This window comes from Brachybacterium sp. AOP43-C2-M15 (assembly GCF_052446295.1).
Lineage (GTDB): Bacteria > Actinomycetota > Actinomycetes > Actinomycetales > Dermabacteraceae > Brachybacterium.
In genome coordinates this window covers 1-325,444 of the sequence record NZ_JBQSWB010000003.1, presented here as the reverse complement: position 1 = coordinate 325,444, position 325,444 = coordinate 1, and the positions used below count along the sequence as shown (strand labels likewise).

Sequence of the window (325,444 nt, the reverse complement as noted above, 5' to 3'; positions counted from 1 at the left end):
CCCGGAACCCCCCGCCCACCGAACCGGGGACAGGGCGCACCCGGGACAGGGCGCACCCGGGACAGGGACGGGGAACGATCAGCGGCGCGGCGTCGTCGTCTCCCCCGGGGCGAGCGCCCCGACCACGGGGTGCGGCACGTACGGGGCCTCGAGCGTCTCGAGCTCCTCGCCGGTCAGCTCGAGGTCCAGGGCGCCGAGCGCGGCATCGAGGTGGGAGCTCTTCGTCGCCCCGATGATCGGGGAGACCACGGGGTCCTGTGCGAGCAGCCAGGCCAGAGCCACGTGCACCCGTTGCACGCCGCGCTGCTCAGCGATCGTGGCGACCTTCTCGACGATCGCTCGGTCCGTCTGCTCGGTGGCGTCGTACTTGGTCCTCGCGGTGGCGTCGGTGCGGGCGCGCTCGGTGTCCGCGTCCCAGTCGCGGGTGAGCCTGCCCGCGGCGAGCGGACTGTACGGCGTCGAGGCGACGCCCAGCTCGCGCAGCAGCGGCATCATCTCCCGCTCCTCCTCGCGGTAGAGGAGGTTGTGGTGGTTCTGCATGGAGACGAACTTCGTCCAGCCGTTCGTCTCGGCGACGTGCTGGGCCTGCAGGAACTGCCAGGCGAACATCGCCGAGGCGCCGATGTGGCGCACCTTCCCGGAGCGCACCACGTCGTCCAGCGCCCGCATGGTCTCCTCGATCGGGACGGTGTGGTCCCAGCGGTGGATGATGTACAGGTCGATGTAGTCGGTGCCGAGCCGTTCGAGGCTCTTGTCGACCTCGGAGAGGATCGCCTTGCGGGAGAGACCGGCCCCGTTCGGCCCCTCGTGCATCCGTCCGTGCACCTTCGTGGCCAGCACGATCTCGTCCCGGTTCGCGTAGTCCGCGAGCGCCTTCCCCACGATCTCCTCGCTGCGACCGAGCGAGTAGACGTTCGCGGTGTCGAAGAAGTTGATGCCCTGGTCCAGGGCGTGCCGGATGACAGGTCTCGCGGCGTCCTCCTCGAGGACCCACGGGTGGATCCATCGCGCGGGGTCGCCGAACCCCATCGTGCCCAGGCACAGTCGGGAGACCTCCAGGCCGGTGCGTCCCAGCTTCACGTACTCCATCGGATGCTCCTTCTCGTGACGGCTGCCGGGCGCTGTCCGCCCGGGTCCCATCCTCCCCCGACGCCCCGCGATGAGGGAGGTTCTGCCAGGGAACCCTTTCCCGCGCGCGCCTCGCGACCGCCGTGGCATCCTGACCGCGACCTCTCCCGTGCACGTTCCCCGGAAGGACGACCCCGATGACCGCTCACCGCGACCTCGCGACCCCGCTGGGCCGTGCGCGGATGCTGTTCGCGATGCTGTCCGCACCGAAGCTGCGCCGCGCCCTCGGCGACCTCCTCACCGGTGCGGGACCGGCGGAGGACCCGTCGGTGCACGGCCCGCTCTCCCGCCTCGACTGGCTCGGCGAGGAGGGCGAGGTGGACGTCGAGGCGCTGCGGGACACCACCGACGCCCTCGCGCTGATGCGCTCCTCGGAGGCCATCCTCGAGGTCGGCCGACTGGACGGGATCCCGGTGCCGACGGAGGAGTCGCGCGAGGTCAGCGGCAGGATCGCCCGGATCGTGTTCGAGCGGGTGGGGGTGGAGCGCACCCTCGGCGAGGCGGAGCTGAACGCCGCGATCGCGATGTTCGCCGCGGACGTCGCCCTGGTGCGGCGCGATGCGGTGGATGCGGGCGTGCTGACACGTTCGGCCGACGGGTCCGCGTACCGGCTCGCGCCGCCTCCCTGACCTGCAGCCCTCCGGGCGCTCGCCCTGGGAGCGGCTCAGCCCCTGCTGTTGCGCCCCACCAACCGGATCACGCGGTTGATCAGCGGGACCCCGACGATCAGCAGGACCCACCACATGTCGAATCCGAACTGGCGGGCGAAGACGGCGAAGACCACCAGCACGACCACGGAGCTGAGGATCCCGCCGACCTGGGCGCCGGACCCCTTGCCGTGGCGGGATCCCTGCCTGCTCCCGGAGCCGGCGACCCCCTCGAAACCGGACCGCCAGGGGGACTCCTGTTCGCCGTTCAGGTCTTCCGACGAGCCGCCGGCGGACTCCCCGAAGCGGGGCGCCATCTCCTCGGCGGAGGGCTGCTCCCAGCTGCCGTCAGAACCGCCGTCCGAGGTGACGTCCGAGCCGAAGTCAGAGCTGAAGTCCGAGGTGACGCCCGAACTGACGTCCGAGCTGACGTCCGGGCTGACGTCCGAACCGGCCGAGGAACTGTCGTCGGGGACAGGGTCGGCGCGGCGATCGGAGATGTCCTCCGCGCCGTCACCCGAGCGTCCGCGCCCTGGGAGCGGTCCCGCGTCGTCGCGGCCGGGCAGGCCGTCTCCGCCGCGGTCCTTCCCTCCGAGCCAGGACGCGTCCCCACCCGGTCCGTGCTCGTCTCGTCCCCACCTGATCGCCATGCGGCCACTGTAGACACCTGTCGCGGGCGAGGCGAGCCCCGCCCGGGCAGGCAGCTGTCGCCGAGAGCGCGGCTGTGAGGCGCCCTCACCGCCACGAGACGTCGGCGATGCTCTCCGGCAGGTACGCGAGCGCGGCGAAGTCGGACGAGGGTCGATCCACCTCGAAGGTCTCCCGCACGGCATACGGGTCGGCGAACAGGGAGGTGTCGATCCTCCAGCCGAGGAATCTCCGGGGCCCGGGATGGGTGAACTCCTCGGCGGTCACGACGGAGGCACCGTCGATCGCATCGCCGCCGATCGAGACGCCGTCACGGGGCGCCCGGAGCGCGTGCTCGGTGGATCCGGGGCGCGCCGGGGGCAGCGGGACAGACGTGTACTCGCCCGTCCCGTCGCCGCCGATGGACGGGTCCACGGCCCGGCACGTGCCCTCCCCGCAGAGCACGCCGACGGGGTGGTACCGGGCGCCGAGCTCCTGGCGCAGCACGTGCCCCATCGCGGGCCCGCCGAAGCCGTCGGGATTCCTGGCCAGGTGCTCGTTGTGGGCCCAGACCACGGTGATGCCCCGGGCGGGCAGGTTCTCGAGCAGGGTGCGCGCCATGTGGAGGTCACGGCGGTGGAGCCGCGAGAGGTCGGGCGCGGCGAGGTAGGCATCGGCGTGGCGGCGGAGGTTCCTGGCGAGAGAGGCCGCGGGCTCCTCCGCCGCGGACTCGATCCGGCGGCAGGTCGTCCCGAGCGCGAGGACCTGCCCCTGGTCCAGGACGACCCGTTCCGCCACGACCCGGAGCTCCGGCGTCCGATGACCGAGCCCGTGCAGGGCGCGGGCCGTGCGGTAGGGCTTGGAGATGTCGATCCCGACGAAGCGGGTGCGGCGCTCGCGGGGCTGCTGCCCCGTCAGCACGCGCAGCTCCCGCATCCCCGCACGGATCGTCTCCGTGTCCCAGATCGAGCTGCCGAGGTCCCAGGCGGCGTCGAGGTCCCCGTCAGTGCCGAGGTCCCAGGCGGTGTCGAGATCATCGGCGAGGTGGAGATCTCCGCCAGTGGCGGCACCACGGGCGGTGCCGAGCTCGCGGTCGCCGCGCAGCACGGCGTCGACCCGCAGGCCGACGGTGAAGGACTCCTCGAACGCCAGGGCGCCCAGCAGGCCCCGCCGCGCCAGCTCATGGATGATGCCGAACTTCCAGGCGAAAGCATTCGCGCTGCCGTGGGTGGGCTCGCCGAGACCGAGCACCCCGTCCTCCCCGAGCACGGGCAGCAGCTGGTCGACGAGGGCGGCGCTCACCGGAGCATCGTCGCATCCGCGGCTCGCCCCCTGCCGGCATCTCATCGCCCCGGTCACACCCCGCACCGGCCATCGAACGATCCGCGATATGATGATTTCATCATGCCGCTATCCCAGAATCAGCGCCCCCTCTACGAGGTCAAGGCGAACCTGTTCAAGGGCCTCGCCCATCCGTTCCGGATCCGCCTCCTCGAGCTGCTCTCCGCCGCCGACGAGGTGAGCGTCTCGGAGCTGCAGGCGGACACCGAGCTCGAGGCCTCCCACCTCTCCCAGCACCTGTCCGTGCTGCGCCGTCACCACCTGGTGGTCTCCGAGCGTCGCGGCAGCCACGTCTACTACCGCCTGGCCGACCCCCGCATCCGCGAGCTGCTGGCCGTGGCGCGCGCCCTGCTGCTGAGCATGCTGAGCGAGGACACCGACCGCCTCTCCACGGCGCAGGGCCTCCCCGAGATCCAGGGCGTCGGCCGATGACCGCCGCCGGGACCACACCCCCGTCGGCCGCCCCCACCCGTGCCCGGCGACTGCGCGCCGCGATCACCCGCTCCCGCGACCTGTGGCCCGCCCGCGAGGACTACCGCCTGGTCCGACGGACCTGGCGGAAGGACCTCCTGGCCGGGGTGACCGTGGGCATCGTGGCCCTGCCGCTGGCGCTCGGCTTCGGCGTCAGCTCCGGCCTCACCGCGGAGCAGGGTCTCGTCACCGCGATCGTCGCCGGCCTTCTCGCCGCCGTCTTCGGCGGCTCGAACGTGCAGGTCTCCGGCCCCACCGGCGCCATGGTGGTGGTGCTGGTCCCGATCGTCGCGACCTACGGCGTGGGCGCGATCGCGGCAGTGACCCTGCTGGCCGGGCTGATCGTGACCGTGACCGGGCTGCTCCGACTGGGCAAGGTGGTCTCGATCATCCCCTGGCCGGTGATCGAGGGATTCACCCTCGGGATCGCCTGCATCATCTTCATGCAGCAGATCCCCCTGATCGCCTCCGCGGCCCCGACCGCCCCGGGCGAGCACAGCTCGAACGCACTGGTCGCGGCAGTGCAGTCGCTCGCCGCCGCGGATGCCGAGTACCTGACCTGGGCGCTCGGCGCCGTGGCGATCGTGGCGGCGTGCATGGTGATCGCCCCCCGGATCCATCCCTCGGTCCCCGGCTCGCTGATCGGCATCGCGGTGGTCGCGGTGCTGGCCGCGCTGCTCCCGGGCCCGCTCGCGACGATCGGCGCGATCCCCTCGACCCTGCCGGCCCCCTCGCTGCCGAGCATCGACCCGTCCCTGCTCACGGTGCTGCTGCCGGCCGCGCTCACCGTCGCGGCCCTCGCCGCGATCGAGTCGCTGCTCTCGGCGCGGGTCGCCGGGACCATGGCGGACACCGGCGCCTTCGACCCCGACCGCGAGCTGGTGGGGCAGGGCGTCGCCTCCATCGGCGCCTCCCTGTTCGGCGGCATGCCCGCCACCGGCGCCATCGCGCGCACCTCGGTCTCGATCCGGGCCGGGGCACGCACCCGCCTCGCCTCGATCGTCCACGCCCTGGTGCTGCTGGCGGTGGTGTACGTCGCCGCCGGACCGGTCGGATCGATCCCGCTGGCCGCGCTCGCCGGGGTGCTGTTCATGACGGCGATCCGCATGGTGCGCGCGGCGACCGTGCGCTCGATCATGACCTCGACCCGCAGCGATGCCTGGATCTTCGTGATCACGGCGCTGATCACCGTGTCCTTCGACCTGATCGTCGCGGTGCTGATCGGGGTGACCCTCGCGGCGGTGGTCGCGCTGCGCGCCGCCTCCCGCTCCACCGGGGTGAGCCTCGAGCCGATCGAGGCCGATCAGCCCAGCGACCTCGACGACTCGATCGTCGCGGTGCGCTTCCAGGGGCCGCTGTTCTTCGTCTCCTCCGAGAGGGTCTTCGAGACGGTGATGGGCGTGCGCTCGGTGACCGTGGTGATCCTGCGTCTCTCCCGGCTGGAGCGGGTCGACGCCAGCGGCGCCCAGGTGCTCGCGGAGATCGTCCGCGGCCTCGAGCGGCGCGGGATCACGGTGCTGATCAAGGGCGTGCAGGACAGCCACAGCGCCCTGTTCCGACGAGTGGGCGTGCTCGCGGCGCTGCGCCACCACAAGCACCTCTTCGTGGACTTCGACGGGGCGCTCGAGCACGCCCGCTCGCACGTCGAGCGCGCGCGAGCGGGCCAGGCGGTGCCGACCTCGCAGCTCGATCGCTGAGACCCGGATCGCGCGGGTCCCGACGGCGAGGGACCCGACCGCAGGTCGCGCGATCGCGCGAGCCCCGACCGCAGGACCGGCGACCGCACGGGCCCTGGGCGCCGGCGCCCCCAGGGGCCGTGCGCTCAGGCCGCGCGCACCCGCTCGCGGTGCCGCTGATGCAGCTCGTCCCGGGTGCTCCAGCCGCTGAACAGTCCCGCCCCGGGCTCGAGCTCGCGGCCCTCGGCGAGGGACCCGACCCGTACCGGCTCGTACCCGATCCGGTGCAGCACCGTGCCCACGGTCTCGGCCGCACGGGCGTCGTCCGCGGCCACCGCGATCGCGCGGCGCCGCGGGTCGCCGTGCTCACGGCCCTGGTCCTCGACGTCGTGGTACCCGATGTGATTGAGGGTCTTGACGATGCTGGCCCCGGGAAGGCGGGCCGCGAGCAGCTCACTGGTGGACAGCTCGGCGCTCGCGTCGCCGAGGGCGGCGCGGGCGGCGGTGACCGCCGCGGCGTCGACCTCGCCCCAGGGGTTGGTCGCGTCGATCACCACCACGTCCCGCAGCGCCTCGGGGTCGAGCTCGAGGGCCACGTGCAGGGGCAGCGTGATGACCACGACGTCGCAGGTGACCGCGAGCTCTTCGACGTCCACGGCCCGCGCACCGGGAAGCTTCGCGGCGAGCGAGGCCGCTCCGGCCCGGCCGGCGACGTGCACCTCGAGGCCGCGGCGCAGCGCGGTGCGGGCGAGCGCGCTGCCGCTCTTGCCGGGACCGAGCACGCCCAGCCGGGGCGCGCGCACGGCCCGGGGAGCGGCGGGCACCGGGCTCGCCGAGGCCGCCGGGGCCTCCGGGGCCAGGCCCGCCGTCGCTGCGGAGGTCCGCGCGGCGGTCTCCCCGTGCGCCAGGGCCGCCTCGAGCAGGTCCCGCGCGAGGGCGTCGTTGCGACGGTGGCAGGGGGCGTTGGTGCGCGGGCGGGCGAAGGCGCCGATGGGCAGCTCGGAGGTCCAGGGGCCGACGGCCCACAGCGCGCGCCGGACGGTGCCGTCCGGGGCGATCACCCGATGCCGGTGGTCGACCTCGAGGGTGCCCGGCGAGGCGGCGGCCTCCCGACCCACCGCCTCGGCCCCGCCCTCGACCAGATCGCGCAGCAGCGGGTTCGTGGAGTCCGCGAGGGACGCCTCGGGCAGGAAGGCGTCGATCAGGGAGTCGGCGGCCACGCGCACCCCGGCGGCTCCGCGGGCCACGTAGCGGCCCGTGCTCTCGTCGGCCGTGATCCGCAGGCGCGGCCCGAGGAAGCGCACCACGCCGGCGCGCTCGAGGGCGAGCAGCTGGTGCAGGCGGTGGGGCGGCGGGCCCGAGTCCACGAAGCTGAACAGCGAGTGCCACCAGCGCGGGTAGTCGCGAGCGGCGTCTCCCCGCAGACGGGTGGCCGGGAGCTGGTCCACCAGCACGCCGTGCAGGCGCAGCAGCAGCTGGAACAGGGCACGGGCGGAGGCGGTGTCCCCCTGGGTGCGCGAGCGCAGGTCGTGCTCGATGCTGCGCACCACGGCGTCGCGGGTGACCTGCGGATGGGCCTCCCCCTCGAGCCAGGACAGCGGCTCGTCGAGCCAGGCGAGGGGCTCCTCCCCCGGTGCGGCGGTCGGGGCGTCGGGCACCCAGCGGGCGATCTCGGCCGCGATCAGCGGCACCACGTCGGCGCGGAAGTCGAGCCGGCCCTCGGCATCCTCCCGGGCGGCCAGGTTCTCGGCGGACACGTGCGCGAGGTCCCCGGGTCCCGCGGGATCCCCCTCGTCGCGGACCTTCGAGTGGTAGGGCACGCCCCGTCGGGAGCCGACCCAGAGGTGCGGCTCCCGCCCGGAGGGGCGGTAGGCGAGGCGGCCGGGCTCCCCGGGGCGGGGATCGGGGGCGAACTCGCCGCCGCGGCCCTCGGTCAGCAGCGCCATGAGGTCGATGAAGGCCAGGCCCATCCCGCGCACGATCACGTCCTGGCCGGGTGCGAGGAGGTCGAGCTGCACGTCGGAGGCCTGCGCGGGCGGGAGGTACACGCCGCCGTGGCGGCGCGCGAAGGCGGCCAGCTGGTGGCGGGTGGCCGTCGGCCGGGCATCGGTGTGCCCGGCGGCCAGCAGCAGCAGGTCGGCGTGCAGCGGCGCCCGGTCCTCGAGCTCGACGCGCCAGGGGGAGTCCTCGGCGGCGGGGCCGGTCCCGCCTGCGGGCGCGACCGCGGTGGCGGTGGTGCGGTGCACGGCGACCGTGACGGTGTGCGGCAGCGCGGCGAGCACCTGGCCGAAGAACCACTCGAGGTAGAGCGCCTGCACGCGACGGGAGGCGAAGTCCGTCGCCGTCAGCGCCCGGATCTCCTCGAGGCGCTCGGTGCCCGCCGTGGGGGCCGCGATCGTGCCCTGGCGGATCCCCTCGGCCCATTCGGCGAGCGAGGGACCGGCCGTCACGGGGCCCGCGCACTCGACGGTCTCGTCCGTGAAGATCGACACATCGGCCGCGCGGGAGTTCATCAGCAGCAGAGGGCTCTCGTCGGCGCGCCAGATGCGACCGGCACCGGGCATGTGGGGATCCACGATATCGATGTGCACGGGCGTGCGCTCGAGCCGTTCGGCCTGGTCGGGCTGACCGGCGCTCGCGCCGAGCCGCTCCAGCACGCCGATCGCGCGCGGCCCGCCGCCGACGATCACGAGCCGGGTGCTCGCGGTGGTGATCCGGGAGTTCATCCGTCGGATTCCCTTCTGAGGTGCCTCTGTGTCGCAGCATGACGACTCATAGCCGTCACCTTGCATCTCCATTAGATTGGCTTATAGCGTCGGCTCCTGCAAGCCAGGACCGTCCCCCGGTTCATGCACCGTCACGGAAGGCACACCATGACCTCCTCCGTCGAGATCGCACCTCGAACGGCCCCGGCCACCCCGGCCGACGGGCCCGCGTCCGCGATCGGAGCGCAGGACATGTCGGCCCACGCATCGCAGCCCACGGGCGAGGACCTGTCCCATCTGCGGGTGGTGCCCGCGCGCCATCCCGGCCGCGCGGTGCTCGCCGTCGTCGTCGGCCTGGTGGTCGCCGCGATCCTCTACTCCTTCGTCACCAACCCGCGCTGGGAGTGGGGAGTGGTCGCGCAGTGGTTCTTCGCGGAGTCGATCATCCGCGGACTGCTGGAGACCCTGAAGCTGACGGTGGTCGCCGGCGCCCTGGGCTTCGGCCTGGGCCTCGTGCTCGCCCTCATGAGGCTCTCGCCGTCGGGCCTGATCTCGGGCGTGAGCTGGACCTTCTCCTGGATCTTCCGCTCCACGCCGCTGCTGGTGCAGCTGCTGCTGTGGTACAACCTCGGCTATCTCTACGAGCGCGTCAGCCTGGGGATCCCCTTCACCGACGCCGCCTTCTTCGAGGCCCGCACCAGCGACCTGATGACCCCGATGCTCGCCGCGGTGCTGGGCCTGGGGCTGCACCAGGCGGCGTACGCGGCGGAGATGATCCGCGGCGGCATCCTCTCGGTGGACCAGGGCCAGCTCGAGGCGGCCAGCGCGCTCGGCATCCCCGCCCGCGACCGCTCCCTGCGGATCGTGCTGCCGCAGGCCATGAGGGCGATCCTGCCCCCGGCCTTCAACGAGATCATCGGTCTGGTCAAGGGCACCTCGATCGTCTACGTGCTCGCCCACGCCGAGCTGTTCTTCACGATCCAGCTGATCTACGGCCGCACCCAGCAGGTGCTGCCGATGCTGCTGGTCGCGACGGTCTGGTACGTGGTGATCACCTCCGCGCTGTCGATCGGGCAGTACTACATCGAGCGCCACTACTCCAAGGGGGCGGTGCGCACCCTGCCGCCCACCCCGCTGCAGTCCCTGCGCGCGCGCCTGACCCGCCGACGCCCCACCCCGACGGGAGCTCCCGCATGACCCTGCTGACCCGCCGGCGCCGCCCCGAGCCCGCGCCCTCCACCGCCTCGACGGACGCGCCGTCGGCCGACGGTGCCGCGTCGGACCCCCCGGCGGTCGGCGGCCTGGTCGAGATCCGCGGCGTGCACAAGTCCTTCGGGGACCTCGAGGTGCTGCGCGGCATCGACCTGCGCATCCCGCCCGGCTCGGTGACCGCGATCCTGGGCCCCTCCGGCTCGGGGAAGTCCACCCTGCTGCGCACCATCAATCATCTCGAGCCCCTCACCCAGGGCCTGATCAGCGTGGACGGCGAGGTCATCGGCTACCGCCGCGAGGGCGACCTGCTGCACGAACTGCACGAGCACGAGGTGCTGCGCCAGCGCACGGCGATCGGCATGGTGTTCCAGAGCTTCAACCTCTTCGCCCACATGACGGCGCTCGCCAACGTCACCGAGGCGCCCCGTCGCGCCCTGGGCGTGCCGCGCCGCGAGGCGGAGGCCCATGCCCGCGAGCTGCTCGAGCTGGTGGGGCTCTCCGACAAGGCGGAGGTCTACCCGCGCCAGCTCTCCGGCGGTCAGCAGCAGCGGGTCGCGATCGCCCGCGCCCTCGCCCTGCGCCCCAAGGTGCTGCTGTTCGACGAGCCCACCAGCGCCCTGGACCCCGAGCTGGTCGAGGAGGTGCTCGAGGTGATCCGCTCCCTCGCCCGGGCCGGCACCACCCTCGTGATCGTCACCCACGAGATCTCCTTCGCGCGCGACGTCGCCGACACCGTGGTCTTCATGGACCGCGGCCGGATCGTCGAGCAGGGACCGCCCGCCGAGGTCATCGACCGTCCCCGGCACGATCGCACCCGCTCGTTCCTGCAGCGCGTGCGCAGCGGCGACCAGCCGCCGTCGGCCGCCCCCGCGCCCTCCTCCACCCCGTCCCCTCACCGCTTCGAGGACCCCTCATGACCGCTCCCCACCGTCTCCCGCGCCCGCAGTCCCGACGCCAGCAGTCCCGACGCCTGCTGTCCCGACGCCTGCTGTCCCGCCGCTCCGTGGCGGCCGGCGGCCTGCTGCTGCCCGCCGGTCTCCTCGCCGCCTGCTCCGACCCCGTCCCCGCCTCCTCCGCCGGGGCCGGCGGCGGCTCCGACGCGTCCGACGGCGGCGGCGAGGAGAGCGGCGGCATCGACACCTCCGGCTCCCAGGAGCTGATCCGCGCCTCGGCGGACGAGGAGGTCGCCGCGCTGCTGCCCGACGAGATCGCCGAGGCCGGCGTGCTGCGCGTGGGCATCAACGGCACCGGCACCGCCCCGCTCTCGTTCCTGGCCGATGACAACACCACCTACATCGGCTCCGAGATCGACATCGCCCGGATCGTGGCGGACAAGCTCGGCCTCGAGTTCGAGCTGAAGATCACCACCTGGGAGAACTGGCCGCTCAAGCTCGAGGCCGGGGAGTTCGACGTGGTCCACTCCAACATCGGCATCAACGCCGAGCGGCTGCAGAAGTTCGACTTCGCCTCCTACCGCGCCGCCTTCATGTCCTTCCTGGTCAAGAAGGGCGCGGACTACTGGCTGGAGGATGCCGACTCCCTCAGCGGCCGTCTCATCGCCGTCGGCGCCGCCACCAATCAGGAGCGCATCCTCATCGACTGGAACGCCGAGCTCGAGGACGCGGGCAAGGAGCCGGCGGAGCTGAAGAACTACTCGACCGACGCCGACACCCTGCTCGCCCTCGGGTCCGGCCGGGTGGACGGCTACATCTCCCCCTTCGCCTCGCTGAGCTTCATCGCCGCCCGCCGCGACGACTTCGAGCTGCAGGGCAAGATCAACGCCGGCTGGCCGGACGAGACCCTGGTCGCGGGCACCTTCCCCGCCGGCAGCGGCCTCGCCGAGCCCTACGCCGCGGCGCTGAACGCGCTGATCGAGGACGGCACCTACGCACAGGTGCTCGAGCGCTGGCAGCTGACCGAGGAAGCCCTCACCGAATCCCGCGCCCACACCCAGGAGAACCCGTGAGCACCACCACCCTTCCCACCGCCGCACTCGGCCACGAGGGGGCCGCGGAGGGCACCGACCCGTCGGCCCGCGTCCTGCCCGCCCTGGCCGTCGACCTGGTCACCGCCCCCTCGCTGCTGCCCGAGCTCGCCCGTCTCGCCCGCGACCTCGAGCGGGCCGGCGTCGGCGCCCTGACCCTCAGCGACGGCGGGCTGCACCCGATCCACGTCGCCTCCCACCTCGCCCCGCTGACGGAGGCGGTGGGGCTGCTGCCCCGCACCGACGCGATCTACGTGGAGCCGTTCCACCTGGCCACGCAGCTGATGAGCCTCGACCACATCACCCACGGCCGGGCCGGCTGGCTGCTGAGCGCCGAGACCGATCCGGCGGTGCCCGCGACCGTCGGCCGCACCGTCCTGGACCTCGACGCCACCGCCCGCGAGGCCGCCGACGTGCTCGAGGCCGTGCGCCGGGTGTGGGACTCCTGGGCCCCGGACGCGGTGGTGCGCGACACCGAGCGCGGCGTGTACGTCGACGCCTCCCGCCTGCAGTACGCGGACGTGGAGGCCGAGACCTTCTCGGTGCGCGGCCCGGCGATCACACCCCGCTCCCCGCAGGGCCTGCTGCCCGTGCTGGTGGCGGACACCGACCGCGCCGCCGTGGGCGAGCACACGACCGAGCGGGCCGACGGGCGGGTGCTGGACCTCGACGTCTCCGGCGGCGCACGGGCCGACGCCCTGAGCACGCTGATCCGGGAGGCCACCACGCACACGGCCGACGGCGCCTCGGTGCGGCTCGTGCGCCTGGTGGGCCTGGACCTCGAGGCCGACGCGCCGGGGACGGTCGCCGAGCTCGCCACCGCCCTGCGCGCCGAGGGGCTCATCGCTCCCGCGCCCCGGGACGGGCAGGACCTGCGCACACAGCTCGGCCTCGAGCCCGCCCCCTTCCACCGTGATCCCGCACGGCGCGGCGACCGCGCCCGCCAGACCCGCGAGGAGTCCGCATGACCACCGCCCAGTTCCCCGCCCTCGCCGACGCTCCCCTCTCCGCCGAGGCCGAGGCCCTCGCCACCGGTCCGGCCGAGCACCCCCTCCACCCGGACCACACCCCCACCGGACAGCTCGCCCTCGGCGTGTTCTTCCAGGGGGTGAACTCCTCGACGATCTGGCGCCTGCCCTCCAGCGGGGACCAGGTGGCGTGGGAGTCCTTCGAGTCCCTCGTGCGCACCGCCGAGCGCGGGAAGTTCGCCGCCTTCTTCCTCGGGGAGGGCCTGCGGCTGCGCGAGCACCGCGGCGTGCCCTTCGAGCTCGACGTGGCCGGTCGCCCCGACGCGCAGACGCTGCTCGCCGCGCTCGCCGCGATCACCGAGAACATCGGCCTGGTCGCCACGCAGAACACCACCTACAACGACCCGGTGGACCTCGCCCGACGCCTGCAGACCCTCGACCTGCTCTCCGGCGGCCGGGCCGGCTGGAACATCGTCACCACCGACAACGCCTGGACCGGGGAGAACTTCCGCCGCGGCGGCTACCTCGACCACGCCGACCGCTACACCCATGCCGAGGCGTTCGTGGAGGTCGCCGAGCAGTTCTGGCGCGGTGAGCAGATCAGCCACGACGGCGCCCACTACTCCGTGCGCGCCCAGGGGGACCTGCCGCGCTCGGCGCAGGGCCGGCCCACCCTGTTCCAGGCGGGCGCCTCCCCCGCCGGCCAGGACTTCGCCGCCCGCACCGCCGACGTCATCTTCTCCCCGCACGGCTCGCTCGAGGCGGCGGTCGAGTTCCGCCGCAGCATCGTCGAGCGCACCGTCGCCGCCGGCCGCGATCCGGGCAGCGTGAAGATCCTCCCGGGCGCGGAGATCGTGCTGGCGCCGACGGAGGAGGAGGCCGACGAGAAGATCCGCTGGGTGCGCGACCTGCAGATCGGCCCCGAGCAGGCGATCGCCCTGCTCGAGCAGTACTGGGGACGGGACCTCTCCGACTTCGACCCGGACGGCCCGCTGCCGGACGTGGCCCCGGAGGTGGCGGAGTCCGGGGTGACCCGCGGCAGCGGCTTCCAGTTCGCCAAGGCGGAGGAGCTCACCCGCTCCTGGCGCGAGGAGGCCGCGGAGAAGGGACAGTCCATCCTGGAGTTCGCGCGGGCGAAGTCCGGCTCCCGCCGCGGCGCCTTCACCGGCAGCTACGACGCGGTCGCGGACCGGCTGGTGGAGTTCGCGCGACTGGGGGCGATCGACGGGCTGAACATCACCCCGTGGCTGATCCCCTCGGGCCTGGACGACATCGTGGACCACCTCGTGCCGCGCCTGCAGGAGCGGGGCGTGTACCCGAGCGAGTACGCGGGCTCGACGCTGCGGGAGAACCTGGGCCTGCCGGAGGTGTGAGGGCGGGGGCCGCACGAGACCCGAGAATCCCTCTCCCCCTCGCCCCTCCCCTCTCCCCGCTCCCCGCTCCCTCTCCCCGCTCCCCGCTCCCCTCTGTCCCCCTCCGCGCTCTCCTCTGTCCCCCTCCGCGCTCTCCTCTGTCCCCCTCCGCTCTCCCTCTCAGGTCCCACATCAGGGAGCGCAACGGAGTGGGGGGAATCCACGGCCTGTTCCCCCCACTTCGTTGCGCTCGAGCACGAGCACCGGCGGAGAGGCGGGGTCGGACGCTTGCCGCCCGTGCACGGGAGGACCACCCTGGAGGCGTGAGCGATCATGCCGCACCGCCTGCCGCACTCGAGTTCGCGAGCGTGGCCCGCGGAGCTGTGCCCGGACTGCGGCGGGGGACGACCTACCGGGGCCGCGGGCTGGAGCCGGGGAGGCACCGCGGGCTGCCGAGCACCACCCTGACCGCCATCGTCAGCCTCGACGGCCCCGTCTCCACGGTGCGCGACGAGTCGGCGCCCTGGGCACCGCGCGATGCCCGTGCGGATCTCGTCCTGGCCGGGATGCACACGACCCCGGTGCTCCTCGAGCAGCCCTCGACCCAGGAGGGCATCCAGCTCCAGATCGAGCCGCTCGCGGCCCGCGCCCTGTTCGGGACGCGAGCGGCCGATCTCGTGAGGGCCTTCGACGCCACGGACGTGCTGGGCCGGGCCGGGCAGGACCTGCGGGAGCAGGTCGGAAGCACGACCGAGTGCCCCGGCGCATCGACCTCATCGCCCGGACGTTCCGCTCGTGGAGCGCCGACCACCGGCCCGCCGCAGGGAGCGTCCGTCCGGAGGTCGCCGAGGCGTGGCGGCTCGTGGTGACCAGTCGCGGTCGGATCACGATGGACGCCCTCGCGCACCGGGTGACGCTCTCCTCGCGGCAGCTGCGCACCGAGTTCGCGCGCGAGTTCGGGATCGGTCCGAAGAGCGCGGCCCGGCTGGCGCGCTTCGAGACGTCGCTCGAGAGGATCGCCGCGACCGTCCACGCGGGCCGCACCCCGCACCTCTCCACCGTCGCGGCGGACGCAGGATTCTCGGACCACGCCCACCTCACGCGCGACTTCCACCGGTTCACGGGCACCTCGCCCACCCGGTGGATCCACGAGGAGCGCCGAAATCTTCAAGCAGGCGGCCACGGCACCGTCCAGGATTGAGCCATGAACACCTCCAACGACATCCCCCAGCCCGGCACCCCGCAGCACTCCGACGTGTCCCGACCGCCGTGGGGGCCACGCCCAGTGAGCGCGGTCTTCCCCGCCTTCCAAGCCCATGACGCCCGCGACGAGATCCGCTTCCTGTGCGACGTGCTCGGCTTCGTCGAGACCCTCGTCGTGCCCGGGAAGGACGACACCATCGCGCACGCCCAGCTGGACTGGCCCGGGGGCGGAGGCGTCATGTTCGGCACCCACCGTCCGGACGCGGAGTACCAGCGCGAGCCCGGGACCCAGGGCGTGTACCTGGTGACCGACGACGCCGGCCTCGACGCGATCGCGCAGCGTGCGCAGGCGGAGGGCTCCGGCGCTCGGATCCACCGACCGCTGGGAGCTCCCGAGCAGGGCGGACGCGACCTCACCCTCGCGAACCCGGAGGGGAACCTCTGGACCATCGGCACCTACCCCGGAGAGCCCGCCGCCGCGACCTCCTGACCCGCTCGAGGCGCGGCGCGGGGCCTCGGGCGGGTCGGGCCGGGGCGGACCAGCACGGCGAACGGGGCGGGCCGGACCGCTACGGCGAACGGGGCGGACCAGCACGGCGAACGGGGCAGAAGTGGGGAATCGACGCCGAGTTCCCCCACTTCTGCCCCGCTCGCACGGGCCGGGATCCGCCGATCGCTGAGCGCAAAGCCATAAGCAGGGCTTGCTACCCGCGTCTATCATGGTGGGCATGGATCCTCGTCGCCTGCTCATCTTCCGCACCGTGGTGCGCAACGGCTCGATCGGCGCCGGCGCCCGCGAGCTGGGCTGGACCCAGCCCGCCGTCTCCCAGCACCTCGCCGCGCTGGAGAAGGAGGTGGGCACGCAGCTGCTGCTGCGCTCCTCCTCCGGCATCACCCCCACCGAGGCCGGGGGCCGGCTCGCCGCGCACGCCGAGGCGATCGCCGCGCAGCTGCACGCCGCGGAGGAGGAGCTCGCGGACATCACCGCGCTGCGCCGCGGCTCGGTGAAGTTCGGGACCTTCCCGTCGGCCGCCGCGATGCTGCTGCCGCCGGTGCTGAAGACCCTGTCGGAGACCGCCCCCGACCTCGACGTCACCTTCTCCGAGCTGGAGCCGCCGGACGCCGTGGTCGCCCTGCGCGAGGGCGAGCTGGACCTCGCGCTGGTGTTCCGCTACCCGTGCAGCGACATCGGCGACGAGGGCACCCTGGAGTGGACCCCGCTGATGGAGGATCGCGTGATGGCGGTGCTGCCGCGCGACCATCCCCGGGCCGAGGATCCCGATCTCACCCTCGGCGACCTCGCGAAGGACCCCTGGATCGCGGGCTGCGAGCGCTGCCGCGCGAACCTCATCTCGAGCGCGCGGCGGGCCGGCTTCTCTCCGACGGTGCGTCACTCGACCGACGACACGATCGTGGTCCAGCAGCTGATCATGCACGGCGGCGGCGTCGCCCTCATGCCGGAGACCGCGCTCGAGGCCGCACCGTCCGCGGATGTCGTGGTGCGCGCGGTGCCCGACCTCGACAACCGGATGATCGGCCTGCTCAACCGTCGCGGCGCCCTCGCGATCCCCGCGGTGCGCGCCCTGCGGGACGCCCTGGTCGCCGAGACCAACGACCGCCTGGCCACGGCCGTGATGATCTGAGCGGATCGGCGCACGCACGCCGCCGGGGCCGCTCTCCCCGGAGCACACGTCCAGCGAGCACGCCTACCCTGGAGCCATGACCCGTCACGAGGCCCCCGGTCCCGCCGCCGCGCCGCGCCGCCGCGCCCCGCGGAAGGCATGGCTGCGACCGGCGCTGCTGCTGGTGGGCGGGCTGCTCCTGACCGCGCTGCTGGTACTCGCCGACCAGTACCTCGCGGCGGTCGCGGTCGTTCTGTTCAGCCTGTTCATGGCGTACTGGACGAGCCCGCTCCGCGCCGGGCCGCACACCCCGCTCGCGAGCGCCCTCGAACGCCGCGGCGACGACATGGCCATCGTGCTGTGGGCACCTGGGAACCCCCTCTCGGCGCGCCTGCAGGCGGCGATCCGCGGCCCGCGGGAGGACCTGATCTGGGTGAACGTCTACCAGGATCCCGCCGCACAGCAGTTCCTCGCGGGCCACGGCGGGGACGAGGCGATCCCGCTGGTCATCGTCGGGGACGAGGTCTCCCCGGCCGCGAGCGTCGTGCAGCTGCTGGACATGCAGGCCGCGGGCGCCGAACGTGCGAAGGGCCGCGGCCAGGCCTGACCCGCCCTGCCGCGAGCGCCGCGCACGACCCTCCGGCGAGCGCCGGGCACGACCCTCCGGCGAGCGTCGCGTCCGGGCCCGCGGCGAGAGTCCGGTCCCGGCCCACGGCGAGAGTCCGGTCCAGGCCCGCGGCGAGAGTCCGGTCCAGGCCCGCGGCGAGAGTCCGGTTCAGGCCGTGGGCAGCTCCCCGATCGAGACCGCCCACTCCCGCGCGCTGCGGTCGACGATCACGCTCTCGCGCAGGAACGGGTCGCCGTCCAGGGCGGCCAGGGCCGCCTCCTCGGACTCCGCGCTGACGATCAGCAGCGCCCCGGGGGCACCGCTCAGCGGGCCCGCCAGCAGCAGCGTGCCCTCGGCGTGCAGCTCCCGCAGGTGCTCACGGTGCTCGGGGCGGACGGACTGCACCCGCTCCGCATCGTCGATGTAGGTGTACTGGACGGCGAAGAGGGCCACGGCTGCTCCTGGGATCGAGGGATGCGGGCCGACGTCGGGCATCGGCCGCGCAGGGCTGGGTCCATCGTGCCCCACCGGCGTGCTCGCCCGAGCGGCGTCCCACGGCGGCACCGATCTCCGCGGTCGGCCCCGCGGCTTCTCAGACCGTGAGGGCGGCCAGCTCCCCCGCGTCCACGGTGCGGGTCAGATCCGTCGCGATCACGCTCCCGTCGATCTCGACGTCGTAGGTGATCTCGACGGCGGCCTCCAGGGCACCCAGCGGCACCTGCACCCACGCGAACTGCAGGGAGTCCTCGAGGGCTCCTGTCTCGGTGTCGACGGCGTCCCCGTCGACCACGAGTCGGCTCGCGGTGATCGTCGTGACGACATCGGGAGTGCGTCTCCCGCGGACCACCGTGCCCTGCCGGGAGATCCCGAGGCCCCGGGCCTCGAGCCACGCGGACCCTGCCGGTGCCCAGCCGGCCATCGTCGAGAACGTCGAGTGGACCAGCTCCGCGGAGAACTCCGGCGCGGTCCACAGGTCGCCGTCGACCAGGTCCTCGATCGGCAGCTCCTCGCGGATGGTCTCGGGGTCGGTGGCGGCGTAGAGGGGCTCCTCGTCCAGGCGTTCGCCGTCGGAGACGGCGAAACGGGCGACGCGCCCCTCGTGGACCACCTCGATCACGGCATCCGAGCCGTCCCCGGGGACGACCACTCCCGCGCCCCCGGTGGGGACGGGGCCCCCGAGGTCGTGGGTCTCCCCGCCCGCGGCGACCTGGAAGGTGGTCCGCGTGCGCACCAGCTGCCCCGATCCGGTGCGCTCGGCGCTCCCCACGTCCAGCGTGATGACCACCGCGCCCTCGGGCGCCCGCAGGGGCGAGGCCTCCGGGCCCGCGGACTCGTGCACCCCGACTCCGGTCACCGTGTACGTCCCGTCCGGCATCGCGACCGTGAAGGAGGCGCCGTCGAGCCCCGGGCTGTCGAGGCCCCTGGTCGTGCCCACCTCTGCCGGAGGATTCGTCTCCGCGGACGGCGCGCAGCCCGACGCCGCCCCTGCATCGAGGAGGCCGAGCGCCATGGCCGCGAGGCTGCGGCGGGAGAGAATCTCAGAGGTCATGAGCTGAGGGTAGCGGTGGCCCGCGGGAGGACCAGGAGAGAGGTCCCCGTCACCGGCCCCGGATCGGCAGCCAGTCCAGGACGTCCTGGATGCCCTGGTCCCAGAACTCCCAGGCGTGGTCGCCGGGGCGGAGCCGCGAGGTGAGGTCCACGCTGCTGCGCTCGGCGGCGTCGATGAAGCGCTGGTTCTGCTCGAGCAGACCGTCCTCGGTGCCGCAGTCCAGGAACAGCGCGGGCAGCGTCTGCGGATCCGCCGCGCCGAGCAGCCCGACCAGGTCATCGGCGGTGCCGGTCACGTCACGCGAACCCCAGATCCGTGCCGGCATCGACTCGTCGCGCGCCGTGAGGTCCATCGTGGTCAGATCGATCGCCCCGGACAGGCTCGCCGCGGCCGCGAAGCGATCGGGATGGTTCAGGGCGAGCTTGAACGCACCGAACCCGCCCATCGACAGACCCGCCACGAAGGTGTCCTCCCGAGCGGTGGAGACGTGGAAGGTGCGGGCGACGAGCTCGGGCAGCTCCTCGGAGACGTAGGTCCAGTACTTCTCCCCCACCACCTCGTCGGTGTAGAACGAGCGGCGCACCTCCGGCATCACCACGGCGATGCCCTTCTCGGTCGCGTAGCGCTCGATCGAGGTGCGGCGCTCCCAGATGGTGCAGTCGTCGCTGAGGCCGTGGAGCAGGTAGAGCACCGGGACCCCGTCGGGGGCGCCTCCCGGCCCGCCCGTCGCGTCGGCACCCTCCATGCCGATCCCGGGGGCGGCCTGGGGCATCAGCACCACCATGGAGGTGCCCATGCCGAGGGACTCGGCGAAGAAATCGGTGCGCAGGCGGATCATCGGTGCTCCTGGGGTCGGTGCGGCGGGTGGGGCGGGCGGGGCGGGAAGGACGTCACGTGGACGGTCATCCCTCGATCGGGATGCCGGTCAGGCGGAAGGGCGTGGCGCCGAGCACGGCAGTCTGTTCGAGCACCACGGTGTCCACGCCGGGCAGGTCGCGGTACAGCGCGACGAAGCGCAGCGTGTCCCCCGGTCGGGCGTCGTCGGAGGCGCTGGTGTCGGAGGCGTTGCGCCATTCGACGTCGCCCTCGATGGCGGAGTCGCCGAGACGGTAGTCGAGCGGGTACGTCGCAGTGCTCCCCACGAGCAGGCGCGGTGCGAAGCCGGCATTGTGCGAGGAGTAGCCGGTGGAGTCGCCGCGGTAGCTGTAGACCCCGGTGCCGAGATCGACGGTGTCCCCGTAGCCGACCTCCCCGGTGCTGCCCTCCTCGAGCCGTTCGGCGAGCACCGTCACCTCGAGCAGGCCGTCGAGCCGCCGGGCGGCGGGGGCGGAGACGCGATAACGGACGTCGGACCTGGAGACGCGCACGAACCCCTCGGCGGCGTCGGCCTCCTGGCCGTCCCCCAGCAGTCCGGGATCGAAGGGCGGGACCTCGCCGCTGGTGTCGACCTCGGTCCGCTCGACCCTGCGCGAGGTCAGCGTGAGCTCGACGCGGCGGTTGAGCCGACGGGCCTCGTCGGAGGCGTCGTCGATCAGGGGCTCGGACTCACCGCGGCCCTCGGTGATCAGCTGGTGGACGGAGGTGTCGATCCGCTCCGCGAGGGCCTCGGCGACCGCGGTCGCGCGATTCTCCGAGAGGGTCTGGTTCTCGGCGTCGCCGCCGACGTCGTCGGTGTGGCCCACCACGGCGACGGTCCCGCCCTCGTAGTCGGAGATGGTGGCCGCCGCGGCGTCGAGGACCTCGTCGGCGCGGCCGTCGACCTCGTAGGAGCTGCTGTCGAAGAGCACGTCTCCCGCGAGCCGGATCTCGACCTTCTCCTCGGACTCGATCACCTCGACACCGCCGTCGAGCTGGCGCGTGTACCCCTCGAGCGGCAGCACGGGCAGGACCTCCGCCTGCTCGATCAGGGCGTCGAGGTCCGGGATCTCCTCGTCGCCGTCGGCCGCGATCTCGGGCGCGGCGCCGTCGACCACCGGGATGTCGGGCACGAACCAGCCGGGCAGGAGCAGCCCGATGCTCGTGACATCGTCCTCCGGGGCGGCGAAGAGCATCTGGAGACGCATCGCCTCGTCGGACTCCATTGCCTCGGACAGGGAGGCGGAGGAGCGACCCACCGGGTCCCCGTCGGACGTGGTCGCGAGCAGTCGCACCTGGCTCCCGCCGCCGTCGATCAGGCGCAGCGCCGCCCATCCCTCCGCGGTCACAGGGCCCGAGACGAGGGTCGCGTCGCCCTCGAAGCGGCGCCCGCGGAGCGATCCGTCCCCCTCCGGCTGCTGGGTGACCCGCAGATCCATGGTGAGCACGCAGCAGTCGCCGGCACGCACCACGGGGAGGACGTCCAGCTCGAGCTCCCCGAGCTCGGTCACCACCGCACAGGTCGCGACGACGGCCTCCGGATCCCCGGGCTCCGCGGTCCCCGCGGCGTCGGTCGCCTCCGCCTGCGCCTCGCCCTTGGCGGTCCCGAGATCCTCCGGGTCGTCCTCCTGCGTGCAGGAGGCCAGCAGCGGGACCACCGCCCCCGCCCCGAGCCCGAGCCCCCACGTCGTGATGGCCTGCCGTCTGGTCCACGTCCGCATCAGCGCGCTCCCCGCCCTCTCCCCCGCCGGCCGATGCGCCGGTTCGGGCACACAGTCTGCCAGCCGGCCCACGGCGGCACGGACGATGCCGGCTGTTCCCGGTCCCGCGCGTCCGACGGTCTGCCGGCCCGCCAGTCCGACGCCTGCCGGCCCGACGGCCTGCCGGTCCGACGCCCTGCCGGTCCGGCGGCGCTCCCCGTCCGGCGACGGGACCCAGCGGCCCGCCCTACGATGGCGCCATGAACACGACGGCGCCGTCCTCCCCCGCATGGATCCGCGATGCGATCTGCTGGCAGGTCTACCCGCTGGGCTTCTGCGGTGCGCCGCGGCACCGCGAGGACCTCGGCGGGGAGGGCTACGGCGGAGCCGCCGGGGAGAACGTGGTGCATCGGCTGCGGCGCCTGGACGGCTGGCTCGACCACCTCGTCGGCCTCGGCGCGAACGTGCTGCTGCTGAACCCGATCTTCGACTCCGTCTCCCACGGCTACGACACCCTCGAGCACCGTCGGCTGGACCCGCGCCTCGGGGACGAGGAGGACTTCGACGCCCTGGTCGCCGCCTGCCGCGAGCGCGGGATCCGGGTGGTGCTCGACGGGGTGTTCAACCACGTCTCCGAGCGGCATCCGGTGGCGCGGCGCGCGATCTCCGCCGGTCCCGGCACCGCGGACGGCGCGCTGATCCGCTGGGCGGGCTCGAGCCCGTACGGCTTCGAGGGGAACGACGACCTCGTCGAGGTCGACCTCGCCGACCCGGTCGTGCAGGACCGGGTCGTGGAGATCATGGGGCGCTGGCTCGAGCGCGGGGCCGACGGATGGCGGCTGGACGCGATGTACGCCGCGGGCGCCGAGGCCTGGGCCCCGATCCTCGAGCGCGTGCGCGACCAGCACCCCGGGGCATGGATCCTCGGCGAGGTCATCCACGGCGACTACCCGGGCTTCGCCGCCGCCTCGGGCGCGGACTCGATCACGCAGTACGAGCTGTGGAAGGCGATCTGGTCGGGGCTGAGCGATCACAACCTCTTCGAGCTCGCCCATGCGCTGGGCCGCCACCAGGGGTTCCTCGACGCCGACGGCGGCCGCCATCCGCAGACCTTCGTGGGCAACCACGACACCACCCGCATCGCCTCCCAGCTCGCCGACGGCCGCGACCTCGCCGCCGCGATCGCGCTGCTCGCCCTGCTCCCGGGCATCCCGACGGTCTACGCCGGGGACGAGTTCGGCGCCGCCGCGGTCAAGGAGGAGCGGGCCGGCGGGGACGACGCGATCCGCCCCTGGTTCCCCGGCACCCCCGACGAGGTGGTCGCCGCCGCCTCCTCACCGAGCAGCGCGCCCGACGGCCCCCACCCCCTCTCCCTGCTGAAGGCCGAGGCCGCGCCGCGGATCCTCGAGGTCCACCGGCGGCTGTTCTCCCTGCGGCGGCGCGAGATCTGGCTCGCCACCGCCTCGGTGCACGTGGACGAGGACACGCTCGAGAACACCTGGGCGCAGATCGTGCTCACCCCGCGCCCGCAGGGGGCCGACGGGGACGCGGGACGGGGCGCGGCCGACGGGGACGCCCCGGCCTCCGACACCCCGGCCTCCGCCGACCCGGCGCCGCTCACCCTGGTGCTGAACCTCGGCGACGAGGACCGGCCCGCCCCCGGCGAGGTGCTCGAGGCGGTCAGCGGCGCGGACATGCTCGACGGCGTCGGCCCCGCCGCGGGCGGGACCGTGCCCGCGCACGGCATCGCGGTGGTGCGCTGACCGCGGTCCCGCTCCGCCGGAGCGCGCTCCCCAGAATCGGCCCTGCGCACATCCACAGGCCACCTCGCGCAGATAACGCTCCCCGCAAGGACGCCCGCGACGTCATTTCCCCTGGGCAGACATGCGAGTCGACGCAGATAGTCGCCCCCTCGTCGACGATTGTCGGATGGCCGATGCCCACGGGACACACGTCCCCAGCTTCCCCTTCGACTCGCCGCTCGCGGCCACAGCGGTCGCCCTCGAACGGCTGCGCGGCGACCTCGAGGCGGTCCACACCGTGTCCCGTGGCGACACCCTGCGCACGCTGGTGGCCTCGTCGATCGCTCGAGCGGCCGACGCAGGGAGACTCGATGCCGACGAGGCGGCCGCCCTGACCGCAGTGGCGTCCGGGGCCCCGTTCGCGTCCGGCGATCTCACCGAGCTCGACGCGTTGGGGATGCTGCCCGGCATCCTCCGGGACGATCCGCCGTCCCAGCCGCCGCCGAGAGAGCCGTCGTAGGCTCGTGTCATGAGCATGTCGATCAAGCCCGCCGCGTCCGTGCACACCGCCCCCGTCGTCGCCCTCGGGCTGATCGGCGGCTGGCTGACCGCCCGCGAGACCGGGATCCGCCCGCTCGGCGGCGTGGTGCTCGCCGCGGCCGGGGTCTACGCGGGCCGCACCTGGCTGGCCCGTCGGGGGCCCGCCACCACCGCGGTGCTCGGCGCGACCTACGTGCTCGGCTTCGGCCTCTCGCACCCGCTCGCGAAGCGGATCGGCTCCTGGCCCGCGGTGCTCACGGTGACCGCCGCCTCCGCCGGCGCCGCCGCGCTGCTGTCCGACGCCGCCTACGGCGAATGGCTTCCGGCCGACGCCGACGCCTGAGGACCTCCTCCCCATCGGCAGGCTCGGCCTCCCGTCGGACGGTCGGCACGGACGCCGCCGCGCCGCGCCGCCTCGGAGAGCGCTTATCGGGTATCGATCGTCGGAATAGTTGACTAAGCTAAGCCATCGGTCCCGACCGTCGGGTCCTCCCGATCCCCCTGAGGTTCACTCTCCCCATGCTCGGCACCATGAGCCGTCTCTGGACCACCGTTCGCCCGATCCGCTTCCGTCTCTTCCTCGGCCTTCTCAGCGCCATGACCGCGTCGATCGTCGCGCTGATGATCCCGCAGGTCCTCGAGTTCATCGTCAACCAGCTCGGCTCCGACGCCACCGGCGCCACCATCTGGACCGGGGGCGCGATCGTGCTCGCCCTCGGCATCGTCGAGGCCTCCCTGATCTGGCTGCGCCGCACCTTCGCGGTCGCACCCTCCACCACCGTCGAGAAGCAGATCCGGGTCCGCTTCTACGCGCGGGTCCAGAACATGCCCGTCTCCTTCCACGACGGATGGGGGTCGGGGCAGCTGCTCTCGCGCATGATGACCGACATCAACCAGATCCGCCGCTGGATCGCGTTCGGCATGATCATGGCCGTCACCAACGTCGTCACGATCTCCGTGGGCATGGTGCTGCTGGTGCGCTCCTCCGCGGTCCTGGCGCTGATCTTCTTCCTGGCCGCGGTGCCGGTGACGATCATCGCCTACCGCTTCAACCGCAGCTTCTCGATCCTCTCCCGCCGCTCGCAGGACCAGAACGGCGACCTCGCCACCACCATCGAGCAGTCGGTGCAGGGCATCCGCGTGCTCAAGGCCTTCGGTCGCGGCCCGTCGGCCCTCGAGGGCTTCACCGAGCAGGCCGAGGAGCTGCGCCGCACCGAGGTGCGCAAGGCCACCTCCATCGCCCGCTTCGACATGTCCATGTTCATGCTGCCGGAGCTCGCCCTGGGCATCGCCCTGCTGGTGGGGCTGCACCTGACCGCCTCGGGATCGATCTCCACCGGCCAGCTCGCCTCCTACTTCGCGACCGCCACCCTGGTGGTGGGACCGGTGCGGATGCTCGGGATGCTGCTGGGGCAGGCGGTCAACGCGACCACCGCCCTGGACCGCCACTTCGAGGTGATGGATTCGGAGAACTCGATCGTCTCCCCGGACTCGCCCGCCCCCGTCGACCCCGCCGCCGCCTCCGGCGCGGTGACCCTGCGGGGCGTGCACTTCCGCTACGAGGACGCCCCGGACCACGTGCCCGACGTGATCGACGGCGTCGATCTCGACATCCGCCCGGGAGAGACCATGGCCCTGGTGGGCGTGACCGGCAGCGGGAAGTCCACCCTGCTGCAGCTGGTGCCGCGGCTGTACGACGTCACCGCCGGTTCGATCATGATCGACGGCGTCGACATCCGGGAGATGGATCTCGCGGACCTGCGCACCCTCACCGCGGTCGCCTTCGAGGACGCCACGCTGTTCTCCGACTCGGTGCGGGAGAACGTGCTGCTGGGGGCCGACCGCTCCCTCACCGAGGAGCAGGCCGAGGAGCTGCTGCACCTCGCGCTGCGCACGGCCGACGCCACCTACGCCTACGACCTGCCCGAGGGCGTCGACACCCGCATCGGCGAGGAGGGCATGAGCCTCTCCGGCGGGCAGCGCCAGCGCCTCGCCCTCGCCCGCTCCATCGCCGCGAAGCCCGCGGTGCTGCTGCTGGACGACCCGCTCTCGGCGCTGGACACCCGCACCGAGGAGATCGTCACCGGGCGTCTGCGGGAGGTGCTCGAGGGGACCACCACGCTGATCGTCGCCCACCGCAGCTCGACCGTCGCCCTCGCCGACCGCGTCGCGCTGCTGGACAACGGGCACGTGGTCGCCGTCGGCACCCACGCGGAGCTGATGCAGGACTCGGCGAGGTACCGGTGGGTGATCGCCCATCAGGCCGAGGAACGGCGCCGCGACCAGGACATCGAGACCCTCACCGGGGAGCTCGAGCTCCGTGCGATCCAGGAGGAGGGCCGATGAGCGCCACCACCGCCCAGCCCGCGCAGGGCGATCCCGAGCAGCAGTCCTACTCGGCGGAGGAGAACAAGGCCTCCCGCAAGCGCTCCTTCGCCCTGCTCGGGGAGCTGATCTCCCCGGTCAAGGGACAGTTCGTGCTGATGGCGATCATGGTCGTGATCGCCCAGCTGGCGGTCGTGGCTGGTCCCGCGATCATCGCCTGGGGCATCGACCACGGCCTGCCCTCGCTGATGGACGGGAACGCCGTCCCCGCCTACCAGGCGGCCGGTCTCGCCGTCGGCGCCGCGATCGTCGGCGGCGTGCTGACCTTCGGGTACGTGCGCCAGTCGGTCGTGGTGGGTCAGCGTATGCTGCTCGCACTGCGCCGCAAGGTCTTCCGCTTCACCCAGAAGCAGGACCTCGAGTTCCACGAGTCCTACACCTCGGGCCGGATCGTCTCGCGGCAGACCTCCGACATGGAGGCGCTGCGCGAGCTGCTGGACTCGGGCGTGAACGTGATGGTCGGCGCCTCGCTGTCGATGGTGTTCACGATCGTGCTGATCGTGACCATGGACCCGGTGACCGGCCTGGTCATGCTGCTGATGCTGATCCCCTGCGTGGCGCTGACGATCTGGTTCCAGAAGCGCTCGCGCATCGAGTACCGCGCGATCCGCACCCACTCGGCGCGCCTGATCGTCCACTTCGTCGAGGCGATGGCCGGCATCCGCGCCGTCAAGGCCTTCCGCAAGGAGGACCGCAACCAGGCCGAGTTCGACACCCTGGCCCAGGACTACCGCGACGCCTCGATGCGCTCGATCAACGTCTTCGGCATCTACCAGCCGGCGCTGCGCGTGCTCGCGAACATCACGATCGCCGCGGTGCTGGTGGTCGGCGGGTTCCGCGTGCTGAACGGTGACCTGCAGGTGGGGGTGCTGGTGGCGCTGGTGCTCTACTCGCGGCGCTTCTTCCAGCCGGTCGACGAGATCGCGAACTTCTACAACGCCTTCCAGTCCGCGGTGGCGGCGCTCGAGAAGATCGCGACCCTGCTCGCGGTGCAGCCGCACGTGCAGGAGCCCGCGGACCCGACACCTCTGCCCACCTCGAGCGGGCAGGTCGACTTCGAGGACGTCTCCTTCCGCTACACCGAGGACGGCCCGCTCGTCCTGCAGCCGATGGACCTGCACATCCCCTCGGGCCAGACCATCGCGCTCGTGGGGCAGACCGGCGCGGGGAAGTCCACGGTCGCCAAGCTCATCGCCCGCTTCTACGACGCCACCGAGGGGCGCGTGACCCTCGACGGGGTGGACCTGCGGGACATCTCCATGACGGACCTGACCCGCAACATCGTCATGGTCACCCAGGAGGCGTACCTGTTCTCCGGCACCGTCGCGGACAACATCGCGCTGGGGAAGCCGGGCGCGAGCCGCGAGGAGATCGAGGCCGCGGCCCGCGCGATCGGCGCCGACGAGTTCATCGAGAAGCTCCCCTACGGCTACGACACCGACGTGAACAAGCGCGGCGGGCGGGTCAGCGCCGGCCAGCGGCAGCTGATCTCCTTCGCCCGCGCGTTCCTGGCCGATCCGCGGGTGCTGATCCTCGACGAGGCCACCAGCTCCCTGGACATCCCCAGCGAGCGCATGGTGCAGGAGGGGCTCACGAAGCTGCTCGGCCATCGCACCTCGCTGATCATCGCCCACCGCCTCACCACCGTGATGATCGCGGACCGGGTGCTGGTGGTACACGGCGGCGAGGTCGTCGAGGACGGCTCCCCCACCGAGCTGGTCGCCTCCGGCGGGCGCTTCGCGGCGCTGTACCAGGCCTGGCAGGACTCGATGTGAGCACGTCGGGACCGGTGCCGGGCCGCGCTCAGCGCGCGGTGCTGCGGTACACGGTGAACCCCCAGCCGACGGTCGAGCGCTCCGGCACGGAGAGCCCTGCCGCCTCGAACAGTGCCAGGTGCTCCTCGTGGGTGCGGATCCCGCCCCCGTGCAGGGCGAAGCCGACGAGGTCCTCCTCGTAGTCGTGGTCGTGCGCGAGCTCGGGCTCGAGCACCTCGGCGAGCGCGAGGACGCTGCCCTGCGGGGCGAGCGCCTCGGCGGCTCCGCGGAGCGCTCGGACGGCCTCCTCGTCGCTCGAGCGGCCGAGGTTCTCGACGAGCACCACCACGTCGGCGTCGGCCTCGCCGAGCGCCTCGGCGGCCCCGCCGAGTGCTCCCTCGACGACGGTGATCCGGGGTGCGTCCCCGACGAGGTCACGGTGCACCCGCACCTCGCCCGGCGCGGCCAGGATCCGTGTCTCGAGCTCGGGATGCGCCGTGGTCAGGGCGTGGGCGATCGTGCTCGCCCCCTTCCCGGCGACCACCGCCCGGCGCAGGCCCTCGAGAGCCGGGGACCGGGCGAACGCTCCGGCGACGTAGGTCGCGACGTCGGCCTCCTGCTCGAGCCGCGTCCGCACCAGGGCGGGGTCCGCCTCCAGGCGCGAGAGCATCTCCGCGGCGAGCGGCGCGGGGCCCGCGCCGCGCACGGCGGGCAGCAGCGACAGCAGGACGGCGATCTCCTGGATCCCGCGGAGACCCTCGAGATCGAGCTGCTCCTGGACGCGGTCGTCCTCGAGCTCGCGCCCCGGTCCGGTCAGGCGGTGGCGTCCCTGGTCGTCGACCTCGGTGATCCCGATGGCCTCGAGGTAGCGCACGAGCTTGCCGATCCCGGTCCCGTCGGCGCCGGTCCTGGCGGCGAGCTCGGCAGGGGTGCGCGCATCGCCGTCGAAGGCGTCGGCCAGTCCCACGGTGGCGGCGACCCGCAGGGCGAGGCCCGGCATGATCTCGGAGAGCTCGTGGAAGGTCTCGGCGTGGTCCTCGGTGGCCTCGAGGTCCTGCTCGCCGGTGGCCTCGTCCACCACCACCTCCTGACGGCGCCAGTACCCCGTGACCTCGACCTGCTCCTTGGGCAGCCCCTTCTCCCCGCGCAGCCAGCGGCGGATCGGCACCAGGGTGAGGGTCTCGCCGGCGACCCAGGCGAAGGCCCTGCCCTCCCACCAGTCGGCGCCCGTGATCGCGTCGAACAGGGTGCTGGTGGTACCGGCCTCGTCGCCGTCACGGCTGAACCAGGTCAGCTCCACGCCTTCGGGGACGGGGAGGTCCTGCACGTGGTCCCGCTCGGCGACCTCGATGAACACCTGCCCGCGGGCCCCCTCGGGCCATTCCTCGAGCCAGCGACCGATCGCGGGCAGCGCGGTCTCGTCCCCGGCCACGAGCGTCCAGTCGACCCCGACAGGGTGGGGCGCGGAGGACTTCGGCCCTGCCCAGTGCACCCGCTCACCGGGCTGGACGCGGTAGGCCCAGCTGGTCGCGGGCCCCACGCCGTGGCGCACGAAGTCGAGGTCCACCTCGCCGTGCTCCCCGGCCTGCGGGTCCCAGCGCCGCACGGTGTAGGTGCGGAACAGCAGGTGGGGGTCCTCCCGGGGCCAGTTCAGCACGCCGTCGGCCTGGGTGGGGGCGACGGGCACGTCCGCCTCGGGGTGGCGCAGGATGAGCTTGCCCTCGTCGTCGAAGGTGTCGGAGCGGAAGGCGGCGACGGGGAATCCGTTCTCGGCGGTGTGCGCACGCAGCTGCTCACCGCCGAGGGTGACGCGCCGCATGCCGGGGGTGACGTCGCGGACGCGCAGCACCTCCAGCTCGCGGACGGTGATCGGGTAGACGTCGAGCGGGCGCAGGCTGCGGGCCATGGGGGTCCTCCTGGTGGGGAGCAGTGGGGTGGGCGGCTGTGAGGTCGGGTTGTGGAGTCGGGCTGCGGGGTCGGACTGCGAGGTCTGGCTGTGGAGTCGGGCTGCGGGGTGGGGTCGGTCAGGGAACGGCGTGCTGGATCGCGCCGGGAGCGCTGCTGCCGGGCTCCACCGGGCGCGGGGCGACGGAGCGCGGGTCGAGGGGGACCACGGCAGGGGTGCCGGTCACCGGGTCCGGCACCACGAGGGCCCTCAGCCCGAAGACCTCCTCGATCATCGACGCGGTCATCACCTCGTCCGGGACACCGGTGGCGGTGATCTCGCCGTCGCGCATCACGATCAGGTGATCGGCGTAGCGCGCCGCCTGTCCCAGGTCGTGCAGGACGGCGACGACGGTCTTGCCGTCCTCGTGGAAGGTGCGCAGCAGCTCCATGAGCTCGTACTGGTGGGCGATGTCGAGGAAGGTCGTCGGCTCGTCCAGGAGCATGATCGGCGTCTCCTGCGCCAGCAGCATCGCGACCCAGACGCGCTGGCGCTGGCCACCGGAGAGCTCGTCGACGAGCCGCCCGGACAGATCCGTGAGACGGGTCGCCTCGAGGGCGCGGGCCACGGCGGCCTCGTCCGACTCGCGCCATTGCTGGATCAGCGTCTGGTGCGGGGCACGGCCGCGGGCGACCAGGTCGGCCACGCGGATGCCGTCGGGGGCGAGCGAGGACTGCGGGAGCAGTCCCATCCGTCGGGCGACCTCCTTGGAGCGATAGGAGCTGATCGCCCGGCCGTCGAGCAGGACGGTGCCCGCAGTGGGAGTGAGCACCCGGGCGAGCGCCCTCAGCAGGGTCGACTTCCCACAGCCGTTGGGGCCGATGATCGCGGTGAACGAGTGCTCGGGGATGTCCACGCTGAGATGACGGGAGATGATCCGCCGGTCGTAGCCGATGGTGACGTCGTCGGTGCGCACACGCACCGCGGGATGCTCACCGGAGCGGGCGGCAGGGTCCGGGGCGGGCTGCTCGGCCATGGGGTCCTTCCTCGGGGGTCGTGGTGGGCTCGGGGTCGCCGCGGGGGCGACGGCGGAGTGCGGGACACGGTTCATCGCGCGGCACCGTGCTGGGCACGGGATTCCCGGACCAGCAGACGGATGAGGTAAACGCCTCCCAGGCACACGGTGATCAGGCCGACGGGGACGGGGCGGTACGCCTGCGCGATCAGCAGGGACAGCAGGTGCGCGGCGGTCAGCAGCGCAGCGCCCATCGCGGCGGAGGACAGCAGACTCACCCCCGGTGAGCGCGTGACGCGGCGGGCGAGCTGCGGGGCGACCAGCGCGATGAACCCGATGGGCCCTGCGGCGGCGGTGACCAGGGCGACCGTCGCCACCCCCGTCACCAGCAGCGCCAGACGTGCGCGGTGGGGTCGGGTGCCCTGGGTGATCGCGGCGTCGTCGCCGAGCTCGAGGGCGCGCAGCGAGGGGTGGAGCAGCCCGGCGGCCAGGACGATCACGGCGGCGATCGCGAGCGAGGGCAGCATCGAGGCCCAGGAGACGCGGGTGATCGACCCCGCGCCCCAGAATCCGACGGTCATCGCGTCGGCCAGATCCGCGCGGGTGATGAGGTAGGTGTTGATCGACCCCAGCAGGGCGGAGACCCCGATCCCCACGATGATCAGGCGGAAGCCCTGGATGCCCTGCCGGTGGGCGAGGAGGTACACGGCCAGTGCCGTGGCCAGGCCACCGAGGATCGCGGCGGCAGCGACCGTCCAGTAGCTGGTGGAGCCGACGAGCAGGATGGTCACGACCACCGCGGTGTAGGAGCCGGCGTCGAAGCCGATCACGTCCGGGGAGCCGAGCGGGTTGCGGGTCAGGGACTGGAAGATGGCCCCGCCGATGCCGAGCAGGGCCCCGAAGACCACCGCGGCGAGGGCCACCGGCGCCCGCCATTCGAGGACGATCACCCGGTGGAAGCGCTCCGCGCCGCCGGTCAGCGCCCCGGTCACGTCACCGAGGGTGAGCGGGTAGTCCCCGACGGTGATCGCGAGGACCGCGACCAGCACGGCACCGGTCAGCAGTGCGAGAGACACCAGAGCGAGGAGGTGCGGGATGCGCTGCGAGAGGAACGGGGTGCGCAGCGTCGTCGAGGCGTAGCCGACGTCGACCCGGCGCGCGCCGGCCCGGGGGCCGGGCGCGGACTCGGGCGGGGGCGGGGTCTGCGCGCTCACAGTCCGCTCGCCGTCCTGCGCCGCACGAGCGCGATCAGCACCGGGGCGCCGATGACGGCGGTCATGATCCCCACCTCGATCTCTCCCGGCCGCCCCAGCACCCTGCCCACCACGTCGGCGGCGAGCACGATCACCGGTGCCGTCAGGGCGGAGAAGACGATGATCCAGCGCTGGTCGGGCCCGACCACCCAGCGCACGACGTGGGGCACCATGAGCCCGATGAAGCCGATCCCTCCGGTCAGGGCAGTGCCTGCGCCGGCCAGGAGGGTCACCGCCATCACGCCCAGCACGCGCGTGAGAGCGACCCGGGTGCCGAGGGAGGCGGCGAGGTCGTCGCCCAGGGCGATCGCGTTCAGAGCGCCCGCGATCAGCAGGGACAGCATGAGACCGAGCACGAGGAAGGGGACCACCTGCATCGTGTCGGCGAGGCTGGTGCGCGCGATCGAGCCGACGCCCCAGTTCCGGATCGCGTCGAAGGTCTCGGGGTCGATGAGGGTGAGGAAGGTGGAGAGCCCGGTGAGCACGGCCCCCAGCGCGACCCCCGCGAGGACCAGCGTGACCGGGGAGACGCCGCCGCGGCCGGCGGAGCCGATGACGAAGACCAGCACGGTCGCGGCCGCCGCGCCCACGAAGGCGAGCCAGATGTAGCCGGTGATCCCGGCGATGCCGAACAGACCCGTGCCGAGAGTGACGGCGAATCCGGCCCCGGCGTTGACGCCCAGGATGCCGGGGTCGGCGAGCGGGTTGCGCGTGAGCGCCTGGATCACGGCTCCGGAGACCCCGAAAGCGGACCCCACGAGCACACCGACCACCGTCCGGGGAATCCGCAGGGTGTGCACGATGATCGAGGCCTCCGAGCCGTCGGGCCGCCACAGCCCGCGCCACACCTCGCCCAGAGGAAGGGGGTTGGCGCCGACCATCAGGCTCGCGAGCGCAGCGACGACGAGGGCGGCGAGGATCGCCACCAGTCCCACGATCCGGCGGCGACGCAGGAAGCGCATCGGCGGGGCGATGGTCGGCGGCGCGACGCGGGGGTGCTCGAGGGCGGTCATCGTGCGCCGCCGCCGGGCACGGCCCCGCGGGGAAGCACCGGCATCAGGCGTCGAGGAGCTCGTCGAGGACGCCCTCGAGCTGGTCGACGATGTACGGCAGACCGAGCGGGTCGGGCCAGCTCAGCCCCCACGGGAGGCACCAGCCGTACGTGCTCTCGACGTCGGTGTGCCCCACGGCGCCCTCGCTCACCGCCGTGAGCCGCTGGTAGAGCTCGCTGGACTCGAGCCACCGCGCGGCGACCTCCGGTTCGTCCGCACCGCCGTGCTGGTGGATGACCAGCAGGTCCGCATCGGCGAGGCTGAGGTTCTCGAGGCTCAGCGGCTCGGTCACCTCTCCGGCGTGCGGATGCGGTGCGAATCCGAGGGTGTCGAGGAGCTCCTCCGTGGTGGTCCCGGCGAGGTTCACCATCTCGATGCCGTACTCCTGGCCGCGGTTGATCAGGATCGCGAGAGTGCGCCCCTCGTACTCGGGATGACGGGCGGCGACCTCGGCGATGTGCTGCTCGGCGTCGGTGATCGCCGACTCGCCGGCCTCGATCCGGTCCACCGCCGCGGCGAGCCCGCGCACCAGCTCCCTCCAGTCCTTGTCGGTGCGGCCGTACTCCTCCTCGGAGTCCCGGGCGAGCACCGGGGCGATCTCGGCGAGCCGCTCGTAGTGATCCCCCACGGCGTCGAGGGTCTGGGCGACGATCAGATCCGGCTGCGCGGCGGCGACCATCTCGTAGGGGAAGGAGTCCCCCCAGATCTCGACCTTCTCCGCCTCGGCCATGGCCTCTTCGTGTCCGACGAGCCAGCCCAGGTCCTCGACGGTCCAGGGCGCGAGCACCGGGGCGAGGCCGAGCGCGACCGCGACCTCGAGATCGCCGAGCCCGCCGACGACGGCGATCCGCTCCGGCACCGCCTCGAGGACCGTCTCGCCGTAGGGGGTGGCGAGGGTGAGGGGATAGCTCGTGGTGCCCTCACCCTCGCCGCGGTCGTCGCTGCCGCTGTCGCTGCCGCTGCCGGCATCAAGGCTGCCATCGGCGTCGGCGTCGGACGGGCCGCTCGAGCACGCCGAGGCGGCGGCCAGCAGGGCGAGACCTCCGCCGGTGAGGAAGGCGGCGCGAGTGGGGCGCGGACGGTGGGACGGTGCGGTCACGAGGAGTCCTTTCAGGCCGGGCGGATCGAGCCGCGCGACGCAGAGAGACGAGCAGGACGAGGGGGGTCGGCACGGAGAGCGTCAGCGCGGGGAGGGTCGGCATGGGGGTCGGCACAGGGAGGGTCGGCATGGGGGTCGGCACAGGGAGGGTCGGCACCGTCGGGGCGCGCACCGGCGTCAGGGGGCCAGGGTGGTCCGGAGGATCGGGATGAGCTGCTCGGCCGCCCACTGCTTCCCGAGCGGTCCGCCCTGCGCGAGGGCCCAGGCGAGGTTCCCCTCCTTCTCGTCGCCGTCGACGACGTAGCCCGCCTCGCTCAGGTGCAGCTCCGCGACGTGCCCGTCCCGGACGACCTCGAGCTGCTGGAACAGCTCCTGGCCGGTGAGGAGCCGCTCGAGCTCCGCGTCGTCACCCGTGTTGTCGCCGATGACCAGGACGTCGGCGTCGATCAGCGAGAGCATCTCCGGGCTGACGGCGTCGTCGTCCACGAACTGCTCCGCGAGGGGGTTCGGGGCGAAGCCGAGGTCGAGGAACAGCTGCTCCGGGTCGGAGCCCGTGCTGGAGAAGTAGGCGAAGCCGTACTCCTCGGCGTACTGCACGACGTAGGTGGGAGAGAGACCGTCGAACTGGGGATTCTCCTCCCGGGCGGACTCGAACCAGCGATCGTGATCGGCGATCACACCGTCCGCGGCGGCCACGAGGTCGAGCGCCTCCCCGAGGGCGCTCAGCTCGGTGCGCCAGTCGGCCTCGAGCGCAGCATCCTCCGAGGTCGCCGCGAGGACCGGCGCGATCGCCGAGAGCTGTTCGAACTCGTCGGCGATGCTCTTGCCGAAGACGACGATCAGGTCGGGCTCCGTCGCGGCGACGGTCTCGTGCGGGGTGATGCCGGAGTGGTCGGCCGGGAAGATCTCCGGGATCTCGCCGGGAAGCGCCTCGAGTGTCCACACGGCGCGTTCGACCATCTCCGCGGCCACCACGGGCGTGATCCCGAGCGCGGCGAGCAGCTCGCAGTCACGCCCGGCGGGGCTGACGGCGGCGATGCGCCGGGGCCGCTCGACCAGCTCGGTCTCGCCCCAGGCGGTCGTGAGCGTGAGGGGGTACGTCGTGGTGCCCTCCGCCGCCGGGAGGCGGGCATCGCCGTCCTCGGCGCCGGCCCCGCCGCCGTCCGCGCCGCCGGCATCTCGCTCCTCCCCCGCGCAGCCCCCGAGGGCGAGCAGCCCGGCGAGGCCCCCCGCTGCGAGGAAGGCTGCGCGGCTGACGCGCGGCCCGACGGGGAAAGGGGCAGGGGCGATGGTCACGGCGCGGGCACCTCGGGTTCGACGGGAGTGGTTCGACGGGAACGGGTCGACAGGAGTGGGTCGACAGGCGGGACGCGGCGGACAGCAGCGCCCCGACTGGTTAGATTAGGCATGCCTAATCTCCCGAGGTGTGCAGATCCGGTCGCCTTGGATGCGAGAAGTGACCAGGCCCGTGCCGACCGCCTCGAGTGGACGGTCGACGGCCGCTCCGAGGGAGGAACAGGTCCCGTCCCGCACGCCCACGGATCCACGGCCGAGAGGAGGAGCCGATGACCCCGGTGTCCACCGCAGCTGTCCTGCCTCCCGCCGGGACGTCACCGCCGCGAGCGGCCCCCGGGACGGTCCGGGCTCCGGCCGTGTCCGTCGCGGACCGTCGGCACGAGCACGAGCACCTGCTGCTGTGGCAGGTGCACGGCGCCGCCGAGCTGGTGCTCGACGGGGAACGGACGACCCTGTCCGCGGGGTGGGCCTGCTGGATCCCGGCGGGCGTGGTGCACGCCCTCACCGTGCGGGAGAACTCGGTCGTGCTCCCGCTGCTGTTCGACGCCGCCGGAGGGCGGTTCCCGGCGGACACCTGGAAGCTGCTGCGGATCCCCGAGGAGCTGCGCCCGCTGCTGCTTCTCTCGGTCCAGTACCAGAACTCGATCATCTACAGCCCCCAGGGACACGGGGAGCTCGAGGAGCAGATCCTGGCCCTGGTCGCGGCCCGCTCGACGCTGCCGCTGCCTCGCAGCGAGCCGGCGCGAGGGGTCGCCCTGGCAGTGCGCCGGGATCCGGCAGATCCGCGCACCGTGCAGGAGCTCGCCGCCGCGGTGCACGTCTCCTATCGCACGCTGGAGCGGGCCTTCCTGCAGGAGACGGGCCTGACGCTGCACCAGTGGCGGATCACCAGCCGGATGCAGTCCGCGACCCGACTGCTCCGCGAGGGCATCGGGATCCGTGCGGTCGCCGCCCGCGTGGGGTACGCGAACGTCAGCGCCTTCGGCCGGGTGTTCAAGGAGCACGTCGGCGACACCCCGCGCAGGTACGCACAGCGTCAGCGCGGGGGCTGCTGAGTCCCCGCGCTCCGCGGCATGCCGGGCGGGAGCACCCGGCACCCGCTCAGGCGGGCGGAGAGGCGGTGGCGGTGGCGCCCAGCATCGCCCGCAGCTCCTCGGTCAGGCCGTCGACCTCGACGGGCACCTCCGGCCGGCGGAACGTCGCGGGCGTGAGCAGGAAGCGCTGCTCCTCCTCGACGGAGCCGCGCAGGGTCGAGACCTGGGTGCCGTTCTCGACGTAGCCGCAGGCCCGCGAGACGGCGAACGAGGCCGCATTGCCGAGCACGGCCGAGGACTCGGCGCGCCGCGCCCCGAGGTGGTCGAGGGCGAGCACGAGCATCGCCTGGCGCATGAGCGTGCCGTAGCCGTTGCCGTGGGCGTCGAGCGTCAGCCATGAGCCGGAGCTGACGGTGCGTCGCTCGGCGAAGCGGTGGGCCGAGACGTCCTGGCTGCCGATGAGGCGGCCGTGCGCCCAGATCCCGAAGGCGATCGTCCACTGCTCGGGCGAGAGCTCGCTGCGCAGATGCCACTGGAAGCGCAGCGCCTCCCGCACCCGCACGTCGGGCTCGGTCCGGTACCAGGGGAACACCTGCGGGGACTGCTCGTCCTCGAAGATCGGCCGACGGATCAGCGCGGCGTACTCGGGCAGGTCCGCGTCGGCGAGCGGGCGCAGGGTGAGGTCCCCGGCGCGCAGCACGAGGCCTGAGGGCGGGTGGATCGAGGCGAGGTCGGGCGGCTCCGTCATCGGGTCAGGATAGGAGCGCGACACGTGCCGAGCACGCGAATACCCCGCCCGGAGCCGAGACCGGAGGGACGAGTCGACTGCGCGGCCCTGCGGCCCGCGCCTCCGGGGAGCCTCGGGCCCGTACCCTGGATCCATGACGCCCGACGTGCTGCTGACCGGCTTCACCCCCTTCGCCGGAGCGACCGTGAACGAGTCCTGGGAGGCGGTGCGGCGGGCCGCACCGATCCTGCGCGAGAACGGCATCACCGTCGAGGCCCTCGAGCTGCCGGTCGAGTTCGGCCGCGCCGGGGAGCTGCTCGCCGCCGCGGTGCGGGAGCACCGTCCGCGCCTGGTGGTCGCGACCGGGCTCGCCGCGGGCCGGCGCGGGATCACCCCGGAGCGGGTCGCGATCAACGTGCGCGACGCCCGGATCCCCGACGGGGCGGGCGCGAGCCCGCTCGACGATCCGGTGGTCGAGGGCGGGCCGGTCGGGTACTTCACGACGCTGCCGATCAAGGCGATGGCCGCGCAGCTCCACGCGACGGGCGTGCCGGGATCGATCTCCCAGACCGCCGGCACCTATGTGTGCAACGACGTCTTCTACCTGCTCCAGCACCTGCTGGCGACCGACGCCTCCCTGCACGGGATCCGCGGCGGCTTCGTCCACGTCCCCTCGGCGGACGTCGTCGAGCCGGTGCCGTGCGCGCGCGCACTGGTGGCCATGGTCGAGGTCGCCCTGCGCACCGAGACCGACGCAGCGCTCACCGGCGGCGCCGAGCACTGACACGCTCCTCCACCCCGTTCCGGCGCGGCCGCGGGCCGTGCGGGGGCGTACAGCGCCCCGACCCTCACCCCGCCCCTCGTGTCAACCGGCTCTGCCGAACGGGGACAGTTCCGGCGCGCACGATGTGCACAACGGGCCCGTGGCGGCCTCCGACACCGGGAGAACGGCGTTCCTGCACATCGCGAAGCAAGTTGTCCACAACGTTTTCCACAGTCGTGGATGAATGACAGAGATGTAGTTCCGCAGGTACAGCCGTCGGCCCGGGCGTGTCGCCGCGGGGCGGCAAGCGCCGCGAGCTTCCGGAGAGCGTCTCCTCACCGTTCTCCGGCGCGCGTCAGGGCCACTGCATCACCGCAGGTCACGACGGCACCGCGGAGCCCATCCCCCATCGGGCATCGCCTACTGCGAAGTATCTTCGCTGGCTGCGGGCACGCGTGCTCGACCGTGACGTCCGCACGAACGGCTCCCGGCACGTCGCTGAACCCACTGCCCGTCCACAACGGATCCACGGTTTTCCACAGCGAGATCGCGCAATCCCCATCACGGGCCCGACTCGTCCACAATTGCGTCCACACCTGGGGAAAACCACACCGGTGTAACTCAGGCCCGACGAGACCCGACGAGAGGAGAGTCGTGTTCGGCGGGCGGCGACTCGGGTCCGGCGGGGCGGGCTCCGTCGTTCTCGCGCGAGGCGTGATCCTCGAGGAAGGCACGGCCGGCCGTGCGACGAGCCACGGGAGACGTCGCCGACGAGTCTCGCCGGGGGCCCGCCGGGAACCGTCAGCGAGCCCTCAGAAGGACCTCAGAGAGCCATCACCATCATCACCTTGACCGCGATCAGCACCACGCAGAGCACGGCGCCGGCCGCGATCACGCCGCCGTGCACGAGCGCCGAGCGGCGCGCGAGGGCCTGCCGGTCCACTCCGGGGGCGGCGCGCGGCCGCAGGGCGAACATCGCACCGGTGACCGCGGCGCCGAGGACCAGACCGCCCAGGTGCCCCTGCCAGGAGATGTGCGGGATCGTGAAGGTGATGACGAGGTTCAGGACGATCAGCAGGGCGATCTGCGCGGTCTGGCCGCCGAGGTGCCGGTTCACGATGAAGATCGCGGCGAACAGGCCGAACACGCCGCCGCTGGCACCGAGGGTGCCGGTGACCCAGGCGCTGCCCAGCGGATCGGCGAGCACGAAGACGGCGGTGTGCCCGCCGAGGACCGAGAGCAGGTAGACCGCCGCGTAGCGCACGTGCCCCAGCGTCTGCTCGAGGTACTGCCCCACCGCCCACAGGGCGTACATGTTCAGCACCAGGTGGAGGATCCCGCCGTGCAGGAAGCCCGCGGTGAAGAAGGTCCAGGGCATGGCCAGGATGCGGTACGGGACGAAGAGCCCCAGCTGCTCGACGATCTGCGGGGCCACCGTCTGCCCGAGGTACGCCAGCACGCACAGCCCGATCAGGGTGTACGTGACGTACGGGGTGCGCTTGCCCATGCCGCCGCCCATCGCGTTGCGCGGGCGGGTCGAGGCCTGCTGCCGGGAGATCTCCCGCTCGCAGTCCACGCACAGCACACCCACCGAGGTGGGGCGCTGGCAGTCCGGGCAGACGGGACGATCGCAGCGCTTGCAGCGCACGTAGCTCACCCGGTCGGGGTGGCGGGGACAGACCGGCTGAGCCTGCGGGTCCGGGGAGTCCTCGGCGCTGTAGCCGTAGCTGGGGCGTTCCATGGGGGTCATTCCATCACGCATGCCTGGAGAGGGGCCGGGCGACCTCTCACGGGTCGGTCCTTCAGGCGGCGGTGTACGGGAAGGCGGCGAAGAGCCGCTCGAAGCGGCGCTGCTGGGGATCGCTCACCGGGCGCAGCGGGGTCAGCACCAGCCGACGCCTCCCTGCCGCCCCCTTCCGGGTCCAGGTGGCCACCACCTCGCCGCGGCGCAGGGCGGCGCGCCTGAAGACCCCGTTGCTGCCGGGGACCAGGGCACGGTGGCGCTCCTCGTCCAGCAGGAAGAGACGGTCGCGGTAGCCCAGGACCAGCTCGTCGAAGCCGGGCAGCAGCAGCTCTCGCATCGTCTCCCTCTCACGCTCCGCGTACTCCTCGGCGAGGCCGGGCCGCCACCACAGCCGCTCGCCGCCGCTGCCGCGCGCCTCGGCCGCCCCCGCAGGCACGGCCCCCGCGTGCAGATGTCCGTCGCGATCCGCGAAGCCGCTCTCGAGACGGTCCTCGACCTGAGGGATCGCGGCACGGATCGTGCGCAGGGGGAGCTTCGACCACCAGGCGAGGTCCCGCTCCCCCGCGGGGCCGTGACTGGTGAAGTAGCGCAGGGCGAGCTCCGCGGCGGCGGCGACGCGGTCGCCCCCGAAGGCGCTCTCGAGGTCGATGCCGGAGGGCAGCCACTCCCGAGCGGCCACCACCGCGGTCTCCCCCTCCCGCCATGGTCCGTAGGCGGCGTCGCCGAGGGAGATCAGCTCTCCGAGCACGTGATAGCCGCGCCCCTGGTCGACGGGCACCCCGGCGGAAGCCCAGGCATCGAGCAGCTCCGCGCGCAGCACGCCCCGCCCGGTCCCGGGCACCGAGTGCGGGGCGGCGACGTCCTCGAGCACCTCGCGGGCCCGGTCCACGTGCGCCTCCGTCAGCCCCAGCTGTCCGCGCCGAGCGATCGCGGCCCGCAGAGGTCCGTCCGCGCACAGCTGGGTGAGCCAGCGCAGGGTGTCCGCGGCGACGACGAAGACCGTGCCCCGCATGGGGTAGCCGCGCACGATATCGCCGCGGTCGAAGGCCGCCAGCACGGCCTCGAGGGATGCCGCGTCCCCACCGGTGCGCAGGGCGAGCGAGGCGATCGCGCCCGGCAGGTCCTGTCCCTGGTGCGCGCCGAAGGCCCGGGCCGCCGCGGCGGGACCCGTGAAGCGCGGAGGGCCCGCGAGGCCGTGGGCGAGGATCCGGGCGCCGGCCAGGTGTCGCGAGGTCATGCCCGAGGGTAGCCGCCGCGGCCCACAGCACAGCGGCCCGCCCCCGGGATCCGGGGGCGGGCCGCTGTGCTCGTCGGGCCGTCCGCTCAGCGCGGCGCGGACCCGGGCGGGGTCACTTCTCGATGGTCACCGAGGTGATGACGACGTCCTCGAGGGGACGGTCGCGCATGTCGGTCTTGACGCCCTCGATCGCGTCGACGACCTTCTTGGAGTCGTCGTCGGCGACCTGGCCGAAGACGGTGTGCTTGCCCTGCAGATGCGGGGTGGGGCCGACGGTGATGAAGAACTGCGAGCCGTTGGTGCCGGAGGGGCGACCGGTCAGCGCGTTGCGGCGCTTGCCGGCGTTGGCCATCGCGAGCACATAGGGCTCGTTGAAGTTCTTCTCGGAGATCTCGTCGTCGAAGGTGTAGCCCGGGCCGCCGGTGCCGGTGCCCAGCGGGTCACCGCCCTGCAGCATGAAGCCCGAGATGATGCGGTGGAAGATGACGCCGTCGTAGAACGGACGGGTGACCTTCTCGCCGGACTCCGGGTCGGAGAACTCCTTGGTGCCCTCGGCGAGGCCCACGAAGTTCTCGACGGTCTTGGGGGCGTGATCCGGGAACAGCTCCAGGCGGATGTCCCCGTGGTTGGTGTGAAGGGTTGCGAACATGCGGTCATCCTCCCACACGGGCACACCGACCGACCGGACGGGTCCGCGCGCCTCCTCGCTTCTTCACATCGACTGGGAGCGTGCATACTCGCTCGCGTTAGAGTTGGGGCACACGGGTCCGTGACAGCCACGGGCTGTCCCGGCCCAGGGACCACCGTCGGCCCGATCCGGCGGATTCGACCGAAAGGGGAAACCCATGGCGCATACCAAGAAGCGGGAAGCCAAGAAGGCCAAGAAGCAGGCGAAGAACGTCTCGGACGCAGCCGGTTCGACCGCCCAGAGGGCCGAGAAGGCCGTCGAGGAGCTGCAGAAGCTCGCCGCCACGGTGGGTCCTGTGGTCTCCGAGAGCGCGAGCGTCGCCCGCAGCCGGGCCACCGAGCTGTACGACCAGTACGCCCCCGAGGCCCAGCAGAAGCTGCGCGAGCAGTCCGACCGGATCTCCTCGAACCTCGGCCCCCGCGCCGACAAGATCCGCCACGACGTGCAGGACGACTATCTCCCGCGCGCCCGCAAGACCGTGGAGACCTCTGGCACCGTCCTGAAGGCGGCCGTGGACGCCGCCCGCAAGGAGCTCGAGAAGGGGCAGGGCGACATCCGCTCCGCCGTCCTCGAGCCGACGCCGCAGAAGAAGAAGGGCCGCGCCGGCAAGGTGCTGCTCATCCTCGGTCTCACCGCCGCCGGTGCCGCCGCGGGCTACATCGCCTGGCAGAAGACCCGCCCGGTCGAGGACCCGTGGGCGCCGCCCGCGGACTTCGCCCGTGCGCACTACCCCGCCTCCGCGTCGGACGACTCCGACTCCTCGACCGTCTCGGACACCGTCGGCTCGGCCGACGCCGGTGACGTCGCCTCGGCCCTGAAGGGCGAGGACCGCACCTCCGACGTCGAGCCCAAGGAGGTCAAGGTCGACTCGGACGAGGAGACCTCGGCCGACGACGAGAAGCGCGGCAGCCACCGCAGCGACGCCTGAGCGTCCGCCTCGGCGCATCGCGGAGCACTCCGTGCACGACGGCGCGGCGATCCCGTCCCCGGACGGTGATCGCCGCGCCGTCGGCCTGTCCGGGCCCGTCGGCTCCTCCGCCGACGGGCCCACAGGGTCGACGGGACCGACAGGGCCGACGGGACCGACAGGACCGACGGGACCGACAGGACCGACAGATCCGGCCGTGCTGACCACTGCGCGCCTGCGCCTGTCGCCGGTGGTCGAGGATGATCTCGAGGAGCTGTTCGCCCTCCACGCGGATCCCCGCGCCTTCGCCGAGGACCTCACCGAGCCGCTCACGGACCGGGCGCAGATGCGCTGGGTGCTCGGACAGTGGATCGAGGGCTGGGCGCGGCACGGCCTCGGGTACCTGACCGTCCGCGCACGCACGCCGGCCGGCGGGACGCGCGACCCGGACGGGACGCGCGCCGCGCACGGCACCGGAGACGCCGACGGGGCTGAGGCGCCCGACTCCCTCCCGTCCGGTCTGCTCGGCGTCGTCGGCCTCACCCCGTTCGAGGCCGCCGGCCCTCACGTGCTCAGCGCCTACTGGCGCCTGTCCCCCGCCGCGACCGGGCGCGGCGTGGCGAGCGAGGCGATGCGCGCGGTGCTCGAGCACCCCTCCCTGGGCGGGCGCGGCGACGAGGTCGTCGCGGTGACCGCGGCCGGGAACCATCCCTCCCGCGCCCTGGCCGCCCGCCTCGGCTTCGTGCCCGCGCCGCCCGACCGCGCGGTGCCCGGGGAGCGCGACGGCGATGTGCTGCTGGCGCGGCCCGCCTCTCCCGAGCGCGCGGCACCGGACGCTGACGGGGCCGGACGCTGACGGGGCCCGGGGCTGACCGGTCCCTGGACGGACCGGTCCCTAGACTGACCGGCATGTCCGCCTCCTCCGCCGCTGCCGGTGCCACCGCCGCTGCCGCCGCCTCCCCCGGGGGTGCCGGCCGCTACGCGCCCTCGCCGAGCGGCGACCTGCATCTGGGGAACCTCCGCACCGCGGTCCTGGCCTGGGTGCTCGCACGACGCAGCGGCCGCGCCTTCCGCCTGCGCGTGGAGGACCTGGACCGGGTGCGCGAGGGCGCCGAGCAGCGCCAGCTCGAGGACCTCGCCGCGCTCGGCCTGGACTGGGACGGGGAGAACGTGCACCAGTCGGCGCGCGCCGCGGCGTACGAGGCGGCGATCGCGGAGCTGACCGCGCGGGACCTCCTCTTCGAGTGCTATTGCACCCGCCGCGAGATCCTCGAGGCGCCGAGCGCGCCGCACGCCCCGCCCGGCGCCTACCCGGGCACCTGCCGCGACCTCTCCCCCGCCGAGCGCGAGCAGGGGCGGGCGCGCATGCGGGAGCTGCGGCGCGAGCCCGCGCTGCGCCTGCGGGCCGACGTGGACTCCTGGCGGGTGCGGGACCTGTGGGCCGGGGAGGTGACCGGCCCGGTCGACGACCTCGTGCTGCGGCGCGGCGACGGCGTGGTCGCCTACAACCTCGCCGTCGTGGTCGACGACGCGGCCGCCGGCGTGGATCAGGTGTGCCGGGCCGATGACCTGCTCTCCTCCGCTCCCCGCCAGGCGCACCTGGCACAGCTGCTGGGCCTGCCGGAGCCCGAGTACGCGCACGTGCCGCTCGCGGTGAACGTCGAGGGCGCCCGGCTGGCCAAGCGCGACGGCGCCGTCACCCTGCGCGACCGCCTCGAGCGCGGGGAGAGCGCCGCCGCGGTGGTGGACCGGATCGGGGCCTCGCTCGGGCTCGTCGGCTGCCGGAGCGCCGGCGACGTGCTCGAGCGCTGGGATCCCGCCGCGCTGCCTCGTGAGCCGTGGGTGGTGGAGCTGCCGAGCTGAGTACCGCCTGCTGCACTCTCTGCAGCACTGCCGGCAGCACTCACGGCAGGCGATATCGCCTGCGACTCCGCGGGGGTCCGGGAGTCGCCGATGCGCGCGACGTCGCGCGCGCCCGCGCTACCACCGTCCCCTCGTGCGCGGAATGGGGAGTTCTGCCGATGCGGGCGTGAGCGGCGCCACGTACGTTCGAGGACGCCGACGCCTCCCCGTCGGCCGCCCCGTCCCCGGTCCGCGAAAGGTCCCCCGATGACCCAGCACGACGCCACCGTGTTCCGCACCCTCCTCTCCCGCCGGCAGGCGTTCCGCGCCGCCGGGATCGCCGGCGTCGCCGCCGTCTCCGGTCTCCTGGTCGCCGAGCGCGCCTCGGCGCTCTCGAACCTCGGCGTGCAGAAGGGTCTGTGGGGCCTGTACTACTACTCCGGCGCGCGCGACGGCGACATCGGCCCCGTCACGCAGACGGCGATCCGCGCCTTCCAGGGCGACCGCGGGCTGGTGGTCGACGGCGAGGCCGGTCCGATCACCCAGGCCGAGCTGGTCGCGGTGGTGACCTCGGTGCAGAAGTACACCGGCGCCCCGCAGGACGGCGACTACGGACCCACGACCGTCGCCGAGGTGAAGGACTTCCAGCAGCGCTGGGGCGGACTGGAGGTCGACGGGCGCGCCGGCGCGCAGACGATGTCCGCGATGGGCATCCCGCGCGTGACCGACGGTGATGACGGCGGTGACGGCGGTGACGGGATCACGGTGGACTCGTGGAACGCGCCGATCAGCCGCGAGCTGGTGATCGACCGGGCCATGTCCTGGGTGGACGACAAGCGCTCCTACTCCATGGAGGCCACCAGTCCCGGGCCGGAGTCCGACAAGGTGTGGCGCAAGGACTGCTCGGCCTTCGTGTCGATGGCCTGGGGGACGTTCCACGCGGACAACCCCACCGGGTTCACCACCGGATCCCTCCACCCCAGCTCGGGATACGGGGTGACCACCGCGATCTCCAAGGCCGACCTGAAGGCCGGGGACATCCTGCTGATCACCCCCGCCGAGAACGGCGCGGACTGGGGCCACGTGGGCATCTTCGAGAAGTGGGCCGACGACGCGAAGACGCAGTGGGTGATCCTCGAGCAGGCCTCCGAGACCGGCGGCACCGCCCGGCGCACCATCGGCTACCCCTACTCCCCGTCCGCCAACGGCGCGAAGTACAAGCCCTACCGGTACGCGCGCATCACCGACTGAACGGCGCCGCCGACCGCGGCGGATGCCCCGGTCGCGAGCCCGCCCGCCAGGGGTGTCGTCTGGCTCACCACACTCCTGCGGGACCATTGCCCGGTTTCGATACACGAATGTATCGTGAGCGGCGTGATGCGACTCCTCCGTGCTGTCCTGACCGCGCTGACGTCCGCGGGGCGCTCCTTCGCGTCCGCCGTCGGCTCCCTGCTCAGCACGCTCGGGCACGGCCTCGCCGTCGCCGGGCGGGGCGCGATCGCCCTGCTGCCCACCGAGTGGAAGAAGCCGATCGCGGCGCTGTTCGTGACCGGCCTCGCCCTGGTGCCGCTGATCTACTCCGGCAACATGACCTGGTCGTTCCTCGATCCCAGCAACAAGCTCGACCAGGTCACCGCGGCCGTGGTGAACGAGGACGAGGGAGCGACGGCCACCTCGCCCGACGGCGAGGAGTCCCAGCTCGACGTCGGCGCGGAGTTCACCGACACCCTGCTGGATATGGACGAGGAGAACGTCTACCGCTTCGTGGAGGTCTCTCCCGCCGAGGCGCAGCGCGGTCTCGCCGACGGCACCTACGGTGCGACCGTCGAGGTCCCCTCGGACTTCTCCGCCAACGTCGCGTCCCTCGGCGGGGACGCCGAGCAGGCCGCTCCCGCTCTGCTGACCGTGACCACCAACGACTCCTTCAACTACGTGGGCGGCAACTTCACCAAGTCCGTGGGGACGGCCCTGACCGATGCGCTGCGTGCGAGCGTGCTCGAGGAGTACCTGGACAGGATCTACGTCGGCTTCACGACCATCCACGACGGCATCTCCGAGGCCGCGGACGGTGCCGGGGACCTCACCGACGGCGCCTCCCAGCTGCACGACGGCACCGGCGAGCTGGTCGACGGCAGCAGCGAGCTGGCCGACGGCACGGGGCAGCTGGTGGACGGCAGCGCCGAGCTGGCCGACGGCGCCGGCACCCTGCACCAGGGCGGGCTCGACCTGGTGGTGGGCCTGGACCAGCTGACCTCCGGGGCGGTCACCCTGCGCGACGGCACCGCGACCCTCGACGCCGGCGCCCAGGAGCTCAGCTCGGGCCTGGTCACCCTCGACGAGAACGGGCAGCCGCTGCGCAGCGGAGCCCGGCAGCTCGCCTCCGGCACCGCCGAGCTGGCGACCGGCGCGGGCGATCTCGCCGACGGCGCCGGTCAGGTGGCCGACGGCACGCAGCAGCTCGACGACACCGTCAGCGAGGCCCAGCAGCGCGCCGACGAGCTCGGCGTGACGCCCGAGAGCGTGGAGAGCACCAGCGAGGACCTCGTCGCCGCGATCGATGCGCTCGAGGACCTCGCCGCCGACCTGCCCGATCGTCTCGCCGATCCTGTCACCGCCGCGGGCACCCTCTCGGAGAGCGCCGCCGGCCTCGACGAGACCGTGACCGACCTGGACCGGACCGCGCAGGATCTGGACCGGGCCACCTCCGACCGCACCGAGGACGCCCGCACCCTGGCCGACGGCGCCTCCACGATCGGCGAGGACGCCACCGCCCTCGACACCGCGGTGCAGGACACGACCGATGCCACCGGCACCGCCGCCGAGAGCGCCGCGGCCGCCGAGCAGGGCGCGCAGGGCTACACCGAGCAGGTCGACGACCTCGCCGCGCGCTGCGAGGAGTCGGGGGCCGACGCGTCCTTCTGCGAGGAGCTCGCGGCCACCTCGGAGGGATCCCAGCAGGTGCGGGACGACGCCGCGCAGGCCTCCACCGACGCCACCACGGCGGACGAGACCGCAGGGACCGCGTCCGAGCAGTCCACCGACATCGCCGACACCGCCACGGGAATGACCGGTTCCGCGGACTCCCTGGTCACCTACCTCGAGGACCTCTCCGGCACCACCTCCACCCTCGCCGAGGGCACCTCCTCCCTGTCCGAGACCACCGGCACCCTCGCCACGGGCACGACCACCCTCGAGCAGGACCTCACCACCCTCCGCGACGACGCGGTCACCGCCGCGCCCTCCTCCGAACAGGGCACGAGCGCCTCCGACCTCGCCGCGGACCTCGCCGACCAGGCCCGCACCGGCGCCGAGGCCCTCCCCGACGCCTACGGCCTGCTGCAGCAGGGCGCGGAGGACGCGCGCCTGCTGAACTCCGGCGCGCAGCAGGTCGCCACCGGCGCGGACCAGCTGGCCACGGCCAGCGGCACCGCGAGCGACGGCGCGCAGGACCTGGCCGGCGGCGTCACCCGCTACACCGACGGCGTGGGCACCGCCCGCGACGGCGCGCAGCAGCTGGCCGACGGCACCGGGCAGCTCACCGACGGCGCCGATCAGCTCGCCGACGGCACGTCGGAGGCAGGTGACGGCGCCCGCCGGCTGGCCGACGGCGCGGGCCGCCTCGAGGACGGCGCCACCGAGCTCACCGACGGCGCCACCCAGGTCGACGACGGCGCCACGGAGCTGGCCGAGGGCGCGGTCTCTCTCGACGACGGGGCGGGTGAGCTCGCCGACGGATCCGAGGAGCTGCGTGACGGCCTCGTCGATGCCCGGGGCGATGTGCCCTCGTACACCGACCAGGAGAGCGAGGAGCTCGCACAGACCGCCTCGGATCCGGTGCAGATGAGCTTCGAGCGCGCCAATGAGCTGACCCGTTTCGGCGAGGGTCTGGCGCCGCTGTTCCTCGCGATCAGCCTGTGGGTGGGCGGCATGGCGATCTTCCTGATGATGCCGCCGTTCTCCGCCCGGGCCGCCGCCCGCGGCGTGGGCCCGGTGCGGCTGCTGGCCGGGGGCCTGGTCCCCGCCCTGCTGCTGGGCCTGGTGCAGACGGTCATCGCCGTGAGCGCCCTGCACTGGCTGGTGGGCGTCTCGATGCAGGACCTTCCGCTGATGATGGGCCTGGCGGGATTGACGTCGATGGTGTTCGTGGCGCTGAACCACGGCTTCGGGGCGCTGTTCGGGCCGGTGGGGAAGTTCGTGGCACTGGTGCTGATCGCCCTGCAGATCTCCGGGGCCGGCGGCACCTACCCCGTCGCGACCCTGCCCGGATTCTTCCAGGCGATCCACCCGTACCTGCCGATGACCCACGCCGTGGACGCCTTCCGCGGCGCGATCGGCGGCGGCTGGATCGACCCGAGCGGGGACCTGCTGTGGCTGGTCGGCTGGCTCGTGCTCGGCCTGGCGCTGGGTCTGGTCGGAGCGCTCAAGGAGGGCCGCCGGGCCCTGTCGACGGGACCGCAGCGGGCCGAGGCGCACTCGACCTGATCCGGTGCCGACCCCTTCGAGCGCGCCCTCCGCTCGACAAGATCCGCGCCGGAGCGGGATGGGGCCGTGCCCCCGATCCTTCCAGCTCCATCGGATGCCAGTACTCATAGCGGTCCGCTCCCGCCATCCACAACCCGATCCCACGAACCGGATCCCCGTACGCCACGCTTTTGACATCCGAGACTGCGCTCAGTACGGTGCATTGGGCGACGAGGTCACCGACTGCTTATACAGATGGGCTGGCATGACAATGAAGTCTCTGAGACGGGCATGCATCTACACGATCATCGCCGCGTTCGCGCTTGGAGCAGCTCCGGCCATCGCTGACCCCGCACCCCCGGACTCGGTCGATCAACTCTTTTCCACGACTTCTATACGCACCGCAAAACAGGATCCCCGACTCGACGGAATGAGCGATGCGGAGAAGGACAAGATTATCGAGATCGCTACCGACCCGAGATTCGGCGTCCCAGAACTGGCCGACGACCTGTCCTCAGATTATCCAGAGTTGGAAGTTGATCGAATCTCCGGAGCTGGGGCACCCCCCGGAACAATCGACACGATGGCTACCGGGAATCGCGCCTACGTGACGCTCAATTGGAAGGTTGCTGGCGTAAAGTACGCCTCCGTGACAACAGAGGCGAACTTTGATAACTCCGGCGCCAAGGTTACGAGAGTCAACAATTGCTGGGGTAGCAGCTCGAACTTCCTGCCCGGAATCCGCACCGTGGAAGGCAACTCTTACCACAGCCTTTCTGGAGGCATCTTGACCTGCAAGACCGACTGGACTGCAAAGTTCATTGTCGGAAATGACAGACGCACTACTCAGGGGCTCCAGGTGACAGGCAATGGGACATTTCTCGATCAATGGCCGAAGGGCTAATTGGAAAGGTTGATCTGCCGAGATGGGCGAGGATTTTTTCGCACTTGGAGCACAAGAGGTCGCGCTGCTGGGAATTTCCATCCTCGCCGTCTGTTCGATTATCGTATACGTGGCGTTCCGAAATCGTAAATAGACTCCGCTCTTCACGTCGAAGTAGACTGCGCGCCACACTGCAAACCGAAGTGAACGTATCTTGGCGAGACTATCGGAGTTATTGCACGTCATCGATCTGCATTTGCCGATGACCCACCCCGTGGACGCCTTCCGCGGCGCGATCGGCGGCGGCTGGATCGACCCGTCCGGGGACCTGCTATGGCTGGTCGGCTGGCTCGTGCTCGGCCTGGCGCTGGGCCTGGTCGGAGCGCTCAAGGAGGGCCGCCGGGCAATGTCCTCGGGACCGCAGGGGCCCAGGCCCTCCCCGCCTGACCCCGACGGGTGCCGGCCCCGCACCGGACGACGGACCGGGCCGGCACTGCCCGCCGCCCGGCCCGTCCGCCCCTCAGACCAGGGCGGGCTGGACCACGGCGGGGTCGACATCCGCGAGGTCGGCCTCCGCGGAGACGGCTGCGGCGTCGGGCACGGCGACGCGCGGGGCGGGGACGGTGTTCGCGCGCCCCAGCGAGCGGATCTCCCACCCGGCCTCGCGCCACTGCTGCGGCTCGAGCACGTTGCGACCGTCGATCATGCGCGGCTCCGCGACCAAGGACGATGCCGAGGTCGGGTCGAGCTCGCGGTACTCGGACCACTCGGTGAGCAGCACCGTCAGCTCCGCCCCGCGCAGTGCGACGGCGGTGTCCTGCTCGAGCTCGACCAGGTCCCCGAGTCGGCCCCGCGCGTTCTCGAGCGCCGCGGGGTCGGTGACGGTGACCTGCGCGCCGGCGGCCAGGAGCCGGCCGGCCACGTCGAGGGCGGGAGAGTCGCGCACGTCGTCACTGTCGGGCTTGAACGCCGCGCCGAGCACCGTGATCCGGCGTCCGTCCAGGTCACCGAGCATCTCGGAGGCCAGGTCGACCACCCGGGCGCGGCGGCGGCCGTTGACGGCGTCGACCTCGCGGAGGAAGCCGAGCGACTCGGCCACCCCGTGCTCCTCGGCGCTGGCCATGAAGGCACGGATGTCCTTGGGGAGGCAGCCGCCGCCGAATCCCACGCCGGCGCGGAGGAACTTCGACCCGATCCGGTCGTCCATCCCGATCGCCCGCGCCACGTCGGTGACATCCGCACCGGTGGCCTCGCACATCTCGGAGACGGCGTTGATGAAGGAGATCTTGGTGGCGAGGAAGGCGTTGGCGGAGACCTTCACCAGCTCCGCGGCCTCGTAGCCCATGACCAGGCGCGGGGTCTCCCGCTCGAGGATCCGGGCGTAGACCTCGTCGAGCATCGCGACGGCCTGCTCGGCATCCGGTGCGACGGGGTCGTGCACCCCGTAGACGAGCCGGTCCGGGGACAGGGTGTCGCGCACGGCGAAGCCCTCGCGCAGGAACTCGGGGTTCCACATCAGCTGCATGCCCTCGATGGCCTCGAGACGGGCGGCGAGCCGTCGGGCGGTGCCCGCGGGGACCGTGGACTTGCCCACCACCAGGGTGCGGGCCCCGGCACGGGCCGGGAGCACCTCGGCGAGCGCGTCCACGGCGGCCTCGAGGTGGGAGAGGTCCGCCCCGAAGCCGTCCGCACGCTGAGGGGTGCCGAGGCCCAGGAAGTGCACGTCGGCCCGGGCGATCTCGGCGTAGTCGGTGGTGAAGCGCAGTCGTCCGGACTCCAAGCCGCGCTGCAGCACCTCCTCGAAGCCGGGCTCGTGGAAGGGGGCGCGCCCCTCCTGCAGCGCGGCGATGCGTGCCGCGTCGACGTCCAGGCCGATCACGTCGTGGCCCAGCTCGGTCATGGAGGCGGCATGGACCGCTCCGAGGTATCCGGTTCCGATCACGGAGAGCGTGAGGGTCATCGCGACATGCTCCTTTCGAGAGGGGTGGCGGCGCCGCCCCACGGGGTGGGATCGCCCGCGGGTGCGGGGAGGTCGGTCGAGGAGCCGGGCTCGGCGCTCGAGGAGGTGGGGCCGACGGACGAGGGGGTCGGGCCGACGCCCCTGCTGTCCGAGGCGCGAGGGGCCCGCTCGGGGCCGGGGACGGGATCGAGGGAGACGGCGAGCTCACGGGCCAGCGCCCGCCACCGGGGTCGGAAGGCGTAGACGCAGGTGAGCCGGGCGAGGGTCGCGGTCTCGTAGGCGGCCAGCGCCTCGGGATCGAGGTCGCTGCGGGCCGCGGCCCGGTCGACCTCCGCGTGGACCACGGCGACCTGCTCCGGGGACCAGAGACCCTGCAGGGCGCGCCAGGTCGCATGCGCCCGGAGGTTGCCCGCGTCGAGGGCGGGATCGCCGACGGCGGCGGTGTCGACGTCCAGCAGGGCCGGCGCCGTCCCCTCCTGCCACAGGATCTGCTTGTCGTGCAGGTCGCGGTGGATCAGCGCGGGGCGCCCCACCTGGCCGAGCCGGGTCAGCTCGCGCTGCGCCGCGGCGACGGCACGCCGACGTGCTCCGGCTCCGGCGGGGTCGGCGCTCGCGGCACGCTCGCACCAGTCCGTCAGCACCTGCGCCTCGGCCGACGGTCCGTGGACGGCGGCGCCCGCTGCGCCGCTGCCGGCCGCCGCACCGGGCGCGAGGGCGCTCCCGCCGCGCCGGAGCTCGGTCCGCGAGCTCGCCACGGCGGCGGACCAGGCCTCCAGCGTCTCCCGCCAGGCCCGGCCCCAGGTGCCGCCCTCGACGGGGAGGCCGGAGTGCAGGAGCTGTCCGGGCAGGGCGGCGAAGGTGACGGTGTCCTCGTCGGCGGCGAGCACCGCGGCCGTGCGGAAGGGGCCCTGGAAGGCCGCGGCGCGTTCGACGGCGGCCAGCAGGCGTGCGGCCCGGCCGGGGCGGACGATCTTCACGAACCGTGCCTGTCCCTCCGCGTCCTCGGTGCGGACCACGGCGCGCTTGCCGGGGCGATGCGAGACCAGCTCGGCCCCTGGGTGTGCGGTGAGCACCCGGGCCAGGCCGGGCAGGCGCGGATCGGTGCCGGGCGCGAAGACGGTGGTGCGTCCGGTCGACGGGTCCAGGCGGGCGCCGCGGAGCCGGTGCCCCGAGGCCGCGGCGAGGGCCGGCTCCTCGTCGGTGAGCTCGAGCGGCATACCCCGTCCGTCGTCGGCCCAGGCACGCCGCACGGTGAGCACTCGGCCCTCGTGCTCGATGCGGAGGGGGACCAGAGGTGCTCGTTCCGCCTCGGCGGTCGGCGTCGGAGCCGACGGGGCGGCGGCCGACGCAGGGGGCGACGTGGCGGCCGACGGCGCGGGGCTCAGCCGCGGCGGCCGGTCCAGCACGGCCTCGGCGAGCGCCAGTCGACGCTCGATGCGCGGCAGCCAGTCCTCGCGGTATCGGCGCAGCGGGTCCAGGGCCGCGGCGAGCAGGGCCCGTGCCGTCCAGGCGGCCAGCACCTCGGGGGCGGGCAGGGCGCGACGCCTCGCGTACCCCTCGAGGAACGCACTGGCCTGCTCCTCGACGTCGGCCAGCAGGCAGGTGGCGAGCCAGGAGCCGAGGTCCGCGCCGGCGGGGCCCAGGCCGGAGCGGTCCAGGTCGACCACCCGCAGGGGCAGGCGTCCCCGGCCGGGCAGGGCGGTCTCGTCGACGGAGACCAGCACCTGGTCCGGGGAGAGATCGCCGTGGATCAGCACCTGCTCCTCGCTCTCCGGGAGCATCCCGCGCAGGCGGCGGGAGAGGTCCTCGATGCGGTCCGCGCACTGCGGCAGCAGATCGGCGACGGCCTCGGTGGTGACCGGGACCTGCTCACCGATGCGGGCCGGGGGCAGGTCGCGTCCGGAGACGTCGGCGTCGTGCAGGCGGGCGATGATCTCGCCCAGCCGGGCGGCGGCGGGCATGGAGCGCGGATGGGCGGCGAGGCCCGCGAGGTCTCCGCTCCCCCAGCGAGCGCCCGCCAGCACGCGGGGTCGGTTCCTCCAGCGGTGCTGTTCGAGCGTGGGCAGGCCCAGCTCGCGCCAGTGGATGCCCACGGCCAGCATGTCGTCGAGCGGTCGGGCGGCCACCCGCAGCACCTCGCCGCTCGCGGGCAGCAGCAGCATCGCGTGGCGGCCGGGGTTGTAGCTGAGCACCCGCGGCGCGGAGCCGGCGGGCTGCCTGCGCAGCACGCGGTCGATCTCGCGACCCAGCCGCGGGTCGCTGTCAAGCCCGCCGCTGAGCAGGAACGGACCCGTCCCCAGGTCCTCGTGGGCCCGGACCCCGGGTTCCTCCGCCCCGCGCTGCCGCCGATCGTGCTCGCGCACGTCGATCCCGGTCTTCGCGGCGCGGCGCAGCAGGTTCTCGCGCTTGTCGGAGGAGGCGACCAGGAGGGCCCAGCCGACGTCGGCCAGGGCCTCGCCCGGGACGGGTGCACCGCCGCCGGCGTGCTCGGGGCCCCCGCCGGTCGCCGCGGTGGGCACCGCGCCACGCCCCGAGGTCGAGGTCGAGGTCGAGGTCGAGCCCGAAGCACGGTAGGAGACCAGCACCGAGGCGGCGGGCTTGATCCGCACCCGGTCCAGGGCGATCTCGCGACCCAGCAGGGTCGAGAGCCGCGCAGGATCCAGCAGCGACGCGGCACCGTCGAGGCGCGCGTGGGCGAGCAGGTGCTCGAGCGGGGACCGGTTCGGGGCCGACGGGCTGGTCGTGCTGGTCGGGCTGGTCGGGCTAGTCGGGGCGATCATCGTGCGACCTCCTGATCGGTCGTCGCGGGACGGGGTGCGGGCGCCGACGAGTTCTCGTCCACGGGGTTCTCGCCCGCGGCGCTCTCGTCCGCGGCGTTCTCGTCGGTCCCCACGTCCGTCTCCTCCTCGGAGCTGCGCTGCTCGACGATCCAGCGCGAGTAGCGCGAGTCGGGATCCGCGGCGAGCTCCTGCGGGGAGCCGTCCTCGAGGATCCGGCCGTCCTCGAGCCACAGCACCCGGTCCAGCCCGGCCACGGTGGTCGCGTCATGGGTGATCGACACCGTGGTGCGGGAGCGGGCGAGCTCGCGGAGCGATTCGTTGACCTGTGCCTTGGAGGCCGGGTCCAGGCCCGTGGTGGCCTCGTCGAGCACCACCACGGGGGCGCGGCGGATCATGGCCCGTGCGATCGCGATCCGCTGCCGCTGCCCACCGGAGAGGGTGTCGCCGCGATTGCCGAGCACGGTGTCGTAGCCCTCCGGCAGGCCGAGCACGAAGTCGTGGGCGCCGGCGCGGCGGGCGGACTCCTCGACCTCGGCGTCGGTCGCGTCCCGTCGGCCGAAGCGGATGTTCTCGCGCACCGTCTCGGTGAACAGCACCGATTCCTGCGGGAGGATCGCGACGTGGCGACGGAGGTCGGCGAGCGCGACCGAGCGGGTGTCGTACCCGCCCACGCGGATCCTGCCCTGCGCCGGCTCGGCCAGTCGCAGCAGGTAGGAGACCAGCGTCGACTTCCCGCCGCCCGAGGGGCCGAGGATCCCGAGGTGCTGACCGGCGGGGATGCGCAGGTCCAGCCCGTCGAACAGGGGACGGCCGTGCCCGTCGGGCGAGGTGATGCCCGCGAACTCGACGGTGCCGCGCAGGTCGCGCATCGGCACCGGGCGGGCGGGGTCGACGATCTCGACCTCCTCGTCCAGGAGGTCCGCGATGCGCTCCCCGGAGGCGGAGGCGCGGGCGATCCGACCGGTGTACTTGGCCATGTCGCGCAGCGGCTTCATGGCGATCTTCAGGTAGGTCAGGAACAGCACCATGTCCCCGGGGGACATGGCCCCGCGCAGCACCTGCAGGCAGCCGACGACCAGCACCGTGCCCTGGGCGATGCCCACCAGCACGTCGGTGGCGCGCTCGAGACCGGCGGCGAGCCGCTTGGCCAGGACCCCGGCCTTCATCGCCTTCTCGTTGCCGCCGGCGAACTCGTGGGCGACGGCCTTCTCGAGGTTGTAGGACTGGACCACGCGGATCGCGCCGAGCGCCTCGGCGGCGGCGCCCACCAGGGACCCCTCGCCCTTGCGGGTGGAGCGGGAGGCGCGCACGATCTTCGGCGAGGAGCGGCGCGAGAGCAGCAGGTAGGCGAGCCCGGTGGCGATGACGATGCCGGAGAGCAGCGGGTCGAGGACCACCATCACGATCAGCAGCACGGCGAGGGTCAGGACGTTCCCGATCAGCGGCAGGCCGGCGGTGACCGCGACGTCCTGCAGGCGGCCGACGTCCCCGACCAGGCGCTGGGAGGTGTCGCCGATCGAGGCGCGGGAGTGGTAGCGCAGCGACAGCGCCTGGACGTGGTCGAAGACACGGGTGCGCAGCTCGGTGGCGATGCGCGCCCCGACCTTCGCGAAGGACACGGTGGCCAGGTAGTTCGAGAGGGCGCGGCCGGCGATGATGACCGCCAGGCCGAGCGCGGCGGCGATGACGGTCTGCTGGATGTTCAGTCCGAAGGGGGACGCGTCCCCGGGCAGCTCGGCACCGAGGGCGGCGGTCACCGCGTCGACCGCGTACTTCAGCGGCCACGGCTCGAGCACCCGGAAGGCGACGTCGAGCAGCAGGCCGATCATGCCCACCAGGCACAGCAGCAGGTGGCGGGGCAGGTGCGGGCGGATGATGCGCAGGGTGCGGCGCAGGGCCGACGGGTCCAGGCGCTGCGTGCGGGGCAGCCGGGACCTGCCCAGGAGGCGGCGCGGCCAGGACCGCCTCTCGGGGCTCGGCGCGGGGTCCGGGCTCGGCGCGGGGTCCGGGCCGGTCGCGGCGGGACGGGTGATTCCGGTTCGGGACGTGCCGACAGCCATCACAGGAGCACCTCTCTGAGGGCAGGGGCCGCCACGGGATCGATCTCGAGCCGTTGCAGCAGCTCGCGGCAGCGGATCTGCCAGTCGTGCTCGCTCACGGCCGCCTCGCGGGCGTCCGCGGCGAGGCGAGCCCGACAGGCCGGGTCGGCCGCGAGGTCGTCGAGGGCGGCGGCGAGCGCGTCCACGTCCCCGGGCTCGACCAGCACGCCGAGCGCGCCGTGACCGAGCAGCTCGGGGATCGTGCCGATCGCGGAGGCCACCACGGGCAGGCCGGCGGCGAGGTACTCGTAGACCTTCAGCGGGGAGAAGTAGTGCTCACCGGCGGGGTACGGGGCGGCGGCGATGTCGATCCCGTGCAGCACCTCGGGCACCTGCTCGGGGGCGACGGCCCCGCGGAAGCGGACCCGGTCGGCGATGCCGAGACGGGCGGCGAGCTGCTCGAGCTCAGGCTGCTGGGGACCGGTGCCGCAGACGTCCAGGCGCAGGCGTTCGTCGGTGCGGGCGATCGCACGCAGCAGCAGGTCGGTGCCGTGCCAGGGCTTGAGGGTCCCGACGAAGCCGACCGTCACCGGCCCCTCGGGCACGGCATTCGTGGGCGGCGTCTTCTCCGGCAGCGTCTGCGGCCGCGTCGCGGGGACGGCCGGCCGCGGGGTGATGCGGCGGGTGTTGACCCCGTTGGGGGTGACGACCACGCGGGCGGGGTCGGCGCCCTCGGTGAGGGTCCACTCCGCGACGGCCCCGCTCACACAGGTCACGAGGCTCGCCCCGCGCAGCTGGCGGTGGGTCGCCGCGCGGGCGCCGGCCTCGTCGGCGAGGCTGCGGTGGTGCCGCTGCTCGTCGATGAGCGGGGCGTTGACCTCGAGGATCGAGGGGATCGCCCGCACCGCGCCGGCGGCGGCAGCGGCGGGGGTCGCGCGGCCGCCCGGGGCGGCGGGGGCGGTCAGGCGGGCGGCGACGTCGGAGAACAGGGAGTAGCGCTCGTAGACGAGGTCGAAATCGCCGGCGGCGATCTCCTCGGCGATCGCGGCCGACGCCGCGACGACGGCTCGTTCCCGCTCGGCGCCGGTGCCCTTCGGCAGGCGGTGGCGGTGCACCTCGAGATCGGCGAGGTCCGAGGGGACGTCATCGTTCGTCCGGGTGCAGAAGACGCTCACCTCGTGGCCGTCGGCGCGCAGCGCACGGATGACTTCCTGGACGTGGACGGAGGCACCCTTGGTGCCGAACACCCCGATGCCGGGGTCGAGCAGGGCGTAGGCGATCCTCATGACAGGCTCCCCTCCAGGATCGTGGGCGGCAGCGCCGGGAGCGGCTGGGTGCGGATGTTGCGGTGCGCGGAACGCTCGGCCAGCTCGCGCAGGCGTCGGGCCTGGACACGGGAGTCGTGGCGCTCGACGACCAGGTCGCGGGCGGCATCGGTGCGGGCGCCGCGGTCGGTGGCGGGGTCCAGCGCCTCACGGACGGCGCCGGTCAGCGCTGCGGTGTCCCCGGTGGGGACCAGCCAGCCGGTGCGGCCCTCGAGGATCACCTCGCCGACGGCGGTGACGGCGGCGGCGACGCACGGGATGCCGGTGGCCATCGCCTCGAGCAGCACGGTGGGCAGCCCGTCGGCGTTCCCGTCGGCGCCGATCACGAAGGGGGCCACGAACAGGTCCGCCTCGTCGAGCAGGAGCCGCACCTCCTCCTGGGTGCGCGGGCCGAGCAGCCGGACGTGCTCGGTGAGGCCGAGCTCGCGGATCCTGGCGTCGAGGTCCTCGCGCAGCGGGCCGTCGCCGACGATGTCGGCCTCGACCTCGCGACCCTCGGCGCGCAGGGCGCCGACCATGTCGATCAGCTGGTCGAAGCCCTTCTTCTCCACCAGGCGACCCACCCCGAGCAGCCGCGGCACCGGAGGGAGCCCGGCGCGGCGACGATAGGGGAAGCGCTCGAGCTCCAGCCCGTTGCGCACCAGCTCCAGCCGGGCGGTGCCCCGGGTGCCGAAGCGCTCGCGCAGGTGAGCGAGGTTGTACCCGCTGATGGTGACGGCGTGGTCGGCGTCGCGCAGCTTCCGGGCGAGGTCCTCGTCCTCCACGTCGCGATGGAAGATGTCCTTGGCGTGGGCGGTGAAGGAGTAGGGCAGGTCGGCGACCAGGCCCGCCAGCCGCGCCACGGTGGTCGCCATCGAGGCGAAGTGGGCGTGCAGATGGGTGACGCCGTGCTCCCGGGCCGCCATCGCGAGGGCCAGGGCCTGTTCGGCGTCGTCGACCCCGGCCGCGACCAGCTCGGGCAGCTGCGCGGAGAGTCCGACGGCGAGCTGCGGATCGGCCATCGCCGCACCCCACACCTCCCACAGCCGCCGTGGGCTGGAGGAGCGGCCCACCTGGATGACGGGGGCCTGCACGCGGGCCAGCTCGGGATGGAAGCGGGCGTCGGTCGGGGGGCGCAGGGAGAAGATCACGATCTCCTCGCCGGCGGCCTCGCGGGCCAGGATCTCCGAGACGATGAACGTCTCCGAGAAGCGGGGGTACATCTTCAGGACGTACCCGATGCGGTGGGTTCGGTCAGCTGACATGGCAGGACACCTCCGGGTGAGCGGGAGCCGACGAGCGCAGCAGCTCGGCGGCGAGCGAGGGGACGAGGCCGAGGCCGTCCAGGTCGAGGTGGCCGCGATCCACGCGGCCCCGGACCGAGCGGTGCCACCACGCGGTGATGTCCTCGGTGGTGACGAGGTCGGCGTCGCGGGTCTCGACCGCGCCGACGGCGGCGAGGGCGCGGGCGCGGCGGGGCTGCTCCTGACGGCGCCGGCTGCGCGGGATCACGAGGGCAGGGGTGTCGGTGGCCATCACCTCGGCCATCGTGTTGTAGCCGCCCATGCACACCACGGAGGCCGCGTCGGCGATCAGTTCGGGGACGTCGGGGGCGCTGCGCGCCACCGACACGGCCTCGCCGCTCGCCGCGGCCAGCGCGCGGATCTCGCCGGCCTCCTGCTCGGGCATCTGCGGGCCGGTGACCAGCAGGTGGCGGTGGCCCGCCGGGGGGCGGGAGCTCGCCGCGAGACGGGCCGTGGCCACGCCGTCGGAGCCGCCGCCGAGCACGGTGAGCACGTAGGGCGGGGGCGGCTTCGGGGAGGTGCGGCCGGGCGTCGCGGGGCGACCGGCGGGGCGGCCGTGGGAGAGGTAGCCGGTGGGGGTGGCCAGGCGTGCCAGCGCCGGCGGCAGCTCCCCGGTCAGGCGCGGGTCGTAGACGTGCCGGTCGCCGTACACCCAGATCGCGTCCAGGAGCGAGGCCACGTGCTCGCCGCCGCCCAGGGAGTCCCATTCGGCGGCGGCGACCCGCGGGGAGTCCAGCACCTCGCGCAGGCCGAGCACGGTGGCGGTGCCGCGGGCACGGAGGTTCGCGAGCACCGGCGCGAGCTCCCCGTCGATGCCGAAGGGATGGCGGTCGGCGATGAACAGGTCGGGGCGCAGCGCGGTGAGCGCGGCATCGATGGTGGCGCTGCGCAGGTCGCGCAGGGCGTCGGCCTCCAGACCGAGACGGCGGGCGCCGTAGCCGCCGCGGGTGCGGGTCATCCCCGGCAGCACCAGCCAGTCCCAGCCTTCGGGGAGCGTGTCGCGGCTCGCATCCGGATGGCCCGCGATGAGCAGTCCGCGCACGCCGCCTCCGGTGAGGGCGGGCAGCTGCGCGGCCAGCGCATGGGCGAGGGCGCGGTTGCGCCGCGCGTGGCCGAGTCCCACGGAGTCGTGGGAGTACAGCGCGATCGTGGTGTCCATCGGGCCCTCCTGGTCGTTCGGTGACGATCAGAACGATGGCAAGAGGCGATGAGCCGACGATGAGTCGCCGATGAGGGGACTCTCATGCGATGCCTCGTGGGCATGACCTGGAACGATGAGGGAGCCGGAGGCCTCAGCCGGGGCGCTGCTCCTCGGCCGGGCGTGCGGCGAGGGCGGCCAGCTGCGCGGCACGGTCCCGGATCGCGGCGCGGGAGGCGCTGTCGGCCGCGACGGCACGGACCACCTGCGCCATCGCGACCGCGGCGTCGTCCATCAGCCGGTACCCCTCCGCGGAGGCGGCATGGGCGGCGAACTCCCGGGTGTGCAGCGCGCCGTCCGCACCGGTGATGCCGACGAAGGGATGCAGGGAGGGCAGCCGCTGGGAGACGTTGCCCATGTCGGTCGAGGCGGCCATGACGCCGAGCGATCCCTCCAGCGGCCTGCCCAGCCTCCGCATCGCCGCGTTCCAGGCGGTCCCGAGCACCTCGTCCTGGAGCAGCGGCTCGTAGATCGGCTCGGTCGTCGTGATCTCCAGGGAGGCACCGGTCGCGACGGCGCCCGCCTCGAGGCACGAGAAGAGCCGGCCGCGCAGCTCCTCGAACTCGGGCATCGTCAGCGCCCGGCACTCGAGGTCGACCACGGCGGTCTCGGGGACGATGTTGGTGACCCCGGACTGCTGCGGGACCAGGGCGAGGCGCTGGCCGTCCTTCACCCGCTGGCGCAGCAGACCGGCGGCGACCTGGGCGATCACGGCGGCGTCGTTGGCGTTGATCCCGTCGGTCGGATTCGCGGCCGCATGGGCGCCGCGGCCGGTGTAGGTCGCGCGCCAGCGGCCGACGGACTGGCTGGTCGAGCCGAGCACGTCGTAGGTGCCCGTGTGCGGGGTGGGATGGCTCATCAGCGACAGGTGCACGCCGTCGAAAGCGCCGCGGTCCAGCAGCAGCTGCTTGCCGCCGCCGTGCTCCTCGGCCGGGGTGCCGATGACGTGCAGGGTCAGATCGAGCGCGTCGAGGTGCCCGCGCAGGGCGAGGGCCGCGCCGATCGAGGCGCCGGCGATGAGGTTGTGCCCGCAGCCGTGGCCGATGCCGGGCAGTGCGTCGTACTCGACGCACAGCGCGGCGACCAGGCTCCCGGTGCCGGCGCTCGCGCGGAAGGCGGTGGGCAGATCGGCGATGCCGCGCTCGACGGCGAAGCCCGCGGCCTCGAGCAGGTCGGCGCAGCGGTCGTGGGCGCGATGCTCCTCGAAGGCGGTCTCCGGCTCGGCGTGGATCGCGCGGGCGAGAGCGTGCACGTCCTCGCGGCGGGCCGCGTAGGCGGCGGCGAGTGCCGCGTCCTCAGAGGCGGGCGCGGCGGGGTGCGGGAGAGCGGCGTCGTCGGTCACGCCCCGATCCTGGCACGAGGTCGGGGCCGCTCACGCCCCGGCGCGCAGCAGCGGCGGCATCAGGTAGGCGCCCTTCCCGGCCCGGTACAGGCGGGCGGGTCGGCCGCCGGTGGGGGCGGCGTGCCGGTCGAGCTCGTGGAGGAAGCCGTCGGTGCGGGTGGCCTTGCGGTGGAAGTTGCCGGCGTCCAGGGTCGTGCCCCACACGCTCTCGTAGACCCCGCGCAGCTGCGAGACGGTGAACTCCTCGGGCAGGAAGGTGACCGCGAGGGTCGTGTACTCGAGCTTGCTGCGGGCTCGCTCGATCGCGCAGTCGAGCACCGTGGCGTGGTCGAAGGCCAGCGCGACCTCGGTGAGGTCGGCGAGCGCCCACCAGCGGGCGTCGGCCACGTCGTCGCCGCGGCGGGGATCGGGCAGGTTCGCACCGAGGGCCATGAAGGCCACCGACACGACGTGCCCGCGCGGGTCGCGATCGGGGGCGCCGAAGGTCCGCACCTGCTCGAGGTGCACGGCGCCGCTGCCCAGCGAGGCCTCGTCGGCCAGGACCCGGTAGGCCGCGGCCTCGAGCTCCTCGCCGTGCTCGATGAAGCCGCCGGGCAGCGCCCAGGCCCCGCGGTGGGGCTCGTCGTCGCGCTGGATCAGCAGGACGCTGAGCGCCCCCTCCCGGAGGGTGAGGACGACGAGGTCGACGGCGACGTGGATCTCGGATGCGGAGGATGGCATGTGTCCACGATATGCCCGGTTATGGTCACGCTGACACCAACCGCGAGGCGACTCACAGGTAGCCGTCGACCGTGCGGTCGGGGCTCAGCCCTTCAGCCAGCGGTCCCACTTGTCCGGCTGGTGCTCGGCCTCGACCAGCCGCACCGTGCCGGAGGTCGAGCGCATCACGATCGACTCGGTGATGATGCGGTGGTGCTGGTAGCGCACGCCGCGCAGCAGGTCGCCGTCCGTGATGCCGGTGGCGGCGAAGTAGCAGTTGTCGGAGGTGACCAGGTCGCTCGTGGTCAGCACCCGGTCGAGGTCGTGCCCCGCGTCGAGCGCCTTCTGCTTCTCGGCGTCGTCGGTCGGGGCCAGGCGCCCCTGGATCATGCCGCCGGTGGCCTTGACGGCGCACGCGGCGATGATGCCCTCCGGGGTGCCGCCGGTGCCCAGCAGCATGTCCACGCCCGCGCCGCGGGCCGCCGCGATCGCCCCGGCCACGTCACCGTCCATGATGAACTTGACCCGCGCTCCGGCCTCGCGGATCTCCTGGACCAGCGACTCGTGGCGGGCGCGCTCGAGGACGCACACGGTGACCTGGTGGACCGGCTTGTCCAGCGCCTTGGCGACCAGCTTGATGTTCTGCTCGACGGGCAGGCGCAGGTCCACGAACTCGGCCGCTTCGGGGCCCACCACCATCTTCTCCATGTAGAACACGGCCGAGGGGTCGTACATGCTCCCCTTCTCCGCGACCGCGAAGACCGCCAGGGCGTTGTTGTAGCCCATGGCGGTCAGCCGGGTGCCGTCGATCGGGTCCACGGCGACGTCGACGTCGGGGCCGGTGCCGTCGCCCACGGTCTCGCCGTTGAACAGCATCGGGGCCTCGTCCTTCTCCCCCTCGCCGATGACCACGGTGCCGTTCATGCGCACCGTGTCCATGAAGGAGCGCATCGCGTCGACCGCCGCGCCGTCGGCCCGGTTCTTGTCGCCGGCGCCCACCCAGCGGCCGCCCGCGATGGCGGCGGCCTCGGTGACGCGGACCAGTTCGAGCGCGAGGTTGCGGTCGGGGGCGGTGGGGGCAGGGGTGGTCATGGGGTCTCCCTCGTGTCGTGGACGGTATCGGGGGCCGGACCTGCCGAGTCGACAGGCCGATCATCGCCTGACGTGCGTCTCCGACTGTACCCGGGCCCCCGTCACCCCACCGCCCGTGCGCTCACACGCTCAGGACGTCCTCCGCCTTCCCGCTGCGGGCGCTCTCGTAGGCGGCGAGGATGATGCCGAGCACCGCGATGCCCTCCGCCTCGGTGTTCAGGGGCCGGCGCCCGGTCTCGAGGCACTCCACGAAGTCGGCGATCTCGGCCGCGAAGGTGTCGATCGGCTCGTGCTCGATGACCTGCTCCTCCTCGCCGCGCAGCTTGATGCGCAGCGTGGTGCCGTCGGAGCTCAGCGACCCCTTCTCCCCCACCACCGAGAAGCGGTCGGTGCCGGGGGCGGCGTCGTAGGCCCAGGAGGTGACCAGCTGGCCCACGCTGCCGTTGTCGAAGCGCACCAGCACCTGCGCGGAGTCCTCCCCCTCCATGAAGGTCAGGCGGTGGGTGGACATCATCGCGAAGGCGGAGACGGGCACCCCGCCGGAGAGGTGCATCAGCAGGTAGGTCGGGTGGTAACCGGTGTCGATGTACTCGCCGCCGCCCGAGGTGGCGGTGTGGGCGCGCCAGCCCATGGAGTCGGGGTCGAAGTCGTTGTAGAAGGAGTCGGTGGTGCGCACCTCGTACACGGTGCCCAGCGTCCCGGACTCGAGGGCCCGCTTCGCCGAGGCGACGGCCGGCATGAACAGCTGGTTGTGGGCGCACATCAGGGTCACGCCGGCCTTCGCGACGGCGTCGCGCACCTCCGCGGCCTCCTCGGCGCTCAGGCACAGCGGCTTCTCGCACAGGATGTGCTTGCCGGCCTCGGCGGCGGCCACGATCGCGACCTTGTGCAGGTGATGGGGCAGGCAGATGTCGACGGCGTCGACCTCGGGATCCTTGACCAGATCGAGGAAGTCGGAGTAGCCCGTGGCGCCGGTCTCGGCGGTGCGGGCGGCGACGGCCTCGGGGTTCGCGTCGGCGACGGCGACCACGCGCACGCGGTCCGGGATCGCGGCGTAGCCCTTGAGGTGGGCGTTGGCGATGCCGCCGGCGCCGATGAGGCCGATGCGGACGGGCAGGGTGACGGTCATGGGGGGAGCTCCTGGTGGATGAGCGGGCGGTGGGGTGGTCGGGGGTGCGGGACGATCGGGCGACCGGCCGACGCGATGGCCGACGGGGGTCCGACGGGATGGCCGACGGGATGGTGCGCCGGTCGGAAGGCGCGCCGGTCGGTTCGGGGCGCCGGCGGGGCGCTCAGCCGGTGGCCGTGCTGTGCGCGGCGTCGGCGTTGGCGGCGCTGACCAGGGCGGTCAGAGCGCGGGCGCGGTCGAGGTTCTCCTGGGTGCGGCCACCGGCGAGGATCGCCTCGACCCACTGGGCGAAGGGCGCCGGGCCGTCGGCGGGCACCGCGATCTCCTCCCAGCCGGCGGAGGTTCCCAGGTGCAGGGAGGATCCGTCCGCGCCGTCCAGGCCGTAGAGCACGGACCCCTCGGTGCCGTGCACCTCGATGCTGAAGGGGCTCGACGGGGTGACGAAGCCGGTCTCGATCACGCCGATCGCGCCGTCGGGCGTGGTGACGGTGACCGAGGCGTTGTCCTCGACGCCGCGGCCGGTCTGGTCGGTGTAGCTGGCGCGGACCGAGCTCGCCTCCGCGCCCAGGATCAGCTGGGTGAGGTAGACGGGGTGGGCGGCGAGGTCCGCGAAGGCGCCGCCGACGGCCTCGGCCGGGTCGTAGAAGCGGGCGGGCAGCCAGTCGCGGGTGGAGCCGTCATGGGCCAGCCGCACGCGTGAGTAGGTGAGCCGTCCCAGCCGCCCGGAGTCGAGGATCTCGCGCAGGGCCAGGGTGTAGCCGTGGGACAGGCGCGGCAGCGAGACGGTCAGGGTCACCCCCGCCTCCTCGGCGGCGGAGGTCAGCTCGTCGCACTCGGCCACCGTGGGCGCGAGCAGCTTCTCGGTGAAGATGTGCTTGCCCGCGGCGATCACGGCGCCGAGGATGTCACGATGCACCGTGGTCGCGGTGGTGACGGTGACGCCGTCGAGGTCGTCCCGGGCCAGCAGCGCGTCGAGGTCGGGGAGGAACTCGCTGCCCAGCGCCGCGGCGAGCTCGCGCCCGCGCTCGGCGTCGTCGTCCCAGACGCCGACGAGCTCGGTGTCGGGATGGTCGAGCACGGCGCGGCCGTACTCCTCGGCGTGGACGTGCCAGGCGCTGAGCACGGCGATCCGCAAGGGTGTCTGGGGCATGGGGGAGGCTCTCCTCGAAGGGCGCGGGTCCGGTTCGGGTCGGTGGGAGGCGTCGGACGGGTCGGGACGGACGAGTCGGGACGGACAGGTCGGAGCGACGACATCGGCGGAATCGGCCTGTGCCGACGCGTGGTGACGTACATTACTCATACCGATGGACTAATGGCAATGCGGTTCCCCGCGGGGATGCGCGGAGGAGGACGGGGTGGCGATGCGCGGGACGACGATGCTGGACCTGGGGGCCCGCAACGAGCTGATCGTCCTGGCCGCGATCCGGCATGCCCCCGACGGCACCTCGCAGTCCGAGGTGGTCCACCGCAGCGGCCTGTCCCGCCAGGCGGTCTCGCTGATCACGCGTCGGCTGCGGGAGCGGAGCCTGATCACCAGCGACGGCACGCTCGCGGGCAGCCGCGGGAAGCCGCGCACGGTGCTGCGGATCGTGCCCAGCGCCCTGCTCGCCGCGGGCATCCACCTGGATCCGTCGGGGATCTCGATCGTCGTGGTCGACCTGCTGGCCTCGGTGGTCACCCAGCGCTCGCTGGCGGCGCCCACGGACGACCCCACGGCGGACATCGCCCGGATCGCCGATGCGCTGACCGCCCTCCAGGAGGATCTGGGGGCGGCGGGATGGCGCACCCCCGACGGGCGGGAGGCGCGCGAGGCGATGCTCGGCATCGGGGTGGCCAGCCCCGGAGGGATCGACGTGCGCCGCGGCGTGGTGGTGAATCCGCCGTGGCTGCCGGGCTGGCGCGATGTGCCGCTGGTCGAGCAGCTCGAGCACGCGACCGGACTGCCGGTGGTGCTGGACAAGGACACCAACGCCGCGCTGACCGCGGAGACCTGGTCCGCGGCGCAGTCCCCGGACGAGACGGTGCTGTACATCTACGTGGGAGCCGGCGTCGGCTCGGCGGTGAGCACCGGCGGGCGCGTGCACCACGGCGCGGAGGCCCAGGCCGGCGAGATCGGCCACCTGCCCACGGGGCTCGAGGGCCCCGAGTGCGGCTGCGGCCGACGCGCCTGCCTGAGCAGGTTCACCGACGTCTCGATGATCCTGGGTGCGGCCGAGGAGCAGGGCATCCTGCCCGCCGACCCTCGCCGGAGCTCCGCGGAGCGGCTGCAGGACCTCGCCGCGGCCGCCGAGGCGGACCGGTCCGGCGCCGCGGCGCTGATCGAGGGCTACGGCATCGCGCTCGGCGAGGCGCTGCGCACCCTGATCGGGGTGCACGACCCGCACCGCCTGGTCCTCGGCGGTCCGCACTGGAGGGCGCTGGCCCCGTTCGCCCTGCCGAGGATCGAGGAGCGGGTGCGGCGGGACGCGCCCTCGCACCGGGTGCGGATCGATTCCTCCCATCTCGGCGACGGGGTGGCGGCGCTCGGCGCGGCGACCCTCTTCCTGCAGCGGGAGCTCTCCCCCGCCTCGCGCTGAGAGGAGCCACCGCCCGGAGCGGGGCGGTGGCTCGGACGGCGACGGCGGGGCGGTGGCTCAGACGGCGACGGCGGGGCGCTCGGCGGCGATCGCGCGGTCCCTGATCCCTGCGCGCAGGGCGACGAACAGGGCGATCAGGCCCGCCGTCAGGAGCATGTGGCCGAGCCCGGCGATGCCCGGGATCGCGGCGGTGGTCGTCGCGGGGTCCTGCCCGTCGAGGGTGAGGATGCCGCGCACGGCCTGCATCACCACGGTCACCAGCAGGCCGATGTTGTAGGCCCAGAAGAAGACCGTGAAGGAGCGGCGGCCCGAGAGGGAGAAGATCGCGTCGAGCGCGAGCACGATGAGGAACACCAGCATCCCCAGCGCCAGGAGGTGCGTGTGGAGGGTGCCGAGCTGCGAGTCGACCCCGAGGTTGTCGGTGGCCTTGGTGTACTCGCGGTAGAAGAGGCCCGAGAGGAGGCCGAGGATCATGTACGTGAAGGCGGTGCTGAGCAGTCGGTTCATGTCCTCGACTCTAGGAATCCCGGCACCCGGGCGTATCCACCGAATGATCGATCCTGGGATCGTCCCCTCGTCCGGCGGGCACCCGCCCGGCCCCCCTCGACCCGTGCGGACACCGCTGCCCGGGCATAGGCTTCTCCACGGCACCGCCGCTGGGGCGGCGCCGCTCCCCCGACTCCGCGAGGTCATGCCATGAAGCAGTTCACCATGCCGCACACCGAGATCACCGCCCCGAACGTGGTGCTCGGGCTGATGCGCATCGCCGAGAAGTCCGACGACGAGATCCGCACCCTGGTCCGCTCCGCGCGCGACGCGGGCATCGACTTCTTCGACCACGCCGACATCTACGGCGGCCAGGTGCATCGCTGCGAGGAGCGCTTCGCCGAGGCGCTGCAGCTGAGCCCCTCGGAGCGGGAGCAGGTCACGATCCAGTCCAAGGCGGGGATCGTCACCGACGGGCCGCACTTCGACTACTCCTACGAGCACCTGGTCGAGTCCGTCGAGGGCTCGCTGAGGGCGCTGCGCACCGACCACCTCGACATCCTGCTGCTGCACCGCCCGGACGCCCTGGTGGAGCCCGAGGAGGTGGCCCGCGCCTTCGACGAGCTGCATGCGGCCGGGAAGGTGACGCACTTCGGCGTCTCCAACCACACGCCACGGCAGATCGACCTGCTGCAGAAGCACGTGGACCAGCCGATCGTGGCGAACCAGCTGCAGCTGTCGATCACCCACTCCACCATCATCGCCCAGGGCGTGGCCGCGAACATGCAGGGCACCGACCAGGCGATCGTCCGCGACGGCGGCGGGATCCTCGACTACTGCCGCCTGCACGACATCACGGTGCAGGCCTGGTCCCCCTTCCAGGCCGGGTTCTTCGACGGAGTGTTCCTGGGCCACCCCGAGCACGCCGAGCTCAACGCCGTCATCGACCGCCTGGCCGCGAAGTACGAGGTCACACCCGAGGGGATCGCGACCGCGTGGATCACGCGCCATCCCGCGCAGATGCAGGTGGTGCTCGGTACCACCACCCCGCAGCGGGTCGTCGACTCCGCGGCGGGCTCCGAGGTGCCCCTCACCCGCGCCGAGTGGTACGAGCTGTTCCGCGCCGCCGGGTGGATCGTGCCCTGAGCACCCCACGCCGGTCCGGGGCACCGCACGGCAACGATTCCCTCGGGACGGCGACGGCGGCCACGATGACCAGGACTCTCGATCCCACATGCCGCACCGCAGCGGCGAGGAGGCACAGCACATGTCCCAGCGACGCATCGGACTGGTCGGCTACGGGGACGTGTCGATCGTCCACGTCGGGGCGATCGAGGCGATCGACGGTCTCGAGCTGGTCGGCATCGCCGACACCGATCCCGCGGCCCGGGAGCGGGCGGCGGCGGAGACCTCGCTGCCCGTGCACTCGTCGGTCGAAGAGCTGATCGAGGCGCTGAGGCCGGACGCCGTGCACGTGACCACACCGCACGACCAGCACGTCGACCCGTCCCTCGCCGCCCTGGAGCGCGGCGTGCACGTGCTGCAGGAGAAGCCGCTCGCCCACACCCTCGCCGAGGGCGAGCGCCTGGTCGAGGCGCTCGGCTCCCTGCGCGCCGCGCGGGCCGACGGCGGCGCGGGCGCGCCGAAGATCGGGATCTGCTTCCAGAACCGCTACAACCGCGGCAGCCAGGAGCTCGCGCGGCTGCTGGCGGGCGGCGAGCTGGGCGAGATGCGCGGGGCCTGGGCCTCGGTGGTGTGGACGCGGACGGCGCAGTACTACGAGGCCAAGCCGTGGCGCGGCCGCTGGGAGACCGCGGGCGGCGGCCTGCTCATCAACCAGGCGATCCACACCCTGGACCTCGTGCAGTGGCTGCTGGGGCCGGTCGAGCGCACCGAGGGCCTGGTCTCCCAGAGGAAGTTCGCGGGCGTCACCGAAGTCGAGGACACCGCGGATCTGGTGCTGCACCACGCCTCCGGGGTGACCACCACCTTCTACGCGACGCTCACCGCGCCCGCGGCCCGGCCGGTGGAGTTCGAGGTGGAGACCGAGAAAGCCTCTCTCGAGGTGCGCTCGGGCGGCGTCGGCGGCCTCACCGTGCGCTGGAAGGACGGTCGGGTGGACACCTTCTCGGACCGGGTCGCCGCGCCGGGCGGCCGCGCCTACTGGGGCGTCTCCCACGAGGAGCTGATCCGCGACTTCCACGCGTCCCTCGACGACCCCGAGCCGTTCTGGATCGGGCCCGGCGAGGCGATGGCCTCGCTGCGGATCCTCACGGACGCATACCGCGCCAGCGGCGTCGGGAGCTGACACCGGGGGGCCGGGGCCTGCCGGCGCGCCGGGCCGCCGCCGAGTACGCGCGCGCGACGTCGCCCGCCTTCCCGGGACAGGGAGGCGGGCGACGTCGCGCGCTGCCGGGACGTCAGATGACGGAGCGGCCCTCGGCGCGGGCCTCCTTGACGTCCTTGGCGAAGCCGCGGGCGATGGTGATCAGGATGGCGAGCACGAGCACGGGCCACATGAGCACGTAGGCGGTCAGGAGAGCGGTCATGGCGTTCCTTCCTCGGAGGGTCGAATCGGTGCCGGGGCGGGGGACGGCATCCCTCCCCGGCGGGCCGGATCAGCGGCCGGTGGGCACCGGGTCGGTGCTGGGCGGGGTCCCGTCGGCGTCGTCGAGCGGGCCGGGCGCGGCGGCGGCATCGGTCTCCTCGTCGAAGTCTCCGGTGACCCTGCGGATCACCGAGAAGTCGAAGTCCTGGCTCGAGCGGACGCTCATGAGGTAGCAGACCAGGAACGAGACCGAGTAGGCCACGAGCGAGCCGGAGAGGGTCTCGTAGTCGCGCAGGAACCCGAACCCGAAGGGCAGCACGGCGATCGTGGCGAGGGAGCCGATGATCACGGCGGGGCGCAGTCCGAAGAATCCGAAGCTCATGATGCCGAGCACCACGCCCACGCCCACGATCGCGAGCAGCTCCACGAACAGCGCCCACACCCCCGTCAGCGGGATCAGCGCGAAGCGCACGGGCAGGAAGACGACCAGCGCGGCGATCACGGAGACGGTGAACGCCGAGTTGGTGACCTTCTTCCAGTAGAAGGAGGCGATCACGGGGAACACCAGGCAGCCCCAGAGGGCGCCGACGAACACCAGCAGGTCCAGGATGTTGAACCGGGCGGTGGCGAAGAACAGCGCCGCGGCGGTGGCCACGATCATCGTGATCCGGCCGATCAGCAGCATGAGCTTGGGGTTCGCGTTCTTGCGGCCGACGGACTGGCCGTAGATGTCGGTCATGACGATCGAGCTGAGCGCCGACAGGTCCGAGTCCGCGGTCGAGGACAGCGAGCCGATGATCATGATGAAGGCGAGCGCGATCAGCGCCACCGGCAGGTAGGTGCCGACCATCTGCGGCATGAGGTTGTTGACGTCCCCGCCCATGGGCTCGATACCCAGGTACAGCGCCATCACCCCGAGCATGCCGATGCCGATCACGGTCGCGCCGTAGCCGATGGTGGCGGTGACGAAGGTGGGCTTGATGAGGTCCTCGCGCACGGCGAAGAGCCGCTGCGCGATGGTCTGGTTGCCGATCGCGTAGGCGAGCACGGCCGCGATGTACGGAGCGCCCTGGTTCATGAACGCGTCCGAGGAGAAGAAGCTCCCCTGCTGCGGAGTGACGTTGCCGCCGGCGACGCCGGTCTCGAACATCGCCGGGCCGCCGACGACGAAGAACACCGTCGGGATGATGATGACGGCCGCGCCGAGCATGGCCATGACCTGCGCGAAGTCGGTGAGCACGGAGGCGCGGAAGCCCGACCACAGGGTGTACAGCAGCACACCGCCCGCGATGATGACGATGCCCGCGCCGAAGCTCATCGGGGAGAGCATCGCGATGAGCGCGCCGCCGGCGATGAAGTTGGACGTCAGGGAGATGACCGAGCCGAGCACGTTGGAGCCGGCGAGCATCAGCTGCGAGGAGCGGCCGTGGCGGGCGTACATGACCTCGGCGAGGGTGTGCGCCTTGGGCGCGACCTTCCGGATCCTCTTGCCGAAGGGGTAGATGAACAGGATCATCAGCGCGCCCCAGAGCCCGTAGTGGATGGGGCCGGAGACGCCGTAGGTGTAGCCGGCGGTCACCGAGGCGTACATCGAGGACGCCCAGATCCAGGTGGCGGTCATGGAGGCGGCGGAGACGCCGAATCCGATGCGGTTCCCCGCGGTCATGTAGTCGTCGGCGTTCTCCTTCCTGCGGGAGATCGCGACCGACATCCACATCGTGCCGCCGTAGAACAGCAGCAGGAGGAGGATGACGCCGACGGTCCCGAGCTGGGAGATGTCCCCTGTGGGCGAGGGCGGCACTGAACGTCCTTTCTTCGCGGGCAATCCGGTCTCGTGCGCAGGTCGGCCGCAGGGCAGCGCGGGACGCACTGCACTCGGGGTGGTGCCCCACGATGGGCCGACCGGCGATCGACCCTCGGGGCGCGTGCCGTCCGACATCGCCCGGGCGATGCCTCGCATCTGCTCCGGGGACGTGCACCCAGGAGGGTGTGCACGGCGACGGCGTCGGCGGGGGCGGCGGCCTCTCGGCGCTCCGCCCCACGCATCGAACGCGCAGGGGGTCGCATCGATACTCGCACAGTCGACGGCCCGTTACTACCTCGTCGGTAACATCCCGATAACAAGTGCAGGTCACAGCTTCAGAAGAGATTGTCGGACAGTCCGATCGGAGGAGTGGCAGAACGGCCGTCCGGGCCGTCGCATAGACATGCACACTCCGCCGGGGCGCGCCCGCCGCCGGGGAGGACCTCCGGACGAACCGCAGGACGGACCCCCGGTCGAACCCCGGGGCGGGACTCCCCTATCGTCGGATCCATGACCCGCATCGGCATCGTGACCACCCGCCCCTCGTCCTTCACCGCCGCGGATCCGGAGCGGGACTCCACGCCTCTGGTGGCCGCGCTGCGGGAGCGCGGGGTGGACGCGGATGCGCTGGTGTGGCGCGATCCGGAGGTGGACTGGGCCGGGTACGACCTGCTGGTGATCCGCAGTCCCTGGGACTACGTCGAGCGGCCGGCCGAGTTCGACGCCTGGCTGTCGGAGGCCGGAGGGCTCACCCGCGTGCTCAACGAGCCCGAGCTGGTGCGGTGGAACATGGACAAGCGCTACCTCGAGCAGCTGGCGACGGAGGGGATCGCGGTCGTCCCCACCACCTACCACCGCGAGGAGGCCTCCCTCGTCGCCGCGCTGGAGCGGACAGCCGCGGACGGGCCGGCGGCCGGAGGCGCGCAGCCCGGCGCGATCGGGCGGGCCGCGGACGGGCCGGGCGCGACGGAGGAGTCGACCGCCTCGTCGCAGCACGTGGTGCTGAAGCCGGCCGTCGGCGCCGGCTCCCAGCGCACGGGCCTGTTCGCCCCCGACGACCCCGCCGCCCTCGAGCTCGGTCGCCGCATCCTCTCCGACGGCGGGACCGTGCTGCTGCAGCCCGAGGTGCCCGAGCTCTCCGACGGACGCGAGAGGGCGCTCTACGCGATCGACGGCCGCTTCACCCACGCGATCGCCAAGGGAGCCCTGCTGGCCCGCGGCGGCGGGCTGCGCGGCGGCGTGTACCGGGAGAACCCCGTGACGATCACGGCGACGGGGCGGGAGCGGGCCTTCGCCGAGCGCGTGTTCGCCGCGATCGCCCGGGTGACGGGCCTCGGGACCCCGCTGTACGGCCGGATCGACACCGTCGACTCCGCCGAGCACGGCCTGGTGCTGCTCGAGGCCGAGCTGTTCGAGCCGACCTTCAACCTGCACCTGGCCCCCGAGGTCACGGACGTGTTCGCGGACGCGATCCTGGCGCGGGCCTGACCGACCGCACCCCGGTCCGCGCGCCGCCCTCCGCACGGCCGCACTGCCGCGCCGTCGGGCCTCCATGCCTCCATGCCTCCATGCCGCCATGCCGCCATGCCGCCGGATGAAAAGAATTAACGTCCAGATCGCCGCCGAAGGGGTATCTTTTCACACGGAGGTCACTGCGCGGTCACCTCGGCCCCGCAGGCTGACACCCTCACCTCCGGACGTCGAAAGGCCCGCCATGTCTGCCGAGCACTGCCCTCCCCCCGTCCCGCCCACGGCCGCCCGCTCCACTCGCCGCACCTTCCTGGGCCTCGCCGGCGCGCTCGGCGCCGTCGGCCTCTCCGCCTGCGCGACCTCGGGCGCTCCCGGCGCCGACGCGGAGGACTCCGCCGCCCCCACCAGCCCCGAGAACCCCTTCGGCGTCTCCGGCGGCGCGCTGAACGCCTTCGTCTTCGACGGCGGCGGCGGGGTGCCGCACCTGGACTTCACCGAGGAGCAGTTCCTCGAGAAGCACCCGGAGGTCGAGACCGACATCGTCCGCGCCGAGGATCTCAGCACCCTGCAGCCGCGGTTCGTGGGCGGCACACCCCCGGACCTGTTCCAGAACTCCGGCGCCGGCTCCCTGGACATCACCTCGCTCACCGCCAACGACCAGCTCGCCTCCCTCGAGGACCTCCTGGCCGCCCCCAGCTGGGACGATCCGGAGATCACCGTCGAGGAGTCGCTGAACCCCGGTGTGCGCGAGGCCGGGATCGTGGACGGCCAGCTGGTGGGGCTGAACACCGCCCAGTACGCCTGGGGCATCTGGCGCGACGCCGCCCTGTTCGAGGAGAAGGGCTGGGAATGGCCCACCACCTGGGACGAGCTGATGAGCCTCTCCGCCGACATCAAGGCCGACGGCATCTACCCCTGGGCGTTCACCGGTATGCACGCCAACTACTTCGACGAGGGCGTGTTCGTGCCGCTGGCGGCCAAGATCGGCGGCCAGGACGTCTGGAGGGCCGTCGACGACCTCGAGGACGGCGCCTGGCAGCAGGACGCGATCCGTGAGGCCGCCGAGGCCGTCCTCCAGCTGCGCACCGACGACCTGATCCTCCCCGGCGTCGCCCAGATGACCCACGTGCAGTCGCAGACGGCCTGGCTGAACCACGAGGCCGCGCTCATCCCCGTCGGCGCCTGGCTCGAGAACGAGATGCGCTCGGCGATCCCCGAGGGCTTCCGGATGACCGCCGCCGCGCTGCCCTCCCCCGATCCGGAGCGCGCCGACCTGACCCCGAACAACCCCGGTGCCGGCTGGTTCGTCCCCGCGGCGGCCGCGCACCGCCCCGCCGCCTTCGAGTTCCTGCGCGCGCTGCTGTCCAAGGACTCCGCCCGCCACTACGCCGAGCAGACCAACAGCGTGACCATGGTCGCCGGCGCCCACGACGACCAGCAGCTCAGCGAGGCCTTCACGACGATCACCGACATGATCGAGCGCTCGAACCGGGTCGAGCCCTGGCAGGTCGTCAGGTTCCCCACCTGGTACCCGTCCCTGGCGGAGGAGACCCGCGCCGCGCTGATGGCGCTGATCCTCGGCGACCTCGACGTGGACGGCTTCCTCACCCGCTGCCAGACGAAGGCCGACCAGGTCGCCGACGACGACGCGATCGCGAAGCAGACCCGCTGATGCACCAGCGCGGACGGTGGTGGCTGATCATCGCCTTCATCACCCCGGGCCTGGTCCTGTACACGGTGTTCGTGCTCTCGAGCTTCGCGCAGGGGGTGCAGATCTCGTTCACGAACTGGACCGGGTACACGCCCACGCTGGAGTACATCGGGCTGGACAACTACGTGCGGCTGGTCCGGGACGGCAGCTGGTGGCGGGCGGTCACCCACAACGCCGTGCTGCTGGTGGTGATCCCCGTGGTCACGCTGGGGCTGGCGCTGCTGTTCGCCACCCTCATCACCCGCGGCGGCTCCGGCAGCCTCCGCGCCACCCGCGGGGCGGGGGCCTACCGCGTGCTGTTCTTCTTCCCGCAGGTGGTGCCGGTGGTGATCATCGGCATCATGTTCAGCTACCTCTACGCCTCCCGGGGCGGCCTGCTGGACGGGCTGCTGCGCATGGTGGGCACCGACGTGCTGTCGGTGGTGCCCAACGGACCGCTGGGCAATCCCCGCACCATCCTCCTGGCGATCGCGCTGGCGGCGGTGTGGTCCTCCGTCGGCTTCTACATGGTGCTGTTCCTCTCGGCGATGAGCGGGGTGCCCCAGGAGCTGTACGAGGCGGCGGCCCTGGACGGCGCGGGGCGCCTGCGCAGCTTCGCCCACGTCACGCTCCCGCTGATCTGGAGCCACGCGCAGACCGCGCTGATCTACCTGGGCATCGGCACCCTGGACTCGTACGCCCTGGTCGCGGTGATGTCGATGACCGGCACGGCGGCGGACTTCGGGGCCGACGTGATGTCCACGTACCTGTACCGCACCGCCTTCTCCTTCAACTCCCAGTTCGGCTACGCCTCGGCGATGGGCACCGTGATGATGCTCGCCTCCGTGGCCCTGGCCCTGCTCACCTACCGACTCACCAAGCGCGAGGAGCTCGAGTACTGATGTCCCTCTCCCCGCCCACCGACCTCGCGGGTGACACGCACCGCGACCCCGTCGGCTCCCCGGACCCCGCGCCCGATGTGCGGCCCCGCGCCCGTCGCGCCTCACCGCTGTCCTCGATCCCGCACCTGATGCTGCTGCCCTGGGCGCTCGTGGTGCTGGTGCCGCTGGCGTGGATCCTCGTCTCCTCGTTGAAGACCAACGAGGAGATCTACAACAATCCCTTCGGGCCGCCCGGCGAGCTGCGCCTGGGCGTCTACGTCGATGCCTGGCAGCAGGCGAACATCGGGGCGTTCTTCACCAACACCGTGATCGTGGTCAGCGGCGGAGTGGCGCTGACCATGCTGCTGTCGGTGATGACCGCCTACGTCATGGCGCGCTACCCGTTCCCCGGCAGCCGCGCACTGTACTGGCTGTACCTGGCGGGGATGACCTTCCCGGTGTTCCTCGCGATCGTGCCGCTGGTGCGGATCGTGCAGGCGCTGGGGCTGTTCGCCACGAACCTCGGCCTGGTGCTGGTCTACGCGGCGTTCTCGCTGCCGTTCTCGATCTTCTTCCTCACCGGCTTCTTCCGCAGCCTGCCCAAGGAGCTCTCGGAGGCGGCGTTCATCGACGGGGCCGGCCACTTCGGGGTGTTCTTCCGGATCATGCTGCCGCTGGCCCGTCCGGGCCTGGTCTCGATCGGGGTGTTCAACGTGCTGGGGCAGTGGAACCAGTTCCTGCTCCCCCAGGTGCTGAACCCCCAGCAGGACGAGGAGCGCTCGAACTTCGTGCTCAGCCAGGGCCTCGCCGCCCTCGCGCTCGGGGAGAACTACGAGACCTCGCCGACGTCGATGGCGCAGCTGTTCGCGGGGCTGATCATCTCCATGGTGCCGGTGCTGCTGCTGTACATCGTCTTCCAGCGGCAGGTGCAGCAGGGGCTGAGCGCCGGGGCCCTGAAATGAGCCGTCGGCTCCGCCGTGCCTGCTCTCCCGCTGGACCGGCGTCCCGCCCCGACGTGCCATGATGCCCAGCGACATGATGTCCGGCGAACGGGGCCCGGCCCCGACCGGGCACCCCCGACCAGGAAGGTCCCGCATGTCCTCGAACGATGCCGACGCGGCAGGGTCGCCGCGTCCGCCCGTGATGGCGCTGCTGCGCTCCTCGCTGCCCACCCTCCCGCCGCAGCTCCAGCAGCTGGCCCGGCTGGCCCTCGAGTCCCCGGCGGAGGTGGGGCGGATGACGATCACCGAGTACGCCGAGAGGGCGGGGGCCTCCGCGGCCTCTGTGACCCGGCTGTGCCGCGCGCTGGGGATCGAGAAGTTCACTCGGCTGCGCACCGAGCTGGTGCTCGCGGCCGAGCGCTCCGAGCAGCACGGCGAGCTGCGGGTCACCGGCGACATCACGGCCGAGACCCCGCTGCCGGATCTGGTCTCGAGCCTGGGGGTGCTCGCGTCGCGCTCCATGGAGGAGACCTCCCGCCTGCTGGACATGGAGGACTTCGGGACCGTCGTGCAGGCGCTCGGCGATGCCGGGCACGTCTTCGCGACGGGCGCCGGCTCCACCCATCTGATCGCGGTGTCCCTCGAGCACAAGCTGCGCAGCCTCGCGATCCCCGCCACCAGCTTCCACGACCCGCCGTCGGCCGTGATCGGCCTGGCCGCCTCCCGTCCCGGCGACGTGCTGATCGTCGTCTCCGAGACCGGCACCGAGAGCGAGACGGTCCCCCAACTCACCGAGGCGAAGCGCCGCGGCTGCCTCACCGTGCTGATCACCCGCCTGTCCGCCTCGCCCGCCGCCGAGGTGGCCGACCACGTGCTGCTCGCGGTGCAGGACAGCACCCCGATGCGCACGGGGACGCTCACCAGCCGGATCGCCGAGCTCTTCCTCGCCGACGCCCTGGTGAGCGGCGTGGTGGTGCGCCATCACGCACGGTCCCTCGAGGCGCTCGGCTCCGTGGAGGAGGCGCTCGAGCGCTACTGGTGAGCCCGCCTCGCCCCGGACACCACGACCCCGGCACCCGGCCCCCCGATCCCGACACCGCGACCCCCGACACCGCGACCCCGCTGCACCGCCCCGTCCCAGGAGTACCCATGACCACGCCCGCTGCGACCGCCTCGAACACCGCCGACCACGACGCGACGCCTCCCCTGCACGTCATGAGCTTCAACGCGCTGTTCCGCACCTCCTCGACGACCCCGGAGGACCCCGGCCACTGGGCTCGGCGCGCCCCCGCGATCGAGGCGCTGCTGGCCGCGGAGAGGCCCCACCTGCTGGGGATGCAGGAGATGCAGGAGGGGACCTTCGGTCCTGTCGAGGCGGGGCTCGGGCGCTCCTACCGCCGGATCGGGACGGCCACGCGGGGCGGCAGCGACGGGCTGATCAACCCGATCCTCTACGACGCCGAGCGGCTCGAGCTGCTGGGCTGGAACCAGTTCTGGCTCTCCGACCGTCCGCGGGAGATCGGCTCGGCGACCTGGGGCAATGCGGGTCCGCGGGTCGCGGTGTGGGCACGGTTCCGCGACCTCGCCACCGGCGGCGAGCTGGTGCACCTCAACACCCACCTCGATCACGTGATCACCCAGGCCAAGGTGAAGGGAGCCCAGCTGATCGCGGACCACCTGCTGCAGTTCCGCTACCTCCACCTGCCCACGATCACCACCGGCGACTTCAACTCGGTGGCCGCCGCCTCCCCCGCCTACACGGTGCTGGTCGAGGAGTTCGGCCTGCAGGACACCTGGCTCGCCGCCGAACGCCGGACCAGCCCGGGCTGGGGCACCTTCCCCCATTTCCAGGACGTCGAGGAATCCGAGTTCCGGATCGACTGGATCCTGGCGAGCCAGGACGTGCAGGTGCTGGACGCGTCGATCAACGCGATGCGGCCGGACGGGGTGTTCCCCAGCGACCACCTGCCCGTGCAGGCGCAGGTGCGGATGCCGGGGGCAGGGTCAGGGTCGGGGGGCTGACGGAGGACCCCCTTCGATCCCCGGTGAGCTGCCCGAGGACCATCGATGAGCCGATACGGCGTCGATCCGAGAGGTCGCACGTCGGCCGGTCAGCCCGGCCCCGGGCGCCCCAGCCCCGGACTCAGCCCCAGCCCTCGGTCCGTCCCTTCAGCGCCCGGTACGCCTCGAGCACCTCGGGCGTCGACTCCGCGCCGACGATCCGCGAGCCGCTGATCTCCCAGGCGGGCGGCTCGTCGGTGCCGGCGAGCGCCCAGGCCGCCTGACGGGCGGCCCCGAGGGCCACGTACTCCCCGTCGGGGGCGATCGTGACCTCGCGGCCGAACACCGCGGGGGCCAGCTCCTGGACCGCCCGGCTGCGGGCGCCGCCGCCGATCAGGGTGATCCGTTCGGGGGCGGTGCCGGTGCGCTCCTCGAGCGCGGCGATCCCGTCGGCCAGCGAGCACAGCAGCCCCTCGACGTAGGCGCGGGCCACGTCCTCACGGGTGGTGGCGGTGCTCATGCCGGTCAGGGTGGCGCGGGCGTCCGGCCGGTTGGGGGTGCGCTCTCCGTCGAAGTAGGGCAGCAGGCTCACGCCGCGGGCACCGGGCTGCGAGGCGAGCGCGAGGCGGGAGAGCTCCTCGTGGTCCACGCCCAGCAGGGCGCGGCCGGCCTCGAGGATGCGGGAGGCGTTGATGGTGGTGGTCATGGGCAGGAAGCGGCCGGTGGCGTCCGCGAACCCGGTGACCGTCCCGCTCGCGTCCCCGGGCCGGGAGCCGCTGACCATCGCGCACACCCCGGAGGTGCCGATCGAGACGGACACGTCGCCGGGGCCCTGCGAGAGGCCGAGGGCGGCGCCCATGTTGTCGCCCGTGCCGGCCGCGATCGCGGCGCCGCCGGCGGTGCGGGCCATGACCTCCTGCGGCCTGCCGGGGAGGCGGGGCAGCTCGAGGGCACGGCCGAGCGCGGCCTCCGCCAGCTCGGGCACGAACCGCTCCTCGCGGGTGGAGTAGTAGCCGGTGCCGGACGCGTCGCCGCGGTCGGTGAACGGCTCGGTGCCCTGTGCCGCGAGATGCAGGGAGACGTAGTCGTGGGGCAGCAGCACCCGTGCGGCGCGCTCCGCGGCCTCGGGCTCGTGGTCGCGCACCCAGCGCAGCTTGGAGGCGGTGAAGGAGGCGACCATCAGGCTGCCGATCTCCTCGACGCTCGCCTCCGCGCCGCCCATCTCCTCGATCAGCGCGGCGGCCTGCCCCGCGGAGCGGGTGTCGTTCCACAGCAGCGCGTCGCGCACCACCTCACCGGCGTCGTCGAGCAGGACCATGCCGTGCTGCTGACCGCCCACGGCGAGGGCGTCCGCGCGCTCGAGCAGCGAGCCCGCGGCCTCGTCGACCGCTTCGAGCCAGGCTCGGGGATCGACCTCGGTGCCGTCGGGGTGCGCGGCGCGGCGCTGTTCGAGCACCTCACCGGTCTCCGCGTCGACGAGGAGGGCCTTGGTGGCCTGGGTGGACGAGTCGATGCCGAGGACCAGGGGTGCCATCGAGAGACCTTTCCGTCAGTGGAGGTGCTGCAAGCGAGGATATGCGGGACGCAGGGAGAAGTCAGCGCCAGGGGACGAAGCGCCGGGGTGCCCGGGCGAGAGCGGGCACGGCACCGCCGTGCCGTGCCCGCTGACGCCGGATCCGCTCAGGCGCGGAAGCCGAGCAGGTGCTGCATGGCCAGCTGCTGCAGGCGCACGAAGCCGAAGTTGCGCTCGCCGGCCTTGTCCGCGTCGAACTCCTCGAAGGTGGTGCGATCCGCGAGCAGGTCGGAGAGGGACTCGCCCTCGGCGAGGGTGGGCTGGGCGAGCTCGTCGATACCGGAGTAGCTCAGCGCCTCCTGCACCTCGGCGTCGGCGCGGAACGCGAGGGCGCGCTCCTTGAGCATCAGGTACATCTCCATGTTGGCCGCGGCGGAGTCGTACTGACCCTGCTCGTGCTCGGTGCGGGAGGGCTTGAAGTCGAAGTGACGGGCGCCCTCGTAGGCGCCGGGCTTCGACGGGAAGCCGTTCTCGAGCAGGTCGACGGTGAAGAAGGCACTGATCAGGTCGCCGTGGCCGAACACGAGGTCCTGGTCGTACATCGGGCCGTGCTGACCGTTGAGATCGATGTGGAACAGCTTGTCGGACCACAGCGCCTGCGCGAGGCCGTGGGTGTAGTTCAGCGTCGCCATCTGCTCGTGGCCGGTCTCGGGGTTGATGCCCACGATGTCACCGTGCTCGAGCTGCTCGATGAAGGCCAGGGCGTGCCCGACGGTGGGCAGGAAGATGTTCCCGCGGGGCTCGTTGGGCTTGGGCTCGAGGCCGATGCGCAGGTCGTAGCCCTTCTCCTTGATGTAGCCGGCGACCGTGTCGAGGCCCTCGCGGTAGCGCTCGAGCGCGGCGAAGAGGTCCTTCGAGCCGTCGTACTCGGAGCCCTCGCGGCCGCCCCACATCACGAAGGTGGTCGCGCCGAGCTCGGCGGCGAGGTCCACGTTGGCCAGCACCTTGCGCAGGCCGAAGCGACGCACGTCGCGGTCGTTGGAGGTGAACGCGCCGTCCTTGAAGACGGGGTGGGCGAAGGTGTCGGTGGTGACCATCTCGATGACAAGGCCCGTCTCGTCGGTGACGGACTTCAGCTGGTCGATGATCTTCTGGCGCTCCTCGGGGGTCGCGTCGAAGGGCACCACGTCGTTGTCGTGGAAGGTGAAGCCCCAGGCGCCGAGCTCGGCGAGCTTGCGGATGTGGGCGCTCAGCTCGAGCGGCGGGCGGGTGGCGAGGCCGAACTGGTCGCGAGCCTCCCAGCCGGTGGTCCACAGGCCGAAGGAGAACTTGTCGTCACGGGTGGGGGTGGGGGCAGTCATGGGGAGAGCTCCTTCGTCGTCGATCGGCATCTGCCGCTGTTAGTAAGTTACCGTAACTAACGCCGACATGCCAAGCTGTGCGCAGCATCCGTCGGCACCCGGCCCGGGCCGACGTGGCCGGCACGACGAGAAGGGGGCACGGTGCAGTCCACGCATCTGCGCGAGCACAACCTGTCCACGATCCTCCGCGCCCTCACGGCGGCCTCCGCCACCTCCGCGCCGCTGTCCCGCGCCGGGCTCGCGAAGCTCACCCGTCTGACCAAGCCGACGGTCTCCAAGCTGGTCGAGGAGCTGGTGGACGCCTCCTTGGTGGAGGAGAGCGCGCCGGTCTCGACCGGCGCCGGCCGCCCCATGGTGCCGCTCACCCCCGCCCGCGGAACGCTGCTGGCGATCGGGCTCGAGATCGCCGCGGACCACATCGCCTGCCTCGGGGTCGACCTGGCCGGAGAGGTGCTCGCGCACCAGATCGAGTACCGGAAGGTCACCGCGGCCTCCGCCGAGGAGGCGATCGATCTCGCCGCCGAGCTGGTGGGGCGGGTGCGCGCCGAGGCGGGCGGCGCCCCCGTGGTCGAGGTGGTCGCCGCCGTCCCCGGACGGATCGCCCCGGACGACGGCCGCGTGCTCTCCGCCCCCAACCTCGACTGGACCGAGGTGCCGTTGGTCGGGCGGCTGCTCGCCCGCCCCGAGCTCGCGGGCCTGGCGGTGCGCGCGCAGAACGACAACCGCCTCTCGGTCCTCACCGAGATCGACCGCCGGCCGGGAGAATCCTTCATCTACCTGCGCGGCTCGACCGGCGTCGGCGGCGCGGTGGTGCTGGACGGCGAGCTGATGGGCGGCGCCCACGGCTGGGCGGGCGAGTTCGGGCACACCGTCATCGAGCCCGGCGGCGCCGTCTGCCGCTGCGGGCGCCGCGGCTGCCTCGAGGCCTACGTCTCCTACCACGCCCTGCGGGAACGGGCCCGGCTCGGCGACGACGTGCGCATCGAGGACCTGGTCGACGCGCTCGCTCTCACCGGGGACCGCACCGAGGTGATCGGCATGATCGGCCGCTCCCTCGGCCTCGCGATCGCGAACGCGCTGAACATCCTGGACCTGACCACCGTGGTGCTCTCGGGCTACCTCGCGCCGATCGCGGCCGAGCTCGAGCCCGTGATCCGCAGGACCGTCGAGGAGCACGCGCTCGCGGCGGAGGCCGGTCCCATCCGCATCGAACGTTCCGACGCCCTGGTCGAGCCGGCGCTGCGCGGGGCGGCCCGGGCGGCGCTGCAGCCCGTGCTCAGCGAGCCGGGGGCTTGGATCGCCCGCGGCAGCTGACCTGCCGACATCGGCCCCGACTACCGAAGCACCGCGACACCCTCTGGTCGGGGCAGCCTGCTTCGGCACTTCGCCGCACTTGCGCGGAATCGAAGCTCGGTTCACCGCTACGCCGTTTGGCCACCACCACTCCCCTCGAAAGCTTTCCATTCTTTTCGGAGTGCGCCGTGGCGGGCAAGTTCTCTCTCCGTGCCGCCTTGACCGGGACGTCGTGCACCAAATGAGCACCACTGCCCTCGATCGGATTCGTCCTTGACGTCCAATGGTGGACACACCTAACCTGGAGCCATCTCGTATATGGCAGAAACATTTCTTAAAACATTTCTTCCCGCCGACGCGAGAGGCGATCGCTCCGGGCACCGCAGCCCGTCGGGATCGAGACGGGCGGCCGCGGCCGCCGTCACCGCACTACCCCGGACGGGACCTCCCGTCCGCGTGTCGCCACGTCGATCCGACGCCGAATCACCCAGGAGCCACCGATGACCCTGCCGTCGCCGTCCTCGCCCACCAGCCGACGCACGTTCGTGGGCCTGAGCGCCGCCACGTTCGCCTCTCTCGGCCTCTCGTCCTGCGGCGGCTCCGATGCCGACGAAGTCGACGTCGCCACACAGGATGCGGGCTCGATGGACTCCTACGAGGCCGATCAGCAGTTCACTGCGACCGAGCCGATCAAGCTGTCGATCCTGTGGACAGACTGGCCCGACAGCCCCGTGACGGGCACGTGGGAGATCTTCGACCACATCAAGGAGCTCACCAACGTCGAGCTCGAGCTGGTCCACGTGCCGTTCAGTGACTCCGTCGAGAAGCGCAGCCTGCTCATCAGCGCCGGCGACGCACCCTCGCTGATCCCCCTGATCTACCGCGGGGACGAGACGCCCTTCGTCTCCTCCGGCGCGATCCTGCCGATGAGCGACTACATCGAGCACATGCCCAACTTCCGCAAGTACGTGGAGGAGTGGGATATCAGCGAGATGATCGACAACCTCCGCCAGGCAGACGGGAAGTACTACATGCTCCCCGGCCTGCAGGAGGTCTGGGTGCCCTCGTTCTCCCTGATCATCCGCAAGGACGTCTGGGAGGACGTGGGCATCGGGATCCCCGGCACCTGGGACGAGGTCCACGAGGGCCTGCAGGCGATCAAGGAGAAGCACCCCGGCGCGATCCCGCTCGCGGACGGCTTCGAGGGGCAGTCGTTGATCAACTACGGCGGGTACGCCTTCGGCACCCGCGCCGGCTGGGGCTTCGGGGACGGCATGATCGGCGGCCATGACGGAGGCCCGCTCGAGTACGCGGCGACCACCGAGGAGTACCGCGGGATGGTCGAGTACTACCGGGCCCTGGTCGCCGAGGGACTGCTGGACCCGGAGTCGCTCACGGACTCCAACGACGGCAGCGGCGCCGGGGGCATCGCCGAGAAGTTCGCGGCGGAGACCTGCTTCGCGGCGTCCGGCTCCTCGGGCACGGCCATCGAATTCGCCCAGGCCCTGGACTCGACACTGGGGCGCGGGAACTATGAGCTCCAGCTGATCCCGCCGCCGGCGGGCCCTGCGGGCAGCATCATGGGGCCGCGGAACTTCTGGCACGGCTTCATGCTCAACTCGCAGATCGCCTCCTCGGAGAACTTCCTGGCGATTCTGCAGTTCCTGGACTGGCTCTACTTCAACCCCGACGCGCGGGAGATGCTGCGCTGGGGCATCGAGGGAGAGACCTATACGAAGAACTCCGACGGCGCCATCGAGCTCACCGACGACCACTCCCTGACGAGCTTCGACCTGAACACGGACGCCGAGACGGACCTGCTCGAGGACCTCGGCTTCTCGACCTTCCTCGCGGAGGCCACTGAGTCCCGGTCGCTGAAGGAGTCGTACAACTCCAAATCCTTCGCCGAGTACGTCGACGGCGTGGTGGAGAACCTGGAGTCGATGCCCCCGTGGGCGCCGGCGCCCCTGGACGAGGGCGAGCTCGAGCAGGCCTCTCTGATGGCGACCCCGTTGAAGGATACGGTGGACACCAACACCTTGCGCTTCATCCTCGGCGAGCTCGACATGAACGAATGGGGCACCTTCCTCGACGAGCTCGAGTCATCGGGGCTCTCCGCCTACGTCGACCTGATCAACAGCGCCCGGGAGCGATTCGAGAGCGACTCGTGACTCCAGGTCGGGGAGCCGCCGCGGAGCACACCGCTCTCCGACGTCTCGGCCCGGCCTCGCGCTGGCTCGAGGCGCTGCCGCTGGGCAACGGACGGCTGGGGGCGATGGTCTGGGGCGATCCGCAGCAGGCGCGCTTCTCGTTGAACGACTCAACGCTGTGGTCCGGCATGCCCGGGCTGCACCAGCACCGCGGCGCGGACGAGGCGACGGCCGCCGCCGCCATCGCGCGGTCGCGCGCGCTGTTCACCCAGGGCGAGGCCGCGGCCGCCGAGCAGGAGCTGGCCGTCCTCGGGACGACCTGGTCCCAGGCCTTCCAGCCCATCGGCGAGCTCACCGCCCGACTGCCCCTGCAGGCGGCGGCCCGGAGCGACTCCCCGAGCGAGCGCACGCTCGACCTCGTCCGCGGCGAGCACAGCGTGGACACTTCCGAGGGCCGGCATCTGACGCTCGTGAGCGCCGCGGACGACGTGCTGGTCCACACCTTCCCCGTGGGCCCGGAGGACGGCGTCGAGGTCGACCTGGCGGGACCACTGGTCGAGGAGCATCGCCGCACGGCCGACGGGGCCCTGGACCTCCTCCTGCGCGCCCCCTCGGACGTCGCCCCCGCGCACGCCCCCGGCAACCCCGGGGTGCACTGGGGCGAGGCGGCGATGCGCGCCGCCGTCGTCGTGCGGTGGTCGCTCTCGCAGGGCCGCGGCCTGCTGGTCTGTGCGGTCACCACGACCTGGCGCGGCCTGGGCGTGAGGCCGGATCTCCCTGCGCACGAGGCCCTCGCCGACGCCGCGCGGAGAGCGGAGAGCGCACTGGCGCGGGGCGCCGGCGAACTGCTGCGCCGCCACCGGGCCCACCCGCTGCCGGGCACGACGTCCACGGCGCTCACCCTCACCGGGGGGAGTCGGCAGGACCTGCTGGGTCAATTGTTCGCGCTGGGCCGACACCTTCTCGCCAGCGCCTCCCGCCCGGGCCTGCCACCAGCCAACCTCCAGGGTCTATGGAACCAGAAGGTGCAGGCCCCGTGGTCCTCGAACTTCACCACCAACATCAATCTCGAGATGAACCACTGGGCCGCCGGGGTCGCCCAGGTGCCGGATGCGGCCCGGGCTCTCGAGGAGTTCGTGGGCCTGCTGCGCAGGAACGGTCAGGACACCGCTCGTCGGCTCTACGGCGCGGGCGGATGGGCGCTGCACCACAACACCGACGCGTGGGGATACACCGACCCGGTCGACGGCGACGCCCGATGGGCGGCGTGGCCGCTGGGCGGGCTCTGGCTGGAGCACGAGCTCGACGACCTCACCCGCTTCACCGGGGAGCGCGCCGTCGAGGTCGCGAGACGACGCCACGGCGCGAGGTGCGAGGCGGCCCGGTTCGCGCTCGACATGCTCATCGAGGACGCGCAGGGAGGCCTGGCGACCTTCCCCTCCACCTCCCCCGAGAACCGGTGGCTGGACCCCACCGGTCAGAGGGTCGCCCTCACGGAGGGTGCCGGGATGGATCGGTGGCTGGTGCGGGACACCCTGCGCCGGGTGATCGACAGCTCCCGCCTGCTCGGCGGCGAGGACGACCCGCTCGTCGAGGAGGCGGGGGAGGCGCTGGAGCGCCTGCCGGGGCCGCGCATCGGGCCCGACGGCCGGATCCTGGAATGGCATGCCGCCGTCCCTGAGGAGGAGACCGCCCACCGGCACGTCTCCCACCTGGCCTTCGTCTATCCCGGCACCGACCCTCTGGACGACGAGCTGGCCGCCGCCGTGGAGCGATCCCTCGAGGGTCGCGGGGACGAGGCCACCGGTTGGTCACTCGCGTGGAAGGCCTGCCTCTGGGCACGGCTGCGCCGGCCCGACCGGGTGCAGAGCCTGCTGGAGCTGTTCCTGCGCGACGCCGAGGATCCGGCGGCCCCCGGCACCGAGCGGGCCGGGCTGTACCCGAACCTCTTCGCCGCCCATCCCCCGTTCCAGATGGATGCGAACTTCGGGATCGTCGCGGCGATCGCCGAATGCCTGCTGCAGAGCCACCGGAACGAGATCGAGCTGCTCCCCGCTGTGCCGCCGCTGCTGCAGGAAGGGAGGGTGCTCGGTCTGCGGGCGCGCCCGGGAGTGGACGTCGACATCACCTGGCAGGACGCCGCTCCCGAGGCTCTCCTACTGCGAGCGGCGGGCCCGGAGGGAGTGGGCACGCACAGGGTGCGGTGGCGCGAGAAGACGATCGAGGTGGAGGTCCCTGCCGAGGGGCACGCAGTAGTCGATGTCGCGGCACTGACATCACTGAGCTGACGTCACCGCGACGTTCGGCCGGCTCCCCGCTCGGCGGCGGAATGGTCGGCTGTCGACTCGCGCTCGATGAGCTGAGTCTCCAGCTTGAAGGGGTGGGCGAACAGACCCGGGTCCGAGGACAGCGCCAGCAGGCGCTCGATCGCCACCTGCCCCATCGAGAACAGCGGCTGCCGCACTGCGGTGAGCTGCGGGTGGGTCCACTGGGCGATCATCGTGTCGTCGAAGCTGACCACGCTGAGCTGCTCGGGGACGTCGACGCCCAGCTGGCGGGCCGCGCGAAGGGCTCCCACCGCCAGGGTGTCGGCGACGGCGAAGATCGCCGTGGGCGGCTCGGGGAGCCGCAGCAGCTGCTCGGCCCCGCGCTGACCGTCCTCGTAGGAGAAGTTCCCGTGCTCGATGAGATCCCGCTCCCAGGGGATGCTCGCCTGTCCGAGCGCGGAGTGGTAGCCCTGGAGCCGCTGGCGGGCCGGGACGGAGTCCTCGGGCCCCGCCAGCACGCCGATCCGACGGTGTCCCAGGTCCACCAGGTGCTGGACCGCGCTGCTGCCGCCCTCCCAGTTGGTGGCGGAGATGGTGACGATGCCCTTCACGTCCGGGTCGATGGAGACCGGATCGATCGCGATCAGGGGCAGGGAGAGGTCCCTGCTCCACCGCGCATGGCGGGCGCCGATGGGGGTGGTCACCAGGATGACGCCCTCGACGCCGCGGGAGGCGACCTCGGCCATCCAGGCGCGCGAGAGGCCGGCCGAGGTCTGGTCGCCGCTGACCACGACCAGGTCGACGTCGGCGCGGTGGGCCGCCTGCTCGGCGCCCTCGAGGACCTGCAGCGAGTAGGGGCTGGTGAGGGTGTCGAAGTGGATCAGCGCCGAGCGCCGACGGTCGCTCTCGCGCCGCTTGGGCTGGTAGCCGAGGTCCTGGGCGGCTCGCGCGACCGTCTCCCGAGTGGACTCGCGCACGTCCGCGCGCCCGTTCATCACCTTGGACGCGGTGGCCAGGGACACCCCGGCACGTTCCGCCACGTCCTTCAGCGTGACGCGACCTCCCCGCGCTTCGCTCTCCGCCATGACCTCACCTCTCCCCGGATCCGGGACACACCGTCCTCGGTGCACCATGTCGAACCCTACCGCCGCAAGTGGACCTTGACCGGCACCTCCGGCCCCTCTAGCCTAAACCGCAACGCAAGTTTCAGCACTGTTTCACACCCCTTTTCGCTCCTCGGGCGCGCCTCGGCGCGGACCCGGCGATCACCGTGGAGGCCCTCGCATGGCCCTGTTCGACATGCCCCTGGACGCGTTGCGCGAGTACCGACCGCAGCCGACGGAGCCCGCCGACCTCGACGAGTTCTGGCACGAGACGCTCACCCGGGCCCGGGCCGCCTCGGACCCCGTCCTCTCCCTGGACCGCATCGACAACGGTCTCCGGCTGATCGACACCTGGGACGTCACCTTCGCCGGCCACGACGGCGATGCGGTGCGCGGCTGGTACAACCGGCCCGCGGGCGCGGAGGGCGACCTGCCGGTCGTCGTGGAGTACCTCGGCTACGGAGGCGGCCGCGGCGAGCCCCTCGAACGCCTGGCCTGGGCCGCCGCGGGGTACGGGCACCTGGTGATGGACTCCCGGGGACAGGGCTCGAGCTGGGGCGCCGGCGGGCACACGGTCGACCCCGTCGGCTCCGGGCCCGCCGCCCCGGGCGTGATGACCTGCGGCCTGGAGTCGCCGCGGACGGCCTACCTCACCCGCCTGCTGACCGACGCCGCCCGCGCGGTCGACACCGCCCGCGCACTGGCGGGCGCCGACGGCCGGGTGGCGGTGACCGGCAGCAGCCAGGGCGGCGGGCTCGCGATCGGTGCGGCGGGACTGGTGCCCGACGTCGACGCGCTGCTCAGCAACGTCCCCTTCCTGGCGCACATGCGCCGCGCCGTCGACATCACGGACACCGATCCCTATCAGGAGATCGTGCGCTACCTGTCCGTGCACCGCGACCGCGAGGAGCAGGCCTTCACCACGCTGTCCTATCTCGATGCGATGCACCTGGGCCGTCGCGCGACCGCGCCCGCCCTGTTCTCGGTGGCGCTGCGCGATGCCACCTGCCCTCCGTCGACGGTGTTCGCCGCCTACAACCACTACGGCGGCGCGACCGGCACCGACCCCGAGCGCGACATTGTCGTCTATCGGTACAACAACCACGAGGGCGGCGGCCCGACCCAGCAGCGCCGCCAGCTCGACTGGCTGGCGGAGCGTCTGTGACCCCGGCCTCCGAATCCCGGAACACCGTGCCCCGGACCACCGTCCCCTCGATGCCCGTGCCCTCGATGCCCGCGCCTCCGAGCGACCTCGCGTGGCTGGGGGAGCACGCCGCCGCACGCCTCCCCCGCGAGGTGCTCCTGCACGCCCACGGGCCGACGGCCGCGTCGCTCGAGGCGGAGGTCGCGCGACTGCGCGCCCTCGCCCCGGGATCTCCCGGATCGCTCACCCTGGTCGACCTTGCTCACGCGCGGGCGACAGCTCCCGCGCAGGAGCCTGCGCAGGCGACAGGTCACGTGCCGGCCGCCGACCTCGAGGGGGCTCCTCTCGCGGAGCTGGCCGACGCCGGCGAGGAATCCTTCGCCCTGGCGGCGACGGGGGATCGGATCCGGGTGGTCGCCGGCGGGAGCCGCGGCCTCCGCTACGGCTTCTACGCCGCGCTGCTCGGTCTGGTGCCCGCCGACGGAGAGGAGTGGACGCTCCGCTCCCCCGCGCTGAGCATCCGGATGCTCGACCACTGGGACAACATGACCGTCCACCCCGTGATGGGGCAGGTCGAGCGCGGCTACGCGGGCGGATCGCTGTTCTTCGAGGACGGGGAGCTGCGCGAGGACCTCACCCGCGTCGAGCACTATGCGCGCCTGCTCGCCGCGATCGGCATCAACCGGGTGTCGCTGAACAACGTCAACGTCCACGCGCACGAGGCGACGCTGCTGACCACGAGGAGAGACCAGGTCGCCAGGCTCGCGGAGGTCTTCCGCGCCCAGGGCATCACCGTGCTCCTCTCGGTCTCCTTCGCCTCCCCGGTGCTGCTCGGCGGGCTGGGGACCTCCGACCCCCTCGACCCGGAGGTGCAGGAGTGGTGGCGGCGCACGACCGCGGACCTCTACGCACAGGTCCCCGACTTCGGCGGCTTCGTCGTCAAAGCGGACTCGGAGGGCCAGCCCGGCCCCTTCGCGCACGGCCGCGACCATGCGGACGGGGCGAACGTGCTGGCCCGCGCGCTGGCCCCGCACGGCGGGGAGGTCTTCTGGCGCGCCTTCGTCTATGACCACCACCAGGACTGGCGCGACCGCACCACCGACCGCGCCCGGGCGGCCCACGACCACTTCGCCCCGCTGGACGGCCGCTTCGACGACAACGCCGTCCTGCAGGTCAAGCACGGCCCGATGGACTTCCAGACCCGCGAGCCGGTCTCCCCCGTGATCGCGGCGATGCCCCGCACCCGGCTGGCCGTCGAGCTGCAGGTCACCCAGGAGTACACGGGCCAGCAGAAGCACCTGTGCTACCTGGCGCCCTGGTGGAGCGAGACCCTGCGCTTCCCCCTCGGTCCCGACGGAGCGCCGACCGTCGCCGACACCGCGGCAGGGCTCGTCGCGGTCTCCAACGTCGGCGACGACGACTTCTGGACCGGCCACCCGCTCGCCCAGGCGAACCTCTTCGCCCTGGGCCGCCTGGCCTGGGAGCCCGGCGTCTCACCCGACCGTCTCCTCGAGGAGTGGATCGGCGCCACCTTCGGCCCCGATCCCCTGGTCGCCGAGGTGCTGCGGGACCTCCTCGCCCCGTCCTGGCTGCTCTACGAGAGCTACACCGCGCCGCTCGGCGTCGGCTTCATGGTCCGCCCCGGCCACCACTACGGACCGGACGTCGACGGCTACGAGTACACCCCGTGGGGCACCTACCACTTCGCCGACCGCGACGGCATCGGCGTGGACCGCACGGTCGCCACCGGCACCGGGTTCGCGGGCCAGTACCCCGAACCATGGGCCTCGCGCTACGAATCGGTGAGCACCTGCCCCGACGAGCTGCTGCTCTTCTTCCACCACGTGCCGTACACGCACCGCCTGCACAGCGGGAAGACGGTCATCCAACACATCTACGACTCTCGCGCCGAGGGCTGCGAGCGGGTCGCCGAGCTGCGCCCCCGCTGGCGGCAGATCGCCGACCGCGTCCCCGCGGCGCTGCACGACAGGGTCGACGCCCTGCTCGTCGAGCAGGAGCGCTCGGCCGAGGAGTGGCGCGACCAGCTGCGCTCCTACTTCTTCCGCGCCTCCGGCATCGCCGACGAGAACGGGCGCCCGATCCACTGATCGGACGCCCGTCACCTCGGCCGCGCTGTCGGCGCCGCGCCCGGCCGTGCGGTCGGCGGCGTCCTCAGCGCTCCTGCGCGGTGTCGTCGGCGCGGCCGCCGGCCTCGGCCAGGGCGTCCTGGACCGCGTAGTAGGCGGGCTTACGCGTGTAGTCCTCCCACATCACGGTCGCGGCACCCTCCCCCTCGAAGGTGACGGGCACCCACGAGTAGGTGTCCACGAAGCCCCACAGGGTCAGGGAATCGCAGCCGTCCACGGACAGGGCCGCCTCGGTCACGCGGCGGTAGTAGTCGGCCTGCTGGGTGAGCTGCTCCTCGGTGGGTGCGGCGCCGTCCGGCAGCTCCATGCGCACGTCGAGCTCGGTGATGGCCGTGTGCAGCCCCAGATCGGCGAACCGCTGCAGGTTCTCGGCGAGGTCCTCCGGGAAGCCGTACCGGATCGACAGGTGCCCCTGGGTGGAGAAGCCGTCGACCGGGACGCCGTCGGCCAGCATCTCCTGGACGAGCGCGTAGTACGCATCGCTCTTGGGGTTGATGCCGTCCACGTTGTAATCGTTGAAGAACAGCAGCGCCTGCGGATCGGCCTCACGGGCCCAGCGGAAGGCGTCGGCCACGATCTCGAGGCCCAGCTCCCGGATCCAGATGTTGTCCGCGGTGCGCAGCACTCCGTCGTCGTCGAAGATCTCGTTGGCGACGTCCCACTGCTGCATGCGCCCGGCGTAGCGCCCGACGACGGTCTCGATGTGGTCGCGCAGGATCTCGCGCAGCTGATCGGGGGTGAAGTCGCCCTCTTCGAGCCAGTCGGGGTTCTGGCTGTGCCACAGCAGGGTATGCCCTCGCACCACCTGCCGGTTCCGCTGCGCGAACTCCATGATCGCGTCCGCGTCGTCGAAGGCGTAGACGTCGCGCTCCGGGCGGAGGTGGTCCCACTTCATCTGGTTCTCCGCGGAGAGCGAGGTGAACTCTCGGGCGAGCAGACTGCGGTGGGTCCGGTCCTCGGTGAAGGGGTCGGGATAGGGCTCGTCGCTGTGGTGGCCGCCTCCCGCGACCGCGGAGCCGATCGCGATGGCGTCGCCGGCGGCGTGGGCGAGAGTGCCCCTGCGCTGGGAGTTCGGCGGCGTCTCGCGGCTGCGGCCCGCGGCCCGGCCGGGGCTCGTCGCGGCCGTCTGCCCGGCGGCCTGTGCAGTGGTGGCGCCGGTCGCGGCGGCCGCGCCGACGACGGCTCCGGCGGTGAGGATCTGGCGGCGTCTCATGGTGTCTCCTTCGACGTCTCGTTCATCGTCCTGCCCGCGCGGGCTCTCCGTGCGGGAGGTCTTCCTGCGGGCTCCGCAGCCGCGGAGCCCGCAGAAGTCATGCGGCTGCGAGCCGGTGTCGGCTCAGCCCTTGACGGAGCCGAGCATGATCCCGGAGACGAAGTACCGCTGCACGAACGGGTACACGCACAGGATCGGGATGAGGATCAGGATCATCGTCACCGACTGGATGTTGGCGTTGATGTCGCTGACGGTGGACCCCGAGGCGGCCGCACCCTCCGAGGCCGCTGTCGAGGCCCCGGCTATGAGGTTCCGCAGGAACAGCGTCACCGGGAACAGATCGGTCCGATCGAGATAGAGGAATGCCGCGAACCAGTCGTTCCAGTACTGCACCGAGTAGAACAGGACCATCGTGGCGATCACCGCCTTCGACAGCGGCAGCACGATGCGGAAGAAGATCCCGAACCAGGTCAGGCCGTCGATGTGTGCGGCCTCCTCGAGCTCCGTGGGGAGGTTCTCGAAGAACGCCTTCATCACCAGCAGGTTGAATACCGACAGCGCCGGCGGCAGGATCACCGCCCACATGGTGTTCTTCATGCCCAGCGAGGAGATGAGCACGTAGTTCGGCACGATGCCGCCGTTGAAGAACATCGTGAACACGGCGATGCCGATGAGCAGGCTGCGACCCCGCAGGTGCTTCTTCGACAGCACGAAGGCGTAGGTCGTGGTCAGCGTCATGGCGATCGTGGTGCCGATGACGGTGTAGACGACTGTGTTGCCGTAGCTGCGCCAGAAGCTGCCGTTGTTGGCCACGGCCCGGTACGTGTCGAGGTTGAAGTCGACCGGGAAGAGATTGACCCGCCCGGCGTTGATCGCACCGGCGGAGCTGAACGACTGGGCCAGCAGCATGACGAACGGGTAGAGCATCACCGCGCACATCAGCAGCAGCAGAGTGGTGTTGACGACCGTGAACACCTTGTAGGACGTCGAGTCCTTGATCCGTGAGGACCTCCGGGGCGCGTCGGGCTTCCTGCGCGGCGCGTCGGGGGCCATTGCTTCGATCACCACAGGCTCGTCCCCACCAATCGCTTCGAGATGTAGTTCGCGGTCATGACCATCGCGAATCCGATGATCGCCTGGAACAGGCCGATGGCTGCCGCATAGCTGAGGTTGTTCGACACCAGACCCACCCGGTACAGATAGGTGGAGATGACGTCACCGGTCGAGTAGGTCATGGGGTTGTACAGCAGCAGGACCTTCTCGAAGCCGACGTTGAGGAAGTTGCCGATGTTGAGGATCAGCAGCGTGACCATCGTCGGCCGGATCCCCGGGATCGTGACGTGCCATGTCTGCTGCCAGCGGTTCGCACCGTCGATCCTGGAGGCCTCGTAGAGCGCGTCGTCCACCGCGGTGAGCGCGGCGAGGTAGAGGATCGTTCCCCAGCCGACGGTCTGCCAGGCCTCGGAGGCCACGTAGATGAAGCGGAACCACTCGGGACGCTGGAGGAACGAGACGGGGTCCCCGCCGAACGCCTCGGAGATCTGATTGACCGTTCCCTGCAGCGAGAGCAGCTGGTAGACCATGCCCACCACGATCACGACCGAGAGGAAGTGCGGCAGGTAGCTGATCGACTGGACGATCTTCTTGAAGTGCTTGCGCCGCACCTCGTTGAGCATCAGCGCGAGGATGATCGGCAGCGGGAAGCAGACCACCAAGGTCATGCCGCCGATGATCACCGTGTTCGAGAAGACGTTCCAGAACGCGGGATCGCGGATGAACATGTCCACGTAGAGCGTGCCCACCCACTCGTCACCGAAGATGCTCCCGCCGGGCCGGAACCGCCGGAACGCGATGACGTTCCCGAGCATGGGCAGGTACCGGAAGATGGCCAGGAAGATCAACGGCGCCACGGCCAGGCTGTACAGCGGCCAGTCCCGCCGCAGCGCCCGCTTCCAGCCCCCCGGCCTCCGCTTCGGCGGCGAGGGCCGGAGCTCAGGCTCCTGCGGGGCGACCTCTCTCGTCTCTGCCAGCGTCATCGGTCCTCCTCCACCGCCGCCGCGACCGCTCCGTCCCTCACCCGTTCGCCTCGACGAACCGCTGGCGCGCACCGTTGATGAGCTCCATGTAGCGCGAGAGGCCCGCGGCCTCCAGCTCGCCCACGAAGGTGTCCCACTCCTCCATGTCCCGCTCACCCATGATGAATTGCAGCGTGGCGGTGTCCACGGCGTCCTTGATGGGGGTGGCCAGCAACGAGGCCTGCTCGAGCTCGGACTCGTCGAGCGGGGCCGGGGGGATGGGATCGCGCGGGGTGCGCGCGGAGAGCACGTCGTCGATGTACGCGACGAACTCGGGCGTGCTGTAGGACTCCTTGAGGGCGCGCGACTCCGTGGACTCCGCCGGGAAGGTGGAGAACCCCAGGTCGGTCTGGATATCGGTCTCGCCCCCGCGGTTGATCGCGTAGTCGTCCAGGGAGAACTCGTCCATCAGCTCGATGGTGCCGTCCTCAGCCTTGGTGTAGTTGACGTCCTTCTCCCCCCAGCGCAGCATCTCGCGAGCATCGGGGTTGAAGTAGAGCCAGTCCACGAACTGCAGGGTGGCCAGGAAGTTCTCGGACCTCGCGACCTCCGAGCTGAGCATGAACCCGTGCCAGAAGTTGCGCGGCTCGATGTTCTCCCCGGCGGGGCCGGCGGGCGGCGGGATGAGGGTCACCTCGAAGTTCCCCTCCCCGACGGTCTCCTCGAGCGCCTGGGCGAACTCGATCGCGGTGCCCGAGGAGCCGGAGGCCGCGAAGCACGTCTCGTTCGCGAACTTCTCGCTGACGTCGGCGGCACCGCTGCCGTCGTTCGAGGCGGTGAGGGACTCGCGGTCCAGCAGACCGTCCTCGACCAGCACGCGGAAGTATTCGACCAGCTGCTTGTACTGGTCGGTGGTCGCGGCATAGACCAGGTCCTCGCCGTCCCCGTCGATCGCGCCGTCGCCGAAGCCCCAGCCTGCCTTCGTGCCGAAGCCGTGGGCGGCGTAGTTGAGCATGGACTGCGCCTCGAAGCCGTCCGCGAGGGGGGTCGAGTCCGGGTACTCCTCCTTGATCTGCAGGAGAGCCTCGTGGAGCTCGTCCCAGGTGTTGGGGACGCCGCCGGCGACCTCCTCGAAGACGTCCTTGCGGACGACGAGGCTGAAGACGGGCACGGACACCTCCTGCAGGCCGGGCATCATGTAGTACTTGCCGTCGGCCTGCTTGATGTTGTCGATCATCTCGCCGAGGTCCCATTCCTCGACGTACTTCTGGAAGTTGGGCATCTGGTCCGCGAAGTCGCTGAGCGGCACGACGGCGCCCGAGGACACGAACGGAGCGTCCTCACCGGTGTAGACCAGCGGGATCAGCGTCGGGGCGTCGCCGGCGCTGATGAGCAGGCTGCGCTTCTCGGTCGCGTCGCTGAAGGGGATGTGCGTCAGCGTGATCTCGACGTTCGTGAGCTCCTTGATGTGATCGAAGATCCGCCACGAGTCCTCCACGGGGACCTCCGGCCAGTCCGTCCACAGCATGCTGACCTGCATCGGCTCAGTGGCCTTGAACTGCGTGTCAGCGGCGTAGTCCTCCATCGCGCCCACGTTCTGGGTCTCGACGTCGACCTCCTCGCCGGAGCTCGAGCCGCAGGAGGACAGCGCCACCGTCGCGAAGGCGGCGGCGGAGAGTCCGACGAAGCTGCGTCGGGTCGGGGAATGAGGGAAGGGGTGCGGCATCGTCATGGCCGTCTCCTCGTCGGGGTAGGTGCCGTACCTGTGCGGTGCGGCGCGGATGGAACGGGGTGAAACGGGATGTAACGGGATGGAGCGGGTGGTGCCCGAGGGAACCAGGTGGAACGGGGCTGCGCGATCGGCGGCGGTGCCGTGGCGCCGCTCCCCTCGGGGAGAGGTGCGGTCCGATCGGTCCGAGGCTCATCAGCGGTCATCCATCGACGTCGACGGGCTCGGAGCGAAAGCCGTTCGACCGCCTCCCCGCGCAGCCATGCGCGGATCTTGCCGAGACTTTCGTCAAGCTTTCGCTATGCAGGTCAACATATCCGGCAGTGTGATCCAGGTCAAGCAATCCGCGAGATCCGCCCCCTCCGAGGCTGGATCCGCCTGCATCTCTATGACCTGCTTCTTCTTTCGGCCTCCGTGGCAGGCTCGTGCCCGCAGAGCGCCGGCGAGATGGTCACGTTCTCGCAACAAGCCCCGTTCCACGTCGCGAAAGTTTCGCTCAGAGTAGGCTCTGAGGCGCATCCGACCCCGTCCGGCACCCTCCAGGAGGAGCGATGACGCCACCCCGCCGCACCCGTGGGCTCTTCCACGAGATCACCGAGGGCGTGTACTGGTTCCTGGTCATCGACGTGATGGTCGCGCTGGCCTCGGCACCCACGGTGCTCGTGTGGACGCTGCTCTCCCCGGGCCCCGTGAGCGCGGTGCTGTTCGTGGTGGCGGCGCTGCCGCTGCCCCCGGCGATCGCCGCGGGTCTGTACGCGTGCCGCGCGTGGCGCCGGGACCGCGAGCTGGTGCCGGCCCGGCACTTCCTGCGCGGGTACCGCCTGAACGGCCTCGACAGCCTCGTGGCGGGCGCGCCCGTGCTCGCCGTCCTGGCCCTGCTCGCCTTCAATCTCAGCACCGGCGGGCGCGCCGGGACCAGCGGTCTCGACATCCTCTACCTGGCGCTGGGGGCGGTCGGGCTCCTCGTCCTCGCCCGCGCGCTCTCGATCGTCTCGGGGTTCAGCTTCCGGACGATCGACGTCTTCCGGCTGACCGCCTTCACGCTGCTGGTGCGCCCGCTCTCGACGCTGGCACTGCTCTCGCTGGGCGTCCTGACCCTCGGTATCGTCCTGCTGATCGGGGAGTTCGTGCTCCCCGTGGTGGCCTCGTTGCTGCTTTTCGCGCTGTGGGCCTCGGAGCGCCCGATCGCGAACCTGCTCACCGAGAGGTTCGTCAGCTCGCCGGAGCCTGCTGCGGATGACGCAGCTGATGGTCCCCTCCCCCACGAGGGATCGTGATCTCGACCGGGCCGTCGCCGAGGTCGACGCGGTAGGTCCCCGCGAAGCCGCGGATCTCGAGCACCCCGTCGCCGTCGGCCTGCACCGTCCGGTCGTGGAACCACCACTCCTCGGCGATCAGCTCCCTGAGGGCCGCGTAGGCGGGCTTGGGGGTGCCGTCGGCGCGCACGAGCCCGGCGGGAGCGCCCAGCCAGGCCCCGGCGTCCCCCAGGCCCCAGTAGGTGAGGGACTCGACGGCGGGCTGGGCGAGCACGGTGCGATAGTGGCGCACGATCTCCTGCGCCTGCCGCTCCTCACCCTCGGGGGTCGAGGGCCAGGTGTCCACCACGTGGTCGTTGAGATCCACGACGTGGGCGGGCATCAGGTCGCCGGAGAGCAGGGTGGTCTCCGTCAGCTGGATCGGCAGCCCGAACCGGGAGAAGCGCTCGATCACCTCCGCGATCTGCTCCTCGCCGCGGTATCCCTTGTGCATGTGGGTCTGCAGGCCGATGGCGTCGATCTCCAGCCCGCCCTCCAGGCACTCCTCGATGACGTCCTCGAAGGCGGGGGTCAGATCGAAGTCGTTCAGGACCAGGCGCGCCGAGGGGTCCGCGGCACGGGCCGTGTCGAACGCGAGACGGATGACGTCCCGTCGGCCGCGGGCTCGCGCGAGCCGGGTCACGGCGTTCTCCTCGGCCTCGAACACGGGCAGGATGACGGTCTCGTTGATCGCGTCCCACTGCTCGACGAGTCCCCGGAAGTCGCCGACCTCCCGCGTGATGCGGGCGCTGACGGCCTCCTCGACCTCCTCGTCGGTGCGCTCGAGCAGCCACGTGGGGGCGAGGGTGTGCCACAGAAGGGGGTGGCCCTTGATCCGCACTCCGTGCCCGAGGAGCCCTTCGGCCAACCGCCGGAGCCGCTCGGTGTCCGGAGCTCCCGGCGACGGCTCGAACCAGCGCCAGTAGAAGGGCAGGGTGGCCATGTTGAACAGGTCGAGCCACAGCCGGGTGTGGGCGTCGGGCTCCTCGGGTCGCAGCTCGAAGGCGGAGCACCCGAAGCCGAATCCGTGGCCGGTCTGCTCGACCCGGGCCGTCGCGCCCGGCACGACCGCCCCGCTCCGGTCGAGGACCCGGAGCCGGAGGGTCTCGACCCTTTCGCGCAGGACGTCGGCGGCCGAGGTCCCCGCGGCAGCCATCAGAGGCTCCCGCCGGCGGTGCCCGCACCGCCGGCCGGCACCGCCTCCTGCGCGTGCAGGGCGAGAGGCGACACCTCCGCGGGCGTGTCCAGCACCGCGCGGCCGCGCTCGATCACCCGGACCTGCCCCTCGATCCGGAAGGATCCCTCGAGCGTCACGTCCTCGCTCGAGGCGCCGAGGCGCACCCGGAACTCGCCGGGCTCGACGATGCGCTGCAGGTCGGCGCCGGTGAAGGAGGTGCGATCGGCGTGCAGGTCGAAGGTGACCCGCGCGCTCTCGCCGGCGGCCAGTCCCACCTTGGTGAAGCCGACCAGCCGCTTCAGCGGGCGCACCACGGTGGCCACGGGGTCGCTGAGGTAGAGCTGGACGACCTCCTTGCCATCGCGGTCGGAGGCGTTGGTGACGGTCGCGGAGATCCGGATCGTGCCGTCGGCGGCGATGGTGTCCGCGGAGAGCTCGAGGTCGGAGTACTCGAAGCGCGAGTAGCCCAGGCCGTGGCCGAAGGGGAACAGGGGCTTGGGATCGAGGTTGGAGATGCCGTCGGTGACCCAGGCCAGCACCGGGGCGAGGTACGTGCCGGGCTGTCCTCCCACGCCGTTCGGGATGCCGATGGGCAGGCGACCCGAGGGGTTCACCCGGCCGGAGAGCACGCCGGCGAGGGCGGCGGCGCCCTCCTCCCCCGGCATGAAGGCCTGGACGATCGCACGCGCCCGGCCGACGTAGACGCCCAGCGAGTAGGGCCGTCCGGTCACCAGCACCAGCACGACGGGCGTCCCGGTGGCGAGCACCGCCTCGACGAGCTCGTGCTGGGCGCCGGGCAGCTGCAGGCTCTCGACGTCGCAGCCCTCCCCGGAGGTGCCGGCACCGAACAGCCCGGCGATGTCGCCGACGGCGAGGACGGCGACCTCCGCCGCGCTGGCCGCGGCGACCGCCTCGTCGATCCCGGCGGTGTCGGGGTCGACGAAGTCGGTGCCCCGCGCGGTGGCGATCCGTGCGGCGGGGAACTCGGCCGCGAGGGCGTCGGCCAGGGTGGGGACGTGCACGGAGGTGCCGTTGTCCTCGAGGCGGGAGAGGACGTGGTTGGTGAAGCTGTAGCAGCCCAGGAAGCTGCGCGGCTGGAGGGCGGCCGGGCCGATCAGCGCGATCGAGGCGGGCCCCGTCGCGTCGTCGCCGGCAGCGCTCGGCGCCGCCAGCGGGAGCAGGCCCGCAGGGTTGTCCAGCAGGACGATGGACTCCTCGGCCATCCGACGGGCGAGCGCACGGCTCTCCGCCTGGTCGAGATCGATCGCCTCGCCGGTGGTGGCGGGGTCGAACTCCGGATCCAGCAGCCCCAGCTCGACCTTCTGGCGCAGGATCCTCCGCACGGCGGTGTCGAGCACCTCCTGCTCGACCTCCCCGTCGCGCACGGCCGCGACCAGGTGCGGGAAGGCGGTGGATTCGGGCAGCTCGATGTCCAGGCCCGCACTCAGCGCCGTGACGGCGGCGGCGCGGTCGTCCTCCACCACGCGGTGCATGGACTCCAGGAAGCTCACCGCCCAGTAGTCGGCCACCACGGTGCCGTCGAATCCCCAGCTCTCGCGCAGCAGGTCGGTGAGCAGCCAGCGGCTCGCGGCGGGCGGCGTGCCGTCGAGGTCCGCATAGGAGTTCATCACCGCGCCCGCGCCGCCCTCGCGCACGGCCATCTCGAAGGGGACCAGGTCGATGTCGTGCAGCTCGCGCATGCCGATGGACACCGGCGCATGGTTCCGCCCCGCGCGGGAGGCCGCGTGACCGGCGAAGTGCTTGAGGGTGGCGATCACGCCGGTGGACTGCAGGCCGCGCACGTACTCGGTGGCCAGCACACCCGTGAGGTAGGGGTCCTCCCCCATGGTCTCCTCGATGCGTCCCCAGCGGTAGTCGCGCACGATGTCGAGCACCGGGGACAGGCCCATGTGGGTGCCGAGCGCGCGCATGTCGGTGCCGATGCGACGCGCCATCTCCCCGATCAGGGCGGGGTCGAAGCTCGCCCCCCAGGCGATCGCGGCGGGGTAGGTGGTCGCGCCGTGGGCCATGAGGCCGGTCAGGCACTCCTCGTGGACCAGTGCGGGGATGTCGTGGGACGAGCCGGCGACCACGGCCTGCTGCATCTCGCGCAGGTTCTCGACGCCCTCCTGGGCGGTCAGCGCGGCGCTGCCGTAGGGGCGGGTGAGATGCCCGAGCCCGTGCTGCACCGCGGCCTCGAAGGGGTCCCGTCCCGCCTCGAAGGTCGACTGCATCGGGGCGAAGCCCTCGGCGTCGCCGAGGGTGGGCCGCTTCCAGTAGCTGCCGAGCTGGGCGGCCTTCTCCTCGAGGCTCAGCTCGGCGAGCAGGGACTCCACGCGCTCCTGGGTGCTGCGACCCCGGTCGTTCCACAGGGGGAGGGACATGACGCTCCTTCGCACGGTCCGCGGCGCTCGCTCGGGACGGCCGACGACGCCGTCGGGACCGTCCTCCGCAGCACTCGCCTCCGAGGCAGTTTCAGTCGGGGTTTAGCAATCTTTTCGGTTGCTTTCGGTGGCGAGAGCGTACGACAGGTCAGAACCTGGGGTCAACAGGCTCCGTCCGATAGGGTGGGTGCCGTCGCACCCTCGCCGACGTCGGCGAGCGAAAGACCAGGAAGTCGAGCCGATCTCCTGGTCAGGGGTACCCTCCGCTCCCGTGCCGCGACCCGGCCCGAGCAGTCGACACCGTGCGACCTCGACTCACGTCCCGTCCGAAACTTTCACTCAGGAGCAGTGCTTCACGATGACCACGACGCACCGAACCGTCGACGCCCTGCGCGTCGGCATGGTCGGCTACGGCTTCATGGGAGCCGCCCATTCCCATGCCTGGCGCACCGCGCATCGCTTCTTCGACCTGCCGCTCCTGCCCGAGCTGCGCACCCTGGCCGGGCGCACCGAGAGCGCAGTGGCCGACGCGGCCGAGCGCTACGGCTTCGCCGCGCACACCACCCGCTGGCAGGACCTCGTCGAGGATCCCGAGATCGACGTGATCGACATCTGCACCCCCGGGGACACGCACGTCGAGATCGCCCTGGCCGCCCTCGCCGCCGGCAAGCACGTGCTGTGCGAGAAGCCGCTCGCGAACTCCGTCGAGGACTCCGAGCGCATGGCGGAGGCGGCCGCCGCGGCACGGACGGAGCACCCGCGACGGGTCCTGTCCATGTGCGGGTTCAGCTACCGCCGCACCCCGGCCCTCGCCTACGCGCGCCGGCTGGTCGCGGAGGGCTTCGTGGGCGAGATCCGCCAGATCCGCGCCCAGTACCTGCAGGACTGGCTCTCCGACGCCGATGCCCCGATGACCTGGCGCCTGGACAAGGACCTCGCCGGCTCCGGAGCGCTCGGGGACATCGGCGCCCACGTCATCGACCTCACCCAGTGGATCTCCGGGCAGGACGTCGAGGCGGTCTCGGGCACCCTCGCCACCGTCGTCCCCACCCGTCCGGCCGCCGGTACCGCCCAGGGCCTCGGAGGGAAGGGGGACACCTCCGGCGAGCGCCAGGACGTGACCGTCGACGACGTCGCCCTGTTCACCGCCCGCTTCGACTCCGGCGTGCTGGGCTCCTTCGAGGCCACCCGCATGGCGCAGGGCCGCAAGAACGCGATGCGTGTGGAGATCAACGGCTCCGCGGGATCGATCGCCTTCGACTTCGAGCGCATGAACGAGCTCGAGATCTACGACGCCACGGCCGACGCCGGCCGGCAGGGATTCACCCGAGTGCTGACCACCGAGCCCGAGCACCCCTACGCCGGGAACTGGTGGCCCACCGGGCACGGCCTGGGCTACGAGCACACCTTCACCCACCAGATCGCCGACCTGGTGACCGCGATCGGCGAGGACTCCGACCCGTCGCCGTCCTTCGAGGAGGCGCTGCACGTCCAGCGCGTCCTCGCCGCCGTCGAGGCGAGCGACGCCGACGCCGGCCGCTGGACCGCCGTCGGCCCCCAGACCCCCACCACCGAGGAGACCGCCCGATGACCACCACCCCCCGCACCGCCCTCGTCGTCCGCGGCGGCTGGGACGGCCACCAGCCCGTCGAGGCCACCGACCTGTTCATCCCCTTCCTCGAGGAGAACGGCTTCTCGGTGCGGATCGAGGACTCCCCCGCGATCTACGCCGACGCCGAGTACATGGCCGGCGTCGACCTCATCGTCCAGTGCAACACCATGAACACCATCGAGCGGCCCCAGTTCGAGGGGCTGCGCGCCGCCGTCGAGGCAGGCACGGGCCTGGCCGGCTGGCACGGCGGCATCGCCGACTCCTACCGCAACGAGTCCGACTACCTCACCCTGATCGGCGGCCAGTTCGGCTGCCATCCGGGCAAGCACCCGGACGAGCGCATCGGCGAGCAGTCCGACAACTACGTGCCCTACACGGTGACCATGCTGCCCGCGGCCGCGGAGCATCCGATCACCGCCGGCATCAGCGACTTCGACCTGGTCACCGAGCAGTACTGGGTGCTCAGCGACGACTACGTCGACGTGCTCGCGACCACCACCCAGAAGGTGCGCGAGTGGGACCCCTGGCATCGCGAGATCACCTCCCCGGCGATCTGGACCCGGCAGTGGGGGCAGGGACGGATCTTCGTGTCCACCCCCGGGCACCGGGTCGAGGTGCTCGAGGACCCCAACGTCCGCACCGTGATCGAGCGGGGCCTGCTGTGGGCCGCCCGCGGCAGCGAGCAGCCCTACGGTGAGCACGGCGGCGCGGGCGCGAGGACCGCGCAGGAGGCAACCCGATGAAGCTCGGCATGATCGGCTGCGGGGTCATCTCGCGCCAGTACCTCGCCAGCCTCCCGTCGCTGCCGGACGTGCAGCTGGTCGCGGTCGCGGACCTGGACCGCGCCCGGGCCGAGGCCGCCGCCGACGGGCTCGCGGGGGTGCGCGTGCTCACGGTCGACGAGCTCATCGCGGATCCCGAGGTGGACACCGTCCTGAACCTCACCATCCCCGCCGCGCATGCCGAGGTGGACCTGCGGGCCATCGCGGCCGGGAAGAACGTGTACTCGGAGAAGCCGTTCGCCGTGACCACCGAGGAGGGCGCGCAGGTCCTCGCCGCCGCCGCGGAGGCCGGGGTGCTGGTCGGCTCCGCACCGGACACGGTGCTCGGCACCGGCACCCAGACGGCACGGGCCGCGATCGACGACGGGGTGATCGGCTCCCCCATCGCGGCGATGGCCACGATGGTCTGCCCCGGCCACGAGCGCTGGCATCCGCAGCCGGACTTCTACTACGTCCCCGGCGGCGGCCCGCTGCTGGACATGGGGCCGTACTACATCCATGCGCTGGTCACCCTGCTGGGACCGGTCTCCGCGGTGATCGGGGCGGGCAGCCGGCTGCGCGGCGAGCGCACCATCGGCTCCGGGCCGCGCGAGGGCGAGACCATCCCGGTCTCCACGGACACCCACGTCACCGGCGTCCTGGTGCACGACTCCGGGGTGCTCTCGACGCTCGTGATGAGCTTCGACGCGGTCGCGACCTCGGCGCACCCGATCGAGATCCACGGCACCGGCGGCACCCTCGCGGTCCCGGACCCGAACCACTTCGACGGGGACGTCGAGGTGCACCGACTGGGCGGCGAGGGATGGGAGACGCTGCCCGTGACCGGCGGTCACCCCGGAGGCGGGCGCGGCATCGGCCTGCAGGACATGGCCGTGCGCGGTGCGGACCTGCGGGCCTCCGGCGAGCTCGGCCAGCACGTGCTCGAGGTGATGAACTCGGTGCTGGAGTCCGCGCACTCGGGCGTGCGGGTCGAGATCGCGAGCACCTGCGAACGTCCGGACGCCGTGGAGCCCGCCGTCCGCGCAGGCTGACGACCATCCGCCGCCTCACCTCCTCCCAGTCAGGAGCCCACCCCATGCTCTCCGTCGGCATCATCGGCACCGGGAACATCTCCCACGCGCATCTCGCCGCCTACCTCGCGTTCCCCGAGGAGGTGAGGATCGTGGCGCTCACGGACCTCGACCCCGCCAAGGCCGGGGCCGTGCGCACCGCCCACGGTCTCGCCGCCGCGTCGGTCCACGACGACGCGGCGGCGATGCTCGCCGCCGAGGACCTCGACCTGGTCTCGATCGCCACGCCCCCGGGCACGCACTGCGAGCTGACGGTCCTGGCGCTCGAGGCCGGGGTGGACGTCATCGTCGAGAAGCCGATGGCGCCCTCTCTCGAGGAGTGCGATCGCATGCTCGAGGCGCAGCGGCGCTCCGGGCGACTGCTCTCGGTGGTCGCGCAGAACCGGTTCCGCGACGACATGGCCCGGCTGAAGGCCGTGCTCGACAGCGGACGGATCGGTCGCGTGGCCCACGCCCGCATCGCCTCGGAGTGGTGGCGCGGCCGCGCCTACTACGACCTCTGGTGGCGCGGGACCTGGGACTCCGAGGGCGGCGGCCCCACCCTGAACCACGCGATCCACCACCTCGACCTCGCGCTGTGGCTGCTGGGCAGGCCGCTGGCGGTGGCGGCGATGATGACCAACGCCGCCCACGACAACGCCGAGGTCGAGGACCTGTCCGTCGCGATCCTGCAGTACGAGCGCGGTCTGGCGGAGCTCACCAGCTCCGTCGTCCACCACGGCGAGCAGCAGGAGATCGTGCTCCAGGGAGAGCGCGCGCGGATCTCCCAGCCCTGGGCGGCCGTCGCCGACACCGCTCGCCCCAACGGCTTCCCCGCCGACGGCGGGGACGCGGAGCTGGTGGCGGACCTCGAGGCTCTCGCTTCCGCCCAGGAGCCGCTCGCGCACACCGGCCATGCCGGGCAGGTGGGCGACGTGATCGCGGCGCTCCGCGACGGGCGCGCCCCGATGATCGACGGCGAGGCGGGAAAGCGCGCGATCGAGCTGGTCACGGCGATCTACGCGGCGGCGATCGAACGTCGCACCATCGATCTGCCGATCGCTCCCGACGATCCCTGGTACCGCTCGGGGACCCTCGTCGAGCGAGCTCCGCACTTCTTCGAGAAGACGGCCTCGGTCGCCTCCCAGGACGGCGACATCGACCTGGGCCCGTCGAGCAGGTGACGCAGTGCCTGCGGTGACGGGCCTGCAGTGACGGGCCGCAGTGCTCAGCCGAAGGACAGCGGCAGCATCGCGCCGCGCGGGCCGAGCTCCTCGAGCGCGGCCCTCTGCGCGGGTGAGGCCGCGCGACGCCCGGTGGCGATCCGCAGCGCGTCCGCGTCGGCCCAGCCCTCCGGCAGCCGGACCCGCAGCCGCCGCTCGACCATCGTGCGCGCGGCGGCGAGGCCCTCGGCAGGCGGCGCCTCCACGGCGCCCGACCGTTCCCGGGACAGAGGGGCGAGCAGGTCCAGGTGGTGCAGGGTCCACTCGAGCACGTGGGCGCCGAGGTAGTCGCGCACCGTGAGCACCTTCCCCTGGGTGGAGACCGGCAGGTCCGGGTGGGCGAGCCGCGCGGCCCTCTCGGCCGCCGCACCGAGGTCCTCGAGGTGATCGCGCAGCAGATCGGGCTCCTCGTACGCCGCGGCGAGCCGGACGGTGAGCCTCTCGAGCGGGTGCGTGCCGTCCGGAGGCGTCGCCGTCGGCGTCCAGAAGCTCAGCGCATCGGCGGTGGGGGCGGAGTCCGCGGGGGTGGCGAGGGTGATCAGCACGTCCTGCGCGTCGATCACGAGGTGTCCCACCAGGTCGCGCACCAGCCAGCCGCGGCATCCCGACGGCGCGGCGAAGGCGTCCTCGGGCAGGGCGTGGACCGCCCGGCGCAGCGCCGACCAGGTCAGGGTGAACAGATCCATCCCCGGACGGTAGCAATGCCGGCCGTCAGAGGTTCCAGATCACCGGGACCAGCACGATCTTCACCACGATGGTGAAGGCGAAGAGCGTCGCGTAGGCGGTCTCGATGCGCTCGTCGGCCCGCTTGGAGTTGGCGGCGTCGAGCACCGCGGGCTGACCGAGGAACCCGGCCACCGCACCCGCCGCCCGCGGGGCGGAGAGGTCCAGGATCCAGCGGGCCGCCACCAGCATCGCCGCGCAGCTGAGCGCCGCGACGACCGCGGAGAGAAGGGCCGCGCGCCAGGCCGTGGGCGAGCTGAGCACCGAGGCGACCTCCGGGCCGGCGGTGAGGCCCAGCCCGGCGAGGAAGAGCAGCAGGCCCAGCTGGCGCAGGGTGGTGTTGGCGCTTCCGGGCAGGGCCCACACCACGGGGCCGGTGCGACGCAGCGCGCCGAGCACCATGCCCACCAGGAGCGGACCGGCGGCCGGGCCGAGCGAGAAGCTGCCTCCCCCGGGCATCGGCAGGGTGACCAGTCCCAGGGCGAAGCCGAGCACGAGGCCGAGTCCGAGGGAGAGGACGTCGAGCTCGCTGGCCTTGCGGTCCGAGTCTCCGAGGAAGGTGTGCACGGCGTCCAGCTGGCGGCGGTCCACGACCACGGCGATCCGGTCACCCGGCTCGAGCACGAGGTCGTCCCGGGCGAGCAGCTCGAGATCGCCGCGGCGCACCCGGGTGACGACCGCGCCGAAGCGCACGGGCAGGTTCAGCTCGGCGATCGAGCAGGAGGCGAGGTCCGGGTTGGAGACCGTGAGGCGGGTGAACTCCACCAGGGAGCGGTCGTGGGCCACGTGCCGGTCGCTGCGCTCGCCCAGCACCTCGGTGACCGCCTCGACCGCGGCGGGCATGCCGACGGCGACCACCTCGTCCCCGGCCAGCAGGTCCTCCCCCGGCACGATCACGCGCACCCTGCCGTCGCGGCGCAGGTAGGAGAAGCGCACCTGCTGCTCGTGCCACTGGGGGACGTCGCGCAGGTTCACCGGATGCTGCACGAGCACCGTCGAGGACTGCAGGCTCCTCCCGGCCAGCGCCGGGGTGTCCTTGCGGCCGGGCCAGTTCCGGGTGACCACGGTCGAGACCAGCACGATCCCCACGATCACGCCGATCGGGTAGCCGAAGGCGTAGCCGACCGAGGGGGCGGAGGTCCCGGTGAGGCGGTCCGCGGCGTCGAGGGCGGGGGCGGCGGTGAGCGCGCCGGTGAACAGCCCCAGCGTGAGGTCCTGCGCGAGACCCAGCGCGTGCCCGAGGACGATGGTGGCGATCGCCGCGAGGACGGTGCTGAGGGTGGCGGCGGCCAGCAGCGGCAGCTGGCGGTTCAGCGAGCCGAAGAAGGCGGCGCCGGCGGAGATGCCGACGGTGTAGACGAACAACGCCAGTCCCAGCGACTGCACGATCTCCATCCCGGCACCCAGGTGCGGGGCGATCGCCGAGAGGGCCAGGCCCGTGAACAGCGCCCCGGCGGCACCGAAACGGACGCGCCCGAAGGGGATCGCGCCCAGCACCGCGCCGGTCGCGACGACCAGGAACAGCGTGAGCAGCGGGCTGCCCTCGAGGAGGTCGATCACGGAGATCCTTCCCGTGCCCGCGGGCGGCCACCGGGCGGGTGCGCGCTGGACGCGGGCACCGCAATGTGGCGTGTGCTCCCAGGCTACGGCCGACGGGCGCGCCCTGGGGCGGGGTTGTCCGAGGTCACGCCGTCGGATGCCGAGCGCCCGCGCGGGATGCGGGGGCACTGGGGCACTGGGGCACTGGGGCACTGGGGCACTGGGGCACTGGGGCACTGGGGCACTGGGGCACTGGGGCACTGGCAACATCCGGCACCTCGCCTCAGCGACCGACGTGATGCAGGACACTGGTTCTTCAGCCACCCTGCGGCGTCCTGTGCCTCGTGCCCCGTGCCCCGTCCCCCTCCTCGCGACGACGCGCCCCGTCGTCCGCGAACGACGGGCGGGAGTGCCGGACCCGGAGCAGGACCGTTGCCGGCGCGCCGCGCCCCCGATCGAAAGGACCCCCATGGCCGCCTCCGAAGGAGCCGACTACGCCCCCGCCGCGATGCCGAAGCCGGTCGTCGAGACCGGCGAGTTCGTCTTCGCCGCCATGCATCTCGACCACGGCCACATCGGTGGCATGACGCAGGGCCTGATCGGCGCGGGCGGCACCCTGAAGTGGGTCTACGACCCCCAGCCCGAGCGCGCCGCCGCCTTCCAGGAGAAGTTCCCGGAGGTTCGGATCGCGAGCAGCGAGGAGGAGATCCTCGCCGACGAGGAGGTGCTGCTGGTCGCCGCGGCCGGCGTGCCCGCCGACCGCGCCGCGCTCGGGATCCGGGTGATGGAGGCCGGCAAGGACTACTTCACCGACAAGACCCCGCTGACCACCCTGGACCAGCTGGCCGAGGCGAAGGCCGCGGTGGAGCGCACCGGCCGGAAGTACGCGGTGTACTACTCCGAGCGGATCCACGTCGAGGCCGCGGTGCTCGCCACACAGCTCATCGAGCAGGGCGCGATCGGGAAGGTCATCCAGGTCCAGGGGATGGGCCCGCACCGGATCGGCGACCCCTCGACCCGCCCGGACTGGTTCTTCGAGCGCGCCCGCTACGGGGGCATCCTCACCGACATCGGCTCGCACAACTTCGAGCAGATGCTCACCTTCACCGGCTCCGACGACGCGGAGATCCTCTCCTCCTCGATCGGCAACTTCGGCAACCCCGAGCACCCCGAGCTCGACGACTACGGCGACGCCCACATCGCGCTGTCCTCCGGCGCCACCGGCTTCGTCAGGGTGGACTGGTTCACCCCCGCGGGTCTGCGCACCTGGGGCGACGGCCGCACCTTCGTGGTGGGCACCGAGGGCTACCTCGAACTGCGCAAGTACATCGACGTCACCACGGACAACGGCCCCAACCAGGTGATCCTGGTGGACGGCGAGGGCGAGCACCGCCTCGAGGCCGACGGCAAGGTGGGCTACCCCTTCTTCGGCGACCTCATCCTCGACGTGCTGCACCGGACCGAGAACGCCATGACCCAGGAGCACGCGTTCAAGGCCGTGGAGCTGGCCCTCAGGGCTCAGGAGCAGGCCCGGGAGCTCACCGGGCGGGCGGGCTGAGCGCCGCTCCTCGCCAGCCCCGCCCCAGAGCCCCCGCCCGCAGACCTCCACCTGCAGACCTCCACCCGAAGAGCTCCACCCGAAAATCTCCGCACCTCCCGAAGGGCCCGACGAGCCGTGCTCTCGTCGGGCCCTTCGTCGGCTCCGACCTGCGCGTCGACGGATCGTGACCCCACTGAGTCCCGGCCGCCTTGACCCCGGCTAGTCAGAGGGATTAACTTACGTGCACCGACGGTAGTTTCCGAAAGATTTCGGCCAAGTGTCGGACCGTGACCATGGAGGCAGCAATGATGCAACCCACTCGCCGCACGACCCTCGCCGGCCTCGGCCTGTCGATCCCCACCCTCGCCGCGCTCAGCGCCTGCGGAGGCGGAGCGCAGCCCACCGGCGGCGCCGGCTCGTCCTCGAGCCTGTCCGTCTGGGCCCTCACCGGCGCGAAGCAGGACACCTACCAGGAGTCCTTCGACTCCTGGGACGAGGACAACCCCGACAACCCCTTCGCCGTCGAGTTCTTCGCGAACGACTCCTACAAGGAGAAGATCCGCACCTCGATCGGCTCCGGGAACGCCCCCACCCTGGTGTTCAACTGGGCCGGCGGCACCCTTGCCGACTACGTGGCCAGCGACGCCGTCGTGGACCTCACCGGCAAGGTCGACGACATCCTCGGGCGCAGCATCGAGTCGATCGGCGCGATCGGCGAGATCGACGGCGCCCAGTACGGGGTCCCGAACAACGACACCCAGCCGGTGATCCTCTACTACAACACCGCCCTGTTCGAGGAGCACTCGGTCACCCCGCCCACCACCTGGGACGAGCTGTTGACCGCGGTCGAGACGTTCTCCGAGGCCGGCATCACCCCGATCTCCCTGGCCGGGCAGAGCGTGTGGCCCGAGCTGATGTACATCCAGTACCTCACCGACCGCATCGGCGGAGAGGGTGTGTTCCAGAAGGTCGTGGACGGCGAGGCCGACGCCTGGTCCGATCCCGCCATCACCTCCGCCCTGGAGTCGATCGTCGAGCTGATCGACGCCGGGGCCTTCGGCTCCGGGTTCGGCTCCGTGAGCGCCGACGCGGGCGCGGACGCCGCCCTCGTCCACACCGGCCAGGCCGCGATGCTGCTGCAGGGCAGCTGGGTCTACGGCACCTTCAAGCAGGACGCCCCGGACTTCGTCGCAGAGGGCAACCTGGGCTTCCTGAACTTCCCCGCGGCCGACGGCGGCGAGGGCGATCCGGCCAACGTGGTCGGCAACCCCGCCAACTACTGGTCGATCTCGGCGGACGCCGACGAGGAGATCCAGGAGCTGGCCATCAAGTACCTCAACGAGTACAACCTCAACGAGGAGATGGTCGACAGCTTCCTGGAGATGGGCGCGATCCCGGCCGTCGAGGGGCTCGAGGACAAGTTCACCGGGCTGGACGACGAGGACTTCCTCTCCTTCGCCTACGACATGGTCCTCAGCGCGCCGCACTTCCAGCTGTCCTGGGACCAGGCGCTGGCCCCGGCACCGGCGCAGGAGCTGCTGACCAATCTCTCGCGCATCTTCCTGAAGGAGATCGAGCCCGACGAGTTCGTCACGAACATGAACGCGACGCTCGACTCATGACCCCAGCGCAGTCCCCTGCCTCCTCCCCCGCCGACTCGACGGCGGGCGGGGGCGCGCCCCGGCCCGATGACACCGTCGGCCGGGGCGGGCCCTCCGCCCGCGCGGACGGACCGGGCCGGTCCTCGTCCAAGCGCCTGCGGACCGCGCCGAGCAACTGGCTGCTCGCACCGGCGCTGAGCTTCTTCGGAGTGTTCGCCCTCCTGCCGCTGCTGGGCGTCGTGGTGCTGTCCTTCTTCGCCTGGGACGGGCTGGGCACCCCGCAGTTCGCCGGTCTGACGGCCTGGTTCCAGGTGTTCCAGAACCCGGTGACCATGAACGCCATGAAGCTGACGCTGCTGCTGACGGTGCTCAGCTACGTGGTGCAGTTCCCGCTGAGCCTGCTGCTGGGCGCCTTCATGGCCGGCCACCAGCGCTACCGCGAGGTCTTCTCGGTGCTGTACTTCCTGCCGCTGCTGTTCTCCGCGGCGGCCGTGGGCATCACCTTCAAGGCCCTGCTGGACCCGAACTTCGGGATGTCCCGCGCCTTCGGGACGGACCTCCTGCGGCAGGACTGGCTGGGCTCGCCGAACCTCGCGTTCTACACCGTGATCATGGTGATCTCGTGGTCGTTCGTGCCGTTCCACTCGCTGCTCTACCAGGCGGGAGTGCGCCAGATCCCCGTCTCGATGTACGAGGCGGCGACCCTGGACGGGGCGGGGCGGGTGCGGCAGTTCTTCAACGTCACCCTGCCGCAGCTGAAGTACACCATCGTCACCAGCTCGACCCTGATGCTGGTGGGGTCGCTGACCTACTTCGACCTGGTGTTCATCCTCACCGGGGGCGGGCCCGGCAACGCCACCCGGATCCTGCCGCTGGACATGTACCTGACCGGCTTCCGCTCCTACCAGATGGGCCCGGCCAGCGTGATCGCCGTGATCCTGGTGGTGGTGGGGCTGACGCTCGCACTGCTCCTGAACCGGCTCTCGGGGTCGGACCGCATGGAGAGCCAGATGGAGGGCGCCTGAGATGACCACGACCACCCACCGTTCCCCCAACGTCGTCGGCGGCCTGCTGGGCTTCGCCTGGCTGCTGGTGATCCTGGTGCCGATCTACTACATCGTCATCACCAGCATCCGGCCGCGCGAGGACTACTACTCCTCGAACCCGCTGTCGCTGCCCAGCGAGTTCACCCTCGAGCCGTTCCAGTACGTGCTCGAGAACGACTTCCTGCGCTACTTCGCGAACTCCGTCTTCGTCACCGTGCTGACCGTCTTCGCCGTGGTGACGGCCTCGTTGCTGGCCAGCTACGTGATCGTGCGCTCGCGCACCCGCCTGGCGCGGTTCAGCCAGAAGCTGTTCCTCATGGGCATCGCGATCCCGATCCAGGCCACGATCATCCCCGTCTACTACCTGATCGTGGAGATGGGGCTGTACGACACCCTGTGGGCGCTGATCCTGCCCTCGATCGCCTTCGCCATCCCGATCACCGTGCTGATCCTGACGAACTTCCTGCGGGACGTCCCCAAGGAGCTGTACGAGTCGATGACGGTCGACGGAGCGAGCGACTGGCAGATGTTCCGCTCGCTGGTGCTGCCGCTGGCCAAGCCCGCGGTCGTCACCGTCGGGATCTACGACGCCCTGCAGGTGTGGAACGGGTTCCTGTTCCCGCTGGTGCTCACCCAGAGCTCCGACAAGCGGGTCCTGCCGCTGTCGCTGTGGGCGTACCAGGGTGAGTTCACCGTGAACATCCCGGCCGTGCTGGCCGCCGTGATGCTCTCCGCACTGCCGATCCTGGTGCTGTACATCGCCGGCCGGCGACAGCTGATCAGCGGCCTGACCGCGGGCTTCAGCAAGTAGGACCGTGGCGCCCGGGCTCGGTGCGCTGTGCCGCCGTGCTCAGGCCGCGAGGTCGAGGGTGTGCTGGAGCAGCGCGTCCACGCAGTCCGCGAGGCAGAAGCCCTCGCCTCCGGTGGTCGCGGCGATCCGCGCGGGGTCCGTCGGGCGCGCTCCTGCGCCGGGCGGGCCCTCGTCGTCGTCCGTCCGGGCGCCGTCCGCGCCGGGTCCGACGGGGACCGACGGCTCCTCCTCTCGGGCCACCAGCAGGTGCTCGAACAGGGCCGGCCACCGGGCCTGGACGGGGCGCCCGGTGCCGTCGAGCACCTGGAAGCGCGGCTGGTGCGGCGAGCTGCGCGCAGGATCGCGGACGAGCCGGAGGCCGCCCTCGTGGACCATCACGTGATGGCGTCGGCACAGCAGCGCGAGGCCCTCGAGATCGGTCGTGCCGCCCTCGGACCAGGGCGTGGTGTGGTGGGCATCGAGGTGCTTCGCCTGGTGGCAGCCGGGAAAGGTGCAGGTGGTGTCGCGCAGGCGCAGCGCTCTGCGCTGGGCCCGGGAGGCCAGACGCCGTGACCTGCCCAGGTGCAGGATCTCGCCGCCGGCATCCGTGATCTTCAGGGCGACCTGGCCGGTGCAGGCGAGACGCTCCGCGGTGCGCGCCTCGAGCGGCCCCGCGTCGAGCACGCCGCAGCGCTGCGGCGTTCCCGCGGGAACGTCCGGGGCCGCTCGGCCCTCTGGTGCTGCGCCGTCCGACGTTCCCGCGGGAACGTGCTCTGACGGTGCGCCTGGCGTTCCCGCGGGAACGCCCCGACGGAGGGACTCCGCGCTGACCTCGACGACCACGAGGTGGCGGTCCTCGCCGGAGCGGTCGTCGGGCTCCGCGTCGAGGTAGGTGCGGGCGAGGTTGTGGAGCGCGTCGGCGCCGCGCTGTTCGAGGGTCGCGGCGCCGGTGATCTCGGCCGAGCGCTCGGCGATGGCGTCGCTCCCAGCGCCCGCACCGGCTCCGCTCTCGGCGGCGGAGAGGGAGGCAGGAGCGGCGGCGCGATGGGCCGCGGCGTCGGGAGCAGGCGGGGCGGTGCCGTCACGATCCCGTGCGAGCTCCAGCGCGGTGACCACCTCGGCTCCCGTCTCGGCGGGCAGCACGGCGCGGATCTCGATCATCCCGTCCTCGCGCACCTGCCACCGGGCCTGCCGGTTCGCCTCCTGACCCAGTCGTGAGCCGTCGACCGCGCGGAAGGCGGAGAGGGTGCGGGCGAGCTGCGAGGCCGTCATCGCGCGGGCCATGTCGACGAGGACCTCCTCCTCCACGCGGTCGGCGACGCGGGTCATCTCGCGCACCTTGGAGTACGAGAGGCGACCGGCCCGGAACTCCTCGACCGTGCGGGGCATCGCGGGGAGCGCACGAGCGACCCGCACATGCTCCCGCGCGGTGCCCGGCGACATCGAGCACGCCCAGGCCAGCCAGTGCGCCGTCGACTTCACGCCCACGAAGCACCCCGATCCCTCACGGGCGTCGAACTCGGCGACCATCAGCAGCAGCTCACAGGTCGCCTCGGCGATGTGCGCGGCCTGCTGCTGGATCCGTTCGCCGAGCCGCTCTGCACCAGCGCAGTCCAAGGGCTCCGTCGTGAAGGACGGTCCCGGCCCGGACGTCCCTGACCCTTCCGCTGAGGAGGAGCTCGAGGGCGGCGGCGCGATGGTCATGGCAGTCTCCATCCGATGGGGCATCCTGATCCACCACCAGCCCATCAGGAGCTCACCGGTCCTACCACCTCAACCGCAGGAATGTGGACGGCGAGGTCCTGTGGAGGAACCGTCCGTCCGCGACGCCGGCTCCCGAGGCCCGTTCCGAGCCTCGAGCACGGCACCTCGAGCACCGCGCCGTCGGCTCCCGGGGCCGCAGCGTCTCCTGGCGCTCAGCACCTCCCGACGACCCCGGCCGCAGCAGTAGTCCCAGTCCCAGCCCCAGTCCCAGCCCCAGGCTTCATCACAGCCCCAGCACGGCCGTCGCGATCGTGAAGTAGATGATCAGCCCGGTCGCGTCGCAGAAGGTGGAGATGAAGGGGTTGGAGAACACCGCAGGGTCCGCGCCGACCTTCTTCGCGACCAGCGGCATCAGCCCGCCGACGATCGCGGCCATGGTGCAGATGGACAGCAGCGTCAGCCCCATCACCGTGCCGATCGCGATCCCGTAGACGAGCCCGGCGACGACGAAGCCCAGCGAGCCGAGCACGGCGCCGAGCATCGCGCCGACGCGCAGCTCCCGCCACACCACCCGAGGCAGGTCGCGCACGCGCACCTCCCCCACGGCGAGCGCGCGGGTCACGGTGGTCGCGGCCTGATTGCCGGTGTTGCCGCCGGTGCCCGTCAGCAGCGGGATGAACAGGGCCAGGATCACCACCTGGTCGAGCCGGTCCTCGAAGACCTCGAGCACCTGCACGGTGAGGATCGCCGAGACCGCGAGCACCAGCAGCCAGACGATCCTGCTGCGCACGATCCGCAGGATGGGGGTGGCGAGATAGGAGCGCGGCAGCGGCTCGGAACCGCTGGTGCGAGCGGAGTCCTCGGTGTTCTCCTGCTCGAGGATGTCCACCGCGTCGTCGACGGTCACGATGCCCACCAGCCGCCCCTCGCCGTCCACGATCGGCATCGCCAGCAGCTTGGCGGCGAAGAAGCGCCGAGCGGCGTCCTCGCGGTCGTCGGTGGCCGCGGCGTGCACCGCGAGGTGGGCGAGATCGCCGACGCGCGCGTCCTCGTCGGCGACCAGCAGGCGCCGCAGCCCGATCACGCCGAGCAGGATCCGCGAGGCGTCGACGACGGGCAGGAGATAGATGGTCTCCGGCTCCTCCGCGTGGGCTCGCACGTGGGCGAGGGCCTCCCCCACGGTGTGCTCGGGATGCAGCGTGAGCACCTCCGGGGACATGTAGCGCCCGATCGCGTGGCGCGGATAGCCGAGGACCGCCGTGGTCATCGCCCGCTCGTCGGCGTCGAGGCCGTGCATGAGGCGCTCGGCGACCGAGGCGGGCAGCTCGTCGAACAGCGACGCGCGGTCGTCAGGGTCCAGATCGCCGATGATGTCGGCGACCTGCGGGGTGCGCAGGGCGGAGATCAGCTCGGCCTGGTGCTGCGGCGGGAGCGCCTCGAAGACGGCGAGGGCCTCGGCCTTGTCGAGCACCCGGAACAGCAGAGCGGCCTCGGTGGCCGGGCGGGTCTCGACCAGGTAGACGAGTTCGCCGACGGGGAGCAGCTGCGCCTCGAGGCCGAGCTGCTCGAGCTCGGCCTCGCTCTGCGGATCGGCGCGCAGCAGGGCCCGGACGGTCTCGAGGGTCGCGCTGGATGAGGTCACGCGGTCATTGTCCCCGATGGACCCGACGGACCCGCCCGAGGAGCGGCCCCCGCTCGGCGTCGCGGGCCGCGCCGCTTACCGTGGGACCGTGGGATCGCACGACGGCGCCGTCGGCGGACCGGGCCGGCATCCGGGGCAGCACCCGGTGGCCGCTCGCGGCACCGACGGAGGACGGCACCCCGCGCCGGTCGACCCCTTGCTAGACTGTTGCGAAGTGCAAAACATGCATTCCGCATAACAAAACGATGGGAATGGTCGGCCGTCGACCGACCTCGGGACCGCACCGACGACGGCGCCTGCCGACGTCGCCGTTCCCCCGCATCGCCCAGCCTGACCAGCCCGACCAGCCCGACCAGGAGGTTCACGTGCCGGCATCCGGCTCCGTCCCCGCGCTCGACCGTTCACGCCTGAGCGGGCTCCCGCTGCTGGGCGCCTCCGCCCCGCGCGATCCCGCGCGGGCCGGCATCATCCACCTGGGCCTCGGGGCCTTCCACCGTGCCCATGGCGCCGTGCACACCGCCCGCGCCCTCGCGGCCGAGGAGGGCGACTGGGGGATCATCGGCTTCGCGAACCGCTCCCGCTCGGTGGTCGATCCGATGGCGCGCCAGGACGGCCTGTACAGCCTGCTCGAGCTCTCCGACACCGGCATCCGGGCGGACGTGGTGGACGTGCACCGCGGGTTCGGCGTGATGGCCGAGGATCCCCTGGCCGTGGTGCGAGAGATCGCGACCCCGGCCCGCCGTCTGCTGACCCTCACCGTCTCCGAGGGCGGCTACTCCGTCTCGCCCCGCACCGGGAGCCTGGACGTCGACTCCCCCGCGATCCGCGCCGATCTCGAGGACCCCCGAGCGCCGCGCAGCGTGATCGGCCTGCTCGCCCGCGGCCTCACCGAGCGCGCGGCCGACGGGGAACCCTTCACGGTGCTGCCCTGCGACAACGTCGCCTCCGCGGGGCGCACCGCCCGGCGCATGCTCACCGAGTTCCTCGAGCTCTCCGGTGCGCAGGAGGACGTGCTCGCCTATGTGCGCGACAGCGTCTCCTTCCCCGACGCCATGGTGGACCGGATCGCGCCGGCCACCACGGCGGGGACGAGCGACCAGGTCGCCGAGCTGCTGGGCGTGCGCGACGACGCCCCGGTGCGCACCGAGCGCTTCTCGATGTGGGTGATCGAGGACGACTTCGCCGCGGGGCGCCCGGCCTGGGAGCGCGGCGGCGCGATCCTCACCCCTGATGCGGCAGAGGTCGAGAAGTACGAGCAGGTGAAGCTGCGCATCCTCAACGGGCCGCACTCGCTGATCGCCTATCTCGGGGCGCTCGACGGCCGGGTCATCGTGCCCCAGGCCTTCGACCAGGACTGGATCGCCGAGGCGGCCCTCGCGCTGATCCATGACGAGAACCTGCCCACCATCGACCTGCCGGTCGGCTTCGACACGGCCGGGTACATCGAGGACCTCACCCACCGCTGGCGCAATCACGACCTCGGCCATCGCACCCGGCAGGTGGGGTCCGACGGGTCGATGCGCCTGCCGCAGCGCCTCCCGGCTCCCGCCCTGTTCCATCTCGAGGCGGGGCGGATGCCCGCCCTGCTGGCCCTGACGATCGCGGCCTGGTTCGCCTGCGTGGTCCCCCCGCGGGGATTCGACCCCGGGGAGCAGGCGCTGGCCATGACCGATCCGGCGCAGGCGCACCTGCAGGAGATCGCCTCCCGGGCCGCCACCCCGTCCGAGCACGCACGCATCCTGCTCGAGAGCGGCTGCCTCACCGCGGAGCTCGGCGCCCACCGCGACTTCGTCGACCTCGTCGGCGCCCTGCTCACCACCATCGTCACTTCGGGACCGCGCGCCGCGGCCGCCGAGGCTCACACCGCGTCGCTGAAGGAGAACCCCTGATGAAGGCCCTGACCATCCACGCCGCCGAGGACATCCGCTGGGAGGACGTGCCCGAGGTCGAACCCGGCCCCGACCAGGTGCGCCTGCGCATCAGGTACGTCGGCATCTGCGGCTCCGACCTGCACTACTACTTCCACGGCGCGAACGGCGCCTTCGTGATCACCGAGCCGCTGATCCCGGGCCACGAGCTCTCCGCCGTCGTGGACCTCGACCCGAGCGGCGAGTTCGCGCCGGGCACGCCGGTCACCGTGCACCCCGCCCGGTACGGCACCAGCGCGCCGGACATCGAGGACCGCCCCCACCTGTGGCCGGGAGGGGACTACCTGGGCAGCGCGAGCGTCACCCCGCACCGCCAGGGTGCCGCCGCGGAGCACATCGTCATCGACCGCGCGAACCTGCGCCGCCTGCCCGAGTCGCTGCCGCTGCAGCGCGGCGCCCTCGCCGAGCCATTCGCGGTCGCGCTGCACGCCGTGACCATCGCCGGCGACGTCACCGGGAAGAGGGCCCTGGTGCTGGGGGCGGGCCCGATCGGGCTGCTCGCGGTCGCCGCGCTGCTGCACCGCGGCGCCGCCTCGGTGGACGTGACCGACGTGCGCCCCGAGCCGCTCGAGCGCGCCCGTGCCCTCGGCGCCGATCGCGCGATCCTGGTGACCGAGGACGCCCCCGAGAAGGACACCTACGACGTGGTGCTCGAGTGCTCGAGCGCCCCGGTCTCGCTGTCCTCCGCAGTGCAGGCCGTGCGCCCTGCCGGGATCATCGTGCAGGTCGCGATCCTCCCGGACAAGGAGATCCCGGTGAACCTCGCCGCCCTGGTGGCCAAGGAGGTCCAGCTGCGCGGCACCCAGCGCTTCGACACCGAGATCGACGAGGCCATCGAGCTGCTCACCGAGGATGCGCGCTTCGACGCCGTGGTCACCCAGTCGATCCCCGCCGCGGAGGCCGAGAGCGCCTTCGCGACCGCGAAGGACGCCTCCCGCTCCGCCAAGGTGCTGCTGGAGCTCTGAGCCTGCCCTCTCGCCCCGATCACGCCGCTCGTCCCCACCCCGAAGGAGACCCGCCATGACCACCGAGTCCCGCCCGCCGCTCCCCGAGCGCACCGCCGCCGCCCGGCTGATCGTCGTGATCCGCGGGGAGCGCGCCGACCAGTACGCGCCCGTGCTCGAGACCCTCGCGGGCGCCGGCATCCGCTCCGTGGAGCTGACGCTGTCCACGCCCGGCACCCTCGAGCAGCTGCCCGCCCTGCTGGAGCGCTTCGGCGACCGGATGGACATCGGGATCGGCACCGTCACCGACCCCGAGGACCTGCGCACCGCCGCCGGGAGCGGCGCGCACTACATCGTCACCCCGATCACCCGTGCGGACCTCCTCGAGGCGGCCGCGGAGACCGGGATCGCGATCGTGCCCGGAGGCCTGACCCCGAGCGAGCTGCACGCCGGGTGGGCCGCGGGGGCTGCGGCGGTGAAGGTGTTCCCGGCCTCCGTGGTGGGCCCCGGGTACATCAAGGACCTGCGCGGACCGTTCCCCGGGATCCGGGTGATCCCCTCGGGCGGCGTGGACCTCGAGGCGGCACGGGCCTGGCTGCGGGCGGGGGCGGAGGCGGTCTCCGTCGGCGGCCCGCTGCTGGGCGACGCCCTCGCCGGCGGCAGCCTCGAGGACCTCGCCGACCGCGCCGCGCAGTTCGTCGGCGTGACCACGCGCGAGGCGGGCGCATGACCGAGCGGCCCCGGGTGGTGACCGTCGGCGAGACGATGGCGCTGCTGCGCAGCGCGGCCGTCGGCTCCCTCGCCCACCTGCCCAGCGTGGACATCGCCGTCGGCGGGGCGGAGTCGAATCTCGCCATCGTGCTGCGGCGCCTCGGGGTGCCCACGGCCTGGATCAGCCGGGTGGGCGACGACCCGCTGGGCACACGGGTGGTGCGCGAGATCCGCGGCGAGGGCGTCGAGGTGCGCTGCACGGTCGATCCGTCGCGGCCGACGGGACTGATGGTGAAGTCCCGGCCCAGCGCCACCACCACCCGGGTGGACTACTACCGGGCCGGGTCCGCGGCCTCCGCCCTGAGCCCGCAGGACCTGCCCGAGGGGCTCCTCGAGCAGGCCGAGATCCTGCACGTCAGCGGGATCACGCCGCTGCTCTCGCCGAGCGCGCACGCCACCGTCGCCACCGCCGTGCAGCGCGCCGCCGCGGCGGGAGCGCTGGTGAGCCTCGACGTGAACTACCGCTCTCGGCTCGGGACGCGGGAGCAGCTCGGGGAGCTGCTCGGCGAGGTGCTCGAGCACGTGGACATCCTCTTCGGCGGGCCCGAGGAGCTGAGCATCCTCACCCCCGAGACTCCCGGGGCCCCCGTGACCTCCGGGACCCCCGCGGCCGACGAGGACCCTGGGCTCTCCGGGAGCGACACCCCCGCCCTGCTGCGTTCCCTCGCGCGCGAGGGCCGCCAGGTGGTGGTCAAGCGCGGGGCCGACGGCGGGGCCGCACTGGCGGACGGGGAGATCCACGAGGCGCCTGGGCATCGCATCGAGGTGGCCGACACCGTCGGCGCCGGGGACGCCTTCGTGGCCGGGTACCTCAGCGCCCAGCTGGACGGGCTCGACGTGCCCGGGCGACTGGCCCGGGCGAATGCCTGCGGGGCGCTGGCCTGCACGACTCCCGGGGACTGGGAGGGCGCGCCGTGGCCGGCGGACCTCGAGGCGCTGCTCGCCGGGGACGCCGCGGATCCTGTGAGCCGCTGAGCGGGCGGCGGGGCCGCTCCTGCTCACCTGGTTCGCAATGCTCACTTGTTTTAGTTCGCAATGCGAACTACTATGCGGAGCGTGACGACCACCCCTCCTCCCACTCCTTCCTCGGCGAGCACCCCCGCGGGCGACCCTGCTGACGTCCCCGCGACCCTCACCGCGGGCGACCCTGCGGACAGCCGGGCGGACAGCCCTGCGGCCGACACTGCCGCCGGCGACCTGCCCCAGCACCTCGCGCTCGTGTGCAGCCAGTTCTCCCGGCTCGCCGCGCGCCGCTCCGAAGTGGGCGTCGGGACGGTGTCCTGGCGGGTCGTCGCCACGATCGAGCGCTACGGTCCGCTGCGCCTGAGCGAGATCGCCGACCGGGAGCGCGTCTCGCGCCCCACGGCGACGGCCGTCATCAAGCGTCTCGAGGAGGAAGGGCTCGTGCGGCGCGAGGCCGACCCCGACGATTCCCGCTCCTCGCTGGTCTCCACCACCGCGCAGGGCTCCGCTCAGCTGGTCGCCTGGCGCGAGCAGCTCGCCGTCGGCGTCGGGGGTCTTCTCGAGCAGCTCCCCGCCGAGGACCACGCCGTGCTCGAGCGCGCCGCCGGGATCCTCTCCGCCCTGGTCGACGCGCACGACTCCTGAGCTGCCGCCCGCCCCTGTCCCGCACGACCCTGTCCTGCGCGGCCCCGTCCCGCACGGCCCTGGGCCCTCCGGCCCCGGCCACCCCGCCCTGCCCGCACCCGTCCCGACCCGTCCCCGACCCGTCCCGACCCGTCCCCGAAGGAGACCCCGCATGTCAGCACCCGTCCGCGACGCCACGGCGCCGAGTCCCGCAGCATCCTCCGCTCCCACCCTGCGCGAGGCGTTCCGGCAGCCGAAGGCGGTGTGGGCGATCGCCTTCGCCGCGACCGTGTCCTTCATGGGCATCGGCCTGGTGGACCCGATCCTCCCGGCCATCAGCGAACAGCTGCACGCCTCCCCCTCGCAGTCGATGCTGCTGTTCACCAGCTACCTCTTCGTCACCGCGATCGCCATGTTCTTCACCAGCTGGTTCGCCTCGCGGCTCGGCACCCGCACCACGCTGCTGATCGGCCTGGGCCTCGTGGTGCTGTTCTCCGCGCTGTGCGCGGGCTCCGGCAGCGTCGGCGAGATCATCGGCCTGCGCGCCGGCTGGGGCCTCGGCAACGCCCTGTTCATCTCGACGGCGCTGGCCGCGATCGTGGGCGCGACCGCCGGGCCCAGCGCCGGCGCGATCATGCTCTACGAGACCGCGCTCGGGATCGGCCTGGCCGTCGGCCCGCTGCTCGGCGGAGTGCTGGGCCACGTCTCCTGGCGCGCGCCCTTCGCCGGCACCGCGGTGCTGATGGGCATCGGCGTCATCGCGATCCTCGCCCTGCTGAAGAAGGAGGAGCGCCCCGCGCGGGTCTCCCCGCTCGCCGCGCTGAAGGCGCTCGCGCACCCCGCCCTGCGCACCCTCGCGCTGACGGCCGTCTTCTACAACTTCGGCTTCTTCGTGCTGCTGGCGTACTCGCCCTTCCCGCTCGAGGCGATCGCCGCCAGGCAGGGCACCGCCTTCGGGGCTCTCGGCATCGGGTACGTGTTCTTCGGCTGGGGCCTCGCGCTCGCGATCACCTCGGTGTTCGTCGCCCCCGTGCTCACGCGACGACTCGGACTGCTCCCCACCCTGCTGGGCACCCTCGGCGCGCTCACCCTGGTGATGCTCGCGCTCATGCTCTCCACCTCCTCGATGGTCGCCATGATCGCGCTGATCGTGACCGGCGGTCTGCTGCTGGGCATCATGAACACGGCGCTGACCGAGACGGTCATGGAGGCCACCGACCTGCCCCGCGGCGTGGCCAGTTCCGCCTACTCCGGCGTGCGCTTCCTGGGCGGCGCGGTGGCCCCGGCCGTGGCCGGTCCGCTCGCCGCGGCCACCACCGTGGGAGCGCCCTACCTGATGGCGGCCGCCGCGCTCGTGCTCAGCATGCTCATGCTGGTCATCGGCCGACGGACGCTCTCGCACGTCGGTCAGCACCACCTCACCGCCGTCGAGGAGGCCGAGGCGATCACCGCCGGCGACGAGGTCTGATCGCGCCGTCGGCCCGGCGGTCGGCCCGCTCTCAGCGCCCCGCGGCGTAGCCCTGCGCGCCGCGGGAGTTGGCCGCGGCGCGGAGGATCCCGGTGCCCGGGTCCCGCATCACGCAGGAGAGCCGGCCGAGGGACCAGTCCCCCGCCCGCACCACCTCGTGACCGCGGGCCGCGAGCGCGGAGAGAACCTCCTCGCCGAGCCGGTCCTCGACCACCGCAACGCCCGGGGACCAGGTGCGGGGCCAGAACGAGCCCGGCGCCGAGAGGGTGTGCAGGGCCGGGGCGTCGATCGCCTGCTGCAGCTCGAGCCCGCCCACGAGCACCCGCAGCAGGAACAGCAGCTGCCACTGATCCTGCTGGTCGCCGCCGGGCGATCCGCAGGCCAGCACCGGGGCGCCGTCACGCAGCACGAGCGTCGGGGTGAGCGTGGTGCGCGGGCGCTTCCCGGGGCGCAGTGCCGACGGCACCGCCGCGTCCAGCCACATCATCTGCAGCCGGGTGCCCAGACAGAACCCGAGGCCGGGGACGGTGGGCGAGGACTGCAGCCACCCGCCCGACGGGGTCGCGCTGATCATGTTGCCCCAGCGGTCCACGACGTCCAGGTGGCAGGTGTCCCCGCGCGCCTCGCCGTTCGCCCGCACCGTCGGCTCCCCGGAGCCGTGCGCGATCGCCCCGCCGGTCTCCCGGGCGTGGTCCTCCACGGTGAGCAGCGGCGGGGCCGGGGCGTCCCGGCCCCCGAGGGCGCCCGGGCGGAACTCCCGGGAGGCCTCCGCACCGATCAGGGCCCGACGGGCGGCGAGGTACTCGGGGGCGAGCAGGGCGCCGAGGTCCAGGTCGCGGTCGCCGAAGTGGGCGTCGCGGTCGGCGAGGACCAGCTTGAGGGTCTCCAGGATCGTGTGCGCCCCGAGCTCGGTGGAGGGGTCCAGGCGCTCGTCGTCGAGGTCGTCGAGGATCCCGAGGGCCTGCAGCAGGGCGGGTCCCTGCCCCCACGCCCCGGTCTTGGCGACGGTCCAGCCGCGGAAGGTCGTGGTCGCGGCCGGCTCGACGGTGGCGCGGGCGGCGGCGAGGTCCTCGAGGGTGATCACGCCGGCGTGATCGGCGCCGTCGGAGTGGCGGTGCGGGGTGCGCAGGAACTCGACGATCGCATGGGCGACCGGACCGGTGCGCCACCGCTCACGGGCCGCCTCGATCCGGGCCACCCGGCCGACCTCGGCATCCGAGGTCCCGTCGGCGCTCTCCGCTCCGACGCCCTCGCCCGCCGCGACGAGGTCCCGCAGCACCGCCGCGTACTCGGGGTTGCGCACCAGGTCGCCGGGCCGAGGCGGCCGACCCTGCGGCATCCAGCGCTCGGCGGAGCTGGGCCAGTGCTCGGTGAAAGTCCCGGAGACGGCCCCGATCTGCGCGCAGACCCGCTCGAGCACGGGGTGCCCGTTCTCCGCGCAGTCGATCGCGTGGGCGAGGACGTCGCCGAGCTCCCAGGTGCCGTGCTCGGCGAGGACCATCAGCCAGGCGTCGACCGCGTACGGCACGGCGGCGGCGAGCGCCCCGGTGCCCGGCACCGCGGTGAGGCCCTCGGAGAGATAGTGCTCGATGGTCGCTCCCGCGGGCGCAGGGCCCTGCCCCGCGATGACCACGGGCGTCGGGTCCTCGGCGGTGGCGAGGAGCGCCGTCATGTCGCCGCCGGGCCCGTTCAGGTGCGGCTCGACCACGTGCAGCACGAAGGCGCCGGCGGTCGCCGCGTCGAAGGCGTTCCCGCCCCGCTCGAGCACGCTCTGCATGGTGGCGGTCGCGATCCAGTGGGTCGAGGCGGTCATCCCGAAGGTGCCCTCGAGAGTGGGCCGAGTGGTCGGCCCTGGAGGGACACGGAAGGTGGGACCGGCCTGCGGGGCTGGATCCTCGAGCGGGGCTGGATCGTCGAGCGGGGCTGGGTCGTCGGGCTGGGCTGGGGTCACCGGGGTCTCCCGTCGGAGGGCGTCGGCCGGGCGGCCCCGGGCCCGAGGGCCCGGCCCGGCCGGCGAGGGGTCGGTTCTCTGCGGGGACCTCCGCCCTGGACGGCGCGCAGTCCTCGCAGGGAACAGTCTCGCAGGGGATGCCGGATCAGCAGCGCCACCTCACCAGTCGTGCACGGATCCGTCGCGCAGGCGGTTCACCGGCAGGTAGGCGGGCACGTACTCGTGCGCGGCGGCCGCCTCGCGGTCCAGGTCGACGCCCAGGCCCGGGGTCTCCCCCGGGTGGAGCAGACCGCCCTCGAAGCGGTAGCCGGTGCGGAACACGGACAGCGTGGTCTCCGAATGCGGCATGTACTCCTGGATCCCGAAGTTGTGGATCGCGAGGCCCAGGTGCAGGTTCGCGGCCATGCCCACCGGGGAGACGTCCGTGGGGCCGTGGAAGCCCGAGCGGATGCCGTAGATCCCGGCGAAGGTCATGATCTGGCGCAGCCCGGTGATGCCGCCGGCATGGGTGGCGGAGGAGCGCACGTAGTCGATGAGCCGCTCGGTGATCAGGGTCTGGTAGTCGTGGACGGAGTTGAACACCTCGCCGATGGCGAGCGGCGTGGTCGAGTGCTGGCGCACCAGGCGCAGGGCGGTCTGGTCCTCGCCGGGGGTGCAGTCCTCGAGCCAGAACGGGTCGTAGGGCTCGAGCGACGTCGCCAGGCGTGCGGCCTCGATGGGGCTCATGCGGTGGTGGCCGTCGTGCAGGAGCCGCAGCTCGCCGCCGAACTCCTCGCGCACGCCCTCGAACACCGACGGCAGGTGGCGCAGGTAGGCGCGGGTGTCCCAGGTCTCCTCCGTCGGCCGCATGGCGGAGCCGGCCGCCGTGCGCCCGGCCGGTTCGTACTCGTACTTCCCGCCGGGGGCGGAGTCGTGCACGCCGTAGATCTGGTCGAGCCCGGGGACCCCGGCCTGGATCCGCACCGCCCGGAAGCCCTGCTCGAGGTAGCCGTGGATGGCCTCGTTGAGCTTCTCGATCGTGGTGCCGGAGGCGTGGGCGTAGCTGAGCAGGCCGGTGCGGGAGGCCCCGCCGAGCAGCTTGTACAGCGGCACCCCGGCCTTCTTCGCGGCGATGTCCCACAGCGCCATGTCGATCGCGGCGACGGCGGCCATGGTCACCGGGCCGCGGCGCCAGTACGGGCCGCGGTAGAGGTACTGCCAGATCGACTCGATCTGCGACTCGTCGCGGCCGATGAGGGTGGGGGCCACGTGGTCGCGCAGGTAGGAGACGACGGCGAGCTCGCGGCCGTTGAGGGTGCCGTCGCCCAGGCCGACGATGCCGTCGCTCGTGGTCACCACGGCGGTGACGAAGTTGCGGCCGGGGCTGGTGACGTCGACGTCGATGCGGTCGATGGCCATGGGATGGTCCTCCAGGAGGGGTGGTGGGCGAGAGCGGCGGTGCCTGCGGGGCGGTGGCCGACGGAGCAGGCGAGAAGACGAGAGGGATCGGCAATCCGTGCTCCTGCGAGGGTGGCACGGACCGGGCCGTCACATGGCCGGGTTCGGATCGGTGAGATCGCGGCCGGCGACCTCCTTCATCCAGAGCGCGGCGAACAGGGCGCAGCCGCTGAAGAACATGATGATCACGGCGACCGGGATCCAGGAGCCGGTCGCGGCGACGATCGCGGCCGCGATGACGGGGGTCGCGCCGGTGGCGACGATGGCCGCGACCTCGCGGACCACGCCGGTGGCCTGGTAGCGGTTCCTCGCCCCGAAGATCTCGGGCAGGGCCAGGTTCTCCATCGAGGCCAGCGACATCACGCCGATGTTGTGCAGCACCACGTAGCCGAGGACCACCTGCCAGGTCACCCCGGAGACGATGAGCAGCAGGCAGGGGATCGCGACCAGCACCCCGATGGCGCTCATGACCGTGTACATCGTCTTGCGGCCGAAACGGTCGCCGAGCAGGCCGATGCCGGGCACGGTCACGAAGGCGACCAGCGAGGAGATGATGACGACCTCGGTGCTGAGCTTCTTGTCCAGCAGCAGGAACACGGTCATGAAGGAGATCAGGTAGGTCTGGATCATGCCGGAGTTGCCCGCCTGGCCGAACCGCAGCAGGAAGGCGACGGCCACGGACTTCACGGTGAGCGAGCGGGCGCGGCGGAACTGGGCCGCCTCGGCGGGGGCCTCCCCGGCCCGCACCTCGGCGGTCGCGACGGCCTCGCCGTCCACCACGTCGTCCCGAGCCTCGAAGACGGGGCTCTCCTTGAGGTTGAAGCGCACCCACACGGCGAAGACCATGACGAGGGCGCTGGCGACGAAGGGGATGCGCCATGCCCAGTCGAGCAGCTGCTGCTCGGTGACGGCGAAGAGCAGGATCGCCCAGATGCCGGAGGCGAACAGGGTCCCGCAGTTGGTGCCGAGCGCCACCAGCGAGGCGACCAGGCCGCGTCGGCGCGTCGGCGCGTACTCGGCGAGCATCACGCCGGCACCGGAGATCTCGGCACCCGCGCCGAAGCCCTGCAGCAGGCGCAGCAGCACGAGCAGAGCCGGAGCGAGCAGGCCGACGGTCTCGTAGGTGGGCAGCACGCCGATGAAGGTGGTCGCCAGACCCATCAGCACGATCGTGTAGAAGAGGACCTTCTTCCGGCCGATCCGATCGCCCATGCGCCCGAAGTACCAGGCGCCGACGGGCCGGGCGACGTAGCCCACGCCGTAGGTGGCCATCGCGCCGATGACCGCCATGCCGGGGTCGTCGGAGGCGAAGAACAGCTGACTGAACACGAGTGCGGCGGCCAGGGAGTAGAGCTGGAAGTCCATGAACTCCAGCGCCGTGCCGAGCCATCCGGAGACGGCGGCGCGCACCAGGTCCGCGACGGAGCGGGTGGGCTGGGTCGCGACGGGCGCGGGCTCCTGGGGTCGGTCCATCGACGCGACGTGGGTCGGCGAGGTGTTCATCGTGCTCCTTTGCGCGGCTGCGGACCGCCGGGTCCTCGATCGGCCGACGGGCGTCGCCCCGATCCCTTGACGTTCCATATCGTGGAACGCTAGTTTTGTCATGCGCGACGAGCATAGACCTCGATCGGGAACGGCGGCAACGTCCTCCGCGTCCCGGGAGCGGGATGCCGCACGCGCCGACCCTCGACCGCGCCGATCCCGGAGACAATGAGCCCATGACGGATCCCCTGACGACTCCGCGCCCGTCCGCCGACTCCCCCGTCGGCGCCTCCCCCGTGGGCAGCGTCGACAAGGCGCTGATCCTGCTCGAGCTCCTCGCCGAGGCGGGGCCCGACGGCACGACCCTGCGCGACATCGCCGCCGCGAGCGGGTTCAACAAGGCCTCGGTCCACCGCCTGCTGCGGGCGCTGATGCACCGGGGCTTCGCCGAGCAGGTCGAGGCGGATCAGACCTACCGCCTGGGCAGCGCGCTGCCGCTGCTGGCTGGACGGTTCGAGCAGGGCGAGAACCTCCCGGTGCTGATGGCGCCCGCGCTCGCGGCCATCTCGCAGGAGGTGCAGGAGCTGGTGCACCTGGGGAGGCTGGACGGGCCGCACGTGCTCTACCTCGACAAGGTCGAGCCCGAGCGGGCGCTGCGGGTGTGGTCGCGGGTGGGCAGCCGGGCCCCGGCGGCGCGCACCGCGATGGGGCGCGCGATGCTCACGGCCGACGGGGTGCGCGGACCGGCGCTCGCCGCCTACGCCCGGGCGACCCAGCGCCAGGAGGCGGATCCGGGCCGGGTGATCACCCCGGAGCACCTGGCGGAGGTGGTCGCCGAGGCGGAGTCACGCGGCTGGGCCGCGGAGATCGAGGAGAACGAGCCGGGCATCGCCTGCGTGGGCGTCGCGCTGGTGCGTCCGGGCGGGCGCTCGGTCTCGGTGAGCGTGACCGGTCCGATCGAGCGGATGGACGCCCGGCGCCGCACGGAGGTGGGCGAGCTGCTGCGCGCCGAGCTCGGCGCCCTCGCGCCCACCGGCTTCGAGGTGGCCCCGCGCGTCTGAGGTGCCCGCCGAGGGCGCTGCGGGGGCGGGAGTCAGCTCGCCGTGGTGGCGGCCGGGGCCCTGCGGCGGGCGCGCACCGTCTCGAGCACGCCCCCGGTGATGCTGCCGAGCGCGAGGGCGACCAGCACCGAGACCAGCAGGACGCCCAGCGAGACGTGCGGTGCGGCGACGCCGGCGGTCTCGTGGAGCACGCGGAAGAGGATCCCCAGGCCCATCAGCACCGCGGCGACGGCCCCGGCGACGGCGATCCCGATCTGCAGCGCCCGCGCCCGGCCGGCGGCCGCGACCAGGGCGCCCACGATCACCACCAGCGCCACCGCTTCGATGACCACGGCGGCGAGCACCACCAGCAGCGAGGTGCTGAGGCCGAACAGGGCGGGCAGGGCCTGACCGGGCTCGCCGAAGCCGATGAGGGCACAGGCGACGATGCCGATCGCGGCCGTGAGGCGGGTGCCGTCCTCGAGCGCCACCACGAGCACCGCGGAGACGATCGCGCCCACCAGCCCCAGCAGCAGGGCGAGCGAGGAGGGAGTGGCGACCGCCTCCCGCGGCAGGGCCACGGCACCGGCGCCGGCGAGGACGACCCCGAGCAGCAGCCCGATGCCCATCGCGAGACCGGCGCTGTTCCAGGTGCGCCGCGGACCGGCGATCGCCGCGGCGGCGAGGGGGAACGCGATCGGGATCGCCAGCATCACGGCGGTCAGCGCACAGGCGAGGAGCTCGGTGGGCTCGAGATCGAAGGACATGCTCCATGGTCTCCCGTCCGGCGCCGCGATGGCGAGCTGTTGCTCGAATCGAGACGCTGCACGAGGCGGCGCGCGTCAGGCGGGGACGGTCCGGCGCGGCTGCGCGCGGCGGTCGGCGAGGTGCCAGGCCCACAGCAGCGATCCGACCACCACGTAGCCGAGCGCGGCGAGGGCCACCACGGTGAGGCTCCCCGTGATCAGCGGGGCGATCACCCCGGAGAGCAGCGCGTTCATGACCAGGGTGAAGAAGGTGCCCAGCGAGGCCGCGGCGCCGCGGTGGTGGGGGAACAGGTCGAGGATCTCGAGCTGGATCGGGGCGAAGAACAGCGAGGCGGTGAAGGACATCAGCATCGGACCGACGAGCACCGGGATCAGCGTGGCGTCGAGGCTCCCGGAGGGATCGGGGAACACCATCACCAGCACCAGGTTCAGGGTGCTGGCGGCGAGCGTGCCCACGTAGCCGAGCGTGATCAGCCGGGTGCGGTCCAGCGCGTCGGCCGCGCGGCCGACGACGAAGGACCCGGCCATCATGCCCAGGATCAGCGGTCCGAACAGCACCCAGAAGTCCTGTTCGCCGAGCCCGAACAGCCGCACCACGATGATCGGGGCGGCCGCGACGAACACGAAATGGGCGGCGAAGCCGAAGGCGGTCGCGAGCGCGATCCGCACCATCGTCAGCGAGCGGCCCACGCTCCACAGCGCCCCGACCACCGAGCCGACCCGCAGCGGGATCCGCGCCTCCTTCGGCAGGGACTCGGGCATCAGGGCGGTCAGCACCATCACCACCACGCCGTAGAGGCCCACGCCCGCGAACACCCAGCGCCAGTCGCCGAGCAGCAGCAACCAGCCGCCGAGCATCGGAGCGACCACAGGGGCGAGCGCGAAGATCATCATGACCTGCGCCATCAATCGCTGCGCCTCGGCCCCGGCGAAGAGGTCGCGGATCACCACGCGCGAGACGATGGTGGCGGCCCCGGCACTCATCCCCTGCAGCACGCGCAGGGCGATGAGCATGCCCATCCCGCCGGCGAACGCGGCGCCGACCATGGCCAGGATGTAGATCGCCAATCCGCTGAGCATGACCGTCTTGCGGCCCAGCGCGTCGGAGAGCGGTCCGTGGAACACGCTCATCACCGCGAAGGAGGCGAGGTAGACGCTGATCAGCTGCTGCAGCACCACGTCCGAGGCGCCGAACTCGTCCCCGATCTGCGTGAACGCGGGGAAGACGGTGTTGATCGTGAACGGCCCCAGCATGCCCAGGGCGGCGAGCGTGAGGGTGATGCGGGCACCGGCGGTGCGGGGTCGGCGGGACGGGGGCAAGGCGGGTCTCCCCGCCGCGGCGCGTGTCACCATGGCAGTCTAGTAGCGCTTTCCTGATCCGGGTCGGACCGACCGAAGGGTGCTCATGGAACACGAGATCGACCTGTGACCTCCTCGCCCGCGGCCGACGACCGCCCCGGCGCCCTTCGTCCCGAGGACGGGGCGAGTCGCGGCGTCCCCTACCGCACGCTGATCTGGCTCGCCGTCGCGACGTTCACCACGGGGATCGACGGCTACGTGCTCGCCGGGCTGCTGCCGGACATCGCCGAGGACCTCGAGGTGACCGCAGCCGCCGCCGGGCAGCTGGTGGCCGTCTTCGCGCTCACCTCCGCCCTGGCCGGCCCGATCCTCGGCGCGACGACCAGCGGCTGGGAGCAGCGCCGCACGATCATGACGGCGCTGGCCGCCTTCGTGCTGGGGAACCTCGTCAACGCGCTCGCCCCGACGTACTCCGTCGCACTGGGCGGCCGGGTGATCGCGGCGCTCGGCGGCTGCCTGCTGGGCGCGGCCGTGACCGGGTACGTGGTGCACCTGGTGCCCCCGCACCACCGGGGCCGGGCGCTGTCCTTCGTGCTGGGCGGGTGGATGACGGCGACCGCGCTCGGCGTCCCCGTCGGCCTGATCCTGGGGCAGTCCAGCTGGCGCCTGCCGCTGCTGATGGTCTCCGCAGTGGGGCTCGCGGCACTGCTGGGGATCGGTCTGCGCCTGCCGCACCTGCGCTACCCCTCCTCCTCGCTCGCGGACAGGCTCCGCCCCCTCGCGCGGCCGCGCCTGGTGGGCGGTCTGCTGGTGTCCACCGGGGTGCTCTGCGCGAGCTACACCTGCTTCACCTATGCGGTGCTGATCCTGCGGCCCTCGCACCCGGCGAGCTGGATGATCATCGTGATCATGTGCGCCTACGGGGTGGCCAGCATGGCGGGCAACGCCGTGACCGGGCGGCTCGCAGACCGCTTCTCCCCGGTGCGGGTGCTCTCCGCGGTGCTCGCCCTGCTGCTGGCCGACGCCCTGTTCGGGGCGCTCGCGCTGGCCGCCGCGGCGCCGGCGGCGCTGGCCGTGCTGAGCGTGGTCTGGTTCCTGGTCGCGGGCGTCGGCAACGGCGGTCACGCGGTGCCGCAGCAGGCGCGGCTGGCGGCCATGGCTCCGGCGTCGGTGCCCGTGGTGATGGCGCTGAACGCGAGCGCGATCTCGCTGGGCAGCGCCCTCGGCGGCGGGCTCGGCGGTCTTGCGCTGACCGCCGGCCTGTCCCCGGCGCGGCTCCCGCTGGTGGCCGCCGCGGTGCTCGTGCCGACGATCCTGCTGCACCTGCTGGTCGCACGGTCGGCGCGGCGTGCGGGGGACGCGGGATAGACGGACGCGGGGTGGTCGGACGCGGGGTGGACGGCGCGCCGCCGGTGGAGCACCGACGGCAGGAGTCTGCGTGCCGACGGCGAGGATCAGCGCGCGGACGGCAGGGCGCGGCGCCGAGACAGGGTGTCGCGGCGGAGGAGCCGCGGCGGGTCCTGCACGACGCAGTGCACGTCCTGCGGAGCGCGGAGCAGGGCCGAGGCCACCTGCCCGAGCACGACGCCGAGCTGGTGCGGCGAGCGGTCGATGACGGCGAGCTCCGGGATATGGGTCCGGCACGCCGGGGAGTCGTCCCAGGCCACCACGGACAGCTCCTCCGGGACCATCAGCCCGAGCTCGAGGGCGCGCTCGCAGCCGCCGATCGCCATGGCATCGTTGTCGTACACGATGACCGAGGGAGGCACCGCCGCGCCGAGGAGCCTCTGCGTGCACTCCGCGCCGCTCAGCCGGCCGTAGTCGCCCACCGCCGTGAGCGAGGGACGCGCGGGCTCGCCCACGAACGCCTCGTACGCCTCGCGGCGCCATCTGCTGTGCAGCAGGTCCGGAGGCCCGCCGACGTGGCCGATCGCCTCGTGCCCCAGGCCGCGGAGGTCCTCCAGCAGTCTGCGCATGGTGCCGTCGTTGTCGACCGTCACGCGCGAGGAGAGGCGGCGCTCGCGCTCGTCGCAGATCACGACGTACGGCAGCCCGAGCTCGTCGGCGAGACGTGGTCGCGCATCGTCCTCGCGCAGGTCCTTGAGCACCGCCACCGCCCCGGGGAGCTGCTCCGCCCAGTGCCGCAGGGCGTCCAGCTCCTGCTCGACATCGCGCGCGACCCGGCTGAGGACCCCGTGGCCCCGAGGCACGGCGGTGTCCTCGAGGCCGTGCAGGACCTGGGTGTAGAACTGCTCGGAGTGTGCGGACCACACCGAGTCGGGGATGGCGATGCAGATCGTGCCCACAGCAGCTCCTCCCCCGCCCGGTCCGTGATCAGACCGCGTCCGGCAGCGCACGGGATCGTGCCCGGGCCACGAGGGCATTGGCGGTCATCAGGACATTCTGCTCCAGGAACGCCTCCGGGGGCGCCGCGGTCGCGGTCCGGACCCGCAGCGTGGCCGACTCCCCCGGCAGCAGGGTGAGCAGCTGCCGCTCGGCGACCGCCTCGGGATCGACCTTGTCGGCCAGCACGCACAGGTCGCGGACCGTGGTCGTCGCGGTGAGCGAGAGCTCCACCCCGCCCTCCGCGCGGCGGGCGGTGGCGATGAGCCCGCCGTCGGCGAGCGCGGAGTCGCGGTCCTCGGCGAAGAAGTGCACCGTGCGCGCCGCGCCCTCGCCCACCTCGACCACGAGCACCTCCCGGGCGGCGTCGGCGGGGACGGCGAGGCTCTCGGGGACCGGCACCGTGCCGGAGGAGCGTGCGGCGATGTCGACGGCGGTCTCCCACTGGGCGAGCACGGCCCCCTCGAGATCTTGGCGTCGCAGCCGGAGTGGGGCGGTCAGGCGCTCCTCCGCGTCGTTGCCGAGGCTGACCACCAGGTGATCGGCGCGGGGCTGGACCGTCACCAGCAGGGGAGCGTACAGCTCACGCAGCGCGTACCACAGCAGCTTGCGGCGACGGTCGCCGTCGACGGCCGCCCAGGAGGTCACGGGCCAGCAGTCGTTGAGCTGCCACACGATGGTCCCGCCGCAGCGCGGCCAGTGGGAGCGGTAGTGCCCGATCCCGCAGATCAGCGCCCTGGCCTGGTTCAGCTGGGTGGCGAAGTGGAAGTCGTCGAAGCCCTCGACCGACGGCAGGTGCGGACGCATGCCGCGCTCGAGCTTGTCCTGGCCGTCCGCGGCCTTCTGGTGGGAGAGCATGGCTGGGGAGTCCTCGCGCAGGGGACGCTCGGTGATCGCCCGCGCGATGGTGGCGTGGTTGGCGGGGCCCTGGTACCCGAACTCGGCGGAGAAGCGCGGCACCGTGTCCCGGTAGCGGAGGTAGTCGTTGTCCTCCTCCGAGGCCCAGGCCACCCAGTTGTGGACGGTGCCGTGGTCGGGGTTGCGCGGTTCGTCGGGGACCGGGCGCGAGTACGGGCTGCTGGGCGTGTAGCTGCGGGTGGGATCGAGCTCCGCGAGCAGCGCGGGGAACAGCTCGGTGTAGTAGGCCAGACCCCATCCGGTCCCCTCGGGGAGCGACTGCTTCCATCCCCAGTGGTGATACCCCTCGATGTTCTCGTTGCTGCCGTTCCAGTGCACGAGGGACGGGTGCCAGGCGAGGCGGACGATGTGCTCGCGCGCCTCGGCCTCGAACTCGCTGCGCAGCGGCTCGAGCTCTGAGTACGCGGCGCAGGCGGTGGCGAAGTCCTGCCACACGAGGATTCCCAGCTCGTCGCACAGGTCGTAGAGAAGCTCCGACTCGTAGAGCCCTCCGCCCCAGATGCGCAGCGTGTTCATCCCGGCCTCGACGGCATCGGCGACACCCGCCCGGTAGTCCTCGGCGGTGAGCCGGCTCGGGAAGCAGTCGTCAGGGATCCAGTTCGCTCCCTTGACCAGGACGGGGCGCTCGTTGACCGTGACGGTGAAGGAGGTGCCGATCGCGTCGCTCTCCTCGAGCACCCCGGCGGTCCGGAAGGCGATGCGGTGCTGTCGGCTCTCGAGGAGCGTCCCCGCGTCGTCACGCAGCTCGATGTGCACCGCGTACCGAGGCTGCTCGCCGTAGCCGCGCGGCCACCACAGCCGGGGCTCCTCCGCCGCGAGCTCGAGGGCGAGCACGTCCCGTCCGTCCGCAGCAGCGCACGACACGGCCCGGTCGACCTCCTGGCCGGTCGGGTCCAGGAGGCTCGCGCGGACCTCGAGCGGACCTGCGTCGCGGGAGCTGCTGCGCTCGATGCCGGCCCGGAGCGCCACGGTGCCTCTGCCGTCCTCGACGGTGACGCGGGGACTCACCTCGGCGAGGCGCGCGGTGTCCCATTCCTCGAGCGCGAGGGGACCCGCGATCCCGCTCGTGACCAGGACCGGGCCCCAGTCCCAGCCGAAGTTGCACGCCATCTTGCGCAGGGCGTTGTACGGCAGGTCGTTGCCGATCGCGGGCAGCTCGCCGAGCACCTCGGCGTTCTCCCGGGCCGTGCGCAGCGGGGAGGCGAAGAGGATCTCGAGCATGTTCTCCCCCGCCCGCAGCTGCTCGGTGACGTCGAAGCGCCAGGAGCGGTGCTGGTTCTGCACGCGGGCCACGCGCCGGCCGTTCAGCACGATGGTCGCGGCGGTGTCGAGGCTCGCCGCGACCAGGTCGACCCTCGTGCCGGGAGACCGGCCGCCCGCGGCGCCGCCCGCCGTGCCGTCGAAGACCGTGCGGTAGAGGACGTCGCACTCTCCGGTCCAGGCCAGGCCGTGCTCATTGCGGTCGAGGTAGGGGTCCTCGATGAGACCGGCGGCGAGCAGGTCGGTGAGGAAGGTGCCGGGCACGGTGGCCGGCACCTCGTGCACCGGGAACGGGGCCGGCCCGTCGGTGACGGTCATGGTCCAGCCGTCGTGGAGCTCCCTGCGGCGCAGGCCGGCAGGGTCGAGGCGATCGTTCACGGGGTCTCCTCCGCGTGGGCGAGGTGGTCGGGCATGGGGACGCCCCGGCGGCGGGCCTCGGCGAGGAAGCGCGGGCTGCTGCCCGGCTCGGGCGCTGCCACCAGCAGCTGCTTGGTGAACTCCGCCTGGGGGCGCAGGATGACCTCGTCGGCCGGCCCGCGCTCGACGACCTCTCCGCGGTACATCACGAGGATCTCGTCGGAGAAGTGCCGGGCCGTGGCCAGGTCGTGGGTGATGTAGAGCATCGCGAGGTTCTCCTCGCGCTGCAGGCGGGCGAGCAGGTTCAGCACTCCCAGGCGGATGGAGACGTCGAGCATCGAGACGGGCTCGTCGGCGATGAGCACGCTCGGCTCCGGGGCCAGGGCCCTGGCGATCGCGACGCGCTGGCGCTGTCCGCCGGAGAGCTCGTGAGGTCGGCGGTCGATGTAGTCCTCCGCCGGGGAGAGGTTCACGCGCTCCAGCAGTTCGATCACCGCCGCGCGCACGGTCCGGCCGGTGGCCTTCCCGTGCAGAAGCAGGGGCCGCTCGATGTGATGGCCGATGCTGTGGAACGGGTTGAGCGAGGCGAACGGGTCCTGGAAGACCATCTGGACCTCGTCGCGGTAGCGCCGGAGCGCTCTGCCGCGGGTGCCGATCGGTGTCCCGTCCAGGGTGATCGAGCCGGCACTGGGCCGTTCCAGCTGCGCGATGAGCTTCGCGATCGTCGACTTGCCCGAGCCGGACTGGCCCACGAGGGCGACGGTGCGCCCGGGGCTGAGCTCGAAGTCGACGCCCCGGACGGCACGGAGCCGGGAGAAGCGGACGCCGTCGCGCAGGATGTAGGTCTTGTCGAGTCCGGACACGGCGAGAGTGGTCATCGGCCCTCCTCCTGGTCGAAGCCGGCCCGTACGAAGTCCCCGGCCTCGCCCGTCAGGGACGGGAAGGATCCCAGCAGCCGCCGGGTGTAGGGGCTCTGCGGGGTGAAGTACAGATCCTCCGCGGTCCCGAGCTCGACGATCTCGCCGCTCCTCATCACGGCGACGCGATCGGAGATCTCCAGCAGCATCGGGAGATCGTGGGTGATGAACACGACCGCGAAGCCGAGCTCGCGGCGCAGGCGCAGGATCTCCTGGAGGATCTCCCGCTGCACCACCACGTCGAGCGCGGTGGTGGGTTCGTCCATGATCATGAGCTTCGGGTCCAGGGCGAGCGCCATCGCGATCATCACCCGCTGCCGCATCCCGCCGGACAGCTCGTGGGGGTACGCCGCGAGGCGGGAGCGCTCCACCCCGACGAGCTCGAGGAGCTCCTCGCCGCGCTGCCGTCGCTCCTTCACCGACATCTGGGGACGGTGCGTGGAGAACACGTCACCGAGCTGGGCGGCGATGTTCAGCACGGGGTTGAGCGAGTTCATCGCTCCCTGGAACACCATCGCGACCTGGGACCAGCGGAAGGACCGGAGGTCCTCGCCCTCGAGGCCGAGGACGTCGATGTCCTCCCCCGAGCTCGCGTCGTGGAAGGTGACGGTGCCGGAGACGATCCGGGCGGGCGGCCGGTGCAGCTGGTTCAGCCCGTAGGCCAGGGTGGTCTTCCCGCAGCCGGACTCGCCGGCCAGCCCGAGGATCTCCCCCCGACGCAGGGTGAACGAGGCACCCTTGACCGCGTGGACCGGGTTCTCGACCTCGTAGACGATGTCGAGGTCGCGGACGGTGAGGACCGGCTCCTCGAGCACCGGCGATCCGTGCTCGACCCGTTCGGTCTCGAGCGAGTCGTCCAGCACGGGGACGGGGACGCCGCCCGTCGCGGCGAGCGTCGCGGCCTCGACGCCCGGATCGGGATCATGCGCCGAACGGTCCGGAGGGACAGGCCCGGTGAGGGGGGTGCTCATGCGCCGGCCTCCATCTTCTGCTGCGCGGCATCTGCCTTGCGGACCCGGCGGGCGGCCTTCGGCGCGGTGCGCAGCCGCGGGTTGATGATGCTGTCGATCGAGAAGTTGATGAGGGACAGCCCGCAGCCCAGCACGGCGATCATCAGGCCCGGCGGGACGAACCACCACCAGGCGCCGAGCGTGAGCGCCTGGGCGTTCTGCGCGTAGTAGAGCATCGAGCCCCAGGTCTGGGTGCCCACCACCCCGAGGCCGATGAAGCTCAGCCCCGCCTCGCCGAGGATCGCGGTGATCAGTGCGAACACGAATCCGCTGGACATCACCGGCAGGAGGTTCGGCAGGATCTCCACGGCGATGATCCGGGGAGCGCGCTCCCCGGCGATCTTCGCCGCCTGCACGTAGTCGCGCTGCCGGATGGAGAGGGTCTGCGAGCGCAGCACGCGAGCGGCGGCCGCCCACGACGTGATGGCGAGGATGAAGGCGATCAGCAGCAGTCCGCGCCGCTCGACGTAGGAGCCGATGACGATCATCAGCGGGAGGCCGGGCAGGATCAGGACGACGTTGGTGAACAGCGAGAACAGCTCGTCGAGCCAGCCGCCCAGGTACCCGCCGAGGATCCCGAAGAACGCGGAGAGGAACAGGGCGAGCGAGGCGACGATGATGCCCACGAGCAGCGATCCGCGTGTGGCGTGCGCGAGCTGTGCGAGGACGTCCTGCCCCGTCTGGGTGGTGCCCAGCACGTTCGATGCCGTCGGTGGCTGCATCCCTCTGCTGTCGATCGCCAGCGGATCGGCGACGAAGAACGGCGCGATCAGTCCGAAGGCGGTGATCGCGAGGACCAGTCCGGCGCCGGTGATGAAGGTCGGGGTCAGCAGGCGGCGCAGTGCGTCGCCGCGGGGGCTCTGGGTGGTCATCTCTCCTCCTCAGCCTCGCGCCCTGGTGCGAGGGTCGATCACGCCGTAGAGCAGGTCCACGACGAGGTTCGCCGCGAGGACGGAGACCGTGATGACGAGGAACAGTCCCTGCATGAGCGAGTAGTCGTTGTTGTTCACGGCCTGGAGCATCGCGAAGCCGATGCCCGGATAGGAGAACACCGTCTCGACGACGATCGACCCGGAGACGACGAATCCCAGGGAGATCGCGAAGCCGGAGACGCTCGGCAGCATGGCGTTGCGCGCCGCGTACATGAGCATCACCCGACGCGGGGAGAGCCCCTTCGCTTCGGCCGTGAGGATGTAGTCCTCGCTGAGCGTCGACACCATCATGTTGCGCATGCCCAGCAGCCAGCCGCCCAGCGAGGACAGCACGATCGTGAGCGCGGGCAGCGTCCCGTAGTAGACGGCGTTGGACAGGAACGGGTAGTCGAAGGCGGGCCGCACGAGGGAGACGTCGTAGCCGCCCGAGACCGGGAACATGCCCAGGTTGACCGACAGGACGTAGACGAACAGCAGGGCGAGCCAGAAGTAGGGCACCGCCTGCAGGATCGTGGTCGCGGGGATCAGCGAGTCGAGCCAGGTGCCCCGCCGCCACCCCGCCATCGTGCCGAGCGTCATGCCCAGCAGGAAGGTGATCGTCGTGGACAGGCCCACCAGCACGAGGGTCCACGGCAGCGCCTCGCCGATGACGGTGGTCACCGGGGTCGGGAAGTACGTCACGGAGACCCCGAGGTCGCCGACGACCAGCCCGCGGAGGTACTCCACGTACTGCACGACGATGCTGCGGTCGTCGGAGGCCCCGAGCATGACCTCGATGGCCTCACGGGTCCCGGGGGAGACGGGTCCGCGCAGCGCCAGCTTGGCGAGCACTGCGTCGACGGGGCTCCCCGGGAGAGCACGGGGGATGAAGAAGTTCAGCGTGACCGCGGCCCAGAGCGCCACGAGGTAGAAGCCGAGCTTGCGGAGGATGTGCACTGCGGTGCCTTTCGACGTCGCCGGAGGTGGCCGAAGGAGGGGCGGCGCCCGCGCAGCGCGGGGCCTGCGCCGGGCGGCGCCCCTCCTCACTCCACGGGGGTGACGGTCTTGAGCACCTGCGCGTTGTCCGGGGCGGACCACGACATCGGGTAGACGTACAGGTCGTCCTCGCTGGGCCAGCCGGTGAAGCGCTCGCTGCTGTACTCGGTGAGGCTCGATCCGATGAGCACGGGGATCGCGGGCAGCGCCTCGGAGAGCTTGCGCTGGACCAGGTGGTAGTGCTCCTTCTTGACCTCGACGTCATCGGTCGCCGAGGCGGCGTCGAGGGCGTCGTCGACCTCGGGATCGGAGAAGCGGGTGACGTTCTGGTACGGGTTGCCGTTCTCCCCCACCGGCACCGTGTTCTCGGTGGAGAATTGGTTCCGGTAGGGGTAGTACGGGTCCGGAGCCGGGCCCTGACCGACGGAGTCGAGGGTGAGCTGGAAGGTGCCCTGGGCCTTGGCGTCGTTCCACTCGTTGACGGACACCTGCTGGGGGACCAGTTCGATGCCGACCTCCTTGTACTGCTGGGCGAGGGTGTCCAGCGCGGTGACGAAGTCCGACCACCCGGTGGGGCAGCTGGCGGTCATCGAGAGCCGCTCGCCGTCCTTCGCATAGACCCCGTCGGAGCCGAGCTCGTAGCCGGCGTCCTCGAGGACCTCCTTCGCCTCGTCGACCTGCGCGGTCCACGGCGCGACCTCGATCGAGGGGTCGATGAAGTCCGCGTCCCGGTCGGGCAGCGCGAAGGAGGGCGAGATATCGGTGCCGAGGCCGAAGAACGCGAGCGCGGAGAGCTGCTCCCGGTCCATCCCGAGGTACAGGGCGCGGCGCACGGCCGGATCGGTCTGCGGACCTTCGCAGCCGAGGTCCGGGTTGGAGGCAGCCATCAGCGCCGCCTGCGAGAGCCCGGTGTTGGTGTAGGAGAGGTTCGGGTCCGCCTCGACGTGCTTCTCGAGGTCGGGGATCGCCACCGACATGTAGTCGATGTCGCCGGCGCGCCACATGTCGGTCGCGGCCTGGTTGCCGGACAGTGCGAGACAGCGGACGCCGCCGATCGCCGGGACGCCCTCCTCCCAGTAGTCGGGGTTGGCCCGCATCAGGTAGGCCTCGGAGGTGTAGTCCCCGAAGCGGAAGGCACCGGTGCCCACGGGCTCCTCGTTGGCGTAGGTCGCGAGATCCTCGACGTCGGCGAAGAGGTGCTCCGGGATGATCCAGGTGCGGCTGAGGGCGTTGGGCCCCTCGGTGAAGGAGGGCTTGTCGTAGGTGATCACGACGGTGGTGTCGTCGGTGGCCTCGGCGCTGGGGGCGGTGCCGGCCCCGTTGAGCGCCGGGGTGTCCTTGATCTTCGTGAAGGTGAAGGCCACGTCGTGGGCGGTGAAAGGTTCTCCATCGTGCCAGGTCACCCCTTCCCGGACCGTCACGGTCAGCTCGGTGCCGTCCTCGTTCCACTCGTAGGACTCCCCCAGGAGCGCCACTGCCTCCTGGTCGAGCGCCTTGAGGGGGTCGAAGTAGAACAGCGGCTCGAAGACGACGCCCTGGACCATGGACATCACCGAAGGCGAGTGCGGGTTGAAGTTCCGGGTGAACTCCCCGGAGCCGCTGAAGGAGTTGACGATCGGCGCGCTCGAGCCGCCGCCCTCGCCGCCCTCCTCGAGGTTGGACTGCTGCCCGCACGCGGACAGCGCGAGGGTGCCGGTCCCGGCCACCGCCGCCAGTCTGTACAGGTCTCGACGACTGAGGTGCATCATTGCTCTCCTTGGTCACGCCGCATCGCGTGCTGGGTCGTTCTCACCAGAACTTCCTTCATTCGCTTAATGAAGTACGAGTAGTGTGCGGAGCAGATCACACTTCGTCAAGGGCCCGAGCGACGCCGGGAGGGCACAGGATGATCACGGCGCTCCCTCCCCCCGGCGATCTCGCGGACGATGGTCGGGAGGACGACGGTGGACGGGAGCAAAGCGGAGAGGAGACGGCGATGACGATGACCGGCGAGCGTCGCTCCTCATCGACCGATGCCGCGATCCTCGAGATGGTGCGTCGGCGCACGGTGACGACCCGCGTGGAGATCTCCCGCGAGCTCGGGGTCACTCCCGCGACGGTCACCTACGCCGTGAAGCGGCTGCTGGCGGCGGGCCTCGTGGTCGAGGCCGGTCACGCCCGCTCCAACGGCGGCAAGCGCGCCTCGCTGCTGCGGCTCAACGACCGGGCGCGCTGGGCGATCGGCTGCACCATCGGGTCGGACCGCGTCTCCGTGGTCGCGGTGGACATGACCGGGGCGCTGCGCTCCCGCGCCGTGGTCCCCCTCGGCGCGGGGGCGGAGGCCGGCGACGTCGCCCACGTGCTCGACCGCGCGCTGTCCATGATGGAGCAGGACCGGGAGCTGCCGACGACCACCGGGATCGGCTTCGCCCTCCCGCAGGGCGGGGCCGGGAGCACCGCGCGTCTCTACAGCGCGCTCTCCGAGTCGCTGCCCCACCCCACGGTCAGCGCCGCCTCACCGCTGTGCGCCGCGCTGGGCAGCTTCTGGAGCGGCGAGCAGCCGGAGGCGGGGCTGACGGCCACGGTGCACGTGGAGGAAGGGATCGGTCTCGCACTCCTGCGGGACGGGGCACCGTTGCTGCGCGCAGGAACGGTGGCGCGGAGCACCATGGATCACCTGTGCGTGGACCCGGCGGGTCCCCCGTGTCGCTGCGGAGGGAGAGGCTGCCTGCACCAGTACTCCTCCTCACGGGCCATCGCCCGTGCGGCCGAGCTGCGTGAGGGTCTCGCCGAGCGGCTCGGCCTGGCCCTGACGGAGGCGTCGACCGAGAGCGACGCCGTGCTGGTCGCCGTGGCGGCGGCACAGGGCGACGAGCTCGCCCAGGAGGCTCTCGAGCCGGCTCTGACCGCGCTCGCTCAGGCCTCCTGGGGCCTCGCCTCGGCGCTGGCCGTCGACACGGTCGTCTTCTCCGGTGCCGCCCTGCAGGCCGCGGCAGGGCTCGTGCGCGAGGCTCTCGCCGAGCACTTCGCCAGCCGATCCGCCGCCACCGGCCATGCCATCGATGTGCGGGTCTCGCAGGTGCAGCCGCATCCGGGCTCCGTCGGCGCTGCCGTGCTCGCCCTCCAGACCTTCATGGACCCGAGCCCGGCGATCCGATCCTGACGCCTCGGCGCCCCTCCCGAACCGTCCGCGCTCCGTCCGAACCATCCGCACCGCTTCAGCCCTGATGCGCCCACAGGTCGCGCAGCAGCGCGATCTCGGCGAGGTGGTGGATGAGCTCGCGGTGGATGTGGGCGACGAGGGTGGCGCGGGAGTGCTCGGCCCAGGGCCCTTCCGCCTCGCCGACAGCCACCTGCAGGTCCTCGGCGTCCCACGAGCGCACGCCCTGGATCCATCGCTCGTACTCGGCGTCGAACTGGGCGAGCGCCTCCTCGGCGGTGGCGGCGTAGTCCCAGCTCATGTAGTCCGCCGGCGGGCCGCCCAGGTGGGAGTGGGAGCGCGCGGCGAGCACGCCCACGATGAGGTGGCCGAAGCGCCAGGCGATGGTGGTCAGCGGGGCGGGCTCCGGCTCGGGGTGCTCGAAGTCGATGACCATCGCCCCTGAGCCTCCCTGGATCGACGTGGGCGGCTGCTCGCCGTCAGCCGTGCGGGGGTGGACGGTCCATGCCCTCCCGCTGCCGCCGGGGTCGAAGAAGTACTCCTCGTCGGTGAGCCCGTCGAGGCGGGGTCGCATGAACTCCCGCACGTGGTACTCGATCTGGTCGAGCAGGACGGTGGGCAGGTCGCCGTCCCGGCCGCGAGTGGTCGCAGCGGTGGGGTCGTCAGCGGTGTCGGCAGGGGTGGCGGCGGTGGTCTCGTCGGTCATGACTCTCCTTCGGTGGTGGAACATCGGGGGCGGGGCGGTCAGGTCACCAGTTCTGCGGAGGCCACGGCTCGCCGTCGGCGAGGGCGTTCAGGGCGTAGGCGAACTGGCCGTCGAGGGTCTCGCGCAGGAGGTCGGCGTGCCCGGCGTGGCGGGCCACCTCCTCGAGGCAGTGCAGCGCCACCCAGCGCACCGTCCAGCGCTCCTCGCCGCTGAACCACGGCGCCTCGGGCACGGGGACCGGGGCGTCGAGGTCGGCGGCGCGGATCGCAGCGCCGAGCTCCGCACCCGCGGCCTCGAGCTCCTCGATCAGCGTCCCGGCAGTGTCCGTGGGCCGGAGCTCCCCGGAGTCGTCCCCGGTCAGTGCCGCGGAGGCGTCGGCGCGAGACGCATCGCCCTCGGCCTCGTCTCCGCCCTCGCCCTCGCCCTCGGACTCAGCGCCGTCCTCCGCGTCGCCGGACCCCGCCGCCTGCCGGATCTCGGCCGCGAAGCCGACCGTCACGGCCAGGACGTGCCGAGCGAGGGTGCCGAGGGAGAACTCGGAGACGGTGGGGCGCGTCGCGAGCTGCTCACGGCTCAGCCCCTGCAGGGTGGTCGCGACCTGGTGCGTCTGCTGCTGGGCGAAGACGGCCAGGCCGTCGTGCTCGCCGGTGACGTCGGTGGTCAGGAAGGGCATGAGGGGCTCCTCGGAGAAGGGTCGGCGAACGGAGGGGTGGCGAACGGAGGGATGGTGAACGGCGGGGGCGGCGACATCGGGCTCGGCCCGTCGCCCTCGCTCACCATCCGGCGGGCGGCCACTCCTGCCCGTCAGCCAGGGCGTTGAGCTCATAGGTGCCCCGGCCGTCGATGCTCTCGCGCAGGATGTCCGCGTGCCCGGCGTGGCGGGCGAACTCCTCGACCTGGTGCAGGGCGTACCAGCGCGTCGTCCACCGGCTGCGTCCGTCCCACCAGGGAGCGCCGTCGAAAGGACCGTCACCGTCGGGATCGGCCTCGCGGATCGCGATAGCGAGCCGGTCGGCCGCGCCGTGCAGCTCCTCGACGAGGGACTCCGGGGTGTCCTCGGCGCGCAGGGCGTCGGGCGCGACCATGCCCTCGGCCTGGAGCTGCTCGGGGGCACGGTCGGGCGTCGGGCCCGCCTCCGGGGCGGCGGCGATGGCGGCGGTGCCGCCCTCCGCGATGAGGAGGACGTGCCGTGCGAGAGCGCCGAGGCTCATGGCCGACGCGGTCGGGGTCTGCCGCAGCTGCTCGTCGGTGAGGCCGTGCAGGGCGGTCGCGACCTGGCGGATCTGCTGGGCGGCGAAGGTCGCGAGCGTGTCGCGCTCCTCGGTGGTCTCCGGGGTCAGGAAGGGCATCTCGGGCTCCTCTGGGTCGTGCTCGTCGGGATGGTGCTCGTCGGGTGGTGGCATTCGGGGTGGTGGCCGTCGTGGTGGTGCCGGACGGGCCCGTCCTTCGAACGGAACCGACTCTCTCTCCGTGAGCGGACAGCTTCTGTCCGCAGAGTCGGGGAGACTGCTCCCATGAGTGATGTGACGACGCGGGCGCTGCGCCTGCTGGCCCTGCTGCAGTCCCGGTCGGTGTGGACCGGACCGGAGCTGGCCGACGAGATGAGCGTGACCACGCGGACGGTGCGGCGGGACGTGGACCGACTGCGACAGATGGGCTACCCGGTGCTGACCTCGGCCGGGCACGGCGGCGGCTACCAGCTCGGGGCGGGCCGAGCGCTGCCACCGCTGCTGCTGAGCTCGGCGGAGGCGGTCGCCGTCGCGGTCGGGCTGCGGCTCGCGGCCTCCTCGGGCGTGGACGGCCTGGACGAGGAGGCGCTGCGCGCCCTGGCCGCCCTCGACCGGATCCTGCCGGCCCCGGTGCGGGCGGAGGTCGGCGCCGTCACCGACGCGATGGGCGTCATCACCCGCCCCTCCCCCGGCACGCGCTCCGAGGTGCTGATGACCCTCGCGACCGCGGTGCGGGACGGCGTGCGGGTGCGGGTGGACTACGAGCGGGCCGACGGCGAGCGGTCCGAGCGCCGGCTGGAGCCCTACCGGGTGCTGTCGATGGAGGGGCGCTGGTACCTGTTCTCCTGGGACCTGGACCGCGAGGACTGGCGCACCTTCCGGCTGGACCGGATGCAGGCGGTCCACGCCTCGACCTTCGCGATCTCGCCGCGGGAGGTCCCCGACATCGAGGCCTCGGTGCGGGAGTCGATCACCGTCGGCGCCTATCCGACCACCACCACGGTGCGGATCCTCGCCCCGCTCGAGGAGGTCTCGCCGCAGGTCCCGGCACGGGCCGGGACCCTCATGGCCGACGGGCCGGAGGCATGCATCCTGCGGGCGGGCGCCTACGAGCTGCACTGGACCGCGATGCACCTGGCGTGGATCGGCGCGCCGATCGAGGTGATCGAGCCGCCGGAGCTGCTGGAGGCGATCGAGGACCTGCGCATCTGGGCGAGCACGGTGCGGCGTGCGGACGACGCCCCCGGACGGTAGCGGGCCGCGCCCCGTCGGCCCTCCCGATCAGAGGATCAGCGGGTCAGAGGACCAGCAGGCCGACCGCGGCGGCGACGGTGAGCGCCAGGATCAGGTTCTCGAACACCTTCTGCGGGATGCGCCGGGCGACCTTCGCCCCCAGATACGCGCCGATCAGCACGACGGGGACCAGCATCGCGTCCATCACCAGGGTGTCGCGGGTGATGAGTCCCAGTCCCGCGGAGAAGGGCAGCTTGAACAGGTTGATGATCGCGAAGTACCAGGCGGAGGTGCCCAGGAAGGTCAGCACCGGCATCCGCATCGCGTAGAAGTACATCGACATCACGGGACCGGCGGCGTTGGCGACCATCGTGGTGAAACCGCCCAGCAGGCCGTAGCCGATGCCCTGGGCGGCGGCCGCGGCCCCGGGCCGGTACCCGCCGGTGGCAGGCCGCGCCGAGGTCGCGGACCCGGTCGAGGTCGCTCCTTGCGCGGCGGCAGCTCGCTCCGTGCGCTGGGAGACGCGGCGGCGCCACACGGTGACGGTCACGAGGGCCAGAAGGATCGCGCCGATGGTGATCCGCACCGCGTCGCCGTCCACGTGCGCGAAGTAGAACGCGCCGATCACCACGCCGATCATGGCGCTGGGCAGCAGGCGCAGCAGGGTGCGCACGTCGGGCTCGCGCCGGTAGACCCACAGCGCGGTCATGTCGCCGACGATCAGCAGGATCAGCAGCGCGGCGGTGGACTCCTTCGCGGGCATGGCCAGGGCGAAGATGCCCACCGCGATGGTCCCGGCGCCGGGCAGGGCCGTCTTGGAGAAGCCGACGACGAGCGCGCCGAGGGTGACCAGGAGCCAGGAGGTCGCGCCGAGGGAGGGGATCAGCGCAGCGAGGTCGGACATGGTGAGCGAAGCTATCAGCGCCCGCCGGGGTCGGGCGCTGCGGTCCACGGGGCCGATGCCGTGCCCTCCGACCCTCCACCCGGCACGGCCGTCCACGTCCCGGCGCACCCCGGGCCCTCCCCGCCCCCAGCCTCTCCCCGCTAGAATCCTCTGCCCGCCGCGAGCGGGGCAAAGATGGGGTGATCCGCTCGCTAATCCCCCGACTTCGTGACGTCGGCGGCGCGGAGGGGGGTCGGGGAGGTGGGCGTGGGGGCCGGGGAGGTGGGCGCGGGGTGGCGGCTCGAGGGGGCGGGCCTCACCCGATCCAGTCGGTCTCGACCGCTCCCCCGCCCTCCGCGGCGGCACGGGCGGCGCCGAGCACCAGGGCCATCGCAGCGGCGCCGGGGTCGATCACTCCCTGGGCGGCCTCGCCCACGTAGCTCGCGCGGCCGCGGCGGGCGGTGGTGCCGGCGGTCTCCTGTGCGGCGGTGACGGCGGCCTGCTCGGCGGCGGTGAGAGCCGCGACCGGGTCCTGCCCCGCCGCGACCGCCTCGCGCAGCGCCGTGACGGCCGGGGCCAGGGCGTCGACCATCGTCTTGTCGCCGACCTCCGCCTCGCCGTACTTCTGGATGACGGCCTGACCGGCGGCGAGCGCCTCGGCGAAGCTCGCCGGTGTGGGCGCGGTGTCCTGCTGCCCCTCCGTGTCCTGGTACCCGGCCTTGGCGAGGTCGCGGAAGAACATGCCGAACAGCGGTCCGGAGGTTCCCCCCACGCCGAGCCAGGCGCGGGACATCGCGGTGACCCATTCACGGTAGCCGGCCGGTTCGTCGGTCTCCAGGGCCGCGGCGAGGTTCTTCATGGCGGTGCGGACGTTGGCGCCGAAGTCGCCGTCGCCCGCGCGTCGGTCGAGGTCGCCGAGGGCGTCGGCGCTTCCGCCGAGGGTCCGTGCGGTCGCGTCCACGAAGGTGCGGCCGAAGTCGTCGGGCAGGGGGCTGGTCTCTTCAGGGCTGGTCATCTCAGGTCTCCTCACCAGGTCAGGGCAGGGGTGCGGACGGGGGCGTCCCACAGCCGGCGCAGCTCGTCGTCCAGCGCCAACAGGGTGATCGAGACGCCGTGCATGTCGAGGCTGGTCACGTAGGGGCCCACCAGGCTGCGTCCGATCGTGATCCCGGCGTCCGCGAGGCGGTGGTGCAGGCGGCGGGCGACGAGGTTCAGCTCGAGCGGGTAGGTGGCGCCGAGGCCGTTGACGATCGCGAGCACCTCGTCCCCGTCGGAGAGGTCGAGCTCCTCGAGCAGCGGGTCCAGCAGCAGGTCGGTGAGTCCGTCGGCGTCGGTGAAGGGGACGCGGCGGGCGGCGCGCTCGCCGTGGATGCCGACGCCGAGCTCGACCTCGTCGTCCTCGAGGGTGAACTGGGGCTCCTCGTCGCCGGGATGGGTGCCGGCCGAGAGCGCGAGGCTCATGGTGCGGGCGGAGGCGGCGACCCGGCGGCCGACGGCGGCGACCGCGGCGAGGTCCGCGCCCTCCTCGGCCGCGGCCCCGCACACCTTCTCGACGATGACGGTGGCGGCGGTGCCGCGCCGGCCCGGTCCGCTCCCGTCGTCCCCGGTGTCGGTGGCGAGGTCGTCGTCGACCAGCACGATCTCGGTCTCGATCGCGTCGTCGCCGCTGATCTCCCCGGCGATGCGGAAGTTCAGCACGTCCCCGGTGTAGTTCTTGACGATCTGGACCACGCCGCGGCCCGCGTCGGCCGCCTTCGTGGCCTCGAGGACCTGCAGCGCGGTGGGACTGGCGAACACGGCCCCGGCGACCGCGACGTCGAGCATCCCGGGGCCGACGAAGCCCGCGTGCAGGGGTTCGTGGCCCGAGCCGCCGCCGGAGACCAGCCCGACCTTGTCCTGCGCCGGATCCCTGCGGGTCACGTAGCGGTGCTCCGCCTCCAGTGCCAGCTGCTGCGGGTGGCTGAGCACGAATCCCTCGAGGGCTTGGGGGACGAGGTCCTCGGGATCGTTGACGATGCTTCGACGCATGGCGCGCTCCTTCCTGGCGATGAGGCGTTCCGGGCGGCGGGGTGCTCCGATGGTGGGTGCTCCCGACGCTACGCCTCGACACTATCCTGAGGTGATGCGCGCCACTCCCGCCCACCGCGGCGGACTCCTGCTGACGCTGCTCGTCGGCCTGCTGGTGCTGGTCCTGGCGAGCGCGCCCGCCGCCCACGCGTGCAGCTGCGGCGAGACCGACTTCGAGGAAGCGGCCGAGAGCGCCGACCTCATCGCCGATCTCCGGATCGAGCACGCGATCTCGGAGGAGGCCGGAGACGTCACCTATCGCGCCGTGGTCGACACCGTGTGGAAGGGCGAGGAGTCCCGCACCCTCCGCTTCACCACCAGCGAGGAGGTCACGGCCTGCGGTCTGGGCCGGATCCCGGACGGCACCGAGCTGCTGGTCTGGGCCTTCGGCGGCGACGGCAGCTACTCGACCACCTGGTGCGCGCTGCCCGTCGACGGCGGGCCCGACGACCGCGAACGCCTCACCGAGCTGCTCGGAGAGCCCGCCGATCTCACCGACCAGCCCGTCCCGCTCGAGCCCGAGTCCCTGCAGCGCCCCTGGTCGGGGGTCGCCGTCGCCGTCGGAGCGGGCGCCGTCGCGCTCGCGATCGCGGTCCGGGCCACGGCGCTCGCGGCCGTGCTGGCGCTGCACGGTCGCCGACGGGACTGATCGCTCCTCGACCCGCGGGCCCGTGCTCGGAGGCCGGTCACGTACGGTGCCGACCATGCGACTTCTGCTGATCCGGCACGGCCAGACCCCCAGCAACGTCGAGGGGATCCTCGACGCCGGCTACCCCGGCCCCGGGCTGACCTCGCTCGGGCACCGGCAGGCGCGCGCGATCCCGGAGGCGCTGCGCGGCGAGGACATCGCCGGGCTGCACGTCTCCCGACTTCTGCGCACGCACGAGACCGCCGCGCCGCTGGCCGCCGCGCTGGGCACCAGCCCGCGCCTGACGGAGGGGCTCGAGGAGATCAGCGCCGGAGATCTCGAGATGCGGCGGGATGCCGCCGCCGTCGAGGCGTACCAGGCCAACCACGCCCGCTGGAGCACCGGCGAGCTCACCGGCGGGGTGCCGGGCGGCGAGAGCGGCGAGGAGTTCTGGGCGCGGTACACCGGCGCGCTGCGGCACATCGCGCGGCTCCACGAGGACGATGCGACCGTCGCGGCCATCAGCCATGGCGCCGCGATCCGCGTGTTCGCCTCCGTGGCCGGCGGGATCGCCGCCGCCTCCCTCGAGGAGCGGCCGCTGTACAACACCGGCATGGTCACCCTCACCGGCCACCCCGACGAGGGCTGGACGCTCGAGGACTGGATCAGCACCCCGATCGGCGGGGAGCATCTGCTGCGCGGGGCCGAGCACGACGTCACCGCGGACCAGAACGCCGACGCCGCGGTCTGAGCGACTGCCCCGACCTCGCAGGACGGGGTCGGGGCCCGATCCGTCAGTGCTCCCGGGAGGGACATCCGCCCTGTTCATGGCGGCGCTGCGGCCCGAGCCCCGCACCAGCGCCCCGGGCGGGCGCCGCGCCGGCGGGGTTGCGCCGGCGATCGGGCCCATGCCATGATCCCGCTCGACCGACATCCGAGTCGGACCACCGCGCAACGGCATCGACGCCGGCGCACCACCCCACCAGCGAAGGATCCGCCGCTCCGCACCCCACCGTCGATTCGTATCGACACCGTTGAGTCGCCTCAGCACTATCGATTCGTATCGACACGACCGCGATCGGCCCGCGAGAAAGAGACGATGATGTCCCCTCAGAAGCGCCCCACCTCCACCTTCCGACCCACCCGACGAGCGGTCAGCACGGGTGCCGTCGCCGTTCCCGGTCTGCTGGCCATGGCCGCCTGCGGCGGCTCCGGCGGCGAGGGCTCGTCCGCCGGGGACGACTCCACCCTGCGAGTGGTGGACTACTACAACACCCCGGCGGACGACGAAGTCATCCAGGAGACGCTCGAGGCCGTGGGCGCCGAGGTCGGCGTGACGATCGATCGCGAGAAGGTCCCCGGCGAGCAGCTCATCCAGAAGGTCCTCCAGATGAGCTCCTCGAAGACCCTCCCCGACCTCCTCATGCTCGACAACCCGGACCTCCAGGAGATCGCGAGCTCGGGGGCGCTCGCGCCGCTCGAGGACTTCGGCATCGACACCTCGGGATTCACGGAGGACATCCTCGAGGCGGGCACGTTCGAGGGGAAGGTCTACGGCCTGGCCCCGACGGTCAACACGATCGCGCTGTTCTACAACAGGGCGCTGCTGGCCGATGCCGGCGCTGAACCACCCGTCACTTGGGACGACCTCAAGGAGACGGCCGCTGAGCTCACGTCCGGCGATGTCTACGGCATCGCCTTCTCCGCGATCGCGACCTACGAGGGCACCTGGCAGTTCCTGCCGTTCATGTGGACCAACGGCGGTGACGAGACCGATCTCGGCTCCCCCGAGGTCGCGGGCGCGAGCCGGCTCTGGGCGGATCTGGTCACCGCGGGCTCCGCGTCCAAGTCGGTGATCAACTGGGGCCAGGGCGATGCGATGGACCAGTTCAAGGCGGGAAAGGCCGCGATGGTCGTGAACGGGCCCTGGAACATCGTGGGACTGCAGACCGACGCACCGGACCTGGACTGGGACGTCGTGATCATCCCCGTGCCGAACGAGGGCTCGGAGTCCGTGGCGCCGCTGGGCGGCGAGGTCTGGACGATCCCGCAGACGGGCGACGCCGAGAAGCAGAAGAAGGCGGCGGAGGTCCTGCAGAGGTTCGTCAGCGCCGAGAACCAGCTGACCATGGGCTCCGCGCGCAACACCATCCCGGCGGACATCGAGGCCGCCGAGACCTTCGCGCACGAGCACCCCGAGCTCGCGACCTTCGTCGAGCAGGTCTCCACCGCGCGATCGCGCACGGGCAAGCTCGGCCCCGACTGGCCCACCACCGCCAAGGCGATCTACACCGCGAACCAGCAGGTGCTCGTGGACGGCGCGGACCCGGCCGAGGCGTTCTCCGACGCGGCGGCGTCGCTCGGCTGAGCCCGACGACTCGGGAGGCACCCATGACCATCACTGCACAGGAAGCGCCGCCGACGGCCATCCGACGTCGGAGCCGCACCGGCGGCTCACGGCTCGTGCGCTACGGCTTCATCGCTCCCGCGGCGGTGTACATCCTGCTGTTCTTCGGATATCCGATCGTGAAGAACTTCGCGATGAGCTTCCAGGAGTACACCTCGGCGACGTTCTTCTCCGGCGAGGCACCCTTCATCGGGCTGGACAACTACGCCGCGGTCCTCGCGGATCCGATCTTCGCGCGAGCGCTCGCCAACACCGCGCTGTTCACGATCGGCTCGATCGTGGGCCAGTTCGTGATCGGCATGGCACTGGCGCTCTTCTTCCGCCGGAGCTTCCCGCTCTCCGGCGTCCTCCGCTCGGTCCTGCTGCTGCCGTGGCTCCTGCCGATGATCGTCTCCGCGGCGGTATGGCGCTGGATCCTCGAGCAGGACAGCGGGATACTCAACCGCTTCCTCGACGCGACCGGACTGATCTCGGCGCCGATCCCCTGGCTGACCAGCTCGGACACCGCGCTGATCGCGGTGATCATGGTGAACATCTGGCTGGGCATCCCCTTCAACGTGGTGCTGCTCTACAGCGGGCTGCAGGCCATCCCGTCCGAGCTGTACGAAGCGGCGGAGATCGACGGCGCGACGGGGTGGAAGTCCTTCCGCTACGTCACGCTCCCGCTGCTGCGCCCCGTGGTCGGCGTCGTCCTGCTGCTCGGCGTGATCTACACGATCAAGGTCCTGGATCTCATCATCGGCCTCACCGGAGGCGGGCCGGCGAACGCCACCCAGACGATCGCCACCCGCAGCTACGAGATGAGCTTCATCGAGTTCGACTTCGGGCAGGGGGCGGCGCTGGGGAACGTCCTGATCCTGATCGCGCTGGCCTTCGCCGTGGTCTACCTGCGCGCCACCGCCCGCTCGGCCACGAAGGGATGAGCACCGTGACGACCGTTCTCGAGACCCCGCAGCGTCGGCGCCCGGCGCTGTCGCCCAACTCCTCGCTCCGACGCGGCGCCCGCACCGCGCTCGGCGTCCTCTTCGTGGCGATCATGCTGTTCCCGGTCTACTGGATGGTGAACGCCTCGCTCGCACCGGGCGGGAACAGCCTGAACACCCAGATCCTGCCCCTGGACCCGGACTTCGGCGGATACGTGCGGGCCATCGCCGATCAGGGACAGAACCTGATCACCTCGCTCATCGTCGCCCTCGGCGCCGCGATCCTCTCCCTGGTCGTGGCGACCCCGTGCGCGTACGCGCTGGCCCAGTTCCCGGTGCGCGGGAGCGGGGTGCTGCTGTTCGTCGTGCTCATCTCGCAGATGATCCCCGGGATCGTCATCGCCAACGCCCTGTACACCGCCTACAACCAGCTGGGGCTGCTGAACACGATCCCGGGCCTCGTCCTGGCGGACGCGACGATGGGGGTCCCGTTCTCCATCCTCATCATCCGCGCCTTCATGGAGGCGTTCCCCAAGGAGATCGTCGAAGCGGCCCAGATCGACGGCTGCGGGCACGTGCGCGCGTTCTGGTCGATCGTGCTGCCGGTGAGCGTCAACTCGCTGATCACGGCCGGGATCTTCTCGTTCCTGTTCGCCTGGAGCGACTTCCTGATGGCCCTGACCCTCACGACGGGACAGACGATTCGTCCCGTCACCCTCGGTCTGTACAACTACATCGGGACCAACGACACGGACTGGAGCTCGGTGATGGCCACCGCCGTCATCGCCTCCGTCCCCGCGGTGATCCTCATCATCGCCGCGCAGAAGTACATCGCCGCCGGGGCCACCGGCGGTGCCGTGAAATGACCGGAAGGACCCTCTCCATCATGACCACCACCTCCACCGGCCCGCTCCGGGTCACCGTCTGGGGCGAGAACCGCCACGAGCAGCGCGACGAGCGCGTGCGCTCCCACTACCCCGACGGCATGCACTCGGCGATCCGCGACGGCATCGTCGAGACCCTCGGCGACGCCGTCACCGCGCGCTTCGCCCTGCTCGACGATCCCGAGCACGGCCTGAGCGAGGACGTCCTCGCCGAGACCGACGTCCTCACCTGGTGGGGGCACATGGCGCACGACGAGGTCTCCGACGAGGTCGTCGAGAGGGTCAAGCGCCATGTCCTCTCCGGGATGGGTCTGGTGGTGCTGCACTCGGGTCACTGGAGCAAGATCTTCACCAGCCTCATGGGCACGACCTGCACCCTGCGCTGGCGCAACGAGTCCGACCGAGAGCTGGTGTGGACCGTGGATCCCACCCATCCGATCGCGGAGGGCGTGCCGCACCCGATCGTGATCCCGGAGCAGGAGATGTACGGAGAGCACTTCGACATCCCCGCCCCGGACGAACTGGTCTTCGTCTCCTCGTTCAGCGGGGGCGAGGTGTTCCGTTCGGGCTGCACCTTCCGCCGCGGCAAGGGGAAGATCTTCTTCTTCAGCCCCGGGGACCAGGACTACCCCGTCTACCACCATCGGGACGTGCGGCGCGTGATCGCCAACGGCGTCTCGTGGGCACGTCCCGCCGTGACGGATCGTCGGGTCCCGTTCCTGGACCGCTATCCGACCGACTGGTTCCTCACCGGTGAGGGCGGCCAGGGCGTGGGCGACGCGGAGGCCGCGGGGAAGCACGCGTGAACGGTGCGCCCGCGAGCCCCCCGGTGCCTGTCGTGGTGGTCGGCGCAGGGGGCATGGGTCGTTCCTGGATGCACGTGGTGCTCGACTCGGACTGCGCTCGCCTGGTGGGCGTCGCCGACGTCCTCCCCGGTGCCGCCGAGCGAGCCCTCGCAGAAGCGGTCGAGGATCCGCGACGGCGCGGCGGCATCGTGGTCGGCACCGAGGGCACGGACGTCGCCCTGGCCTCGGGCGCGGAGGCGATCATCGACGTCACCATCCCCGAGGCGCACCACGCCGTCACCGCCGCCGCGCTCGGGGCGGGTCTCGCGGTGCTCGGGGAGAAGCCCTGCGCGGCGACCCTCGCCGAGGCGGTGTCCCTCGCCGGACACGCCGAGGCGAGCGGGCGACTGTTCATGGTCTCGCAGTCCCGGCGGTACAACCCGCACCTGCACGAGGCCCGCAGGCTCGCCGACGAGCTCGGCGGAGCGGGCATCGTCAGCACGCGCTTCTCCAAGGCGCCGCGCTTCGGCGGCTTCCGCGATGCGATGCGCCACCCCCTGATCGTCGACATGGCCATCCATGCCTTCGATGCGGCCCGCGTCCTCCTCGAGGGGACGCCGAGCACGGTGCGCGCGATCTCCCACAACCCCTCCTGGAGCTGGTACGCGGGGGACGCCGCGGCGACGGTGCACATCACGTACTCGACCGGTGCCGTGCACGTCTTCACCGGCTCCTGGTGCTCCCCGGGCCAGGAGACCAGCTGGAACGGCGACTGGTTCCTCAGCTGTGACGGAGGCACCGTCAGCTGGGACGGGGAGACGCCTCCTCGTGCCGTGAGCGCGGACGGCACCGCCGTCGACGGGGCCCCGCCGCAGGCCGACGCGCGCTGGGAGCTCGCGGGGTCGCTCGCGGACTTCTGCCATGCTCTGCGCGGAGGGCCCGTCCCGGACGGCGAGGTGCGTCGGAACGTGTGGACGCAGGCGATCGTCGAGGCCGCGGTGCGGTCGGCCGACGAGGACCGCACGGTCACGCTCGCCGAGGTTCTCGACGAGGCTCTCGCGCGAGCGCGCGAGCTGCCGGGGCCGGAATCCGTCCAGGAGGCCCTCTCTCGGTGGGAGGATGGCGCGGACGGCCTGCGCGCCGGGTGATCGACGACCAGTCCGAGGAGACGCTGTGGCGAAGATGAAGGCACCGACCAGCCAGGACGTGGCCCGACTGGCCGGTGTCTCCCAGAGCACCGTCAGCTACGTGCTCACCGGGACGCGCTCCATCTCCGAGGAGACCCGCCGTCGCGTCGAGGCGGCCGTCCAGGAGCTCGGATACCACCCGAACTCCGGCGCCCGCACCCTGCGCTCGCGCCGCAGCGGGGTGATCGGCCTGATGGTTCCGGCACGGCAGACGCGCGACAGCGGACCGATGCCCTTCATCGTCGCGATCTCGCAGGAAGCGCGCCGCTTCGACCTCGACGTGCTCGTCGTGACGGCCGACGAGGGCGCCGCGGGAGTCCGTCGCCTGGTCGGAACCGGCCTGTGCGATGCGTTGATCCTGATGGAGATCAGCCGCCAGGACGAGCGCCTGGATGCGGTGACCGACTCCGGCCTTCCGTGCGTCTCCCTCGGGAAGCCTGACATCGTGCCCGGGGCGTCCGTGGTGGACCTGGACTTCGAGATGCTGGGGAGGATGGTCGTCGAGGGAGCCCTGGCCGAACGCTGCACGCGCCTGCTCCTGTTCGGCCGCATCGACGAGAAGGAAGGGCGCAACGACGTCTCCCGCTTCCTGCGGGGACTGCGCGGCGCTGCTCCCGCTGAGCTGGAGGTGGTCATCGCACCGGGGTCACCCGCGGAGGTGGTGGCCCTCGACCTCACCCTCGACGAGGTGGGCGGGCGCACTGCGTACTTCGGGCTGTCCCAGGAGCTCGAGATGCTCTTCGCGCTGGCGATCGGCGACCGGCTGGAGCGGGAGGACCGGGTGTTCATCGCCCTCTCGGACCACGACCTCGGGGCGATGAGCGCGGCCGTCCGCCCCCTGCTTCGGCTCACTCCGCGCCAGAGAGATGTCAGCGCGGTCGCGCTGCGCGAGCTGGTGCGCCTGCTCCGCGAGCCCGGGGCCGGCCCGCGCACCACGCTCCTGCCCCCACGCTGGGCAGATGCTCCGGGCGATGAGGACCCCGATCGGTCCGGCGATCACGCCGTCGGCCACTCCAGCCGCGGCGTGTCCGGTCCCTCGTAGGGGGCGTCGCCGTACTCGGCCTGGAGCTGCGCGGTCAGCGCCTGCATCTCCGCGAGCACCTGCGCGTACGCCGGATCGTCCGCCACGTTGGTCATCTCGCGCGGATCGGCCACGAGGTCGTAGAGCTCGTCCTCGACCGGCATGATCCGGTCCGAGGAGCCGGGGCTGCCCAGCCCGTCGTTGTAGTAGCGGATGTACTTGTGCTCGGGGGTGCGCACGCCGTAGTGGGCGGGCGCGTGGTGCTCGGGGTCGTCGTGCTCCCAGTAGCGGTAGTACACCGCCTGCCGCCAGTCCTCGACGCTCTCCCCGCGCAGCTGGGGCAGGAAGCTGCGTCCCTGCTGGTCCGGGAGGTCCTCGACGCCGCGGCCGGCCACCTCGAGCAGGGTCGCGGCGATGTCCACGTTGGAGAGGGTGTCGGTGAGGCGGGTGCCGGCCGGGATCTGCGCGGGCCAGCGGGCCAGCATCGGCATGGTCAACGACTCGTCGAGCATCAGGCGCTTGTCGAACCAGCCGTGGTCGCCGAGGAAGAACCCCTGGTCGGAGGTGTAGACGACGAGGGTGTTCTCGTCGAGCTCGTTCACCTCGAGCCAGCTGAGGATCTCGCCCACGGAGTCGTCGACCGCCTGCACGCAGCGCAGGTAGTCGCGCATGTAGCGCTGGTACTTCCACGACGATCTGGCGCGCCGCGCGTCCTCGCTCTCGCCCTCGAGCTCGGGCGGCAGCTCGTCCTTGTAGTCCGTGGGCCGCAGGTCGTCGAGCTGCATGGCCACCTCCCGCACCACCTCGGCACGGGTGGCGTGGTCGTCGTCCATCGTCTCGGGCTCGGGGATGGTGCCGGGCTCGTAGAGGTCGCCGTAGCGCGGGTGCGGGATCCATGGGCGGTGCGGGGCCTTGTGGTGCACGAGCAGGCAGAAGGGCCTCTCCGGGTCGCGCTCCTCGAGGAAGCCGATGCTCTGCTGGGTGACGATGTCGGTCGCGTAGCCGGTGATCTGCTCCTGCCCGTCCGGGCCGATCATGACGGGGTCGACGTAGTCGCCCTGGTCGGGGAAGATCCGCCAGTCGTCGACGCCGCGGGGGCGGGAGCGTGCGGAGCGGCCCAGGTGCCACTTGCCGTACAGCGCCGTCTGGTAGCCGTGCTCCTGGAGCACCTCGGGGAAGGTGCGCACCCGGTGGTCGAACTCGGAGTAGATCGACGGGGCGCGGTTGATGTGGCTGTAGGTGCCGGTCAGGATCGAGGCCCGCGAGGGCGTGCAGATCGAGTTGGTGCAGTACAGGGCGTCCATCCGTGCGCCCTCGTGGGCGAGCCGGTCCATGTGCGGGGTGGTGTTGACCCGGCTGCCGTAGGCGGAGATCGAGTGGGCCGCGTGGTCGTCGGACATGATGAACACGATGTTGGGGCGGGACATGAGGTGCTCCTGGTCGGGGGCGATCAGCGATGTCGGAGGGTGCGCAGCGGCGTCGGGCCGGCGGCGTCACCAGCGCGGGTGGATGCTCTCGCGCAGCAGCTCGTCGTAGGTCTCGCGCACGGCGGCGTCGAAGCGGTCGAGCGTCGTCTGCTGCGCGGGGCTCGCGGGACTGCCTGCGGCGGCGTTCCGACGGGCCTGCTCGGCGCTGCTGGCACCAGGGATGGCCGCGGTGACGCCGGGGCAGCCGAGGATCCAGCGCAGGCTCGCCTCCGCGAGCGGCATCTGCCCGTCGAGGGCCTGCTCGAGGCGGGCCACGGCCTCCAGACCGGTCCCGTACTCGACGCCGGAGAAGGTCTCGCCCTGGTCGAAGGCCTCGCCGTGGCGGTTGAAGCGGCGGTGGTCGTTCTCGGCGAAGCTGCTGCTCGGGGAGAACTTGCCGGTGAGCAGGCCGGAGGCGAGCGGCACGCGGGCGATGATCGCCACGCCCTTCTGCTCGGCGAGGGGCAGCACCTCGTCCAGGGGCTTGAGGCGGAAGGGGTTGAGGATGATCTGGATCGAGGCGAGGTGCTCGCGGGTGAGGCTGATCAGCGCCTCCTCGCAGGTCTCCACGCTCACGCCCCAGGCGGCGATCTTCTGCTCCTCGACGAGGGTGTCGAGCACGCCGAAGGTGCGGTCGTCGCGGTAGATCGCGGGCGGCGGGCAGTGCAGCTGCACCAGGTCCAGGGTGTCCATGCCGAGGTTCTGCCGGGAGCGCTCCACCCAGGCGCGCAGGTTCTCCTCGGTGAAGGACTCCGCGGCGAAGGGATCGGCGCGGCGGGAGGCCTTGGTGGCGATGAACGGCAGGGCCGGCGCACTCTCCCCTCCGGCACCCGCTCCCGCGGCGACGTGGCTGGCCATGCGCTCGCGCATCGCGCCCACCAGCTGCTCGCTGCGGCCGTCGCCGTAGACGTCGGCCGTGTCGAAGAAGGTGACGCCCGCGTCCAGCGCCGCCTGGAGCACCGCGTTCGCGGAGTCGTCGGTGACCTCGCCCCAGTCGGCGCCGATCTGCCAGCAGCCCTGGCCGATCACGGACAGCGGGCGGCCCAGGCGGGCAGGGGTGCGGTACTGCATGGACATCGTCGACCTCGCGTTCTCAGGGGCTCTCCCGGTGCGGGCGCCGCTCACCGGCAGTCTGGCAGACGGCGGCCGGGCGTCGTGGTGGACGCACTGGCGCTGGGACCGATGCACGTGCCCGTCCTCCGCGACGAGCGCCCCGCCTGGCGGTCCTGCGTGGCCGACGGGCAGGGCGCCGCACGGTCACTCCTCCTCGCCGCCCCCGTCGGACGCTCCCGCCCCGCTTCCGGGGCCGCCGCCCTGCGGTGCGCCCTCGCCGTCCGCGGGCGGCTCTCCGCCCGGACCCCCGCCCTCCGGTGCGCCCTCGGGCGGGGTGCCGCCCTCACCGCCGCCGGGCATCCCGCCCGCCTCGGGCTCGGTGGTGGTGTCGATGGGGACGTCGATGCTGAAGGAGCAGCCGCCGTCCACGGAGCCACTGAAAGTGACCAGCTGCTGGTCCCAGCCGTCGGAGAACACGTTGTCGCTCTCGAGGGTGATCTGATCGAGGTTCGCCGTGGAGCCGTCGTAGCCCTCGAGCTCGTACACCTCGCGGCACTCCGCCTCGGGCAGCGCGATCTGGGAGGTGAGGATCGCGTTGCCGGCGTCGACGATGGATTCGGCGTCGGGGAACACCTCGAAGTGGAGGTGGGGCCAGCGCCCGGCGTAGCAGCCGGGGACGATGGTGGTGAAGGTGACCTGGCCGCTGCTGTCGGCGACCTGCACGCCGCGCAGGTAGGTCTCGTTCTCCAGCCCTTCGCTGTACAGGGAGTACCGGCCTGCGGCGTCGCAGTGCCACAGGTACACGGCCGCGCCCTCCAGGGGCACGTCGCCGCCGGCCATGTCGATGATCGACATGGTCAGCGTCAGGGGAACTCCCTCGGCGGTGGTGTCGGAGTCGATGCTGGAGGTCAGGTCGCTGCGCTCCACACCGCTGGTCTCGAGCACGTCGGCGCCGTTGGAGCCGTCGCCCGGATAGGGGCCGACGGTCTCGCCCGGCATCTCGGTGAGCTGGGAGGACGAGGCGTCCGCGGCCCCTCCGCCGTCGCTCGCGGCGCTGCCGCCGCCGTCGCTCGCGCCCGCGGACTCCCCGCTCGCGCCGCCCGAGGAGCACGCGGCCAGCACCGCCGCGACGCTGCCCGCGCCGAGCACGCCGAGCGCCCCGCGGCGGGAGACGAGGGTGGAGATGTCGAAGTGGAGGCCCTGGTCCTCGACGTCCTCCTCGGGCCGGTCCAGAGTGCGGCCCTCCCAGGTCGCGTCGCCGACCCGGGCGTGCTCGACGGGGCCCGCCGCGGCGGGGTCGTGCTCGCGGGCCTCCGGGAAGGGGCGGTCGACGGGACGGGATGCGGTGCTGCTCATGAGCGTTCCTCTCGATGCGTTCTGCCTGTGCACCGAACGTAGGAACGGGACCTGTGGGGTTGCTATGTCCGGGGTGTGGGTGGGCGATGAGACGCGGTCGCGGGGGTGGGAAGCAGCTCGGCGGCCGCGTCCCGGTACCGTTCGGCGGCCACCTCGACCACGGCGGGGTGGTCACCGAGCGGCGTGGAGACGAGGTCCGCCCCGGCGGTGCGGACCAGGCCCGCGAAGTGGCCCGGGGCCAGCACGTAGCTCGCCGCGATCACCCTGCGCGCCCCGGCGGCGCGGGCGGCGGCGACGGCCTGCGGGATCGAGGGGTCGCAGCCGGCTCCGTAGCCGATGGTGACCGGGCAGGGCACGCGGGCGGCGAGCAGGTCGCGCATCTGCTCCACGGCGCGGGCCGCGGCGGGATCGGTGGAGCCGGCCGCGGCGAGCACCAGGTGGTCCCCGGGGCGGTGCCCGGCATCTCCCGCGGAGAGCGCGGCGAGCCTATCGCGCAGCGCCTCCACCAGGGCCGGGTGGGGACCGAGCGCCGGCGCGGCGACGGCTGCAGGATGCGGAGCGACGGCGGCGGCGATGTCCACGCCGGTGTGGAACCCGGTCGAGAGCAGCAGCGGCACCACCACGACGGGCCCCTGGGCGGCGGTGAGGGTGACGACGTCCGCGACCTCGGGCTGCTGGACGTCGACGTAGGCCTCGCGCACGGTCGTCTCGGGCACGGCGCGGGCGATCGCCTCGCGGATCCGGGCGATGACGGTGCGGCCGGCCGGGGAGCGGGTGCCGTGCGAGCAGGCGACGAGGGTGGTCATGGCGTGTCCTCCTGGGCGAGGCCCGTCGGGACGAGATCCCTGGGGGCACGGTCCGACGGGGCGGGATCCGACGGGGCGGGATCCGACAGGACCGGATCTGACGGGGCGAGATCCGACGGGACGGACTCCGCCGGGGCGGGGTCGAAGTGCTGGACCACGGCGCGCACCAGCGCGCCCATCCGGCTGCGGGCGGGGAGCAGCGCGGCCAGGCCGCGTGCCTCGAGCGGGGCGGCGGTGAGGGGGCCGACGGCGGCCATGAGCAGCTCTCCCGAAAGGACCCGGTCGGTGATGCCGGGCAGGGCACCGGCGCGCTCGGCGGCGACCAGCCAGTTCTCCGTGCCCGGCGCGGCGGTGAACAGCACGGCGTCGCAGCGGCCGCCGGCGGTGTCGAGCACGGATCGGTGCACCGCCTCGGGATCGCGGGGCGGGCCCCAGCGGTAGACGGTCAGGGCCACCACCTCGGCGCCGGCCGCCAGGAGCGCCTCGTCGAGCCCGTCGGCCCCCGAGCCGTGGTGCTGCACGGCGGCGCGCAGGCCGCCCAGGTCATGGCCTGCGAGGTAGGTGATCATCTCGGCGGAGGTGCCGTCCGCGGCCACCCAGTCCACCGTGAGGCCGGCCTGCTGGACGGCGCCGCGGGCCTTGGGGCCGCGGGCGAGCACCCGGGTGCCGGCGAGCGCCGTGCGCAGCCCGTCCCCGATCCCCGCGGCGTCGGCGGCCTCGAACCAGCCGCGCACCCCCACCCCGGTGGTGGCGATCAGCAGCTGAGGCGGGCGGGCGATCAGCTCGGCGGTGCGGGCCAGCAGCTCGGGGTCGTCGACGTGCGGGATCATGCTCATCGCCGGGGCGTGCTGGATCTCGGCGCCGTGGCGGGCCAGCGCCGCGGCGAGCTCGTCGGCGCGGCGATCCAGGGCCAGCACCAGGCGCCTCCCCTCGAGCGCGGCGGAGAGGCGGGCGGGGGCGCTCACGTGGCGGGCCCCGGCCGCGGCGCGCCGACCGGGGACAGGGCGGCCGCGCCGGCGAGCGCGGCCTCCGGGGCGAGCGCGGTGTCCGGGGCGAGCGCAGTGTCCGGGGTGAGCGCAGTGTCCTTGGTGAGCGCAGTGTCCGTGGCGAGCGCGGTGTCCGTGGTGAGGGCGGGAACGGCCGGCGGCTCCGGCCGCAGCAGCCCGGGCCGGGCGACCTCGCCGATGACGATCACGGCGGGGCTGCGCACGTCGGCCTCCTGCGCCGCGCGGACGGCGCGGCCGAGGGTGGTGCGGGTGGTGCGCTGGCGCGGGGTGTGGCCGTTCTCGATGATCGCGACCGGCCGCCGCTCCGGCACGCCGTGGGCGAGCGCCGCGGCGACCAGGCCCGGCAGGGCCCGCACCCCCATCAGCACCACGGTGGTGACCTGGTCGTCGGCGAGCGCGGCGAGGGTCGCGGCGGAGGGCCCGCGGGGCCCGTCGACGTCATGGCCGCTGAGCACGTGCACGCTCGCGGCGATCCCGCGATGGGTGACGGGCACCCCGGCGGCCTGCGGCACGGCCAGGGCGCTGCTGATCCCGGGGACCACCTCGACCTCGACCCCGGCGGCCAGGCACGCCAGCTGCTCCTCCCCGCCGCGGCCCAGCACGAAGGGGTCCCCGCCCTTGAGGCGCACCACCCGGTGCCCGGCGCGGGCGTGCTCGATCAGCAGGGCGTTGATCCTCTGCTGCGGGACGGGGTGTTGGCCGGGGTGCTTGCCGACGTCTATCACGAGCACGTCGGGGCGCAGCTCGGCGCGGATCTCGGCGCCGGGCCCGAGCCGGTCGGCGATCACCACGTCGGCCGTGCGCAGCAGCCGCAGCGCCCGCACGGTGAGCAGGTCCAGCGGTCCGGGGCCGCCGCCGACCAGGGCCACGTGCCCGATCACGGTGCTCACCGCGCACCGCCGCGCAGCAGGTACAGGTCCCCGTCGAGGGTGCGCACGGGCCAGATGCGCAGTCGTCGGAACTCCTTGCCGCGGGTGTCCACGCAGGTGCCCGAGCGCAGGTCGAAGATCTGCTTGTACATCGGGGAGGCGACGGTGGGGCGGCCGCCGCGGGAGCCGACGATGCCGCGGGAGATGACGTTCGCCCCGGAATAGGGGTCGTGGTTGTCGACCGCGCGGACGTCCCCGCCCGGCAGCAGGAACAGGGCGACCTGCTCGTCGCCGACCAGGGCGGCGCGGCCCCGCTCGACCTCGAGGTCCGCCAGCGGGCACAGCCGCTCCCAGTTCGCCGCGAGCTGCGGGGCGAGGGCCGCGCTGGTGGGGACGGCGCGGGTGGGGACAGCGCTGGTGGGGACAGCGCGGGTGGGGAGCGTGCTGGGAAGGGTCGTGGTCATCGTCGTACCTCCAGGGTCGTGCCGGCGATCAGGATCCCGCCGTCCTCGCGCTCCTCGGGGCGGGCGGGGCGCACCTGCCCGCGCTCGGGGACGTAGGCGAGGTCGGGATCGGGGGTGGTGGGGGCGTTCACGAAGGAGCGGAAGCGCGCGAGCTTCGCGGGGTCGGCGAGGGTCTGGGCCCATTCGTCGCGGTAGGTCGCCACGTGGCGGGCCATCGCGGCGTCGAGATCCGCGGCCAGGCCCAGGGAGTCCTCCATGATCACCTCGCGCAGGGAATCGATCCCGCCGTCGAGCGCCTCGAGCCAGGGGGCGGTGCGCTGGAGCTTGTCCGCGGTGCGGAGGTAGTACATGAAGTACCGGTCCAGGGTGCGGATGAGCGTGTCGTCGTCCAGCCCCTCGGCGAGCAGCTGGGCGTGGCGCGGGGTGGCGCCGCCGTTGCCGCCGACGTACAGGTTCCAGCCCTGGGCGGTGGCGATGATGCCGGCGTCCTTGGAGCGGGCCTCGGCGCATTCGCGGGCGCAGCCGGAGACGCCGAGCTTGAACTTGTGCGGGGCGCGCAGGCCCCGGTAGCGCAGCTCGAGCCGCACGGCCATGGAGGTGGAGTCGAGCACGCCGTAGCGGCACCAGGTGGAGCCCACGCAGGACTTCACGGTGCGCAGGGACTTGCCGTAGGCGTGGCCGGACTCGAAGCCGGCGTCGACCAGGCGCTGCCAGATCAGCGGCAGCTGCTCGAGGCGGGCGCCGAACATGTCCACCCGCTGTCCGCCGGTGATCTTGGTGTACAGCCCGAAGTCGCGGGCCACCTCCCCCACCGTGATCAGACCCTCGGGGGTGACCTCCCCGCCGGGCATGCGCGGCACCACCGAGTAGGTGCCGTCCTTCTGCATGTTCGCCATCACGTGGTCGTTGGTGTCCTGCAGCGTGGCGTTCTCGCCCTCGAGCACGTGCTCCCCGCCGAGCACGGCGAGGATGCTGGCGAGCACGGGCTTGCAGGTGTCACAGCCGCGGCCGCGGCCGAACCGTTCGATGACGGCGCTGAAGGTGGTCAGGCCCGAGACGTGCACGGCGTCGAACAGCTGGCGGCGGGAGAGCTCGAAATGCTCGCACAGCCCGGTGGAGACTGCCTTCCCGAGCTTCGCGAGCTCGCCGGTGACCAGGGACTTCACCATGACGGTGCAGGAGCCGCAGGTGGCACCCGCCTTGGTGCAGGCGGTGACCTCCTCCGCGTCGGTGCAGCCCTCCTCGCGCACGGCGTGGCGGATGGTGCCGGCGCTCACCGAGGAGCAGGAGCAGACCACCGCCTCGTCGGGCAGCTCGGCGGTGGGCGCCTCGACGCCGCCGGCGGGCAGGAGGTAGGCGGCGGGATCGCCGCCGAGGGGGCCGCCGACCAGCGGACGCAGGGAGCCGTAGGCGGAGGCGTCGCCGACCAGCATCCCACCCAGCAGGGTCTTGGCGTCGTCGGAGAGCACGAGCTTCTTGTGCACCCCGCCCACGGGGTCGGTGTAGACCACGTCGAGCGCGCCGGGGGTGGTGGCGAAGGCGTCGCCGAAGCTGGCGACGTCCACCCCGGAGAGCTTGAGCTTGGTGGAGAGGTCGTAGCCGTCGAAGGTCGCCGCCCCGCCGAGGATCCGGTCGCACACCACCTCGGCCATGGCGTAGCCGGGGGCGACCAGGCCCACGCACTGGTCGTCGAAGGAGGCGACCTCGCCGATCGCCCACACGGCCGGGTCGGAGGTGCGGCAGGCCTCGTCGATCCGCACCCCGCCGCGCTCGTCGCAGACGAGGTCCGCGGCACGGGCGAGCTCGTCGCGGGGGCGCACGCCGACGGTGAAGACGACGAGGTCCGCCGGCAGCTCGGAGCCGTCGCGGAAGGTGACGGAGCCGGCCTGCCCGTCGGCCCCGGCGTGGACGGCGGTGGTGCGGGCCTCGGTGCGCACGGCGATGCCGCGGGCCTCGATGAGGCGGCGCAGCGAGGCGCCGGCGGGCAGGTCCAGCTGGGCGGACATCAGCCGGTCGCTGGACTGGATGACGGTGGCCTCGGCGTCCATGCCCTGCAGGGCGCCGGCCGCCTCGAGGCCCAGCAGTCCGCCGCCGACGACGATCCCGCGCACGGGCCGGTCGAGCTCGGCGGCCCGGGTGACGACGTGCTCGCGCAGGGACTCGACGTCCTCGAGGGTGCGGTAGACGAAGCAGCCGGGCAGCTCGGCGCCCTCGACCGGGGGCCGGGCGGCGCTCGAGCCGGTGGCGAGGACCAGGTGGTCGTAGGAGTGGACGGCACCGGAGGCGGTCGTGACGGTGCGGGCCTCGCGATCGATCGAGGCGGCCCGGTCGCCCTCGAGGAGGGTGACGCGGGGGTCGGCGAAGATCGTGGACGGGAGGGTGAGGTCCTCGGGGCTCTCCCCGTCGAAGAAGCGGGTCAGGCCCACCCGGTCGTAGGGGCGGCGGGACTCGTCCCCGAGGACGGTGATGCTCAGGCGGTCCTCGGCGCGGGTGACGAGCGAGTCGACCAGGCGGTGCGCCGCCATCCCGGCGCCGATCACGATGATGCGGGGGCTCATCGGCCGGCCCCCACCAGCTCGGGGGTCTCCGTGGGGCCCTCGGCCGACGGGGCGGCAGGGGCGGTGACGTCGGAGCCCGTGCCCTCGGGATCCGCGACGGCGGAGCCCGTGCCGGTGGAGTCCGTGCCGGTGGAGTCCGTGCCGGCGTCGCCCTCGAGGGCCGTGGCGACGGTCGCGGCCTGCTTGCGACGGTGGGCGTAGTAGAGCGGGAGGCCCACGAAGGCCAGACCGCCCACCAGGTTGCCGAGCACGGTGGGGATCTCGTTCCAGATCAGGTAGTCCATGATCGTGAACTCCGCGCCGAGCAGCAGCCCGGAGGGGAACAGGAACATGTTCACGATGGAGTGCTCGAAGCCCATGTAGAAGAAGAGCATCACGGGCATCCACATGCAGGCGATCTTGCCGATCACGTTGTCCGTCATGAACGCGCCGATCACGCCCGTGGAGACCATCCAGTTGCACAGCACCGCGCGCACGAAGAGGGTGAGCATCCCGGCCGCGCCGTGGTCCGCGTAGCCGACGGTGCGGCCGTGGCCGATCTCGGAGATCGCCTCGCCCACGGCGCTGGGCGCGGTGGAGAAGCCGTAGGTGAAGTAGATGGCCATCAGCACCGCGACCGTGAAGGCGCCCAGGAAGTTGCCCACGAACACCAGGCCCCAGGTGCGCAGCATCGGTCGCAGCGACACCCCCGGCCGACGGGCGATCCACGCGATCGGCACCAGCGTGAACACGCCCGTGAGCAGGTCGAAGCCCATCAGGTACAGCATGATGAAGCCGACCGGGAACAGCATCGCCCCCAGCAGCGGCTGGCCGGTCTGGGTGGAGACGGTGACGGCGAAGGCGGCGCCGAGGGTGAGGATCGCCCCGGCCATCGTGGCGCGCAGCAGCGTGACCGGCGCGGAGTAGGAGACCTTGGCGGCACCGGCGGCGGTGAGCCGGTCCACCAGATCAGCGGGCTGGACGTAGGACATGGCTGCTCCTGAGAGGGAGGGGGAGTGGGCATGTCCCGTGCGCCTGCAGCGGGGTGATGGCCATCCTGGGCTCTCGTCGAGCTGAGGCGAAGTGCGAGAGGGGGCCGTGACCTTCTCGTGATGTGGGGTCTCAGGAGCGGCGGGGCCGGGCTCGCGCGATCTCGGGAGACCGCGCGGCCGATGGCGGCGGCGTCCCGCCCGGGCGATCAGCCCTGCGCGTCCTCCGCGCAGTTGACGGTGCCGTGGACCACGACGTCCCCGATCTCCGCGGCGTCGAAGGCGACCGCGCCGTCCTGGGCGGTGATGCCCGCGGCCGAGGTGCTCTTCTCGGGCGCGCCCTCCCGCTCGAGCTTCACCATCGCGAACTCCCCGGGCGTGACCTCGACGAGCGGGAGCTCGTCGCCCTTCATGGTGAGGGTGACGTGGCGGATCGTGCCGGGCTCCCCCGTGCAGCGCACGACCTCGGGGGTGAAGGCGGTCTCCTCGCCGTCGTGGGTGATCGTCAGGGTGCCGGTCTCATGGCCCGGCTACGCGCCGCCCTCGTCGGACGGTCCCTGCGGTGCCTCCGGCGCGGAGTCGCTCGCCTCGGCGCCTCCGCCGTCGCTGCTCGGCGTCGGGTCCTGCTCGGCGCCGGTGCAGGCGGCGAGGGAGAGGACGAGCGCGGCGAGGGCGGTGGCGGTGCGGACGGGACGGGTGATGGCCATGCTCCATACGTAGCACGGCGCCGTCGGGGCGGCGAATCCTGGGGGCCCGGACCGGGCAGGGTCACCCTGCGTGTCGCGGCTCGGTCACGACGGGCCCGTCGAGCGCCGTTGCGCGCCGCGCGCCGTACGATGCCGTGCGACCCATCTCGAGAGCAGGAGCATCCCCATGACCTGGACCCCCACCGCCGAGGACGATCGCCGCTTCCTCGCCCTCGCGATCGAGCAGGCGAGGACGAGCTGGGACGAGGGCGGGGTGCCGATCGGCGCCGTGCTCGTGCACGACGGGGAGGTGCTCGCCGCCGGCCACAACCAGCGCGTGCAGAAGGACTCCGCGATCCTGCACGGCGAGACCGACGCGATCGAAAAGGCCGGCCGGCTGCGCGCGAGCGTGTACCGCGAGTCCGTGCTGTACACGACCCTGTCCCCGTGCATCATGTGCTCCGGCACCGCGCTGCTCTACGAGATCCCACGGATCGTGGTGGGCGAGAACCGCACCTTCGAGATGGCCGAGGACCTGCTGCGCGAGCGGGGCGTCGTGGTCGACGTGCTCGATGATCCCGAGTGCGTGGCGCTGATGGAGCGGATGATCGCCGAGCGGCCCGAGATCTGGAGCGAGGACATCGGGGTCGAGGCGGACGAGCTGGGCGGGGAGGCCGACGGCGCGGACGCTGCCGACCTCGAGGGCGCGGACCGGTGACCGCGGCCGAGCTGCGCGAGGAGACGGGCACCGAGCCCGTCGATCCCGACTATCCCGTCACGCCCGTCCCCCGCTCCGCGCGGCGGGGCGTGGTCTCGATCTCGGTGGTGCTGATCGGGTTCACCGTCTTCGCGCCGACCCTCATGGCCGGGGCGAGCATCGGCGCGGCCTTCCGCTTCTCCGAGTTCCTGGCCGTGCTGCTGGTGGGCTCGCTGGTGCTCGGCGCGTACGTCGCCGCGATCGGCTTCCTCGGCGCCCGCACGGGGCTGACCACCGTGGTCATGTCGCGGTACACCTTCGGCACCGCAGGCTCCAAGGTCGTCTCCGTGCTGCTGGGCGGCACGCAGATCGGTTGGTACGGGGTCGCCGTCGGCTCCATCGGGAAGATGACCGCGCTCGCCTTCGGCTGGGAGAGCGCCTGGGCACCGGGACTGGTGATGATCGGCGTGTCCGCGCTGATGATGCTCACCGCCCTGTACGGCTACGAGGGCATGTACTGGGTCTCGCTGATCTCCACCCCGCTGATCCTGATCCTCGCCTTCTGGATCACCGGACTCGCGCTCACCGAGGTGGGCGGGGTGCGCGGCCTGTTCGACATCGCCCCCACCACGTCGATGACCTGGGCTGCGGCGGTGACGACGGTGGTGGGCACCTTCGCCTCCGCCGGCACGCAGGCCGCGAACTGGACCCGCTTCGCGAAGCGGGGGCGCGACGCCGTGATCGCCTGCGCGATGGGCTTCGTGATCGGCAATGGACTGATGGTGTTCTTCGGCGCCGTCTCCGCGCTCGCCTTCGGGGAGGGCGACTTCACGACCCTGCTGCTGAGCATGGGCATGATCGTCTGGGGTCTGTTCTTCCTGTTCGGGAACCTGTGGAAGTCCAATGCCGACGCCGCCTACGCCTTCGGCGTCGCCGGGGCCGAGATCGCGAACTCCACCCGCAAGGGCCCCTTCATCATCGGCGGTGTCGCGATCGGCACCGTCCTGGCGCTGGCCGGCGTGGAAGGGCACATCGTGGGCTACCTGAGCCTGCTCGGCGTGCTCATCCCGCCGCTCGGCGGTGTGCTCATCGGCGACTGGATCGCCCGCTGGCGCTCCGGGCAGCCCGCCCTGTCGACACTCACCGAGAAGGTGCGCTGGCAGGCGCTGGTGCCGTACGTGCTCGGGTGCCTGGTGGCGTGGGTGTCGAACGAGCTCGGGATAGGCATCGCGCCGCTGAACGGGATCGTGGTGGCGCTGGTGGGGGCGTGGGGGTTGGGGGTGAAGGCCAAACGCGAGGCGGCCACCTCCGCGTAAGCCTCAACCGGCCCGTCCTTCGGCTTTCCCTGCGCGCGTCGCTGCCGCTCCGTACGATCAACGAAGTTGGCTCAGCGCGAAGGGAAGTTCACGGTGAAGAGTCCAGTCATCCGAGTCGTGGGCGCCATCGTCGAGCGCAACGGTACGGTGTTCGCCGCCCGCCGCAACGCCGACCGCAGTGCCGGTGGCCTGTGGGAGTTCCCCGGCGGGAAGGTTGAGGCGGGCGAGACACCCGAGGCCGCACTGCGGAGAGAGATCCAGGAAGAGCTCAACGTTGACGTCGCTGTCGGCTCGTTCGTCGACCGCAGCCTGAGTGACGTGGGCAGTGTGCAGATCGAACTGTCCTGCTATACGGCAGAGTTCGAGAGCGACGACCCCGTCTCCAGCAGCGACCACGATGCGATGCAGTGGATCCCGATCAGTGAACTCGCCTCGCTGGAATGGGCGCCCGGGGATGTCCCCCTCATCGAGGTCCTGCCGGAGCGTCTCGCAGCTCTCCGTCGCCAGGTCGAGGGGGCGTGATGGAGGGCAAGCAGAGGCTCGATCCCGGCCTCTACGAACTGCTCCTCACCACCGGGCTCGCGGAGTCCGTGCGGAGCACGGAAGAGCAAGGATTCCTCACGCCGACGGAGGACGTGGACGACGCAGACGTTGCGCACGTCCTCACGCAGCACGTCGCACGGACCGTCGAGCAGGCGCTGATCGCGGCACCTCGCGACGCCCGCCTCGCTCTCGCGAACCGGTTGCTGCAGGCGTTGCCGGAGGCTCCGCTGGATCCGTCGGTCTCCCCCGGTCCGTGTCTCCTCACTTCCGTGACACCCCCGGAAACGCCGCTGGTGCCGCGCCCCTCGACACCGCTCAGCGACGTCGCGCTCTTCACGAACTCGCGCATGGATCCGCAGCTTGGCTCGGAGCTGCGCCTCGAGATGGCGAGCGCCGATCGCATCGATCTGCTGTGCGCGTTCGTGCAGTGGAGCGGGATCCGTGTGCTGGAGTCCGCCCTGCGGGAGGCCGCCGAGCGCGGCGTGCCGATTCGGGTGCTCACCACGACGTATATCGGCGCGACCGATCGCAAGGCCCTGGACCACTTCGTGCGGTCGCTGAACGCCGAGGTGCGGGTGAACTATGACGCGCAGTCCACGCACCTCCATGCCAAGGCGTGGATGTTCCACCGGTCCAGCGGCTACACCACCGCGTACGTGGGCAGCTCGAACATGAGCCGCGCCGCACTCGTCGATGGTCTGGAGTGGAACGTGCGCCTCTCCCATTTGGCGACGCCCAGCCTCGTGGACAAGTTCGAATCCACCTTCGAGACGTACTGGGACGATGCCGCGTTCGCCCCCTACGACCCTGACGAGGATGCCGAATACCTCGATGCTCTCCTCGCGAAGAACAGCGGCCGCGCCTCGTCCGCGAGCCTGTCGATCAGCCATCTCGATGTGCGCCCATACCCGCACCAGATCGAGATGCTGGACGACCTCACCGCCGAGCGCGAAGTGCATGAACGGCATAGAAACCTCTTGGTCGCCGCCACCGGCACTGGGAAGACGGTCGTCGCCGCGTTGGACTACAAGCGACTGCGCGCTTCGGACGCCGACCAGCCGACGATCCTCTTCGTGGCGCACCGCAAAGAGATCCTCGAGCAGTCCCTGCGCACCTACCGCGACGTGCTCAAGGACGGCGCGTTCGGTGAGCTCTTCGTCGGGGGCCACAAGCCCGTCCGACGACGGCACGTCTTCGCCTCGATCCAGTCGCTTCAGCAGTCGGGTGAGCTCGAGCGATGGGACCGCGACCACTTCGACATCATCGTGATCGACGAGTTCCATCACGCGGAAGCTGCGACGTACCGCAAGGTGCTCGACTACTTCACCCCACGCGAGCTGCTCGGACTCACGGCGACGCCGGAACGGGCCGACGGGGTGGACGTCGCGCAGGCCTTCTTCGACGGTCGCGTGGCGAGCGAACTGCGGCTCTGGGATGCGCTCAGCGCCGACCTCCTCGTCCCCTTCCACTACTTCGGCATGGCCGATGGCGTGGACCTCAGCGGTGTGCGGTTCACGCGAGGCGCATACAACATCGACCAGCTGAACTCCCTCTACACGGGCAACGACGCCCGAGCGGGCAAGGTGCTCCAGGCACTGCACGACAAGGTCACCGACCCGAGCCGCATGCGGGCGCTCGGGTTCTGCGTCAGCGTCGAGCACGCGCATTACATGGCGGAAGTGTTCCGCCGCGCTGGGCTCCCGTCGCTGGCGCTCACGGGCGCATCCGGCTCCGATGAACGACAGGAGGGCCTCGCGAAGCTACGCCGCGGCGAGATCGTCTGCTTATTCGCTGTCGACCTCTTCAACGAAGGGCTCGACATCCCCATGATCGACACCGTCTTGATGCTGCGGCCCACACAGTCGGCGACGATCTTCCTTCAGCAGCTCGGGCGCGGCCTCCGTCGAGCGGAGCACAAGGCCGTGCTGACCGTGCTCGACTTCGTCGGACTCCAGCACACGAACTTCCGCTTCGATCTGAAGTACCGCGCTCTCACCGGGCTCTCCCGGAACAAGCTCGAGCGCAGCATCCGTGACGGCTTCCCGTTCCTCCCTCCGGGGACGCAGATCGTCTTCGATCGCGTGGCGCAGGAGATCGTGCTCTCGAACGTGAAGAGGCAGCTCAAGCTGTCGACCAGGGACCTGGTGGCGGACGTCCGCCAGCACAAGCCAGAGGATGCCACCCCTGGCGACTACGCTCTGGGCTCCTACATCCACGCGGCGGAGCGTTCCGTCGCGGACATCTACGGGCCGGGTACGCGCAGCCTGAGCGGGGAGAAGCGTTCGGCGAGCTGGTCGACGCTCGTGGACTGGGCCTTCCCTGCCGACCGAGGAGATGCCCGGTCGGAGTCAGCCGACTCCCTCCTGCGCCGAGTCGGCACTCTCACTCACGTTGACGATCCCGAGCGGATCCAGGCTTACCGACGCCTTCTCTCGTCTCTCACACTTCCGGCTGGTGTCGAGTCCGATCTGTACGCCGCGATGCTCGTGTACTCGTTCTGGCCTTCCGGGGAGCGATCCATTCGCGCCGGGCTTGAGCAGCTCCGGGCTCATTCTCTCGTGGTGGAGGAGCTACTTCACCTGCTGGACTACCAGGACCAATCGTCCCGGGTCCGTCCGAAAGCACTGACAGGCTCCGTCGCGGCGTCGCCGCTACGTTCGCACGCTCGATATTCGCGCGAGGAGCTGCTTGCTGGCCTGGGGCTCGGCACCCTGGACACGGGCGCACCTGGGTCGATCCGCGAAGGAGTGAAGTGGCTGCCGAGCATGAGCGTCGACGCACTGCTCGTGACGCTGAAAAAGTCCGAAGCGGACTACTCCCCCACCACCATGTATCGCGACTTTGCAATCAACCAGGACCTCTTCCACTGGGAGTCGCAGAGCACCACGAGCGTGGAGAGCCGCACAGGCCAGCGGTACATCAACCATGCCTCGCGCGGATCAAGCGTGGTCCTCTTCGTGCGGCGTGCGAAGACGGGCGACATCGGGACCGAGCCGTACACCTGCCTGGGGACGGTGCACTTCCAGCACGCGACGGGGTCACGGCCGATGCAAATCGTGTGGAAGTTGGACCGGTCGATGCCGGCAGAGCTCTTCATGGAAGCGCGGGCCGTGGCGTAAACGAACGCGTTAGACCAGCCCGTTGGCCGCTTCTCGACCCGTTAACCGCACCACCCCGAACCCCCACATCCCCACGACCGGCAGCAGCGGCCACCACCAGTAGACGCCGCTCTCCCCCACCACGCCCACAGACGCCATCACGGCAAGTCCTGCGACGACGCACACCACGGCAGCGAGCGGCTTCCACACCGGCGGCGCCGGGCGTTCGTCGGGCCGGGGCGTCTCGAACCGCCCCATCACCAGCACCACCACTCCGGTCAGCACCAGCAGCACCAGGGCCCACAGCGGGCGGGTCGCCCACCACACGCCGCTCAGCGGCTCGGGCAGCAGTGCTCGGACATCGAAGGCCAGCAGCAGGTGGGCGAGTCCCACCATGACGGTGAGGTGCCATAGGAACCAGGTCATGATCCGTTGGTTCACCAGCACGGTGACGAACCACAGCCGGGGCCGGGCCAGCAGCACGGTGAGCGGCTTCTCGAGGGAGAGCACCAGCCCGGCCTGCAACATGCCCAGGAACGCCATCGTGATCCGGGTGGGGCTCGAGTTGGAGATCTCGTCGGTGCCGGCGGTGATCATGGAGACCGGGTAGGGGCCCAGCGTCACCAGTGCCAGCAGGCCCACCAGGCCGATCGCGGCCAGCAGCAGGCGCTTGCTGTTCCCGGCGAGGCGGCCGTCGAGCCAGGCATAGCCGACCTGGTGGAACGCCGCCCACACCAGCAGGTAGTTCGGGTAGCCGAGCAGCGGCTGGTCCGCGGCGATGCTGATCGCGTCCACTGCTCCGGCCAGCAGGATCCCGCCCACGATGGAGAACCAGCCGAATCGCTCCCAGAGCAGCAGGCAGGGCGGTGCCACCACGATCACCATCAGGTACGCGGCGAGGAACCAGGTGGGGATGAGCGCCATCTGCGAGGCGAGCTGCACGGCGGCGAGGTCGGCGCCGGCCAGGGAGGCGACCACCCCGATTACCAACCAGGCCAGCAGCAGCGGGACAAGCGGGATGCCGAGGCGTCGCAGTCTCGTGCGCAGCCATTCGGCGTAGCCGACGTCCTTGCGCCTCGCGGAGCGCCAGGACAGGGCATTGGAGTACCCGCCCACCAGGAAGAAGATCGGCATCACCTGGAACACCCAGGTGAGCGGATGGGTCCAGGCCGCACCGTCGAGCACGCCGTGGGGCTGGATGCCGCCGTCGGCGTCGACCGCGATGATCGTCCAGTGCCCGAGCACCACCACGGTGATCGCGGCGGCGCGCAGGAAGTCGACGACGCGGTTGCGGCTCGCGGGGGTCGCGGCATCGACCTTCTCGGCGCGGCCCTGGCCGGTGGTGGTCACGGGGCGTCTCCCTTCGTCGTCCGCCGCCGCAGGCCGGGAAGCCGGGCCACGAGGTCCGCTGGTGGTGGCCGCACTGTACCGGAGCAGGAGCCTCTCACCCCTGGCGTCGCAGGAAGTCCCGCTGCGGCGCGGTGAGGTCCCGCTCGGAGAGCTCGAGCAGCAGACGCATCTGGGTGGGGGTCAGCGGCGGGAGCTCCTCGCTGATCCCGGCGAACAGATCTTGCACCTGAGCCGTGATCTCCGCGAGCTCCGCCTCGGGGGTGTCCGCGTCGATCGCGTCGAAGCGCTGCTGAAGCGCGGTCAGCGCCCCGCGCCGCTCGGGATCGTGCAGCGCCTCGACCAGGCGATGGAACGGTTCGTGGTCGCGGTACAGATGGGCCAGCAGGATCGCCGGGGAGAGGTCCGTCGCCGCGAGGCTCAGTGCCGCCGCCTCGCGGGACAATCCCACGTGCCCGCCCTCGCGCGCGCGAGCCAGGCGTGCGCGGCGTTCGGTGAGCACCGCGATCTGGGCGGCGAGGGCGCGGTCGGCCGCCTCCAGCACCTCGTCGTCCGCAGTCGGGGCGGGGTCGGCGGCGAGCTCCCCGGCCGCAGCGAGGGAGAGCCCGGACCCGGTCAGCTGGCGGATCCGCAGCACCGTGACGAGGTGATCGGCCGAGTAGTCGCGGTAGCCGTTGGCGCGTCGCGGCGGCTCCGGCAGGGCGCCGGTCTGGTGGTAGTAGCGGAGGGTGCGGACGCTGACGCCCGCGAGGTCGGCGAGTTCGGCGATGCGCATCAGGGTCCCTCCGTTCCGAGTCGGCGCAGGCGCGGGGTGAACAGGGCGGCGAGGACGGTGAGCAGCCACAGCCCGGCGAGCACCGCCGCGGTGCGCTCCACGCTGCCCAGCTCGATGAGCACGGAGGCCAGGCCGATGCCCGCGGCGGGCACCAGGGTCATGATCGCGTTCTGGGCGCCGAGCACGGTGCCCCGTCGGCCCTCGTCGACGGCCTCCACGAAGGTCAGCCCCACCACCGCGTTCATGGCCCCGCTGCCCAGGCCCACGATCGCCGCACCGGTGAGGACGATCCCCGTGGAGCCCAGCGTAGCGAGCACCACCAGTCCCACCGCGATCACCAGGATCCCGGCGATCAGCCAGACCCTCCGCGGCAGTCGGGCACCGGCCACGGCGAACGCTCCGCCGCCTACCAGCATCCCGGCGGCCAGGGCGCTGAGCACGAAGCCGACCGACGCCCCCTCGCCGCGGAACGCGAAGTGCACCGGGATCACCATGCCCTGGAACGCGGCGAGCACCACCGCGAGGGCGAGCATCAGCAGCACCAGGGCGCGCAGCAGTGGGGTGCGGGCGATGAGGCCGAGGCCGTGGAGCATCGCGCCGGTGCTCGCGCGGACCCCGCGCGAGGTGTCGGCCGGGCCGTCGGCCGCCCCACCCTCCACGGTGCGGTCGTGGGCGGCAGCGCGGGCCGGCACGAGCAGGGTGAGCAGAGCGGCGAGCGCCGCGATCCCGGCGGTCGCCCACATCACCGAGACGGGCTCGAGGGTGGCGACCAGCAGCCCGGCCGCTGCAGGGCCGAGCAGCAGCGCCACCCCGCCGAGCGACTCGCGCAGCCCGATCAGGCGGGATGCCTCGATGCCGGCGGCGCGGGCGAGGGATGGAAGCATCGCCTCGCGGGCGGTGATCCCGGGGACGTCCCCGAACGAGTTCAGCACCGCGATGGCGATGAACCAGCCCAGCGACAGGCCGGTCGTGTGGTCGATGATCGGCAGCATCACCAGGGCGAGGGCGGAGATGACGTCGGCGAGGATCGCGGCAGTGCGGCGGTTGATGCGGTCCACCAGGGAGCCCATCAGCAGCCCGGCGAGAGCGGAGGGGACGGCGGCGGCGATCGCCACTGCTCCGGCGCCGAGCGGGCTGCCGGTGGTAAACAGCACCAGCAGCGGCAGCGCGATCGCGGTGACCGAGTTGCCGAGCAGCGAGGCGCCGTAGGAGGCGAGGTACGGGAGGACGATGCGGGTCATGCCTCGGAGTCAAGACCCTGACAACGCGTCAGGGTCAAGGGCGGGCCTGCCCCGTCGCCGCTCCGGCGTGGCGGGCGTCTCGCGCCCGTGCTCCCCGCGCAACTCCTCGGCCCCCGCAGCGGCGTGCTCGGCATGCGCCCTCCCTCGGGGCGAGGGGTCTGCCAGGCTCCTGCCATGACCGCGCACCGACACGCTCCGCACCCGTCCGTCCCCTCCGAGCACCTCTCCTCCGCCGAGCACTGGGAGCAGCGCTACGCCGAAGCGGACGCGATGTGGTCCGGCAAGGTCAACGCCACCCTCGCCGCCGTCCTCGCGGACCTCGCCCCCGGGGACGCGATCGACCTGGGCTGCGGTGAGGGTGGGGACGTGCTGTGGCTGGCAGAGCAGGGCTGGCGGGCCCACGGCCTCGACATCTCCGCCACCGCCGTCGGCCGCGCCCGGGAGGAGGCGAGCGCGCGCGGACTCGACGGGGCATGCTTCGAGGCCGCCGACCTCGAGGTCTGGCAGCCGGTTCCCGACTCGGCAGACCTGGTCACCGCCTCGTTCTTCCAGTCCGACGTTGCGCTCGAGCGCACCGACATCCTGCGTCGCGCCGCCGCGGCGTTGCGCCCCGGCGGGCACCTGGTGAGTGTCTCCCACGCCGCCCCGCCGTCCTGGGCGGACCATCACCGCGCGGACATGCTCGGTGCGCGTGAGGAGGTCCAGCAGCTGGCGCTGCCCGGGGACGCGTGGGAGGTGCTGATCGCGGAGGATCGCCCGCGCACGGCCCTCGGTCCGGATGGCACGCCCGGGGAGCACCTGGACGCGGTGGTGGTGGTGCGGCGGCGCTGACCTCGGCTCCGCTGCAGCCCGCGGTGCGAAAAATCTTCGGACTCGCCTGAGCCCGTCACCTGCGACGACGTCCCGCTATGCCCGCACTGCTCGCGCCGCCCTGCTGCAGTCACCTTGCGCCCCACCTCTCCCTGACCTAGCCTGGAATCGTTTCCATTATGGAAACGTTTCCACGAGGGAGTGAGAGCATGGCAACGATCAAGGAAGTCGCAGCGAAGGCTGGTGTCTCCCTGGGGACGGCATCGCGCGTCCTCAGTGGCAGTCCGCAGACATCGCAGGACTCCCGCACCCGGGTGCTCGCTGCCGCCTCCGCGTTGAACTACATCACCAACGGCCCCGCACGATCCCTGCGCCGCTCGCGAACCGACGTGCTGGGGCTGGTCGTCTCGGACATCCGTAATGAGTTCTTCGCGAAGCTCGCGCACGCTGCGGAGCAAGAAGCCCGTCGCCTTGGATTTACCGTGCTCTTGGCGAACGCTAACGAGGACCAGAACCAGGTCGACGAGTACCTGCGCATCTTCGCCTCTCAGCGCATCGACGGGCTTCTCCTCGCTCCCCAGGGGGAACTGTCAGCTGAAGTTTCCAGACTCTCGGCGACCGGTCTGCCGTTGGTCCTCTTGAATCGAACTCTCGAGGGACTCGACGCGCCGATGATCGGCACCGACGACGTCGAAGGCGTTGCCTCGGTCCTGGACTGGCTGCAGAGGAGGCAACACCGTGACGTCGCCTTCGTCGGCGGCCCCTCCACGATCTCCACTGGTGCAGAACGGATGAAGGCGTATCTGGCCGGTCGAGAGACCCACGGGATCAGCACAGATGACGCACTCGTCGACTCCGGCGACTTCCTTGCCGAAGGTGCTGCAGTTGCAATGCTGAGGATCCTGGACCGAGGGGTGCGCCCCACCGCCGTCTTCGGCGCGAACGGCCCGACCACCGTCGGCGCCTTCCGCGCGCTGCGCGATCGGCTCGGTGTCGACGCCGCCTCGAGAATCGAACTGGTCTCCTTCGACGACCTCGAATGGTTCGAGTTCTCGGATCCGCCGATCAGCGCCGTCCGCAACGACGCGCATTCGATCGGTCGTCTGGGCGTCGCCGGGCTCGTCGAGCTGATCAGAGGCAACAAGGCTTCCTCCACCCGCGTCCCCACGACCTTCGTCGACCGAGCGGGAGCCCCCAGGTGAGCGCGTCTTCCATCACCGTCATCGGCAGCGTCAACGTCGACGATTCCGTTCGAGTGACTCGTCATCCCGTTCCTGGAGAAACCGTCAGCGCTCATTCCCTGGTGACCGCGCTGGGAGGGAAGGGTGCCAACCAGGCCGTGGCGAGCGCCCGTGCCAGCGCAACAGTCCGGTTCGTCGGTGCGTTCGGAAGAGACAGTGCACCGTGGATCCTGGAAGCGCTGCACGCCGACGGCATCGAGACCGAGCATCTAGTCCAACGTGATGACGTCGCCAGTGGCAAGGCCATCGTCCTGGTCGATGACGGCGGGGAGAACTCGATCATTGTGGTGTCCGGCGCGAACCACCGGATCCCGGACGAGACCGTGCACGGAGCCTGCTCCACGCTTACCGCGGGGGACGTGATCCTGCTGCAGAACGAGATCCCGACGGCAACATCGCGTCTGGCCGCACAGGCCGCCCGCACCGCCGGGGCGACCGTGGTCTGGAACGCGGCCCCGGCGCCCGAGTCCATTGAAGAACTAATCACCGAAGTGGATCTGCTCATCGTCAATGAGCACGAGCTCGCCGCGATCGCTTCGGTGCTTGCGATGCCTCCCTCGGCGGTAGAAGCCCAGATCCACGCCGTCGCGGAACACCTGGACACTGACGTGGTCTGCACGCTCGGAGCCGACGGTGCTGCATACAAGGTCGGCGGGGCTTCGGGCAGGGAGTCCGCGCGAGCCGTCCGCGCCGTGGATACGACTGCGGCGGGCGACACCTTCGTCGGATATCTCGCCGCCGGCCTCGCACGCCGCGCACCCTTGTCCGAGCAACTCAGAGCTGCCTCGCTCGCAGGCTCCTTGGCAGTCACCCGCCCTGGTGCCGCCGCCTCCATCCCCTCCCTCTGCGAGGTCACCCGAACTCGAAACACGGAAAGGACCACTGAATGATCATCTCCCTCGGCGCCGATCACGCGGGATACCCCTTGAAGGCCGAAGTCAGAAGCATCATCGAAACCTTCGGACACCAAGTCATCGACTGCGGAACCGACAGTACGGAGGCCGTGGACTTCCCGGACATCACCCGTGCGACCTGCGAGGTGGTCCAGCGTGGCGACGCTGACCGCGCAGTGCTCGTCTGCGGGACCGGTCAGGGCGCCATCATGGCAGCCAACAAGCTGCCTGGTATCCGTTGTGGTCTTGCGCACGAGCCGTATTCCGCCCACCAAGCCGTCGAGCATGACGACGCCAACGCGATCGCCATGGGCGCCTGGCTCGTCCCCAGAGCCCTCGTCCGAGGCATCCTCCACGAGTTCCTCGAAGCGACCTTTGACGACGACGAGGACACCAACCGTCGCGTCAGCAAGCTCAACGCCCTCGACCAACGTCCCGCGACTGCCTGAGAACGGCCCCCAACCACACACTTCGCCATCGACGGTGCCCCGCATCCCATCGAGGTTCCGTCAGTTCCCTACCCCTTCACGCCCTGAATCAGGTTCGCTGCACTATTCAGCAGACCACGCCGGGCTCCCAGCACTGATCAAAGGAGATCCCATGACCACCACCGCAGCACCCCCGACCCGCAGCGCCCTCGGATCGAAAGACCGACTGAAGACAGCGATCGCCGCTGGCGTCGGAACGAGCGTGGAGAACTACGATTTCATCGCCTACGGCACCGCCGCCGCCCTGTACTTCGGCCCGATCTTCTTCCCTTCGGAAGACCCGCTGGTGAGCACCCTGCTCGCATTCACGACTCTCGCCGTCGGCTTCTTCATGCGACCTATAGGCGGCGCGGTCGGCGGATACCTCGCGGACAAATACGGTCGCAAGCCCGTGCTCGTCGGCGCAATGATCGTCATGGGCGCAGCCACTTTTGCCATTGGCCTCATGCCCACGTATGCGCAGATCGGCGTTGCGGCACCGATCATCCTCACGGTCATTCGCATGATTCAGGGACTGGCCTTCGGCGCAGAGTGGGGCGGCGCGATCACGATGGCGTACGAGCACGCCCCGTGGAACCGCCGCGGCATGTTCGCCGCTATCCCGCAGTCGGGGAACCCTCTAGGAATCGCCCTCGCCAGCGGCATGTTCGCCCTGTCGGCAAACCTCGATGGCGACTGGAAGTGGCGGGTACCGTTCCTGCTCAGCTCCGTCCTCGTCATCGCCGCCCTGATCGTGCGCTCACGGTTGTCCGAGTCACCTGAGTTCCAGGAGGCGCAGGCCGCGGGCACGATCGAGAAGAACCCGTTCCTCGCCACCATCAAGAACGACTGGCGCGGCATCCTTCGGGTCATCTCGCTGCGCATCGTGGAGTCCTTCGCCTACTACTCGACGGCCACGTACTTCCTCAACTACATCGCGGACCGGGATCCCGAGCTCAGGTCGGTCGCCCTCAACGCGCTCACAGCGGCCAGCATCATCGCGATCTTCGTGACGTTCCTGGCGGGGAGCCTGACGGACCGTATCGGGCGGCGTCCCATCTACATCACCGCATGCATCACTGCGATCTTGTTCGCCTTCCCGATGTACCTGCTCACCAATGACGGGCAACCGCTCATGGTAGCGATGGTATTCATCGTCGGCATCGGGCTGATCCACGCTTCGCTCACCGGCGCACAAGGGTCGCTCCTCACCGAGCAGTTCCGCACCAGCACTCGGACCTCCGGCGCCTCCCTCGGGTATCAGCTCGCGGCCGCTCTCGGCGGCCTGGCTCCTCTCCTCGCCGCCTCTCTGGTGGGCGTCTTCGGGTGGCCGGGCGCAGCGATGCTCTACATGGCTGCAGCTGCCATCGGCCTGATCGGCATCCTCATGACCAAGGAGACCTGGGGCCGTGCCGAACGTCAGCGCGTCGGCGCTCTGGTCGAAGCTGAACGGCGCAGCCTTGCAGAGACGAACCGCTGAGCAAGCCCATACGAACGAGGTGACCTCAGGAGTGCATGCGTGCCTGACCACGGCGCGCATGCACTCCTGACTCTCAACCACCACCCGCCCTGACAGCGCGCTCGGCGAGCGTGTCAACGCGGTCATCGTGCTGCGTCGACGGCAGGGAGAGTGCGGGGCGGCCGCCCGTCAGTGCATCACCGTCGTCTGCTGGTACAGAGTGGGCGCGGGCCGGCCGTCCACGAGGGTGTGGTGGCTCAACATCAGGGCGGCGAAGGGCTCGTCCTCGCCGTCACGCGTAGCGGTCGCCCGGTGGACCGGTGCGGCGCTGCCCTCCCCCGTCGGCACCAGGTGGGTGTCCTCGAGGGCGAAGGCGCTCCAGGCGGGCGACTCGTCGAAGGAGGCGGCGAGGGTCTCCCGATTCAGGACCATGCCGTAGACCAGGATCATCACCGCGTCGGCCGTCATCGGAGCGCCGTAGAAGCGACCGGCCCTCAGGGCAGGATCGCGTCCGTGTACCCGCCGTCCACGCGCAGCGCCCCACCGGTGGTCGCCGAGGCGAGCGGGGAGGAGAGGTAGACGACCATGTTCGCGATCTCCTCGGGGCGGATGAGCCGCTCGAGAAGGGACTGCGGGCGGTGCAGACGCATGAACTCCGCCTCCGCCTCCTCCCACGGCAGCGCGGGATCCACCAGCTGGTACACGAAGTCCTGCACTCCCTCGGTGTAGGTGGGGCCCGCGATCACGGAGTTCACCGTCACGCCGGTGCCGGCGGCGTCCTTCGCGAAGCCGCGGGAGACGGCCAGCAGCGCCGTCTTGGAGACGCCGTAGTGGATCATCTCCGCCGGGGTGACGATCGCGGAGTCGCTGGCGATGTTCAGGACCCGGCCCCAGCCGGCCTCCTTCATCCGCGGCAGCGTCGCACGGATCAGACGCACCGACGCCAGGACGTTCACGTCCCAGTAGCGCTGCCACTCGGCGTCGCTGATCTCGAGCGCCGCTGCGGCGCCGAAGATGCCGAGGTTGTTGACCAGCACGTCCACGTCCCCGGCGGCGGCGAGGGCGGCCTCGAGCCCCTCGTCGGCGGTGACGTCGCCGGGCGCGGCGATCAGCTGCTCACGGGAGAGCCCGCCCTCGGTCAGGGCGGCGAGCGCCTCCTCCGCCCGCTCGGCGGTGCGGCCGTTGACGGCCACGCGGGCGCCGGCATCGGCGAGCCGGCGCGCGATCGCGAGCCCGATGCCCTGCGTGGAGCCGCTGACGAAGGCCGTCCTGCCGGCCAGATCCAGATCGATCATGAAGGTCCCCTCCTGGGTCGGTGAGTCCTGGCAGGAACGCCGAAGGAGGGCGGATCCTTCCCGGGCGGGGTGCGGAGGTGACGTGGACGGTGACGACGTCCCGGTCCCGCTCCCAGCACACCTGCTTGGATGGGCGGGTGACCCACTTCTATCGCCCGTCCGAGGGCCACCGCCTGCCGCACGACCCCTTCAACGCGATCGTCTCGCCGCGCCCCATCGGCTGGATCGGCACGGTGGGCGCCGACGGCCGCCGCAATCTCGCGCCCTACTCGTTCTTCAACGCCCTGAACTACTCCCCACCGCTCGTGGGCTTCTCCAGCAACTCCTGGAAGGACACCGTCGCCAACTGCCGAGCGAACGGGGAGTTCACCTGGAACCTGGTCACCCGCGCCCTCGCCGAGGCGATGAACGCCTCGTCCACCACCGCGGAGGTCGACGAGTTCGACGCCGCCGGAGTGGAGGCGGCCGAGTCCGTGGAGATCTCCGCGCCGCGCGTGGCGGCCTCACCGGCGAGCTTCGAGTGCCGAGTCGCCCAGGTCATCGACCTGCGCACGGCGAGCGGCGAGAGCTCCGGCTCGTGGTTCACCGTCGGTGAGGTGGTGGCGGTCCATCTGGACGACTCCCTGCTCGTCGACGGGATCGTCGACACCGCCGCCGCCGAGCCGGTGCTGCGCGGGGGCGGGCCGACCACGTACTTCGGGATCAGCGCGGAACAGCGCTTCGACATGCGCCGGCCGGACTGAGCTCAGCTCTCCGCCTCCGTGAGGAGGCACGCCCTACTCGCAGCCCACCCCGTCGCCGTCACGGTCCAGGTGCTTGGCGTAGCCGGGATCGCCCCTGTGCACGGGCGCCGCGCCGGCGGCCCGAGCGGCGTCGCAGTTCTTGTAGTGGACGCTGCCCCCACCGCCGGAGCCGCTGCCGTCGTCCTCCGCGGGCGCGGGGGCCGGGGCCGGTGCGGGATCCGGCGACGGCGCGGCCGTCTCCTGGGCCTCGGTGGCGACCACGTCCCCCTCCCCGGCGGCGGGCCACTGGTCGTCGTCGGCGACCGCGAGGAAGCCCTCGCAGTCCGCGAGCACGCCCTCCATGGCGTCGGCCTCCGCGGGCTTGACCCACAGATCGTACTTGTCCTTCACGGAGATCTGCCGCGCCACGTACTCGCAGCGGTAGTCCTTCTTCGGCGGGAGCCAGGTGGCGGCGTCGCCGTCGCCCTTCTGCCGGTTCAGGCCCGACTCGACGGCGAGCAGGTTCAGCGGATCGTTCGCGAACTCGCGGCGCAGCTCCACGTCCCAGCTCGCGGCGCCGGTCTGCCAGGCGTCCGAGAGCGCCACCACGTGGTCGATGTCGACCGTGCTGTCGGTGCGGTCGAAGGCGACGGTGTCCCCGCTGAAGGGCGATTCGAGGGTGCCGCGCAGCACCACGCACCCCTTCGTGCCCTGCTTGAGCGTGATCGTGTGCAGGTCACGGCGCAGGATGTCGTTGCGGGTGTCGCACCCGTTGCGGTCCAGGTCATCGCGCCACCCGAAGGAGTCGCGGTCGTAGCCGGTCTTCGGGGCACGGCCCTTCTCCTCGAGACCGGCCAGCATCGCGGCCGCGGTGCCGGTGGCGGGCTCGACCACCTCGGGGGACGGTGACGGTGTCGGGGTCGGGCTCGGGGTGGGGCTCGGGGTCTCGGAGGGCGTCGACTCCGGGGTCGTGGGGGACGCCGACGGGGACTCGGTCTCCTCCGCCGTCGGCGTCTCCTCCTCCGGGAGCTCCGAGAGCTGGTCGGACTCCTCCTCCATGAGGACGGCGGCACCGCCGCCCCCGTCGGCCGCCGCGGGCTGCGGAGGCGGCTCGACGGTGCTGCCCAGCGCCATCATGCCCACGAGGCCCATGACCACCGCGGCCGAGATGATGCGGGAGGGCCACTTGACGGTCTCGAACTGGCGCAGGGGGCGTCCCTTCGCGTCCCGCATCGCGCCCGCCGTGAGCAGCACGAGGTCGATGATCCACCACAGGAACAGTCCTCCCACGGTGGCGAACTTCAGCAGTCCCGTCTTCCATCGGCCCAGGTAGAAGCGGTCCGCACCCCACACCCCGAGGAACAGCGACAGCGCCCACGCGATCGGGTAGCTCTTCGCGGGGACCGGCAGCGGCCGCTGCCGGCGGTGCACGGGGGCGGAGAACCAGCCGCCGTCGTCACCGCGGCGCGGTGGGGTGGGGTGCTGCGGGGTGGGGCGCTGAGCGGACATACGCATCCTTCGGGAAGGTCACCGATGTCCACGGCCGGCGTGGACCGGGGCGTCGGCACCGGCCGCTCATCCCCTCGCCCCGGGAAGGGACTCCCTCGAAGATTACGTTTCAACGACCGTGTCCGTCGGGGATTTCGTGCGACGTCGCCGGGATCACACGGCCGTGCGTCGGGTCCAGTCCGTCGGGCCGAGCCTGTCGGGGCGAGCCCGTCAGCCCGAGCCTGTCGGCCCAAGTCCGTCGGTCCGCGCGGGCCCCAGAGACCGACGATGACGATCACCGCGAGGGCGAACACGAACGCGAGGATCACGGCGAGCATGGTGCGCCAGGTGGTAAGGCCGTCCTGCCGGCCAGATCCAGATCGATCTCGAGTGGACCCCTCCCTGGGTTACTGCGTCCTGGCCGGAACGCGGCGGGAGGGAGGATGCATCCCGGGCGGCGTGCGGGGTGACGTGAGACCCGTAGGGCCGGCGGATGAGTCTCCGCAACGAAGGCGCAGGGCGTCATCTGCTACGGGGTTCAGCATCCGGACAGCAGGTCTGGTCACCGGGCCCGTCACCTTCTGAGCGGCGCACGTCGGCTCCGCACGATCATGTCATCCACGGATTGACATCACCGTTCTCATCACGGTGCAGGTTGCTCTCCTCCCAAGCTCGACCGTTGCCCACGGCGACCTTGATGATGTTCCGGGCATACTTGTTCTCGATACCCTGCTCGTCCGCCTTCCGAAGCCCCTCGCGCTCACCCTTCGACATGGCGGAGTCAGGATCATTCATGCCGTCGACATACCATTTCTCGAGGCGCTCAAGCCCCGACCCTTCGGGATGCCCGGAACTCGCTAGATCGGCGAGGTCAACTCCAACGCCGACATAAGGAATCGCGCTGACCATCCCTCGCATCACTGCGAAGTTCCCTTCGGCCGTCTCGCCGTTCAAGTAGTGACGTCCTGCGTCATACGCGTCGGGGATGACCGGGGTCACCTTCTTGAGGAACCGCTCAGCCTTGGGGAGACTCTTCTCCACCTTGTCGGCGACGGCATCGGCTCCCTCCTTGAGGAGAGGCGGAACCCAATCGTGCGGAGAGAAACGGGGAAAGAATTCCGGCAGCTTCCAGGACTTCCCGCCTCCGGAGCTGAACGGGAAATCCTTGAGGATGTCCGTCAGGTCGGTCTGTGCAACGTGCCCACCAGCCGACGCACCTGACTCTCCCTCGGAGGCGCTGTCCTGCTGATCAGCCTGTGCAACGAAGCAGTCCGCCCAGCCGAAGATCGCTTCGTGCACCTCATCGAGTCTCGCGCGCAGCTGTTGGCACGTGCTGCGGAACTCGTCCGCGTCAGGACCTACCCATGTCACTCCGAGGGCGCGGTGCAACGAGGGGCCCGCCGTCTCCTCCAGGCTCGACGCCCCTGCCTCGTAGAGTTGGGCGAGGTCGCGGAGTGCATCGGTGTCGGCGCCGAGAAAACTGGACATGTGTCGCAGAGTATCCACGGGGGTGGGCCACGGCGATGGGGAGAAGTCCCCATCCACTCAGTCCCGGGAAACCACCCCAGGCCTTCACGAGCTTCGCTCACTCCGCCGTGGGACTCTCGACGGAAAGCACACGATACGTCTTCGGGCTACTCCGAGATCGGCGCGACGAAAACACCGTGACCAGCATGGTCGCTCACGCCTGGAGTCCTGGTGGGATCTTGGGGTGGTCGATTCCAGCCGCGCTGTGCACGCTCTGCTCAGAGACCCACGATCGTGATCACCGCGAGGGCGAGCACGAGCGCGAGGATCACGGCGACCGTGGTGCGCCAGCTGGTCTGCTGCTCGCCCGCGTCCGAGGTCGCAGGGACCGCCGGAATCGGTCCTGTCGACGTCGCTGCCTGCAGCTCGTGGCCGATGGGAAGCTCATGGTGCGACTCCATGCCTGGGTCCCTCCTTCTCGCGGTGTGGGGTTCACTGTCCAGGGGTGAGTACCGCCTGATCAGACGCTGTTTTCTCGCGTCTTTGTGTCCGTGACAAGACTAGGGCCGGATCAGGGCCGCGGGAAAGGGCCGCGCGGCATGGGTCGGGCGAATCACAGACCCGGATCCGGTGGTGATGCGGTGGGTGCCCGGGAACGGCGAGGCGCCGCTCGACGCCGGCCATGATCGCGCTGCACCGCACCGCACGGAGGCGGGATCCCGGACCCCCTCGGCCCGGCTCCCGCCTCCCCCTGGCCTGCGCGCCGTCGGCCGATCCCGCCCCCCACGGAGCCTCGGCCGCCCTGCTCCGGGGGCCGAGAACCGGCACGGGACCGCCCGGCCGCGCTCTGCGCCGAGGGGACGGCCCCCACCGTCCCGGTCGGCTCACGCAGCGGGTCGACCCCGTGCCCTGTCCTCGCGTCCCCTCGGGGCCCGCACCCAGTGCCTGGAATCTACGGGCCTGTGACCTGGAGCGCGATGGGGTGGAGTGCACGGGGAGCACTCCCCGGGGAGAAGTCCCCATGGTCGAGGCGGCAGGACGGGCGAGCGGTGGTGCCGAGCGCCGGGGGCAGGGCGAGGCGGCCGGCCGCTGGCGTCTCCGCGACGGCTGTGCCCCTCTCGGCGCGGCCCGCGCCCGCACGCCCTCCCCCGACCACGCCGGGGATCCGCCCCCGAACTGCGCAGGATCGGACAATCCCCGTGACGCCGCGAGGTCTAGCGTGGTCCCACCGAGGAACCCCAACGGAGGAGGTCCCGTGCGACCACTGATCGTCACCCAGAACATCACCGTGGACGGACGCATCGAGATGCTCGACGACTGGTTCGATCCGCTCGCCGCGGACGGCGACCAGCTCGAGATCATGAACCGCGACAGCGCCGCCTGCGACGCGCTCCTGCTGGGCCGGCAGACCTTCGAGGACTTCCGAAGCTTCTGGCCCGAGCAGACCGACGACCCGACCGGCATCACCGAGGAGCTGAACACCCTCGAGAAGTACGTGGTCAGCTCCACCCTGACCGAGCCCGGCTGGGTCCACTCCACGATCCTCGCCGGCGACCCGATCGCCGCGATCGGGGACCTCAAGCGCACCGAGGGCGGGGAGATCTCCCTGACCGGCTCCATCACGCTCTGCCACGCCGCGATCGCCGCGGGCCTCGCGGACGAGTACCGCCTGTGGACGTTCCCCCACGTGCAGGGGCGGGGCCGCGGGCTGTTCCCCGACGGCCATCGGGAGGAGCTCGCGCTGCTCGAGCACCTCTCCTTCGCCTCCGGCGTCACGTACACCCGTTGGACCCACCGGAAGGACCCGTCATGACCACTTCTGCCCTCCCGCCCGTCACCGATCCCGAGACCTGGCGGCGCGAGCTCGACGCGCTGCGCGTGCGCGAGAAGGCCGCCACCCGTGAGCTGGACGCGATCGCCGCCCAGCGCCGACGCCTGCCGATGGTCGAGATGCCCGAGTACACGCTGCAGGGTCCGGACGGGCCGGTGCGCCTGGTCGACGTGTTCGACGGCGCCTCCCAGCTGATCACCTACAACCACATGTGGTTCCCGGACTCGGAGTGGCAGTGCGGCGGCTGCACCGGCTACACCTCCCAGTTCACCCGCACCGAGTTCCTGCACAAGTACGACGCCCGCTTCGCGGTGGTCACCCAGGGGCCGATCGACGAGGCCCTCGCCTATCGCGAGAAGGTGGGCAACCAGCTGGACTGGTACTCGACCGCGGGCAGCGACTTCGGGGCCGACGTCGGCGCCGCGCCCGGGGCCGGCTTCGCGGTCAACGTGTTCCTGCGCGACGGCGAGACCGTCTACCGCACCTGGCACACCGACGGGCGCGGCACCGAGCAGCTCAGCCACACCTTCGCCTTCGTGGACGTGCTGCCCTACGGACGCCAGGAGGACTGGCAGGACTCCCCCGAGGGCTGGCCGCAGTCCGCCACCTACGACAAGTGGCTGAGCTCCGAGGAGGTCGCGACGCTGTACGGGCCGCAGGCGGCCCCGCAGGACGCACCGCAGGACGACACGGAGGATCGCGCATGAGCACCGGGACCGGACCGACCGCCGCCGCCGGCGGCGACGACGATCTTCGCCCGCCGACGGTCGCACCGCCGACGCTCCCGGCACGAGCAGTCCCGGCGCGAGCAGTCCCGGCGCCGGCGGCTCGCCGGAGGAGACGAGCCGCTACGTCGTCTCCCGCTCCGTCGCCGCCTCGCCCGCGACGGTGTTCGCCCTGCTCACGGACCCGTCCCGGCATCACGAGACCGAGCCGACCGACTGGGTGCGCGGCCCCCTCGAGGAGGACCCCGCCCCGCTGACCGAGGTGGGGCAGGTGTTCGGCATCGAGATGTTCCACGAGAACGCGCACGGCCGCTACGACATGCACAACCGGGTGATCGCGTTCGAGACCGACCGCACCGTGGCCTGGGAGCCCGGGCAGTACGCGCCCGACGGGGAGCTCGGCACGGGCGGCTGGACCTGGCGGTACGACCTCGCCCCCGAGGGCGAAGGCACCCGCGTGACCCTCACCTACGACTGGAGCGCGGTGCCGGTGGGGCTGCGGGAGGAGTTCGGGCTGCCCCCGTTCCCGCCGTCCTTCCTCGAGGAGTCCCTCGCCGCGCTCGAGCGGGCGGTCGGCACAGCGTAGGACCCGCACCCCACGCCGCGTCGCACGCCGCGCACCCGGCGAGCGGGTGCGGTCACTCCACCGTGGCGGCCCCGGCGGCGGAACCCTCCTCGTTCTCGAGCGAGGCGGCGATCCACAGCGCGGCGCCGGCGTCGACGCCGTCGGCCAGCGGGATCCGCAGCGTCTCCCGCACGGCGCCGATCTCCTTCGCCTCCGCCTCGCCGACGATCCGCTCGCCGTCCCAGACGTAGGCGCGCCGGGTACCGGCCGCCGTGCTGCGCAGCTGCACCGAGACCTCGTCGCGTCGGCGCAGCACCCGGTCCAGGCGCACCGTGCCGGCCGCCAGGGCCGGGGCTCCGCCGAGGCCGACGCCGTCGGTCGCGGCCTGCAGGATCGAGGCGGGCGACTCCACCGAGCGGGCCGCGGTGTCGGGGATCCGCGGCTCGACCGGGGCGTCGGGCCCGGCCTCGAGCTCGGGCAGCTCGAGCACGCCCCAGCGGAACGGATCCGCCTGCACGCCCGGGAAGGTGGACCAGCCGATGCGGGACTGACCGGTGCGGTCCTGGGTGTCGGAGTCGTAGACCACCACGTTGAAACCGATCCGGCGGGGGTCGATCCCGTCGGGCAGCTCCTCCAGCGGGATCGTCGTCTCCACGACGTAGCCCTCGTAGGGATCCGAGATCAGGGCGGCGATCTGCACCCCCGGGGCGGTCTCGTCGATCGGGCCCTGGCGGTTGTCGTGGTCGCGCCCGGCGACCGGCCCGCCCACGCCGCCGCTGCCGTCGTCGGTGCCGGGCAGCACCCCGAGGATGAACGTGGTGGCGGTGTGGTCCGAGGTGCCGCGGGGGTCGATCATGATCTCGATGGAGTCGGTGCGGAAGCGCTGCTTGTTGTCCTCCTCCGGCAGCAGCGCACCCAGAACGTCATCCTTGACCTGCACGAACACGTGGATCGCGGTGTCGTCGTAGGTGACCCAGGTGGTGCCCGAGGCGTCCTCCTCGGTGACCTCCTCCCCCTCCCACAGGGTGCCGATGTCGATCGTGTCCCCGGGATACTCGCCCTCGCCGCGGTGGGCGTCGACCTCGACGCCCTGGGAGCGCTCGGCCACCAGGCGCGGCACCAGGTGCAGGCCTTGGGCAACGGGCGCCGCGATGCCTCCTGCGGTGGCGGTGACGGTCACCGGGTAGACCCCGCCGTCGGGGGCGCGGTTCGCGGTGGGCAGCGAGGGATCGGTGTTCTCGACCCGCACGGTCGCGCTCGCCGTGCCGCCCGCGGGCACGGCCTCGACCAGCAGCTCGGCAGGATCGGCGGAGAAGCCCTCGGGCAGCTCGAGCACCACCTCGGCGTCCTGCTCGGTGTCGGCGTGGTTGCGCACCACCACCTCGAACTCCTCGCCGCCGCCCTGGCCGACGGAGCGCCGGGTGGGCACCAGGGCGTCCAGGCGCTCCATGCCCAGATCCTTCGTCCACTCCAGGAACGCGGCGATCTCGGGGCGGTCGGCGATACCGGCCTCGACCGGTCCGGCGGTGCGCAGCGGCAGCACGTTCTCGCCCGTGCCCTGGCGGGAGGTGACCTGGGCGCGCAGCAGCACGTGCTCGCCGGGGGCCACGTCCTCTCCGACGCGTACCGAGAAGGTCGCGGTGGCCTGCTGCTCCGCAGGGATGGTGCCGAGCCCCTGGCGGCGTCCGGCGGACCAGCCCTCCGGCACCTCGAGCTCGACCTGCACGCCGGGCAGGGCCTTGCCGGTCGCGCCGACGACCACCTCGACCTCGACCTGCGTCCCGGGCAGCGCCTCGAAGCGGTCGGCGGTGACCTCGATCGTGCTCCCGAGCGGGAGACCGCCGTCGATCGGCAGGGTCGCGCCCTGCAGGGCGGCGGTGTCGCCGCTGGTGGGGTCCGCGAGCGGAGCGCGGGAGTCGATGAGCGTGAACCAGGTGGCGGGGATCTGCTCCGGGTCCGTGGGCGAGGGCGGGTTCACGTGCCAGCCCTGGGTGCGGTAGGCGTGCACGGAGTCGTCGCGCAGGGCGCTCCAGCGCTTGCCGTGGCGCTCCGAGGGGGTGCCGTTCCAGGCGCCGAAGACGACGTCGCTGGCCAGCACCGGATCGAAGCCCTCGGAGACGGCGTCCGGGCCGGTGGAGGCGCTGCCGTCGGAGCCCGAGCGCAGCAGCCGGGAGGGGGTGAACGGGGCCAGCCCCTCCTCGAAGTGCTCGGGGAAGACGTCCTCGCGGCCGGCGAGCAGGTACGCCTCGACAGCGAACATCGCGGCCTGCTGGTGGTTGCCGTGGTTGCCCTGCACGGCCGAGGGGTTCATGGTGACGATGACGTCCGGCCGGGTCGCGCGGACCACGCGGATCACGCGGCTGAGCACCTCCGCCCCGTCCCACACCTCGTAGCTCAGCGGCGCGGAGAGGGTGTAGAAGAAGTCCACGGCGTCGAGGTTGAAGACGTGCTCGATGCCGGCGTAGCCCACGGCGGTGCGCTCCTCGGTCTCGCGGATCAGGCCCAGCGGCGGGCCCTCCTCGAGGCCGACGGCGTTGCCGCCGCCCTCGCCGCGGGTGACCGTGATGACCCCGGCGCGCTGGCCCTCGAACTCGTTCCACTGGCCGAGCGCCGCGAGGGTCCAGGCCTCGTCGTCGGGGTGGGCGCCGATGTACAGGATGTCGAGGTCAACGGTGCCGTCGGCGAGCGCCCGCTCGGTGGGGGTCAGGGCGCTGAGGTCCAAGGCGGTGGCGCCCGCGGCGAGGCCGAGCACGGCCGAGCCCTGCAGCAGGCGGCGGCGGGAGACGGAGCGGGCGCGGGTGGGGGTGGCGTCGAGGGTGAGGGTGTCCGGGGTGGGGGTGATGGTGGAGGGAGTGGTCGTGGAGTGCGACATGAGTCCTGGCTTCTCTCGTGGTGGGACGCGTCGATGCGTCCATGGGGTCACGTTGAAGGGGAACTGCTCGGGCAGGCGCTGCGGCGGCGAGGGCGCCTCCTTCCTGTCGTCGCATGGGGGTGAGCTTGGGAAGGGGTTGCTGAGGTGATCAGGAGAGGGACGATCGAGGGTCACGGGCGGTTACTCGCCGGTCTGGTGCGCTGGTGTTCCCTCCGTGGAACACCGGCGCACCAGACCCATCGGTCACCGCCGACGGGGGACGGAGAGAGGGCAGGCACGGCGGCCGGGGTCCGGGCCGGGCACGATGACCGTGGCCCCGAGGCCAGGCACGATGACCGTGGCCCCGAGGCCGGGCATGGTGACCGTGGCCCCGGGGCCGGGCATGGTGACCGTGGCATCGACACGCGCATGACACGAGCGGGCGGTCAGTGGTCACCGGCGTCGGAGCGCAGGGCGAAGGTGCCCTGGGCCCGGCGACGGCCCTGGACGGGGTGGTCGGGGACCACGCCGTCGAGGAAGCGGTAGGGGCCGCGGGTGTAGGCGGCGCGCAGGTCGCCGTCGTCGGAGGCGCGGCTGAGGGAGTGCCACCAGTCGGCGATGTCGCCCCAGCCGGGCGCGGCGAGGGAGCCGCCGAACTGCTGCACGGCCAGCGCCGAGCACAGGGAGGCGAACTTCAGCCGCTGCTCGAGCGGCCAGTCCGCGAGCGTGCCGAGCACGATCGCGGCGGCGAACACGTCCCCGGCCCCGGTGGTGTCGATCGCGGTGACCGGGACGGCGGGGCAGTAGGCCTCCTCGCCGGTGGAGCCGTCGATCGCGTAGGAGCCGGTGGCGCCGTCGGTCACCACCGCCAGCGGCACCTTCTCCGCCAGCTCCCGCACGGCCCGGTCGGGGCTGTCGGTGCGGGTGTAGGCCATGGCCTCCAGGGCGTTGGGGGTGAAGGCGTGGCAGTGGGCGAGCGGGGCGAGATCCGCGGCGTCCCAGCGCCCGGTCTCGTCGAAGCCGATGTCGGCGAAGACGAGGGAGCCGCGCTGGGCCAGCTCGGCCCACCAGGAGGTCTCCCCCGCCAGGTCCACCACGGCGGCGCGGGCGGCGGGCGCCCCGGCGATCAGGGCCGAGAGCGGCTCGGGCAGATCGTGTCCGTGGGTGGCCATGGCCCGGTCCCCCTCGGCCGCGATCGAGACGGTCAGCGGCGAGTGGAAGTCGGTGAAGCGGCGCGAGGCGGAGAGGTCGATGCCCTCCTCCTCGGCCATGGTGTGCCACATCCAGTCGGCGTAGGCGTCGTCCCCGAAGCCGGCCACCAGCCCCGTGCGCAGTCCCAGGCGGGCCGCGGCGGTGGCGAGGTTGGCGATGCCGCCCGGGCTCGAGCCCATGCCCTTGGACCACAGCTCCTCGCCCGGACGGGGCAGGCGCTCCATGCCGGTGAAGACGATGTCGAAGAAGACGGTGCCGGAGAGCAGCACGTCCAGCGGCGGGTCCTCGGGGCTGCGTCGGGACGCCATTGGGTCCCAGTCCTGGGCCTCGGCGGCCTCGGGCGGGGCGGGGACGGAGCCGCCGGGGGTGAACGCACCGACGGCGGCCCCGGCGGTCTGGGCTGGAGTCTCGGGGGCTGGGGTCTCGGGGGCAGGGACGTCGGGAGCGGCGGTCTCGGGGGTGGGGGTCTCGGGGGTGGGGGTCTCGGGGGTGGGGGTCTCGTCCGTCATCACTTGGCGACTCCTTCGAGCATTCCGCGGATGAAGTGGCGTTGGAGGAACAGGAACAGGATCACGGTGGGCAGGGCGACGATGACGGCGCCCGCGGCGAGCAGGGAGGTCTCGGCGGTGTACTGGCCCTGGAAGTTCGCCAGCCCCAGCGGGGCGGTGCGCAGGCGTCCGCCGGGCGCCATGATCAGGGCGATGAGGAACTCGTTCCAGGTCCACATGAACACCAGGACCAGCATGGTCACGATCGCGGGCCGACTCGCCGGGACCAGCACCCGGGTCAGGGCGCGCACGGGACCGGCGCCGTCCAGCGCGGCGGCCTCGAGAAGGGACGTGGGCATCGCCCGGAACTGGGCCCGCAGCCAGAAGGTGCCGAAGGCGATCGACTGCGCCACCTGCGGCATCGCGATCGCGAGGTAGGTGTCGGTGAGCCCCAGGGCGCGCAGGTCGAAGAACAGCGGGATGATCGTCGCCTCGGCGGGGATCATGAGCCCCAGCAGGAACAGGTAGAACAGCGCCGTCGAACCGCGGAAGCGCATGGTCCCGAAGGCGTAGCCGGAACCGATCGCGAGCACCGTCGCGAGGCTCACCACGATCGCGGCGACCACCAGCGAGTTCCCCAGCGAGCGGCCGAAGCCGCCGATGGTCCACGCCCGCACGAAGTTCTCCAGGTGCAGCCCGCCGCTCTGGCCCAGCGGGGCGGAGACCGAGGTGAGCAGGATCGTGAGCACGGGCGTCAGCGCGAAGGCCGCGAAGCCCAGCAGGATCACGTAGTTCAGCGTCGACTCGGTGCGGGAGACCCTCATGACTCGCGCTCCCCGATACGGGTGACGGCCACGTTGATCGCGAAGATCAGCAGCGTCAGCACGATCGCGACCGCCGAGGCGGAGCCGACGGTGCGCAGCTCGAAGGCGCGGAAGTAGACCTCGAAGCTGGGCACGGTGGTGGTGTTGCCAGGGCCGCCGGAGGTGGTCATGTAGACCAGGTCGAAGGTCTTCAGCGCCGCGATGATGGTCAGCACCAGCGCGACCGTGATCTCACCGCGCACCGCGGGCAGGATGATCGCGAAGAACTCGCGCACGGGGCCGGAGCCGTCCAGGCGCGCGGCCTCGAACAGCTCCTGCGGGATCCGGCTCATGCCGGACAGGAGCAGCAGCATCACCAGGCCCATCTGCACCCAGGTGCCGATGAAGCCGACGGCGGCGAGCGCCGTGGCGGGGTCGCCCAGCCAGCCGCGGGTGAGGGATCCCAGCCCCACGGCGCGCAGCACGTCGTTGAACAGGCCGTTCGGGGAGTAGAGCTGCCGCCAGGCGACGGCGACCACCACCAGGGCGATCACCTGGGGCAGGAAGATCACGGTGCGGAAGAAGCCCATCCCCCGCACCTGCCCGCGCCGCAGGATCGCGGCCAGCACCAGTCCCACCACCAGCGGGATCACCGCGTAGAAGACGATCAGGACGAGCGCGTTGGCGATCGCCGCCCGGAAGGCCGCGTCCCCGGCGAGGTCGACGTAGTTCGCGAGCCCCACGAAGGTGGAGGAGCCGAAGCCCTTCCACTCGAACAGGGAGAACTGTGCCGCCCGGCCCAGCGGGTACAGCGCGAACGCGCCGTAGACGAGGAAGGCCGGGAGGATGAACAGGTACGGGGCGGCCGCGGAGCGCGCCACGGCCGACGGCCTGCCGGGGCGGCCGTGCGGGCGGCGGTGCTGGTGGTGGTGCGGGCGGCCGTGCTGCGCCGATCCAGGAGAGGTGGTGTCCTCCGCGGGCCGATGGTGAGGTGAGCCGGCAGATGCGTCGGCTCGCCTCACCATCGGCCCGCCGGGAACAGGTCCCGTCCCGTTCGGGGGCCCGCCGGCCTGTCCGGACGTCATGGAGGTCAGGACCCTTCGGTGAACTCGCCGTAGTCCTCCTGCAGCGCCTCGGCGGCGGCCTCCGCGTCGGCCTGCCCGCCGATGACCTCCTGCAGGGTCGCGCCGCCGGTGTCGGCGAAGGAGGGGGTGGCGTAGTCGAGGTAGGGCAGCAGCGTGCCGTCGGTGGAGACGGCGTCGAAGGCCTCGTAGATGTCCTTGTTCACGCCCGAGTCCGGGGCCAGCTCCGCAGTGCGGTTCACGGGCATGCCGCCGTTGTCGGCGATCATCGCCATCGCGTCGTCGCTGGTGATGAAGTCGATGAAGGCGGCGGCCGCGGCGGGATTCGCGGCGGCCGACGGGATCGAGAAGGGGATGCCGGTGCCGCCGGTGGTGGCCACGGACCCGTCGGCCCCGGGCGGGGGCGCCATGAAGCGCAGGTCCTCGCCCATCACGGCCTCCATGTCGGGGCCCAGCCAGGAGCCGCCGATGAGCAGCACGCCCGTGCCCTCGGTGAAGGCGGGCCAGGCGTCGTCGTAGGCCAGTCCGTTCGGGGAGTCGCCGAGCGCGCCGCTGGAGCCCCACTGGGCGAGCTGCTCGAGCGCGGCGACGTTGTCCTCGGTGGTCCAGTCCGCGCCGGCATTGCCCATGCCGAGCGTCACGATGGTCTCGGCGTCCACGAACTGGGCCTGCAGCGGGCCGAAGACGTGCAGGGCGGGCCACTGGTCGAGGTTGCCCAGCACGATCGGCTGCTCGTCGGCCTCCGCGGCGGCCTCGACCAGGGCGAACACCTCGTCCCAGCTCGTCGGGGCCTCGATGCCGAGGTCGTCGAGCTTCTTCTGGGAGTAGTAGATCCCGCAGATCTCGCCGGTCTGGGGCAGGCCGTAGAGGGAGCCCTCGCCGAAGGTGACGGCGTCGTTCGAGTAGCTCATCTTGCCCAGCACGCCGGGGGTGAAGCGATCCGTCCAGCCGTACGCCTCGGCGTAGCCGGACAGGTCGGTGAGCAGGCCGTCGGCCACGAAGGAGCCCATGTCGCCGCGCGCGTTGTTGACCTGGAGCACGTCGGGGACGTCGTTGCCGGACAGCGCCAGGCCGGTCTGCTGCTGGAGGTCGTCGAAGGACTGCGAGTTGCGGTCGACGGTGATGGTGGGGTGCTCGCTCTGGAACGCGTCGATCAGCGCCTCGATGGCGTCGTTCTGCGCGCCGCGGACCTCCTGGTCCCACACCACCAGGGTGATGTCGCCGAGGGCGTCGATGTCGGTGTCGACCTCGTCGGCCGCCGGAGCGGGGGCGTCGCCGCCGTCGCCGCTGTCGGAGCCGGGGGCGCAGGCCGCCAGGAGCCCGAGGCCGCTGAGCGCAGCGGTGGTCCCGAGGAAGTTCCGTCGTCGCATGATGTCCTCCTGAGGTGGTCAGCGGAGCCGCGCCGTCGCGGCCGCTCGTCTCCCGCACCAGCCGTTGTGGTCCGCGACACCATGATGACATGAACTGCGCAGGTCTGCACGGTTCTGCTCGGACATGCGCGAAGTTGCTCGCCCGGTGCTACGGTGACGCCATGCTGAGCGAGGAGCGCCACCAGGCGATCGCCGCGTTCGTCCGTCGACGCGGCACCGTCACCGTCGCCGCGCTCAGCGCTGACCTGGGCGTCTCCGAGGCGACCGTGCGGCGCGACCTCGACGTGCTCGCCGAGGCCGGCGCCCTGCGACGGGTGCGCGGCGGTGCCACCGCCCTGCGCGGCTCGGTGCGCCCCGAGGCCGATCTGCGCTCCTTCGCGGACGTCGCCGGCACCGCGACCGCCGCGAAGCAGGCGATCGCGGCCCGCGCCTGCGCCCTGGTGGAGGACGGCGAGGTGATCGCCCTCGACATCGGCACCACGGTCGCCGCGATGTGCCCGCTGCTGGCCGAGCGCTCCCTCACCGTGGTCACCGCATCCCTGGCCGTGGTGCGCTCGCTCGCCGCCGCCCCCGACATCGACATCGTGGTGCTCGGCGGGCTGCTGCGCCCGAACTACGACTCCATGGTCGGCACCCTCACCGAGACCGCACTGGCCCAGGTGCGGGTCGACCGTGCGTTCCTGGGCGCCGCCGGCGTGCGCCCCGACGGCGCGGTGCTGGACTCCACCCCCAGCGAGGTGCCGATCAAGCGGGGCCTGCTGGACGTCGCCGCCTCCTCCTACCTGCTGGCCGATCACGAGAAGCTGCCCGGCTCCGGCTTCCTCGAGGTGGCGCGGCTGTCCCGCTTCACCGCCCTGGTCACCGACCGCCCGCCCCGCCCCGCCCAGATCTCCCTCCCCGACGGGGAGGACGTGGAGGTACTGCTGCCATGAAGCTCGCCATCCTGGGAGGCGGAGGGTTCCGCGTCCCGCTCGTCTACGAGGCGGTCGCGACCGCCGCCACCGGCCTCACCGTGGACGAGGTCGCCCTGTACGACGTCGACGCCTCGCGCCTGGGCACCATCACCGCGGTGATCGAAGGGCTCGGCGCGCAGCTGAGCGCCTCGGGCGCCGCCGCCCTGCCCCGCCTGACCTCCACCACGGACCTGCACGAGGCGGTGGCCGGGGCGGACTTCGTGTTCTCCGCGATCCGGGTGGGCGGCGCCGAGGCCCGCACGGTCGACGAGCGGGTGGCGCTCGGTCTGGGGCTGCTGGGCCAGGAGACCATCGGCCCCGGCGGCCTCGCCTACGCGCTGCGCACGATCCCGGTGGCCCTCGAGGCCGCGCGGGTGATCGCCGAGGCCGCGCCCGGGGCCTGGGTCATCAACTTCACCAACCCCGCCGGGATCGTCACCGAGGCGATGCGCACCGTGCTCGGGGACCGCGTGGTGGGCATCTGCGACACCCCGATCGGGCTGGTGCGGCGCGTCGGTCGCCTGCTGGGCACGAACCTCGTGGGCGCGGACAGCACCGCGAGCGTCGACTACGTGGGCCTGAACCATCTGGGCTGGCTGCGCTCGGTGACGATCGACGGCGAGGACCGCCTGCCCGGCCTGCTGGCGGACGACGCCGCCCTCGAGGAGATCGAGGAGGCACGGCTGATCGGCAGGGACTGGGTGCGGGCCGACGGCGCGCTGCCCAACGAGTACCTCTTCTACTACCTGCACACCGAGCAGGCGATCGAGCGCATCACCGCCGCGGCCACCACCCGCGGCGAGTTCCTCGCCAAGCAGCAGGGCGACTTCTACCTCGGGGCCGCCGATTCCTGCTGCACCTCTCCGCTGGACCTCTGGCGCGAGACGCTCCACGAGCGGGAGGCGACCTACATGGCCGAGTCCCGGGACGAGGAGCGGCGCGAGGAGGACGTCGCCGGCGGCGGCTACCAGGAGGTGGCGATGCGGCTGATGACCGCGCTCGCGACCGGCCGGCCCGAGCGGATGATCCTCGACGTGGGCAACGCCCCGGCCGGCGCGGTCACCGCCGCGACCGATGCTCCCCCGGCGCGGCGGATCGTTCCCGAGCTGCCGGCCGACGCCGTGCTCGAGGTGCTGTGCGTGGTCGACGGCGAGGGCGTGCACCCCCAGCCCGTCGCCCCGGTCGAGCTGGGCCGGCTGGGGATGATGAGCGCCCTGCGCGCCTCCGAGCGAGCGATCCTCGAGGCCGCCGTAACCGGCTCCCGGGAGGCCGCGTGGCGCGGCTTCGCGACCCACCCGCTGGTCAGCTCACCGGAGCTCGGCGCGAAGCTGCTCGAGGGCTACATCGCCGGGCATCCGCAGATCGCGGCGCTGCTCGGGGAGGGAGGGATCGCGGAGCCGCCGACGCGGTGAACGCACCCACCGACCCACACACCCACCGACCCACGCACCGACGCACCGACGCACCGACCGAGAGGAAGAACCGATGTCCACCGTTCAGCTCCAGGGCTCGATCTCCCCAGGATTCGAGGGGGTCGCGGACGCCTTCCTCGAGAACTTCGCGCACCGCGGCGACGTCGCCGCGTCCTGCACGATCTATCGCGACGCGGCCCCGGTGGTCGACATCTGGGCCGGGTCCACCGATCTCGGACCGTGGGACCCGGCGACGCGCACCGTCGTCTTCTCCGTCAGTAAGGGAGTGACGACGATCTGCCTCCTCATGGCCGTGGAGCAGGGGCTGATCGACCTCGACGCACCTGTCGCCGTGCACTGGCCGGAGTTCGCCCGGAACGGGAAGGAGGAGGTCACGGTGCGCCAGGTGATGGCGCATCGCGCCGGTCTGCCCGCACCGACCGAGGACATCACCCGGGAGATGCTGCGGCAGTGGACGCCGGTCGTCGACCAGCTGGCCGAGCAGGCGCCGTCATGGACCCCCGGTGAGGCGCACCTGTACCACGCCCTCACCTTCGGGCATCTCGCCGGGGAGGTGCTGCGGCGCGCGACAGGACTGCGACCGAACGAGTGGCTGCAGCAGGTCATCAACCCCGCCCTGGGGCTCGGCCTCCGCTTCGGGAGCACCGCGGACGCCTCGGACATGATCCCCCTGCTCCCCGCGCTGCCGGCCGACGCCGGCTCGTTCGACGACGACCTCCTCGCGGTGCTGAACGATCCGCAGGTCCAGCGGGCCATGACGCTCGGCAGCGCCTTCGAGGGCGCCGAGCTGTTCACCGCGCTGACCGCGCCCGACCTCGTCGCCGCGGAGCTCCCCGCCGCCAACCTCACGGCGACCGCCCGGGACCTGGCCCGCCTCTACGCCGCGACGGTCGGTGAGGTCGACGGCGTCCGTCTGCTCACCGAGGACACGGTTCGCGACGCCACCCGCGTCCAGTCGAGCGGCGTGCCGTTCGTCGGCCCCGACATGGGGTCGCGGTGGGGCACCGGCTTCATGCTCGACTCGCCCGCTCGCCCGATGGCCGGGCCGGGCGGCTTCGGCCACGACGGCATGGGAGGTCAGCTGGCGTTCGCGGACCCCGCCCACCACGTGTCCTTCGCGTATCACACGGCCCGTCCCAGCGAGGACCCGCAGGACGGGCGGGCGGAAGCGCTCTGCACCGCCCTGCGCGACGCGATCGCGTGAGCCCGTCGCCCCGTCGGGCATCGCCCGTCGGGCGTCGACCGTCGGGGGTCGTGCGTCGGGGAGGGCTGGTCAGAACCCCGGGTTCGCGGGGTCCGCGCCGATGCGGCCGTCGGCGCGGTCCAGGCCGTTGATCCGTCCGATCTCCTCGGGCGTGAGCTCGAGGTCGGCGGCGGCGAAGTTCGAGACGATCCGCGCGGGGGTGACCGTCTTGGGGATCACCACGTTGCCGATGGCCAGGTGCCAGGCGATGATCACCTGACCGGCGTCGGCACCGTGCGCAGCGGCGATCTCGGTGATCACCGGGTTCTGCAGGATGTCGCCGCCCTGCCCCAGCGGTGACCAGGCCTCGGTGAGGATCCCCTTGTCGGCGTGGTAGGCGCGCAGCGCGGACTGCTGGAACTCGGGGTGCAGCTCGATCTGGTGCATCACGGGCACCACCCCGGTCTCGGCGATGATCTCCTCGAGCTGCTCGATCGGGAAGTTGGAGACGCCGATGGACCTCGCCTTCCCCTCCTTCTGCAGCTCGATGAGGGCCTTCCAGGACTCGAGGTACGTCCCGCGCTGGGGGCTCGCCCAGTGGATGAGGTAGAGGTCCACGTAGTCCGTGCCGAGCTTCTCGAGAGAGGTCGCGAGCGCGGCCTTCGCCGAGTCGAAGCCCTGGTCGCCGTTGGCGAGCTTGGTGGTGATGAAGAGGTCCTCGCGCGGGAGCCCGGAGTCCTTCACGGCCCGGCCCACGCCGCCCTCGTTCCGGTAGCCGGCCGCGGTGTCGATGTGCCGGTACCCGGCGCGGACGGCCTGGACGACGACGTCGGCGGCGACGTCGTCCTCGACCTGCCACACGCCATAGCCGAGCTGCGGGACGGATGCGCCGTCGTGGAAGGGCAGAGCGGGGATGGTGGTCATGCGAGCGCCTCCTGGGTATGCGGTTGCCCACCACCCTAAGGGCGTCCGCCGCCCGGAGGCTCTCCCGTCCAGCAGGCGGTGCCGGACCGCGCGCCGACGCGGCACCGACCCGGCCGACGGCCGCCGCCCGTCCACCGACCGGCGCGCCACGTCGACCCGCGACGTTCCCCGATACCGTGGCGGGCGCATCCCCGCGGGATGCCCCGTCCCCTGATCAGGGACGATCCCGAGCCCAGGAACGAGCAGCGCACCGTGCATCCTTCGCCTCCGCCCGCCGCGACCGGCGCCGGCGAGCCATGAGCCCGGCCCTGGCCCTCTCGCTCATCGGGCTGGTGCTGATCGCCGCCGTCATCCAGCGGGTGGCGGGACTCGGGCTCGGCATGCTCTTCGCCCCGTACGCGGTGGTGCTCATCGGGGCGCACGAGGGGATCATGCTCGCGAACTTCCTGGGCACCCTCATGCCGATCCTGCTGCTGCCGCGGATCTGGTCGCAGATCGAGTGGTCGAAGGTCTGGTGGCTGGGACTGCCCGCCGTGGCGGTGATGCCGGCGGCCGCATGGGTCTCCTCGATCTCCCCGCCCGGTCCGCTGTACATCGTGGTGGCCGTGCTGGTGCTGCTGAGCCTGGTGGTCTCGCTGGCCCTGGCGCGGGTGCACACCACGGTCGAGGGGCGCACCGCGCAGGTGGTCACCGGGATCGGCTCCGGTCTCGGCACCGTCCTGGGCGGGGTGGGCGGGCCCGCGGTGACGGTCTACGCCGTGCTGTCGCGATGGCCGGTGCTGCCGATGGTCGCGACCCTGCAGCCGCTGTGGATCCTCATCTCCTCGGTGTCCTTCGCCTCGAAGTGGGCGTGGGACGACGGCCAGCTGCCGGACATGCCGTGGTGGGTGTGGCTGGCGATCGTGGTGACCGTGGTGGTGTCGATCTTCCTCGGCGAGGCGGTGCAGAAGCGGCTCCCCGAGAAGGCCATCCGGCGCCTGGTGCTGGCGCTGGGCTTCGTCGGCGCCCTGCTCGCGCTCGGGACCGGGCTGCGACTGCTGGTGGCGTGAGGGTCGAAGCCTTCGTCGACGGCTCAGCCCTCCTGCGAGAGGCGTGCCAGCACGGCGTCGATCCATCCGTCGATCTCCGCCGTCTCGAGCAGGCGCGTCGGATCGATCCTCGACCCCAGCACCATGGGGATCGCGGCGGCGTAGGCGCGCATGTCGGTGCGGAGCTCCTCGCGGGCGTCCTCGCCGGCAGCGACCGCGAGCAGACCCCGAGTGGCGCAGACGGACATCTCGTGCAGGAGGGAGAGCACCACCTTGGCGGCGCTCTGCGCGGACTCTGCTCGGAACTCTCCGTTCTCGATGCCCTCCGCGACGGCCGTGACGATCAGGGGGAGGAAGCGCTCGGAGGCGGCACGGCGGAGCTGCAGGAAGAGCGCGGCATTACCGGATGCGTCGAGCTGCGGCATTGCTCCGAGCAGCAGCGTGAGATCCTCCGTCTTGGCGGTCACCAGGGCGCGGACCAGGGCGACGAGGCGTTCCCCAGGATCGTCCGCCCGGGCCACGGCGGCATCGATCGCCGTCCCCCAGGCATCGATGCGACGTTCGATCACCCCGACGAGCAGCTCCTCCTTGCCGGCGAAGTAGTGGTAGAGCGCCCCCTTGGACACCTCGGCCTCGACGAGCACGTCGGCGATCGTCAACGCTTCGTAGCCCTGGGCCGCGATCAGGCGTGCTGCGGCGTCCAGGATGGCGGAACGTCGCTCCGCATGCTTGACGGGGTCGACGGTACGGGCCACGGGCACTCCCATCGATAGACCGAAAGTCTGCTGATTGGACCACGCACTCGGCGACCGCGCAACGTCGCGATGACCTCCCACCAGGGCGCTGCGCGATGCCGGGTGACCCCACGCTCGAGGACCGGACGCCCCATCGGGGCGAACGGGTCGGATCCGCTCACGGTCCGTCGCAGCTCAGCCGATGGACATCGCCTCGAGCGCCCCCTGGAGCTTCGCGAGTTCCGCTCCGCGCGCGGCAACGTATCCGTCGGGTCTCACGAGCACCCATCCCTCGCCAGCAGGCCCGAAGCCGTACCTCTCGCACGACTCCCGATCGGAGCCGTCCGCACCGGAGAGATGCACGATCCTGACCTCAGCGCCGGCGCTGAGCAGGCTGGATCCGGCCTCCAGGCCGCACAGCAGCAGCGTGGCGTGGTCCGGCCCGAACAGCTCGTGGAGAGAGGTGTCACCGACCCGGGCGTGCGGCGCGCGGTCGCCGGGGCGCGGGGACGGGCCATGATCGCCGCCCGGGGTGCGGTCGCGGTAGCTGATGTTCAGCTGCGAGTTCTGGAGGCTGCTGCGCCGCTCGAGCCGTCGGCTGCGACCTCCGAGCCCCAGCAGCACGTCGCGGCCGGCACGGGCGACGGGATGGCGCAGCGCGTACAGCCGGCGGCGCCCCTCCACATCGTCGATCACCGCATCCGCCACCGGGCGGCGTTCCCGCTCGTAGCGATCCAGCAGGCTCGCGCCGGCGCCGCGGAGCACGGCCGTGAGCCTCCACGCGAGGTTGACCGCGTCCTGGATGCCGAGGTTCATGCCCTGCCCTCCGAACGGCGGGAAGACGTGCGTCGCGTCGCCCGCGAGCAGCACGCGGCCGCTGCGATAGGAGTCCGCCAGGCCCATCCGGGTGCGGAAGACGGAGGACCACTGCAGCTCGTCCACCGTGATGCCGCCCGGTCCGCGCGCCTCGAGCAATCGGGTGAGCGCGGCGGCCTCCAGCGGCGGGAGGTCCGCCCCCCGGGAGGCGTCGGTGACGTCGACGAAGACGCGCCACAGCCTGTCGTCCCCCGGCAGCCGCATCAGCATCAGCGGCCCGTCCGGACCCAGCCACATCGCTCCGTCGTCCAGCTCGATCGGCAGGTCCAGGACCGCGTCGGCGAGGTGGTAGACCTCGCCGGTCGCGTACTCGGGGAAGCCGATCCCGAGGGCCGTGCGCACCGCGCTTCGAGCACCGTCGGCGCCGATCAGCCAGTCGGCGGAGAGGGAGGCGCCGCCGGCGAGCTCGGCCACGACACCGCCGCCGTCGGCCCGGACGTCGACGATCTCGATCTCGCGCTCGACCTCCACCCCGAGCGCTGCGAGCCTCGTGCGCAGGATCTCCTCCAGCCCGGCCTGTGGCAGGACATAGGTGTAGGGGAAGCGGCTCTCGGGCGGCACCCAGTCCAAGGTGACCACCCGTCGACGGCCTTTCATGATGCTCGAGCCCCGCAAGCGGTAGGCCATCCGTTCGATCTCGTCGGTGACGCCCAGACCGGCGAGCACCTCCATCGAACGGGCCTGGAGGCCGAGGGCGCGAGAGCTGTGACCGGCTTCGGATCGCTTGTCGAGGATCCGGCACGGCACGCCGGATTGCGCGAGAACGAGGGCCGCCGTCAGGCCCGTCGGACCTGCGCCGACGATCAGCACAGGCGCGGAGGGAGTTGCGGGCCCGTCCGTGCGAGTCATGCCTCTCCTTCAATAAACAAACCGGCAGTTGGTTTATTGAAGCATCGGTGCGTTCCGACGGCAAGGGCCGATCCGGAGCACTGTGAGCGCCGAACGGGTCACCTCTGCTCCAACGTCACCACGGCGACGGAACGGCTCTCATCGCCGGGGTGCAGGACGACGTGATCACCGATGAGACTGTGACCCGGCGCCCCGCCCCCATCTCTGACCTCCTTCACGGCGGCGGTTCTCCGCACGGCGGCGGAGACCCGCGCGTCCAGCGTCACCGGCCCCGCGGAGGGGTCGAGCAGCAGCGCGTGGAGCACCTCGCCGCCGTCGGCCGCCGTCCCGAGCGTGAACCGCACCCCTGCCGGCGGGGTGCGCACCGCCTCGTGGAACCAGGGACGCGTCCCGTGGATCGCTGCGCCGTGCACCGCGAGCCACTCCCCCAGCTGCTCGAGCGCGGCGGACTGCAGCGCGGGGATCGAGCCGTCGGCGCGGGGGCCGACGTTGATCAGCAGGTTCCCGTTCTTCGAGACCACGTCGACCAGAAGGCGGATCAGTGACGCGCCGTCCAGGGCGTGCTCGGCGGATTCGTCGGCGTTGCACCCGAAGGAGAGCCCCAGGCCGCGGGTGGACTCGAAGACCTCGTCCTGCACGGTGTCGATGTCCTGGTACTCGCGGGTGAGCACGCCGTGGGCGGGCACGCCCCAGCGGTCGTTGACCATGCCGTCGGGCGTGGCGGCGAGGTGCTCGCGGAAGAGCTGCTGGAGGGAGTCGGGGCCGTCGAACTTGCCGGCGTCGGGCCAGTCGATGTCGTTCCACAGGATGTCCGGGGCGAAGCGGGCGATGAGCTCTCGCAGCTGCGCGGCGGCGAAGCTCGCGAAGGCGGGGTCGTTGCGGCGCAGAGCGAACAGCTCGTCGTTCGAGGTCAGGGGCGGGAACTCGCTCACATGCCAGTCATGGGCGCCGGAGTAGTACAGCCCCAGCCGCAGCCCGGCCCCGCGCGCGGCTTCGGCCAGCTCGGCGAGGAGGTCGCGGCCCGGGCCGCGCCGTGCGGCGGTGAAGGGTGTGGTGGCGCTGTCCCAGAGGCAGAAGCCGTCGTGGTGCTTGGCGGTGGGCACGAGGTAGCGGGCACCGGCGCGCCGGGCGAGGTCGACGATCCCGGCGGCGGCGTCGGGAGCGGGGTGCCACTCGTCGGCGAAGTCCTCGTAGGAACTGCCCACGCCGTACAGCCGCTCATGCCGCTGCCGGGTGGGGCTGCCCTCGATGCGCACGGTGTTCGCGTACCACTCGGCGTACTGGTGGCGGGCGTAGGCGTTCGTGGCGGTGACGTCGCGGCGATCCAGAACGTCGGCCCAGGCCGGCACGGAGTACAGGCCCCAGTGCACGAACAGGCCGAGCTTCGCGTCGCGGTACCAGTCCGGCACGGCGAGGTCCGGGTAGGCGCTCGCGGGGGCGGCATCGGCCGGTCCGTGGCGGTCGTCGAAGCTGATCATCGGGCACTCCTTCGCGGCGATCCCCCCCCTGGCGGCGACGTCGGCCCGGTGCGAGGATGGCCACCACGCTATCAACCGCTTAAGCTCCGGGAGCCCACATGACTGCGACGACCACGCCTGCGATCGCGCGGCCCTCCTCCGACCGCCCCCGCATCGGCATCGCCGGGATCGCGATCGAGTCCTCCACCTTCACGCCCTACCGCTCCGGGGAGGCGGACTTCGAGGTGCGCCGCGGCACCGAGCAGATCCTGGAGCGCTACCCCTTCGAGGTGCCGGCGGCGGAGTACGTGGGCGTGCTCCACGCCCGCGCCCTGCCCGGCGGGCAGCTGGACCGCGAGGCCTACGAGGGATGGAAGGCGGAGATCGTCGCAGGCCTCGCCGCCGCCGTGGAGAGCGCGCCGCTGGACGGCTTCTTCTTCGACATCCACGGCGCCATGAGCGTGGTGGGGCTCGAGGACGCCGAGGGCGACCTGATCACCGCGATCCGTGCAGCGATCGGGCCGGACACCGTGGTGGGCACCGCGATGGACCTGCACGGGAACGTCTCCCCCACCCTGTTCGCGGCCTGCGACCTGCTGACCTGCTATCGCCACGCCCCGCACATCGACGCCTGGGAGACCCGTGAGCGCGGCCTGCGGGACCTGGTCGAGGCGGCGAGGTCCGTGCGCGAGGGCGGACCGCTCCCCCACAAGGCCCTCGTGCACGTGCCGATCCTGCTGCCCGGGGAGAAGACCTCCACCCGCATCGAACCGGCCGCGTCCCTCTACGCCCGGATCCCCGAGCTCACGGCGCGCGCCGGGGTCACGGACGTGTCCTGCTGGATCGGCTTCGCCTGGGCGGACCAGCCCCGCTGCCAGGCCGCGATCGTCGCCCACGGCGCGGACGCCGCCGCGGTCGAGGCCGCAGCGCTCGAGCTCGCCACCGCGCTGTGGGAGGTGCGGCACGAGTTCGAGTTCGTCGCCCCCACCGGCAGCTTCGACGAGTGCCTCGACCGCGCGATCCGCTCGGAGGCCCGGCCGTTCTGGATCTCCGACTCCGGGGACAACCCGGGCGCCGGCGGGGCCGACGACACCACCTGCTGCCTGGCCCGCCTCGCCGCACGGGAGGAGATCCGCGCCGGCGACGTGAGCGCGCTGATGGTCTCCCTCGTCGACCCGGCGACGACCGATGCCGCCTGGGAGGCCGGGGTCGGCGGGCGGCTCGAGGTGGCGGTGGGCGGTCGGATCGACGCCCGCGACCCGGGCCCGGTGCCGCTCGCCGTCGAGGTCGCCGCCCTCGACGAGTCGGGGCCGACGGGCCGCGCCGCCGCGCTGCGCGTGTTGGACCGGCCGGTGGCGGAGGCCGGCCCGTCGGCCTCCCTCGCCGACTCTCCCGCGACCGGGCTCACCGTCGTCGTCACCGCGCGCCGCTCCCAATGGGCGACCCGCGCGATGTTCTCGCGGCTCGGACTGTCCATGACCGGCTTCGACGTGGTCACCGTGAAGATGGGCTACCTCGAGCCCGAGCAGTACGAGGCCGCCGCGGACTGGCTGCTGGCCCTGACCCCGGGCGGCGTGGACCAGGACCTGCTGCGCCTGGGCCACGAGCGGATCGCCCGGCCCATGATCCCCTTCGACCCCGAGATCCCGGCGCCGACGGCGGAAGGTGTGGTCACGGGCGGCGGGGCGGTGCTCCGGGGAACGGAGCGCGGCGAGCGCTGAGGCGGTCGGGCGCTCGCCCTTCCGGACCGTGCAGCGCTCGTGGATCCGGTGGTGGGTATCGGTGGGGCAGTCCGCGTCAGGACGTGGTCTCCGGCGTCACCCGCCGCGCACGGAGTGCGCTGGCGACCGCGATTCCGCCGAGGAGCACGAGAACCCAGACCGGAACTGCACTGCGCTCGTGGATGACGCCGGGCAGCAGCAGGATCAGGGTCGCCCCGGACAGCACCATCACGATGAACGGCACCAGGAACCGACGGATCGACGTGTCCACGGTCTCCCCTCTCAGCGATCCGGGCCGGAGCGACCGAGGCCGCCGCGAGCGACCCGATCATGCGTCGCGCAAGACCCCTTGATGACTCCTCGGAAGCTACTGCCGTCCGCTGCACTCCCGCAAGGTCCGCTGCGGGGTCGAGCCGGACCACGGACACGTCCCGGTCGGTCCCCGGCACCTGGAACGGGGATCGCCCGGGCGAAGGCCTGCGGGTCGGAGTGCTCGAGCGCGCTCAGAGGATCCAGGGCGCTGATCGCGGCATCGTGCTCCGTGCGCTGGTGGAAGACGCATCATCGGGGTTCCATCCCCCGATCATCGCGCACGCGGGCCGCCGGATGACCACGAGCTCCGGGTCGTGCGCGAGGCTCCCCCGATCGGGCTCGCGGTCCACGCGCCCCGGCACGACCCGCAGGTGTGGTGCGCTCCTGTTCCCTCCATGGAACACCGACGCACCAGACCCGCCGGTCACCACGATGGCGAGGCGGGGCGCGGCGGTCTAGACGACCAGGCTCAGCAGGAGCACGAAGACCAGCCCGCAGACCGAGATGATCGTCTCGAGCACGGTCCAGGTCAGCAGGGTCTCCTTCACGGACAGCCCGAAGGACTCCTTGACGATCCAGAACCCGGTGTCGTTGACGTGGGAGGCGATGATCGAGCCCGCGCCGACGGCCAGCACCACCAGAGCCGCGTCGACGGAGGTCGACTCGACGATGGGCAGCATGATCCCGACCGACGTCAGCGCCGCCACCGTGGCGGACCCCTGGGCGAGCCGGATGAGCGCCGCGACCAGCCACGCCAGGATCAGCGGTGAGACGGGAGCACCCTCCATCAGGTCGGCGACGAAGTCCCCGACGCCGCCCACCAGGAGGACCTCCTTGAGCGATCCGGAGATGCCCAGGATCAGGATCAGCATGCCGATCGCCTTGGCGGCGGACTCCATGGACTCGTAGATCTCGCCCATCGTGCGCCCGCGACCGAGACCCATCGTCACCATGGCGAACAGCACCGACAGCATCATCACCACGCTGGGCTGGCCCAGCATGCTGATCACGTCGACGACGTAGCTCTCCGGCAGGCCCCCGGCCGACTGCACGATGGTCACCACGCCGGCGCCCAGCAGCAGGATCACCGGGAACAGCGCCGTCAGCAGGCTGATCCCGAATCCCGGCAGCTCCTCCTCGGTGAACTCGCGGGAGTCGGCGGCCTTCGCGAGGGTGCCGATCTGCTTGGACTCGAAGGCCGAGGGCACGTACCGGCGGGCGGCCCGCACGAAGAGGGGGCCGGCGATGACGGTGGTGGGCAGGGCGACGATGGCGCCGTAGAGGATCACCATCATGATCGGCGCCCCGAACTCGAGGGTGACGACGGTGGGCCCCGGTGTCGGCGGGAGGAAGGCGTGCATGACCGAGAGGCCGGTCGCCATCGGCAGGCCGAGCCACACCAGGTTGAGCTTGGTCTGCTTCGCCATCTGGTAGACGATCGGGACCAGCAGCACGATGCCGACCTCGAAGAAGAGGGCGATGCCGAGGATCAGCGCCGCGGCGACCACGGCCCACTGGGTGTTCCGGGCGCCGAAGGTCTCGATCAGGGTGAGGGCGATCCGCTGGGAGCCGCCGCCGTCACCGAGCAGGCGCCCGAGCAGCGCCCCGAACCCGAAGATGAGGCCCGCCGTCGCCAAGGTGCCGCCGAAGCCGTCCTGGAGGGCGTCGACCGTCTCCAGCGGCGGGACCCGCAGCATCACCGCGAGCACGATCGTCGAGACGGCCAGGGCGATGAAGGGGTGGACCCTGAACCTCATCACGAGGAGCAGGAGGAGCAGGACGCCGATCGCGGTCAGTACGAGGGGCATGGGAGTTCCTTCGTCGGGGGTGGGGAGAACGGAACCGAAGGACGCGCTGTATCGTCTGCGCCCCGGGCTGCCGCGCCCGGAGAACGGTCCTGAACAGGGTACGGATGGTCAGAGCTGCGCGTTCCCTGGTCCGCGCGATGGTCGAGAGCTCAGGCCTTCGGGAGCACGACGGTCTTCAGGCCCTCACCGGCCTCCGCCGCCCGCAGCGCCTCCGGGAACCGGGACAGCGGAACCTGCCGCGTGATCAGCGGTGCGAGGGCGACCTGGCCGGTCGCGATCAGCCGCATCGCGGAGCGCCACGAGGCGGCTGTGGAGGCGAAGCCGCTGGTGATGATGAGCTCCTTGTAGAGGATCTGGTCCGCAGGCAGGGTGACGTCACTGCCGAAGATGCCGACCTGCACGTACCGTCCCCCGCGGCGGACGGCCTCGAAGGCGACGTTCGCCGCCGCCGCGCTGCCCGAGCATTCGAGGACCACGTCGAAGCCACCCGGCTCGACATCGCCGGTCGTGGTCGCCGCGCCGAGGCTCTCCGCGACCTGCAGCCGTGCCTGGTCCTGCGCGAGTCCGGTCATCGTGACCTCGCCGCCGAGGGCACGGGCGACCTGGGCGGTGAGCTGCCCCATCGCGCCCGGGCCGGTGACCAGCACACGGTCCCCGGCCTGCACGACGGGCGGGTCCAGCAGGCACTGGGCCACGCACGCCAGCGGTTCGGCGAGTGCCCCGTCGAGGTCGCCCAGATGCTCGGGGACCTCGTGGAGATTCTGCACGGGCAGCACCACGAACTGCGCGAAGCCTCCGTGCTCGTAGCTGCCCAGCGAACGGCGCGAGGGGCAGAGGTTGCGGCGGCCGGCACGACACCAGCGGCAGGTCTCGCACGTCGCGAAGTACGTCTCGCACACCACGCGCCGGCCCACCCAGTCCACGTCGGACTCCGCGCCGACCTCGACGACGGTGCCGGTGAACTCGTGGCCCATCACCACCGGGGGCTCGTAGCCGTACTCGTCGTGCGCGACGTGGACGTCCGTGCCGCAGATCCCCGTCGCGGCGATCTCGACCCGGGCCGAGCCAGGCACGGTCACGGGGACGGGCACCTCCGTCACGACCACACCCTCAGGGCCGGCGGACTCCTTCACCGCTGCGGTCATCGTCTGCTCGGTCGAAGGAAGGGTGGTGGCCATCTCGTCTCCTGATCATGGGATCGGTGGTGGTCGGGCGCGGTCGAGGGACAGTGCCCTCCGCGTCGGCGTGCACAGAGCGCGAGCGAGGTGGTGCTCCGTCCTCTCAGGAGTCGACGAGCGTGACCTCGAAGGAGTAGCGCGAGGCGCGGTAGACGTGGTCGCCGAACTCCACGACCGTGCCGTCGTTCGCGAAGGACTTCCGCTCCATGGTCAGCAGCGGGGCGCCGACCTCCTCGTCGAGCAGCTCGGCGAGCTCCTCGTCCGCGACGGTGGCGCCGATCCGCTCGTGGGCGAGCACCGTGGTGATCCCGGCGTCCCGCAGGCAGGCGTACAGGCCCGAGGCGGCGAGCGCCTCGCGGGAGGGCGCGATCCGCTCGGGGATGGTGTTGCGCAGCACCGCGAGCGGCTCCCCGTCGGCGTAGCGCACCCGGATGAGGTCCAGCACCTGCTCCCCCGCGGGCAGCTGCAGGCGGTCCACGGCCTGCGGCGAGGGGCGCCCCACCCGGTACTCGACCACCTCGGTGCGCGGTGCCTTCCCGGCGGTGCGCAGGTCGTCGTACAGCGAGGTCAGCGCCACCTGACGGTTCACGGGCGCCTGCACCACCTGGGTGCCCACGCCGCGCTTGCGCACCAGCATGCCCTTGTCCACGAGCTCCTGGATGCCCTGGCGGACCGTCGGCCGGGAGAGCTTCAGCCGCTTGGAGAGCGCGAGCTCGTTCTCGAGCCGGCTGCCCGGCGGCAGGGTCCCGCTGCGGATCGCCTCCTCGATGCCGCCGGCCAGCTGCAGGTACAGCGGGGTCTGGCTGGTGCGGTCCACGGCGAGGTCGAGCGTGAGGGGACCGCTCGCGGAGCGGGGCTCATCGTCCATGACGACCTCCTGTGATCGAGGGGCGGGCGAGCCGGGGGCGGGCTCGCCCTCCGGCGGCGGAGCGGGTCCGTCGCGCGGCGGAGCGGGTCCGTCGCGCGGCGGTTCCGCTGTCGAGGATACGGGCAGGGATGCTCAGCGGGGCTTGGCTCAGCGAGGCCGGTCCAGCAGGGTCACCTCGACGGCGCCCTCGAGGGACAGGGACTGCTCGGCCGCCTCGCACACGGCCGCGGCGACGTAGCCGTCCCAGGCCGTGGCCGAGCGGGGCGCGATGTTGGTGCCGTCGGCCACCGCGGCGATCCAGGCCTGCACCTCGGCGTCGTAGGCGTCGACGAAGCGGGGCCGGAAGTCGGCCGGCACCGAGCCGCCCCAGCGGCCGCCGGAGAGCTGCGTGGCCACCAGGCCGGACTCCTGGCCGATGGTCGCCACGCCCTTCGACCCCACCAGCTCGGTGCGCACCTCGTAGCCGGAGCCGGTGTTGACGTACAGCTCGTCGGTGACGAGGGTGCCGGACGCCGTCCGGAACAGCAGCAGCATCGGGTCGCTGAGCCCCTCGGGCGCGTTCTCGGTGCTGCGCGGGGTGATGGTCTGCACGGAGACCACCGGCTCCTCGAGGAAGAAGGAGATCGCGTCGATCTCGTGGACGGCGGAGTCGTAGACCATGTGCGAGTTCGTGAAGCCGGGCAGGACGTCGGCGTTGCGGTGCTTGCAGTTCAGCAGCATCGGTGTGCCCAGCTCCCCGGCCGCGAGGGCGTCCTTGAGCTCGCCGTAGCCGTGATCGAAGCGGCGCATGAAGCCGAGCGACACGTAGGGGCGGCCGCTCTCGTGCTCGGCCCGGACCACGTCGTAGGCGTCCTGCGGGTTCATCGCCAGCGGCTTCTCGCACAGCACCGGCTTGCCGGCCGCGATCGCGGCGAGCACCTGCTCGCGGTGGAACTGGCCGGGGCTCGCGATGAGCACCGCGTCGACGTCCTCGGCGGCGATGACCTCCTCGGGGGTGTCCACCACGCGGGAGCCGGGTGCAGCGGCGGCGACCGTCTCCGCGGTCTCGCGCAGGTAGTCGCTGAGCACGCTCACGCGGGCGCCCTTGATGCGTCGCGCGATGCGCTCGACGTGGTCGGCGCCCATGCGGCCCACGCCGATGACGCCGACGCGGATGTCCTGCGGGGGTGCGCTCTGCGGCCCGGGCTGCGGGGGTGCGGTCTGCGCAGGCGTGCTCTGCTCAGGGGTGCTGTGCCCGGAGGTGCTGTTCCCGGGGGTGCTCTGCTCAGGGGTCATCGTGCCTCTCCTTCGAGTCGCGGATCGATGCCGGCTTCGTCCCAGGTGCCGCGCACCCAGGTCTGCTCGGGATGGTCGGTGATGTTCCAGGCCCGCTCCGCCTCGGGGCCGGCCATGACGTTGAGGTAGTACATGTCGTGCCCGGGCGCGGCGGCGCAGGGGCCGTGCCAGCCGTGCGGCACCAGGACGGTGTCGCCGCTGCGCACCTCGGTGAGCACGTCCACGGGCTTGTCCTCGCCGCTCGAGGTGGTCTGGTGGAAGCCGAATCCGGGGGTGCCGCCGGGGGCGTCCTGGATCTCGTAGTAGTAGATCTCCTCGAGCTCGCTCTCGCGGCGGGTGCCGTCGTCGATCGTCTCGTCGTGCTTGTGCGCGGGATAGCTGGACCAGTTGCCGCCGGGAGTGATGACCTCGCAGGCGATCAGACTGTCGCAGTCGTCGAAGGCGCCGACGGTGCCGAAGTTGCGCACCCTGCGGGTCATGGTCCCGCCGCCGCGCACCTCGACCGGGACGTCCTCGGCACGGATCAGCGTGACCGGGTGGCTGCCGGTCGCGACCGCCGTGGCGAGCGCGAAGCGTCCGCCCTCGGCGGAGGTGATGGTCAGCTGGGAGCCGACGGGGGCGTAGAGCACGTCGGTCGCGGAGGCGAACACGTCGGGGCGGCCGCGCAGCGTGTGGATCTCGCCGTCGACGGAGACCTCGCAGCCCCCGTTCAGCGGCACGACCATCACCTCGACGCCGTTGGCGGTGCTCACCTCGGACTGCCCCGGCCCGAGCGCGAGGACGCGCAGACCGGTGTGGGCCCAGTCCTCGCGACGGCCCGGATCGACGAGGGTCTCGTAGCGGCCCTGGGCGGTCGAGCCGGCGGGCAGGTGGAGGTTCTCTGCGGTGGTCATGGGTGGACTCCCTTCGAAAGGCGTGGTCAGCGGACCATGTCGACCGAGGCGCGCACGGCCGCGGTGACATCGTCGTCCGCCGGGTAGAGCAGGGTGCGGCCGACGACGAGCCCGCGCACGTTGGGCCGGTCCAGGGCCTGCCGCCACGAGGCGCGCAGGGCGACCGGGTCGTCCTCCGCAGGGTCGCCGCCGAGGATCAGGGTGGGCAGGGTGGTCGCGTCCATGACGCGCTCCATGTCCTCGACCGCGGGCAGCTTCAGCCAGGTGTAGGCGCTGGTGGCGCCGAGGCCCTGGGCGATGTGGATGGACTTGATGACCGCCTCCGGGGAGAGGTCGTTGGCGACCTTCGTGCCCGGCCCGCCGGGGCGGGAGGACAGGAACGGCTCGACCATCGCGATGAGCTCGTGGCGCGCGAGGTCGGTGACCGCGTTCGCGCTCGCCTCCAGGATGAAGGAGGTGCGGTCGTCCTCGAGATCGATGCGGGTGAGCATCTTGCCGCCGTCGAAGCCGGAGGCCTTGATCGACGCGGCGTCGTAGGCGGTGAAGCGGTCCTCGATCTCCCAGGAGGAGCCCTGCAGGCCGCCGCGGTTCATCGAGGCGAACACGACCTTGTCCTCGAGGGCGCCCATGACCAGCAGGTCCTCGAGGATGTCGGCGGTGCCGAGCACACCGTCCACGCCGGGCACCGCGAGGGCCTCGCGCAGGCGGTCCAGCAGCTCGGTGCGGCTCGCCATCGCATGGGGGCGGGAGCCGACGCCGAGGGCGCCGCGGGCGGGATGGTCCGCGGCGATGATCATCATGGCGCCGTCGGTGTCCGCGACGGTGCGACGGCTGCGCGAGGCGGCCAGGCGCGCGAACCGGCCCGGGTCCTCGATGCGGACCCGCGTGACGTCCTCGTAGGTGGAGACGAACTCGGTGGAGGCGGTCCTGGCGGAGGCGGTCCGGGAAGGGGCGGTCCGGGAGGAGGCGGCGGTCATCGCGCCTCCGTCCCGGCCGCTGCCCGGCCCGCTCCGGCCGTGCTCTGCTCCGCGCCCGCCGTTCCGCGGTTGCGCAGGGCACCGAGCATCTCGTCGACCGTCTGTCCGTGGTTCGGGTCGCCGCCTTCGAGCAGGAGGTCGATCTCCTCGGTCGTGGGCATCGCCGTCGAGCACTCCAGGCGCGAGGTGACGATGGCGCCGGCCGCGTTGCAGCGGGTCAGCGTCTCCTCGAGGGACTGTCCGGAGAGCAGGCCGTGGCACAGGGAGCCGCCGAAGCTGTCGCCGGCGCCGAGGCCGTTGATGACCTGGATGAGGTTCGGGGCCACGACGACGTGCTCGTCGGCGGTCTTGCCGAGCACGCCCCTGGGGCCCTGCTTGACGATGGCGATCCTGACGCCGGCCTCGAGCAGGGCGTCGGCCGCGCGCTCCGGCTCGGTCTCGCCGACGGCGACCTCGCACTCCTCCTTGTTGCCCACCGCGACGGTGGTGCTCTTCAGCGCCTCGCGGTAGAGCTCGCGAGCCTCGCCGGGCGAGGACCAGAACATCGGCCGGTAGTCGAGGTCGAAGACGGTGTGGTCGGTGCGGCCGCGGGCCTCGAGGGCCGCGAAATGCGCGGAGCGGCTGGGCTCCTCGGACAGGCCCGTTCCCGAGAACCAGAACAGCGGGACCTCCCGGATCGCGTCGAGGTCGAGGTGCTCGGGTGCGACCTGCAGGTCCGGGGCGCTGGGCCGGCGGTAGAAGTACAGCGGGAAGTCGTCGGGCGGGAAGATCTCGCACAGGGTGATGGGGGTGTTGAGCTGGTCGTTCTTCACGACGTAGCGACCGGAGACGCCCAGGCGCTCCATCTCCTGGACGACGTAGCGGCCGAACGGATCGTCTCCCACGCCGGTGATCACGGCCGGGGCGTGCCCGAGCCGGGCCGCGGCGACGGCGACGTTGGTGGGGCTGCCGCCGAGGAACTTGCCGAAGCTGTGGATGTCCTCGAGCCCCTTGTCGATCTCCAAGGGGTAGATGTCGACGCCGCTGCGTCCGAACGTGATGATGTCGAGGTCTGCTGCCATGGGTCTCCATGCCTCCCTGCGTCGAGAACCGGGGTCGGATGTCGTGGGCGTCTGCGCCCTGCGAACCGGCGGATGCTCCTATGCTTCCACTGCCGGGACGCTTTGTCCATACAAAGCGGGATACTTGTCAGGCGGGTTGGAGGTGAGGCGGCCGGGACGGGCCGGTGCGGCACCCGTGGCGTCGGAGCCGACGGCGCCGAGCACAGCCCTCCGCCGTCGGACCGCTCCCGATGCCCCGGCCCTGCCTGCCCGCTCCCGTCGGCCCGGTCGCGTCGGCCCGGTCGCGTCGGCCCGGTCGCGTCGGACTGCTCCCCTCGGACTGCTCCCGTCGCCCGCTCCTGTCGGCCACCAGGCGGTCACAGCTCCCCGGTGAGGAACTGCGCGCGGCCGTGGCCGAAGGACCAGTCCTCACGGCCGTTGTGCACCACCGAGACGATGAGGTCCTCCGGGCGGACCAGCTCCGCGGCCGCGAGTCGCTCGGCGAGCGCGGCGTAGATCGCGGTCTTCTGCTCCGTGCTGCGCCCCTGCTGGGTGACGTGGATGATCACCACGCCGTCGCTGCGCTCGATCCCGAGGCCGGTGTCCTCGGCGATGATCGCGCCGACGGGCAGCGTCTCCACGATCTGGTAGCGGTCCCCGGCCGGGGCGTCGAACAGCTCGAGCATGACCTCCTGGACGATGTCGGCCAGCTGCCGGGACTGCTCAGGGGTGCGGACGTCCTGCTGGGTGATGCGGACGAGGGGCATGTGAGGATCCTTTGTCGGGTCGAGTCGTCGAGGCGAGCTGTCGGGTCGAGCTGTCGGGTCGAGCTGTCGGGTCGAGCTGTCGGGTCGAGGGTGCGTGACGCGTCGCTATCGGGGATGAATACCGACGCGTCACGCGACGACGGGCCTGCCGCGCCAGGACAGGAGTCAGTCATGCGACGACGGGCCCGCCGCGCCAGGACAGGAGTCCGTCGCGCGCCGAGCGCTCAGGTGCCCGCTCGCTCGGCGGCGGCGAGCAGCGTGCGGGCCCCGCGCTCGAGGCCCTCGACCTGGCCGAAGGCGGCGTCCTCGTGCTCGATGTTGACGTTCAGGTCGGGGTTCACCGCGGCCAGAGCCGCCAGGAACCGGGTCCAGTAGTCGACGTCGTGCCCCTCCCCGAGAGCGACGAAGCGCCAGGCCGGGTCCTCGGGCCAGGTGGAGCAGTAGTGCCCGACACCGGTGGGCGTGCGCTGGGCCGGGTCCTCGGGGACCGGGTCGAAGGCGGTGTCGAGCACGCCGCGCACGGCAGCCCCGGGCAGCACCGCGGTGTCCTTGGCGTGGACGTGGGTGATGTGGGTGCCGAGCCTCTCGATGCAGTCGATCGGCTCCATCTGCTGCCAGAACAGGTGGGAGGGGTCGAGGTTCACGCCGATGTTGGTCGGCTCGACCTTCTCCAGGAACTGCTCGAAGGTGGGCGGGGAGAAGACGAGGTTGCGCGGGTGCATCTCGAAGGCGAGCTGCACGTCGTGCTGACGGGCGAGGGCGTCGATCTCCTTCCAGAACGGCACGGCGACGGACCACTGGTGGTCGAGGATCTCGAGGTCGATGCCGTTCCAGGGGTTCACGATCCACGCCGGGTACCGGGCACCCGGGTCGGTGCCCGGCGTGCCCGACATGGCGACCACGTCGCGCACCCCCAGCCTGCCCGCCAGCTCGATGGTGCGCCGCAGGTCATGGGCGTGCGGGATGCCCTCGGTGGGCAGCGGGGACAGCGGGTTCCCGGAGACGGTGAGGCCGGTGAGCCGCATGCCCTTGTCCTCGAAGACCGCCAGGAGGTCGCGGCGGGCCTTCTCGCCGGTCAGCAGTGCGTCGACGTGGGCGTGCGGGGCGGGGATGAACCCGCCGGTGTTGATCTCCGCGCCGGTCAGTCCGGCCCCGGCGAGCACGTCGAGGGCTTCCTCGAGGGTGCGGTCCTGCAGGCAGGCGGTGTAGGCGCCGTAGGTGAGTGCCATGGCGGGGTTCCTTTCGGGGTGGGGGCCGGCGCGGCGTCGGGGCCGGCGTGTGAGGGGACCTGAGCGGTCAGTCGATCGTGATGGTGGCGCCACCGTCCGCGGCGGACCGGGCGATCGCGTCGAGGATGCGCATCTGGCGGTGGCCGTCGGAGAAGCTCGCGCAGCGCGGAAGGGCGCCCTCGGTGATCCCTGCGACCTCCTGCAGGAAGGCGTGGGCCTGGTAGGTGAACTGCTCGATCTGGTTCAGGCCCACGCCTCCGAAGGCCATCGACGAGCCGTCCGCGAAGTACGGGAACTCGGGGTTGACCAGCACCTGGCGCAGCCCGCCGAGGCCCTGCGGGGAGGACTGGTCGGCGATCTGGATCTCGCCGGTGCGGTCCAGGGACCAGCTCGCGGTGCCGCCGGTGCCCAGCACGGTCAGGGCCTTGTAGTTGGGCAGGCCGTGGGCCACGCGGGAGACGGAGAAGGTGCCGGCCGCGCCGGAGGCGAAGCGCGCGGTGAAGGTGGCGACGTCGTCGTTCTCGACCGTCTCCTTGGGGGCGTCGGCCGCGGCGGTGACCCCGCGACCACCCGCGACGGCACCGGAGGCGACCGGCCGCTCGGTGACGGTCTGCACCAGCTGGGCGCCGGAGACCTCGACCAGCGGGCCCAGGATCAGTTCCGCCGAGTCGACCAGGTGGGAGCCGACGTCGCCGAGCGCGCCCGAGCCCATCGGACCCTTGTAGCGCCAGGCCATGGGCACGTTCTCGTCGGCCCCGTAGTCGCACCAGTAGCGACCGTCGAGGTGCGCGACCTGCCCGAGCGAGCCCTCCGCGGCGAGCTTCGCGAGCATGGCGATGCCGGCGTTGCGGCGGAAGGTGTAGCCGGTGGCGAGCACCAGGTCGGGGTGCTGCTGCTCGAGGGCGGCCATCGCCTCGGCGTCCTCGAGGGTTCCTGCCAGCGGCTTCTCGCACAGCACGTGCTTGCCGGCCGCCGCCATGGCCTCGGCGATCTCCCGGTGCAGGGCGTTGCCGACCACGATGGAGACGATGTCGACGGAGTCGTCGGCGGCGACCTCGCGCCAGTCGTCGACGGCCTTCTCGTAGCCGTAGCGGGCGGCGGCGTCCTCGGCGAAGGGCAGGTGCATGTCCGCGATCGCGGCGAGGCGGACCGGCGGCAGGCCCAGGTCGTAGACGGTTCCGGCCTGGCGCCAGGCGTTGGCATGGGTGCGACCGGCCATTCCGGCGCCGATCACGGCGACGGAGAGGGGGGTGGCAGCGGTGGTGTTCATGGGGGTGGTCCTTCCGGGTGCTGAGGAGATGTCGCGAGGGCGGCGCGGGATCAGCGCAGGCGGATCACCCCTCCGGCCTCGCGGAACTCCCACTCGATGCGCTCGAGGGTGAACTTCCGCGTCTCCGGCACGCGCAGGAAGTACCAGATGACGGCGCCGATGTTGATGGCGGCGAAGAGGCCGTAGGTGACCACGGGCCCGAGGCCGTCCATCATCACGGGGAAGGTGACGGTCACGATCATGTTCGTGACCCACAGGATCATCACCGCGAAGCCGTTGGCCGCGCCACGGATGGCGTTGGGGAAGATCTCCGAGAGCATCACCCACATGACCGGGCCGGGACCCGACTGCATGCCGAGCATGAACAGCACGATCACGACCACCACGAGGTAGGGCACGAACGCGGGGATGTCCTGGGAGACGCCCCCGGCATCGGTGAGGTAGGGGTCGATGCCCAGCAGGAAGATCGCGGTCATCGCGACCAGGGAGAGGGTCAGGATCACCTGACCCACCAGCAGCACCTGGCGTCGGCCGAAGCGGCGCAGCGCGAGCAGGCCGGCGGCCGAGCCGATCACCGAGGCGACGCCCGTGAAGACGTTGAGGATGATGGAGGCCTGCGAGTCGAAGCCGGCCGCCATCAGCACCCGCGGGGCGTAGTACATCATCGTGTTCACACCGGTGAGCTGCTGCAGGATCGCGAAGGTGCCGCCGAAGATGATGATCGAGCGCAGCCAGGGGATCCTCCACCCGGCCGAGAGGGAGAGCTTCTCCCGCTTCTCCTCCTGCCTCCGGTTGGCCTCCATCTCGGCGACCTCGGCGACGACGTCGTGCGTGCCCTCGACGCGGACGCGCTTGAGGGCACCGATCGCCGCGGTGAGCTCGCCGCGGCCGATGTGCCAGCGGGCGGACTCCGGCATCATCCGGATCCCGATCCACAGCGCGATCGCCGGGAGGGAGCAGATCAGGAGCATCCAGCGCCAGGCGTGGCCGTTGCCCTCGGAGACGGTGACGCCCGCGATGCCCGCGAGCACGTCCCAGGAGACGCTGGCCCCGGACTCGTAGGTGCCGGTCGGGTCGTTCTCGACGACCGCGGTGGGGCCGCCCTGGATGCCGGCGATGATCGCGTTGCAGGCGAAGGCGGCGAGCTGGCCGGTGACGATCATCAGCTGATCGACGGCCACGAGCATGCCGCGCTGCTCCTTGGGCGCGGACTCGGAGAGGTAGACCGGCACCGTGGTGGACGCGCCGCCGACGGCGAGGCCGAGGACGAAGCGCGAGAGGTACATCAGGGTGATGTTCGGGGCGAGCGCGCAGGCGACGGCGCCGACGAAGAACACCGCGGCCAGCAGCAGGAGGTTGTGCCGCCGGCCGTAGCGGTCGGACAGCCGCCCGCCGAGCACCGCGCCGACGGCGCACCCGAACAGCAGGAAACCGCCGATCAGCCCTTCCTCGAGGGAGGTCAGGGCGAGGCCGCCGGCCTCGGTGGGCATGTGCATGTAGGGCAGCGCTCCGGAGATCACGCCGGTGTCGTAGCCGAACAGGAAGCCGCCGAGGCACGCCACCACGGCGAGTAGCCCGATCGATCGCTTCTTGCCCGAGGCCGGCGTGGAGCGCACGAGCGCTCTGACCCGCGTGTTCTCTTCTGCCTGTGTGGAGCTCATGTTCCCTCCTTGGAACCTGAGTCCGACGCCGCGGCGCCGGTGCACGGCACCGCGTCGGCGCCTGCGCAGAGGATGGGGTGTCGTTCCCGGTGGCGATCCGGCCCGTGCGTCCGGACGGCGTGCGTCCGGACGGCATGTCAGGCCAATGCTCACCGTGAAGTGTTAAATGTTCGGTCTTTTAGCCCGAACCTCACTGACTGGATGGCAAGCTAGCACACGACCTGAGCCCCGGGACAGCCGGTCCAGCGCCGAGATCCTGGCGATTTCTCTCCGACCAGCATGATCGTCGACTCCGATCTTGTCCTGACATTGTCTTGACATGCTCGCCGCACCGGGCCATGCTGGTGCCCCACGAACTCATCGTCGAGTGGACCGTCCGCGGCGGTGCCACCCACGCCCCGCCCCTGCGCGGCGGCCCGTCCCACGGAGGCAGCATGCGCGAGAACCCGCCGGCCCGCCCCGGCACGATCAGACTGACCGTCGGCCAGGCCCTGGTGCGGTTCCTGGCCGCGCAGCACTCCGAGCGCGACGGCGTCCGCGTGCGCCTCATCCCGGGCACCTTCGGGATCTTCGGGCACGGCAACGTCGCAGGGCTCGGCCAGGCACTGCTGCAGAACGCCGTCGATCCCGCCGAGGATGAGGCGTCGATGGACTACTACCAGGCCCGCAACGAGCAGAACATGGTGCACACCGCCGTGGCCTACGCGCGCACGACGAACCGACTGCAGACCCTCGCCTGCACCGCCTCGATCGGCCCGGGCTCGACCAACATGCTCACCGGCGCGGCGCTCGCGACCGTCGACCGCATCCCCGTGCTGCTGCTGCCCAGCGACATCTTCGCCACCCGCACCGTCGACCCGGTGCTCCAGCAGCTCGAGGACGAGACCGGCGGGGACGTCTCCGTCAACGACGCCTTCCGCCCCGTCTCGCGCTACTTCGACCGCATCTCCCGGCCCGAGCAGCTGATCCCCGCCGCTCTGCAGGCGATGCGGGTGCTCACCGATCCCGCCGAGACGGGCGCCGTCACCCTCTCCCTGCCGCAGGACGTGCAGGCCGAGGCCTACGACTGGCCGCTCGAGCTCTTCCGCGAGCGCACCTGGCACGTGCCCCGGCCCGTGCCCGAGCCCGCCGCCCTCGACCGCGCCGTGGAGGTCATCCGCTCCGCGAGGACACCGGTGCTCATCGCCGGCGGCGGCGCGATCTACTCCGAGGCGAGCGAGGCGCTGGCCGCGTTCACCGATGCCACCTCCATCCCGGTGCTGGACACCCAGGCCGGCAAGGGCGCACTGAGCGCAGACCACCCGCTGTGCATCGGCGGCGTCGGTGCGACCGGCAATGACGCGGCCAACACGCTGGCCGCCGAGGCCGACGTCGTGATCGGCGTGGGCACCCGCTACACCGACTTCACCACCGCCTCCCACACCGCCTTCCGCCATCCGGACGTGCGGTTCGTGAACCTCAACGTCAAGGCCTTCGACGCGGCCAAGCACTCCGCGACCATGGTCGTCGCCGATGCGCGCGCAGGACTGGACGCCCTGCGCGAGGCGCTCGCGGGGAACAGGGCGCTCGCGGGGAGCGGGGCGGTCGCGGGATACGAGGCACCGCCCGAGCACGTCGAGCGCGCCCGCTCCGAGCGCGCCGCCTGGGAGGAGCTGGTCGCCCCCTGCTTCGCCCCGCACGACCAGGACCTGCCCGCCCAGACCGAGATCTTCGGGGCGCTGAACGAGCTGATGGGCGAGGAGGACGTCGTCATCAACGCCGCCGGCTCCATGCCCGGTGACCTGCAGGCGCTGTGGAAGGCCCGCTCGCCGCGCCAGTACCACCTCGAGTACGGCTACTCGTGCATGGGCTACGAGCTGCCGGCCTCGCTCGGCGCGAAGATGGCCGCGCCCGACGCGGAGGTGGTCGCGATCATCGGCGACGGCACGTTCCAGATGGCGCCGCAGGAGATCGCCACGATCGTCGCCGAGCGGATCAAGGTCATCCTGGTGATCCTGCAGAACCACGGCTGGTCCTCGATCGGCTCCCTCTCGGAGTCCCACGGCTCCCAGCGCTTCGGCACGACGTACCGCATGCGCGACGAGAGGACCGGGATGCTCGACGGCGAGAAACTGCCCTTCGACATCCCGGCGAACATCCGCTCCTACGGCCTGATGGTCCAGGAGGTCTCCGACACCGAGGCGTTCCGCGAGGCCTACCGCCGCGCCGAGAAGTCGACCGAGGCCACCGCGATCGTGGTCAACACGGACCTGTACGGCCCCGACCCGCCCGGCAACGGCTGGTGGGACGTGCCGGTCCCGGAGACCTCCACGCTCGAGTCCACCCGGAACGCCCGCACCTCCTACGAGGACTCCCGCGCCCCGCAGCGCCACTACCTCTGACCCGCCCGCTCCGTCGGCCCCCGGCGGAGACCGCACCACCGGCCCGAGACGTCGGCCGGACCCCGACCACCCGCACACCCGAGGAGAGACCCCATGGGATACGAGATCACGCATTGGATCGACGGCCGTCCGGAGGCCGGGTCCACCGGCAGCACGCAGCCGATCATGAACCCCGCGACCGGTGGGGAGGTGGGCACCCTGCATCTGGGCGATGAGTCCACGGTGGACCGGGCGGTGCAGGTCGCCGCCGCCGCGCAGAAGGAGTGGGCGAGGGTGTCGCTGGCCAAGCGCACCCAGATCCTCTACCGCCTGCGGCAGCTGATGATCGAGAACACCGACGAGATCGCCGCGGCGATCACTCGCGAGCACGGCAAGACCCTCGCCGACGCGAAGGGCGAGATCGCCCGTGGCCTGGAGACCCTCGAGTTCGCGACCTCCATCACCCAGGACCTCAAGGGCGGCTTCTCCCAGAACATCTCCACCGGCGTGGACGGCCACACCCTGCGCCAGCCGCTCGGCGTGGTCGCCGGGATCACCCCGTTCAACTTCCCCGCCATGGTCCCGTTCTGGATGCACCCGATCGCGATCGCGACCGGCAACGCGTTCCTCCTCAAGCCCTCCGAGCGCGACCCCTCCGCCTCGAACATCGTCGCCCGCCTCTACCAGGAGGCCGGCCTGCCCGACGGCGTGTTCCAGGTGGTCCACGGCGGCAAGAGCGTGGTCGATGCGCTGTGCGAACATGACGCGGTCGCAGCAGTTTCCTTCGTCGGCTCCACCCCGATCGCCAAGCACGTCCACGCCACAGCCTCCGCGGCCGGCAAGCGGGTCCAGGCCCTCGGCGGAGCGAACAACCACGCCGTGGTGATGCCGGATGCGAACATCGAGTTCGCCGCCGGCCAGATCGCCGCGGGCGCGTTCGGCTCCGCCGGTGAGCGCTGCATGGCCGTCCCGGTCGCGGTCACCGTGGGGGACGTCCACGAGGAGTTCCTCGCCGCGATCAAGGCCGAGGCGGAGAAGCTCGTGGTGGGCCCGGGCGAGGACGACGGGACCGACATGCCGCCGGTGATCACCCCCGAGGCCCGCGAGCGCGTGATCCGCATGACCGACGAGGCCGAGCAGGCCGGCGCCACCATCGTCGTCGACGGCCGCGACCTCGTGGTCCCGGGCCACGAGAACGGCAACTTCGTCGGCCCGATCGTGATCACCGACCTGGACCGCACCCACCCCACCTACACCGACGAGGTGTTCGGACCGGTGCTGGTGGTGATGCACGTGAACAACTTCGACGAGGCGCTCGATCTGGTGAACTCCTCCCCCTTCGGCAACGGCACCGCGATCTTCACCGACTCCGGCCACTACGCCCGCCGCTACCAGGACGAGGTCACCGTGGGCATGATCGGCGTCAACGTCCCGATCCCCACCCCGGTGGGCTACTACTCCTTCGGCGGCTGGAAGGACTCCCTGTTCGGCGAGCACCACGCCCACGGCCCCGAGGGCGTCTCCTTCTACACCCGCCAGAAGGCCGTCACCACCCGCTGGCCCTCGCAGAACGAGACCGTCGAGTCCTCCATGAGCTTCCCCACCCACGACTGACCCGCCCCGGGGGCGGCGCCCACCGGTGCCGCCCCGGCGGGCCCGACCTCGCGCGATCTCGCCGTCCCGTCGAAGGAGACACCATGACCACCGACCGCTCCCGCAACCCCGAGGCGCCGTACGACAAGCTCACCATCGGCGTGTGCCCCGACCAATGGGGCGTGTGGTTCCCCGAGGACGAGAAGCAGATTCCCTGGCGCACAGCCCTCGGCGAGATGGCCGAGGCCGGCTTCTCGGTGATGGAGACCGGGCCGTGGGGCTACTTCCCGCAGGACGCGGAGAAGCTGCGGTCCGTCATGGACGAGCACGGATTCCGCGTGGTGGCCGGCACCGGCTGGGGGATCCTGCACAAGGAGGAGGCCTGGGCGGAGACCGAGCGCACCTTCCGCGCCATCGCCGAGACCCACGCGGCCGTGGGCGCGGAGTACATGGTGCACCTGCCCCCGCTGTACCGCGACGACAAGACCTGGCAGTTCACCGACGAGCGGGAGCTGAGCGGCGAGGCCTGGAGGCTGTACGTCGAGAACGCCAACCGCCTGGGCCGCCTGCTCAAGGAGGACTACGGCCTCACGATGGTGCTGCACCCCCACGGCGACAGCCACATCGAGACCCCCGAGGAGATCGCCCGCGTCTTCGAGGCGACCGATCCGGAGCTGGTGAGCTTCTGCCTGGACACCGGGCACATCATCTACGGCGGCGGGGACCCGGTGACGATGATCGACGAGTACCCCGAGCGCATCGGCTACGTGCACATCAAGGCCTTCGACCCGGAGCTCACCCGCGAGGCCCACGAGAAGGACTGGCCCTTCGGCGAGGCCGTGGCCAAGGGCGCCTCGGTGCGCCCGCCCAACGGTCTGCCGGACATGAAGGACCTGGTCCAGAAGCTGACCACGCTCGATCGCGAGCTGTACGTGATCTGCGAGCAGGACCTCTACCCCTGCGACCCGGCGCTGCCGCTGCCCAATGCGATCGCGACCCGCGAGTTCCTGGCCGAGTGCGGCCTGGGCGTGAAGTGATCTCGCCCCTCCCCCGCCCCCACCGCTGATCCCGAAGGAGTCCCCGTGGTCAAGATCCTGCTGGACCCGTCCATGTACCACCCGCACCTCTCGGTCGCCGACGAACTGCGCAAGGCCGCCGAGCTGGGGTTCGAGTACCTCGAGCTCTCGCCGCGCGCCGACTTCCACGAGTGGCACCACTACCCGAAGGTGGACCGCCACCAGATCGCCGAGGTGAGGCAGGCGATGAAGGACACCGGGGTGCGGATCTGGACGTTCAACCCCGTCTTCGACTGGGCCTGCCCCGACGAGCAGGAGCGCCAGGCGCAGGTGCGGAACTGGAAACGCCTGCTCGAGATCGCCGACGCCCTCGAGGTGCCGCTGATCGCGACCGAGTTCTCCGGCGACCCGAACCAGGCGCTGCAGAGCGAGCACCAGTTCTACCGCTCGATGGAGGAGCTCGTCCCCGTCTTCGAGAAGTACGGCCTGGAGTGCACGATCGAGGCGCACCCCTATGACTTCGTCGAGGAGAACGACCGAGCGGTGCAGATCATCCGCGGCGTGGACCGCGACTGGCTGAACTACGAGTTCTGCTTCCCGCACGCCTACCACCTGGGCCAGGGCGCCCGGGACGTGCGCGAGATGATGGACTACGCCGGGGACCGGCTGAAGCACCTGCACATCGCGGACGTCTTCGACCACACCGCGAACGTCGGCAATCGCTACATCATGAACCCGCCCGGCGTCGACGCCCGCATCCACCAGCACAACGAGATCGGCAACGGCGAGATCGACTGGGACAGCGCCTTCGCCCACCTGCGCGAGCGCGAGTACGACGGGCCGGTGTCCGTGTGCGTGTTCGGCTGGGAGGAGGAGGCCGACGCGATCAACGTGCGGATGCGCGAGCGGATCCAGAAGGAGCTCGGCGGGAGCTGAGGCGCCCGGATCCGGCTGACGTCACTGTCGCGCCCTCCGTGCCCGACGAGTTCGGTGCGCGTGTGTTCCACCGAGGGAACACCGACGCACCAGACCCGTCGGTAACCCGGGTGTGCGTGGGGTTCGCGGGGTCCGAGGGCACGCGGAGCCGGGCTCCAGGGCCGGCTGGCGCAGGCTCAGGGCGGACGCGGACGGCGCGGTGAGCGGTCGTGGGGGAAACCCCCGGGTGCTGTCCAGCGCACCGCGATAGCCTTTCGGCACGCCCAGGACGAGGCGCACGCACGGCAGCGGGGAGCATCGCAGGACCACTCCCCCGCCACGGGCCCTCGTCACCGTCGTGGGGAGGACAGCGGGGAGACGTGAGCGAAGGACGCGAGCCGTCGGCCGACGAGCCGACCAGCGGGGACAGCCGGTTCCCGGATCCCTTCGCGCCCGGGAGCGGCCCTGACCGTCCCGCCGCGGCCGACGCGCCCTCCGCCGCGCGGACCGCGCCCGGCGACCAGGACCTCCCGTGGAAGGCCACCGCGGAGCGCCGCGACCTGTGGGGGCCGATCGAGCGTCCGCTCGAGGGCACGGTCCGCTCCCCCGCCTCGGACGCGGTCGGCCGCCCCGGGCCCGGGCCGCTGGCACGCTTCGGCGCCCCGGTGGTGCTGGGAGCCCTCGCCGCGCTCGCGGCCCTGGTCGTGGTGCTCGGCACCGGGCTGGCCGGGCCGCTGATCGCGCTCCTCACCGCGGCCGGCGTCGGCGTCCTGACCCTCGGCGGCGTCGGCCTGGCCGTGAACGCCCCGCGCCGCTCACCGGCGGAGCCCCCGGTGCTCGACGCCTCGGTCCCCGAGGGCACCCGCGCCGTTCTCGAGCGGATCCTCGAGGCGGACGCCACCACCCGCGAGCGCGTCGCGCAGGAGCGCCCCCGCGCGACCGTCCCCTCGGCAGCCCGGGTCCTGGACGATGTGGAATCCCTGCTGACGAGGATCGATGCGCTCGTCGGTGCCGAGCAGCTGCAGTCGCTGCGCCCCTCCTCGGGCGAGGTGACGATGCTCGAGGGGATGGCCACCCGGTACGTGCCCGAGCTGATGGACGCCGCGAGCGACACCCTCGGCGTGCTGCTGACCTTCGCCGGCGCCGCCCGCGACGAGGCGCTCGAGAACCTCGAGAGCGTCGACCGGCAGCTGGCGGTCCTCTCCGAGGGCGTCGAGCAGATCGAGAGCGACATCGTCGGCGGCGTCTCCCGGTCCCTCGAGGTGCACTCCGAGTTCCTGCGCGCCCGCTTCGCCGACCAGCACCTGAATCCGATCATCGACGTCTGACCCCGACCTTCACCCACGCACCCCGACTTCCACCCCTATCCAGGAGGCCCCGATGGACAAGCTCCAGCCGCCCACCCCCGAGCCCGAGATCTCGCCGGCCGAGCCGGTCGAGGAGATCCCCGAGGACCAGGCCGGCTCGCTGCTGCCCGACCTGCCCGAGGGGCAGCAGCAGGAGCTCGAGCAGCGGGCCGACGCCTGGGTCGAGCAGGTCGCCGAGCTGAACCCGCACTCCCAGGAGTTCACCGCCCAGGTCAACGCGCTCGGCGCGGTCGCGCGCCGCACCTTCGAGCGCACCAGCCAGACGTCCTCGCGCTTCATGCAGCAGTCGCTGAAGCAGTCCAAGGAGAAGGGCAACGCCCAGGAGTCGGTGGCCAAGTCGCTCACCGAGCTGCGCACCACCATGGAGGATCTCGCCCCGAAGGAGGAGACCTTCGCCGGCAGGGCGCTGTCCTTCCTGCCCGGCCGCAACATGGCCAAGCGCTACTTCCGCAACTTCGAGTCCAATCAGGACCAGCTCGACCAGGTGCTCGGCGCGCTCAGCCGCGGCCAGGAGATGCTCCAGAAGGACAACGCGGAGCTGTCCGTGGAGCGCCGCGCGCTGTGGGAGGACCTCGGTGCCCTGCAGAAGGCCTCCTACCTGCTGGGCCTGCTCGACGACCGGACCGTGCGCCGGGTCGAGCAGACCCGCGCCGAGGGGAAGTCCGCCGAGGCCGACGCCCTCGAGCGGGACGTGCTGTTCGCGGTGCGCCAGCGCCGCCAGGACGTGGCCACCCAGATCGCGGTGACCGTGCAGGCCTACCTCTCGATGGGACTCATCGAGGACAACAACACCAAGCTCCAGCAGGGCGTGGAGCGGGCCCGCACCACCACGGTCACCGCACTGCGCACCGCCGTGATCACGGCTCAGGCGCTCGAGAACCAGAAGATCGTGCTGGACCAGATCGACGCGGTCAACCGCACCACCGACAACCTCATCGACCGCACCTCCCAGATGCTCGCGGACAACTCGGTGAAGATCCAGGAGCAGGCCGCGACCTCGGGCGTCTCCCCCGAGACGCTGCAGCGGGCCTTCGACAACCTGTTCACCACCATGGACGGCATCGACACCTTCCGCACCCAGGCCAACCAGAACTTCCTCACCACGGTGACGAACCTCGAGCACCAGGTCGAGCGCGCCCAGCCGTACCTCGAGCGGATGCAGAAGGAGCAGCCCGAGCACGCCGAGATCGAGGGAGCCAGCGCGATGGACCTGCTCGAGATCGAGGATCGGAAGTAGTCGGAGCCGGAGATCGAGGAGAAGGAGAGGACTGCCGTGGCCTCCGCCGTCACCGATCGTGCGATCGGCGCGATCAAGCAGATGGTGGTGGACGGGACGCTGAAGCCCGGCGACCGCCTCCCCACCGAGAAGGAGCTGGCGGAGACGATCGGCGTCTCCCGGAACTCGCTGCGGGAGGCGGTCAAGGCGCTCTCGGTGATCCGGGTGCTCGACGTGCGCCAGGGCGACGGCACCTACGTCACCGCCCTCGAGCCTGCGCAGCTGCTGGAATCTCTCGCCTTCGTGCTGGACCTGCACCGCGACGGCGGGCACGTCGAGATCCTGGAGATCCGACGCCTGCTCGAGCCGACCGCCGTCGAGCAGGCCTGCCCGCACCTGCGCGAGGAGGACTTCGCGCTGCTCGAGGAGACGATGGAGGATCTCGACGCGAGCTCCGGGATCGAGGAGCTGGTAGCCGCTGACCTGGCCTTCCATCAGCTGATCAACGACCGCTGCCCCAACGACTACCTCAGCTCCCTGCTCGAGAGCCTGGGCGGCTCGACCGCACGGGCGCGCGTGTGGCGAGGGCTGACGGACGACTCGGCCGTCGAGCGCACCCTGGCAGAGCATCGACGGATCCTCGACGCCCTCCGGGCGCGCCGCGCGGATCTCGCGCGGGTCTACGCGGCCGCGCACATCGCCGGGGTCGAGTCCTGGCTGCTGCAGCGGGGGGAGCCGCCGACGCGGTGATCGCAGGGCCGGCCGCGCCCGGAGCGCAGCGCTGCACTCGAGCACCGCACACGGACAGCGCCGTACTCGAGCACGGCACTCGATCAGCACCGCGCCCGCCCTCCGCCGTGGCGTCAGGAGGTCGGCGGCTGCTCGTCGGGTCGACGGTAGATCCGCGCCGCGGTCCCATGGGTCACGGCCCGGACGTCAGCCCTCCGCCACGTGCGCACGTGGGCCAGCAGGGGCGCGAAGCCGCTGCCGAGGTCGTGCGGCCGCGGGGCGATCGGCCAGTCGGAGCCGACCATCAGCCGCTCGGCGCCGAACAGCGCGAGGGCGAGGTCCGCGGCTGCCGCGAAGTCGCCGTCACCGCTGGTCGCGAGGCCGGAGAGCTTGGCGACGACGTTCGGGCGAGCCGCGATCTCCTCCAGCTGCCCCTGCCACCGGGCCATGGCCTCGCGGTCGCCGAGCGGGGGCTTGCCCACGTGGTCGAGGACCACGGTGAGGCCGGGATGGCGCTGCGCGACGCGCACCACCTGGTCCATGTGCCGCTCGAAGGCGTCGGGCACGTCGAGCGGGAGCCCGGCCGCGGCGAGCAGGTCGAGGGATCGGACGACCTCGGGCCGGTCCAGGAACCCGGGATCGGACTCGTCGTGGATCAGATGGCGCACGCCGACGAGGTGGTCGGTGCGGCCGGGATCGGCGAGCGCCGCGGCCACGGCGGCGGGGTCCATGAGGGGGAGCCATCCGACGACGTCGGCACGAGTGATCATGCCCCCGGGCCCGCCGGACTCGATCGTGCCGGACCCGATGCTGCGGGAGTCGATGGGGCCGGACCCGATGGTGCGGGACTCGATCGCGCGGGCGGTGCGCTGGAGGTGGGCGGTGTCCGAGGTGGTGTCGTCGGCCTGCACGAGCACCACCCGGGTGACGCCGAGCGCGGTGAGCGCGGGGCCGACCTCGTCGAACTCGCCCGTGCGGCGCAGTGCCTCCGGGGTGCCGGCGAGCCAGGCGTAAGGGCTCGCCGAGAGGTCCCACAGGTGCAGGTGGGTGTCGGTGACGGGGCCAGGGACCTGGTGCGGGTCCGGCACCTGGTGCGGGCCCGCGTCCGCGCTCCGGTCAGAGCCCGGCATCGTCGCCGTCCACGTCGGCCCAGGCGGCGTGCGGGATCCGGGCGTCCCTCCGGGCGATGTTGGAGCGGACCTGCTCCGCGGTGCGCATCCCCAGCACCACCGAGTCCACCGCGGGATGCCGCAGCGGGTACTGGACCGCGAGGTCCGGCAGGGTCACGCCGTGGCGCTGGGCGACGTCGGCGAGACGGCGCGCGCCGTCGAGCAGCTCCCGCGGCGCCTGGGCGTACTCGTAGGTGGCGTCGTCGGGGACCCGGTGCTGGGCGAGCAGGCCGGAGTTGAACACCGACACGGCGACCACCCGCACCCCGTGCCGCACGCACTCCTCGAGCAGCTCGCGGGCGCCGTCCTGCTCGAGCAGGGTGTAGCGGCCCGAGAGCATGACCAGGTCGAGCAGACCGGTGCGGACCGAACGGGTGAGCACGTCGGCGTCCTTGGAGCCGACGCCGACCGCGCGGACCAGCCCCTCCTCGCGCATCCTCGCCAGCGCCGGCAGGCCCTCGGCGAAGGCCTGCTCCGTCGGCCCCTCCTCCGGGTCGTGGGCGAACAGGATGTCGACGCGATCCATGCCGAGCCTGGCCAGGGACTCCTCGTGCGAGCGGCGCACACCGGTCTCGGAGAAGTCCCACTCGCGCACGTGGTGGTCCGGGACCGCGAAGGCGCTGTCCATGTCGTCCCCCGTGCCGGGGCCGGGCCGCAGCAGGCGACCCACCTTGGTGGAGACCATGTAGTCGTCCCGCGGATGGGCGGCCAGGCGCTCCCCGAGGCGGCGCTCCGAGGTGCCGAGGCCGTAGTGCGGGGCCGTGTCGAAGTAGCGGATGCCCTCGTCCCAGGCGGCGCGCACCGCGCCGTCGGCCTCCTCGTCGGTGGTGACGCGGTAGAGGTTCCCGAGCTGTGCGGCGCCGAAGCCGAGCCGCGGGAGCCAGGACCCGGAGCCCGCGCCCGTCGGGGTCGCGCCCGACGAGTCCCCGCCCGACGGGGTCGCGCCCGCCGAACCCGCGCGCGCCGGGTCCAGGCCCGACGGGGTGGCAGCCGGTGTGCTCATGCCGCCCCCGTCCCGGGGCCGTCCGCGGGCAGCGACCAGACGGGACGGATCCCCCCGTCGTCGCCGCCGTAGTCGTCGACCACCTCGAGGAACTGGTTGATGTGCTCCTGCCAGCGCTGGTTCGCCGGATCCTCGGCGAGGCGACGACGCATGGCGCGGTAGTCCTCGACCTCGACCAGGTGGAAGAGGTCGCGGCCGTCGCGCCAGATGCGCCAGCCGTGCACGCCGGCGGCGCGCAGCGAGGCGTCGAGCTCGTCGGGGATGCGGGCGTGCTCACGGTCGTAGTCGGCCTCGTGACCCTCGGCGATGCGGGTGTGCAGGGCGATCTGCTCCATCGGGGCGTCCTCGGCGCGGGCCCACACCGGGCCGTGCGGGAAGAGGTGGTCGGCGACGGAGGCGGCGTGCATGCGGGCACCCCCGCCGGGCTCCTCCGGCGGCATGTAGGCGCCGTGCTCGATCCGCACCGGGACCTCGAAGTGCTCGTGCAGGTGGTCGACGAACTCGATCCGGCGACGCGGATCGTCGCCGGCGATCGCGACCGCGTCGAGGAAGGCGAGGTGCTGGACCATCTCGCACAGCCCCACCCCACCGGCGTGCGGGCACACGGGCACCCCGAACTTCGCGGCGAGCAGCAGGATCGCGATGTTCTCGCTGATCCCGGCGACGCGGGTGGCGTCGGCCTGGAGCACGTCGATGGCGTCGGCCTGGAGCAGCTGCTTGAACAGCACCCGGCTCGCCCCCTGCTCCCCGGTGGCGATGCGGACGGGGCGGACGGCCTCGCGGATCGCGGCGTGGGAGAGGACGTCGTCCGGGCTGGTGGGCTCCTCGATCCAGAACAGGTCGTGCGGTGCCAGCGCCCGGATCGCCTCGATCGCCTCCGCGGTGCCCCAGCGCTGGTTCGCGTCCACCGCGATCGGGAAGCCGGGGCCCATCACCTCGCGGGCGATCCGCAGGCGCCGCTCGTCGTCCGCGGCGTCGGCGCCGACCTTGAGCTTGACCATGCCGAAGCCCTCGTCACGGGCCTCGTGCAGCAGCCGGGTGAGCTTCTCGTCGCTGTACCCGAGCCAGCCGGGGGTGGTGGTGTAGGCGGGCACCCCGTGCTCCCGCAGCGCGGCGATCCGCTCGTGCTTGCCCTCGGCGCCGCGGCGCAGGATCTCGAGCGCCTCCTCACGGGTGAGGGCGTCCTCGAGGTAGCGCAGGTCCACGAGGTCCAGCAGCTCCTCGGGGTCCAGCTCGGCGAGGGTCAGCCACAGCGGCCGGCCCTCGCGACGGGCGCGCAGGTCCCACAGGGCGTTGACCACGGCGCCGATCGCCATCGACATCACGCCCTTGTCGGGGCCCAGCCAGCGCAGCTGGGAGTCGTGGGTGAGCTCGCGGTGGATCCCGCCGAGATCGGCGAGGACCGCTTCCGCGTCACGGCCCACCAGGAGGGGGGCGAGGGCCGCGATGGCGGCGCTCTGCACGTCGTTGCCGCGCCCGATGGTGAACACCAGCGAGGTGCCCTCGTCCGGCGCGTCGGTGCGCAGGCGGAGATAGGCGGCCGAGTAGTCCGGGTCCGGGTTCATGGCGTCCGAGCCGTCGAGGTCGCGGCTGGTGGGGAAGCGGACGTCGAGGACGTCGAGGGCGGTGATGGTGCTCATCGGAGGAGCCTTCCTCGCTCGGGGCCGACGACGCCGCGTCGGCGCGGAGCGGAGCGGCAGGGGCGATGCTGGACAGCATACCGCGAGACATCGGATCTTTGGGAAGTTTCTCGCGGTGCAGCGTGCTGTCGATCGCATCGATCCCCCGAACCGTCACGCCTGCCGGTCAGGAGATCCGATGACTCGGCGGAGCCCGTGCCGCCAGGGGCCGAGGGATCCGTGCGCCGACGGTGCGGGGGCGCTCAGGGCGACCGCGCTCGGTGCGACGGCGCTCGGTGCGACGGCGCTCGGTGCGACGGCGCTCAGTGCGACTCGCGGTGCACCTCGGGACCGCTGGCGCCGACCAGGAAGTCGAGGTCCGCGCCCGTGCTCGCCTGCGTGACGTGCTCGACGTAGAGCCGCTGCCATCCCCGCTCGGGCGCTGCGAAGGCCGCTAGGGTCTCCGGACTCGGCGTGCGCTCGGCCAGCTCCTGGTCGCTGAGCTCGACGTCCAGGCGTCGGGCCGCGACGTCCAGGACGATCGAGTCCCCGGTCCGGACCAGGGCGAGAGGTCCTCCGTCGGCCGCCTCCGGCGTCACGTGCAGCACCACGGTCCCGTAGGCGGTGCCGCTCATGCGCCCGTCGCAGATGCGCACCATGTCCCGCACCCCGGCCTCGAGGAGCCGGCGGGGCAGCGGCATGTTCGCGACCTCCGGCATCCCGGGATAGCCCTTCGGGCCGCAGCCGCGCAGGATCAGCACGGAGTCCTCGTCGACCTCGAGCCGGGGGTCGTCGATCCGCTCGTGGAAGTCCTCGATCGAGTCGAACACCACGGCCCGACCGCGGTGCTGGAGCAGACGGGGCGTCGCCGCCGCCGGCTTCACGATCGCCCCGCCGGGGGCGAGGTTCCCGCGCAGCACCGCGATCCCGGCCCGCTCCTGGAGGGGCTCGCCGCGGGAGGAGATGACGTCGCCGTCCCAGATCCTGGCCGACTCGAGGTGGTCGACCAGCGGCGTCCCGGAGACGGTCAGCGCCGCGGGGTCCAGCAGCTCGCGCACCTCCTTCAGCACCGCCAGGAAGCCCCCGGCGCGGAAGAGGTCGTCCATGAGGTGCTCGCCCGAGGGCTGCAGGTTCACCAGGAGCGGGACGTCGGCGCCGATCCTGTCGAAGTCGTCGATCGAGACGTCCAGGCCCAGGCGGCCGGCGATGGCCAGCAGGTGGACGACGGCGTTGGTCGACCCGCCGATCGCGGCCAGCGCGACGATCGCGTTGCGGATGCTCGCCTCGGTGATGACCTTCTGCGGGGTGAGCTCCTCGGCGACCATCTCCACGATCCGGCGTCCGCTCGCATGGGCGCCCTCGAGGAGTCGGGAGTCCGGCGCGGGAGTGCCGGCCAGGCCGGGGATCACCATGCCGAGGGCCTCGGCGAGCAGGCCCATCGTCGAGGCCGTGCCCATCGTGTTGCAGTGGCCCTTGGAGCGGATCATCGAGGACTCCGAGCTGAGGAAGTCCTCGGAGGAGAGCTCGCCGCCGCGCACGTCCTCGCTGAGCTTCCACACGTCGGTCCCGCAGCCGAGGGGCCTGCCGCGGAAGGAGCCGGAGATCATCGGGCCGCCCGGCACGACGAGGGCGGGCAGGCCCACCGAGGCCGCGGCCATCAGCAGCGCGGGGACGGTCTTGTCGCAGCCGCCCAGGAGCACGACTCCGTCGATCGGGTTGGCGCGGAGCATCTCCTCGATCTGCATCGCGGCGAGGTTCCGCCACAGCATCGCGGTGGGCCGCACCAGCGTCTCCCCGAGGCCGGGCACGGGGAGCTCGAGCGGGACGCCGCCGGCCTCGTAGACGCCGTGGGAGACCGAGCGCGCGACCTCGGTGAGGTGCATGTTGCAGGGCACCAGGTCGCTCGCGGTGTTGGCGATGGCGATGTGGGGGCGCTCGCCCTCGAAGGCGGAGGCGGGCAGTCCCCGCCGCATCCAGGCGCGGTGGATGTAGGCGTTCCTCCCGCTCCCGACGTACCACTCGGCGCTGCGCAGTCCGGACATGCTGTGCTCTCTCTCCTGGGTCGAGGGGAGGACGCGCCCCGGGAAGCTCGACCTCGAACCTCTCGCCGACGGTCACGTCGGACATCGCTGTTCTCCGACCCCGACGGGCCGGCACCCGCACGGCCTCTCGCCACACTAGCCCTGGCGCGCTCGCCCGGTCATCCGCGTCCGGTCACCCGCGTCCCGTCATCCGCGTCCCGTCATCCGCGGAGGAACAGCTCCTGGATCATCGCGTGGTCCAGCTGCCCACCGCCGCGGGCGACGACCTCGCGGAACTCCTCGAGCAGCACCGGGGTCAGTCGACCCTCCAGCCCGAGGTCCTCCATCGCCGCGGTCGCGTAGAGCAGGTCCTTGACCTGGTTGTCCGTGCTGCCGCCCAGGGAGTACTCCCTGTCTGCCAGCTTCCGCCGCTTCTGGGTGAGCAGCTCACCGGACGCCAGTCCGCCGTCGAGCACCCGCAGCAGCGCGTCGACGTCGAGGCCGCCCGCGCGCGCCAGGCCGAGCGCCTCGGCGATCGAGGCCAGGGTGCCGGCGACCACGACCTGGTTGCACAGCTTGGCGAGGGACCCCGCGCCCAGGGGCCCCAGGTGCGTGACGGTGCCGCCGATCGTCTCGAGCACGGGCAGGGCACGGGCCACGTCCTGCTCCCGGCCCCCCACCATGAGGCTCAGCGTCCCCGCAGCCGCCCCGGCGACGCCCCCGGACATCGGGCAGTCCAGCACGCGGATCCCGTGATCGGCGAGGTCCTCGGCGAGGGATCGCACCTGCTCCGGACCGGTGGTGGAGGTGATCACCAGCAGCGTCCCGGCCGCCGCGAAGGCGTCGAGGGCCTGCTCGTCGAGCACGGAGCGCAGCTGGGGGACGTCCGGCAGCACGGCCAGCACCACGTCGGCCGCGGCCTCGGCGACCGTGTCCGCGAGCCGCGCACCCTCGGCAGCGAGCTCCTCGGCGCGCGCCCGGGTGCGGTTCCACACCGCGGGAGCCCGGCCGGCGGCGAGCAGTGACCGGGCGATCGGCGCCCCCATCGGCCCCAGTCCCAGCACGGAGACGGTGGGAGCGGGACCCGCGCCCGGCGGCGTAGCGTGGACCTCGGCGGGGGTGAGTCCGTGCGACATGTCGGCCGTCCCTCCCGGGCTCGGCGGCCCGCGCGTGCGATGTGGCGACGGCGGCCGTCGGAGGCCGCCCGGGATCGGTGTCCCGACCACAGTCTCACCCACCCCGCGACGATTCCGCTCCCCTCCGCGAAGGATCCCGACCATGGCGCTCACCCCCTACCCGGCCACCGACTTCCCCGACACCCCCACCGCGATCGTCACCGGTGCGGCCTCCGAGCGCGGCATCGGCCGCGCCACCGCGACCCGGCTCGCCCGGGACGGCTGGGCGGTCGCCGTCCTGGACCTCGACGAGAGCGCCTCCCGGAGCGTCGCCGAGCAGATCTCGACCGAGCACGGCACGCCGGCCCTGGGCCTGGGGGTGGACATCGCCGACGAGCAGGCCGTCATCGACGCGGTCGCCCGCATCGACGCGGAGCTCCCGCAGCTGGTGGGGGTGGTCAACAACGCCGGGATCTCCTCCCCCACACCGTTCACCGAGGTCGGCACCGAGGAGTGGAAGCGCGTGTTCGACGTCAACGTGCACGGCACCTTCTTCGTGACCCGCGAGGCCGTGAGCGTGTTCCGTCGCCACGGCCTGGGGCGCATCGTCAACGTCTCCTCCGCCTCGGCCGAGCGCGGCGGCGGGGTCTACGGACGCGCCGCCTACTCGGGCTCGAAGGCCGCGCTGCTGGGCATGGCGAAGACCTGGGCCCGCGAGCTCGGCGAGTACGGCATCACCGCGAACTCCGTCGCCCCGGGCTCGATCGACACCGACATCATGGGCGGGCGCCTGAGCGACGAGCGCAAGGAGTTCCTGCTGCAGGAGCTGCCGGTGGGTCGGGTGGGCACCGTCGAGGACGTCGCCGGCGGCATCGCCTACCTGCTGGGCCGCGACGGCGGATACCTCACCGGGGTCACCCTGGACATCAACGGCGGCTCGCACATCCACTGAGGGCACCACGCCCCCGAGGGCACCGGGGCCGACGGGCCGGGCGCGACCCAGCCCTCTCGCGCACCTCAGCGGCTCTCGAGCACCTCGGGATTGAGGATGTCGCGCGGCCGCTCGCCGCGGATCACCGCCGCCACCGCCTCGGTGACGCGGCGCTTGAGCTCGGAGTAGGACTCCTCGCTGTACCAGGAGGCGTGAGGGGTCAGCACCGCGCTGGGGCAGTCGAGCAGGGGGCTGTCCGCGGGGAGCGGCTCCTCCTCGAAGACGTCCAGGCCGGCCCCCTTGAGCCGCCCGTCCAGCAGCGCCCGCGCCACCGCCGCGGTGTCCACCACACCGCCGCGGCAGGTGTTGATCAGCACCGCGCCGGGCCTCATGCGCGCCAGGGCGTCCTCGTCGATCAGGTGGTGCGTGGACTCCAGCAGCGGGACATGGAGACTCACCACGTCGCACGTGCCCAGGACGGTCTCGGCGTCGACCACCTCGATGCCGTCGGCCGTGCGGGTGCCGACCTCGAGCAGCGGGTCGCTGCCGACGACGGTGAATCCCAGGGCGCGGGCCTTGACCGCGGTCGCGGCCCCGATCCGTCCCAGCCCCACCACGCCGAAGCGGAGGGCGGAGACGCGATGGAGCGGCTTGACGGGCACCAGGCCGTACCTCCCGTCCCGGACCAGCCGGTCCAGCTGCACCGTGCCCCGCACCACGGACATCGTCAGGGCTATCGCGTGGTCGCTGACGTCCTGGACGCCGTAGTCGGGCACGTTGCACACGGCGATGCCGCGGGCGGTGGCCGCCTCGACGTCGAGGGTGTCGACCCCGACGCCGTAGCGGCCGATCGCCCGCAGGTCCGGCAGCTCGTCCATCACCGCGGCGGTGATCGGGGCGTACTGCACCAGGATCCCGTCGGCGCCGCGGGCCGCGTCCACGGCCTGCTGCTCGTCCTGGGCCTGGGCACGGCCCAGCTCGATGCCCAGACCGGCGGTGACCTGCTCCTCCTCGTCGAAGCTCTCGTTGTCGCTGTCCACGATGACGATCTTCATCGGACTCCTCCCCTGCGTTCTCGCTCGCTCAGCCGCGCTGGACGAACACCTGGCGCTGCGTGCCGAGACCCTCGATGCCCAGCTCCACCACGTCGCCGTCGGCGAGGTAGGGGAAACGGCCCGAGAGGGCCACGCCCTGCGGGGTGCCCGTGTTGATGAGGTCGCCGGGCGAGAGCACCATGTACTGCGAGAGGTGGTGCACGAGCTGCGCCACGGTGAAGATCATGTCCGCGGTGGTGGAGTCCTGACGGGCCTCGCCGTTCACGCTCGACCACAGGCGCAGCGACTGCTGCTCGACCTCCGCGGCGGGCACCAGGGCGGGGCCGACGGGGTTGAAGTTCTCGGCGCACTTGCCCTTGGACCACTGGCCCCCGGACTCGGCGATCTGGAAGTCGCGCTCGGAGACGTCATGGCTGGTGACGTAACCGGCGATGACGTCGAGCGCCTCCTGCTCGTCCTTCAGGTACGAGGCGCGCCGACCGATCACCACGCCCAGCTCGACCTCCCAGTCCACCTTGGTGGCGCGCGGCGGGATCGGGACCTCGTCGTGCGGGCCCACCACGGTGTTGGGGTGCTTGAAGAACACGATCGGGGTGGTCGGCGGCTCGGCGCCGGACTCCGCGGCGTGCGCGGCGTAGTTCTGGCCGATGCAGACGACGGCCTCGGGGCGGGCGATGGGGGCACCGATGCGCTCGCCGTCCGCGCCCTCCCAGACGCCCAGCTCGCCGGCGGCGAGCGCGGCGGCCGCCTTCTCGATGCCGCCGTCGGCGAGGAAGGCGCCGGTGATGTCGGCGGTCAGCGGGTCCAGGCGGTAGGTGACGCCGTCCTCCACGAGGGCGGGCCGCTCCTGGCCGATCGGTCCGAGTCGTCGCAGTTCCATGGGAGTTCTCCTTCGAAGGGGCGGGGGTGGTCCGCGGCCGCGGCGGTCACCGGTGCGAAGTCCGATGCCCACTGTGCCAGGCGAGGTGGTGCCTCGCCCTCGCGGACCGCAGGGCAATACGTCCGACGTCTGCGGGGCGGGTCAGTGGGTGCAGGGGTCAGTGGGTGATCGGGTCAGTGAGGGAACGGGCGATGGGTGGGGATCTCCGGGTTGAACTCGACGCCGAAGCCCGGGGTGTCCGGCACGGTGATCCTGCCGTCGACCGGGACGGGCTCCCCGAGCAGCATCGGGGCGAACATCGGGACGACCTCCTCGGCCGTCGGGTGCATCATGAGGAACTCGCTGAACGGGCTGTTCGTGCGGGTGATGACGAAGTGGTACGAGTACACGGAGGAGCCGTGGGGCACCACCATCGCCCCGTGCGCGTCGGCGAGCGCGGAGATCTTCAGCAGCTCGGTGATGCCGCCGCACCAGCCCACGTCGGGCTGGATGATGTCCGCGCAGCCCATCTCGAGCAGCTGGCGGAAGCCCCAGCGGGTGGCCTCGTGCTCGCCGGTCGTGATGAGCATGCCCTTCGGGGCGTTGCGGCGCAGCTGCTGGTAGCCCCAGTAGTCGTCGGGGATCAGCGCCTCCTCGAGCCAGCGCAGCCCGTGCTCGTGGGCGCGGTGCGCGAGGCGGGTCGCGTAGTCGACGTCGAGCGACATCCAGCAGTCGTACATGAGCCAGAAGTCCTCGCCCACCCGCTCGCGCATGTCCGCGAGCAGCGCGATGTTCTTCTCCATCCCCTCCTCCCCGTCGGCCGGGCCGTGGTGCAGCGGCATCTTGCCGCCGAGGAAGCCGAGCTCCTTCGCGATGTCCGGGCGGGCGCCGGTGGCGTACATCGTGAGCTCGTCCCGCACGGGCCCGCCGAGCAGGGCGTGCACCGGCTCCTGGCGCAGGCGTCCCAGCAGGTCGTAGAGGGCGAGATCGACGGCGCTGATGGTGTTCAGCACGATGCCGCGGCGGCCGTAGAACAGGGTCGAGCGGTACATCTGGTCCCAGAGGCGCTCGATGTCGGTGACCCTCGCACCCTCGAGGAAGCGCACGAGGTGCTTCTCGACGATCCAGGCCCCGAGGTCGCCGCCGGTGGAGACCGCGAAGCCGACGGTGCCGTCGTCGGCCTCGATCTCCACCATGAGCGTGCCCAGCACGTTCAGCCCGAAGGACTGCCGGGAGTCGGCGTACTCGGGGTAGACGGACATCGGGGTGGAGATGTGGTCGTCGATCCAGTGGTCGGCGCCCTGGTCGTGGTAGTCGGCGCCGCCGCCGGTGACGGTGAAGGCGCGCACGTGGGCGATGGTGCGGTGGTGGGTGCTCATGCGGCCCCCTCCTCTGCGCCGGACTCCTCTGCGCCGGGGCCCTCTGCGCCGGAGCCCCCTGCGTCGGAGCCCTCAGCGTCGAAGCGGACCAGGATCTTGCCCGCCGGTCCCTGCCCGGCGGCGAGCGCGGCGAACGACTCCTGCGCCTTCTCGGGCCCGACCACGGCGCTGACCAGCGGGGCGACCTCCTCGGCGTGCTCGCCGATCCACGCGGTCGCGTCCGCGAAGTCCTGGGCGGAGTAGGTGAAGGAGCCCAGGATGGAGCGCTCCTCGGTGCTGATCGCGAAGGCCGGGAGCTCGAGGCGGGGCGACCCCATGCCCACCAGCACCACGCGGCCGCCGAGCGCGGTCGCGGCGAGCGCGTCGGCCATCGTGGGGCTGAGGCCGACGGCGTCGATCGCGAGATCAGCGGGGCCGCCGAGCACCTCGGCCACCCTTTCGGCCATGCCCCCCGCCGCGGGGTCCACCGCGACCGCTCCGAGCGCGGTGACCAGCTCGCGGCGCGCCGGGTCCCGCTCGGAGAGCACGATGTCCCTCACCCCCGCCCGCTGCAGCGCGATGACGACGCTCTGCCCGATCGGTCCCCCGCCGATCACCAGCACCTTCTCCTCCGGGGCGGGGTCGCCGAGGCCCACGGCGTGCACGGCGACCGCGAGCGGCTCGATGAGCGCTCCGAGGTGCAGGGGCATCCGCGGGTCCAGCAGCAGCACGTTGCGCTCCGGCACCACCACGTAGTCCGCGAAGGAGGCCTGCACCTCCGCGGCGACGCCGATGACGTGCTTGCCGGGGGCGTGGTGCTCGCGGCCGCGGTGCGTCTCGACGTGCTCCTCGGGCACGACGACGGGGTTGAAGGTCGCCGGCGCCGCGAGCGGGAACGCACCGGGGTCCACCCCCTCCCCCAACTCGGCGATGGTGCCGGAGGACTCGTGCCCCATGATCTGGCCCGGGATCCGCCGCCCGTTCTCCCCGGTGAAGCCGTGGACGTCGGATCCGCAGATGCCGGTGGCGCAGATGCGCAGCAGCACCTCCCCCGGGCCCGGCGCGGGGCGGTCGCGCTCGACGACGTCGAGGTGGTGGAAGTCGGTCAGCACGAGCGCTCGCATCGGGGTCTCCTCGGGATCGGGGCGCGCGGCGGGCCCGTGACGGCCTGTGCGCGGACGACGGCGCCGTGCACCGCAGCTCTGCGGCGGCCGTCGGCCTCTCCGCGGTGAGATGGTCCGACGCTACTTCCCGTCGGTGCTCCGCCGGGGGCCCGAGCGATCCGCGTTCCGCGAATCCTCTATCCCATATTGATAATGTCCTGAGCGCAGCGTCGTGACCAGCACAGACCCGGATGCGCGCCCGCATCGGCCCGCGCCGCGGGGCGGGCATCGCTCCCGCTCCGGGCCCCGGGCGAGGATGATGACCTCGACGACGGGCGCCGTTCGACCTGGCGCTGTCGGCCCTGGCGCTGTCGGCCCTGGCGCTGATCGACCTTGCGCCGTCCGGCCCGGCAGGGACCGGCCAGGCACCGTCCGACCCGATCCCGCTCTCGATGAGGAGAACCCCGCATGGCACCGCAGTCAGATCTCGAGTTCGCCGGCCTCAAGGCCCTCGTGACCGGGGGCGGGGCCGGCATCGGCGCCGCCACCCTCCGCGCCCTGCAGGCCCGCGGCGCGAGCGCCGCAGCCCTCGACCTCGACCCCTCCGGTGCCCCGGAGGGAGCGCTGCGGATCCAGGTCGATGTCACCGACTCCGCCGCGGTGACGGCCGCGGTGGACCGCGCCGCCCAGGAGCTGGGCGGTCTCGACATCGTCATCAACAACGCCGGGATCGGGGCCCAGGGCCAGGTCGACGCCAACGACGACGCCGAGTGGACGCGCGTGCTCGACGTCAACGTCGTCTCCGTGGCCCGCGTGTCCACCGCCGCCCTTCCCCATCTGCGCCGCTCCGAGGCCGCCGTGGTGGTCAACACCGCCTCGATCGCCTCGATGCTCGGGCTGCCCGAGCGCGTGCTCTACTCCGCCTCCAAGGGAGCGGTCCAGGCGATGACCCTGGCCATGGCCGCCGACTGGGTGGCCGAGGGGATCCGCGTCAACGCCGTCGTGCCGGGCACGGCCAACACGCCGTGGATCGGGCGGCTGCTCGAGAAGGCCGAGGACCCCGAGGCCGAGCGCGCGGCGCTGAACGCCCGCCAGCCGCACGGCCGCCTGGTGGAGCCCGAGGAGGTCGCCGAGGCGCACTGCTACCTCGCCTCCCCGCGCAACCGCTCCACCACCGGGGTGCTGCTTCCCGTCGACGGCGGCATGACGAACCTGCGCACCCGCACCTGAGACGCGGCAGCGTCTCGGGCGGGGCGGCGTCTCAGGCGCTCCCGGCGGAGGAGCCCTCCTGCGCCGCCTTGCGGGCGGTGGCCCGCTCGGCGCGCCGACCCAGCCAGCTCATCATCGGCGAGGAGGCGATCGCGAGGACCACCAGCACGATGAGCACCGCGCTGATCGGACGGGTGAAGAACTCGGCGAGGTTCCAGTTCGTCTTGATCACGGACTGCATGAACGTGCGCTCGACGATCGGACCCAGCACGATGCCGAGCACGACGGGGGCCAGCGGGATCCCGCCCTTCTCGAAGAGGTATCCCATCACCCCGAAGATCACCATCAGACCCACCTCGAGGTAGCCGTTGTTGATCGCGAACGCGCCGCAGATCGAGATCGCGACGATCAGCCCCATCAGCACCGAGCGCGGGATCCGCAGCACCAGCCCCGAGGCCCGGATCAGCAGGAACCCCAGCGGGAGCAGCAGCAGGTTCGCGACGATGAAGATGATGTAGAGGGCGTACAGGGTGTCGGTCTGGTAGAGGAACAGGTCCGGACCGGGGGTGATGCCCTTGACCAGCAGCACCCCGATGAGGATCGCGGTGATGGTGTCCCCGGGGATGCCGAAGGCGAGCGTCGGCACGTAGGCCGAGGCGATGCCCGCGTTGTTCGCGCTGGACGCGCCGGAGATCGCCTCGACCCGCTGGGCGTCCGCCGCGTTCTTGCCCGGCCGGATCCGACTGGTCGCCCGGGTGAAGGCGTACGCGATCCAGGCGGCGATGTCCGCCCCGGCGCCCGGCAGCGCGCCGACGATGCCGCCGATGACCGAGCCGGTGCCGACCCGGCCCTTGTTCCGCCAGATCGCGCCGAAGGTGGGACGGAGCATCCCCTGGCCCTGGATCCGCGGGATCGGCATCGACTGGCCCTTCTTCGCGGTGACCGCCCGCAGCACCTCGGAGAGACCGAACAGGCCGATCATCGCGGCGATGAAGTCGACGCCCCGGAACAGCTGCTCCTCGCCGAACGTGAAGCGCGGATGCCCGAGGGTCACGTCGAGGCCGACGGTCGAGACCAGCAGCCCCACCATGAGCGCGATACCGCCCTTGAGCTGCGCGCCCTTGGAGACGATGACCGCGGCGGTGAGCCCCAGGACCGCCACCCAGAAGTACTCGTAGCTGGTGAATCGCAGGGCGAACTCCCCGAGCACCGGGGAGACGAAGATCAGCATCACCGAGCCGAAGAGCCCGCCGAGCACCGAGGCGACCAGGGAGACCCCGAGGCCGATGGCTCCCTTGCCGTTGCGGGTCAGCGCGTAGGCGTCCTCGGTGTAGGCGGCCGACGAGGGCGTGCCGGGGATCCTCAGCAGCGCGCTGGGGACGTCCCCGGCGAAGATCGCCATCGCCGACATGGTGATGATCGCGGCGATCGCGGGCACCGGATCGAGGAAGAAGGTGAAGGGGACCAGCAGGGCGGCGGCCAGGGTGGCCGTCATGCCCGGGAGAGCTCCGATGACCAGGCCGAACACGGCGGCCAGGAGGACCACCAGGATCGTCGTGGGATCGGCGACCAGCTCGAGGGCGCTGCCGAAGTTCTCGATCATCTCAGAACCCCCGGAGGATGCCGTCGGGCAGCTGGACCATCAGGGCCTGCTCGAACATGGCCCACAGGCCCACGGAGGTCAGCACGCCCGTGGTCACCGCGACCCACCACTTCGCCCGCAGCGACCACACGATCGCCGTGACCAGGACGGCCATGGTGAGCGGGAAGCCGAGCACCTCGGCGAGCAGGACGTAGACGACGATCGCGCCCATGAGCACCGCGCCGTTGATCCAGCGCCGCGCGCCGTCGGAGCCGATGTCGGTGTCCATGACCGCCACGGTCGCGAGCTCCTCGGCCGGGACGTCCTCGGCGGAGCCCGGGACGGCGGCCCCGGTCAGCGACAGCGCGTCGTCCGCGGGCCCCTCGAGGACCGCCGGCGTCAACCCCGCGGCGGCGAGCTCCTCGAGGCGCCGCCGCTCCCGACGGCGCGCGAGCAGGCTGGTCAGGGCCAGCAGCACGCCGAACAGGATCAGCAGGCCGCCGATCATCATGGGGAACAGGCCCGGGCCGGGGATCCCCTCGCGGATGTACGGCATGGAGGCGCCGTAGGGGATGACGATCGCCCCGGCGAGGACCGAGCACGCCCCGATGACGAGGTTCTGCCGCAGGCCGCCCGAGCCTCGAGAGTCGGCGGGGCCGGTCGAGTCCTGGGCGGTGGTCACTGCGCGAGTCCCGCTTCCTCCATGACCTCGCCCTTCTGCGCGTCGTCCTCGCGCATGAGGGTCTGGAAGTCCTCGGCGCCGGCGTACTTCACGCCCAGGCCCGAGTCGGTCATGAACTCGTTGAACGCCTCGGACTCGGCGATCAGGCCGAGGTGGCACTCGAGCTCCTCCACGACGGTGGGCTCGAGATCCAGGGGTCCCGCGATGCCGCGCCAGACGGACATCGAGTACTCCGAGCCGAGCTGCTCCTGCAGGGTCTCGACGTCGGGGAACGCGGGATCGCGCTCCGTGCCCATGACGCCGAGGGCCTTCGCGCGGTCGGAGTCGAGCATCGTCTTGGACTCGCCGAGCGCGTTGGTGGTCATGTCGATGCCGCCGGCGACGAGCTCCTGCAGCGCCGGGGCAGCTCCTTCGGAGGGCACGAAGTTCACGGAGTCCACGGGCAGGTCGTTGTCCAGCAGCATGCCCAGCAGGGCGAGGTGCCAGATGCCGCCCTGACCGGTGCCGGAGGCGGTGACCTCGCCCGGGTTCTCCTCGATGTGGGTCAGGAGGTCCGCGGCGGTCTCCCACTCCGCGTCGGCGGCGACGGTGATGCCGGCGCCGTCCTCGTTCATCTGCGAGATGGCGGTGAGGTCCTCGCCGCTGATGTCCGTGAGCCCTTGGTGGTGCATCATCCCGATCTCGACGGTGACCAGGCCGATCGTCTGCCCGTCGGGGGTCGCGTCGACCATCGCCTGGTGGCCGACGACGCCGGAGCCGCCGGTGCGGTTGACGACGTTGACGTTGGTGCCGAGCTGGTCGGAGAGCTGATCGCCGATGAGGCGGGCGACGCCGTCGGTGCCGCCGCCGGCGGCCCAGGGCACGATCAGCTCGATGGGCCCGCTGGGGTACTCGGCGTCGATGTCGTTGCAGGCCTGGACGGCGGTGTCGTCGGCCTCTCCCTCGCCGGCCCCGCCGGAGCAGCCGGCGGCCACCAGGCCCAGCACGGCGGCGCCGGCGATCGCGGACAGGAGACGGCGGCTTCGGGTGGTGCGCTTCATGTCGGACTCCACTTCATCGTGAGGGTCTGTTCCATCGTGGGGATCTGTGCGGGAACACCTCGTGGCGGGCCGACGGGCCGCAGCGGACGGGAGCCGAGCTCCGGTCGACCTCGCCGTCGAGGTGCTCCGAAAGCTACAGCGCCCTCCCCCGGGGAACCGCGTGAGGGGCGATCCGTGATGCGGAAATCCTATATTCGATATTGATAAGGTACGTCACAGGCACCGCAGGACCTGCGACGATGCAGCGATGCCTGCACTGCCCGACATCGGATCGTGACCCGCGCGATCCCCGACGTCACCGGGAGGACACGATGCCCCGCGTGGAGCAGACGGACTGGCTGGAGACCTTCGTGGCGGTGATCGACCACGGCAGCTTCTCCGGGGCCGCCCGGGCCCTGCACCGCGCGCAGTCCCGGGTGAGCACGCACGTCGCGGCGCTCGAGCGCGCGCTCGGCGGCACCCTCGTGGACCGCAGCCATCGCCCGATCGGACCCACGGAGCTGGGCACCGCCTTCCTCCCCCACGCCCGTGCCGTGCTGGAGGCGCTCGAACGCGGAGTCGAAGCCGTCGAGGAGCACTCGGGCACTCTGCGCGGACGGGTGGTGATCGGCTGCCATCCCAGCGTGAGCGCCGGTTTCCTGCCCGGGGTGATCGCCGCCGTCCACGCCGAGCACCCCCTGGTGCGCATCGAGCTCACCGAGCACACCACCCCCGACCTGGTCTCCGGGATCGGCGCGGGCCGGTTCCACATCGCCATCCACTCCCTGGCCGCGGACCCGCCCTCCGAGGACCTCCAGAGCGTGCACCTGTGGACCGAGAGGTTCGTCGCGATCGTGCCCCCCGACCATCCGCTGGTGACGGATCCGTCGCCGCGACCGCCCACGGCCCCGCAGGCACTCGCCCCGCAGGTGCTCACCGAGCATCCGCTGGTCGCGATCGCCCAGCCCGGTGCGGAGGTCGATCCGGACACCGGCTCCGCACTCTCCGCCTGGGGCCTCGAGATCCCGCTGGCCTGGCGCACGGAGCAGCCGCAGACGGTGGTGAACCTGGCCCGCGCCGGGCTCGGCGTCGGAGTGCTCAACGCGCTCGCGGCGAGGATCTGCGACACCGAGGGGATGGCCGTGATCCCGGTGGGCACGATCGAGGAGGGCCGCCTGGTCGCCGCCACCCGGGACCGGCGCACGGTCTCCTCGCCGAGCGTCGACGTGGTCTTCCGCGCGATCCTCGCGGCCGAGCCGCCCCCGGGGATGCGCCCCGCGCGCCACGGCGAGCGGGCCCGGCACGGCGCGCCGTGCCCTCCGTCGGACCCCGGGTCCTTGACGACCCCGGCGCGGCCATAGATCCTATAGGGATTGTGCGGCGGACGGCACGGTGCCGCCCCGTCCGCACCGACCGGCCCGACCGACACCCCGGCAGGACGACACCTCGGCAGGACGACGCCCCGGCCCGCCGGGGCTCTCCGTCCCGGAGGCGACCGCCGGGCCCACCTTCTCGTGATGAGGCAAGAAGGAGCACCCCGTGACCGATACCCCCACCTCCGACCTGCAGTCCCTGCGCTCCCCCCTGTACGGGGTGATGGACCGGATCCCCGGCGGGACCATGGTGATCCCCCTGGTCCTCGGCGCCGTCGTGGGCACCACCGCCCCGGCCTTCCTCGAGCTCGGCAGCTTCACCACCGCGCTGTTCGCGACCCCGATGCCGCTGATGGCCCTGGTCATCTTCGCGACCGGCATGCAGATCACCCCGCGCAGCATCGGCCCCGACGCGGGCACCACCGGCGCGATCCTGCTCGGCAAGACCATCGTGCCCGGACTGCTCGTGGTGGGCCTCGGCTTCGCGGTCGGCCTCGACGGACTGCTGGGCATCTCGATCCTGGCCATGCTCGCCACCTTCGACAACTCCAACGGCGGGATCTGGCTCGCGTTCACCGGCAAGTACGGCACCAAGACCGACCGCGGCGCCTACATCGCCTCCGCCGTGAACGACGGCCCCTTCTTCACCATGCTGTTCATCGGCGCCGCAGGCCTCGGGTCGATCCCGCTGGACGCCTTCGCGGCCGCGATCATCCCGCTGCTGCTGGGCATCGTGGTGGGCAACATCGACCACCGCTGGACCGAGATCATGCGGCCGGTCCCGGCCATCGTGATCCCCTTCTTCGCCTTCGGGCTGGGCACCGGCATCGACATCAGCGCGATCCTCACCGGCGGCCTCACGGGCATCGTGCTGGGTCTGCTGGTCACGCCGTTCACGGGCGGCACCACCTACCTCGCCTACCGCTTCCTGCTGCGCCGCGGCCGACGAGCCGGCATCGGCGTCGTCGCGGGCACCACGGCGGGCAACTCGATCGTCACCCCGGCGATCATCGCCTCCGCGGATCCTCGGTTCGCACAGTACGTGGACGTGGCGACGGTGCAGGTCGCCACGGCCGTGCTGATCTCCGCGATCACGGCGCCCCTGCTGGCCGCCTGGGTCCTGCGGCGCAGCGGCACCCTGAGCGACCCCGACGTGGACGGCCTGGACCACCGCGGCGAGCCGCTCCCGGCCGCCGCGGAGAGGTGACCCCTCCTCGATGACCGCTCACGTCCCCCGCCTGCAGCGCGCCCACCTGGTCTGGGCCGTCGGCGTGCTCGCCTATCTCTGCGCCGTCTCCGGCCGCGCCTCCTTCGGCGTGGCGAGCGTCGAGGCCTCGGAGCGCTTCGGGGTCGACGGCGCCGCCCTGAGCCTGTTCGGCGTGGTGCAGCTGGGCACCTATGCGGCGGCGCAGATCCCGGCGGGGCTGCTGCTGGACAGGATCGGACCGCGACGCATGCTGGTGCTCGGGGCGGTGACGATGGCCGTGGGACAGCTGCTGCTGGCCGTCGCGACCGACGTGCCCGCCGCGCTGGTCGCCCGGGTCCTCACGGGGGTCGGGGACGCGGCCACCCTGATCAGCGTGGTGCGCCTGATCGCGACCTGGTTCCCCACCGGCCAGGTCCCCGTGTTCACCCAGCTCGCCACCATGATCGGCCAGTTCGGCCAGGCCGTGGCCGCGGTGCCCTTCCTGGCGCTGCTGGTGAGCAGGGGCTGGACCGTCGCGTGGTCCTCGTTGGCCGTCGTGCTGGTGCTCAGCGTGCTGCTGGTCCTCACCGTGGTGCGCGACGAGCCGCCGGGCGAGCCGGGCGCCGTGCCGCCGCTCCCGACCCCTCCGCTGCGGGTGATCCGGGACGTGCTCACCTCGCGCGCCGCGTGGTCGGGCTTCTTCCTGCACTCCCTGACCCTGCTGAGCGTGAACTCGTTCCTGTTCCTGTGGGGCGTGCCCTACATGACCCACGGCCACGGGCTGGGACCGCGCGAGATCGGCGCGCTGCTCACCGTGAACGTCGCCGTGATGGTCGCGATCGGGCCTCTCGTCGGGGTGCTGACCGGCCGGTTCCCGCACCACCGCGCCCGCCTGGGCCTCCTGGCGGGCGGGATCCTCGCCGCCGCCTGGACCCTCACGCTGCTGATCCCGGTGCCGCTGACCGCCTGGCAGCTGCTCCCGCTGATCGTGGCCCTCGCGGTGGGCTCGGCGACGTGCTCGGTGGGCTTCGACCTCGCGCGCACCGGCGTGCCGCCGCGGGCGATCGGCACCGCCACCGGGATGGTCAACATCGGCGGCTACTCGACCTCGCTGCTCGCCGTGCTCGTGATCGGTCTGCTGCTGGACGTCCTGGCCCCCGACCGGACCGCCGGGCTCGACGACTACCGCCTCGCCTTCGCCTCGATGGGCCTGCTCATGGCGCTGGCCGCCGCAGGCCTGCTGCTCACCTCGCGACCCCGCGCCCCGCGGACCGCCTAGCCCCCGACCGCACACCGATCACCTCCCGACCGGGACGGTCCGCAGACGCCTCGGAGGACCCTTCGCCCCACCTTGTGCAATCCCCGACCCTTCTATAGCTTATACGGACTTCGTATAGGAAGGACCGTGACGATGACGTCACCCCGCGACAGCGCGGACCGCCTCCGTTCCGTCGGACCGCTCCCGCTCCCCCTCACACCACCGCTCGCTCCCCTCCCCCCGGTCCCGCTCTCCCCGACCGACGGGAGCCCACGATGATCCGCGCCCCGCGCCGCCGCCGGCCGGCCGCCGTCCTGCTCGCCTCCCTGTCGGCCCTCGCCCTCGCCGGGTGCGGGCTGTGGGAGCCGGTGGACACCAGCCAGATCGCGAAGCACACCGTCGACCCCGACGCCCGCGTGATCCGCTTCGCCCACCAGTACGACCCCGCCCACCCCGTCGAGGCCTGCGGCGCGGAGACGCTCCGCACCGAGCTGGCCGACGACGGCTTCGCCGTCGAGACCTATCCCTCGGGCCAGATCGGCGACGAGGGCGAGACCACCGAGCAGATCGCCACCGGCGGCCTCGAGCTGGGCGTCATCGGCCCCTCGTTCCTGGGGATCTGGTATGCCGACGCCGCCGTGCTGGACGCCCCGTACCTGTTCAGCGACGTGGACGAGTTCGACGAGGCCACCACCGGGCCGATCATGGCCGAGCTGTACGAGGACATGGCCGAGGAGACCGGGCTGCGCGTCAACAGCACCTGGTACTACGGCACCCGGCACATCACGGCCAACAAGGAGATCACCGAGCCGGACGATCTCGCGGGCCTGAAGATCCGCACCCCGGACGCCCCCCTGTACATCACGAGCTTCGCGATCATGCACGGCAGCGCCACCCCGATGGCGCTGTCGGAGGCCTATCTCGGGCTCCAGCAGGGCGCGATCGACGCGCAGGAGAACCCGATCCCCACCATCGACGTCCAGAAGTTCTACGAGGTCCAGGAGTACCTCAACCTCACCTCGCACATGGTCCAGGCCGTCAACATCGTCTCCTCCGAGCGCTTCGTGGACTCGCTGACCGAGGCGGAGCGCGCCGGCTTCGAGGAGGCCATGGAGAAGGCCCGCGTCGCCACCCGCGACTGCATCGTCGAGGCGGAGGAGGAGACCCTGCGGGCGTGGGAGGACGAGGGCGTCATCACCGTCAACGACGAGGTCGACGTCGACGCCTTCCGGTCCCTGATCGCCGAGGAGCTCCCCGCCCAGGTGCCGTGGGGCGACCTGTACCTCGAGATCCAGGAGTCGGTCCAGTGAGCATGCAATCGCCCAAGCCCGTCGAGGGCACCCGCGACGGCCAGGTGCCGGACCTCGACACGTACATCGAGCGCGACCACTACGAGACGAAGTGGCGGTGGTACGCGCTGCTGGTGGACGCCGAGCGGTTCGTGGCCGGTGCACTGCTGATCGCCGTGTTCGGGATGATCGTCTTCCAGGTCTTCACCCGCTACGTGCTCAGCGCCCCGCTGCCCTGGAGCGAGGAGGTGGCGCGCCTGCTGGTGGTGTGGCTGACCTTCGTCGGCGCCGGGTTCGTGGCCTCCCGCAACGCCCACATCGGGGTGGACATCCTCGCCGTGTACCTGCCCCGGAGGCTCGCCACCGCCACCCAGATCCTCGCGATGCTGGTCGTGGTCGCGGCCGCGGCGTACATGGTGTGGGCGGCGATCTCCCTCATGCTGCTCACCGGTCCGCTCGAGCTCACGGCGACCGCCCTGCCCGTGCCCCTGCTGTACGGGGCGGTGCTCGTCGGCTACCTGATGATCCTGGGCCACACGGTCCTGAACATCGTCATGTACCTGCGCCACCCGGCCGAGGTCCCGGACGCGGTCGAGAAGGCCGCCGCGATGGAAGGGCTGTGATCCCGTGGTCCTGCTGATCATGTTCGCAGCGCTCCTGGTGCTGCTCGCCCTGCGCGTGCCCGTCTGGATCGCGCTGCTGGTCCCCTCGATCGTCTACATCATCCTGGACGAGACGGCCACCGCGGCCCTGGCCGCGCAGCAGACCGCCTCGGGCGTCTTCGACTTCGCGATCCTCGCGGTGCCGATGTTCATCCTGCTGGGCAACCTCGCCAACGTCTCCGGGGCCACCGATCGCCTGTTCGACGCCGCCACCAGCGCGATCGGCCACGTGCGCGGCTCGCTGGGGTACGTCAACATCGCCACCTCCTTCGGCTTCTCCTGGATGAGCGGCGCGGCGATCTCCGATGCCGCGGCGATGGGCCGCATCCAGGTGCCGGCGATGACGAAGCGCGGCTACCCGGAGGGCTTCGCCCTCGGCATCACGGGCGCCTCCTCCCTGATCGCGCCCATGATCCCGCCGTCGATCCCGGCGATCATCTACGCGGTCACCGCCGGGCTCTCGGTGAGCTCGCTGTTCATGGCCGGGATCGTGCCGGCGCTGGTGCTCGTGGTGGCGCTGTGCATCATGGTCTGGATCCAGACCCGCACGCGCGATGACCTGCGCCTGGAGAAGCCGCCGACGGCTCGGCGCGTCAAGGACGTCCTCAAGGCCCTGCCGGTGGCCGGCGCCGCCATCATCATCCTCGGCGGGATCCTCTCCGGCATCGTCACCCCCACCGAGGCCTCGGCCCTGGGCGTGGCCTACGTGGCGATCCTGGCCCTGTGCTATCGCACCCTGAACGGGAAGTCGCTGGGACGCATCGCCGCCTCGACGGTCGAGACCACCGGCAGTGTGCTGGTGATCGTCACCAGCGCCTCGCTGTTCGGCTGGGTGCTGGCCCGGGAGCAGGCCCCGCAGGTGATGACCGAGCTGATCCTCCAGATCACCGACCGTCCCCTGGTGTTCCTGCTGCTGATCAATCTGCTGCTGCTGGTCGTCGGTGCCGTGCTCGAGCCCACCGCCGCGATCCTCATCCTGGTGCCCGTGCTGGCGCCGATCGCCGACGTGTACGGCATCGACCCCGTGCACTTCGCGGTGATGATGATCTTCAACCTGATGATCGGGCTGCTGACCCCGCCGGTGGGACTGGTGCTGTTCGTGCTGTCCTCGGTCACGAAGGTCCCGGTGATGCGGGTGATCACGGGGGTGCTGCCCTTCTTCGTGCCGATGCTCGCGGTGCTGCTGGCGATCACCTTCGTGCCCCTGCTGAGCACCTGGCTTCCCGGCCTGGTCGGGGGCTGAGCGCCCGGCCCCGCCTCGTTCCCGAGGGGCCGCGACGACTCGTCGGCCGCGGCCCCTCCCGACCTCCCTGGAAGGAAGCGCCCGTGAACGACGAAGCCTCCGCGCACGTGGACGGCTGCCGTGCCCCGGAGAGCGTCTACGAGGCGCTGCGCACGCGCATCATCCAGCACGACCTCGAGCCGGGCGCACGGATCTCGATCGCGGAGGAGGCCGCGCGGCTCGGGGTCTCGCAGACCCCCGTGCGCGAGGCCCTGCACCGCCTCGAGGGCGACGACCTGGTGGTCCGCTCCGCCTCCCGCGGGTACGACGTCACCTCGCCGATCGGCGTCGAAGGGCTGCGCTCCCTGTTCGAGGTGCGGCTGCTGCTCGAGCCGTGGGCAGCGCGGCAGGCGGCGACCGACAGGCTCTCCAATCCCGCCCCGAGGCTCCGCGGGGAGCTGGAGGAGCTGTCCTCCCTGCACGGCGCCGGGCGCGCGGTGCAGGCACAGCGCGCCGCCGGCGACCAGCGATTCCACCGATGGATCGTCGAGGCGACGGGCAATCATGTGATGGCGGCGGCCTTCGAGCGGCTCCACGCGCACGTGCACGTCTTCCGCCTCTACCAGACCGATGCCGAGGGCCACGACACCCACGGCGAGCACACGGCGATCCTCGAGGCCGTGGAGGCGTGCGATCCCGAGGCCGCCGAGGCGGCGATGCGCGCCCATCTGCTGGGGGCCTTCTCGCGCCTGTCCAGCGGCTTGCCGGCGGACGCGCCCCCGCTGCGGAGCACGGCGGCCCGGGCCCGTCTGCGCTGAGCGGACCGGCAGGGACCGGCACCGCAGCGCACGGCACCGCACGGCACGGCACGGATCAGCCCACGCGCAGGCCGCCGTTGAGGTTGTAGGTCGCGCCCGTGGTGAAGCCGCCGTGGGGTCCCACCAGGAAGGCGACCAGCTCGCCGAGCTCCTCGGTGGTGCCGAGCCGTCCCACGGGGGTGCGGGCCACGAACTGCTCGCGGCGCTCCCCCTCGAGGCGGCCGCCCATGATGTCCGTGTCGATGTTGGCGGGGGCGATCGCGGCGGTGGTGACGCCGGTGCCGGCGACCTCCTTCGCGAGGCCCCGGATCAGCCCCTCCACCCCCGCCTTGGACGCGGCGTAGGCGGAGGTCGAGAAGTTCCCGCCGCCGTCCTGCGCGGCCGTCGAGCTCATGGCCACGATCCGGCCGAGGCCCTGCGCGAGCATGCCGGGCAGCACGCGGCGGGCGAGATGGAAGGTGCCCAGGGTGTTGATGGTGAGGGTGCGCAGGAAGTCCGCGCTGGTCGTCTCCAGGAACGGGGTGGGGTTCGCGACGCCGGCGCAGCACACGAGCGCGCCGAGGGGCGGGGCCGACGGGTCCTGCTCGACGGCGGTGAGCGCCGCGTCCACCGAGCCCTCGCCGGCGACGTCGGCCCGGGCGGTGAGGACGTGGGGTGCCCCCGCGGCGCGGGCGGCTTCGGCGGCCGTGGCGAGCCCGGTCTCGTCGAGATCGAGCAGGGCCAGAGGACGGCCCTGCCGGGCGAGGGCCAGCGCGACCCCGCGCCCGATTCCGCGCTCGGAGGCGGCGCCGGTGATGACGCAGGTCAGCTCGCTGATGCGGGCCTCATCGGCCGCGGAGCGCTCGCTCATCGCCGAGACCCCGCTCCCGTACCCGGTCCCGTGCCGGGTCGTGGTCCCGGCTCCGGCGAGTTCACCACGTGGCGGGGCCTGTCGCCGCGCGCGAGCGCCGTGACCTCGGCGAGCGCCTCGGCGCCGGTGGCGGCGGCGAAGTCCGCCGTCCAGCACAGCGAGTGCGGGGAGAGCACCACGTTCTCGAGGCCCAGCAGCGGGCTGTCGGCCGGGAGCGGCTCGACCTCGAAGACGTCGAGGCCGGCGCCCGCGATGGTGCCGTTCTGCAGGGCGGTGATCAGTGCGGGCTCGTCGACCACGGCGCCGCGGGCGATGTTGATGAGGAAGGCGGAGTCCTTCATCAGCGCGAGCTCGCGCTCCCCGATCAGGTGGCGGGTCCCGGCGTTGGCCGCGACCGTGATGATCAGGTAGTCGCTGCGGGCGACCACCTCGTCGAGCTCGAGCTGCTGCACGCCGGTCGCCGCGCAGAACTCGGGCCGCGGGGAGCGGTTCCAGGCGATCACGTCGAGGTCCAGGGCGCGCAGCTGGCGCACGGTCTCCTGACCGATGCCGCCCAGGCCGATCATGCCGATGGTCGCGGAGGCGAGCCCGGGGCCCCGGTGCTCGGCCTTGCGGTCCCAGGCCGCCTCCCGGACCAGGCGGTCCTTGGGCAGCAGGGAGTGCGCGAGCGCGAAGAGGAAGGTGAGGGCCGTGTGGGCCATCGGCACGCGCAGCCCGGTGGGGGCGTTGGTGACGGTGATGCCGGCGGCGTCGCAGGCCTCCAGGTCCACGGAGTCGAAGCCGGCGCCGAAGCGGGCCACGTGCTGCAGCGTGGTCACCCCCCGGAGCTGCTCGGTGCCGAAGGGCGTGCCGCTGAGCAGCAGCACGGCGTCGAAGCCCTCGAGCGCCCCGGGCCGGATCGGGACATCCACGCGGGACCACTCGATCCCGTGCTCGGCGAGCGTGTCCAGGCCGATGTCGCCGTAGATCGTGGAGCCGTCGACCTCGGCGTAGTCGGCGGTGACGGCGAGCTTCCAGGGGGTGCTCATGCCCGCACCTCCTTCGGGGCCGGCTGCGACTCCGGTGCGCGGTGCAGCCCGACGCCGTGCCATGCCTCCGGGTAGTCCACGAACCCGCGGTCCAGCCCCTCGATGCTGGTCGCGCCCAGCTGGCCCATGGCCAGCGCGAGCTCCTCGTCGAGGATCTCGAGCACCCGCAGCACGCCCTTCTCGCCGGCGGCGGCGTTCCCGTAGCCCCAGGCGCGGCCGATGGAGACCAGGTCGGCGCCGACGGCGAGGGCCTTGGCGATGTCGTCACCGGTGCGCACCCCGGAGTCGAAGACGACGGTCATCCGGTCCCCCACCGCGTCGGCGATCATCGGCAGCGCGCTGATCGAGCTCGGCGAGGAGTCGAGCTGCCGCCCGCCGTGGTTGGAGACGTAGATGCCGTCCGCCCCGACCCGGTGGGCGCGCAGGGCGTCCTCGGGGGTCAGGATGCCCTTGAGGTAGAGCGGACCGTCCCACCGACGCCGCACGTCCTCGATGCTCTCCCAGGTCAGGGTGAGGTTCGCGAGGTACTTCGCGACGAACTCCTGGTGGGAGACGGCGTTGTCGCCCTGGACCTGGTCCTTGAGGTTGCGGAAGCCGATGGCCGGGGGGCGCATGATCGCGCGGGTCCAGTCGAGGTGGCGGATGGCCTCCACGGCGTTGCGCGGGGTGATCCGCGGCGGGATCGACATGCCGTTGCGGTGGTCGCGGTACCGCTTGCCGTTCAGCGGCACGTCGACGGTCACCACGAGCGCCTCGGCGCCGATGGCCCGGGCGCGCTCGATGAGGTCGGTGACGATCCGGTCGCTCTTGTACATGTACAGCTGGTACCAGAGCGGGCCGGTGGCCTGGTCGGCCAGCTCCTCCATCGTCCAGTTCGAGGCGGTGGAGATCGTGAAGGGGATGTTCGCCCGGCCGGCGGCGCGCACGGCACCCAGCTCGCCCTCCCCGCCGATCATGCGCTGCAGGCCCAGCGGCCCCATCACGTAGGGGCGCTCCAGGGCCATGCCGTCCACCGTGGTGGAGGTGTCGATGGTGGAGATGTCGGTGAGCCATCGCGGGCGGAAGCGCACCTCGCGCAGGTCGCGGGCGTTCGCGTCGAGCGTGATCTCATGGTTGGAGGCGCCGTCGATGATGTCGAAGGCCATGGTGGGCAGGCGCTTCCGCGCGAGGCGGCGCAGGTCCTCGATCGAAGGGGCGGAGGCCACCGGGTCGAGCCGGAAGCCTCCGGCGGCGAGCATCCGGGCGAATTCGACGGCGGCGGAGACGGGGGAGTCGGACATCGTGCTCTCTCTTCCGGGAACGGTGCTGCGGAGGGGCGATGGTGGTCGGCGGTCGGGGAGCGTCCTGCGGGCCGGCGCCGGTCACGGCGGGCGGGTGCGAGGTGGTCAGTCCGGGTGGCTGCGCAGCACCTCGTAGACGATGGAGTCGTCGCGGCGGTCCCATCCCAGCTCGCTCCCGCGCCGGTACAGCTCCTGGGCGGCGGCCGCGAGCGGCACCTCCTGGGACGCCTCGGCGGCGGCCTCGGTGACCAGGCCCATGTCCTTGACGAAGATCGTGAGGGCGGAGCGCACGTCGTCGAAGGCGCCGTCCACCATCCGCTGTCCGCGGTCGCCGAACATGAACGAGGCCGCCGCGCCGGTGCCCAGCACCTCGTGGACCTGGGCGAGGTCCAGCCCCATCCGGTCCGCGAGCGCGAGCGCCTCGCCGGCGGCGGCGATGTGCACCCCGCACAGCAGCTGGTTGACGATCTTGAACCGCTGCCCGTCCCCGGGAGCGGGGCCGACGACCGGGGCGTTCGCGGCGAGGGCGTCCAGCAGCGGCCGCACCGTCGCCACGTCCTCCTCGGCGCCGCCGACCATGATCAGGAGGTCGCCGTCGGCCGCGCGGGCGGCGCCGCCGGAGACCGGGGCGTCCACGACGCGCACCGCCGTCCCGTCACGCCCCGCACCGTCGGACCCCGCGCCGTCGGGCCCTGCACCGTCGGGCCCTGCACCGTCGGGCCATCGGCCGGCGAGCCGTGCGACGGCGTCCTCGATCGCGGCGGGGCCCACGGTCGACATGATCAGCAGGGTGCTCGACGCGGCGAGGTCGGCGGCGATCCCCGCCTCGCCGAACAGCACGGACTCGAGCTGGGCGGGGGTCGCGACCATGACCACCACGATCTGCGCGTGCCGCACCGCGTCCCGGGCCGTCGCGGCAGGAGCGGCGACGTCCGCCACCGCCTCCCGCGCGGCGGGGTTCAGGTCGAAGGCCGTGACGGGGAGCCCGGCAGCGGCGGCGGTGCGGGCCATCGGGGTGCCGATGGCCCCCAGGCCGATCCAGGCGACGGACGGTGCGGCGGTCATGGAGAGCTCCTCGGGGATCGGCGGAGGGACGGTGCAGGCGGTCGGGGCAGTCAGTCGGGCCAGGCAGTCGGGCCAGGCGGTCGGTGCGGTCGGTCGGTGCGGTCAGTCGGCGGTGATGCTGTCGACGGCGGCGGTGAGGACGTCCACGACATCGGCCAGCGCCTGCTCGCCGCCCACGTTGCCGGGGAAGACGACGTAGGGCATCCCGAGGACCTCCTCGGGGGCCTCCTGGGCGGAGAACAGGGACACCTGGCCGGGCCAGAACTGTCCCTCGACCCGGGCGCGCCGGATGCCGAGGCCGTGGGCCGCGACCTCGTGGGAGGTGATCCCGCCTTTGGCGACCACCCACGCGGGGCGGGCCGTGCGCACCCTGCGGACCACCTCGACCACGGCGTCGGAGACGCTGCGGGCGATGGCGAGGGACTCGGCGGGGTCCTCGGTGCGCACCAGGTCTCGGCTGGTGTAGGCGACGCAGTCGGCGTCGGTGAGGGTCTCGCGGAGGGTCGCCGCGACCTCGTCCAGATGCTGCTCGCGGCGCTCGTCGAGCACCGAGGGGACGTGGATCTCGACCTCGACGAGGGTGCCGCGGTCCTGGACGGCGCGCAGCTGGGTGGTGGTCAGCCCCACGTGGGAGCCGACGACGACCAGCCCGTGCCCGAGCCGCGCCCCGGGGATCGGACCGGGGATCGCGATGGACGCGGGATCGACCACCTGCGCGCCCGACTGCCCCGTCAGCGGGCGCACGAAGGAGGGGGCGCAGCGGGTGACGAAGGTGCGGCCGACCGCCTCGAGCTCGGCCATCGCCGCCGCGACGACCTCGAGGTCGGAGTACTCGGTCGCGTTGACGACCACCCAGCACCGCTCGCGGGCGCCGTCCAGGATCTGCCGCACCCGCGCCTGGCCGCCCTCGCGGATGTCCTCGAGCCCGATCGAGAGCACGTCCTGGGCGCGCACCGACCCGCCGGAGCGCTCCTCGAGGAAGGCGCGCAGGTCGGAGCTGGTGTAGCCGAAGGTGGCGTCGCGGGCGAAGTCGGTCTCGGCGACCTCGACCGCCTCGCCGTCGACCGTGGCGTAGTGGACGTCGCCCTCGGTGAAGCGCCCGGCCTCGATCATGGCGGGGCAGAGCACGACGGCGTCGACCTCCACCCCGTGCTCGGCGAGCTCGTCCGCGATCGCGAGCGGCTCGGCGATCACGTGGCCGCGCAGGGTCGAGTCGGAGCGCGAGACCACGTGCAGGCCACGAGCCGGCACCCCACCGTCCAGCACCCCCGCCAGCACGCGGTGGTTCAGCGCCACCGCCTCCTGCTCCTCGAGCGCCCGCGTGTTGGTGAGCACGAAGCAGGCGGAGCCGGGCTCCGCGAGGGCGCCGACGGGGAGGGAGGGGTCGAGGTCGAAGGCGACGTCGATCCCGGCCACGCACTGGGAGCCGGTGGGGTCGTCGTCGAGGACGAGCAGACGGCGGTCGGAGGTCACGGGCACGGGAGCCTTCTTCCGGGACGGGGTGCGGAGCGGGAGCAGGGCCGGTGCGCGCAGGGGCGCACCGGCCCTCAGCCTGTCAGATGCTCATGTCACTGGTCATGCGGCTGGTCATGCCGCGATCACGAAGACCAGGGCGGACAGCGCGAAACCGACCAGCGAGATCGTGGTGCCGACCAGCGACCAGGTCTTGAAGGTGGTCACGGTGTCGAAGCCGCAGAATTTGCCGATCAGCCAGAAGCCGGAGTCGTTGACGTGCGACCAGCCGATCGAGGCGGAGCCGATCGCGATGACCACGGCGGAGACGGCGATCGCACTGAAGTCCCCGGCCATGATCGCGGGCGCCATGATCGAGGCGCCGGTGGTCGCGGCCACGGTCGCCGAGCCCTGCGCGATGCGCATGGCGGTGGTCACCAGGTAGGCGGCGACGATGAGCGGCAGCCCCATCGCGTCCAGGCCGTTGGCGACCTCGCCGCCGATGCCGGTCTCGGTGAGGACACGGCCGAAGGCGCCGCCCGCACCGGTGATCAGGATGATCGCGCAGACGGGCGAGAGCGCGTCGTCGACCAGCTCCTCGAGCAGCCCGCCGACCTCCTGCCCCTTCCGGCGCCGCGGCAGCACGTACAGCAGCACCATCGCGGTGAGCGCCGACAGCGCCAGCGCGACGGGCGTCGCGCCGATCAGGCGGGAGAACTGGAGCAGGACGTTGTCCTCGGTGACCGATCCGGAGGCCTCCAGGGTGGCCATGCCGGTGTTGAGGAAGATGAGCACCAGCGGCATCAGCAGCACCAGCAGGATCGAGCCGAAGGACGGCCGTTCGTCCTTCGGGACCTCGCGGGGCTCGCCGAGGAGCGCGGGCACGGGGGTGTCGGGGTAGCGCCGGGCGATGACGCGGGCGACCAGGTAGCCGCCGAGGTACCAGGTGGGCAGACCGATGAGGAGTCCGACGATGATCACGAGGCCGACGTCGGCGCCCATCACGGTGGCGGCGGCGGTGGGGCCCGGGTGCGGGGGCAGCAGCGCGTGCATCATCATGAACGACGCGATCGAGGGCAGCACGTACAGCATGAACGAGCCGCCCAGGCGACGGGCCACGGTGTAGATGACCGGCAGCATCACGATGAACCCGGCGTCGAGGAAGATCGGGAAGGCGTAGAGCAGCGAGGCGACCGCGAGCGCGAGCGGGGCCCGCTTCTCGCCGAAGGTGTCGAGCATCTTGTCGGCGAGCACCTGCGCGCCGCCGGTGATCTCGATGAGTCTGCCCAGCACGGCGCCGAAGCCGACCAGGAGGGCGACGGTGCCGACCGTCGTGCTGAAGCCGGCGATCACCACGTCGATGACGTCTCCGACGCCGATCCCGGCGGCGAGGCCGGTGGCCACCGCGATGATCAGCAGGGAGAAGAAGGCGTGCAGGCGGGTCTTGATGATGAGGACGAGCAGCAGGACGATCGCGACGACAGCGATCGTCAGGAGCAGCCAGACCGGCCGCTCGGCGAGGACGAGTTCTTCCACGGGGATCTCCAGGAGGGAGGGGGCGCATCTCGTCGGCCTCCGTCACGCCGGAGCGCTCGGGACCCGGGCTGCCGCGCGGGTCCCGAGCGTTCGCTCAGGTCCCGGGCGGCGATGCCCGGCCGACGGGCAGAGCCCGAAGGGTGGATGGGAGTGGTGGGAAGCGTGCGGAGGCGGCCGACGGGGACCGTCGGACGCCCTGCGGTCAGGAGTTCTTCGGCGAGGCCTTCGGGGCGGGGCCGAGCTCGGCGAGCAGCTGCGACATCTTCGCGTAGGCCTTGTTGCGGTAGGCGATCAGCTCCGCGGCGGTGGCCTCGTCGTAGTCGCCCAGCAGGCCCTTGCCGTTCTTGACGCCCTTGCGGTCCTCGGCGACGGCGTCGGTGAGGATCGTCGGGGTCGCGAGGCGGTCGCCGAAGGCGTCCTCGAAGGTCACGAAGCAGTTCGCGTACACGTCCAGGCCGGCCTGGTCGGCGATGGCGAAGGGGCCGAAGAAGCCCAGGCGGAAGCCGAAGGTGGTGCGCACGATGGTGTCGACGTCCTCGGTGGTCGCGACGCCCTCCTCGACGATCGAGGTGGCCTCCTTCAGCAGCGCGTACTGCAGGCGGTTCAGCACCATGCCCGGGGTGTCGGCGACCTGGGCGCCCTGGTTGCCGGACTTCTCCAGCAGCTCCTTGACGGCCGCGACGGCCTCGGGGGTGGTCTCCTCCCCCGCGACGAGCTCGACGCCGGGGATGAACGGCGCAGGGTTCGAGAAGTGCACGGTGAGGAAGCGCTCGGGATGCTTCACCGCGCTGACCAGCTCCTTGACCGGGATGGTCGAGGTGTTTGTGCCGATGATCGCGTCCGGACGGGCGTGCTGGGAGATCGTCGCGAGCACGTCGCGCTTGACGTCGATCCGCTCGAAGACGGCCTCCTCGACGAAGTCGACGTCGGCGACGGCGTCCTCGATGGTCCTGCCGGCGGAGATGTTCTTCTCGACCAGCGCCGCGGAGCCGGGGCTGTACAGGCCCTGGTCCTCGAAGTCCTGCGCCTCCTTGCGGAGCCGCTCGAGGGAGGCGTTCGCGTTCTCGACGCTGACGTCGGCGATGGTCACGTCGAAGCCGGCGATGGCGAGGACCTGGGCGATGCCGCCGCCCATGTAGCCCGCGCCGACGATCGTCACGGTGGAGATGGTCATGGAGGAACTCCTTCGTCCGAGGGGGCGCCCCGTGGACGAGGGCGCCGGCGCTGTCGCTGGTCGTCGACCTCGAGTGGGACGACCGAAGGGCAGGCGACAGCGATCATACAGATCCTATTGGATATTGAACAGGGTGCGCGACCGCTGTGGCCCGCGCCCTCCCACCGGCCCGGGGGGCGGCGGGAGGACCGAGGAGCCCCGGCCGTGCGGGCGGGGCTCAGTGCATGTGCTTGCCGCCGTCGACGCTGATCGAAGTGCCGTTCACGTAGCTGGAGTCCTCGCCGACGAGGAAGCCGATCAGGCCGGCGACCTCTTCGGGCTGCCCCACGCGCTGCAGCGGGATGTTCGCGCTCATGCCCTCCTTGCGATCGTCGGTGAGGGTGCCGCCCATGATGTCGGTGTCGATGGGGCCGGGCAGGATCACGTTGGCGGTGATGCCGTGCTCGCCGAGCTCGCGGGCGGCGCCGCGGGTCAGGCCCTGCACGGCGGCCTTGGCGGCGGCGTAGCCCGTCTTGGAGAAGGTGCCGCCGCCGTCGAGCGCGGTGATCGAGGCGGTGTTGACGATGCGCCCGCCGACGCCGCCGTCGATCATGCGCCGGGCCGCGCCCTGGATCATGAGCAGGGTGCCCTTGGCGTTGACGTCCATGACCCGGTCCCAGATCTCGGAGGTGAGCTCGAAGATCGAGTGGGGGCTGGGGATTCCGGCGAGGTTCACCAGCGCCACCAGCTGCGGCATCTCGGCGTCCACGCGCGCGAAGGCGGCGTCGACGGAGGCCTGGTCGCTGATGTCCACGCCGACGCCGATGACCTTCTGCCCGGATTCGGCGGGCAGCTCGGCGGTCACCTCGGCGGCGAACTCCTCGACGGCGGCGCCATCGATGTCGGCCGCGACGACGCTCCAGCCCTGCGACAGGAGCTTGCGGGCGACGCGTCGACCGATGCCGCGGGGGGCGCCGGCGCCGGTGACCAGCGCGGTGCGCTCGGCGGGGAAGGGCTGGATGGTCCTGGTCTCGATGGTCATGCGGGGATCTCCTTCGGTGCGGATGTCTCGGGTCGGTGGATGGGTCGTGACGGTGGAGGTGTAACGGCGGTGGAGGTGTAACGGCGGTGGAGGTGTCGCGGCGGGCTAGCCCATGATCAGGCTGAAGACGAACAGCAGCGGGACGGACGCCGCCCACATGACGGTGGTCAGCGCCGTGTGCGCCTTCAGCGCCGCGGTCCCGTCGAAGCCCATGAATCGGGTGACGACCCAGAAGTACGAGTCGTTGTAGTAGCTGCAGACCATGGCGCCGGCGACGCAGGCCATCACGGCGACCAGCGGATCGAGGCCGATGGTGGCCATGACCGGTGCGGTGACGGAGGCGGCCGTGATCATCGAGACCGTCCCCGAGCCCTGCGCGACGCGCACGATGGAGGCGATGAGGAAGGGCAGCAGGAAGGTCGGCAGCGGCAGTCCGCCGATCGCCTCGGCGAGCGCGTCGCCGATGCCGGTGTCCCGCAGCACCTGGCCGAGGCCGCCGCCCGCACCGGTGATGAGCAGGATCAGTCCGGCGTCGGCCGCAGCATCGGCCAGCCACCTGTGGCTCTTCGCCCGCGGCGTCCAGCGGGGCAGCAGCAGGTACACGGCCAGGACCAGTCCGACCAGCAGGGCGATGACCGGGTCGCCGATGAAGACGAACGGGCCCGCCCAGGTCGACGGCTCGTAGTCGTCAGCGACGGCTGTGCCCTGGGCGTCCATGTCGAGCGCGGTCACCACGGTGTTCAGGACGATCAGCAGGATGGGCACGACCAGGGGCAGCAGGCCGATGACGGCGCCGATGCGATGGGGGCGGACGCCCTCCGGGGCCTCGCCGAGCTCCTCGGAGCCGCTGGAGACCGCCGCGAGGTGGTCGGCTCCGTCGGCCCTGTCGGACCCGGCCCCGTCGGACCCGGCCCCGTCACCGCCGGTGGCCACGGCGATCGCGGAGCGGTCGCTGCGGACGTCCCCGTAGACCGCGTGCTGGACCTCCTCGGAGACCTGGGACTCGAGCCTGGGGCCGATCCACTTCGCGTACAGGGTGACGACGGGGATCAGGAGCACGGTGAAGCAGAGCCCGGCGATGATGACGGAGCCGACGCTCACCTCGAGGATGCCGGCGACGCCGAGCGGTCCCGGGGTGGGCGGGACGAAGTGGTGGGTGATGACCATGCCGCCTGCGAGCGCGATGCCGAGGGTGGCGTAGCCGTACTTCTTGACCTTGGCGATGGCCCGGGCCAGCGGGTTCATGATCACGTAGCCCGAGTCGCAGAACACCGGGACCGAGATCAGGGCGCCGATGCTGGTCATCGCCCAGGGCTCGCGGCCCTTGCCGAACAGGCGCAGGAAGGCCACCGCGATGGCCTGCGCGGCCCCGGAGACCTCCAGGATCTTCCCGATCGCCACGCCCAGACCGATGACGATGCCGATCGAGGCGAGGGTGTTCCCGAAGCCCGTCTTGATCGAGTCGACGATGCCGGGCAGGGTCTGTCCGGCGATCAGCCCGATCACCACGGAGGCGATGAGCAGTCCGGAGAAGGCGTCGAGGCGGGTGCGCAGGACGATGAGGACGATCAGCGCGATGCCGACGGCCAGGGCGAGCAGCAGGACGGGATCCATCAGAACTCCTTCGTTCTCGGTGGTCGTGCTCGGTGAGAGCTCCCGCGCCGTCCCGTCCGCCCCGAGGGACGGGCGGGACGGCGCGTCGTGTCAGGCCAGGGCCGAGCTCAGGACCTGCCTGATGTAGTGCACGTTCTCGGCGATGACGCCGAGGGAGTCGGAGCCGTAGTGCTCGCAGCAGAACGGCCCGGAGTAGCCGAGCTCCAGGGCGCGGCGGATGACGGTGCGGTAGTTGATGTAGCCGTACTTCAGCGGCATCGGTGCCGAGGAGTACGCCCCGGTGGCGGGGTCGTAGTCACGGGTGTAGTTCTTGATGTGCCAGAAGTTCGCGTGCGGCAGCACCTTCTCGAACATGTCCGGCCACGGCTCGACCTCGCGGTGCAGGCGCACCAGGTTCCCGAGGTCGGGGTTCAGGCCCACGGAGTCGTGGTCCACGTCCTGCAGGAAGGCGACGGCCTCGTCGGCCGTGCCCACGTAGGTGTCCTCGTACATCTCGAGGCTCAGCTCGATGCCCTGACCGCGGGCGGCGTCGCCGAGGGTGCGGATCCGCTCGATCGCGAGGTCGCGCAGCGCGGGGTCGTCGACGTGGCCGTCGGCGAGCCAGAACCAGATGGCGTCGTTCTGGGCCTCGGTGGTCGCCTGCATGAACCCGGTGTTCACCACGCTCACGCCGAAGCTCGGAGCGAGCTCGATGAAGCGCAGCGCGTCCGCGACGTTCTGCTCGCCGTTGTCGACGTCGACGACGGAGTTGCGGGTCATGGAGATCGAGGAGAGGGTCAGCCCTTCGCCGTCGAGCACCCGGCGGAACTCCTCGACCCGCTCGTCGGAGAGCTTCGCGAGCGGCAGCCAGGCGTCGGTGGGATCGATCTGGTCGACGCCCAGCTCCTTGACCTGGCGCAGCTGCGAGGCCCAGACCGAGGAGGAGGCCTCGAGCGTGGGCGTGCCGTCCGGCGTGGTGTTGCCGAACGAGAGCATGTTGGCGCCGATCGGCCAGGTCTCCGCAGTGAACATCGTCGTCCTCTTTCCTCACGAGTAGGTCGTCCCATTGATCCTATAGGATAGGTGCCTCGATGGAAAGGCCGAGGTCCGCTCCCGATCGACGGCACCATCTCGGTGCGGCCGACGGCCTGTGGATCCCGGCCGTGAGCGGTGTCGAGACGTCCGCCGGTCGGGCGTCGCCGCCTCCACATCCTTTCCTATAGGATCGATGTGACTCGCCCACCTGGCCGTGCGACGCCACAGAACTCAGCGCCGGCGCACACCGCGCGGCAGCCTTCGGAGGAAACCACGATGACGTACCTCTTCAACGATCCCGCGGAGTTCGCCGCCGACGCGGTCCGCGGCCTGGCCCTCGCCCACCCGGACCACGTGGCCCTCGTGCACGGCGGAGTGGTCCGCGCGACCGAGACGCCGCAGGGCCAGCCCGCCCTGGTGATCGGCGGCGGCTCGGGCCACTACCCCGCCTTCGCCGGCTGGGTGGGACCGGGAATGGGACACGGCGCGCCGTGCGGCAACGTGTTCTCCTCCCCGTCGGCCTCCCAGGTCTACTCGGTCGCGCGCAACGCCGAGAACGGCGGGGGCGTGATCCTCGGCTTCGGCAACTACGCCGGGGACGTGCTCCACTTCGGCGCGGCCGCGGAGAAGCTGCGTGCCGAGGGCGTGGACGTGCGGATCGTCAAGGTCAGCGACGACATCGTCTCCAACTCCCCCGAGAACCACCGCGACCGCCGCGGGATCGCCGGTGACCTGCCGGTCTTCAAGATCGCCGGCGCCGCGATCGAGGCCGGAGCAGATCTCGACGAGGCCGAGCGCATCGCCGTGACGGCGAACGACGCGACCCGTTCCTTCGGCGTCGCCTTCGACGGCCCCACCCTGCCCGGAGCGGAGGATGCGCTGTTCCACGTCGAGGACGGCCAGATGGGCGTGGGCCTGGGCATCCACGGCGAGCCCGGGGTGCGGGACGAGCCCATCGGCACCGCCGACGAGATCGCGACGATGCTGGTCGAGGGCGTCCTCGCCGAGCAGCCCAACCGCGCCGAGGGCGGCTACCAGGGCCGCGCCGCGGTGCTGGTCAACGGGCTCGGGACCGTGAAGTACGAGGAGCTCTTCGTCGTCTACGCGAAGGTCGCCGAGCTGCTCGGGGCCGCAGGGATCACGCCCGTGCGCCCGGAGGTCGGCGAGCTCGTCACCAGCCTCGACATGGCCGGGATCTCCCTGACCCTGGTGTTCCTCGACGAGGAGCTCGAGCAGCACTGGCTCGCCCCCGTGGACACCCCCGCCTTCCACCGCGGGGCGATGCCGCCGCTCGAGCGTCCGCGGCGCACCTCCTTCTGGGAGGCCGGGGCCGACGAGACCCCGGAGGCGAGCGCCGAGTCCCGCGACGTCGCCGCGAGGATCGCCGGCGTGCTGGACCTCTTCGAGTCGGTCTGCGCGCGCGAGGAGGCCGAGCTGGGCCGTATCGACGCGATCGCCGGGGACGGCGACCACGGCCAGGGCATGGCCTACGGCTCCAAGGGTGCCGCGGCCGCCGCGAAGGACGCCCTCGAGGCCGGAGCCGGAGCCCGCACCCTGCTGGTCCGCGCGGGCGAGGCCTGGTCCGAGTCCGCCGGCGGCACCTCCGGTGCGCTGTGGGGCGCGGCGCTCATCGCCGCCGGCCGGGTCTTCGACGACCGGTCCGGGGCGGAGCAGCGCACCGTGATCGAGGCGGTCGACGCCGGCATCGAGGCGATCCAGCGGCTGGGCGGCGCGCAGGTGGGCGACAAGACGATGGTCGACGCCGCCGCACCGTTCCGCGAGACGCTGGATGCGGGGTTCAGCGGCGACGACGCCTCCGCGGCGATCCTCGCGGCCGCACAGGTCGCCCGCGAGGCGGCCGACGCCACCGCGGACATCACCGCCAGCCTGGGTCGCTCCCGCGTGCTCGGCGAGAAGTCGATCGGCACCCCCGACCCCGGGGCGATCTCCTTCTCGATCCTCATGGAGGAGCTCGGGGAGCACCTGTCCTGATCCGCCCGGGTGTGCGGGACCGGACTCCCGGACGCCCTTCCCCGCAGGCCCTCCCGCCTGCGACCCTCGAAGAACGACTCGTGAAGGAGAACCTCATGGCACTGACGATCATCGTCGGCAGCGACAACGCCGGACACGGCCACAAGGAAGCGCTCAAGGCGCTGCTCGAGGGCGACGATCGCGTCGAGTCGGTCCTCGACGTCGGCGTCGCCTCGGCCGACGACGGCACCCACTACCCGAACGTCGCCGTCGCCGCGGCGGAGAAGATCGCCGTGGGCGAGGCGGACCGCGCGCTGCTGATCTGCGGCACCGGCCTGGGCGTCGCGATCGCGGCCAACAAGGTCCCCGGCGTCCGCGCCGTGACCGCCCACGACCTGTACTCCGTGCAGCGCTCGGTGCTCTCCAACAACGCGCAGGTGCTGTGCATGGGCCAGCGCGTGATCGGCCTGGAGTCGGCGCAGGAGCTGGTCAAGGTGTGGCTGGACCTCGAGTTCGACCCCGCCTCCTCCTCCGCGGCCAAGGTCGACGCGATCTGCGCCTACGACGGCTCGCTCGAGCAGGCCTGAGCCCGCCACCCCCGCGACAGGCCTGCCACCCCTCGACAGTCGTGCGCTGAGCGCCGATGCGAGCACCGGACCGGTGCTCAGCGCACATCTGCACGCCGCAGGGCGCCCACGGACGAAGGAGACCTCACCATGTCCGACCTCTGGATCGGCACCAGCTGGAAGATGACCAAGACCCTCGCCGAGGCCCGTGCCTGGGCCGAGGGCCTGCGGGACCACCTCGCGGGCAGCGCACCGGCCGGGGTGCAGCCCTTCGTGATCCCGTCCTTCACCGCGACCACCGCCGTCGCGGAGGTGCTCGGCGAGGAGTCGCCGATCCTGCTGGGCGTCCAGAACGCCCACTGGGAGGACGCCGGCGCCTGGACCGGGGAGGTCTCGGTGGCGCAGGCGAAGGACGCCGGGGCCCGGATCGTCGAGATCGGTCACTCCGAGCGCCGTGAGCACTTCGGGGAGAGCGTGGAGACCACCGGGCTCAAGGTCGCCGCGGCTCTGCGCCACGGCCTCGTCCCGCTGCTGTGCATCGGCGAGAGCGCCGCGGTGAAGGAGGAGGGCGGCTCCAGCGCCTTCATCCTCGAGCAGACCCGCGGCGCCCTCGAGGGCCTCACCGGCGAGGAGCTCTCCCGTGTGGTGATCGCCTACGAGCCGATCTGGGCGATCGGCGAGACGGGCCGACCCGCGACCGTCGAGGAGCTCGTCGAGCCCTTCGCCGCCCTCGGCGAGGTGTACGCGGGGCGCGTGGCGGGTCTGCTCTACGGCGGGTCCGTGAACCTGGACAACGCCGCGGACCTGCTCGGCATCGAGCACGTGAGCGGCCTGTTCGTGGGCCGCACCGCCTGGCGGCTCGAGGGGTACCTCGAGCTGCTGCGCATCGCCGAGGACCACGCCGCAGCCCGCACGGGCTGACCCCCTCCACCGGCCCAGGGGCTGACCCCCTGACACCGGCCGGGGTGGTCGCGTGCGCACGGCTCGACAGGGGCGGCCGCGAGGAGATCTGCTGACGGGATCCGGGGGAGGAGGTCGGGGGATAGCCCCACAGCGGACTCCCGGGGCACCGCGTTAGGCTGGAAGCCGTCGATGGTGAGGATCCGCAGAGGATCCCGCACTCCGGGGACCGGCGTCTCCTTCCCGTCGCCGACCTCAGCTCCGTCCACGAGAGGTCTGCGGATACCCATGAACGCCCAGAGCCGCCTGCCGAGAGATCACCCGGCCGGGAGGGGCAGCGCCCCGTCCCGATCCGGTGCAGGTGCGCGCCGCGGCGCGGGTCGCCCCTGGGCGCAGGCACCGTCGTCCTCACTGCCCGGGCAGGGCCCGCTCGAGGGGAAGATCCACTCCCCGCGCTCGAAGGCTCTGGTACCGCCCCGTCGCCGGGGCCGCTGGCTCACGGTCGGCGTGCCCGCCGTGCTCGGCGCCACCCTCGGGATCAGCAGCTTCCTGGTGCTCGGCGTCTCCAGCCTGATCGGCGGCGCCGGCCTGCTGGCCCCGCTCGCCGCCGGCCTCGGCATCGCCGTCGTCACCGGCGGCGGCACCGGGCTGCTGCTGCGCAACCGGGCGCCGCAGCCGCCGCGGCTGGGTCGGTCCGCGACGGAGATCCCCACCGCCACGCGCTCGATGCTCGAGAAGATCCTCCGGGACACCCGGCTGCAGCGCCGTCGCCTCCACCGGATGCGCCGACGGACCAGGGGACGCGCCCTCGCCGAGATCCTCAACCGCGCCGAGACGATGCTGCTGCGGATCGACGCCCTGCTGGGCGCCGGCTCGATCCAGTCCCGACGCGCCTCCGACGGCGACGTGATGATGCTCGAGGGCATGGCGGAGCGCTACATCCCCGAGCTGATCGACGCGCTCGAGAGCACCGTCGGCTTCCTCGACCCGAGCACCGCGGAGGATGCCCGCGACCGGGCCATCGCGAACCTGGAGAGCATCGACGAGCAGCTGGCGGTGCTCGACGGACGCCTGGACCGGCTCGAGGACGACGTCATCTCCGGGGTGACCCGCTCCCTGGACGTGCACGCGGAGTTCCTCCGGGCCCGCTTCGCGGACGAGCGCCGCGACACCTTCCTCGACCACTGAGCGTCGACCGCCGGACGTCGACCACCGAACCTCGACCGTTGAGCCTCGACCGGTGAGCGGGAGGCCGCCTCACCCGTCGGTGTGACCGGCGATCTCGAGCGACCTCGCCAGGACGTCGTCGAGGTGCTTCGTCAGCTCGCGCACCGCACCGTCCTGGTGGTGGCGGCGCATCATCTCCAGGACGCGGGCGTGCTCGGTGAAGGCCTCGTGCACGTCGAGTGCGGCGGGTCCGCCGGCCCAGGTCTGCCTCATGCGATGGGTGTGGGACCGCAGGGTCTCGACCATGGTCGAGAGGTAGCGGTTGCCGGCGTGGTCGAAGAAGGTCTGATGGAAGCCCCAGTCGGCGTGGAAGTGCTCCTGCACGAGCTCGTAGGAGACCGTCTCCGCGGCCTCGATGCGTGAGATCACCTCGGCATGGCGGGCCTGCGCCGCCTCGAGGTCCGCCAGGAGGGCGTCGTAGTCGTCGAAGGCGTGGGTCAGCGCCGCGGCCTCGATCACCTTGCGCGCCTCGAGCAGCTCCGCCATCTGCTCGGCGTCCAGCATCGGCGCGACGACGTACCCGCGCAGGGCCACGTACTCGACCAGGCCCGACCGCTCGAGGGAGACCATCGCCTCGCGCACCGGGGTGGGCGAGACCTCGAGGTCCCGGGCGAGCCCGTCGATGCTCAGCCGGGATCCCGGCGCCCAGCGGGCCTCGAGCAGGCGCTGCAGGATCAGCTCCTCGACCTCGGCTCGGAGGACCTGTCGTCGCACGGCCATGCGCCACCCCTTCACTGCTCCGGGTCTGGGGACCCCATCGACGCTGTCCGGGGTCGGGCTACTTCGAGGTCACCCTATAGGAAGTTGCCGGGACGATCGGGCGAAACGGCTGTGCCCCGGCCCACGGCATCGCGGCGCTCCGGGCACCCGTCCGCCGGCGCCGCCCGCTCCCCTGTCGGCCCGCTCCCCCGTCAGCCCGTCAGCCCGTCAGCCCGTCAGCCCGTCGGCCCGTCAGCCCGTGAGCGCCTTGGCGAACCCCAGGTGCTTCGCGATGATCGCGAGCTGCACCTCGGTCGAGCCCTCGCCGACCTCGAGGACCCGGGAGTCGCGGTAGTGGCGCGCCACGACGTTCTCGTTGAGGAAGCCGTTGCCGCCCCAGATCTGGCAGGCGTCGCGGGCGTTGGCGACCGCGGCCTCGCTGCCCACGAGCTTGGCGAGGGAGGCCTCCTCGCTGAACGGCATCCCCGCGTCGAGGCGCCGAGCGGCCTCGTGCATGAGCGCGCGGGCGCTCGCGACCCGCGCGCGCATGCGGGCCAGGGTGAAGGCGATGTGCTGGTTGTCGCCGAGGGGACGGTCGAAGACCACCCGGCGGCTCGCATAGTCCACGGCCTGCTCGAGACAGCCCTGCGCCGCCCCCACGCACAGCGCGGCGAGCGCGACCCGGCCCTGGTCGAGGATCGCGAGGAAGTTCGCGAAGCCGCGGCCCCGCTCCCCCAGCAGGTTCTCCTCCGGAACGCGCACGTCCTCGAACAGCAGCGGGTGGGTGTCCGAGGTGTGCCAGCCGATCTTGTCGTAGGCCGGCAGGGCCGTGAACCCGGGGGTGTCGGTGGGCACGATGATGCTGGACAGCTCCGGGGCGGGGCGCCCGTCCCGGCCGGTGCGCTGACCGGTCACGGCGGTGACCGTGACGAGAGAGGTGATGGGGGTGCCGGAGTTGGTGATGAACTGCTTGGTCCCGTCGATCACCCAGGTGCCGTCCTCGAGCACCGCGCTGGTGCGGGTGGCGCCGGCGTCGGAGCCGGCCTCCGCCTCGGTGAGCCCGAAGGCCGCGAGCTGCTCCCCGCGGGCGAGGGCCGGGAGGTGCCGCTCCTTCTGCGCGTCGCTGCCGAAGGTGAGGATCGGCATCGTCCCGAGGCCGAGGCCGGCCTCGAGCGTGACGGCGATCGACTGGTCCACGCGGGCCAGCTGCTCGACGGCGACGCAGAGGGAGAGGTAGTCCCGGCCCTGTCCGTCGTACTCGCGCGGGATGGGGAGGCCGAACAGGCCCATCGCCCCCATCTCGGCGATGATCCCCATCGGCAGGCGTCGCGCGGTGTCGTACTCGTAGCTGGCGGGGGCGACGACCTCGTCGGCGAACTCGCGCACCTGCGCCGCCAGGCGCTGGTGCTCCTCGGGCAGCATCTCGGTGCCGGCCGGCGGTGCGGGGGTGGTGACGGTGGTGCTCACAGGGGTCTCCTTCTCGGGGCGACGGTGCGCGGGAGCGGCGGTGCTCATGCGTCCTCCCCCGGGTGCGGTGGATCATTCGGCAGGCGGGCGCCGTCGGCCGACGGGCGGGCGCGGTCGGCGCGGTCGGCCAGCAGACGGGCGTGGCGGAGGATCGGGCCGTCGACCATCGACCCCTCGTGCGTGAACACCCCGGTGCCGTGGTGCTCGGCGGCCTCGAGCACACCATGGGCCCAGGCGGCCTGCGCGGGGCTCGGCGCATAGGCGGCGCGGACCTCGGGGACCTGGTTCGGATGGAGGCAGGCGGTGGCGGTGAAGCCGCTCGCGGCGGCGTCCTCCGCCTCGGCCCGCAGCCCGTGGTGGTCCGCGAGGTCGAGGTGGACCGCGTCGATCGCGCTGCGGCCGTGGGCGCGGGCGGCGAGCAGCACGCTCGAGCGGGCGTGGCGGACCACGTCCCGGTAGCCGCCCTCCCCGTCGGCGCCGCCCCTGCCAGCGCCGTCACGGTGGCGGGAGGAGGTCCCGCCGAGGGAGGCGATGAGGTCCTCCGCACCCCACATCAGGGCGACCACGTCGGGATGGGCGGCGAGCGCAGGCGCGGCGAGCACCCCGCGGGCGGTCTCGCACAGCGCCAGCACCTTCGTGCAGGGCAGGGCGGCGACGAGCCGGTCGACGTCCGCGGGGCCGTCCGCCTTGGGCAGCATCACCCAGCGAGGGCGACGCGCACCGAGGGCGGAGAGATCGGCGGCGAGGTCACGACTGCCGGGCGCGTTGACCCGCACGATGGTGCGCTCGGGGTCGAGCTCGTGGGCGCCGACGGCCTCGCGCGCGGCCTGCTTGCGCTCGGGGGCGACGGCGTCCTCGAGGTCGAGGATCACGGCGTCGGCCCGGGCGAGCGCCGTGGCGAAGCGGTCCGGCCGGTCCCCGGGGCAGAACAGCAGCGCCGGCCCCACCGGCAGCGCCTCCTCGACGGTCGGGGCGCTCGGCGCGGTCGGGGCTTTCGGCACGGTCGGGGCTTTCGGCACTGACGAGGCTTTCGGCGCGGCCGGGGCATCGGAGGCGGCCGACGGGGGCGGGGCGGCGGCGCTCATGCCTGCTCCCGCTCGTGCATCAGCGCAGTGCGCGCGGCGCGGACCACGACCTCGCCGTGCTGGTTCCTGCCGGTGTGGACGAGGGAGACGACGGCCTGACCCGGTCGCGAGCGGGAGGGGCGCACGTCGGTCACCTGCGTCTCGCTGTACAGGGTGTCGCCGTGGTGCAGCGGGTGGGGGAAGCTGATCTCGCCGAAGCCGAGGTTCGCCACCAGGGTGCCCTGGCTGAGCTGGGCGACCGAGGCGCCGACCACGGTGGCCAGGGTGAACATCGAGTTGACCAGGCGTCGGCCGAACTCGGTGCTCTCGCTCCAGGCGGCATCGAGGTGCAGGGCCTGGGGGTTCATGGTCATCGTGGAGAACAGGACGTTGTCCGCCTCCGTGACGGTGCGGCCGGGACGGTGCTCGTAGATCGCACCGATCCGCAGCTCCTCGGCGTACAGGCCGCGCTGCACGATCCGCGGCGCGTCCGGGGCGGCGGGGTCAGGTGCGGCGGGGTCGGTCGTGTCGGTCATGGGCGGGCCTCCTGGTCGCGGGGATGTCCCTCGGCGGGGTCGGGGTCGTCGTCGGGGTCGGTGTCGTCGTCGCGACCGGGCTCCGCCTCGGCGGTCAGCACCTGCGCGAGCTCCTCGCCGCGGCGCACGCGCTGCCCGACACCCACGTGCAGGCGCACGATCCCGGGGCCGGGCGCGTGGAGGGTGTGCTCCATCTTCATCGCCTCGACCACCAGCACCGGGGCGCCGCCCGCCACCTGCTCCCCGTCGCCCACCAGCACGGCGGTGACCGCGCCCGGCATCGGGGACTCCAGCGTGGGCGCCCTCTCGCCCCTCTCGGCATCGTGCAGGGGACGGTGCAGGGTCAGCTCGCGGTCCTCGCCGGGAAGGCCGATCCACACCGCCTCGTCGGTGACGTGGTGCCGCAGCGGGAGGCGCAGCCCGTCGACGGTCACGGCGCCCTCGTGCAGGGACAGCGCGAGCTCCTCGTCCCCGATCCGTGCCCGAGCATCGGTGACGTGCCCGGTCAGCGCGACCTCGGTCGGCGGACCGCCCGGGACGACGAAGCGGACCGCGAAGGGTGCCTGCCCCCCGAGCCGCCAGCCCGAGGGCACCTGCCACAGGTCGCGGCAGCGAGAGCGGGCCACGTGGTCCCAGCGCACGAGCGCCGCGACGGCGAACGCCCGGGGCCCGGCCGGCGGACGGCGCAGCTCGTGCTGACGGCGGTCGATGAGACCGGTGTCGAGCCGCCCGGCCACCACCTCGTCGAGGCGGAGCAGCGAGCGGAGGAACGCCAGGTTGGTGATCACACCGAGGACGTGCGTGTCCGCGAGCGCCCGGTCCATGGCGGCGAGGGCCCCGCCCCGGGTGGGAGCGTGGGCGATGACCTTGGCGAGCATCGGGTCGAAGCTGCTGGAGACGGCGCCTCCCTCGACCAGGGCGTGGTCCACGCGCACACCGGACGGCAGGGCGAGCCCCAGCACGGTGCCGCCGGTGGGCAGGAAGCCGGCATCGGGGTCCTCCGCGTACACGCGGGCCTCGATCGCGTGGCCCGTGAGCATGACGTCCTCCTGAGCGAGCGCCAGCGGACGTCCGTCGGCGATGAGGATCTGCTCCGCGACCAGGTCGATCCCGGTGACGGCCTCGGTGACGGCGTGCTCGACCTGGAGACGGGTGTTCATCTCGAGGAAGAACGGTTCGTCGGGCGCGTCCGCGTCGACGATGAACTCGACGGTGCCGGCGCCCACGTAGTCCACCGCGCGGGCCGCGGCCACCGCGACCTCGCCGAAGCGCTCGCGCCGGGCCGGGGTGAGGGAGGGGCTGGGGGCCTCCTCGATCACCTTCTGGTGGCGGCGCTGCAGGGAGCACTCCCGCTCCCCCAGGTGGATCACGCCCCCGTGGGCGTCGGCGAGGATCTGCACCTCGATGTGCCGGGGCGCGGCGATCAGTCTCTCGAGGAACAGGGTGTCGTCGCCGAAGGCGCCCGCGGCCTCGCGCCGGGCGGTCGCGAGGGCGGCCGGGAGCTCCTGGGCGTTCGCCACGGCATGCATGCCCTTGCCGCCGCCGCCCGCAGCGGGCTTGACCAGCAGCGGGAAGCCGATCTCCGCGGCGCCGGCGCACAGGGCGTCGTCCTCGAGTCCGGGCTCGGCGAGGCCCGGCACGGTGGGCACACCGCGGGCGGCGACGGCGGCACGGGCGGCGATCTTGTCCCCCATGGTCTCGATCGCGCGCGCCGACGGGCCGATGAACACGATCCCGTCCCGGGCGCAGGCCCGGGCGACGTCGGCGCGCTCGGCGAGGAAGCCGTAGCCGGGATGGAGCGCGTCGGCCCCGGTGGCGCGGGCGGCGGCGAGGATCCCCTCGGCATCGAGATAGGAGCCGATCCGCACCGCGCGGTCGGCGGCGGCGACGTGCGCGGCCCCGGAGTCCTCGGCGGTGTGGACGGCGATCGCGCCGAGGCCGAGCTCGCGGAGGGTGCGCAGGATGCGCAGCGCGATCTCGCCGCGGTTGGCGATCAGGACGGAGCGGATCATCGGCGCCTCACATCCGGAACACGCCGCGGGAGGGCGCGGGCAGCGGGGCACGGGAGACGACGTCCAGGGCGAGGCCCAGCACGGTGCGGGTCTGCGCGGGCTCGATGATCCCGTCGTCCCACAGCCGGGCGGTGGAGTAGTAGGGGCTGCCCTGCGCCTCGTACCGCTCGGTGATCGGGCGGCGGAACGCGGCCTCCTCCTGCTCGCTCCAGGTGCCTCCGGCCGCCTCGATCTGCTCGCGCTTGACGGTCGCGAGCACCGCCGCGGCCTGGGCGCCGCCCATCACGGAGACGCGGGCGTTCGGCCACAGCCACAGGAACCGCGGTGAGTAGGCGCGTCCGCACATGGAGTAGGTGCCCGCACCGAAGGAGCCCCCGATCACGACGGTCAGCATGGGCACGCGGGCGCAGGCGACGGCGGTGACCATCTTCGCGCCGTCCTTGGCGATCCCGCCGCGCTCGTACTCGGCGCCGACCATGAACCCGGCGATGTTCTGCAGGAACACCAGCGGGATCTCGCGCTGGTCGCACAGCTGCACGAAATGGGCGCCCTTGAGCGCGGACTCGCTGAACAGCACCCCGTTGTTGGCGACGATGCCCACGCGGTGGCCGTGGATCCGGGCGAAGCCGGTGACCAGGGTGGTGCCGTAGCCCGGTTTGAACTCGGAGAACTCGCCCGCGTCGACGGTGCGGGCGATGACCTCGTGCACGTCGTAGGGGGTGGAGAGATCGGCGGGGACCGCCTCGCCCATGCTGGCGGGATCCGTGGCGGGCTCCCTGGACTCGGCGCGGGGCGGCAGCGGGGCGGGGGCCGGCAGCGTGTCGACGATGTCGCGCACGATCGCGAGCGCGTGCTCGTCGTCCTCGGCGAGGTGGTCCGCGACCCCGGAGACCTCGGTGTGCATCCGTCCGCCGCCGAGCTCCTCGGCGCTCACCTCCTCCCCGGTGGCGGCCTTCACCAGCGGGGGCCCGCCCAGGAAGATGGTGCCCTGGTCGCGGACGATCACGGTCTGGTCGCTCATCGCCGGGACGTAGGCGCCGCCCGCGGTGGAGGAGCCCATCACGGCGGAGATCTGTGCGATGCCCTCGGCGCTCATGCGGGCCTGGTGGTAGAAGATCCGGCCGAAGTGGTCGCGGTCGGGGAAGACCTCGTCCTGCATCGGGAGATAGGCCCCGCCGGAGTCGACCAGGTACACGCAGGGCAGGCGGTTCTGGGCGGCGATCTCCTGGGCGCGCAGGTGCTTCTTGACCGTCACCGGGAAGTAGGTGCCGCCCTTGACGGTCGCGTCGTTGGCGAGGATCAGGCAGTGCCTGCCGTGGATCAGCCCGATCCCGGCGACCACCCCGGCACCCGGCGCGGCCCCGTCGTACAGCCCTTCCGCGGCGAGCGGGGCGATCTCGAGGAAGGGCGTGCCCTCGTCGAGCAGGCGGTCGATGCGCTCGCGGGCGAGCAGCTTGCCGCGGGCGCGGTGCCGCTCCCTCGAGGCGGGCGGGCCGCCGGCCGCGGCGGCCTCCAGGCGGGTGCGCAGCTCGGTGACCAGTTCCTCCATCGCCTGGGCGCGGCGGCGCGGCTCGGGGTCCTGTCCGGTCGGGTCCAGGGCGCTGCGCAGCATGTCCATCGCTCACCTCACCAGCAGGGTCGCGGGATCGGCGAGCACCTCGGCGACGTCCATGAGGAAGGCGGAGGCCTCCGCGCCGTCGAGCACCCGGTGGTCGAAGGAGAGGGTCAGGGTGACCACGGTGCGCAGCGCCACCTCGCCGCGGTGCTCCCAGGGCTGGGTGCGCAGCGCGCCGACGGCCAGGATCGTGCTCTGGCCGGGGTTGAGGATCGGGGTGCCGCCGTGCACGCCGAACACGCCCACGTTGGTGACGGTGAGGGTGGAGCCGGTGAGCTCCGCGGGGGTGAGGGCACCGGCCCGCGCCCGGGAGGCCGCCCGGGCGATGCGCTCGGTGAGGCCCGCCCCGTCGGCGTCCCCGCTCCCGTCGAGGGCGGCGACCACCAGGCCGCGGTCGGTGGCGACCGCGATGCCGAGGACGACCTCGGCGAACTGCTCGATCCGACCCGCCTCGGCGTCGAAGCGGGCGTTGGCGGCGGGGGTGCGGGCCGCGGCCGGGAGGATCGCCCGGCAGACGGCGGCGAGGAACGAGGAGCGCCGTCCGTCGCGCCCGCCGCGGTCCAGCAGCTCCAGGGTGTCGGTGACGTCGATGGTCACGTGCACGGAGGCGTGCGGGGCGGTGAAGGCGGAGTCGGTCATCGCGCGGGCGGTCTCGCGGCGCAGGCCGGTCAGCGGCACGAGCGTCGAGGAGCGCGTCCCGTGCGGATCCCTCCCGGCGCTGGCCTCCACGTCGGCCCGCAGGATCCTCCCGCCCGGTCCGGAGCCGTGCACGGCCGCGAGGTCGACGCCGAGGTCACGGGCGCGGCGGCGCACGGGCGGCATCGCCGCGGGTCGCTCGTGGCGCGCCTCCTCCTCGGTGCGGCCGACGTAGGGGGTGGTCGGGAAGGAGCGCGGCCGACGGCGGGGTCTGTCGGTGCCGGGCAGGACGGGGCCGTAGCCGACCAGGACCTGCTGGCGCCGCGGGCGGCCGGCCGGGGTGCCGTCGGGCGCCGGTGCGCCGTGAGGAGCCGCGCCGGCGGGTGCCGCGTCGCCGGAGGCCGCGCCGGCGGGTGCCGCGGCGTCGGAACCAGCGCTGTCGGAACCAGCGTCGCCGGGACCTGCGCCGTCGGGAGCGGCGTCGTCGGGAGCGGCGTCGTCGGGAGCGGCGTCGGAACCCGCGCCGTCGGGACCTGCGCCGTCGGGTGCGGCGTCGGAACCTGCGTCGTCGGGGGAGGCGGCCGGGGTGTCCGCGAAGCCGATCAGCGGTGCCCCCACGGCGAGGGTCTCCCCCTCCGCCGCGTGCAGCGTACCGATCCGGCCCGCACGAGGACTCGGCAGCTCGACCAGCGCCTTGGCGGTCTCGACCTCGGCGAGCGCCTGGTTCAGCGCGACCTCGTCCCCCACGGCGACGTGCCAGCTCACGATCGTGGCCTCGGTGAGGCCCTCTCCCAGGTCGGGGAGCAGGAAGTGGTTCATCACGCCGCCTCCCTCGAGCTGCGCCGACCCAACGTACGGTCCACGGCATCGAGGATCCGGTCGATGCCGGGCAGGTAGTGGTCCTCCACGGCGGAGGGCGGATAAGGGGTGTCGTAGCCGGTCACACGCTCGGGGGCGGCCTCGAGGTGCTCGAAGCAGTCCTCGACGACGGCGGTGATCACCTCGGAGGAGAGCGACACGGCGCCCGGTGCCTCCTGGGTGACCACCAGCCGGCCGGTGCGGCGCACGCTCGCGGCGACCGTGTCCCGGTCCAGGGGCGCGAGGGAGCGCAGGTGGATCACCTCGAGATCGATGCCGTCGTCCTCCGCGGCGACGGCCGCCTCGAGCGCGGTGACCACGAGCGGACCGTAGGCGACCAGGGTCGCGTCCCGCCCGGGCCGGAGCACGCGAGCGGAGCCCAGGTCCGTGCGGTGCCCGGTGTCAACCTGGCCCTTGGCCCAGTAGCGTCGCTTGGGCTCGAGCACGATCACCGGGTCGTCGCAGGCGATCGCCGCACGCAGCGTCGAGTGGGCGTCCTGCGGGTCGGCGACGGTGACCACCCGCAGGCCCGGGGTGTGCGCGAAGTACGCCTCCGGGGACTCGGAGTGGTGCTCGACGGCGCCGATGCCACCGCCGTAGGGGACTCGGATCGTCAGCGGCATCCGCACCCGCCCGCCGGTGCGGTAGTGCAGACGGGAGACCTGCGCGACGATCTGATCGAAGGCCGGGTAGACGAAGCCGTCGAACTGGATCTCGCAGACGGGGCGCAGGCCGCGGTAGGCCATTCCCACGGAGGTGCCGATGATGCCGGACTCCGCGAGCGGGGCGTCGATCACGCGCTCGGGGCCGAAGGTCTCCTGCAGTCCGTCGGTGATGCGGAAGACGCCGCCGAGGGCGCCGATGTCCTCGCCGATGAGCAGCACGTCGCCGTCCTCGGCCAGCGCGTCGTGCAGCGCCGTGTTCAGGGCTGCGGCCATGGTCATGGTCGAGGTGGCCCGGTTTGCCGGGGTGGCCGGGCTGGTCGAAGTGGCCGGGGTCGTCGGGGCGGCGCTCATGACTCCTCCCCCGGTCCCGTACCGCCCGTCGGTGCCGACCCCGGCTCGGGGGCGAGCGAGGCCTCGAGGGCGAGCATCTCCTCCCGCTGCCGCAGCAGTCCCGGGTGCACGGTGGTCAGCACGTCGTCGAACAGGCTCTCCGGGGCCGGGGCGCGCAGCTCCGGGATGGCGGCGCGCAGCGCGTCGGCCGCCTCCTGACCGTCCTGCCTGGCCTCCTCGCGGATCTCCTGGATCGGGGCGCCGAGCCGTTCGAGGTGGCGCTCGAGGCGGAGGATCGGGCAGCGCTGCTGCCAGGTCCTCAGCTCCTGTTCGTCCCGGTAGCGGGTGGGATCGTCGCTGGTGGTGTGCGGTCCCAGGCGATAGGTGACGGCCTCGAGGAACATCGGGCCCTGCCCGGAACGGATCCGCTGCGCGGCCAGCCGGGTGGCCGCGCGCACCGCGAGCACGTCGTTGCCGTCGACCCGCAGCGAGGGGATCCCGAAGCCGACGGGGCGGTGCGAGATCGGGACGGTGGTCTGCACGGAGACCGGCTCGGAGATCGCGTAGTGGTTGTTCTGGCAGTAGAACAGCACGGGGGCGCGGAAGGACGCGGCGAAGACCATCGCCTCGTTGAGGTCGCCCTGGCTGAGCGCGCCGTCCCCGAAACAGGCGACGGCGATGTCCTCCTCGCCCCGGGCGCGGGTGGCCATCGCGTAGCCCACGGCGTGGTGGGCCTGCGCGCCGATCATGACCTGCGGCGTGGCCATGTGCCGGGCGAAGGGGTCCCAGCCCGACTGCGCGGTGCCGCGCCAGACGGCCAGCAGCTCCGCGGGCGTCGCCCCCCGGCACCAGGCCAGGCCGTTCTCCCGGTAGGAGGTGAAGAAGAAGTCGGTCTCGGGCAGGGTGCGGGCGAGCCCGATCTGGGCGGCCTCCTGACCGCGCAGGGGCGGCCACAGGCCCAGTTCACCCTGCCGCTGCAGGGCCACGGCCTCGTCGTCGAGGGCGCGGATCACCGTCATGTCGCGGTGCAGGTTCCTCAGCAGCTGCTCGTCGACGTCCGCCAGGAGCGGGTCGAGCTGGGGGTCGGGTTCTCGGGTGCCGTCCTCGGCGAGGACTCGCAGGGTCTGATCCAGGGCCCCGGCCAGGTCGTGGTCGGGCGCTGACATCGTCGTCGACATTCGGACCTCCATGATCCGTGGCGCCGGGTGGGCGCGGGAGACGTCTTCGTCCCTCTCCACGCTACGCGCGCAGAGCATCACGAACAATCGAATCCGTGCAATTTGAGCATAATGCTCAGCATTCGAGGGTGCGCACCCGTAGGATCACGCAGTATGCACACCGTGGATGACACCGACCGTCGGATCCTGCTGGCCATGACCGAGAACCCCCGCTCGACGATCGTCTCGCTCGCCGAGCGACTGGGACTCTCCCGCAACACCGTCCAGGCGCGGCTGTCCGCGCTCGAGGCCGGGCAGGCGCTGCAGGGCTACGACCGCCGCCTGCACGCGGCGTCCCTGGGGTACCCGCTGACCGCGTTCATGGTCACCCAGGTGGACCAGCCGCGCCTCGAGCACGTCGTCGCACAGCTGCGGGAGATCCCCGAGGTGGTGCAGGTGCACGGACTCAGCGGACTGAACGACATCCTGGTGCGCTGCGTGTGCCGGGACGCCGAGGACCTCTACCGGGTCAACTCGCTGGTGCTGGGCTGCGACGGGGTGATCCGTGCGGAGACCTCGCTCGCGATGGGCGAGCTCATCCCCTTCCGGCTCGCCCCGGTGCTCGAGCGGGACCTGGCCCGCTGACCGCGATCCGGCGCGTCGGGCACCCCGGCGTGCCCGGGCACCGAGCTGCGGTCCCGCAGGGGAGGACCGGAGCGCCGGGGCACGTCGCCTGACGCGTCGGAAAAGACTCGCGATACCGACAGCTCACGCGACGTGGCCCCGGGACCAGCGCAGGCAGCAGCGGCGGGAGCGGCCAGGACGGGCCTGGGGCGGCCAGAACGGGAGAGGACGGGCCAGAACGGGCCAGGGGCGGCCAGAACGGGCGAGGCCGGGCCGGGCCTGCCCGCCCTGTCAGTCCGCGGGGAGCGCGACCGGCTGACCGGTGCGCACCGACTCCTGCGCAGCGGCGACCACCTCGACGGTCCGCAGCCCCACCTCGCCGGTGGGCTCGACGGCCTCGCCCGTCCGCACGGCGCCGAGGAAGGCGTCCAGCAGCAGGGCGTCGGTGTTCGTGCCGTAGGGGAGGAACCGGCCCGGTCCGCCGACGTGCTGGGCGAAGGCGTCGATCTGGAGCTGGCCGCCGGTGCCGACGGCCTGCAGGCGCAGCCCTCCCCAGGTGGGGGCGTCGGCCGGCTGGGACCAGGAGCAGTCGATGGTCGCGACCATGCCGGAGCCGTAGGTGAGGGTGACCAGGCCGCCGGTCTCGGCTCCCTCCCCCGCGCGGTCGGCGTAGAGGAGCCGGTTGGTGACGGCGTGGACGGTCGCGGGCGCGCCGAACATCGCGTCGAGGATCTCGGCGATGTGCACGGTGTGGTCCACCAGGGAGCCGCCGCCGGCGAGTTCGACGTCGGTGAACCAGTCCCGTCCCTCGGGCAGCTTGCCGTTGTTGGTGCCGGTCAGGCCGATCACCTCGCCGAGCGTGCCGTCGGCGACGGCGGTGCGCAGCGCCTCGACCTCGGGCGAGAAGTGCACGGGGAAGGCGGTCATGAGCACCACGCCGGCCTCGCGGCAGGCCTCGACCATCGCCGTCGCGTCCTCGACGGTGGTGGCCAGCGGCTTCTCGCACAGCACGTGCACGCCGCGGCGCGCGGCCTCGAGCACCAGGTCCCGATGGTGGGCGTTGGCGCTGGTCACCACGATGGCGTCGGGCCCCTCGGGCCAGGCGCTCCAGGCCGCCTCGTAGGAGGGGAGCACCCGGGTGCCGCGCACGTCGCCGTAGGCGTCGGGGTCCGCGACGACGAGATCGACGTCGGCCCTGCCCTCGAGCTGTCCGGCGTAGGAGGCGGCGTGGGTGTGCGCGCAGCTCATCAGCGCGACCCGCAGCGGGGCAGCAGGGTCGGGGGCAGCAGGGCCGGGGTCGGTGGGGCCGGGGTCGGTGGGTCGTGCGGTCAGCATGGGATGCTCCGTCCGGTGCGCAGGGACTCGAGGGCGGCGGCGGAGACCTCCACGGCGAGCGCGCCGTCGGCCGGCTCCACACGGGCGGGGGCGCCGCCGCGGAGCGCGGCGATGAAGTCGACGAGCTCGGCGGCGTAGGGGTCGCGCAGGGTCGAGACGTCCGGGAGGAAGCCGTCGCCGCTGCTCTGCCGGGCGGCGGCGACCGTGTCGAAGACGATGCCGGGGTCGCCCTCGCTGTCGTACTGCAGGCGCCCTGCGTCCCCGGCGAGGTCGAAGGCGTAGCGGAAGCGGGTGCCTGTGGGACCCCAGAAGCCGCGGCAGTGGCTGAGGGCGCCCGAGCGGTGGGTGAGGACGACATGGGCGGTGCGCACGTCGGAGTCGGCGCCGGCGACGGACTGCTGGGCGTAGACCTGCTCCACGGGGCCGGCCATCCACAGCGCCTGGTCGATGTCATGGATCATCTGGTCCATGACGATGCCGCCGGACAGCTCGTCGTCGGCGTACCAGGAGCGGTCCGGCAGGGAGCCGGTGCGCTCGAAGCGCAGTACGGCGAGGGTGCCGATGGCGTCGGTGTCGATCGCCCGCTTCGCCGCGGCGTACTGGGGGAAGTAGCGCACCACGTGCGCGGGGAACAGTCGGCGGCCGACGCGCTCGGCGTGGGCGACGAGGTCGCGCGCCTCCTCGGGGCTCAGCGCGAGGGGCTTCTCGCACACCACGTCCCGGTCGGCGTCGAGCGCCGCGCGCACGATCCCGGGGTGGGAGGGGGTGGGGGTGCAGACGTCGACGACGTCGACCGCCGCCAGCAGCTCCTCGAGGCTCGCGTGGACCCTCGCGCCGGTCGCGGCGGAGAACTCCTCGGCGCCGGCCTCGCTGAAGCAGTGCAGCTCGGCGCCGAGCTCGGTCCATCCGGGCAGGTGGGCGCGGGAGATCCCGCCGGTGCCGACGATGCCGACGCGCAGCGCGGCCGGGGGTGACGTCGATGTCATGGTCAACCTTTCGGAGCGGGAGGGCCGGGTTCGGAAAGCCGCTTGCAGAATCCTTTCCCGCGAGGCCCGCGGAGTCAAGCGTCCGACGGACGCGACCGCTCATCGGGCGCACGACTGCTGACACGTCGCTGCACCGCCCTGACCGCATGCTCGAGCGAGGACCGGGCATCCTCCCTCGGTGGAGATCTGTGCAGCGCTTCGGTCGCGCCGCCGCGCACAGTCGTCGGCGAGCTGGATCAGGGACGGGTGTCCCTGGGAGACGGTGACGAGAACAGCCAGCGCCTCTTCGCCGATCTCCGCCCCGTCCAGCCCTGGAGCGGGAGCGACGAGCTCATCACGCGGGCGCGGAGCCCCGGTGCGTCGACCTCGCGTCGCCTACCGTCGTGGACCGCCGGCCTCCTGCCGTGACCGGGGTTGACGGGCGCTCCCGCGAACCACCAGGCGGAACGGCGCCTCGATGACTCGCGGCGGTCCGTCGTATCCGCCGATCCGCTCGATCAGCAGGTCGAGGACGGTGGCGGCGAGGGCCCGCCGGTCGGGGTCGACAGTGGCCAACGGCGGTGTGGTCAGCGAGGACTCGTGGATGTCGTCGTAGCCGATCACGGCGACCCGTCCGGGCACGTCGATCCCGAGCATGCGCAGGCCCAGCAGCACACCCCGGGCGAGGTCGTCGTTGCCGCAGACGATCCCGTCGACCTCGGGATGCTCCTCCATCAGCGTGCGCACCGCGCTCAGACCGCCCTCCGGGCTCCAGGTGGAGACGTCCTGGACGACGGGGGCAGGGGCTCCGGCCTCCGCGAGCGCTCGGCGCACCCCGTCCCGGCGCAGGCGGCTCGTCGAGTGCGCCTGGCGCGCCTCGGCGGTGCCGAGCATCCCCAGGTAGGCGATGCGGGAACGACCCAGACCCAGCAGGTGGACGGTGGCCTCCTGGGCCGCGCGCCGGTTGTCCGTGCGCACGTAGTCGGAGCCCGCCGGCAGCGCATGCTCCTCGACGTGCTCGCCGATGAACACGGTGGGCTGGATGGTGCGGCCCAGCTGCGCGAGCACGTCCTCCCCGATCTGCAGCGGATTGAACACCACCCCGTCGCCGAGCACGCGGGTGAAGCCGGCCAGCACGCTGTGCTCCTCCTCGCGCCCCGCCGCGGTGCTGTGCAGCATGATGCTGCGGCGACGCCGCTGGGCCTCGTCGGCGAAGGCCTGCGCGAGCTCGGAGAAGTACGTCCCGGCGAGCGAGGGGATCGCGAGGGTGATCAGTCCGCTGGTGCCCGTGCGCATCTGCTGCGCGCCCACCTGCGGGCGGTAGTTGAGCTCCCGGATCGTCTGCTGCACGCGCTCGCGGGTGCGGGGGCCGACGTTGGGGCGCTCGTTGACCACGTTGGAGACCGTCTTGATGGACACCCCGAGCTGCTCGGCGATGTCGCGCATGGTGACGTTGCGGCGCCGCGGATCCGGGCCGACGTCGGTCACGACGACGTGGGGGTCGGGGCGAGGGCGGCGTCGAGGCGGGCCTGCCAGCTGCGCACGAGCACGAGAGAGGTCACGGACACCAGGATGCCTCCTGCGAGCAGCAGTCCGACGGGCTGGACGAGGAGAGAGACGATCACGGTCGCCGTGAGCGTGATCGCCCAGGACCCGGTGGCGATCGGCAGCAGGACGGGCCCGGCGAGCGCGCCGCGCCAGAGCACCGGCGCCGACGCTCCCGGGCGCAGGCAGTGCAGGGCCAGGGCATGGAAGAGCGCGAGCGCGGAGAGCACCGCCAGCAGGAGCGAGGCCGCGAACCCGCCGGGGAAGAACCAGGCCGGCAGCGCCCCGGCCACGCCGAGCGCCACGTTCAGTCCCGCCGCGGCGGCGAGGAGCACGAACGGACCGGCCGCTGCGTTGGCGGCCACCAGCTCGTGGCGGTACCGGCGGAGGATCACGGCGGCCCGGGCACGGATCCCCCCGTCGGCCGCCGAGGCACCGCCGCTCGTCGCACCCCCGTCGAGCGTGCCCGAGCCGCCCAGCTCCTCCCCGCGCCGCTGTTCGCCGCGCAGCTGGTCGCCGCGCAGGTCCTCCCCGCGCAGCACGGCGAGCATCGTCGCCGTGGCCGGCGCGAGACCGGCCAGCACCCCGCCCAGCAGCACCAGCACCACCCAGCCCAGGTGAAGGCCCACCAGCCGCGGCAGCCAGGCCAGAGCCGCCATCACCCCGTCGAGGGTCGAGGCGGGCTCCGGCTCACGCACAGGCTCGGGCACAGGCTCGCGCACGGGCACGGGCACGGGCTCGCGCACAGGCACAGGCACGGGCACCGGCTCGCGCACGGACTCGGGCGCGGAACGGGCGAGGGCGGTCATCGGCTCAGGCCTTGTTCCCGGTCAGCGCGATCGACTCGATGATCTGCCGCTGGAAGATGAGGAACACCGCGAGCACCGGCACCAGGGCCACCAGCGAGGCGGCCATGATCAGCGGGTAGTCGGTCTGGACGGCGTAGGTGGCGTTGAAGTTCGCGATCACCAGCTGGAGGGTGTGCACGTTCTCCGAGTTCAGGTAGATGATCGGGCCCAGGTAGTCGTTCCAGGTGCCCATGAACCACAGGATCACCTGCGCGGCGATCGCCGGGCGGATCAGCGGCAGCACGATCCGCCAGAAGATCTGCGGATGGCTCGCCCCGTCGATCACCGCCGCCTCGATGAGCGAGTCGGGCACGCTCATGAGGTACTGGCGCAGGAAGAACACCATCATCAGGTTCCCGAACAGGCCGGGCACGATGAGCGGCAGCAGGGTGTCCACCCAGCCGATGCGGGAGAACAGCATGAAGGTGGGGATCATGAGCGCCGGGAACGGGATCATGATCCCGGCCAGCAGCCCCAGGAAGATCGCGTTCTTGCCCGGGATCTTCATCTTCGAGAAGCCGTAGGCGGCGTAGCAGGAGGTCACGGTGCCCACGGTGATCACCGTCAGGGAGACGATCGCGGAGTTGCGGATGCCGGTGAGGATCGGCCCGGCCTCCCAGATGCGCAGGTAGTTCTCCCACACGATCGGGTCGGGGATCCACTGCGGCGGCAGGATGAACACGTTCTCCTGCGTCTTCAGCGAGGTGGAGAGCATCCACGCCAGCGGCAGCAGCATGGTGAACGCCCCCAGGCACAGGGCGACGAAGACGATCACGTCGGCCTTGGACTGGAAGCGGCGCTCGCTCCGGCGGCGCCGGCGCCGGACGGCGTCGGGCTCCACCCCGGAGGTCTGCAGCGGGGCGGTGGGGACGGCACTGGTGGTAGCCATGATCGGGCCTCCTCATTCCACCGTGAAGACGTTGCGTGAGTTCAGGTAGAACTGGACCGCGGTGACCGCGAAGATCATCAGCCCCAGCACGAGGCTCATGGCCGTGGCGTAGCCCAGCTTGAGGTTCTGGAAACCCTGCTGCCAGATGTACCAGACGATGGTGGCGGAGCCGAACTCGGGGCCGCCCGTCGGAGTCATGATGTTGATCTCCGCGAACATCTGCGCTCCGCCGATGATCCCGGTGACCACCAGGAAGAACGTCACCGGGGAGAGCATCGGGACGGTGACGTGCAGGAAGCGGCGCCAGGCACCGGCCCCGTCGAGCATCGCCGCCTCGAGCAGGTTCCTCGGCACCGACTGCAGCGCCGCCAGGTACAGCAGGGTGGAGAAGCCGATGCCCTTCCACACGCCCATGATGATCAGGGCCGGCTTGACCCAGGTCTTCTCCGCCAGCCAGTTCGGCCCCTCGATCCCGACCATCGACAGCAGCTGGTTGACCAGGCCGAAGTCCCCGTTCAGGGCCCACTGCCACAGGATCGCGATGGCGGCCACGGAGGACACCCCGGGCAGGTAGTAGATGACGCGGAAGGCGCCGCGCGCGGGGATCCGACGGTTCAGCGCGAGCGCCAGGGCCAGCGAGATCGCGAGACCGATCGGGATCCCCAGCATGAGGAACACGGTGTTCCCCAGCGACTGCCAGAACTGGGGGTCCCCGGCCATGGTGCGGAAGTTCGCCGTGCCCGAGAACAGCGGCGCGGAGAGGCCGTTCCAGTGGGTGAAGGAGGCGTAGAAGGAGAAGACCAGCGGCGCCAGCGCGAACAGTGCGAAGCCGATCACGGGCGGGGCGATGAAGATCCGGCCCCAGATCCGCTCCTGACGGTGCAGGGGGCCGCGACCGGGGCGGGGACGGGCCGCCTCCCCCGCCGGGACGCCGCGCACGGCCGTGGGGGCCTGCGCGGCCGGGACGCTGCTCATGAGTTCGCCTCCTGGTCGATGCGGAACTGCTCGTGGCCGGCGTCGAGGAAGCTCTGCATGACGGGCTGGGTCTCGGCGAGGTACTCGCCCACGTCGCGGCGGCCCTCGAGCACGGGCTGGAGGTTGGTGTGGAAGGCGTTGAGCCATTCCGGGGTGTAGGTGAGCATGTCCTGCACGAACCGCCCGTAGTCCTCGACGATGTCGATGTACTCCTGCTTGTTCTGCGGCTCCACGGAGGTGTCCTTCACCCACTCCGCGGCGTGGGTGCGGGTGTTGGGGATCGTCTGGCCCTCGCCGACGATGATCTCCTGGGCCTCCGGGTCGCAGGCGAGGAACATCGCCAGCTCCGCCGCCTTGTCCGGCGTCGCGCTGTTGGCGGCGACGCCGATGCCGAGGGAGCCGACGAAGGTGGCCGGGGTGCCGGTCGCACCCGCGGGATAGGGGCACAGGTCGAACTCGAAGTCGAGGGTGCGGTAGAGGGTGAGGTCCCAGGGGGCGATGGGGAAGAAGCCGATCTGGCCGCGCAGCCAGCGCTGGTAGCCGTCGAGCCCTTCGGTGTCGTTGATGCTGGGAGTGACCTCGTGGACCTCGCGCAGGTCGACCACGTACTGGAGCGCCTCGATGAACTCGGGGGTGTCCACGGTGACGGTGCGGAGGTCCTCGTCCAGCCAGTCCGCCCCGTTGGACCACAGGTAGGCGTGGATCTCGGCGCCGATGTTCACCGAGGTGCCCCAGGTGTCGACCTGCCCGTTGCCGGATCGGTCGCCGGTCAGCTGCGCGCAGCGGTCCAGGAACTCGTCCCAGTCCAGAGGGACGTCGGGATCGGGCGGTTCGACGCCCATCTCCTCGAAGAGGGTCTTGTTGTACCCGAAGGAGAAGGGGCCGAGGTCCTTGGGCATGCCGTAGATCGGACCCGTGCCGCGCTGGTCGCCGTCGAAGCGGTAGAGGTCCACGCCCGCGTCCCAGATGTCCTCCACCGGCAGGTCGGTCGACTCGACGTAGGGGGTGATGTCGGCGAGCACGCCGTTGGTCATGTAGGCGGTGGCCATCGTGGCGTCGAAGTAGAACACGTCCGGGGTGCGCCCGCCGAGGATGGCGGTCTGCAGCTTGGTCGCGTACTGGTCGGCGTTGGTCGAGATGATGTCGACCTGCACGCCCTCGCGGTCCTGGAAGAGCTGCACGGCCCGGGAGAACACATCCCGCTCCTCGGTGGAGCCGCGGAACATGAAGGTCAGGGTGTTGGGGTCACCGGACTGGAGGTTGCCGCAGCCGGTGGCGGCCCCCGTGATCGCGGCGGCACCGGCCGCGGCGCCGGTGAGGAAACGTCGTCGTCTCATCGTCGTCCGATCTGTCTCGTCGTCGAGATCTCCCGCGGGCCGGTGCCCGTCGGGGTGCTGCGCCGGAGTGCCGCCGTCGGCCCTCCGACCCCTCCCCCACCCGTTCTCTGCCCCGGATCGGTGTGAGGTCTGGCACAAGGTACATCGTTGAACTAGAGTCGGCAAGCACCGGCCCGCGGAAGCACCTCCCGGCGTCGGAGCGGCGTCGCCCCGCCCGCTCCGGACCCCGCCGCCCCTCCGTCCCCGCGGGCGAAGGAGTCACCGATGACCCTGCGAGGAACGATCGCCCTGCACCCGGCGCACCGCGTGGGCCCGGTGCGCCGGCGGACCTTCGGCAGCTTCGTCGAGCACATGGCGCGCTGCGTCTACACCGGCATCGTCGAACCCGATCATCCGTCGGCCGACGCCGACGGGCTGCGCACCGACGTGCTCGCGCTGGTGCGCGAGCTGGGAGTGACCTCCGTGCGCTATCCGGGCGGGAACTTCGTCTCCGGGCACCGCTGGGAGGACGGCGTGGGACCGGTCGAGGACCGACCCCGACGCCACGACCTGGCCTGGCACTCGACGGAGCCGAACACCTTCGGCCTCGACGAGTTCATGACCTGGGCCTCGAAGGCGGGCGTGGAGCCCATGTACGCCGTCAACCTCGGCACCCGCGGGATGCAGGAGGCGCTCGACGTGCTCGAGTACGCCAACGCCCCCGTCGGCACCGAGCTCTCGGACCGGCGCGCCGCCCACGGCCATCCGGAGCCCTACGGGATCCGCATGTGGTGCCTGGGCAACGAGATGGACGGCCCCTGGCAGATCGGGCACCGGCCCGCCGAGGTGTACGGCCGGATCGCGGCCGAGACCGCCCGGGCGATGCGCCTGGAGGACGAGGACCTCGAGCTGGTGGTGTGCGGCTCCTCCTTCCCCTCCATGCCCACTTTCGGCGCCTGGGAGCAGGCGGTGCTCGAAGCCGGCTACGACGACGTCGACATGATCTCGGCACACATCTACTACCGCGAGGAGGACGGCGATCAGGCCTCTTACCTCGCCGTGGCCGAGGACCTTGACGCCTACGTCGAGGCGGTGGCCGCGACCGCCGACCACGTGCGCACCCTGCGCCGCTCCGAGAAGCGCCTGATGATCAGCGTGGACGAGTGGAACGTGAGCGGCAACGGCCACGGCGACCCCGGCGCGCCCCCTCACGGGGACGACTGGCCGATCGCCCCGCGCTTCGCGGAGTCCACCTACACCGCGCAGGACGCGGTGGTGGTGGGCTCGCTGCTGATCTCGCTGCTGCGGCACACGGACCGGGTGGCCTCCGCCTCGCAGGCGCAGCTGGTCAACGTGCTGGCGCCGATCCGCACCACGCCCGGCGGGCCCGCCTGGCGGCAGACGATCTTCCATCCCTTCGCCCTGACCTCGCGCCATGCGCGCGGGCAGGTGCTGCGCTGCGCGATCGAGAGCCCGACCTACGAGAACCGGCGCTTCGGCACGAGCTCGGCGCTGGATGCCGTGAGCACGTGGGACCCGGAGCGCGGGGAGCTGACGGTCTTCGCGGTGAACCGCTCCGCCGCCGAGGAGCTCGTGCTCGAGGTTCCCCTCGCCGCCTTCGAGGTCGCGGGCGCGCGGCGCGCCGACGGGGAGGAGGCAGGGTTCGTGCTGCTCGAGGCGGTGGTCCTGCACGAGGCGGACCCGTACGCCGTGAACACCGCCGAGGACCCGGACCGCGTACTCCCCCGCCCCCTCGAGGGCGTCTCCGTCACCGTGGACGCCCTCTGCGGCAGCACCCTCACCGCGGCGCTGCCCCCGATCAGCTGGGCGATGCTCCGGCTGCGTCGGAGCACCTGACCCGGAGCCGCCGACCCGGCAGCCCGACCCTCTTCCCCGCACTGCGGGCCGACGTCCCGGGGATCGCCCGCTCCCCCTTCGAGAAAGTGATGGCACCACCCATGCGACGACGCACCCTCACCACCGCCCTCACCGCCGCTCTGACCACCTCGGCCGCCGCCGCGGTGGCGGGCCCCGCAGTCGGCGCCGGTCCCGGCGGTGCCGGCACCTCCCGGAACGGCGCCGGTCCCGGAGGTGCCGGCGCGGGCAGCCCCGGCACGGCCGGCTCGGGGCCCTCGGGATCCTCGGGCGCGGGCGGCCGCGGCGGCACCGGGCGGCAGCAGGACCGGCCCCCGCAGCTGCTGATGGACGGCACCGGGCTGTACCCGCGCGTCATCCGCCTGGCCCACAACGGGGCGGCGGACGACCGCCTGCTCGCCTCCGTGGTCTCCTTCGACGGTCCCTCCGGCTTCGGCGCGATCTGGGAGTCCGTCGACGACGGGGCGACGTTCACCCGGATCAGCACCGTTCTCGACGAGGCGACCGAGGGCGGCGAAGGGCTGTGCTGCGCGACGCTCTACGAGCTGCCCCGCGCCGTGGGCGACCTCCCCGAGGGCACCCTGCTGTGGAGCGCCTCCGTGGGCGCGGACACCGAGGACCGCCGGATGTCGATCCGGATCTGGGCCAGCACCGACGTGGGCCGCAGCTGGGAGCAGATCGCGATCACCGCGCACGCCGCCAACGAGGGCGGACTGTGGGAGCCCGAGTTCGCGGTCGCCGACGACGGCACCCTGGTGCTCTGGTTCTGCGACGAGACCGACGGGGAGAACCACTCGCAGAAGATCGTGCAGCAGACCTCGACCGACGCCCTGACCTGGACGGATCCCGAGCCGATCATCGAGCTCGAGGATCCCACCGCCCGGCCCGGGATGCCGAACGTGCGACGGCTGCGGGACGGGCGCTGGGCGATGACCTACGAGATCTGCGGACCGAACGACCTCTGTCGCTCCTTCGTGCGCACCTCCGACGACCCGCGCCGCTGGGGACCCGTCACCTCCCGCGACCCGCTGATCCGGGCGGACGACGGCACCGAGCCGCGGCACACCCCCACCCTCACCATCGATGCCGACGGCTCCGTGCTGCTGGGGGCGCAGATGCACTACGGCGAGGACGGCGAGGTCTCGGAGCACAACGGACAGGTGGTGCTGCGCAGTGCGAACACCCGCCTCAGCGGCCGCGTCCACTGGGTGACCGAGCCCGCCCCGGTGCCGGTCGAGGACCCCTTCGACAACTACTGCCCCAACTACTCGCCGACCTTCGTGCGCACCGCCTCCGGGCACCTGCTCGAGATCACCTCGGCGCCGACGGACGAGGGGGTCTGCCGGCCCTGGTACGGCTCGCTGGGCTGAGCGTCCGGCGCCCCGAGCCAGCTCTCACCGTCCAGGTCGCCTCAGCTGTCGGTATCGCACCGCCATACCGACAGCTGAGGCGACGTCGCCGGGGCAGCAGGCGTGCAGCCGGGCGCGACGTCGGGGAGGGCGGGCCCGGGCGCGACGTCAGGGAGGGCGGGCCCGGGAACGCGACGTCGGGGAGGGTGGGCCTCAGCCCACCTCCACCTCGAGCACCGCGCCGGGCCGCACGGCGGCGACGGGCAGGGCGAGCCCCGCCTCGCGATAGCGCGCGGTGAGCGGCGCGCCCTCGAGCACGGCGCCGTCGGCCCGCACCTCGCGCACCCCGCAGCCGCTCTCCCCGCGGCGGAAGCGCACGGTGAGCAGCCCGCCGTCGTAGGGGACCTCCGCCTCGAGGCCGTCGAGGGCGGCCGGGAGCACGGGGTCGATCTCGAGCCTCTCGCCGCGCCTCCTCACCCCGAGGACGTCCTCGACGATGATGCGCAGCAGCAGGCCGGGGCCGGAGGAGTAGACGCGCCAGCCGCCCTCGAAGCCCGTGGACCCCTCGTACAGCGCACTCGCGTTCTCGGCGGCGACGAAGCGGTCGGGGAAGACGGCGTCGGAGCTCGAGTAGTAGCAGTCCGCCTGCCGGGCCCGCGCGCCGCGCACCCGCTCGGTGAGCCCGATGGGGACGGCCTTGAGCAGCTCGGTCCAGGCGAGCTCCCCCTCGCCGAGGTGGGTGAGCGCCTCGATCCAGCGCAGGTGGGCGTGCATGTACATGAGCCCCACCTCGCGCCCCCAGAAGGTCGCGGCCTCGGCGCGCTGGAAGACCCGCATCTCCCCGCCGTGGTAGCCGATGGGCCGGTCGAAGAGGTACAGGCCGGTGGGCCCGGCCAGGTGCTCGCGCAGCAGCTCGAGGTGGTGGCGGGCCTCGGCGGGCTCGAGCAGCTCGTCGGCCAGGGCGTGGATCATCTGCAGCGAGCCGTGGCGCACCCCCGTGGTGGTGTCGGTGGGGTGGATCAGATGCTCGACCCGTCCCTGCTCGAGGATCGCGTAGCCGGTGAGCTCGCCGTCGACGAGCAGGTGGTCGCGCAGCGCCTCCTCGGCACCGGCCGCGAGGTCCCGGCAGCGCGTCGCGAGGGCGGCACCGCGACCCCTCCGCTGCGCCCGGTGCCCGCGCTCCGCGCTCCCGTCCGCCTCCTGAGGGCCCACTGCGCGCCCGTCCCTCTCCTGCCGGGCCTCCACGCGCCCGTCCGCCGCACGCCCGTCGGCCTCGAGGCCGTCGGCGAGCACGATGAGGGCCTTGATCTCGAGCTCGGTGGTCCAGGTGGAGCACATGTGCTCGGCGAGCTCGGGGCGGGCCGGCTGCAGGGAGTCGTTCCAGTCGCCGTGGCCGTAGGCGGGCAGGCGCGGGTCCTCGGTGCGCTGGGCGGCGATGTGGTCCAGGGCGCGCTCGAGATGATCGAGCACGCTCGTCGGCTCCCCCATCGCGTCCTGTCCCACCCACGGCGCCACGGCGTCGAGCAGGTCGTGGTCGCCGGTGACGGCGAGGTACTCGCCCAGCGCCAGCAGCGGCCAGTAGACGACGTCCCCGTGGGAGTCGCGCAGGCCGGGTCCCGCGTGTCCGGGCAGGTAGTCGAACCACTGCGGCCAGGTGCCGTCCTCCTGCTGGGCGCCGAGCACGGCGAGCAGGGTCCCGCGCAGGACGGCCGGCTCGTCGGTCGCGAGCAGCAGGCCGACGGGACCCTGGCACACGTCCCGCGTGCCCCAGGCCCCACCGGTGTACTGCTCGAGGCCGCGCGGGGAGCGGAAGTGGACCGAGGCGTTCTGCGCGAGGCGGCCGAGCAGCTCGCCCACGGCGCGGACCTCGTCGCCGCCCCCGCGAAGCGCCGGCAGGCGGGGGGTGTAGGCCGCGGGGACCGGCGACGGCTGGGCGGCCGAGGGGGCCGACGACGCCAGGGCGGCCTCAGGGGCCGGCGGCGTCCGGGCGGCAGCGCCCCGCGCCGCTTCCTGCGCGCCCTGGACGGCATCCTGGTGGAGCAGCCGCACCCGTCCCGCCTGCGTGAGGCACAGCCGGGCGGTGCGCAGACCCGTGCCGTGCGGGGTCCCGTCGGAGAAGAGCGCGGCGTCGTCGCCGACCTCCACCGGGCAGCCGTCGGCGGTGACGTGCAGCGCGAGCTCCTCGGACTCGCTGCCGACGACCAACAGCAGATCGGTGGTGGCGGTCCCCGCGGGCGATCCCTCGAGCTCGATGCCCAGCTCCGCCCCGGCGCCGAGCACCACGTGGGAGCGCACCCGCACGGCACCGGCGTCGGTGAGGTAGAGCCATTCGGACTCGGCGTCCACCGCGCGCCACAGCGAGGGGGTGGACAGCCGCGACCACGCGCCGTCGGCCGTGCGCAGCAGCAGGTGCACCCCACCGGTGCGTTCGAGGCCCAGGTAGGAGCGGCGCACGGTGGTCAGGGGGTCGGCGGAGGCGTGGCCGAGGGTGAGCTGGGAGCAGAACACGCCGCGCATCCACACCGTGGAGGCGACGACGTCGACGTCCGCCGCGGCCCGCGCATGGGCCTGCTGGATGTGGCCGTGCGGGCGCAGCACCCGGTGCTCCTTGGCGGCGGTCACGAGGTGACCGCGGTCCCCGAAGGCGGAGAGCAGGCGCCCGTCCCTGGCCTCCCGTTCGACCAGGCGCAGCGGGGAGCCCGCGCACCGCTCGACCTCGTCGGCGCTCGGTGGCCGCACGGACAGCGGCCGGGCCGCGGCGAGCAGGGAGGTCGCCAGCGGCGTCCCGGCCTCCGTGCCCGCGGGGCCGACGGGACGCTCGGGAGCATCGGGAGCATCGGGAGCATCGAGACCGTCGGGACCGTCGAGACCGTCGGCCTCCGCGCCGTATCCGGATCCCTCGAGCCCGGCCTCGAGCCCCGCCTCGATCCGCTCCTGGACCTCCCGGATCAGGGTGGAGTCCGCAGGCGAGGTGGCCGCGGGGTGGTCGGCGAGCGCGAAGCCCCAGAAGCTGCCGCGCCAGTCCTGCCCGGGGGCGAGAGCGATCGGGGCGGTGCGCAGGGCGGCGAGGGTGTGCTCGTGCTGGAGCCGCTCGGAGGGCAGGTCGCGGGCGGGATCCAGGCCCTCCCCGGCGTCGCGGTCCAGCAGCTGGAGGGCGTCGGTGCCCCAGGCGGCGACCGGGACGCTCGCGCCGACGACGGCCCAGGGCACGGTGGGTCCGGGCATGTTCTGGCGCACGGCGAGGGCGAGGGAGGCCTCGCGCCCGCCGTGGGCCGGGAGCTCCACGGGGGTGAGGTCGAGGTACTGGGCGACGTACTGCTCGTTGCGACGGATCGCGTCCATCGGGGTGAGGGCGACGTCGAGGGTGTGCAGGAGGTCCATCTCGACCGGCGCGTCACCGCGGTGGTGCAGCTCGATCGTCCAGGCCCACCCCTCGCCGTCGGCCGTGACTTGGAGCCGTGCGCGGGCCTCGATGCCGTCGTGGTCGGTGCGGATGGTGCCGTCCGCGAGCCGGGTCCCCGCACAGGTGGGGCCGGTGAGCGGGCGGGAGAGGTCCCCGTCGGGACCGCGCCGGCGCAGGTGCACGCCGGCGGGACCGGAGCCGGCCTCGGTCGCGGGATACTGCAGCAGGCTCAGCGGGCCCGCGTCGAGGCGGCGGGCGTCGCCGGAGCTCGTGGTCACCGCGGTGACGGGCAGCGGCGCGGACACGGTGGACGTCGAAGCGGCCGGCACGGTGCCCGCCGCAGGGGCCGGCGCAGTGCCCGGCACGGGGGCGGATCCGGTCACGACAGCTCGCTCCCCTCGCCGTCCCTCCCGCAGCCGCAGCTGCCGCGGTGCACGATCCTCGAGGGCAGCACGACCGGCTCCTCGAGGGGCTCCCCGCCGTCGATGAGGGCGACCAGGCGGCGTGCGGCCAGCGCTCCGAGCTCGCCGACGGGCTGGGCGACCGTGGTCAGTCCCGGGCGCACGTAGCGGGCGGCGAGGACGTCGTCCCAGCCGGTGACGGCGATCCGCCCGGGGACGTCGACGCCGAGGTCCTGCAGCTCGTGCATCAGGGCGAGGGCGAGCTCGTCGTTGCCGCAGATCACGGCATCCAGGTCGAGCCCCTCGTCGACGATGCGGCGGGCCATGAGCACGCCCTGCGCCTCGACGGAGTCGACCTCGTACACCGGTGCCGGCGCCAGCCCGGCCGCCTCGAGCGCGTTCTCGACGCCCCGATGGCGGGCGCCGATGTCGGAGTTCAGCTCCGGGCGGCCGAGGAAGGCGAGACGGCGGCGGCCCGCCTCCACCAGGTGGCCGGTGAGGCGTGCGGCGGCCTGCTGGTTCTCGGCGTACAGGGCGTCCTGGCCGGGGATGCGGGCGCGAGCGGCGGTCAGCACGGGCTTGCGCCGGGCGATGTCGGCGATCAGCCGGTCCTCGGCGGTGCTGCGGGCCATGAAGGCGATGCCGTCGACGTTCCCGGCGAGGACGCGCACGGCGCGCTCGGGGTCGCCGCCCTGACCGGCCAGGGAGATCACCACGGAGAGCCCGAGCTCGCTCGCGGCCATCTCGAAGGCCACCAGCAGTGCGGAGTAGTAGGGGCCGTCGATGTCCGGAAGGACCAGGCCGAGGGCGTTGGTGCGCCGACCGGCGAGCGCCCGGGCCGCTCCGTCGGGCAGGTAGTTCAGGTCGCGCACCGCGTCGAGCACGAGCTGCCGCGTGCGGGGGGCGACCTTCTCGCTGCCGGCGAGCGTGCGCGATACCGTGGCGGTCGAGACCCCGGCCTTCCGGGCGACGGCGTAGATGGTGGCCGCACGCTTGCTGTCCTGGGTCATGGCCTGCTCTTCCTGAGGTCTCGGTGCCGTTCCCTGAGGTCCTGGCGCCGTTCCGGGCGAGGGTCCCCGGCATCGTCCGCGGGCGGCCCCGTCGGCGCCCCCTGGATGAAACCGCTTACACTCCGATCGTCAGAACTTACGGCACCGTCGCGGAGCGCGCAAGGTCGGAGGTCGCGGAACGGCAGGGCCGACGGCCGCGGAGTGCGCGAGGCCGACGGTCGCAGACCGCACGAGGCCCCGCCTGCGGAGCGCGAGATCGCCGGGCACGGGACGCGGGCGGACACCGGTCCCCGAGCACGGCCGGCCCTCCCCTCGCGCCGACTCGGACTGCGCCCTGCCCTTGCACTCCCGCGGTGGAACCGCTTACATGGGATCCCACGTCCCGCCGGGCATCGACGCCCTCCTGTCCGGCCGCCCCGTCACGAGAGCGGACCCATGATCGACATCGCCCGGCGCCGGATCCTCATCGACGGCGAGCCCCGTCTGGTCATCGCCGGGGAGGTCCACTACTTCCGCACCCCGCGCGAGCTGTGGGAGCGACGCCTCGACCAGCTGATGGACGTCGGCTGCACCGCCGTGGCCAGCTACATCCCCTGGATCGTGCACGAGCTGCCCGACGGGACGCTGGACCTCGACGGCGCCACCCGCGCCGACCGCGACCTCGGGGCGTTCATCGACCTGTGCGCCGCGCGGGGACTGTGGTTCATCGCCCGGCCCGGCCCCTTCCAGATGGCGGAGCTGAAGAACGAGGGCCTCCCCCACCGGATCCACCGGGAGCATCCCGAGATCGTGCCCGCGGGCTGGGACGGGACGCCGGCCCCCACCTCGAGCGTCGACTACCTCGCCCCCGCCTTCCTCGCGGAGGTCGAGCGCTGGTACGCCGCGGTCATGCCGGTGCTCGCCGCACGCCTGATCACCCGCGGCGGCCCGGTCATCGCCGTCCAGCTCGACAACGAGATCGGCATGCTGGCCTGGGTCTCGAACTCCCCCGACCTCACCGACCACCTCCTGACGGACCTGCGCGGATGGATCCGTGCGCACCGGGAGGACGCCGCCCGCACCTATCCGGCGCTGGAGGAGGACGAGCACGCCTGGGCGCTCTCGGTCCGCTCGCCCGAGGAGGCCTGGGCCGGCGCGCTGCGGCACGACCTCACGCAGTTCATGCGCGACCGGTTCGCCCGCTACGTCGACGAGCTCGCGGCGAGCGCCGCCCGCCACGGCGTGGAGGGGGTGCCGCTGCTGATCAACATTCACGGCACCAGCGGCGGCAGCGCGGAGTCCTTCCCGATCGGCATCAGCCAGCTGGTGGAGACCTACTCGGGCCGCGCCGGCCGGCTCTCCGGCTCGGACCACTACGTGGGGGACATGACCCTGGACACCACCCCGGACCTGTACGTCCTCAACGCCCTCCAGCAGGCGGTGCACGACGACGACCAGCCGCTGACCTCCCTCGAGTTCGAGGCCGGCTCGGGGGACTACGGCGACGGGCTGGAGCGGATGAGCGAGCCCTCCACGGCGGATCTCAAGTCCCGCCTGTTCGCGGCCCAGGGCAACCGGCTGCTGAACTACTATCTGCTGGCCGGCGGCATCAATCCGCCGCTCGACGAACCCGTCGGCGACGGCAACGACAGGATCTCCTCCACCGGTCGCCGCCACGGCTTCGCCGCCCCGATCGGCCCCGAGGGCCAGGAGTCCCCCACCTTCGCCCCGCTGCGGGCCGGGGTCCATCAGCTGCTGCTGCACGAGCGGCATCTCGCCTCCGGCGTCGAGGAGCTCGACGACCTCTCCCTCGCGTTCGTCCTCGACTCCTACGCCACCGAGTACGCCCACCCGGGCAGCGCGGTGATGACCGAGATCGTCGAGGACCTCCGCGCCCACCGCGGCGCGGGGCAGCGCAAGGCCCTCGCGCGCAGCGCCCTGCTGCGCGGGCACCGCTTCGACGCGGTCGACGTGCGTTCGATGCGCCCGCGACCGGACGGCTCACCGCGGCGCGTGCTGATGCTCGCGAGCTCCGCCCACCTCGATCCGGCCGTGCAGCAGAACCTCGTGGATCACCTCCGCGGCGGCGGATCCCTGCTGATGCTGGGCCTGCTGCCCGAGAAGGACCTCGAGGGCGCGCCCTGCCGGATCCTCGCCGACGCGCTCGGGGCGCAGGCCGGGCCGCTCGTGCGCGACAGCCCGCACTTCTTCCCGTCGGTCTCCTGCGTCACCGCGCCCGAGGCGCTCGGGGAGACCCGGGTGAGCTGGTTGCAGGAGCTTCGCGCCGAGGGGGCGAGCACGGTGCTGGAGGCCCTGGACGGCACCGTCTGCGGGATCGAGGCGGCGGTGGGAGCCGGCCGGGCGGTGCTGCTCGCGGCGGGCCTGCCCTCGCACCCGGGCCTGTTCGGCCATCTTCTGGACCGCCTCGGCGCCCGCCGCGGCCTGGAGCTCGGCAGCTCGGTGCCAGGGGTGTTCGCGACCTCGACCCGGGACCCGGAGGGCGGCCGGGTGCTGCACGTGCTGAACGTGACCGGCCATCGGCCCGAGGTGCGGATCGTGCTGGACGGCGAGGAGGTCCTGCTCCGCCCCGCACCGCACACCGGGTACCTGCTCGCCCGCGGGCTGGCGATGGGCGGGGTGCCCGTCCTGGAGGCGAACGCGGAGGTCATCGAGGCGTCCGACGGGATCCTGGCCTTCGGTGCTCCGGCCGCGGACGCGCTGCGGGTGGTGCTCGGGACCACCGCCGCCGTGCGGGCAGAGGGCGGGGACGCCCGCGTGACGGCCCACGGAGGTCGTACCGTGGTCACCTCCGCGGGCCCCGTGCGGCTGCTCGTCGAGCGCACGCGCTGACCCGCGGCCTCTGCGGACAGCGGCCCTGCCGGAGCCGCGCTCGAACCAGGAGGTCCCGTGCACACCGCCGACGCCGCCGACGCCTTCCCTGCCGGCTCCCTCCCTGCCGCCTCCTTCCACGCCGACACCCTCAGCGCCGACACCCTGGGCCTCGACGGGGTGTGGAGCGACCCCGTCTGGCGTCTGCGGACCCGGCTGACCCCGCTCGAGCGCGAGCTGCTGGAGACGTGGTGGGTGCGGCGCCTCGCCCACGTGTCCCATGCCGGAGCGGCCTCCCTCACGACCACGCAGGGCTATTCGCGCCTCGAGCACTCGCTGGGCACCCTGGCCCTCGTCGCCCACTTCCGCCCGCAGGATCACGAGGCGCGGGCGGCCGCTCTCCTCCACGACGTGGGGCACCTGCCCTACAGCCACACCCTGGAGGGCATCGCCGGGCTCGACCATCACACGATCGGCCGCACCCGGGTCCACGAGCTGGCCCCCGTGCTGGAGCGCCACGGGATCACGGCGGAGCGGGTGGTCGCCCTCGATACGGGCGAGGTGCCCTCACCGCTGAGCCCGGCGCCCGGGCTCATGAAGCTCGATCACCTCGACTCCTTCGTCCGCAGCGGCCAGGCCCACGGCCGGACCGTCATCCCGCCCTGGAGGATCCTCGCCGACTGCCGTCTCCTCGACGGCGCCGTGCACACCACCGCAAGCACCGCGGCCGAGCTCGTCCGCCTCGTCGTCGCGGAGGCGCGGGCCCAGCGCTCCGCCCCCGACATCGTCCCCGTCGCGGTGCTCCGCAGCCTCGTCGTCGATGCCCTCGCCGACCCCGCCGCGGACATCTCCCCGTCGCGGCTGGCGGCCCTGACCGACGACGAGCTCTGGTCCGTCCTGCTGCGCGCCCCCACCACCCGGGACCGAGCGGAGCTCCTCCGTCGCGTACCCGGGGCCTGGCGCCTCGTGGAGCCCGGGACGGCGGCCGGGGACGCCGATGACGAGGTGCTCGACCACGCGATCGCACGGGGCTACCTGTCGCTGCCAGGGGTCGACGGCGAGCCGATCACGGACGACCGGGTGGAGGCCCTCGAGGAGGCGCTCCCCCTCCGTTGCCGCATCGTGCGCTCCTACCCCTTGTAGAGGTCGGCGAAGGGGTTCGGGATCGCGTCCAGCAGCAGCTGCGTGTACTCGTCCTTCGGCGAGCGGATGACGTCCAGCGCCTGGCCGTGCTCGACCACCCGCCCCTGGTTCAGCACGATCACGTCGTCGGCCAGCATGCGTGCCGAGAGCAGGTCGTGGGTGATGTAGAGGATGCCCACGTCGGAGTCGGCGACCAGGCGCTGCAGCAGCTCGAGCACCTCGGCGCGGATCGACACGTCCAGGCTCGAGATCGGCTCGTCGGCGATGATCAGCTCCGGATCGGCGGCGAGCGCGCGGGCGATCACCACACGCTGGCGCTGGCCGCCGGAGAGCTCGAAGGCGTGGCGACTGCGATAGCGGCGGGCCGGCGTCAGCGCCACCCGCTCGAGCAGCTCGTCGATCGCGGTCCCGAGCTCGGCACGCCCCATCGAGCGGTGGTTCTTCAGCGGCCGGGACAGGATGTACTCGAGGGTCTTGTTGGGGTTCAGCGAGGAGTACGGATCCTGGAACACCATCTGGACCAGGGCGCGGTAGGCGCGCAGCCGCCCGCCCCCGAGGGAGCCGACGTCGATCTCCCCGTCCCGGGCGTGGAAGCGGATGCTGCCGGAGGTGGGAGCGTCCACACCGGTGATGAGGCGGGCCAGGGTCGACTTGCCGGAGCCGGACTGGCCCACCAGTGCGGTCACCATCCCGCGGCGCAGCTGGAAGCTGACGTCGTCCACGGCGAGGGTCCGGGTCTGCCGGAAGCCCTGGCGGGAGTGGAAGACCTTGGTCACCGAGTCGACCTCGAGGAACACCTCGGCGGAGAACGCCTCCTCGGTCTCCTCGACCGACTTCTCGAAGGCCGGACCGGCGAAGCGGACGGTCCGCGGCGGCAGCCCGGCGGTCTCGGGCGCCTCGCGCTGCAGGCGGGCGACATGACAGGCGGCCCGGGGCGGCTCCCAGGTGCCCTGGGCGTCCAGACGCAGTCCGGTGACGGCGTCGTCCGTGCGCAGGGTCGGCATCTCGAGCAGCCGCGGCGCCTCGGTGGTGCACCGCTCGATCCTCTCGGGGCAGCGCGGCGCGAAGGGGCAGCCCTCCAGCGGCTGGGAGAGGTCCGGAGGGCGGCCGGGCACGTAGGTGATCCGCACCGTCTCCTGCCGGGGGTCGCCGTAGGAGCCGAGCAGTCCCTTGGTGTACGGGTGCAGCGGCTCGCGCAGCAGGTCGTCGGTGTCGTGCTCCTCGACGATCCGCCCGGCGTACATCACCAGGATGCGGTCCGACAGGTCCATCACGGTGCCGATGTCGTGGCTGATGAACAGCACCGCGAAGCCCTGCTCGGCCTGCAGCGTCCGCACGCCTTCGAGGATCGAGCGCTGCACCACCACGTCCAGGCCCGTGGTCGGCTCGTCGAGCAGCACGAGCTTGGGGTCGTTGACCAGGGCGAGCGCGAGGTTCACGCGCTGCTTCATGCCGCCGGAGAGTTCATGGGGGTAGGCGCGGATGAAGCGGTGGTCGATGAGGACGAGGTCGAACATCTCCCGGATCCGCGCGGTGACCTGCGCGCCGCGACGCGGGGTGTGCAGCTCGATGGCGTCGCGGAACTGGTCCTCGACCCGCACCACCGGGTTCAGGGCGTTCATCGAGGACTGGAAGACGGTGGAGACGTCGCGCCAGCGGTAGGGGCGGATCTTCTCCTGGCTCATCTCGGTGATGTCCATGCCGTCGAAGCGGATGCTCCCGCCGGTGATCCGGCCGGGCCGTTCGGTCAGGCGCAGGATCGCGGTGCCGAGCGTGGACTTGCCGGAGCCGGACTCGCCGATCAGGCCCACGAACTCGCCGGGTCGGATGTCGAAGGAGACGCCCTCGACGGCGTTCAGGGCAGGGTGCAGGCGCGGCTCGTAACGGACGGTCAGGTCGCGCACCTCGAGGACGGGCTCTGCCCCCGCAGCGGGCTCTGCCCCCGCAGCGGGCGCGGCCCGGGGAGCGGGAGCGGCCACCGGATTCTCGCTGTCCATCTCAGGCGTCCTCTCGCAGGTGCGGGTTGGAGATCAGGTCGATCCCGAAGTTGATCAGCGTCAGCGCCATGATCAGGCCGGACAGCGCCAGACCGGGGACCAGCAGCCACACCCACAGCCCCTGCGCGAGAGCGCCCTGGAGCTGGGCCTGGTAGAGCATGGTCCCCCAGGACACCGACTCGGTGTTGCCGAGCCCGAGGAAGCTCAGCCCCGCCTCGGCGCCGATCGCTCCGGTGGCCGCGCCGAAGAACCCCGCGGCGGTCAGGGAGGTCATCTGCGGGAGGATCTCGCGGAAGATGATGGTGGGGGTGCGGTCGCCGGCGAACTTCGCGGCGGTGACGAAGTCGCGGTTGCGCAGGGTGATGATCAGCGAGCGCTTCGAGCGGGCGGCACCGGCCCAGGAGATGATGCCGATGATCAGGATCGTGAACCAGATGCTGCGCACCTCGGAGTACGCCATGAGGGTGATGATCAGCGGCAGGGTGGGCACCACCAGGGCGACGTTGGTGATCAGGGAGAGCACGTCGTCCACCCAGGTCCCCTCGAGGTATCCGGAGGTGAGGCCGACGATCAGGCCGACGACGGTCGCGAACAGGCCGCCGAACAGACCCACGATCAGCGAGACCCGGGTCCCCCAGAGCAGCTGGCTGAAGATGTCCGCGCCCTGGGTGGTGGTGCCGAACCAGTGCTCGGCGCTGGGCAGCAGCACCGGCATGAAGGAGGTGTCGTTGCCGCGGTACGGGGCGAGCCACGGCGCGAACAGGGCGATCAGCACGTACAGCACCAGCAGCACCATGCCGGCCCGGGCCTTCTTCGAGGCCCAGATGATCTGGAACCAGGAGGGGCCGTGGTCGCGCTTGCCGGTCTCGACGGACTCGGCCACGGTGAGCTGCTCGATGAGCGCCGGATCGGCCACCGCGGAGGCGGGCCGCGCCGCGGGCGGGATCTGCTGGTCCTGCTGCCGGCCGTGCTGCGGGTCCTGCTGCGGGTCCTGGGGGTCGTCGGGCGTCATCAGCTCGCCTTCCGTGCTCGGGGGTCCAGGACGCCGTAGAGCATGTCCGCGACCAGGTTGGCGATGAGGGTGCCGACGATCGTGAACAGCAGCAGCGCCTGCAGCAGCGGGTAGTCCTTGTTGGTCGCGGCCTGCTGCATGAGCCGGCCGAGGCCCGGGTAGTCGAAGGTGACCTCGATGAGGATCTGCCCGCCGAGGATCCCGCCGAGCGCCATCGCGAGCCCCGTGATCGAGGGCAGCAGCGCATTGCGGGCGGCGTAGCGCAGCGCGACCTGCTTGTCCGGCACGCCCTTGGCGCGGGCGAGGCGGATGTAGTCCTCGCCGAGGTTCAGGATCATGGTGTTGCGCATCCCGAGCACCCAGCCCACCGGACCCAGCAGCATGAGCACCGTGGCCGGCAGGATCGAGTGGGTGACGGCCTCGAGCACGAACTCCGTGTTCAGGCCCGGGATCGCGGCCTCGTAGCCGCCCGAGGTGGGGAACCATCCCAGCACGAAGCCGAAGACGAACAGCAGCAGCAGCGCGACCCAGAAGGACTGCAGGGTGCCCACGAACGTGGATCCCAGGGTGACGATCGAGTCGAACCAGGAGTTGCGCCACCAGGCGGCGAAGGCGCCCAGCACGGTGCCGATGAGGAAGGACAGCACCAGGGTGACGCCCACCAGGATCAGCGTCCACAGCAGGGCGCGGCCGATGACGTCGGTGACCTCCGCGGGGAAGTAGGTGTAGGAGTACCCGAAGTCCCCGCGGAGCAGCTGCCCGAGATAGGCGAGGTACTGCTCGAACAGGTTCCCGTCGGGCTGGCCGAGCATCACCCGCATCGCCTCGATGCGGGCGGGGTCGATCTCGCTGTCGCGGCCCGAGAGCTGCCGGATCATCAGCTCCGCGGGATCGCCCGGCTGCAGCCGGGGGATGAGGAAGTTGAGGGTCACCGCGGCCCAGAGCGTGAGCAGGAAGTAGCCGATCCTGCGGGCGAAGTACTTCATCGCCGACCTCTCAGGCGCTCGGCGGGACCAGGCGGGTCATGATCATGAGCATCTCGGAGTTGGTGCCGTAGGGGTCCTCCTCCGTGGGCCAGCCCTCCGCCTTGTCGGTGCGGTAGATCATCCGGGCGGGGGCGTAGAACAGGGCGGTGACCGGGTACTGGGTCATCATCACGTCCACCAGCTCGCCGGTGAGCTCCTTCTGCGCCTCGGGGTCGGTCTCCCCGGAGAGCTCGGCGACGATCGCGTCGGTGTCGTCGTCGGTCCAGCGGCCCACGTTCGCGAACACCGTGTCCTTCGTGGGGATCTGGTCGGAGGCCAGCTTGGAGCCGAGGTTGCGGGCCACCTCGCAGCCTCCGTGGAGGTACTCCAGCAGCATGTCGAAGTCGCCGTCCTTCTTGTTCTGGTCGACGGCCTCGGGCGGAGAGGTCTGCACGCTCGCGTCGATGCCCATGTCCCGCAGGTTGCGCACGATGACGTCGGCGGCGGCCTGGTAGTCGATCCAGCCGGCCTGCACCGTGAAGCGGGGGGCGAAGGCGGTGCCGTCGGGCAGGGTGCGGAAGCCGTCGGCGCCCTTGGTGTAGCCGGCCGCATCGAGCATCTGCTCGGCCTTGGCGACGTCGAAGGGGATCACGGTGTCCTGATCGGCATAGGCCTCGGGCAGCAGGTTCTCGGCGTAGGGCAGCTTCAGGCCGGTCTGGGAGGCAGGGGCCATGACGCCGTAGGTGGCCTTCGCGCTGATCTCGTCCTTGTCGATGCCCTGGCTGATGGCCTCGCGGAAGGCGACGTCGTCAAAGGGCGCCTCGGTGAGGTTGTAGGTGAGCACGCTCGCGCCGGCGGGGGCGTACCAGTACTGGTTGTGCTCGGGGTCCTTCGAGGCGAAGGCCTGCTCGGGGTTCGGGATCTCGCCCCAGTACGCGTCGAGCTCGCCGGCGGCGAGCTTGAGCGCCGCGTTGGTGGCGTCGTAGTTGCCCTCGAGCACGAGCTCCTCGACCTTGACCTGGTCCGCCTGCCAGTAGTCCTCGCGGCGGGCGAGCACCAGGCGGCGCCCGTTGTAGGAGTCGACGGTGAAGGGTCCGGTGCCCACGGGCTCCTCGTCGACGTGCTCGACGGGGTCGCCGACGTCGCCCCAGGCGTGCTGGGGAAGGATCTTCGCAGTGATCAGCGAGTCGAACTTCGCGGCGGCGAGGCCGGAGAACTCGATCGTGACGACGCTGCCCTCGGCGGTCACGGACTCGGCGGGGGCGCCGAAGGTCTCGTTCCACAGGCCGATGTCGTCCGCGCCCGGGAACTCCTTCTTCATCATGAGGGTGAACACCACGTCCTGTGCGGTCAGCGGCTCCCCGTCGGACCAGGTGACGCCGTCGCGGATCGTGAACACGAGGGTGGTCTCCGAGGTCCATTCGTACTCGGTCGCCAGCCACGGCACGATCTCGCAGTTCATCGAGCTGCGGATCATCAGCGGCTCGTAGAAGTAGGTGCGGGTGGTGGCGTTGGGGGACATGGGGTTGAAGTTCTTGATGCCCGCGACGTTCTCGGCGACCTCCGAGGGGAAGACCAGCTGCGGGATGGTGGTGCCGTCCCCGGCATCGCCTCCGCCGCCGCCCTGACCGGTGCTGATCTGCCCGGAGCAGGAGGCGCCTCCGGCGACGAGGGCCGCGGCCAGCGGTCCGGTGGTGAGGAGGGTCCTTCTCTTCATCGAGTGCTCCTGGGGTCGTGCCCGGCGTCCATGGGCGGGGTGCTCGCACGCTCGGCTCGGGTGCGGGTCATCGGTGCGGAGCGGGGCCCCGTCCTCGGTGAGCGGCGTCGCTCTCCGGTCGATGAGGCCCCATGTTAGCGCTTACATCTCGTGTGTCAACGCTTACATCGGCGGGCGGACGACGGGGGACGCCGCCGCGAGGGCGGGGCGCGGCGGGGAACCGCCGCGAGGAGCGACGGGCCGGAGCGTCGGGCTCAGTCGCCCGGGCGGACGACGTCCCCGACCGCCGCGGCGAGGTCCTCGACGAGGGTCTGCGACTCCTGTTCGTCGAGGTCGTGGACGGTGAGCCGCAGATGGTGCGAGGGATCGCCGGTCCTCTCGAGGCGGAACTCGTCCCCGGTGCGCACGAGCCAGCCGCGCCGGGCGAGGCCGTCGGCGACCGGCGTCGCGGGACAGGGCAGCGGCACCCACAGGCTCATCCCGTCGGCGGGCGCGACGGGGATCCCTCGCGCGGTCAGCAGGGAGGCGACCTCCCGGTTCCGGGCGGCGTAGTGCTCCCCCGCCCGGTCGATGAGGTCCCGCGACGCGCGGTCGGTGAGCACACCGTTCGCCAGACGCTGCAGGAGGTGGCTGACCCAGGTGGTGCCGGGGCTGAGCCGCAGCGCGAGGCGGTCCGCGGTCTCCGCATCGGTCGCGGTGACGGCGAGGCACAGGTCGGGACCGAGGAACTTCGAGACCGAGCGCACCAGCGCCCAGCGCCGGTGCCCGGGCGGGAGCGGGGAGCGGAAAGGCCGGCGCGACAGGAAGGAGTAGTAGTCGTCGAGCACGACCAGCACGTACGGGTGCGCGGCGAGCACCTCCTGCAGCTCGCGCGCCCGTCGCGGGCCGAGGGAGGCGCCGGTGGGGTTCTGGGCGCGAGGGGTGAGGACCACGGCCCGGGCCCCGGCCTCGAGCGCGGCCCGCAGGCCGTGGGCCGTCATCCCGTCCTCGTCGACGGCCACGGGCAGGGCCCGGTAGCCCGCGTGGCGGACGGTCTGGATGCTCGCCAGGAAGCAGGGGTCCTCCAGCGCCACGGCGTCGTCGCGCACGAGGGCCTGGTCGAGGAGCCGCTCGATCGCGTCGACGGCACCGCTGGTCAGGGTCAGACGGGAGGCGTCCCGCGCGGGTGCGTCGGGCGCGACCCACTCCCGCACCCAGGCCTCGAAGTCGGGGTCGACGACGGGTTCGCCGTAGAGCACGGGGCGGCCGACGGCGCCGGCGAGCGCGGGGGCGAGATCGGGGATGAGGGCGGGGTCGGGATTCCCGGTGCCGAGGTCGCGGAGCGTTCCCGCGGGAACGCCGGGGGCGCGGTGGGTCAGGGCGGAGGCGTCGGCGAAGCCCTCCTGCGCCAGGGCCTGCCGCCCGGCGACGCGGGTCCCGGCGCGGCCCTGGGCGATCACGGCGCCGTCGCGCGCCAGGCGCCGGTAGGCGGCCACCGCGGTGTTGCGGTTGACGCCGAGGTGCTCGGCGAGGGCGCGCACGGGCGGGAGCAGCTCGCCGGGGGCGAGTTCGCCGCGCTCGACGAGCATGCGCACGCTCGCGGAGATCTCGACGGCGGTGGTGCCGGTGATCCGCGCGGCCGAGGGGGTCTCCACGCGCTCGAGTCTACGGCGGGACGAGCTCGCGCGAACGACTCGTGACCCCCTCCGCGCACCGTGCTACCTTTTGGCCTAGATCAAAGTGGTGCAGGGAGGGTCGCGGCGTCCGATGCCGCCGGCCCGCGCCGCGCGAGCGACGAAGGAACCACCCTGTGAACAGCATCGACACCGCCAGCACCTCCCCCGCCACCGGCACCGGCACCGTCAAGCGCGGACTCGCCGAGATGCTCAAGGGCGGCGTCATCATGGACGTCGTCACCGCCGAGCAGGCGAAGATCGCCGAGGACGCCGGCGCGGTCGCCGTCATGGCCCTCGAGCGCGTCCCGGCGGACATCCGCGCCCAGGGCGGGGTCTCCCGCATGAGCGACCCGGACATGATCGACGGGATCATCGAGTCCGTCTCCATCCCGGTGATGGCCAAGGCCCGCATCGGCCACTTCGTCGAGGCGCAGGTGCTGCAGGAGCTGAGCGTCGACTACGTCGACGAGTCCGAGGTGCTCTCCCCCGCCGACTACGTCCACCACATCGACAAGCACCGCTTCACCGTGCCCTTCGTGTGCGGCGCGACCAACCTCGGCGAGGCCCTGCGCCGCATCACCGAGGGGGCCGCGATGATCCGCTCCAAGGGTGAGGCCGGCACCGGGGACGTCTCCGAGGCGACCAGGCACATCCGCACCATCACCGCCGAGATCCGGGCTCTCGCGGCGAAGAGCGAGGACGAGCTCTACCTCGCCGCCAAGGAGCTCCAGGCCCCGTACGCCCTGGTCAAGGAGGTCGCCGAGACCGGCGAGCTGCCGGTGGTGCTGTTCACCGCCGGCGGCGTCGCGACCCCCGCCGATGCGGCGATGATGATGCAGCTGGGGGCCGACGGGGTGTTCGTCGGCTCCGGGATCTTCAAGTCCGGCAACCCGTCCGAGCGCGCCGCCGCGATCGTGCGCGCGACCACCTTCCACGACGACCCCGCCGTGATCGCGGAGGTCTCGCGCGGTCTCGGCGAGGCGATGGTCGGGATCAACGTCGCCGACCTCCCCGCCCCGCACCGTCTCGCCGAGCGCGGCTGGTGAGCACGGGCGGGACGGGCCCGCACGTCGGCGTCCTCGCCCTGCAGGGCGATGTGCGCGAGCACGCCCGCCTGCTCGAGGGGCTCGGTGCCCACGTCTCCTCCGTGCGCCGCCCGGGAGAGCTCGAGGGCCTCGACGCCCTGGTGCTGCCGGGCGGGGAGTCGACGGTGATCGACCGCCTCGCGCGCCTCACCGGTCTGCAGCAGCCGCTGCGCGAGGCGATCGCGGGCGGTCTGCCGGTGCTGGGCACGTGCGCGGGCCTGATCCTGCTGGCCGAGCGCCTGCAGGACGGCGGGCCGGGCCAGGAGACCCTCGGCGGGCTCGACGTGACCGTGCGCCGCAACGCCTTCGGACGGCAGAGCGAGTCCTTCGAGACCGATCTGGTGGTGCCCGCGCTCGAGGGGCCGCCGGTGCGGGCCGCGTTCATCCGGGCCCCGCTCGTCGACGAGCTCGGCCCCGCGGCCCGGCCCCTGGCGGCGCTGCCCGACGGCCGCGTCGTCGCCGCACGTCAGGGGCGCGTGCTGGGGCTCGCCTTCCATCCCGAGTCCACCGGCGAGACCCGCTTCCACGAGCTGTTCCTGGAGCTCGTGAGGCAGCGCTGAGGGTCTTCCCGCCGTCCGCCGCTGTCGTGAGGCGAGCGAGTACGGGGCGGTCAGCTGGTGGAGCTCACGCCTGCTGGTCGTCGTCGTGCCCCGATCGCCCGACGTCCGTCAGGCGTCGGGGAGGTGCTCCCCCGCGGCGCCGGCGCCCCGCGTGCGGAAGGCCAGCAGGATCAGCAGCCCCGCCACCGCGGTCAGTGCGAGGTACACGAGCACGTAGGCGCTCTCGTCGCCGCCGCGAAGCGCCAGCACCGTCGCCATCACGGCGGTCGCGGCGGCGACGGCCATGCTCTCCCCGGACTGCAGGGCGGAGCTGTAGGCGCCCTGCTCGCGCACCGGAGCGAGATCGAGGGTCGCCGTCGAGGTGCGGGAGGAGGCGATGCCCATCCCCATGCCGAGGAGCACGCTGGCGGGGACGATCACGCCGACGGGGACCAGATGGAGCGTGAGCAGCAGCGCGGCGAGCGGGCCGAGGGCGACGAGCGGGGCCGCCCGGAGGATCTGCCGACGGTGCTCGCTCAGCGAGCTGGGCCAACGGGCCTGCAGCCATGCGCCGAAGGCCCACCCGCCCGCTCCCGCAGCCAGGATGAGCCCGGCGGCGGTCGGGGTCAGCCCGCGCTGGGATTGCAGGTAGAGCGTGAGATAGGCGTTCGTGACCACGGAGAGCACACCGAATCCCGCGCGCAGCACCACCATCTGCTGGGCGGGACCGCGCAGGTGCAGGGTGCCTGGGGGGAGCAGGCCGCGCGCCACGGGGACCAGCGCGACCAGCCCTCCCAGCACCACGACGGGGGCGAGCAGTCCCGGGAGCCGGGACATGACGTGCAGGACCAGCAGCAGGCCGGACGCGGCCAGGGCGAGCAGGCCCGGCCGCCCGAGGATCCGGGACGCACCGTCGGCCGACCCGTCCGCGTCGTCGGCCGGAGCGGTGCGCGCGGTGCGCAGGAGGCCGGCGAGAGCGAGCGCCGACCCCGCGAGGATCGCCGCGAACACCGTCCGCCAGGTGGTGAGCTGGGCGAGCAGGCCGGCGCCGACGGGTCCCAGCAGCGAGGGCAGGAGCCAGGCGGTGGTCAGCAGACCGAACATGGCCGGCCGCGCGGGGGCGGGGATGGTGCGGGCGATCATCACGTACAGGACCACGGAGTCGATGCCGCCGCCGACTCCCTGCAGGGCCCGGCCGAGGATGAACACGGACGGCCCCGGGGCGAGGGCGCACAGGGCGAGTCCGAGCAGGAAGAGGGTGCCGCCGGCGAGGAGCGGGGGCAGGGGCCCGCTGCGGTCCGACCAGGTCCCTCCCACCACCATTCCGACCAGGGCGGTGGCGATCGTCGCGGCGAAGGCGAAGGAGTACCAGGAGGTCGCCTCGAGGTCGGCCATGGCGACCGGGAGCACGGTCGTCACGGCGAAGGCCTCGATCGCGATGAAGGACATCAGGGCGAGGGCGCTGAGGATGAACGGCGTCGTCGCGCGGGTCCACAGCCGCACACGGTCCTGCTCCGTTCGGGCCTGCACGGCGCCGTCCTGCACAGCGCCGTCCTGCTCTGCGGCGAGGTCCGAGGGGCGCGGCGGGCCGTCCGTCGGCGGTCCCTCGGGAGGGGAGGTGGGGGTCATGGAGGCAGTCAACGACCTCAAGCTCCCTTGAGGTCAAGCGCTGCCCGACGGATGCGATCGACCGAACGGCGCAGCAGTACGGCACAGCGGAACGGCTCAGCAGAACCGCTCAGCAGAACGGCTCAGCAGAACGGCTCAGCGGATGAGCCGACGCTCCCGCGCCACGCGGAGCGCGGCGGTACGGCTCTCCACGCCGAGCTTCTCGTAGAGGTGGACGAGGTGGGTCTTCACCGTGGACTCGGAGATGAACAGCCGTTTGGCGGCCTCGCGGTTGGTGGCGCCGGTGGCGAGGACCTCGAGGATCTCCGTCTCCCGCGGGGACAGGGCGGTGCGGGGGTCGGTCATGCGTCGCACCAGGCGCTGCTGCACCTCGGGGGAGAGCACGCTGCGGCCGGCGGCGGCCTCGCGCACCGCCGCGAGCAGCGCCTCGGTGGGCGAGTCCTTGAGCACGTAGCCCGTGGCGCCGGCCTCGAGCGCCCCGACGATGTCCGCCTCGGCGTCGAAGGTGGTGACCGCCAGCACCTGCACGCCCGGGTGGCGTTCGCGCAGGGCGCGGGTGGTCTCGATCCCGCCGATCCCCTCGCCGAGGTTGAGGTCCATCAGCACCAGATCGGGCACCCCGTCGGGGGAGGCGGCGAGCTCGTCGAGCTCCTGCAGGGCCCGGGTGCCGGAGGCGACCTCGGCGACCACCTCGACCTCCTCGTCGGCCTCGAGCAGGGCCCGCAGCCCGGCCCGGACCACCGGGTGGTCGTCGACCATCATGAGTCGGATGCTCATGGGTGCTCCTCCAGCGTGCGGGTCGGCAGGGTGAGGCCCACGGTGGTGCCCTCCCCCGGGGACGAGTCGATCGCCACGCTACCCCCGGCGCGGTCCAGGCGCGCGCGCAGCAGCCGCAGCCCGTCACCCCCGTCGCCGGTGCGGTGGGTCGCGGCGGGGTCGAAGCCGCGCCCGTCGTCCACCACGTCCAGGCTCACCCGGTCCGGCCACCAGGCCAGCGTGAGCACGCAGCGTGTCGCCTCGGCGTGCCGCTGCACGTTCGCGACCAGGGACTGCGCGGCGCGGTGGAGCGTCTCGACCTGCTCGGGGGCGAGCTCGTAGGCGGTGCCGTCCGTGCGCAGCTCCCAGCGGGGCCGCTCGTCGAGCGCCTCCGCGCGGGCCAGGACCGTGCGCAGCGCCTGCTCCAGGGTGGTCTCGGGGGCGCTGTCGGCGAGGTCGCGCACCAGGCGGCGGGCATCGGCGAGGTTCTCCCGGGCGGTGTCCTCGATGCGGGAGAACTCGACGGCGGCCGACGGGTGGGCGACCCCGGCCCCGCGGCTCAGCATGACGATGGAGTTCAGGCCCTGGGCGAGCGTGTCGTGGATGTCCTGGGCGAGACGCTGGCGCTCCTCGGCGATGCCCTTGCGCCGCTCGGAGTCGGCGAGCTCGCTCTGGGCGGCCTGCAGCTGGGCCACCAGCTGCCGGGTGCGGTCCGTCTCGTGCAGCAGCCGGCGGTAGACGGCATGGGCGATGAGCGAGAACACGGCTCCGACCAGCGGCCCGAGGATCTCCCCGATGCCGAGCACGCTCTGCTCGTCCTCGAGCAGGGGCGCGGCCACCGCCCACAGCGCGACCACGGCGAGGGCCAGGGGCCCCATCACCCGGCCCATCGCGAACAGGACCAGGAAGAACAGCGGGAAGGCGATCCACACGAAGGAGGCGGAGACGACGGTGGTCGCCATCCAGGCCAGCGTCAGGGCGATCACCCAGGGACCGGCCGGCAGCAGCAGGTCCGTCGCCGCGGACCGTCCCGCGGCGCCGCGCCGCAGGGCACGCTGCGAGCCCAGCAGGTAGATCCCGGCGAGCACCGCGGCGGCGGCGATCGCGAGGGCGGGGGCGGCCCCGTCGGCGGTGATCGCCCGCACCGCGCCGATGACGGGCAGCACCAGGAACGCCGCATGCATCGCCCCGCGCAGGGTCGTGGCGAGGGCGGTCGCGGTGTCGCCCTCTGCGGCGACGTCCGGGGAGGCGGAGGCGCGGTCGGGGGTCACCCCGCCACTGTAGGCGCGCAGAAGGTGCGCGGCATCGTCCGAAAGGTCCGGTGCGGAGCAGTCCTTCCGGTGCGGGAGAGGGCCCGCGGCGGTCGATGTACGCCGCCGCGATCCGCGGTGACATGGAGTCATGTTCGTCGCACTGAAAGACATCGTCCACGCCAAGGGACGCTTCGCACTGATGATCGGTGTGATCGCCCTGCTCACCCTGCTGCTGGTGCTGCTGACCGGGCTCACCCGCGGCCTCGCCCACCAGAACATCTCCGCCATCGAGGCGCTGCCGGCCGACGCCGTCGTCCTCACCCCCACCCTGGGAGACGAGATCTCCTGGTCCGACTCCCAGGTCTCCACCGACCAGGCCGCGGTCTGGCAGGACGCCGACGGGATCGCGACCGAGCCGCTGTCCGTCGGCCAGATGCGGATCGAGACCACCACGGCCGACGGCGCCGTGACCTCGCTGGCCCTGTTCGGCATCGCGCCCGACGGCGAGGTCGCCTCGGACCTGCCGGCCGCGCCCGCCGAGGGCGAGGCGATGCTCCCCGAGGACATCGCCGAGGACCTCGGCGTCACCACCGGGGACACCGTCACGGTCAACGGCCAGGAGCTCACCGTCGCCGGCACCGTGCCCGCCCAGTGGTACTCCCACTCCCCCGTCGGCTACGTGCACGTCGACACCTTCCGCGCCCTGGCCCACCAGGCCGAGGACACCGCCGGCTCCGCCCTGCTGGTGCGGGAGACCGGCGACGACGCAGCGGCCGCCGACGCCGCCGTCGAGACGGCCGCCACGGAGTCCGGCACCCGCGCCGTGAGCGTCTCCGAGTCCCTGCAGGCGCTGCCGTCCTACTCCTCGGAGAACGGTTCGCTGACCCTCATCCAGGGATTCCTCTACGGGATCTCCGCCCTGGTCACGGTCGCATTCCTGTCCGTGTGGACCATCCAGCGCACCCGCGACATCGCGGTGCTGCGCGCCCTCGGCGCGACCGCCCGGTACGTCCTGCGGGACACGGTCGGCCAGGCCGCGATCCTGCTGAGCGTCGGCGCCGCCGTCGGCGGGCTCGTCGGCGGCCTCGGCGGCGCGGCCCTGGCCGTCGTCGCCCCGTTCGAGTCCTCGGCCGTGACCGTGCTGGTGCCCGTCGCCGGCGTGCTGGTGATCGGTCTGCTCGGCTCCGTCCTCGCCACCCGGCGCGTCACCCGCGTCGATCCGCTGCTCGCCCTCGGAGGGAACTGACCATCATGACCACCACGTCCACCACTGCCACCACCCGCACCGCCCGCACCGCCCGCACCGCCCGCACCGAGCGTCCCGCCCTCGAGATCGACGGCGTGAGCGTCAGCTACCCGGACGGCCGTCATCCCGACGGCACCCCGCGCACCACCACCGTGCTGCACGAGGCCCACCTGGCCGTGGACCGCGGCGAGTTCGCGGTGATCCTCGGCCCCTCCGGTTCGGGGAAGTCCACGCTGCTGAGCGTCGCCGCCGGTCTGGTGGTCCCCGACTCCGGCCGGGTCCTCATCGACGGCACGGACCTCACGGACCTCGACGAGAAGGGCCGCACCGTGATGCGCCGCGAACGCATCAGCGTCGTCTTCCAGCAGCCGAACCTGCTGCCCGCTCTGCGAGTGAGGGACCAGCTGCTGGTCACGAAGCATCTGGCCGGTCTGCGCGGACGCCGCCTGCGCGCCGAGCGCGAGCGCGCCGACGCGCTGCTCGAGCGGGTCGGGATGGGGCAGTACGCGGACCGTCGGCCCCACGAGCTCTCCGGAGGTCAGCGCCAGCGGGTCAACATCGCCCGCGCCCTGTTCACCGATCCGGCGGTGCTGCTGGTCGACGAGCCGACCAGCGCCCTGGACCACGAGCGCTCCCGCTCCGTGGTGGACCTGCTGGTGGGGATCACCCGGGAGATGTCGGTCGCGACCGTGATGGTCACGCACGACGAGGAGTTCGCCGAGGACGCCGACCGCGTGATCGCCCTGCGCGACGGCCGCGTGCAGCCCTCGGCGCTCTGATCCCGGGCCCGGGCCGGCGGGGTCCCGACGGCCCGGCGTCAGGACATCGCCACCAGCGCGGCCGCGGCGATCGCGTCGACCGCTCCGAGGCCCCACTGCTCGAGCGCCGCGTCCCGCTCGGCGGGATCGGCGCCGCGCACCGTGAGCACCATGCGCGCACCGTGCCCGGTGCCCTCGACGAGCTCGAAGCGCACGTGGTCCCCGGGCTCGCCGGGAGCGGTGTCGAAGGCCAGCAGTCGCGGCGCCTCGACCTCGGTGACGCTGCCGAGCACGACGTCGGGGGCCCGCGGTGCGCGCAGCTCCTCCCCCACGGCCGGCACGGGATGGGTCACCTCGGGCTCCGCGGCGCCGCCGAGGAACAGCTCCCAGGCGACCTGCGGCTCGCACACCAGCTGGCGCTCGAAGCGCCCTGACCAGCCCTCGGCGCTCTCAGCGACCTCGGGCCGGCCGAGGTCGAAGGCGCGGGCGAGCTCCTCGTGACGGGCGTAGCGCGGATCCGGCTCGGTGGGGGTGCGGCCGGCGACGAGGTCCGCGAGGATCTCAAGGCAGGCCTCCCAGCCGGTGGCGACGCTCGCGGCGGCCGGGCCGTCCTCGAGCGCGTTGGTGAGCACGAGGAGGGTGCCGTCGCCCTGGGCGGTGAGCTCGAGGGTGACCACGTCGGTGTCCCAGGTGAAGCGCAGCAGGTGCGGCGGGTCGATGTCGAGCACCTCCCCGAACTCGGCGGGATCGTCCGCGAACTCGTGGAAGTGCACCCGACCCCCGACGCGCAGGTCGAACTCGGGGGCACCGGGGAACCAGGTGGCGAGGTGCTCGGCCTCGGTCACCGCGCGCCAGACCCGGTCGAGGGGATGGGGGAAGAGCCGCTGGACGATGACGTCCGGGCGGGGGCCGTCGCGGCGGATCCGGGGATCGGGGGTGGTCATCGTCTCTCCTCGTCGTCCTGCATCCGGTCCAGTCGCTCGCCGAGCCGGTCGAGCCTGTCCTCCCACAGCCAGCGGTAGGGCTCCAGCCAGTCCGCGAGCTCGGTGAAGGGCTCGGGCCGCAGGCTGTACCAGCGACGCTGCGCATCGACCGTGACCTGCACGAATCCGGCCTCGCGCAGCACGCGCAGCTGCTTCGAGATGCTCGCCTGGGCCGCGCCGGTGCGCTCGATGATCTCGCCGACGGTCGCAGAGCCGTCGCGCAGCACCTCGAGGATCTCCCGGCGCAGGGGCAGGGAGAGCGCGGTGTGCACGGCGGTGGGCGCTGGCGGCGGAGCAGCGGTGGGCATACCCTGTGTCTACCCGCTCCGGCATATACCCGTCAAGACATATACAGGGCGGATCTCATCCCTCCTCCCGGCCCTCGACCGCCCGCGCCGGCACAGGAAGACCCAGGGTGGGATGCCCCGCCGACCAGGCCGCACCCCGGCACACCTGCTCCTTCGTGAGAGCGGCGGCCCGGCCGGTCAGCGCGGTGCGCCGTGCGGTGTCGTCGGGGTGGACGGGCTGGATCACACCGTCGCGCCGCCCGAGGCTCAGGCACTGCGTGACGTAGCCGATCGGCACCGTCGGCGCGGTGCGGCCGTGGAGCTCGGCGACCAGGGTCTCCGCCGCCTGCCAGCCCATCGGGATCCCGGAGGCGCAGGACATCCGCAGGGGCGCGCCGCCCGGGCCGCGGGCCCGGGCCGCATCCCCCACGGAGAGGACCTCGGGATGGGAGAGGGACCGCAGGGAGCGGTCGACGAGCGCACGGCCGTCCGCGTGGCTCTCGAGCCCGCTGGCCTCCACGAGCGGGCTGGGGACGAAACCTCCCGTCCACACCACCAGGTCGGCCGCGCGACCGGTGCCGCCGGCGGTGCGCACGCTCTCACCGTCCACGCTCTCGATGCGCTCCCCCTCACACACCTCGATGCCGAGCCGGGTGAGCACGCCGCGCAGGTGCCGCCGGCCCCGCGGGGAGAACCCGGTGCCGACGCTGCCGCCGGTATGGAGGGTCAGCACGAGGTCCGGGCGGGATTCGGCGATCTCGGTGACGGCCTCCAGTCCGGTCAGCCCTGCGCCGACGACGCTCACCCGGCGCCCCGGGGGCAGGGCGGCCAGGTCGCTGCGCAGTCGCTGGGCCTCGTCCCGGCTCCCGACGGAGCGGACCGTCTCCCCCGTGATCTCCGCGGCCGGCGCAGCCGGGCCGCTGCCGAGGGCGAGCACCAGCTCGTCGTAGCCGAGCAGCTCGCCTCCGGCGAGCGTGACCTGCTTCGCGGTCACGTCGATCCCGGTGACGCGGTCGATCACCACGCGCACGTGCGTGCGGTCGAACATCCTCGCGAGCGGGCGGTGGCGCAGGGTGTGGCCGACGGCGAGTTGGTGCATCCGCACGCGTTCGACGACGTCGGGCACGGCGTTGACCAGTGTGATCTCAGTGTCGTCGGGGTGGAGCCGGCGGGCGAGGGTGCCGGTGGCGACGGCTCCGGCGTAGCCGGCGCCGAGAACGAGGATGCGGTGCGTCATGAGCATCTCCTGCGGGGATGTGAGGCGTACGGGGGTGTCCCTCTCCGACCGCGCAGCCCCGCGATCCATGACGTGAGCCTGGTCACCACATCCGCGCGAGCGGTTCCGAGTGCTCGCGCCCGGCCCAGTCCGCGCCGATCCTCGCGAGCTTCGCGGGGTCGAGCTGGATGCGCACGTGGCGGACGCGCTCGCCCTCGAGCTCGAGGGCGATCACGCCGAGGAGGCGTCCCTGGGTCGTGACCAGCAGGGCGGGGGCGCGGTTGACGTCGGCCGCGTGGACCTCGACCGGGCCTGCGACGAACCGTGACGTCGCCGGGGTCCGCCGGAAGATCCCGCGCAGGTAGGTGGCGACGGCCTGGCCGCCGCGGATCGGGCGGCGCGCCGCGGGGAAGGTGCCGCCGCCGTCGGCCCGGGAGGTCGCCTCCTCAGCGAGCACGGCGACCAGACGCTCGAGATCCCCGCCCACGGCGGCCTCGAGGAACTCCCGGGCCACGGCGTGGGAGGTCGCGGGGTCGACGGCTCGCCGTCGCCGACCCTCGCTCAGATGCCGTCGGGCTCTCGCGAGAGCCTGCTGGCTGCCGGACTCGCTGGTGCCGAGGATCTCGGCGATCTCGGCGTGGGAGTGGGAGAAGGCCTCCCGGAGCACGAAGACGGCACGTTCGCGCGGGGGCAGGATCTCGAGCAGGCCGAGCATCGCGAGGGACACCGCGTCACGCTGCGCGACGGTCTCGGCGGGCCCGAGCAGGGGATCGCCGTCGAGCAGGGGTTCGGGCAGCCACTGCCCCACCGAGGTCTCGCGGCGGGCCCGGGCGGAGTCCAGCTGGTTCAGGCACAGGTTGGTGAGCACGCGGGTGAGCCAGGCCGGCGGGTTCTCGATGAGGGTGCGCTCCGCGGCGTCCCAGCGCAGGTAGGCCTCCTGGACGGCGTCCTCCGCCTCGGCCGCGGTGCCGAGCAGTCGATAGGCGAGCGCGCCGAGGCGCGGGCGGGCGTCCTCGAAGGTCGCGAGGTCCTGCACCGACATCGTCACGGGGTCGAGCCTACGGCGCGCCGGGGCGGGAACCGGTGGTCGAAGGCCCCGGGCGGCCATCGATCGCAGGGCCGGGCCGGGACGGTTCAGCTCACTGAGGTGCCTCCTGCAGCGCCCGGACCTCGATCCTGGCCTGCAGGGCGGCGGAGGCCCGCTCGGCCCAGCCCAGAGCGGACTCCTCGTCGGCGGCCTCGATGATCCAGTACCCGCCCACGTAGGCGTCGGCCTGGACGAACGGGCCCGGAGTCCGGGTCGGGGAGTCCCCGCTGGCGTCGACGGTGACGGCGCTCGAGGGCGGCATGAGACCGCCGGCGGAGATGAATGCGCCGTCCTCGTGGAGGGCGCTGTTGAAGGCGTCGACGGCAGCGAACACGGCCTCGAGCTCGGCGGGATCCATCTCCTGCATGGACTCCATCGTGGGCTCGTCGGCGCTGTCGTGCGGGAGGGTCAGGAAGTACTGCGGCATCGGGTGTCTCCTCGAGCAGGGGGTGGCAGAGCGGGACGTGCGGTGGGGATCGGCTGACTCATTCCTCCTCGGCGTCCTCCTGGATCATCACGGGTGAGGCATGGATGCAGACGATCCGCAGGGTGTCCTCCCCGGTGGCCGTGAACCGGTGCCAGGCTCGCGCGGGGGCGATGGCGGTGTCCCCGGGATGCAGGGCGAGCACGGCGTCGCCCGCGACGAGTCGGGCCTCGCCGTCGAGCACGTGGAAGGTTTCGTCGTAGGGATGTCGGTGCAATCGCGGCCCCTGGCCGGGATCGCAGGTGACCAGGAAGAAGGAGACCGAGGATCCGTGCCCTTCGCCCTCGAAGCGCAGCACCTGGCTCCCGGGGATGCGGATCTGCTCCCCAGGAATCGGCGGGGGGATCAGGGTCGTGTCGGACGTGCTCATCGTGCCGGGCCTTTCGGGCGGGGGACAGCTCTGAGGTGATCGAGCCTTCCCTGTCGCCGTCCCCCTGACTAGCCTTTCGACGTGGATCGAAAATTCGTGGAGTTCCACCTGGGGTCCAGCGACATCTCAGCGGTCCGCTTCGGGATCTCCCCCGGGCACGATCTCGTGCATGCGATCCGGGCCCTGCTGCGTCCACAGGTCGTGCCCCTGCACTGGGCGTGGTTCCGCACCCTGCCGCCCGTGGCGACGAGCCCTGCTTTCCGCCTGCTGGCCTCCGTCTGCGGTCCTCGGGGGTATCTGCCCGACTTCCTCACTGCGACCCCAACGGGGGACATGACCCCGCAGGACGAGTTGGCCCGCCTGCGCGAGGTCCCTGCTGCGCGGCTCCGCACGGATCTCCACAAGATGCTGGACCGTGCCACCGGCGCACGGAAGCAGCAGCTGCAGGAGATGATCGTCTCCCCCGAACGGTCGAGGGAACGGATCGCCGCGGCCTGGGAGGAGGTCTGGGAGGCGCTGCTGTCGCCGGTCTGGCCGCAGATGCTGCGCCTGCTGCGCGCGGATATCGCCGTCCGTGCCAGGCGCAGCAGCGATGCGGGCCTGGCAGAGATGGGCGCGACCCTCCATTCGACGGTCAGCTGGGAGGGTGAGGTGGTGCGGGTGGCGATGACCGCGCACGAGGAGGTCGTGGATTGCGGCGGGACCGGACTGGTGCTGGTGCCATCGGTCACGATGCCTGCGCTCGGCTGCGCGGTGCTCACCGAGCGGCCCTCGCAGCCGACGATCTTCTACCCCGTCCACGGGGTCTCGAAGGCCTGGTTCCGCAGCGGGGACGACGCTCTCGCCGCCCTCACCGCCTTGTTGGGACATGCCCGGGCGCATCTGGTGCTCGAGCTGCAGCAGCCGCTGTCGACCTCCGAGTGCGCGACGCTGATGGAGGTCTCGCTCTCCACCGCCTCCCACCACCTGACGGTGCTGCGGGAGGCGGGCCTGGTGGACAGCCATCGCCGCGGACGCAGCGTGCTGCACACCCGCACCCCGTTGGGCGAGGCCCTGGCTGCCGGAGGCTGAGGCTCCCGGGCAGTCCGCCGGCCCGGTTCCCACCGGTCAGCGACGCTCACCGTCCGCAGCACGACGTCACGGACGGGCCGATGACGAAGAGAGCCGGCGATATCGCCAGGTCTCCTCATCATCGACCCGTCCGTGACAGGACCGGCCCGGCGCACTCAGCGCCCGGGTCAGGTGCCGGGGGTCAGGCGCCGGGGGTCACCAGACCGGAG

272 protein-coding genes are annotated in these 325,444 nt (G+C 72.3%); 115 read left to right on the top strand and 157 right to left on the bottom strand.

The features are described from left to right. Positions 1–78: 78 nt before the first annotated feature. Entirely contained in the window at positions 79–1,089 is a 1,011-nt protein-coding gene (locus tag ACT3SP_RS05225; RefSeq protein WP_444586184.1) for an aldo/keto reductase, read from the bottom strand. A 176-nt stretch (positions 1,090–1,265) separates the two neighbouring features. Here ACT3SP_RS05225 and ACT3SP_RS05220 point away from each other — a divergent pair, with 176 nt between their 5' ends. Next, positions 1,266–1,757 (top strand): DUF2087 domain-containing protein, encoded by a 492-nt coding sequence (locus ACT3SP_RS05220; RefSeq protein ID WP_444586183.1) that lies wholly within the window; start codon positions 1,266–1,268, stop codon positions 1,755–1,757. Between the two features lie 35 nt (positions 1,758–1,792). Here the strand turns inward: ACT3SP_RS05220 and ACT3SP_RS05215 are convergent, their stop codons facing one another. Next, the gene (locus tag ACT3SP_RS05215) at positions 1,793–2,425 is read right to left on the bottom strand and encodes a hypothetical protein (RefSeq protein WP_444586182.1); all 633 of its coding nucleotides are present in this window, start codon (positions 2,423–2,425) and stop codon (positions 1,793–1,795) included. A gap of 85 nt (positions 2,426–2,510) precedes the next feature. Further along, positions 2,511–3,704: an erythromycin esterase family protein gene (locus ACT3SP_RS05210; protein WP_444586181.1), complete on the bottom strand. Its 1,194-nt coding sequence runs from the start codon at positions 3,702–3,704 to the stop codon at positions 2,511–2,513. A gap of 102 nt (positions 3,705–3,806) precedes the next feature. On the opposite strand from ACT3SP_RS05210, the gene ACT3SP_RS05205 reads away from it, so the two are divergent. Beyond that, a complete protein-coding gene (locus ACT3SP_RS05205; RefSeq protein WP_444586180.1) occupies positions 3,807–4,175 on the top strand; it encodes an ArsR/SmtB family transcription factor in 369 nt (122 codons plus the stop codon). Next, on the top strand, positions 4,172–5,911 hold the full coding sequence (locus ACT3SP_RS05200; RefSeq protein WP_444586179.1) for a SulP family inorganic anion transporter: 1,740 nt from the start codon (positions 4,172–4,174) through the stop codon (positions 5,909–5,911). The genes ACT3SP_RS05205 and ACT3SP_RS05200 overlap by 4 nt, the downstream gene beginning before the upstream one ends. 125 nt (positions 5,912–6,036) lie before the next feature. On the opposite strand, the gene ACT3SP_RS05195 is transcribed toward ACT3SP_RS05200, so the two are convergent. Beyond that, positions 6,037–8,616, bottom strand: coding sequence for an FAD/NAD(P)-binding protein (locus ACT3SP_RS05195; RefSeq protein ID WP_444586178.1), 2,580 nt, complete (start codon positions 8,614–8,616; stop codon positions 6,037–6,039). Between the two features lie 147 nt (positions 8,617–8,763). Between ACT3SP_RS05195 and ACT3SP_RS05190 the strand changes: the two genes are divergently transcribed. The 10 genes from ACT3SP_RS05190 to ACT3SP_RS05145 all read left to right on the top strand — a co-directional run bounded on the left by ACT3SP_RS05190 (position 8,764) and on the right by ACT3SP_RS05145 (position 17,543). Then, on the top strand, positions 8,764–9,792 hold the full coding sequence (locus ACT3SP_RS05190; protein WP_444586177.1) for an amino acid ABC transporter permease: 1,029 nt from the start codon (positions 8,764–8,766) through the stop codon (positions 9,790–9,792). Continuing rightward, positions 9,789–10,724 (top strand): amino acid ABC transporter ATP-binding protein, encoded by a 936-nt coding sequence (locus tag ACT3SP_RS05185; protein ID WP_444586176.1) that lies wholly within the window; start codon positions 9,789–9,791, stop codon positions 10,722–10,724. Before ACT3SP_RS05190 ends, ACT3SP_RS05185 begins: the two co-directional genes overlap by 4 nt. Beyond that, positions 10,721–11,773 (top strand): ABC transporter substrate-binding protein, encoded by a 1,053-nt coding sequence (locus ACT3SP_RS05180; protein ID WP_444586175.1) that lies wholly within the window; start codon positions 10,721–10,723, stop codon positions 11,771–11,773. The genes ACT3SP_RS05185 and ACT3SP_RS05180 overlap by 4 nt, the downstream gene beginning before the upstream one ends. Continuing rightward, entirely contained in the window at positions 11,770–12,759 is a 990-nt protein-coding gene (locus ACT3SP_RS05175; protein ID WP_444586174.1) for an LLM class flavin-dependent oxidoreductase, read from the top strand. Before ACT3SP_RS05180 ends, ACT3SP_RS05175 begins: the two co-directional genes overlap by 4 nt. Next, a complete protein-coding gene (locus tag ACT3SP_RS05170; protein ID WP_444586173.1) occupies positions 12,756–14,132 on the top strand; it encodes an LLM class flavin-dependent oxidoreductase in 1,377 nt (458 codons plus the stop codon). The genes ACT3SP_RS05175 and ACT3SP_RS05170 overlap by 4 nt, the downstream gene beginning before the upstream one ends. 302 nt (positions 14,133–14,434) lie before the next feature. Beyond that, on the top strand, positions 14,435–14,980 hold the full coding sequence (locus tag ACT3SP_RS05165) for a hypothetical protein (RefSeq protein ID WP_444586172.1): 546 nt from the start codon (positions 14,435–14,437) through the stop codon (positions 14,978–14,980). Further along, a complete protein-coding gene (locus tag ACT3SP_RS05160) occupies positions 14,977–15,312 on the top strand; it encodes a helix-turn-helix domain-containing protein (protein ID WP_444586171.1) in 336 nt (111 codons plus the stop codon). Before ACT3SP_RS05165 ends, ACT3SP_RS05160 begins: the two co-directional genes overlap by 4 nt. Before the next feature lie 3 nt (positions 15,313–15,315). Then, positions 15,316–15,804 carry a VOC family protein gene (locus ACT3SP_RS05155; protein WP_444586170.1) on the top strand — a complete coding sequence of 163 codons (489 nt, stop codon included), beginning with the start codon at positions 15,316–15,318 and terminating at the stop codon, positions 15,802–15,804. A 238-nt stretch (positions 15,805–16,042) separates the two neighbouring features. Then, positions 16,043–16,957 (top strand): LysR family transcriptional regulator, encoded by a 915-nt coding sequence (locus ACT3SP_RS05150; RefSeq protein ID WP_444586169.1) that lies wholly within the window; start codon positions 16,043–16,045, stop codon positions 16,955–16,957. A 76-nt stretch (positions 16,958–17,033) separates the two neighbouring features. Then, positions 17,034–17,543: a hypothetical protein gene (locus ACT3SP_RS05145; protein ID WP_444586168.1), complete on the top strand. Its 510-nt coding sequence runs from the start codon at positions 17,034–17,036 to the stop codon at positions 17,541–17,543. Between the two features lie 168 nt (positions 17,544–17,711). Here ACT3SP_RS05145 and ACT3SP_RS05140 read toward each other — a convergent pair whose 3' ends face one another. The 4 genes from ACT3SP_RS05140 to ACT3SP_RS05125 form a co-directional block, all read right to left on the bottom strand. Next, positions 17,712–17,996, bottom strand: a complete 285-nt coding sequence (locus tag ACT3SP_RS05140) for a YciI family protein (protein ID WP_444586167.1) — start codon at positions 17,994–17,996, stop codon at positions 17,712–17,714. A 139-nt stretch (positions 17,997–18,135) separates the two neighbouring features. Next, positions 18,136–19,092, bottom strand: coding sequence for a hypothetical protein (locus ACT3SP_RS05135; RefSeq protein ID WP_444586166.1), 957 nt, complete (start codon positions 19,090–19,092; stop codon positions 18,136–18,138). Between the two features lie 49 nt (positions 19,093–19,141). Continuing rightward, entirely contained in the window at positions 19,142–19,930 is a 789-nt protein-coding gene (locus tag ACT3SP_RS05130) for an alpha/beta hydrolase (RefSeq protein WP_444586165.1), read from the bottom strand. A 64-nt stretch (positions 19,931–19,994) separates the two neighbouring features. Then, a complete protein-coding gene (locus ACT3SP_RS05125) occupies positions 19,995–21,668 on the bottom strand; it encodes an OmpA family protein (RefSeq protein WP_444586164.1) in 1,674 nt (557 codons plus the stop codon). Positions 21,669–21,907: 239 nt separating this feature from the next. Between ACT3SP_RS05125 and ACT3SP_RS05120 the strand changes: the two genes are divergently transcribed. The 5 genes from ACT3SP_RS05120 to ACT3SP_RS05100 all read left to right on the top strand — a co-directional run bounded on the left by ACT3SP_RS05120 (position 21,908) and on the right by ACT3SP_RS05100 (position 28,089). Further along, positions 21,908–23,410, top strand: coding sequence for an alpha-amylase family glycosyl hydrolase (locus tag ACT3SP_RS05120; RefSeq protein WP_444586163.1), 1,503 nt, complete (start codon positions 21,908–21,910; stop codon positions 23,408–23,410). Between the two features lie 166 nt (positions 23,411–23,576). Continuing rightward, positions 23,577–23,909 (top strand): hypothetical protein, encoded by a 333-nt coding sequence (locus ACT3SP_RS05115; RefSeq protein WP_444586162.1) that lies wholly within the window; start codon positions 23,577–23,579, stop codon positions 23,907–23,909. Between the two features lie 9 nt (positions 23,910–23,918). Continuing rightward, a complete protein-coding gene (locus ACT3SP_RS05110) occupies positions 23,919–24,272 on the top strand; it encodes a hypothetical protein (RefSeq protein WP_444586161.1) in 354 nt (117 codons plus the stop codon). A gap of 176 nt (positions 24,273–24,448) precedes the next feature. Then, positions 24,449–26,275 carry an ABC transporter ATP-binding protein gene (locus tag ACT3SP_RS05105; protein ID WP_444586160.1) on the top strand — a complete coding sequence of 609 codons (1,827 nt, stop codon included), beginning with the start codon at positions 24,449–24,451 and terminating at the stop codon, positions 26,273–26,275. Beyond that, positions 26,272–28,089, top strand: a complete 1,818-nt coding sequence (locus ACT3SP_RS05100) for an ABC transporter ATP-binding protein (RefSeq protein ID WP_444586159.1) — start codon at positions 26,272–26,274, stop codon at positions 28,087–28,089. Before ACT3SP_RS05105 ends, ACT3SP_RS05100 begins: the two co-directional genes overlap by 4 nt. Positions 28,090–28,117: 28 nt before the next feature. Here ACT3SP_RS05100 and ACT3SP_RS05095 read toward each other — a convergent pair whose 3' ends face one another. The 6 genes from ACT3SP_RS05095 to ACT3SP_RS05070 form a co-directional block, all read right to left on the bottom strand. Further along, positions 28,118–29,974 carry a siderophore-interacting protein gene (locus ACT3SP_RS05095; RefSeq protein WP_444586158.1) on the bottom strand — a complete coding sequence of 619 codons (1,857 nt, stop codon included), beginning with the start codon at positions 29,972–29,974 and terminating at the stop codon, positions 28,118–28,120. A gap of 118 nt (positions 29,975–30,092) precedes the next feature. Next, positions 30,093–30,989, bottom strand: a complete 897-nt coding sequence (locus tag ACT3SP_RS05090; RefSeq protein ID WP_444586157.1) for an ABC transporter ATP-binding protein — start codon at positions 30,987–30,989, stop codon at positions 30,093–30,095. 71 nt (positions 30,990–31,060) lie between these two features. Then, the gene (locus tag ACT3SP_RS05085) at positions 31,061–32,182 is read right to left on the bottom strand and encodes a FecCD family ABC transporter permease (protein ID WP_444586156.1); all 1,122 of its coding nucleotides are present in this window, start codon (positions 32,180–32,182) and stop codon (positions 31,061–31,063) included. Continuing rightward, entirely contained in the window at positions 32,179–33,234 is a 1,056-nt protein-coding gene (locus ACT3SP_RS05080; RefSeq protein ID WP_444586155.1) for a FecCD family ABC transporter permease, read from the bottom strand. Before ACT3SP_RS05080 ends, ACT3SP_RS05085 begins: the two co-directional genes overlap by 4 nt. Positions 33,235–33,277: 43 nt before the next feature. After that, a complete protein-coding gene (locus tag ACT3SP_RS05075; RefSeq protein WP_444586154.1) occupies positions 33,278–34,372 on the bottom strand; it encodes an ABC transporter substrate-binding protein in 1,095 nt (364 codons plus the stop codon). A gap of 177 nt (positions 34,373–34,549) precedes the next feature. Continuing rightward, positions 34,550–35,668, bottom strand: coding sequence for an ABC transporter substrate-binding protein (locus ACT3SP_RS05070; protein ID WP_444586153.1), 1,119 nt, complete (start codon positions 35,666–35,668; stop codon positions 34,550–34,552). A 269-nt stretch (positions 35,669–35,937) separates the two neighbouring features. Between ACT3SP_RS05070 and ACT3SP_RS05065 the strand changes: the two genes are divergently transcribed. Next, complete coding sequence (locus tag ACT3SP_RS05065; protein ID WP_444586152.1) at positions 35,938–36,723, top strand: helix-turn-helix domain-containing protein; 786 nt, start codon at positions 35,938–35,940, stop codon at positions 36,721–36,723. Between the two features lie 46 nt (positions 36,724–36,769). Here ACT3SP_RS05065 and ACT3SP_RS05060 read toward each other — a convergent pair whose 3' ends face one another. Beyond that, positions 36,770–37,450: a GNAT family N-acetyltransferase gene (locus tag ACT3SP_RS05060; RefSeq protein WP_444586151.1), complete on the bottom strand. Its 681-nt coding sequence runs from the start codon at positions 37,448–37,450 to the stop codon at positions 36,770–36,772. A 133-nt stretch (positions 37,451–37,583) separates the two neighbouring features. Here ACT3SP_RS05060 and ACT3SP_RS05055 point away from each other — a divergent pair, with 133 nt between their 5' ends. Beyond that, complete coding sequence (locus ACT3SP_RS05055; RefSeq protein ID WP_444586150.1) at positions 37,584–38,213, top strand: pyroglutamyl-peptidase I; 630 nt, start codon at positions 37,584–37,586, stop codon at positions 38,211–38,213. 802 nt (positions 38,214–39,015) lie between these two features. Here the strand turns inward: ACT3SP_RS05055 and ACT3SP_RS05050 are convergent. From ACT3SP_RS05050 to ACT3SP_RS05040, 3 genes are all read right to left on the bottom strand, one after another. Continuing rightward, entirely contained in the window at positions 39,016–39,933 is a 918-nt protein-coding gene (locus tag ACT3SP_RS05050) for a rhomboid family intramembrane serine protease (protein ID WP_444586149.1), read from the bottom strand. 61 nt (positions 39,934–39,994) lie between these two features. Beyond that, the gene (locus ACT3SP_RS05045) at positions 39,995–41,173 is read right to left on the bottom strand and encodes a DNA glycosylase AlkZ-like family protein (protein ID WP_444586148.1); all 1,179 of its coding nucleotides are present in this window, start codon (positions 41,171–41,173) and stop codon (positions 39,995–39,997) included. Between the two features lie 112 nt (positions 41,174–41,285). Then, the gene (locus ACT3SP_RS05040) at positions 41,286–41,822 is read right to left on the bottom strand and encodes a peptidylprolyl isomerase (protein ID WP_444586147.1); all 537 of its coding nucleotides are present in this window, start codon (positions 41,820–41,822) and stop codon (positions 41,286–41,288) included. A 196-nt stretch (positions 41,823–42,018) separates the two neighbouring features. Here ACT3SP_RS05040 and ACT3SP_RS05035 point away from each other — a divergent pair, with 196 nt between their 5' ends. From ACT3SP_RS05035 to ACT3SP_RS05010, 6 genes are all read left to right on the top strand, one after another. Next, a complete protein-coding gene (locus ACT3SP_RS05035) occupies positions 42,019–42,789 on the top strand; it encodes a hypothetical protein (protein WP_444586146.1) in 771 nt (256 codons plus the stop codon). Between the two features lie 196 nt (positions 42,790–42,985). Continuing rightward, positions 42,986–43,624 (top strand): GNAT family N-acetyltransferase, encoded by a 639-nt coding sequence (locus ACT3SP_RS05030; protein ID WP_444586145.1) that lies wholly within the window; start codon positions 42,986–42,988, stop codon positions 43,622–43,624. Positions 43,625–43,677: 53 nt separating this feature from the next. Further along, positions 43,678–44,631 carry a tRNA glutamyl-Q(34) synthetase GluQRS gene (gene gluQRS, locus ACT3SP_RS05025; RefSeq protein ID WP_444586144.1) on the top strand — a complete coding sequence of 318 codons (954 nt, stop codon included), beginning with the start codon at positions 43,678–43,680 and terminating at the stop codon, positions 44,629–44,631. A gap of 246 nt (positions 44,632–44,877) precedes the next feature. Further along, the gene (locus tag ACT3SP_RS05020; protein WP_444586143.1) at positions 44,878–45,861 is read left to right on the top strand and encodes a peptidoglycan-binding domain-containing protein; all 984 of its coding nucleotides are present in this window, start codon (positions 44,878–44,880) and stop codon (positions 45,859–45,861) included. A gap of 126 nt (positions 45,862–45,987) precedes the next feature. Continuing rightward, a complete protein-coding gene (locus ACT3SP_RS05015; protein ID WP_444586199.1) occupies positions 45,988–49,092 on the top strand; it encodes a YhgE/Pip family protein in 3,105 nt (1,034 codons plus the stop codon). Between the two features lie 244 nt (positions 49,093–49,336). Then, positions 49,337–49,975 (top strand): hypothetical protein, encoded by a 639-nt coding sequence (locus tag ACT3SP_RS05010; RefSeq protein ID WP_444586142.1) that lies wholly within the window; start codon positions 49,337–49,339, stop codon positions 49,973–49,975. A 499-nt stretch (positions 49,976–50,474) separates the two neighbouring features. On the opposite strand, the gene ACT3SP_RS05005 is transcribed toward ACT3SP_RS05010, so the two are convergent. From ACT3SP_RS05005 to ACT3SP_RS04955, 11 genes are all read right to left on the bottom strand, one after another. Next, the gene (locus ACT3SP_RS05005; RefSeq protein WP_444586141.1) at positions 50,475–51,914 is read right to left on the bottom strand and encodes a UDP-glucose dehydrogenase family protein; all 1,440 of its coding nucleotides are present in this window, start codon (positions 51,912–51,914) and stop codon (positions 50,475–50,477) included. Next, the gene (locus ACT3SP_RS05000) at positions 51,911–54,694 is read right to left on the bottom strand and encodes a phosphotransferase (protein ID WP_444586140.1); all 2,784 of its coding nucleotides are present in this window, start codon (positions 54,692–54,694) and stop codon (positions 51,911–51,913) included. Before ACT3SP_RS05000 ends, ACT3SP_RS05005 begins: the two co-directional genes overlap by 4 nt. Continuing rightward, a complete protein-coding gene (locus ACT3SP_RS04995) occupies positions 54,691–56,754 on the bottom strand; it encodes an ABC transporter ATP-binding protein (RefSeq protein WP_444586139.1) in 2,064 nt (687 codons plus the stop codon). Before ACT3SP_RS04995 ends, ACT3SP_RS05000 begins: the two co-directional genes overlap by 4 nt. Then, a complete protein-coding gene (locus ACT3SP_RS04990; RefSeq protein WP_444586138.1) occupies positions 56,754–58,019 on the bottom strand; it encodes a glycosyltransferase family 4 protein in 1,266 nt (421 codons plus the stop codon). Before ACT3SP_RS04990 ends, ACT3SP_RS04995 begins: the two co-directional genes overlap by 1 nt. After that, positions 58,016–59,302: a glycosyltransferase gene (locus ACT3SP_RS04985; protein ID WP_444586137.1), complete on the bottom strand. Its 1,287-nt coding sequence runs from the start codon at positions 59,300–59,302 to the stop codon at positions 58,016–58,018. The genes ACT3SP_RS04990 and ACT3SP_RS04985 overlap by 4 nt, the downstream gene beginning before the upstream one ends. Further along, on the bottom strand, positions 59,292–60,500 hold the full coding sequence (locus ACT3SP_RS04980; protein ID WP_444586136.1) for a glycosyltransferase family protein: 1,209 nt from the start codon (positions 60,498–60,500) through the stop codon (positions 59,292–59,294). The genes ACT3SP_RS04985 and ACT3SP_RS04980 overlap by 11 nt, the downstream gene beginning before the upstream one ends. A 133-nt stretch (positions 60,501–60,633) precedes the next feature. Next, entirely contained in the window at positions 60,634–61,881 is a 1,248-nt protein-coding gene (locus tag ACT3SP_RS04975; protein ID WP_444586135.1) for a M20 family metallopeptidase, read from the bottom strand. A gap of 30 nt (positions 61,882–61,911) precedes the next feature. Next, positions 61,912–62,601 carry an NUDIX hydrolase gene (locus tag ACT3SP_RS04970; RefSeq protein ID WP_444586134.1) on the bottom strand — a complete coding sequence of 230 codons (690 nt, stop codon included), beginning with the start codon at positions 62,599–62,601 and terminating at the stop codon, positions 61,912–61,914. Between the two features lie 84 nt (positions 62,602–62,685). Further along, positions 62,686–63,672 (bottom strand): class II fructose-bisphosphatase, encoded by a 987-nt coding sequence (glpX, locus tag ACT3SP_RS04965; protein WP_444586133.1) that lies wholly within the window; start codon positions 63,670–63,672, stop codon positions 62,686–62,688. 121 nt (positions 63,673–63,793) lie between these two features. Further along, the gene (locus tag ACT3SP_RS04960; RefSeq protein ID WP_444586132.1) at positions 63,794–64,801 is read right to left on the bottom strand and encodes a Gfo/Idh/MocA family protein; all 1,008 of its coding nucleotides are present in this window, start codon (positions 64,799–64,801) and stop codon (positions 63,794–63,796) included. A gap of 163 nt (positions 64,802–64,964) precedes the next feature. Beyond that, entirely contained in the window at positions 64,965–65,951 is a 987-nt protein-coding gene (locus ACT3SP_RS04955; RefSeq protein WP_444586131.1) for a Gfo/Idh/MocA family protein, read from the bottom strand. Positions 65,952–66,162: 211 nt separating this feature from the next. On the opposite strand from ACT3SP_RS04955, the gene ACT3SP_RS04950 reads away from it, so the two are divergent. Then, the gene (locus ACT3SP_RS04950; protein WP_444586198.1) at positions 66,163–67,377 is read left to right on the top strand and encodes an ROK family protein; all 1,215 of its coding nucleotides are present in this window, start codon (positions 66,163–66,165) and stop codon (positions 67,375–67,377) included. A gap of 57 nt (positions 67,378–67,434) precedes the next feature. On the opposite strand, the gene ACT3SP_RS04945 is transcribed toward ACT3SP_RS04950, so the two are convergent. After that, positions 67,435–67,884: a DUF2871 domain-containing protein gene (locus tag ACT3SP_RS04945; protein WP_444586130.1), complete on the bottom strand. Its 450-nt coding sequence runs from the start codon at positions 67,882–67,884 to the stop codon at positions 67,435–67,437. Between the two features lie 189 nt (positions 67,885–68,073). Between ACT3SP_RS04945 and ACT3SP_RS04940 the strand changes: the two genes are divergently transcribed. Together ACT3SP_RS04940 and ACT3SP_RS04935 are read left to right on the top strand one after the other, a co-directional pair. Further along, positions 68,074–69,009, top strand: a complete 936-nt coding sequence (locus ACT3SP_RS04940; RefSeq protein WP_444586129.1) for an aldo/keto reductase — start codon at positions 68,074–68,076, stop codon at positions 69,007–69,009. A gap of 121 nt (positions 69,010–69,130) precedes the next feature. Continuing rightward, a complete protein-coding gene (locus ACT3SP_RS04935) occupies positions 69,131–70,171 on the top strand; it encodes a Gfo/Idh/MocA family protein (RefSeq protein ID WP_444586128.1) in 1,041 nt (346 codons plus the stop codon). Positions 70,172–70,283: 112 nt separating this feature from the next. On the opposite strand, the gene ACT3SP_RS04930 is transcribed toward ACT3SP_RS04935, so the two are convergent. Both ACT3SP_RS04930 and ACT3SP_RS04925 read right to left on the bottom strand, forming a co-directional pair. Then, positions 70,284–70,412, bottom strand: coding sequence for a putative transporter small subunit (locus ACT3SP_RS04930; RefSeq protein ID WP_444586127.1), 129 nt, complete (start codon positions 70,410–70,412; stop codon positions 70,284–70,286). A gap of 69 nt (positions 70,413–70,481) precedes the next feature. Further along, positions 70,482–72,212, bottom strand: a complete 1,731-nt coding sequence (locus ACT3SP_RS04925; RefSeq protein WP_444586126.1) for a sodium:solute symporter family protein — start codon at positions 72,210–72,212, stop codon at positions 70,482–70,484. Between the two features lie 513 nt (positions 72,213–72,725). Here ACT3SP_RS04925 and ACT3SP_RS04920 point away from each other — a divergent pair. The 6 genes from ACT3SP_RS04920 (at position 72,726) to ACT3SP_RS04895 (ending at position 79,219) form a co-directional block, all read left to right on the top strand. Further along, positions 72,726–73,703 (top strand): ATP-grasp domain-containing protein, encoded by a 978-nt coding sequence (locus tag ACT3SP_RS04920; protein WP_444586125.1) that lies wholly within the window; start codon positions 72,726–72,728, stop codon positions 73,701–73,703. 226 nt (positions 73,704–73,929) lie between these two features. Beyond that, the gene (gene ngcE / locus ACT3SP_RS04915) at positions 73,930–75,357 is read left to right on the top strand and encodes an N-acetylglucosamine/diacetylchitobiose ABC transporter substrate-binding protein (protein ID WP_444586124.1); all 1,428 of its coding nucleotides are present in this window, start codon (positions 73,930–73,932) and stop codon (positions 75,355–75,357) included. Then, positions 75,357–76,277 carry a carbohydrate ABC transporter permease gene (locus tag ACT3SP_RS04910; protein ID WP_444586123.1) on the top strand — a complete coding sequence of 307 codons (921 nt, stop codon included), beginning with the start codon at positions 75,357–75,359 and terminating at the stop codon, positions 76,275–76,277. Before ngcE ends, ACT3SP_RS04910 begins: the two co-directional genes overlap by 1 nt. Then, positions 76,277–77,218, top strand: coding sequence for a carbohydrate ABC transporter permease (locus ACT3SP_RS04905; protein ID WP_444586122.1), 942 nt, complete (start codon positions 76,277–76,279; stop codon positions 77,216–77,218). Before ACT3SP_RS04910 ends, ACT3SP_RS04905 begins: the two co-directional genes overlap by 1 nt. A gap of 133 nt (positions 77,219–77,351) precedes the next feature. After that, positions 77,352–78,239 (top strand): MurR/RpiR family transcriptional regulator, encoded by an 888-nt coding sequence (locus tag ACT3SP_RS04900; RefSeq protein WP_444586121.1) that lies wholly within the window; start codon positions 77,352–77,354, stop codon positions 78,237–78,239. A 107-nt stretch (positions 78,240–78,346) separates the two neighbouring features. Next, complete coding sequence (locus ACT3SP_RS04895; protein WP_444586120.1) at positions 78,347–79,219, top strand: endonuclease/exonuclease/phosphatase family protein; 873 nt, start codon at positions 78,347–78,349, stop codon at positions 79,217–79,219. A 121-nt stretch (positions 79,220–79,340) separates the two neighbouring features. Here the strand turns inward: ACT3SP_RS04895 and xylB are convergent, their stop codons facing one another. Both xylB and xylA read right to left on the bottom strand, forming a co-directional pair. After that, on the bottom strand, positions 79,341–80,732 hold the full coding sequence (xylB, locus tag ACT3SP_RS04890) for a xylulokinase (protein ID WP_444586119.1): 1,392 nt from the start codon (positions 80,730–80,732) through the stop codon (positions 79,341–79,343). A gap of 146 nt (positions 80,733–80,878) precedes the next feature. Beyond that, the gene (gene xylA, locus ACT3SP_RS04885; protein WP_444586118.1) at positions 80,879–82,072 is read right to left on the bottom strand and encodes a xylose isomerase; all 1,194 of its coding nucleotides are present in this window, start codon (positions 82,070–82,072) and stop codon (positions 80,879–80,881) included. A gap of 141 nt (positions 82,073–82,213) precedes the next feature. Between xylA and ACT3SP_RS04880 the strand changes: the two genes are divergently transcribed. The 3 genes from ACT3SP_RS04880 to ACT3SP_RS04870 all read left to right on the top strand — a co-directional run bounded on the left by ACT3SP_RS04880 (position 82,214) and on the right by ACT3SP_RS04870 (position 87,803). Next, entirely contained in the window at positions 82,214–83,386 is a 1,173-nt protein-coding gene (locus tag ACT3SP_RS04880) for an ROK family protein (RefSeq protein ID WP_444586117.1), read from the top strand. A gap of 479 nt (positions 83,387–83,865) precedes the next feature. Next, on the top strand, positions 83,866–85,536 hold the full coding sequence (locus ACT3SP_RS04875; RefSeq protein ID WP_444586116.1) for an ABC transporter substrate-binding protein: 1,671 nt from the start codon (positions 83,866–83,868) through the stop codon (positions 85,534–85,536). Beyond that, positions 85,533–87,803 (top strand): glycosyl hydrolase family 95 catalytic domain-containing protein, encoded by a 2,271-nt coding sequence (locus tag ACT3SP_RS04870; protein ID WP_444586115.1) that lies wholly within the window; start codon positions 85,533–85,535, stop codon positions 87,801–87,803. The genes ACT3SP_RS04875 and ACT3SP_RS04870 overlap by 4 nt, the downstream gene beginning before the upstream one ends. Positions 87,804–87,805: 2 nt before the next feature. Here the strand turns inward: ACT3SP_RS04870 and ACT3SP_RS04865 are convergent, their stop codons facing one another. Then, entirely contained in the window at positions 87,806–88,867 is a 1,062-nt protein-coding gene (locus tag ACT3SP_RS04865) for a LacI family DNA-binding transcriptional regulator (protein WP_444586114.1), read from the bottom strand. A gap of 199 nt (positions 88,868–89,066) precedes the next feature. Here ACT3SP_RS04865 and ACT3SP_RS04860 point away from each other — a divergent pair, with 199 nt between their 5' ends. Continuing rightward, entirely contained in the window at positions 89,067–90,050 is a 984-nt protein-coding gene (locus tag ACT3SP_RS04860; RefSeq protein WP_444586113.1) for an acetylxylan esterase, read from the top strand. Next, positions 90,047–92,137, top strand: coding sequence for an alpha-glucuronidase (locus ACT3SP_RS04855; RefSeq protein WP_444586112.1), 2,091 nt, complete (start codon positions 90,047–90,049; stop codon positions 92,135–92,137). Before ACT3SP_RS04860 ends, ACT3SP_RS04855 begins: the two co-directional genes overlap by 4 nt. 64 nt (positions 92,138–92,201) lie before the next feature. Here the strand turns inward: ACT3SP_RS04855 and ACT3SP_RS04850 are convergent, their stop codons facing one another. From ACT3SP_RS04850 to ACT3SP_RS04835, 4 genes are all read right to left on the bottom strand, one after another. Then, a complete protein-coding gene (locus tag ACT3SP_RS04850; protein ID WP_444586111.1) occupies positions 92,202–93,389 on the bottom strand; it encodes an endo-1,4-beta-xylanase in 1,188 nt (395 codons plus the stop codon). A 123-nt stretch (positions 93,390–93,512) separates the two neighbouring features. Next, positions 93,513–94,442 (bottom strand): carbohydrate ABC transporter permease, encoded by a 930-nt coding sequence (locus tag ACT3SP_RS04845; protein ID WP_444586197.1) that lies wholly within the window; start codon positions 94,440–94,442, stop codon positions 93,513–93,515. A gap of 8 nt (positions 94,443–94,450) precedes the next feature. Continuing rightward, positions 94,451–95,425, bottom strand: a complete 975-nt coding sequence (locus ACT3SP_RS04840; RefSeq protein ID WP_444586110.1) for an ABC transporter permease — start codon at positions 95,423–95,425, stop codon at positions 94,451–94,453. A gap of 37 nt (positions 95,426–95,462) precedes the next feature. After that, positions 95,463–97,136 (bottom strand): ABC transporter substrate-binding protein, encoded by a 1,674-nt coding sequence (locus ACT3SP_RS04835; protein WP_444586109.1) that lies wholly within the window; start codon positions 97,134–97,136, stop codon positions 95,463–95,465. 548 nt (positions 97,137–97,684) lie between these two features. On the opposite strand from ACT3SP_RS04835, the gene ACT3SP_RS04830 reads away from it, so the two are divergent. Beyond that, a complete protein-coding gene (locus ACT3SP_RS04830; protein ID WP_444586108.1) occupies positions 97,685–98,410 on the top strand; it encodes a DUF624 domain-containing protein in 726 nt (241 codons plus the stop codon). On the opposite strand, the gene ACT3SP_RS04825 is transcribed toward ACT3SP_RS04830, so the two are convergent. Both ACT3SP_RS04825 and ACT3SP_RS04820 read right to left on the bottom strand, forming a co-directional pair. Then, complete coding sequence (locus ACT3SP_RS04825; RefSeq protein ID WP_444586107.1) at positions 98,346–99,584, bottom strand: endo-1,4-beta-xylanase; 1,239 nt, start codon at positions 99,582–99,584, stop codon at positions 98,346–98,348. The genes ACT3SP_RS04830 and ACT3SP_RS04825 overlap by 65 nt on opposite strands. After that, positions 99,584–101,989, bottom strand: a complete 2,406-nt coding sequence (locus ACT3SP_RS04820; RefSeq protein ID WP_444586106.1) for a glycoside hydrolase family 3 N-terminal domain-containing protein — start codon at positions 101,987–101,989, stop codon at positions 99,584–99,586. Before ACT3SP_RS04820 ends, ACT3SP_RS04825 begins: the two co-directional genes overlap by 1 nt. A gap of 358 nt (positions 101,990–102,347) precedes the next feature. Here ACT3SP_RS04820 and ACT3SP_RS04815 point away from each other — a divergent pair, with 358 nt between their 5' ends. Genes ACT3SP_RS04815 through ACT3SP_RS04800 form a run of 4 tightly spaced genes read left to right on the top strand, consistent with a single transcriptional unit; the run spans position 102,348 to position 106,616 of the window. Then, positions 102,348–103,580 (top strand): Gfo/Idh/MocA family protein, encoded by a 1,233-nt coding sequence (locus ACT3SP_RS04815; RefSeq protein ID WP_444586105.1) that lies wholly within the window; start codon positions 102,348–102,350, stop codon positions 103,578–103,580. Continuing rightward, positions 103,577–104,344, top strand: a complete 768-nt coding sequence (locus tag ACT3SP_RS04810; protein WP_444586104.1) for a ThuA domain-containing protein — start codon at positions 103,577–103,579, stop codon at positions 104,342–104,344. Before ACT3SP_RS04815 ends, ACT3SP_RS04810 begins: the two co-directional genes overlap by 4 nt. Continuing rightward, the gene (locus tag ACT3SP_RS04805) at positions 104,341–105,414 is read left to right on the top strand and encodes a Gfo/Idh/MocA family protein (RefSeq protein WP_444586103.1); all 1,074 of its coding nucleotides are present in this window, start codon (positions 104,341–104,343) and stop codon (positions 105,412–105,414) included. Before ACT3SP_RS04810 ends, ACT3SP_RS04805 begins: the two co-directional genes overlap by 4 nt. A 44-nt stretch (positions 105,415–105,458) precedes the next feature. After that, positions 105,459–106,616 carry a Gfo/Idh/MocA family protein gene (locus ACT3SP_RS04800; protein WP_444586102.1) on the top strand — a complete coding sequence of 386 codons (1,158 nt, stop codon included), beginning with the start codon at positions 105,459–105,461 and terminating at the stop codon, positions 106,614–106,616. Between the two features lie 44 nt (positions 106,617–106,660). Here ACT3SP_RS04800 and ACT3SP_RS04795 read toward each other — a convergent pair whose 3' ends face one another. Beyond that, on the bottom strand, positions 106,661–107,341 hold the full coding sequence (locus ACT3SP_RS04795; protein WP_444586101.1) for a maleylpyruvate isomerase N-terminal domain-containing protein: 681 nt from the start codon (positions 107,339–107,341) through the stop codon (positions 106,661–106,663). Positions 107,342–107,366: 25 nt separating this feature from the next. Next, positions 107,367–108,938 (bottom strand): aspartate:alanine exchanger family transporter, encoded by a 1,572-nt coding sequence (locus tag ACT3SP_RS04790; RefSeq protein WP_444586100.1) that lies wholly within the window; start codon positions 108,936–108,938, stop codon positions 107,367–107,369. A 448-nt stretch (positions 108,939–109,386) separates the two neighbouring features. On the opposite strand from ACT3SP_RS04790, the gene ACT3SP_RS04785 reads away from it, so the two are divergent. From ACT3SP_RS04785 to ACT3SP_RS04770, 4 genes are all read left to right on the top strand, one after another. After that, positions 109,387–110,475 carry a Gfo/Idh/MocA family protein gene (locus tag ACT3SP_RS04785; protein WP_444586099.1) on the top strand — a complete coding sequence of 363 codons (1,089 nt, stop codon included), beginning with the start codon at positions 109,387–109,389 and terminating at the stop codon, positions 110,473–110,475. A gap of 287 nt (positions 110,476–110,762) precedes the next feature. Then, a complete protein-coding gene (locus tag ACT3SP_RS04780) occupies positions 110,763–112,079 on the top strand; it encodes an extracellular solute-binding protein (RefSeq protein WP_444586098.1) in 1,317 nt (438 codons plus the stop codon). Continuing rightward, the gene (locus tag ACT3SP_RS04775; protein ID WP_444586097.1) at positions 112,076–113,083 is read left to right on the top strand and encodes a carbohydrate ABC transporter permease; all 1,008 of its coding nucleotides are present in this window, start codon (positions 112,076–112,078) and stop codon (positions 113,081–113,083) included. Before ACT3SP_RS04780 ends, ACT3SP_RS04775 begins: the two co-directional genes overlap by 4 nt. Before the next feature lies 1 nt (position 113,084). Continuing rightward, a complete protein-coding gene (locus ACT3SP_RS04770) occupies positions 113,085–113,915 on the top strand; it encodes a carbohydrate ABC transporter permease (RefSeq protein WP_444586096.1) in 831 nt (276 codons plus the stop codon). 39 nt (positions 113,916–113,954) lie between these two features. On the opposite strand, the gene ACT3SP_RS04765 is transcribed toward ACT3SP_RS04770, so the two are convergent. Together ACT3SP_RS04765 and mgtE are read right to left on the bottom strand one after the other, a co-directional pair. Further along, on the bottom strand, positions 113,955–115,598 hold the full coding sequence (locus ACT3SP_RS04765; RefSeq protein WP_444586095.1) for a DUF222 domain-containing protein: 1,644 nt from the start codon (positions 115,596–115,598) through the stop codon (positions 113,955–113,957). 283 nt (positions 115,599–115,881) lie between these two features. Beyond that, a complete protein-coding gene (mgtE, locus tag ACT3SP_RS04760; RefSeq protein ID WP_444586094.1) occupies positions 115,882–117,240 on the bottom strand; it encodes a magnesium transporter in 1,359 nt (452 codons plus the stop codon). A gap of 365 nt (positions 117,241–117,605) precedes the next feature. On the opposite strand from mgtE, the gene ACT3SP_RS04755 reads away from it, so the two are divergent. The 6 genes from ACT3SP_RS04755 to ACT3SP_RS04730 all read left to right on the top strand — a co-directional run bounded on the left by ACT3SP_RS04755 (position 117,606) and on the right by ACT3SP_RS04730 (position 123,938). Further along, positions 117,606–119,129: a mannitol dehydrogenase family protein gene (locus tag ACT3SP_RS04755; RefSeq protein WP_444586093.1), complete on the top strand. Its 1,524-nt coding sequence runs from the start codon at positions 117,606–117,608 to the stop codon at positions 119,127–119,129. Continuing rightward, on the top strand, positions 119,129–120,133 hold the full coding sequence (locus ACT3SP_RS04750; protein WP_444586092.1) for an L-idonate 5-dehydrogenase: 1,005 nt from the start codon (positions 119,129–119,131) through the stop codon (positions 120,131–120,133). Before ACT3SP_RS04755 ends, ACT3SP_RS04750 begins: the two co-directional genes overlap by 1 nt. 55 nt (positions 120,134–120,188) lie before the next feature. After that, positions 120,189–120,842 (top strand): bifunctional 4-hydroxy-2-oxoglutarate aldolase/2-dehydro-3-deoxy-phosphogluconate aldolase, encoded by a 654-nt coding sequence (locus ACT3SP_RS04745; protein WP_444586091.1) that lies wholly within the window; start codon positions 120,189–120,191, stop codon positions 120,840–120,842. Continuing rightward, complete coding sequence (locus tag ACT3SP_RS04740) at positions 120,839–121,858, top strand: sugar kinase (RefSeq protein ID WP_444586090.1); 1,020 nt, start codon at positions 120,839–120,841, stop codon at positions 121,856–121,858. The genes ACT3SP_RS04745 and ACT3SP_RS04740 overlap by 4 nt, the downstream gene beginning before the upstream one ends. Before the next feature lie 81 nt (positions 121,859–121,939). Further along, positions 121,940–122,491: a MarR family winged helix-turn-helix transcriptional regulator gene (locus ACT3SP_RS04735; RefSeq protein WP_444586089.1), complete on the top strand. Its 552-nt coding sequence runs from the start codon at positions 121,940–121,942 to the stop codon at positions 122,489–122,491. 151 nt (positions 122,492–122,642) lie between these two features. After that, positions 122,643–123,938 (top strand): MFS transporter, encoded by a 1,296-nt coding sequence (locus tag ACT3SP_RS04730; protein WP_444586088.1) that lies wholly within the window; start codon positions 122,643–122,645, stop codon positions 123,936–123,938. A gap of 31 nt (positions 123,939–123,969) precedes the next feature. On the opposite strand, the gene ACT3SP_RS04725 is transcribed toward ACT3SP_RS04730, so the two are convergent. From ACT3SP_RS04725 to ACT3SP_RS04715, 3 genes are all read right to left on the bottom strand, one after another. Continuing rightward, positions 123,970–125,751: a gamma-glutamyltransferase family protein gene (locus ACT3SP_RS04725; RefSeq protein ID WP_444586196.1), complete on the bottom strand. Its 1,782-nt coding sequence runs from the start codon at positions 125,749–125,751 to the stop codon at positions 123,970–123,972. A 297-nt stretch (positions 125,752–126,048) separates the two neighbouring features. After that, complete coding sequence (manD, locus tag ACT3SP_RS04720) at positions 126,049–127,287, bottom strand: D-mannonate dehydratase ManD (RefSeq protein ID WP_444586087.1); 1,239 nt, start codon at positions 127,285–127,287, stop codon at positions 126,049–126,051. Positions 127,288–127,416: 129 nt separating this feature from the next. Next, the gene (locus ACT3SP_RS04715) at positions 127,417–128,829 is read right to left on the bottom strand and encodes an MFS transporter (protein WP_444586086.1); all 1,413 of its coding nucleotides are present in this window, start codon (positions 128,827–128,829) and stop codon (positions 127,417–127,419) included. A 215-nt stretch (positions 128,830–129,044) separates the two neighbouring features. Here ACT3SP_RS04715 and ACT3SP_RS04710 point away from each other — a divergent pair, with 215 nt between their 5' ends. After that, entirely contained in the window at positions 129,045–129,869 is an 825-nt protein-coding gene (locus ACT3SP_RS04710; RefSeq protein ID WP_444586085.1) for an IclR family transcriptional regulator, read from the top strand. Positions 129,870–129,901: 32 nt separating this feature from the next. On the opposite strand, the gene ACT3SP_RS04705 is transcribed toward ACT3SP_RS04710, so the two are convergent. Next, entirely contained in the window at positions 129,902–130,615 is a 714-nt protein-coding gene (locus ACT3SP_RS04705; protein WP_444586084.1) for a hypothetical protein, read from the bottom strand. A gap of 75 nt (positions 130,616–130,690) precedes the next feature. After that, a complete protein-coding gene (locus tag ACT3SP_RS04700) occupies positions 130,691–131,935 on the bottom strand; it encodes an MFS transporter (RefSeq protein WP_444586083.1) in 1,245 nt (414 codons plus the stop codon). Positions 131,936–132,040: 105 nt separating this feature from the next. Here ACT3SP_RS04700 and ACT3SP_RS04695 point away from each other — a divergent pair, with 105 nt between their 5' ends. Further along, positions 132,041–133,282 (top strand): MFS transporter, encoded by a 1,242-nt coding sequence (locus ACT3SP_RS04695; protein ID WP_444586082.1) that lies wholly within the window; start codon positions 132,041–132,043, stop codon positions 133,280–133,282. 86 nt (positions 133,283–133,368) lie between these two features. On the opposite strand, the gene ACT3SP_RS04690 is transcribed toward ACT3SP_RS04695, so the two are convergent. The 7 genes from ACT3SP_RS04690 to ACT3SP_RS04660 form a co-directional block, all read right to left on the bottom strand. Beyond that, positions 133,369–134,220 (bottom strand): LacI family DNA-binding transcriptional regulator, encoded by an 852-nt coding sequence (locus ACT3SP_RS04690; RefSeq protein ID WP_444586081.1) that lies wholly within the window; start codon positions 134,218–134,220, stop codon positions 133,369–133,371. 28 nt (positions 134,221–134,248) lie between these two features. After that, positions 134,249–136,813, bottom strand: coding sequence for a glycoside hydrolase family 2 protein (locus tag ACT3SP_RS04685; protein WP_444586080.1), 2,565 nt, complete (start codon positions 136,811–136,813; stop codon positions 134,249–134,251). Next, positions 136,810–137,670 (bottom strand): ABC transporter ATP-binding protein, encoded by an 861-nt coding sequence (locus ACT3SP_RS04680; RefSeq protein ID WP_444586079.1) that lies wholly within the window; start codon positions 137,668–137,670, stop codon positions 136,810–136,812. Before ACT3SP_RS04680 ends, ACT3SP_RS04685 begins: the two co-directional genes overlap by 4 nt. Then, positions 137,667–138,680: an ABC transporter ATP-binding protein gene (locus ACT3SP_RS04675; protein ID WP_444586078.1), complete on the bottom strand. Its 1,014-nt coding sequence runs from the start codon at positions 138,678–138,680 to the stop codon at positions 137,667–137,669. Before ACT3SP_RS04675 ends, ACT3SP_RS04680 begins: the two co-directional genes overlap by 4 nt. After that, on the bottom strand, positions 138,677–139,591 hold the full coding sequence (locus tag ACT3SP_RS04670; protein ID WP_444586077.1) for an ABC transporter permease: 915 nt from the start codon (positions 139,589–139,591) through the stop codon (positions 138,677–138,679). Before ACT3SP_RS04670 ends, ACT3SP_RS04675 begins: the two co-directional genes overlap by 4 nt. Positions 139,592–139,600: 9 nt before the next feature. Continuing rightward, positions 139,601–140,587 (bottom strand): ABC transporter permease, encoded by a 987-nt coding sequence (locus ACT3SP_RS04665; RefSeq protein WP_444586076.1) that lies wholly within the window; start codon positions 140,585–140,587, stop codon positions 139,601–139,603. Between the two features lie 86 nt (positions 140,588–140,673). Next, complete coding sequence (locus tag ACT3SP_RS04660) at positions 140,674–142,374, bottom strand: ABC transporter substrate-binding protein (protein WP_444586075.1); 1,701 nt, start codon at positions 142,372–142,374, stop codon at positions 140,674–140,676. Positions 142,375–142,601: 227 nt separating this feature from the next. On the opposite strand from ACT3SP_RS04660, the gene ACT3SP_RS04655 reads away from it, so the two are divergent. Continuing rightward, a complete protein-coding gene (locus ACT3SP_RS04655) occupies positions 142,602–143,768 on the top strand; it encodes an ROK family transcriptional regulator (RefSeq protein ID WP_444586074.1) in 1,167 nt (388 codons plus the stop codon). A 55-nt stretch (positions 143,769–143,823) separates the two neighbouring features. Here ACT3SP_RS04655 and ACT3SP_RS04650 read toward each other — a convergent pair whose 3' ends face one another. The 3 genes from ACT3SP_RS04650 to ACT3SP_RS04640 form a co-directional block, all read right to left on the bottom strand. After that, the gene (locus ACT3SP_RS04650; protein ID WP_444586073.1) at positions 143,824–144,471 is read right to left on the bottom strand and encodes a DinB family protein; all 648 of its coding nucleotides are present in this window, start codon (positions 144,469–144,471) and stop codon (positions 143,824–143,826) included. A 43-nt stretch (positions 144,472–144,514) separates the two neighbouring features. Beyond that, positions 144,515–145,144, bottom strand: a complete 630-nt coding sequence (locus ACT3SP_RS04645) for a mycothiol transferase (protein ID WP_444586072.1) — start codon at positions 145,142–145,144, stop codon at positions 144,515–144,517. A 100-nt stretch (positions 145,145–145,244) separates the two neighbouring features. Then, on the bottom strand, positions 145,245–145,820 hold the full coding sequence (locus tag ACT3SP_RS04640; protein WP_444586071.1) for a mycothiol transferase: 576 nt from the start codon (positions 145,818–145,820) through the stop codon (positions 145,245–145,247). A gap of 165 nt (positions 145,821–145,985) precedes the next feature. Between ACT3SP_RS04640 and ACT3SP_RS04635 the strand changes: the two genes are divergently transcribed. After that, the gene (locus ACT3SP_RS04635) at positions 145,986–146,954 is read left to right on the top strand and encodes a helix-turn-helix transcriptional regulator (RefSeq protein WP_444586070.1); all 969 of its coding nucleotides are present in this window, start codon (positions 145,986–145,988) and stop codon (positions 146,952–146,954) included. Between the two features lie 43 nt (positions 146,955–146,997). Here ACT3SP_RS04635 and ACT3SP_RS04630 read toward each other — a convergent pair whose 3' ends face one another. From ACT3SP_RS04630 to ACT3SP_RS04620, 3 genes are all read right to left on the bottom strand, one after another. Next, positions 146,998–147,837, bottom strand: coding sequence for a sulfite exporter TauE/SafE family protein (locus ACT3SP_RS04630; RefSeq protein WP_444586069.1), 840 nt, complete (start codon positions 147,835–147,837; stop codon positions 146,998–147,000). Positions 147,838–148,132: 295 nt separating this feature from the next. Then, complete coding sequence (locus tag ACT3SP_RS04625; RefSeq protein ID WP_444586068.1) at positions 148,133–148,831, bottom strand: DAK2 domain-containing protein; 699 nt, start codon at positions 148,829–148,831, stop codon at positions 148,133–148,135. An 11-nt stretch (positions 148,832–148,842) separates the two neighbouring features. Next, a complete protein-coding gene (locus ACT3SP_RS04620; RefSeq protein ID WP_444586067.1) occupies positions 148,843–149,844 on the bottom strand; it encodes a dihydroxyacetone kinase subunit DhaK in 1,002 nt (333 codons plus the stop codon). Between the two features lie 94 nt (positions 149,845–149,938). On the opposite strand from ACT3SP_RS04620, the gene ACT3SP_RS04615 reads away from it, so the two are divergent. The 8 genes from ACT3SP_RS04615 to ACT3SP_RS04580 all read left to right on the top strand — a co-directional run bounded on the left by ACT3SP_RS04615 (position 149,939) and on the right by ACT3SP_RS04580 (position 157,739). Next, positions 149,939–150,532: a hypothetical protein gene (locus ACT3SP_RS04615; protein WP_444586066.1), complete on the top strand. Its 594-nt coding sequence runs from the start codon at positions 149,939–149,941 to the stop codon at positions 150,530–150,532. Positions 150,533–150,587: 55 nt separating this feature from the next. Next, complete coding sequence (locus ACT3SP_RS04610; protein WP_444586065.1) at positions 150,588–151,262, top strand: histidine phosphatase family protein; 675 nt, start codon at positions 150,588–150,590, stop codon at positions 151,260–151,262. Between the two features lie 351 nt (positions 151,263–151,613). Then, positions 151,614–152,879, top strand: a complete 1,266-nt coding sequence (locus tag ACT3SP_RS04605) for a sugar ABC transporter substrate-binding protein (RefSeq protein ID WP_444586064.1) — start codon at positions 151,614–151,616, stop codon at positions 152,877–152,879. Between the two features lie 23 nt (positions 152,880–152,902). After that, on the top strand, positions 152,903–153,841 hold the full coding sequence (locus ACT3SP_RS04600) for a carbohydrate ABC transporter permease (RefSeq protein ID WP_444586063.1): 939 nt from the start codon (positions 152,903–152,905) through the stop codon (positions 153,839–153,841). Between the two features lie 5 nt (positions 153,842–153,846). Further along, a complete protein-coding gene (locus ACT3SP_RS04595) occupies positions 153,847–154,707 on the top strand; it encodes a carbohydrate ABC transporter permease (RefSeq protein WP_444586195.1) in 861 nt (286 codons plus the stop codon). 20 nt (positions 154,708–154,727) lie between these two features. Continuing rightward, positions 154,728–155,531 (top strand): ThuA domain-containing protein, encoded by an 804-nt coding sequence (locus ACT3SP_RS04590; RefSeq protein WP_444586062.1) that lies wholly within the window; start codon positions 154,728–154,730, stop codon positions 155,529–155,531. After that, the gene (locus ACT3SP_RS04585) at positions 155,528–156,658 is read left to right on the top strand and encodes a Gfo/Idh/MocA family protein (protein ID WP_444586061.1); all 1,131 of its coding nucleotides are present in this window, start codon (positions 155,528–155,530) and stop codon (positions 156,656–156,658) included. The genes ACT3SP_RS04590 and ACT3SP_RS04585 overlap by 4 nt, the downstream gene beginning before the upstream one ends. 34 nt (positions 156,659–156,692) lie before the next feature. After that, positions 156,693–157,739 (top strand): LacI family DNA-binding transcriptional regulator, encoded by a 1,047-nt coding sequence (locus ACT3SP_RS04580; RefSeq protein WP_444586194.1) that lies wholly within the window; start codon positions 156,693–156,695, stop codon positions 157,737–157,739. On the opposite strand, the gene ACT3SP_RS04575 is transcribed toward ACT3SP_RS04580, so the two are convergent. The 11 genes from ACT3SP_RS04575 to ACT3SP_RS04525 all read right to left on the bottom strand — a co-directional run bounded on the left by ACT3SP_RS04575 (position 157,694) and on the right by ACT3SP_RS04525 (position 168,972). Further along, complete coding sequence (locus tag ACT3SP_RS04575; protein WP_444586060.1) at positions 157,694–159,145, bottom strand: sulfatase family protein; 1,452 nt, start codon at positions 159,143–159,145, stop codon at positions 157,694–157,696. The genes ACT3SP_RS04580 and ACT3SP_RS04575 overlap by 46 nt on opposite strands. A gap of 66 nt (positions 159,146–159,211) precedes the next feature. After that, entirely contained in the window at positions 159,212–160,255 is a 1,044-nt protein-coding gene (locus tag ACT3SP_RS04570) for an aldo/keto reductase (protein WP_444586193.1), read from the bottom strand. A 186-nt stretch (positions 160,256–160,441) separates the two neighbouring features. Then, positions 160,442–161,593, bottom strand: coding sequence for an intradiol ring-cleavage dioxygenase (locus ACT3SP_RS04565; protein WP_444586059.1), 1,152 nt, complete (start codon positions 161,591–161,593; stop codon positions 160,442–160,444). Positions 161,594–161,655: 62 nt separating this feature from the next. Then, positions 161,656–162,399 carry a sirohydrochlorin chelatase gene (locus ACT3SP_RS04560; protein ID WP_444586058.1) on the bottom strand — a complete coding sequence of 248 codons (744 nt, stop codon included), beginning with the start codon at positions 162,397–162,399 and terminating at the stop codon, positions 161,656–161,658. Next, positions 162,396–163,364 carry a uroporphyrinogen-III synthase gene (locus tag ACT3SP_RS04555; RefSeq protein ID WP_444586057.1) on the bottom strand — a complete coding sequence of 323 codons (969 nt, stop codon included), beginning with the start codon at positions 163,362–163,364 and terminating at the stop codon, positions 162,396–162,398. Before ACT3SP_RS04555 ends, ACT3SP_RS04560 begins: the two co-directional genes overlap by 4 nt. Further along, positions 163,361–164,296, bottom strand: coding sequence for a uroporphyrinogen-III C-methyltransferase (gene cobA / locus ACT3SP_RS04550; RefSeq protein WP_444586056.1), 936 nt, complete (start codon positions 164,294–164,296; stop codon positions 163,361–163,363). Before cobA ends, ACT3SP_RS04555 begins: the two co-directional genes overlap by 4 nt. Next, a complete protein-coding gene (nirD, locus tag ACT3SP_RS04545) occupies positions 164,293–164,739 on the bottom strand; it encodes a nitrite reductase small subunit NirD (protein WP_444586055.1) in 447 nt (148 codons plus the stop codon). Before nirD ends, cobA begins: the two co-directional genes overlap by 4 nt. Further along, positions 164,736–167,297, bottom strand: a complete 2,562-nt coding sequence (gene nirB, locus ACT3SP_RS04540; RefSeq protein WP_444586054.1) for a nitrite reductase large subunit NirB — start codon at positions 167,295–167,297, stop codon at positions 164,736–164,738. The genes nirD and nirB overlap by 4 nt, the downstream gene beginning before the upstream one ends. Then, the gene (locus ACT3SP_RS04535) at positions 167,294–168,268 is read right to left on the bottom strand and encodes a formate/nitrite transporter family protein (RefSeq protein WP_444586053.1); all 975 of its coding nucleotides are present in this window, start codon (positions 168,266–168,268) and stop codon (positions 167,294–167,296) included. Before ACT3SP_RS04535 ends, nirB begins: the two co-directional genes overlap by 4 nt. A 206-nt stretch (positions 168,269–168,474) precedes the next feature. After that, on the bottom strand, positions 168,475–168,726 hold the full coding sequence (locus ACT3SP_RS04530) for a hypothetical protein (protein ID WP_444586052.1): 252 nt from the start codon (positions 168,724–168,726) through the stop codon (positions 168,475–168,477). A gap of 69 nt (positions 168,727–168,795) precedes the next feature. Beyond that, positions 168,796–168,972 (bottom strand): hypothetical protein, encoded by a 177-nt coding sequence (locus ACT3SP_RS04525; protein WP_444586051.1) that lies wholly within the window; start codon positions 168,970–168,972, stop codon positions 168,796–168,798. 166 nt (positions 168,973–169,138) lie between these two features. Between ACT3SP_RS04525 and ACT3SP_RS04520 the strand changes: the two genes are divergently transcribed. From ACT3SP_RS04520 to ACT3SP_RS04505, 4 genes are all read left to right on the top strand, one after another. Beyond that, a complete protein-coding gene (locus ACT3SP_RS04520) occupies positions 169,139–169,669 on the top strand; it encodes a nucleoside deaminase (protein ID WP_444586050.1) in 531 nt (176 codons plus the stop codon). Then, positions 169,666–170,964: a cytosine permease gene (codB, locus tag ACT3SP_RS04515; protein ID WP_444586049.1), complete on the top strand. Its 1,299-nt coding sequence runs from the start codon at positions 169,666–169,668 to the stop codon at positions 170,962–170,964. Before ACT3SP_RS04520 ends, codB begins: the two co-directional genes overlap by 4 nt. Positions 170,965–171,081: 117 nt before the next feature. Further along, positions 171,082–171,486 carry a (deoxy)nucleoside triphosphate pyrophosphohydrolase gene (locus ACT3SP_RS04510; protein ID WP_444586048.1) on the top strand — a complete coding sequence of 135 codons (405 nt, stop codon included), beginning with the start codon at positions 171,082–171,084 and terminating at the stop codon, positions 171,484–171,486. Beyond that, positions 171,486–174,626: a DUF3427 domain-containing protein gene (locus tag ACT3SP_RS04505; RefSeq protein ID WP_444586047.1), complete on the top strand. Its 3,141-nt coding sequence runs from the start codon at positions 171,486–171,488 to the stop codon at positions 174,624–174,626. The genes ACT3SP_RS04510 and ACT3SP_RS04505 overlap by 1 nt, the downstream gene beginning before the upstream one ends. A gap of 9 nt (positions 174,627–174,635) precedes the next feature. Here ACT3SP_RS04505 and ACT3SP_RS04500 read toward each other — a convergent pair whose 3' ends face one another. The 3 genes from ACT3SP_RS04500 to ACT3SP_RS04490 all read right to left on the bottom strand — a co-directional run bounded on the left by ACT3SP_RS04500 (position 174,636) and on the right by ACT3SP_RS04490 (position 177,968). Then, a complete protein-coding gene (locus ACT3SP_RS04500; protein WP_444586046.1) occupies positions 174,636–175,955 on the bottom strand; it encodes an acyltransferase family protein in 1,320 nt (439 codons plus the stop codon). A gap of 94 nt (positions 175,956–176,049) precedes the next feature. Next, complete coding sequence (locus tag ACT3SP_RS04495) at positions 176,050–176,727, bottom strand: MerR family transcriptional regulator (protein WP_444586045.1); 678 nt, start codon at positions 176,725–176,727, stop codon at positions 176,050–176,052. Continuing rightward, positions 176,727–177,968: an MFS transporter gene (locus ACT3SP_RS04490; protein ID WP_444586044.1), complete on the bottom strand. Its 1,242-nt coding sequence runs from the start codon at positions 177,966–177,968 to the stop codon at positions 176,727–176,729. Before ACT3SP_RS04490 ends, ACT3SP_RS04495 begins: the two co-directional genes overlap by 1 nt. Positions 177,969–178,142: 174 nt before the next feature. Between ACT3SP_RS04490 and ACT3SP_RS04485 the strand changes: the two genes are divergently transcribed. The 5 genes from ACT3SP_RS04485 (at position 178,143) to ACT3SP_RS04465 (ending at position 182,859) form a co-directional block, all read left to right on the top strand. Then, a complete protein-coding gene (locus tag ACT3SP_RS04485) occupies positions 178,143–178,799 on the top strand; it encodes a class I SAM-dependent methyltransferase (RefSeq protein WP_444586043.1) in 657 nt (218 codons plus the stop codon). A gap of 188 nt (positions 178,800–178,987) precedes the next feature. Continuing rightward, positions 178,988–179,980, top strand: coding sequence for a LacI family DNA-binding transcriptional regulator (locus ACT3SP_RS04480; protein WP_444586042.1), 993 nt, complete (start codon positions 178,988–178,990; stop codon positions 179,978–179,980). After that, positions 179,977–180,909, top strand: coding sequence for a ribokinase (locus ACT3SP_RS04475; RefSeq protein ID WP_444586041.1), 933 nt, complete (start codon positions 179,977–179,979; stop codon positions 180,907–180,909). The genes ACT3SP_RS04480 and ACT3SP_RS04475 overlap by 4 nt, the downstream gene beginning before the upstream one ends. Continuing rightward, complete coding sequence (locus ACT3SP_RS04470) at positions 180,906–181,361, top strand: RpiB/LacA/LacB family sugar-phosphate isomerase (protein ID WP_444586040.1); 456 nt, start codon at positions 180,906–180,908, stop codon at positions 181,359–181,361. The genes ACT3SP_RS04475 and ACT3SP_RS04470 overlap by 4 nt, the downstream gene beginning before the upstream one ends. A gap of 151 nt (positions 181,362–181,512) precedes the next feature. After that, positions 181,513–182,859, top strand: a complete 1,347-nt coding sequence (locus tag ACT3SP_RS04465) for an MFS transporter (protein WP_444586039.1) — start codon at positions 181,513–181,515, stop codon at positions 182,857–182,859. 168 nt (positions 182,860–183,027) lie between these two features. Here ACT3SP_RS04465 and ACT3SP_RS04460 read toward each other — a convergent pair whose 3' ends face one another. Next, complete coding sequence (locus tag ACT3SP_RS04460) at positions 183,028–183,306, bottom strand: DUF4440 domain-containing protein (protein ID WP_444586038.1); 279 nt, start codon at positions 183,304–183,306, stop codon at positions 183,028–183,030. Between the two features lie 26 nt (positions 183,307–183,332). Further along, a complete protein-coding gene (locus ACT3SP_RS04455) occupies positions 183,333–184,130 on the bottom strand; it encodes an SDR family NAD(P)-dependent oxidoreductase (protein ID WP_444586192.1) in 798 nt (265 codons plus the stop codon). 140 nt (positions 184,131–184,270) lie between these two features. Here ACT3SP_RS04455 and ACT3SP_RS04450 point away from each other — a divergent pair, with 140 nt between their 5' ends. Beyond that, positions 184,271–184,876: a flavin reductase family protein gene (locus ACT3SP_RS04450; RefSeq protein ID WP_444586037.1), complete on the top strand. Its 606-nt coding sequence runs from the start codon at positions 184,271–184,273 to the stop codon at positions 184,874–184,876. Positions 184,877–184,909: 33 nt separating this feature from the next. On the opposite strand, the gene ACT3SP_RS04445 is transcribed toward ACT3SP_RS04450, so the two are convergent. The 3 genes from ACT3SP_RS04445 to ACT3SP_RS04435 all read right to left on the bottom strand — a co-directional run bounded on the left by ACT3SP_RS04445 (position 184,910) and on the right by ACT3SP_RS04435 (position 188,271). Beyond that, positions 184,910–186,364, bottom strand: coding sequence for a GmrSD restriction endonuclease domain-containing protein (locus ACT3SP_RS04445; RefSeq protein ID WP_444586036.1), 1,455 nt, complete (start codon positions 186,362–186,364; stop codon positions 184,910–184,912). Positions 186,365–186,952: 588 nt separating this feature from the next. After that, the gene (locus ACT3SP_RS04440) at positions 186,953–187,831 is read right to left on the bottom strand and encodes a hypothetical protein (RefSeq protein WP_444586035.1); all 879 of its coding nucleotides are present in this window, start codon (positions 187,829–187,831) and stop codon (positions 186,953–186,955) included. A gap of 257 nt (positions 187,832–188,088) precedes the next feature. Then, the gene (locus ACT3SP_RS04435; RefSeq protein WP_444586034.1) at positions 188,089–188,271 is read right to left on the bottom strand and encodes a hypothetical protein; all 183 of its coding nucleotides are present in this window, start codon (positions 188,269–188,271) and stop codon (positions 188,089–188,091) included. 794 nt (positions 188,272–189,065) lie between these two features. On the opposite strand from ACT3SP_RS04435, the gene ACT3SP_RS04430 reads away from it, so the two are divergent. From ACT3SP_RS04430 to ACT3SP_RS04420, 3 genes are read left to right on the top strand one after another with little or no spacing between them, the layout of a single operon-like run. Further along, on the top strand, positions 189,066–189,623 hold the full coding sequence (locus ACT3SP_RS04430; RefSeq protein ID WP_444586033.1) for a dihydrofolate reductase family protein: 558 nt from the start codon (positions 189,066–189,068) through the stop codon (positions 189,621–189,623). Continuing rightward, positions 189,620–190,348 carry a DUF899 domain-containing protein gene (locus ACT3SP_RS04425; protein ID WP_444586032.1) on the top strand — a complete coding sequence of 243 codons (729 nt, stop codon included), beginning with the start codon at positions 189,620–189,622 and terminating at the stop codon, positions 190,346–190,348. Before ACT3SP_RS04430 ends, ACT3SP_RS04425 begins: the two co-directional genes overlap by 4 nt. Then, the gene (locus ACT3SP_RS04420) at positions 190,338–190,952 is read left to right on the top strand and encodes an SRPBCC family protein (RefSeq protein ID WP_444586191.1); all 615 of its coding nucleotides are present in this window, start codon (positions 190,338–190,340) and stop codon (positions 190,950–190,952) included. The genes ACT3SP_RS04425 and ACT3SP_RS04420 overlap by 11 nt, the downstream gene beginning before the upstream one ends. Positions 190,953–191,004: 52 nt before the next feature. Here the strand turns inward: ACT3SP_RS04420 and ACT3SP_RS04415 are convergent, their stop codons facing one another. The 5 genes from ACT3SP_RS04415 to ACT3SP_RS04395 all read right to left on the bottom strand — a co-directional run bounded on the left by ACT3SP_RS04415 (position 191,005) and on the right by ACT3SP_RS04395 (position 198,737). Beyond that, a complete protein-coding gene (locus ACT3SP_RS04415) occupies positions 191,005–193,803 on the bottom strand; it encodes a sugar-binding protein (RefSeq protein WP_444586031.1) in 2,799 nt (932 codons plus the stop codon). Between the two features lie 425 nt (positions 193,804–194,228). Further along, entirely contained in the window at positions 194,229–195,302 is a 1,074-nt protein-coding gene (locus tag ACT3SP_RS04410; RefSeq protein ID WP_444586190.1) for a carbohydrate kinase family protein, read from the bottom strand. A gap of 200 nt (positions 195,303–195,502) precedes the next feature. Then, positions 195,503–196,306 (bottom strand): carbohydrate ABC transporter permease, encoded by an 804-nt coding sequence (locus ACT3SP_RS04405; protein WP_444586030.1) that lies wholly within the window; start codon positions 196,304–196,306, stop codon positions 195,503–195,505. After that, positions 196,303–197,166, bottom strand: a complete 864-nt coding sequence (locus tag ACT3SP_RS04400; RefSeq protein WP_444586029.1) for a carbohydrate ABC transporter permease — start codon at positions 197,164–197,166, stop codon at positions 196,303–196,305. The genes ACT3SP_RS04405 and ACT3SP_RS04400 overlap by 4 nt, the downstream gene beginning before the upstream one ends. Positions 197,167–197,375: 209 nt before the next feature. Next, entirely contained in the window at positions 197,376–198,737 is a 1,362-nt protein-coding gene (locus ACT3SP_RS04395) for an ABC transporter substrate-binding protein (protein WP_444586028.1), read from the bottom strand. Positions 198,738–198,898: 161 nt separating this feature from the next. On the opposite strand from ACT3SP_RS04395, the gene ACT3SP_RS04390 reads away from it, so the two are divergent. The 3 genes from ACT3SP_RS04390 to ACT3SP_RS04380 all read left to right on the top strand — a co-directional run bounded on the left by ACT3SP_RS04390 (position 198,899) and on the right by ACT3SP_RS04380 (position 202,327). Beyond that, positions 198,899–199,669, top strand: a complete 771-nt coding sequence (locus ACT3SP_RS04390) for a DeoR/GlpR family DNA-binding transcription regulator (RefSeq protein WP_444586027.1) — start codon at positions 198,899–198,901, stop codon at positions 199,667–199,669. After that, the gene (locus tag ACT3SP_RS04385; protein ID WP_444586026.1) at positions 199,666–201,102 is read left to right on the top strand and encodes a family 4 glycosyl hydrolase; all 1,437 of its coding nucleotides are present in this window, start codon (positions 199,666–199,668) and stop codon (positions 201,100–201,102) included. Before ACT3SP_RS04390 ends, ACT3SP_RS04385 begins: the two co-directional genes overlap by 4 nt. Before the next feature lie 73 nt (positions 201,103–201,175). After that, positions 201,176–202,327, top strand: coding sequence for a serine hydrolase domain-containing protein (locus tag ACT3SP_RS04380; protein ID WP_444586025.1), 1,152 nt, complete (start codon positions 201,176–201,178; stop codon positions 202,325–202,327). A 69-nt stretch (positions 202,328–202,396) separates the two neighbouring features. On the opposite strand, the gene ACT3SP_RS04375 is transcribed toward ACT3SP_RS04380, so the two are convergent. After that, positions 202,397–203,230 (bottom strand): aldo/keto reductase, encoded by an 834-nt coding sequence (locus tag ACT3SP_RS04375; RefSeq protein ID WP_444586024.1) that lies wholly within the window; start codon positions 203,228–203,230, stop codon positions 202,397–202,399. A 296-nt stretch (positions 203,231–203,526) separates the two neighbouring features. Here ACT3SP_RS04375 and ACT3SP_RS04370 point away from each other — a divergent pair, with 296 nt between their 5' ends. Continuing rightward, positions 203,527–204,279: a TSUP family transporter gene (locus ACT3SP_RS04370; protein ID WP_444586023.1), complete on the top strand. Its 753-nt coding sequence runs from the start codon at positions 203,527–203,529 to the stop codon at positions 204,277–204,279. 23 nt (positions 204,280–204,302) lie between these two features. Here the strand turns inward: ACT3SP_RS04370 and ACT3SP_RS04365 are convergent, their stop codons facing one another. From ACT3SP_RS04365 to ACT3SP_RS04355, 3 genes are all read right to left on the bottom strand, one after another. Further along, a complete protein-coding gene (locus tag ACT3SP_RS04365; protein ID WP_444586022.1) occupies positions 204,303–205,013 on the bottom strand; it encodes a TetR/AcrR family transcriptional regulator in 711 nt (236 codons plus the stop codon). Between the two features lie 174 nt (positions 205,014–205,187). Next, complete coding sequence (locus ACT3SP_RS04360) at positions 205,188–206,717, bottom strand: FAD-dependent monooxygenase (protein ID WP_444586021.1); 1,530 nt, start codon at positions 206,715–206,717, stop codon at positions 205,188–205,190. Positions 206,718–206,815: 98 nt separating this feature from the next. After that, positions 206,816–208,195 carry an alpha-L-fucosidase gene (locus ACT3SP_RS04355; RefSeq protein WP_444586020.1) on the bottom strand — a complete coding sequence of 460 codons (1,380 nt, stop codon included), beginning with the start codon at positions 208,193–208,195 and terminating at the stop codon, positions 206,816–206,818. 98 nt (positions 208,196–208,293) lie between these two features. On the opposite strand from ACT3SP_RS04355, the gene ACT3SP_RS04350 reads away from it, so the two are divergent. Next, the gene (locus tag ACT3SP_RS04350) at positions 208,294–209,895 is read left to right on the top strand and encodes a M81 family metallopeptidase (RefSeq protein WP_444586019.1); all 1,602 of its coding nucleotides are present in this window, start codon (positions 208,294–208,296) and stop codon (positions 209,893–209,895) included. Between the two features lie 76 nt (positions 209,896–209,971). Here ACT3SP_RS04350 and ACT3SP_RS04345 read toward each other — a convergent pair whose 3' ends face one another. The 12 genes from ACT3SP_RS04345 to ACT3SP_RS04290 form a co-directional block, all read right to left on the bottom strand. Beyond that, on the bottom strand, positions 209,972–210,166 hold the full coding sequence (locus tag ACT3SP_RS04345) for a hypothetical protein (RefSeq protein WP_444586018.1): 195 nt from the start codon (positions 210,164–210,166) through the stop codon (positions 209,972–209,974). Positions 210,167–210,662: 496 nt separating this feature from the next. After that, positions 210,663–212,015: a gluconate:H+ symporter gene (locus ACT3SP_RS04340; protein WP_444586017.1), complete on the bottom strand. Its 1,353-nt coding sequence runs from the start codon at positions 212,013–212,015 to the stop codon at positions 210,663–210,665. Between the two features lie 149 nt (positions 212,016–212,164). Beyond that, positions 212,165–213,193, bottom strand: coding sequence for a zinc-dependent alcohol dehydrogenase (locus ACT3SP_RS04335; protein ID WP_444586016.1), 1,029 nt, complete (start codon positions 213,191–213,193; stop codon positions 212,165–212,167). Between the two features lie 103 nt (positions 213,194–213,296). Next, positions 213,297–214,061 (bottom strand): GntR family transcriptional regulator, encoded by a 765-nt coding sequence (locus ACT3SP_RS04330; protein WP_444586015.1) that lies wholly within the window; start codon positions 214,059–214,061, stop codon positions 213,297–213,299. A gap of 147 nt (positions 214,062–214,208) precedes the next feature. Then, a complete protein-coding gene (locus ACT3SP_RS04325; RefSeq protein ID WP_444586014.1) occupies positions 214,209–215,336 on the bottom strand; it encodes a Gfo/Idh/MocA family protein in 1,128 nt (375 codons plus the stop codon). Next, positions 215,333–216,229: a 5-deoxy-glucuronate isomerase gene (gene iolB / locus ACT3SP_RS04320; RefSeq protein WP_444586013.1), complete on the bottom strand. Its 897-nt coding sequence runs from the start codon at positions 216,227–216,229 to the stop codon at positions 215,333–215,335. The genes ACT3SP_RS04325 and iolB overlap by 4 nt, the downstream gene beginning before the upstream one ends. A gap of 26 nt (positions 216,230–216,255) precedes the next feature. After that, positions 216,256–217,206, bottom strand: a complete 951-nt coding sequence (locus ACT3SP_RS04315) for a Cgl0159 family (beta/alpha)8-fold protein (RefSeq protein ID WP_444586012.1) — start codon at positions 217,204–217,206, stop codon at positions 216,256–216,258. After that, positions 217,203–218,267 (bottom strand): 5-dehydro-2-deoxygluconokinase, encoded by a 1,065-nt coding sequence (gene iolC / locus ACT3SP_RS04310; protein ID WP_444586011.1) that lies wholly within the window; start codon positions 218,265–218,267, stop codon positions 217,203–217,205. The genes ACT3SP_RS04315 and iolC overlap by 4 nt, the downstream gene beginning before the upstream one ends. Before the next feature lie 356 nt (positions 218,268–218,623). Next, entirely contained in the window at positions 218,624–219,013 is a 390-nt protein-coding gene (locus tag ACT3SP_RS04305; protein WP_444586010.1) for a tautomerase family protein, read from the bottom strand. A gap of 224 nt (positions 219,014–219,237) precedes the next feature. Continuing rightward, positions 219,238–220,242 carry a sugar phosphate isomerase/epimerase family protein gene (locus ACT3SP_RS04300; RefSeq protein WP_444586009.1) on the bottom strand — a complete coding sequence of 335 codons (1,005 nt, stop codon included), beginning with the start codon at positions 220,240–220,242 and terminating at the stop codon, positions 219,238–219,240. 67 nt (positions 220,243–220,309) lie between these two features. Beyond that, positions 220,310–221,512 (bottom strand): Gfo/Idh/MocA family protein, encoded by a 1,203-nt coding sequence (locus ACT3SP_RS04295; protein ID WP_444586008.1) that lies wholly within the window; start codon positions 221,510–221,512, stop codon positions 220,310–220,312. A 50-nt stretch (positions 221,513–221,562) separates the two neighbouring features. Beyond that, complete coding sequence (locus ACT3SP_RS04290) at positions 221,563–223,173, bottom strand: MFS transporter (protein ID WP_444586007.1); 1,611 nt, start codon at positions 223,171–223,173, stop codon at positions 221,563–221,565. A 434-nt stretch (positions 223,174–223,607) separates the two neighbouring features. Here ACT3SP_RS04290 and iolD point away from each other — a divergent pair, with 434 nt between their 5' ends. The 7 genes from iolD to ACT3SP_RS04255 all read left to right on the top strand — a co-directional run bounded on the left by iolD (position 223,608) and on the right by ACT3SP_RS04255 (position 232,390). Next, complete coding sequence (gene iolD, locus ACT3SP_RS04285; protein ID WP_444586006.1) at positions 223,608–225,554, top strand: 3D-(3,5/4)-trihydroxycyclohexane-1,2-dione acylhydrolase (decyclizing); 1,947 nt, start codon at positions 223,608–223,610, stop codon at positions 225,552–225,554. A 93-nt stretch (positions 225,555–225,647) separates the two neighbouring features. Continuing rightward, positions 225,648–227,147, top strand: a complete 1,500-nt coding sequence (locus ACT3SP_RS04280; RefSeq protein WP_444586005.1) for a CoA-acylating methylmalonate-semialdehyde dehydrogenase — start codon at positions 225,648–225,650, stop codon at positions 227,145–227,147. Positions 227,148–227,230: 83 nt separating this feature from the next. Beyond that, on the top strand, positions 227,231–228,163 hold the full coding sequence (locus tag ACT3SP_RS04275) for a TIM barrel protein (RefSeq protein ID WP_444586004.1): 933 nt from the start codon (positions 227,231–227,233) through the stop codon (positions 228,161–228,163). Positions 228,164–228,208: 45 nt separating this feature from the next. Further along, positions 228,209–229,078, top strand: a complete 870-nt coding sequence (locus ACT3SP_RS04270) for a sugar phosphate isomerase/epimerase family protein (protein WP_444586003.1) — start codon at positions 228,209–228,211, stop codon at positions 229,076–229,078. A 359-nt stretch (positions 229,079–229,437) separates the two neighbouring features. Then, complete coding sequence (locus tag ACT3SP_RS04265) at positions 229,438–230,385, top strand: hypothetical protein (RefSeq protein WP_444586002.1); 948 nt, start codon at positions 229,438–229,440, stop codon at positions 230,383–230,385. A gap of 52 nt (positions 230,386–230,437) precedes the next feature. Further along, entirely contained in the window at positions 230,438–231,661 is a 1,224-nt protein-coding gene (locus ACT3SP_RS04260; protein WP_444586001.1) for a toxic anion resistance protein, read from the top strand. Positions 231,662–231,697: 36 nt separating this feature from the next. Next, entirely contained in the window at positions 231,698–232,390 is a 693-nt protein-coding gene (locus ACT3SP_RS04255) for a FadR/GntR family transcriptional regulator (RefSeq protein ID WP_444586000.1), read from the top strand. Positions 232,391–232,503: 113 nt separating this feature from the next. Here the strand turns inward: ACT3SP_RS04255 and ACT3SP_RS04250 are convergent, their stop codons facing one another. From ACT3SP_RS04250 to ACT3SP_RS04230, 5 genes are all read right to left on the bottom strand, one after another. Then, positions 232,504–233,499, bottom strand: coding sequence for an amidohydrolase family protein (locus tag ACT3SP_RS04250; protein WP_444585999.1), 996 nt, complete (start codon positions 233,497–233,499; stop codon positions 232,504–232,506). Further along, positions 233,486–234,541 carry an aldo/keto reductase gene (locus ACT3SP_RS04245; protein ID WP_444585998.1) on the bottom strand — a complete coding sequence of 352 codons (1,056 nt, stop codon included), beginning with the start codon at positions 234,539–234,541 and terminating at the stop codon, positions 233,486–233,488. Before ACT3SP_RS04245 ends, ACT3SP_RS04250 begins: the two co-directional genes overlap by 14 nt. Next, complete coding sequence (locus ACT3SP_RS04240) at positions 234,538–236,181, bottom strand: enolase C-terminal domain-like protein (protein ID WP_444585997.1); 1,644 nt, start codon at positions 236,179–236,181, stop codon at positions 234,538–234,540. The genes ACT3SP_RS04245 and ACT3SP_RS04240 overlap by 4 nt, the downstream gene beginning before the upstream one ends. 302 nt (positions 236,182–236,483) lie before the next feature. Continuing rightward, a complete protein-coding gene (locus ACT3SP_RS04235) occupies positions 236,484–238,202 on the bottom strand; it encodes an IlvD/Edd family dehydratase (protein ID WP_444585996.1) in 1,719 nt (572 codons plus the stop codon). Positions 238,203–238,402: 200 nt separating this feature from the next. Continuing rightward, complete coding sequence (locus ACT3SP_RS04230; RefSeq protein ID WP_444585995.1) at positions 238,403–239,317, bottom strand: NAD(P)-dependent oxidoreductase; 915 nt, start codon at positions 239,315–239,317, stop codon at positions 238,403–238,405. 142 nt (positions 239,318–239,459) lie between these two features. On the opposite strand from ACT3SP_RS04230, the gene ACT3SP_RS04225 reads away from it, so the two are divergent. After that, a complete protein-coding gene (locus ACT3SP_RS04225; RefSeq protein WP_444585994.1) occupies positions 239,460–240,248 on the top strand; it encodes an SDR family NAD(P)-dependent oxidoreductase in 789 nt (262 codons plus the stop codon). A gap of 65 nt (positions 240,249–240,313) precedes the next feature. Here the strand turns inward: ACT3SP_RS04225 and ACT3SP_RS04220 are convergent, their stop codons facing one another. The 4 genes from ACT3SP_RS04220 to ACT3SP_RS04205 all read right to left on the bottom strand — a co-directional run bounded on the left by ACT3SP_RS04220 (position 240,314) and on the right by ACT3SP_RS04205 (position 244,623). Beyond that, positions 240,314–241,282 (bottom strand): C-terminal binding protein, encoded by a 969-nt coding sequence (locus ACT3SP_RS04220; RefSeq protein ID WP_444585993.1) that lies wholly within the window; start codon positions 241,280–241,282, stop codon positions 240,314–240,316. Positions 241,283–241,310: 28 nt separating this feature from the next. Further along, the gene (locus ACT3SP_RS04215) at positions 241,311–242,162 is read right to left on the bottom strand and encodes a fumarylacetoacetate hydrolase family protein (protein WP_444585992.1); all 852 of its coding nucleotides are present in this window, start codon (positions 242,160–242,162) and stop codon (positions 241,311–241,313) included. Positions 242,163–242,335: 173 nt separating this feature from the next. Continuing rightward, positions 242,336–243,520: an L-rhamnonate dehydratase gene (gene rhmD / locus ACT3SP_RS04210; protein WP_444585991.1), complete on the bottom strand. Its 1,185-nt coding sequence runs from the start codon at positions 243,518–243,520 to the stop codon at positions 242,336–242,338. Then, a complete protein-coding gene (locus tag ACT3SP_RS04205; protein ID WP_444585990.1) occupies positions 243,517–244,623 on the bottom strand; it encodes a zinc-dependent alcohol dehydrogenase in 1,107 nt (368 codons plus the stop codon). The genes rhmD and ACT3SP_RS04205 overlap by 4 nt, the downstream gene beginning before the upstream one ends. A 447-nt stretch (positions 244,624–245,070) precedes the next feature. On the opposite strand from ACT3SP_RS04205, the gene ACT3SP_RS04200 reads away from it, so the two are divergent. Continuing rightward, positions 245,071–245,832, top strand: a complete 762-nt coding sequence (locus ACT3SP_RS04200; RefSeq protein ID WP_444585989.1) for an SDR family NAD(P)-dependent oxidoreductase — start codon at positions 245,071–245,073, stop codon at positions 245,830–245,832. Positions 245,833–245,863: 31 nt separating this feature from the next. Here ACT3SP_RS04200 and ACT3SP_RS04195 read toward each other — a convergent pair whose 3' ends face one another. The 3 genes from ACT3SP_RS04195 to ACT3SP_RS04185 are packed head-to-tail and all read right to left on the bottom strand — an operon-like array spanning position 245,864 to position 249,115. Then, positions 245,864–247,414 carry a tripartite tricarboxylate transporter permease gene (locus tag ACT3SP_RS04195; RefSeq protein WP_444585988.1) on the bottom strand — a complete coding sequence of 517 codons (1,551 nt, stop codon included), beginning with the start codon at positions 247,412–247,414 and terminating at the stop codon, positions 245,864–245,866. A gap of 1 nt (position 247,415) precedes the next feature. Further along, on the bottom strand, positions 247,416–248,075 hold the full coding sequence (locus ACT3SP_RS04190) for a tripartite tricarboxylate transporter TctB family protein (RefSeq protein WP_444585987.1): 660 nt from the start codon (positions 248,073–248,075) through the stop codon (positions 247,416–247,418). Beyond that, positions 248,072–249,115, bottom strand: coding sequence for a tripartite tricarboxylate transporter substrate binding protein (locus ACT3SP_RS04185; protein ID WP_444585986.1), 1,044 nt, complete (start codon positions 249,113–249,115; stop codon positions 248,072–248,074). Before ACT3SP_RS04185 ends, ACT3SP_RS04190 begins: the two co-directional genes overlap by 4 nt. Before the next feature lie 320 nt (positions 249,116–249,435). On the opposite strand from ACT3SP_RS04185, the gene ACT3SP_RS04180 reads away from it, so the two are divergent. From ACT3SP_RS04180 to ACT3SP_RS04150, 7 genes are all read left to right on the top strand, one after another. Further along, complete coding sequence (locus ACT3SP_RS04180; protein ID WP_444585985.1) at positions 249,436–250,455, top strand: LysR family transcriptional regulator; 1,020 nt, start codon at positions 249,436–249,438, stop codon at positions 250,453–250,455. Between the two features lie 178 nt (positions 250,456–250,633). Then, positions 250,634–251,674, top strand: coding sequence for a 2-keto-3-deoxygluconate permease (locus ACT3SP_RS04175; protein ID WP_444585984.1), 1,041 nt, complete (start codon positions 250,634–250,636; stop codon positions 251,672–251,674). Between the two features lie 10 nt (positions 251,675–251,684). After that, a complete protein-coding gene (locus ACT3SP_RS04170) occupies positions 251,685–252,932 on the top strand; it encodes an MFS transporter (protein ID WP_444585983.1) in 1,248 nt (415 codons plus the stop codon). Positions 252,933–253,186: 254 nt separating this feature from the next. Beyond that, positions 253,187–254,221, top strand: a complete 1,035-nt coding sequence (locus ACT3SP_RS04165; RefSeq protein ID WP_444585982.1) for a DctP family TRAP transporter solute-binding subunit — start codon at positions 253,187–253,189, stop codon at positions 254,219–254,221. Positions 254,222–254,223: 2 nt separating this feature from the next. Further along, the gene (locus ACT3SP_RS04160) at positions 254,224–254,823 is read left to right on the top strand and encodes a TRAP transporter small permease (RefSeq protein ID WP_444585981.1); all 600 of its coding nucleotides are present in this window, start codon (positions 254,224–254,226) and stop codon (positions 254,821–254,823) included. A gap of 4 nt (positions 254,824–254,827) precedes the next feature. Beyond that, a complete protein-coding gene (locus tag ACT3SP_RS04155; protein WP_444585980.1) occupies positions 254,828–256,105 on the top strand; it encodes a TRAP transporter large permease in 1,278 nt (425 codons plus the stop codon). A gap of 83 nt (positions 256,106–256,188) precedes the next feature. Continuing rightward, a complete protein-coding gene (locus ACT3SP_RS04150) occupies positions 256,189–256,902 on the top strand; it encodes a GntR family transcriptional regulator (RefSeq protein WP_444585979.1) in 714 nt (237 codons plus the stop codon). 55 nt (positions 256,903–256,957) lie between these two features. On the opposite strand, the gene ACT3SP_RS04145 is transcribed toward ACT3SP_RS04150, so the two are convergent. The 10 genes from ACT3SP_RS04145 to ACT3SP_RS04100 all read right to left on the bottom strand — a co-directional run bounded on the left by ACT3SP_RS04145 (position 256,958) and on the right by ACT3SP_RS04100 (position 268,933). After that, a complete protein-coding gene (locus ACT3SP_RS04145; RefSeq protein WP_444585978.1) occupies positions 256,958–257,752 on the bottom strand; it encodes an SDR family NAD(P)-dependent oxidoreductase in 795 nt (264 codons plus the stop codon). After that, positions 257,749–258,780 carry an NAD(P)-dependent oxidoreductase gene (locus tag ACT3SP_RS04140; protein ID WP_444585977.1) on the bottom strand — a complete coding sequence of 344 codons (1,032 nt, stop codon included), beginning with the start codon at positions 258,778–258,780 and terminating at the stop codon, positions 257,749–257,751. The genes ACT3SP_RS04145 and ACT3SP_RS04140 overlap by 4 nt, the downstream gene beginning before the upstream one ends. After that, positions 258,777–260,060 (bottom strand): alpha-hydroxy acid oxidase, encoded by a 1,284-nt coding sequence (locus tag ACT3SP_RS04135; RefSeq protein WP_444585976.1) that lies wholly within the window; start codon positions 260,058–260,060, stop codon positions 258,777–258,779. Before ACT3SP_RS04135 ends, ACT3SP_RS04140 begins: the two co-directional genes overlap by 4 nt. Positions 260,061–260,165: 105 nt before the next feature. Beyond that, complete coding sequence (locus tag ACT3SP_RS04130; protein WP_444585975.1) at positions 260,166–261,125, bottom strand: NAD(P)-dependent oxidoreductase; 960 nt, start codon at positions 261,123–261,125, stop codon at positions 260,166–260,168. A 102-nt stretch (positions 261,126–261,227) separates the two neighbouring features. After that, complete coding sequence (locus ACT3SP_RS04125; protein WP_444585974.1) at positions 261,228–262,604, bottom strand: four-carbon acid sugar kinase family protein; 1,377 nt, start codon at positions 262,602–262,604, stop codon at positions 261,228–261,230. Positions 262,605–262,712: 108 nt separating this feature from the next. Further along, positions 262,713–264,113: a GntP family permease gene (locus tag ACT3SP_RS04120; protein ID WP_444585973.1), complete on the bottom strand. Its 1,401-nt coding sequence runs from the start codon at positions 264,111–264,113 to the stop codon at positions 262,713–262,715. Between the two features lie 202 nt (positions 264,114–264,315). Next, complete coding sequence (locus ACT3SP_RS04115; RefSeq protein WP_444585972.1) at positions 264,316–265,287, bottom strand: 3-hydroxyacyl-CoA dehydrogenase family protein; 972 nt, start codon at positions 265,285–265,287, stop codon at positions 264,316–264,318. A 217-nt stretch (positions 265,288–265,504) separates the two neighbouring features. Further along, complete coding sequence (locus tag ACT3SP_RS04110) at positions 265,505–266,308, bottom strand: SDR family NAD(P)-dependent oxidoreductase (RefSeq protein WP_444585971.1); 804 nt, start codon at positions 266,306–266,308, stop codon at positions 265,505–265,507. 105 nt (positions 266,309–266,413) lie between these two features. After that, positions 266,414–267,922: a GntP family permease gene (locus ACT3SP_RS04105; RefSeq protein ID WP_444585970.1), complete on the bottom strand. Its 1,509-nt coding sequence runs from the start codon at positions 267,920–267,922 to the stop codon at positions 266,414–266,416. A 90-nt stretch (positions 267,923–268,012) separates the two neighbouring features. Beyond that, complete coding sequence (locus tag ACT3SP_RS04100) at positions 268,013–268,933, bottom strand: sugar phosphate isomerase/epimerase family protein (protein WP_444585969.1); 921 nt, start codon at positions 268,931–268,933, stop codon at positions 268,013–268,015. Positions 268,934–269,212: 279 nt separating this feature from the next. Here ACT3SP_RS04100 and ACT3SP_RS04095 point away from each other — a divergent pair, with 279 nt between their 5' ends. From ACT3SP_RS04095 to ACT3SP_RS04080, 4 genes are all read left to right on the top strand, one after another. Beyond that, on the top strand, positions 269,213–270,928 hold the full coding sequence (locus ACT3SP_RS04095) for a dihydroxyacetone kinase family protein (protein WP_444585968.1): 1,716 nt from the start codon (positions 269,213–269,215) through the stop codon (positions 270,926–270,928). A gap of 95 nt (positions 270,929–271,023) precedes the next feature. Beyond that, positions 271,024–271,494 (top strand): ribose-5-phosphate isomerase, encoded by a 471-nt coding sequence (locus tag ACT3SP_RS04090; protein WP_444585967.1) that lies wholly within the window; start codon positions 271,024–271,026, stop codon positions 271,492–271,494. Positions 271,495–271,623: 129 nt separating this feature from the next. Further along, positions 271,624–272,394, top strand: coding sequence for a triose-phosphate isomerase (locus ACT3SP_RS04085; RefSeq protein ID WP_444585966.1), 771 nt, complete (start codon positions 271,624–271,626; stop codon positions 272,392–272,394). 486 nt (positions 272,395–272,880) lie between these two features. Then, positions 272,881–273,561: a hypothetical protein gene (locus ACT3SP_RS04080; RefSeq protein WP_444585965.1), complete on the top strand. Its 681-nt coding sequence runs from the start codon at positions 272,881–272,883 to the stop codon at positions 273,559–273,561. A 69-nt stretch (positions 273,562–273,630) separates the two neighbouring features. Here the strand turns inward: ACT3SP_RS04080 and ACT3SP_RS04075 are convergent, their stop codons facing one another. The 9 genes from ACT3SP_RS04075 to ACT3SP_RS04035 all read right to left on the bottom strand — a co-directional run bounded on the left by ACT3SP_RS04075 (position 273,631) and on the right by ACT3SP_RS04035 (position 284,660). Then, the gene (locus ACT3SP_RS04075; protein WP_444585964.1) at positions 273,631–274,320 is read right to left on the bottom strand and encodes a GntR family transcriptional regulator; all 690 of its coding nucleotides are present in this window, start codon (positions 274,318–274,320) and stop codon (positions 273,631–273,633) included. Positions 274,321–274,551: 231 nt separating this feature from the next. Further along, entirely contained in the window at positions 274,552–275,721 is a 1,170-nt protein-coding gene (locus ACT3SP_RS04070) for an acyl-CoA dehydrogenase family protein (RefSeq protein WP_444586189.1), read from the bottom strand. Between the two features lie 89 nt (positions 275,722–275,810). Further along, positions 275,811–276,767 carry an HpcH/HpaI aldolase/citrate lyase family protein gene (locus ACT3SP_RS04065; protein ID WP_444585963.1) on the bottom strand — a complete coding sequence of 319 codons (957 nt, stop codon included), beginning with the start codon at positions 276,765–276,767 and terminating at the stop codon, positions 275,811–275,813. An 80-nt stretch (positions 276,768–276,847) separates the two neighbouring features. Then, positions 276,848–277,366: a MaoC family dehydratase gene (locus tag ACT3SP_RS04060; RefSeq protein ID WP_444585962.1), complete on the bottom strand. Its 519-nt coding sequence runs from the start codon at positions 277,364–277,366 to the stop codon at positions 276,848–276,850. Beyond that, positions 277,363–279,378, bottom strand: a complete 2,016-nt coding sequence (locus ACT3SP_RS04055; protein ID WP_444585961.1) for an acetyl/propionyl/methylcrotonyl-CoA carboxylase subunit alpha — start codon at positions 279,376–279,378, stop codon at positions 277,363–277,365. The genes ACT3SP_RS04060 and ACT3SP_RS04055 overlap by 4 nt, the downstream gene beginning before the upstream one ends. A gap of 7 nt (positions 279,379–279,385) precedes the next feature. Further along, positions 279,386–280,996 carry a carboxyl transferase domain-containing protein gene (locus tag ACT3SP_RS04050; RefSeq protein WP_444585960.1) on the bottom strand — a complete coding sequence of 537 codons (1,611 nt, stop codon included), beginning with the start codon at positions 280,994–280,996 and terminating at the stop codon, positions 279,386–279,388. A gap of 3 nt (positions 280,997–280,999) precedes the next feature. Next, positions 281,000–282,448: a dihydrolipoamide acetyltransferase family protein gene (locus ACT3SP_RS04045; protein WP_444585959.1), complete on the bottom strand. Its 1,449-nt coding sequence runs from the start codon at positions 282,446–282,448 to the stop codon at positions 281,000–281,002. Continuing rightward, on the bottom strand, positions 282,448–283,431 hold the full coding sequence (locus ACT3SP_RS04040) for an alpha-ketoacid dehydrogenase subunit beta (protein ID WP_444586188.1): 984 nt from the start codon (positions 283,429–283,431) through the stop codon (positions 282,448–282,450). Before ACT3SP_RS04040 ends, ACT3SP_RS04045 begins: the two co-directional genes overlap by 1 nt. A 68-nt stretch (positions 283,432–283,499) precedes the next feature. Further along, the gene (locus tag ACT3SP_RS04035) at positions 283,500–284,660 is read right to left on the bottom strand and encodes a thiamine pyrophosphate-dependent enzyme (protein ID WP_444585958.1); all 1,161 of its coding nucleotides are present in this window, start codon (positions 284,658–284,660) and stop codon (positions 283,500–283,502) included. Positions 284,661–284,813: 153 nt separating this feature from the next. On the opposite strand from ACT3SP_RS04035, the gene ACT3SP_RS04030 reads away from it, so the two are divergent. Next, on the top strand, positions 284,814–285,284 hold the full coding sequence (locus ACT3SP_RS04030; RefSeq protein ID WP_444585957.1) for an Lrp/AsnC family transcriptional regulator: 471 nt from the start codon (positions 284,814–284,816) through the stop codon (positions 285,282–285,284). A 270-nt stretch (positions 285,285–285,554) separates the two neighbouring features. On the opposite strand, the gene ACT3SP_RS04025 is transcribed toward ACT3SP_RS04030, so the two are convergent. From ACT3SP_RS04025 to ACT3SP_RS03995, 7 genes are all read right to left on the bottom strand, one after another. Continuing rightward, positions 285,555–286,598: a Gfo/Idh/MocA family protein gene (locus ACT3SP_RS04025; RefSeq protein ID WP_444585956.1), complete on the bottom strand. Its 1,044-nt coding sequence runs from the start codon at positions 286,596–286,598 to the stop codon at positions 285,555–285,557. Next, a complete protein-coding gene (locus tag ACT3SP_RS04020; RefSeq protein ID WP_444585955.1) occupies positions 286,592–287,584 on the bottom strand; it encodes a Gfo/Idh/MocA family protein in 993 nt (330 codons plus the stop codon). The genes ACT3SP_RS04025 and ACT3SP_RS04020 overlap by 7 nt, the downstream gene beginning before the upstream one ends. 375 nt (positions 287,585–287,959) lie before the next feature. Continuing rightward, entirely contained in the window at positions 287,960–289,051 is a 1,092-nt protein-coding gene (locus ACT3SP_RS04015) for a LacI family DNA-binding transcriptional regulator (RefSeq protein ID WP_444585954.1), read from the bottom strand. Continuing rightward, positions 289,048–289,917 carry a hypothetical protein gene (locus tag ACT3SP_RS04010; protein ID WP_444585953.1) on the bottom strand — a complete coding sequence of 290 codons (870 nt, stop codon included), beginning with the start codon at positions 289,915–289,917 and terminating at the stop codon, positions 289,048–289,050. Before ACT3SP_RS04010 ends, ACT3SP_RS04015 begins: the two co-directional genes overlap by 4 nt. Before the next feature lie 4 nt (positions 289,918–289,921). Then, positions 289,922–290,845: a carbohydrate ABC transporter permease gene (locus ACT3SP_RS04005; RefSeq protein WP_444585952.1), complete on the bottom strand. Its 924-nt coding sequence runs from the start codon at positions 290,843–290,845 to the stop codon at positions 289,922–289,924. 12 nt (positions 290,846–290,857) lie between these two features. Continuing rightward, positions 290,858–291,820, bottom strand: a complete 963-nt coding sequence (locus ACT3SP_RS04000; RefSeq protein WP_444585951.1) for a carbohydrate ABC transporter permease — start codon at positions 291,818–291,820, stop codon at positions 290,858–290,860. Beyond that, positions 291,817–293,157, bottom strand: a complete 1,341-nt coding sequence (locus tag ACT3SP_RS03995; RefSeq protein WP_444585950.1) for an ABC transporter substrate-binding protein — start codon at positions 293,155–293,157, stop codon at positions 291,817–291,819. Before ACT3SP_RS03995 ends, ACT3SP_RS04000 begins: the two co-directional genes overlap by 4 nt. 264 nt (positions 293,158–293,421) lie before the next feature. Here ACT3SP_RS03995 and arfA point away from each other — a divergent pair, with 264 nt between their 5' ends. Next, positions 293,422–294,993, top strand: coding sequence for an arabinosylfuranosidase ArfA (gene arfA, locus ACT3SP_RS03990; protein ID WP_444585949.1), 1,572 nt, complete (start codon positions 293,422–293,424; stop codon positions 294,991–294,993). Positions 294,994–295,094: 101 nt separating this feature from the next. Further along, on the top strand, positions 295,095–296,381 hold the full coding sequence (locus tag ACT3SP_RS03985) for a sialidase family protein (protein ID WP_444585948.1): 1,287 nt from the start codon (positions 295,095–295,097) through the stop codon (positions 296,379–296,381). A gap of 192 nt (positions 296,382–296,573) precedes the next feature. Here ACT3SP_RS03985 and ACT3SP_RS03980 read toward each other — a convergent pair whose 3' ends face one another. Both ACT3SP_RS03980 and ACT3SP_RS03975 read right to left on the bottom strand, forming a co-directional pair. Then, on the bottom strand, positions 296,574–300,146 hold the full coding sequence (locus tag ACT3SP_RS03980) for a cellobiose phosphorylase (protein WP_444585947.1): 3,573 nt from the start codon (positions 300,144–300,146) through the stop codon (positions 296,574–296,576). Then, entirely contained in the window at positions 300,143–301,174 is a 1,032-nt protein-coding gene (locus tag ACT3SP_RS03975; protein WP_444585946.1) for a LacI family DNA-binding transcriptional regulator, read from the bottom strand. The genes ACT3SP_RS03980 and ACT3SP_RS03975 overlap by 4 nt, the downstream gene beginning before the upstream one ends. Before the next feature lie 435 nt (positions 301,175–301,609). Between ACT3SP_RS03975 and ACT3SP_RS03970 the strand changes: the two genes are divergently transcribed. Together ACT3SP_RS03970 and ACT3SP_RS03965 are read left to right on the top strand one after the other, a co-directional pair. Beyond that, entirely contained in the window at positions 301,610–304,003 is a 2,394-nt protein-coding gene (locus tag ACT3SP_RS03970; RefSeq protein ID WP_444585945.1) for a beta-galactosidase, read from the top strand. Positions 304,004–304,060: 57 nt separating this feature from the next. After that, entirely contained in the window at positions 304,061–305,125 is a 1,065-nt protein-coding gene (locus tag ACT3SP_RS03965) for an HD domain-containing protein (RefSeq protein WP_444585944.1), read from the top strand. On the opposite strand, the gene ACT3SP_RS03960 is transcribed toward ACT3SP_RS03965, so the two are convergent. From ACT3SP_RS03960 to ACT3SP_RS03940, 5 genes are all read right to left on the bottom strand, one after another. After that, positions 305,113–307,122, bottom strand: coding sequence for an ABC transporter ATP-binding protein (locus tag ACT3SP_RS03960; RefSeq protein ID WP_444585943.1), 2,010 nt, complete (start codon positions 307,120–307,122; stop codon positions 305,113–305,115). The two genes, ACT3SP_RS03965 and ACT3SP_RS03960, sit on opposite strands and share 13 nt — an antisense overlap. A 1-nt stretch (position 307,123) precedes the next feature. Next, on the bottom strand, positions 307,124–308,134 hold the full coding sequence (locus tag ACT3SP_RS03955; protein WP_444585942.1) for an ABC transporter permease: 1,011 nt from the start codon (positions 308,132–308,134) through the stop codon (positions 307,124–307,126). Then, positions 308,134–309,120, bottom strand: a complete 987-nt coding sequence (locus ACT3SP_RS03950; protein WP_444585941.1) for an ABC transporter permease — start codon at positions 309,118–309,120, stop codon at positions 308,134–308,136. The genes ACT3SP_RS03955 and ACT3SP_RS03950 overlap by 1 nt, the downstream gene beginning before the upstream one ends. A 10-nt stretch (positions 309,121–309,130) precedes the next feature. After that, positions 309,131–310,816, bottom strand: coding sequence for an ABC transporter substrate-binding protein (locus tag ACT3SP_RS03945; protein ID WP_444585940.1), 1,686 nt, complete (start codon positions 310,814–310,816; stop codon positions 309,131–309,133). 254 nt (positions 310,817–311,070) lie between these two features. Next, the gene (locus tag ACT3SP_RS03940) at positions 311,071–312,450 is read right to left on the bottom strand and encodes an aminotransferase class I/II-fold pyridoxal phosphate-dependent enzyme (RefSeq protein WP_444585939.1); all 1,380 of its coding nucleotides are present in this window, start codon (positions 312,448–312,450) and stop codon (positions 311,071–311,073) included. Between the two features lie 164 nt (positions 312,451–312,614). Here ACT3SP_RS03940 and pdxS point away from each other — a divergent pair, with 164 nt between their 5' ends. Together pdxS and pdxT are read left to right on the top strand one after the other, a co-directional pair. Continuing rightward, the gene (gene pdxS / locus ACT3SP_RS03935; RefSeq protein ID WP_444586187.1) at positions 312,615–313,517 is read left to right on the top strand and encodes a pyridoxal 5'-phosphate synthase lyase subunit PdxS; all 903 of its coding nucleotides are present in this window, start codon (positions 312,615–312,617) and stop codon (positions 313,515–313,517) included. Further along, entirely contained in the window at positions 313,511–314,116 is a 606-nt protein-coding gene (gene pdxT / locus ACT3SP_RS03930; RefSeq protein ID WP_444586186.1) for a pyridoxal 5'-phosphate synthase glutaminase subunit PdxT, read from the top strand. The genes pdxS and pdxT overlap by 7 nt, the downstream gene beginning before the upstream one ends. Before the next feature lie 108 nt (positions 314,117–314,224). Here the strand turns inward: pdxT and ACT3SP_RS03925 are convergent, their stop codons facing one another. The 3 genes from ACT3SP_RS03925 to ACT3SP_RS03915 form a co-directional block, all read right to left on the bottom strand. After that, the gene (locus ACT3SP_RS03925) at positions 314,225–315,724 is read right to left on the bottom strand and encodes an MFS transporter (protein WP_444585938.1); all 1,500 of its coding nucleotides are present in this window, start codon (positions 315,722–315,724) and stop codon (positions 314,225–314,227) included. A gap of 135 nt (positions 315,725–315,859) precedes the next feature. Then, the gene (locus ACT3SP_RS03920; RefSeq protein ID WP_444585937.1) at positions 315,860–316,501 is read right to left on the bottom strand and encodes a response regulator; all 642 of its coding nucleotides are present in this window, start codon (positions 316,499–316,501) and stop codon (positions 315,860–315,862) included. After that, positions 316,498–317,751 carry a sensor histidine kinase gene (locus ACT3SP_RS03915; RefSeq protein ID WP_444585936.1) on the bottom strand — a complete coding sequence of 418 codons (1,254 nt, stop codon included), beginning with the start codon at positions 317,749–317,751 and terminating at the stop codon, positions 316,498–316,500. Before ACT3SP_RS03915 ends, ACT3SP_RS03920 begins: the two co-directional genes overlap by 4 nt. 130 nt (positions 317,752–317,881) lie before the next feature. Between ACT3SP_RS03915 and ACT3SP_RS03910 the strand changes: the two genes are divergently transcribed. Beyond that, the gene (locus tag ACT3SP_RS03910; RefSeq protein WP_444585935.1) at positions 317,882–318,979 is read left to right on the top strand and encodes an ABC transporter permease; all 1,098 of its coding nucleotides are present in this window, start codon (positions 317,882–317,884) and stop codon (positions 318,977–318,979) included. 5 nt (positions 318,980–318,984) lie between these two features. Continuing rightward, positions 318,985–319,758, top strand: coding sequence for an ABC transporter ATP-binding protein (locus ACT3SP_RS03905; RefSeq protein ID WP_444585934.1), 774 nt, complete (start codon positions 318,985–318,987; stop codon positions 319,756–319,758). A gap of 38 nt (positions 319,759–319,796) precedes the next feature. On the opposite strand, the gene ACT3SP_RS03900 is transcribed toward ACT3SP_RS03905, so the two are convergent. The 6 genes from ACT3SP_RS03900 to ACT3SP_RS03875 all read right to left on the bottom strand — a co-directional run bounded on the left by ACT3SP_RS03900 (position 319,797) and on the right by ACT3SP_RS03875 (position 324,164). Continuing rightward, the gene (locus tag ACT3SP_RS03900; RefSeq protein WP_444585933.1) at positions 319,797–320,681 is read right to left on the bottom strand and encodes an SRPBCC family protein; all 885 of its coding nucleotides are present in this window, start codon (positions 320,679–320,681) and stop codon (positions 319,797–319,799) included. Continuing rightward, positions 320,678–321,028 carry an ArsR/SmtB family transcription factor gene (locus tag ACT3SP_RS03895; RefSeq protein WP_444585932.1) on the bottom strand — a complete coding sequence of 117 codons (351 nt, stop codon included), beginning with the start codon at positions 321,026–321,028 and terminating at the stop codon, positions 320,678–320,680. Before ACT3SP_RS03895 ends, ACT3SP_RS03900 begins: the two co-directional genes overlap by 4 nt. Positions 321,029–321,083: 55 nt before the next feature. Beyond that, entirely contained in the window at positions 321,084–322,244 is a 1,161-nt protein-coding gene (locus tag ACT3SP_RS03890) for an NAD(P)/FAD-dependent oxidoreductase (protein ID WP_444585931.1), read from the bottom strand. An 82-nt stretch (positions 322,245–322,326) separates the two neighbouring features. Then, entirely contained in the window at positions 322,327–323,265 is a 939-nt protein-coding gene (locus tag ACT3SP_RS03885) for a sigma-70 family RNA polymerase sigma factor (RefSeq protein ID WP_444586185.1), read from the bottom strand. A gap of 97 nt (positions 323,266–323,362) precedes the next feature. After that, entirely contained in the window at positions 323,363–323,737 is a 375-nt protein-coding gene (locus tag ACT3SP_RS03880; protein ID WP_444585930.1) for a YciI family protein, read from the bottom strand. A gap of 58 nt (positions 323,738–323,795) precedes the next feature. Beyond that, a complete protein-coding gene (locus tag ACT3SP_RS03875; protein ID WP_444585929.1) occupies positions 323,796–324,164 on the bottom strand; it encodes a cupin domain-containing protein in 369 nt (122 codons plus the stop codon). A gap of 81 nt (positions 324,165–324,245) precedes the next feature. On the opposite strand from ACT3SP_RS03875, the gene ACT3SP_RS03870 reads away from it, so the two are divergent. Then, entirely contained in the window at positions 324,246–325,235 is a 990-nt protein-coding gene (locus ACT3SP_RS03870; RefSeq protein WP_444585928.1) for an ArsR/SmtB family transcription factor, read from the top strand. The last annotated feature ends 209 nt before the right edge of the window (positions 325,236–325,444 follow it).

Coding starts and splice junctions, on each gene's coding strand:
- ACT3SP_RS05225 (WP_444586184.1), bottom strand. CDS start 1,089: ATGGAGTACGTGAAGCTGGGACGCACCGGCCTGGAGGTCTCCCGACTG.
- ACT3SP_RS05220 (WP_444586183.1), top strand. CDS start 1,266: ATGACCGCTCACCGCGACCTCGCGACCCCGCTGGGCCGTGCGCGGATG.
- ACT3SP_RS05215 (WP_444586182.1), bottom strand. CDS start 2,425: ATGGCGATCAGGTGGGGACGAGACGAGCACGGACCGGGTGGGGACGCG.
- ACT3SP_RS05205 (WP_444586180.1), top strand. CDS start 3,807: ATGCCGCTATCCCAGAATCAGCGCCCCCTCTACGAGGTCAAGGCGAAC.
- ACT3SP_RS05200 (WP_444586179.1), top strand. CDS start 4,172: ATGACCGCCGCCGGGACCACACCCCCGTCGGCCGCCCCCACCCGTGCC.
- ACT3SP_RS05195 (WP_444586178.1), bottom strand. CDS start 8,616: ATGAACTCCCGGATCACCACCGCGAGCACCCGGCTCGTGATCGTCGGC.
- ACT3SP_RS05190 (WP_444586177.1), top strand. CDS start 8,764: ATGACCTCCTCCGTCGAGATCGCACCTCGAACGGCCCCGGCCACCCCG.
- ACT3SP_RS05185 (WP_444586176.1), top strand. CDS start 9,789: ATGACCCTGCTGACCCGCCGGCGCCGCCCCGAGCCCGCGCCCTCCACC.
- ACT3SP_RS05180 (WP_444586175.1), top strand. CDS start 10,721: ATGACCGCTCCCCACCGTCTCCCGCGCCCGCAGTCCCGACGCCAGCAG.
- ACT3SP_RS05170 (WP_444586173.1), top strand. CDS start 12,756: ATGACCACCGCCCAGTTCCCCGCCCTCGCCGACGCTCCCCTCTCCGCC.
- ACT3SP_RS05155 (WP_444586170.1), top strand. CDS start 15,316: ATGAACACCTCCAACGACATCCCCCAGCCCGGCACCCCGCAGCACTCC.
- ACT3SP_RS05150 (WP_444586169.1), top strand. CDS start 16,043: ATGGATCCTCGTCGCCTGCTCATCTTCCGCACCGTGGTGCGCAACGGC.
- ACT3SP_RS05145 (WP_444586168.1), top strand. CDS start 17,034: ATGACCCGTCACGAGGCCCCCGGTCCCGCCGCCGCGCCGCGCCGCCGC.
- ACT3SP_RS05135 (WP_444586166.1), bottom strand. CDS start 19,092: ATGACCTCTGAGATTCTCTCCCGCCGCAGCCTCGCGGCCATGGCGCTC.
- ACT3SP_RS05130 (WP_444586165.1), bottom strand. CDS start 19,930: ATGATCCGCCTGCGCACCGATTTCTTCGCCGAGTCCCTCGGCATGGGC.
- ACT3SP_RS05125 (WP_444586164.1), bottom strand. CDS start 21,668: ATGCGGACGTGGACCAGACGGCAGGCCATCACGACGTGGGGGCTCGGG.
- ACT3SP_RS05120 (WP_444586163.1), top strand. CDS start 21,908: ATGAACACGACGGCGCCGTCCTCCCCCGCATGGATCCGCGATGCGATC.
- ACT3SP_RS05115 (WP_444586162.1), top strand. CDS start 23,577: ATGGCCGATGCCCACGGGACACACGTCCCCAGCTTCCCCTTCGACTCG.
- ACT3SP_RS05110 (WP_444586161.1), top strand. CDS start 23,919: ATGAGCATGTCGATCAAGCCCGCCGCGTCCGTGCACACCGCCCCCGTC.
- ACT3SP_RS05105 (WP_444586160.1), top strand. CDS start 24,449: ATGCTCGGCACCATGAGCCGTCTCTGGACCACCGTTCGCCCGATCCGC.
- ACT3SP_RS05100 (WP_444586159.1), top strand. CDS start 26,272: ATGAGCGCCACCACCGCCCAGCCCGCGCAGGGCGATCCCGAGCAGCAG.
- ACT3SP_RS05095 (WP_444586158.1), bottom strand. CDS start 29,974: ATGGCCCGCAGCCTGCGCCCGCTCGACGTCTACCCGATCACCGTCCGC.
- ACT3SP_RS05090 (WP_444586157.1), bottom strand. CDS start 30,989: ATGGCCGAGCAGCCCGCCCCGGACCCTGCCGCCCGCTCCGGTGAGCAT.
- ACT3SP_RS05080 (WP_444586155.1), bottom strand. CDS start 33,234: ATGACCGCCCTCGAGCACCCCCGCGTCGCGCCGCCGACCATCGCCCCG.
- ACT3SP_RS05065 (WP_444586152.1), top strand. CDS start 35,938: ATGACCCCGGTGTCCACCGCAGCTGTCCTGCCTCCCGCCGGGACGTCA.
- ACT3SP_RS05060 (WP_444586151.1), bottom strand. CDS start 37,450: ATGACGGAGCCGCCCGACCTCGCCTCGATCCACCCGCCCTCAGGCCTC.
- ACT3SP_RS05055 (WP_444586150.1), top strand. CDS start 37,584: ATGACGCCCGACGTGCTGCTGACCGGCTTCACCCCCTTCGCCGGAGCG.
- ACT3SP_RS05050 (WP_444586149.1), bottom strand. CDS start 39,933: ATGGAACGCCCCAGCTACGGCTACAGCGCCGAGGACTCCCCGGACCCG.
- ACT3SP_RS05045 (WP_444586148.1), bottom strand. CDS start 41,173: ATGACCTCGCGACACCTGGCCGGCGCCCGGATCCTCGCCCACGGCCTC.
- ACT3SP_RS05040 (WP_444586147.1), bottom strand. CDS start 41,822: ATGTTCGCAACCCTTCACACCAACCACGGGGACATCCGCCTGGAGCTG.
- ACT3SP_RS05035 (WP_444586146.1), top strand. CDS start 42,019: ATGGCGCATACCAAGAAGCGGGAAGCCAAGAAGGCCAAGAAGCAGGCG.
- gluQRS (WP_444586144.1), top strand. CDS start 43,678: ATGTCCGCCTCCTCCGCCGCTGCCGGTGCCACCGCCGCTGCCGCCGCC.
- ACT3SP_RS05020 (WP_444586143.1), top strand. CDS start 44,878: ATGACCCAGCACGACGCCACCGTGTTCCGCACCCTCCTCTCCCGCCGG.
- ACT3SP_RS05015 (WP_444586199.1), top strand. CDS start 45,988: ATGCGACTCCTCCGTGCTGTCCTGACCGCGCTGACGTCCGCGGGGCGC.
- ACT3SP_RS05010 (WP_444586142.1), top strand. CDS start 49,337: ATGACAATGAAGTCTCTGAGACGGGCATGCATCTACACGATCATCGCC.
- ACT3SP_RS05005 (WP_444586141.1), bottom strand. CDS start 51,914: ATGACCCTCACGCTCTCCGTGATCGGAACCGGATACCTCGGAGCGGTC.
- ACT3SP_RS05000 (WP_444586140.1), bottom strand. CDS start 54,694: ATGATCGCCCCGACTAGCCCGACCAGCCCGACCAGCACGACCAGCCCG.
- ACT3SP_RS04995 (WP_444586139.1), bottom strand. CDS start 56,754: ATGGCTGTCGGCACGTCCCGAACCGGAATCACCCGTCCCGCCGCGACC.
- ACT3SP_RS04990 (WP_444586138.1), bottom strand. CDS start 58,019: ATGAGGATCGCCTACGCCCTGCTCGACCCCGGCATCGGGGTGTTCGGC.
- ACT3SP_RS04985 (WP_444586137.1), bottom strand. CDS start 59,302: ATGTCAGCTGACCGAACCCACCGCATCGGGTACGTCCTGAAGATGTAC.
- ACT3SP_RS04980 (WP_444586136.1), bottom strand. CDS start 60,500: ATGGACACCACGATCGCGCTGTACTCCCACGACTCCGTGGGACTCGGC.
- ACT3SP_RS04970 (WP_444586134.1), bottom strand. CDS start 62,601: ATGCCATCCTCCGCATCCGAGATCCACGTCGCCGTCGACCTCGTCGTC.
- glpX (WP_444586133.1), bottom strand. CDS start 63,672: ATGACCACCCCTGCCCCCACCGCCCCCGACCGCAACCTCGCGCTCGAA.
- ACT3SP_RS04960 (WP_444586132.1), bottom strand. CDS start 64,801: ATGACCGTCACCCTGCCCGTCCGCATCGGCCTCATCGGCGCCGGCGGC.
- ACT3SP_RS04955 (WP_444586131.1), bottom strand. CDS start 65,951: ATGCCCCAGACACCCTTGCGGATCGCCGTGCTCAGCGCCTGGCACGTC.
- ACT3SP_RS04950 (WP_444586198.1), top strand. CDS start 66,163: ATGCGCGGGACGACGATGCTGGACCTGGGGGCCCGCAACGAGCTGATC.
- ACT3SP_RS04945 (WP_444586130.1), bottom strand. CDS start 67,884: ATGAACCGACTGCTCAGCACCGCCTTCACGTACATGATCCTCGGCCTC.
- ACT3SP_RS04940 (WP_444586129.1), top strand. CDS start 68,074: ATGAAGCAGTTCACCATGCCGCACACCGAGATCACCGCCCCGAACGTG.
- ACT3SP_RS04935 (WP_444586128.1), top strand. CDS start 69,131: ATGTCCCAGCGACGCATCGGACTGGTCGGCTACGGGGACGTGTCGATC.
- ACT3SP_RS04930 (WP_444586127.1), bottom strand. CDS start 70,412: ATGACCGCTCTCCTGACCGCCTACGTGCTCATGTGGCCCGTGCTCGTG.
- ACT3SP_RS04920 (WP_444586125.1), top strand. CDS start 72,726: ATGACCCGCATCGGCATCGTGACCACCCGCCCCTCGTCCTTCACCGCC.
- ngcE (WP_444586124.1), top strand. CDS start 73,930: ATGTCTGCCGAGCACTGCCCTCCCCCCGTCCCGCCCACGGCCGCCCGC.
- ACT3SP_RS04910 (WP_444586123.1), top strand. CDS start 75,357: ATGCACCAGCGCGGACGGTGGTGGCTGATCATCGCCTTCATCACCCCG.
- ACT3SP_RS04905 (WP_444586122.1), top strand. CDS start 76,277: ATGTCCCTCTCCCCGCCCACCGACCTCGCGGGTGACACGCACCGCGAC.
- ACT3SP_RS04900 (WP_444586121.1), top strand. CDS start 77,352: ATGTCCTCGAACGATGCCGACGCGGCAGGGTCGCCGCGTCCGCCCGTG.
- ACT3SP_RS04895 (WP_444586120.1), top strand. CDS start 78,347: ATGACCACGCCCGCTGCGACCGCCTCGAACACCGCCGACCACGACGCG.
- xylB (WP_444586119.1), bottom strand. CDS start 80,732: ATGGCACCCCTGGTCCTCGGCATCGACTCGTCCACCCAGGCCACCAAG.
- xylA (WP_444586118.1), bottom strand. CDS start 82,072: ATGACTGCCCCCACCCCCACCCGTGACGACAAGTTCTCCTTCGGCCTG.
- ACT3SP_RS04875 (WP_444586116.1), top strand. CDS start 83,866: ATGACCCTGCCGTCGCCGTCCTCGCCCACCAGCCGACGCACGTTCGTG.
- ACT3SP_RS04865 (WP_444586114.1), bottom strand. CDS start 88,867: ATGGCGGAGAGCGAAGCGCGGGGAGGTCGCGTCACGCTGAAGGACGTG.
- ACT3SP_RS04860 (WP_444586113.1), top strand. CDS start 89,067: ATGGCCCTGTTCGACATGCCCCTGGACGCGTTGCGCGAGTACCGACCG.
- ACT3SP_RS04850 (WP_444586111.1), bottom strand. CDS start 93,389: ATGAGACGCCGCCAGATCCTCACCGCCGGAGCCGTCGTCGGCGCGGCC.
- ACT3SP_RS04845 (WP_444586197.1), bottom strand. CDS start 94,442: ATGGCCCCCGACGCGCCGCGCAGGAAGCCCGACGCGCCCCGGAGGTCC.
- ACT3SP_RS04840 (WP_444586110.1), bottom strand. CDS start 95,425: ATGACGCTGGCAGAGACGAGAGAGGTCGCCCCGCAGGAGCCTGAGCTC.
- ACT3SP_RS04835 (WP_444586109.1), bottom strand. CDS start 97,136: ATGACGATGCCGCACCCCTTCCCTCATTCCCCGACCCGACGCAGCTTC.
- ACT3SP_RS04830 (WP_444586108.1), top strand. CDS start 97,685: ATGACGCCACCCCGCCGCACCCGTGGGCTCTTCCACGAGATCACCGAG.
- ACT3SP_RS04825 (WP_444586107.1), bottom strand. CDS start 99,584: ATGGCTGCCGCGGGGACCTCGGCCGCCGACGTCCTGCGCGAAAGGGTC.
- ACT3SP_RS04820 (WP_444586106.1), bottom strand. CDS start 101,989: ATGTCCCTCCCCCTGTGGAACGACCGGGGTCGCAGCACCCAGGAGCGC.
- ACT3SP_RS04815 (WP_444586105.1), top strand. CDS start 102,348: ATGACCACGACGCACCGAACCGTCGACGCCCTGCGCGTCGGCATGGTC.
- ACT3SP_RS04810 (WP_444586104.1), top strand. CDS start 103,577: ATGACCACCACCCCCCGCACCGCCCTCGTCGTCCGCGGCGGCTGGGAC.
- ACT3SP_RS04805 (WP_444586103.1), top strand. CDS start 104,341: ATGAAGCTCGGCATGATCGGCTGCGGGGTCATCTCGCGCCAGTACCTC.
- ACT3SP_RS04800 (WP_444586102.1), top strand. CDS start 105,459: ATGCTCTCCGTCGGCATCATCGGCACCGGGAACATCTCCCACGCGCAT.
- ACT3SP_RS04795 (WP_444586101.1), bottom strand. CDS start 107,341: ATGGATCTGTTCACCCTGACCTGGTCGGCGCTGCGCCGGGCGGTCCAC.
- ACT3SP_RS04785 (WP_444586099.1), top strand. CDS start 109,387: ATGGCCGCCTCCGAAGGAGCCGACTACGCCCCCGCCGCGATGCCGAAG.
- ACT3SP_RS04780 (WP_444586098.1), top strand. CDS start 110,763: ATGATGCAACCCACTCGCCGCACGACCCTCGCCGGCCTCGGCCTGTCG.
- ACT3SP_RS04775 (WP_444586097.1), top strand. CDS start 112,076: ATGACCCCAGCGCAGTCCCCTGCCTCCTCCCCCGCCGACTCGACGGCG.
- ACT3SP_RS04770 (WP_444586096.1), top strand. CDS start 113,085: ATGACCACGACCACCCACCGTTCCCCCAACGTCGTCGGCGGCCTGCTG.
- ACT3SP_RS04765 (WP_444586095.1), bottom strand. CDS start 115,598: ATGACCATCGCGCCGCCGCCCTCGAGCTCCTCCTCAGCGGAAGGGTCA.
- ACT3SP_RS04750 (WP_444586092.1), top strand. CDS start 119,129: ATGAAGGCCCTGACCATCCACGCCGCCGAGGACATCCGCTGGGAGGAC.
- ACT3SP_RS04745 (WP_444586091.1), top strand. CDS start 120,189: ATGACCACCGAGTCCCGCCCGCCGCTCCCCGAGCGCACCGCCGCCGCC.
- ACT3SP_RS04740 (WP_444586090.1), top strand. CDS start 120,839: ATGACCGAGCGGCCCCGGGTGGTGACCGTCGGCGAGACGATGGCGCTG.
- ACT3SP_RS04730 (WP_444586088.1), top strand. CDS start 122,643: ATGTCAGCACCCGTCCGCGACGCCACGGCGCCGAGTCCCGCAGCATCC.
- ACT3SP_RS04725 (WP_444586196.1), bottom strand. CDS start 125,751: ATGACCGCCTCGACCCACTGGATCGCGACCGCCACCATGCAGAGCGTG.
- manD (WP_444586087.1), bottom strand. CDS start 127,287: ATGGCCATCGACCGCATCGACGTCGACGTCACCAGCCCCGGCCGCAAC.
- ACT3SP_RS04715 (WP_444586086.1), bottom strand. CDS start 128,829: ATGAACACCTCGCCGACCCACGTCGCGTCGATGGACCGACCCCAGGAG.
- ACT3SP_RS04710 (WP_444586085.1), top strand. CDS start 129,045: ATGACGGATCCCCTGACGACTCCGCGCCCGTCCGCCGACTCCCCCGTC.
- ACT3SP_RS04705 (WP_444586084.1), bottom strand. CDS start 130,615: ATGTCCTTCGATCTCGAGCCCACCGAGCTCCTCGCCTGTGCGCTGACC.
- ACT3SP_RS04680 (WP_444586079.1), bottom strand. CDS start 137,670: ATGACCACTCTCGCCGTGTCCGGACTCGACAAGACCTACATCCTGCGC.
- ACT3SP_RS04675 (WP_444586078.1), bottom strand. CDS start 138,680: ATGAGCACCCCCCTCACCGGGCCTGTCCCTCCGGACCGTTCGGCGCAT.
- ACT3SP_RS04670 (WP_444586077.1), bottom strand. CDS start 139,591: ATGACCACCCAGAGCCCCCGCGGCGACGCACTGCGCCGCCTGCTGACC.
- ACT3SP_RS04660 (WP_444586075.1), bottom strand. CDS start 142,374: ATGATGCACCTCAGTCGTCGAGACCTGTACAGACTGGCGGCGGTGGCC.
- ACT3SP_RS04655 (WP_444586074.1), top strand. CDS start 142,602: ATGACGATGACCGGCGAGCGTCGCTCCTCATCGACCGATGCCGCGATC.
- ACT3SP_RS04650 (WP_444586073.1), bottom strand. CDS start 144,471: ATGACCGACGAGACCACCGCCGCCACCCCTGCCGACACCGCTGACGAC.
- ACT3SP_RS04645 (WP_444586072.1), bottom strand. CDS start 145,144: ATGCCCTTCCTGACCACCGACGTCACCGGCGAGCACGACGGCCTGGCC.
- ACT3SP_RS04640 (WP_444586071.1), bottom strand. CDS start 145,820: ATGCCCTTCCTGACCCCGGAGACCACCGAGGAGCGCGACACGCTCGCG.
- ACT3SP_RS04635 (WP_444586070.1), top strand. CDS start 145,986: ATGAGTGATGTGACGACGCGGGCGCTGCGCCTGCTGGCCCTGCTGCAG.
- ACT3SP_RS04630 (WP_444586069.1), bottom strand. CDS start 147,837: ATGTCCGACCTCGCTGCGCTGATCCCCTCCCTCGGCGCGACCTCCTGG.
- ACT3SP_RS04625 (WP_444586068.1), bottom strand. CDS start 148,831: ATGACCAGCCCTGAAGAGACCAGCCCCCTGCCCGACGACTTCGGCCGC.
- ACT3SP_RS04620 (WP_444586067.1), bottom strand. CDS start 149,844: ATGCGTCGAAGCATCGTCAACGATCCCGAGGACCTCGTCCCCCAAGCC.
- ACT3SP_RS04615 (WP_444586066.1), top strand. CDS start 149,939: ATGCGCGCCACTCCCGCCCACCGCGGCGGACTCCTGCTGACGCTGCTC.
- ACT3SP_RS04610 (WP_444586065.1), top strand. CDS start 150,588: ATGCGACTTCTGCTGATCCGGCACGGCCAGACCCCCAGCAACGTCGAG.
- ACT3SP_RS04605 (WP_444586064.1), top strand. CDS start 151,614: ATGTCCCCTCAGAAGCGCCCCACCTCCACCTTCCGACCCACCCGACGA.
- ACT3SP_RS04600 (WP_444586063.1), top strand. CDS start 152,903: ATGACCATCACTGCACAGGAAGCGCCGCCGACGGCCATCCGACGTCGG.
- ACT3SP_RS04590 (WP_444586062.1), top strand. CDS start 154,728: ATGACCACCACCTCCACCGGCCCGCTCCGGGTCACCGTCTGGGGCGAG.
- ACT3SP_RS04580 (WP_444586194.1), top strand. CDS start 156,693: ATGAAGGCACCGACCAGCCAGGACGTGGCCCGACTGGCCGGTGTCTCC.
- ACT3SP_RS04575 (WP_444586060.1), bottom strand. CDS start 159,145: ATGTCCCGCCCCAACATCGTGTTCATCATGTCCGACGACCACGCGGCC.
- ACT3SP_RS04570 (WP_444586193.1), bottom strand. CDS start 160,255: ATGCAGTACCGCACCCCTGCCCGCCTGGGCCGCCCGCTGTCCGTGATC.
- ACT3SP_RS04565 (WP_444586059.1), bottom strand. CDS start 161,593: ATGAGCAGCACCGCATCCCGTCCCGTCGACCGCCCCTTCCCGGAGGCC.
- ACT3SP_RS04560 (WP_444586058.1), bottom strand. CDS start 162,399: ATGACCACCCTCGTCGCCTGCTCGCACGGCACCCGCTCCCCGGCCGGC.
- nirD (WP_444586055.1), bottom strand. CDS start 164,739: ATGACCACGACCCTTCCCAGCACGCTCCCCACCCGCGCTGTCCCCACC.
- nirB (WP_444586054.1), bottom strand. CDS start 167,297: ATGAGCCCCCGCATCATCGTGATCGGCGCCGGGATGGCGGCGCACCGC.
- ACT3SP_RS04535 (WP_444586053.1), bottom strand. CDS start 168,268: ATGTCCTACGTCCAGCCCGCTGATCTGGTGGACCGGCTCACCGCCGCC.
- ACT3SP_RS04525 (WP_444586051.1), bottom strand. CDS start 168,972: ATGGCCATCACCCGTCCCGTCCGCACCGCCACCGCCCTCGCCGCGCTC.
- ACT3SP_RS04520 (WP_444586050.1), top strand. CDS start 169,139: ATGACCTGGACCCCCACCGCCGAGGACGATCGCCGCTTCCTCGCCCTC.
- ACT3SP_RS04505 (WP_444586047.1), top strand. CDS start 171,486: ATGGAGGGCAAGCAGAGGCTCGATCCCGGCCTCTACGAACTGCTCCTC.
- ACT3SP_RS04495 (WP_444586045.1), bottom strand. CDS start 176,727: ATGCGCATCGCCGAACTCGCCGACCTCGCGGGCGTCAGCGTCCGCACC.
- ACT3SP_RS04490 (WP_444586044.1), bottom strand. CDS start 177,968: ATGACCCGCATCGTCCTCCCGTACCTCGCCTCCTACGGCGCCTCGCTG.
- ACT3SP_RS04485 (WP_444586043.1), top strand. CDS start 178,143: ATGACCGCGCACCGACACGCTCCGCACCCGTCCGTCCCCTCCGAGCAC.
- ACT3SP_RS04480 (WP_444586042.1), top strand. CDS start 178,988: ATGGCAACGATCAAGGAAGTCGCAGCGAAGGCTGGTGTCTCCCTGGGG.
- ACT3SP_RS04470 (WP_444586040.1), top strand. CDS start 180,906: ATGATCATCTCCCTCGGCGCCGATCACGCGGGATACCCCTTGAAGGCC.
- ACT3SP_RS04465 (WP_444586039.1), top strand. CDS start 181,513: ATGACCACCACCGCAGCACCCCCGACCCGCAGCGCCCTCGGATCGAAA.
- ACT3SP_RS04460 (WP_444586038.1), bottom strand. CDS start 183,306: ATGACGGCCGACGCGGTGATGATCCTGGTCTACGGCATGGTCCTGAAT.
- ACT3SP_RS04445 (WP_444586036.1), bottom strand. CDS start 186,364: ATGTCCGCTCAGCGCCCCACCCCGCAGCACCCCACCCCACCGCGCCGC.
- ACT3SP_RS04440 (WP_444586035.1), bottom strand. CDS start 187,831: ATGTCCAGTTTTCTCGGCGCCGACACCGATGCACTCCGCGACCTCGCC.
- ACT3SP_RS04435 (WP_444586034.1), bottom strand. CDS start 188,271: ATGGAGTCGCACCATGAGCTTCCCATCGGCCACGAGCTGCAGGCAGCG.
- ACT3SP_RS04425 (WP_444586032.1), top strand. CDS start 189,620: ATGACCACTTCTGCCCTCCCGCCCGTCACCGATCCCGAGACCTGGCGG.
- ACT3SP_RS04415 (WP_444586031.1), bottom strand. CDS start 193,803: ATGTCGCACTCCACGACCACTCCCTCCACCATCACCCCCACCCCGGAC.
- ACT3SP_RS04410 (WP_444586190.1), bottom strand. CDS start 195,302: ATGGCGTCCCGACGCAGCCCCGAGGACCCGCCGCTGGACGTGCTGCTC.
- ACT3SP_RS04405 (WP_444586030.1), bottom strand. CDS start 196,306: ATGAGGGTCTCCCGCACCGAGTCGACGCTGAACTACGTGATCCTGCTG.
- ACT3SP_RS04395 (WP_444586028.1), bottom strand. CDS start 198,737: ATGCGACGACGGAACTTCCTCGGGACCACCGCTGCGCTCAGCGGCCTC.
- ACT3SP_RS04390 (WP_444586027.1), top strand. CDS start 198,899: ATGCTGAGCGAGGAGCGCCACCAGGCGATCGCCGCGTTCGTCCGTCGA.
- ACT3SP_RS04385 (WP_444586026.1), top strand. CDS start 199,666: ATGAAGCTCGCCATCCTGGGAGGCGGAGGGTTCCGCGTCCCGCTCGTC.
- ACT3SP_RS04380 (WP_444586025.1), top strand. CDS start 201,176: ATGTCCACCGTTCAGCTCCAGGGCTCGATCTCCCCAGGATTCGAGGGG.
- ACT3SP_RS04375 (WP_444586024.1), bottom strand. CDS start 203,230: ATGACCACCATCCCCGCTCTGCCCTTCCACGACGGCGCATCCGTCCCG.
- ACT3SP_RS04370 (WP_444586023.1), top strand. CDS start 203,527: ATGAGCCCGGCCCTGGCCCTCTCGCTCATCGGGCTGGTGCTGATCGCC.
- ACT3SP_RS04360 (WP_444586021.1), bottom strand. CDS start 206,717: ATGACTCGCACGGACGGGCCCGCAACTCCCTCCGCGCCTGTGCTGATC.
- ACT3SP_RS04355 (WP_444586020.1), bottom strand. CDS start 208,195: ATGATCAGCTTCGACGACCGCCACGGACCGGCCGATGCCGCCCCCGCG.
- ACT3SP_RS04350 (WP_444586019.1), top strand. CDS start 208,294: ATGACTGCGACGACCACGCCTGCGATCGCGCGGCCCTCCTCCGACCGC.
- ACT3SP_RS04340 (WP_444586017.1), bottom strand. CDS start 212,015: ATGCCCCTCGTACTGACCGCGATCGGCGTCCTGCTCCTCCTGCTCCTC.
- ACT3SP_RS04335 (WP_444586016.1), bottom strand. CDS start 213,193: ATGGCCACCACCCTTCCTTCGACCGAGCAGACGATGACCGCAGCGGTG.
- ACT3SP_RS04330 (WP_444586015.1), bottom strand. CDS start 214,061: ATGGACGATGAGCCCCGCTCCGCGAGCGGTCCCCTCACGCTCGACCTC.
- ACT3SP_RS04325 (WP_444586014.1), bottom strand. CDS start 215,336: ATGACCCCTGAGCAGAGCACCCCCGGGAACAGCACCTCCGGGCACAGC.
- iolB (WP_444586013.1), bottom strand. CDS start 216,229: ATGACCACCGCAGAGAACCTCCACCTGCCCGCCGGCTCGACCGCCCAG.
- ACT3SP_RS04315 (WP_444586012.1), bottom strand. CDS start 217,206: ATGACCGCCGCCTCCTCCCGGACCGCCCCTTCCCGGACCGCCTCCGCC.
- iolC (WP_444586011.1), bottom strand. CDS start 218,267: ATGGCAGCAGACCTCGACATCATCACGTTCGGACGCAGCGGCGTCGAC.
- ACT3SP_RS04305 (WP_444586010.1), bottom strand. CDS start 219,013: ATGCCCCTCGTCCGCATCACCCAGCAGGACGTCCGCACCCCTGAGCAG.
- ACT3SP_RS04300 (WP_444586009.1), bottom strand. CDS start 220,242: ATGGCACTCACCTACGGCGCCTACACCGCCTGCCTGCAGGACCGCACC.
- ACT3SP_RS04295 (WP_444586008.1), bottom strand. CDS start 221,512: ATGAACACCACCGCTGCCACCCCCCTCTCCGTCGCCGTGATCGGCGCC.
- ACT3SP_RS04290 (WP_444586007.1), bottom strand. CDS start 223,173: ATGAGCTCCACACAGGCAGAAGAGAACACGCGGGTCAGAGCGCTCGTG.
- iolD (WP_444586006.1), top strand. CDS start 223,608: ATGCGCGAGAACCCGCCGGCCCGCCCCGGCACGATCAGACTGACCGTC.
- ACT3SP_RS04280 (WP_444586005.1), top strand. CDS start 225,648: ATGGGATACGAGATCACGCATTGGATCGACGGCCGTCCGGAGGCCGGG.
- ACT3SP_RS04275 (WP_444586004.1), top strand. CDS start 227,231: ATGACCACCGACCGCTCCCGCAACCCCGAGGCGCCGTACGACAAGCTC.
- ACT3SP_RS04260 (WP_444586001.1), top strand. CDS start 230,438: ATGGACAAGCTCCAGCCGCCCACCCCCGAGCCCGAGATCTCGCCGGCC.
- ACT3SP_RS04250 (WP_444585999.1), bottom strand. CDS start 233,499: ATGCCGGGCTCTGACCGGAGCGCGGACGCGGGCCCGCACCAGGTGCCG.
- ACT3SP_RS04245 (WP_444585998.1), bottom strand. CDS start 234,541: ATGAGCACACCGGCTGCCACCCCGTCGGGCCTGGACCCGGCGCGCGCG.
- ACT3SP_RS04240 (WP_444585997.1), bottom strand. CDS start 236,181: ATGAGCACCATCACCGCCCTCGACGTCCTCGACGTCCGCTTCCCCACC.
- ACT3SP_RS04235 (WP_444585996.1), bottom strand. CDS start 238,202: ATGTCCGGACTGCGCAGCGCCGAGTGGTACGTCGGGAGCGGGAGGAAC.
- ACT3SP_RS04230 (WP_444585995.1), bottom strand. CDS start 239,317: ATGTCGCACGGACTCACCCCCGCCGAGGTCCACGCTACGCCGCCGGGC.
- ACT3SP_RS04225 (WP_444585994.1), top strand. CDS start 239,460: ATGGCGCTCACCCCCTACCCGGCCACCGACTTCCCCGACACCCCCACC.
- ACT3SP_RS04220 (WP_444585993.1), bottom strand. CDS start 241,282: ATGAAGATCGTCATCGTGGACAGCGACAACGAGAGCTTCGACGAGGAG.
- ACT3SP_RS04215 (WP_444585992.1), bottom strand. CDS start 242,162: ATGGAACTGCGACGACTCGGACCGATCGGCCAGGAGCGGCCCGCCCTC.
- rhmD (WP_444585991.1), bottom strand. CDS start 243,520: ATGAGCACCCACCACCGCACCATCGCCCACGTGCGCGCCTTCACCGTC.
- ACT3SP_RS04205 (WP_444585990.1), bottom strand. CDS start 244,623: ATGCGAGCGCTCGTGCTGACCGACTTCCACCACCTCGACGTCGTCGAG.
- ACT3SP_RS04200 (WP_444585989.1), top strand. CDS start 245,071: ATGGCACCGCAGTCAGATCTCGAGTTCGCCGGCCTCAAGGCCCTCGTG.
- ACT3SP_RS04195 (WP_444585988.1), bottom strand. CDS start 247,414: ATGATCGAGAACTTCGGCAGCGCCCTCGAGCTGGTCGCCGATCCCACG.
- ACT3SP_RS04185 (WP_444585986.1), bottom strand. CDS start 249,115: ATGAAGCGCACCACCCGAAGCCGCCGTCTCCTGTCCGCGATCGCCGGC.
- ACT3SP_RS04170 (WP_444585983.1), top strand. CDS start 251,685: ATGACCGCTCACGTCCCCCGCCTGCAGCGCGCCCACCTGGTCTGGGCC.
- ACT3SP_RS04165 (WP_444585982.1), top strand. CDS start 253,187: ATGATCCGCGCCCCGCGCCGCCGCCGGCCGGCCGCCGTCCTGCTCGCC.
- ACT3SP_RS04160 (WP_444585981.1), top strand. CDS start 254,224: ATGCAATCGCCCAAGCCCGTCGAGGGCACCCGCGACGGCCAGGTGCCG.
- ACT3SP_RS04145 (WP_444585978.1), bottom strand. CDS start 257,752: ATGAGCGAGCGCTCCGCGGCCGATGAGGCCCGCATCAGCGAGCTGACC.
- ACT3SP_RS04140 (WP_444585977.1), bottom strand. CDS start 258,780: ATGAGCACCCCCTGGAAGCTCGCCGTCACCGCCGACTACGCCGAGGTC.
- ACT3SP_RS04135 (WP_444585976.1), bottom strand. CDS start 260,060: ATGTCCGACTCCCCCGTCTCCGCCGCCGTCGAATTCGCCCGGATGCTC.
- ACT3SP_RS04130 (WP_444585975.1), bottom strand. CDS start 261,125: ATGACCGCCGCACCGTCCGTCGCCTGGATCGGCCTGGGGGCCATCGGC.
- ACT3SP_RS04115 (WP_444585972.1), bottom strand. CDS start 265,287: ATGACCATCTCCACCGTGACGATCGTCGGCGCGGGCTACATGGGCGGC.
- ACT3SP_RS04110 (WP_444585971.1), bottom strand. CDS start 266,308: ATGACCATCGAGACCAGGACCATCCAGCCCTTCCCCGCCGAGCGCACC.
- ACT3SP_RS04105 (WP_444585970.1), bottom strand. CDS start 267,922: ATGGATCCCGTCCTGCTGCTCGCCCTGGCCGTCGGCATCGCGCTGATC.
- ACT3SP_RS04100 (WP_444585969.1), bottom strand. CDS start 268,933: ATGTTCACTGCGGAGACCTGGCCGATCGGCGCCAACATGCTCTCGTTC.
- ACT3SP_RS04095 (WP_444585968.1), top strand. CDS start 269,213: ATGACGTACCTCTTCAACGATCCCGCGGAGTTCGCCGCCGACGCGGTC.
- ACT3SP_RS04090 (WP_444585967.1), top strand. CDS start 271,024: ATGGCACTGACGATCATCGTCGGCAGCGACAACGCCGGACACGGCCAC.
- ACT3SP_RS04085 (WP_444585966.1), top strand. CDS start 271,624: ATGTCCGACCTCTGGATCGGCACCAGCTGGAAGATGACCAAGACCCTC.
- ACT3SP_RS04075 (WP_444585964.1), bottom strand. CDS start 274,320: ATGGCCGTGCGACGACAGGTCCTCCGAGCCGAGGTCGAGGAGCTGATC.
- ACT3SP_RS04070 (WP_444586189.1), bottom strand. CDS start 275,721: ATGCTGCCCGAGGAGCACCAGCGCCTGGCGGCGCAGGTGCGCGAGTTC.
- ACT3SP_RS04060 (WP_444585962.1), bottom strand. CDS start 277,366: ATGACCGACACGACCGACCCCGCCGCACCTGACCCCGCCGCCCCGGAC.
- ACT3SP_RS04055 (WP_444585961.1), bottom strand. CDS start 279,378: ATGATCCGCTCCGTCCTGATCGCCAACCGCGGCGAGATCGCGCTGCGC.
- ACT3SP_RS04050 (WP_444585960.1), bottom strand. CDS start 280,996: ATGGACATGCTGCGCAGCGCCCTGGACCCGACCGGACAGGACCCCGAG.
- ACT3SP_RS04045 (WP_444585959.1), bottom strand. CDS start 282,448: ATGAACCACTTCCTGCTCCCCGACCTGGGAGAGGGCCTCACCGAGGCC.
- ACT3SP_RS04040 (WP_444586188.1), bottom strand. CDS start 283,431: ATGACCATGGCCGCAGCCCTGAACACGGCGCTGCACGACGCGCTGGCC.
- ACT3SP_RS04035 (WP_444585958.1), bottom strand. CDS start 284,660: ATGTCGACGACGATGTCAGCGCCCGACCACGACCTGGCCGGGGCCCTG.
- ACT3SP_RS04030 (WP_444585957.1), top strand. CDS start 284,814: ATGCACACCGTGGATGACACCGACCGTCGGATCCTGCTGGCCATGACC.
- ACT3SP_RS04025 (WP_444585956.1), bottom strand. CDS start 286,598: ATGCTGACCGCACGACCCACCGACCCCGGCCCCACCGACCCCGGCCCT.
- ACT3SP_RS04020 (WP_444585955.1), bottom strand. CDS start 287,584: ATGACATCGACGTCACCCCCGGCCGCGCTGCGCGTCGGCATCGTCGGC.
- ACT3SP_RS04010 (WP_444585953.1), bottom strand. CDS start 289,917: ATGACCGCCCTCGCCCGTTCCGCGCCCGAGTCCGTGCGCGAGCCGGTG.
- ACT3SP_RS04005 (WP_444585952.1), bottom strand. CDS start 290,845: ATGGCTACCACCAGTGCCGTCCCCACCGCCCCGCTGCAGACCTCCGGG.
- ACT3SP_RS04000 (WP_444585951.1), bottom strand. CDS start 291,820: ATGAGCAGCGTCCCGGCCGCGCAGGCCCCCACGGCCGTGCGCGGCGTC.
- ACT3SP_RS03995 (WP_444585950.1), bottom strand. CDS start 293,157: ATGAGACGACGACGTTTCCTCACCGGCGCCGCGGCCGGTGCCGCCGCG.
- arfA (WP_444585949.1), top strand. CDS start 293,422: ATGACCCTGCGAGGAACGATCGCCCTGCACCCGGCGCACCGCGTGGGC.
- ACT3SP_RS03985 (WP_444585948.1), top strand. CDS start 295,095: ATGCGACGACGCACCCTCACCACCGCCCTCACCGCCGCTCTGACCACC.
- ACT3SP_RS03975 (WP_444585946.1), bottom strand. CDS start 301,174: ATGACCCAGGACAGCAAGCGTGCGGCCACCATCTACGCCGTCGCCCGG.
- ACT3SP_RS03970 (WP_444585945.1), top strand. CDS start 301,610: ATGATCGACATCGCCCGGCGCCGGATCCTCATCGACGGCGAGCCCCGT.
- ACT3SP_RS03960 (WP_444585943.1), bottom strand. CDS start 307,122: ATGGACAGCGAGAATCCGGTGGCCGCTCCCGCTCCCCGGGCCGCGCCC.
- ACT3SP_RS03955 (WP_444585942.1), bottom strand. CDS start 308,134: ATGACGCCCGACGACCCCCAGGACCCGCAGCAGGACCCGCAGCACGGC.
- ACT3SP_RS03950 (WP_444585941.1), bottom strand. CDS start 309,120: ATGAAGTACTTCGCCCGCAGGATCGGCTACTTCCTGCTCACGCTCTGG.
- ACT3SP_RS03945 (WP_444585940.1), bottom strand. CDS start 310,816: ATGAAGAGAAGGACCCTCCTCACCACCGGACCGCTGGCCGCGGCCCTC.
- ACT3SP_RS03925 (WP_444585938.1), bottom strand. CDS start 315,724: ATGACCCCCACCTCCCCTCCCGAGGGACCGCCGACGGACGGCCCGCCG.
- ACT3SP_RS03920 (WP_444585937.1), bottom strand. CDS start 316,501: ATGAGCATCCGACTCATGATGGTCGACGACCACCCGGTGGTCCGGGCC.
- ACT3SP_RS03910 (WP_444585935.1), top strand. CDS start 317,882: ATGTTCGTCGCACTGAAAGACATCGTCCACGCCAAGGGACGCTTCGCA.
- ACT3SP_RS03905 (WP_444585934.1), top strand. CDS start 318,985: ATGACCACCACGTCCACCACTGCCACCACCCGCACCGCCCGCACCGCC.
- ACT3SP_RS03900 (WP_444585933.1), bottom strand. CDS start 320,681: ATGACCACCCCCGATCCCCGGATCCGCCGCGACGGCCCCCGCCCGGAC.
- ACT3SP_RS03895 (WP_444585932.1), bottom strand. CDS start 321,028: ATGCCCACCGCTGCTCCGCCGCCAGCGCCCACCGCCGTGCACACCGCG.
- ACT3SP_RS03890 (WP_444585931.1), bottom strand. CDS start 322,244: ATGACGCACCGCATCCTCGTTCTCGGCGCCGGCTACGCCGGAGCCGTC.
- ACT3SP_RS03885 (WP_444586185.1), bottom strand. CDS start 323,265: ATGTCGGTGCAGGACCTCGCGACCTTCGAGGACGCCCGCCCGCGCCTC.
- ACT3SP_RS03880 (WP_444585930.1), bottom strand. CDS start 323,737: ATGCCGCAGTACTTCCTGACCCTCCCGCACGACAGCGCCGACGAGCCC.
- ACT3SP_RS03875 (WP_444585929.1), bottom strand. CDS start 324,164: ATGAGCACGTCCGACACGACCCTGATCCCCCCGCCGATTCCTGGGGAG.